This window comes from Proteus sp. G2618 (assembly GCF_009915995.1).
GTDB lineage: Bacteria > Pseudomonadota > Gammaproteobacteria > Enterobacterales > Enterobacteriaceae > Proteus > Proteus terrae.
The window spans coordinates 1-422,614 of the sequence record NZ_JAABNI010000014.1; the positions used below are offsets into that span (position 1 = coordinate 1).

443 protein-coding genes, 2 tRNA genes, 7 pseudogenes and 1 other annotated feature are annotated in these 422,614 nt (G+C 37.2%); of the genes and pseudogenes, 269 read left to right on the plus strand and 183 right to left on the minus strand.

All coding sequences use genetic code 11. The annotated features are described in order from the left end of the window. Nucleotides 1-141: 141 nt before the first annotated feature. From GWJ01_RS05240 to GWJ01_RS05255, 4 genes are all read left to right on the plus strand, one after another. Nucleotides 142-564 (plus strand): hypothetical protein, encoded by a 423-nt coding sequence (locus GWJ01_RS05240; protein ID WP_227003198.1) that lies wholly within the window; start codon nt 142-144, stop codon nt 562-564. A 403-nt stretch (nt 565-967) separates the two neighbouring features. Continuing rightward, nucleotides 968-1,330: a hypothetical protein gene (locus tag GWJ01_RS05245; protein WP_109402756.1), complete on the plus strand. Its 363-nt coding sequence runs from the start codon at nt 968-970 to the stop codon at nt 1,328-1,330. A 116-nt stretch (nt 1,331-1,446) separates the two neighbouring features. Beyond that, nucleotides 1,447-2,055, plus strand: a complete 609-nt coding sequence (locus GWJ01_RS05250) for a hypothetical protein (RefSeq protein WP_109402757.1) — start codon at nt 1,447-1,449, stop codon at nt 2,053-2,055. Nucleotides 2,056-2,152: 97 nt separating this feature from the next. Continuing rightward, on the plus strand, nt 2,153-2,497 hold the full coding sequence (locus tag GWJ01_RS05255) for an immunity 8 family protein (protein WP_109402758.1): 345 nt from the start codon (nt 2,153-2,155) through the stop codon (nt 2,495-2,497). 456 nt (nt 2,498-2,953) lie between these two features. Here the strand turns inward: GWJ01_RS05255 and GWJ01_RS05260 are convergent, their stop codons facing one another. Further along, complete coding sequence (locus tag GWJ01_RS05260) at nt 2,954-4,603, minus strand: alpha-keto acid decarboxylase family protein (RefSeq protein ID WP_109402759.1); 1,650 nt, start codon at nt 4,601-4,603, stop codon at nt 2,954-2,956. A gap of 148 nt (nt 4,604-4,751) precedes the next feature. Between GWJ01_RS05260 and GWJ01_RS05265 the strand changes: the two genes are divergently transcribed. Together GWJ01_RS05265 and dld are read left to right on the plus strand one after the other, a co-directional pair. Next, the gene (locus GWJ01_RS05265) at nt 4,752-5,639 is read left to right on the plus strand and encodes a LysR family transcriptional regulator (RefSeq protein ID WP_161710785.1); all 888 of its coding nucleotides are present in this window, start codon (nt 4,752-4,754) and stop codon (nt 5,637-5,639) included. Nucleotides 5,640-5,870: 231 nt separating this feature from the next. Continuing rightward, nucleotides 5,871-7,631: a D-lactate dehydrogenase gene (dld, locus tag GWJ01_RS05270; protein ID WP_161710786.1), complete on the plus strand. Its 1,761-nt coding sequence runs from the start codon at nt 5,871-5,873 to the stop codon at nt 7,629-7,631. 67 nt (nt 7,632-7,698) lie between these two features. Here the strand turns inward: dld and sbcB are convergent, their stop codons facing one another. After that, nucleotides 7,699-9,129, minus strand: coding sequence for an exodeoxyribonuclease I (sbcB, locus tag GWJ01_RS05275; protein ID WP_161710787.1), 1,431 nt, complete (start codon nt 9,127-9,129; stop codon nt 7,699-7,701). Nucleotides 9,130-9,306: 177 nt separating this feature from the next. On the opposite strand from sbcB, the gene GWJ01_RS05280 reads away from it, so the two are divergent. Further along, a complete protein-coding gene (locus GWJ01_RS05280; protein ID WP_161710788.1) occupies nt 9,307-10,482 on the plus strand; it encodes a tyrosine-type recombinase/integrase in 1,176 nt (391 codons plus the stop codon). On the opposite strand, the gene GWJ01_RS05285 is transcribed toward GWJ01_RS05280, so the two are convergent. The 23 genes and pseudogenes from GWJ01_RS05285 to GWJ01_RS05385 all read right to left on the minus strand — a co-directional run bounded on the left by GWJ01_RS05285 (nt 10,463) and on the right by GWJ01_RS05385 (nt 21,206). After that, nucleotides 10,463-10,651, minus strand: coding sequence for a helix-turn-helix transcriptional regulator (locus GWJ01_RS05285; protein ID WP_161710789.1), 189 nt, complete (start codon nt 10,649-10,651; stop codon nt 10,463-10,465). The two genes, GWJ01_RS05280 and GWJ01_RS05285, sit on opposite strands and share 20 nt — an antisense overlap. 460 nt (nt 10,652-11,111) lie before the next feature. After that, the gene (locus GWJ01_RS05290; protein WP_161710790.1) at nt 11,112-11,294 is read right to left on the minus strand and encodes a hypothetical protein; all 183 of its coding nucleotides are present in this window, start codon (nt 11,292-11,294) and stop codon (nt 11,112-11,114) included. Further along, nucleotides 11,272-11,598: a phage protein NinX family protein gene (locus tag GWJ01_RS05295; protein ID WP_161710791.1), complete on the minus strand. Its 327-nt coding sequence runs from the start codon at nt 11,596-11,598 to the stop codon at nt 11,272-11,274. The genes GWJ01_RS05290 and GWJ01_RS05295 overlap by 23 nt, the downstream gene beginning before the upstream one ends. A gap of 3 nt (nt 11,599-11,601) precedes the next feature. After that, entirely contained in the window at nt 11,602-11,778 is a 177-nt protein-coding gene (locus GWJ01_RS05300; protein WP_004916560.1) for a hypothetical protein, read from the minus strand. Between the two features lie 157 nt (nt 11,779-11,935). Beyond that, the gene (locus GWJ01_RS05305; RefSeq protein ID WP_161710792.1) at nt 11,936-12,217 is read right to left on the minus strand and encodes a hypothetical protein; all 282 of its coding nucleotides are present in this window, start codon (nt 12,215-12,217) and stop codon (nt 11,936-11,938) included. Further along, nucleotides 12,210-12,440 (minus strand): hypothetical protein, encoded by a 231-nt coding sequence (locus GWJ01_RS05310; protein ID WP_161710793.1) that lies wholly within the window; start codon nt 12,438-12,440, stop codon nt 12,210-12,212. The genes GWJ01_RS05305 and GWJ01_RS05310 overlap by 8 nt, the downstream gene beginning before the upstream one ends. After that, entirely contained in the window at nt 12,440-12,742 is a 303-nt protein-coding gene (locus GWJ01_RS05315) for a ClpX C4-type zinc finger protein (RefSeq protein WP_161710794.1), read from the minus strand. The genes GWJ01_RS05310 and GWJ01_RS05315 overlap by 1 nt, the downstream gene beginning before the upstream one ends. A gap of 2 nt (nt 12,743-12,744) precedes the next feature. Further along, on the minus strand, nt 12,745-12,942 hold the full coding sequence (locus tag GWJ01_RS05320) for a hypothetical protein (protein ID WP_161710795.1): 198 nt from the start codon (nt 12,940-12,942) through the stop codon (nt 12,745-12,747). A 39-nt stretch (nt 12,943-12,981) separates the two neighbouring features. Then, nucleotides 12,982-13,827 (minus strand): phosphoadenosine phosphosulfate reductase domain-containing protein, encoded by an 846-nt coding sequence (locus GWJ01_RS05325; RefSeq protein WP_161710796.1) that lies wholly within the window; start codon nt 13,825-13,827, stop codon nt 12,982-12,984. Between the two features lie 32 nt (nt 13,828-13,859). Then, entirely contained in the window at nt 13,860-14,315 is a 456-nt protein-coding gene (gene ssb / locus GWJ01_RS05330; RefSeq protein ID WP_161710797.1) for a single-stranded DNA-binding protein, read from the minus strand. After that, complete coding sequence (locus GWJ01_RS05335; RefSeq protein WP_161710798.1) at nt 14,315-14,932, minus strand: ERF family protein; 618 nt, start codon at nt 14,930-14,932, stop codon at nt 14,315-14,317. Before GWJ01_RS05335 ends, ssb begins: the two co-directional genes overlap by 1 nt. Next, on the minus strand, nt 14,925-15,602 hold the full coding sequence (exoX, locus tag GWJ01_RS05340; protein WP_161710799.1) for an exodeoxyribonuclease X: 678 nt from the start codon (nt 15,600-15,602) through the stop codon (nt 14,925-14,927). The genes GWJ01_RS05335 and exoX overlap by 8 nt, the downstream gene beginning before the upstream one ends. Before the next feature lies 1 nt (nt 15,603). After that, nucleotides 15,604-15,924, minus strand: a complete 321-nt coding sequence (locus tag GWJ01_RS05345; protein ID WP_161710800.1) for a hypothetical protein — start codon at nt 15,922-15,924, stop codon at nt 15,604-15,606. Beyond that, nucleotides 15,921-16,073, minus strand: a complete 153-nt coding sequence (locus GWJ01_RS18680; protein ID WP_167395491.1) for a hypothetical protein — start codon at nt 16,071-16,073, stop codon at nt 15,921-15,923. The genes GWJ01_RS05345 and GWJ01_RS18680 overlap by 4 nt, the downstream gene beginning before the upstream one ends. Then, nucleotides 16,070-16,484: pseudogene (locus GWJ01_RS05350) on the minus strand (SAM-dependent methyltransferase). The gene GWJ01_RS18680 and the pseudogene GWJ01_RS05350 overlap by 4 nt, the downstream one beginning before the upstream one ends. A 10-nt stretch (nt 16,485-16,494) precedes the next feature. Next, complete coding sequence (locus GWJ01_RS18685; RefSeq protein ID WP_201288462.1) at nt 16,495-16,671, minus strand: hypothetical protein; 177 nt, start codon at nt 16,669-16,671, stop codon at nt 16,495-16,497. Further along, nucleotides 16,613-16,795: a host cell division inhibitory peptide Kil gene (kil, locus tag GWJ01_RS19005; protein WP_161710801.1), complete on the minus strand. Its 183-nt coding sequence runs from the start codon at nt 16,793-16,795 to the stop codon at nt 16,613-16,615. Before kil ends, GWJ01_RS18685 begins: the two co-directional genes overlap by 59 nt. 81 nt (nt 16,796-16,876) lie before the next feature. Beyond that, a complete protein-coding gene (locus tag GWJ01_RS05360; protein WP_157957587.1) occupies nt 16,877-17,041 on the minus strand; it encodes a hypothetical protein in 165 nt (54 codons plus the stop codon). Between the two features lie 34 nt (nt 17,042-17,075). Further along, a complete protein-coding gene (locus GWJ01_RS05365) occupies nt 17,076-17,666 on the minus strand; it encodes a DUF5420 family protein (RefSeq protein WP_161710802.1) in 591 nt (196 codons plus the stop codon). A gap of 33 nt (nt 17,667-17,699) precedes the next feature. Further along, on the minus strand, nt 17,700-18,296 hold the full coding sequence (locus GWJ01_RS05370; RefSeq protein ID WP_161710803.1) for a hypothetical protein: 597 nt from the start codon (nt 18,294-18,296) through the stop codon (nt 17,700-17,702). A gap of 226 nt (nt 18,297-18,522) precedes the next feature. Beyond that, complete coding sequence (locus GWJ01_RS05375; protein WP_161710804.1) at nt 18,523-19,878, minus strand: hypothetical protein; 1,356 nt, start codon at nt 19,876-19,878, stop codon at nt 18,523-18,525. Nucleotides 19,879-19,911: 33 nt separating this feature from the next. Beyond that, nucleotides 19,912-20,166, minus strand: coding sequence for a hypothetical protein (locus GWJ01_RS05380; RefSeq protein WP_161710805.1), 255 nt, complete (start codon nt 20,164-20,166; stop codon nt 19,912-19,914). 341 nt (nt 20,167-20,507) lie between these two features. After that, complete coding sequence (locus tag GWJ01_RS05385; protein ID WP_161710806.1) at nt 20,508-21,206, minus strand: LexA family transcriptional regulator; 699 nt, start codon at nt 21,204-21,206, stop codon at nt 20,508-20,510. Nucleotides 21,207-21,313: 107 nt separating this feature from the next. On the opposite strand from GWJ01_RS05385, the gene GWJ01_RS05390 reads away from it, so the two are divergent. The 33 genes from GWJ01_RS05390 (at nt 21,314) to GWJ01_RS05545 (ending at nt 45,264) form a co-directional block, all read left to right on the plus strand. Next, nucleotides 21,314-21,541 carry a transcriptional regulator gene (locus tag GWJ01_RS05390; RefSeq protein WP_161710807.1) on the plus strand — a complete coding sequence of 76 codons (228 nt, stop codon included), beginning with the start codon at nt 21,314-21,316 and terminating at the stop codon, nt 21,539-21,541. 182 nt (nt 21,542-21,723) lie between these two features. After that, nucleotides 21,724-22,071, plus strand: a complete 348-nt coding sequence (locus GWJ01_RS05395) for a hypothetical protein (protein WP_161710808.1) — start codon at nt 21,724-21,726, stop codon at nt 22,069-22,071. A gap of 191 nt (nt 22,072-22,262) precedes the next feature. After that, nucleotides 22,263-23,195 (plus strand): replication protein, encoded by a 933-nt coding sequence (locus GWJ01_RS05400; RefSeq protein WP_161710916.1) that lies wholly within the window; start codon nt 22,263-22,265, stop codon nt 23,193-23,195. Next, a complete protein-coding gene (locus GWJ01_RS05405) occupies nt 23,192-23,866 on the plus strand; it encodes a replication protein P (protein WP_161710809.1) in 675 nt (224 codons plus the stop codon). The genes GWJ01_RS05400 and GWJ01_RS05405 overlap by 4 nt, the downstream gene beginning before the upstream one ends. A 188-nt stretch (nt 23,867-24,054) precedes the next feature. Beyond that, nucleotides 24,055-24,258, plus strand: coding sequence for a hypothetical protein (locus GWJ01_RS05410; RefSeq protein WP_161710810.1), 204 nt, complete (start codon nt 24,055-24,057; stop codon nt 24,256-24,258). Nucleotides 24,259-24,359: 101 nt separating this feature from the next. Then, nucleotides 24,360-24,533: a hypothetical protein gene (locus GWJ01_RS05415; protein ID WP_161710811.1), complete on the plus strand. Its 174-nt coding sequence runs from the start codon at nt 24,360-24,362 to the stop codon at nt 24,531-24,533. Nucleotides 24,534-24,535: 2 nt separating this feature from the next. Then, the gene (locus tag GWJ01_RS19010; RefSeq protein ID WP_161710812.1) at nt 24,536-24,739 is read left to right on the plus strand and encodes a Lar family restriction alleviation protein; all 204 of its coding nucleotides are present in this window, start codon (nt 24,536-24,538) and stop codon (nt 24,737-24,739) included. Further along, nucleotides 24,696-25,139 (plus strand): recombination protein NinB, encoded by a 444-nt coding sequence (locus tag GWJ01_RS05425; RefSeq protein WP_161710813.1) that lies wholly within the window; start codon nt 24,696-24,698, stop codon nt 25,137-25,139. The genes GWJ01_RS19010 and GWJ01_RS05425 overlap by 44 nt, the downstream gene beginning before the upstream one ends. Next, on the plus strand, nt 25,136-25,258 hold the full coding sequence (locus GWJ01_RS18920) for a hypothetical protein (RefSeq protein WP_260440255.1): 123 nt from the start codon (nt 25,136-25,138) through the stop codon (nt 25,256-25,258). The genes GWJ01_RS05425 and GWJ01_RS18920 overlap by 4 nt, the downstream gene beginning before the upstream one ends. A gap of 2 nt (nt 25,259-25,260) precedes the next feature. Beyond that, nucleotides 25,261-25,710, plus strand: coding sequence for a hypothetical protein (locus GWJ01_RS05430; RefSeq protein WP_161710814.1), 450 nt, complete (start codon nt 25,261-25,263; stop codon nt 25,708-25,710). Beyond that, nucleotides 25,688-25,831 carry a protein NinF gene (locus tag GWJ01_RS05435; RefSeq protein ID WP_161710815.1) on the plus strand — a complete coding sequence of 48 codons (144 nt, stop codon included), beginning with the start codon at nt 25,688-25,690 and terminating at the stop codon, nt 25,829-25,831. Before GWJ01_RS05430 ends, GWJ01_RS05435 begins: the two co-directional genes overlap by 23 nt. Beyond that, nucleotides 25,803-26,396, plus strand: coding sequence for a recombination protein NinG (locus tag GWJ01_RS05440; protein ID WP_161710816.1), 594 nt, complete (start codon nt 25,803-25,805; stop codon nt 26,394-26,396). The genes GWJ01_RS05435 and GWJ01_RS05440 overlap by 29 nt, the downstream gene beginning before the upstream one ends. A 152-nt stretch (nt 26,397-26,548) precedes the next feature. After that, complete coding sequence (locus GWJ01_RS05445; protein ID WP_161710817.1) at nt 26,549-26,740, plus strand: hypothetical protein; 192 nt, start codon at nt 26,549-26,551, stop codon at nt 26,738-26,740. Continuing rightward, nucleotides 26,737-27,492 carry an antitermination protein gene (locus GWJ01_RS05450; protein WP_161710818.1) on the plus strand — a complete coding sequence of 252 codons (756 nt, stop codon included), beginning with the start codon at nt 26,737-26,739 and terminating at the stop codon, nt 27,490-27,492. Before GWJ01_RS05445 ends, GWJ01_RS05450 begins: the two co-directional genes overlap by 4 nt. Nucleotides 27,493-28,229: 737 nt before the next feature. Beyond that, a complete protein-coding gene (locus GWJ01_RS05455) occupies nt 28,230-28,565 on the plus strand; it encodes a phage holin, lambda family (protein WP_115370795.1) in 336 nt (111 codons plus the stop codon). Next, the gene (locus GWJ01_RS05460; RefSeq protein ID WP_036976899.1) at nt 28,562-28,894 is read left to right on the plus strand and encodes a M15 family metallopeptidase; all 333 of its coding nucleotides are present in this window, start codon (nt 28,562-28,564) and stop codon (nt 28,892-28,894) included. The genes GWJ01_RS05455 and GWJ01_RS05460 overlap by 4 nt, the downstream gene beginning before the upstream one ends. 1 nt (nt 28,895) lies before the next feature. Beyond that, nucleotides 28,896-29,345, plus strand: coding sequence for a lysis protein (locus GWJ01_RS05465; RefSeq protein WP_202611112.1), 450 nt, complete (start codon nt 28,896-28,898; stop codon nt 29,343-29,345). A 131-nt stretch (nt 29,346-29,476) separates the two neighbouring features. After that, nucleotides 29,477-30,331, plus strand: a complete 855-nt coding sequence (locus GWJ01_RS05470) for a DUF6236 family protein (RefSeq protein WP_161710819.1) — start codon at nt 29,477-29,479, stop codon at nt 30,329-30,331. 10 nt (nt 30,332-30,341) lie between these two features. Beyond that, entirely contained in the window at nt 30,342-30,488 is a 147-nt protein-coding gene (locus GWJ01_RS05475) for a hypothetical protein (protein WP_161710820.1), read from the plus strand. Nucleotides 30,489-30,841: 353 nt separating this feature from the next. Next, nucleotides 30,842-31,069 carry a DUF2560 family protein gene (locus GWJ01_RS05480; RefSeq protein WP_115065247.1) on the plus strand — a complete coding sequence of 76 codons (228 nt, stop codon included), beginning with the start codon at nt 30,842-30,844 and terminating at the stop codon, nt 31,067-31,069. 57 nt (nt 31,070-31,126) lie between these two features. Then, nucleotides 31,127-31,543, plus strand: coding sequence for a DNA-packaging protein (locus GWJ01_RS05485; RefSeq protein ID WP_087802181.1), 417 nt, complete (start codon nt 31,127-31,129; stop codon nt 31,541-31,543). Further along, nucleotides 31,536-33,014 carry a PBSX family phage terminase large subunit gene (locus tag GWJ01_RS05490; protein WP_161710821.1) on the plus strand — a complete coding sequence of 493 codons (1,479 nt, stop codon included), beginning with the start codon at nt 31,536-31,538 and terminating at the stop codon, nt 33,012-33,014. Before GWJ01_RS05485 ends, GWJ01_RS05490 begins: the two co-directional genes overlap by 8 nt. A gap of 19 nt (nt 33,015-33,033) precedes the next feature. After that, entirely contained in the window at nt 33,034-35,214 is a 2,181-nt protein-coding gene (locus GWJ01_RS05495; RefSeq protein ID WP_442956555.1) for a portal protein, read from the plus strand. A gap of 89 nt (nt 35,215-35,303) precedes the next feature. Continuing rightward, entirely contained in the window at nt 35,304-36,182 is an 879-nt protein-coding gene (locus GWJ01_RS05500; RefSeq protein ID WP_161710823.1) for a scaffolding protein, read from the plus strand. A gap of 20 nt (nt 36,183-36,202) precedes the next feature. Further along, nucleotides 36,203-37,456: a P22 phage major capsid protein family protein gene (locus GWJ01_RS05505; protein WP_161710824.1), complete on the plus strand. Its 1,254-nt coding sequence runs from the start codon at nt 36,203-36,205 to the stop codon at nt 37,454-37,456. A 54-nt stretch (nt 37,457-37,510) separates the two neighbouring features. Further along, a complete protein-coding gene (locus GWJ01_RS18690) occupies nt 37,511-37,696 on the plus strand; it encodes a hypothetical protein (RefSeq protein ID WP_202611149.1) in 186 nt (61 codons plus the stop codon). Continuing rightward, entirely contained in the window at nt 37,677-38,138 is a 462-nt protein-coding gene (locus GWJ01_RS05510) for a packaged DNA stabilization gp4 family protein (RefSeq protein WP_161710193.1), read from the plus strand. The genes GWJ01_RS18690 and GWJ01_RS05510 overlap by 20 nt, the downstream gene beginning before the upstream one ends. 3 nt (nt 38,139-38,141) lie before the next feature. Continuing rightward, nucleotides 38,142-39,923 (plus strand): packaged DNA stabilization protein, encoded by a 1,782-nt coding sequence (locus tag GWJ01_RS18965; protein ID WP_337247765.1) that lies wholly within the window; start codon nt 38,142-38,144, stop codon nt 39,921-39,923. A gap of 119 nt (nt 39,924-40,042) precedes the next feature. Continuing rightward, nucleotides 40,043-40,621 (plus strand): phage tail protein, encoded by a 579-nt coding sequence (locus tag GWJ01_RS05525; protein ID WP_237585699.1) that lies wholly within the window; start codon nt 40,043-40,045, stop codon nt 40,619-40,621. After that, entirely contained in the window at nt 40,621-41,082 is a 462-nt protein-coding gene (locus GWJ01_RS05530) for a DUF2824 family protein (protein WP_124743765.1), read from the plus strand. Before GWJ01_RS05525 ends, GWJ01_RS05530 begins: the two co-directional genes overlap by 1 nt. Continuing rightward, the gene (locus tag GWJ01_RS05535) at nt 41,076-41,756 is read left to right on the plus strand and encodes a DNA transfer protein (protein WP_161710826.1); all 681 of its coding nucleotides are present in this window, start codon (nt 41,076-41,078) and stop codon (nt 41,754-41,756) included. The genes GWJ01_RS05530 and GWJ01_RS05535 overlap by 7 nt, the downstream gene beginning before the upstream one ends. Further along, a complete protein-coding gene (locus GWJ01_RS05540) occupies nt 41,756-43,213 on the plus strand; it encodes a phage DNA ejection protein (RefSeq protein WP_161710827.1) in 1,458 nt (485 codons plus the stop codon). Before GWJ01_RS05535 ends, GWJ01_RS05540 begins: the two co-directional genes overlap by 1 nt. Continuing rightward, nucleotides 43,213-45,264 (plus strand): hypothetical protein, encoded by a 2,052-nt coding sequence (locus GWJ01_RS05545; RefSeq protein WP_161710828.1) that lies wholly within the window; start codon nt 43,213-43,215, stop codon nt 45,262-45,264. The genes GWJ01_RS05540 and GWJ01_RS05545 overlap by 1 nt, the downstream gene beginning before the upstream one ends. Here GWJ01_RS05545 and GWJ01_RS05550 read toward each other — a convergent pair. Further along, nucleotides 45,261-45,866 (minus strand): hypothetical protein, encoded by a 606-nt coding sequence (locus tag GWJ01_RS05550; protein ID WP_161710829.1) that lies wholly within the window; start codon nt 45,864-45,866, stop codon nt 45,261-45,263. The genes GWJ01_RS05545 and GWJ01_RS05550 overlap by 4 nt on opposite strands. A 288-nt stretch (nt 45,867-46,154) precedes the next feature. Further along, on the minus strand, nt 46,155-46,406 hold the full coding sequence (locus GWJ01_RS05555) for an Arc family DNA-binding protein (protein WP_102086752.1): 252 nt from the start codon (nt 46,404-46,406) through the stop codon (nt 46,155-46,157). A 109-nt stretch (nt 46,407-46,515) separates the two neighbouring features. Here GWJ01_RS05555 and GWJ01_RS18790 point away from each other — a divergent pair, with 109 nt between their 5' ends. Next, nucleotides 46,516-48,390, plus strand: coding sequence for a phage head-binding domain-containing protein (locus GWJ01_RS18790; RefSeq protein WP_237585700.1), 1,875 nt, complete (start codon nt 46,516-46,518; stop codon nt 48,388-48,390). Here GWJ01_RS18790 and GWJ01_RS05565 read toward each other — a convergent pair whose 3' ends face one another. Then, the gene (locus GWJ01_RS05565; RefSeq protein ID WP_161710830.1) at nt 48,391-48,621 is read right to left on the minus strand and encodes a DNA polymerase III subunit theta; all 231 of its coding nucleotides are present in this window, start codon (nt 48,619-48,621) and stop codon (nt 48,391-48,393) included. A 504-nt stretch (nt 48,622-49,125) separates the two neighbouring features. After that, on the minus strand, nt 49,126-49,536 hold the full coding sequence (locus GWJ01_RS05570) for a VOC family protein (protein ID WP_109395321.1): 411 nt from the start codon (nt 49,534-49,536) through the stop codon (nt 49,126-49,128). Between the two features lie 254 nt (nt 49,537-49,790). On the opposite strand from GWJ01_RS05570, the gene GWJ01_RS05575 reads away from it, so the two are divergent. After that, complete coding sequence (locus GWJ01_RS05575) at nt 49,791-51,053, plus strand: MFS transporter (RefSeq protein ID WP_161710831.1); 1,263 nt, start codon at nt 49,791-49,793, stop codon at nt 51,051-51,053. Between the two features lie 256 nt (nt 51,054-51,309). Then, nucleotides 51,310-51,648, plus strand: a complete 339-nt coding sequence (gene tmaR, locus GWJ01_RS05580) for a PTS system regulator TmaR (protein ID WP_036937771.1) — start codon at nt 51,310-51,312, stop codon at nt 51,646-51,648. Between the two features lie 177 nt (nt 51,649-51,825). Here tmaR and rne read toward each other — a convergent pair whose 3' ends face one another. Further along, a complete protein-coding gene (gene rne, locus GWJ01_RS05585; RefSeq protein WP_161710832.1) occupies nt 51,826-55,260 on the minus strand; it encodes a ribonuclease E in 3,435 nt (1,144 codons plus the stop codon). A gap of 531 nt (nt 55,261-55,791) precedes the next feature. On the opposite strand from rne, the gene rluC reads away from it, so the two are divergent. Continuing rightward, entirely contained in the window at nt 55,792-56,745 is a 954-nt protein-coding gene (gene rluC, locus GWJ01_RS05590; RefSeq protein WP_098943379.1) for a 23S rRNA pseudouridine(955/2504/2580) synthase RluC, read from the plus strand. A gap of 104 nt (nt 56,746-56,849) precedes the next feature. On the opposite strand, the gene GWJ01_RS05595 is transcribed toward rluC, so the two are convergent. Together GWJ01_RS05595 and GWJ01_RS05600 are read right to left on the minus strand one after the other, a co-directional pair. Then, the gene (locus GWJ01_RS05595; protein ID WP_109395324.1) at nt 56,850-57,251 is read right to left on the minus strand and encodes a hypothetical protein; all 402 of its coding nucleotides are present in this window, start codon (nt 57,249-57,251) and stop codon (nt 56,850-56,852) included. A 45-nt stretch (nt 57,252-57,296) separates the two neighbouring features. Beyond that, the gene (locus GWJ01_RS05600) at nt 57,297-57,896 is read right to left on the minus strand and encodes a Maf family protein (RefSeq protein WP_161710833.1); all 600 of its coding nucleotides are present in this window, start codon (nt 57,894-57,896) and stop codon (nt 57,297-57,299) included. Between the two features lie 141 nt (nt 57,897-58,037). Between GWJ01_RS05600 and yceD the strand changes: the two genes are divergently transcribed. The 21 genes from yceD (at nt 58,038) to umoD (ending at nt 75,690) form a co-directional block, all read left to right on the plus strand. Continuing rightward, nucleotides 58,038-58,571, plus strand: coding sequence for a 23S rRNA accumulation protein YceD (gene yceD, locus GWJ01_RS05605; protein WP_036937758.1), 534 nt, complete (start codon nt 58,038-58,040; stop codon nt 58,569-58,571). 5 nt (nt 58,572-58,576) lie between these two features. Continuing rightward, complete coding sequence (gene rpmF, locus GWJ01_RS05610; RefSeq protein ID WP_006537252.1) at nt 58,577-58,747, plus strand: 50S ribosomal protein L32; 171 nt, start codon at nt 58,577-58,579, stop codon at nt 58,745-58,747. 24 nt (nt 58,748-58,771) lie between these two features. Further along, nucleotides 58,772-59,809 (plus strand): phosphate acyltransferase PlsX, encoded by a 1,038-nt coding sequence (gene plsX / locus GWJ01_RS05615; RefSeq protein ID WP_109395326.1) that lies wholly within the window; start codon nt 58,772-58,774, stop codon nt 59,807-59,809. 4 nt (nt 59,810-59,813) lie between these two features. Next, on the plus strand, nt 59,814-60,767 hold the full coding sequence (locus GWJ01_RS05620; protein WP_098943375.1) for a beta-ketoacyl-ACP synthase III: 954 nt from the start codon (nt 59,814-59,816) through the stop codon (nt 60,765-60,767). A 19-nt stretch (nt 60,768-60,786) separates the two neighbouring features. After that, nucleotides 60,787-61,719, plus strand: coding sequence for an ACP S-malonyltransferase (gene fabD, locus GWJ01_RS05625; protein ID WP_109402762.1), 933 nt, complete (start codon nt 60,787-60,789; stop codon nt 61,717-61,719). 8 nt (nt 61,720-61,727) lie between these two features. Then, nucleotides 61,728-62,462, plus strand: a complete 735-nt coding sequence (fabG, locus tag GWJ01_RS05630) for a 3-oxoacyl-ACP reductase FabG (protein WP_088493190.1) — start codon at nt 61,728-61,730, stop codon at nt 62,460-62,462. 157 nt (nt 62,463-62,619) lie between these two features. Further along, on the plus strand, nt 62,620-62,856 hold the full coding sequence (acpP, locus tag GWJ01_RS05635) for an acyl carrier protein (protein WP_004247087.1): 237 nt from the start codon (nt 62,620-62,622) through the stop codon (nt 62,854-62,856). A gap of 74 nt (nt 62,857-62,930) precedes the next feature. Next, complete coding sequence (gene fabF / locus GWJ01_RS05640) at nt 62,931-64,172, plus strand: beta-ketoacyl-ACP synthase II (RefSeq protein ID WP_088493189.1); 1,242 nt, start codon at nt 62,931-62,933, stop codon at nt 64,170-64,172. Nucleotides 64,173-64,306: 134 nt separating this feature from the next. Next, nucleotides 64,307-65,134, plus strand: a complete 828-nt coding sequence (gene pabC, locus GWJ01_RS05645; RefSeq protein WP_109395329.1) for an aminodeoxychorismate lyase — start codon at nt 64,307-64,309, stop codon at nt 65,132-65,134. A 17-nt stretch (nt 65,135-65,151) separates the two neighbouring features. Further along, entirely contained in the window at nt 65,152-66,174 is a 1,023-nt protein-coding gene (gene mltG / locus GWJ01_RS05650) for an endolytic transglycosylase MltG (protein ID WP_109395330.1), read from the plus strand. Between the two features lie 2 nt (nt 66,175-66,176). Then, on the plus strand, nt 66,177-66,824 hold the full coding sequence (gene tmk, locus GWJ01_RS05655) for a dTMP kinase (protein WP_109395331.1): 648 nt from the start codon (nt 66,177-66,179) through the stop codon (nt 66,822-66,824). Continuing rightward, nucleotides 66,821-67,804 carry a DNA polymerase III subunit delta' gene (gene holB, locus GWJ01_RS05660; RefSeq protein ID WP_161710834.1) on the plus strand — a complete coding sequence of 328 codons (984 nt, stop codon included), beginning with the start codon at nt 66,821-66,823 and terminating at the stop codon, nt 67,802-67,804. Before tmk ends, holB begins: the two co-directional genes overlap by 4 nt. A 75-nt stretch (nt 67,805-67,879) precedes the next feature. Continuing rightward, the gene (locus GWJ01_RS05665) at nt 67,880-68,665 is read left to right on the plus strand and encodes a metal-dependent hydrolase (RefSeq protein ID WP_109395333.1); all 786 of its coding nucleotides are present in this window, start codon (nt 67,880-67,882) and stop codon (nt 68,663-68,665) included. Nucleotides 68,666-68,707: 42 nt separating this feature from the next. Beyond that, nucleotides 68,708-69,058, plus strand: coding sequence for a purine nucleoside phosphoramidase (gene hinT, locus GWJ01_RS05670; protein WP_098943364.1), 351 nt, complete (start codon nt 68,708-68,710; stop codon nt 69,056-69,058). A 39-nt stretch (nt 69,059-69,097) separates the two neighbouring features. Further along, nucleotides 69,098-69,499: a YcfL family protein gene (locus GWJ01_RS05675; protein WP_109395334.1), complete on the plus strand. Its 402-nt coding sequence runs from the start codon at nt 69,098-69,100 to the stop codon at nt 69,497-69,499. Nucleotides 69,500-69,516: 17 nt separating this feature from the next. Continuing rightward, nucleotides 69,517-70,098 (plus strand): penicillin-binding protein activator LpoB, encoded by a 582-nt coding sequence (locus tag GWJ01_RS05680; protein ID WP_109395335.1) that lies wholly within the window; start codon nt 69,517-69,519, stop codon nt 70,096-70,098. Then, complete coding sequence (locus tag GWJ01_RS05685; RefSeq protein ID WP_109395336.1) at nt 70,076-70,975, plus strand: phosphotransferase; 900 nt, start codon at nt 70,076-70,078, stop codon at nt 70,973-70,975. Before GWJ01_RS05680 ends, GWJ01_RS05685 begins: the two co-directional genes overlap by 23 nt. A 38-nt stretch (nt 70,976-71,013) precedes the next feature. After that, nucleotides 71,014-72,033: a beta-N-acetylhexosaminidase gene (gene nagZ, locus GWJ01_RS05690; protein WP_109402765.1), complete on the plus strand. Its 1,020-nt coding sequence runs from the start codon at nt 71,014-71,016 to the stop codon at nt 72,031-72,033. Continuing rightward, nucleotides 72,030-72,569: an alpha/beta hydrolase YcfP gene (gene ycfP / locus GWJ01_RS05695; protein ID WP_109395338.1), complete on the plus strand. Its 540-nt coding sequence runs from the start codon at nt 72,030-72,032 to the stop codon at nt 72,567-72,569. Before nagZ ends, ycfP begins: the two co-directional genes overlap by 4 nt. A gap of 456 nt (nt 72,570-73,025) precedes the next feature. Beyond that, the gene (locus GWJ01_RS05700; RefSeq protein ID WP_161710835.1) at nt 73,026-74,333 is read left to right on the plus strand and encodes an NAD(P)/FAD-dependent oxidoreductase; all 1,308 of its coding nucleotides are present in this window, start codon (nt 73,026-73,028) and stop codon (nt 74,331-74,333) included. Nucleotides 74,334-75,189: 856 nt separating this feature from the next. Further along, a complete protein-coding gene (gene umoD / locus GWJ01_RS05705) occupies nt 75,190-75,690 on the plus strand; it encodes a flagellar biogenesis regulator UmoD (RefSeq protein WP_098943352.1) in 501 nt (166 codons plus the stop codon). A 60-nt stretch (nt 75,691-75,750) separates the two neighbouring features. Here the strand turns inward: umoD and mfd are convergent, their stop codons facing one another. After that, nucleotides 75,751-79,209: a transcription-repair coupling factor gene (gene mfd, locus GWJ01_RS05710; RefSeq protein ID WP_109395339.1), complete on the minus strand. Its 3,459-nt coding sequence runs from the start codon at nt 79,207-79,209 to the stop codon at nt 75,751-75,753. Nucleotides 79,210-79,403: 194 nt separating this feature from the next. On the opposite strand from mfd, the gene lolC reads away from it, so the two are divergent. The 6 genes from lolC (at nt 79,404) to GWJ01_RS05740 (ending at nt 85,520) form a co-directional block, all read left to right on the plus strand. Continuing rightward, nucleotides 79,404-80,606: a lipoprotein-releasing ABC transporter permease subunit LolC gene (lolC, locus tag GWJ01_RS05715; protein ID WP_109395340.1), complete on the plus strand. Its 1,203-nt coding sequence runs from the start codon at nt 79,404-79,406 to the stop codon at nt 80,604-80,606. 40 nt (nt 80,607-80,646) lie between these two features. Beyond that, nucleotides 80,647-81,357 (plus strand): lipoprotein-releasing ABC transporter ATP-binding protein LolD, encoded by a 711-nt coding sequence (gene lolD, locus GWJ01_RS05720; protein WP_202611132.1) that lies wholly within the window; start codon nt 80,647-80,649, stop codon nt 81,355-81,357. Further along, nucleotides 81,357-82,604, plus strand: a complete 1,248-nt coding sequence (gene lolE / locus GWJ01_RS05725; RefSeq protein WP_109402767.1) for a lipoprotein-releasing ABC transporter permease subunit LolE — start codon at nt 81,357-81,359, stop codon at nt 82,602-82,604. The genes lolD and lolE overlap by 1 nt, the downstream gene beginning before the upstream one ends. Before the next feature lie 85 nt (nt 82,605-82,689). Next, nucleotides 82,690-83,547 carry a Sir2 family NAD+-dependent deacetylase gene (cobB, locus tag GWJ01_RS05730; RefSeq protein ID WP_088493175.1) on the plus strand — a complete coding sequence of 286 codons (858 nt, stop codon included), beginning with the start codon at nt 82,690-82,692 and terminating at the stop codon, nt 83,545-83,547. 52 nt (nt 83,548-83,599) lie between these two features. Beyond that, the gene (gene pepT, locus GWJ01_RS05735) at nt 83,600-84,844 is read left to right on the plus strand and encodes a peptidase T (protein WP_109402768.1); all 1,245 of its coding nucleotides are present in this window, start codon (nt 83,600-83,602) and stop codon (nt 84,842-84,844) included. A gap of 367 nt (nt 84,845-85,211) precedes the next feature. Continuing rightward, nucleotides 85,212-85,520, plus strand: a complete 309-nt coding sequence (locus tag GWJ01_RS05740) for a hypothetical protein (RefSeq protein WP_109395343.1) — start codon at nt 85,212-85,214, stop codon at nt 85,518-85,520. A gap of 82 nt (nt 85,521-85,602) precedes the next feature. Here GWJ01_RS05740 and GWJ01_RS05745 read toward each other — a convergent pair whose 3' ends face one another. The 8 genes from GWJ01_RS05745 to rluE all read right to left on the minus strand — a co-directional run bounded on the left by GWJ01_RS05745 (nt 85,603) and on the right by rluE (nt 93,580). Beyond that, nucleotides 85,603-86,724, minus strand: a complete 1,122-nt coding sequence (locus GWJ01_RS05745) for a ribosomal protein uL16 3-hydroxylase (protein WP_161710836.1) — start codon at nt 86,722-86,724, stop codon at nt 85,603-85,605. Between the two features lie 183 nt (nt 86,725-86,907). Then, entirely contained in the window at nt 86,908-88,371 is a 1,464-nt protein-coding gene (gene phoQ, locus GWJ01_RS05750; protein WP_109402769.1) for a two-component system sensor histidine kinase PhoQ, read from the minus strand. Nucleotide 88,372: 1 nt separating this feature from the next. Next, the gene (gene phoP, locus GWJ01_RS05755; protein WP_109395346.1) at nt 88,373-89,047 is read right to left on the minus strand and encodes a two-component system response regulator PhoP; all 675 of its coding nucleotides are present in this window, start codon (nt 89,045-89,047) and stop codon (nt 88,373-88,375) included. Nucleotides 89,048-89,261: 214 nt separating this feature from the next. Continuing rightward, nucleotides 89,262-90,632 carry an adenylosuccinate lyase gene (gene purB / locus GWJ01_RS05760; protein ID WP_109395347.1) on the minus strand — a complete coding sequence of 457 codons (1,371 nt, stop codon included), beginning with the start codon at nt 90,630-90,632 and terminating at the stop codon, nt 89,262-89,264. A gap of 31 nt (nt 90,633-90,663) precedes the next feature. Next, nucleotides 90,664-91,293, minus strand: a complete 630-nt coding sequence (gene hflD, locus GWJ01_RS05765) for a high frequency lysogenization protein HflD (protein ID WP_098943331.1) — start codon at nt 91,291-91,293, stop codon at nt 90,664-90,666. A 2-nt stretch (nt 91,294-91,295) separates the two neighbouring features. Further along, entirely contained in the window at nt 91,296-92,399 is a 1,104-nt protein-coding gene (gene mnmA / locus GWJ01_RS05770) for a tRNA 2-thiouridine(34) synthase MnmA (RefSeq protein WP_109395348.1), read from the minus strand. Between the two features lie 109 nt (nt 92,400-92,508). Next, nucleotides 92,509-92,958 (minus strand): NUDIX hydrolase, encoded by a 450-nt coding sequence (locus GWJ01_RS05775; RefSeq protein WP_161710837.1) that lies wholly within the window; start codon nt 92,956-92,958, stop codon nt 92,509-92,511. Next, the gene (gene rluE, locus GWJ01_RS05780; protein WP_109395350.1) at nt 92,951-93,580 is read right to left on the minus strand and encodes a 23S rRNA pseudouridine(2457) synthase RluE; all 630 of its coding nucleotides are present in this window, start codon (nt 93,578-93,580) and stop codon (nt 92,951-92,953) included. The genes GWJ01_RS05775 and rluE overlap by 8 nt, the downstream gene beginning before the upstream one ends. 138 nt (nt 93,581-93,718) lie before the next feature. Between rluE and icd the strand changes: the two genes are divergently transcribed. Beyond that, on the plus strand, nt 93,719-94,972 hold the full coding sequence (gene icd, locus GWJ01_RS05785; RefSeq protein ID WP_006537208.1) for an NADP-dependent isocitrate dehydrogenase: 1,254 nt from the start codon (nt 93,719-93,721) through the stop codon (nt 94,970-94,972). 109 nt (nt 94,973-95,081) lie between these two features. On the opposite strand, the gene GWJ01_RS05790 is transcribed toward icd, so the two are convergent. The 4 genes from GWJ01_RS05790 to GWJ01_RS05805 form a co-directional block, all read right to left on the minus strand. Then, nucleotides 95,082-96,215 carry a site-specific integrase gene (locus tag GWJ01_RS05790; RefSeq protein WP_161710838.1) on the minus strand — a complete coding sequence of 378 codons (1,134 nt, stop codon included), beginning with the start codon at nt 96,213-96,215 and terminating at the stop codon, nt 95,082-95,084. After that, the gene (locus tag GWJ01_RS05795; RefSeq protein WP_017628380.1) at nt 96,190-96,441 is read right to left on the minus strand and encodes an excisionase; all 252 of its coding nucleotides are present in this window, start codon (nt 96,439-96,441) and stop codon (nt 96,190-96,192) included. The genes GWJ01_RS05790 and GWJ01_RS05795 overlap by 26 nt, the downstream gene beginning before the upstream one ends. A gap of 85 nt (nt 96,442-96,526) precedes the next feature. Further along, nucleotides 96,527-97,051: a hypothetical protein gene (locus tag GWJ01_RS05800; protein ID WP_017628379.1), complete on the minus strand. Its 525-nt coding sequence runs from the start codon at nt 97,049-97,051 to the stop codon at nt 96,527-96,529. A 389-nt stretch (nt 97,052-97,440) separates the two neighbouring features. After that, a complete protein-coding gene (locus GWJ01_RS05805) occupies nt 97,441-98,079 on the minus strand; it encodes a LexA family protein (RefSeq protein WP_373274641.1) in 639 nt (212 codons plus the stop codon). A 112-nt stretch (nt 98,080-98,191) separates the two neighbouring features. On the opposite strand from GWJ01_RS05805, the gene GWJ01_RS05810 reads away from it, so the two are divergent. The 16 genes from GWJ01_RS05810 to GWJ01_RS05885 all read left to right on the plus strand — a co-directional run bounded on the left by GWJ01_RS05810 (nt 98,192) and on the right by GWJ01_RS05885 (nt 109,633). After that, nucleotides 98,192-98,386 carry a Cro/CI family transcriptional regulator gene (locus GWJ01_RS05810; RefSeq protein WP_049217157.1) on the plus strand — a complete coding sequence of 65 codons (195 nt, stop codon included), beginning with the start codon at nt 98,192-98,194 and terminating at the stop codon, nt 98,384-98,386. A gap of 37 nt (nt 98,387-98,423) precedes the next feature. Continuing rightward, nucleotides 98,424-98,900 carry a YmfL family putative regulatory protein gene (locus GWJ01_RS05815; RefSeq protein ID WP_036908083.1) on the plus strand — a complete coding sequence of 159 codons (477 nt, stop codon included), beginning with the start codon at nt 98,424-98,426 and terminating at the stop codon, nt 98,898-98,900. A 261-nt stretch (nt 98,901-99,161) separates the two neighbouring features. Continuing rightward, entirely contained in the window at nt 99,162-99,341 is a 180-nt protein-coding gene (locus tag GWJ01_RS05820) for a DUF4222 domain-containing protein (RefSeq protein ID WP_017628377.1), read from the plus strand. A gap of 8 nt (nt 99,342-99,349) precedes the next feature. After that, nucleotides 99,350-100,414, plus strand: coding sequence for a helix-turn-helix domain-containing protein (locus tag GWJ01_RS18795; RefSeq protein ID WP_237585701.1), 1,065 nt, complete (start codon nt 99,350-99,352; stop codon nt 100,412-100,414). 21 nt (nt 100,415-100,435) lie between these two features. After that, on the plus strand, nt 100,436-101,242 hold the full coding sequence (locus GWJ01_RS05835) for a KilA-N domain-containing protein (RefSeq protein WP_123822056.1): 807 nt from the start codon (nt 100,436-100,438) through the stop codon (nt 101,240-101,242). Continuing rightward, nucleotides 101,239-102,264, plus strand: coding sequence for a DUF968 domain-containing protein (locus GWJ01_RS05840; RefSeq protein ID WP_161710839.1), 1,026 nt, complete (start codon nt 101,239-101,241; stop codon nt 102,262-102,264). Before GWJ01_RS05835 ends, GWJ01_RS05840 begins: the two co-directional genes overlap by 4 nt. Before the next feature lie 27 nt (nt 102,265-102,291). After that, nucleotides 102,292-102,690: an antiterminator Q family protein gene (locus tag GWJ01_RS05845; RefSeq protein ID WP_161710840.1), complete on the plus strand. Its 399-nt coding sequence runs from the start codon at nt 102,292-102,294 to the stop codon at nt 102,688-102,690. 341 nt (nt 102,691-103,031) lie between these two features. Next, a complete protein-coding gene (gene cspE, locus GWJ01_RS05850) occupies nt 103,032-103,244 on the plus strand; it encodes a transcription antiterminator/RNA stability regulator CspE (RefSeq protein ID WP_004244726.1) in 213 nt (70 codons plus the stop codon). 7 nt (nt 103,245-103,251) lie between these two features. Continuing rightward, the gene (gene ymcF, locus GWJ01_RS18800) at nt 103,252-103,392 is read left to right on the plus strand and encodes a cold shock small protein YmcF (RefSeq protein ID WP_419894679.1); all 141 of its coding nucleotides are present in this window, start codon (nt 103,252-103,254) and stop codon (nt 103,390-103,392) included. Between the two features lie 183 nt (nt 103,393-103,575). Continuing rightward, the gene (locus tag GWJ01_RS05855; protein WP_161710841.1) at nt 103,576-104,034 is read left to right on the plus strand and encodes an Hsp20 family protein; all 459 of its coding nucleotides are present in this window, start codon (nt 103,576-103,578) and stop codon (nt 104,032-104,034) included. A 612-nt stretch (nt 104,035-104,646) separates the two neighbouring features. Further along, nucleotides 104,647-106,200, plus strand: a complete 1,554-nt coding sequence (locus GWJ01_RS05860) for an SIR2 family protein (RefSeq protein ID WP_104836387.1) — start codon at nt 104,647-104,649, stop codon at nt 106,198-106,200. Between the two features lie 68 nt (nt 106,201-106,268). Then, nucleotides 106,269-107,321 (plus strand): hypothetical protein, encoded by a 1,053-nt coding sequence (locus tag GWJ01_RS05865; RefSeq protein ID WP_199771106.1) that lies wholly within the window; start codon nt 106,269-106,271, stop codon nt 107,319-107,321. A 480-nt stretch (nt 107,322-107,801) separates the two neighbouring features. Beyond that, entirely contained in the window at nt 107,802-108,224 is a 423-nt protein-coding gene (locus GWJ01_RS05870; RefSeq protein WP_104836388.1) for a hypothetical protein, read from the plus strand. Between the two features lie 65 nt (nt 108,225-108,289). Further along, the gene (locus GWJ01_RS05875; RefSeq protein ID WP_046334538.1) at nt 108,290-108,559 is read left to right on the plus strand and encodes a bacteriophage protein; all 270 of its coding nucleotides are present in this window, start codon (nt 108,290-108,292) and stop codon (nt 108,557-108,559) included. Then, nucleotides 108,559-109,029 carry a lysozyme gene (locus GWJ01_RS05880; RefSeq protein WP_104836389.1) on the plus strand — a complete coding sequence of 157 codons (471 nt, stop codon included), beginning with the start codon at nt 108,559-108,561 and terminating at the stop codon, nt 109,027-109,029. Before GWJ01_RS05875 ends, GWJ01_RS05880 begins: the two co-directional genes overlap by 1 nt. 142 nt (nt 109,030-109,171) lie before the next feature. Further along, a complete protein-coding gene (locus GWJ01_RS05885) occupies nt 109,172-109,633 on the plus strand; it encodes a lysis protein (protein ID WP_104836390.1) in 462 nt (153 codons plus the stop codon). A 272-nt stretch (nt 109,634-109,905) separates the two neighbouring features. On the opposite strand, the gene GWJ01_RS19015 is transcribed toward GWJ01_RS05885, so the two are convergent. After that, on the minus strand, nt 109,906-110,109 hold the full coding sequence (locus GWJ01_RS19015; RefSeq protein WP_036937625.1) for a KTSC domain-containing protein: 204 nt from the start codon (nt 110,107-110,109) through the stop codon (nt 109,906-109,908). Between the two features lie 826 nt (nt 110,110-110,935). Between GWJ01_RS19015 and GWJ01_RS05895 the strand changes: the two genes are divergently transcribed. The 15 genes from GWJ01_RS05895 (at nt 110,936) to GWJ01_RS05965 (ending at nt 120,576) form a co-directional block, all read left to right on the plus strand. Then, on the plus strand, nt 110,936-111,448 hold the full coding sequence (locus tag GWJ01_RS05895; RefSeq protein WP_036937622.1) for a KilA-N domain-containing protein: 513 nt from the start codon (nt 110,936-110,938) through the stop codon (nt 111,446-111,448). 81 nt (nt 111,449-111,529) lie between these two features. Then, nucleotides 111,530-111,937, plus strand: a complete 408-nt coding sequence (locus GWJ01_RS05900) for a hypothetical protein (RefSeq protein ID WP_036976739.1) — start codon at nt 111,530-111,532, stop codon at nt 111,935-111,937. After that, nucleotides 111,934-112,272, plus strand: a complete 339-nt coding sequence (locus GWJ01_RS05905; RefSeq protein ID WP_036937620.1) for an HNH endonuclease — start codon at nt 111,934-111,936, stop codon at nt 112,270-112,272. The genes GWJ01_RS05900 and GWJ01_RS05905 overlap by 4 nt, the downstream gene beginning before the upstream one ends. 117 nt (nt 112,273-112,389) lie before the next feature. Continuing rightward, nucleotides 112,390-112,857, plus strand: a complete 468-nt coding sequence (locus GWJ01_RS05910; RefSeq protein ID WP_161710842.1) for a phage terminase small subunit P27 family — start codon at nt 112,390-112,392, stop codon at nt 112,855-112,857. Further along, nucleotides 112,811-114,544, plus strand: a complete 1,734-nt coding sequence (locus GWJ01_RS05915) for a terminase large subunit (protein WP_161710843.1) — start codon at nt 112,811-112,813, stop codon at nt 114,542-114,544. Before GWJ01_RS05910 ends, GWJ01_RS05915 begins: the two co-directional genes overlap by 47 nt. Beyond that, nucleotides 114,544-115,812, plus strand: a complete 1,269-nt coding sequence (locus GWJ01_RS05920) for a phage portal protein (protein WP_004242475.1) — start codon at nt 114,544-114,546, stop codon at nt 115,810-115,812. The genes GWJ01_RS05915 and GWJ01_RS05920 overlap by 1 nt, the downstream gene beginning before the upstream one ends. 17 nt (nt 115,813-115,829) lie before the next feature. Further along, nucleotides 115,830-116,498: an HK97 family phage prohead protease gene (locus GWJ01_RS05925; protein WP_020946083.1), complete on the plus strand. Its 669-nt coding sequence runs from the start codon at nt 115,830-115,832 to the stop codon at nt 116,496-116,498. 3 nt (nt 116,499-116,501) lie between these two features. Then, nucleotides 116,502-117,668: a phage major capsid protein gene (locus tag GWJ01_RS05930; protein ID WP_161710844.1), complete on the plus strand. Its 1,167-nt coding sequence runs from the start codon at nt 116,502-116,504 to the stop codon at nt 117,666-117,668. Nucleotides 117,669-117,706: 38 nt separating this feature from the next. Beyond that, on the plus strand, nt 117,707-118,006 hold the full coding sequence (locus GWJ01_RS05935; RefSeq protein WP_036937611.1) for a head-tail connector protein: 300 nt from the start codon (nt 117,707-117,709) through the stop codon (nt 118,004-118,006). Next, on the plus strand, nt 118,006-118,335 hold the full coding sequence (locus GWJ01_RS05940; RefSeq protein ID WP_161710845.1) for a phage head closure protein: 330 nt from the start codon (nt 118,006-118,008) through the stop codon (nt 118,333-118,335). Before GWJ01_RS05935 ends, GWJ01_RS05940 begins: the two co-directional genes overlap by 1 nt. Then, a complete protein-coding gene (locus tag GWJ01_RS05945; RefSeq protein ID WP_161710846.1) occupies nt 118,325-118,798 on the plus strand; it encodes an HK97-gp10 family putative phage morphogenesis protein in 474 nt (157 codons plus the stop codon). The genes GWJ01_RS05940 and GWJ01_RS05945 overlap by 11 nt, the downstream gene beginning before the upstream one ends. A 5-nt stretch (nt 118,799-118,803) precedes the next feature. Then, complete coding sequence (gp17, locus tag GWJ01_RS05950; RefSeq protein WP_161710847.1) at nt 118,804-119,145, plus strand: tail completion protein gp17; 342 nt, start codon at nt 118,804-118,806, stop codon at nt 119,143-119,145. Between the two features lie 9 nt (nt 119,146-119,154). Then, nucleotides 119,155-119,820, plus strand: coding sequence for a hypothetical protein (locus GWJ01_RS05955; RefSeq protein ID WP_143475174.1), 666 nt, complete (start codon nt 119,155-119,157; stop codon nt 119,818-119,820). Between the two features lie 64 nt (nt 119,821-119,884). Then, on the plus strand, nt 119,885-120,301 hold the full coding sequence (locus tag GWJ01_RS05960) for a hypothetical protein (protein ID WP_036894767.1): 417 nt from the start codon (nt 119,885-119,887) through the stop codon (nt 120,299-120,301). Nucleotides 120,302-120,345: 44 nt separating this feature from the next. Beyond that, nucleotides 120,346-120,576 (plus strand): phage tail assembly protein T, encoded by a 231-nt coding sequence (locus GWJ01_RS05965; RefSeq protein WP_231133514.1) that lies wholly within the window; start codon nt 120,346-120,348, stop codon nt 120,574-120,576. A 24-nt stretch (nt 120,577-120,600) separates the two neighbouring features. Here GWJ01_RS05965 and GWJ01_RS05970 read toward each other — a convergent pair whose 3' ends face one another. After that, nucleotides 120,601-120,792: a YqaE/Pmp3 family membrane protein gene (locus GWJ01_RS05970; RefSeq protein WP_004242485.1), complete on the minus strand. Its 192-nt coding sequence runs from the start codon at nt 120,790-120,792 to the stop codon at nt 120,601-120,603. Between the two features lie 126 nt (nt 120,793-120,918). On the opposite strand from GWJ01_RS05970, the gene GWJ01_RS05975 reads away from it, so the two are divergent. The 10 genes from GWJ01_RS05975 (at nt 120,919) to GWJ01_RS06020 (ending at nt 132,274) form a co-directional block, all read left to right on the plus strand. Beyond that, nucleotides 120,919-124,194: a phage tail tape measure protein gene (locus tag GWJ01_RS05975; protein WP_161710848.1), complete on the plus strand. Its 3,276-nt coding sequence runs from the start codon at nt 120,919-120,921 to the stop codon at nt 124,192-124,194. Next, nucleotides 124,195-124,791 carry a hypothetical protein gene (locus tag GWJ01_RS05980; protein WP_161710849.1) on the plus strand — a complete coding sequence of 199 codons (597 nt, stop codon included), beginning with the start codon at nt 124,195-124,197 and terminating at the stop codon, nt 124,789-124,791. Next, the gene (locus tag GWJ01_RS05985) at nt 124,791-125,372 is read left to right on the plus strand and encodes a hypothetical protein (protein WP_161710850.1); all 582 of its coding nucleotides are present in this window, start codon (nt 124,791-124,793) and stop codon (nt 125,370-125,372) included. The genes GWJ01_RS05980 and GWJ01_RS05985 overlap by 1 nt, the downstream gene beginning before the upstream one ends. 32 nt (nt 125,373-125,404) lie before the next feature. Continuing rightward, nucleotides 125,405-125,716: a hypothetical protein gene (locus GWJ01_RS05990; protein ID WP_041701214.1), complete on the plus strand. Its 312-nt coding sequence runs from the start codon at nt 125,405-125,407 to the stop codon at nt 125,714-125,716. Between the two features lie 97 nt (nt 125,717-125,813). Beyond that, the gene (locus GWJ01_RS05995) at nt 125,814-126,212 is read left to right on the plus strand and encodes a DUF6950 family protein (RefSeq protein ID WP_161710851.1); all 399 of its coding nucleotides are present in this window, start codon (nt 125,814-125,816) and stop codon (nt 126,210-126,212) included. Then, nucleotides 126,212-129,970, plus strand: coding sequence for a phage tail protein (locus tag GWJ01_RS06000; RefSeq protein ID WP_161710852.1), 3,759 nt, complete (start codon nt 126,212-126,214; stop codon nt 129,968-129,970). The genes GWJ01_RS05995 and GWJ01_RS06000 overlap by 1 nt, the downstream gene beginning before the upstream one ends. Nucleotides 129,971-129,973: 3 nt before the next feature. Beyond that, on the plus strand, nt 129,974-130,225 hold the full coding sequence (locus GWJ01_RS06005) for a hypothetical protein (RefSeq protein WP_004242498.1): 252 nt from the start codon (nt 129,974-129,976) through the stop codon (nt 130,223-130,225). After that, nucleotides 130,210-130,473, plus strand: coding sequence for a hypothetical protein (locus GWJ01_RS06010; RefSeq protein WP_004242500.1), 264 nt, complete (start codon nt 130,210-130,212; stop codon nt 130,471-130,473). The genes GWJ01_RS06005 and GWJ01_RS06010 overlap by 16 nt, the downstream gene beginning before the upstream one ends. Beyond that, on the plus strand, nt 130,470-131,111 hold the full coding sequence (locus tag GWJ01_RS06015; RefSeq protein ID WP_161710853.1) for a hypothetical protein: 642 nt from the start codon (nt 130,470-130,472) through the stop codon (nt 131,109-131,111). Before GWJ01_RS06010 ends, GWJ01_RS06015 begins: the two co-directional genes overlap by 4 nt. A gap of 263 nt (nt 131,112-131,374) precedes the next feature. Further along, nucleotides 131,375-132,274: an SMEK domain-containing protein gene (locus GWJ01_RS06020; protein WP_161710921.1), complete on the plus strand. Its 900-nt coding sequence runs from the start codon at nt 131,375-131,377 to the stop codon at nt 132,272-132,274. 339 nt (nt 132,275-132,613) lie between these two features. Here GWJ01_RS06020 and GWJ01_RS06025 read toward each other — a convergent pair whose 3' ends face one another. After that, nucleotides 132,614-133,279, minus strand: coding sequence for a class I SAM-dependent methyltransferase (locus tag GWJ01_RS06025; protein WP_161710854.1), 666 nt, complete (start codon nt 133,277-133,279; stop codon nt 132,614-132,616). Further along, nucleotides 133,280-133,975 carry a hypothetical protein gene (locus tag GWJ01_RS06030; protein WP_161710855.1) on the minus strand — a complete coding sequence of 232 codons (696 nt, stop codon included), beginning with the start codon at nt 133,973-133,975 and terminating at the stop codon, nt 133,280-133,282. A gap of 545 nt (nt 133,976-134,520) precedes the next feature. Between GWJ01_RS06030 and GWJ01_RS06035 the strand changes: the two genes are divergently transcribed. The 4 genes and pseudogenes from GWJ01_RS06035 to GWJ01_RS06045 all read left to right on the plus strand — a co-directional run bounded on the left by GWJ01_RS06035 (nt 134,521) and on the right by GWJ01_RS06045 (nt 135,911). Further along, nucleotides 134,521-134,697, plus strand: coding sequence for an isocitrate/isopropylmalate family dehydrogenase (locus GWJ01_RS06035; RefSeq protein ID WP_258867261.1), 177 nt, complete (start codon nt 134,521-134,523; stop codon nt 134,695-134,697). Nucleotides 134,698-135,004: 307 nt separating this feature from the next. Beyond that, nucleotides 135,005-135,121: pseudogene (locus GWJ01_RS06040) on the plus strand (cold shock domain-containing protein); the annotation flags it as partial. Nucleotides 135,122-135,128: 7 nt separating this feature from the next. Further along, complete coding sequence (gene ymcF, locus GWJ01_RS18805) at nt 135,129-135,269, plus strand: cold shock small protein YmcF (RefSeq protein ID WP_420892426.1); 141 nt, start codon at nt 135,129-135,131, stop codon at nt 135,267-135,269. 183 nt (nt 135,270-135,452) lie between these two features. After that, on the plus strand, nt 135,453-135,911 hold the full coding sequence (locus GWJ01_RS06045; RefSeq protein ID WP_161710856.1) for an Hsp20 family protein: 459 nt from the start codon (nt 135,453-135,455) through the stop codon (nt 135,909-135,911). A 130-nt stretch (nt 135,912-136,041) separates the two neighbouring features. Here the strand turns inward: GWJ01_RS06045 and GWJ01_RS06050 are convergent, their stop codons facing one another. Both GWJ01_RS06050 and GWJ01_RS06055 read right to left on the minus strand, forming a co-directional pair. Beyond that, nucleotides 136,042-136,683 (minus strand): IbrB-like domain-containing protein, encoded by a 642-nt coding sequence (locus GWJ01_RS06050; protein ID WP_109394198.1) that lies wholly within the window; start codon nt 136,681-136,683, stop codon nt 136,042-136,044. Between the two features lie 12 nt (nt 136,684-136,695). Then, on the minus strand, nt 136,696-137,922 hold the full coding sequence (locus GWJ01_RS06055) for a phosphoadenosine phosphosulfate reductase (RefSeq protein ID WP_109402777.1): 1,227 nt from the start codon (nt 137,920-137,922) through the stop codon (nt 136,696-136,698). Nucleotides 137,923-138,226: 304 nt separating this feature from the next. On the opposite strand from GWJ01_RS06055, the gene GWJ01_RS06060 reads away from it, so the two are divergent. The 7 genes from GWJ01_RS06060 (at nt 138,227) to GWJ01_RS06085 (ending at nt 141,366) form a co-directional block, all read left to right on the plus strand. Continuing rightward, nucleotides 138,227-138,886, plus strand: a complete 660-nt coding sequence (locus GWJ01_RS06060; RefSeq protein WP_109402778.1) for a class I SAM-dependent methyltransferase — start codon at nt 138,227-138,229, stop codon at nt 138,884-138,886. A 62-nt stretch (nt 138,887-138,948) separates the two neighbouring features. After that, entirely contained in the window at nt 138,949-139,344 is a 396-nt protein-coding gene (locus tag GWJ01_RS06065; RefSeq protein WP_157957619.1) for a subtilase family AB5 toxin binding subunit, read from the plus strand. A gap of 124 nt (nt 139,345-139,468) precedes the next feature. Next, nucleotides 139,469-139,804 carry a c-type lysozyme inhibitor gene (locus GWJ01_RS06070; RefSeq protein WP_109394202.1) on the plus strand — a complete coding sequence of 112 codons (336 nt, stop codon included), beginning with the start codon at nt 139,469-139,471 and terminating at the stop codon, nt 139,802-139,804. Between the two features lie 30 nt (nt 139,805-139,834). Next, on the plus strand, nt 139,835-139,963 hold the full coding sequence (locus tag GWJ01_RS18925; RefSeq protein ID WP_261247061.1) for a hypothetical protein: 129 nt from the start codon (nt 139,835-139,837) through the stop codon (nt 139,961-139,963). 259 nt (nt 139,964-140,222) lie between these two features. Then, nucleotides 140,223-140,534 (plus strand): hypothetical protein, encoded by a 312-nt coding sequence (locus GWJ01_RS06075; protein ID WP_109402779.1) that lies wholly within the window; start codon nt 140,223-140,225, stop codon nt 140,532-140,534. Beyond that, nucleotides 140,531-140,791 (plus strand): hypothetical protein, encoded by a 261-nt coding sequence (locus tag GWJ01_RS06080; protein WP_109394204.1) that lies wholly within the window; start codon nt 140,531-140,533, stop codon nt 140,789-140,791. Before GWJ01_RS06075 ends, GWJ01_RS06080 begins: the two co-directional genes overlap by 4 nt. 134 nt (nt 140,792-140,925) lie before the next feature. After that, complete coding sequence (locus tag GWJ01_RS06085) at nt 140,926-141,366, plus strand: colicin-like bacteriocin tRNase domain-containing protein (protein WP_109402780.1); 441 nt, start codon at nt 140,926-140,928, stop codon at nt 141,364-141,366. A 132-nt stretch (nt 141,367-141,498) separates the two neighbouring features. On the opposite strand, the pseudogene GWJ01_RS06090 reads toward GWJ01_RS06085, so the two are convergent. Continuing rightward, nucleotides 141,499-141,816: pseudogene (locus GWJ01_RS06090) on the minus strand (nucleotidyltransferase domain-containing protein); the annotation flags it as partial. Between the two features lie 225 nt (nt 141,817-142,041). Here GWJ01_RS06090 and GWJ01_RS06095 point away from each other — a divergent pair. Further along, nucleotides 142,042-142,815: an aminoglycoside adenylyltransferase family protein gene (locus GWJ01_RS06095; RefSeq protein WP_157957620.1), complete on the plus strand. Its 774-nt coding sequence runs from the start codon at nt 142,042-142,044 to the stop codon at nt 142,813-142,815. A gap of 580 nt (nt 142,816-143,395) precedes the next feature. On the opposite strand, the gene GWJ01_RS06105 is transcribed toward GWJ01_RS06095, so the two are convergent. After that, nucleotides 143,396-143,587 (minus strand): YqaE/Pmp3 family membrane protein, encoded by a 192-nt coding sequence (locus GWJ01_RS06105; protein ID WP_004242485.1) that lies wholly within the window; start codon nt 143,585-143,587, stop codon nt 143,396-143,398. A gap of 1,008 nt (nt 143,588-144,595) precedes the next feature. On the opposite strand from GWJ01_RS06105, the gene GWJ01_RS18695 reads away from it, so the two are divergent. The 4 genes from GWJ01_RS18695 (at nt 144,596) to GWJ01_RS06120 (ending at nt 146,452) form a co-directional block, all read left to right on the plus strand. Next, nucleotides 144,596-144,751 (plus strand): hypothetical protein, encoded by a 156-nt coding sequence (locus GWJ01_RS18695; RefSeq protein WP_167392449.1) that lies wholly within the window; start codon nt 144,596-144,598, stop codon nt 144,749-144,751. Nucleotides 144,752-144,874: 123 nt separating this feature from the next. Next, nucleotides 144,875-145,216 (plus strand): hypothetical protein, encoded by a 342-nt coding sequence (locus tag GWJ01_RS06110; protein ID WP_109402782.1) that lies wholly within the window; start codon nt 144,875-144,877, stop codon nt 145,214-145,216. Between the two features lie 422 nt (nt 145,217-145,638). Then, a complete protein-coding gene (locus GWJ01_RS06115; protein ID WP_161710857.1) occupies nt 145,639-145,989 on the plus strand; it encodes an immunity protein Imm33 domain-containing protein in 351 nt (116 codons plus the stop codon). Between the two features lie 241 nt (nt 145,990-146,230). Further along, on the plus strand, nt 146,231-146,452 hold the full coding sequence (locus tag GWJ01_RS06120) for a DUF465 domain-containing protein (protein ID WP_075672624.1): 222 nt from the start codon (nt 146,231-146,233) through the stop codon (nt 146,450-146,452). A 211-nt stretch (nt 146,453-146,663) separates the two neighbouring features. Here the strand turns inward: GWJ01_RS06120 and GWJ01_RS06125 are convergent, their stop codons facing one another. The 3 genes and pseudogenes from GWJ01_RS06125 to GWJ01_RS19020 form a co-directional block, all read right to left on the minus strand. Continuing rightward, entirely contained in the window at nt 146,664-146,930 is a 267-nt protein-coding gene (locus GWJ01_RS06125) for a putative Se/S carrier-like protein (RefSeq protein WP_109402784.1), read from the minus strand. Continuing rightward, nucleotides 146,905-147,990, minus strand: a complete 1,086-nt coding sequence (yedE, locus tag GWJ01_RS06130) for a YedE family putative selenium transporter (protein ID WP_109394213.1) — start codon at nt 147,988-147,990, stop codon at nt 146,905-146,907. Before yedE ends, GWJ01_RS06125 begins: the two co-directional genes overlap by 26 nt. A 260-nt stretch (nt 147,991-148,250) precedes the next feature. Further along, a pseudogene (locus GWJ01_RS19020) lies at nt 148,251-148,661 on the minus strand (DUF7832 domain-containing protein). A 339-nt stretch (nt 148,662-149,000) separates the two neighbouring features. Between GWJ01_RS19020 and GWJ01_RS06140 the strand changes: the two are divergent. The 3 genes from GWJ01_RS06140 (at nt 149,001) to GWJ01_RS06150 (ending at nt 150,307) form a co-directional block, all read left to right on the plus strand. Then, nucleotides 149,001-149,282 carry a DUF5339 family protein gene (locus tag GWJ01_RS06140; RefSeq protein WP_109402785.1) on the plus strand — a complete coding sequence of 94 codons (282 nt, stop codon included), beginning with the start codon at nt 149,001-149,003 and terminating at the stop codon, nt 149,280-149,282. A 346-nt stretch (nt 149,283-149,628) separates the two neighbouring features. Beyond that, nucleotides 149,629-150,018, plus strand: a complete 390-nt coding sequence (locus tag GWJ01_RS06145) for a hypothetical protein (protein WP_157957621.1) — start codon at nt 149,629-149,631, stop codon at nt 150,016-150,018. 43 nt (nt 150,019-150,061) lie between these two features. Continuing rightward, entirely contained in the window at nt 150,062-150,307 is a 246-nt protein-coding gene (locus GWJ01_RS06150) for a hypothetical protein (protein WP_109394215.1), read from the plus strand. 52 nt (nt 150,308-150,359) lie between these two features. On the opposite strand, the gene GWJ01_RS06155 is transcribed toward GWJ01_RS06150, so the two are convergent. Both GWJ01_RS06155 and GWJ01_RS06160 read right to left on the minus strand, forming a co-directional pair. Beyond that, complete coding sequence (locus GWJ01_RS06155; protein WP_161710858.1) at nt 150,360-150,899, minus strand: AAA family ATPase; 540 nt, start codon at nt 150,897-150,899, stop codon at nt 150,360-150,362. A gap of 202 nt (nt 150,900-151,101) precedes the next feature. Beyond that, a complete protein-coding gene (locus GWJ01_RS06160) occupies nt 151,102-151,521 on the minus strand; it encodes a hypothetical protein (RefSeq protein WP_161710859.1) in 420 nt (139 codons plus the stop codon). A gap of 402 nt (nt 151,522-151,923) precedes the next feature. On the opposite strand from GWJ01_RS06160, the gene GWJ01_RS06165 reads away from it, so the two are divergent. From GWJ01_RS06165 to GWJ01_RS06180, 4 genes are all read left to right on the plus strand, one after another. Further along, on the plus strand, nt 151,924-152,121 hold the full coding sequence (locus tag GWJ01_RS06165; protein ID WP_036913277.1) for a ParD-like family protein: 198 nt from the start codon (nt 151,924-151,926) through the stop codon (nt 152,119-152,121). 12 nt (nt 152,122-152,133) lie between these two features. Further along, complete coding sequence (gene map / locus GWJ01_RS06170) at nt 152,134-152,910, plus strand: type I methionyl aminopeptidase (protein WP_161710860.1); 777 nt, start codon at nt 152,134-152,136, stop codon at nt 152,908-152,910. A gap of 272 nt (nt 152,911-153,182) precedes the next feature. After that, on the plus strand, nt 153,183-153,527 hold the full coding sequence (locus GWJ01_RS06175; protein ID WP_161710861.1) for an antiterminator Q family protein: 345 nt from the start codon (nt 153,183-153,185) through the stop codon (nt 153,525-153,527). 230 nt (nt 153,528-153,757) lie between these two features. Continuing rightward, on the plus strand, nt 153,758-154,621 hold the full coding sequence (locus GWJ01_RS06180; RefSeq protein WP_109402789.1) for a lipase family alpha/beta hydrolase: 864 nt from the start codon (nt 153,758-153,760) through the stop codon (nt 154,619-154,621). A 77-nt stretch (nt 154,622-154,698) separates the two neighbouring features. Here the strand turns inward: GWJ01_RS06180 and GWJ01_RS06185 are convergent, their stop codons facing one another. Further along, nucleotides 154,699-155,136, minus strand: a complete 438-nt coding sequence (locus tag GWJ01_RS06185) for a hypothetical protein (protein WP_109394220.1) — start codon at nt 155,134-155,136, stop codon at nt 154,699-154,701. A gap of 271 nt (nt 155,137-155,407) precedes the next feature. Between GWJ01_RS06185 and GWJ01_RS06190 the strand changes: the two genes are divergently transcribed. Beyond that, nucleotides 155,408-156,145 carry a phosphatase gene (locus tag GWJ01_RS06190; protein WP_099659652.1) on the plus strand — a complete coding sequence of 246 codons (738 nt, stop codon included), beginning with the start codon at nt 155,408-155,410 and terminating at the stop codon, nt 156,143-156,145. A 74-nt stretch (nt 156,146-156,219) separates the two neighbouring features. Here the strand turns inward: GWJ01_RS06190 and GWJ01_RS06195 are convergent, their stop codons facing one another. From GWJ01_RS06195 to GWJ01_RS06215, 5 genes are all read right to left on the minus strand, one after another. Next, nucleotides 156,220-157,818, minus strand: a complete 1,599-nt coding sequence (locus GWJ01_RS06195) for a methyl-accepting chemotaxis protein (protein WP_167392450.1) — start codon at nt 157,816-157,818, stop codon at nt 156,220-156,222. A 672-nt stretch (nt 157,819-158,490) separates the two neighbouring features. Continuing rightward, nucleotides 158,491-159,090 carry an NADH:ubiquinone reductase (Na(+)-transporting) subunit E gene (gene nqrE / locus GWJ01_RS06200; RefSeq protein ID WP_109394221.1) on the minus strand — a complete coding sequence of 200 codons (600 nt, stop codon included), beginning with the start codon at nt 159,088-159,090 and terminating at the stop codon, nt 158,491-158,493. Nucleotides 159,091-159,426: 336 nt separating this feature from the next. Beyond that, the gene (gene cyaB / locus GWJ01_RS06205; RefSeq protein WP_109394222.1) at nt 159,427-159,978 is read right to left on the minus strand and encodes a class IV adenylate cyclase; all 552 of its coding nucleotides are present in this window, start codon (nt 159,976-159,978) and stop codon (nt 159,427-159,429) included. A gap of 241 nt (nt 159,979-160,219) precedes the next feature. Further along, the gene (locus GWJ01_RS06210; protein WP_109394223.1) at nt 160,220-160,600 is read right to left on the minus strand and encodes a DUF2628 domain-containing protein; all 381 of its coding nucleotides are present in this window, start codon (nt 160,598-160,600) and stop codon (nt 160,220-160,222) included. 311 nt (nt 160,601-160,911) lie between these two features. Continuing rightward, nucleotides 160,912-161,346, minus strand: a complete 435-nt coding sequence (locus GWJ01_RS06215; RefSeq protein WP_072062602.1) for a universal stress protein — start codon at nt 161,344-161,346, stop codon at nt 160,912-160,914. Nucleotides 161,347-162,049: 703 nt separating this feature from the next. Here GWJ01_RS06215 and ftnA point away from each other — a divergent pair. From ftnA to GWJ01_RS06235, 4 genes are all read left to right on the plus strand, one after another. Beyond that, nucleotides 162,050-162,553, plus strand: coding sequence for a non-heme ferritin (gene ftnA / locus GWJ01_RS06220; protein ID WP_075673382.1), 504 nt, complete (start codon nt 162,050-162,052; stop codon nt 162,551-162,553). Between the two features lie 434 nt (nt 162,554-162,987). Next, nucleotides 162,988-163,380, plus strand: a complete 393-nt coding sequence (gene copC / locus GWJ01_RS06225) for a copper homeostasis periplasmic binding protein CopC (protein ID WP_023582413.1) — start codon at nt 162,988-162,990, stop codon at nt 163,378-163,380. Then, nucleotides 163,380-164,276, plus strand: coding sequence for a copper homeostasis membrane protein CopD (copD, locus tag GWJ01_RS06230; RefSeq protein ID WP_109402502.1), 897 nt, complete (start codon nt 163,380-163,382; stop codon nt 164,274-164,276). Before copC ends, copD begins: the two co-directional genes overlap by 1 nt. Nucleotides 164,277-164,323: 47 nt before the next feature. Further along, nucleotides 164,324-164,668 (plus strand): YebY family protein, encoded by a 345-nt coding sequence (locus tag GWJ01_RS06235; protein WP_109394225.1) that lies wholly within the window; start codon nt 164,324-164,326, stop codon nt 164,666-164,668. A gap of 303 nt (nt 164,669-164,971) precedes the next feature. On the opposite strand, the gene GWJ01_RS06240 is transcribed toward GWJ01_RS06235, so the two are convergent. From GWJ01_RS06240 to yebS, 3 genes are all read right to left on the minus strand, one after another. Next, nucleotides 164,972-165,214: a DUF1480 family protein gene (locus GWJ01_RS06240; RefSeq protein WP_075673379.1), complete on the minus strand. Its 243-nt coding sequence runs from the start codon at nt 165,212-165,214 to the stop codon at nt 164,972-164,974. 211 nt (nt 165,215-165,425) lie between these two features. Continuing rightward, nucleotides 165,426-167,744: a PqiB family protein gene (locus GWJ01_RS06245; RefSeq protein ID WP_109402501.1), complete on the minus strand. Its 2,319-nt coding sequence runs from the start codon at nt 167,742-167,744 to the stop codon at nt 165,426-165,428. After that, entirely contained in the window at nt 167,686-168,987 is a 1,302-nt protein-coding gene (gene yebS, locus GWJ01_RS06250; RefSeq protein ID WP_375804067.1) for a membrane integrity lipid transport subunit YebS, read from the minus strand. The genes GWJ01_RS06245 and yebS overlap by 59 nt, the downstream gene beginning before the upstream one ends. 233 nt (nt 168,988-169,220) lie before the next feature. Here yebS and GWJ01_RS06255 point away from each other — a divergent pair, with 233 nt between their 5' ends. The 5 genes from GWJ01_RS06255 to htpX all read left to right on the plus strand — a co-directional run bounded on the left by GWJ01_RS06255 (nt 169,221) and on the right by htpX (nt 176,153). Further along, nucleotides 169,221-169,718 (plus strand): GAF domain-containing protein, encoded by a 498-nt coding sequence (locus GWJ01_RS06255; RefSeq protein WP_109394228.1) that lies wholly within the window; start codon nt 169,221-169,223, stop codon nt 169,716-169,718. Between the two features lie 95 nt (nt 169,719-169,813). After that, on the plus strand, nt 169,814-170,509 hold the full coding sequence (proQ, locus tag GWJ01_RS06260) for an RNA chaperone ProQ (RefSeq protein WP_109394229.1): 696 nt from the start codon (nt 169,814-169,816) through the stop codon (nt 170,507-170,509). Nucleotides 170,510-170,528: 19 nt separating this feature from the next. Continuing rightward, nucleotides 170,529-172,589 carry a carboxy terminal-processing peptidase gene (gene prc / locus GWJ01_RS06265; protein ID WP_109394230.1) on the plus strand — a complete coding sequence of 687 codons (2,061 nt, stop codon included), beginning with the start codon at nt 170,529-170,531 and terminating at the stop codon, nt 172,587-172,589. A gap of 915 nt (nt 172,590-173,504) precedes the next feature. Continuing rightward, the gene (locus GWJ01_RS06270; RefSeq protein ID WP_109394231.1) at nt 173,505-174,857 is read left to right on the plus strand and encodes an OprD family outer membrane porin; all 1,353 of its coding nucleotides are present in this window, start codon (nt 173,505-173,507) and stop codon (nt 174,855-174,857) included. 417 nt (nt 174,858-175,274) lie between these two features. After that, nucleotides 175,275-176,153 carry a protease HtpX gene (gene htpX, locus GWJ01_RS06275; protein ID WP_161710862.1) on the plus strand — a complete coding sequence of 293 codons (879 nt, stop codon included), beginning with the start codon at nt 175,275-175,277 and terminating at the stop codon, nt 176,151-176,153. 85 nt (nt 176,154-176,238) lie between these two features. On the opposite strand, the gene GWJ01_RS06280 is transcribed toward htpX, so the two are convergent. The 4 genes from GWJ01_RS06280 to hxpB all read right to left on the minus strand — a co-directional run bounded on the left by GWJ01_RS06280 (nt 176,239) and on the right by hxpB (nt 180,412). Further along, entirely contained in the window at nt 176,239-177,102 is an 864-nt protein-coding gene (locus GWJ01_RS06280) for a hypothetical protein (protein ID WP_227003175.1), read from the minus strand. 129 nt (nt 177,103-177,231) lie between these two features. Then, nucleotides 177,232-178,623: an L-cystine transporter gene (locus tag GWJ01_RS06285; RefSeq protein WP_109402498.1), complete on the minus strand. Its 1,392-nt coding sequence runs from the start codon at nt 178,621-178,623 to the stop codon at nt 177,232-177,234. A gap of 243 nt (nt 178,624-178,866) precedes the next feature. Beyond that, the gene (locus tag GWJ01_RS06290) at nt 178,867-179,433 is read right to left on the minus strand and encodes a metal-dependent hydrolase (protein ID WP_109402497.1); all 567 of its coding nucleotides are present in this window, start codon (nt 179,431-179,433) and stop codon (nt 178,867-178,869) included. Between the two features lie 310 nt (nt 179,434-179,743). Then, a complete protein-coding gene (gene hxpB, locus GWJ01_RS06295) occupies nt 179,744-180,412 on the minus strand; it encodes a hexitol phosphatase HxpB (protein WP_109402496.1) in 669 nt (222 codons plus the stop codon). Nucleotides 180,413-180,612: 200 nt separating this feature from the next. Here hxpB and GWJ01_RS06300 point away from each other — a divergent pair, with 200 nt between their 5' ends. Next, nucleotides 180,613-181,152, plus strand: a complete 540-nt coding sequence (locus GWJ01_RS06300) for a YniB family protein (protein WP_109372526.1) — start codon at nt 180,613-180,615, stop codon at nt 181,150-181,152. A 139-nt stretch (nt 181,153-181,291) separates the two neighbouring features. On the opposite strand, the gene GWJ01_RS06305 is transcribed toward GWJ01_RS06300, so the two are convergent. From GWJ01_RS06305 to GWJ01_RS06325, 5 genes are all read right to left on the minus strand, one after another. Further along, nucleotides 181,292-182,164 carry a fructosamine kinase family protein gene (locus GWJ01_RS06305; RefSeq protein ID WP_109402494.1) on the minus strand — a complete coding sequence of 291 codons (873 nt, stop codon included), beginning with the start codon at nt 182,162-182,164 and terminating at the stop codon, nt 181,292-181,294. Nucleotides 182,165-182,318: 154 nt separating this feature from the next. Next, entirely contained in the window at nt 182,319-183,176 is an 858-nt protein-coding gene (locus GWJ01_RS06310) for a metal ABC transporter permease (RefSeq protein WP_109402493.1), read from the minus strand. Then, entirely contained in the window at nt 183,173-184,084 is a 912-nt protein-coding gene (locus GWJ01_RS06315) for a metal ABC transporter permease (protein WP_098943142.1), read from the minus strand. The genes GWJ01_RS06310 and GWJ01_RS06315 overlap by 4 nt, the downstream gene beginning before the upstream one ends. 2 nt (nt 184,085-184,086) lie before the next feature. Beyond that, nucleotides 184,087-184,974, minus strand: a complete 888-nt coding sequence (locus GWJ01_RS06320; protein WP_161710863.1) for a manganese/iron ABC transporter ATP-binding protein — start codon at nt 184,972-184,974, stop codon at nt 184,087-184,089. Next, the gene (locus tag GWJ01_RS06325; RefSeq protein ID WP_223672508.1) at nt 184,971-185,828 is read right to left on the minus strand and encodes a metal ABC transporter substrate-binding protein; all 858 of its coding nucleotides are present in this window, start codon (nt 185,826-185,828) and stop codon (nt 184,971-184,973) included. Before GWJ01_RS06325 ends, GWJ01_RS06320 begins: the two co-directional genes overlap by 4 nt. A 518-nt stretch (nt 185,829-186,346) precedes the next feature. Here GWJ01_RS06325 and GWJ01_RS06330 point away from each other — a divergent pair. Beyond that, entirely contained in the window at nt 186,347-187,018 is a 672-nt protein-coding gene (locus GWJ01_RS06330) for a transglycosylase SLT domain-containing protein (protein ID WP_109394236.1), read from the plus strand. Here GWJ01_RS06330 and GWJ01_RS06335 read toward each other — a convergent pair. Then, nucleotides 187,015-187,728, minus strand: coding sequence for a MarC family NAAT transporter (locus GWJ01_RS06335; protein ID WP_109402492.1), 714 nt, complete (start codon nt 187,726-187,728; stop codon nt 187,015-187,017). The two genes, GWJ01_RS06330 and GWJ01_RS06335, sit on opposite strands and share 4 nt — an antisense overlap. Before the next feature lie 99 nt (nt 187,729-187,827). Then, a complete protein-coding gene (locus GWJ01_RS06340; protein ID WP_109402491.1) occupies nt 187,828-188,421 on the minus strand; it encodes a GNAT family N-acetyltransferase in 594 nt (197 codons plus the stop codon). Between the two features lie 266 nt (nt 188,422-188,687). Here GWJ01_RS06340 and GWJ01_RS06345 point away from each other — a divergent pair, with 266 nt between their 5' ends. Together GWJ01_RS06345 and GWJ01_RS06350 are read left to right on the plus strand one after the other, a co-directional pair. Then, nucleotides 188,688-189,026, plus strand: coding sequence for a tRNA-binding protein (locus tag GWJ01_RS06345; RefSeq protein ID WP_109394239.1), 339 nt, complete (start codon nt 188,688-188,690; stop codon nt 189,024-189,026). 99 nt (nt 189,027-189,125) lie between these two features. Beyond that, complete coding sequence (locus GWJ01_RS06350) at nt 189,126-189,815, plus strand: AraC family transcriptional regulator (protein WP_109402490.1); 690 nt, start codon at nt 189,126-189,128, stop codon at nt 189,813-189,815. 4 nt (nt 189,816-189,819) lie between these two features. Here GWJ01_RS06350 and GWJ01_RS06355 read toward each other — a convergent pair whose 3' ends face one another. Both GWJ01_RS06355 and GWJ01_RS06360 read right to left on the minus strand, forming a co-directional pair. After that, nucleotides 189,820-190,260: a PACE efflux transporter gene (locus GWJ01_RS06355; protein ID WP_109394241.1), complete on the minus strand. Its 441-nt coding sequence runs from the start codon at nt 190,258-190,260 to the stop codon at nt 189,820-189,822. A gap of 761 nt (nt 190,261-191,021) precedes the next feature. Continuing rightward, entirely contained in the window at nt 191,022-191,282 is a 261-nt protein-coding gene (locus GWJ01_RS06360) for a hypothetical protein (RefSeq protein ID WP_231135663.1), read from the minus strand. Nucleotides 191,283-191,687: 405 nt separating this feature from the next. Here GWJ01_RS06360 and thrS point away from each other — a divergent pair, with 405 nt between their 5' ends. From thrS to GWJ01_RS06455, 19 genes are all read left to right on the plus strand, one after another. Then, entirely contained in the window at nt 191,688-193,616 is a 1,929-nt protein-coding gene (thrS, locus tag GWJ01_RS06365) for a threonine--tRNA ligase (protein ID WP_075673357.1), read from the plus strand. Between the two features lie 3 nt (nt 193,617-193,619). After that, complete coding sequence (infC, locus tag GWJ01_RS06370; RefSeq protein ID WP_109394246.1) at nt 193,620-194,159, plus strand: translation initiation factor IF-3; 540 nt, start codon at nt 193,620-193,622, stop codon at nt 194,157-194,159. A 94-nt stretch (nt 194,160-194,253) separates the two neighbouring features. Then, nucleotides 194,254-194,451: a 50S ribosomal protein L35 gene (rpmI, locus tag GWJ01_RS06375; RefSeq protein WP_004263702.1), complete on the plus strand. Its 198-nt coding sequence runs from the start codon at nt 194,254-194,256 to the stop codon at nt 194,449-194,451. A 42-nt stretch (nt 194,452-194,493) separates the two neighbouring features. Continuing rightward, complete coding sequence (gene rplT / locus GWJ01_RS06380) at nt 194,494-194,850, plus strand: 50S ribosomal protein L20 (protein ID WP_006537111.1); 357 nt, start codon at nt 194,494-194,496, stop codon at nt 194,848-194,850. Between the two features lie 106 nt (nt 194,851-194,956). Beyond that, nucleotides 194,957-195,080, plus strand: a sequence feature (Phe leader region). Continuing rightward, entirely contained in the window at nt 194,958-195,005 is a 48-nt protein-coding gene (gene pheM / locus GWJ01_RS19025) for a pheST operon leader peptide PheM (protein WP_120655563.1), read from the plus strand. Its footprint overlaps the feature before it by 48 nt. Before the next feature lie 100 nt (nt 195,081-195,180). After that, nucleotides 195,181-196,164 carry a phenylalanine--tRNA ligase subunit alpha gene (gene pheS, locus GWJ01_RS06390; RefSeq protein WP_023582383.1) on the plus strand — a complete coding sequence of 328 codons (984 nt, stop codon included), beginning with the start codon at nt 195,181-195,183 and terminating at the stop codon, nt 196,162-196,164. A 14-nt stretch (nt 196,165-196,178) separates the two neighbouring features. Continuing rightward, nucleotides 196,179-198,566, plus strand: a complete 2,388-nt coding sequence (pheT, locus tag GWJ01_RS06395) for a phenylalanine--tRNA ligase subunit beta (RefSeq protein ID WP_161710864.1) — start codon at nt 196,179-196,181, stop codon at nt 198,564-198,566. A 4-nt stretch (nt 198,567-198,570) separates the two neighbouring features. Further along, a complete protein-coding gene (gene ihfA / locus GWJ01_RS06400) occupies nt 198,571-198,867 on the plus strand; it encodes an integration host factor subunit alpha (protein ID WP_023582381.1) in 297 nt (98 codons plus the stop codon). Nucleotides 198,868-199,243: 376 nt separating this feature from the next. Then, nucleotides 199,244-200,254: a vitamin B12 ABC transporter permease BtuC gene (gene btuC / locus GWJ01_RS06405; RefSeq protein WP_109394248.1), complete on the plus strand. Its 1,011-nt coding sequence runs from the start codon at nt 199,244-199,246 to the stop codon at nt 200,252-200,254. A 1-nt stretch (nt 200,255) separates the two neighbouring features. Then, on the plus strand, nt 200,256-201,005 hold the full coding sequence (locus GWJ01_RS06410; protein WP_109394249.1) for a vitamin B12 ABC transporter ATP-binding protein BtuD: 750 nt from the start codon (nt 200,256-200,258) through the stop codon (nt 201,003-201,005). Nucleotides 201,006-201,138: 133 nt separating this feature from the next. Continuing rightward, nucleotides 201,139-202,284, plus strand: a complete 1,146-nt coding sequence (arnB, locus tag GWJ01_RS06415) for a UDP-4-amino-4-deoxy-L-arabinose aminotransferase (RefSeq protein ID WP_109394250.1) — start codon at nt 201,139-201,141, stop codon at nt 202,282-202,284. Continuing rightward, nucleotides 202,285-203,265: an undecaprenyl-phosphate 4-deoxy-4-formamido-L-arabinose transferase gene (arnC, locus tag GWJ01_RS06420; RefSeq protein ID WP_109394251.1), complete on the plus strand. Its 981-nt coding sequence runs from the start codon at nt 202,285-202,287 to the stop codon at nt 203,263-203,265. Continuing rightward, entirely contained in the window at nt 203,265-205,247 is a 1,983-nt protein-coding gene (gene arnA, locus GWJ01_RS06425; protein ID WP_161710865.1) for a bifunctional UDP-4-amino-4-deoxy-L-arabinose formyltransferase/UDP-glucuronic acid oxidase ArnA, read from the plus strand. Before arnC ends, arnA begins: the two co-directional genes overlap by 1 nt. Before the next feature lie 9 nt (nt 205,248-205,256). Beyond that, the gene (gene arnD, locus GWJ01_RS06430) at nt 205,257-206,150 is read left to right on the plus strand and encodes a 4-deoxy-4-formamido-L-arabinose-phosphoundecaprenol deformylase (protein ID WP_109394253.1); all 894 of its coding nucleotides are present in this window, start codon (nt 205,257-205,259) and stop codon (nt 206,148-206,150) included. Nucleotides 206,151-206,157: 7 nt separating this feature from the next. Continuing rightward, complete coding sequence (gene arnT, locus GWJ01_RS06435; protein ID WP_109402485.1) at nt 206,158-207,822, plus strand: lipid IV(A) 4-amino-4-deoxy-L-arabinosyltransferase; 1,665 nt, start codon at nt 206,158-206,160, stop codon at nt 207,820-207,822. Continuing rightward, nucleotides 207,822-208,163, plus strand: a complete 342-nt coding sequence (gene arnE / locus GWJ01_RS06440; RefSeq protein WP_109394255.1) for a 4-amino-4-deoxy-L-arabinose-phosphoundecaprenol flippase subunit ArnE — start codon at nt 207,822-207,824, stop codon at nt 208,161-208,163. The genes arnT and arnE overlap by 1 nt, the downstream gene beginning before the upstream one ends. Continuing rightward, complete coding sequence (gene arnF, locus GWJ01_RS06445; RefSeq protein WP_109394256.1) at nt 208,160-208,558, plus strand: 4-amino-4-deoxy-L-arabinose-phosphoundecaprenol flippase subunit ArnF; 399 nt, start codon at nt 208,160-208,162, stop codon at nt 208,556-208,558. Before arnE ends, arnF begins: the two co-directional genes overlap by 4 nt. A gap of 149 nt (nt 208,559-208,707) precedes the next feature. After that, nucleotides 208,708-209,199 (plus strand): C40 family peptidase, encoded by a 492-nt coding sequence (locus tag GWJ01_RS06450; RefSeq protein WP_109394350.1) that lies wholly within the window; start codon nt 208,708-208,710, stop codon nt 209,197-209,199. Between the two features lie 77 nt (nt 209,200-209,276). Then, nucleotides 209,277-210,296, plus strand: a complete 1,020-nt coding sequence (locus GWJ01_RS06455; protein ID WP_109394257.1) for a lipoate--protein ligase A — start codon at nt 209,277-209,279, stop codon at nt 210,294-210,296. An 88-nt stretch (nt 210,297-210,384) separates the two neighbouring features. Here the strand turns inward: GWJ01_RS06455 and GWJ01_RS06460 are convergent, their stop codons facing one another. The 10 genes from GWJ01_RS06460 to ppsR form a co-directional block, all read right to left on the minus strand. Continuing rightward, entirely contained in the window at nt 210,385-210,753 is a 369-nt protein-coding gene (locus GWJ01_RS06460) for a helix-turn-helix domain-containing protein (RefSeq protein ID WP_069369334.1), read from the minus strand. A gap of 525 nt (nt 210,754-211,278) precedes the next feature. Beyond that, the gene (locus tag GWJ01_RS06465) at nt 211,279-212,073 is read right to left on the minus strand and encodes a heme ABC transporter ATP-binding protein (protein WP_161710866.1); all 795 of its coding nucleotides are present in this window, start codon (nt 212,071-212,073) and stop codon (nt 211,279-211,281) included. Beyond that, the gene (locus GWJ01_RS06470) at nt 212,070-213,074 is read right to left on the minus strand and encodes a FecCD family ABC transporter permease (RefSeq protein WP_109394259.1); all 1,005 of its coding nucleotides are present in this window, start codon (nt 213,072-213,074) and stop codon (nt 212,070-212,072) included. Before GWJ01_RS06470 ends, GWJ01_RS06465 begins: the two co-directional genes overlap by 4 nt. Beyond that, entirely contained in the window at nt 213,074-213,889 is an 816-nt protein-coding gene (locus GWJ01_RS06475; RefSeq protein ID WP_075673209.1) for a heme/hemin ABC transporter substrate-binding protein, read from the minus strand. The genes GWJ01_RS06470 and GWJ01_RS06475 overlap by 1 nt, the downstream gene beginning before the upstream one ends. A gap of 15 nt (nt 213,890-213,904) precedes the next feature. Next, a complete protein-coding gene (locus tag GWJ01_RS06480) occupies nt 213,905-214,954 on the minus strand; it encodes a ChuX/HutX family heme-like substrate-binding protein (protein ID WP_196714480.1) in 1,050 nt (349 codons plus the stop codon). A 35-nt stretch (nt 214,955-214,989) separates the two neighbouring features. Continuing rightward, nucleotides 214,990-217,017 (minus strand): TonB-dependent hemoglobin/transferrin/lactoferrin family receptor, encoded by a 2,028-nt coding sequence (locus GWJ01_RS06485; RefSeq protein WP_109402480.1) that lies wholly within the window; start codon nt 217,015-217,017, stop codon nt 214,990-214,992. A gap of 68 nt (nt 217,018-217,085) precedes the next feature. Further along, nucleotides 217,086-219,272, minus strand: a complete 2,187-nt coding sequence (locus tag GWJ01_RS06490) for a TonB-dependent receptor domain-containing protein (RefSeq protein ID WP_161710868.1) — start codon at nt 219,270-219,272, stop codon at nt 217,086-217,088. 80 nt (nt 219,273-219,352) lie between these two features. Beyond that, nucleotides 219,353-219,535: a hemin uptake protein HemP gene (gene hemP / locus GWJ01_RS06495; RefSeq protein WP_088495769.1), complete on the minus strand. Its 183-nt coding sequence runs from the start codon at nt 219,533-219,535 to the stop codon at nt 219,353-219,355. 257 nt (nt 219,536-219,792) lie between these two features. Then, nucleotides 219,793-220,842 (minus strand): 3-deoxy-7-phosphoheptulonate synthase, encoded by a 1,050-nt coding sequence (locus GWJ01_RS06500; protein WP_161710869.1) that lies wholly within the window; start codon nt 220,840-220,842, stop codon nt 219,793-219,795. A gap of 121 nt (nt 220,843-220,963) precedes the next feature. Further along, the gene (gene ppsR / locus GWJ01_RS06505; RefSeq protein WP_109402477.1) at nt 220,964-221,830 is read right to left on the minus strand and encodes a posphoenolpyruvate synthetase regulatory kinase/phosphorylase PpsR; all 867 of its coding nucleotides are present in this window, start codon (nt 221,828-221,830) and stop codon (nt 220,964-220,966) included. A 218-nt stretch (nt 221,831-222,048) separates the two neighbouring features. Between ppsR and ppsA the strand changes: the two genes are divergently transcribed. Further along, nucleotides 222,049-224,421, plus strand: a complete 2,373-nt coding sequence (gene ppsA / locus GWJ01_RS06510) for a phosphoenolpyruvate synthase (protein ID WP_109394266.1) — start codon at nt 222,049-222,051, stop codon at nt 224,419-224,421. 455 nt (nt 224,422-224,876) lie between these two features. On the opposite strand, the gene ydiK is transcribed toward ppsA, so the two are convergent. Then, nucleotides 224,877-225,989: an AI-2E family transporter YdiK gene (ydiK, locus tag GWJ01_RS06515; protein WP_023582359.1), complete on the minus strand. Its 1,113-nt coding sequence runs from the start codon at nt 225,987-225,989 to the stop codon at nt 224,877-224,879. 216 nt (nt 225,990-226,205) lie between these two features. Here ydiK and ydiJ point away from each other — a divergent pair, with 216 nt between their 5' ends. The 11 genes from ydiJ to GWJ01_RS06570 all read left to right on the plus strand — a co-directional run bounded on the left by ydiJ (nt 226,206) and on the right by GWJ01_RS06570 (nt 238,232). Further along, complete coding sequence (ydiJ, locus tag GWJ01_RS06520) at nt 226,206-229,262, plus strand: D-2-hydroxyglutarate dehydrogenase YdiJ (protein ID WP_161710870.1); 3,057 nt, start codon at nt 226,206-226,208, stop codon at nt 229,260-229,262. Further along, nucleotides 229,259-229,672, plus strand: a complete 414-nt coding sequence (menI, locus tag GWJ01_RS06525) for a 1,4-dihydroxy-2-naphthoyl-CoA hydrolase (protein WP_109394268.1) — start codon at nt 229,259-229,261, stop codon at nt 229,670-229,672. Before ydiJ ends, menI begins: the two co-directional genes overlap by 4 nt. 172 nt (nt 229,673-229,844) lie before the next feature. Continuing rightward, nucleotides 229,845-230,465: a hypothetical protein gene (locus GWJ01_RS06530; protein ID WP_109402474.1), complete on the plus strand. Its 621-nt coding sequence runs from the start codon at nt 229,845-229,847 to the stop codon at nt 230,463-230,465. Between the two features lie 416 nt (nt 230,466-230,881). Continuing rightward, the gene (gene sufA, locus GWJ01_RS06535; protein WP_036913225.1) at nt 230,882-231,250 is read left to right on the plus strand and encodes a Fe-S cluster assembly scaffold SufA; all 369 of its coding nucleotides are present in this window, start codon (nt 230,882-230,884) and stop codon (nt 231,248-231,250) included. A gap of 17 nt (nt 231,251-231,267) precedes the next feature. Beyond that, the gene (sufB, locus tag GWJ01_RS06540) at nt 231,268-232,770 is read left to right on the plus strand and encodes a Fe-S cluster assembly protein SufB (RefSeq protein ID WP_075673222.1); all 1,503 of its coding nucleotides are present in this window, start codon (nt 231,268-231,270) and stop codon (nt 232,768-232,770) included. Nucleotides 232,771-232,814: 44 nt separating this feature from the next. After that, nucleotides 232,815-233,561, plus strand: coding sequence for a Fe-S cluster assembly ATPase SufC (gene sufC / locus GWJ01_RS06545; protein ID WP_109394271.1), 747 nt, complete (start codon nt 232,815-232,817; stop codon nt 233,559-233,561). Next, nucleotides 233,536-234,843 (plus strand): Fe-S cluster assembly protein SufD, encoded by a 1,308-nt coding sequence (gene sufD / locus GWJ01_RS06550; RefSeq protein ID WP_161710871.1) that lies wholly within the window; start codon nt 233,536-233,538, stop codon nt 234,841-234,843. Before sufC ends, sufD begins: the two co-directional genes overlap by 26 nt. Before the next feature lie 11 nt (nt 234,844-234,854). Beyond that, on the plus strand, nt 234,855-236,093 hold the full coding sequence (sufS, locus tag GWJ01_RS06555) for a cysteine desulfurase SufS (protein WP_167394843.1): 1,239 nt from the start codon (nt 234,855-234,857) through the stop codon (nt 236,091-236,093). A 21-nt stretch (nt 236,094-236,114) separates the two neighbouring features. Next, nucleotides 236,115-236,543: a cysteine desulfuration protein SufE gene (gene sufE, locus GWJ01_RS06560; RefSeq protein WP_109394274.1), complete on the plus strand. Its 429-nt coding sequence runs from the start codon at nt 236,115-236,117 to the stop codon at nt 236,541-236,543. Between the two features lie 116 nt (nt 236,544-236,659). After that, on the plus strand, nt 236,660-237,577 hold the full coding sequence (locus GWJ01_RS06565) for a L,D-transpeptidase family protein (protein WP_109394275.1): 918 nt from the start codon (nt 236,660-236,662) through the stop codon (nt 237,575-237,577). Nucleotides 237,578-237,731: 154 nt separating this feature from the next. Next, complete coding sequence (locus tag GWJ01_RS06570; protein WP_109402472.1) at nt 237,732-238,232, plus strand: hypothetical protein; 501 nt, start codon at nt 237,732-237,734, stop codon at nt 238,230-238,232. Between the two features lie 114 nt (nt 238,233-238,346). On the opposite strand, the gene GWJ01_RS06575 is transcribed toward GWJ01_RS06570, so the two are convergent. Both GWJ01_RS06575 and GWJ01_RS06580 read right to left on the minus strand, forming a co-directional pair. Then, on the minus strand, nt 238,347-238,586 hold the full coding sequence (locus tag GWJ01_RS06575; protein ID WP_036937280.1) for a major outer membrane lipoprotein: 240 nt from the start codon (nt 238,584-238,586) through the stop codon (nt 238,347-238,349). Nucleotides 238,587-238,851: 265 nt separating this feature from the next. Further along, nucleotides 238,852-239,910 (minus strand): linear amide C-N hydrolase, encoded by a 1,059-nt coding sequence (locus GWJ01_RS06580; protein WP_036937277.1) that lies wholly within the window; start codon nt 239,908-239,910, stop codon nt 238,852-238,854. Nucleotides 239,911-240,364: 454 nt separating this feature from the next. Between GWJ01_RS06580 and GWJ01_RS06585 the strand changes: the two genes are divergently transcribed. Then, nucleotides 240,365-241,756, plus strand: a complete 1,392-nt coding sequence (locus GWJ01_RS06585; protein WP_036937275.1) for a glutamate decarboxylase — start codon at nt 240,365-240,367, stop codon at nt 241,754-241,756. Nucleotides 241,757-241,859: 103 nt separating this feature from the next. Further along, nucleotides 241,860-243,416, plus strand: a complete 1,557-nt coding sequence (gene gadC / locus GWJ01_RS06590) for a glutamate:gamma-aminobutyrate antiporter (RefSeq protein WP_109394279.1) — start codon at nt 241,860-241,862, stop codon at nt 243,414-243,416. Nucleotides 243,417-243,512: 96 nt separating this feature from the next. Here gadC and pykF read toward each other — a convergent pair whose 3' ends face one another. The 4 genes from pykF to GWJ01_RS06610 all read right to left on the minus strand — a co-directional run bounded on the left by pykF (nt 243,513) and on the right by GWJ01_RS06610 (nt 247,097). Further along, nucleotides 243,513-244,925, minus strand: coding sequence for a pyruvate kinase PykF (gene pykF / locus GWJ01_RS06595; RefSeq protein ID WP_109394280.1), 1,413 nt, complete (start codon nt 244,923-244,925; stop codon nt 243,513-243,515). 467 nt (nt 244,926-245,392) lie between these two features. Further along, nucleotides 245,393-245,469: transfer RNA gene (locus GWJ01_RS06600), tRNA-Val, on the minus strand. Between the two features lie 29 nt (nt 245,470-245,498). Further along, nucleotides 245,499-245,575, minus strand: a tRNA-Val gene (locus GWJ01_RS06605). 148 nt (nt 245,576-245,723) lie between these two features. After that, on the minus strand, nt 245,724-247,097 hold the full coding sequence (locus GWJ01_RS06610; RefSeq protein ID WP_109394281.1) for an MATE family efflux transporter: 1,374 nt from the start codon (nt 247,095-247,097) through the stop codon (nt 245,724-245,726). Between the two features lie 313 nt (nt 247,098-247,410). On the opposite strand from GWJ01_RS06610, the gene GWJ01_RS06615 reads away from it, so the two are divergent. Then, a complete protein-coding gene (locus GWJ01_RS06615; RefSeq protein WP_109394282.1) occupies nt 247,411-248,082 on the plus strand; it encodes a riboflavin synthase subunit alpha in 672 nt (223 codons plus the stop codon). Nucleotides 248,083-248,162: 80 nt separating this feature from the next. On the opposite strand, the gene cfa is transcribed toward GWJ01_RS06615, so the two are convergent. Then, nucleotides 248,163-249,317 carry a cyclopropane fatty acyl phospholipid synthase gene (cfa, locus tag GWJ01_RS06620; RefSeq protein WP_109402470.1) on the minus strand — a complete coding sequence of 385 codons (1,155 nt, stop codon included), beginning with the start codon at nt 249,315-249,317 and terminating at the stop codon, nt 248,163-248,165. A 305-nt stretch (nt 249,318-249,622) separates the two neighbouring features. Beyond that, nucleotides 249,623-250,840, minus strand: coding sequence for a purine nucleoside transporter PunC (punC, locus tag GWJ01_RS06625; RefSeq protein WP_109394284.1), 1,218 nt, complete (start codon nt 250,838-250,840; stop codon nt 249,623-249,625). Nucleotides 250,841-250,958: 118 nt separating this feature from the next. On the opposite strand from punC, the gene punR reads away from it, so the two are divergent. Continuing rightward, entirely contained in the window at nt 250,959-251,861 is a 903-nt protein-coding gene (gene punR, locus GWJ01_RS06630; RefSeq protein ID WP_109394285.1) for a DNA-binding transcriptional activator PunR, read from the plus strand. Nucleotides 251,862-251,887: 26 nt separating this feature from the next. Here the strand turns inward: punR and purR are convergent, their stop codons facing one another. Next, nucleotides 251,888-252,913: an HTH-type transcriptional repressor PurR gene (gene purR, locus GWJ01_RS06635; RefSeq protein WP_075673235.1), complete on the minus strand. Its 1,026-nt coding sequence runs from the start codon at nt 252,911-252,913 to the stop codon at nt 251,888-251,890. A gap of 268 nt (nt 252,914-253,181) precedes the next feature. On the opposite strand from purR, the gene cydH reads away from it, so the two are divergent. Beyond that, the gene (gene cydH / locus GWJ01_RS19030; protein ID WP_103004765.1) at nt 253,182-253,265 is read left to right on the plus strand and encodes a cytochrome bd-I oxidase subunit CydH; all 84 of its coding nucleotides are present in this window, start codon (nt 253,182-253,184) and stop codon (nt 253,263-253,265) included. A gap of 137 nt (nt 253,266-253,402) precedes the next feature. Here the strand turns inward: cydH and sodB are convergent, their stop codons facing one another. Continuing rightward, a complete protein-coding gene (gene sodB, locus GWJ01_RS06645) occupies nt 253,403-253,981 on the minus strand; it encodes a superoxide dismutase [Fe] (protein WP_072062546.1) in 579 nt (192 codons plus the stop codon). A 374-nt stretch (nt 253,982-254,355) separates the two neighbouring features. Here sodB and GWJ01_RS06650 point away from each other — a divergent pair, with 374 nt between their 5' ends. Both GWJ01_RS06650 and GWJ01_RS06655 read left to right on the plus strand, forming a co-directional pair. After that, nucleotides 254,356-254,715, plus strand: coding sequence for a hypothetical protein (locus tag GWJ01_RS06650; protein ID WP_161710872.1), 360 nt, complete (start codon nt 254,356-254,358; stop codon nt 254,713-254,715). Nucleotides 254,716-254,890: 175 nt separating this feature from the next. Beyond that, nucleotides 254,891-255,298 (plus strand): hypothetical protein, encoded by a 408-nt coding sequence (locus tag GWJ01_RS06655; RefSeq protein ID WP_157957609.1) that lies wholly within the window; start codon nt 254,891-254,893, stop codon nt 255,296-255,298. 186 nt (nt 255,299-255,484) lie between these two features. Here GWJ01_RS06655 and GWJ01_RS06660 read toward each other — a convergent pair whose 3' ends face one another. Next, nucleotides 255,485-256,300 carry a sulfite exporter TauE/SafE family protein gene (locus tag GWJ01_RS06660; protein ID WP_109402469.1) on the minus strand — a complete coding sequence of 272 codons (816 nt, stop codon included), beginning with the start codon at nt 256,298-256,300 and terminating at the stop codon, nt 255,485-255,487. A gap of 545 nt (nt 256,301-256,845) precedes the next feature. On the opposite strand from GWJ01_RS06660, the gene GWJ01_RS06665 reads away from it, so the two are divergent. Together GWJ01_RS06665 and GWJ01_RS06670 are read left to right on the plus strand one after the other, a co-directional pair. Then, nucleotides 256,846-257,310 (plus strand): OB-fold protein, encoded by a 465-nt coding sequence (locus GWJ01_RS06665; RefSeq protein ID WP_109394289.1) that lies wholly within the window; start codon nt 256,846-256,848, stop codon nt 257,308-257,310. A gap of 355 nt (nt 257,311-257,665) precedes the next feature. Further along, nucleotides 257,666-258,007 (plus strand): Grx4 family monothiol glutaredoxin, encoded by a 342-nt coding sequence (locus GWJ01_RS06670; protein ID WP_006537039.1) that lies wholly within the window; start codon nt 257,666-257,668, stop codon nt 258,005-258,007. Nucleotides 258,008-258,129: 122 nt separating this feature from the next. Here GWJ01_RS06670 and rnt read toward each other — a convergent pair whose 3' ends face one another. Then, the gene (gene rnt / locus GWJ01_RS06675; RefSeq protein ID WP_075673239.1) at nt 258,130-258,768 is read right to left on the minus strand and encodes a ribonuclease T; all 639 of its coding nucleotides are present in this window, start codon (nt 258,766-258,768) and stop codon (nt 258,130-258,132) included. Nucleotides 258,769-258,864: 96 nt separating this feature from the next. Further along, nucleotides 258,865-259,272 (minus strand): lactoylglutathione lyase, encoded by a 408-nt coding sequence (gene gloA, locus GWJ01_RS06680; protein ID WP_109402467.1) that lies wholly within the window; start codon nt 259,270-259,272, stop codon nt 258,865-258,867. Nucleotides 259,273-259,457: 185 nt separating this feature from the next. Here gloA and GWJ01_RS06685 point away from each other — a divergent pair, with 185 nt between their 5' ends. Together GWJ01_RS06685 and slyA are read left to right on the plus strand one after the other, a co-directional pair. Continuing rightward, nucleotides 259,458-259,697 (plus strand): DUF1289 domain-containing protein, encoded by a 240-nt coding sequence (locus GWJ01_RS06685; RefSeq protein WP_109402466.1) that lies wholly within the window; start codon nt 259,458-259,460, stop codon nt 259,695-259,697. A gap of 452 nt (nt 259,698-260,149) precedes the next feature. Continuing rightward, nucleotides 260,150-260,578, plus strand: coding sequence for a transcriptional regulator SlyA (slyA, locus tag GWJ01_RS06690; RefSeq protein WP_075674400.1), 429 nt, complete (start codon nt 260,150-260,152; stop codon nt 260,576-260,578). A gap of 311 nt (nt 260,579-260,889) precedes the next feature. On the opposite strand, the gene GWJ01_RS06695 is transcribed toward slyA, so the two are convergent. Beyond that, complete coding sequence (locus GWJ01_RS06695; protein ID WP_075672187.1) at nt 260,890-261,357, minus strand: glycine zipper 2TM domain-containing protein; 468 nt, start codon at nt 261,355-261,357, stop codon at nt 260,890-260,892. Between the two features lie 221 nt (nt 261,358-261,578). Between GWJ01_RS06695 and anmK the strand changes: the two genes are divergently transcribed. The 4 genes from anmK to pdxY all read left to right on the plus strand — a co-directional run bounded on the left by anmK (nt 261,579) and on the right by pdxY (nt 265,787). Then, on the plus strand, nt 261,579-262,691 hold the full coding sequence (anmK, locus tag GWJ01_RS06700) for an anhydro-N-acetylmuramic acid kinase (RefSeq protein ID WP_161710873.1): 1,113 nt from the start codon (nt 261,579-261,581) through the stop codon (nt 262,689-262,691). A gap of 43 nt (nt 262,692-262,734) precedes the next feature. Then, on the plus strand, nt 262,735-263,388 hold the full coding sequence (gene pdxH, locus GWJ01_RS06705) for a pyridoxamine 5'-phosphate oxidase (RefSeq protein WP_161710874.1): 654 nt from the start codon (nt 262,735-262,737) through the stop codon (nt 263,386-263,388). Between the two features lie 132 nt (nt 263,389-263,520). Beyond that, nucleotides 263,521-264,795 (plus strand): tyrosine--tRNA ligase, encoded by a 1,275-nt coding sequence (gene tyrS, locus GWJ01_RS06710; protein WP_161710875.1) that lies wholly within the window; start codon nt 263,521-263,523, stop codon nt 264,793-264,795. Nucleotides 264,796-264,917: 122 nt separating this feature from the next. After that, nucleotides 264,918-265,787, plus strand: a complete 870-nt coding sequence (gene pdxY / locus GWJ01_RS06715) for a pyridoxal kinase PdxY (RefSeq protein WP_109394293.1) — start codon at nt 264,918-264,920, stop codon at nt 265,785-265,787. Nucleotides 265,788-265,856: 69 nt separating this feature from the next. Here the strand turns inward: pdxY and gstA are convergent, their stop codons facing one another. The 9 genes from gstA to pspF form a co-directional block, all read right to left on the minus strand. Next, the gene (gstA, locus tag GWJ01_RS06720) at nt 265,857-266,468 is read right to left on the minus strand and encodes a glutathione transferase GstA (protein WP_109402463.1); all 612 of its coding nucleotides are present in this window, start codon (nt 266,466-266,468) and stop codon (nt 265,857-265,859) included. 212 nt (nt 266,469-266,680) lie between these two features. Beyond that, nucleotides 266,681-267,385, minus strand: a complete 705-nt coding sequence (locus GWJ01_RS06725) for a DUF3592 domain-containing protein (protein WP_161710876.1) — start codon at nt 267,383-267,385, stop codon at nt 266,681-266,683. Between the two features lie 244 nt (nt 267,386-267,629). Then, nucleotides 267,630-268,418 carry an enoyl-ACP reductase FabI gene (gene fabI / locus GWJ01_RS06730; RefSeq protein WP_161710877.1) on the minus strand — a complete coding sequence of 263 codons (789 nt, stop codon included), beginning with the start codon at nt 268,416-268,418 and terminating at the stop codon, nt 267,630-267,632. A 207-nt stretch (nt 268,419-268,625) separates the two neighbouring features. Then, on the minus strand, nt 268,626-269,435 hold the full coding sequence (sapF, locus tag GWJ01_RS06735) for a putrescine export ABC transporter ATP-binding protein SapF (protein WP_109394296.1): 810 nt from the start codon (nt 269,433-269,435) through the stop codon (nt 268,626-268,628). Next, nucleotides 269,425-270,426, minus strand: coding sequence for a putrescine export ABC transporter ATP-binding protein SapD (gene sapD, locus GWJ01_RS06740; RefSeq protein WP_109394297.1), 1,002 nt, complete (start codon nt 270,424-270,426; stop codon nt 269,425-269,427). The genes sapF and sapD overlap by 11 nt, the downstream gene beginning before the upstream one ends. Beyond that, nucleotides 270,426-271,319, minus strand: a complete 894-nt coding sequence (gene sapC / locus GWJ01_RS06745) for a putrescine export ABC transporter permease SapC (RefSeq protein WP_023582324.1) — start codon at nt 271,317-271,319, stop codon at nt 270,426-270,428. Before sapC ends, sapD begins: the two co-directional genes overlap by 1 nt. Further along, complete coding sequence (gene sapB / locus GWJ01_RS06750) at nt 271,306-272,271, minus strand: putrescine export ABC transporter permease SapB (RefSeq protein WP_088496042.1); 966 nt, start codon at nt 272,269-272,271, stop codon at nt 271,306-271,308. Before sapB ends, sapC begins: the two co-directional genes overlap by 14 nt. Before the next feature lie 3 nt (nt 272,272-272,274). Then, nucleotides 272,275-273,960: an ABC transporter substrate-binding protein SapA gene (gene sapA, locus GWJ01_RS06755; RefSeq protein ID WP_109394298.1), complete on the minus strand. Its 1,686-nt coding sequence runs from the start codon at nt 273,958-273,960 to the stop codon at nt 272,275-272,277. A 294-nt stretch (nt 273,961-274,254) separates the two neighbouring features. Further along, nucleotides 274,255-275,250 carry a phage shock protein operon transcriptional activator gene (gene pspF / locus GWJ01_RS06760; protein WP_109394300.1) on the minus strand — a complete coding sequence of 332 codons (996 nt, stop codon included), beginning with the start codon at nt 275,248-275,250 and terminating at the stop codon, nt 274,255-274,257. A gap of 215 nt (nt 275,251-275,465) precedes the next feature. On the opposite strand from pspF, the gene pspA reads away from it, so the two are divergent. From pspA to tyrR, 8 genes are all read left to right on the plus strand, one after another. Then, nucleotides 275,466-276,134, plus strand: a complete 669-nt coding sequence (gene pspA, locus GWJ01_RS06765; protein ID WP_072062534.1) for a phage shock protein PspA — start codon at nt 275,466-275,468, stop codon at nt 276,132-276,134. A 36-nt stretch (nt 276,135-276,170) separates the two neighbouring features. Continuing rightward, nucleotides 276,171-276,401 (plus strand): envelope stress response membrane protein PspB, encoded by a 231-nt coding sequence (gene pspB / locus GWJ01_RS06770; protein ID WP_069369279.1) that lies wholly within the window; start codon nt 276,171-276,173, stop codon nt 276,399-276,401. Beyond that, nucleotides 276,401-276,757 carry an envelope stress response membrane protein PspC gene (gene pspC / locus GWJ01_RS06775; protein ID WP_098943052.1) on the plus strand — a complete coding sequence of 119 codons (357 nt, stop codon included), beginning with the start codon at nt 276,401-276,403 and terminating at the stop codon, nt 276,755-276,757. The genes pspB and pspC overlap by 1 nt, the downstream gene beginning before the upstream one ends. Before the next feature lie 118 nt (nt 276,758-276,875). Next, nucleotides 276,876-277,130, plus strand: coding sequence for a peptide permease (locus tag GWJ01_RS06780; protein ID WP_227003174.1), 255 nt, complete (start codon nt 276,876-276,878; stop codon nt 277,128-277,130). Next, complete coding sequence (locus GWJ01_RS06785) at nt 277,111-278,505, plus strand: YcjX family protein (protein WP_109394302.1); 1,395 nt, start codon at nt 277,111-277,113, stop codon at nt 278,503-278,505. The genes GWJ01_RS06780 and GWJ01_RS06785 overlap by 20 nt, the downstream gene beginning before the upstream one ends. Beyond that, the gene (locus tag GWJ01_RS06790) at nt 278,502-279,545 is read left to right on the plus strand and encodes a YcjF family protein (RefSeq protein WP_109394303.1); all 1,044 of its coding nucleotides are present in this window, start codon (nt 278,502-278,504) and stop codon (nt 279,543-279,545) included. The genes GWJ01_RS06785 and GWJ01_RS06790 overlap by 4 nt, the downstream gene beginning before the upstream one ends. A gap of 537 nt (nt 279,546-280,082) precedes the next feature. Then, nucleotides 280,083-280,502, plus strand: coding sequence for a hypothetical protein (locus GWJ01_RS06795; RefSeq protein ID WP_202611117.1), 420 nt, complete (start codon nt 280,083-280,085; stop codon nt 280,500-280,502). 153 nt (nt 280,503-280,655) lie between these two features. Further along, complete coding sequence (gene tyrR, locus GWJ01_RS06800) at nt 280,656-282,221, plus strand: transcriptional regulator TyrR (protein WP_109394304.1); 1,566 nt, start codon at nt 280,656-280,658, stop codon at nt 282,219-282,221. Nucleotides 282,222-282,289: 68 nt separating this feature from the next. On the opposite strand, the gene tpx is transcribed toward tyrR, so the two are convergent. Further along, entirely contained in the window at nt 282,290-282,793 is a 504-nt protein-coding gene (gene tpx, locus GWJ01_RS06805) for a thiol peroxidase (protein WP_109394305.1), read from the minus strand. A gap of 223 nt (nt 282,794-283,016) precedes the next feature. On the opposite strand from tpx, the gene GWJ01_RS06810 reads away from it, so the two are divergent. Beyond that, nucleotides 283,017-284,636, plus strand: a complete 1,620-nt coding sequence (locus GWJ01_RS06810) for a peptide ABC transporter substrate-binding protein (protein WP_109402460.1) — start codon at nt 283,017-283,019, stop codon at nt 284,634-284,636. Nucleotides 284,637-285,230: 594 nt separating this feature from the next. On the opposite strand, the gene GWJ01_RS06815 is transcribed toward GWJ01_RS06810, so the two are convergent. Both GWJ01_RS06815 and GWJ01_RS06820 read right to left on the minus strand, forming a co-directional pair. Then, nucleotides 285,231-285,791: an Ail/Lom family outer membrane beta-barrel protein gene (locus GWJ01_RS06815; protein ID WP_109394307.1), complete on the minus strand. Its 561-nt coding sequence runs from the start codon at nt 285,789-285,791 to the stop codon at nt 285,231-285,233. A 301-nt stretch (nt 285,792-286,092) separates the two neighbouring features. Continuing rightward, on the minus strand, nt 286,093-286,434 hold the full coding sequence (locus tag GWJ01_RS06820; RefSeq protein WP_109394308.1) for a DUF4377 domain-containing protein: 342 nt from the start codon (nt 286,432-286,434) through the stop codon (nt 286,093-286,095). Nucleotides 286,435-286,813: 379 nt separating this feature from the next. On the opposite strand from GWJ01_RS06820, the gene zntB reads away from it, so the two are divergent. After that, nucleotides 286,814-287,797, plus strand: a complete 984-nt coding sequence (zntB, locus tag GWJ01_RS06825) for a zinc transporter ZntB (RefSeq protein WP_109402459.1) — start codon at nt 286,814-286,816, stop codon at nt 287,795-287,797. A 306-nt stretch (nt 287,798-288,103) separates the two neighbouring features. On the opposite strand, the gene ttcA is transcribed toward zntB, so the two are convergent. From ttcA to leuE, 3 genes are all read right to left on the minus strand, one after another. Next, nucleotides 288,104-289,027 carry a tRNA 2-thiocytidine(32) synthetase TtcA gene (ttcA, locus tag GWJ01_RS06830; protein ID WP_075672144.1) on the minus strand — a complete coding sequence of 308 codons (924 nt, stop codon included), beginning with the start codon at nt 289,025-289,027 and terminating at the stop codon, nt 288,104-288,106. Between the two features lie 323 nt (nt 289,028-289,350). After that, on the minus strand, nt 289,351-289,899 hold the full coding sequence (locus tag GWJ01_RS06835; protein ID WP_161710878.1) for a 4Fe-4S dicluster domain-containing protein: 549 nt from the start codon (nt 289,897-289,899) through the stop codon (nt 289,351-289,353). A gap of 270 nt (nt 289,900-290,169) precedes the next feature. Continuing rightward, nucleotides 290,170-290,811 (minus strand): leucine efflux protein LeuE, encoded by a 642-nt coding sequence (gene leuE / locus GWJ01_RS06840; protein ID WP_083629078.1) that lies wholly within the window; start codon nt 290,809-290,811, stop codon nt 290,170-290,172. Between the two features lie 258 nt (nt 290,812-291,069). Here leuE and GWJ01_RS06845 point away from each other — a divergent pair, with 258 nt between their 5' ends. The 5 genes from GWJ01_RS06845 (at nt 291,070) to GWJ01_RS06865 (ending at nt 294,444) form a co-directional block, all read left to right on the plus strand. After that, the gene (locus GWJ01_RS06845) at nt 291,070-291,696 is read left to right on the plus strand and encodes a nucleotidyltransferase domain-containing protein (RefSeq protein ID WP_161710879.1); all 627 of its coding nucleotides are present in this window, start codon (nt 291,070-291,072) and stop codon (nt 291,694-291,696) included. Between the two features lie 468 nt (nt 291,697-292,164). Continuing rightward, complete coding sequence (locus tag GWJ01_RS06850; protein WP_075672134.1) at nt 292,165-292,704, plus strand: Ail/Lom family outer membrane beta-barrel protein; 540 nt, start codon at nt 292,165-292,167, stop codon at nt 292,702-292,704. 202 nt (nt 292,705-292,906) lie between these two features. Next, entirely contained in the window at nt 292,907-293,362 is a 456-nt protein-coding gene (locus GWJ01_RS06855) for a GNAT family N-acetyltransferase (protein ID WP_109402455.1), read from the plus strand. 170 nt (nt 293,363-293,532) lie between these two features. Then, entirely contained in the window at nt 293,533-293,814 is a 282-nt protein-coding gene (locus GWJ01_RS06860; protein ID WP_109394315.1) for a hypothetical protein, read from the plus strand. A gap of 198 nt (nt 293,815-294,012) precedes the next feature. Next, nucleotides 294,013-294,444 carry a carboxymuconolactone decarboxylase family protein gene (locus GWJ01_RS06865; protein WP_161710880.1) on the plus strand — a complete coding sequence of 144 codons (432 nt, stop codon included), beginning with the start codon at nt 294,013-294,015 and terminating at the stop codon, nt 294,442-294,444. A 350-nt stretch (nt 294,445-294,794) separates the two neighbouring features. Here GWJ01_RS06865 and GWJ01_RS06870 read toward each other — a convergent pair whose 3' ends face one another. Next, a complete protein-coding gene (locus GWJ01_RS06870; RefSeq protein WP_369961051.1) occupies nt 294,795-295,124 on the minus strand; it encodes an HI1450 family dsDNA-mimic protein in 330 nt (109 codons plus the stop codon). A gap of 111 nt (nt 295,125-295,235) precedes the next feature. Further along, nucleotides 295,236-296,696 (minus strand): cardiolipin synthase, encoded by a 1,461-nt coding sequence (gene cls, locus GWJ01_RS06875; RefSeq protein ID WP_109394317.1) that lies wholly within the window; start codon nt 296,694-296,696, stop codon nt 295,236-295,238. A gap of 306 nt (nt 296,697-297,002) precedes the next feature. On the opposite strand from cls, the gene GWJ01_RS06880 reads away from it, so the two are divergent. Then, a complete protein-coding gene (locus GWJ01_RS06880; RefSeq protein WP_036913581.1) occupies nt 297,003-297,185 on the plus strand; it encodes a YciY family protein in 183 nt (60 codons plus the stop codon). Nucleotides 297,186-297,297: 112 nt separating this feature from the next. Beyond that, nucleotides 297,298-298,011 (plus strand): TonB system transport protein TonB, encoded by a 714-nt coding sequence (gene tonB / locus GWJ01_RS06885; RefSeq protein ID WP_109394318.1) that lies wholly within the window; start codon nt 297,298-297,300, stop codon nt 298,009-298,011. 143 nt (nt 298,012-298,154) lie between these two features. Here tonB and yciA read toward each other — a convergent pair whose 3' ends face one another. Continuing rightward, on the minus strand, nt 298,155-298,586 hold the full coding sequence (yciA, locus tag GWJ01_RS06890) for an acyl-CoA thioester hydrolase YciA (RefSeq protein ID WP_006536988.1): 432 nt from the start codon (nt 298,584-298,586) through the stop codon (nt 298,155-298,157). 286 nt (nt 298,587-298,872) lie between these two features. Further along, nucleotides 298,873-299,421: pseudogene (locus GWJ01_RS06895) on the minus strand (septation protein A); the annotation flags it as partial. Between the two features lie 309 nt (nt 299,422-299,730). Between GWJ01_RS06895 and GWJ01_RS06900 the strand changes: the two are divergent. Beyond that, nucleotides 299,731-301,551, plus strand: a complete 1,821-nt coding sequence (locus tag GWJ01_RS06900; protein WP_109394320.1) for a SulP family inorganic anion transporter — start codon at nt 299,731-299,733, stop codon at nt 301,549-301,551. A 116-nt stretch (nt 301,552-301,667) separates the two neighbouring features. Here the strand turns inward: GWJ01_RS06900 and GWJ01_RS06905 are convergent, their stop codons facing one another. After that, nucleotides 301,668-302,441, minus strand: a complete 774-nt coding sequence (locus GWJ01_RS06905; protein WP_098943021.1) for a YciC family protein — start codon at nt 302,439-302,441, stop codon at nt 301,668-301,670. Nucleotides 302,442-302,874: 433 nt separating this feature from the next. On the opposite strand from GWJ01_RS06905, the gene ompW reads away from it, so the two are divergent. Beyond that, complete coding sequence (gene ompW, locus GWJ01_RS06910) at nt 302,875-303,510, plus strand: outer membrane protein OmpW (protein WP_006536979.1); 636 nt, start codon at nt 302,875-302,877, stop codon at nt 303,508-303,510. Between the two features lie 677 nt (nt 303,511-304,187). Here ompW and GWJ01_RS06915 read toward each other — a convergent pair. The 6 genes and pseudogenes from GWJ01_RS06915 to GWJ01_RS06945 all read right to left on the minus strand — a co-directional run bounded on the left by GWJ01_RS06915 (nt 304,188) and on the right by GWJ01_RS06945 (nt 311,344). Then, entirely contained in the window at nt 304,188-304,502 is a 315-nt protein-coding gene (locus tag GWJ01_RS06915) for a BON domain-containing protein (RefSeq protein WP_006536978.1), read from the minus strand. Between the two features lie 275 nt (nt 304,503-304,777). Then, complete coding sequence (gene trpA / locus GWJ01_RS06920) at nt 304,778-305,584, minus strand: tryptophan synthase subunit alpha (protein WP_161710882.1); 807 nt, start codon at nt 305,582-305,584, stop codon at nt 304,778-304,780. Then, the gene (gene trpB / locus GWJ01_RS06925) at nt 305,584-306,774 is read right to left on the minus strand and encodes a tryptophan synthase subunit beta (RefSeq protein WP_109394323.1); all 1,191 of its coding nucleotides are present in this window, start codon (nt 306,772-306,774) and stop codon (nt 305,584-305,586) included. Before trpB ends, trpA begins: the two co-directional genes overlap by 1 nt. A 39-nt stretch (nt 306,775-306,813) precedes the next feature. Continuing rightward, on the minus strand, nt 306,814-308,169 hold the full coding sequence (gene trpCF, locus GWJ01_RS06930; protein WP_109402901.1) for a bifunctional indole-3-glycerol-phosphate synthase TrpC/phosphoribosylanthranilate isomerase TrpF: 1,356 nt from the start codon (nt 308,167-308,169) through the stop codon (nt 306,814-306,816). Nucleotides 308,170-308,173: 4 nt separating this feature from the next. Further along, nucleotides 308,174-309,767, minus strand: a pseudogene (gene trpD, locus GWJ01_RS18810) (bifunctional anthranilate synthase glutamate amidotransferase component TrpG/anthranilate phosphoribosyltransferase TrpD). Then, the gene (locus GWJ01_RS06945) at nt 309,767-311,344 is read right to left on the minus strand and encodes an anthranilate synthase component 1 (RefSeq protein ID WP_109394326.1); all 1,578 of its coding nucleotides are present in this window, start codon (nt 311,342-311,344) and stop codon (nt 309,767-309,769) included. The pseudogene trpD and the gene GWJ01_RS06945 overlap by 1 nt, the downstream one beginning before the upstream one ends. Nucleotides 311,345-311,650: 306 nt before the next feature. On the opposite strand from GWJ01_RS06945, the gene rnm reads away from it, so the two are divergent. The 4 genes from rnm (at nt 311,651) to GWJ01_RS06965 (ending at nt 315,651) form a co-directional block, all read left to right on the plus strand. After that, nucleotides 311,651-312,511 carry an RNase RNM gene (gene rnm / locus GWJ01_RS06950; protein WP_109394327.1) on the plus strand — a complete coding sequence of 287 codons (861 nt, stop codon included), beginning with the start codon at nt 311,651-311,653 and terminating at the stop codon, nt 312,509-312,511. A gap of 24 nt (nt 312,512-312,535) precedes the next feature. After that, nucleotides 312,536-313,156, plus strand: a complete 621-nt coding sequence (locus GWJ01_RS06955; protein ID WP_023582284.1) for an L-threonylcarbamoyladenylate synthase — start codon at nt 312,536-312,538, stop codon at nt 313,154-313,156. Nucleotides 313,157-313,579: 423 nt separating this feature from the next. Continuing rightward, nucleotides 313,580-314,503, plus strand: a complete 924-nt coding sequence (gene rluB / locus GWJ01_RS06960) for a 23S rRNA pseudouridine(2605) synthase RluB (protein WP_109394328.1) — start codon at nt 313,580-313,582, stop codon at nt 314,501-314,503. A gap of 200 nt (nt 314,504-314,703) precedes the next feature. Then, entirely contained in the window at nt 314,704-315,651 is a 948-nt protein-coding gene (locus tag GWJ01_RS06965; RefSeq protein WP_109402905.1) for a hypothetical protein, read from the plus strand. Between the two features lie 44 nt (nt 315,652-315,695). Here GWJ01_RS06965 and cobO read toward each other — a convergent pair whose 3' ends face one another. Together cobO and GWJ01_RS06975 are read right to left on the minus strand one after the other, a co-directional pair. After that, on the minus strand, nt 315,696-316,286 hold the full coding sequence (gene cobO, locus GWJ01_RS06970) for a cob(I)yrinic acid a,c-diamide adenosyltransferase (RefSeq protein ID WP_109402906.1): 591 nt from the start codon (nt 316,284-316,286) through the stop codon (nt 315,696-315,698). Nucleotides 316,287-316,311: 25 nt separating this feature from the next. Next, on the minus strand, nt 316,312-317,073 hold the full coding sequence (locus GWJ01_RS06975; protein WP_171455364.1) for a YciK family oxidoreductase: 762 nt from the start codon (nt 317,071-317,073) through the stop codon (nt 316,312-316,314). A 213-nt stretch (nt 317,074-317,286) separates the two neighbouring features. Between GWJ01_RS06975 and sohB the strand changes: the two genes are divergently transcribed. Next, nucleotides 317,287-318,333 carry a protease SohB gene (sohB, locus tag GWJ01_RS06980; protein ID WP_109394332.1) on the plus strand — a complete coding sequence of 349 codons (1,047 nt, stop codon included), beginning with the start codon at nt 317,287-317,289 and terminating at the stop codon, nt 318,331-318,333. 476 nt (nt 318,334-318,809) lie between these two features. On the opposite strand, the gene GWJ01_RS06985 is transcribed toward sohB, so the two are convergent. Continuing rightward, nucleotides 318,810-319,058 (minus strand): YciN family protein, encoded by a 249-nt coding sequence (locus GWJ01_RS06985; RefSeq protein ID WP_088495697.1) that lies wholly within the window; start codon nt 319,056-319,058, stop codon nt 318,810-318,812. Between the two features lie 307 nt (nt 319,059-319,365). Here GWJ01_RS06985 and topA point away from each other — a divergent pair, with 307 nt between their 5' ends. From topA to cysB, 3 genes are all read left to right on the plus strand, one after another. Continuing rightward, nucleotides 319,366-321,963 (plus strand): type I DNA topoisomerase, encoded by a 2,598-nt coding sequence (gene topA, locus GWJ01_RS06990; protein ID WP_161710883.1) that lies wholly within the window; start codon nt 319,366-319,368, stop codon nt 321,961-321,963. A gap of 155 nt (nt 321,964-322,118) precedes the next feature. Beyond that, nucleotides 322,119-322,643, plus strand: a complete 525-nt coding sequence (gene sodC, locus GWJ01_RS06995; RefSeq protein WP_109394334.1) for a superoxide dismutase family protein — start codon at nt 322,119-322,121, stop codon at nt 322,641-322,643. 237 nt (nt 322,644-322,880) lie between these two features. Further along, a complete protein-coding gene (gene cysB / locus GWJ01_RS07000) occupies nt 322,881-323,855 on the plus strand; it encodes an HTH-type transcriptional regulator CysB (protein ID WP_075672088.1) in 975 nt (324 codons plus the stop codon). A gap of 61 nt (nt 323,856-323,916) precedes the next feature. On the opposite strand, the gene GWJ01_RS07005 is transcribed toward cysB, so the two are convergent. Beyond that, nucleotides 323,917-324,747 (minus strand): hypothetical protein, encoded by an 831-nt coding sequence (locus tag GWJ01_RS07005; RefSeq protein ID WP_161710884.1) that lies wholly within the window; start codon nt 324,745-324,747, stop codon nt 323,917-323,919. Nucleotides 324,748-324,966: 219 nt separating this feature from the next. Here GWJ01_RS07005 and acnA point away from each other — a divergent pair, with 219 nt between their 5' ends. Next, nucleotides 324,967-327,639, plus strand: a complete 2,673-nt coding sequence (gene acnA, locus GWJ01_RS07010; RefSeq protein ID WP_161710885.1) for an aconitate hydratase AcnA — start codon at nt 324,967-324,969, stop codon at nt 327,637-327,639. A gap of 129 nt (nt 327,640-327,768) precedes the next feature. On the opposite strand, the gene GWJ01_RS07015 is transcribed toward acnA, so the two are convergent. Next, entirely contained in the window at nt 327,769-328,584 is an 816-nt protein-coding gene (locus GWJ01_RS07015) for a MetQ/NlpA family lipoprotein (RefSeq protein WP_161710886.1), read from the minus strand. Between the two features lie 251 nt (nt 328,585-328,835). After that, the gene (ribA, locus tag GWJ01_RS07020) at nt 328,836-329,435 is read right to left on the minus strand and encodes a GTP cyclohydrolase II (protein ID WP_075672080.1); all 600 of its coding nucleotides are present in this window, start codon (nt 329,433-329,435) and stop codon (nt 328,836-328,838) included. 266 nt (nt 329,436-329,701) lie between these two features. Here ribA and pgpB point away from each other — a divergent pair, with 266 nt between their 5' ends. The 6 genes from pgpB (at nt 329,702) to GWJ01_RS07050 (ending at nt 333,722) form a co-directional block, all read left to right on the plus strand. Then, the gene (gene pgpB, locus GWJ01_RS07025; RefSeq protein ID WP_161710887.1) at nt 329,702-330,421 is read left to right on the plus strand and encodes a phosphatidylglycerophosphatase B; all 720 of its coding nucleotides are present in this window, start codon (nt 329,702-329,704) and stop codon (nt 330,419-330,421) included. Between the two features lie 159 nt (nt 330,422-330,580). Next, complete coding sequence (locus tag GWJ01_RS07030; protein ID WP_109394339.1) at nt 330,581-330,898, plus strand: LapA family protein; 318 nt, start codon at nt 330,581-330,583, stop codon at nt 330,896-330,898. Between the two features lie 12 nt (nt 330,899-330,910). Then, nucleotides 330,911-332,080, plus strand: a complete 1,170-nt coding sequence (lapB, locus tag GWJ01_RS07035) for a lipopolysaccharide assembly protein LapB (protein WP_098942984.1) — start codon at nt 330,911-330,913, stop codon at nt 332,078-332,080. Between the two features lie 45 nt (nt 332,081-332,125). After that, entirely contained in the window at nt 332,126-332,860 is a 735-nt protein-coding gene (gene pyrF / locus GWJ01_RS07040; protein ID WP_109402912.1) for an orotidine-5'-phosphate decarboxylase, read from the plus strand. A gap of 6 nt (nt 332,861-332,866) precedes the next feature. Then, on the plus strand, nt 332,867-333,190 hold the full coding sequence (gene yciH, locus GWJ01_RS07045; protein WP_109402913.1) for a stress response translation initiation inhibitor YciH: 324 nt from the start codon (nt 332,867-332,869) through the stop codon (nt 333,188-333,190). Nucleotides 333,191-333,311: 121 nt separating this feature from the next. After that, nucleotides 333,312-333,722, plus strand: coding sequence for a hypothetical protein (locus GWJ01_RS07050; protein WP_161710888.1), 411 nt, complete (start codon nt 333,312-333,314; stop codon nt 333,720-333,722). Between the two features lie 71 nt (nt 333,723-333,793). Here GWJ01_RS07050 and GWJ01_RS07055 read toward each other — a convergent pair whose 3' ends face one another. From GWJ01_RS07055 to GWJ01_RS07100, 10 genes are all read right to left on the minus strand, one after another. After that, nucleotides 333,794-334,342, minus strand: coding sequence for an RNA 2'-phosphotransferase (locus GWJ01_RS07055; RefSeq protein WP_109394353.1), 549 nt, complete (start codon nt 334,340-334,342; stop codon nt 333,794-333,796). A 180-nt stretch (nt 334,343-334,522) separates the two neighbouring features. Further along, nucleotides 334,523-336,469 (minus strand): exoribonuclease II, encoded by a 1,947-nt coding sequence (locus GWJ01_RS07060; protein WP_109394343.1) that lies wholly within the window; start codon nt 336,467-336,469, stop codon nt 334,523-334,525. A 114-nt stretch (nt 336,470-336,583) separates the two neighbouring features. Beyond that, nucleotides 336,584-337,222: an endonuclease III gene (gene nth, locus GWJ01_RS07065; protein ID WP_161710889.1), complete on the minus strand. Its 639-nt coding sequence runs from the start codon at nt 337,220-337,222 to the stop codon at nt 336,584-336,586. Between the two features lie 12 nt (nt 337,223-337,234). Next, entirely contained in the window at nt 337,235-337,939 is a 705-nt protein-coding gene (locus tag GWJ01_RS07070; protein ID WP_099075325.1) for an electron transport complex subunit E, read from the minus strand. Between the two features lies 1 nt (nt 337,940). After that, nucleotides 337,941-338,567, minus strand: a complete 627-nt coding sequence (rsxG, locus tag GWJ01_RS07075) for an electron transport complex subunit RsxG (RefSeq protein ID WP_109402915.1) — start codon at nt 338,565-338,567, stop codon at nt 337,941-337,943. Between the two features lie 16 nt (nt 338,568-338,583). Continuing rightward, entirely contained in the window at nt 338,584-339,660 is a 1,077-nt protein-coding gene (rsxD, locus tag GWJ01_RS07080) for an electron transport complex subunit RsxD (protein WP_109402916.1), read from the minus strand. A gap of 6 nt (nt 339,661-339,666) precedes the next feature. Beyond that, nucleotides 339,667-341,946 carry an electron transport complex subunit RsxC gene (rsxC, locus tag GWJ01_RS07085; protein WP_161710890.1) on the minus strand — a complete coding sequence of 760 codons (2,280 nt, stop codon included), beginning with the start codon at nt 341,944-341,946 and terminating at the stop codon, nt 339,667-339,669. Then, nucleotides 341,939-342,565: an electron transport complex subunit RsxB gene (gene rsxB / locus GWJ01_RS07090; RefSeq protein WP_006536931.1), complete on the minus strand. Its 627-nt coding sequence runs from the start codon at nt 342,563-342,565 to the stop codon at nt 341,939-341,941. Before rsxB ends, rsxC begins: the two co-directional genes overlap by 8 nt. Next, nucleotides 342,565-343,146, minus strand: coding sequence for an electron transport complex subunit RsxA (gene rsxA, locus GWJ01_RS07095; RefSeq protein WP_006536930.1), 582 nt, complete (start codon nt 343,144-343,146; stop codon nt 342,565-342,567). Before rsxA ends, rsxB begins: the two co-directional genes overlap by 1 nt. 94 nt (nt 343,147-343,240) lie before the next feature. Beyond that, nucleotides 343,241-343,708: a DUF2569 domain-containing protein gene (locus GWJ01_RS07100; RefSeq protein WP_088495674.1), complete on the minus strand. Its 468-nt coding sequence runs from the start codon at nt 343,706-343,708 to the stop codon at nt 343,241-343,243. A 131-nt stretch (nt 343,709-343,839) separates the two neighbouring features. Here GWJ01_RS07100 and GWJ01_RS07105 point away from each other — a divergent pair, with 131 nt between their 5' ends. Together GWJ01_RS07105 and GWJ01_RS07110 are read left to right on the plus strand one after the other, a co-directional pair. Beyond that, complete coding sequence (locus tag GWJ01_RS07105) at nt 343,840-344,883, plus strand: oxidoreductase (RefSeq protein WP_109402935.1); 1,044 nt, start codon at nt 343,840-343,842, stop codon at nt 344,881-344,883. Nucleotides 344,884-344,905: 22 nt separating this feature from the next. Next, nucleotides 344,906-345,895: a bile acid:sodium symporter family protein gene (locus GWJ01_RS07110; protein ID WP_161710891.1), complete on the plus strand. Its 990-nt coding sequence runs from the start codon at nt 344,906-344,908 to the stop codon at nt 345,893-345,895. A 96-nt stretch (nt 345,896-345,991) separates the two neighbouring features. Here the strand turns inward: GWJ01_RS07110 and GWJ01_RS07115 are convergent, their stop codons facing one another. Both GWJ01_RS07115 and add read right to left on the minus strand, forming a co-directional pair. Further along, nucleotides 345,992-346,444 (minus strand): hypothetical protein, encoded by a 453-nt coding sequence (locus GWJ01_RS07115; RefSeq protein WP_193528613.1) that lies wholly within the window; start codon nt 346,442-346,444, stop codon nt 345,992-345,994. A gap of 137 nt (nt 346,445-346,581) precedes the next feature. Further along, a complete protein-coding gene (gene add, locus GWJ01_RS07120) occupies nt 346,582-347,583 on the minus strand; it encodes an adenosine deaminase (RefSeq protein ID WP_109402933.1) in 1,002 nt (333 codons plus the stop codon). Between the two features lie 672 nt (nt 347,584-348,255). On the opposite strand from add, the gene GWJ01_RS07125 reads away from it, so the two are divergent. Then, complete coding sequence (locus GWJ01_RS07125) at nt 348,256-349,224, plus strand: hypothetical protein (protein WP_109402932.1); 969 nt, start codon at nt 348,256-348,258, stop codon at nt 349,222-349,224. Nucleotides 349,225-349,309: 85 nt separating this feature from the next. Here the strand turns inward: GWJ01_RS07125 and GWJ01_RS07130 are convergent, their stop codons facing one another. Continuing rightward, nucleotides 349,310-350,989 carry a YdgA family protein gene (locus GWJ01_RS07130; RefSeq protein ID WP_161710892.1) on the minus strand — a complete coding sequence of 560 codons (1,680 nt, stop codon included), beginning with the start codon at nt 350,987-350,989 and terminating at the stop codon, nt 349,310-349,312. Nucleotides 350,990-351,569: 580 nt separating this feature from the next. Between GWJ01_RS07130 and fumC the strand changes: the two genes are divergently transcribed. Further along, a complete protein-coding gene (gene fumC / locus GWJ01_RS07135) occupies nt 351,570-352,967 on the plus strand; it encodes a class II fumarate hydratase (RefSeq protein ID WP_100158199.1) in 1,398 nt (465 codons plus the stop codon). A gap of 75 nt (nt 352,968-353,042) precedes the next feature. Continuing rightward, nucleotides 353,043-353,402, plus strand: a complete 360-nt coding sequence (locus GWJ01_RS07140) for a hypothetical protein (protein ID WP_109395482.1) — start codon at nt 353,043-353,045, stop codon at nt 353,400-353,402. A gap of 8 nt (nt 353,403-353,410) precedes the next feature. Here the strand turns inward: GWJ01_RS07140 and tus are convergent, their stop codons facing one another. The 3 genes from tus to GWJ01_RS07150 form a co-directional block, all read right to left on the minus strand. Beyond that, nucleotides 353,411-354,340 (minus strand): DNA replication terminus site-binding protein, encoded by a 930-nt coding sequence (gene tus / locus GWJ01_RS07145; RefSeq protein WP_109395483.1) that lies wholly within the window; start codon nt 354,338-354,340, stop codon nt 353,411-353,413. Nucleotides 354,341-354,505: 165 nt separating this feature from the next. Then, nucleotides 354,506-354,688: a hypothetical protein gene (locus GWJ01_RS18700; RefSeq protein WP_202611118.1), complete on the minus strand. Its 183-nt coding sequence runs from the start codon at nt 354,686-354,688 to the stop codon at nt 354,506-354,508. Between the two features lie 103 nt (nt 354,689-354,791). Next, nucleotides 354,792-356,075, minus strand: a complete 1,284-nt coding sequence (locus GWJ01_RS07150) for an MFS transporter (protein WP_109402930.1) — start codon at nt 356,073-356,075, stop codon at nt 354,792-354,794. A gap of 125 nt (nt 356,076-356,200) precedes the next feature. On the opposite strand from GWJ01_RS07150, the gene GWJ01_RS07155 reads away from it, so the two are divergent. The 3 genes from GWJ01_RS07155 (at nt 356,201) to bioD (ending at nt 359,322) form a co-directional block, all read left to right on the plus strand. Continuing rightward, the gene (locus GWJ01_RS07155; protein ID WP_088495664.1) at nt 356,201-357,115 is read left to right on the plus strand and encodes a LysR family transcriptional regulator; all 915 of its coding nucleotides are present in this window, start codon (nt 356,201-356,203) and stop codon (nt 357,113-357,115) included. Between the two features lie 128 nt (nt 357,116-357,243). Further along, on the plus strand, nt 357,244-358,455 hold the full coding sequence (gene mlc, locus GWJ01_RS07160; RefSeq protein WP_098942944.1) for a sugar metabolism global transcriptional regulator Mlc: 1,212 nt from the start codon (nt 357,244-357,246) through the stop codon (nt 358,453-358,455). A gap of 195 nt (nt 358,456-358,650) precedes the next feature. Continuing rightward, nucleotides 358,651-359,322, plus strand: coding sequence for a dethiobiotin synthase (gene bioD, locus GWJ01_RS07165; protein ID WP_075673816.1), 672 nt, complete (start codon nt 358,651-358,653; stop codon nt 359,320-359,322). Between the two features lie 277 nt (nt 359,323-359,599). Here bioD and GWJ01_RS07170 read toward each other — a convergent pair whose 3' ends face one another. The 4 genes from GWJ01_RS07170 to osmB all read right to left on the minus strand — a co-directional run bounded on the left by GWJ01_RS07170 (nt 359,600) and on the right by osmB (nt 361,849). Further along, a complete protein-coding gene (locus tag GWJ01_RS07170; protein WP_109402929.1) occupies nt 359,600-359,836 on the minus strand; it encodes a DUF1161 domain-containing protein in 237 nt (78 codons plus the stop codon). 53 nt (nt 359,837-359,889) lie between these two features. Continuing rightward, nucleotides 359,890-360,246 carry a DUF1283 family protein gene (locus GWJ01_RS07175; protein ID WP_109402928.1) on the minus strand — a complete coding sequence of 119 codons (357 nt, stop codon included), beginning with the start codon at nt 360,244-360,246 and terminating at the stop codon, nt 359,890-359,892. A 100-nt stretch (nt 360,247-360,346) separates the two neighbouring features. Next, nucleotides 360,347-361,096: a bifunctional NADP-dependent 3-hydroxy acid dehydrogenase/3-hydroxypropionate dehydrogenase YdfG gene (gene ydfG, locus GWJ01_RS07180; protein ID WP_088495659.1), complete on the minus strand. Its 750-nt coding sequence runs from the start codon at nt 361,094-361,096 to the stop codon at nt 360,347-360,349. 531 nt (nt 361,097-361,627) lie between these two features. Then, complete coding sequence (gene osmB, locus GWJ01_RS07185; protein WP_006536908.1) at nt 361,628-361,849, minus strand: osmotically-inducible lipoprotein OsmB; 222 nt, start codon at nt 361,847-361,849, stop codon at nt 361,628-361,630. 231 nt (nt 361,850-362,080) lie between these two features. Between osmB and tehA the strand changes: the two genes are divergently transcribed. Further along, nucleotides 362,081-363,067 (plus strand): dicarboxylate transporter/tellurite-resistance protein TehA, encoded by a 987-nt coding sequence (tehA, locus tag GWJ01_RS07190; RefSeq protein ID WP_161710893.1) that lies wholly within the window; start codon nt 362,081-362,083, stop codon nt 363,065-363,067. Between the two features lie 214 nt (nt 363,068-363,281). Next, the gene (locus GWJ01_RS07195) at nt 363,282-363,545 is read left to right on the plus strand and encodes a hypothetical protein (RefSeq protein WP_161710894.1); all 264 of its coding nucleotides are present in this window, start codon (nt 363,282-363,284) and stop codon (nt 363,543-363,545) included. 77 nt (nt 363,546-363,622) lie between these two features. Here the strand turns inward: GWJ01_RS07195 and dhaT are convergent, their stop codons facing one another. Then, complete coding sequence (gene dhaT, locus GWJ01_RS07200) at nt 363,623-364,786, minus strand: 1,3-propanediol dehydrogenase (RefSeq protein ID WP_109395491.1); 1,164 nt, start codon at nt 364,784-364,786, stop codon at nt 363,623-363,625. A 259-nt stretch (nt 364,787-365,045) separates the two neighbouring features. Here dhaT and GWJ01_RS07205 point away from each other — a divergent pair, with 259 nt between their 5' ends. From GWJ01_RS07205 to GWJ01_RS07230, 6 genes are all read left to right on the plus strand, one after another. Then, entirely contained in the window at nt 365,046-365,381 is a 336-nt protein-coding gene (locus GWJ01_RS07205) for a metalloregulator ArsR/SmtB family transcription factor (RefSeq protein WP_098942931.1), read from the plus strand. Nucleotides 365,382-365,427: 46 nt separating this feature from the next. Further along, nucleotides 365,428-365,796, plus strand: coding sequence for an arsenite efflux transporter metallochaperone ArsD (gene arsD, locus GWJ01_RS07210; protein ID WP_161710895.1), 369 nt, complete (start codon nt 365,428-365,430; stop codon nt 365,794-365,796). A 12-nt stretch (nt 365,797-365,808) separates the two neighbouring features. Beyond that, entirely contained in the window at nt 365,809-367,560 is a 1,752-nt protein-coding gene (gene arsA, locus GWJ01_RS07215; RefSeq protein ID WP_161710896.1) for an arsenical pump-driving ATPase, read from the plus strand. A gap of 50 nt (nt 367,561-367,610) precedes the next feature. Further along, complete coding sequence (locus GWJ01_RS07220) at nt 367,611-368,900, plus strand: arsenic transporter (protein WP_109402922.1); 1,290 nt, start codon at nt 367,611-367,613, stop codon at nt 368,898-368,900. A gap of 10 nt (nt 368,901-368,910) precedes the next feature. After that, nucleotides 368,911-369,363 carry an arsenate reductase (glutaredoxin) gene (arsC, locus tag GWJ01_RS07225; RefSeq protein WP_161710897.1) on the plus strand — a complete coding sequence of 151 codons (453 nt, stop codon included), beginning with the start codon at nt 368,911-368,913 and terminating at the stop codon, nt 369,361-369,363. A 202-nt stretch (nt 369,364-369,565) separates the two neighbouring features. After that, nucleotides 369,566-370,771 (plus strand): aspartyl protease family protein, encoded by a 1,206-nt coding sequence (locus GWJ01_RS07230; protein ID WP_161710898.1) that lies wholly within the window; start codon nt 369,566-369,568, stop codon nt 370,769-370,771. 651 nt (nt 370,772-371,422) lie between these two features. Here the strand turns inward: GWJ01_RS07230 and GWJ01_RS07235 are convergent. From GWJ01_RS07235 to GWJ01_RS07270, 8 genes are all read right to left on the minus strand, one after another. Further along, the gene (locus GWJ01_RS07235; RefSeq protein ID WP_109402919.1) at nt 371,423-371,779 is read right to left on the minus strand and encodes a DUF4186 domain-containing protein; all 357 of its coding nucleotides are present in this window, start codon (nt 371,777-371,779) and stop codon (nt 371,423-371,425) included. A 165-nt stretch (nt 371,780-371,944) separates the two neighbouring features. Further along, nucleotides 371,945-372,649 carry an ArsR family transcriptional regulator gene (locus GWJ01_RS07240; RefSeq protein ID WP_109402918.1) on the minus strand — a complete coding sequence of 235 codons (705 nt, stop codon included), beginning with the start codon at nt 372,647-372,649 and terminating at the stop codon, nt 371,945-371,947. Nucleotides 372,650-372,728: 79 nt separating this feature from the next. Next, nucleotides 372,729-373,043: an antibiotic biosynthesis monooxygenase family protein gene (locus GWJ01_RS07245; protein ID WP_109393724.1), complete on the minus strand. Its 315-nt coding sequence runs from the start codon at nt 373,041-373,043 to the stop codon at nt 372,729-372,731. A 233-nt stretch (nt 373,044-373,276) separates the two neighbouring features. Beyond that, nucleotides 373,277-375,922, minus strand: coding sequence for a bpX6 domain-containing protein (locus tag GWJ01_RS07250; RefSeq protein ID WP_161710899.1), 2,646 nt, complete (start codon nt 375,920-375,922; stop codon nt 373,277-373,279). Next, entirely contained in the window at nt 375,915-377,813 is a 1,899-nt protein-coding gene (locus GWJ01_RS07255) for a hypothetical protein (RefSeq protein WP_161710900.1), read from the minus strand. Before GWJ01_RS07255 ends, GWJ01_RS07250 begins: the two co-directional genes overlap by 8 nt. 33 nt (nt 377,814-377,846) lie before the next feature. Then, on the minus strand, nt 377,847-378,275 hold the full coding sequence (locus GWJ01_RS07260; RefSeq protein ID WP_109393727.1) for a bpX5 domain-containing protein: 429 nt from the start codon (nt 378,273-378,275) through the stop codon (nt 377,847-377,849). Then, complete coding sequence (locus tag GWJ01_RS07265; RefSeq protein ID WP_161710901.1) at nt 378,272-379,390, minus strand: AAA family ATPase; 1,119 nt, start codon at nt 379,388-379,390, stop codon at nt 378,272-378,274. Before GWJ01_RS07265 ends, GWJ01_RS07260 begins: the two co-directional genes overlap by 4 nt. Before the next feature lie 310 nt (nt 379,391-379,700). Continuing rightward, nucleotides 379,701-380,489 (minus strand): LEM-3-like GIY-YIG domain-containing protein, encoded by a 789-nt coding sequence (locus tag GWJ01_RS07270; RefSeq protein ID WP_161710902.1) that lies wholly within the window; start codon nt 380,487-380,489, stop codon nt 379,701-379,703. Between the two features lie 457 nt (nt 380,490-380,946). Between GWJ01_RS07270 and GWJ01_RS07275 the strand changes: the two genes are divergently transcribed. Beyond that, entirely contained in the window at nt 380,947-381,237 is a 291-nt protein-coding gene (locus tag GWJ01_RS07275; protein ID WP_109402877.1) for a VF530 family DNA-binding protein, read from the plus strand. 49 nt (nt 381,238-381,286) lie between these two features. On the opposite strand, the gene GWJ01_RS07280 is transcribed toward GWJ01_RS07275, so the two are convergent. Beyond that, nucleotides 381,287-382,453: a XylR family transcriptional regulator gene (locus GWJ01_RS07280; protein WP_109402878.1), complete on the minus strand. Its 1,167-nt coding sequence runs from the start codon at nt 382,451-382,453 to the stop codon at nt 381,287-381,289. Between the two features lie 188 nt (nt 382,454-382,641). On the opposite strand from GWJ01_RS07280, the gene GWJ01_RS07285 reads away from it, so the two are divergent. From GWJ01_RS07285 to GWJ01_RS07305, 5 genes are all read left to right on the plus strand, one after another. Beyond that, the gene (locus tag GWJ01_RS07285) at nt 382,642-383,811 is read left to right on the plus strand and encodes a MalY/PatB family protein (protein ID WP_109402879.1); all 1,170 of its coding nucleotides are present in this window, start codon (nt 382,642-382,644) and stop codon (nt 383,809-383,811) included. 6 nt (nt 383,812-383,817) lie between these two features. Then, the gene (gene nhaC / locus GWJ01_RS07290) at nt 383,818-385,293 is read left to right on the plus strand and encodes a Na+/H+ antiporter NhaC (RefSeq protein WP_109393732.1); all 1,476 of its coding nucleotides are present in this window, start codon (nt 383,818-383,820) and stop codon (nt 385,291-385,293) included. Nucleotides 385,294-385,303: 10 nt separating this feature from the next. After that, complete coding sequence (gene xylA, locus GWJ01_RS07295; RefSeq protein ID WP_109402881.1) at nt 385,304-386,620, plus strand: xylose isomerase; 1,317 nt, start codon at nt 385,304-385,306, stop codon at nt 386,618-386,620. A 72-nt stretch (nt 386,621-386,692) separates the two neighbouring features. Then, nucleotides 386,693-388,147, plus strand: coding sequence for a xylulokinase (xylB, locus tag GWJ01_RS07300; RefSeq protein ID WP_161710903.1), 1,455 nt, complete (start codon nt 386,693-386,695; stop codon nt 388,145-388,147). A gap of 188 nt (nt 388,148-388,335) precedes the next feature. Next, nucleotides 388,336-389,094: a hypothetical protein gene (locus GWJ01_RS07305; protein ID WP_161710904.1), complete on the plus strand. Its 759-nt coding sequence runs from the start codon at nt 388,336-388,338 to the stop codon at nt 389,092-389,094. 44 nt (nt 389,095-389,138) lie between these two features. On the opposite strand, the gene GWJ01_RS07310 is transcribed toward GWJ01_RS07305, so the two are convergent. From GWJ01_RS07310 to yegD, 3 genes are all read right to left on the minus strand, one after another. Continuing rightward, nucleotides 389,139-389,402, minus strand: a complete 264-nt coding sequence (locus tag GWJ01_RS07310; protein ID WP_075672825.1) for a DUF3811 domain-containing protein — start codon at nt 389,400-389,402, stop codon at nt 389,139-389,141. Nucleotides 389,403-389,576: 174 nt separating this feature from the next. Next, the gene (locus GWJ01_RS07315) at nt 389,577-390,602 is read right to left on the minus strand and encodes a threonine aldolase family protein (protein WP_161710905.1); all 1,026 of its coding nucleotides are present in this window, start codon (nt 390,600-390,602) and stop codon (nt 389,577-389,579) included. Between the two features lie 140 nt (nt 390,603-390,742). Further along, a complete protein-coding gene (gene yegD / locus GWJ01_RS07320) occupies nt 390,743-392,095 on the minus strand; it encodes a molecular chaperone (RefSeq protein WP_161710906.1) in 1,353 nt (450 codons plus the stop codon). 236 nt (nt 392,096-392,331) lie between these two features. On the opposite strand from yegD, the gene GWJ01_RS07325 reads away from it, so the two are divergent. Then, nucleotides 392,332-392,808: a hypothetical protein gene (locus tag GWJ01_RS07325; protein WP_109402887.1), complete on the plus strand. Its 477-nt coding sequence runs from the start codon at nt 392,332-392,334 to the stop codon at nt 392,806-392,808. Here GWJ01_RS07325 and GWJ01_RS07330 read toward each other — a convergent pair whose 3' ends face one another. Continuing rightward, nucleotides 392,809-393,123, minus strand: coding sequence for a LysR substrate-binding domain-containing protein (locus GWJ01_RS07330; protein WP_157957622.1), 315 nt, complete (start codon nt 393,121-393,123; stop codon nt 392,809-392,811). A gap of 46 nt (nt 393,124-393,169) precedes the next feature. Between GWJ01_RS07330 and GWJ01_RS07335 the strand changes: the two genes are divergently transcribed. Together GWJ01_RS07335 and GWJ01_RS07340 are read left to right on the plus strand one after the other, a co-directional pair. Continuing rightward, nucleotides 393,170-393,373, plus strand: coding sequence for a DMT family transporter (locus GWJ01_RS07335; protein WP_234566649.1), 204 nt, complete (start codon nt 393,170-393,172; stop codon nt 393,371-393,373). A 3-nt stretch (nt 393,374-393,376) separates the two neighbouring features. After that, a pseudogene (locus tag GWJ01_RS07340) lies at nt 393,377-393,808 on the plus strand (DMT family transporter). Between the two features lie 27 nt (nt 393,809-393,835). On the opposite strand, the gene GWJ01_RS07345 reads toward GWJ01_RS07340, so the two are convergent. Continuing rightward, on the minus strand, nt 393,836-394,249 hold the full coding sequence (locus GWJ01_RS07345; RefSeq protein ID WP_109402889.1) for a DUF6122 family protein: 414 nt from the start codon (nt 394,247-394,249) through the stop codon (nt 393,836-393,838). Between the two features lie 104 nt (nt 394,250-394,353). Here GWJ01_RS07345 and GWJ01_RS07350 point away from each other — a divergent pair, with 104 nt between their 5' ends. Then, nucleotides 394,354-395,442 (plus strand): linear amide C-N hydrolase, encoded by a 1,089-nt coding sequence (locus GWJ01_RS07350; RefSeq protein WP_227003214.1) that lies wholly within the window; start codon nt 394,354-394,356, stop codon nt 395,440-395,442. Nucleotides 395,443-395,523: 81 nt separating this feature from the next. On the opposite strand, the gene GWJ01_RS07355 is transcribed toward GWJ01_RS07350, so the two are convergent. From GWJ01_RS07355 to GWJ01_RS07370, 4 genes are read right to left on the minus strand one after another with little or no spacing between them, the layout of a single operon-like run. Then, nucleotides 395,524-396,993, minus strand: a complete 1,470-nt coding sequence (locus GWJ01_RS07355; RefSeq protein WP_161710907.1) for a TolC family protein — start codon at nt 396,991-396,993, stop codon at nt 395,524-395,526. Continuing rightward, nucleotides 396,993-398,846, minus strand: a complete 1,854-nt coding sequence (locus GWJ01_RS07360; RefSeq protein ID WP_161710908.1) for an FUSC family protein — start codon at nt 398,844-398,846, stop codon at nt 396,993-396,995. Before GWJ01_RS07360 ends, GWJ01_RS07355 begins: the two co-directional genes overlap by 1 nt. After that, nucleotides 398,836-399,876, minus strand: a complete 1,041-nt coding sequence (gene mdtN / locus GWJ01_RS07365) for a multidrug transporter subunit MdtN (protein ID WP_109402892.1) — start codon at nt 399,874-399,876, stop codon at nt 398,836-398,838. Before mdtN ends, GWJ01_RS07360 begins: the two co-directional genes overlap by 11 nt. A 3-nt stretch (nt 399,877-399,879) precedes the next feature. Continuing rightward, entirely contained in the window at nt 399,880-400,116 is a 237-nt protein-coding gene (locus GWJ01_RS07370) for a YtcA family lipoprotein (protein ID WP_237585704.1), read from the minus strand. A gap of 316 nt (nt 400,117-400,432) precedes the next feature. On the opposite strand from GWJ01_RS07370, the gene mnmH reads away from it, so the two are divergent. Then, nucleotides 400,433-401,518: a tRNA 2-selenouridine(34) synthase MnmH gene (gene mnmH / locus GWJ01_RS07375; RefSeq protein WP_109393746.1), complete on the plus strand. Its 1,086-nt coding sequence runs from the start codon at nt 400,433-400,435 to the stop codon at nt 401,516-401,518. A gap of 83 nt (nt 401,519-401,601) precedes the next feature. On the opposite strand, the gene GWJ01_RS07380 is transcribed toward mnmH, so the two are convergent. Next, on the minus strand, nt 401,602-402,354 hold the full coding sequence (locus GWJ01_RS07380) for a DUF4184 family protein (protein ID WP_109402893.1): 753 nt from the start codon (nt 402,352-402,354) through the stop codon (nt 401,602-401,604). 207 nt (nt 402,355-402,561) lie between these two features. Continuing rightward, complete coding sequence (locus GWJ01_RS07385) at nt 402,562-404,127, minus strand: bifunctional metallophosphatase/5'-nucleotidase (protein WP_109402894.1); 1,566 nt, start codon at nt 404,125-404,127, stop codon at nt 402,562-402,564. Nucleotides 404,128-404,296: 169 nt separating this feature from the next. Between GWJ01_RS07385 and GWJ01_RS07390 the strand changes: the two genes are divergently transcribed. From GWJ01_RS07390 to GWJ01_RS07405, 4 genes are all read left to right on the plus strand, one after another. After that, a complete protein-coding gene (locus GWJ01_RS07390) occupies nt 404,297-404,878 on the plus strand; it encodes an IS1/IS1595 family N-terminal zinc-binding domain-containing protein (RefSeq protein WP_161710909.1) in 582 nt (193 codons plus the stop codon). A gap of 10 nt (nt 404,879-404,888) precedes the next feature. Continuing rightward, on the plus strand, nt 404,889-405,641 hold the full coding sequence (locus GWJ01_RS07395; RefSeq protein WP_161710910.1) for a hypothetical protein: 753 nt from the start codon (nt 404,889-404,891) through the stop codon (nt 405,639-405,641). 351 nt (nt 405,642-405,992) lie between these two features. Beyond that, nucleotides 405,993-406,436: a GNAT family N-acetyltransferase gene (locus tag GWJ01_RS07400; protein ID WP_161710911.1), complete on the plus strand. Its 444-nt coding sequence runs from the start codon at nt 405,993-405,995 to the stop codon at nt 406,434-406,436. Next, entirely contained in the window at nt 406,433-407,467 is a 1,035-nt protein-coding gene (locus tag GWJ01_RS07405) for a serine hydrolase domain-containing protein (protein WP_075672839.1), read from the plus strand. Before GWJ01_RS07400 ends, GWJ01_RS07405 begins: the two co-directional genes overlap by 4 nt. 104 nt (nt 407,468-407,571) lie before the next feature. On the opposite strand, the gene GWJ01_RS07410 is transcribed toward GWJ01_RS07405, so the two are convergent. Both GWJ01_RS07410 and GWJ01_RS07415 read right to left on the minus strand, forming a co-directional pair. Continuing rightward, nucleotides 407,572-409,224, minus strand: coding sequence for a DUF4139 domain-containing protein (locus GWJ01_RS07410; protein WP_237585705.1), 1,653 nt, complete (start codon nt 409,222-409,224; stop codon nt 407,572-407,574). A gap of 351 nt (nt 409,225-409,575) precedes the next feature. Next, the gene (locus tag GWJ01_RS07415; protein WP_098942882.1) at nt 409,576-410,976 is read right to left on the minus strand and encodes an amidohydrolase; all 1,401 of its coding nucleotides are present in this window, start codon (nt 410,974-410,976) and stop codon (nt 409,576-409,578) included. 173 nt (nt 410,977-411,149) lie between these two features. Here GWJ01_RS07415 and GWJ01_RS07420 point away from each other — a divergent pair, with 173 nt between their 5' ends. Beyond that, on the plus strand, nt 411,150-412,388 hold the full coding sequence (locus tag GWJ01_RS07420) for a TerD family protein (RefSeq protein ID WP_161710913.1): 1,239 nt from the start codon (nt 411,150-411,152) through the stop codon (nt 412,386-412,388). A gap of 101 nt (nt 412,389-412,489) precedes the next feature. Here the strand turns inward: GWJ01_RS07420 and GWJ01_RS07425 are convergent, their stop codons facing one another. Then, nucleotides 412,490-412,945, minus strand: coding sequence for a YaiI/YqxD family protein (locus GWJ01_RS07425; RefSeq protein WP_109402955.1), 456 nt, complete (start codon nt 412,943-412,945; stop codon nt 412,490-412,492). Nucleotides 412,946-413,028: 83 nt separating this feature from the next. Then, a complete protein-coding gene (locus GWJ01_RS07430; protein WP_161710914.1) occupies nt 413,029-413,904 on the minus strand; it encodes an EamA family transporter in 876 nt (291 codons plus the stop codon). Between the two features lie 99 nt (nt 413,905-414,003). On the opposite strand from GWJ01_RS07430, the gene GWJ01_RS07435 reads away from it, so the two are divergent. The 7 genes from GWJ01_RS07435 to GWJ01_RS07465 all read left to right on the plus strand — a co-directional run bounded on the left by GWJ01_RS07435 (nt 414,004) and on the right by GWJ01_RS07465 (nt 422,173). Next, nucleotides 414,004-414,486: a MarR family winged helix-turn-helix transcriptional regulator gene (locus GWJ01_RS07435; RefSeq protein WP_109402957.1), complete on the plus strand. Its 483-nt coding sequence runs from the start codon at nt 414,004-414,006 to the stop codon at nt 414,484-414,486. A gap of 284 nt (nt 414,487-414,770) precedes the next feature. Further along, complete coding sequence (locus tag GWJ01_RS07440) at nt 414,771-416,909, plus strand: TonB-dependent receptor plug domain-containing protein (protein ID WP_109402958.1); 2,139 nt, start codon at nt 414,771-414,773, stop codon at nt 416,907-416,909. Nucleotides 416,910-416,911: 2 nt separating this feature from the next. After that, nucleotides 416,912-417,790 carry a heme/hemin ABC transporter substrate-binding protein gene (locus GWJ01_RS07445; RefSeq protein ID WP_227003223.1) on the plus strand — a complete coding sequence of 293 codons (879 nt, stop codon included), beginning with the start codon at nt 416,912-416,914 and terminating at the stop codon, nt 417,788-417,790. 13 nt (nt 417,791-417,803) lie between these two features. Beyond that, on the plus strand, nt 417,804-419,150 hold the full coding sequence (gene hutW, locus GWJ01_RS07450) for a heme anaerobic degradation radical SAM methyltransferase ChuW/HutW (RefSeq protein WP_202611120.1): 1,347 nt from the start codon (nt 417,804-417,806) through the stop codon (nt 419,148-419,150). 42 nt (nt 419,151-419,192) lie between these two features. Beyond that, nucleotides 419,193-419,681 carry a heme utilization cystosolic carrier protein HutX gene (hutX, locus tag GWJ01_RS07455; RefSeq protein ID WP_202611125.1) on the plus strand — a complete coding sequence of 163 codons (489 nt, stop codon included), beginning with the start codon at nt 419,193-419,195 and terminating at the stop codon, nt 419,679-419,681. Nucleotides 419,682-419,687: 6 nt separating this feature from the next. After that, nucleotides 419,688-420,314 carry an NAD(P)H-binding protein gene (locus GWJ01_RS07460; protein WP_161710915.1) on the plus strand — a complete coding sequence of 209 codons (627 nt, stop codon included), beginning with the start codon at nt 419,688-419,690 and terminating at the stop codon, nt 420,312-420,314. A 260-nt stretch (nt 420,315-420,574) separates the two neighbouring features. Continuing rightward, nucleotides 420,575-422,173 (plus strand): ABC-F family ATPase, encoded by a 1,599-nt coding sequence (locus tag GWJ01_RS07465; protein ID WP_109393759.1) that lies wholly within the window; start codon nt 420,575-420,577, stop codon nt 422,171-422,173. A gap of 138 nt (nt 422,174-422,311) precedes the next feature. On the opposite strand, the gene tnpA is transcribed toward GWJ01_RS07465, so the two are convergent. Then, on the minus strand, nt 422,312-422,614 hold a 303-nt coding region (gene tnpA, locus GWJ01_RS07470), incomplete at its 5' end, for an IS200/IS605 family transposase (protein ID WP_161710604.1).

Genomic DNA, 422,614 nt, shown 5'->3' on the forward strand with positions numbered 1-422,614 from the left:
CTTTGAACTATTTTAGATATTTTAACGTAAATTAATAATACTATGAATATAAAATTCATCGAATATTTACACTCAGTTTATCCGGAATTATCTATCGATATTAGTTATATAAGAGGATATTCTGATGAAGAAATCTCCAGCATGGAACGCCTTTATGATATTCGAATTACAGGGCAATTCTATGAGTTTTTAAGGTGTATGGGGCGCTGCAGTGGTGGTCTTTTTGGTGATGATCCACTAGTATTTTATCAAGGTCAGGAAACCATAAGAGGTGATATTTTATTTCAAATTGGTGCAAGAGAAGAGCTGGCATCGATCCAATGCCATGATTTGTTAAAACAAAAACCATTTTTTATTTCAGTAGAAAGTTATACACAATATCTCTTTCTACTAACAGATTCAGATAATCCAGACCTTATATTTAATTATAATGAAAATGATGAATGTGTAGAGAACACGAATTGGGATCTGAATAGTTATTTACAGCATGTTATCAATGTTTATACTCGTCATTATCCGGTTGATCCACCTTTTGATCGACACGGCGAACTTATTTTGATTTAAATAAAAAATCTATCTTATGAACTGCTCCCAGTTTAAAGCTGGGAGCACACTTGAATCATGAATTTTTTAAGTCACTTACAGCTTCATTTAGAATTTCTAAAAAGTCATTTAACTTAAATTTCATTGGATTTTTTCTGAAAGTATTTCGCATCAGAACAAAACTCTATTTCTATGTTATTAATTCCTTTGTCCTTATTCAATTGGCAATATATTTGTCTGTTATATGTAATTTCAGCTGTTATTTCTTCATATTTAGAATCACTGAAGAAAGTAATTTCAAAATGGTTATTTATATATTATTCTTTCGGCCTTTTAGGATCTAAGAAACCAAAAGATAGTCATCTGAGTTATAGTGAATATCTCTACCATTTGGTAAGCCAGCGAGAATCAAGTAGGAGATGGGATGGCAATTGATATTACATGTTATACCAAGTTAGATGTTGAGTCATTACAACCTAAATTAGATGTAATTAAATTAAATTACGGTTATTTATTCGAGCAGTCATATCTTATGTATGCTGCTAATGAAGTGTTAGTACATGAACAATTGAATTTTATTGAGGATCGAGTCGAAAAATATAAAAAGGAAACAGATCTACTAATAGCGGAAGAATTTGGGCTTGAAGAACCGAAGTCATATTTTATGATATCAGTGAATGATAAATTCTTCCCTGAATTGAACACTTCTGAAGTAGCAAATATGCTCAGAAATGAGTTAGGAGAGGAAAATATTATTGTGCTTTTGAATGGTGAAAATTCAATCTAAATTTTGTGATAAATCCCAGTCAACTCTTGGAATGCAGCTCAAGATTGCGGATCTTAATGCTCAGAAAGACTCCACTTGCGACAATTGCAGTGTTACTTGGCTAAAGGAAAGGAATAGTGAGTGTTTTAAATGAATATTGGGAACCTAATTTTGGTACTATTTATACTTGGTTTGCAATGGATAAAAATGGAAAAATTGCGGTTATGGTAAATAACTGTTTTGGTGATCTACCAATAAATTTGTTACGTATTAAAAATGTAGAGCCATTACTTGACCATCTCTGTGAGTATATGTGGGAAGAGTCTCAAGTATTTAACCACTATCCAAGAAATAAGAATGGCTATTTTGAACTTGATTTATACTCAGCTTGGCGGCAACGATCTGATTTAGATAGAAATAATATTATCTATAATCTTCAAGCTGATTTGGTAAAATCTGGTCATTATAGTGAGTCTAATCTACCTGCTAATAAAGGTTTTTTTGTTTATCATGGAATTGAAGGCAATACTGCAGGGGAAGATTATCCAGTTGGTTTTACTGGAAAAACAAAAATGGGAGACTATTTTAGGTACTTAGTACCAACGATATACGCTTCAATCTATGACTTTCCTGAAGAATTACGTTATGGAATAGCTGTTTCTGATACAGTAGATTTTACTCTCGACAGAATATTAGATAACGACAAAATTGATGAGTATTTCCCAAGGATATATTGTAAAAATTAATATCTTGATTTTCATAAAATATAAATGAAGATATTTTCTCTAGAATATAATCTGTGTCGATAATAAATACTTAGATATAATACAATGAGGAATTGGTTTGAAAGCAATACTAAAAGAGTTATCTAGCGATTTTTATGATTTAGATAATTATTATCCTGATAATGAGTGTTTTTCTTTGAGTTTATTACTACGTATAGGCACCGAAGAGAGTAATGGTGCTGATAATTTTGATCTGTTGGTTTGTTCTCCTGAATGGATTTTGAAGAATATATGGGGACCTCGGATATTAAGACATATACTTATTACACCGGAATATAATATTAATGAAATAAAAAAAGTTATTAATAGTTATATTGCCAAGTGTGATGGTAACTCATGGTTAGAAATAGCAGGGAAACTTTCTTGTTATTTTGCATGGGAGTATGAAAATTACCATTTTTAATTGTATTAATTACATGGCATCGTTAGTTGATGAGTTTATTTAGTATTAAGAATTTTGAAATTATTAAAATGTTTAGACATAAAATACATAAGTACACTGTGAACATCACTTGAAAATAAATATTTGTTTCGCATCAAAAAATAAAAAATATTTCTAAGCCATTTACCTTCAAGTGTTATGTGGATAAAATAAGCAAGTAAATTTATAATTAAAATTTTTATGGAATATATCTTGAGAAAGTATTACTTAAAATAACTTTAGTAAATAAGTATAAAATTAAAAAATGAAATAAGTAATACAGTATTTTTAGTTATTAAAAAATTCAAAGTGACAGTTAATTTTATTTGGCTGAACAGAATAGATAAATCTCTGGCAAGACTCAAAGAACACTATCAAAAACCTAGCCTAAGTTAAATAAACATTGGCTAGGTTTTATTATTTAAATCATACTATAACTTAAAAAGAATAAAGCGAATCTTTAGACTCTTTTAATTTTTGTGCTAATTCAGAAGCTTCATATCGCTCTGTTACTATTTCGATATAAGAGGCATTTTCTGAGGATCCTGCGACTTCAAGCGCTTTATTTAATTCATCTATTGTTGTGACTTTCTCACAATACCAATCTCTTGCACCAAATGCTTTAGGTAATTGATGATAATTCCATTGAGCAAGATCGTTATAATAAGCTTCGGGATAATCACATAATAATCGTTCAATTAAGTAACCATCGTTATTTAAAACAAGGATGATTGGTTTTAATCCAAAACGAACAAATTGGCTAATCTCTTGTACGGTTAATTGATGCGAGCCTTCACCTGTAATTAAAATAACTCGTTTGTTAGGCGCTGCAAGTGCAGCACCAAATGATGCAGGTGTTGCCCAACCAATAGAACCCCATAATGTTTGATTATGGAATTGTGCACCATCTGGTAATAGGGAAAAACCTAACCCCATTGATGATGTACCTGTTTCAGCAATAATAATATCGTTAGGTTTAAAAAACTTTTCTAAATGAGGATAGAGATACTGAGCAGTAATTTTACTATTATCAGATAATACAGCTTTGCCTAATCCTTTGGCTTTTATCTGATGATAAGTTCTATTCGGTAATCTTTGAGTTAGTGCTGAGAGCACGTCTTCCATATAAATGGATGTATAGATAACAGAATCAATCTCAACATATTCTGGCATGATGCTGATATATTGCTTTGATTTAATATTGGCAGTGAAACTCCCTGTATTAAAGTCAGTCATCATTGCACCAATTCCTAATACGTAATCACTATTTTCTACAAATTCTCTGACTTCAGGTGTCATTAATTTGCCATCATACATACCAACATATTGAGGATGAGATTCACTTAAAATACTTTTATCCATAAACATAGTGGCATAAGGTAAGCCGGTCTTATCAATAAAAGATCGAACACTATCTGATAACCCTAAACGTGCGGATAAAATACCGGGCAATACGCAGGTATTATTGCTGTGTGTAAGTTTTTCAATAATGAGTGATACTACTTTTTCAAGTATTTCTTGATCGCTTATTGGTTTTTTCGGTGTGATGATTGGTGAATATTCTATCACTTGCATAGTGGCATAATCAGAAGGTAAGCCAATATAAACAGGACGACGCTCTTTTAATGCAGTCACAATTAAGCGTTCCATTTCGGGAATACAATTTTCAGGTGTCAATATTGTGTGAGCACAAGCAAGGCGTTGGCCTAATTGATAAAAAATATCAAAATCACCATTACCCAATGTGTGATGAACCAGACGCTTACTTTTTTGTACACCACTTGCTGGCATACCAACTAAATGAAAGATAGGTAAGTTTTCTGCATAAGAGCCAGCGATAGCATTAATCGCACTTAATTCACCAACACCAAATGTTGTCGATAACGCAGCCATACCTTTAATTCGGGCATAACCATCAGCAGCGTAAGCCGCATTTAATTCATTGCAGTTACCAATCCAACGCATATGGTTGCTATTACAAATAGTATCTTCTATGGGGAACGCATAATCACCTGCAACACCAAAAACATCACTTATTCCTAAGTCATATAGGCGGTTTAACATATACTCAACGACAGTCTTACTCATATTATCTCCATAAAATCCGAATAATAGTCTGTAAAAGTAGAAGAATGCTTTTACATTATGCTTAATGTTTTATCGCGGATATTATTTGATATGAAATGGTTTATTATCATTGAGGGTATAACTAAATGTAATAAGGTAAGCTTTGCTAATGGATATTCGTACATTGCGCTATTTTGTTGAGGTTGTTCAATTAAATGGTTTTAGCCGAGCCGCTGATGCGCTATTTATCACTCAACCTGCGGTTAGTCGTAGTATTAAAAAATTAGAAGATGAGTTAGGTGTTACTTTATTAGTGAGAGAAGTTGATGGTGTCAGGCTAACGGATGATGGTGCAATACTATTTGAACATGCAAAACAGATACTTGCGCAATTTAATAATATGAATAAAGCATTACAGGATAAGTCTGGGCCATTAACAGGGGTATTAAATGTTGGATTACCTCCTGTAATAGCCTCGACTTATTTTGCTGATATTATTATGGCATTTAGTTCTCTTCATCCTCAGGTTGAACTAAAAATATTTGAATTAGGCACTAAGCAAATGGCTGATGCCATGAGAGAAGGAAGGGTTGAAACAGCCGCGGTCGTATTGCCTTTTAATGAAGATACTTTTGAATTAATACCTTTTTCAGAAGACCACTTAATGTTAGTAATGTCGCCATCCCATCCTTTGGCTATAAAAAAGGAAGTTCATTTTAAAGAGTTGATTAATGAGCCTTTTATTTTCTTTTCTGAAGATTTTCGTATTAATGATTTAATTTATAGTGCTTGTGGTATTTACAATACTATGCCTATTATTGCGGGGCGTAGCAATCATTTAGATTTAATTATTGCAATGGTAAAAGCGGGTGTGGGAATAACGCTTTTACCTAACAGCATGTGTAATAAAAACCCTATTGATGATTTGGTTGTTGTTCCAGTGGTCGAGCCAATATTGTCATATCAAATAGCACTAGCGAATAATAAAAATAACTATAAAAGCCGCAGTTGCCAAGCATGGGAACAGTTAGCAAGAAAAAAGCTAATAATAGAATAAAACATTAAAATGGAGCTTATTTATATTCTATTTAAGAAATAAATATCAAAATTATCTTTAAATAATAAAATGATTAAAAATAAATAAATGTTATTTTTTAAGAAACGCGGATAGCTGTATAAAAGTAGTTACATAAATGATAAGTTTATATTTTGCACGTAGTCTTACGAGTAATAACAAAAACGGGCAAATAAAAGATTAATCAGACAAGACAGGAATAGGATAGGGAAAATGAATGAGAGTAATAGTTCTGTAAATCAACATTTTATTCGCAAACTTGAAGGTATTGTTGGTAAAAAACAGGTATTAACACAAGCACATAAAACAGAACGTTATCGTAAAGGTTTTCGTTCAGGACAAGGTAAGGCGTTAGCCGTTGTCTTTCCCGCTAATTTATTAGAACAATGGCGAGTTTTTAAAACCTGTGTTGAAGCCGATAAAATTATTATTATGCAAGCGGCGAATACTGGATTAACAGAAGGCTCGACACCTAATGGTGATGATTATGATAGAGACATCGTGATTATTAGTACATTACGTCAAGATAAAATACAGGTTCTCTCAGAGCATAATCAAGTTATCGCTTTTCCTGGCAGTACGTTATGGCATTTAGAGAAGGTGTTAAAGCCATTAGGGCGTGAGCCTCATTCTGTTATTGGATCATCTTGTATTGGTGCATCGGTAATAGGGGGAATTTGTAATAACTCGGGTGGTGCTTTAGTTCGCCGCGGACCTGCATATACCGAATTATCACTTTATGCTCGAGTTAATGAAAAAGGGGAAGCTGAATTAGTTAACCATTTAGGTATTGATTTAGGTGAAACGCCAGAAGAAATATTAACTAATTTAGATAATCGTCATTATCATGAGAAACAGATAAAAACGACAGAAAAATTAGCTTCTGACCATGAATATCATGAGCGTATACGCGATGTTGATGCTAATACACCATCTCGTTTTAATAATGATGAACGCCGTTTATATGAAGCTGCTGGGAGCGCAGGAAAATTATCTGTATTTGCCGTGAGATTAGATACTTTCCCAGCAGATCATCGCACTCAGGTTTTTTATATTGGTACTAATAATCCGGACGAGCTTGAAGATATTCGTCGTCATATTTTAAGTCATTTTAAAAAGCTACCTGTTGCAGGGGAATATATGCACAGAAGCTATTATAAAATGGCTGAAGTGTATGGAAAAGATACGTTTTTGGTGATTGATAAATTAGGCACAGATAAAATGCCAATATTATTTGCCGTAAAAGGGCGAGTAGATGCGGTATTAAATAAAGTGCCTTTCTTACCTAAAAACATGGTAGATAGAACCATGCAATTTATGAGCAAACTATGGCCTGCTCATTTACCAGAGCGTATGACAGATTTTCGTGACAAATATGAACATCATCTTATGTTAAGAATGGCTGATGATGGAATTGAAGAAGCTGCGACTTATTTAAAAGAATACTTTAAATCAGCATCAGGCGATTATTTTGAATGTACTGAAGAAGAGGGAAATAAAGCCTTCTTGCATCGTTTTGCCGCCGCAGGTGCTGCTGTCCGTTATCATGCCGTTCATGTTAATGACGTAGAAGATGTGTTGCCATTAGATATTGCATTGCGTCGTAATGACAAAGATTGGTTTGAAAAACTACCACCCGAAATAGAGAGTAAATTACTTTATAAACTCTATTGTGGGCATTTTATGTGTCACGTTATGCACCAAGATTACATTATTAAAAAAGGTGTTGATGCTAAGGCATTAAAAGCAGAAATGCTGGCGCTATTAGATCAACGTGGAGCAGAATATCCCGCAGAGCATAACGTGGGCCATATGTATTATGCTAAGCCTCAATTAAAAGCATTCTATAAACATAACGATCCAACCAATAGCATGAACCCAGGTATTGGTAAAACCTCAAAATTAAAATATTGGGGAGATGAGTGTGGTTGTGGACGCGCTCATAATGAGGCTAATACAGAGAATAAAGAATAATAGTTTTATACTGAGCTTATTTAAGCAACAAGAAAGGCAGGGTAAAACCTGCCTTTTATTTTATCAATTAACTCGCAATCTCTTGAGCATATAAATAAAGCTCTTGTAGCTGTTTTAATTTTTCCTCGTTATCAGCGTGTTCTTCCGCTAATAACTGAATAGTATTAATATATTCCGTTAGTTTTTCTGGCGTTAACATCTCTTTTCTATGCGCCAACCAACGTTGTTGTTCATCATAATCAAGCGTTGAAGGATAATTTCTTGCACGATAACGGAAAAATAGAGGTTCCATTCTCGCATCTTCAAACGTTAAATCTAAAGCTGGTAAATTCTGTGGTTGTGTTGAGCGAATAATCTCCATCGCACTACGATCATTTTCACTGAAAAAACCATTATAAATCTGTGAATCAACATTATCGGATACAGCAAAAGGCGTTTGTTGTGCAAATATTTCCACAACTTTATTGCGTATATCAGGGTGAGAAAACAAGATCGCTTGATTTTTTAAACAAGTATCAACATCTAAACCAATTCTATCTGCATCTTGTTGTCTTAATGTCTTTTGCGGTGCGACAATTGGGCATTTATTAATATGCAATAATTTAATTGGAACAGGTGGCTCATCAGCTGATAATTCACTACGTGGTGTATATAAACGCTCACGTAATTGGTCTGAGTTGAGGGTTAATAGAGGAGATATATCTGCGGCTAAGTCACAAACAATAACTGCATTACGATTATCAGGATGCCACGCTAATGGGGCAACAAGACTTAAATTAGAACGCGCGGCACCAAACATACCTGAAACATGCACAATCGGTGTCATTGCTGGAATATCAATTAGCGCTTGCACTTTGCGTTTATCACGTAAATTAAAGAAATAATCAAACATTCGTGGTTGAGCTTGTTTTAATTTTTTTGCCATCGCAATGGTGGCATAAACATCAGACATTGCATCATGGGCATTTTCATGAGAAATGCCATTGGCTTTAGTTAATAACTCTAAACGAAAGCTTGGAAAACCGTCCTCATTTTCAGGCCAAATAATACCTTCAGGGCGCAGTGCATAACAGGCACGTAAAACATCAAGTAAATCCCAACGCGAGTTTCCTTTTTGCCAGCTATAAGCATAAGGATCATAAAAATTACGATAAAGGATATTACGAGTGACTTCATCATCAAAACGAAGGTTGTTATAACCCATAATACAGCTATTAGGTTGGCTAAAAGCTTGGTGGATTTGGCGAGTAAACTCTGCTTCAACCATCCCATTTTTTGCCGCAATTTGAGGGGTTATTCCCGTGATCATCACGGCTTCTGGATGAGGTAGATAATCATCATTAGGTTTGCAATAAATAACGAGAGGATCTTCAATAATATTGAAATCCATATCAGTTCTTATACCTGCAAATTGAGCTGGGCGATCTAGGGCAGGATTAGTGCCGAAGGTTTCGTAGTCATGGATATAGAACGTTGGTTGTTTGATTGTGTTAGTCAATGTTATCTACCGTAATAATTTGTGTTTTAATTCATTGATTTATTGCTGTTTATAGCACCTTGACATCAACTATTTCGCTCTTTTGAGTGCTAATGTTCTTTACTGTCCAGTATCGTCCATGTCATATTGAGTACAGAATGAGTACAAAACTACAAAAAAGAGTGAGTACAAAATATTATGGCTCTTAGTGACACGAAGCTTAGATCTATTAATGGTAAACCATATTCAGGTAAACCAGAAGTAGCTGATGAAGATGGTCTCAGCGTTAGGATATCTCCAAAGGGAGTGATTACCTTCCAATGCAGATATAGATTAGATGGAAAGCAGCATAGAATTAGCATTGGTAGATACCCAATAGTTACTCTTAGAGATGCTAGGGTAAGGGCTGATGAAATTAAGGAATGTGTTGCTAGGGGAAACGATCCTAGACATCATGATGGAAAAGAAAGCAGAAACATTGTTACATTGCATGACTGCATCTCTTATTGGAAGCAAACCTACTTCCCGCAACTGAGAGAGAATACAATACTATTGTATGAAGCTGTTGTTGTTAAAAATACCAAAAATATCTTTACTGGCATTGATATAGAGGAGATATCCTCTAAAAATTGGATGGATTTATTTCTGGCTTTCGAAAAAGAAAACCCCAAGAAAGCAAGAACTATATTTGTACAGCTTAAGTCAGCTATAAATTGGTGCATTAGAAGGCAGTTTATTAACTCATGTGAGCTTATGAAAATAAGCCCAAAAGATATAGGTATAAGAACAAATAAAGGCGAGAGAGTTCTGACATATAATGAACTTGCTAAAATATGGATAGCAATAGAAAGAAGCCGAGCATCAACATCTAATAAGCTTTTGCATCAAATGGCTATGCTATGGGGATGTCGATTATCAGAACTAAGAAGATCGAGAAAGTCAGACTTTGACTTGAAGGAGAAGGTATGGACCATTACTCCTGAATATAGCAAAGCAAAAAATACAATAAGAAGACCTATATTTGATGGAATAGAGCCATTATTAAATAAGGCACTAATCACATACAAAGATTATTTATTCCCGGGGCAAGATATTAGCAAACCAATAACAATAGCGGCTGCTAATAGATATATTGGAAGAATAAGAGATGAAATGAACTTAGAATACTGGAGAGCTCATGATTTTAGGCGCTCTCTAGCTACTAGGTTATCAGAGGAGGGTGTTGCCCCGCATGTCATAGAAAAAATGCTAGGGCATGAGCTTGGTGGGATCATGTCTGTGTATAATAAGCACGACTGGATTGATGATCAAAGAAAGGCGTATGAGATTCACTTTACGAAAATAATGGATCACGTTAGGGAGTTGTCTGACTAGCGCCACCGTTTTTAATCCACTTATAAACATCTGTTCTAAGGTATGCTTTAGGTCTCAATCTAATAGGGCGAGGAAATTTTCTTCTTCGCTCGTAATCCCATAAAGTTTGTCTCGATGAGATTCCTAATTTATTCATCACTTCATCACTAGTCATTAATGTTCTATCCATTCTTCTCTTCCTTTTGTAATTTCCGTAGGTAATACGATAAAACCATCTTGTCCTGATAGTTCATGTGATTTAGAGGCTTAAACTTTGGCGTGTATTTATCGAGGATCTGAGTGGTTAGTTTGTCGTTTGGTATTCCGTGGCTTCTGATTTCGATTAAGCATTCCTTTGCTATTTGCCTTCGTGCGTTTTCCATTGCCTGTGCATTCATAGTCTTTGCCTTTTATTTCTCATTATTACTCTGAGAGAATTGGGGCAATTTTCTATTTCAACGTTATAAATTGTATTTTTAATTTTAACTCTGTGATTTATTCGAAATCCTTTCTTGCTTTTATCGTGGATATTTAAAGCTGCATTTATTGCCATCTTTTCTATATCATTAACATCACCATGAATTCTGATTTCCATAATTCACCTACGCTATTTTCCATTCATTTAATATTTGATTTGAGATGTTTAATTATTAAACTCGATAGCCTTTAACAGATATATTTCCATTTTTATTTCTAACTATCCATACTTGCATATCATTAAGAGAATAAGCACACTCTTTATATTGAATATCAATGAAATTAGATAAGCACCAATGTGAGTATGCAATTAATTCAATATCATCTTTATTTTTAACTGTTGTTGTTATTCTCATTCTCCGAATCCTTTATACATAAGAAAATAATCATTGCTGCCTTTAATGGATTGGCAATACAGCACTCTATGTTTCCGTCGTTAGTTGCAAACTGGAATTGTCTATCTTGATATATAAGGCTAATTCCATATTCGTTAATAATCGGCATTGCGTCAGATGGGTTGTTGCAAGGGTCGAAAGGCGTTGCATCCATATCATCAAACAAAACTATTTCAGTGCGTTCATATGCGATTGTGTTTAATTTAAGATTTTCAGCAACCTTTTTATTAATCTCGAAATCAGATAGTTCGGTGTATTTATTCATTGATTAATCCTTAACAGTTATTTTGTAATTACCCGCATGTGATTTCTTCCCGTACGCCGTTTTCCCATCACCAGTAGCCACGGCTAATGCATTAACATCTGGCTTATTACTGATAATTGTTTTTGCTGCTTCAAGAGCAAATAAATACTCATTATCTTTACATTCAATTGTTATTTTCACGAATCACCTCTCCACAAACAAATTCAACATTCCTCACTGACATTAAATATTCAGCACGTTTATTGCATTCCGATTTCGTGTATATATCTTCCGTTATAGGCACAGCAGAACCCTGTATTAGCATGAGCAATACATATCCGATTATTTGCATGGTTGTTTAATCTAATTTATATAGCGGGGTTACTTTAAATGGTGAGCCATGAGATTGAAAATGAATATCTATATTTTCAGATGTAACTGCATCAGTAGTGAATTGCATTTTCTCATCATGAAACACAGGGTACATCCAAGCGACAGGCTGTAGATTGTTAATGCGTTCGATATATTCGCAAATTTTTATTAGCGTATTTAAATTAACATATGATCGTTCATGCCCAACGCTTAATACCTTAGCTTTATTTTTTAAATCAATCGCTAACTCCAAGATTTCATCATTCATTTTTTATTTTCACTCCATTGCTGATTAATGCCTGATTAACTAAATCTTCGTCATAACACCAAGTTTCGCAATTTTCATTTGCAATAAATGGCTCTGGCAAATCAACCTCCAAACTCTCGCGTGATGCTTCCCACACCATCCACATGACAGGGATAATACCTTTCACCCAAGGGTAATCACCTTTACTTATAAACTCTTCAAATTGCCGCCTTGATTTATCCATCACTCCACCTTTCTATATCCAGCTTGATAAAGCAGACTGGCAATGTCTGCACTGTCATTTTTGGCCGCATAACCTTCAATTAATCGAATAATTTCTTTAATTTCCTTTTCTGCTATTTCCTTACGCTTTTCATCTGCAATTTCTTTCGCCAAATCAGAACACTCAAAACAAATATTTGCTGCTTTACCTTGGATTAAATTGTCCTTACTACCGCTTCCACCGCAAAAGTTACAAACATTCCTAGGGTCTGGTTCTGGTAATGTGAAATTCATAATTTGATTATGGTATGTAAAGGTATTCATATTCATTCCTCTTCATTGCATCCCTGCGAGTTACCATTGATCACCGTCTCTGCATCTTCAAGGGTGTCGAATAGACCAGCCTCATACCCACAATTAAGGCATTGAATTATGAAACCATATGTATTTGACGTCTGATCATAAGATTGGATTATTTTTGTTTCATCTCCGCAGTCATGGCATTGATACTGTTTTCCTTTCATATCTATCTCCTGTTTGCATCCTTGCACTTAGTTCGTGGGTTAAATAGGTAAATCCAGTTGGCAATTAAAAGCTTCACAAGATTCACTACAAGAACCTGATTTATATCCGCCAGAACCTTTAACTACACTAGCTATTTCATCTCTTGTATGGCCCTTGAATAAAGCAATTATTCCTTCCAGTGAATTATTACCTCTAAACATAATTTGGCTTGATTGCTGCTCTCGATTAACTTCTCTGACATCCCCATTAATCACATCAATAAATTGCTTCGCTAGAATAGGCTCATCTCTTGCAGCTAAGGCAATTTTATTTACACTTTTCTTGATGCAGAAAACGCAGTTTCCGAGGTGCTCAGGAATGTTTAAATCGAAAGGTTGTTTTGACCACCAGTGATTAATATCATCCTTTTCAAAGTCACTGATATCAGCTAGATAATTAATGCCATCCTTTGGCTTCAATCTGTTTTGTTCATCTGCTCGTATTCCGATCCATGTCGTATATTCATCAAAGTTATCTTTGCAGTATTTGGTGACTGGATTGAATTTCATTTCCCTGGTGCAGAACGCACCAGCTGGATAGGGTAGTCCGTATTTTTTAACTATGGCTTTCCATGGCTCAAGGTCATGCTTGATTTCACTGACGGGTATTACTTCGTAGCTATTTCCTTGTCCAAGTTCTGGATTAACTACGACACGCAAACAGGTTAAGTTAATACCCCAATGTGATACGACATTTTTAATGAACTCGTATGTCTTTGGGTGTTCCGCTCCTGTGTCCATGTAAATGTATCTAACATCCAAATCTTCCTTGATTCGTCTTTGTTTCATCAGATGCACGAGATAAGCCGAGGTTCTGCCGCCAGAAAAACTGACAACATGAATCATGGTTATATCCTTTGGTTAAACGGGTAGGGTGGTTAGAAGGGTATTTCTTGGTCATCCCAATCTTGAGGTGGCTCATTTTGTGGTGCTTGCGGTTGTTGTGCTGGTTGCTGTGGCTTCTGGCTTCCTGCCTGATTACCACCGTTACCGCCTAGCATCTGCATTGTGCCACCGATATTGACCACTACTTCCGTTGTGTATCGGTCTTGTCCGCTCTGGTCTTGCCATTTACGTGTTTGCAGAGAGCCTTCGATGTATACCTGACTTCCTTTTCTCAGATATTCATCTGCAATTTCTGCTAATTTTCCGAAGATGCATACTCGATGCCACTCAGTTTTTTCTTTCATCTCACCGGTTTGTTTGTCACGCCACGATTCCGATGTGGCTAGTGTGAGATTTGCTACTGCGCCACCACTCGGCATATAACGTATTTCAGGGGCTTGCCCCAAATGACCAATGAGAATTACCTTGTTTACGCCTTTACTTGCCATTATGCAGCTTCCTTAAGTTCTTTAATCCGAATGCCTGTTAAACGCTCACATTCCTTTTGTGATTCAGTACCAGCCAATGCATTCCATGCTTTTTTGTACTCATCCATGATTTGTGACTGATTCGTAGCTGTTCCAAGGAAGTTAGTGTAATCAGCTAACACCTGCTCTGCCGTCCGTGGCGCTACGTTATGAATTTCCGCATCTGCATCAATTGCTGTTTCTTCTGTTGGAATACAGAACGCCTGAAATGCCGCGTACTTATATGCAATGGACATGGCTTTGTTTGTGGCTTTATCTCCGCTATCCATAGCTTCGCCATATGTCATGACTGTGTGTTTACTGCCATCCGTGACAGACACAAAGTCAAATTCAGCCTTAACAGTGACATAATTTAATACGCCTCCGCTCTTGCTAGTTCTTTCGCATACAGATCGCTCAGTACAGCGAGTTAAAATAAGTAATCCGTGCCTAACTAATGCAGGGGCTAGGGCGTTATAAACCGCATCAATACCCCTAAACGCATAATTTACGCCACCGCCCCTGGGCTTTTCCTTACTGATGCCTTTTTCAGCCAACTCCTTAGCAACATTACTTATTGCCTTGTATACTTCACTCATCTCTTTTCTCCAGCCAGTATTTAATTGAAAACTCAATATCAGGATCTAAATCAGGCTGATTGAGCAACCAAGTTAAATAACCTGTGTTTTCTTTCTTAATTTCGGCGAATGTCATTCCTTTGTACTTACCGAAGCGTAACTTGTTTAATAATGATGGCTGATTAGTTATTTCTAACATTTCCGTATCTGACCACCCTGAATCATCCTTGATTCGTTTAAACAATGACGCTGTAACAATGCAGTCATATAGCGCTCTGTGTGCGTGTAATCCATCTGGCACATGAACATTCAGCTTTAGCGCGTAACGTAGATATTGATTGCTGTGGCTCTCTAACTCTGGATATAAGCGTCTTGCCAGCTTTAACGTGCAAATAAACGGAACATCCATTTCCGGCATCATTCGCTTATCGAACTCGGCATTATGTGCAACTAGGTAATCGGCTCCCTTGTAATCGTTGATAACGTCATCAATTAGCGGAGAATCAGCAACCATTTCATCAGTGATGTGGTGAATGGCCATTGCGCTTATTGAGATAGGTTTTTGTGGGTTTACAAAGTGCGACTTCTGAGAAGTGTAATCAATTTCATTGTTGTTAATGTCGACACTTGCAATCTCAACTATTCCGCTGTCAAAATCACAAGTCTCTGTATCTACTACTCTGTATGTCATATTAATCTCCCAAATACTGACCAGATCGGCGATCACTTCCGTAATAATCGATTTCAAATTTATTACTCGGTGCAGAACTCCTTTCTGCATCACGTAACGCTTGAATATGTTGAGGGATAGGAGGGTGATTTTTCGATGCGTCCAAGTTCATGTGTAGCAGTTCCATTGCTAGTCGCTTTTCTCTCTCCTTCACGCTCGTATTCGGCAAATGCCCCTCAATCATTGCAATAGCTTGAGCCAGAGCTTCCTCTCTGTTTTTTGCTAATGATGGAGATGTTAATTGAGGGTATTTATCGGTAGGGTAGGAATTAGAAACGTTCATTGAAAATCCCCCTGAAAGTCCTTCATTGGCAATGACAGTCCTTGTCGTCCTAACACTTCCGTTTGATACATAAATTCATTGCGTTCGCGTTCCTGCGATTCTTTACGCTTCCTGCGTAATTCTTCTAACCATTGCTTTGAGTTGCTCATAACTCCTCCCTAATAAACAGCACCCAATGCGTTTTATCGTTCTTACCGACACGCTGTACTATTGTTGGTTTTTGGTCGGTTAGCGCTAAAACTTGCTTGGTAGGTATTTGCGTTTCATTCCACTTGAATGCCAATGTTCCGTTTGGCTTGAGCACTCTAAATGCTTCACTAAATCCTTTTGATAAATCGTCTTTCCATGACTCTTTATTTAATCTCCCATACTTTTTAAACATCCATGCGTTGTGGTCAACTCTAATTAAAATCAGCGATAATGTCTGGTGTGATATTTAGCTTCCTGCCATCACATAAAATGTGTTTCTCTGCGCGGATGTCGCTGTAAATTGCTCGGTTATCTTCCTTATCAAACCAGAACATGCGACTACCACAGCACATATCCAAGATGAGGTGCATGACTATCTCCTTACGTGAACGCATACTCTCCACGCGTATTAACCTGACGTAAAATGCGATTTGTCTTTTCGCATTGCTGTTTAAATTTCCAATCATCAAACAATAATTCGACTTGTTGCTCAGTCATTTCAGACTCGCGAAGTAAGGTGAATATCTGTTGCTTTGCATGTTTTTGCTTTGCGTTCATGCTGTACTCCATATGCTGTTTTTAATGTTTCGTTTGCTTCGCGCCATCCATTCTCATCCGTGAGAAATAAAGCAATTCCAGCTTTGCTTTGGGCTACACGTAATTTGTATTTATCAATATTCATGCTTACCTCTGGATGTGCGAAATCTGCGCTAATCTTGCGATAGCGATTGTTATTTGGTTTCTCTGGTGTTGGTGCGGTGGGTTACTGCTGAGGTATTTCTTTGATATCTAATTCCGTGATGTTTGCCTTAGCTCCAATTACTGCCCATAGATAAATGTGCTCTGCACAATCGCCTTCATCCTCTGCTTCAATATCTTTTTCCCAAGGCTTACCATTCCATTTGCAAGTTACTTTAAACATTGGCATGTCATACTCCCTCCGTTATTAACTAAATACGATGCTATTTGCTGTTTGATAAGTCGTAAAATACGCCGTAGGTTATCTCTTCAAAGCAATCTGGAATGTTTGGTTGTTTATCCATGCCTCTCTCATGATTTGGTATGGCACAAATAAGAAAGCTTTTATCAGTTTGTGGATATCCTACAATCGTTTCCAGCATTCGCATTCCAGCACCGCTACCGTGTTGACTAACAGAGCAGCACTGAATATCAAACTTATTGATGATGTAATCTTTAAAACAGGGTAACTCTTTGAGTTTCTTATTTAGTTCGTCTTTCACTGCGTCCAATGCCGCGTTGAATTCTTTACCTTTCTTCGAGTTAGTTTTGGCGCGAATAACTCTTAATTCACTGGTTCGCTGAATCTCTTTAACTGCAAAATCGAATTCTTTATCTACGGCAAAAGCAAATGCGCGAATTGTCGTACCATTTTCACCCCATGAATTACTAAAGCTAACGCCTTTAGCTCCAACGCTTTCAATGGCTTCGTGGAGTAGCTCCTGCCGCTTAGCGCGGATTTCATCCGTTTCCTTTTTGATTTGCTTGGTGGCTTCTTTGCTAATTTTATAAAATCGGTAATCCCTTGGTTCCATCTCTATCTCCTATCTATTAATCAACTCACCAACCTAGCTCTCTAGGCTTTCGTCATATTCCCAGTTTTCGTTATATCCATATTCACGAGGATTACTGTCTGGATGATTTAATTTAAAAGCGAACTCTGTCCATTTGCGCTTTTCTTCATCGGTCTGCTCATTCCATGATGGCGCGATGCTTTCAACGATGATTTCGCCATTTTTGATTGTGTAATAACCACAATTGCTGCCAGTATCTTCATCGGCATAATTAACTGTGATTTCTTCATTTGGGAATTTCTGAGATAGCAACTTTAATGCAGGGAATGGATGAGACCATGCGGTTTCAAATGAGACTTTATTGTCTGATTCTTTAGAAGAATTATAGGCGCCCCATTTTGTTCCCCATACATTTCTAGCGAAATCCATACTGTGATAAAAACCGTGTTTACGCTTATTCCTCATCATGCAGACAAACTGCTCAAAGCTTTCATCTGTCATGTTTAGAGCGTTAGCGCCTTTCTGGGTAGATGCTTGCCATGCACCAAGTAGTGGGTTATCACTAAGTTTCTCTTTGCACATAAGCTTCGCTGCGTTTTCAGCGTCGCCATAAAATCCGCTTGCGCCATTGATACTTAAATCATCTGGCATTGGGTTAATTACTTTGAAGTCTACAACTCCATCGTCATTAAGAATCGCGTTAATTACTACGGAGCTGGCTTCAATAATGTTTGTTACATGATTTGGCATGTGAAATTCCTTTTGTTTAATCAACTCACCACAGCCCACAGAATGGACTGTAATTAGTTAATTAGCCGAATTTAGGTAATAAAAAACCCCGCACTTGCGAGGCGTTTTTCGTGAAATGTAATATATTTTATTTTCGTCTTTTTGCTGATGCGAAAGCATCCGCCATAGCTGTGGATAATTTTGACGATAAATCACTAATCTGATTTTCTATATCTGGAAGGTTTATCTCTATCTTATCTTCATTAGCCGTATTCTTGTGGATTGCTAATCGGCGTTCTTTCTTTTTATTAACCTTATTTATATAAGAATCATTTACAACAATAGCTTCGGTAGAGAGTGTTATTACACCAGAAAATTCAATCGCTATCTCTATCGAGCTTTGATTTTCATATACTTTAGCTGATATTGAATTAACTCTATTTTTCTTATGCGCCTCATATATAGACAATGATAAGGAATTATCTAAAATTAAGTAGTTGGTGTTAAACCCTCTATTTAGCAATCCTGTTATCAACAATTTCTTTAAATTATCATCTTGATTTGCAATCAATTGCATTTTTTCAATACTTAAAATCCCAACAAACCACTTATCATCAGGATTTCTATTTTTAGAAATAGATTCTATATAATCTTTTGAGATATAAGTTATACCATCAGAGAGTACATTTAGATTAATATACATTCCGTGTGATTCAGACTTACACTTAAATGCAAATGGATTGCACTCTGTTGTTTTTTTAAATATTAAGCTTGCGTTATTTGAAAAGTATTTATCAAATTTATTTTTTAATATTAAAATTTGAGCTGTTAATTTCCCATTTTCAATAATATCAACAAGATAATAAATATTGTCTACTGTATTTTTAATGCCAAATATTTTAATTGGCTCTTCGATTATAATTTTATTATCCTCTTTAGGAGGAGCGATAATTACTTCATTAAATCTAGTAGAAAATAAATTCTTACCATTATGGGTTTGAATCTTACCTCGCTCCACTGAACCAAATATTATTAAGTTCTCTGCATCCTCTATGGATATCCTCATTTTTGAGAACGTCTTTTCATCAAAAGAAAATCGTATTTCTTCTTTTCCGAGAATTCCTTGAATTTTTAAGGCGCCACTTGATGTGATCACTGCCTTTTTTATAATCACGGGTTCCCACCCACGATCTTGAGCTGATAGTAATTTCCTTTTTTTCTCAACAAAAGTACTGTAACACGGATGAATTGGCCAAGGAGGGCCAAGGGAATCAAACAATACTCTAGATCCAAAAGAATTTTCATAATAAAAAACATCTTTACCACACTTTTGGCATGTTGCATTTGGTATAACGAAAGATGATTTATGACTTAGCTTTCTCTCATTTGTTTTATGCTTTGGAGTAGAAACATAAAACATTGTACCACTATTACCAGCAATCTCTTCATCAACGACCATCGGAACCACTCTTCCATTGATCATTCTAAATATTGTTTTACCCATTAAAAACAATCCTCCTTAAATTATCTTAATCGGTTAACACCTTGCAGTTACATCCTTAACTCTACCATTTTTCTTATGAGTAGTTGCATATAAAGACATGCTTGGTAGCACAGAACTACTAATTTTTTTCCCTGAATAAGGCTTTCCAAAACAGGCTCTCCTTGCATCTCTTATTTTAATAAGCTCTCTATCTGTTGCATGCTGATGATATTTTTGTATGTGTTCTAAAGGTGATTTGGGATTAAATCTATTTCCACATACAGGACAATCAAGAAAGTTTTTTTTCATTTTAAATCTCCAACAAATGAAATATATCTCAATGAAATAAATTTCGTTTGTTGTGAATGTGGGTTTTGCCTCTTCGGTACATTGTCTCTATATAAAGCTGAGATACGCCGTCCGCCCGTCGATATAGTGCGCCGTTCACTTCTTTCAATCTTTGGCTTTCGTTATTTGCCTTCGATGAACTAAATATACCCATAGGTAATCGATAAGTAAATACCTATGGGTAAACAAAATAGCGATGAAATGTTTACCTTGATGATATTTCAGGTAATTTTTTTATACTTTATTTTTATTTAGGTACAAAAAAAGCCCTAAAAGGGCTTTTTTATTCATTTATAGGTAAACTATCCGAGAAACTTATATTTTATTGATTGGCTAACTAATACCTTTGCATGGATATAAACACTATTAACGTTATCTTCTTCCAAATACCAAGTTTCATATTTTGGATTATCAGATATGACGGCCAGTCTCTTATATTGCTTTTGAAGCCTCTTTATATACAGCTGATTATCTAAAACGAAGACATAAATTCCATCACCATCAAAAAAGTTAGTGGTGATATCTACGAATATTTGATCTCTAGGCTCAAATGTTTCAGCCATAGAGTCCCCTTTTACAGTTATCATCTTGATAGTATTAGCCGGCCTACCACCAAATAATCGCTTGGCTTCATCGGCTGAATATTCTATAGCTGTTATTGTTTCAATAAAGTCATCTATAACCATAACTCCAGGACCAGCGCTAGCTTGAATGTCTAGCATCTCAACTTTGAAGTTATCATTAGTCTCTGGAAGTGTAAATGTAGAATCATTTATGCCATCCATCCACCCAGCAGGAAGACCTAAAGCTCTCTGAATAGCTATAACCATCTTATCCCCAATCCTCTTATATCCTTTTTTGTTAGGGGAGTAGAGCATTCTAGATACATAAGACTTGTCTTTACCTATGGCGCGAGAAAACTCTTCTTGCGTCTCATATTGAGCAACAAGTTCAGCAAGTCTTTTGCGCCTTTTTTCATATAAATCATTTTCTGAGTTCATAAGTAAATCATCTATTAAAAATACCTTTTGGTAAATTGCCTGTGGGTATTGATATTATGTATACCTACAGGTATATTTAATGTGTTTTATATAAACAAGGACAACAAATGGAAAAGTTAAGGATATTTTTAAACTCACTTTCTGTACCTGAACAGGAAATGTTCGCTATTAGATGCGGAACAACCATAGGATACCTAAGAAAGGCTATCTCTAAAGGCTCAAGACTCGGAACAGAACTTTGTGTCTTGATTGAAAAAAATAGCAATTCAAAAGTGACTAGAAAAGACCTTTACCCAGACGACTGGATAAAAAATTGGCCTGAGCTAGTCGCTTAGATTATTAATCTCCAACTGAACGGCACAGTATATTGTCGGGCTACCGGATAGCACTAGCTAAATGGTTAGAGGAGGCAAAACCCAATTACACACTATCATCAACAATCCGCTCATATGGAATGAGCCATGGATCATTACTGCTGTTCCCAATATGGGAAGTAATCTAAGAAGGAATTTAAACTATGGAACTATCAAAAACTATCAAAGTTGAATGTTCGTCAAATGAATTGATGAGCTTCTATCTAAAACAAATGTATTCAGTCGGAAATAACGGACTGGCAAAAATGCTAGGCGTTCATCCATCAACTTCAAGTCGTGATAAAAATAGAATATTCGATTTAGCTTGCCAGTTGGTGAGTAAGTTCGGATTACCCCCTGACTCTGTAAATATCAGCGATAAGCCAACGAAAGTTGTTCTTGAAGGTGATTACGCAGAAAGGGTTATTCAGGCTCTTGAAGGAAAGGGAAAGATTAAAAGAAAAGCCCCAGCGGTAACTGAGGCTTCTCAACAAATGGACTTAACCATTTAGACTAACAAATACACTGTATCAATAACCAGTAATTACGACAAGAGGAATTTAGGTTTCTCTTGTCTGATACAGCTAATTAATGGAGTAATTATATATGAATTCTGTTTATTTAACAAACAGATATGGAGGTCGTGGTGAATACAGCTAAATTCTACGATCTTGGTGTTGCAAGACAACAAAGGAGCAACAGGGTGGAAAACCAGAAGCTAGGCTTCATCCCGTTGTACAGGAGCATAAAAAATAAGTCGTGGGCTAAAGATGTTTATCTTAGAACACTATGGGAAAACTTATTGTTAGAAGCTCAGAGCGAGCCGTACACAGCCAATTACAAAGGGCATATATGGCATTTAAAGGCTGGTCAGTTGGTTACAACTCCAGCCAATCTAGGGCTAAACCTGTGCGACAGGAACGGCAAGCCAACCAGTAGAGATACGGTTAATCGAATGCTGGCTGTTTTTGTTCGTGAAGGGATGATTTCAATCGAAGGAGAGAAGCATAAAGGCACCGTGATAACTATCACAAATTACAGTGATTATGCTCAAAATTTAGTCAGTGTACCCGCACATAAGTACGCACATAAACCCGCACATGATGAAGCCAGTATTCATGCACCTTTAGACAACATACCCGCACATAACAACGCACATAAACCCGCACATCATGAACAATATATATTTAATAATAAATTATTAAATGATCGTCCGAGAAAAAAATCTTCTGTGCCTCGTAAGGTAAAACCTGATGCTGTTGTGAGTTCAGAGAAAGGGGATAAATGGGGTAATGCTGAAGACCTAAAAGCTGCTCAATGGATTTACGAGAAAGTGTTGATTGTAAGTCCTACGACTAAAGAACCTAACTGGTCAACATGGGCTAACGATGTTCGCCTGATGAGACAATTAGACGGGCATACGCACCAAGATATTTGCAGAATGTTCAAGTGGGCTAATCGTGATTCGTTCTGGTGTAGCAACGTATTATCACCTGCAAAGCTACGTGAGAAATGGGACACACTGATTATCCAAAGTCAGCAACCTAATCGTAAACCCGCAATCAGCAACCCAGTTTCACAGAAGCAGAAGATAGACTTTGATGACACAAAATGGATGGAGGGAGTTGATATATGAAATCACTTGTTACTGCCATTCAGCAACGGGATGGTAGGGCATTGCAGGCAATGAGCAATTCAGCGCCATTACAGCAAGCACAGCCAGTCAGAGAGCATACCGCGCAAGTATTCAATGAGTTATTCAAGCAACTTCGAGCAACATTCCCAGCGTCAATGGCGAACTTCAAAGATCAGGAGGATTTAAACGAGTTTAAACGCCAGTGGACAAAGGCATTTGCTGAAAACAATATTCGAACAATAGATCAAATTAACGCAGGGATGAAAATTGCCAGACAGCAAGAGAATCCATTCCTTCCTGCTCCTGGTCAATTTATTCAATGGTGTAAACAAGGTGAATCTCTAGCGGTTGGATTGCCTAATGAGGATCAGCTTTACGAACTCTATCGAGAATACTGCAAAATGCGTGGCTGGCGTGAAATGAAATGGCCATCAAACGCTTGCTACTGGATGGTTACCAAAATTTACTCTGAGATGCGAAGCAAAAGCCTAACTGATAGTGAGGTTAAAAAGCTTTGTACCAAAGAGTTGCGGAGTATGACATCAAGAATTAAATCAGGTGAAACTATTCCAGCGCCAGTGCTTCAAGTCGAATACAAGATCACACCAACAAGTCGTAATAAATCATTATCAATAATCGCAAGCTTGAAGCAAAAGCATGGCTTCAGATAACACGCAAGAGGATTTTTAGATGAAAGGAACTAATTATAAAGATCTCCTATGGGCTTATGCCGACGAGGCTACCTTCAGGAAAAGAAAATACATAAAGAACTGCAAAGACTATAACCGCAAGTTTTTCAAAAATTACCGAAGCGAGAAAGTGCTTAATCGACTATTTAAAATTGACTGGGAGGCATTTAATGCAGGGAATTAATCCAACAGAGTTTGAAAAATGGTATTCAAAAAAATCAGGTTACTCAATTGATTTTCTAATAGCTTCCAGAAAAAGAACCCCAATAGGAACGTATTACCAGCAAGAATCAATTCAGAGCAGATATGAAGCGTTTATGGCAGGCAGAGTTAGCGCTCTAATGCCACTCCCACCAATGCCAGAGGGTGAATGATGAAGATAAAACGCAAAGTTCACAATAAGCTATTTCCAACTCGTAGATTGTCATTCTATCAGCATTCAAAAGTAGATGAATTGAATTCGCTAGAGTGCTACATGGACAAGTGGTTATTAGTTATTTTGTTCATACCGATTGTTGTCATTGTAACGCTAGTAGCTGGATTTCCTACGGCATTCAAAGAGGCGACGGTTTATTTCAACAATCCATATTCAGTCGATAGTCTGACGCTTGCAGAAATTGAAGCCATTAGGTTGGAACAGGAGAGATAACCGTGAGTGAGTTAAAATCTTGCCACCACTGCAAATCAGAAAAACTGGAGGTCATGCAGGTATTCAGTAATTCATTTGTCCAGTGCAAACACTGTGGAGCAAGAGGCCCTATTGCTGAAGATATGGAATTAGCAGTTGAGTATTGGAGTGCACGAGGTAACTATGGAGAACTTCTGTCTACACGAATCAACGAAAAAGCTATTTGATAACAACGTAATTGAACTACTTAAATCCCACCCAAAACTCAGTGTCACGATCAAGCCATACAAACCAAAAAGAAGCCTCTCTCAAAACTCATTAAGCCATGTTTGGTACAAAGAAATCAGCGACTATCTGATTAATTCAGGTCGTGAGTTCTGTACTGAAGCGTGGGTGAAAGAAAGCTTGAAAGCGACCTATCTTGGATTTGAAGTAACTGAGTACACCGATGTGTTAACGGGCGAAAAAACGCAACGAGAGACGCTTAGGCACACTTCAAAACTAGATAAAGGGGAAATGCATCACTTCTTACAGAGAGTTGAAGCGTGGGCTTCACAGTTCGGTTTAATACTAACTACTCCAGAAGATAGCGAGTACATGAAATTGAAAAGGAAACAAGACGAATGACGCCAGAAGAAAAGTTAAAGCAGTATGACGAGAAATTAGAAGAGGCTCAGAAGTTGGTTCGATTTATCGAAGAAAGTCGCCGTGAGCACATCAACCGTTACAGCTTAAACAGGAAGTGATCATGACTGAAGAACAATACAGGGCTTATGCGCAGGTGATAGTGGTTGGTTGTGAGTTTATCTCATTTAATCACAACACCATTTCATCGGTAACAGGTTTAACACCCGCAAGAGCAGGAACGATTCTAAGAAAGTTACTTGCATTTAAGTGTGTAGAACATGTTGAAACAAAGAGCCGTAAACGCACTCGCCCAATTAATAACTACGCAGTAACAGACGATGCAATTACTCGATTGAGAAGTCAGTTTGAAAAAGAGCGACTGGCTAACCTTCCACTTTTCCCAAAAGCAAAGAAAGTTGAAGCAAAGAAACCTAGAAAAGTGCTGGATGATTTTATGTGTGGGTTGTCATTTGTCGATAAAGCCAACGTCTCAGGTATGGGTAATCCGATGTTGATGAAAATAGACTCGTTACTCAAAGGAGTACGCAATGAACTGCATGTCATGCAATAGACCGCTAACAGATGATGAAATTTATGTGTGTAGCAAGTGTGCTGATGAATACGCTCATTTGGAAGTGATGGATAAAATCAAAGGAGAGGGAGATGCAGAAGCTAAGGCGACGGCGCTGTAAAATATGCCGAGAATGGTTTCACCCTAAATACAGTAACATTTGGTGGTGTTGTCCAGAACATGGAGCAGAACTAGCGATAAAGCGAAGAAACAAGGAGAAAGAAAAAGCATTAGCGAAACGTAAAAAGGAGCAAAGAGAAAAGGAAGTTAAAGCAAAAGACAAACTCAAAGCCCGCAAGTTAGCAGTAAAACCCCTCTCATATTTCACCAAACAAGCACAGACCGCATTCAACGCATTCATCAGAGAAAGAGACAAGGATGAGCCTTGCATCTCTTGTGGTCGTTTTCACGAAGGTCAGTATCACGCAGGACACTATCGAACCACCAGTGCTAACCCAGAACTTAGGTTCGATGAAGATAACTGCCATAAGCAATGCGCACCATGTAATAACCATCTATCGGGAAATATCGAAAACTACACACCTCGACTAATAGAGAAAATTGGTCAGGAGCGTTTCGAACGTCTGATGGGCCCGCATGAGTTGCCGAAATGGAAACGCGAGGATTATGAGCGGATACGTGATCACTACCGAACCAAGTTAAAGGAGCTAAAGAATGACTCCTGATGCATGGTTTGCAGTTATAACTTGGGGGATTTTATTGTTTGTTTGGATTCCTTACAACTACCTCAGGTATAGGCGAAATATACGGATAGCAAAAGCAAAAAGAAGAGCTTACATATTCGCATCTAAGTATAGAACGGTAAAGGAGCTGAAAGATGTTCACTGACTTAATCGCAGCTATTGAAGAAGCAAGATATTTAAAATCCAAATCAGGTGGTCGAGTTAATTTCTGTGTAATGCAAGTTATGAACTATATGGAAGTAGCCAGCGGGCTGATGGATGGTGTCAGAGTCCTATATACAACTGCGAATGATGATTATCACACAGTATTACCGGAGGCGAGATGAATCTAGAAAGCGCTGTCAAATATCACTTCGCTAAAACCACATCAATATCAGATGCGCCTAGCTCAACATCGCCAGATAGATTAACCGGCACTGATGTCATGGGTGCCTTTGGATACTGTCAAAGTAAAGAGTCATTCGGCTTTTCTGCGTTCTCGGGAAAGATGGAGATAAGCCAGAATGACAAAGTGAAAGCGATACAACTTTTAACTCGGCATGCATTGAATCATTGCGACAAGGTTCCAGCCTTACGCAAGCTCGATATGAATGTTAAGCGAAAGGTAATGCAAATACTCGCAAAATTCGCTTATGCAGATTATTGCAGATCAGCATCGAGTGTTACTGAGTGCGTAAAGTGCAATGGTTCAGGTTTTAAGGTAAAGGCGATTAAGGTTAAAAAAGTCTTTGGTAAGGAAGTTCGCATTATTAATGACACTGAGTCATGCGCTTGTGATAAGTGTAACGGTAAAGGTTATGTTTCTTGCGCATGCAATGACTGCAAAGGGCGTGGCATGGCAATAGACAAGGAAACATTAAGGTTAACCGGTGAAGCTGTCAGTATGCCTTGTAAGCGTTGTTCTGGTCGTGGCTACGAGCGAATACCTGCATCGAAGGCTTTTCAATCCGTATCTCATTTAGGGATTACGATTGATCAATGGAAACGTTCGGTTAGTAAATTTTATGAGTCATTGGCGGTTGAGTGTGAAAAAGGAGAAAGTAACGCAGATTACATACTAAAAAAGGTAACAAATTAAAAACGAATACTTCTAACGAATGAATTGACTTTTGCACTTTTTTGTGTAAATATTGCTCTAACGATGGGTTATTGCCATTTCGTTAACGTTAAAAGAATTCAAGACCTCGCTTCGGCGGGGTTTTTTGTTATCTGCAATGGTAAGGTGTCTTTTGGTGAGTAAAATCACCCTTGCACTGCATGGAGAAGGCGCCTTAACCATTGTGGAGAACGCCGAGACTGATCGGCAGTGTATGGGCTGTCGGATGTACCGCACACCATCCAGAGGCGGCCTTTGCGGATTAGGCTAAGCCCCTGAGAGTATCTGGAAACCGACAAAGGATTAAATAGCCTTCCTCCACAATCTCATAATAGTGCCCTCATAGTCACTACGCAGAACGGAGAAATCTGGCTTGCGATACACTTGGGGCTTTCTATTTTAATTCCCCCGAATTCGAGGGAATAGCAACCTGTAAGCAATCCTTACAAGTTCAACTCTCCGGAAATTCCTGATAGTTCACATGTTCGGTTATTCCGAACAACTCATTTTGAAGATCGCTTAGGCGGTCTTTTTTTTCTTTTAGCGATCTCATCATGGTGATGTGCGACAGCCATACAGTCGCTTGCGTCGGTTCAATTCCGGCATCGCTAAACTCATATGCCGACCACAGAATCAATCACAACACTTCACATTCACACAAGAGCTGTGAGTCGGCGTTCTATTAACTTTAATTACGGAACACTCCGCAGGGGGTGAGTATGCGCATGCCTGAAAAAAATACAGAATTCTGGGTGCAAATCTGGGACTGGATAACAATAAATGCGCCACTTATCGCTGGCGTTTTGTTAGCCGGAATGACTGCTTTTACCAGAGAGAAAAGAGAAGGTTCGGGATGGAAGGCATCTTTAGCTGAAGCGGCTATATGTGCCTTTATCAGTATTGGCATCATTACTGCTTTGGAATATGCAAAGTTACCAATCAGCTTGGCTCAGTTTTTTGGTGTGTTTATTGGTTTCCTAGGCACTAAGAAAATCGGTGCAATCGTAGAAGCGGTAATGTCGTTCTTCAAAAACAAATTCGGAGTTAACAAATGACACTCGGTGAGAAACAACGCAAGTTCACTCGCATGATTGCGGACTTAATTATTTTTGCCTACGACAACGGATATGAGCTGACATTCTCGGAAGCATACCGAACGCCAGAGCAGGCACAGTTAAATGCCAAATCAGGAGCCGGTATTAAAAACAGCTTACACACCCAGCGCCTAGCTGTGGATTTCAACCTATTTAAAGACGGTAAATATCTAACAGCATCAAGTGACCATAAATTACTTGGTGAATATTGGGAATCTATCGGCGGTACGTGGGGCGGTCGTTTCAATGACGGCAATCACTACTCGTTAGAACACAATGGCGTTAAGTGATATGAACACGCTAACTAAGGTATTAGCTGGACTACTGGCAATATCTGCATTCTGGCTATGGTGGGTAATAGATGATTACGACAAACTGAGCAAAGATTACAACACAGCAACCAATCAGTTATCTCAGCAAGTCGAAATCAACAAAGACTATCAAGCCCGTATAACTAGACTAAATCAACTCGATATTAAATACACTCAGGAGTTAGCTAGTGCAAAGAATGAAATTGATGGGTTGCGTGATGATATTCGCAATGGCTCTAAGCGGGTGTATGTCAAAGCCGAGTGTCCAGCAGTCACCAAGAATTCCACCGAAAGCGGAAGCAATGAAAACACCGCACGACTTAACAAAGCAGTTGAACAAGATTATCTACGTCTCAGAGAAATGATAGTCGAGAACGAACAGCAAACTTTGTATTTGCAGAATTATATTAAAACGGAGTGTTTACGATGACCCACTCTGAACAGACTAAAGGTGCTTATTTATAGATAGCCAAGAAAGCAATATGGGAAATGGAAGCGGAAAGAAATAAATAATCTATGCTATAACACTTAACGATTATTAAAGATTAATAGGGGTGTTATATGCAAAGAGGGGTTGTTGTTTCTTCCGAGTTAATAACTCGTAATAAAAATGATAGCGGGTTTACTATACAGCGAGCCATTAATCCAGTAGAGATGAATTACTTAGCTCTCTACTGGGATAAAATAGTTATTCCGTCAAATAATATAATTTACACTGGGGTTGCTAATGAAGAGGTTTTTATGGGTAGCGGTGTCTTAGAGCGACCTCGATACTCAGTTAATGGCGCTTTTAATACCGACGATTACCCTGATCTCCAAGTGAGACTTCAGTCAAAGACAGTTGATACCCTTAGAGAAAAGAACCCTAGTTCAGATTGGCGTATACACCAATTTGGAGGTGATTTTTTATCAAGAGATAGCTTTTTTTCTGAGTCAGCCAGAGTAGAGTTGGCAAATTTACTGCCTGTTCCTTCGGTTGATGTGCATATTCATGAAATACTAGAGTTTAAAGAAAGAAGAAAAGCGGAGTTGGAAGCTCTTCATTCGTATAGTGATGATTTATACCTTGAGATATTAAATTCAGGTGATCCTGATTTAACTAAAGCTAAAGTAATATCTAAATTAAAACATGCCATATCAGATATTGATAAGCTTAATAATGAAGGGTGGCGGTCGCCAATAAAATTTAACCTTCATATAAGCAATGAGGTTGATATTACTAAAATAAAATCTCTGTATGCAACTATTGCTGCCGCATCAATGACGAATCACCCAGTTGAATCATTGCTAATTGGCAGCGCAATGACATTCTTAGAGGGATTTGTAAGCCTAAAGGTAGGCATACAGAGTGTAAGGAGGTCAAGTGGCGGAGAGCTGCTTTACTTAACCAGCGCAAGAAAAGAAAAAATAACCTAATGGAGCCGTTATGGGTATTGTCTGGACTGCAAAAGGTGCAAGAAATTCATATTTCTCGATAGTGATTGGCGCCTTTATTCAATATCACTATCCAGATAGTAGTTGGGCTATAATGCCTGTAATAGCAATTCTACTTGGTTTAACCATCAAAAAATAAAATCCACAAGAACAACAAAGAGCCTCGCAATAGCGGGGCTTTTTTATGGAGAAATATCATGGCAGCACAAGGCTTCGATAACCCAACTCAATTCCGTGAAGAGCCGGATAAAAGCATTCCAAAAGAATAAAAAAGCCCAGCACGGGAGGCTGGGCAATACTAACAATATATCAATCAAAGTGTAGCGATAGCTACTTAGTATAGCTTAAGTAAATATATATATCAGCAATTAGATAAGTCGTTTATCCATTAAGGAGAGTGATCATATCTTGCTGACGGGTAAGCCGTAAGTGACCAAAGTAACGTAGTGATACGTGGTGATGGTTGCGATTAACTTCACACAGGAACATCAAATGACAGAAATTACAGCACAGAATCAAATGCGGTTGGAATTACTCAGATTGGTTGGCAATGACACGGCAGCGGCTCAGGCGGCTATCGAGTTTGTTAAAGACGACGCTCTCAAGTTTGAATTATTCAAAGACGCATATAAGCAGTGTCAGACTGAAAGTGAGTTTGTATCGCGAGCACAGAAAGCAGCACGAGAAGCTCAAGAAGCACTCGACCTATTCACGCAATAGTTAATTACACAGCTCATTTACGAGTGAGCTGGATAATTGATTAAAGGAGTAAACATTATGGGACAACAAACTAAGCAGGTTGGTTGCCCTAGCAAGCTTACTGAAGAGCTAATCGCTAAGGCAAAAGAATATCTGTATGGCGGTTACAAAGAGCATGAGGATTCTGTCATTCCTAGCGTTGCAGGATTGGCATGTTATTTAGGTCTTGCTCGCTCAACAATTTATGAGTACGGAAAGCAGGAGAGTGATCTTGGGCGTGAGTTTTCGGACACGTTAGAGGGGGTGATGGCGATTCAGGAGCTAAAGCTGATAAACAGTGGTCTAACTGGCACATTCAACCCTACCATTACGAAGCTAATGCTTGCTAATCATGGGTACTCAGAAAAACAGCAAGTGGATCATCAATCATCCGATGGGTCAATGACTCCTTCAGCGCCTGTCTACAATGTAGTCAAGGTGAAAAAAGATGAGTGAACAGTGTGATATTCCTGAGATTTTCGAAGAGTATTTGCAACCTGCTAGATTTAAAGTTTCTTACGGTGGGCGAGGCTCAGCAAAAACAAGAACATTTATTACCATCCTGCTGAATAACGTTATTTTTTACGGATGGAAATTAATTTGTTTCCGTGAGTACATGAAATCAATCAAAGAATCATGTTATGCGGAAATTGTTGAAGAAATTAACAGACGTAACCTTCATTCATTGGTGACCATTAACAAGACAGAGATATTCGCCAATAGTGGTGGACGTATCTGCTTTGATTTCTTGCGCCTTAATGTGGAAAACATAAAGGGGTATGCAAACTTTGATGCGGCACTAATTGAAGAGGCTGAAAATGTCTCGAAAGACTCATGGGAAACATTAATACCAACCGTTCGTAAAGAGTATTTTAGTAAAGAGTATGGGCGAGTTGTTGAGTCTGAGATATGGGTAGCTTACAACCCTAAGAATAGGCTCAGTGATACTCATCAGCGGTTTGTATTAAATCGTATCTATCCTGACTACGATGAAAATGGAAATCGTTACTGCATCGTTAAGAAAATAAACTACACAGATAATCCATGGTTTCCTGAAACGCTAAGGCGTGACATGGAGATCATGAAAAAAGCTAATTACGAGCTATATCGGCATGTTTATCTAGGTGAGCCTATTGGAGCCTCCGATATGGCAATTATCAAGTATGCATGGCTAGAGGCCGCTACTGACGCACATAAGAAACTCGGATGGAAAGCTAAGGGCGCAATCATTGCGACTCATGACCCGTCTGATGTTGGTGGTGATGCGAAAGGATATGCTATGCGGCATGGTTCGGTTGTTAAGCGAATATCAGAATGCTTGTTGATGGACGTTAACGACGGAGCTGATTGGGCTACGGAGCAAGCTATTCAAGATGGCGCTGATCACTTCCTATGGGATGGTGACGGATTGGGTGCGGCATTACGCAGGCAAGTTACTGACGCATTCACTGGAAAGCAAACAACAGTAACCATGTTCAAAGGTAGTGAGTCTCCTTTCGATGAGGATGCCTTATATCAATCTGGTGCATGGGCTGATGAAGTGGTTAGCGGTGACAATAGTCGAACCATCGGCGATGTATTCAGAAATAAGCGCGCTCAATTCTACTATGCATTGGCTGATAGACTCTATTTAACTTATCGAGCGGTAGAGCATAGCGAATATGCAAACCCTGACGACATGATTAGCTTCGATAAAGAAGCGATTGGCGAACAGATGTTAGAAAAACTATTCGCAGAGCTTACGCAAATTCAACGTAAGTTTAATGGTAACGGCAAGTTAGAGCTAATGACCAAAGTTGATATGAAAGTAAAACTTGGCATTCCATCACCTAACTTGGCGGACTCCCTCATGATGTCTATGTATTGCCCACCAAACGCAATAGTTACCGATTACTCAAATTACAACATACCTTGTGGTGTAGGCTGATATGGCAAATATAAAAAAGATGGACGATTGGCACAGCAAAGTGGTCAAGAATTTTGATAAATCTTGGTCTGCATCTCAAAGCATGAGAGAGCAGGTTGTTGCTGCTCAACGATTTGTACGGGTTGCTGGCGCTCAATGGGAAGGTAGTACAAACGCTGGTTATTCATTCGATGAAGGACGCTTTGAGCATTACCCCCGCTTCGAATTGAACAAGATAGCCAGAGAATGCGACCGAATTATTGGTGAGTACCGACAAAACAGGATTAGCGTTAAATTCAGGCCAAAGGACAGCCAAGCATCAGAGGCGCTAGCTGAAAAGATGAATGGTAAGTTTCGCGCTGACTATCAGGAGACGTCTGGCGCAGAAGCTTGTGATAACGCATTCGATGACGCGGTTGTCGGTGGGTTCGGTTGCTTCCGTATGTGTGCTGATTATGAAGATGAAATGGATCCGAGTAATGAGCAACGTAGAATTAGTTTAGTTCCAGTGTATGACCCAGCAACATGCGTATTCTTCGACCAAGACAGCAAGCAGTACGACAGAAGCGATGCGACATGGGCTCTTGAAATGTTTTCAATGACGCCAGAGGCATTCGAAAAAGAATACCCCGATGCCATTGCTGCCAGTTTATCGCGTGATGATTTCGGCACTCAATACGATTGGTCAACGCCTGAAGCTATATATGTGGCTAGATATTACGAAGTGCGTATTGAGAAAACAACAATTAGCGCTTGGCGAAATACGCTTACTGGTGAGTCTGCTATTTATGATGATGAGCAGATCAAAGAAGTTAAGGATGAGTTGGAGAGTGGCGCATTCGAACTAGTTAATGAACGAGAGGTTAAAAAGCGTCGAGTTTATTGTGGTTTGATGTCTGGCGCAGAATGGCTGGAAGAGCCTAAACGCATTGCTGGTGAACATATTCCGCTCATTCCTGTTTATGGTCGCCGTTCTTTCGTTGATAACCAAGAAAGAATAGAAGGCCATGCAGCTAAAGCGATGGATGCACAGAGGTTAGAAAACCTCATGGTATCAATGATTGCTGATAACGCTACTCAGGCAGGCGGTGATGGCATCCCAGTTGTTGATGTGGATATGATACCAACGCCATTAATGTCTCACTGGGCTGAGAGAAATAAGAAGCGTCCAGCCTACCTGCCAATGACTAGCCTTAAAAATAAAAGTGGAGATGTGGTTTCTCCTGCTCAGGTTAGTAGTTATACGCCACCAACTCAAATGCCTCCTGCTCTTGCTGGATTATTACAGTACACAGGAACGGCTATTCAACAAATCACTGGTGCTTCACAGTTTGAGAATATGCCAAGCAATGTGGCCACTGAAACGGTTGATAGCATTTTCAATCGCATGGACACGCAAAGTTATATCTATATGGATAACATGGCTAAGTCTATGCGATGGGCTGGCGTTGTGTGGCTGTCTATGGCTCGTGAAGTTTACGGTAGTGATACACCAATGCGCATCGTCAATGAAGATGATTCCGACGATGTAGCATTGATGAGTGGTGAAGTTATTGATAGGCAAACAGGCAATTCTGTAGCGCTTAATGATTTATCGCAAGGTAAATATGAAGTAACTGTAGATGTTGGTCAGTCATTCGCTACACGCAGAGACGCGACGGTTAAATCACTAACCAATATCTTAGCAATGGTTCCACCTGGAACACCTAAGCATGACATGTTGACATCAATGATATTAGACAACATGGATGGCGAGGGGATTGATGATCTGAAAGACTACAACCGCAAGCAGTTGTTAATATCTGGTGTTGTTAAACCTAGAACGCCAGAAGAAGAGCAAATGGTTGCACAGGCACAAGCTGAGCAGCAGTCGCAACCTAATTCAGAAGTAATTGCCGCTCAAGGACTTTACTTGCAAGGTCAAGCAGAAGTAATAAGGGAGGAGAATAGACGGTTAGAAATTCAGATTGAAGCAGCAAAAGTAGAAGGTCAAAACCAGCTTAATGCGGCTAAGATTGCCGATATATTCAACTCTATGGACTTAAACAAGCGCAAGGAATTCAGGGAATTCATGTCTATGTTTAGCTCATTACAGCAACAGCAAGGAGATAATGCCCGTGCAAATGCTGAATTGATGCTAAAGACATCAGCGCAAAGTCACTCACAAAACATGGATTTCACTAATTCCATGCAACCACCTAAGCAACAAACCGAGCAGTAATTCAATTTAATCATGCTAATGGCTGTCACTAAGAGGCCTAGCACTCTATTGCCTTCCGATGGGCTTATATCGAGTAGTAAGGGGTAGTTATGTTAGACACGGCAGAAAACACACCAGAAGTGGATGCTGACATTCCTGACGTAGAAGTTGATACGCCAGAAGCTCAGCTGAATGATGATCCGAATGCACAACAAGGCAATGACGCACAGCCAAGTGATGACGATAACGATGATGATTCCGAACAAGCATTTTACTTTGGTGACGATGAACTAACCTCGCCAGTTAGTGAAGAAGAAAGAGACACTGGTTTAGTTAAGCATTTGCGAAACACCATCAAGGAGAAAGATAAAGAACTCCGAGAGGCTCGCAAACAACAAACTCACCAGCCTGTAACTCAGCAACAGTTAACACCTCCACCGAGAATGCCTCAGTTATCTGATGAAGGTATTGATTACGATGACGCTGTTTACTCTCAGAAAGTACAAGAGTGGGCTGAAAGAAACGCTAGATATCAATCTCAGAAAGCAGAGCAGGAACGGCAGCAACAATCATTACAGCAAGCTCACCAACAGAAAATAGCCAGTTACCAAGAGAGGGTTAAGTCTCTAAGGGTTTCAGGTTATCAGCAAGCTGAGCAATCAGTGATTGAAGAAGTCCCTGAGCAAATTCAAGCGATGATTATTCATTTCGCTGAAAAGCCTGAAATGGTTGTTCTGGCACTAGGTCGCAACGCTGAATTACGTCAACAAATGGCTAATGCCACCGACCCCGTGGCGGTTGGTCGTTTAATCGGCTCCATTGAATCAAAGGCTAAAATTATGCCAAAACCAAAAAATAAACCAGCCGCAACACCTGAAGTAAAAGGTGGTACGGGTGCTGTATTAAATAATTTAGATAAGCTGAAAGAAAAAGCACGAGAAACTGGCGATTGGAGCCAGTATTTCGCCGCTAAGAAAGCTAAAAAATAACCTATCGGAGCACATAACATATGTCTAACCAATTAGTAAAAGACCTAGAAATCATGTTCGAAAACTACGTAGAAAGCTTTGAAGCTTCTTGCGTGGTATCTAAAAATGCTAAAAAACATCGACCAAATGATACTGCCATGCAGCGTGCTGGTGATGTTGAGTGGCGTCCTCAGCGTTACCACATGAACGTTGAAGAAGGCTTGGACTTAACAGGTAAAACACCTACTGAACTTGTTCAGCGTTTAGTGCCATCTGTGTTTAAAGAACCTAAAAACATTCTTTATACGCTTGATGCACGAGAAATGCGTGACCCAGAGCATAAGACAGAAGCAGGTCGTGCGGCAGGTCAGCGATTAGCAGCTCAAATCGACTCAGACTTAATTAACATGGTTACTAGCCGAGCCACTAACGTCATCACAATGGCAAATAGTACAACAGGCAGTCAAGGCCGTGACCTATGGAATTGCGCAGCAGGTATGGACGCTACAATGACAGTTATCGGTGTGCCTCAAGGAATTAACCGCCGTAGCTTCTGGAATCCCTTCAACTACAAAGATTTAGCAGGTGAATTAGGTAGCCGTGCATACACTCAAGGTGTAAACCTTACAGCGTATGAAAAGGCTCAAATACCGCCAGTTGCTAGCTTTGATAGCTTCAAAACTGACATCTCAGGCCGTGTGCCTAAAGGAACTACTGAGGCGTTAACTCTTGCAGCTGCTCCTGCGCATAAAGTGACATCTAAAGATGCCAACGATATGCCAGTGGATAACCGTCAAGGTACAATCACATTATCGGCAGCAGGTCTGCAAGTTGGTGATGCGTTCACAATTGCTGGCGTTAACTCTGTACATCAAATTACCAAAGATACAACTGACCAACCTCAAGTGTTCCGTGTGCTGGCTGTTAGTGGTACTACTGCGACGATTTCACCGCAAATTTTACCACCTAATAACGCTGATGTAGCTAGCCGTCCATACGCTAACGTTGATGCAAACGCAGCAAATGGCGCAGCAATCACCATTCTGAATAAGAATGCGGCAGCAACTAACTTGTTCTGGGCTGATGGCTCGGTTGAGTTAATGTATGGAAAATTAGCATTCCCGACAGGACAAGGCCCTCAAGTAATGACTGCTACAACTGAGCAGGGAGCAACCTTGATCATGTCTTATGCGTTCGACCACATCAAAGGTGTGACAACTACACGTTTCACCACTTTGTATGGCTGCTCTGTTCTGGTTCCTGAATACACTGGTTTGGTTATCGCCGGCCAGTAATAAACCCTCGTTGTTATTGGGAGCTTCGGCTCCCCTTTTTATTTGGAGATAGCAATGTCAACGATGCTTTATAAATTAGGGTCGATGATCACCTGTGGAACATTGCAGCTTGATTACATCATTGTTGATGATGAAAAGGTTACAGAATCCCTAAAGCAAGGTTGGTTTAAAACACCACAGGAAACTGTAGAGAAGCCAAAGGCTAAAAAGGCGGTGAAAGATGGCAAAGAAGAAGGGTGAGCTAGTACTTAAAGCGTTACGAAAGGCGGGATTGTATTCTGACGCAACACTCACTGATGCTGTTCCGCAAGATGTTGAGGATGCGCTACATGACCTTGATGACATGATGGCTCAGTGGAAAGTAAAGGGTATCGATTTAGATTATCAATTTGCTGACTCTGACAATGATGAGCACCCAATGCCTAATGATGATTCTGGCATACCATCTTGGGCGGCAGATGCGGTATCGCTAAAGCTAGCGATTAACTTGTGCATGGATCATGTTATTCAACCATCAGATAGTTTACTTACTGCCGCAGACTCTGCGTATCAGTCAGTATGTATCGCTTTAACCAAAGTTCCATCGCTACAGCGTAGAAATGACATGCCAACGGGCGCAGGTAATCGCGGGATTTTTTCTTCAAACCGTTTCTACATCGAGAGCAACAAAGAAGATAGGTGATTTATGCCGATTATCAAATTGCCACTGGCTAGAGGTTTGCGAAAAGACCCGCATGCAGCAGATTACATTGACGGTCTTCCGGTTAATATGTTGGCCACACCGAAAGAAGTATTGAATGCGTCCGGTTATTTGCGTTCGTTCCCTGCATTAGAAAAGCGTCATAGTGTTGATGGTGTATCTCGTGGTGTTCAGTACAACACGAAAAACAACACGGTCTATCGCGTGTGTGGAAATAAACTTTATCGTGGACAGAATGCCATTGCTGACATTCAAGGTAAAGACAGGGTGACTATGGCTCACTCTGGTTACAGTCAAGCAGTAGCGTCAGGCGGTAAATTAAAACTCTATCGCTATGACGGTGAGGTTGAAGAGTTATCTAACTGGCCTGAGGAAAAGGTGATTACCGAAGGCTATAAACGCGAAGTTAAAAAATGGACTCACAAAGACGGTAATGATGATTTTGTACCGCTCACAAAGAATGATCTAGATGGGTTCTTAACGTTAAAAATCACGCCTAAAACTTCTGATGGTAAAACCGGTAATGAGATGCTTATTACTGAGCAAATGGTGGGCGTTAAATTATCTCAGCAGGAAGATGACGAGAAACCTTATCTTACTGACGTTCTGGTAGAGGGCATTAAGCGTGCAGGTGGTAAAATCACAGTTACGTATAAAATGAACCTTGCTAAATCTAGCGAACAAACAGCCAAAGACGTTACTGAATTTTTGATGACACAAGAAGTGTTAGAGGTAGTTGAAAGCTACCCTCAATACGAATTAGGTGATGTTGTTGATGTCGCTCGTAACCGAGGGCGCTATATTTGGCTTCAGAAAGGCGGTGAAAGGTTTGGCGTTACTGATTTAGATGATGAGTCAAAGCCTGATAAATTCCGTCCATTTTACACTGCTGAATCTCAACCTGACGGCATCATTTCTATTGATTCTTGGCGCGATATGGTTCTTTGCTTTGGTTCGTCAACCATCGAATACTTCACCATTACCGGCTCAACAAGTTCGTCACAAGTAATATATGCGCCACAGCCATCTTATATGGTTCAGATGGGCATTGCTGGCCGTGATGCTAAGTGTAAGTTCGGAGAATCATTTGCATTCATCAGTAACCCAGCAAACGGAGCGCCATCTGTCTATATCCTTGGTTCTGGTTCTGCCAGTCAAATATCTACTGCAAGTATTGATAAGATCATTCGTAGTTATACATCAGACGAGTTATCACATGCGGTTCTTGAGACTATTCGTTTTGATGGTCATGAGTTACTCATTGTTCACTTACAGCGCCATACACTTTGCTTTGACGCAGCAGGAAGCCAGCAATACCCGCAGTGGTGCATTTTAAAATCTGGGCTGTATGACGAAACCTATCGTGCAATTGATTTTATGTATGAAGGTAATCAGATCACTATCGCAGATAAAACCGAGGGGGTTATTGGCAATCTTGCTTTCAATAAGTCATCTCAGTATGACAAGCAGGTCGAGCATATTTTATACACGCCTATGGCTAAAGCCGATAACGCAAGGGTGTTCGATTTAGAGCTTGAGGCATCAACAGGCGTTGCTCAGATTGCCGATAAGTTATTTCTCTCTGCAACGACTGATGGCATTAACTTTGGTCGAGAACAAATGATTGAACAAAACTCACCATTCCAATATGACCGCCGTGTTTTATGGCGAAGAGTAGGAAGAGTGAGAAAGAATATAGGGTTTAAGGTTCGCGTTATCACTAAGTCACCAGTAACACTGAGCGATCTATCGATGAGGGTTGAATAATGGCAAATGAAGACATTTCTAAACCCATAGAAATTCAATCCGCTTATATTGTTCCAGACATCCTACCTACTAATTTCAGTGAAACATATCGACGCATAGTGTTAAGTGGTGCTGATGATATGGCAAAGGTGGCTGGTCGTGCAAATGAGGCTGGCGCTGAGGCTTTTGATGCTCAAGTTAGAAATGATGAGCAAGACATTGTTCTTGAAAACCATGAGGAAAGGCTTGGTGATGCCGAACAAACAATTGTTGAGCATGGTATTCAGCTAGCAAATCATGAAGAGCGCATCACAAAAACGGAAGAGGATTTATCTAAGTTAGAGGTAAGAGTCCTTAATGTTGAGCAAGACGTTGATGGGCTAAAAATAAAGATACAAGACCTCGATGGTCAAATATCTGAAATCAAAGTTGATTACGTTTCTCTCAGTGAAACAGAAAAACAGAAGCTCTTGTCTCCTATCGATGTTTCAACATCCTACTCAGTAAACGGAACTAAAGTTGTCGGCACTCGTGTTACTGGTTTCACTTCAGCAACAGGTACAGCACTTAAGAGCTCGTTTAATGCTAACCAATCCTACTCATTCAGCGCTGACTACACGCGGTCAGAAATGCAAACTTTAGCAAGTGGGTTAGTCGAGGCAAGGCAACGTATCAAGGCGCTTGAAGACGCCTTGCGTTCACACGGATTAATAGATTAATGGAAATTAAAATTATTGATAACCCTGTTCGACTATCTGAGTTTTTAAATGATAAGTCGAACACGGGAAATATCGTTGATAGCAATGATCAGTATTTCATTAAACCTGATGCGCTTTACTTGGGTATTTATGAAGGAGTTCTATTGGTTGGTGTTTTCGAGGTGCGTAATTTTTGGCATACAGTTGTTGAATGTCACGCCATATTTGATGCTGGATTTCGTGGTAAGTACGCCTTTGATGCACACAAGCTATTCTGCAAGTGGTTACTTGAAAACAGTCAATTCACTAACTCAGTGACTATGGTTCCTGATACCACAAAATACGGTCGCGTTATTGTGAAAATGCTTGGTGCTACTCGTGTCGGTCATTTAGATGATGCGTATATCAGTAATGGTAAACCAGTAGGCGTCACTATCTATCAACTAAAACGCGAACAGTACGAGGAGTTATTAAAATGCTGATTATTTCAGAGAAATTCCGAAACTCACTACTACCCATGCATGGATATATGAAAGGTGGTGGTGATGGTGGTGCGGGCGCTCAAGCCGATGCGACTCGCGAAGCCACGGCGCTACAGCGTGAAATGTGGCAGACGAACATGCAAAACCTTGCACCGTTTACGCCACTCGCTCAGCAGTATATTGGTCAATTGCAAAACCTATCTTCTTTAGAAGGTCAAGGTCAAGCATTAAACCAATACTATAAATCTCAGGCATTTAACGATTTATCAAACCAAGCTCGTTATCAGCAATTAGCCAGTGCAGAAGCTACCGGTGGATTGGGTTCAACAGCAACAAGCAATCAGCTTGCATCTATTGCCCCTACGCTTGGTCAAGGCTGGTTAGCTGACCAGATGAATAACTACCAGAACTTAGCCAATGTTGGGCTTGGTGCTTTGCAGGGGCAGGCTAGCGCTGGTCAAAACTACGCAAACAATATGGGGCAATTGCTACAACAAAATGCAAATGCTCAAGCAGCTATGGCTAATCGACCGTCACAATTTCAGCAAGGAATTACAGGTGGTTTAGGTGGTGCCATGGCGGGCGCTCAACTTGGTAGTGTTGTTCCTGGTCTTGGTACTGCATGGGGCGCTGGTATTGGTGCTGGTGTTGGTTTATTGGGAGGATTGTTCTAATGGCTACATGGCAACCATCAGTTAACTCAGGCGGGTTTCTTGGTTCGATAGGTCAATTTAATGATAACGCACCAAGAGCCAGTGATGCAAATCCTGTTATTAACTCAATTAATCAAAGTAATGAACTAGCTCGTTCTGGTGCTAATAACATGGGTCTGCAAGCATTAAATGGGCTTGTAGGTCTTGCTGGTATCTATCAAGAAAATAAAGCCAAAGAACGTCTTGGTGAATTCCAAAAAGCATGGGGTGAGGCGTACGCGAATAGTGATCGTGATGGTATGCGACAACTGCTAGCGACTTATCCAGAGTATGCTCAGATGATAGATGGCGGAATGAAGGGAATTAACGGAGATGTAAAGGAAACTCTTGGCAACTTATCGCTTGGTTATAGCTCAGCCGTAAATAGCGGTAATGTAGAAGCGTACGTTAGACAAAATGCTGATAATTTTCGTCGTGTTGGGATTGACCCTCAAGAGGCATTAAAAGCCGCCGAACAAGATCCTCAAGAAGCGGTTAAGTTTGCCAAGCATTTAGGTTATCAGGCGGTTGGGTTTGAGAAATTTTCTGAACTTGAAGATAAACAACTTGGCAGACAGATTGACCAAGGTCGTTTAGATGAGCAAATCAGAAGCAATCAAGCTGGCGAGGCACTAACAAAAGAAGGTCATCAGATACAGGTGCGTGGACAAAATATCTCCGCTCAAAACTCTATGCGTTCAGCTAACTCAACTGGAAGCAAGCCAGCCTCGGTGCAAGAGTATGAATACATGCAATCTCTTTCACCAGAACAACGCAAGCAATTTATGCAGCTAAAAGGCAAAGCTGGGATGGAGATGAAGCCTGCACAATTGAGTAATGGAATGACGGCCATGATAGATCCAACTCCTTATGGAGCAGGTGAAAGTAAATATTACAGGGGGATAGACGCTAACGGAAACATGATAACAGTTCCTGTTAATGCCTTGTCATCCGTCTCCGATCCTTCTGGTAATGCAGGTAAGAATTTAATGAACTCCGATATTGAGATGATTAAAAACGCATCTGACGAAAAATTAAAATCTATCACTGGGTTGACTGGTGGTGTTGGTACTGAGCCTTTAACTGCCGATATTTCAACTAGATTTAGTGGTGGCGAGGAAAGGGAGCTTTACAACGCAGCTAAGCGTATTCAAGGGTATATGCAAAATCAGGGTATCGGAGCTGCGAGATCGATGGGTGCAAGTGGTATTAACACAGTCCAAGAGGCGAAAATGTTCTTCCAGTCTATGCCTCAACTAGATATGTCTAGCACTGAATCTATTAGAAAATCAAATCTAGCCATAGAAAAATATGTTGCTGACTACAACGCAAGAAATAACGCCAACTTAGGCGCACCATCAAGCCAGCAGTCAGCACAACCAACGCAACAAGCGCCCACTAACAATCAAGGTGGGTATTCTAATCTCTGGGGTGGGTAATGGCTAAACCATGGAAAGAGGTGATCTCTTCACCTGAATATCAATCACTATCTAGCGAACAAAAAGTATCAGCGCAAGAGCAATACTTCAACGAGGTAGTTGCTCCAAATGTTGGTAACGACGTAGATAACGCAAGACAACAGTTTTATACCGCCTATCCGCTTCCTCAATCACAGCCAGAACAAGCAACCCAGCCGCCACAGCCAGAAAATAGTTATATCGCTGGCATGAAACAAACTAGCCAGAACCTTTCGCAGGGGTTACAGCAATCGTCTGATGATGCTAAAGGTTTCCGTGAAAACGTAATAGATGCCTTTACTGGTGAAAGCAAGATGACTCCTGAAATTCAAGGGCTCGAAGGGATCATGTCATCACCAGAAATGAACGCATTTAATACTGATGCAATGAAAGCTGCTTGGGTGCAAATGTTTGGTAACGATAACGACTTTGTAAAAGTTATCGGCAATATGGGCGGGCAAGTATCTCAAGACGAGAAAGGAAATTTGCTGGTTGATTTGCCATCCGGTCGCTACGCATTAAATAAGCCCGGCTTGTCATCTGAAGATGTAATGCCATTTATTGCAAATGTGGCTGCATTCACTCCAGCCGCAAGAGCGCCAACAATTGTCGGTGCAACAGCCAGATCAGCAGGAACGGATTTAGCACTGCAATCATCTGTTAACATGGCAGGTGGTGGTGATATTAATCCGTGGCAAACTGCATTGTCTGCTGGTATCGGTGGAGGCGGAAAAGCTATTGAACGCGGACTCAGCGGTCTATCTCGCGCAGCAAGTGGAAATATCGCACCGGAAGCTCAGCAACTATTGAGAAATGCTGAACAAAACGGAATAGATGTACTGACAACCGATGTTTTACCGCCAAGAACGTCAGTGAGAAGACAACTTCAACAGACTGGTGAGCAGAGTCTTGGAGGCACTGGAAATCGCAGGGCCATTCAGGCTGAACAAAGAGAGAACTTTGTTGAAACTCTTCAGCAGAGGATTGATAACGAGTTCGGCATTTACGCACCGCATGTTATGCAAGGAGAAGTTAATGCTGGATTGCGAAGAGCTAAAGATCTGCACGGTGGCGCAATAAATAACATTACTCAACAAATGACAGGTGTTCCGGTTACTCCAACCAGATCTCTTCCTGCAATTGATGAGGCATTACAACGGATAGGTAATGGCTTAGCTCCAAACAATGCTGCCACTCAAATATTAGGCAATCTTAGAAATAGGGTAGCTAATGGCGCTAGTTTTGAAGAGCTTCGCAATCTAAGAACGGAGCTTCGTCAAAGTTTGCAGGGCGATAACTTAGCTATGCCAACAGCTCTTGAGTCTGCATACAACAGAATAAATACTGCCATGACAAATGACATGAATAGATCTGTTGGTCAGAATCTAGGTGCTGGCGCATTAAATCAGCTTCGTCATGCAAATAACGAATACCGAAACATAGCGAGAGGGATAGAGAAAACAGGGCTAAAGAACGCTTTAGAGAAAGGCGACATCACGCCAGAGCTAATCAACAATATTGTTTACAGTAAGCGTCCTAGTGACATTGCTAGAATATTCAACATGGTAAATGAGAACGGCAGAAACCAATTGCGATCTGCTTATTTGACTCGCGCTTATGAGAAAGCTAACGGCTCTCCTCAACGCATGGTGACTCAATTAAACCAGTTAATCAATCAGTCAAATGGTCAGGTGTTTAATACAGTCTTTAACCAACAGCAACGCAGGATGATTGAGGGAATCCGTGATGTTCTCGAAGCGACCAGAAGAGCTAGTACCGCTAACGCAGTTACTCAGACTGGAATGTCTCTACTTACTCCAGCAAGAATAGCATCAGGATTGGTAACAGGCGGGGTAGCGACGGCCATCGAGGGCGGGGTTGGTTTAATTGCTCGAATGTACGAGTCTCCAGCGATAAGAAACATGCTATTGAGACTACACAACACACCACGAGGAAGCACTGCAAGAGATAGAGCGATAACCAATATCATCAATACTCTAACTGCAACAGGTCAAGCTGAAAGCAGAAACTAATATCCATCTAAAAGGGAGGCTGAATCTAGTCTCCTTGCTTTCATTGCCTCTCCAGGATATCTATTAGTGATTACCTTGCATAATAAATAAAAAGGAACTGATATGATAAAATAGGTAGACAAGAAAATCTGAGGAATAAAGCTAATTAAGTCAATAACATTATCTTCTTGGTAGGAGAATTGCCAGTATATAAGTCCTGTAATTACTATTGCAATAGAATCAAACACCAGACCTAAATAATGGAACGCATCAGATAGTCTATTTTGTATATTTTGGCATGAGTAATACTTAAGAGAAAACTCCTCAAATAGATCATAATATTCATCACTTTTAGGATCTACAAGGTATCCTCTTTCTCTCCAAAAGCGAGGAGGGTTTTCAATTGACGACAGCCCAAACTTAAGTGTTGATATTGCAAATGGTATAGCAACTAATGATATTAATTGAAGCAGGTAATATGATGCCGAATACCAGAAGCTACCGAACTCTAGTTTTTCTCTAGCAAAAACGAGCACCCAGAAAAAAATAATTGATGGATATGCTATTATTTTACCAACTTCAATCCATAGTGGATCTTTTTTATCTGTATTTGGTTTATACATGTCGTCATTTCACGATTCAAGTTTAAGAATAGGGTAAGCATCTATTTCATATCAGAAACATTGTTAGATATGCACTCCACAGTGTTAGATAAGTCTGTCAACTGACGCTCTCTATTTTCATTGCTTGATTTCAATTCATCAAGCACATCATTTATAGACAGAAAACAGGTTTTTGTATTGTGTGATATTTCAGACTGCAATTTTACAATCTTTGATAACTTAAATCCTATCCATAACAAAACAAAAATAATTAAAATAAGAAGCAACTCCAAGTCATCACCTCACTGTTTATTTTTTATCATTATATAGTTTAACTAATGTATCGAACACCATCTTTTTAACTTCTTCTGCTTGGTGATCTGCTAGTTTTTCAGCATCGCTTCTATAACCAACAACTGAAGAAGGAGTTGATAAATAAATATCAATTATGTGAACAAGCTCAGAGTTCAAAGACCTACCATTCATCTTTGCTCTTTGTTTTAGCTTCTCTTTTGTTTCAGCAGTAAGTCGTAGATTGAACTGCGTATCTTCTCTTGCCATTTGTCTCACCCTATTTTTTGGTGGACAAACATAATATAACCTACTGTATTTATTCACAATAAGACCACGGTGATACCATTGCCGTGACTACTCACGCTTGGAGAAAGCAATGTCAGATATTATCCCTAATGTCGTCGTGTCAATGCCATCACAATTATTCACTCTCGCAAGGAAATTCCAAGCGGCGAGTAATGGTAAGATTTTTATTGGAAAAATTGATACCGATCCAACATTACCAGAAAATCAAATTCAGGTTTATTTAGAAAATGAAGATGGTTCTCATATCCCTATTTCACAGCCGTTAATTATCAATCAAGCTGGTTTCCCTGTTTACAATGGTCAGATTGCTAAGTTTGTAACAGTTGAGGGGCACAGCATGGCTGTGTATGACGGCTATGGGGCGCAGCAACATTATTATCCTAATGTGTTGAAGTATGATCCTGACCAATTAAGAAATGAACTGGAGTTAGATTATGGTTCATCACTAATTGGCTACAAATATCCAGCTGCAAATTCTGTAAAGCGACAATTAAATAAAAAGCTGGATGATTCTGTTTCTATTCTTGATTTTGGCGTTGTTGGTGACGGAGTGCATGATGACACATTAGCCTTGATGGAGGCGCTAGAATACTGCTACGAAAATAAAGTAGGTATTAATGGTGTTTCTGGGTTAAGGAGTAAAATAACTGACACAATTTACCTGCCATTATTTGAAGATCGAATGAAGTTGATTGATTTGGATTTTGGTGGGTTAATTCTTTTGCCAACTGATGATGTTGGCGATGTGTTTATTTCTGGTAAAAAAGATAATGGTAGGTGGGTGTCATGCATGGATGATCCTGTTATGGCGCAAAATGTTAGCAATCTCTATGTAAGAAATTTAGTTATTAATAATAATAATGTAGATAATGCGATAGGAAGAAGAGCGTTTGGATTTAAAGAGTTACATATTAATTGCAAGACGGACAACCTCGTTGCTAGAAATTTTGGTTTAGGTTTCGATTTTAATAATTGTTTTTATCTTCACTCTAACAATAACGTTCTTTTAAATTCAGAGCCGTTATTATCAAAAAACTCCATTGGACATAAATATAGAAATGGTTGCAATTTAATGAATATAGAAGCTCCGATTGCTTTAAATACAAAGGATGGTTATGTGTTCGAAGCTGGAGTGACCGGTTTAGTTATGAGTAAGGCTTCATTTGAGGGGCAGGGAGTATCAATAGTTTCTAAAGGTGAAATATTTGATATGACGGTAAAGGATAGTTATTTGGAAAATGTAGGTGATGAAAGAGACATCTGCTTTGACTTCCAATCATATTCGCATATAACATTTTCTAATAATTATATGTTACCAAGAAGGGCAAAACATTTATTTAAGCATAAGCCACTACAACCAAGAAACATGATCGAGGTGCAGAGAAATAATCATGTTATAGATATTAAGCCAGAAAACTATTTTATAGACAAAGGTCTTTCATATAGTGTAATAGAGCTTAAAAATACAGGGGCAACGGGAGATTTATCAAACACTTTATATAGAATGTCTAATATTGGTGATGGGATTATTATTGAAAAAAAAATAATACACAATAATGCGGCCGGAAGGATTACTCATGTTAGTAATGCGGTTAATGAGTATGTACCAGGTAATTATAGTGGTAAGTATAACTCTGGATATACTTATGGTGCACTGCATGGATTGTATGACCCAATAAAAGATACTGAAGCTGGTAAATGTTCTTTTAAGACTCAAATTCTATATTCTGATATGCAATTAATATTAATGAATATAAGAATAGCTGACAATACAGCAACAAAAGATTTCGTTGGAATAATATGGGGTAACACATGCAGGAAACCAGACGGAACTATAGATAGCCGAGTAACCGTCACAAAAGTTGATGAAAAAGTCTCTATTTCACTGTCTGGTATAGCAACTGGAAACTTCAATATTGTTGGCGGTGAAATTAGGTTGTTATAATCACTCTGTTTTCAAATACCGCACTGAATTTACATCCGGCAGTTTCTTACTTCTCTCTCGATAAAACGTCAATCGTTCATTAAAGTACGCTCTCAAATGCGCTGGTTGTTGTCGTTCAATTTCTACGGCAACAACTGGCATATTGAGGCGTTCTTTATAGGCGACACCACTTGCGGCCAAATCGATATTAATCTTGTCTTTTTCTTCTTGGGTTAGGTTTGCGAGGTTCATAGTAGATCCGGTTAGTTTTTGGAGAGTATAGCAGGGTGTGGAATTAAAAATGAGGAGGTGGTATAAAAGTATCACCTTTCTTTTTTTCACTTCAAAATTACCTACAATTCTTGCTGTGAGTACAGAATTGAGTACCAAATAAAATGCACTTAAAAATAAATCCAATAATATCAACTAATTAAAATAAGTTCACATAGTCATGGATGTAAAATGTGGGCGTTTTCGCTGAATTAGACAAGGTTTCCTACCGTAAATTTATTGATGATTTTTAAAATCATTACTCAATGAGTTGTATTGGGCTTAATTAAGACCATGGTAAACCATAATGTGGTAAACGTGAAATGTCAGATCAAAGCGTACTTATGTAGTGTTTAATATAGGGTGTCACAGTAAGGATAAGTAGGAGCGTACCGCCACTAATATTGATCTTTTTGATGACAATAACATAAAACTACAACAAGCATATCTATCGTATTATTTTAGCTACTCATTCTTATCATCTTTTTATTTGTCGAAAAATTGCATACCAGAGTAGGGATGTTGACGACAAGCTTCTAAGCGACTTTTTAAATCACCCACATGGACTTCAAGTTTATGATAGTCAGGATCGTAAAAATAGAATGAATCACCTTCGCTTTTATTTTCTTTCCATGCAGTAATGTCATGGGATAAAAGATGCTGTTTAAAGGTTTCAAAATTATTTGCAGATAAACTGAAAGCATAATGGGTGTAATCACTGTCTTCAGTAATATGGCGTTTATCGTGAGATAAACATAGCCATAAGGAACCCAGTTGTAGGTAAGCGCCGTTATCCCATAAAGCAAGAGGTTTAAAACCTAATATTTCAGTATAAAAGGCAAAGCTTTTATTCACATTATTGACGGCGAGGGTTAGGTGGTTTAAATCAGTTAGCATGGCTTTAAGATAGTTATGAAAGATACACCTATTTTAGCAAAGGAAACCAATGAAAATGGATTATATGATACCTATTTGTGCGTTTAACTGTGAATAACAGTAATAAAAGATAAAAGTGGATCTAGAACACATAGTTCAAGTTGTTAACGTTAACTTATGTGCTTTATATCACATTAAAGCGATAAAATTGTTTGTTAACTTAAAAGTTAACGTTAACATTTAGGGGTGGAATGACTTTATAAGGCACTAAAACAATGAATAAAGACTCAAAAAAATACTATGCGATCTTAAGTGCACTGTTATTTTTCTTCTTTTTTACCTGGTCATCATCATTTTCATTAGTTTCTATTTGGTTAAATCAGTATGTAGGGCTAAAAGCGACTGATACTGGATTAATATTTTCTGCAATTTCTCTGATTGCGCTATGTGCTCAACCTTTATATGGCTTTATTCAAGATAAATTAGGACTAAGAAAGAATTTGTTATTAGTGATTGCAGCATTGCTTATTCTTTCTGGGCCTTTTTTTCTAGGTTTCGCATCAATACTACGTTGGAATATATTTGTTGGCTCCATTTTAGGGGGCTTATATGTTGGAATGACATTTAATGCGGGCATTGGCGTATTAGAGTCATACACAGAGCGTGTTAGTCGTATTCGTGGTTTTGAATATGGTAGGGCGAGAATGTGGGGATCGTTAGGTTGGGCATCAGCAACTTTTATTGCCGGACACAATATAAATATTGATCCTAATTACAATTTTGTAATGGCTTCTATTTCTGGCATTGTATTCTTAATTCTTTTAGCACTATTAAAGACCGATAAATCAGACGCATTTAATCAATTAGAGCATGGGAAAACATCAGCGATTACCCTCAAAGATGCGCTGAATTTACTTTCATTGCCGCGCTTTTGGGCGCTTATATTGTTTGTTATTGGTACCTGTGTTTATGGGGTTTATGACCAACAATTTCCCGTCTTTTTCTCATCACAATTTGCAACCTTACAACAGGGAAATGAGATGTACGGATATCTGAATTCATTGCAGGTATTCTTAGAAGCTGGTGGTATGTTTATCGCACCTTTCCTTGTAAATAGAATTGGTGCTAAAAATGGCTTATTACTAGCAAGTAGTGTTATGGCTGCACGTATTATTGGTTCCGGATTAGTTGAAGGGCCTGTTTTGATCTCTTGTATGAAATTATTACATGCGGTTGAATTACCGATTTTATTAATTTCAATTTTTAAATATAACAGCCAACATTTTGATAAACGTTTGTCTTCAACACTTTATTTAGTCGGTTTTCAATGTGTGAGCTCTATTGTCGCAACATTATTATCTCCATTAGCGGGTTATGGCTATGATCATTATGGTTTTGCACCAACTTATATGGTGATGGGATGTATAGTGATAGGAACAACACTTCTCTCTGCTATGTTTTTACGTTCAGATGCGAAAGCATTATTGCCACTTGATGGCTTACAATATGAAGATAAAAATAAAGCACAACCTATTTAATCGCTCATAAGTTTATCCTTTGTAGTGTCGATTTGGGCTACCAGTGAAAATGTGTAGCCATTTTTTTATTATTAATTAAGTGAACATTTACGGGTTAAAGAATGTTGACTATATTTATTAATACATATAATCCTAATTAATTGTTAATTAAGCAAAACCAATTAAATTTGTAAACTTTACTTGTTTATTGACACGATTAAGCGATAATCTTAAACAGAACTATTTATCTTAAATATCAATTGTAAAGGTGTAGGAAATGGATAACGCAAACAAGCCGTCTTTCCAAAACGTACTGGAGTTTGTGCGTATGTATCGTCGTAAGAACAAAATCCGTCGTGAGATCACTGACAATGAGAAAAAGATCCGTGATAACCAAAAACGTGTTCTTTTGTTAGACAACTTAAGTGAATATATTAAACCAGGTATGTCGATTGAAGATGTGCTGGGTATTATTGCTAATATGCGTAGTGACTATGACGATCGTGTTGACGATTACATTATTAAAAATGCCGATCTGTCTAAAGAGCGTCGCGAATTATCTAAGCAGTTAAAAGCGATGGGCGAAATTAAAAATCTGCCTGATCTAAAAGACTGATTGCTTTGCTAAGAAATTAACTGCCTCTGAATTAAATATTCAGAGGTTTTTTTTATCTTATTTTTGGCTTTATAAATGCTCAGTTAATTTGTGAACAGTTACCAAAAAAAGAACCCACTAAAAAGTGGGTTCTCGATTTAGAAGTATTATCAAGATATTCTTAATAACACCTTATTATTAGTTTTTGCTTTCAGCTTTCGTCATTTCTGAAGACGCGTGGCTAGTAGAACAATGTCCGCCTGCACCTGTGCGGCCTTTTTTATCAAAAGCAGGGCGTGCTTCCCACGCTTTGATTTCAATTGCCACAGGCGCTTCATCAGCGGCTGGTGCTTTTGTCATTGGTGAGCTTGCATGTAGTTGGCGTGTAGCTACAACAGGCTCTTGACGAATAACGACTTCAGCTGGTTTGCTCACTGTTACTGCTTCAACTTCCACAACCGGTGTTGCGTTTTCTGCTGGCTGGCCTTCAATGACAGTTTCAACGACAGGGGTAGCAACAATTTCAACAGCAGCAACTTCTTTGTGTTGTTCAACAGTTTCTTCAGTTGCTATTACTGCTTCAACAGGTTGAGGCTCAGGTGTTGATGTTTCACTTTCTACTGGTGCAACCGTATCTTGTGCAACTTCTTCTGGCGCGATATTTGTTTCAATTTGTTGTGAAGTTTCATGCATGTAAGCCTCAGTGGTATTCAATACTGCTGAAATATTCTCTTTACGAGTAACATGCTCTTCTGTATTCACTTCATTGATTGCATCACTGATCACGTTAGTTTCAACAGGCTCAGTTTGTGGCTCTACTGCAACAATTTCAGCAATAGCTTCAGTGGTTGATTCAGTGCTAACAGTGACAGAGTAAGTTGATTCAGAGGTTTCTGTCTGTGCAATATCAGCAACAATGGCTTCTGAAACCACCGGTGCGATAGCTACCATTTGTGGATCTTTATGAGTAATAATGTGGTTTCCAACAGAAACGTCATTGTTGTTTTCAACATCATTCTCAATAAATGGTGCATCACTTACAGGAGTGACTGGATAGCGAATGAAGACTTTACCTGAAGCCAGTTCAGGAGAAGCAACTGCCATTGTCAGAGGCATTGGTGAGACTGTTAAGGTGCGCTCATCACGATAGCGACGACGACGTTGACCACTTACACGTAAATGACGAGGTGAACGGCGAGAACGACGTGGCATAACATTATCTTGTCCGTTATTATCTTCGTTCTTATTGTCATCTTGTGATTTAGTTGCATCAGGTAGTGCTTTTACAACTTGTGCTTCATTTGCTTCAACTTTCACAACAGCGACTGCTTTAGGTGCTGGTTTTTCAGTTGGGGCAACTTTAGTTTGTGTCGTTGCAACTGGTGGTTCAGAAACTGCTTTTTCGGTCGCAACAGGTACAACGGCTAATGTATTATCATCGTCAGTCACACGTACAGATTGTGTTAATTGACGACGATTACGGCGTTGCATAGCAGGGCGACGAGGTTCTTCTTTCTTCTCATCAGCACTATTCTTTGCAACAGTATCATTCTCAGAAAGAGCTGCTTGAGCTTTAGCTGCTTCTTGTTGTTGACGTTTCTCTTCTTGACGACGACGCTGTTCAGCACGTTGTTCACGACGCTGCTGGCGACGAGCTTCGCGTTCTGCAATCTCTTGTTCACTACTAACTTCAGTTGTTGGAGTCGTTTGTGGTTTTTGATTGCGATTCTTGCGATTGTCTTCGCTATTCGAGTTATCACGATTACGATCGTTATCACGGTCACGGCGATTATTATTGTTACGTCGATTATTATTACGACGCTCACGACGATTGTCGTTGTTCTCTTTCTTGTTTTCCTGTGGTTTTTCTTGTGTTACCGCAGGCTCTGGTTCACTAGTAAATAAGTTAGAGAAGAATTTTGCAATAGAAGCAAAGAAACCAGTACCTTGAGCTTCTTCTGTTTTAGCAGGTTTAGCTTGAGGTTGAGGCGCCTTTTTATTTTTTACTGTTTCAGCAACAGGTTCTTCTTGTAATCCAAAGGCTGAAATAGCAGGTTGTTCAGGTGCTTTACGCTCTGTAACAACATCATCTTCAGCTTCATTTAACTGATTTTCATGGAATTGCGCTAAGTTGTAGCTAAGAGAAGTAATTTCTTCGCCTTTACGTACACGAATAACAGAGAAATGAGGGGTTTGCATTTGGTCATTAGGAACAATAACCACTTTGACATTAGATTGACGTAACTCGATGTCGGTAACAGCTTTACGTTTTTCGTTCAGCAAATAAGAGGCGATTTGAACAGGTACAATCGCATGCACTTCATGGGTATTTTCTTTAAGTGCTTCTTCTTCAATAAGACGTAACACAGAAAGTGACAGTGATTCATTATCACGAATAGTACCAGTGCCTAAGCAGCGTGGGCAAACGTGATGGCTAGATTCACCTAATGAAGGGCTTAAACGTTGGCGAGACATCTCTAATAAACCAAAGCGAGAGATGCGTCCAATTTGAATACGAGCACGATCTTGACGAACAGCTTCACGCATTCTGTTTTCAACTTCACGTTGATGGCGCACAGGCGTCATATCAATAAAGTCGATAACAATTAAACCACCCAAGTCTCGTAAACGTAATTGGCGTGCAATTTCGTCAGCTGCTTCTAAGTTAGTATTAAATGCAGTTTCTTCGATATCACCACCACGGGTTGAGCGTGAGGAGTTGATATCAATCGCTGTTAATGCTTCAGTTGTATCAATAACTAAAGCGCCACCAGAAGGAAGGCGAACTTCACGCTGAAACGCAGATTCAATCTGTGATTCAATCTGGTAATGGCTAAATAAAGGAACGGCGCCAGTGTAATGGCGAATTTTACTAGCAAAATCACCACGGCCAATCGCTTCAATATGGCTACGTGCCATTTCAACGACTTTTGCGTTATCAATTAAGATTTCACCAATATCAGGACGTAAATAGTCGCGGAATGCGCGAACGATTACATTACTTTCCTGATGGATTAAGAATGGTGCAGGGCGATTGTCAGCTGCTTTCTTAATAGCATCCCAGTGTCTTAGACGATAGCTTAAGTCTTGTTGCAGTGCTTCAGCTGATTTACCAACACCAGCTGTACGTACAATCAGACCCATGCCATCTGGGATTTCAAGGCTTGATAAAGCTTCTTTAAGTTCAGTACGATCTTCACCTTCAATACGGCGAGAAATACCACCTGCACGAGGATTATTTGGCATTAATACCAAATAGCTTCCTGCAAGGCTAATAAAAGTGGTTAACGCTGCACCTTTATTACCACGCTCTTCTTTATCAACTTGAACAATAACTTCCTGGCCTTCTTTTAAGACATCTTTGATGTTAGGACGACCATGGGAGTGATAATTACTAGGAAAGTATTCGCGGGCTATTTCTTTGATAGGAAGGAAACCGTGGCGTTCCGCACCATAATCAACAAAAGCGGCTTCTAAGCTGGGTTCAATTCGAGTGATTTTACCTTTATAGATATTCGCTTTTTTCTGTTCATGACCGGGGCTTTCGATATCCAGATCGTACAAACGTTGCCCATCGACAAGGGCAACACGCAACTCTTCCTGCTGAGTTGCGTTAATTAACATTCTTTTCATATTGTGACTTACTCGTTATTTTCACGTTTTATAATGTGCCACTAACATACGTAATTACACTATTGATAACCGATGACCTCGTGTCTTTTACAAATGCGTCAACCTCACGGTTGTCGATTGTATAGAGGTGCAATATGTCGGTGAGTCTGATTTTTAGTTCAAAAATTCAGCACTCTTTAATTGAACACAATGTTTCAACTCAATAAGCGATGTATTTATGGCATACTAAATTGTTTGATTTTCGACTATGTCTTACGCCATTGCTGCATTTTGAAAATCAAACAAACAAAATTTTCATAAATATACCTGATAAACATAATCAGGAGAGTCTGCATTATTCCATTGGTGTTAGGGTTATAGCAAGATGACTTTTCTGCTTTGGTGACTTTTTCTGTATAAATATGAGAGATTAGCTAATGTTTCGTCTTTTTCCCATTATTCAGGTTAAAATAGACGACAGAATTGATGTTATTTTGTGCACCATAAAGTTGTTTGTAATTTTTATTTTAAGAGAGCCAAAGAATCGCCACTATGAAATCATTTAATCAAGTTCAGTTCGTCACCATTGATGGCGATGAAGCAGGCCAGCGTATCGATAATTTTTTACTGGCACGCTTGAAAGGTGTACCAAAAAGTATGATTTACCGAATTATCCGAAAAGGAGAAGTTCGAGTTAACAAAGGGCGAATTAAACCTGAATACAAAATTAATGCAGGCGACAGTATTCGTATTCCTCCTGTACGGGTATCAGAAAAAGAAGAGATCGCTGTATCACCAAAACTTGATAAAGTTTCGGCATTGGCAGATTGTATTTTATATGAAGATGACCACTTAATGCTCATCAATAAACCCTCAGGAACCGCAGTGCATGGGGGAAGTGGGTTAAGTTTTGGTGTGATTGAAGGCCTACGCGCATTACGCCCAGAAGCTCGTTTTTTAGAGCTTGTACATCGTCTTGATAGAGATACATCGGGTGTTTTATTAATTGCAAAGAAACGTTCAGCATTGCGTGCGTTGCATGAGCAATTACGCTTAAAACAGATGCAAAAAGATTATTTAGCCTTAGTTCGTGGGCAGTGGCAATCTCATACTAAAGTTGTTCAAGCACCGTTATTGAAAAATATTCTTCAAAGTGGTGAACGAGTGGTTAAAGTGAGTAATGAAGGAAAACCTTCAGAGACTCGTTTTAAGGTTGAAGAACGTTTTGAATTTGCCACACTTGTGAAAGCAAGCCCTGTGACAGGAAGAACACACCAAATTCGTGTGCATACATTACATGCAGGTCATCCTATTGCATTTGATGATCGCTATGGTGATCGTGATTTTGATTCACAATTGGTAGGAACAAAACTTAAGCGCCTATTCTTACATGCAAGTTCTTTGACATTTACTCATCCTTCAACGGGTGAACAAATGCGAATTGAAGCGCCAATGGATAATCAGTTACGTCATTGTTTACAAGTATTACGTAGTCAAAAATCTTAAGCTTGAAGTTTTTGTTTCAACAGAAAATTCGAATACTCAATACGCCCAGTTAGCTGGGCGTATTGTTTTTCTTAATTCACTAAGAACGTGAATAGAAAATAGGATTAACCTTCGACTTTTGTCATGCATTGCTCAACAATTTTATCAATATCCCACTCTTTAGGCAGTGATTTTGAGCCGTTTTTGCGCATTTCCATATCTACACGGATAAATTCTGTTATTCCGTAATTTTTAATAATATTGTCGTAAGTGCATTCACACACTTCGGCAATTTGAGGAATTAGCGCATCATCAGTAATACCCGAACCTAATATGCAACTACTGACAAAGTTCTTTTTAAATAAGGATGTGTTGTCCTCTTTTTTGTCTGAAATCACGCTGTCTTGGATAGTATTTGCGGTGGTAGTTGTTTTCGTTGTTGAAATTTCAGTATCTTTTTCATCAGAACAACCCACTAATGCTGTTACCACCACTAAAGCTGTTAAGACTGATGCTAATTTATTCATAATACGCTTTATCGCTACATAAGATTAAAAATAAGATGATCAGATTTATTTTTGATCATCAGAGAAAAATAATGGGTTTATTCTTTGCGAGAGTAACATTTTATTCAATCGGATAAGTGGTAAACCAATTAAAGAATTTGGATCATCGCCAACAAGTTTATCAAATAGAGTAATGCCTAGCCCTTCAGATTTAAAACTTCCTGCACAATTGAAAGGCATTTCTTTATTTAAGTAACTGATAATTTCTTCATCAGTTAAATGACGAAAGTAAACTTGAAATAACTCACAATGTGTTTGATGTTCTAACGTTAGGCTATTATATACAGTTAATCCGGTGTAGAACGAAATACATTGCCCTGAAGCTTGTTTTAATTGTGCAAAGGCATTATCAAAATTATGGGGTTTCCCCGTGATCTTTTTATTCAGCACACAAACTTGATCAGAACCAATTATAAGGTGATGTGGCAATTTTGCTTGTAAAGCGCTAGCTTTTTCATAGGATAAGCGGCTGACAAGATCTTGAGCGCACTCTGTGGGTTTTGGGGTTTCGTCAATCTCTGGAGATGCCTGTATAAAGGGCATTCCAAGCTTTTTCAGCAACTGAGCTCGAAAGGGTGAAGTAGACGCAAGAACGAGTGGCAACATATTTTTTTTAAAATCCGTAGCAAAATGATGCCTGACATTCTAAACTATGCGCCGCTGATAAAGCGAATTTTGGTGGAAAGGTGTAGATAACCCGCCTTTTTCTTTGACTATATTCCATTACAAAGATAATATGCGCGCCTTATGCAAAAGGTAAAATTACCCCTGACCATTGATGCGCTGCGAGCAGCTCAAAAGAATTTAGACTATGACGGTCATTATTCTCCAGAGCAAGTAAGCCGCTTAGCTGAATCGGTGGTCAGTGTGGACAGTAATATTGATGTGGCTTTATCATTTGATATTGACCATCAACGTCTTGCCGTGATTAAAGGACATTCCGATGTGGATGTAACTTTAGAATGTCAGCGTTGTGGTGGCCATTTTCCGTATCATGTTCACGCAACATATTGTTTTAGCCCTGTTGTCAGTGATGAACGGGCCGAGGCATTACCGGAAGAATATGAACCAGTCGATGTAAACGAATTTGGTGAAATAGATTTGCTGGCGATGATTGAAGATGAAATAATCCTCAACTTGCCGGTAGTTCCGGTACATGATTTTGAACACTGTGAAGTGTCCGACGCGGATATGGTGTTTGGTGAACTCCCTGAAGAATTATCAGAGAAACCAAATCCATTTGCCGTATTAGCCAGTTTAAAGAAAAGTACTAAGGAGTAAGGTCAATGGCCGTACAACAAAACAAACCAACTCGTTCTAAACGTGGTATGCGTCGCTCTCATGACGCGCTGACAGTAACTCAGGTTTCTGTTGACAAAACTTCTGGTGAAACTCACCTGCGTCACCATGTAACTGCTGACGGTTACTACCGTGGCCGCAAGGTTATCAACAAGTAATTAGCTTTATAGCTCGTTGATACCTTGACAAATCTAACCATAGCGTTAGATGCGATGGGCGGGGACTTCGGTCCTCGCATCACAGTGCCTGCTTGTTTGCGGGCGCTGGCATCTAATCCTCATTTAAAAATATTGCTGGTAGGCCAACCAGACTCTATCTCTCCTCTGCTTGCAAATCAAAATGCTGAGCTAATCTCCCGTTTACAAGTTATACCCGCAGAACATATTGTCGCCAATGATGCTAAACCTTCACAGGCTATTAGAGCAAGTAAAGGCACATCAATGCGAGTGGCACTTGATCTCGTGAAAACAGGGGAAGCACAGGCTTGTGTAAGTGCAGGGAATACTGGTGTATTGATGGGATTAGCAAAACTTCGACTTAATGCTATTGATGGAATTGAACGTCCTGCACTGGTTTCGGTATTACCTAACCAGAAAAAAGGTAAGACGGTTGTTCTGGATTTAGGTGCTAACGTTAATTGTGATAGCAAAATGCTGGTACAGTTTGCGGTAATGGGCGCAGTTATGGCCGAAGAAATAGCAGAGATTGATTCACCGAAAGTGGCGCTTTTAAATATTGGTGAAGAAGAGAGTAAAGGATTAGATAATATCCGCGAAGCTGCTACGGTATTAAAATCGACACCGAATATTAATTATATTGGTTATGTTGAAGGTAATGAATTACTGACAGGCAAAACTGATGTTTTGGTGTGTGACGGCTTCGCAGGTAATGTCTCCCTTAAAACGATGGAAGGGGTTATCAGAGTTTTCCTTTCATTGATTAAATCTTCTACTACCGAAAATAAAAAAACGTCGTGGTGGATGAAAATATTGAAGAAGTGGTTACAAAAACGGCTAATTACGCGTTTTGGACATATGAACCCCGACCAGTATAACGGTGCTTCTCTGTTAGGATTACGCGGTATCGTCATTAAAAGCCATGGTGGCGCAAATGAAAGCGCGTTTACAGCAGCAATAGAACAGGCTGTTCATGCCGTTGAGCGAAAAATTCCAGAGCGAATTGCTTCACGGCTGACAACAGTATTACCCAAGAGCGACTGATAGAATGTATACAAAAATCTTAGGTACTGGTAGTTACTTGCCTGTACAAGTGCGAACTAATGCCGATTTAGAAAAAATGGTTGAAACATCTGACGAGTGGATTGTTACCAGAACGGGTATTCATGAACGTCGAATTGCAGCAGAAGAAGAAACTGTTGCTGTGATGGGGGCGGGCGCTGGCGAAAAAGCATTAGAGATGTCAGGTATTGATAAGCAAGATATTGGATTGATTATTGTTGCGACTACATCTGGCTCACACGCATTTCCAAGCGCGGCTTGCCAAATTCAAAATGCATTAGGGATTAATGACTGTATTGCTTTTGATGTTGCGGCTGCATGTTCTGGTTTTGTTTATGCATTAAGTATTGCGGATCAATTTATTAAAGCTGGTTCTGTTAAAAAAGCATTAGTTATTGGTGCTGACAGATTATCTCACGCGTTAGATCCAGAAGATCGTGGCACGATTATCCTATTTGGTGATGCAGCAGGTGCTGTGGTTGTTGGTGCATCAGAAGAAGAAGGCATTATCTCTACCCATTTACATTCTGATGGACGTTTTGGTGATCTATTAGCATTACCTTATCAGAGTAGAGAAAGTGTCGATTTACCTGCTTACGTTACTATGGCAGGAAACGAAGTATTTAAAGTCGCAGTTCGTGAACTTGCCCACATTGTGGATGAGACACTTGAAGCTAACAAAATTGATAAATCTGAACTGGACTGGCTTGTGCCTCATCAGGCAAATTTAAGAATTATTTCAGCGACAGCGAAAAAGCTGGATATGACAATGGATAAAGTAGTGGTGACATTAGATCGCCATGGCAATACGTCAGCAGCATCAGTCCCAACAGCATTAGATGAAGCTGTAAGAGATAATCGCATTCAACGTGGTCAGTTAATTTTACTGGAAGCGTTTGGTGGTGGTTTTACTTGGGGTTCTGCACTTATCCGTTTTTAATATTATCAGGAAAATAAACATGACTGATTTTGCAATGATTTTCCCCGGTCAGGGATCACAAGCTGTTGGAATGCTTGCAGAACTTGCAGAGCAATACCCAATCGTGACTGAAACATTTGCTCAAGCATCTGATGTATTGGGTTATTCTCTTTGGGACTTAGTTCAAAACGGTCCAGAAGAAGAGCTAAACAAAACCTGGAAAACACAGCCAGCATTATTAGCAGCTTCTGTTGCTATCTGGCGTGTATGGCAAGAAAAACAAGGCAAAATGCCACAAATGATGGCAGGTCACAGTCTTGGCGAGTATTCTGCTTTAGTGTGTGCGGGTGTTATTGATTTCGCAGCTGCAATTAAATTAGTAGAATTACGCGGTCAACTGATGCAAGAAGCCGTGCCTGCGGGTACCGGTGCAATGTATGCGATTATCGGTTTAGATAATGACGCTATTGCAAAAGCCTGTGAAGAAGCAGCACAAGGACAAATTGTCTCGCCTGTAAACTTTAACTCACCGGGCCAAGTTGTTATTGCAGGCAACAAAGAAGCCGTAGAACGTGCTGGTGTGTTATGTAAAGAAGCAGGTGCTAAACGTGCTTTACCATTAGCGGTAAGCGTGCCTTCTCACTGTGCTTTAATGAAACCGGCAGCTGATAAGCTTGCGGTTGCATTACAAGAAATTGAATTTAAACAACCTGAAATTCAGGTTGTTAATAACGTTGATGTGGTAGCGCAAACTGATGCGAATGCAATTCGTGATGCGTTAGTTCGCCAGCTTTATAATCCTGTTCGCTGGACTGAAACGGTTGAACTTATTGCCGAAAAAGGTATCACACAACTATTAGAAATCGGGCCAGGAAAAGTATTAACTGGCTTAACAAAACGCATTTCTAAAGAAATGAACGCTGCAGCAGTTAATGATATTGCGTCATTAGATGTTGCATTAGGAAATGACTGAGGGATCTCATGGGATTTGACGGAAAAATAGCGCTAGTTACTGGTGCAAGCCGTGGTATTGGCCGTGCGATTGCAGAAGATTTAGTTGCACGCGGTGCGACAGTAATTGGTACAGCAACGAGTGAAAACGGTGCGCAAGCTATCAGCGAATATCTAGACGGTAAGGGTAAGGGTTTTGTGTTAAATGTCACAGAAAACGACTCTATCGAAAAATTTTTAGCAGATGTGCGTGCTGAATTTGGCGAAATTGATATTTTGGTCAATAATGCAGGTATTACTCGTGATAACCTGTTGATGCGCATGAAAGATGATGAGTGGCAAGATATCATTGACACTAATCTTTCATCAGTCTTCCGTCTGTCTAAAGCAGTTATGCGTGCTATGATGAAAAAACGTCATGGTCGTATAATTACCATTGGTTCTGTTGTTGGAACCATGGGTAACGCTGGACAGGCAAACTACGCGGCAGCAAAAGCGGGTGTGATTGGTTTTAGTAAATCATTAGCACGCGAAGTTGCTTCCCGTGGCATTACGGTGAATGTTGTTGCTCCAGGCTTTATCGAAACTGATATGACTAGAGCATTAACAGATGACCAAAGAGCAGGTATTTTATCTCAAGTCCCTGCTAACCGTTTAGGTGATGCCAAAGAGATTGCCAGTGCTGTAGCTTTCTTAGCTTCTGATGAAGCAAGCTATATCACGGGTGAAACATTGCATGTCAATGGTGGCATGTACATGATCTAATTATGGGGACGTCTTTATATTTGCTTTTTGCGTACAATATAATGCAAAATATAGCGAATAAAGTAGTCCACACAGTCGGGATTGGTTAGATCTTTTCCTGTATTTATAAACTAAGAAAATCATCGCGCAAGCGAGTTTTGATAGGAAATTTAATAGTATGAGCACTATCGACGAACGCGTTAAGAAAATCATTGTTGAACAACTGGGTGTTAAAGAGGAAGAAGTTGTAAATTCAGCTTCATTTGTTGATGACTTAGGCGCTGATTCTCTTGACACAGTTGAGCTGGTAATGGCTCTGGAAGAAGAATTCGATATCGAAATCCCAGACGAAGAAGCAGAAAAAATTACTACAGTTCAAGCTGCTATTGATTACGTTGAAAACGCAGGCAAATAAGCTTGCTAATCTAGGCGGTCACTCGACCGCCTATATTTTTAATCCTAAACTTTTTCCCTCCTTGGAGGATAAGCGTGTCTAAGCGTCGTGTAGTTGTGACCGGACTAGGCATGTTATCTCCTGTCGGTAATAACGCAGAAGCTTCTTGGGAAGCTGTGTGTGCCGGACAGAGTGGTATCGGCCTTATCGAAGATTTTGACACCAGTCATCATGCGACTAAATTCGCTGGATTGGTAAAAGATTTCAATCACGAAGATTATAATCTTTCGCGTAAAGACGCGCGTAAGATGGATCTTTTCATTCAATATGGTATTGCAGCTGGTGTGCAGGCCATTGCGGATTCAGGTCTTGAAGTAACAGAAGCCAATGCAAGTCGTATCGGAGCTGCTATTGGTTCTGGTATTGGTGGCTTAGGCCTTATCGAAGAAAACCATACATCTATGATGAATGGTGGTCCTCGTAAAATTAGCCCATTCTTTGTACCTTCAACCATCATTAACATGGTTGCAGGGCATTTAAGCATTATGTATGGTCTTCGTGGCCCTACAATCTCTATCGCAACAGCGTGTACTTCAGGTGTTCATAATATTGGACATGCTGCACGTATTATCGCTTATGGTGATGCAGATGCAATGCTGGCAGGCGGTGCTGAAAAAGCAACCACACCATTAGGTCTGGGTGGTTTTGGTGCTGTTCGTGCATTATCAACACGTAACGATAATCCTCAAGCGGCTAGCCGTCCATGGGATAAAGAGCGTGATGGTTTTGTATTAGGTGATGGTGCAGGCGTTCTTGTTCTTGAAGAATACGAACATGCTAAAAACCGTGGCGCTAAAATTTATGCTGAAGTAGTTGGTTTTGGTATGAGTAGCGATGCTTATCACATGACTTCACCAGCAGAAAATGGCGAAGGCGGTGCGCTGGCGATGACAAATGCACTGAAAGATGCAGGTATTGCCTCATCAGATGTGGGTTATATCAACGCACACGGCACATCAACAAATGCAGGCGACGTTGCTGAAGCTCAGGCGGTAGAAAACGTATTTGGTAAAGGCACTGATGTATTAGTTAGCTCAACAAAATCTATGACAGGTCACTTATTAGGTGCTGCGGGTGCAATTGAGTCTATCTTTACAATCCTTTCACTGCGTGATCAAATCGTACCTCCAACAATTAACCTAGATAATCAAGACGAAAATTGTCATCTTGATTTTGTTCCACATAAAGCACGTAAAGTTGAGAACATGGAATATGCTCTGTGTAACTCATTCGGCTTTGGTGGTACTAACGGTTCAATTCTCTTTAAACGCGTATAAGCCGTTTTTTGTAGAAAGTTGAAAAAATACCTAAAGGCCCAGGATTATTCTGGGTCTTTTATTTTGTCCTTTTACTGCCAGTTGCTTTATCATGTGCAGATTGATATCAATAACATAGATGTAAGGTGTGTTAGATGTATTGGGTAAATGGACAACAGCAACAAAATGTAGATGCCAGTGATCGAGCAGTACAGTTTGGTGATGGCTGTTTTACAACACTGGCTGTTGAACAGGGGGATCCCGTTTTATTATCTGCACACATAAACCGCTTAAAACAAGGCTGTAACGCTCTCTTTTTACCTCATCCTAATTGGTCTGAACTTGAAAAGCAGATCATCTATGTGGCTTCTCTGGCTCAAACAAAAAGTGTTATAAAAATTATTATTAGTCGTGGTTTTGGTGGGCGAGGATATTCCTCTAATGGATTTATAACACCGACAGTAATAATCTCATTGTCCTCTTATCCTACTCATTATCTCCACCAGCAAAACGAAGGTGTATCGCTTGGTATTAGCCCTGTTACCTTAGGGCAAAACCCTTTGCTGGCTGGGATCAAACATCTCAATCGTTTAGAACAAGTCCTTATCAAATATCATTTAGAAAAAACAGAATTTGATGATGTTTTAGTGTGTGATAATGAAGGATATTTAGTTGAAGCTAATGCAGCGAATCTTTTTTGGCGCAAAGGAAATAGGTTTTTTACACCAAATCTGACTAATTCAGGGGTAAATGGCATTATGCGCCAATCTATTTTTCAATTAGCTCAAAAAAATCATTGGAAAATTGATATTGTGAGAGAAAAACCTGAAACGCTTTATCAGGCTGATGAAATATGGTTAACAAATGCGTTGATGCCAGTGATCCCCGTTTCACAAATCACTTTTTCAGATGATAAGTGCTATAAATACCCTAGTAGGGATTATTATCATGTTGTTTTACAACACACTTTGTCACTTAAATAGAATTTAATGAGTTATAAATGAAGATAAAAAAAATAGTATGGATAGTTTTTTTTGCCTTATTGTTTAGCCTTGGCGCAGTTGCATTGTATATGATGCAACATATTCGGGGTTTAGAAGAAAATATTGTTGTGAAACAAGATGAAATGCTACTGACTGTACCAGCAGGAACAGGGCGTGTTGCTATGGAGCAACTATTAATAAAAAACAATCTGCTTAGCGAAGGGGATTTTTTTCAGGTTTTATTAAAAGTGAAACCTGAATTAAGCCAATTTAAAGCAGGTACTTATCGTTTAACAAAAGGAATGACATTGCATGATGTCTTACTGCTTATCAAAAGCGGTAAAGAAGCCCAGTTCTCAATCCGTTTTATTGAAGGAAGTCGCTTAAAGGATTGGCAATCTATTTTTGAGCAAGCGCCTCAACTTGCAGCTGTGGCACACACAATGGATAGTGATAAGTTACGTGAAGAAATAGGAATAAAACCAGAGATTTCTAATTTAGAAGGTTGGTTTGCACCTGATACATACCATTACACCGCGGGTACGACAGATGTCGCAATTTTAAAACGCGCCTACCAGCAAATGGAAAAAACATTAGAAGAAGAGTGGATTAAACGCGATAGTGATTTACCGTATAAATCGGCTTATGAAATGCTTATCATGGCATCAATTATTGAAAAAGAGACGGGCATTGATGCCGAAAGAACAAAAGTCGCGTCTGTTTTTATTAATCGATTAAAAACTAATATGCGATTACAGACCGACCCAACGGTCATCTATGGTTTAGGTGATAAATATAGAGGCACGATTTATCGTAGTGATTTAAATGGTTATACACCTTATAACACGTATCAAATTGATGGTTTACCACCAACACCAATAGCAATGCCGGGTGTCGCTTCAATTAGAGCTGCTGCACATCCAGCGGATACTCGTTATCTCTATTTTGTTGCAGATGGAACGGGTGGTCATAAATTTTCAACCACACTCAATGAACATAATAAAGCCGTCGCACAATATCGACGCTTACAACAAAGATAATTATGAACAACAGTAAATTTATTGTAATTGAAGGACTTGAAGGCGCTGGAAAAACCAGTGCGATCCAAACGGTTGTTGATACCCTAAAAGATAAAGGTATTACTAACCTAGCATTTACTCGTGAACCGGGTGGCACACCGCTTGCCGAAAAATTACGTGAACTTATCAAACAAGGTATTGAGGGTGAAAAAGTTACGGATAAAGCAGAATTATTGATGCTATACGCAGCGCGTGTTCAACTTATAGAAAACGTGATAAAACCTGCACTTGCGGATGGTAAATGGGTTATTGGTGATAGACATGATCTCTCTTCACAAGCTTATCAAGGCGGCGGGCGCGGCTTAGATAAAGATCTTATGTTGTCACTTCGTAATACTGTCCTTGGTGATTTTCGCCCTGACTTAACCTTATATCTTGATTTAGATCCTGCTATTGGCCTTGCCAGAGCGCGTGCTCGAGGCGAGTTAGATCGGATTGAACAAGAGTCAATGGATTTCTTTTATCGTACTCGCGAACGTTATCAAGCATTGGCTAAAGATGATGATTCTATTATTACGATAGATGCCTCTCAAGCAATTGAAAAAGTACAAGCAGATATTCGTCAAACATTAACAGCGTGGCTAGTTCAGCAGGAAAATAAATTACTATGAATTGGTATCCTTGGCTAAATCAGGCATATCGGCAACTTATTAGCATGTATCAAGAAGGGCGTGGTCATCATGCTTTGCTTTTACATGCGATAGAAGGCATGGGAGGAGAAGCACTCTCTTATGGATTAAGTCGTTGGTTAATGTGCCAGAATAAACAGGGATTAAAAAGTTGTAATGAATGCCATAGCTGTCGATTGATGCTTGCTGAAACACACCCTGATTGGCATGTTTTACAAAGTGAAAAAGGTAAGTCTTCGATAGGTATTGAAGTTGTAAGAAAAGTCACTGAAAAGCTGGAGCATCATGCTCAGCAAAGTGGTTCTAGAGTAGTTTGGATAAAAGACGTTGAAGCGTTAACAGAAGCGGCTGCAAATGCATTACTCAAAACGTTAGAAGAACCGCCTAAAAACACCTATTTTTTACTGAATTGTCAGCAACCAGAGGTTTTATTAGCGACATTGCGTAGCCGTTGTTTTTATTACCATTTAGCAACGCCGGATCTTCAACACGCAACGCACTGGTTACAGCAACAATTACCAAATATACCTTATGCGAATAGTGTGACAGCATTGAATTTATCGCAGAACGCTCCAATTTTGGCGCTTTCATTATTGAAAGATGAGTGGAAAGAAAGAGAGACTTTTTGCCAAGCGTTATACACCAGCATACAACAACGTAATTTATATGCATTTCTGCCACAATTAAATCAAGATAATGCTGAGCATCGCCTGTATTGGTTGTTATCACTGCTGCTTGATGCATTAAAATATCAAACCAATGCACAAACCTATTGTGTGAACCAAGATCAGCAAGCATTGATTATGGCGTTATCACAATGGCCTTCGGATATTTTATTATCCACTATTGATGGATGGAAACAGTGTCGTTATCAGTTAATGACCATTCCTGCATTAAATAGAGAATTATTACTAGTAGAACAACTGCTAGATTGGGAAAATCAGCTAGCCACAAAAAATTAATTAGCTATATATTAATTATGATTTAGCTGTAATAAAAAACACCTATACGTTGTACCAGATAAATGAGAGTAAGTTATGTTTTTAGTTGATTCACACTGCCATCTCGACTGCTTAGATTATGAAAAATTACATGAAAATATTGATGATGTTGTCGAAAAAGCACAGCAGCGTGATGTTCAATATATGTTAGCAGTAGCAACTACATTACCGGGTTTTAAGAGTATGCGTGAGCTAATCGGTAAACGTGACAATATTGCCTTTTCTTGTGGGATCCACCCTTTAAATTTAGACGAAGGTCATGATGTTGAAGAATTAGCTCGTTTAGCAGCCGCACCTGATGTTGTGGCTTTAGGTGAAACAGGGCTAGATTACTATTACCAACAAGAAAATGCGGCACTACAACGTGACATTTTCCGTGAGCATATTCGTATTGGGCGCCAAGTTAATAAACCCGTTATTGTGCATACACGCAGTGCTCGTGAAGATACGTTATCCATTTTAAAAGAAGAAAAAGTTCAAGATTGTGGCGGTGTTCTGCATTGCTTTACAGAAGATAAAGAGACCGCAACAGCATTACTTGATCTTGGAATGTATATCTCCTTTTCCGGCATTGTGACATTTAGAAATGCAGAACAAATTAGAGAGGCCGCTCGTATCGTTCCTCTTGATAGAATTTTAGTCGAAACAGACTCTCCTTATTTGGCACCAGTTCCTCATCGCGGAAAAGAAAATCAACCGGCTTATGTCCGTGATGTTGCAGAGTATATGGCAGTCTTAAAAGGGGTGAGTGTTGAAGAGTTAGCGCAACAAACAACGCGTAACTTTGCTAAGCTCTTTCATATTCAAAACTTACCTGCTTAATAGAATTGATCAGGAATTAAAATAAATAATAAGGTGATGAAAATGGCAGAAGAAACAATTTTCAGTAAAATTATTCGTGGTGAAATCCCAGCTAATATCGTTTTTCAAGATGATACAGTGACCGCATTTCGTGATATTTCACCTCAAGCACCCACTCATATTTTAATTATCCCCAATAAACTTATTCCTACTGTAAATGATGTTACTGTGGAAGATGAACAAGTATTAGGACACCTTTTTGTTGTTGCTGCAAAAATTGCACAACAAGAAGGTATTGCGGAAGACGGTTATCGTTTGGTGATGAACTGTAACAAACATGGTGGACAAGAAGTTTTCCATATTCATATGCATTTGCTTGGCGGAAAACCATTAGGGCCACTATTAAGCCAATAATGGATATAATGCTAACAGCAGGATAACAGGAAGTAATACATGATAAGACAAGGTAAGGCCATTTGTTCATTACTTATCGCTGTATTTATGACGACATTGCTCTCAGGATGTTTATCATCTCATTCAGGTAATAAACTCTATTTCAATCGTCAGCAGGCTATTATTATGGAGCCTTCGGTATTAGTTGTAGGTGTTGTTGCTGGTCAGCCAACCATTGAACACCATGCTAATGGCACAAAAGCGACAGTCATGTTATCAAATACACAATCTTACCCTGTCTCTATTCGCTATCGTTTTTATTGGTATAACGAACAAGGGCTTGAAGTTTCCCCTGCTGGGAATGTAAATGATGTGACTATTCTTGGCGATGGTGATACCGAAATTAGTGGTGATATACCAGATAAGACCATTAGTTATGTCAGAGTTTATCTCTTTACTTAGGATAAGGTAACGCGAGCATGAAAAGAGTTCTATTTGTGGCGATGTCTGTGTTTTTATTAGCAGGTTGTCCATCCATGTTGCCACAACAACCGCCAGTACCTGTTGAACCAGTTACGCCTACTGAGCCAGTAGAGCCACCTAAACCCATAGAGCCACCGATTGAAGTTGTGCCAACGCCACCTAAAATCACGAGTATTAATTGGAATGCAGCTGTCACGCCTTTAATTAGAGAAATGGCGGTTACTGGTGATTTAGAAGTGGGTAAGCTTATCGTTGTTGATAATGTTAAAAATAATTCAGGCGGGAATATTCAAGCGGTAAATGCAACCAATACTATTATTGAATCAGTTAATACTATTAGTGCATTGCAAACTGTGCCTTATACACAAATGATGTCAGCACGAAAAGCACTTGGTTTATCAGGTGAAGATAGTTTAGGTCTTCGTAGTGCAGCGATTGGTTTAGCCCGTTATTTGAAGGCTGATTATATTTTATTCTCAACCGTTGATGGTAAAAAAGATAACCGTGTGATCAGTATGCAGTTAATGTCAGTTTCTTCTGGTGAAATTCTTTGGAATGGACGCCATCAGGTTGAGTGATCCGCATTACTCAAGTTTGCTTAATGCCTTGCAAGCGCTTTTTCCTGCAACGGCATTAAGTAAATGGAAAATTACGACATTAGAAGGATCAGGTGGTGGCGCTTTTCGCGTGCAATGTGCAGATATAGATTGGGTTGCTCGTTATTATGGTGATGAAAAAAAAGCGCTTTATGTACATGGAAGAAAAGAATACGCCATTTTAAAACAGCTTTCAGGATCTGACATATCACCTAAAGTTGCCACCCGTTATAAAGAATGGTTTTTTCTTTATTGGTTACAGGGCGAACATTTAACCCATCAATCGCTTTTTAGTACTTATTTAAAACCGCTGGCTGAAAAAATAGCTATACTTCATCAACACACGCCGCTAGGTTTCCCTCTTAACTTAAATCATGAGCTATTAGTTTATTGGCAGAGTATTGATAGGAAACGCTTGTCTGCTAAATGGCTACACTTACAACAACATTTTTTACGCCAACCGCGATGCAATCTCATAAAATACGCGCCTGCTCACATGGATTTGCATGTTGAGAATATTCTTCTTAGTGATTCAGGTATAAAATTTATTGATTGGGAATATGCCGCCGATATTGATACAGCGGATTCGTTGATGACGTTCTTTGCAACAAATCAACTCAATGAATCGCAGCAAAATATGTTTTTAGATTATTATTGTTCGTATCATTGCCATTATGCTCAACTCAAAGAGACGGATGTTTCTTCTGTAAAGGAGTTGAGAGAGCGTATTCTTTCAAGAGAGCCATTTATTTTTTATATGATGCTAATGTGGTATGAAGTTCGTTGGCAACAAACAAAAGATAGATCATTTTTAATAATGTCTGAACCTTTACGTCGCTATTTTAGTCTGACGAGTTAAAGACGTTATCTTGTCACAATTACAAAGAGAGGAATGTTATGGGTCCAGTAATGCTTGATGTTGAAGGATATGAACTCGATAGTGAAGAGCGTGAAATTTTAAAGCATCCTCTTGTCGGGGGATTAATCCTTTTTACCCGCAACTTCCACGATGCTGAACAATTAAATGAATTAGTTCGCCAAATTCGTGATGCATCTCATGAGCGCCTTGTGATTGCAGTAGACCAAGAAGGAGGACGAGTACAGCGTTTTCGTGATGGTTTTACACGCATACCGGCAGCTCAATCTTATGCGGCATTAAATGAAAGTTATCAAGCGAGCCATTTAGCACAAGAAGCTGGATGGTTAATGGCATCAGAAATGATAGCTATGGATATTGATATCAGTTTTGCGCCTGTACTCGACTTAGGTCATAACTGTATTGCCATTGGTGAGCGTTCTTTCCATGATTCACCGGAAGTTGCCATGACAATGGCAGAGAGTTTTATTAAAGGTATGCGCTCTGCTGGCATGAAATCAACAGGTAAACATTTCCCTGGCCATGGTGCGGTCAGAGCAGATTCTCATAAAGAAACGCCTCGCGATGATCGCTCTTTAAATGATATTCGCCAACGTGATATGTCTATTTTTAAAGATTTTATTCAACGCCAGTTATTAGATGCCATTATGCCTGCTCACGTTATTTACTCTCAGGTTGATGAGCGTCCTGCAAGTGGCTCATCGTACTGGCTGAAATCCATTTTACGTGAACAATTAGGCTTCCAAGGCGTTATCTTCTCTGATGATTTATCGATGGAAGGTGCTGCTATTATGGGAAGTTACGCAGAAAGGGCACAACGTTCATTAGATGCTGGTTGTGATATGCTGTTAGTGTGTAATAACCGAAAAGGGGCGGTGAGTGTGTTAGATAACCTGTCCTCTGTCAAAGCAGAACGCATTTCCACATTGTACCATCACCGAGGTCGTTACACATTGAGTGAGCTACAAAACTCTGATCGTTGGAGAAAAGCGAATCAGTTGCTGACCCAATTACAGGAGCAATGGCAGGAGCGAGCATGATTATATATTTACATGGTTTTGATTCCACAAGTCCTGGAAATCATGAGAAAGTTTTACAGCTACAGTTTATTGATCCTGATGTGCGTTTTTTAAGCTACAGTACGTTGCATCCTCGTCATGACATGCAACACTTACTGAAAGAAACGGATAAAGTGATTAAATCCACGAAAGAGCCCGTATTAATTTGCGGTGTAGGATTAGGTGGATATTGGGCAGAGCGTATTGGTTTCTTATGTAATATTCGTCAGGTAATGATTAACCCTAATCTTTTTCCTTACGAAAACATGACAGACAAAATCGACAGACCGGAAGAATATTTAGATATTGCAACGAAATGTATTAAAGATTTTCGTTCTAAAAACAAAGATAACGCTTTAGTAATTTTATCCCGTAATGATGAGGTTTTAGATAATCAGCGTTCTGCTGATGAATTATCGCCTTATTACTCTGTAATTTGGGATGAAGTACAAACGCATAAATTTAAGAGCCTCTCTGAGCATCTATTTAAAATTAAAGCGTTTAATAGCAAAAGCTAAGACTAAAGTAATGTGTTTAAAATGGATGGCGTTTGTTCCATCCATTTTTTTGTCTAATGTAGCTAAAAATGCTCATACTTTCCTTTCTACCTATCTCTTTTCAACATTTGTTTTGATCCTTTATTTTTATCATTTCAATTATCACGACTGACTTTAACAGTCTCCTTTGTTGTTATTATGTTAATTCATTGTATTTGTTGATAAAAATAAATACCTTTGTATTTTTAATGGTGATTTATTCATCACTCAAAGGCAAAAAACGACTATATTCTTCAAAAAATAGGTATGAATATTCAAATATTTTTGATATAAATCAACTTTGGTATGACCATCTTCCCAATTAACTTGCTTAAGAACAAAAATAACAGCCGAAACGATTTAACTGCCGTTATTTAAGTAGATTTCACTAAGGCTATTTAAATAACAACAGTAAATATCTTTATGGAGTGACGTTAAATGTCATTAAAAAAAATTGTTATTGTCGGTGGTGGTGCGGGTGGTTTAGAACTGGCGACCAAATTAGGCAATAAATTAGGACGCAGCAAAAAAGCAGAAATTACCTTAGTGGATCGCAATAACAGCCATCTATGGAAACCCCTGCTACATGAAGTAGCAACGGGCTCTTTAGATGATGGCGTTGATGCTTTAAGCTATCTAGCACACGGTTATAACCATCATTTCAATTTCCAATTAGGTTCATTAACGGGGCTTGATCGCGAACAGAAAAACATCACACTGGCTGCTATTTATAACGAAGAGCAAGAGCTACTCGTACCTGAACGCACGTTAGACTACGATATTTTAGTGATGGCATTAGGCAGTAAATCAAACGATTTTGCTACCCCAGGTATTAAAGAAAACTGCATTTTCTTGGATAGTCCGCAACAAGCACATCGTTTCCATAACGAAATGTTGAATTTGTTCTTAAAATATTCAGCAGATGCTAATGCACAAGAAGAAAACCGTAAGGTAAATATTGCGATTGTGGGTGGTGGTGCTACGGGTGTTGAGCTTTCGGCTGAATTGCATAATGCAGTACGCCAACTAAATAGCTATGGATTAAAAAAATTAGCGCCTTCAGCATTAAATATTACGTTGGTTGAAGCAGGCGAACGTATTTTACCTGCATTACCAGTGCGTATTTCTAGTGCTGCACATCAAGAATTAACAAAATTAGGCGTGCGAGTGATGACCAAAACTATGGTCACAAGCGCAGATAACGGTGGATTAAACACCAAAGATGGTGAGCATATAGATGCTGACTTAATGGTGTGGGCAGCAGGTATTAAAGCGCCTGATTTTATGAAAGAGATTGCAGGTCTAGAAACCAATCGTATTAATCAGTTAGTTGTTAAACCCACCTTACAAACAACCTTAGATGAGTCTATCTTTGCGATTGGTGACTGTGCATCTTGTCCACGAAAAGAAGGGGGATTTGTTCCTCCAAGAGCACAATCCGCTCATCAAATGGCAAGTCGTTGTTACAGCAATATTTTAGCAATGTTAAAAGATAAACCGCTAAAAGATTATGTGTTTACCGATCATGGTTCGCTCGTTTCACTTTCTAAGTTCAGTACTGTAGGTAGTTTGATGGGGAATTTGATGAAGGGTGACATGATGATCGAAGGGCGCATTGCGCGGATTGTTTATATCTCTTTATATCGAATGCATCAGATTGCTTTGCATGGTTACATCAAAACAGGGCTTATGATGTTAGTAGGATCAATCAACCGAGTAATTAGACCTAAGCTGAAACTTCATTAATTTATCTTTTGCTTTGTAAATAAGACAAAAGTTACCTTTTTAAACCCTCATATTATATGAGGGTTTTTTATCTATTTTTTCTTTTAAATTAAATAATTAAATGAGAATATCTAAACAAGGTAAATAATCTTAGCATAAAGCACTAGATGATTTATCTGTTTATATCGAAAATAACCAATAACTCTAAAGCTCAATAGAACAATGATAAATATAATTTTATTATTAAGGTTAAACTTGTAATATTAAAGATAGCATTTGTTTTTATTTATTACGCTAAGTTATTTAAGAATTTTCTTAAATAAAAAATGATGTTTAATTCATTAATTCATCAAATAAAATGTTATGGTATTTCGTAAATTTGTATTAGAAAGATAATAAGTGAAAATTATTAGAGATAAGCTTAACTTGTTATTTTTACTTGTATTTAAGTGAATAAAATAATTTTACAAATCTTAAAAGTAAATTTTATAATATGAGTTAAATATGAAATATCGCCTATTTTTAGGCAACACTTGTTAACTTGGTGTTATCATAATGCTATATTATAAAATAGTATAATGACTTCTATTTTTTTCAGCTTAATAAATTAAGATCTATCTTAATATAATGTGTAAGTCTTAAGAATGTAGTCAGTATTTATTTAATTAAGTAATTAAAACAGAAATAAGTGGTGTATTTAACATGTCATAAATACGTAGTTTACTTATTATGTTAATCAGCATGGATGTTGAATTAAGCTATCAGATTAGAGAATTCATTTATTGAATACTAAATATATTAGCCAGTTAGAGTGAAACAGTGGCTTTTATTACGTATCTGCGGCAATTAAGGATAAAACAAATGAAAAGGGGTAAAAGTGGGTGTTAATGTCAGAAAGTACACACTAATAGGACTAATCATTGTATTAGCTATTCTTTCATTTATTGCATGGAGGTGGGTATTTCCCCAGCCTCAATACGCTCATGTCGTTTCGGCGACACCTATTAAATCGACCGTTTTTGTGACAGAAGAGTATTGTCATCGAATTGGCTTACCTACACCTTTTACACCAGAAAAATTGTCACGATTTCATCCTGCAGAGCAAGAGTGTCGAGTGTTTTATATGATTGAAGCACTTAATAATAGCAATATTGCTAATTTCCCTTATCCCCAATTTAAAGAGTGCATTCCAATTTATCGTCAAGAGCGCAGAGTTGTGGGTTATGATGTGCTTTATACTATCGATGGAACACCAGGCAAAGTACGGACTACATTTAAACCAGGTGAAGTTATCGCGTTAGATTCTGATGGTAGGCTGATTTTAGAACAAGAACCTTATTGCTCTATGAATGAAAAAGTACCTTGTCGCAAAGAATAAACCTAATGATATAAAAAGAAAGGCGTAATGAAGTTACTTCAGTTACGCCTTTTTGTTGATTTAATAACCATTAGGGGTGGTTATTTTATGCTCATCAAATGCACTTAACATATCATCAATAAACGTAAGTCGTTTTTCACGCTCAGTTAAATCTGTAATAAATTTCAATTTTGATGGGCCATCTAAGCGGAAAATGGCAGGTTGCTCCTGAAGTAAGCTGATTAAATAGCTTGGATCGACTTTGTTTTTCTCACCAAACTCAATAAAACCACCTTTATCATGCGCTTCAATTCGGGTGATACCCAAGCTCATCGCACTTAAGCGAATAGCGGCATTACGCAGTAGATAACGTCCTGCATCAGGCAATTTACCAAATCTATCAATTAACTCTGCTTTTAGATCATTAAGCTCTGTTAAGTCGATAGCACTAGCAATTCGCTTATAGAATGAAAGTCTGACATTTACATCAGGAATGTAATCATCAGGCAACAAGACTGGCATTCTTAATTCAATTTCAGTTTGTTGATTGGTGAGATCTTCAAGTGATGGTTCTCTACCTTCTTTAAGTGCTTCTACAGCGCTTTCTAATAATTCCATATAAAGTGAGAAACCAACGGTATTCATTTGACCGCTTTGTTCTTCACCTAGTAATTCACCTGCACCTCGAATTTCTAAGTCATGAGTTGCTAATGCAAAACCGGCACCCAGATCTTCCAGTGAAGCAATCGCTTCTAAACGTTTATGAGCATCCTTTGTCATTGCTTTCGGATGTGGCGTCAACAAATAAGCATAAGCTTGATGATGAGAACGACCTACACGACCACGTAATTGATGTAATTGCGCTAAACCAAAATGATCTGCCCGTTCAATAATAATGGTATTTGCAGTGGGTATATCGATACCTGTTTCAATAATTGTGGTGCAAAGTAATACATTAAAACGCTGATGATGGAAATCATTCATCACACGCTCAAGTTCACGTTCCCGCATTTGCCCGTGACCAATACCAATACGCGCTTCAGGAACGAGTGCAGCCAGTCTCTCGCGGGCTTTTTCGATATTTTCAACATCGTTATACAAATAATAAACTTGTCCGCCACGCAAGGTTTCACGCAAGATAGCTTCACGAACCACTAAATCATCATATTCACGAACGAATGTTTTCACGGATAAGCGACGTGCTGGCGGTGTTGCAATAATAGAAAGATCACGCATGCCACTCATTGCCATATTCAGCGTACGAGGAATAGGCGTTGCTGTTAGCGTTAAAATATCGACATTTGCGCGCATAGCTTTGATACGCTCTTTGTGACGAACTCCAAAGCGGTGCTCTTCATCAACAATTAACAATCCCAAATCTTTCCATTGAATATTCGGTTGAAGGAGTTTGTGTGTACCAATCACAATATCAATTGTTCCTTCAGCCAGTTTTTCTGTGATTTGTTGCTGCTCTTTTGCACTACGAAAACGCGAGATCATCTCAATATTAACGGGCCAATTAGCAAAACGATCACGGAAATTATCAAAATGTTGCTGAGCTAATAGAGTAGTTGGTACTAAAATGGCAACTTGCTTATTGTTGTTAACTGCAAGAAAAGCGGCACGCATCGCAACTTCTGTTTTACCAAATCCGACATCACCACAGACGAGTCTATCCATTGAAATAGCTTGGCACATATCGCTAAGTACCGCATTGATAGCCATTTCTTGATCAGGTGTTGTTTCAAAAGGAAAACTTTGACGGAAAGATTGATACTGCTCTTTGTCCATTTTAAAGGTAAAGCCTGTTTTTACTTCACGTTGAGCATAAACATCTAATAACTCGGCTGCGACATCACGTACTTTTTCAGCGGCTTTTTGACGAGCTCTTACCCATGCATCGCCACCCAATTTATGTAATGGGGCATTTTCATCTGCACCACCAGAATAACGGCTGATCAAATGCAGTGATGAAACAGGAACATAAAGCTTGTCATTACCTGCGTAGCTTAACATCAAATATTCAGCTTTAACGCCACCCGCTTCTAGGGTTGTCATACCTTGATAACGGCCAACACCATGCTGAAGATGAACAACAGGTTGCCCTATGCTTAATTCAGCAAGGTTGCGAATTAAGGTATCTGTATTGATGGCGCGACGATTGTCATGGCGACGACGATTAATGCGTTCACCTAACATATCGCTTTCACAGATCATGGCTAACTGGCGATGGCTATCAATAAAACCATGCTCTGCGGCACCAATGATAAAGTAAAAACCTTTCTCTTGGGCGTCAGATAATTCAATGATCTGCTTGGGTGCTATTTTTATCCGTGATAAAAGCTCTTGTACTGTTTCGCGTCTACCTTCACTTTCAACAGAGAAAATCACACTGCCTGAAAATTGTTCTTGGAATCGGCGTAAGTTATCTAAAGGCGATTTACTTTGAGCGTTAATCGATAAATCAGGAAGAGGCTGATAGCCTAAATTGGTCTGTCCGGCTTTTTCTGGCAACGTTTCTGTTTTAAGTTGAATACGAGGCCACTGTTTTAATTCTTTATTAAATTTATCAACATTTAGCCAAATATCATCTGGCGGTAACAGTGGTCGCATAGGATCAACACGACGGCTTTCAAAACGTTGATTGATGTCTTGCCAAAATTTTTCGGCAAAATCTTGCAGATCTTGTGTCACTATCAATGTGTTTTTAGGGAAATAAGCAAATAAGTTAGATAAAGGCTGTTCAAAAAATAGGGATTGCCAATATTCAATTCCCGTTGGCAATATGTGTTTACTTACTTGCTGATAAATATGTTCAGGATCACGTCTTACATCAAACCGCTCGCGCCATTGGCTACGGAAAATTTCTATCGCATTTGCATCTGTTGGGAATTCATGGGCAGGCAGCAAATTAATTTGATCAACTTCTGTTAATGTCCGCTGTGTGTCAACATCAAAAGTACGCAGGCTATCTATTTCATCATCGAAAAAATCAATACGATAAGGAAATTCACTTCCCATCGGAAATAAGTCTAATAATGCACCACGCGTTGCGTATTCCCCATGTTCTAATACTTGTTCGACATGGCGATATCCCGCTTCATCTAATGTTTTACGTAAATTATCACGAGAAAGTATCTCTCCTTTTTGCATTACCAACGCATGACTTGCGAGATAATCAGTAGGGCAGACTTTCTGCATTAACGTATTGACTGGTAAGATTAAAATTCCCTTGAGAAGTGATGGAATACGGTATAGCGTAGAAAGGCGGTTTGAGATAATTTCTTGATGAGGTGAAAAACTGTCGTATGGCAGTGTTTCCCAATCCGATAATGTCTCTACTGGATAATCACAAAACTGACGGATTTCATCTTGTAAACGTAATGCATTTTGCATATCACGAGTAACAAGAACGACTAATCCAGAGTGGCGTTTGATGATCTCTGCACATTCTAGAGCACAAGCGGCACCAGTCAGTTGACCTAGCTGACGAGTATCCCCTTGTTTTATAGGAAGTTGATAACGATATTCTGAGGACATAAGCGTGTAATGTGAACTCTTTGTTGTAGTTAACTCCCAACACATCTTTAGCTTAATGGCTAAAGCTTAAACTGGCGGGCAGGTTAAGATAAAAGAAAAAACCACAGTTTGGGAATAGAGTGGTTCCATTCAGTAAGACTACCCTTTATTATCCCTGAACACTTCGCATTAGCAACAGGAACAGCACAGATTTCATGTACAATTCTGTCTCATTTTATATAGGGCTCCGTTATATGCGGGGTCGTGCGGTCGATAAGTTCGGTCGCTTCGTCTCATGGCTATCCGCTTTAGGGATTATGTTAGGTGTAGCGGCACTGATCACAGTGACTTCTGTCATGAATGGCTTTGAACGTTCATTGCAAGAAAGTATTCTTGCTTATATTCCACAAGCAATCGTGACATCACCTAACGGGCAATTACCCCGAGATCCAAATATAGCTGAAAGACTACTGACGCGTGAAGGTATCATAAACGTGACCCCTTTAGTAGAAGGTGATGTTGTTTTGCAAAGTAAAGACAATATCAGCGTTGGTGTCATGCTGGGTATAGAAAAAGAGCAAGATGAACCTTTAACGCGGTATATTCGGTTTGGGGATTTTTCTATGCTGAAAGCAGGCGATTATGGTGTGATTTTAGGAAGTGGTCTTGCTAAACAGTTAAAAGCAAAAGAGGGGGATAGCATCCGCCTTATTGTGCCAAGTGTAAGCCAATTAACGCCAATGGGAAGATTACCTAGCCAACGGTTATTTACTGTTAAAGGTATTTTCCAAAGTAGTGGTGATGCAGATGCTTCACAAATCTTAGTGAATCAGCAAGATGCAGCACGTTTAATGCGTTATCAGCCGGGGAATATTACCGGATGGCGTCTTTTCTTCTCTGATCCTCTTAATATTGAAAAATACAGTGCGCAACCTTTAGATAAAAATCTAAGTTGGAAAGACTGGCGCGAACGTAAAGGTGAATTTTTCCAAGCTGTTAAAATGGAAAAAAATATGATGGGATTATTATTAAGCTTAATTATCGCAGTGGCGGCTTTTAATATTATTACCTCACTTTCTTTGTTAGTGATGGAAAAACAAGGAGAAGTCGCTATTTTGCAAACGATGGGTTTAAAACGCTCTCAGATTATGTCCATCTTTATGCTACAAGGTGCAGGTGCAGGTATTTTAGGGGCGGTAGCTGGTGGGCTTTTAGGTGCATTACTCTCGAGCCAACTAAACGTCATTATGCCAGCTGTAGGACTTATCCCTCAAGGAGTGGAATTACCCGCAACACTTGATTGGGGGCGTGTCTTTATGATTGGTTTCTCCGCTATTATTATTTCCCTTTTATCCACTTTATACCCGTCTTGGCGGGCCGCGGCTATTCAGCCAGCAGAGGCGCTACGTTATGAGTAATTCTTCTTTGAATAAACAGTCAATGGCATCAGAAAAACAAATGCAAATTAACAAAGATGGTTTATTGGATTGCCACGCCCTATGTAAACAATACCAAGATGGTTCTATTTCCACACAAGTGCTGAAATCAGTCTCTTTTAAAATGGATAAGGGCGATTTTCTTGCCATAGTGGGAAGCTCAGGTTCAGGAAAAAGTACCCTATTACATTTATTGGGCGGGCTCGATTCTCCAACATCAGGTGAAGTCTTTTTTAAAGGGCAGTCACTTAATAAATTATCCTCTTCGGAAAAAGCGGATCTGCGTAATAGCCAATTAGGCTTTATTTATCAATTTCATCACCTACTACCTGATTTTACAGCGCTTGAAAATGTTGCTATGCCACTAATGATTGGTGGCACGAGCGCTTCAATGGCGAAAGAAAAAGCGATGTCTTTACTTGAAGCTGTTGGATTAAAAGATCGCGCTCATCATCGCCCTTCAGAGCTTTCTGGTGGTGAGAGACAACGTGTTGCGATTGCAAGAGCATTAGTAAACGATCCTGCATTAGTTCTTGCTGATGAACCAACTGGTAATCTTGATCAGAAAAATGCAGAAGGGATTTTCGAATTGTTGATTAAGTTAAACAAAGAAAAACAAACTGCATTTCTGGTCGTCACGCATGATTTGTCATTGGCTGCTCGTTTTCAGCGCCAACTTGAAATGAAAGATGGTCAACTACAGTCACAAAACGCAATTTCAGGAGTGAAATAATGGCGCAATTGCCACTTGCATTAGTGACCGCATTACGTTTTTCAAGAGGACGAAAACGTGCGGGAATGGTTTCTTTAATTTCAGTTATTTCAACGCTGGGCATTATGCTTGGTGTTGCTGTCTTAATCATTGGCCTAAGTGCCATGAATGGATTTGAACGTGAATTAAAAAATCGCATTTTATCGGTGGTGCCTCACGGGCAAATTTATTCAGTAGATCAGCCATTTATGCAATGGAAATCCGCATTACCTCGTATCGAGAATACTCAAGGTGTTGTCGCTGCTGCTCCTTATGTTTTACTTACTGGATTGTTAGAAAAAGGAACAGAGTTAAAGGCAGTGCAAGTTATGGGTGTTTCACCTGAAAAGCAAAGTGATATCAGCCTGTTACCTCGATATGTCCAAAACAATGCATGGCAAGATTTTAAGGCAGGTAAGCAACAAATTATTATCGGGCAAGGTGTTGCTGATGCACTAAAGATCAAACAGGATGATTGGCTCACCGTATTAATTCCTAATAATGATGATCCAACTAAACTTTTACAGCCTAAACGTATTCGCTTACAAGTCAGTGGCATATTTAAACTTAGTGGTATGCTCGATCATCAATTAGCGTTAATTCCTTTAACGGATGCCCAGCAATATATGGATTATGGGCAAGGCATTACTGGGATTGAAGTGAAAACGGTAGATCCTTTTTTCGCCAATGAAATTATTCATAATGCAGGTTTAAACAGCAAAGAATATGTTTATGCAAAAAGCTGGATAAGTGATTATGGCTATATGTATAGCGATATTCAGATGATCCGTAGCATTATGTATTTATCGATGATCTTAGTGATTGGTGTCGCTTGTTTTAATATTGTCTCAACGCTGATTATGGCGGTAAGAGATAAAAGTAGTGATATCGCTATTTTACGAACATTAGGCGCACGAGATAGCCATATTCGTAATATCTTTTTATGGTACGGCTTATTATCAGGCATGATTGGCTGTATCGCAGGTGTGATATTTGGTGTGTTGGTTGCTTATAATTTAACGCCATTAGTATCTGTTATTGAATCATTAACAGGACATAGTGTGTTGTCTGGCGATGTTTATTTCGTTGATTTTCTACCTTCAGAAGTTCATTTAATTGACGTTTTCTCTGTATTTATTACCACTGTGATCTTAAGCCTGATTGCAAGTTGGTATCCTGCACGTCGAGCCACTAAACTAGATCCTGCAAGAATTTTAAGTGGACAATAAGTTTATTGACATACAAAGAAGAAAAAACGCTTAAACTAGTGAAGGTAAGAAACGCGATATTTAAATTTGAAAACCAAGGATTGTAATGATGAAACTTAAACTTCGTCATCGTCGGCTTAGGAAGTTTCGTAAAATTAAGAATTTACGTAGACAACATTCACGTTGTCGCTATTTTCATCTAACCCATAAAACGGAACATGAAATGAATTTACCCAAAGTTGTCGTATTAACAGGGGCTGGCATTTCGGCTGAATCAGGAATTAAAACATTCCGATCAGAAGATGGATTGTGGGAAGAACATCGCGTTGAAGATGTTGCAACACCTGAAGGTTATCAACGCAATCCCCAATTGGTTCAGCAGTTTTACAATGAACGTCGCCGCCAATTGCAGCAACCCTCTATTCAACCAAATGAAGCGCATTATGCATTAGCGAAACTAGAGCAACGTTTAGGCAAAGAGAATTTTTTACTGGTGACTCAAAATATTGATAATCTGCATGAAAAAGCAGGCAGTAAACATATTTTGCATATGCATGGTGAATTGCTGAAAGTGCGTTGCCCTCAATCTCGCCAAGTATTTGAATGGAAAGGGGACTTAGAAACAACAGATCGTTGCCATTGTTGCCAATTCCCATCACCATTACGCCCTCATATTGTCTGGTTTGGTGAAATGCCAATTGGTATGGAAGAGATTTATCGTGCTTTGGCTGAGGCTGATATTTTTATCTCTATCGGTACATCTGGAAATGTTTATCCAGCAGCAGGTTTTGTCCATGAAGCTCGCTTAACAGGTGCTCATACCGTTGAGCTAAATCTTGAGCCAAGTTTGGTTGAAAGCCAGTTTGAAGAGAAACATTATGGCCCAGCGAGCCAAGTAGTTGATGAATATGTTCATAAATTGTTTGAATTAATTAATGATCCTAAAGCTGATTTGACGCAATAATTATTTTATAGAGTTCCCTATTATTGTTCTTAGAGAGATCTTAGGGGGCAAAATGGATAAATTATTAGAACGTTTTTTTGAATATATTAATTTTGATACACAATCAAAACCATCTTCAAAAATGTCACCAAGCAGTGATGGACAATTAAAACTAGCCAAGGCATTGGCTCAAGAATTAAAAAAACTGGGTTTTTCTGATGTGATGCTCAGTGATAAGGGATGTGTAATGGCAAGTTTACCATCCAATGTATCTTGGCCAGTGCCCGTTATTGGCTTTATTTCGCATCTTGATACATCTCCTGACTTTTCAGGAAAACATGTGAAACCACAAGTTCTTGAAGATTATCGTGGTGGTGATATTGCTTTAGGTATTGGTGATGAAGTGTTGTCACCAGTAATGTTCCCAATCTTACATTCAATGATTGGTAAGACATTAATTACTACTGATGGTAAAACATTACTGGGTGCGGACGATAAAGCGGGTATTGCTGAAATTATTACTGCGATGGTGCGCTTAAAAGAAACGAATCGACCTCATGGGGATATTCGTATTGCTTTCACTCCTGATGAAGAAATTGGGCGTGGCGCGCATTATGTAGATTTAAATGCATTTGGCGCAAGCTGGGCTTATACCGTAGATGGTGGTGGTGTTGGCGAACTGGAATATGAAAATTTCAACGCCGCATCCGTGAGTATCAAAATTGTAGGTAACAATGTTCACCCAGGCAGTGCAAAAGGGGTGATGGTTAACGCGTTAGGATTAGCAACGCGAATTCATCAAGAATTACCTGTCGATGAAACGCCAGAAAATACCGACGGTTATGAAGGTTTTTACCATCTGCAAAGTATCAAAGGCTCGGTAGAAAGAGCAGAAATGCATTATATTATCCGTGATTTTAACCGTAACTTATTTGAGAAACGCAAACAAAATATGATTGCGATTGCAGAGAAAGTCGGTAAAGGCCTACATCCTGATTGCTATATTGAGCTAACGATTGATGATAGTTATTACAATATGCATGATAAAGTTGTTCAATTCCCACACATCATTGAAATAGCCAAACAAGCAATGATTGATTGTGATATTGAGCCAAATATCAAGCCTATTCGTGGTGGTACAGACGGTGCTCAACTTTCTTACCGTGGATTACCTTGCCCTAATATTTTTACAGGTGGTTATAATTTCCATGGTAAGCATGAATTTATCTCTTTAGAAGGAATGGAAGCAGCGGTGAGTGTGATCATGCGTATCGCTGAAATTACAGCTGAAAGAGAAAAGGCTAAAGTGATTAATTAATCACTTATTAAGAGCTTCGAAAATAAAAAAATAGCCGATATTTCGGCTATTTTTTTGGTTACATTTTTTATTTACAGTGTTAGCTAAGGTTATTTATGTTCTTTTTAATCTTCATTTAACGTGTTACCTTCAGTTTTATCTTAAGTGATATTGATAAAACAAAATAGAATAAATTACTAAAAAGAAATCTAAAATAAATTAGATGGAGTCTCTTAAGTTAAAATAAAATCACTTCATAATAATATGAATGTTAATTATGAGTTTTTCAAACTTAGAATATACGCTATTTTACCGCAATAGATTGATAAATTAGAACAAGTTAATGTCATCTATAATTATTGTAAAATGATAATATAAGGATGGTAGAATGGATGCGGCATCAGGGAAATTAGTTAATCCTGTAATTGAAAAACAAATTGATTTAAATAATAAAAAAGAAATGAATATTAATAATGAAAATAAAGTGTTAATAAAAACACATGAAAAACAATCATTTATTATTATCTCTAGCTATTTTTTGATAACTTATTTAATCTCATTTTCTCTTTACGCAACAAATAGTAAGCATACGTTATTGCTTTTTTTCTTACAGAGTACATTTTTTGTTGTTATTCCTTTTTTCTTTCGTAATACAAGAGTACTTTTAAAAGAAACGATAAATTATTTAATTCGTTAAATTATAAAATATTTAATAATAAAAAAAGCCCTGCCATTAATATGACAGGGCTTTATAACTTATTATTGGAAATTAGTAATAATTAATCTTCAAAATACCAATAACCTTGATTAACTAACTGAGTTAATAAACGCACAAATTTTGGATCAGCTAATGCATCGCTCAAGTGTTGTTTATCAATATAATCATATTGGCAAAGCGCATCCACAGCTTCTATATGATCAGTATCCATCAATTGACCATTTACAAAACAGTTATCGCCAACACGTAACGCACGAATACCGTTTAAACGATGAAGTTGCTCACCTTGTTGCAGTAAATCGTGAATTTCTGCATTTTCATATAAAGGCTCTGGAACTGCGAGATCAAGTTCATGACGAGATTGAGAAATAAATTCACCAAACCAATGACGGAATACTTCTGGTTGAGCAAGTAAATCTTCCATCATGTCATGGAGTTTATTTAACTCTTGATGTTGCACTAATGCTGGGTTCTCACGCGGTGTTAGATCTGGATCGCTATAACGATAACTACCTAAATCATTTGCTAGCACATAGTCAGCGAAACCACTGAAAAGTTCACGGGCATTAGGTGCTCTGAATCCGACAGAGTAGTTTAGCGATTCTTCAATCGCATAACCTTCATGTGGGAATCCAGGTGGGATATAAAGAATATCACCCGGTTCTAATTCCTCATCAATAATTGCTTCAAAAGGATCAACTTGAAGCAGATCAGGGTGAGGGCAGTGTTGTTTCATTGGGATTTTTTCACCCACACGCCAGCGACGACGACCTTGTCCCTGAATAATAAAGACATCATATTGATCAAGGTGTGGGCCTACACCACCACCGGGAACAGAATAAGAGATCATTAAATCATCAATGCGCCAATCGGGTAACACGCGAAATGGCTTCATTAATGCCGCACTAGGAAAATGCCAGTGATCGACGGCTTGTACAAGTAAAGACCAGTCTTTATCACCAAGTCCTTCAAAGTGCTCAAAAGGCCCGTGTTTGACTCCCCACTGTCCGTCTTGGCAGCTTACAAGACGGCTATCTACTTCATCTTCCATTGCAAGACCAGCAAGTTCGTCAGGAGATAAAGGATCAACAAAACGAGAGAAGCCGTTTTTAATTAATAAAGGGCGTTTTTGCCAATGGCTTTCGAGGAATGATTGCCAATCTAAATTAAGTTTATAGTCCATTGTGTATATCCTGAATTCGGGAAGCCTGAAGCCATAGTATAATGAATTCTAATTTCCTGCTAAACATTCCTTTGAGCAATGTGAGTAATAGCGGGTAACACAATAATAATTGAACAGATATCATACATAACGCCGTATATTTGGCGGTAATGAAAAAAGAAAGGAGTGTCTTATCAATAATGATTATTCACGCTCAGTGGTAAGTTGCTGCTCAGCAAAGGTTACGGTGATACGAGCGCCACCTAAAGGGCTATCGGTAATAGTAATTTCACCACTGTATTGTTCAATAATATCTACCGCGATAGATAAGCCTAAACCTTGCCCCGGGCGCAGCGTGTCTGCTCTAGTTCCTCGCTGGAAAATAGCCTCTCTTTTTTCGGGGCTGACACCTGGGCCATCATCATCAACAATAATCATTACACTGTTTTCATTATTGCTAACGTTGATTTCAACAAATTCTAAGCAATATTTACAGGCGTTATCCAGAATATTTCCCATCACTTCCATAAAGTCATTTTTCTCACCTAACCACATAATTTCAGGTGAAACATTGAGTGTTAAATCAACCCCTTTTGACTGATAAACTTTACTTAATGCACTACAAAGATTATCGAGTAATCCTGACAACGAATGGAGTTTTCGCGTGGTAATATCGTGATCACCATGAATGGATGCGCGGTGTAGGTAATAACCCATTTGTTGTGAAATTCGTTCAATTTGGTCGAGCATAATAGGTTCAGCTTGCTCTATCGTCATTTGTTTGCCTGATCGCAAAGAGCGTAATGTTGATTGCAACACTGCTAGTGGCGTTTTTAAGCTGTGGGTGAGATCAGATAAACTTGTACGATATTTACTGTAACGACTGCGTTCATTACGCAATAACACATTTAAATTTCGGACTAAGCCTTTTAGTTCGGTTGGCGGGTTTTCATCCAAATCATTGCGAGTCCCTTTTTCTAATGCACTGATTTGTTCAATAACTTGCTTTATGGGTCTTAAACTCCAATGTGCAGCCAACCAAATTAAGGGGATAACTAAAAATAGATTTGCAAGAATGATATATAAGAACCAATCCCAAACTTGACTGACTTTTTGCATACGTTGGGGAATAGGATCGATAACCGCGATTGCCATATAAGGCATATTATCAGCCGCAGGATAATGATTAATCACAACAGAGTGAGTTAAAAACTCATTACTGGAATATTCGTCAAGGCGTTTGAGATAAACACGATATTGCGGTAACTGCTGTAACATTAAACGTGTTGTTTTGACATCAACAGAGATTTCAAATAGGCCTTCTTCATGGCGCCATTTATGTTTAATGCTATCAGGAATAGCTTTCGGTAAGTCGGGCGGCGTCCATAATACACTACCTTTATCATCAAAAATAACCACCAGCGAGGTATTGTTATTATTAAGATTTGTTGGAAATTCAATATTTAGCTTGCTCTTATCCCACTGCGCTAAGCTGTAGTAAAGATTACTTTGACTACGCATCAACATAAAAGTAGTTTTATCCACACTGACAATCGAACCGACAATGGCAACTAACCCATAAGAGAGTGTAAGTGCCAAAATAATGGCACTAGTTGCAAGTAAAAAGCGAGTTCGTAATGAGAGCGGAGAGCGCTGTTTTTTTTGCATATTAAGGTTTCATATCAAAACGGTAGCCTTGCCCACGTACTGTAACCACCACATCATTAGGGTATTTTTCTAAGATTTTTTTACGTAATCGACCCATTAGTACATCAATAGTGTGACTCTCTTTTAATTCAGCATCTGGATATAACTGACGCATTAATGCATCTTTACTAACAACTTTATTTTGATTGCGCATCAATGTTTCTAGAATTGTATATTCAAATGCGGTTAACTTAATTTGTTCTCCTGAAATCATGAACTCTTTACGTGATAAATCCAATTCAAAAGGTTCAATGGCGAGAGTTTGTGATGCAATTCCCATGTTTCTTCGCATTAATGCCTGAATACGTGCAACAATTTCTTCAAAATGAAAAGGTTTTGTCACATAGTCATCAGCACCTGCATTTAATGCTGAGACTTTTTCTTGCCAACTTTCACGTGCCGTTAAGACCATTATTGGTAGGGTAATATTATTCTCTCGCCATCTACGAATAAGGCTAATGCCATCTTCATCTGGCAATCCTAAATCCACAATGGCAACATCAGGTGTACCTTCTGCTATAAAGCTATCTGCTTCTTTGGCATCTTCTGCTGCATCAACCTGATGTCCAGCATCACGAAATTGCACAGATAAGTGATGGCGAAGTAAGATATTATCTTCAATAATTAAGATCCGCATTATTCCACCTTGAGTACAATCAGCAAAAATTCACTGTTGTAAAATAAATACAGGAAATGATAGTCAAACTATCATATAAAAATATGGGCTCATCATAGACAATCTAGCGCTTAAAAAACACTGTATCCAGCAAAGTGTTTAAGTTGTAGATAGTTTTCTCTGTGTTTAGGTTATAAAAAAAGGCAGAAATTATCTGCCTTTTTAGAGAGGAAAATTAGTTTAACTTATCAACAAGTTGAGTTGCAAAACCAATATAGCTTTCAGGTTTCATTGCTTTTAAGCGTACTTTTTCATCTTCCGGTAGTTCTAAACCATCAATGAAAATGGCCATATCTTGTTCTGTAATGCGTTTACCACGAGTAAGCTCTTTTAGTTTTTCGTAAGGTTTTTCAATACCATAACGACGCATTACAGTTTGAATCGGCTCTGCTAACACTTCCCAGTTGCAGTCTAATTCTTCACGAAGATGATTTTCATTCACTTCAAGTTTATTAAGACCTTTCATAGTTGATTGATAAGCAATCAGCGCATAACCAATCCCCACACCTAAATTACGCAGTACCGTTGAGTCCGTTAAATCACGTTGCCAGCGAGAAACAGGTAACTTGCTAGAAAGATGCCCCATAACGGCATTTGCTAACCCTAAGTTTCCTTCAGAGTTTTCAAAATCAATAGGGTTTACTTTGTGAGGCATGGTTGATGAGCCAATTTCCCCCGCAATCGTTTTTTGTTTAAAGTGATTCAGTGCTATGTAACCCCAAATATCACGGTCGAAATCGATTAAGATAGTATTGAAGCGACTAATACAATCAAAAAGCTCTGCAATATAATCGTGTGGTTCAATTTGAGTTGTGTACGGGTTCCATGTAATACCAAGTGAAGTGACAAATTCTTCACTAAATTGATGCCAATTTACTTCAGGATACGCAGCTAAGTGAGCATTGTAGTTACCCACTGCACCGTTGATTTTACCTAAGATCTCAACTTGTGTTAGTTGACGATATTGGCGTTCCATACGGTAGGCAACGTTAGCAAACTCTTTACCAATTGTAGACGGCGTTGCAGGTTGCCCATGAGTACGAGAAAGTAATGGTAAATCACGGTATTCCTGAGCCATTTTACTAATGGTATCAATAATTTCGCGCCATGCAGGCAATAAGATCTCTTGGCGTGCTGTTTCCAACATAATGGCATGAGACAGATTATTAATATCTTCAGAAGTACAAGCAAAGTGAATAAATTCAGAAACCTGATGTAAAGCAGGGATGGTCGCCACTTTTTCTTTTAAGAAATATTCTACGGCTTTTACATCATGGTTAGTGGTACGTTCGATAGTTTTAATACGCGCTGCATCTTCTTCATTGAAGTTAGCAACAATTGCATCAAGGTAATCGTTTGCGTTTTTTTCAAAGGCTGGAACTTCTTTTATGTCGGCGCAAGATGCCAGCTTTTGTAGCCAGCGAACTTCTACCTGTACACGGAATTTCAGAAGACCGAATTCACTAAAAATAGAACGTAACGACGAAGTTTTACTACCGTAACGACCGTCAATCGGTGAAATCGCTGTCAGCGAAGATAATTCCATTGTTGGCAACTCCCAGGTTGAATTTAAAGTATTAACATTGAGCGAGAAAATCATCAGCTTGTCGCAGAATAGTCTTTTGATGCAGTAAAAAATCAAAACGACGACCACCGACTTGACGCCAGAGCACAGCACTACGAATGCCAGTTAATAACAACGCTCTAACTTTAGCTTGAATAATAGGGTTCTTTAAAAGATCAATAGAGCCATGAACCTGAATGCGAGGGCCAACAGGGCTAACTGCATCAACATAAACGCCCGCAAGTGCATTAAATACACCTTCAGACATAGGTTCAAAATAACTTTTTTGGCGCTCTAATTGAGAAATTTTTTGCGATAAGTGTGAGCTGTAATCATCATTTCTATTAATAAGACGCTCTAGATTGATTAACCCTTGCTGATAAGTCATCAATTCAAGCGTTAGCTTTTCTCTTCTTACCGCCTGATGAATAGCTTTCAGTGTTTGAAAACCTAATTTTAAGTGGCTGATTTGATTGCCATAAACATCTAGTGTTGAAGTTGGGTTGAGATTAAAAACACTGTTAACCATTACTTCAACATCGTTCTCGTTCGCATTACCTTGGTAAGCAATTTGCTGAACGAGACGACTTGCTTGGCAGATGCCTGCCAATGCAAGTGTTATATCACGAAAATCTTTAGCCACATCTACTCCTGAATACGTGTTTCAATGATCCCGCCACCTAAACAGACTTCGTCTTGATAAAAGACGGCTGATTGTCCTGGAGTTACAGCTGCTACAGGATAATCAAAGCGGACTTCAATTTTATCTTCACCTAATGGTGTTACTGTACACTCAATATCAGGTTGGCGATATCGTGTTTTAACAGTACAGCGGAAAGCTTCAGTTATAGGTTCTCTTGATACCCAATGTAACTGCTGAGCAATTAGACCAACAGACATTAATCTTGGATGTTCATGACCTTGAGCGACAACAAGAATATTGTTCTCAACATCTTTATCAACTACATACCAAGGATCTTCTCCGCCATCTTTAGTGCCACCAATACCTAAACCTTTACGCTGACCTAATGTGTGATACATCAAACCTTGGTGTTCACCAATAGTTTCACCATCAACAGTCACGATAGCACCGGGCTTTGCAGGCAAATAGCGCGATAGGAAATCGGTAAATTTGCGTTCGCCGATAAAACAAATACCTGTGGAATCTTTTTTCTTTGCTGTTGCTAAATCAAGCTTTTCAGCAATTTTTCTGACTTCAGGTTTTTCCATTTCACCAACAGGGAAAAGGCTTTGTGCAATTTGCTCATGACTTAATGTGTATAAGAAATAGCTTTGGTCTTTGTTATTATCAACACCGCGAAGTAATTGACTTTTACCATTAATATCGCGACGACGGACGTAGTGACCTGTTGCAATGTAATCAGCACCCAAATCTTCAGCAGCATATTCTAAAAATGCTTTAAATTTTATTTCTTTATTGCAAAGAATATCTGGGTTTGGGGTGCGGCCAGCTTTATATTCAGATAAAAAATGTTCAAAAACATTATCCCAATATTCAGCGGCAAAATTGATGGTATAAAGCTCAATACCAAGCTTATCACACACGGCTTGTGCATCGGCAAGGTCGGTAGAGGCTGAGCAATATTCTGTATCGTCGTCTTCTTCCCAGTTCTTCATAAACAGACCAACGACCTGATATCCCTGTTCCTTAAGAAGATAGGCTGAGACGGATGAATCTACGCCACCGGACATTCCTACGATGACTTTTTTTTGGCTGTTATCTGACATGACTGGATCTCACTGCGGAAAAATAAGCGCCATACTTTACCATATCACTGACACAGGTGCATCAAGTCTTACTCTGTTTTTGATGCTTTGTTTTTTCCTTTTCTATTATTTAGTTAAAGGGAGTTCCAAAGCTACTCAAGATAGAGAGGGGATAACGTTCACCTTGTTGATAACATAACAGGCTTTCCCTCACCAGCGGTGAACGTAGTTGCTGGCTATGAATAATTTCATCAGCACTAACCCAGTGACAACAATTAATATCGCTATCTTGAGGTTGCGTTTCAAATTGCTCTTGCGTCTCAATAAGAAAAAGAAAACGTAGAAAAGGGGTTTTATCCGGCGCAATCCATTGATGTAATTTAAGAAAATGTTGAACAGGAAGTCTTAATCCTGTTTCTTCCCATAATTCACGCTGAACAGCCTGAATAAGTGTTTCATTGGCTTCAAGGTGCCCAGCTGGTTGATTCCATGTTGCTTTTCCATTGACCGTTTCTTCAACAACGAGAAACTTATTTTTTGCATGAACGATACACGCGACAGTCACATGAGGTTTAAACAAAATCAATCTCCTTCCATTCTCCGGGTAATAAGTTATCCAATGTAATATTTCCCATACTAAAGCGGATCAAACGTAATGTTGGATAACCAATATGAGCGGTCATTCGTCTCACTTGACGGTTTTTGCCTTCAAATAACGTTATTTTTAACCAAGTTGTCGGGATAGTTTGGCGTTCTCTAATTGGAGGATTTCTCTCCCATAGCCATTCGGGCTGTTCAACTATTTCGACTTGCGCAGGTAATGTTTTGCCATCTTTAAGCTCTAATCCATCTCTAAATTGTTGTAATGAAGCCACACTTGGAGTGCCTTCAACCTGAGCATAGTAGATTTTTCCTGTTTTTTTACCCGGTTGTGTTAATTTTGCTTGTAGCTTCCCATCATTTGTTAAGACTAAAAGTCCTTCACTATCTCTATCTAAACGTCCTGCTGCATAAATATCACGAATAGGAATAAAATCTTTTAGTGTTTTTCTGCCATTTTCATCCGTAAATTGCACAAGAACATCGAAGGGCTTGTTGAAGATAACGACTTTACGCTCACCTCTTGGGCGCACTGGTTTTCTTTGTGCTGATGGAGTGTAGTGTTTTCTCGATTTAGCGCTATTTTTAAGTTGATTTGCCATAGTTAATTTTTGTAAAAAATGGGAGATTGATTATACCTTAAAAGAGAAGCGATTGGCGTTAGCTGAATAATCAAGTAGTATTGACAGGTCTCTTACAAAAAATTAACAAAGCGTGCGCTTACATGAAAGGAGAGGTAAATGGAAAGCAAAGTAGTTGTTCCGGCTAATGGCGCTAAAATTACACTAGATGCTAAAGGTAAGCTTGTTGTTCCAAATAATCCGGTTATCCCTTATATCGAAGGGGATGGTATCGGTATCGATGTCACGCCAGCAATGTTAAAAGTTGTTGATGCAGCAGTTGAGAAAGCTTACGGCAAAGAACGTAAGATTGAGTGGATGGAAGTCTACACCGGCGAGAAATCAACGCAGGTTTATGGTAAAGATGTTTGGCTACCAGAAGAAACCTTAGATCTTATCCGTGAATATCGTGTTTCTATTAAAGGTCCTCTTACTACCCCAGTTGGCGGTGGTATCCGTTCATTAAACGTTGCATTACGTCAACAACTAGACCTCTATATTTGCCTACGTCCAGTACGTTATTACAAAGGCACTCCAAGCCCAGTTAAACAACCTGAACTAACTGATATGGTTATCTTCCGTGAGAACTCAGAAGATATCTATGCAGGTATTGAGTGGAAAGCGGGCTCAGCAGAAGCAGATAAAGTTATTAAATTCCTACAAAATGAAATGGGTGTAACCAAAATTCGCTTCCCACAAGATTGCGGTATTGGTATCAAACCTTGCTCAGAAGAAGGAACTAAGCGCTTAGTTCGTGCTGCGATTGAATACGCTATCGATAACGATCGTGATTCAGTTACATTGGTACACAAAGGTAATATTATGAAATTTACCGAAGGTGCCTTTAAAGACTGGGGTTATGAGTTAGCACGTGAAGAATTCGGTGGTGAATTATTAGATGGCGGTCCTTGGGTTAAAATCAAGAATCCAAAATCAGGTAAAGAGATCATCGTTAAAGATGTTATCGCCGATGCATTCTTACAACAAATTCTGCTACGTCCAGCAGAGTATGATGTAATCGCATGTATGAACCTTAATGGTGACTATATTTCCGATGCATTAGCGGCTCAAGTAGGTGGTATCGGTATTGCTCCGGGCGCAAATATTGGTGATGAGTGTGCTTTATTTGAAGCAACACACGGTACAGCACCAAAATATGCAGGCCAAGATAAAGTTAACCCAGGCTCTATCATTCTTTCCGCAGAAATGATGTTACGCCACATGGGTTGGACTGAAGCCGCTGACTTAATCATTAAAGGTATGGAAGGCGCGATTGCCGCTAAGACTGTAACTTATGATTTTGAACGTCAGTTAGAAGGCGCTAAATTGCTGAAATGTAGCGAGTTTGGTGACGCGATTATCAAACACATGTAATTATTGATTTGATAAATAGTTAACGGGAGCTTATTAGTTCCCGTTTATTTTTTGTACTATAAAATTCTTCCCCAAAATATCCCCAAAACTCTTCCCCAAAACTGTTCAATTAAACAGCAATAATTTGCCATTCTTTTCCTCTATCGTCGTGGTATTTATCGGTCATATTTTGTGTTTTATGCCCCAATAATTTTTGTGTATTAATTCCTTGTTCTCGATAAAGTCGCTCGGATAAAGATCGTTGTTCATGGAAAGTAGGTGCCGTACCTTTTTCCCAAGTTAACCCACATTTATCTCGCGCTTTTTTAAATGTTGTGGTTAACGTATTTGGCGTGACTTGTTCACCGCGTTTCGCTTGTGCGGTGGTATGTCGATAATGCACGAGATATTTACTTACAACAGCATCACGACATTGAGCAACAACCTCCCTTAAGGAGAGATTGATAGCCTCACATTTTAGCGAGAGAGGGATGGCTAACTTACTGCCCGTCTTCTCTTGCTGTATATGTAACATGTCATCCCAAATATCAGAGAATTTCATTTTACAGATATCACCGATCCGCTGACCTGTGGTTAAAGCCAATAACATGCCACATTGCAGGTAAGGAGGGTGATTTTTAGCTTGCTGGTAAATAGTGCGCCATTCTTCCAATGTCATGCGTTCTCTTTTCACTCGGTTCCGTGGTTGTTTAGTTGCTTTCGCGGGATTGTAACCAGGAGGAACATAGCCAGCATGTTGAGCTTCTTTAAATACATCAATAAGCACCATGCGAACGACCTGAGCCATTCTTGAATGTCCTAATACTTTGACGGAATCTATTATTTCAGCGATATCTAAAGCGGTTATCTCTTTTAATATTTTCGTACCACAATACTGACGGAATAAATTAATAGGTTTCATTTTTTGTCGATAAGAATTAATTTTTAATTCACCGATATCTAATCTTTCTTTTTGAATATCTAAATATTTATCTATCCATATATCGACAGATATTTCAGACTTGTTTGTCTTAATTTTTGATAACCGTTCATTAATACTTAATAACTGTCGAGTATGTTGTTCAGCAATAATTGTATTGGCTTGAATGGCAGTTTCTCTCGCTTCTTGCTCGTCGGTGCCTAAGCTATGAAATTTACCGGTGAGGGGATGTTTATATTGCCAATAAATTTTGCCATTACGCTTATCTAGCTTTCGGTATAGATTAGGAATGATTATTTTATGGGTTCGTGGTCGGGCAGCCATCTGTAATTATCCTCTTAAGTCGTTCCGTTGATTTAGTAGGAATTTGGGGGAGAGACAGATAACCCACATAACGAGCTTCTCTATCAACCATCCACTTGCGGCCAACTTTCATTGCAGGTGGTGCAATAAGGTTATTCTTTGCGTATTTTTGTAATACCGTCATGCAAGGAGAGGCATCTCCAAATTCCAACCTTGCCCACGCTTCAAGAGTCACCATTCTTGACATATTTTCTCTCCATACTGCCGTATACTGTTTAAATAGACGTTAATAATGCTGGTGGTATTTATTTAAACTTTTTAGAACTGTTTATTTAGCTCCTTTTACTTAATTCATTAAATCTACGTAAAAATAAAACTTTGGCTTGTAGTGGGGTTAATGGATTAACAATAAAATCACTCGTAGGAATACCTTCAAGCATTAGCCAATTGCTACCCACATCAATTTCTAAATCTCGTTTTTCGGTTGCTAATATCATTAAGTCGGCTAAATGAACGGCGTCCGATATAACGGGTGGCAAGTTATATTTTTGACGAATAACAGCATCAATGCTTTTTTCTATCTCCTTATATTCAGGTAATAGCTTTTTAAGCGGTGATGGCAGATCTTTTACATAGGCTTCACTGGCATCATGAAGTAAGGCTTCTAAAGCATATTCAGGTGCAACTAAATAGCTGACATATACCGAGTGTTGAGCAACAGAATAGAAATTATCAATCTGCCCATTAAAGCGACATTCATTAGCTAAACCCGTCGCAATGTCTTGAATATCTATATCCTCGATCCGTACATCGAGGTAATAGAAGTGCTTATTCGTTGCAGTTGCAATATAAGACATTATTCTCTCCACATAATTTAAGTAATAAAGATCCCTCTCGAATTAATCGAGATTAAATTTCCCTGATGTTGGTTAATGGTAAATAAAGGCTTATTTTTTATGTTTCAATTATTGAACTTGATTATTGCTTACCTCAAGTTGTGGCTGTTTCTACTGTTTCCCAACAGACAGAAACTATTTCTCTTCACATGAAAATTTTTATTAAGGTGTTTTCACACACATAATTGAATTAGATATTAATCATAATGTAACTCATCCTACACCGCACACTTAAAATGTAGGATAACCAACATTGGTGTGTCAAGTGTTTTTGTAGGAAAACTTACATTGGTATGTGATGGTAATAAAAAATCCTCCGAAGAGGATCCTTTTATCAATGAGATAGGAAATTATGGTAAATGAGCTATTTTGGCATCTACAACAACACCCACAATTTTACAATTACCATTGATTGGTATTAAGCGGTATTGAGGGTTTAATGGTTTTAAGTAATGGTTGCCTGCATCTACAATGTATTGCTTAAATGTAACTTCATTTTCAGATTCTAATTTAGCGACAACTAGCTTGCCACTAACAACCTCTACTGCGGGATCTACTAATATAATCATCCCTTCAGGAATACTTAGTCCAGAAGGAGAGGTCATAGAATCTCCTTTTACTTCTAGCCAAAATGATTCTTCGGAACAATGCACAGTTGTCTCATACCATGTATCGATTGATTTTCTATGATATGGCTCTACGGCCTCAGACCAATTCCCAGCGCTTACCCAGCTAATTAAAGGGTATTCACCACTAGATCTATTAAATTTTAAAAACGAAACATTAGAAATAGGATCTTCTTTTCCATCAACAAGCCAAATAGGGCTTGTTTCAAGAGCACTCGCTAATGCTTGAAGATTAGCGCCATTGGGTTGATAGTCACCTTTTTCCCAACCAGTAACAGTTACACGATTGACTCCAGCTTTTTTAGCTAGAGCCTGTTGTGTCATTTTCAGCTCAAGGCGTCTTTGTTTAATTCGTTCGCTCATTTCTTTCATGTAGGAAAGCCTACCACATTCTAAATGTAAGAATCTTGACATTTAAATGTAAGATATCCTACATTATATGCGTGTGAATTATTCACTTACCAAAGGATTACAAATGAAGAAAAAAGATGTAATCACGTTTTTTGGTGGTACGTGTAAAACAGCAAAAGCCCTCGGTATTAAACATCCTTCGGTATGTGGTTGGGGATATATCATTCCTAAAGTAAGGGCGTATGAAATAGAAAAAATCACCAAGGGAAAACTTAAATATAACCCTGAACTTTATAGAAAAAATACCAAAACAGCATAAGGCAATTAACTACCAATAAAAGATAGAGCAGGTAGATATGAGCAAACATTCAATTAAAGAAGTTATTAAAGAAATGTGCAAAGCACTGCCGGGTGGACGTTCTGCTATGGCAGGGGCTTTAGGTATGTCACTCGAGACGTTTAATAACAAGTTATACGAAAAAAATGGCTGTCGTTTCTTTGATATTGATGAACAAGAAGCCATGGAAGACATTTCGGGCACTAAGTTGCTGGTGGAATATCATCTAGATCGTCATGGCATGAGTGCATTACCAAAAATAGAAGCGGAAAAGATAGATCAAGTAGAGCTATTTGATATGCGAATGACATTGGCTGCTATGCAAGGTTCACTCGCCGTTTTAATTCAAGAAAGCCTTGTTGATGGTGTTTTAACGGATGAAGAAATAGGGCGTATTTATCGAAAAGCAGGGAAAGTTTTTGCATATGCAATTGGATTCTTGGATTCGCTGAAAGTGTTATACGGTGAAAAACAGGAAGCGACTAAGAAAGGGTGAAGCCAAAGGTATACGGCCTTTGGCTTCGGTTGCCAATTTCAATGATGTGAAGAGAAATAAGCATGAGTAGATTAGCGCATTTAATACCTAAAAAGCAATTTCGCTGTTTACCCTTAACTAAAGAGGGAACATTTCGCTATGTAGAAAGCATACCGAGTGACAATCGATCACACAACTACCGAAAAAATATCGATTTGGTAGATAAGAGGACACTGAAAAAGTCATGGGCTGATTTCTATTTCTTGAGTGGAGGAAAATGCAATGCGAAATGAAGATCCTAATCGTCTTGATCGCTATTACAGAAACCCTCGAGGACTCCTTGTTCATGTCATTCGTTATGACCGAGAAAAACAGCGCGTTATTTTTATGATTGATGGTTGTGAATACGAACAATGCGAGCCAGTTCAAAGATTTAAAGAGAGATATACCCGAGTTAAGTGAGGCCTCTTATGAGTGTTAAATTATCTAGTTATGTTTGGGATGGTTGCGCCCATGCAGGTTTAAAACTCACATCAGTCGCTATCATGGCAAGATTAGCTGATTTTTCTAATGACGAAGGTATTTGTTGGCCTTCTGTTGTGACGATTGCTCGCCAAATTGGTGCGGGTGAAAGCACGGTGCGCACAGCAATAAAACAGTTGGAAAAAGAAGGGTGGTTAACCAGCGAAAAGCGTAGAAAAGGCAATCGCAACGCAAGCAATATCTATCAGCTGAATGTAGAGAAACTATACCAATCAGCAAAGAAAGCGCTTTTTCAACCAACAAAATCTGACGTGTCAAAACCTGATGCATCAGGAGTTGACCCATCAAAATTTGTTGCATCAAATTCTGTTCCCTCAAAATCGAGCAAAAATAGGGATTTTGACCCGCCAGCTCCTGAGGGCGATCCATCAGTAACTTCAAAATATGATCCATCAATAAATTATTCTTCGTCGCAGAATTCTGACGCATTCAGCGACCAGCTGAAAATGGATTTTTTAGCACGTTATCCAGAGGCGGTTATTTATAGCGCCAACTTTCAAAAATGGGGCTCTGCTGACGATTTGAAGTGCGCTAAATGGCTATTCAGTCGTAAATGCGAAGTGTTTCAAGAGATGGGATTAAAAACGCCTAAAGAGCCAAATTTCACTGATTGGGCTAATGATATTCGCTTAATGACAACGATTGATGGGCATACTCACAAAGAAATTTGCCAGTTCTATAAACGAATTACGCAAGATGATTTTTGGAAAAAGAATGTTCAGTGTCCTCGTACACTCAGGGCTCAATGGGATGATTTAACCTTACGTTTGGCGGGTAAGAAAAAAATCACAATCGACTCCGTAGAGCGTGATGAAACATTCCGGCTCATCTGGGGTACGGGTTGGAAACCTAAAAATAAAATCCAAGAATTAGCCGCTATTCAGGCTAAGAAAAATGGTCTAGGCCGAATGAATGAGGTTGCAGGTTTAGCTGCGTGGCGAGGTATTTGGCAACAAGTCGCGGAACAAGTTGCTCAGGACATTTTGCTATAAACGAGAGTGGAGAAAAATAACATGAATGGACTAATTGTTATTGATGGTGTTCAAATTCGTCGAGATACCGCAGGGCGTTATTGTTTAAATGATCTTCATCGAGTCTCAGGTGGTGAAAAACGGCATCAACCGTCGAATTGGAGTGTTTTGACTCAAACTAAAGAGTTGGTTGATGAAATTTCAACCGCTCCTGAGATCACAGGAGCGGTTCCCATTGTGACTATTGTTGGTGGGCTTAACCAAGGCACTTACGTTTGCAAAGAATTAGTGTATGCCTATGCAATGTGGATAAGCCCATCATTTCATTTAAAAGTGATCCGTACTTTTGATGCATTGATAACACAGCAACACGGCGAAAAGTTAGCCGATAAAGTTCAAGCAGGGGTTATATTGCTTGAATCGATGGCAAAGAGCCTGAATTTCTCAAACTCTTCGAAATTAGGGGCGTATCAAAAATTACAAGCCATGGCAGGCTTACCCGAATTAGCCCCTGTGTATGCGATTGATGCACCAAGCGGATCAATGGATGGTTCAAGTCGTCCAACAGTAGCTTTATCAACACTGATTAGAAAACATCAATTACCTATTTCAGCCCAGCAAGCTTATAAACGATTAGCCGATCTCGGTATTGTTGAGCGCTTATCACGCCCAAGTACGAAAACCGCAAACAAAGTGAAAGAGTTCTGGTCAGTGACTGCTCGAGGTTGTCAGTTTGGGAAGAACATGACCAGCCCTAATAATCCTCGTGAAACCCAACCCCATTTCTTTGAAAGTAAAACGGATGAATTGATCCGTATGGTGATGCTGAATAAACAGGTGAGTGCATGAAATTATTATTAACCCCCTATATTCAGCCCGATCTTGGCGTTGTTTTATTGAAGCCTGAAGCGGAGTTGCTTGAGCAACTTAAACAACATTCTCGCGTGATTATTAGTGATGTACCAAAAAGTTTAGATAAATGGCCTTCTGGTGCATTAACAGGGAATGAACAGCCATTATTGAATAACAAGGACATTATTAGCTTTTTGAATAATGAAAAAGTGATCCAAGCTATAGGCGGGTTGGCATCGATGAATATGTGGATAGGCAGGAATATCCATTGCTGCCAGATTAACAATAAGCATGACAGTTATCATCATCATGAATTAACAACCACATGGCATAAAGACGGTGTGATACGAACCTGTTGGTATCATGATAATCATATTCGTAATTCATCGGCGGGGTGGGTTGCTGAATTAGCGTATAAAAATCGTATTGCTTGGATGATAGACACTATTTGCAGTCGTTTGAGATTAGATGATAGCCATTCGCTGACGATACCTGATTTTTTTGCTTTTGCCGTGATGCATAAACTGGTTGATGAATTACCTGATGCCATATTGCGTCGTATTCTAAATTGGCCTGATAAACCTAAAGAGCGCAGGGTGCATGGCGGTTTTCCTGAAGCTGATATTGTTCCAAATGAAGTGACAGCACTATCAGCAATGAATGCGCGTTTAGATGCTATAAACCCCGTTATTAATGTGACTGTCGATCCTGAACCTCCAGCCTCATTTCTTCTTAAACCTAAAATGCGCCGTTGGGAGAATTCCCAGTGGCTTCAATGGGTAAAAACACAGCCTTGTTGTGTTTGCGGACAACAAGCTGATGATCCACATCATATCATCGGCCATGGTATGGGAGGCATGGGAACGAAAGCACATGACTTATTCACTATTCCATTATGTCGGCAACATCATGATGAGTTGCATCGTGATCCAAAATTGTGGGAAGCCAATTATGGTAACCAAATCGAATTGTTATTTTCTTTTTTAAACCGTTCATTAGGAATGGGGGCGTTGGTTTAACGTGTATACGGCACGGGGAGTATTAGTATGAGAGATATGCAGGAAGTTTTATCACGTTGGGGAGCGTGGTCAGCTAATGAGGGGAATAGTATCGATTACTCATCAATTGCCGCAGGTTTTAAAGGATTAATTCCAAGCTCAAGGCGAAGCCGAGAGCAATGTTCAGATGATGATGGCTTGAAAATAAATAAAGCGGTATTACATTTAAAGGTAAATAATAGTTACTTGTTTCAATTGGTTATTATGTACTATGTGAAGAATTATCCTTTGCGTTCAATGGCTTCAAAACTTGGTATTTCGCATAATGAAGTGGCTAAGCGATTGCAGACAGCGGAAGGATTTATTGAAGGGTGTTTATCGGTTAATAACGTAAAATTAGATATGGATAAAATAATTAGAAAACACCATATTTATAGTCTTGCGTAATTACAAAACACAATATATTGTGTTGATAATGGTTTTGATGTTACACCTCTTATCAATTAAAAACCTCGTGAGTATAACGGGGTTGTGTTTTTTAGGGGCATATTTAAGCTGATTTATCGTTAAAAAAATAAAGTTTGCTATCTGCATTTTTCTATGGCTTAATAGCGTCACTGGTTTGGAAGTACAGACCTATTTATGTTAGTAAGTTTAAAGTTGTTCCCGTTTAGCGTTATCCTCGATACCTCTTCATTGTGAATTCCTTCTAATTAATTCCCATAAGTAAAAATACAAAACAAACCGCATATGCCTTATGGCAAATTAAATAAATTAAAGGAAATTCTATGTCTAATACAATGACTGGTACAGTAAAATGGTTCGATGAAGGTAAAGGTTTTGGTTTTATTACTCCAGCTGATGGCAGCAAAGATGTATTCGTACATTTCTCTGCAATCCAAAGTGATAGCTTCAAAACATTAGCTGAAGGCCAACAAGTTTCATTCACCATGGAAAATGGTATGAAAGGCCCAGCAGCAGGCAACGTGGTGGCTCTCTAAAGGCGCTATTACTATTCGCCTCTATTTTAAATGCCCTTGTTGTCGCGGTTCACAATATAGAACATCACAATTTGATGTCACAGTGAACAATCCACACGGCGCAAAATGTATCTTTTGCAAAAGTGTGATGACAGCTCAAATGAGTTAAGCATTAAATAGTTGAATATACAAAACCTCGCTTCGGCGGGGTTTTTTGCTATCTACAATCTCATATTGGTTAAAGGTAAAAAATTTAGATTTTAGGGCTTGAAAAATACTTGCTCGTTCATATTTATATTTTGGGTAAATAAGATACCGCCCATAATTCACTAAATACTGAAGGAGGAGTTATATGCCTAACATTAAACCTTTTTCATTATTCCCAACATTATCTGATAACTTACTTTCAAACCGTTTTGATCAGATAGATCGCCTGTTTAGTCAGTTAACAGGCAGTAAGCCAATTGCATCACCAATTCAGACCTATAACCTGAAACAGATTGATGATAACCATTATGAACTGACAGTCAGTGTGCCTGGATATCAAGAAAATGACTTAACAGTTTCATTAAAAGGAAGTCGTTTATTGATTGAAGGGAAAAAAGAAGAAAAATCAGAAGAAGACAATGATAAATGGCTCCACCGAGGCATATCTCAAGGGCAATTTACATTGCAGTTTGACCTCGGTAAAAATGTTAAAATAGATAAAGCGGATTTATCAAGTGGGCTTCTGACTATTGCTATTGAGTATGAGTTGCCTGAAGAAGAAAAACGGCAAACAATAGCGATAGAAAATAAAGATAAAAAATAATTGAGTTAGATAACGTGAATAAGATTAAGGCTACGCATGATGTGTGGCCTTAATTGTTTTTGTGGGGGGGTTAAATTTCACTAATTCAAATTTTAGTTCACAAGGTTTGTAAGTCGAACACAATTAGAGTGGACAGTCTGGTTTGAGCGAAGAGCAGAAATTTCTCTCCGTGTCATAGTGCTCATGTGAAAGTCTGCTTTACCGCAAAACTGGAAATGTTTCCAGGATTCATTGGTCTTAATGAAGTGACTCTTTTCTCATAACCTATCTGATGCAATTTGAGGAACAGTGGCAGAATCATTTCAACCTCCAGTGTTAATCATCTGGTGAATAACTAAGAAGTCTCAGTAATAGCTGATGATAAAGCAAGTGAAGATAATCTAATTTACTGATATGTATTGTTTTTATATGGTTTTGTAATGGGATGCTAAGGCTTCTTAGTAAGATCGTAAATTAAAAGTGAATTAAGTGCTTAACTGACTTCTAATATCATTTATTTTCGGTAAACTCATTGGTATAAATTAATTTTTCCTTTCGGATGTTAATGAGAGGCCTACATAATAACTGTTAAACCTCCTTCGAGGGATGTGGTAGTGTAGTAGTGAGAGAAAAATGGATATAGAAAGCAAATTAGTTGATATCTTTCGCAGTCGTTCGGCAGGACCATTTCTTTTTTTGGGATCTGGATTCTCTAGAAGGTATTTGGGGCTAGAGGATTGGAAAGGGCTCCTCAGTAAATTCTGTGTAGCTGGTAAGCCATTCGAGTACTACTTATCATCGGCTAATGGTAGTTACCCAAAGGTTGCCGCATTACTTGCTAAAGATTTCAATGAATATTGGTGGTCTGCTACTGAGTATTCGCAAAGTGTAGAGCGATATAAGTCAAAAATTAAAGATGAAACCTCAGCACTACGAATCGAAATATGCAACTATCTTTCTACTCTAGATCAATCTAAAGCGAAAGAATCAGACTATGCTGACGAAGTAAAACTACTAGCCAATTTGAACGTTGATGGTGTAATTACAACAAACTGGGATATGTTTATTGAACAGCTTTTCCCTGAATACAAAACCTATATAGGGCAAGAAGAGCTACTATTTTCTAATCCGCAAGAAATCGGTGAAATATACAAAATTCATGGTTGCTCAACGAGTTCAAATTCTTTGATTTTGACTGATTCCGATTATGAATCTTTCAATCAGAAAAATACCTATTTGGCTGCTAAGTTAATTACATTATTTGTTGAGCATCCAGTGGTATTTATTGGTTACTCGATTTCAGATGAGAATATAAGTAGTTTGCTTAAGGCAATATCTGGCTGCATTGGTCGAGATAATATAGAGCAGCTCAGAAAGAATCTAATATTTATTCAGAGGCTTGCTGACGGTGAAGACCCGAACGTATCCGATACCTATTTGACGATTGATGGAATTCAAATTCCGCTTGTATTAGTCAAAACAAATGATTTTCTTCCCGTTTATAAAGCGATTCATTCTACAAAACGAAAAATACCAGCGAGAGTTCTTAGGTACTGTAAGGAGCAATTATACGAATTGGTGCAGTCTTCTGAGCCAGAGAAAAAAATATGCGTGGTTGATATTGATGAAATAGAAACAAAAGATGATGTTGAATTTCTAGTTGGTGTCGGGGTTGCTCAGCAAGAGTTTGTAGGGCCATCTCCTATTGGCTACGAGAGTGTTAGCACTAATGATCTTTTTGAAGATTTGCTACACAATGAAAAAGGATACGATTGCGAGCAGGTTTTAAAGCATGTGGCGCCCCGGGCTTGCAAGTCAACACCTAATGTTCCAGTATTTATGTATTTGCATAAGTTTGGCATTATCAATGAACAGGGTTACAGAGATTCAGGATTTAAGTTAGATAAGGTTGTTTTCAGAGATCTGAAAAAATTAAGAATGAATTCATATGCTAAACCGTTTTTTCGTAATTATCGGCATATGGATATGAGACAGATTCTCGAAGCTTGCACACCTGAGAATGCTGCTGCATACATTCCATTTCTTAGTATTGATAAAATTGATGTTGAGTTATTGCACCAATTTTTGATTGATAATGAAGAAAAATTCGAATATGACGTTTCGAGCTATGCAAGTAGTTTTAGAAAATTAGCTACACTTTACGATAGGTTAAGATGGGGATGGTGATGTTTAATAAACCACTGCACTCGGAAACTTTACTCACTACGCTCCCAAAATTCCGATGAGGGGGCGTTATGCAAGCTGAGATGAGCATGTATTCTACCTCGCAATATTCAGGAAAGCCGACACTATACTTAGATCACAACATACTCGATCTCTTCGTTAAAAATGGCGTGGGTAGTTTTGGGCGAGAGCTTATGGACAAGTTCCAGATTGTTTATTCTGATGAAACTCTCAAAGAGATAAGACGATCTTCTGGCTATGAACACGACTTTCTTAATGTTCTAAAAGACCTTGATTCCTATCATTTAAAAATCATTTTTGAGCAGCCTGGCTTCATTGTAACTGACAAAGCGACCATCACTAGCAGGGATGTATTTGAAGCATTCGAAGAACACTGTAGCAATGATAATGAATATGGAAGTATTGAAAATTCAATGCACCAGTGGTTGTTCAAGTTCTCTGGCGGAAGGCCTGGTGATAGCATTTCTGATATTCATGAGGAACAGTTGGTTGCTTTTGCACAGCTTATGGGGGGGATGCTCGAAAACGCTGATGAACTTCCTGTCGAAATGAGGGCGCTGATTAAAGAGTATTCCGAGCTATCCGAGCTAATGATAGAACAATATAAATCTACGCTTCATAAGCTTGAAAATACGATGTCAAAGGACATTCCTGATACGAAGGAGTGGAATGGAATAAAGTCCTACAGAGAGTCAGTGGATATAGGCCCAATGAAATTAAATAACATAGAGCCACCGAATGTAATCGAAAAAATATGGGGTGTTTTCAAATTTAAGCTTCCCAAAAACGACCACATCAACAGCTTAGAAGACTTTTTCCAGATCCGCATAAACCCTATCTTCCCTAACAGACCCTACCATCTACACCAGAAAGTAACCAGTATGTATAACATGCTTAACACTCTTGGCTACTTCCCCGACTCCAAGTTACATAAGGAAAGACGATTTATTGCCGCTATGAGTGATAATTGTCACGCATCAATGGCCTCATTTTGCAATTTGTTATTGTCAAGAGATGAGAACTTTGTAAAAAAGGTACGGGCGGTTTATGAGTATCTTGGAGTACAAACAGAAGTAAGGTTGGTTACGGTAAGCAATGTATAACAAAGCGCTACTACTGGACAAATTTTCCGCAAAGCGCGACGTTCTGCTAAGATCTAAAAGCAGACTTTGATGCCTGTGCATTGAAATGTCTGCAATTGGCACTGTGCGGACTGTATGATTAGATTCAGCCTTAAATCATAGTAATATTAGATCGAATCTGATCATATACATCTAAATTGTAGGTATGAAAGAATTACCCAACACAAAATAAAAAAATGCCGATACGCTAGGAGTCATATCGGCATATAAAATAAACGCAAGAAGTAATGTAAGTCATGTCGTACTAATTCGTATCAGACCTGTCAAATTTGATACATGTGTAATGATAATTATTCTCATTAATATATTCAACCCTAAATTAAATAAGGTTACTTTGTAGCCTTTTCGTTTACGCCGACCACAGAATCAACACCCACTTATACCTTTCACACAAGAGCTGTGAGTAGGCACCTTATCAACTAAAATAAATCGGTAAATGTTATGTCAAAAGAGATAAGCGAATTACAGTTTAGTCTTCACTATGCTTCAGAAACAGACAGTGAAATGAATACCTCTATCATTTTAACGGCGAATATCTATACGGCTGATGGCGAAACTCAACAACTCACACAACTAATTTGCACGACATCTCCCGCAGGTAAAAAGCAATATCGAATCGGTACACAAAAAATTAATGATGCAGGCGATCCATTGCTGGTGGCAATTGAATCTTATTGGCGTAAAAACACACAAGAGAGTTGTGTTTATTTGTTAGAGAAAGCGAAGCAATTTATTCAGGGACACTTACAACAAACGAATACATGGATATCTATGTATGGTCTTGTGATTGTTTCTAATGCGTCACTTGAAGAGTCGTTGCCTGAAGGTTTATTAAAGGCACTTAAAGTATCAATACCCGCCTAATTTTTATCGTTTCATTTTTAACTCTCTCACACTAATCATTAACGGACACTCCTCTGGGGGTGACTATGCGTATGGAAAAATTAACTAATGTTACTTACGGAACCGCAGGCTTAACGGCATTTTTTGCCAGCCTCTCGTTATATGAATGGGGATTTGTTATTGGGATGGCGTTTAGCATGGTTCTTGGTTTAGCTACTTATTTTATGACTCGTCGAGAGCAACGAAAACGCACTCAATTATTTGAAGAGCTTGTTCGTCATGTTGACCCACAAAACCCAACTGAAACCCTAAAAAGACTTGCTGAATTAATGGTGAAAGCACCAAAGGATATTTAATGTCTCTCAAACAGAAAATAGCTGCGCTAACAACTGCGGGAACAACAGCAATCGCATTAGTAGTGATAGCCCATTTTGAAGGTGTGCGTTATGAACCTTATCGTGATGTGGCAGGTGTTTTGACAGTTTGTTATGGGCATACAGGCAAAGACATTATTCAAGGTAAGAGATACACACAACAAGAATGTGATGCGTTATTACAAAACGATTTTATTAAGACACAACAGCAAGTCGATGCATTAATCAACGTACCACTCGATGACTGCACTAAAGCCGCTTTATATTCCTTTGCTTTTAATGTGGGTACAACCGCATTTGCTCACTCAACATTACTTAAGAAACTAAATGCGGGTGATAGAGCGGGAGCCTGTGAAGAAATGAAACGTTGGGTATATGCAGGTGGAAAGGTTTGGCGAGGGCTTGTCAGTCGTCGAGAAGCGGAGTCAGCACTATGTCATGGAAACCTTTAATCATCATTATCAGCTTTATCCTCATATTACTCATTACAGTCGCTGGTGGCATTTATCTCTTGATTGATAACTCATGTACTAAAGACCACATTAGTTTAGAAAAGCGCTGTCAGATAGCTCTCTCACATCATCGGTACTAATCATGAAATACGGGAAACTCTATGCCGTCATTGCGATGGTAGGCATCATTGTGGGTAGTTATTGGGTGATTAACTGGCAAGCTAACAGAATTAATCTATTAGTAGAAACAAACAAAGAACTAACGATTGCTCTCGAAGAACAGAGGTCTATTAATACTGATTATCAAGCACGCATAATGCGATTAAATCAGTTGGATATTCAATATACGCAGGAGCTAGCGAATGCTAAGAATGAAATTAGTCGCTTGCGTGATATTAGTGAGCATCATCCTGAGCGGGTGTACATCAAAGCCGAGTGCCCAAAAAGCAAAACCACTCCCGCCACCAGCTTGGCTTATGCAACCACCGCCCGACCTACTGACACCGCTCTCCGAAATTATTGGTTACTCAGAGAACGAATTGCAGAGTCAGAGCAAATGATTAAAGGGTTGCAGAATTACATTAGAGTGGAGTGTGTGAACTAAAAAAAAGCCCTACGTAGAGTACGAGGGCAAAACTGAAATTTGTCGAAAAAATATCAATCTTAATAAAGATAGCACTTATAAGTGAATATACCTATAGTGCGGCAAAAATATTATTTTAATAAGTGGTTACAATATACTTAACATTAATTTGCTAAATAGTTTTAATAAGTCAGATGGAATGATTCTTATTTGTGTTTTTGTTTTCTTTTAAAAAAGATATTTTTTGTGATAAAAATAAGAATAATAATATTAAATGGTAACTATAAGGTTATTTAATTATAAGGGTATTTATGTTCAATCATGGCATGAAAAAATTTTTTTTTAGAATTTGATGCCATTAAACCTTGGTAAATACTGAATGGTACTTCCTTATATCGATATTGTTCTCCATGTTTACAGTCGATTTCTAGCATTTTAGTTTGATAATCGTAAGCAACAGAAATAATTTTAGATGATGCAATGTAAATTTTGTCCATTAGACTAATCACTATTAATAAAAATAAAATGGGATAAAATAAAAGAGTAAATAAATTTTTACTTTAGTAACTTTTAATATTAGTAAAAATATTCAACTTATTTTTATATAAAGAAGAAATATGAGTTAAATTTATTATTTGTGTGAAGCTTCTCACATTAGAGATGAAAAATAAGTTCCAGCATCACGCATGGACAAAATTAAATAAAGAACTTCTCAAGAGGAATATAGTGATATTAATTCAGTATCGCTTTGTTAAGCAAATAAGCGAATTGAATACTTTCAATTGTTTTTTTAATTAACTATTGAATACAAATAAAATAACCCTGCGAGTTTGAGTTTACCGTGGGGCTAAATTTAAGCGAAAAATAAATACCTATAAATCATACCGCTACTCTTATTTCAATGCCAATAGAAATAGAAAGCGTCGCGTTGTCGCCGTCTCCTATGTTAGCCATGACCTATTTTATTTCTCGATAGAGAGCGCATAGTGAGAGTCAAAAACAACGAATACCACCGTTTTGTTATTTTTCGGTCATTATCAGCAACGTCAGCTGTAGGTAGAAGAAGGGGCGTGACGATGGAGAGACATCAATATATTTAATTCTACAAACGTCATTTATTTAGTGACGTATATGGATAGCCATCAGTTAACCGCTGGTGGCTTTTTTTATACGCATTTCATCGCTCATTCACAGAGCAATTCAAAAACGTCGAATCCAATCACTTTGATATGAGCCTTCGAGAAAGTCAGTTATAGCTGGCGAGCTTCGACGGGCTGATTTTCTATGTGAACGAGGGTTCATTTCAAATGAAGGTAATACGTTATGCAATATCCAAGAGTAAGTATTAATGGTGTGTCTGTCCGTGTTGATAGTGAAGGTAGATATAATTTAAATGATCTTCATGCGGCCGCTGTTGCGGATGGTAAAGCAACGGAATCACAAAGGCCTGGTGCATTTTTGAAAAGTCGTCAAGTAAGGCGATTTGTTCACGCTTTAAGCGATGCAACAAAAAGTGCATCGGTTAAAGTGATTAAAGGTGGACTCAACCAGGGAACTTGGGCTTTAGAGTTAGTCGTTATTAGATATGCAGCTTGGTTAAAGCCAGAATTTGAAATCCTTGTCTACAACACGTTTAAAGAGGCTACGAGGAAGGGATTAGATGTCATGTCTAAGTTGAACAAGCTAGATCATGTCATTAATACCGAAACTAAAAATATAAGTAACTGTGCAAGAACGATGGCTAACTGGGGAGTTGGTGGTAGAAAGCAGTTACTACTAACAGCGAGGGAACGAATTCTTAAAGAAGCTCAAATCTATATTCCTGGTATTGAATAGCGTTCCTTAAAATTGAGGATATTGATTTAATTAATATCTAACGATGAATAGGCCCTAATGGCTTTTTTATTGGAGTTTATTATGTCAAACAAACAGATTAATTATGAGGCAATAGGTCATTGTGTTTACTTGCAAAAAGAAATATCGCAGCTAATTGAAGAGAGAAGCAACCTATATAAAGAATTCATAGCGATTTGTCATTCAGGGCAATTTCCTTATACAGATCCAAGAAACACAAAAATCATCGATTTAAATAGTATTGATAAGCCAGCTAAATTGCTAAAAAAAATACATAAAATAAATCAAACTATCATCACACTAGCAACCACTCATAATCAATGGGCGGATAAGGCTGATTATGAACATTATGTTATTAGTAGCGATAATTCTTTAGGTTTTAGTACGTCTAGTGACGTTATATTCAAAGGAATTATTACCTGCAATAAGCAATCATCAATAGAAGCTGATGTTGTCAGAAACAAAACATGAAAAAACGCAATGTCTATGGTGGTCGCTGGGCAAAGGTACGATTAGCGTTTCTTAATGAACATCCGCTCTGTGTCATGTGCCAAGAGCAAGGGCGCATTACTGCGGCCACAGTAGTTGACCACATTATTCCGCATCGTCTTAAAGAAGCGCTTGAATCAGGTGATAAAGAACGTATCGCAAAAGCCCAAGCTTTATTCTGGGATAAAAATAACTTTCAAAGCTTATGCGAACTGCATCATAACTCGACCAAACAACGTATCGAAAAGAGTGGCAAAGTCATTGGCTGTAATGCGGATGGTATTCCACTCGATCCCAATTCTCATTGGCATCAATAACACAATGAATACAGGGTGGGGGCGGGGTAAAAGTTCAGACACTTTCGCCCTGATTACCTAGCGCCCTCATTTGTGTGCACAACCGCGAAATGAAAAGTTTTTTTCTGGGAGGTTCCGATGGCAGGAAGACGCCCGAAACCGACCCACTTGAAGGTGGTCACCGGTAATCCGGGAAAACGAAAACTCAACGATAAAGAACCCCAACCCAAACGTGAAATTCCAAGCCCACCCGAACATTTAACGGATTGGGGGAAAATGGCGTGGGCAAAATTAACCTTATTACTCGATGGAATGGGCGTTTTAACCGTGGCTGACACGCTGGCATTAGAACGGCTGTGTGATATCTACGCTGATATTCTTCAATTGCGAGACACCATTGCCATTGAAGGTCGGACATACACCACAAAAACGCAATTAGGGGATTTTTTAATTAAAGCGAATCCTGCCGTTGCCATGTTGGCTGATGCAGATCGCCGTTTTAAAAGTTATTTAGTCGAGTTTGGTTTAACCCCCGCCGCTCGTTCGAAGGTGAAGATGGATGGTGGAGAAGAAGAGAAAGATCCGCTCAATCAATATTTCGGTTGATCCCGCAACGCAATACGCGCAAGACGTGCATCAAGGCAAAATCTTAGCGGGGCCTGATATTCGTCATGCATGTGCACGTCATCTCAAAGACTTAAATGAAGCCGAGCAACGAGGATTAGTCTGGGATGTTGAGGCTGTCAAAAGGGTGATCGACTTTTTCGCGAAAGTCTTAAAGCTCAATGGCGGGGAGCATGAAGGGAAACCGTTTATTTTATTGTCTTGGCAATGCTTTGTGATTGGCTCTATTTTTGGCTGGAAAATGACAGACGGCACACGCCGATTTCGCATGGTGTACGTTGAATCAGGTAAAGGTTCAGGAAAATCCCCGATGGCAGGTGGCGTTGGGTTGTATTGTTTAGTCGCCGACAGTGAACCGCGTGCCGAAGTGTATGCGGCAGCCACGAAAAAAGACCAAGCCATGATTTTGTTTCGTGATGCGGTGGCGATGGTTGATCAATCTCCCGCATTAAGTCAGCGGATCACCAAATCAGGCGGAACAGGCAAAGAGTGGAACTTGGCTTATTTGAAAACGAGTTCATTCTTTCGCCCGATTAGCTCAGATGATGGGCAATCAGGGCCTCGTCCCCATTGTGCGCTGATAGATGAAATTCATGAGCATAAAAATAATACCGCCGTTGAGATGATGCGAGCGGGCACAAAAGGTCGGCGACAAGCCTTGATATTTATGATCACCAATAGTGGGCATGATAAAACCAGTGTGTGTTATGACTATCATGAATACGGACGAAAAGTTGCCGAAGGCACTATCGAAGACGACAGCTTCTTTTCCTATATTTGCTCACTGGATGAGGGCGATGATCCCTTTAAGGATGAGTCTTGCTGGGGGAAAGCCAATCCGTCATTGGGCTACACCTTTTCTGATCGCTACTTACGTGAACAAGTGACACAAGCTCGAGGTATGCCCGCAAAAGAAAGCATTGTGCGTCGGCTTAATTTTTGCCAGTGGGTGGATGCCGATAATCCGTGGATTAACAGTGAAACATGGATGCAGTGTGAAAACACGTTCACCTTCGATGATCTTCAAGGTGAAGAGTGTTATGGCGGATTGGACTTATCAGGAACCAAAGATTTAACCGCATTAGCCCTGTATTTTCCTCGCCTCAAACGTCTTTATGTTGAATTTTGGACACCCAAAGACACTTTATTGGATAGAGCGAAAACCGACCGAGTGCCCTACGACTTATGGGTAAGGCAAGGTTTTATGCATACCACTCCAGGGAATGCGGTGAGGTATGAATTTGTGGCAGAACGCATTGCTGAAATGGCGATGCACGTCAGCATGAGAGCCATTGCCTTTGACCCTTATCGCATTAAATACCTTGAACCCAAACTCGATGAAGCGGGTGTGACGGTTCCTTTAACTCCGCATGGACAAGGATATTACAAAGCCAAAGATTCAGGGCTATGGATGCCACACTCTATCGAACTGTTTGAACAGCTAATTGATGACAAGAAGATTGAGATCCACACCAATCCTTGTTTGAGATGGAATGCCGCATCTGCTGTGCTTGAGGCTGACCAAAAAGATAACCGCGTCTTTGCCAAGAAAAAAAGCACTGGTCGAATTGATGGTGTGGTGGCATCAGCAATGGCGATTGGGGCTGCGGAAGGTGAGGTTGATGATGGCAACCTTGATGATTTTTTCTCTAACCCATTGAGTATGTGATGACAGATAAACAATATTCAATCGATTTGCGCACTAATCATGGTTGGTTTGCGCGTCTGGCTTCCTTCTTTGTTGGGGGAAGACTTGTGACACCTGAACAAGGTTCACAATCAGGCGCTATCTCAGCGCAAGGCTCGCTTGGTGATTCTTCTGTAAATGATGAGCGAATACTCCAAATATCCACGGTTTGGCGTTGTGTTAGCTTAATTTCGACGTTAACGGCTTGTTTGCCACTGGATGTGTTCGAAACGGATAAACAGGGAAATAGAACCAAAGTTGATTTAAGTAACCCATTGGCTCGATTACTGCGATATTCGCCCAATCAATATATGACCGCTCAAGAATTCCGAGAGGCAATGACTATGCAGCTTTGCTTTTATGGTAATGCTTTCGCGTTGATTGAGCGAAATAAAGTGGGTGATGTGATTAGCTTGCTTCCTCTGTTGTCTGCCAATATGGATGTACGCATGGAGGGGAAGAATATTATCTATAAATATCAGCGTGATCATGAGTTTGCGAAATTTAAACAACATGAAATTTTTCATTTAAAAGGGTTTGGTTTTAATGGATTAGTCGGATTGTCGCCTATTGCTTATGCGTGTAAGACAGCAAGCACGGCCGTTGCGATGGAAGATCAACAACGTGAGTTTTACGCTAATGGGGCTAAGTCTCCTAAAATTCTGACAACGGGCGATAAGGTATTGAATAAAGAGCAACGTAGCCAACTTGAAGAGAATTTCAAAGAAATTGCGGGTGGTCCCGTTAAAAAACGATTGTGGATCTTAGAAGGGGGATTTCAAGCACAAGATATTGGTGTTAGTCCTCAAGATGCAGAAACAATGTCTTCCCGCAAATTTCAAGTCAGTGAATTAGCCCGTTTCTTTGGTGTTCCCCCGCATTTAGTCGGCGATGTTGAAAAATCAACAAGTTGGGGAACAGGTATTGAGCAACAAAACTTAGGTTTTCTTCAATATACCTTACAACCCTATATCTCCCGATGGGAAAACTGCATTGCGCGTTGGCTTCTAAAACCCCCCGAAGTGGGAAAATACCATGCTGAACATAACCTTGATGGATTATTGCGAGGCGATTCTACTTCACGCGCCGCGTTTATGAAAGCGATGGGAGAATCGGGGCTAAGAACTATTAATGAAATGCGACGGCTTGATAATTATCCTCCTCTTGAAGGTGGAGATGTCGCTTACCGGCAAGCACAATATTTACCGATTAACCAACTCAATAAAGAGCCTCACGAAAGTGGGGCTTAATTATTTATGGGGGTTCAATGCCTGATATTAGAAAAACACTGAATTTTGATGAAGCGGAAATCAAATTTACGGGTGATGGCACACAAGGCGTTTTCGAAGGTTATGCCTCTGTATTTAGTCATCAAGATCTCGATGGTGACATTATTTTACCCGGTGCGTTTAAGCATGTTTTAGATAAGCAAAAACAAAAAGTCGCTATGTTTTATAACCATCGAGTCTGGGAGCTTCCTGTGGGGAAATGGGAGTACATGGAGGAAGATCAAAAAGGATTACGAGTGAGAGGACAACTGACACCCGGTCATAGTGCAGCTCAAGATCTAAAAGCGGCAATGAAGCATGGCACGGTTGACGGGCTTTCTATCGGATTCGGGTGTCTGCGTAATGATTTTGAGCGAACACCTTCAGGCCGTATTTTTAAAAATATCTCCCTGTTACGTGAAATTAGTATTTGTACATTTCCCGCTAATGACCAAGCACAGGTTTCATCACTCAAGAGCATCGATGGGTTATTAACGATCCGAGATATTGAGGATTGGCTGAGAGAGTCAGCCGGTTTATCAAAATCAGAAGCAGTCGGTTTTATTTCCCGCTTCAAATCCGCTATTCGGAGTGAGTCCGATGACACTCAACAATCCCTAGTCGCATCTATTGTTAACCAAATTAATGCATTTAATCTGAAAGGATAGAATATGTCTGACTTAGCTATTATCCAAGAAGCCATCGAAGGATCACAAAAAAAGGTGCAAGAGCTTTTCGATGCACAGAAGAAAGAAATTGAAGCTACTGGCGTAGTTTCAAAGCAATTACAAACAGATTTAGCCTTAGTTCAAGAGGAATTAAAAAAAGCTGGTGAACGTCTGTTTGATTTAGAGCAGAAAGGGGCAACGAGTGCTGATGATCCTAATACGAAAAAAGATTTTTCTGAGCGAGCAGCAGAAGCGCTGACAAAATCATGGAATGGGAGTCAGGCTTCTTATGAAGTGAAAACCTTTAATAAATCATTAGGCAGTGATGCGAGTTCAGCCGGAGTTCTCATTCAGCCGATGCAAGTACCGGGTATTATTATGCCGGGGATGCGTCGTTTAGTTATCCGCGATTTATTAGCACAAGGTCGTATTTCCAGTAACTCACTGGAATATGTACGCGAAAAATTGTTTACCAATAGCGCGGCACCCGTGAAAGAAAAGGCACAAAAACCAGAATCTAATCTGACGTTTGAAAAACAAACGGCAAATGTGATCACTATTGCTCATTGGATCCAAGCGTCTCGCCAAGTGATGGATGATGCTGTGCAGTTACAGTCTTACGTTAATAACCGCTTATTGTATGGTTTAGCGTTAGTGGAAGAGGAGCAATTACTCAATGGTGACGGTACAGCGGATAATTTGACGGGAATTAATCATGTTGCCACTGCATATGATACCACGTTGAATGCTACGGGCGACACGCATGCTGACCTGATTGCTCATGCCATTTATCAGGTAACAGAATCTGAATTTAGTGCCTCTGGTATTATTTTAAATCCTCGTGATTGGCATGCCATTGCGTTAATGAAAGATAAAGAAGGGCGTTATATTTTTGGTGGCCCACAAGCCTTTACTTCAAATGTAATGTGGGGATTACCTGTTGTTCCAACAAAAGCACAAAAACAAGGTGAGTTTACTGTTGGTGCATTTGATTTGGCGTCTCAAGTATGGGATCGAATGAATGCAGTTATCGAAGTGAGTCGAGAAGATCGTGATAACTTTGTGAAAAATATGCTGACCATTTTGTGTGAAGAGCGTTTAGCATTAGCCCATTATCGCCCTCAAGCCTTAATTAAAGGGACATTCCCAACGTCTGGAAGAAGTGCTTAAGTAATAGGTCGGGGTAGGTAACTATCCCGTATTACATCATGAATATCTTAGATGTCATTCCTCTTTCTTTATTAAAACAGCATCTCGAATACAGCGGTGATGATCGTGATGAGCAGATTCTATTTTATGCTCAAAGCGCATTAAATTATTGTTTGAGATGGTGTGATGAACCAGCATGGAAATCACCTGATGATATCCCTTATGAAGTGAAATCGGCCATGCTTTTGGTGCTGGGGGATATGTTTGAACATCGAACCAGCCAAAGTGAAATTCTGTTATATGAAAATAAAGCAGTAGAACGATTGTTACTGCTTTGTCGAAATTGGCGAGGTAGTTAATGGATCCGGGACGATTACGCCACACTATTCATATTCAAAAACCAGAATTAGCGCCTGATGCCATCAGTGGCAATGATGTGATTTGGACGGATCATGCGACAAAAGTACGTGCAGCGATCATGCCTTATCAAGGGCGAGAATATTTTCAAGCTCAGCAAGTACAAAGTGAGGCCACAACGCGAATTCTTATTCGCTATATTGCTGATATTGATACCTCGATGCGTATTGTATGGGGTAAGCGAATATTTAATATTATTTCGATTATTGACCCTGATGAGCGTCATCGTGAGCTTCAATTAATGTGCAAAGAGGGCGTGAATGATGGGTGAGATTAAAATCAGTGGATTGTCTGAACTCGCTCAACGAATGCAAGACATCGCCCGCAAAACCAGAAATCAAAGCGCACGTAAGGCGATGAATGCAGGGGCTTCGGCGTTAAAAGAAGAAATCAAACATCGAGTGCCTATTCTTAAGGAAATGGTACCGCATCGACGCAAAGGCACCATCAAGCGCAATATTCGTTCTAAAACGAAAGTGCAGCGTAATGGCCAAGTCAAAACGCGCATTTGGGTGAAATCATTATCAGGTAAAAAGGTGTCTGCCTTTAAACAAGTAACGGGAAAAAGTGCAACATTGAACCCGAATGATCCGTTTTATTGGTGGTTTGTCGAATTTGGTACCGCCAAGATGCCCGCACAACCGTTTATGCGCCCCAGCTTTGAAGTGAAAAAGGAAGCGACGGCTAAAGTGATAGTTCAAACACTCAAAGAGGATATTGAAAAAGCAAGGTAGAGATCATGATACAACAATTAAAAGAGACCCTTTCACCGCTTGTCGATGGAAGGGTTTTTTTTCAGGTATTACCCGAAGGCAAAGGGCATTATCCCGCCATAGTGATCCAGTTTGCCAGCATCACGCCTAACAGTGCGCTGGAGGATACGGATTTAGATAACTATCGCGTGCAACTTGATGTGTATGCGCTCCAGCCACAGCCCCTTATGGTCTTGCGTAAAAAAATCGAGGCTCAGATTGTTGCGACAATCCCATTTGCACAACGGGTGAATGCGGTCTTTGGGTATGAAGCGGATGTCAAATTGCATCGGCTTGTTCTTGAATTAATGATTTCATCAGATAAATAAGGAATGGATATGGCAAAGTCAAAAAACCATAAAGCGACGCCTTTCCTCGGCACGAAGATCTTTGTGCAAACCGGCTTAGGAGAGGCGATGACCGTGACGGAAGCCACGTTATCACCGGCAACTATTACCATCGCCAATAATAAGCTGAAAGCCGATGACATGATTATGTTATCGGGACTCGGGGAGTTAGATGGACGTTTTCCTGTTGCACAGGTTGATGGCAACAAAGTGACCCTGTGCGACGAAGTGGATTGGAGTGATAAAACGCTACCCACGGATTTTGCAAACGCCAAAGCACAACGCATTCAATGGTCTAATAATTTCTGTGCAGTAAAAAGCTTCAGTAAAGACGGTTCAACGACCGAACAAATTGATGTCACCACCATTTGCAGTGATGGCAAGGAATATGAATCCGGCGATACAGAATACGGCTCAATTAAATTGACCTTTTTCTTACGGTATAGCTCCAGTGAGGTGCAGCGACTCTTGCGTAAATATGAAAACAGCAAAGAAAAATTTGCGGTGAAAATGGTCTTAACACGAGATGAAGGCTCCATGTTTTATTACGGCTCCGTCGAAACGGGCATGAACATTGATGGCAGTGTGGGGCAAATGATGGATTCGGGGATCTCGATTAAATTGTCTGGCCGTGATTATTTGAATGCGAAGAAATAACCCCTAATTCACCTCTTTCATTATTTCTCATCTCCCTTCTCGATAAAAAATCTTAGGAGTGATTATGTCTAACGCTTTATTGCGTGAATTAGTGTTAAACCAAGCACTGAAAGTGACGCCTTTTACCTATTTAGACAACACCTTTTATGTCAAAGAGTTGGATGTTGGCACCATGAATTACATTCAGCGCAAACTTCGTCAAATTAAAATCAAGCTCGCCGAAGCGCAGGACATTTATTTAGACGAAGACGATCCCGAACAATTTAATGAGGCGATAAATCGTGTCTACGATGAATATGATGTCGCCAGAATGTTGGCCTTTAAGTTGTGTGATGAAAAAGGGGAACTGCTTTTTGATGCTGAAAATGAAGAAGACTTAAAAGGTCTTAATCGTTTAGGGCAAGGGTTCTCTAATGCGGTGTTTACAGCAGAAGCGGGGAATAGCGAAAAAAACTTGGAGAACGGCGACAATTCCAACTGATATTGTCGTTGGCACTGGGAAAAACGCTCGCGGAAATCGAGCAAATGCCTGAAAGCCACTTGTGTGAATATGAGGCTTTTTATCGCAAACAACCCTTTGGTTTATGGCGAGAGGATTATCGGATGGCACAAGTGGCGCATCTTCTCGCGATGATAAATCGTGATCCGAAAATGTCTCCGCCTGAATTGATGGATTTTATGCCGATGTGGAAGAAGAAAATCACGGAAGAAGAGGTGTGGGATAATGTCACTGAGAGTGTATTAGCTAATCGATAGCCCCACATCAGTGGGGCTTAATCGTTAACCACCGCGAGACATTTTCTCAATTTTTTTATCCGTATTGTATTGAGAAAGGGCATAAACCGACCAGATAGCCGCAGGGATCCAGCCAATTAAGGTGATTTGTAGGATAAGGCAGAAGATGCCAGCAAATGGGCGACCAATCGTGAAAAATTGTAACCAAGGTAGTAATAACGCCAGAATAAGTCTCATAAAACCCCCTCTATTATTCGAAATTTCAGTTTGTCAATAATTAAATCAATAGCAAATAACAAGGAATATTGCATTTATTCAGGGTGAAAGTTTGCTTTTGTAGTGTTCATACCAAGGATTGAATTTATGGCGGGAGCATTAGGTAAATTAAATATTGATTTGACGCTGAATACGGCAAATTTCACAAATGCGATCAACCGTAGCCAGCGCCAAACAGAACAATTTGGGCAAAGTATTCGCGTCAGTCTTCAAGCTATCACCGTACAACAAGAGCGAATGGTATCGCAAACCGCAAAATCCTCGGCGCTTTTTGCCCGTTTTGCGAGTGTCACCGCAAGTGCATTATCCATTCATCAAGTCATTAATTATGCCGATAGTTGGACGGAATTACAGAACCGCTTAAAACTGGTGACGGAAAGCTCCGTTGAGTTAAATAAAGCCACACAAGCCGTCTATGATATTGCCCAAAAAACCTATCAATCATTGGATGCCACAGCACAGGTTTATCAACGTTTTGCAGATAATGCAGATCGCTTAGGCTTAAGTCAGCAAAAAGTGGCTGAACTCACGGAAACCGTCTCAAAAGCCGTGGCGATTTCGGGGGCGAGTGCAACCGCAGCCCAAGCGGCATTAACCCAATTTGGTCAAGCATTAGCCTCGGGTCAGTTACGTGGCGAAGAGCTAAATTCAGTGATGGAGCAAACCCCTGCGTTAGCGAAAGCCATCGCTGACGGAATGGGTGTTAGTGTGGGCGAATTAAGGAAGAAAGCCCAAGATGGTGAAATGACGATTGAGAAAGTCATTCAAGCCTTAGAGCGTGCTGCCGACAGTGTGGATAAAAAATTCGCCACCAGTGTGACAACGGTTAGCCAAGGTTTCACTAATCTTCAATCGGCGATGACCAAATTTATTGGTGAAGCGAATCAAGGTACAGGTGCGACTCAGCTTTTTACCACAGGGATGACCACTCTTGCCGATAATCTATCGTTAGTCGCTAAAGTGGTTGAAGGGATCGCCGTCACGGCATTGGTAGCAAAACTCTCTCAATGGACGAAAGCCACTTATCTGAAAAATCAGACAACGTTGAATGAAGCCAAAGCCACATTACAGAGTGTGCAGGCAAACAGTGTGGCAGCAACCAGTGCCGTGAGGAAGGCATGGGCGGATAAAGAAGCTGCCACATCGGCGCTCAATAGAGCCAAAATGGAATATCAAGTTGCTAGAGGCACTAACGCGGAAAAAATAGCACTCGATAACCTTATCGCCACAAAGTCACTCGCAAGAACAGCCTCTTTAAACTATACACAAGCATTAACCGCAGAAAACGTTGCTCAACGTGCATTAACGACCGCTCGGCGTCAATCAACGGTGGCGGGGCGAGCGCTCAACAGTGTTATGGGATTAGCGGGTGGCCCTATTGGATTAGTGTTGACGGGTGTTGCAGCATTGGGAATGGGATTGTATGAATACAGCGAAAATGTCAAACAAGCCAAACTCGAATCGATTGAATTTGCCAATTCCCTTGATACATCAACAGAAGCGTTAAACAAAATGAGCAATGCCACATTAGTGGCGAATTTAAGTAAAGTTTCATCGGGCATTAACGCGCAATTGGAGAAAGTCGAGGAGCTTAAACAACAGGTCATTTCCTTACAAGGTCTATCAAAATACAGCGTTGAGAGTGAAAAGGCGTTTGCTGAACAAGGTGTGGGGGATTTATACCTTAAACGAGTGGCTGAAAAGCAAAAAGAGCTTGATGCTGCGATGGGGGTATATGCAGAGCAAGTTAATAACTTAGAGCGTCAGCGAGCCAATATGCAAAATATGTTGGCGACACTCAAAGAAAAAGTAGGTGATCAAGCCCCTGAATATAGACGTTATGCCACTGAGTTACAAAATGTTGATGTCGCTATTAATTCACTTAAGGCGAGCTTAAAGAGCTTAGGCATTGAATATGAATCACTCATTGATATCACGCTTCAGGCGACAAATAGCCAAGTGAATGCCGCCACGGCGATTGCTAAACAGATTGATGAATCGATTGAAAAATCACAACGTTCAGTGGCAAAAGCGCAAGCCACAGGGAGGGCATTAGCGAAATTAAATGCAGAAGATGTATTGGCTTCACGCAAAATTACGCCAGATATGCAAGGCTACGATAAGGCCTTACAAGCTGAAATTGAGGCACAACTGGCACTGCAAGCCAAACGGACGTATAAGCCTAGCCATAAATCAACCATTGATTATGCTAAACAGTACACCAAAATCTTGACGGAATTAGAGGAAAAACAAGCCTCATTGATTGCGGATGGACAAAGCATTCAGTTGTATGGCACTACCTCATCCTTTAATGAATACACATCCGCCTTAGCTGATATCAAACAGAATAAAGATAAGTTTGATGCCATCTTAAAAATCGATCCCAAAGCGATTGAGACAATAAAAGAAAAAGCGAAAGCCATTGATGATCTGGCGCGTGCCAACTCGGTTGCGCAATTTGCTTATGATCGCAGTAAAGAAATTGAGCAGATGCAATTTGAAACCACCTTGATAGGAAAATCGCGCGCAGAGCAAGAAAAGCTCAATGCCCTTCGTCAGATTGATGTGCTGTATCAGCAAGCCAGTGTGGATTTAGGCGAAAAAGAGTTAGCGAATTTACAACGCAATGTCGAACTCACTAAACAGCAGATTGAGGAAGAATTGAGGAAGCAAGAGGCCATGAAAGGTGATCCGATGGCGGGATTAAAACAAGGCTTATTGGATTTCAGTGAATCGGCCATGGATGTGATGGAGAACGTCAGAAATGTCACTACCAATGCGCTTAATAATATGTCTGATGCGTTAGCCGATTTTGCTTTAACGGGGAAAGGAAGCTTTAAAGATTTTGCCAATGCGGTGATCTCCGATATCACTCGAATGGTGATGAAAATGTTGGTTTTCAAAGCCATTGAAGCAGGTGGGCAGGCAATGGGCTTTGATATGGGATGGATGAGCAAAGGGCATGCTTACGGTGGTTATACGGGGCATGGCGGGAAATTTGAGCCTAAAGGGATTGTGCATGGTGGTGAGTTTGTTTTTACCAAAGAAGCGACGGCTAAATTAGGTGTCGGCAATCTCTATCGCTTAATGCATGCGGCGCAAGGTTATGCTTCGGGGGGCTTTGTGGGGGCGGTCGCAGGGCGAATGCCCGTTACACCACAACCGACGTTAGCCCGTGCAGGTGGTGTGCAAATGACCTTCGTCAATCATATTACGGTGACAGGAAATGGTGACGCTGTACTTGCGCAGGCAATGAAGGAAGCCGCACAACAAGGGACAGAAGCAGGCGCACAGAAAGCTCACGCGATGATGTTACAAGACTTTCAAAGTAATGGCGTAGCACGCAGAACATTAGGAGTCTAAATGTCTATTCTTGAATGGCCAAAAGAGGTGATCCCCACACAGGAAAACTGGCAATTATTGAGTAACAGCAAAACCTTTACCTCGCCATTTAATGGAAGTAGCCAGACGGTACGCTTTCCGGGAAGCCGTTGGCGTTGTGAGCTGACATTTAATAATTTAAATGAAGAGAAATCGCGCCAGTTAGAAGCGCTGGTGGCTTCATTGGATGGGATGTCGGGGCGAGTCAAAATAGCCAGTTGGATAAGAAAAGGGCGTTATGGGTACGGTTCGCCTCGTATTGCAATACCGAGCCAATTAGGTCATCGATTAGAAACGAAGGACTGGAAGCGCAATATGCGCGTGCTACAGCAAGGGGATCGCTTAACTGTGGGCAATGAACTCAAAATGGTGGTGGCGGATGTGGTCAGTGATAATCAAGGGCGTGCAAATATTCCTATTTCACCGATGTTAAGAACGTCACCTACCGTCAATGAAATGCTCGAGGTTGAGAGACCTTTTGGAGTTTTTCGTCTCGTTGATAATGAACAGGGTAAATTTCAGCATCGTCGCTTGGGGTATACCAATATCACGTTATCTTTTGAGGAGGTGTTGTACTAATGCAATATCATCCATTTTCTGATGCCATGGTCAACGCGATTAATGAGGGGGCTTATATCGTTTTAGCCGCCAGACTCGATTTGAAATCAGGCGTCACCTGTGCGCATACCGGTGTTGGGCAACTGATTATTGCGGGTGAAACTTATTTGGGCGTGGGCAGTTTAGGCGAAATCAGTCAGCTAAAAGAAAATAAGACAACCAGTCCTCCACAATTACAGCTTAAATTAGCGGGTTTTGATAAATCGCTGGTGGGAATGGTGATGAATGAGCAAAGTCGAGGACGAGAAGTGCGATTGATGATGGTCGCCATCGGCGAAGAGGGGAACCCGCTTCTTGCTGAAGTCTTATTTGTTGGACAAATCACATCTATCAATGTGGTGTCTGGCGAAGAAAATGCCGTATGTGTTAATGTTTCTAATCGATTCGAACGATGGTCAATCGGGTTACCCGATAGATTCACCGATGAGTCGTGGTCATCTCGACGGCAAGGTGATCGTATCTTTCGCTATGTGGCTCAAATGGCTGAACGGGCGATTTATTGGGGCAGTAAGAAAGATGCACCTGCATTTATTTATAAATAGTTATTTTTAAGAAAACGGGGACAACTGAAACGATGAATAAATTAGTTTTAACTTTTTTTGTATTCTCTTATTCCGCCTTTTTTTTACAACCATCTTATGCAGAGGATAATTTTGATTTCGCCAACACAGCTAAATTGGTATGTGAATATGGGGAAAACCAAAAAAGAAAAAGTGTTTGCAAGGATATGGTAAACCAATCGATAGTAGCAGCGGTTGAAATTGGTAGAGCAAGTGCTTTCTGCGAAATAGCAAAAAATAATGGTGAAAAAATTAATAATAACTTAAAAGTAGAGTGTGAAAGAAAAATGAAAATGGTTGAAGAAATCCGTAATCTTGAAAATTAATTTAATGTTTAAATAAACTATATATGGAATAAATTTAAACCATTATAACTTAATTCTCGACCCTCTTTAGAGGGTCTTTTGTTTTCTAAGGGTCTTAATGAAACAACAAAACTGGACACTCCAGTTACCAGAAACGATAAGGGCGGCGATGAGTCGCCCTTTTTCATGGGGTGAATTTGATTGTTGTATTTTTACCTCGGAATGTATTGACGCACAATGTGGTTTCTCTCCGATAAAGCCTTATCTCAATCACTATAAAACTAAAGCTGAAGCCTTCAACCTGATCAAATCTAAATTTGGCTCACTTGATAGAGCAGTTTCACGCTATTTCAAATCCATTGAGATTGAGCGCGTTCAGCGTGGCGACCTCGTACTGTTCAAAGGTGAGGACGGTGACAGTTTAGCGGTGGTCTGGGCGGGGCATTATTGGGGCGTAACGCCACAAGGTGTAAAGCCAGTGCAGATTAACCCAATCAAAGCGTGGAGAGTGGAATAATGGGTGGGAGTGGTGGATTAATTTCAAAAGTCGTGGGTGCTGGCTTAATGATTGCTGGGCTATTTACCGGTGGCGTGACATCGGCGATGGGCATGGCGCTGATGGCGGCAGGCGTTGCGGTTCAAGTCGCGGGTTCGCTTATCTTTAAGCCGAAACTTCCGTCAATGAATTATCGAGATACTGGTGAACGCAAACAGATGTTACGTTCATCGTCTGCCCCTGAAACCGTGATCGTCGGAAAAACAGTGATATCGGGTTTGCTTTTCTTCGCAGAGGAAGAAACTGGCGAACAAGATGAAAATGAAAAAATCACACTGGCATTAGCGTTGGCAGGACACCCCATAGAGAAAATTGGGAAGATCTGGTTGGGTGATGATCTCATTGAGACTTTTGGTGATAAAGCCTCATGGGAATTACATAACGATAGGGAAGATGCCGATCCCTTTATGTTTAAAAATTGCCCGTCATGGAAAGAAGATATGATTGGTCGAGGTCTGGCGTGGTTACGTGTGACACTCACGTTTGACCAAGAAAAATTCCCTTATGGATTACCCAATGTGAAATGTGAAGTCTGGGGAAAACATCTGTTTGATCCTCGCACTGGGCAAACTGCATGGAGTAATAATGGGGCTTTAGTCATTTTGGATTATTACCGCCATTATTTAAAAGTGCCTGATACGGATATTGATTTTGACAGCTTTAAACTGGCAGCCGATTTATGTGATGAAAAAGTGAGTCTGCCAGAAGGCGGATTTGAGTCGCGATATACCCTTAATGGCGCCTATGATTTAAATGAGAGTCCATCCAGTGTCTTGGAAGCAATGCACAAATGTATTAACGCTGAACCGACATTTACAGCAGGAAAACACGGTATTCAAATCGGCGCTTATTATGGGCCGGCAATAAAAACCATTACCGAATCACAATTGATTGGCACTGTCACATGTACCCCTGAAACAGGTTTAAAAGACGCGACCAATGCGGTGTATGGCACATTTATTGATGCCGAACAGTTGTACACAAAAACCGATTTCACGCCTGTGATTGTGGACGAATGGGTGAAAGAGGATGGCTTAGAAATTCGGGAGAACATCGATTATCGTTTTGTCACCAGCCCTTATCAAGCCCAACGATTAGCCCGCCAATATCTTCGCAAAAAGAAAGCAGGAAGACGGGTTCAACTCACGATGAACTTAGACGGCTATGCTTATCGTCCCGGGGAAGTTGTGCTTTTAGAATTACCGGCTTTGGGGATTAGTGGACTGGAATTCCGTATTGCCGAATGGTCTTTTCATGCATTAGACGGTGTGGCTTTAACGTTGGAAGAGGATGGTGCCTATTTATATGAAGATGTGATTGGCAAACCGTTTGAGCGTCCGCCATTTGTGAGTTTACCCACTGGCGGTGTTGCTTCCCCGATTAATCTTACCTTTGTTCCACTTGCTGTCAGTGACATCGTGCAAGGTACGCTTTCTTGGCAGAATGTGGCGTCTGATGTGCGCTATAACACCGTCACTATTCTTCAAGAAGGCAACGTTATTCAATCTATTCAGGTACCGGCCGAGCGTGTCGATATTAACGGATTAGCGCGAGGGACTTATCGTGTTGAAGTCAGAGCAACAAACGTTGCCGGTGCGATGTCGGCACCTGCTATCAGTGACTTTGCCATTCAAGCACCACCGCCTCCAGAGTATATTGATGTTACCTCTGGCTTATTTAATCTGACCATTGCACCGAGACAAGGCGATAGTGCTGTCTTTAGTTATACCTTTGAGTTTTGGTTTAGTGAGGAAAAACTCGCTGATCTTTCTGAAAATGAAGTGATCACCAAAACAAATAAAGTTGGCCAAGGGAATTTCTGGACGCAAGAGAATTTAAAAGCAGGACATACGTATTATTTTTATGTTCGAACAATCAACAGCTATGGCAAATCACCTTTTGTGGAAGCTTCAGGTACTTGCTCTTCTCAAACCGATTTAATTCTTGAGGAATTGACGGGGCAAATTAGTCGAGATCAACTCGCACAAGACTTATTGGGTGAAATTAACAGCAAAGCTAACCAAATCGATATTACTGAATTACATGAGTTAATGAGGATAAATCACGATAAGCTTTTAGAAGAGTCAATGAGGCAAGGCGCGACGATTGAAGAAAGTGAAAAAAAACGGGAGGAGGCAGAAAAATTACTGGCTGAGCGGATGAATAAAGTTTCAACGGCAACAGAAGCACAGGCGGCAGCGATTAAACAAGAGCAACAAGCGCGTATTGAGTCTGATCAAACCGAAGCGCAACAACGCCAATCTTTAGCGACACAACTTCGAGGTGATTATACCGGCAATGATTTATCGAAAGTCACCGCAGGACTTATCTCCACAGAGAAACAAGCGCGAGTCACAGGCGACCAAGCGGAAGCGAAAGCCAGACAGTCACTGGAAACACGGATGAATGGGAATGTTTCCGCGATTAATAAATCACTAGAAACCCTCACCTCGAAACAGCAAGCACAATCGAAAGATATTTCAACGCTCAATTCAAATCTTAAGGGGAAAGCTGATAGCAGTGCGGTAAATGCATTAAATACGCGAGTATCTAATATTGATGGCAAAGTGACATCCACAACCTCTCAGGTACAAACGTTATCCAGTAAATTAGATAAAGTGAAAGCCGATTTAACGGAATATGTGGTGGTGGATTTAGATTTATCTAAACTCAATGAAAATACCTATTATCCGGTTATTTTGCCTTTAGTAACCTCTCGACGTTATGCCTTTAAGGTTTTTAGAACCTTAGGACAATATTCAGATAATAAACCCAGCTATGCGACTCACAGCACCAAAGGTTTTGCCATGATTGTGGAATGGCAAGTCAGTGGTTCTGGATGGGGAACTCAGTCTGAAAACCGCATCATTGATAATTTTGATTGGAAATGGACAAATCAATCTCCTGTGATGGGGCCTGCTCAATTAACGAATAGCTCTGTGGAATATATCTATTTGCGAGGAGGGGCAAAATATCAGTTAACTAAACACAAAAGTGTTAACCATCAAATCATCACCAGTACTTACACCATCAACAAACAATCAGTAGCACCAAAAGGGTTTGTGGCGAATGACGTACCTAAATCCAGCGAACAGAAAGCCAATGCAACGGCGAATGCGGTAAACCAACTTGAAACTAAAGTGACTGAGGTCTCAAGTAAAGTGACCTCTACCGCCCAGCAAGTCACTCGCCTAGAAAGCCAAGTGGGGACAAGTTCAGCCAAAATCGAACAAACTTCGAAAGTGGTCACAGACATAAATGGCAAAATTTCGACATCATGGACAATGAAAGTCCAGCAGGATAGCAAAGGGAATAAAGTCATTACTGGCATTGGCTTAGGGTTTAATGCACAAGGAAATAGTCAATTTCTGGTTAATGCCCAAAACTTTGCAGTGATATCGTCATTAAACGGTAAAGTGGTGACACCGTTTGTGATCCAAAATGGACAAGCTTTTTTCAATGATGCGTTATTTAGCAAGGCAACCATTGATAAATTATCAGTAGGTAAAAAGATAACCTCGACTAATTATTTAGCGGGCAAGAAAGGATTTAATATTGATGCCACAACAGGGAATGTGGAATTAAATGATGCGGTATTTCGTGGACGATTAGATATTAATTCAGGCAGTACGAAAGGGCGGTTAGTGATCACCAATAATACTATTTATGTTTACGATGAAAACAATCAGTTAGCGGCAAAAATAGGTTATTTAGGGTAGCGTATGAAGTTTATTGTTTTAATTACAGCATTATTATTGTCAGGGTGTACCTCTGGATATAAGAAAGTCGATTGCCAAGGTGTTTACCAAATAAAAACTTTTCACTATCAACAACCTGTATTGGTGAAGTTTGATAAAAAACGAGAAACCATTAAAGGGCCTCTTTATCATGCTGTACCTCAATTAGGATTTAAATTCTTGGGAGGATGGGTATCTCCTGATGCGGTAGAGGATTTCTCATGTCGTGGGGAATAGAGATATATGAAAAAGGAAAGCCAATAAAAATCACAGGGCGTTCGTTTATTTTTGACCAAATAGCGGTCACTCAAAATGGCAGTAAAACTTATAATAATATTCCTAAAGGGCGGTCATTGGCCGCCTATATTGTAGCTAGAAATCGAGGATCTTATTTCACTGTTAGAGTCGAGAATAATAAAATCTCGTGGAATTCTCTACGCGGTAGCCAATCGATTAATGGAATTATTATGGTACTAATTAAATGAGTAAATATGGTGCATTATTTTTTAATCAGGGAATTACCGAAGAATTAACACCTTATGAATCAGCCGTATTTTTAAAGAAAATAAAAACAAAGCCAGGACTAATTAAAGTCATCGAAGGTAATAATAACGCAGTGCCACTTATTTTTATTCGAGTTCTTAATTCCTCTAATCCATCATTAGGTGGATTATCTGAAGTGATTTATGAGAATAATGCGTGGTGTGTGAATTTAATCGATACTATTCAAGGTAATTCAGCAGAATATGAGCTCTATGTATTTGTGAAGTCTTCTTATCATATTTCACTTCATCCCCAAAAATGGGGAATTCAAATTTATCATAAAGGTGTTATTACACACGCTTCAAGCCAAAGACCACTTAATTTATTGGAAGGAAATAATTTTGTACTTACAGGAAATAATTGGAATGGTGTGGATGTCGGTTTCCCCTGTGCAGTATTAATCACAACAATAGGGCATATTGGTATGATGGATTCGATGGGAGGAAAAACGATTAGAGTAACTCTTTGTGGACGAGGTAACCGTATTATTCCTCATTCCATGATAGTGTCCGGACAGATGTCAACAACCTCACTAGGAAAGCAGTATTTTTATATTGATGTGAGGGAGTATGGTGGGTGATAAAAGAGCTTAGTTAGTTTAATTGGTGGGAATGAAAGCTCATTAAAGGAAAATATATATTCGCTGGTGGTTGGCTTCGTGCCAAGAGCGGACATATTTAGCAACGGAATGTATTCAGTATAGTTAGTGGATTTTTGCGGGGAATTAGGTTTTGAGAAACCTTGATGAAATTGTAAAGTTTGTTAATATCAAAACAAGAAATTTAACTAATGGTTAAACAAACTCAAATACACCTTCTTTTTAATTGCAAAGGATTATTAGCTATGATTGATCCACTTATTAGAAATTTACAGAGCGATATTGCACTACTTCAGCTTTATATCTTGCAACGCAAACAGGCTGGCTTTCATGACATGGAAAGAATGATTGAGTCATTGACCATTTTTATGTTTCGCGCACTGAAAATGGGTGAACTGGAAAACATGAATCAGATTAAAGTTAACTTTCCCGCCATTGATTTAGCTGACAATCAAAACATGATAGCAGTTCAAGTTACTACGAATGCAAGCCCAGCAAAAATTAAAAAAACCATAACAGCTTTTGAAAAGACAAATGAATTAGGAGTGAGTCTTAAAGATAAATACTCTGTTTTATATATTTTTGGTTTTTGTAAAATCTCAAAATACTCAGTTCCAGGTTATTGTAAAATAATCGATCCCAGCTATTTCGTAAATGAACTTTGCGATAAAGCAGATGAGGACATGATCCATGATATGCTCGATGCCATTCAGCGCCATCAGGATTATACGTCATTACATCCATGGAATGATAAAGATTCACTCGAAATAATACTTAATGTTATTAATCGCAATGCAATTAAACACCGGATGAGTTGTGAAGGCAGCCTATCTGATATGCTTACTGGTTTAAAGGAAATTAATGAGGTAATTACAAAAGGAACAATCCAGCGTAAGCAACGTTCAAAATCGATATCTGACTTCAAAGATCAAAACATGGTTAAATTCCTGAGAGGTGTAATGGATGATCTGTCTGTTATTCAAGCTATAGTGAACAAATCAAAAGTTAACCAGGGTGATATGGTTTATATCAGTTATGAAGATATGATTAGCATTGATAAATTAAAAGCCAAAATAGCAAACAATTCATCAAAGATTGCAAGTCTAAATAATATTGACATGACACTAAATATTGTTAGTTTTTAAGTGGCAACTTAGTAATAACAGGCAATTATTAGCAGATTTCATGGAATATTGAATAATGTTTATTTGGAGTCTCTTTATTGTTTATCTACTTTCGCTCTTCGCTCATAGTAGTCCTGTTGGAGAGGGCAACCATGAACAATAAGCTACTCACATAAGCAAGCATCACTATTAGTAGATTAGGAAGAGCACAAAAAAATTTAGTACTGAACTCTGCCAATGCTTTGACCAAAAATCTGTAGACTTGCAATTGCTTGAGGGGGGCATGTTGACTTGACCCCTGCGAGCTAATAAGTAATAAAAAACAAGTAAATAGCACCCTCTAAGGATTTTTTAAATATACTAAATATGTTTATTTTTACCAACAATCACATATGAACTGCCTGCTCTGCTCCATGACTTTATTATTGCTAAATTGTTATCTAAGCAAATTTTACTGACAATATTCTCATCTAATAAACCATAATAGGAAGCATTGCGAGAGTTTTGGTATATATACCCATGCAAATGTTTAATTCCACTCTCATACTTCTTGAAATAAGAGCTTTTGTATTGATTGACAATCAATGCTTCACCATCACTCTTTAATAATTCTCTAATCGCACTGATGATTTTGTAAATTGTGGGTTTACATGGAATTGCGGAAAGCACGTTTGAGCAAAGTATGAAATCATAATGACTCGTTATTTTATCTATACTTTCAAAAGGAACAACATTGGCATTTTTATAGTTATTAGCTACATACTCTGGAATTGTAGTTTGTACACCTCTGATAATTTGCATTCTTTCTAGTTGTTTTCTGGAATCTAAAAATGTCACTGTTTCAAATTTATTTATTAATTGTTCTGAATATCTAAGCTTTCCACATCCAAAATCAAGAGCTCTGCCATTTTTAATAGAGCTTTTTATATGGTTGCAGAGATAGCTAGATGGCATGGTATGCGGTTTGGCTGCATTTTCTGAACGTATAGTTATTCCATTTATCTTGTAATTCAAAACCAACTCCATTTAAAAAATACGGTTATTATTAAAGAATTCCTTTATTTTCTCATCAGGTATCTGTCTTACTTGACTTTCAGTTCTTGGCTTAACAGATGCTATAAAAATAAGAAAATCGAAGGCGACAAGGAAAATAATCCACAACCAAAGATTATTTAATGAACCAGTAACAGAGAATAGATTAGTTAATTTAGCGAAACTTATTACTAAAGCAGTAATAAATGCAATCACTGTATGTTCAAAGAAAACCCAAAAGTAATAAACTTTGTTCCAGAAAAGCTCAACGTAATGTTTGTCTTTTAACTCTTTAACTTCTGGGTAATATAGTTTACTCATTACCTTGTAAGATTCATCACTAGTTAATTTTCTCGTAACACCCGCGGTTTTAGCTAATGGTTTAATAATTAAGCGATTATCCCATATCCTTCTTATTCCCCAAATTTTTGCCACGTTATTATGCAGGTCTAAAGCTCCACTAATCACGGACCAAAAAATAGAAAATGCAATTGGTAATATACCGAATGTTAATATCCACTTAATAAACTCTTCGTAGTCTTTAATGGGTGGGATGTATTTGGCGTTAATGCCAACTAATGGAATGTAGCCATAAATAACTAATGATAGATAAAATATAAATGTAGTAATAAAAGTTGCCTTATGGAGCATTGGCAACATTTCATTATAACTCTTTGGTGGTTCTAACATTTCACTCTCCAAGCATTCAAAAAGCGCTAATTTTCTATAATCACACAACTCAATTAACGCATTTAAAGCTTAATTACCACTAGTTTATTAATTTAACACTGTAATTTTATCTAAATCTTTATGATTGAGCTAGTTCTCAAAAAACACTACTGCACAAATATTTATTCTGACTGCATCCACACTAGCACCTGTAATGTTTTAAGCAACCAAAATCCAGCATCACTACAGACGCTTCGATGTCTGCTCCTAGCTCAAAGCTGACAATCGGCTTTAAGCGACCACATAATAAATTGCTATTCTGAGTTTTTAAATATTCGTTACATTATTAGTATAGTGAAAAATATTTAAATTAAAGAAAAATTCCTAATTTATTACTAATATGAGTATTTAATAGTAAATTTGATAAGTTATTAATCAATAAAGTAATCTTCCCCAAAATCACTCCAACCCAAAATAAAAATCAACAAGTTACATACAAACCAAGATCACATAAAAAAAGATTATCACCACCAATAATTATAATTTATTTAATAAGTTACCTAATTATTATGGGTATAATGTTACGCCACATGGGCTGGACAGAAGCCGCTGACTTAATCATTAAAGGTATGGAAGGCGCGATTGCCGCTAAGACCGTAACTTATGATTTCGAGCGTCAGTTAGAAGGCGCTAAATTGCTGAAATGTAGCGAGTTTGGTGACGCGATTATCAAACATATGTAATATAATTAGCGTTGCGAATTTATTACGGGAACTTAAGGGTTCCCGTTTTTGTTACAGGATTTTTTATGAGTGCGTGTAACGTGTTGATGCGTATTTTTGTATTAAAAGTAGCCTAATGTAGCAAAACCAAACAAACAATGAATAAAACGTAAGTGTTAAAATCAACACGTTAAAAGAGGCGATAAGGTTTTGTTTATGGCGAAATGGAAAAGAAAGAAAATAATCTGCAAACCGCATGATAAACGTGGCGAAAATTATCATTTGCAGATTATCTGATGAATTAAAATAAGGTCAGAAATAAGGTTAACATGCTATGGTTATCCAAAATGATAACTTCAAAACATTAGCGGAAGGCCAACAAGTTTCATTCACCATGGAAAATGGTATGAAAGGCCCAGCAGCCGGCAACGTGGTGGCTCTCTAAAGGCGCTATTACTATTCGACTCTATTTTAAATGCCCAAGGTGTCGCAGTTCACAATATAGAACATCACAATTTGATGTCACAGTGAAGAATCCACACGGCGCAAAATGTATCTTTTGCAAAAGTGTGATGACAGCACAAATGAGTTAAGCATTAAATAGTTGAATATACAAAACCTCGCTTCGGTGGGGTTTTTTGCTATCTACAATCCCATGTTGGTCAAAGATAAAAAATTTAGATTTTAGGGCTTGAAAAACTTTCGCTCGTTCATATTTATATTTTGGGTAAATAAGATACCACCCATAATTCACTAAATACTGAAGGAGGAGTTATATGCCTAACATTAAACCTTTTTCATTATTCCCAACATTATCTGATAACTTACTTTCAAACCGTTTTGATCAGATAGATCGCCTGTTTAGTCAGTTAACAGGCAGTAAGCCAATTGCATCACCAATTCAGACCTATAACCTGAAACAGATTGATGATAACCATTATGAACTGACAGTCAGTGTGCCTGGATATCAAGAAAATGACTTAACAGTTTCATTAAAAGGAAGTCGTTTATTGATTGAAGGGAAAAAAGAAGAAAAATCAGAAGAAGACAATGATAAATGGATCCACCGAGGCATATCTCAAGGGCAATTTACGTTGCAATTTGACCTCGGTAAAAATGTTAAAATAGAAAAAGCTGATTTATCAAGTGGGCTTCTGACTATTGCTATTGAGTATGAATTACCTGAAGAAGAAAAACGGCAAACAATAGCGATAGAAAATAAAGATAAAAGCTAATTGAGTTAGTTAATATGAATAAGATTAAGGCTACGCATAATGTGTAGCCTTAATTGTTTTTGTAAGAGCTTTAAATTGGATTAATTCAATCTTGAGTTGATTAGTTTTATTGATAGAAAACAATTATTTCTTATTTTACTGTCCAAGCTTCTGAGAAAAGGCGCTTTGAAAATAATTCAGCCAACCCACAGATTTGTTTTAAGCGTAATACTTCATCTTGTGACATACCTAGTTCATCACCAATCCGTTTATCGCTCCATCCTAATCGGGATAGATCTCTAACTATATCTGACATAGCTGAGACTTGATGTTGTCCTCTTGCTCGATTATGACGAATAGTTGTTGCTATTTGGTCTGACATTGTGTTGTTTTTAATATCAAGGATGGTGACTGGTAAATAATTATTAATTCGTTTTTTTAAGACGTTTTCTTTACTTAATAAATAACGATGATAGCCATCAACGATTTGCCATTGCAATTGTTTAGTTTTATTTTGTGGTGCAGATAATACTACAACGGGTTGAGTATAACCGTCTTTTATCAATGAGGTTTTGAGTAATCTCTTTTCTGTAGGAGACATAACATTAGGATTGTAGTCATTTGCTATGACTTGGTTTTGCTTTATCCAAAGAACACAATCTATAGGTTCATTTTTGAATGGACTAATTTGATGAAGAAATAGTTTGATTTTATTAATAGCTTCGATTTTTTGCTCATCATTGAGTTTTAGTAGATAATCTTTTAGCGAAGAAAACACTGTTTCAATAGTCATATTCACCTCTTGTTAAATCAACTGCCAATTTTTACGTTTTTCCTGCATTCGTTTGCAATATCGGTCATAACAGTGTGATTTAGTCGGACTAAATGCTAATGTTCTACACCAAAAATCATTACGTAAAATAGTTTTACAGATCCGTCGCCAAGACGGGATTTGTTTACTGCTAGTATCACCGTCTTGTTCATCTGGTATTCCATTTGGGTAATCTCGCTCAGCATACCAATGAAGGTAAACTGCGATTTTATTTCGGTAATGTTCGGCGGTTTGTTCTGGTAAGCTCGCTAGTAAAAAGTGGGCGTAAGATTTCCATGTATGATGGGCGGGTTTACTAATTTTACGTTGCCCAAAAAAGCCTGATTTATTACGGGGGTGGGTGTATAACATACCAGCATCAGCGCCACTCACTCGTTCACAGGCGAGACTCCACGTCTCAGGTTCTAAAACATGGTATAACCATAGCCCTTTACGTTGTTCAGGGCCAAAAGGCTCACAAATACGCATTTGACTTAAACTAACCCCAGCTTGGTGCATTAGATCATAAATAGAATTATAGGGTAGATTAAAGCGTGAAATGTATGTCCAAATATCTTTTACATGCCAGTCATAAATAGGATAGGCCATATAATAAAAGCCTTCAGGTGATGCCGTTGTCCATGGGATATCATCGGCATAACGTAGTTTTTGGTTGTTGTTGATAGCAATAAAGCGATTTAATGATTCATCGGCTCTGATCCCTAATAAAATAACTGAACTACGATGATTTCCGGTGATCCACTGATTAAATGCAGGTGTGAAGTCTTCAAAAATCATATTTGGATGATAAAAAGGGAAAAAGTCTGGATCAGTGATAGCGTCTGCTGGCGGTTGCCTTACCCATTTTTTTCCTGCTTCCCAAGCTGTCCAAGTCGGTTCATATTGTGAGATCCCGCTTTCCGTCGTGATAGGTAATGCTATCCAGTAAAATCGCTCCGTACAGTCTTCATACAAAAATTTCATTTTTGCAACATGGCTAATGGTAGCGGAGTATTGCACTTCCCAGTCAAGAAACATGACATTGAATTTTCGATGCCGCTTTCTTGCTTCTGCAGCAACAAGATGAAACAGAACAGTAGAATCTTTACCTCCAGAAAAGGAGAGAGAGATTTGCTCAAAAGTATCAAACAACCATTCAATTCGCGTTTGAGTAGCATCTAGCACATTTATTCCAAGAGGAATTTTGTGTTTGCAAGACATAACTATCACCAGAATAAGTTAGTTAATAGTATTATTACTTAATCATATTTAGATTATAAAGGTAAGTGATGGTTGCTGATTATCACTGAGATTTACTTGAAAAAATAGAATAATAAAGCATATGTCATTGTTATTATTGATAGTCTTTAATAATGAAAGATTTTTTTTATAATTAAGAGAAATAAAGAAAGTGATTTAGTGAGTAGATAATATTTTAAAGATATTACCTGTTTTATTATTCGGTATTTTCAACTATTCATATAATAAATAAAAAATAAAATAGTCATTTTATGATAGGTATTGTATGACATTAAGTACACATGATGGAGTTAAAGTATATACACCAGTGTCATTGAAGCTATATGATTGGTGGGTGCTTAATATTTCTAATAGCTATGCATGGCAGTGTGATACGAATAAATATTTAATTCCACATTTTAAAAATCATCTCGGTGATCGCCATATGGATATTGGTGTTGGAACGGGGTTTTATTTAAAAAAATCATTAAATTCTATAAAAGAAATCTCATTGACTGATCTTAATTTGCACAGTCTGGAACATACTAAAAAGTATATACCTGATAACAAATTAATAAATTGCTCCCAGCATGATGTTTTTCAGCCTTTTTCTAATAAATTAAATGCATCTTATGATTCTATCTCATTGTTTTATTTGATACATTGTTTACCAGGAACGATGGGTGATAAGAAAAAAGCGATAGAAAATATAAGTTATTTACTGACAGAAAAAGGGGTTTTATATGGCACAACGATTTTAGGGCAGGGAGTCAAACATAATTTTTTTGGTAAAAAATTAATGTCTATTTACAACAAAAAAGGTATTTTCTGCAATTATTCTGATTCGGTGGACTCTTTGGAAGAAATGCTTTCCTCTTTATTCCATGACATCTCTATACATGTACAAGGCACTGTAGCTTTGTTCACAGCGAAGAATAAAAAATAATAAGAAATATTATTTTGGATTAGAGGCTTTTTATCTTTATTTTCTTAAGGAATGGTATGTTAATGCGTAGTCTATTTTTTGCCTTTTTATTATTAACTCCAACGGCATTTGCCACAGATACATTAAGTCATAATATTGAATATTATTCTAATGTTACGTTAACGGATTTTAATTCGGGAAAAATTGAAGATGGTCGGTATTTTTGTGTTAAAGCCATGAATCATGGCGGTGAATTTATCGCCTGTGCAGTATCTAACAAGTCAGATTGGGCTTCTTCTTATGAGCACTTTTTTCAACAAGCACATTATTACTACACAACAGGTAAAAGCTTTAGGTTATATGTTCAACCTAATGTTTGGACTCACCCAAAATTTACTCGAGTATATTCAAATAAAGCGATAGCAGGATTCGCTAGTTGTCATAATAGTCGTTGCATGGGACCGACAAAAGATAACTAATTGATTAATATTAAATGTTATAAATTGGATAAATCCCATTAGAGTATCAGATAGATTTTTTTAAATTAGTGAAGAGTAAAAGAATACTCTATAAACGCTAACTTAATGATATTTAGGAGACAATATGAGATTTTTATTTAAAAGTGTTTTTCTTGCAGTAGGTATTTTGTCTTCTAGTTTTGTTATGGCAGATAATGCTGATGAGATAACCAAAATTTCTTATGTGTGTGAAAATAATAAAGTGATGGAAGTTATCTATGTAAATACAGCAAAAGATAGCTATGCGATCATTAATCAAATGGATGAAATGATCCCATTGAAAATTATGAAAATGGCTTCTGGTGCAAACTATGAGGCAATGAATAAAAATTACACCTATAAACTTTATACTAAAGGTGACAATGCCGATTTAGTTGAAGGAAAAGATAAACCAGTATTGAGTGGCTGCAAAGCTGGCTAATTATCACCTTTTATTATGGCGTTAGCGTAAATGAGCCCATCAAAACCAGTTGCTATTGCATTAGCTACGGTAATTGTTGGTGGAGATCCAATTGATATCTCTGATGATCGCTTTATTTCTATTCGTGTACAGATGCCTGAGCAATCCATCTATATATAACGTGAGAATGCGTGAGATGGAAGAAGTGTAGAAAACGGAAGAGGAACGCAGACAAAAAGAAAAGGAGGAAAATCAGGATATCAATAGCGCACCAGAAATTGATAACTAATCAAATATATTTAGCTCAAGGATGAGCTAAGTGCTAATGGTAACTATTCCGAATATAGCCGAAATAAGACGATTATTTTGCAATTATTATTGAAGATACTGTAGTTGTATACAGTAGTTGTGTGCGATTAAATATAAAAAAGGACTTTATATGAGTGATAATGAAGATAGGGATATTCGTATTGAGATAACTGACGGTGTTAGTAGCCATGATTATTATGAGTATGATGAAGATGATAACTCAAACCACACAGATAACGACAATGAAGATCGAGACAAAAATGAGCGAATAAAGGAAGTTCAAGACATTTCAGATTTTAATCTAGGGAAATACCCTGAAAAGTTAGTAATGGCATCAGTCGGTCTTCCTGCTTTAGGTTTTCTTACTTATCAAGATGTTCTTAGTTTTACATCAAGTCTATTTGTTTCCGCTAATATTAAGAGTATTTTTCTAAGTCATTGACAGCGTTAAAAGCTAGTGCATTAGAAGCAATTTCTGTTGCTCCAAAACTGACTAGGGTTACAGCCGTTGGAATTGCGATTGGGGGATTGTGGCCAAGTAGCAATATCATGTCTACTCAAGCTGAAATGGCTTTATTGAATAATTATGGCATTTTGGATAGAGATATTTTTGATAGAAATAAAGCACGCAAAGTTACAACAATGCCAGCGGATATTGTTACTAATCAAATTAGTGATATCGGTAAAAAACATCATTAATGTATACGTATTCAGGTTATGTCTGCTTTGGATAAGAGTACTGGAAAGCAATGAACCATTGTATCTACAGGTCAGGCTATTAGTATTCCAATCGTAAAGGCAACAGCAACGAGCACTCCTAGTAGCCCCTATTATTGCGGGGGGCAAAGTCAGTACGCATTAGTGTTTCTGAAAACAAAGCAGATAAAAATAAACAAGTAGTCATCAACTCTAAGCCTAATGCTGGATATTATATCCCTTCATCTAAATTAAAGACCCATCATGCCATTGTTGATTTTGGTGGTAAGCATGAGGCTCTTTATGTCTCTATTATTGATGTCATTGATGTTAATAATGAAAAGCAAGTAGTAGAAATAGAATGGGCTGAATGGTCGACATTGCATCCGTTAGAAGCTGCATTATTAGAGCTTGAAGAAGCGAAGAAAAGATTAGCTAATATTGATAAACATTATCAGGCTCAAGTCGCTGTTATTAATAAACTCAAAGCCACGCCTGAAGGTTTGGCATTAGCAGATCCTGTTAAAAATCCTCTTGTATACAAACAAGATAGCAAACAACTAAAAATAACAAAATAAGAAGTTAAATTCGATGATAAAGAGTTATTAAAAGCAATTTTAATTAATCCAAATAATTATTCAGATATTGTCATTCAAAAGTTAGTTAAAGAAAATACTCCTGGCAAGGTTACAGGTAAAGGCAAAAAAGTAAGTGACAAATTTCAGATCGACATGGAGGAGTTCAGGGCCATACAGGCATATAAGTAGGCGAGGTTCTCCGACATGTTCTCCAGTGAAAGCATGCAGTAGATGCCCCAGTGTTCCAGCAAATACCTTGCGTTGTGCCATTATTTCGTCATAGTAGAGAGGATCTACCACAACGACAAAATCCAAGTCGGAGTATTTATCAAATCCGCCATGGATAATAGAGCCACCAGCAAGAAGGGAGTGGATCCGTGAGTCAGATTGTAATTTTAGCTTGAGTTGCTCTGTAAAACTTCTGTGTAAATAGGGTAACATACTTAGCATATTTTTTCTGTTCACAAAAAACACAAAGCATTACAGAATAACGAGTTCTGTATATTTAGGCTAGGTATTTTGTAAGACATAGTCATCTCTTCGGAGAGTTCCTCTTAAGCTATAAATTCTTCTGTATAACCCTATGCTGTTGATTTTTCCATGTGAGCTATTTAGCGCATTTAATAGTCACAGTGTGTCTTTGCTGTAATAACATATCTGAGGAGCCCGCTATCTGTGGACGCATTATTTCAAATTCAACAAGCACTTAATTCATTAAAAAGAATTTTTAGAGATAATTTGGATGCGATTTATTTGCATGGTTCATCAGTATCAGGTGGACTTAAACCTACCAGTGATATTGATCTTCTTGTAATTGTTAAAGCAGCTTTGAGTAAAGATGAAAAAAAATTACTTATTGAAGATTTGTTAGCTACTTCAGGTCGATATCCTTATGATAAATTAGGGCGTAGACCTTTGGAAATCGCAATATTTGTTGGTGATCAATTACAGAGTTTACAATATCCAGCTAGATGTGAATTTATTTACGGGGAGTGGTTGAGAGACACTTTCAAACAAGGCATAAGTAGTGTTGAGCATGATGACCCAGAATATACATTGATGTTGGCGCAGGCTAAGAAAGATTCAAAACTCCTTTGGGGTGATAGTTTTATATTACCTGAGATTGGCATCCAACAAATAAGAAAAGCATTGTTAGATTCCTTACCTAATTTAATTTCTTCTATTGAAGGTGATGAGCGTAATGTTGTTTTAACTCTCGCAAGAATGTGGTTTACGATGAGTTCAGGGAAATTCGTATCAAAGGATGTTGCGGCTAATTGGTCAATCAATAAAATACCTAATGAATTTATTGAAATAATAACTGTTGCGCGAGATGAGTATCTTTATGGGACTAATGTTGAATGGACTAAATATAATGAATTACTACCATTGATCGTTGATTACTTTTCTGCCCAAATCAAAGGATATATTTTTAATAAAGAATACTAATTATGTTGTATGAAACAATTAATTATTAACCATCTTTTACTGAATCTAGATTTCCCGTCTTGGTATTTTTTGTTAAATAGGATTTATATAAATAGCCATCAGTTAACCGCTGGTGGCTTTTTATTGGGGAAAATTTGTAATGGAATAACCATGAAAAAAAGCTTATACGAACTGCATCATAACTCAACAAAACAACGTATCGAAAAGAGTGGAAAAGTCATTGGCTGTAATACGGATGACATTCATTCGATCCCAATTTTTATTGGCATCAATAATAACACCATGAAATACAGGGTGGGGAGGTATAAAAGCTCAGACAATTTCGCCTAGATTACCTAGCGCCCTCATTTGTGCACACAACCGCGAAATGAAAAATTTATTCTGGGAGGTATCGATGACAGAAAGACGCTCGAAACCGACCCACTTGAAGGTAGTCACCGGTGATCCGAAAATATCTCTACCAGAATTAATGGATTCTATGCCGATATGAAAGAGGAAAATCACGGAAGAAAAGGCGTGAGATAATGTCACTGAGAGTGTATTAGCTAATTGATAGCCCCACATGAATGGGGCTTAATCGTTAACCACCGCGAGACATTTTCTCAATTTTTTTATCTGTATTGTATTGAGAAAGGGCATAAACTGACCAGATAGCCGCAGGGATCCACCCAATTAAGGTGATTTGTAGGATAAGGCAAAAGATGCCAGCAAATGGGCGTCCAATCGTGAAAAATTGTAACCAAGGTAGTAATAACGCCAGAATAAGTCTCATAAAACCCCCCTCTATTATTCGAAATTTCAGTTTATCAATAATTAAATCAATAGCAAATAACAATAAATATTGCATTTATTCAGGGTGAAAGTTTGATTTTGTTGTGTTCATACCAAGGATTGAGTTTATGGCGGGAGCATTAAGTAGGTTAAATATTGATTTGACGCTAAATACGACAAACTCCACAAATGCGATCAGCCATAGCCATAAGGATATTAAGGTTGGAACAGGGCTTTATTTAAAAAGTCACTCTAATTTACCTCAATCCCTGTAGTTTATAATATGCTAAAAAACACTATTAATGAGAAAGTAACATGAAGTTTTTAGCATGATGTTTTTAACATTCCCCATAATTGGTTTAATGTATCTTTTGAATCTATTTTATTTATTGTATTGTTTGCTAGGTATATTTATCTTTTAAAAATAGTAATAATCAGTTATAAACTTTCATATAAATATACTTTTATTGGAGATGCTTTGAAAAAAATATTATTTTTTTAATTGTAATATGTATTCTACTATTTAGTTATGCCGAAAATTGTGATGAGATGTTTGCTGATATTATTAGAACTAACCAAAATTCCATATTACCGAAAACATGTCATGATGTCATAGCTGGGAATGCAAGTTCACAAGCTTTGTTTGGGTTATGGTATGAAACGCAGAAAAATTATCCTAAAGCCGTAAAATGGTACACAAAAGCTGCAGAACAAGGGCAAGTCGAGTCCTATCTTGTTTTAGGGGCATTACATAGTCAGGTTGACACTGGGATATAGGATTTAGATTTAGGCCAAAAATACCTTAAATTATCCTGTGAAGATGGTCAACTAATTGGATGTAATATCCTAATGTTTTTCCTAAAAATAAACAACGAACTATATCGCAAATATCCTATCAATAGCGTATTGCAACCCATCTTTAAATGATGGTTTTGTAAAAGCATGTAAGTCAGACCGTTCTGTCACTGTTTTATGTCAATATTTTCTCTTTTACAAATGGGGAATTATTATGTCTACGATGAAAACAGAAGTTATTGTTATTCGTTTAACGAAAAAAGAACGAGCATTATTGGATTCAATAAAAACAGCACCACTACTTGCAGATTGGATGAAAGAATTAGCACTTTCTAAATTACAAGAGCAAGATATTTCACCTAATAAATAGTTACTAATGCCGACGAGAAGGAATTTAGTCGGCATCATTGTTTTATTATTTATACTATAAAATAGAGTAGCAATAGTAATAATAGATTATAGTTTATACATATTAATTTTTAAGGTAATAAGTATGGATATTAATAAAACTGAAAATAAAGTGGTGGGAAAGGGAATATTAATGGCATTTGGGGTGGGGGCATTGGTTGTTGCAGGACTGCTTATTTACAATGAATTAAGCTCACATTCTAATTCAGGTGGTTGGTCAAATTTATCTAGAGCCATAACAGCTGCTTTTATTATTTTTGGTGCGGGAATTTATTGTTTTATCTGTTTTTTTATTGCATTAAATGAATGGTTAGATAATCGTAAAAAAGAGTACGTTAACATAGTAAGAATTAAAATAGCCTTAATACTGCATGGCTTAGTTTCTATAGTTGTAGGGCTACTTGCTTCACCATTATTATTTAAATGATTTTAGTCTTAAAAAACAGTTAAATAGAGTCAAAAAGACTTGATTCTGTCGTAATGAAAAATGATATCAATAACTATTGTTAATAAAAAAGCCCAATGTGGCGGCATTGGGCTTAGTGACTCGAATAGATGGGTATAAAAAACTATTAGAGATCAGTATAAATGTAGTGAATTTTCATTTTATAAATTAACAATAAATGCTTTTTTTTAGTAAAAAGTGCTTTTGTGCCTTATGTCGTCCAGTTTTAAGGCGAATTGACGTTTTTTTATTCTCTTTAGCAACCTGCTTTTTTACTTTTTGCTATGCGAATAGATGGGGCATGTTCTCCTTTATCAATACTTGGTATATAACGATAAGCTGATTATAATCAAGAGCTAATAAACTCTTTTCTCGAATTTTTCTTGTGAAATTGAAGATCTAACATGAATAAAAACAATAAATTATTTATTACTGAACAACAGAAAATTATGTGCGAAAGATATGGCGTTTTGCCTCAAAAACCAGAAGAAATGGTAGCAATTGCTTTAGATAACCTAAATGGTTATCCCATTTACGGAACACGCATAAAGCAATCAGAAGGTAACACTGTAAGCTGGTTTTTTTATTGCGAGGAATATTGTGCAAAGGACGATTTTTATCAATCATTGCATGCAGAACATTTGGAAGAAGTGCTACCTGAAGTAATAAATTATCTTTATTTACCAGAAGGGTATAATTTCATTATCGATAGAGACGGATATGAAGATGTTTGGTTTGAAGAGATAATTGAATAAGTATTTATCATTATTTTATAATTTTTGGATTAAGTAGATTTACAGTTTTATATGCTCTTTCGAATTGAAATTCATAACTATGCTGAGAATGTATAATATAAAAATATTAAGTTATTTTGAAAATTAAAGATATTAATTGATGTTGGTCTTATTTTTAACATAAAGACAATGACAGGTTAATCAGTTTGGGTAAATATTATAAGAGTATTTAATTCACAATTAATAAGGAAGGTAGCTATTTATGTTTCCAGAATATCGTGATTTAATTTCAAAACTTCGTCAGACTGATCCTCATTTTCGTGCTCTTTTTGAACAACATAACGAACTTGACCATAAAATTGTTAGATTAGAGCATAAAGATAGAAGAGGATATGGTGAAGAGGTTGTTGAGCTAAAAAAACAAAAATTAAAACTGAAAGAGGAAATTCATCAAATCCTCAAAAATCCACCGGAAGAAGAGTGAGTAATAAAAAATAATTACTCTATAAATACATAAAGATGTAGAAACCATCTAACTAAAAATGGATGGTTTTTCGTTTTTAGAAAGACAATCTATTTTTGAATAAAAAGTTATATAAAACAGATGGTTTTATTTATAAAGAAAAGGCTACATTTGTAGCCTTTTAACTGTCTAGGTTCTAAAAATAATAATGATAATTTGATTATGTACTATGTCAAAATTCGTCTTTCCAAAGTACATCAAAATGATGTGAACTTATTTTATAAACAGCTCTAACATTATCATTAATATACTGTTTATAAATTTCATCGTTAGAAAAATAAATGGATACGGCCAATTCACATTCTGATGATATTTTACGTGGAGCATCAATAATTTTTGAGGAAAAATTATCTTGTTGGAGTTGTTGCTGAAGTTTTTTTACAGCGTATTGCTCATGAAAAAGAAATAAGTAGTTATGCGTCATTTTTTCTAATTCCATTATCTTTTGCTTTATTTACAGCATAGGTATAAATAGCAGCAACAATGACAGCAAACAATAAACCAATAACAATAACCAGTTTACCATTATCCGTAACACCCGTAGGACTTGAGGCATAAGAGAAGTTATGAGCAAACGCAGCTCCTACTAACATACCCATGACGCTTACAGCAGCGTCTGAGTTACCTTGACCAGCATTAGCTAGTTGCCGTAATGGACAACCCGTAATGAGTACGCCACATAAGCCTACAAGCAACATAGAGAGAAAATTCCATAATCCATCGCTGTGGGCTATGGGTTGATTTTCAAAACCAAGATTAAACTTACCTAAATAAAGATTACCTAAAAAAATAACAAGTGTTAATGCGATTACACCAAACGCCATATTATAGTTACGCGATAAAAATACATGCTTGGCCATTCCAATAAAGCAGAATCTTGTGCGCTGAATAATAAAACCAATAATAAGTCCTGCGATAATAGACATCCACACTGGTGCATGATTTGCTCCAGGGCCTTTTACACTGGCATTGAATATATCACTGTTCCATAAGAATAAAGCAAATAGGAATATACATATAATAGGTAAAATAAAACCTTCTATAGGGGATTGACGATAATTTCTTGGGAGAGAAAATCCTTTTTTAATAAATAAGCTACCTATGCCAATTCCTATTATTAATCCAACTAATCCTATTACAGCATTTAAATCACCGGCACCGATACGAAGCACCATTCTTAATGGGCACCCTAAAAAAACTAAGCAGCCAGCCATCATTAGAAAACCTAGTGTAAAACGAATAATAGGAGCAGAGCCTGCCCTTGATTGAAATTCTCTGAAGATAAGTGCGGCAACAAAAGAACCAAGAATAAAACCGAATATTTCAGGACGAAGATATTGAACTGTTTCGGTATGATGTAAGCCCATACTTCCTGCGCTATCACGAATGAAGCAAGCTACACAAACACCCATATTAGGTGGATTTCCGTTAATACCAAGAAGTAACGCAATAGCACCAATAACAAATCCAGATAGAATTAAAACCCATTTTATAGACATTAAATGCCTCCGTTGATGGGGGAGCCCCCCTGACTAATAGAACCTATTAAGTACGGAGCAACTATATATAAGAATAAAGTGTGATTCTTGTATATAGATCACGTCAAAATTAATAAATTGAATAAGGTTAGGTTTTAAAATTTAAGAATGTTAATTAAATGCGTAATAAGTTAATTATTATTTAAATAACTTATTGCTAATAATGAAGGATGAAAGTTGGCTTTTAGAAAGCGGTTAATTTAATTATTTATTTCTTTTTTTCATTTTGTATATGCATCTGTAATTACAGGTGCAATTTTGTCATAATTATCCCATGAGTTTTCAACGTAACATGAAGAAGGGAGTCCTTGGGCTAAAACATGCTCGAAATCTTCGAAATAGTTATTATTTTCTGAACCGTAATAATGTTGTGTGAAAGCATATCCTTTATCATTCAAGTCATCACTAATAAATTTTTTTGTCGCAAACTTGGATAAGAAATGCCAGACCATTCATTTTTCTTTTACGTACCATTTCTAACTCATCAATTGCATCTTCTTGTAGGTCTTCTCTTTCTAGCTGTTTTCAATAATCTAAGTCAAATAGAATCCTATATGTATACCTCCACTTTCAGGTGGTAGGTTATCAGGAAAATCACCATATGCGTGCCAGCGGATTCTATCAATTTCCACTTTTCTACCACTATTAGTTAGTGGAGATAATTTGATTATAGTGTGTATTATAAATATACAAACAGTAGTATTGCTATAAAAATAAAATTACTATTAGATAACAATAACATATTAGTTTAAAAATAATAAATCAATATGTTAAATAATACTGAAAATAACAGACTAATTTCAATTATCACATTTTGATTTTATTTTTTATTTTAATCATTATTAGATGAGATTTTATTTTTTTAATTAAGATAATACTTATCCCTATTTTATTCTTCTTTGAGATAATGCTGACTTAAGAAAAATAATGGAAGTTACTTTCTAACTGTAAATGATACTTAAAGGATATTTATGAAAAAACTTATTCTAGCATTGAGTTTATTATCAATTTCTTCTATTGCTGTTTCTGCTGATTTATCTAAAGCATGTGAAGACTATTTTAAAGAAACTGACTCTTATGTTGAGTTGATGGCAAAAAATGATGCAACTAAAGCTCAAGCAGAAGCGATGAAAGCGCAATATGCTCAAGCTAAAGAACAATTTGCAGCATTACCTAAAGATGTTCAAGAAAGTACTTGTAAGCAAGCTTTAGATTCTTTAGAGCAAATGAAAAAAATGTCAGCAGCTCAATAAATTTTATTTATTGTATTAAGCGGACACCTTGTTGGTGTCCTTTTTATTTCCATATGACAATAATTTAATATAGTCAGTTACTATATATTTTCTTTATGCATTGCTTTTGTTTATTCATATTCTTCATGAATGGGTGTGTTTTTATCATTCTAATTATTTTTGTTAAGTATTTTCTTTGCTCTGTATCTTTAACTGAATTATAGCTAAAGTCATTTTATATCATCATTTTATGAGCGAATTTTTCTATTTTTATATAAATAGTAAAATTTATTTTGTTGATGAATCGATTTTATGGAATAATTATTTATTCCTATTTCTTATTGATATTTAATTTATGTATTATTTTTTGTTTTTATTACTTTCTGTATTTATAACTTCTGGTTGTACCACTAATAAGACAACTCAAGCTAAATTAATTGGGATACATACTGATAATCGCATTCCTAATAGTCACGAGGTAAATAATAACTTAGTTTTTATGTTGGGAAAGCAATCTCGTTTTGAAATAGAAGTGCAAGAAGAAAAACAAAGGCTTGGACAAATTTTTAAAGTTGGTTTAAATGAGAAAAAACCATCAATAAACAATCAGTATTTAAGCAATAATAATTCAACATTAAAGCCTATTCAAAAAATAAGCTTTACCATGCCAGTTTCTGAGCCTATTTGGAATGAAGAAAAACAAACAGTTGAATTCAAATGGAAACAAAAGCCACATTATACTTTTGATGCCTATTAATACTTTAATATAAATTTAAAATTTAATTTCATATGGGAAAATTATGCGCATAGCAATTACTTTATTATTATCATTTCTATTACTAGGTTGTGCTACTGATAACGTTACTTTTAGTGCGGGTAATTCAGGGAGCCATAGAATAGGCAGCCCAGTGTGTTCTACATTAGTTTGTGGTAAGAATACTCGAACACCAGGAGAGCAAAAAGCAATTAATGAAGCTGTTCATGAACAACAGCGAGCTATTATGCGAGGAGAAAAACCTGATTTACGGATCATGGCTTCTTATTAAAATTTAATACTATTATCTATGCCAGTAATTACTACTGGCTGATAATAATTCTCTAAATTTTATTAATAATAAAATTAGCTCTATCATTTATTTCTATTTTAGGTATCTCTATTAAATTATAGTTATATTTTCTATAAACAGCTATCATTGCTAAATAGGTTTCTTCTGCTTCTTTCTCGGTTTGTTTTCGTTCTTGATCTTGAGTGTATATCTCGGGCCATGGTGGTGCTATAAACACATTTGTAGTATAACGAAATAAGGTAATTGCCTTATCAAGATGTTTGGGAATAGCTAAACCACATAGGAGTAAATATCCTGCAATATCAGGGATGCCTCTATCATAGAAATAGGGTATTTTATTATTGCTTGCTTCATGCCATGAGCGTAATTCCCAAATTAGCATTGCTTGTGCAAAAGCGTTAGGATCTGTCCATGGTAATGCATTTCCTTCAATAACACTTTGGTCTTGAATAATGGCTCTTCCTGCTTCTAAAGAACAGGGATAGCCTCTATTTTTAAGTTCGTTTATTAGTGTGGTTTTTCCAGAGCCAGGGCCTCCAGTTAGTATAATGCGATGTGATTTTTCAGGCATAATAACTCCTATAAATTTATATAATTAAGAAAGAAAAAGAGAATAAGGATGGTATGTAGGGGGGGTACGGGAGTTGTTAGATATTAAATATACCTAAAAAATAGAACTAGAAAAAGTGCATTAGCATTAAATGTTAATATAAATCTCAAGCGGTTTTATTTTATGGAAAATCAAAAAAATTAATGGGTAAATATTAAGGAATTCAAGGCTCTGGTGCATAGTTACTGTTTGGAAAAGCGTTTGGTAAATAACTACATTTACTGATTATTTCTTGTGTGCCTTCTTTTGATTCAAAAAGAGCAACACTAATTACACCCGTATTTCTTTTATCACCTTGAGCATTGTAGTTTACATATCCTTCCTCAGGTGTACTAAAGAGAAAAGCGGCAACTTGTTGCTGATTTTTTCTAAAACCTTCAATAAATAAAGTATCTCCAGGTCTTAATAAATAACCTCTATTTTGATAAGAGCTCGCAGTTCTACGGATAACATCTAAGCCATCAACAGTAATAACAGCTTCGTATATTATTTTATGACTAGTGTTATGTAAGAAAATAATATAGCGCTCATTCTGTTTTCCATACAATAAATATTGATTATTTTGCGAAAAATATAATGGCATTATATTTCTGTTTTCAGTTAAAACTGATAGTTGTAATGGACTTTCGCTAACTCGCGCAATTTTTGAATAAGAGTTAGATGGAACGCCACTTTGATAAAATATAGATATTATCTGTGAAGGCGTTTCTGATAATCGATATGCTTCAATACTTTCAGTAACAGAAGATAAATAACTGCAATTTAGGATAGTTTGAAGCCAAACATTATGAATTTATGGATGAATAAAATGAAATATATGAAAAGCAAAAAATAGGATTTCTTTATTTTGAGTACTATTTCCCCTTATTTTCTTATTTAGGCATTTTATGCCTACGATAACTATCTAATAGCAATTGAAAGAAGATGAATTTGATTCTATTATAGAACGTATATGTTTTATAATGATCTGTATATAAGGATTGTCGTGGGTATTGTAAAAATTTCTGATGAATTACATGAATACTTGCGAAAAGCAAGCAATGTGATGTCACGCTCTGTTAATGCTCAGGCAGAGTTTTGGATAAAAATTGGCATTCAAGCAGAGTTAAACCCAGATAAAACGTTTCCAATGATTATCAATGAAATGCTGGAAAAAGAAGCCATCAAGCAAGAAGTAGAATAAGAGGAAAGAAGAATGGATAAAATAACGATTAAGACGGCCGATGAAATTGAGTTAATGCGTGAATCAGGACGCTTATTAGCGAAAGTTTTTACAATGCTTGATGATTTTATTATACCAGGTGTTTCTACACTAGAAATTAACGATAAGGTTGATGACTTTATTGTCAATGAACTTCAATCGAGACCAGCAAGTAAAGGTCAATATGGCTATGAATATGTGTTAAATACATCTATAAATGAAGTTGTTTGTCATGGTGTACCAAAATCAGATGAGCGCTTAAAAAGTAAAGATATTATTAATGTTGATATTACACTAGAAAAAAATGGATTTATTGCTGACTCTAGTAAAATGTATATTATGCCTGAGGCGTCTCCTATCGCGCGGAAATTAGCAAAAACAACGTATCAAGCAATGTGGGAAGGTATTAAGGAAGTAAAACCAGGTGCGACATTAGGTGATATTGGTCATGCTATTCAAAGCTTTGCACAAAGTCATGGATATAGTGTAGTGAGAGAGTACTGTGGGCATGGAATAGGAAGAGAAATGCATGAAGCGCCACAAGTACTACATTATGGTATTAAAGGTCAAGGTGTTGAATTAAAAGAAGGTATGACTTTCACGATTGAACCAATGATAAATCAAGGTGGCGCTAAAATAAAAACCAAAAAAGATGGTTGGACTGTTGTGACAAGGGATAAAAAATTATCCGCTCAATCAGAACATACTATTTTAGTAACAGCAACAGGGTATGAAGTACTCACTTTACGTCCGGAAGAAGTATTACCATAATTACAACTCTCTTATATTTATAGCCATTTTAAGAAAAAATATTCTTTGTAATTTCAAAATGATTTAATTTTTAATTAAAGTGGCTAGTTGCATTTCCTTTATTTTTCATTTCTATCAATAAATTAAGTTTATAGCTCATATTTTTATAAATCCGAGTTGTAAATTACACTTTGGCCACTATATTAATATCAATACTTATTAAGTATTAATGGATCATCATTAAATGATTGCAGGATGCGATTGTTACTCTATGGAAAAATAAGGACGTTAATATGGAGAATATTTCAAAAACTTTAGAAGAGTGGGGATCATGGGTAGCCAATGATCAAGATGCTGTTAATGTATTGAATAATAATGGAAAAGAGGTTATTCCAGATCGTATAAAATTGAGAAAAAAATGCACTCATCATAATGCAAATATTATCAATGATTTAATGAAAAGATTGATGGCGCACAACAAAGAAGATTATCAGTTAATTATTAATTATTATGTTTTTGGTAAAACGTTTATACAGCTTGCAAAATATGATCAATGTTCTGATACGTATATTGGTAAAAAGTTAAAAAAAGCGGAAGGAATGATTGAGGGTATGCTAATTTTCTCCAGATTTAATTGAGACTATTAGTAAAAAATCAAAATTTATTAAAATAATGCTTTACGATCGTAAAATAGAGATTAATCTAATAACACTTAGAACAAATAAGGTATCAAAATACGATGTTTACTATAATTTTGTACTTCAAAGATTATATTTTAAATATTGTATTCTAACTATTGTTTTAAGTATTGCTAATAGGATGTTTAGCAAATTAAATAAATTAATTTAAACCCAAGGAGTGGAAAAATATGTCAACTACATATCCAATTGTTTTAGTTCATGGTTTATCTGGTTTTGATGATATCGTCGGCTATCCTTATTTTTATGGTATCGCTGATGCATTAGAAAAGGATGGCCATAAAGTTTTCACTGCATCTCTTTCCGCATTTAACTCGAACGAAGTTCGTGGCGAACAACTTTGGGAGTTTGTGCAAAAAGTTCTCAAAGAAACTAAAGCAAAAAAAGTAAATTTAATCGGTCATAGCCAAGGCCCATTAGCTTGCCGTTATGTTGCTGCAAAGCATGCTAAAAGTATTGCTTCTGTTACCTCTGTTAATGGTGTAAACCATGGTTCAGAGATTGCAGATTTAGTACGACGCATTATGCGTAAGGATAGTGTGCCAGAATATGTTGCTGATGCTGTAATGAAAGCTATTGGTACTATTATTTCTACATTTTCAGGTAATCGAGGTAATCCACAAGATGCCATCGCTGCATTAGAAGCATTAACAACTGAAAATGTAACAGAATTTAATAAAAAGTACCCACAAGGGCTGCCAGCTATTCGTGGTGGTGAAGGCAAAGAAGTCGTAAATGGCGTTCATTACTATTCATTTGGTAGTTATATCCAAGGTTTGATTGCAGGTGAAAGAGGTAATTTACTGGATCCTACTCATGCAGCAATGCGTGTATTAAGTGCATTCTTTACCGAGCGTGAAAATGATGGCTTAGTAGGTCGTACAAGTATGCGATTAGGTAAACTGATTAAGGATGATTATGCTGAAGATCATCTGGATATGGTAAATCAGGTTGCTGGATTAGTCGGGCGTGGTGAAGATATTGTTGCTATTTATACAAACCATGCGAATTTTTTAGCAAGTAAAAAGCTTTAATTACCTTTGCATACTGGTTGTGAAATAATCAAATACGAATGGCTCTAATTAATTTAGAGCCATTTTTATTTTAACTATTATTGATTGATATTTTTATTAACGCTGACAGAAATGGCATAGCCTAATAAATAAAGTGCTTGCTCTAGACTATCTACTTTTGAGGTCTGATTAATTTCAAGTAGACGCTCTATTTGAGCGCTCGTTAAATTCATCTTTCTTGCAAGATCAGATTTTTTTGTCTTTGTTTCTAACATAGCATTATGTAACGCAATTTTTAAACAGCTAATAAGAGGTAAGTAGACAATAAAATCACCAGTTTGTGCTTTGGATGGTGTAGGAATGGGCAGTTTACTCGCAACAAACTCTTCAAGACCTACATGCAAAATATCAGAGGCTTCTAGTTCAATATCATCTTCTGTATAAGCAACAGCGTGTATATTATCAAAATCACGGTAGGTAATTTCGTAAGTTTCACTTTCTTCATCAAAATGAGCGACTGCTGGATAGCTGAACATAAATAACCTTTTATAAAGTTGAAAGCCATATTTAAAATGAAATTACACAATATAATGTGTTTTCAAAATTCTTGTGTATAGTACTAAAGTGAAACTTTATTTATCTATTTGATATTAAATAGTATGTTAAAGATTAAAGCATATTTATCAAAAATTATCTTCATTTCTTGCTAATGTGAGAAAAAGTGAAGTGGATAATATATCGTTTGTTAGTTGTTAGTTGTTAGTTGTTAGTTGTTAGTTGTTAGGTGTTTTTAGGAAGGAGTTGTTTATGTATCCCGTTGATTTACATGCTCATACTATTGCTAGTACACATGCTTACAGTACAGTTAGTGAATATTTTCAACAAGCTAAAAAGCAGGGAATTCAATTGTTTGCAATTACTGACCATGGCCCAGATATGGATGATGCACCTCATGAATGGCATTTTTCTAACTTACCTGTGATCCCTCGTATTATTGATGGTGTTGGTATTCTTTATGGTATAGAAGCGAATATTAAAAATATTAAAGGTGAAACAGATTGCAGTGAGAAAATGAGTAAGAAATTAGATATTGTACTTGCTGGCTTTCATGATCCGGTAATGAGTTCATTAGGCCTTGTTGATAATACAAAAGCGTTAATTGCAACAATAGCAAGTGGCTGTATTCAAATGGTAACGCATCCGGGCAATCCAAAATATCCAATAGATATTGCTGAGGTTGCAAAAGTAGCTGCCACTTACAACGTTGCTTTAGAAATGAATAACTCATCATTTATTCATTCTAGAGTAGGAAGTGAGAAAAACTGTATAGAAATAGCGAAAGCAGTGCGTGATGCAGGAGGATTAATTGCATTGGGTTCTGACTCACATATAGCTTCTTCACTAGGAAATTTTGATCGAGTATTAGAAGTATTAGCCCAAATAGACTTTCCACATGAGCGTATACTGAATGTAACTCCAAGAAGAGTGTTAGATTTTCTAAAATCACATGGTAAAAAAGAGATCCCTGAATTTAGCCATTTTTAATATTAGCCTAAATCAGTAATAAGAAAGCTATCCTAAGATTAAGATAGCTTTTATGCTGTAGGTAGATTTAATACTTACTGATGAAAAACAGTCAATTCTTGTTTTAATCTATCTGATTGTGTTTGCAAAGAATCTAATGAACTGACTAATTCCCGTGTCATTGTTGAGTTAGCTTGTGTTGTTTGATCTAATTGATTTATCGCATCTTCAATTTGGGCAATACCATTACTTTGTTCATTTGTAGAAATAGAAATATCGTGGATCATTTCATTAATATTTTCAGTATGTTTAGAAATATCTATCATATTATCGTTTGCGTCAGCAGCTAACTGAAAACACTGATTTATTTTTTTACTTGAATTAGCGACAAGTATTTTTATCTCTTTTGATGCTAAGTTACAGCTAATGGATAATTCTCTTACTTCTTTAGCAACAACAGCAAAACCTTTTCCGTGTTCACCCACTCTTGCCGCTTCTACGGCAGCATTTAAAGCCAACAAGTTTGTTTGGAAGGCGATATTGTCAATCGTAGAGGTAATATCGTTAATTTGTTCAGAGAACGTGACAACCTCATGCATATTTTCAACAACGTTAGCGAGCATTTCATTACTTTGATGGATCATCGTATCTGCTTTTGTTACTAGCTCACATGATGTTTGTGTATTTTCTGCATGTTGCTTTGATGTCACACTTAATTGCCGTATTCCTGCTGAGGTTTCGAGTACAGCTGCTGATTGTTGTTCAACACGAATGGCAAGATTATTGTTCATAACAGCAATATCACTTAGTTCGGAATTAATAAGACCAGAGCTGTGATTGATGTTATTTACGATCCGTTTTATCTGGTCTCGCATTTTTTGAATATTAGTAGTGAGAATATTTATTTCAAATAGACCTTTTGTCGTGACATCAGTCGCTAATTCTCCATTACTAATATCTTCGATATTTTTCATTATCGCGTTTAAAGGTGAAATAAAGTTTTTTCGCAGTACAATCTGAACTAAGAAAGAAAAAATAACAATTAATATTGAAATGACAATTAAGCTATAAATAATTTTATCGTACAGTAACTCGCCTTCATCTAATGAAGCCGTATAATAATTTTCTAGTTGTTGATGATAGGTAGTATAAGCTTGTTCAAAATTGTCTTGATAGGTTTGTGTTGGTTGATTTAAGTATTCGTATGTTTTACCTTGTTCTAGAAAGGCTAAAAATTCAATTAATGCTGCATTAAGCTCAGTATATTTCTGCTCTAGTTGTTGTATATAAGTTTGATTTTCAACATTATGAGGAAAACTCTTGAAACTTTCCCACCCGTTTTCAACGAGTTGAAGTTTTTCTTTAGCTTGTTGTAATAATGAAGAGATATCCGTATTTGCAGTAGCCATTTTATTAATAATTAATAAGTGGCGGGAACTGGCTCTATTTAGGGTATTACGCGTTTGTAAGAGATTTTCCCAAGTGTTATTCAATAGTGATTGTTCATGGTAGATATTATTTAGTGTGTTTAAGTTTCTCTTGTAATCATTGACTGAAGAGAGGAATAAAACACAAGCTAGACCAAGAAGTAAGATTAAAGAGCCTGTAATAAGCCAAACTAAAGTGGTTGTTTTTAAACTCGACATAGTAAAAGAGACGTTTGGCAAATAACGTTGTTTGAAGTTCTTAAACATGTAATGTTATTTCCTTTTTCATAAAAATATAACTGTGTAGTTTATTGATTTTTAAGTTTTATTTTTACTTCCTGTAACTGGTATATACAAAGAATTAAGAAAAAATATAAATATTTTTTAGATCATTCTTTGATTTAATGCCATATATCCTTTTGATTTTTTCAAATACTAAAAAATAGTATCGGCATTTTATAAATATTCTTTATGCTTATTTATTACTCTAATTAATAAATTTATTAAATGTATTAATTTATCTTGCAACACTTTGATTTTTAATTAATTTATCTTAAATATTAAAAGTTAACGATAAATGGTAAAAATGAGATAAAAGATATTATCTCAATAAATAAGTTTTAACCTGTTGATTTATTATTAATTTTATGTGACTGATTGGTTTTTTTTAAACAATTAGATTTAAATAGTCTAAGTGTTTCTATTTATAAAATAAAAAAGTAATAATGATTAAAACAGCAATAAATTAAATTATTTTTTATTGATTTTAAAGAATAAATAAGAGAGTCTAACGTTAAAATGGGAGAGAGATAAAAAGATCACAGTAGATAAAAAATAAGAAAACAGACGAAATCACTATAAACGGAAGGTATATTACCCTCCCGTTTATAAATAAAGCTTACATTAATGATGTATGAAAATTGGATGAAAAATAAACTTTTAAAGCGAAATCCCTGAGAACGACATAAAACCAAGAGACATTAATCCTACCGTGATAAATGTGATCCCTAGTCCTCTCAATGCTTTGGGAATATCTGAATATTTCATTTTTTCACGTAAACCAGAGAGCGCGATAATCGCAAGTAGCCAACCTATGCCACACCCAGCACCATATATCACTGATTCAGTAAATGTGTAGTCACGTTCAACCATAAAAATGGTGGCACCAAAGATAGCGCAATGAATAGTCAATAAAGGCAAAAAGATCCCTAATGAATGATAAAGCGAAGGGATAAATTTATCTAAAAACATTTCTAAAATTTGAACTAATGCCGCTAAAACGCCAATAAAAGTGATATATCTAAGAAAACTAAGATCAATACCTTCGACTACCGCATCTTTCTTTAGAATGAAATGATAGATTAAGTTATTGATAGGTGTGGCAATAATCAATAATGCAGTAACAGTAAGACCCAGTTTTAATGAGGTTTTTACTTCTTTAGAGACAGCAAGAAAAGTACACATTCCTAAAAAGAAACTTAATGCCATATTCTCAACAAAAGTCGCCTTAATAAAGATATTAAGGTAATTTTCAAGCATAAACCCTCCTATTAATATATTTTTTTACTAATTCTAGTAAAAACAGTACCTTAATATAAGTGGTATTACAAAAATATCTTTAAAGTTAGATCTGAATGACATTTTTTGACTAAGAAGATGCTTTATTTGAGGTAGGGAGAATGACATTCTCAGATAAATATAATAAATATGGCACTCAAATAAATTTTCTATTCGACTCGTCATTTTTTACTTTTTAGTGGATAAGATAAAACAATGCTAGAAATGACAAAGCACCAATATCTATTGATAGAATATCGGTGCTCTGATTAGAGAATTTTGATAATTTCTATGAGGATATTTACTTAGTAAAATTGTTTATGACTTGAGGTTATTTAACATTAGTGTTTTATAGTTATTTTTCTCAAGATCTTTTTCTGTAAAGCCAAATTTTGTGGCTAAGTGCTTTAGTTGGTCAGCATAGAACGAGAGTTTGTTTTGGTCGTCCGTCATGATAGCAAACTCAGCAAATGATCCTAGTTTATCTAGTTTATCGATAGTGATATGAAACTCATCTAGAAAATAGATTTCTCTTGATTTTGTATAATTAAGAATACAATGATAACCAAGCGTCGTGAACATAGAGACTGTTTTTTCTGCATCTTCAATACGAACAGCTTCACATTGTGATAAATCAGGGCCTTTAACGATAAGAAGGTTTATTCCTGCAGGGAGCATTTTTCTTACACATAAACTGATAGTAGGAGCTGAAAATTCAGTATTATCATGCTCCATGTACCAATCTGTTTCTTGATTCTCAGGCGTAAATAATGTGGCTCCTGACTTTTTTAATTCGTTAATAAATTCTTTTGGATTTTGAAGGTGGTATTTTAGTTCGGCTTCAAATTTACCTTGAAAGTGATTAGACATACGTTTTCCCTAATTTAGTGTTAATGCATTATAGCATTAGCAAAGTATCCTTCTGAGGTAAAAACGAACTTTTAGTGTTATTTCATTATTTTCTATTTTAAACAATCATTATAGAGAGTTATATAAAAATATTTAAATAGAGTAATGGATAGAATGACTATGAAATAAGAAGAAGGAGGAATGATGTTATTAATAAAGGAATGAATAAGAGAAAATAAAAGGGGCATTGCCCCTTTTATTTTTACAGAACACCTTCAAACGGGTTCCAGCTTTGATCATTTTTGGTTTCTTTCAAGTAATACGCATAGTTGGCTGTTATAGCCCATAAAACGTTAATTGCTATACCTACAGCATTGATAACACCGTTATTTACAGGTAAGAAGCCAATAATAGTAAAAATAGCAATATTAATAGCAAATAATGTTAATGCTTTACGCCATAAACCTAAAATAAGAAAATAAATAAAACCAAAGAAAAATGCCCAGATATTCATTCCGATAAGAATACGTTTACCAAAGGGAAGTGCTTTATAAGCAGCTTTATATTCTGATGTTTTAGGTGAGCCATATTGATCAAAAAATGAAAAACGCTCTTGCCATTTTTCGGAAATTTCTTTATTCATTTTAATTCCTTTTACTCTGTTGATTAAATTTGGTCTTGATGGAAAAGTATTTTTACATAATTTAACATCGTGAACAATATAAATTTATTAAGAGATTATTAATATATTCATTTATATAAAGGTATTAAAGAGAATGTGATTTTATTTTTTTAATAATTATCTTATTGCTTTAGAATATATTTTTAATTACTACTCTTAAAAATAATGGCAATAAAATAAAATATTATTTTGAATGGATTTTATGGTGAAAAGAATAAGAAATCTGGCTTATGACGAATACCAGATTTCTTATAAAAGTAGGGAGTGGGTGATTAACGCACGACTAGTACAGATGATTCTGCGTAACTGACCACGGAAGATGCGGTAGAACCTAGAAGATAAGTTTTCATCCCAGGATTACGAGAACCAATGACAATCAGCTCTGCTTGAATTTTTTTTGCGGTTTCTAAAATTTTATCGCGTGGATTACCTATAGACACATAAAATTGAGTTGTACTATTGGGAATATCAATATGCGATAAATTTTCTTTTAGTGTGGATAATGCAATTTCAATACGTTGTTTGTCACTAGCTAGTCTATCTTGGCCTGCGAATGCAAATCCGACAAACGACTCATAACTTGGAATAACTGATAAAAAATGAATATTCAATTTGTCAGCGACAGACAATGCTTTTAGATGAGACACAACCTTGTCCAATAAACCAAGCTCTGTAAAATCAACGGGTACTAACACTGTTTTTGTCATAGTGGCTCCTAATTAACCTTTTATTATGATTAGGGCTTTAATATTAATTTTTTGTGCATACAAATATGAGTTACCTACTAATCTTATCAGTCAAAATGAAAAACTGCACAAAAATTGAAATTATTTTTATTTTTTGAGAGTTATGTATTTTTTTATATGAAAAAAAGTGAAAAAAAACTGCGATCTGAACCAATAAATGTGTAGAAATATCAAATAGAAATTATAGAAAAAGGGAAGTATTAAAAAGTAATAGACCGAATATTTTATTTTTTTAATAATAATTATTATAGATATCACTTTGCATATATTTTTTGATATGTGATAAAGCTTATTCTTGAATATCATTTAATGGCTAAAATATAATTTATATTTTATTTTAATACAGAAAATTTGAATCCCAAAGAAAAAACAATAAATATAAAAGCTAAAGGTAAAATTAAAGAGTGAGCGTTATGTTGTTATTTTTCAATGTGTTATGTTTGTTTTATGATGATAATTAAATGCATGTTTACTCTTAATGATAATAAGTACTATTTAACATTAAAATATAGAGAGAGCATATTACAAATGAGATTGGTTTTTATTTTTATTACAGATAATTGATTAAAAAAATAAACAAAAACTATATGTAAATAGCTATATTTTTATTTTTAAGTGTGCATAATATCCATAATGTTAATTTTCATCGCAAAGGACGTAAAATATGTTACATCAAGATATGATCAATAAATTGAATGAACAGCTAAATTTAGAATTTTATTCAGCAAATCTTTATTTGCAAATGAGTGCTTGGTGCGATGACAAAGGATTTGATGGTGCTGCTAAATTTTTAAAAGCTCATTCTCGTGAAGAAATGGAACATATGCACCGTTTATTTGATTACTTAAGTGATACAGGCGCAATGCCTTTACTTGGTGCGATTGAAGCTCCACCAGCTGAGTTCTCATCATTATCTGAATTGTTCGATAAAACTTACGAACATGAAAAACATATTACATCTGAGATTAATAAATTAGCGCATGTTGCAATGACGACTCAGGATTATTCAACATTTAATTTCTTACAATGGTATGTTGCAGAACAGCATGAAGAAGAGAAACTATTCAAATCAATCCTAGATAAATTAGCAATGGTGGGTGACAGTGGTAAGGCTTTATTCTTGTTAGATAAAGATCTGAACACATTATCAACATCTGCACATGTTTAATTATTAATAAAGTTTTAGATAGCTTAAGTTAATAAATGAATTATTGCGCTCTGCTATGAATGAATAGCAGGGCGCTTTTTTATTCTTCTGCATTAGCTCTATTCTTATTCCTATTTTTTATCTCTTCCTCACTTTCGTTTGCGTATTTTTTATCCTAAAATTTTTTTTGATTGTTATTTATACAAGGTGTTTATTTTACTTTTAGTTGTATTCGGTTATGTATTGAACTGTTTAGACTGTCAATATGGGTATTATATTTTTTCGAAGTGTAAAAATGGGTGATATTTGAAACAGAAACTGGTCTAAATAACATATATTTTGAGTGCTAGTTCACAACCTTTTATTTCTAATATCAAGAAGCGAAGATCTTGACGTAAATTTGCTATAAAATATTTCCATAAATAAAAAAATCACCTGTAATTTAAGAGGTTATTATGTCATTAAATACACTTAAGACATCTTGGGGTAAATTATCGGCTATTGCTGTTTTATTCCTTGGTATGTCATACCAACAAGCATTAGCACACGCACACTTAAAATCACAGTTACCTGCTGAAGGTGCTGCTATTGAACAAGCGCAAGCGCCTAAAGTTATTACGCTAGACTTCTCTGAAGGTATTGAATTAGCCTTTAGCAAAATCAAAGTTACTAATAGCGATGGTAAAGAAATTACCGTAGGAAAATTGAGTTTAGACCCTGTTAACAATACTAAATTGTTATTGCCTTTAGAAAGTGATTTAGCTGAAGGTAACTATTTAGTTAATTGGAACGTTGTTTCTGTTGATGGGCACAAGACAAAAGGTTCTTATCAATTTAGTGTAAAATAATGACACCTGAAGACGTTTATATTTTATGCCGTTTTTTCCATTTCGTGGCAGTCATGTTTATGTTCGGACTGAGCTTCTCGGCTGCCATTCTTGCAAAAGATAAGTTCATTCCTCTTATTCAAGTTCGTTTGCGTCCTGCATTAGCCATTAGTACTGTCACTGTCTTTATTACGACTTATCTATGGATGGCTGTACAATCCGGTATTATGGGCGATGGATGGGAGGATGCTTGGTCATTTGAAATATGGAAAGCGGTATTAGGTACTTCATTTGGTCAAGTTTGGCAATGGCAATTAGTTTTGGCAATCATTGCGTTAGCTGTTTTATTTATACACCAACGTTATGTTCGTAACTTTTCTCTATTAATTGTTGCTTCGATTATGTTGATCTTACATGCATCTATAGGTCATGGTGCAATGTTTACAGGTTCAGAAGCGATATTTTATAAGCTTAATCAAAGTATTCATCTTATTAGTGCTGCGTATTGGTTTGGTGGTTTATGGCCATTTGTTGCTTGTTTACAGTTTTTGCGGAATAAAGACGAGCTTGCAGATGGAATGATCAAACCGATTATTGGTACCATGAAGCGGTTTTCACTTTTGGGTCATATTGCCGTTTTATTGGTTACAATTACTGGTATTATCAGTGCCGTAATGTTAATTCCAGGATGGCCGGCAGTACCATTGTCATCTGAATATCAAAGTATGTTATGGCTTAAAATTAGTTTAGTGCTGTTAATGCTTGGTTTAGCCGTAATCAACCGTTATGTTTTAGTTCCTCATATCCGTAAGAAAAATAATTTTCAATGGTTACTAGTGAATAGTTGGTTTGAGCTGTTACTTGGAACAATGGTTATTTTTACTGTCGCCATCTTTGCGATTAACTCACCTGTATAGATTGTTATATAATCGAAAAAACCTAATTTCTTAAATGAGATATCCACATGAAACGTTTTTTATTTGCGGGAATGTTAATGCTGTTTTCTTTTCAAGCATTCTCGGCAGCACCTATTTCAACGGTCAGTAAGCTTCAATTTGGTGACGACTGGCCATTTACACGAGAAGAGGTGATGCTCAATTGTCGTGCTGATGGTGCTTGGTTTGTGATTAATCCAGCAACACTGATGCAATATCCACTTAATGAAATTGCAATGGAACAAATGGAAAGTGGAAAAGTAAAAGCACAGTTAATTGATGTTATTTTACTACCGGATCCGAATACACCTGAAAAGAAAAAATCAGTAGAAGTGATACAAAATGCGATTAAGTCGCTCTGTAAGAATAATTAATCAAGTGATTAATAATATGGTTAAGAGTTTTTTATTTTTATCGCATTGATTTAAATAATAAAAATTAAGAGTGATAATTTTTTGAATAGAAAATAGTGTGCTACTGGGCTGTTTACTGGATCTTTACATGTTGTTAGCTAATATTTAACAGTAGGTTGTGAGATAAAAAAGTCTGAGTTAGTCCTCGATTTTTGTTTATGTAGTAATCAGCAATTAGTTTTTAGCGCACGGCTCACAATGAGCCATTTCCCTAAGCCAGATAAATGATTTATCTGGCTTTTTTTATTTCGCTTTAGCATCTCGTTACGCCACTTTTAAGATCCAGTGGTGGCTATCCTTATCATAAGCATGGCGATAAAGCAGAATATTTTTATCTTTCAATTGGGCTGGAATACTTGTGTTTTCATCCCATCCATCTAATTGCATGCAAAACTCTTTGTCATAATCACATGGAATATGAATATAAGTTAATTGGTTATCAGAAGAGTGTTTCAAAGTAATATCTTCAATTTCATAGCAAGCAATTTTTAACGTTGTTTTTTTCATAATAAAGCTCCAGTTTAAGCGATGTCGTGTTGTGTCCCGTTGTGTTTTATTGGTGGCATTTATTTTAAAGAATGCTTTTTGACCAAACAAAATTAAGCATAGTATAAATGGAATCTATTTCCAAAATATTTTTTAGAAATAAAAAAAACGGATCATTTTTTGTGATCCGCTTTAAATAAATTATCTGAAATAGGGCAGAATTATCTAATTTTTAAGGTTTAGGTATTGCCGTTCCCCATTCATCCCAATCTTTGGGTTCTTTATCATTTAAAATGAAATTCTGTTCCTGTTTTGCTTTCACTTGTAATGGTGTTGAAGGTGGTGTTGCAAAAGTGATCCCTCCACGTATAAATTGCTTGAATGTACCACTACGAATAACACCGCCAGTTAAACCAAACGAGAAGTTATATCCTGATGAAAGCCAAAACTCTGTATTATTTCGAACAAGGTATTGGTATTTTTTACTAATACGGATGTGAATTAATACTCTGTCAGACATGTTTCCGAGTTCAAGACCTGTCACGGCACCAACCTCAAGACCACGATAGTAAATTGGCGTACCAATTTGTACTGAACCAGCCTCTGTGGCATTTAATACAAGATTTAATCCATCGAGATAGCGTGAGTCTGTAATGTTGGATGTTTGCAATTCAAATTGACGATATACGCCACCATTACCGGGCTCTGCTTTAATATAAGGTTGAATAAGTGAATCTAAGTTATCTAATCCTGATGCTGTTAATTCAGGAGTAACTACAGCAAAACGACTGCCAGATCTCGCGAAGGTTTTGACATAATCAGGGTAGAGAACTGCTGATACAATTACCGCTTTTCTATCTGATGAAAGGATTAATGATTCGACTTGGCCAATATCAATTCCTAAATAACGAATAGGCATCCCTTCAGAGAGTTTACTTGCATCGTATGTTTTTAGCGTAATTTGTGCACCGATAGCTCGTGCACTAGTTTCTGATGGATAGAGTTTGTAACGTGAAACGTTATTATTGATATTTTCGAAGTTATCAAAACTAATCGCGCCTTTTAATGCACGATTTAATGGTGTTGCTTCAACAGTTAACCCTGAGCCATTAACGGATACTTTAGCAGCCCCTTCAGTCCAGAAGACACTCTTTTCCGTGAGTAGATGGCGATATTGTTTGGAAATATAAACATCAATATCAAATTCATCCATTAAAGGCCGAACATCAGTAATTTCACCGACTTGGAATTGATGATAAAGAACCACTGAACCTTTTTGGATCCCCGGAAGGCTTGATGCTTTTAAAGTGAGTGTCACGGGTAATTCATTACCATTAACACTGGCTTTTGCAAAGAAGTCGTTACGATAAAGGCGATACTGTTCTTTAGGTGCCCCCTTAGTACCTTGAATAAGGTGAATACCTCCCTCAAGCCATTCTTGAGGTGTTGCACCTTGAACTTCAATACCATTTAGACCCATATTGACGTTGATTCGACTATTGGCGACAAATTTACTATTTTCATAAATATAATGCTTATATTCAGGGGCAATAATTGCATCAAAAATAACCCCGTCATCACTCATATTACGTTGAATGATTTGACCAATAGAAATTCCTCTGAAAAGAATAGGTTGCCCAGCATCGACTCCCCAGCTTTCTTCACTGGTTAGAGAAATAATTAATCCATCTTCACCATATATTGCTTTGCCTGCATCTACAGAGGTAGCTGATTGTAAAACGAATTGCTGATTTTCTTGTGCTGGAGGGCTGTTTTCCGGTGAATCAAAAGCAATTGCGCCATTGATTAAAGCAGAAACGCTTTCCATTTTTACAGATACGCCACTTTTTAAATTGAAATTACCTTGAAAGCCAGAGACGTTCCAGAAATGGCTATCTTGACGTATTAAGTGGGCATATTGTTTATCGATACTAAGTTCAATAAAAATACCCTGATTATCAGGGCGAATTGCATAGCTATACACTTTACCAACAGGAACTTGGCGATAATAAACTTGAGAGTCGACATTGAGTGATCCCAGTTTATCTGCTGTCAAAGTGATTAATTGCTGATTTTTATCGATATTAGCTTGAGGACGAACTTCTTGAGCAATAAATTTAAACTGCTTTTCACCGTCACCCGGCAACATACTGATATAGTTACCACCAACTAAAGCATCTAGCCCAGATACACCAGAAAGGCTGGCTTTAGGTGTAACTAACCAAAACTGTGTGTTTTTGCGTAATGCGGTCGAGAGATCTTTGCGGATATCAGCTGTAACAATAACTCGACGTAAATCATCGCTTAAAGTGACATCTTTAACAAGACCCACATCAACACCTTGATAGCGAATAGGTGTTCTGCCAGAGACAATTCCTGATGCTGATTGAAAATCAATCGTGATTTGTACGCCTTTATCTTGCCAATGTTGGAAAAGCAACCAACTAGCAATAAAAATGGCGATAACAGGGAGTAGCCAAAATGTCGAAATTTTACGCTTGCGGCGTATTTGGGCTTGTGTGTCCTGAACGTCGTTTTCTTCTTGTTGCATAAGTATCCCATAGTAAACGACTATCCAACCATTCAACGGCAAGGATAGTAAGAATAACCGCAGTACCAAAATAAAAAGCCGCTGGCCCCATTGTGAAAGTCATCAGTTGATCTCGATTAATCAATGACATCATCAGTCCAATCACAAAGAGATCAAGCATTGACCATCGTCCTATCCAAGAGACAAAACGGTATAGTTTCATTCGTAGTAGAGGATCAATACGAGAATTAAAATGAATGCTTAATAATAAGCCCAACATAATAATAATTTTGAAAAAAGGTACAAAAATACTGGCAATAAAAACAATAATCGCAATTGGTGTATTGCCTGAATTCACTAAGGAAAGTACACCAGAAAAAATAGTGTCTTCACTGCGTTGGCCATTTAAATAGAAGATAGAGATAGGCAATAAATTTGCAGGTATTAGTAAAATTATTGCTGAAATTAATGCCGCCCATGTTTTTTGTAAACTCATTGGCTGTCTTGGGGTATAACAAGATTTACAACGGGGGCAGCGCGTGGATGGCGTTTTTTTAAAATGATAGTGACAAGCATGGCAAGTTGCAGGGCTTTTTTCTATCTCTTTTTGTGGGTAAAAGCGTTGCCAAAGTTGGTCCATATTAATGTTAATTAGCATTAATAAGCTGAGTATCATTAAAGAAACAAAAGCAATTAAGCCATTGCCAATATAGACAGTTGCATAATCGCCTAATTTTATTGTTGCAACACCAAGTCCAATTAAATAGACATCTAACATTACCCACTCTTTCAATTTCCCTAACATCAATAAGACTGGGCGAAGATTAAGGCGTAAGCGAGATCCTAAATGGAGATATAAAATAGCGATGGGGAGGCTAAGCGGTGCTGCAATAGCACAAAAGGCTACCATCGTTGCCGTAAGAGGAGAACCTTGCTCTGACATCATGCGAATACCGTCAAGTACATTCGCCGTTATCATTGTGCCTAATAGATGGATTTTAATCAGTGGCTGAGTAAATGCTATTGATGCCAAAATAAGCATTGTAATAGAGAGAATAAGTAAACGAGTTAATGACCAATATCGATAAGATGCAAGTTTTGCTTGGCAATTAGGGCAATAAGCATCCTCTCCACGTTTTAATGTGAGAGGGAGTGTCACGAGGTGATCACACTCCTGACAGCGTATTGATTTCTTTTCCTTTGTTGCGATATTGTTCACTATGTCGCTCGTTAATTCGCCTAAGTTGGTTTTCTTAAGAGTTATCGTTTGATTAAGCTAAAAAAAAGCACCTATACTCAATGGTTCACAAGTTATCATTTTTATTATATTTATGCCTTTCATTTTACAATACTAAGTGTCTGATTTTTTTTGTGGGTGTTAAGGGAATATTATCGTTTTTTTACCCAATTCTTGAAAATGGAGTATTCAACCTCAAGATAAAATAGGCTAAATTACGAGTATGTTATCTATTTTAGTTACGCAAATAGGGTTTAATGATGCCAAAATCGCTTTTTTATCAGGAACTCACTGATAATTTGTCAGCCTTGTTGTCTGGTGAAAATGATCTTATCGCATCACTTGCTAATACCAGCGCTCTTCTTTACGAGAGGTTAGATACGATAAATTGGGTTGGGTTTTATCTGAATGATGGTGATTCATTAGTCCTTGGCCCATTTCAAGGAAAAATTGCTTGTGTCAGAATTGGTTTTGGGAAAGGAGTTTGTGGAACTGCATACTCTGAAAATAAAATTTTAAGAGTAAGTGACGTTCACCAATTTAGTGGTCATATTGCTTGTGACAGTGCAAGTCAGTCTGAAATTGTTCTACCTTTAGAAGTAAATGGACAAATTATCGGCGTTCTCGATATTGATAGTCCCATTTTTGATCGTTTTGATAAAAAAGATGAAAATGGGCTTAAAGCGTTGTGTGACGTGCTCTGCGAGCATTTGAAAACTTGTCATACAGCAAAATATTGTGAATTTTGTGTAAGTTAACAGGCGTTTGCCATAGAAATTGTTGGCAACACTATTATAATGTCGCTTGTTCATGCCTGCGCTGGTTGGCAAAACCGTTGTAATCAGGAAATTTCATGGAAAATCAACCTAAGTTGAATAGTAGTAAAGAAATCATCGCTTTTTTAGCTGAACGTTTCCCCAAGTGTTTTATCGCTGAGGGCGAAGCTCGTCCTTTGAAAATTGGCATTTTTCAAGATCTTGTTGAAGATCTAAAAGATGAAACTCAACTGAGTAAAACACAGTTACGTTCGGCATTACGCTTATATACCTCAAGTTGGCGCTACCTTTATGGAGTTAAAGAAGGAGCTAAACGTGTCGATTTGAATGGTAATGACTGCGGCGAACTGGAAGCTGAGCATATTGAACATGCTCGTACACAATTAGCAGAAGCTAAAGCGCGCGTTCAAGCTCAGAGAGCAGAACAACGTGCTAAGAAGCGTGAAGCTGAAGGTGATAAGGAGACCAGCAAACGTCCGGCAGCGAAAAAGCCAAACAATACGCGTCGTCAGCCACCTAAAGAGGGTGAAAAACGACAGCCTCGTCCTCAAAAAGCGACTCAAGCACCTCGTAAAGCACCACCACGCCAAAATACCGAAAAGCTAATTCCAGTGAAAGACACCTCAGTTCTTACTGTTGGTCAATCGCTGAAAGTTAACGTTGGTAGCAGCGTGATGGACGCGACGGTGCTAGAGATAGCGAAAGAGGGTGTACGTGTACAATTGCCTAACGGTTTGGCAATGAATGTACGCACGGAACATTTAAAGTTCTGATACGGAGGCCAACCAGAGCATGAACAAACTTTTAAATGTGGCTTTTGCTATCGGATTAACGTTAACAGGCACTTCTGTTGTGATGGCTGAGAAACCAGCCACTCCAGCAATGGTAACTATTGATCAGTTACCCGAATTAAAGCAAGAGCCACAACATTCTACAGTGAGCGAGCGAGTAACCTCTCGTTTTGAACGTTCTCATTATCGCCAGTTCTCGCTAGATGCGAGCTTTTCTGAAAAGATTTTTAATCGCTATCTTAATTTATTAGATTATAGCCACAATGTGTTGCTAGCATCAGATATTGCCCAATTTGATAAAGAAAAAACCAAAGTAGGTGAATATCTGAAGAAGGGCGAGCTTCAGCCCCTTTATGATCTTTTTAATTTAGCGCAAAAAAGACGTTTTGAACGTTTTCAATATGCTTTAAACCGCCTAGATAAACCCATGGATTTAACTGGCCAAGATAAGTTTGAGTTAGATAGAACAAAAGCGCCATGGCCACAAACGCAAGCTGAGCTAGATAAACTTTGGGATGAAAAAGTAAAATATGATTGGTTAACACTGAAACTATCTGAAAAAACAGATAGCGAAGTTAAAGAGACACTAACTAAGCGTTATAAAGCTGCGTTACGTCGTCAAACACAAAGCCAAAGCGAAGATGTTTTCCAAGTCATTATGTCGGCATTCGCCCGCGAAATTGACCCTCATACAAGTTATCTATCACCAAGAAATACAGAAGCCTTTGACTCTGAAATGAGTCTTTCTTTAGAAGGTATTGGCGCTGTATTACAGATGGATGATGATTATCCAATGATCAACTCTATGGTAACTGGTGGTCCGGCTGCAAAAAGCAAAGAGTTGAAAGTTGGCGATAAAATTATTGCAGTAGGGCAACAAAACAAGCCAATGGTCGATGTTGTTGGCTGGCGACTTGATGATATTGTTGCTTTGATTAAAGGGCCGAAAGGGAGCCAAGTAAAATTAGAGGTTATCTCTGATGAGAAAGGCGCTAAGCCAAGAACAATCACTTTAGTCAGAGAGCAAATCCGTTTAGAAGACAGAGCTGTTAAGCTAACTGAAAAAGTCATTAATGGTGATAAAGTTGCAATTTTGGATATTCCAAGCTTCTATGTTGGTTTAACCAATGATGTGAAAACACAGTTGCAAAAAGTGGCGAAAGATAATGTTTCATCTTTGGTTATTGATTTGCGTGGTAACGGCGGTGGAGCGTTAACAGAAGCGATTTCACTGTCAGGATTATTTATTCCAAGTGGTCCTGTTGTGCAAGTCAGAGATAACAATGGTCGTGTACGACAAGATTTCGATAAAGATGATGTGGTTTATTATAAAGGGCCACTAGTTGTTATCGTAAATCGCTTTAGTGCTTCAGCCTCTGAAATTTTTGCTGCTGCAATGCAAGACTATGGGCGAGCATTAATTGTGGGGGAACAAACGTTCGGTAAAGGAACTGTTCAGCAATATCGCCCATTAACCCGTGTTTACGATCAAATGCTAAGCCCTGATTGGCCTGGTTTAGGTTCAGTGCAATACACCATTCAAAAATTCTATCGAATTAATGGTGGTAGTACTCAACTCAAAGGGGTAACACCTGATTTATTGTTACCAAGCTTTGATAGTGCTGAAATGGGTGAAAGCTTTGAAGATAATGCATTGCCTTGGGATAGTATCTCTCCAGCAAGCTATCAGCTATCTGAGTATTCAGACAAGCTAAAAGCGGCGTTCGCACCATTAACTGAACAACATACTAAACGCATTGCAAATGACCGAGAGTTTTCATACATCTTTGCTGATATTCAGCGTTATAACGATGCTAAAGCAAAAGGTGAAGATAAATTTGTTATCTTAAACTTTGCTGAAAGAGAGAAAGAAAACAAAGAGCTAGAAGCCATTAAATTAAACCGCATAAATGAGCGTTTTAAATTAGAGGGTAAGCCTGCGTTGAAATCACTTGATGATTTGCCTAAGGATTATGAGGGTCCAGATCCTTATTTAGACGAAACTGCTAAAATTGCAGTTGATCTCTCAAAAGTGCTTAAGCCTAAGAAATTATTAAATTAAGTTATCAGTTATAACAACAGATACTTAAAGCAACCCCCCAATAGTTGGATAACCAGTTGTTGGGGGGTTTTTATATTTATATTAATCGAGATATAAAATTATCATTGCTAATCAATGTTTATCAGGCATTCCATCAAAAACATTTTTAAGAGAGCCATAATATATTTTAAGGTGAGAGCATTCATGTTTTTAGTTATTCACTATATTAAGTTACCAGTAATATAAATAATTATTAATAAATGGATATTTAAATCTAACTTTATGTAACTTAATTTTTAATTCGAAATATATCTTGAATAACTTTGTAAGCTATAAGAGAGAATACCAGGTTGATTTTTAGATAAGAAATGAGTTTCTTTTCTTATAAGTGGAATAAGAAGATAAAGCGATTATTTATTGTGATTAAGATCTCATTTGATGGCATGTCCATTGCAATAAATGTAACATGTTGTGACAATGATCTCTTAAATTGACATAAAATTACTATAGTATACAGATTATGAAATATTTGCGTCATTTTGGGATATTGACGCGTTAGCTAAAATCTTACCTAAATGATGAGTTATCTTTATTCTATGAGTTCAAAATGTATTTTTAGAGCAACATGTCATAACTGAAATATATATTTTCAGAGTAAGGTTCTCTACGTAAAGGATAATGACTAAAGGCAAATAATCTACTATTTGCTTATGGAATTTTATTACGAAAAAAATAAGTAAATATAAATATGGTGAGATATCCATATTGGATTTTTTATGCCAAAAAATGACTCTATTGCTTGAAATTAGTGCAACTATAAATTTAATCAAAGGTTGTTTTTTAGCTAAATAAATAAAGAAATGGTGTTTTATTAAACTTGCTGAATATAAGTCAGCATAACTTAATTCAAATATTTATTAACCAGGTTGCATTAAGATGAAAGTAAAAAAATTAGTATTGTTTATGCTGTCTCCTTGTTTTTTCGCGGTGAGCGCTGCGAATGCTGCGAATTGGGAAAACTCAATTAAAGAAAGCGCATTTATTTCAGATTCAGAACTTGAGCTTTCTACTATTAATATGTGGAAATACTTAAAAACTGAAAACCGTTTTGATAAAAACGAGCAACGTTACAGAAAGCAAGTTGCTAATGCTTGGGGGCAAAACTTCCAAGCTGATTTCAGATCAGGTTATTTTGGCGGCATTCTCGGATTTGATGTCTCTTATTATGGTGGTATCAAATTAGGCGCAAGTAAAGACTTCGCCTCTCGTGCAATTTTATTTAATGATGATGGTGAAGCAAAAGGCTATAACAAAATTGGTCAGCGTTTTGCAAAAGTTAAATTTGATTTAGATCCTGTTTTAATTAATGGTAAAGCAGGTTGGTTTACCCTGAAAAATACAGGTATTTTTACTAACTCACAGCGTTTATCATTAAACAGCTATAATGGATATGCTACCAATACAGCAATGGGTGATTGGAGCTTAGATTTACTGTTTCTTGACGGTAAAATAATGCGTCGTGATAGCCCAAATATCGACAGAATGTATTTCAATGATGGTAATGGTAATAAACATAATATCGACCACGTTCTTACTGGTGGTATTAACTACAACTCTAAACCATTAAAAGTATTTTATTTCTATGGCCAGGCGGATGATGTATTCCGTCAACACGGTTTAGAAGCAAAATATAAATTAACCTCAGATGTGACTATTGGTGGTGTTGTTTATTATCACGATTACGGCAGTGATGGTAAACGTACATTAAGTGATCCCAATAAAGGTAAACGTAACTTTGATAACGATGCATGGCACTTTGCTGGAACTATGGAGTGGCGTATTCCTGAGTCTCCATGGACAATTCGTACAGGTGTGACTTATACCGATGCGAGCAAAGCGAATGGGGTTGGCCAATTTGCACGTAATCCAATTGGTAATACCCGCGGGCGCTTTAACTCACCTGCTTACGCAGATATTGACTATGTGCGTGATGGTGAAGTAATGGGGGCATTAGAAGCAGCATATAAAGTTAACGAGGAATTATCTGTTGGTGCGCGTACTAACTATAGTGAGTTCAGCTATTCAGGTGAAAGATTAAAACAAGGACAGTTTGGTTTATTTAGTTATTGGAAACCAACAAAAAATCTTTCTGTTTCCTTAAGCGGTGGTATTGGCTGGCACCACCAGCAAGAAAACGACTATACCACACCAAAACTTTATGATGGTCACTCACAACGAGCTCACTCATTATCAGGCTCTATGACAACTACATATCGTTTCAAAATGTAATTTATAGCGTTAATTGAGCTTATTGTTTATATCAGATGCACGGCTTGCATACTTTGTAAGTCGTGCATAAAAATACAGAGGCAGTTGTTCTACCGTTGTTTGTGTCGCGTGAGTTATGGTTTTTATGATAAACATAAACCATTGGCACTATATTAAACGATACAAACCGTTCCTAAGTTAATCCTTCCGTTCGACAACACAGAAAAATCACATCATCTATTATCAATCTCACTTTATACTTAAATTTTTAATGATGCCTAATATTGGGGGTTCACTGGCTATTTTTTTTATCAAAATGTAAAGTTATATCGTTTTTAATATTAAATAAGTTAAAGGGCTTGATAAAATCTAAAAAAGCCTTATTTATAAGACAGATTTTGCAATGTGATAATTAGATAAAATAGGAACAGTATCAATATGATGAGAATTGCATTATTCCTGTTAACAAACTTAGCCGTTATGTTTGTTTTTGGGATCATCTTATCTTTAACAGGTATACAAGGTCGTAGTGTTCAAGGCTTGATGATCATGGCGGGCTTATTTGGCTTTGGTGGTGCATTTATTTCACTATTAATGTCAAAATGGATGGCATTACGTTCAGTGAGTGGTCAAGTCATCGAAAGCCCAACTTCAGAAGTAGAGCGCTGGTTATTAGATACAGTAAGACGCCAATCTGAACAAGTCGGTATTAAAATGCCACAAGTGGCTATTTATGATGCGCCTGATATTAATGCGTTTGCGACAGGTGCTCGTCGTGATGCATCGCTGGTGGCAGTGAGTACCGGTTTGTTAGCCAGTATGAGCCGTGATGAAGCAGAAGCTGTTATTGCTCACGAAATTAGCCATGTTGCTAATGGTGATATGATAACCATGACCTTGCTACAAGGTGTTGTGAATACTTTCGTTATCTTTATTTCTCGTATCATTGCCCAATTCGTTGCTAACTTTATCTCTAATGATGAAGAGAGCGAAAGTAGCAATGGAAACCCGTGGGTATATATGGGTGTTTCAATGGTTCTGGAAATCGTATTCGGTATTCTTGCCAGTATTATTACAATGTGGTTCTCACGTTATCGTGAATTCCATGCAGATGCAGGCTCTGCAAAGCTTGTTGGTCGTGAGAAAATGATAGCTGCATTGCAACGTTTGAAAACAAGTTACGAGCCACAAGAAGAAAGCAGCATGATGGCTTTCTGTATTAATGGCCGTAATAAGTCATTCAGCGAGCTATTTTTATCTCACCCACCATTAGATAAGCGTATTGAAGCACTACGTAACGGTGAGTATTTGAAATAAAGTTGAAAGTTTAATCGCGAACTCTCAAATGAAAGCGCTCGATATGAAAGTATTGGGCGCTTTCTATTTATAAAGAACAGGATCTTTAATCTAAATATTCGCCAAAGTATATCGCCACTTTTTCTTCATTAATTTTCAGATTACCTTTCCAGCCCGCCCACGGCATTTCCATATCAGAGCGACCTTTGGTGTTATTAAGTTGATTTTCTGCAATGGTAATATCGCCGAAATTAGCCCAATGATCCAAAGATAAAGGAATATAGGTATTAGGAATAACACCAATTAAGGCAAGTGAGTGCAAAATACCTCGTTTGGTATATTTATCACCAGAAATTAATTTGGCTTCATTTAACCGCTTTTCAAATTTACCCGGTGTTTCATCTTCAGGTGCATGGCGTAATAACTGGAGTAATTGTTTGAAGATTTCTTTATCTGTTTGTGTTGGGCTAACAGGCGCGACGGTGAGGAGATGTTTTAAATTCAAGTAAGCGTAAGAGGGATTGCCTGTATAAGAATTACCGTAATAGAGGCAATATTGAAAATAGCTGTCATTAATATGTTTTTGCTGATCACCATCACTACAAACCCAACAGCAGGCATATTGAGGCTTCTCTTCATAATCATGTAATGGTAAATTTTGTAACTTATGAAAAGCACCTAGAACAGAGCGACCTCTAAGATAACTGCCTCCGACACCAGCAACAAAAGCATCTAAGCAACGTTTTTGGGTGAGTGATGGATTGTTCTTTAAGCTATTTAATTTTGAAATAACATCAGTGTGATCAGCAAATCTTTCTATGATATTAGGTTGCCAATTGGCCTCAGATAACAAGGTTCGTTCTTTGTCTGAAAGAATATCAAGCTGATACAGTGAGACTTGGCGTTCAGGATCATATTGACTGTTTTCATATTTATAGAGTTTACGTAAAACTCGCATAATTTTTTGCACGATCTTTACCTTGTTATAGTTTTTTATTGATATTGGTGAATGACATAAATAAAAGATATATAAATTAATATAGATACAAAAAAAAGCCAGTTCAAATGAACTGGCTTTATCAATAGATGCAGATAAAGTTTATTTTACTGTAAGTTCAGTTTCTTCATCTTGGTTGAAGACAGCTTTGTCCGTTTGTCCCATAATCTGGCTGGTTATTGTACCCGCTGTCATTGAGCCACTAACGTTTAATGCTGTACGTCCCATATCGATTAACGGCTCTACAGAGATTAGCAGAGCAACTAATGTTACAGGTAAGCCCATTGCAGGTAAAACGATAAGAGCCGCAAATGTTGCACCGCCCCCTACACCAGCAACACCCGCAGAGCTAACAGTGACAATAGCAACTAAAGTTGCGATCCACATTGGATCTAATGGGTTAATGCCCACAGTAGGTGCAACCATCACTGCTAACATCGCAGGGTAAATACCCGCACAACCATTTTGACCAATCGTTGTACCAAAAGATGATGAAAAACTTGCGATAGATTCTGGCACACCAACACGCTTAATTTGTGTTTCAATATTTAGCGGAATACTTGCAGCACTTGAACGGCTTGTAAATGCAAATGCTAATAAAGGCCCCGCTTTTTTGAAGAATTTAATCGGGTTTAAACCTGTAAAGCTCACCAGTAAACCATGAACAACAAACATTAAGCCAATAGCAACGTAAGAGGCAACAACAAAGCTTCCTAATTGAATGATGTCGTGCATATTTGAGCTTGCAACAACCTTGGTCATCAGAGCCATTACACCGTAAGGTGTTAACATCATAACAATACGAACTAGCTTCATGATCCATGATTGTAAGCAATCAATCGCGACTAAAACTTTCTCACCACGAGGCTGATCTTCTTTGAGTAATTTCAGTGCAGCCATACCTAAGAAAGTAGCAAAGATAACAACGCTAATAATCGATGTTGAGCTTGCACCTGTTAAATCAGCAAATGGATTTTTAGGAATAAATGACAAAATAAGCTGTGGCATCGTTAAGTCAGAAACTTTGCCCATATAATTTTGTTCAAGCGCAATTAGGCGCTGTGCTTCTTGTTCACCTTGCACTAAGCCTTCTGCTGTTAAGCCAAATAAATTAGCAATAACAATACCGATTAAGGCAGAAATAGCAGTAGTGAATAATAGTGTACCAATAGTGAGGCCACTAATTTTTCCTAGTGATGATGCTTGATGCAATCGAGCTACGGCACTAAGAATAGAGGCAAAGACTAATGGCATAATGATCATTTGTAACAGCTGTACATAGCCATTACCCACGATATTAAACCAAAGAATAGATTCTTTAATAATAGGATCGTGTGAGTCATAGAATGCGTGTAGTGCTAGTCCAAAAACAACACCAAAAACTAAACCAACAAGAACTTTCTTTGAAAGGCTCCACTGACGTTGACTTAATTTAGCCAAGATGAGTAATAGCACAACAAAGACGAGTACGTTAATGATTAACGGAAAATTCATCTTAACTCTCCAACGAGATCTTTATTTATATAATTTCGACGATTGTATGCGATATGAGTTCTTAGGTAATAAGAAAGGATATAACAGCACCAATTCGTTATATGGTAACAGGATTGTTAATAACTTTTTATAATTAATTATTATTTTATATAATCGTTTGGTTATAAAGACAAGGAAATTAGGCATAAAAAGATGTAAGAATTTATAAATAGATAGAGAAACGTAGGGTTTTGTCTGGGGGTGTTAAAAATTAGTGCGCTTATCGTGGTACATCTGTAACCAGTTGTTGACTTGCGAAGGCAGGGTAACAGTAAGGTGAGGTGGTAAAAAAAGTGCACCAACAAGGATCAAAACAGAGATAAATCTCTCTCCTTTTTTATTATTCTTTTTACCTAAAATAGGTAATGCAAAACGCATTTTTAAAGGCCATAAGAAAGGAACACCAGCTGGAGTTAACATATCGGCAATGAGATGGCTAAGATAGCCCAATAAAAGAGCATGGAAGATATCAGCAGAAATATCCCAACGTGGTGAAACTTGGGTTTCCCATAAAATAGCCAACCCACAAAATGCAAGCAAGCTATGTGTAAAACCTCGGTGACCACAGAGTTTTGATAGAGGTAGAGAGATAATACGGAATAATCGCCCAAGAACAGAACTAGGGTGATCTAAGTCAGGTAGAAGCGAGCCCAATAAGACAGCAGGGATCATGTGAAACCAATCACCATGAGCAAGAGCTGGCGTTATTTCAAGCTTCTGCGCTAACACTAGTGTTGCTACAGAAAAAAGTAGATGTCCTTCTGCTGTCATTCCATGTCTGTTTGTTTGCTGTTCATTTATACAGTAATAAAGTATAAAAGGTTTTGACGATAACTAACAGTCAAAAAAGACAAAAATTGTCTTAAATATTAAGGAATAACAGGAATGTTTTATTCGATTGGTTTAAAAGTGATCGAATTTAGGATAAAAAACTAAAAAGTCAGATAAAGGTAAGTGGGCATTAAACGAAATGCACAAGTGGAAGCCTTAAAGACAAAAAAGAGTGAGGAGAGTTGTGAACATTGAAAATAGAATAAAAAGGATATCTTACAAGGCAGGATATCCTTTTTATTTATGGAAACTAGCCTAATAAATGCAGTTGCGTTAGTTCATTGAGTGATGCAATTTTTACATCAGCTAAGCCCCATTGTTTATCATTAAATTGTTCTGTTGCTGGTACAACAATAGAGCGCATTCTTGCTCCTTTACAAGCAATCATACCATTGCGAGAATCTTCTAATGAAACACAGTGGATAGGGTCTAGATTAAGAGCTTTAGCTGCGTTTAGATAAACTTCTGGGTGAGGTTTGCTGTGTGGCAATTCATCGGCAGATACGACGGCAGAGAAGTAATGGCGAATATTAAACAACTCAAGTACACGCTCAAGCATAAAGTCAGGAGATGCGGATGCCAGTGCAATTTTTAACCCTGATGATTTGCAAAGCTCTAAAGCATGCTCAACACCCGGTAATAGTGGCTTTGTTTCTTCAACCAATTTGACAACACGAGAAACCATTTTTTGTTTTGCTTCTTGTTTTGAAATGCCTTGCCAAGGTGATGCTCTATACCATAAATCAATGACTTCGTTTATTCTTAACCCAACCATATCGGGCATTGCAGATGAGAGGGATAAATCGACGCCTAATTCAGCAAAGACCTCATGTTCTGCTTGCTGCCAAAATGGTTCAGAGTCGATTAATAAACCATCCATATCAAATATTGCAGCTTCAATAGGGAATTTAAAAGACATGTTACTCTCCATAAATAAGGTCTATGTTGTCGAGTGGCGATTGTAGCAAGAGTTACAAGGAAAATCTTTTTAATCAGTTTCTTATTTATTGTGTAAAATAAATAGAGAGAATAGCTACTATTAATTTATTGTCGTATTAGCCGTTAATTAGACTACGATAAACAGATAAATATTGACGAATTCTACTTAGTGAGGATGTGATGAGTTATCAATATGCAGGATTGTATGCCATTTTAAAGCGTGTACTTGGGTGGCTTATTTTTATTCCTGCCTTTATTTCGACAGCCGTATCATTGACAGGATTGGCTGCAATACAACGCCCAAGTGGTGATGGTGTAAATGCCGTAATTAATGACTTTTTTCGTGTATTAGCGGAAATGGTGCAATTTAATACACCTTTCTTAGGTTTTTTCTGGCGAAATTCACCTATCCCTAATACACAAATGGGATTTAGCCAAGAAAATATTACTTTTTTTGTTATCTTTCTTTTTATGTTTATTGGTTTAGCATTTAGTGCATCAGGATTACGAATTTATCGCCAAGTAAAATATTTGAAGGAAAATATACAAGATCAGCTGATTATAGAACGCGCAATGAAAAGTGGTGTGACGGCTGAGGAATTGCAACAAAATATCAAATTGCCTCGACATACTATATTTACGCAAATTATGGTGCTTTATCTTTCACCTCTAGTTGTCATTGCAATAGGCTATTTCTTGATGAAATTCTTAGGATGGTAATACTGCTTTAAAGTAAAGTGAACGAGGACGGTTCATTTATATTAACTAAAGGGAAAAATAAACCTCGCACAACTGAATCTGGCGAGGTTATATTTTTAGTTTATGTATCTTATCTCATCACTACTTCACTCGTTTCGTATTAAGGTGTTGCTAATAGGTCGTCAATTATTTTTCTAACTTCTAAATAATTTTCTTCTCCCCCAAATAAGTTACAACGGTTAAGGAAGAAATAGAGTTGGTAAATAGGCTGACGTGATAAAAACTTATCTGATAGTGGCCAAACACTTTGATAGCCATCGAAAATATTTGCAGGTACTGCTGTGCAAAGCGGTAACATCGCGATATCACACTCTCGATCCCCCCAATAACAAGCGGGATCAAACACCGTACCTTCTGATTGACCAATTGCAGCACAGTTTTTAGGCCATAAGTTACCGTGAAGCAGGGAGGGTTGAGGGGTATGATCAGCAAGGCGATGATTGATGATTTTAGTGATCTCGTCGATATCCCCAAAAACCATGCCTTTCTCGGAAGCCAGTTGTAGCTGAAAGCCAATACGTTTTTCAGAATAAAAGTGATTCCAGCGTTTTTCCCAGCTATTGAGTTGAGGAGTGGTATCGATTTGGGTATCGAAATCAAAGCCATAACTAGGTTGATCTTCCCACTGATGTAGCCTTGCTAGCTGTTGTCCGAAGCAGTAGGCGCTATGAGGTGTAAATGGTTGAACAGGCAAAAACTCAAGAAGTAGGAAGCTGGCATCTTTACTATTACCGATACCAAGAACCCGAGGAGTTCGAATTGTTTGGCTTTTTGCTAACATTTCGAGTTGTTCTGCCTCATTTTTAAAATTAGGCAGAAATTCACGCAAGTTGGATTTCACAAAAACAGGCGTATCACCATAATAAATTTTCCATGTATGATGAATATCGCCACTAGAAAGGTGAATTTTTTCGTTTATCTTTGCTGAAAATCCTAAGTTTGATTCCAGTAAACGACCTATATTCTGCCACATACTTACACCTCGCAAAGTTGTTTACTTAGTAGACCCAAATAAAATAATAACGAGCGATGTTTATGCTATGACAATAACACTTTAATTAAATCAATAAAGTATAAAGCTAAAAAACGGGATAATTGTCCCGTTTTTGCTAAGATAAAGAATATTATCAGGCGCTAGCGGGTTTTGTTTGTCGCTTTATTTTTGCTAATTTAATCTGATTACAGAGTAGCGCAATAATAAAGAATACAGCTTGCGTTAGCACAATACATGGGCCTGTTGCTCCATCAATATGGAAACTAATAAATGTTCCTATAACGCTAGATGCGACAGAAAATACAATTGCTAACATAATCATGCGTGAAAAACTGCGTGTTAATAAATACGCGGTGATCCCTGGTGAAATAAGCATAGCGACAACCAAAATAATCCCAACAGCTTGCATTGAGGCAACGATGGTTAATGCCAAAATAGACAGTAATCCATAGTGTAATAATGTGACAGGTAAACCAACAATTCTTGCTTGGTTAGGATCGAAGCAATAAAGCATAAAATCTTTTTGCTTAATAAGCATAATAGTGATGGTGATTACACAGATAATACTAATTTGAGTTAATACATCCGGCGTAATGCCTAGAATATTACCAAATAAAATATGCATTAAATGTTGGTCTGTATCGACACTGGCAAAAATGACCAACCCCACTGCAAACATGCCTGAAAATACAATTCCCATCACGGTGTCTTCTTTAATGCGACTGTGATCTTTTAAATAACCCGTGGCAAAAGAACAAAAGAGTCCAGAAAGAAAGGCGCCTACGGTTAATGGGATTGCGGTGACGTAAGCAAGAACGACTCCGGGCAAAACGGCGTGAGAGATTGCATCCCCCATTAAAGACCAGCCTTTTAATACCATATAACATGATAAAATGGCGCAGGCGATACCTATAATAATAGCTGCAATAATAGCGCGTTGCATAAACGGATATTGAAAAGGCTCAATGAAAAACTCCATCAACTCATTCATAGTTTCACCTCTTCTGATTTTGTTGATCCTTTATGTTGATGGGATTGTGTGATCAACTGTTGTGAACTCTGACGAGCACGGCGGCGAGCTGCCAACATACCGTGTTTAGGCGCAAATAAGAAAGCCAACAAAAAGAGTGATGTTTGCATTGTAACAATTACGCCACCTGTTGCACCATTAAAGAAGTAGCTAAGATAAGCGCCTACTGCACTTGTGATTGTACCAATACAGATAGCAATAATTGCAAGTCGTTTAAATTGGTCTGTGAGTAAATAAGCCGTTGCACCGGGCGTCACTACCATAGCAATGACAAGAATGGCGCCAACAGTTTGAAGCGCTGCAACAGTACATGCGCTCAAAAGAGTAAAAAAGATAATTTTTAATTTTAGTGGCGATAAACCGATTGATTTTGCATGAACTTCATCAAAGAAAACTACCAGTAAGTCTTTCCAGATGCAAAATAAGACTAAGAAAGAGACGCCTGTAATAATCACAACTTGCCATACATCTTCATCAGCAATGCCTAAAATATTTCCGAGAATGATGGTCTGAACGTTGACGGCTGTCGGTTTAAGAGAAACCAGCAACAGACCAAAGGCAAAAAAAGTGGAGAAGATAAAACCGATAACGGCATCTTCACGAAGTCGTGTGATATGACGAATAAATGTCATTGATAATGCGGCGAGCAAACCCGTAAAAAAAGCACCGACTGCGTAAGGCAAACCTAATATATAAGCCCCTGCAACACCGGGAACAACTGAGTGGGAAAGGGCATCTCCCATTAACGACCAACCTTTCAAAATAAGATAGGATGAAAGAAAAGCGCAGACGGCACCAACTAAGGCACTTACCCAAATCGCTTTCACCATATAGTTATATTCAAAAGGTTGCAGGAGTAAATCTAGCATGGCTAATCTCCTTGTTTGCGCTGGCTTTGGTGCGCTGGAGTGTGTTCTTCTTGATGACCATAGAAGACGGCAGCACGTTCATCATCGGTAATGACAGTGAGCGAGCGAGGATCGTCATCATCATGAAGATCAGAACCTGATAGGCTAATGTGGCGTAATACACCACCAAATGCGTGTTCTAAGTTTTTCTGCGTAAATGTCGTTTCAGTTGGGCCACTGTCTAATACTGTTCTATTGATCAAAATAACGTGGTCACAAAATTCAGGAACACTTCCCAAGTTATGCGTTGAAACTAAAACTAAGTGACCTTCTTCACGCAAATTACGTAATAGCTCAATAATGGCATTCTCTGTTTTAACATCAACACCAGTAAATGGTTCATCAAGTAATAAAACAGTACCTTCTTGAGCCATTGCTCGTGCTAAGAAAACACGTTTTTTCTGGCCACCTGAAAGTTCACCAATTTGGCGATGTCCCAAACCTGACAAGCCAACGCGTTCTAATGATGCTTCAACAACCTCATGGTCGCGTTTTGAAGGAATACGAAAAAAGCCCATTTTTCCATAACGTCCCATCATCACAACATCAGAAACGAGGACAGGGAAATTCCAGTCAACTTCTTCTGTTTGCGGAACATAGGCGATCATATTTTGTTTTAATGCCTGTTGGATCGGGCTATCGTTTAATGTCACTTTACCTTTAGAGGGCTTTACCAGCCCCATAATGGTTTTAAATAGTGTGGATTTACCACTGCCATTGATACCCACTAGGGCACAAATAGTGCCGCCAGTGATAGAGAAGCTTGCATCAAAAATAGCCGTATGACCATTGTTGTAAGTAACAGTGGCATTATCAACAGCCAAAGTAGGATTAGCTTTTATATTACTCATTGCCCAAATCCTTTCGCAATTGTATCTACTGTAATAGTAATTAAATCAATATAAGTTGGAACTTCGCCACCTTCAGCGGAAAGTGAGTCAACATAAAGAACACCACCATATTTTGCGCCAGTTTCTTTGCTGACTTGTTTAGCGGGTTTATCTGAGATTGTACTTTCGCTAAAGACAACAGGGATCTTGTGTTCTCTAACAGTATCAATCACATATTTAACTTGTTGTGGTGTGCCTTGTTCTTCTGCATTGATTGGCCATAAATAAACTTCTTTAAAGCCATAGTCATTGGTTAAATAGCTGAATGCACCTTCACTCGTTACTAACCAACGCTCTTCTTGTGGAATACGAGATAATCTTTCTCTTAATGGTGCATCAAGTTGTTTAATTTTTTCTGCGTAATTTGCTGCATTTTGATTATAAATAGCTGCATTATCTGGATCATGTTCAACAAGCGCTTTACGAATATTTTCAATATAGATTAATGCATTATTCGGTGACATCCATGCGTGTGGATTAGGATTGTTTTTGTAAGCACCTTCACTGATTGCCATTGGTGTAATACCTTCAGTGACAACAACTGCGGGTACGTTACGTAATTCATTAAAAAAGCGTTCAAACCAACGTTCAAGATTTAAGCCATTCCATAAGATAAGATCTGCTTTTTGAGCTTTTACAATATCTTTAGGAGTGGGTTGATAATCGTGAATTTCAGCACCGGGTTTTGTGATTGATTCAACAATCGCTGCATCTCCAGCCACATTTTGAGCGATATCTTGAATAATAGTAAATGTGGTGACAACTTTTAGTTTATCTTTTGCTTGTGTAGGTGCTGTTAAAAATACGGATGCCATAAGGCATAAAGCCGTAAGTGAAAGTTTGTTTACAGAGCGAAATATATCCATATTATTATTGCCTTATAGTTGCAGAGTTATTTTCTTAATTGATAATGATTATCAATATCATCTCAAGAAAGTCAAGTTATCTCTGTGTAAAAAGCTTCATTTGATAACGACTGGAAATAAGATAACAACATGTATTCCAATAAATGTTAAGTAGATTGTCGATTTTTGTCACAAAAATTAACAATAGTTCGTAACTATTTGTGCGAGAGATTATTTTTATGATTATAGCTATCCCTCAGCGAATTGTTTTTATTACAGATATTCTGATTGAGAGATTTCGTGAAGAAAACAGGAAATAGGATAGATTTGAGATAAAACGCACACACTAGAAGTAGTAATAGATTGATTTATTTCTTGCGCTTTGCCATATTTTAGCATGCATTTTTATGTAAAAATAGAATAATATATCAACAACCCTTTGATATATAAATATATCTTGTACAACACGTTATGCAAAAGGATAAAACGTGAAAGTAAAAATCATCTTTTCTTTGGTAATTTTGCTTCTTGCTGGTTGTGCGGATCATGCTCGTCAACCAATTCAAAAAGAAACATCACGATTTTTAAGCCAAAAAACAGTAGAGAACCGCGTTAATAATGCTTCAATCTCAACGGCACAATGGAAATCAACACCTTTTGATAACCATATACAGCAAGCATCAAGTCGTTACGATGTTGATGAAACATTAATTAAGGCGATTATCCAAGTTGAATCAAACTTTAGACCTGAAGTTATTAGCAAATCAAATGCAGTTGGATTAATGCAAATTAAAGCATCAACTGCGGGAAGAGATGTTTACCAAAATAGAGGTAAGGCAGGGCAACCAACAACAGCCCAATTAAAAGATCCCGCTATTAATATCGATCTAGGTACAGCCTATATTCAATTATTAAGAGAGCGCCATCTTGTTGGTATTGCCGATCCTGAAACGCTTTATTACGCCACTATCCTTGCTTATGTGAATGGCGCCGGCGCTTTATTAAGAACATTTGATAAAGATAGAGGTAATGCTATCGCTAAAATTAATTCAATGAGCGCGGATGATTTTTATCGTTATGTTGAAAAAAATCATCCGGCTTCTCAAGCGCCACGCTATTTAGCAAAAGTGAGAGCGGCTTACCATGCAGGTGATAATTAGTCTGGCAAATTAGCGGCTGCTTGAGCCTGTTTTAACAAAGCAGGCAAATCAGCAATAATTTCAAGAACGCCATTGATCATAAACTGAACGCCCATACAGATTAATAAAAATCCCATTACACGAGAAATAGCGTCAATACCACTGTGGCCTAAAAACTTCATAATGCTGGTGGAGCCACGAAGTGACACCCAAACGATAACGCTAATTAAAAAGAAGCTTGTCACAGGGGCAATATACAATACCCATTGTGCAATATCAGTACGTGATGGGATTGAAGCTGCTGTACTAATTATCATTGCAATCGTTCCGGGGCCTGCTGTACTTGGCATTGCTAAAGGAACAAAGGCAATATTAGGCTCTTTAGGATTACGATGTGGATTATTATCGTCTGAAATAGGATCATCGACATTAGGTGTGTTTGGAAACAACATACTAAAGCCAATAAAGGCAACTATCATTCCGCCTGCAATACGAAGACCGGGGATAGAAATACCAAAAGTTGTCATTATGATCCGTCCCGCATAGAACGCGATGGTCATAATGAGGAAAATATATACACACGCCATTAACGATTGTTGATTACGTTGTTCCTTTGTCATATTGCCTGAAAGGCCAAGCCAAAGAGCGACAGTCGTTAATGGATTAGTTAAAGGTAAAAGCAAAATAAGACCAAGACCGATAGCCTGAAAAAACTGGTAAACAGAGTGCATGGAATATAAAAGCTCCCAATAACAGGTAATTAAGGAGTAATTATGATAACAAATTAAACGAGATAAAAGTTATTTTCCTCGTAATATTCTTAATATGTATTAGTATTTTTTCATAAGCCATTCTAAGTGCACTTTTACCGCTTCCCAGTCGTAATCAGTAATGCTATAAACGCAAGTATCTCTTTTTTGACCACCAGTTGTTAATCTATGATTACGCAAAATACCATCCAGTTTTGCGCCAAGTCGTTCAATCGCTCTACGGCTAGTTTGATTTAATATATGAGTACGAAATTCAACAGCAATACACTGTAAGTCTTCTAAGGCATATTTAAGTAAGAGGTATTTAGCTTCTGTGTTTATTCCTGTTCTTTGTACTTCTTTGGCATACCATGTTGAACCAATTTCTAATCTTGGCGTTTGACTATCAATATTCATAAAGGTTGTTATGCCAACCAGACAGTTATTAGCTTTAGAAACTATGGTAAAAGGCAGCATTAACCCTTTTTGTTGCAATTGAAGTTTATGTTCAATATCGCGTTGTAACTCTGTTACTGAAGGAACAGTGGTATACCAAAGCTCATCGGGTCTATCTTTTTCAATTAGCTCATGGAGTTCTGAATAGTGTTCTATGCTAAGAGGCACTAAACGTACAAGTTTTCCTTCCAGTGTTGTCCACTCTGTTATCTTTTTCATAATAAATATTCTCTGGGGTTGTTAATAACACTGCATTTCTTAAGAATACTTTTTATACATAACAAATTTATGAATTGATATGGTTATTTAAAAGGCTATTAGAAAATAAGCAAAATTCAGAATGATGAAAATAGAGAAAAAAGAGTGACAGTGATTCTTTCTAAACAGAGAATGACTGCCTCACCACAGGTGAGCCAGCATAATGCGTGTTAATCTATAATCCAGTAATAGAGATATAACCGTAAACATAATAGATTGGTAAAAAGATGACAGATTTAATTGAATGGGATGATTTTCTACGTGTAGATATGCGAGTAGGGACTATTATTAGCGCAGAAATAAATAAGAAAGCTAATAAACCGGCTTATGTTATGGAAGTCGATTTGGGCGAATTAGGCATAAAGCGTTCAAGTGCTCAAATTACGGTAAACTACACACCCGAAGAGCTTGTTGGTCGTCGTATTTTATGTGTATGTAATTTCCCAGTTAAACGCATTGCAGGTATAAAATCTGAAGTTTTAATTACAGGGGCACCTGACGAAATGGGGGCAATTGTATTGGCTGAGTTTAACTTACCTTTACCAAATGGCTCTCGTTTGGCTTAAATAAGTATCTTGATAAGACACTCTTAAATAGTGATGTTCTGCTGAGTTTTGATATAGTAATTATTATTCAATAGTAGGATGGATATAAAGGAGTGTCTTTTGTTATTACCTCAATTGCATTTGCGATGTTATACACAAGAGACGGTATCTCATCAGCATGATAATTTATGGCAGATTATTTTTGGGCTTTCGGGTTCGATGGAAGTCAATTTTAATCGAGAAGACTTTCTGATTTCTAATCAAAACTGCTTGATTATCCCTCCAACTATTCATCATGCCTTTTCAGGCAATATCGATAATAAAAATTTTATTCTCGAACTTCCAGCGACCTCGCAATGGCAATTAAGTGAGAAAGGTGGGCAATTTGCACTATCACCGGCAGCAATTGGGTTATTGGAATGGCTACATCAATATCCTCAACCCCCAGATCAATATTCAACGATCACGCGCTTATTACTCGCTCAAATGGAAATACAAAAAGGTTGGCGCGATAGTTTGAATGCTTGGCTAGTGAATAAATTACATACACCATTAACAACACATGATATTGCTTCTGCTTTTAATACATCAGCGAGTACGTTACAGCGAAAAATGAAAGCAGAGGTGGGTGTGTCTGTGATGCAATATGTCACTCAACAGCGACTTAGCAAAGCCGCTGAATTATTAAAATACACATCCGTAAATATTGAAAATATTGCACTAGCAGTAGGATATGATTCACACTCTGCATTTAGTCAGGCATTTCGCCAATACTTTAATAAAAGTCCTACTGAGTATCGACAGGATTAAGCGATTACACCACTTTGTTTTCTGTCGAATAAACACGAGGACATAATTTATCGAAAATGAGTGTGAATAAATAGGTATAGATAAAGAAGAACACTAATATAGTGACTTCCATACTTATCGCTTTGATAAAGCTTACATTATACCACCACATATAAAGTGGAATGGTAAAGAAGAACAGACCTAATTCAAAACTTATTGCATGGGTAAGTCGTACCATGACTGTACGTTTTTTGATCCTTAATTTCGACTCAATTAATTCAAAGAAAGAATTAAAAATATAATTCCAAATCAGAGCAATAACAGAAACAGCTATTGCAACGGGCAGTGAATTATGTGATTGGCTTTGGCTTAATATTGCCAGTAAAACAGTGCTTAATAAAATCGCGAGAATCTCAAAGGTAATAGCATAGACCAATTTACGAGGGCGGGGCTTTAAATAAAACACGTTATACACCTTTATGTTAACAATGAAAGTTCTGGCCCGCCCCAGAGAATGTTATTTTTAAAGCCACGGTTTCCGCTTGATGGGTACTGATGGTAATGAAACTAGTTATAAATTGCAAAGTGATAAGTATATTTTTGATGATTAATGCATCTATGTTTATGATTTAAATAACAAGTATTACCTATAATGGAAAATACGAAGAGGAACACAGAATAACGAAAAATTCACACTATAATATGATTATGCAAATGAGAGGAAAATAGTAAATATATTAAATAAGTGTATTTACATAATATAAAATAAGGATAATTATGAGTGGTGAAATAGCTGTTTTTATAATGACTGTCGTTTTTATTGCAATGGCTATTTTATATTTAGCCCCCGTTTATTATTTTTTTTGTTGTTATATCAGCATTTAAATATATCCAGTCTCCACTAAAGAAATTCATCTTATCCTCATTGGTTTTAATAATAATTAATTTAATTTTCTATTTTAATGCCACTTTAGTTTCAAAGGGAGAGCTTGCTCTTATTAAGTGCAATGATCCTAAATTTATTTTCTTAGGTCTATTATTTTTCTGTCTCCCATTTATATATCTTCATATCGTCAGAAAAAGAAACCCTAAAATAGTAGGCTATTGGATAGCCTTCATATTGTCATTTTTAGCTTATAATTTATATTACTTCCCACAAAAAATGATGGGAGATAAAAAAGAGATAGAGAAAAGAGTATCGAGTCAATTCCTAGAAAAAATAGTAAGTTAATCAATCTTAACACACTCACCTTCAATAAAGTCCTCTGCGTCATTTTCGCATTTCACAATATGGAACTTCCCAGGCAGACCATACCGACTAACGACACAGCGAACATCAGGAGAATTGCTTGAGCCCTGGTGTTTATTTTGCCGTCTCTCATAACTGAATACCTTTTCTAACAAGCCATCTTTAACCATGCGATCCAATGTTCTGCGGATAGATTCAAGAATATTTTTCTTGTTAAGAGATCCCATCCCTTTAAGCATGTAAGCTACGCCTGAAACATCAAAAGGTGTGCGTCAATTTCACAAGTTACCCATTCAGGATTATCAGGTTTGAATAATTCCATTATCTTTTTTCTTTACTTAGTTTAAGTTTGCGAGATTCATAACGGATCCGAATGGTGGTTTTTTGGAGAGTATAACAGGGCGTAGAATTAAGATGTTGATGCAACTAACGATATATAATTTTTTTTCACTATGATACTATCGCGTCCGAGTTAGAGCAGTACACCAACACATTTTGAGGTGCTTTTGCTAAATGTGTACACAATGGTGTACATAACTTGCAGAGTGAAGCAAGTAGATGCTACTAACGTATTAAATTTTAAAGAAAAATGATGTTTGCATGTGATCTTGCGTATGGGTCACCACTGTAAATAAGGATTTTAAATGCCAATTATTACTCTTCCTGACGGAAGCCAACGTCAATTTGAAAATGCAGTTTCTGTCATGGATGTCGCTGCAGATATCGGTCCTGGACTTGCGAAAGCATGCATTGCAGGCCGTGTTAATGGTGAGCTGGTGGATGCTTGTGAATTAATCGAGCAGGATTCAAATCTGGCGATTATCACCGCAAAAGATGATGAAGGTCTTGAGATTATTCGTCACTCTTGTGCCCACTTATTGGGACATGCAATTAAACAATTATGGCCACACACCAAAATGGCGATTGGTCCTGTTATTGAAAATGGATTCTACTACGATGTGGATTTAGACCATTCTCTAACACAGGAAGATTTAGACGCTCTAGAAAAACGCATGCTAGAGTTGGCGAAAACAGATTATGACGTTATTAAAAAACGCGTAAGCTGGGCTGAAGCTCGTGAAACATTTGTTTCTCGTGGTGAAGACTATAAAGTTGCTATTCTTGACGAAAATATTAGCCAAGATTCTCAACCAGGTCTTTATCATCACCAAGAATACGTTGATATGTGCCGTGGACCACACGTTCCAAACATGCGTTTCTGTCATAACTTCAAATTGCAGAAAATCGCAGGTGCATATTGGCGTGGTAACAGCGACAATAAAATGCTACAACGCATTTATGGTACAGCTTGGGCTGATAAGAAACAGTTAAAAGCTTACTTAGATCGCTTAGAAGAAGCAGCTAAACGTGACCACCGTAAAATTGGTAAACAGCTTGATTTATATCATATGCAAGAAGAAGCGCCGGGTATGGCTTTCTGGCATAATGATGGCTGGACTATTTTCCGTGAGTTAGAAACATTTGTACGTTGTAAATTAAAAGAATATGATTACCAAGAAGTAAAAGGTCCATTTATGATGGATCGTGTTCTTTGGGAAAAAACAGGTCACTGGGAAAACTACAAAGAAAATATGTTCACAACATCTTCAGAGAACCGTGAATATTGTATTAAACCAATGAACTGCCCAGGTCACGTACAAATCTTCAAACAAGGTTTACGTTCTTACCGTGATTTGCCATTACGTATGGCTGAATTCGGTAGTTGCCATCGTAATGAACCATCAGGTGCATTACATGGTTTAATGCGTGTTCGTGGCTTTACACAAGACGATGCGCATATTTTCTGTACTGAAGAACAAATTTTAAGTGAAGTAAATGACTGCATCAAATTGATTTATGATGTATATTCTACTTTCGGATTTGAAAAAATCGTTGTTAAGTTGTCTACTCGCCCAGAAAAACGTATCGGTGAAGATGCATTATGGGATGTTGCTGAAGCAGACTTAGCAAAAGCCTTAACTGATAACAATATTGAATTTGAATATCAGCCAGGTGAAGGGGCGTTTTACGGCCCTAAAATTGAATTTACACTTTACGATTGTTTAGATCGTGCATGGCAGTGTGGTACAGTACAATTAGACTTCTCACTACCAGGTCGTTTAGGCGCATCTTATGTTGCCGAAAACAACGAGCGTAAAGTACCTGTTATGTTACACCGAGCAGTGCTAGGATCCTTAGAACGTTTTATTGGTATTCTGACAGAAGAATACGCAGGATTCTTCCCAACTTGGTTAGCACCACAGCAGGTTGTCGTGATGAATATCACGGATGGACAGGCTGATTATGTACAAAAACTCGTCAAAGAATTGCAAGATGCCGGAATTCGTGCAAAAGCAGACTTGAGAAATGAGAAGATTGGCTTTAAAATTCGTGAACATACTTTACGTCGTGTTCCGTACATGCTTGTCTGTGGCGATAAAGAAGTTGAATCAGGCAAAGTGGCGGTTCGTACTCGTCGAGGAAAAGATCTTGGCAGTATCGACGTTAACGAATTTAAAGAAAAGCTTCTGCAAGAAATTAGAAGCAGAAGTCTTCATCAGTTGGAGGAATAAGGTATTAAAGGCGGAAAAAGAATTCAATCAACGCGTCAGAATCGCATCAATGGTGAGATTCGCGCTCATGAAGTTCGTTTAACAGGTTTAGATGGCGAACAGATTGGAGTTGTTAGTCTGAAAGAGGCTCTTGAGAAAGCCGAGGAAGCAGGTGCTGATTTAGTTGAAATTAGTCCTAATGCCGAGCCGCCGGTTTGTCGTATTATGGACTACGGCAAATTCCTCTATGAGAAAAGTAAGACTCTCAAAGAACAGAAAAAGAAACAAAAAGTTATTCAGGTTAAGGAAGTTAAATTCCGTCCTGGTACAGATGAAGGCGACTATCAGGTCAAACTACGCAACCTGATTCGTTTTCTTGAAGATGGCGATAAAGCCAAAGTCACACTGCGTTTCCGTGGTCGTGAAATGGCGCACCAACAAATCGGTATGGAAATGCTTAACCGTATCCGTCAAGATTTGGATGAACTGGCTGCTGTTGAATCTTTCCCTAATAAGATTGAAGGGCGTCAGATGATCATGGTGTTAGCGCCGAAGAAGAAATAGTCGGGCAATTCAAGTAATAGCGTCAGTCTTTAAAGGCTGATTGCTATTCGCCTTATTATTTTATGTTATTAACAATGCGAAGTGGATTATAGAAATGCCAAAGATTAAAACAGTACGCGGCGCAGCTAAGCGCTTTAAAAAAACTGCTGGTGGTGGCTTTAAGCGCAAGCATGCTAACCTCCGTCACATTCTGACTAAAAAATCAACTAAGCGTAAACGTCATTTACGTCCAAAAGGCATGGTCTCTAAAGGAGATTTAGGTCTGGTCGTAGCTTGCTTACCATACGCATAAGTATCACTTTTTTAACAGAATATAGACATTTAGGAGTTTAATATGGCTCGTGCTAAACGTGGTGTTATCGCCCGTGCTCGTCACAAGAAAATTTTAAAGCAAGCTAAAGGTTATTACGGTGCACGTTCACGTGTATATCGTGTAGCTTTCCAGGCTGTAATCAAAGCTGGTCAATATGCGTACCGTGACCGTCGTCAGAAAAAACGTCAGTTCCGTCAGCTGTGGATCGCGCGTATCAACGCAGCAGCTCGTCAGAACGGTATGTCTTATAGCCGTTTCATCAATGGTCTGAAAAAAGCATCTATTGAAATCGACCGTAAGATTCTGGCTGACATCGCTGTATTCGACAAAGTAGCATTCGCTGCTTTAGTTGAAAAAGCGAAAGGTGCTCTGGCTTAATATTTATTAAGCAATGGAAGAGGGAGTTTTCTCCCTCTTTTATTTTGTCTAGATTTGTGGCTTAATGATATAAATTCAATAAGTTAATATTTTAAGAGACATTATCAATGTTAAATATCGCTTTTTTCCGTTTCTTTTTTTACTTTAGCGCCTAATTCAAGGGGGCTTTTGCGCGTAAGAAAAGAAACGAAAAGTAGCGCCTGAGCCTCCAATATGGAGGCTTTTTTGTTTTCAGATCCCAATACTGGGTTAGAAACCAAAAAGGGCAATTTTATTCGTCATCATTGATAACAACTAATAGACCTCATCAGGTCAAAGGAAGAGGAAACGATGCCACATCTCGCTGAACTCGTTGCTCAAGCTAAAGCAGCTATCGAAGAGGCACAGGATGTTGCTGCGCTGGATTCGGTTCGTGTTGAATACTTGGGGAAAAAAGGTCATTTAACGCTTCAGATGTCCACGCTGCGCGACTTACCCGCGGAAGATCGTCCAGCTGCAGGGGCTGTCATTAATCAGGCTAAACAAGAGGTTCAGCAAGCGCTGAATACTCGTAAAGATTATCTTGAATCTGCATTATTAAACGAACGTTTATCTGCTGAGAAAATCGATGTGTCTTTGCCTGGTCGCCGTATTGAAAACGGTGGTCTACACCCAGTAACTCGTACAATTGAACGTATTGAAACTTTCTTTGGCGAATTAGGGTTTTCTGTAGAATCTGGCCCTGAAATTGAAGATGATTATCATAACTTTGATGCGTTGAATATTCCTGCTCATCACCCAGCAAGAGCTGACCACGATACTTTCTGGTTTGATGCAAAACGTTTACTACGTACACAAACATCAGGTGTACAAATTCGCACCATGCAAGATAAACAGCCACCTATTCGCATCATCGCACCAGGTCGCGTATATCGTAATGACTATGATCAGACTCACACACCAATGTTCCACCAAATTGAAGGTTTAATTGTTGATAAAGACATTAGCTTTACCAATTTAAAAGGAACACTACACGATTTTCTGAAAAACTTTTTTGAAGAAGATATGGAAATTCGTTTCCGCCCTTCTTATTTTCCATTCACAGAGCCTTCTGCAGAAGTCGATGTAATGGGTAAGAATGGTAAATGGTTAGAAGTGTTGGGTTGCGGTATGGTTCACCCAAATGTATTACGTAATGTAGGTATTGATCCTGAAGTTTATTCAGGTTTTGCATTCGGTATGGGTATGGAACGTCTGACCATGTTACGTTACGGTGTCACTGACTTGCGTTCATTCTTCGAAAACGATCTTCGTTTCCTCAAACAGTTTAAATAAGGTGGGATTATCTCATGAAATTCAGTGAACTTTGGTTACGTGAGTGGGTAAACCCAGCGATTAGTAGCGAAGCGCTTTCCGAACAACTGACAATGGCAGGCCTTGAAGTTGACGGCGTTGAAGCTGTTGCTGGTGATTTTCACGGTGTGTTTGTAGGTGAAGTTGTTGAATGTGGACAACATCCTAATGCCGATAAATTACGTGTAACGAAAGTTAACGTAGGCGGTGATAGATTACTCGATATCGTTTGTGGTGCACCTAACTGCCGCCAAGGCCTAAAAGTTGCGGTCGCAACAGTTGGTGCTGTATTACCAGGCGATTTCAAAATTAAAGCAGCAAAACTGCGTGGCGAACCATCTGAAGGTATGCTGTGCTCATTTTCTGAATTAGCAATTTCAGAAAATCATGAGGGTATTATTGAATTACCTGCTGATGCGCCTATTGGCATGGATATTCGTGAATATTTAAAATTAAATGATAATGCGATTGAAATTAGCATTACACCAAACCGTGCTGATTGCTTAGGTATTTTAGGTGTTGCTCGTGATATAGCTGTGATCAACAAAATGGAATGCCAAGTACCTGATATGTCGCCTGTTGCGGCAACATCATCAGCAACATTCCCTGTACGTGTTGAAGCACCAGAGGCGTGTCCACGTTATTTAGGTCGTGTTTTCACCAATGTGAATGTGAAAGCAAAAACACCTTTATGGATGCAAGAAAAGTTACGTCGTGGTGGCATTCGTTCTATTGACCCAATTGTTGATATTACCAACTTAATTTTACTTGAAATGGGCCAACCGCTACATGCGTTCGATCTTGATCGCGTTGAAGGTGCTGTAGTTGTTCGTCTGGCTAAAGATGGTGAAAAACTGACTTTACTTGATGGCAATGAAATTACATTAAAAGATGATGTATTAGTTATTGCTGACGAAAAACAAGCATTGGGTATGGCCGGTATTTTCGGTGGTGAATCATCAGGTGTTAATGAAGAAACGAAAAATGTCTTCTTAGAGTGTGCATTCTTCTCTCCATTATCCATCACAGGCCGTGCACGTCGTTATGGCTTGCATACTGATGCCTCTCATCGTTTTGAGCGTGGCGTTGATTCTGAGCTGCAATACAACGCAATTGAGCGTGCAACGAAATTATTGCTAGAAATTTGCGGTGGTGAAGTTGGTGAAGTGATTGATGTAACCAATAAAGCACATTTACCAAATATTGCGCCAGTCAAATTAACACGTAAAAAATTAGACCGTTTATTAGGTCACGTGATTGATGATGCACAAGTTCTGGACTCATTAACTCGCTTAGGTTTCAACGTGTCTGTTGAAAATGACGGCTGGTTAGCAACAGTTCCTTCATGGCGTTTCGATGTTCAAATCGAAGAAGATCTAATTGAAGAAGTTGCTCGTATTTATGGCTACAACAATATTCCAGATGTGCCATTACGCGCTGACTTGGTGATGACAAATCATCGCGAAGCGAACTTATCATTAAAACGCGTTAAAACAATGCTAGTAGACAATGGCTTCCAAGAAGCAATTACTTATAGCTTTGTTGATCCTAAGATCCAATCTTTATTACATCCAAATGAAGAAGCATTAATTCTGCCTAATCCAATTTCAGCGGATATGTCAGCAATGAGACTGTCTCTATTAACCGGATTATTGACTACAACTGTATATAATCAGAATCGTCAACAATCTAGAGTTAGGTTATTTGAAGCAGGTCTGCGTTTTGTTCCTGATAATCAAGCAGAATATGGAATACGTCAGGAACTTATGTTAGCTGGTGTGATCGCGGGCAACCGTTATGAAGAACATTGGAATTTAGATAAGCAAACTGTTGATTTCTTTGATTTGAAAGGTAATATTGAATCAATTCTGGAATTGACAGGCCAACTAGATGAAATTACATTTAAACCAGCTAGTCATTCAGCACTTCATCCGGGACAAAGTGCTGGGATTTATCTGAGAAATGAATATATTGGCTGTATTGGCGTTGTTCATCCAGAGCTTGAACGTAAACTTGACTTAAACGGTCGTACGGTAGTATTCGAAATACGTTGGAATGCAATTGCAAATCGCAGTTTACCACAAGCAAAAGCAATTTCTCGTTACCCTTCGAATCGTAGAGATATCGCTGTAGTTGTTCCGAATGATGTTGCTGCAGAAGATATTTTAGCCGAATGTAAGAAAGTTGGCGGAAATCAAATAGTTGGCATAAACTTATTTGACGTGTATTGTGGTAAGGGAGTAGCAGAGGGCTATAAAAGCCTCGCTATTAGCATAATCTTGCAGGATATCGAGCATACACTGGAAGAAGATGAGATTGCTGCAACAGTGAGTAACTGTGTAGCAGCATTGAAACAGCGATTCCAAGCATCCTTGAGGGACTAGACCTATGGCGCTTACAAAAGCTGAAATGGCAGAAAATCTGTTTGAAAAACTTGGTGTTAGCAAACGCGATGCAAAAGACCTTGTAGAATCCTTTTTTGAGGAAGTGCGTCGTTCTCTTGAAAATGGGGAACAGGTGAAGCTGTCTGGATTCGGAAACTTTGACCTACGTGATAAAAATCAGCGCCCAGGTCGTAATCCGAAAACTGGGGAAGACATTCCTATTACAGCTCGCCGTGTTGTTACTTTCCGCCCAGGACAAAAGTTAAAAAGCCGGGTTGAAAGTGCAACACCAAAAGAATAAGATTTAAAAACATCCAAAACGGCTTTCTTTGAAAGCCGTTTTTTTATCATCTTTATCTGTATCTAATTTTGATGATAGCCATATTGGGGTGTTTATATTTATCGATATAGTCTGAATGGATATTTCTATTTGGATGGCATATTTTATTTTCTAATTATCTTTCCTTTTTATTCTCACTTCTTATTTTGACTCTTTTTTATCTCTTATTTATATCAATACTGTGATAGTTAATCCTAGTTTTTTCTTCATTATTAGTGACAGGCTTGTATGTTCTCAATTTAGTTTTTCATCATTGAATGCGAACATGTTATGTTGCTAAAAAATGACTTTATAAATAAAAACAGTAAGAGCCGTTGTTGCGTGGATAGGGAACGAAATGAATAAAGAAGTTAATCCTCTAATTAAATTTACTAAAAGACAACGCATTGGCGACAGAAAAAAGCTGTTTCTAATGGCATTAGTATTATGTTTCTTATTTATTTTTTCCCTCTCTGTTGGTGAGATTGTGTTATTTCCACATCAATGGTTAACAGATGAAGCCAATTTATTTGTTTGGCAAATTCGTTTACCAAGAATACTTGCCGTCGTAACTGTTGGTGCAAGTTTGGCAATTGCCGGTGCTATTATGCAGGCTCTATTCCAAAATCCACTCGCAGAGCCCGGATTATTAGGAGTAAGTAGTGGTGCGGGAGTGTGTGTTGTATTACTTATTGTTTTACAAATTGGTTTAAGCCCTTGGCTAATAAGTAGTGCGGCAATATTTGGCGCATTAGGGATCACTCTTTTATTAATGTTTTTTACTCGAATAAGAAAACTCTCCAATGCTCAGTTATTATTAATTGGTGTGGCATTGGGTGTTATGGCAAGTGCGATAATGACTTGGTTGGTTTATTTCAGTTCAGCTTTGGATTTAAGGCAATTAATGTATTGGCTGATGGGGAGCTTTAGCGGTATTGATTGGCGCCATCAAGTCTTATTTTGGGCTCTTATGCCTATCCTCTTGATCCTTATTCTACAAGCTGATGTTCTTAATTATTTATCACTAGGTTCATTTAGAGCAAAACAATTAGGCATATCCGTTAGTCAATGGCGAAATTGGTTTATTTTAGCTGTTGGATTATTGATAGGGCTGAGTGTCGCTTTAGCGGGTGCTATAAGCTTTGTAGGGCTTGTTGTACCGCATTTATTAAGATTATGTGGGCTAACTCATTATAAAACATTATTACCCGCGTGTGCGCTTGCTGGTGGTGGATTGTTATTACTTGCTGATTTGCTATCTCGTTTGATTTTAAATGGTGCAGAAGTTCCGATAGGTGTGATTACAGCAACGCTTGGTGCACCTTTATTTATCTGGTTATTGGCAACCAAAGAGATGGGGCGTTTATAATATGGCGTTACTTAAACTTAATAATGTAAGTGTTGATGTTCGGCTTAACGCATTTACAGAGCAAGTAAGTTATGGCGAGCGTATCCACTTAATTGGTGCTAATGGCGCAGGAAAAAGCACGCTTTTAATGGCGATCGCAGGAGAGTTTTCGTTTAGTGGCAAAATTATTCTAAACGAAACTTCAATAAGACATTATAAATATGATGATCTTTCTAGAATGCAGAGCATTGTTATACAACAATTGGAAGCTTTGTCATTTATGCCTGTTTTTCATTACCTCTCGCTATATCATAAATTGTCGAAAATGGATGTTCAGCAATTAAATATGCTGTTAAATGATTTTAGAATTAACAAATTATTATCAAAAAATATTCATCATTTATCGGGAGGGGAATGGCAGAGAGTCAGAATTGTTGGCGCATTTATCCAATTATGGTCAAGTTATGATTTAAAAGGGAAATTAATGTTACTTGATGAACCAACTAATAATTTAGATGTCGTACAGTTGGCAATTTTGGACAAGTGGGTTGATAAGTTTTGCCAACAAGGTGGCGCCGTTATTATGAGTACACATAATTTGAATCATTCCTATCAAAAAGCAGACAGAGTTTGGCTCATAAAAAATGGATATTTGGTTAATTCTGGCGCATCTGCACTCTTATTGGACGAAAGATTATTATCAACTACATTTAATACAAATATCAAGTGCATCAATGATGTTGATCATATTGATTGGCAGGTTTTGCAATAATATGGCTATTGTTAAGCTTGTCCCAAAGTAATTATTAAGATTTTTTTAATGTTTTCTTAATAAGACGGATGTCGGCGAACAATAGTTTGTATATAATTGTTTTTTATTCATTCATTAATTAGGCTACATTTTTATGAGTCACTTCCTTCCTTTCTCTCGCCCTGCGATTGGCGATGAAGAAATCAAAGCCGTTGAGGATGTACTGCGTTCAGGTTGGATTACAACAGGCCCTCAAAATCATCAATTAGAGCAAGATTTTTGTGAAAAATTTGGTAGCAAACACGCTATCGCAATTTGCTCTGCCACTGCGGGTATGCATGTTGTTTTAATGGCGATGGGAATTGGCGCTGGTGATGAAGTTATCACACCATCACAAACTTGGGTTTCAACAATGAACATCATTACGTTACTTGGTGCAGAACCTGTAATGATTGATGTTGACCGCGATACCTTGATGGTGAGTGCAGAAGATGTCAAAAAAGCAATTACACCTAGAACGAAAGCAATTATTCCAGTTCATTATGCTGGTGCACCTTGCGATCTTGATGCCTTACGAAAAGTTGCACAAGATGCAGGAATTCCTCTAATTGAAGATGCTGCGCATGCTATTGGTACTCGCTATAAAAATGAATGGATTGGTGAAAAAGGAACCTCTATTTTCTCTTTCCATGCAATTAAGAACGTTACTTGTGCAGAGGGCGGATTGGTTGTTACTGATAATGACGAATTAGCGAATAGAGTACGTTGCTTAAAATTCCATGGTTTAGGTGTTGACGCCTTTGATAGACAAGTTCAAGGACGTAAACCCCAAGCAGAAGTTGTTGAGCCAGGTTATAAATACAACTTATCTGATATTCATGCAGCCATTGCTGTAGTGCAATTAGGGCGTTTAGATGAAATGAATGCTAAACGTGCTGAGTTAGTTGCACTGTATCGTGAAAAACTCAAAGACTCACCATTAGAGATGTTGAGTATCCCTGAATATTCACATTTACATGCTAATCACTTGTTTATGGTGAGAGTCGATAAAAATGTGTGTGGTATCGATCGCGATGCCTTTATGGAAGAATTGAAGCAAAAAGATATTGGTACAGGGCTTCATTTCCGTGCGGCGCATACACAAAAATATTATCGCGAACGCTATCCTGCCTTATCCCTTCCTCAATCAGAATGGAACTCTGCAACGTTATGCTCGCTGCCGCTGTTTCCTGATATGAGTAATGAAGATGTTATTCGCGTTGTAGATGCGATCAATGAAATTCTTTCGGAGCATATTTAAGTGTCAACATTTGATGAAATCAAGAAAGTATCGGTTGTGATCCCCGTTTATAACGAGGAAGAAAGCCTTCCTCAGCTTTTAGAACGTACAATTAAGAGCTGTAAACAGTTAAAACAAGAGTATGAACTGATCCTTGTTGATGATGGTAGCAGTGACCATTCAGCTAAGATGTTAGAAGAAGCGGCTGCAATTGAAGAAAATCACGTTATTGCAATTATTTTAAACCGTAATTACGGCCAACACTCTGCAATTATGGCAGGTTTCAATCAGGCTGAAGGTGATTTAGTGATCACATTAGATGCTGATTTACAAAATCCACCTGAAGAGATCCCAAGGCTTGTCGCGACAGCTGAAGAAGGGTATGACGTTGTTGGAACTCGTCGCCGTAATCGTCAAGATTCATGGTTTCGTAAAACCGCTTCAAAAATGATCAACTCAATGATCACTAAAGCAACTGGTCGCTCTATGGGAGACTACGGTTGCATGTTACGTGCTTATCGTCGCCACATTGTTGAAGCGATGTTACAGTGTCACGAAAGAAGTACGTTTATTCCTATCCTTGCGAACACATTCGCTCGTCGTACTATTGAAATCGATGTTGCTCACGCAGAGCGTGAATATGGCGATTCAAAATACAGCTTTTTAAAGCTTATTAATTTAATGTACGACCTATTAACTTGTCTTACCACGGCACCATTACGTTTATTAAGCATTGTCGGCAGTGTTATCGCTGTATCTGGCTTTGTTCTAGCTTTATTGTTGATTATTTTACGTATTATTTTCGGTGCGATGTGGGCCGCTGAAGGTGTATTCACACTTTTTGCAATCTTATTTATGTTTATCGGAGCGCAGTTCGTTGCAATGGGCTTATTAGGTGAGTATATAGGCCGGATTTATAATGATGTAAGAGCGCGTCCTCGGTATTTTATCCAAAAAGTGGTTGGCGTTAATAAACCCAACGAAGATCAGGAAAAAGACTAATGAAAGCAATAGTATTTGCCTATCACGATATTGGCTGTGTTGGTTTAAAAGCACTTGAAAAAGCAGGTTATGAGATTCAGGCTGTATTTACCCACACTGACGATCCTAATGAAAATCATTTTTTCTCATCTGTTGCTCGCGTGAGTGCAGAAATGGGATTGACAGTATTTGCACCTGAAAATGTCAATCACCCATTGTGGATTGAACGTATTCGTGAAATGAAGCCTGATGTCATTTTTTCTTTCTATTATCGTCACATGTTAAGTGATGAGATCCTGAATTTGGCACCTAAAGGCGCATTTAATTTACATGGCTCTTTATTACCAAAATATCGTGGTCGTGCACCAATTAACTGGGCGATCGTGAATGGTGAAACAGAAACGGGCGTTACTCTGCATAAAATGACAGCGAAAGCTGATGCAGGTGATATTGTTGCTCAAGAAAAAGTGACCATTGCTGACAATGATACTTCTTTGATTTTACATGAAAAAGTAAGAGAAGCAGCGAATAAATTACTCTCTAGTGCATTACCTCATATTACATCAGGTGATTATTCAACAACTGCACAGGATGAAAGCCAAGCTACTTACTTTGGTCGTCGTTGTGCTGATGATGGTTTAATCGATTGGAATGCAGATGCAAAAACAGTCCACAATTTAGTACGAGCTGTTACTGAACCATACCCAGGTGCATTCACGTTCTTAGGTGAACGTAAAATGATTATCTGGCGTTCACGCACCCTTGCTGATAATCAAGGCAAACGTCCAGGTACTGTTATTTCAACAGAGCCTTTAGTGATTGCATGCGCTAAAGGTGCAATTGAAGTTGTTACTGGTCAAAGTGAAAATGGTCTTTATGTTCAGGGTAGTCGTTTAGCGGCTGAAATGGGTATTGTGACTGATGTTCGCGTTGGACCAAAAGCAACTGCACAAGTTAAACGTCGCAAACGTGTTCTGATTTTAGGTGTGAATGGCTTTATTGGTAACCATCTAACAGAGCGTCTATTAAAAGATGATAATTATGATATCTATGGTATGGATATCGGTTCTTCTGCAATTGAGCGTTTTATTGGAAATCCACGTTTCCACTTTATTGAAGGTGACGTGAGCATTCATACAGAATGGATTGAATACCATATTAAAAAATGTGACGTTATTCTGCCATTAGTTGCTATTGCAACACCAATTGAATATACCCGTAATCCATTACGTGTATTTGAATTAGACTTTGAAGAAAACTTAAAAATTGTACGTTATTGTGTTAAATATAATAAACGTATTATTTTCCCATCCACATCAGAAGTTTATGGTATGTGTGATGATAAAGAATTTGACGAAGATAATTCACGTCTGATTGTTGGTCCAATCAATAAACAACGTTGGATTTATTCTGTATCTAAACAGTTATTAGACCGAGTTATTTGGGCTTATGGTGCCAAAGAAGGTCTGAAATTTACGTTGTTCCGTCCATTTAACTGGATGGGGCCTCGTTTAGATAACTTAAATTCAGCGCGTATCGGTAGCTCTCGTGCAATCACACAATTAATTCTGAACTTAGTTGAAGGTTCACCAATTAAATTGGTTGATGGTGGTGAGCAAAAACGTTGTTTCACTGATATCAATGACGGCATTGAAGCTTTATTCCGTATTATTGAAAACCGTGATAACAAATGTGATGGTCAAATTATCAATATCGGTAACCCAACTAACGAAGCAAGTATTCGCGAATTAGCAGAAATGCTGTTAGATTGCTTCGAAAAACATGAGTTACGTGGCCATTTCCCTCCATTTGCAGGCTTTAAGAAGATTGAAAGTAGCAGTTACTATGGTAAAGGTTACCAAGATGTTGAGCACCGTAAGCCAAGCATTAAAAACGCAGAACGTTTATTGGATTGGAAACCAAGTATCGAAACTCGCCAAACAGTAGAAGAAACATTAGATTTCTTCTTACGTGGTGCAGTTGAAGAATTAGGCACTAAATAGGAATAAATAATGAAGAAAGTTGGTTTGAGGGTTGATGTGGATACTTATCAAGGAACGAAACAAGGTATTCCACAACTGTTGGATGTATTTGCCAGACATAACATTCATGCCAGTTTCTTCTTTAGTGTCGGGCCAGATAATATGGGGCGCCATTTATGGCGCCTTTTAAAGCCCAAATTTTTATGGAAAATGCTGCGATCAAATGCTGCATCACTATATGGTTTAGATATTTTATTAGCTGGGACAGCATGGCCAGGAAAAAAAATTGCTAAAAATTTAGGTTATTTGATGAAAGAAGCCCAAGATGCGGGACATGAAGTTGGCTTGCATTCATGGGATCATCAAGGTTGGCAAGCAAAAGTCGGACGCTGGTCAACAGAAGAATTAATGCAACAAGTTCGTTTAGGTGTTGAAGCACTGGAAAAAGCACTTGAAAACCCTGTAAAATGTTCGGCAGTTGCTGGATGGCGAGCAGATGAACGCGTATTAACAGTTAAAGAAACTTTTCAATTCGATTACAATAGCGATTGTCGAGGAACGCATCCTTTTAGGCCTATTTTAGAAAATGGTTCTATCGGTACGGTGCAAATTCCAGTAACATTACCAACTTATGATGAAGTCGTTGGTATAAAGGTAAAGGATGAAGATTTTAATCAATTTATTATTGATGAAATCAAAAAAGACAGTGGAATACCTGTTTATACTATCCACACTGAAGTTGAAGGAATGTCAAAAGCCGCTCAGTTTGAGCAGTTACTGGCAATGATTGCAAATGAAGGCATCGAATTCTGTCCGTTAAGCGATTTATTACCACAAAATAAAGAAACGCTTCCGATAGGTAAAGTTGTTCGGTCTGACTTTCCAGGTCGAGAAGGCTGGTTAGGGTGCCAACAAGAGGTCTAACGAAACTATGTTGAATAACCGGGCAAGTAAAATCGGGGCCATCCTCTTGGCTCTTTTTTTTGTTCTTACCTACTTATTTCCATTGAACAGCCGGTTATTATGGCAACCAGACGAAACACGTTATGCGGAAATTAGCCGTGAAATGGTGGTGAGCGGGAACTGGATTGTTCCTCATATGCTCGATATTCGTTATTTTGAGAAACCCGTTGCAGGTTATTGGATTAATAATGTTAGCCAATTAATTTTTGGGCATACTAATTTTGCCGTGCGTTTTGGCTCTGTTATTTCTATTCTCTTAAGCACATTACTTGTTTATTTATTGGCAAGAATGATGTGGCGTAATCGCCAAGTTGCTTTTGTTTCTAGTTTAATCTACATGTCCATGTTTCTAGTGTTTAGCGTAGGCACTTACAGTGTATTAGATCCTATGTTAGCGCTTTGGGTTACTGCGAGTATGGTTTGCTGTTTTTGGGCTCTGAAAGCGACGACGGTAAAAACGCGAATATTAGCATGGATAACATTAGGGCTTGCCTGTGGTATGGCCTTTATGACAAAAGGATTTTTAGCGTTAGCTATTCCGGTTATTGTCATGATACCTATCACGCTGTATCAAAAACAATTTACGCAAATGTTACTCTATGGCTTACTTGCGGTGTTGAGTGCCGCATTAATTAGTTTGCCGTGGGCGTTAACTATTGCAAAAGCAGAGCCTGACTATTGGCACTACTTTTTCTGGATTGAACATATTCAGCGTTTTTCAGGTGAAGATGCTCAGCATAGTGCTCCATTTTGGTACTATATTCCAATTGTTTTATTAGGTGTGATCCCTTGGCTTGGTTTACTGCCGGGCTCTTTAATAAGCGCTTGGAAAAAAAGACGTAAACGCCCTGAATTATTTTTCTTATTATGTTGGTTTGTTGTTCCATTCTTATTTTTTAGTATTGCGAAAGGTAAGTTACCAACATATATGTTGCCATTTATGGCGCCACTTGCGATGCTAATGGCAAAATATGGCGTAGATTGCGCACGCAAGTTTAGAATGAAAGCATTGCGTATTAATGGCTATATCAATATTTTTATTGGTGTTGCTGCGGTTATTGCTATCTTAATCATTCAGCTTGTTTCCTCAAAACCTATTTATATGCCTTATGAATGGTCTAAATGGGTCTTAGCTATTGTTGCATTCTCTTTATGGGGGATCATCGGTTATCTTTGCTCCACACTTAATGGTAAGCATTGGTTGTGGGCTGCATCTTGCTCATTAGGTGTGAGCTTATGCATTGGACAAGCGATCCCTAACAGCAGCGTTGATGGAAAACTACCTCAAGAATTTATTCGTCAAAATATTGATACATTAAATACCAGTAAATATATTGTGAGTAATAGCGTGGGGATTGGTGCTGGATTGGCATGGGAATTACAGCGTAGTGATATTTATCTTTATGAAAGAACTGGCGAATTAACTTATGGTATTGAAGAATATCCTGATTCTCAGCATAAGTTAATTAAACCTGATAATTTTGCTCTGTGGTTAGAGCAAGCAAGAAAAGAAGGTAATGTGTCAGTCGTTATTACGTTTAAAGATCCTAAGAAATTAGCACAATTGCCAAGACCTGAAGAGCTGGTGACAAACCATCGAGTTGCTATTTTAACTTATGAGAAGCGTAATTAATGTCATTTGTTTTATTGCTAATCGTGAGCTTTTTGACCTGCATAGGACAGGTGTGTCAAAAACAAGCGGTGGTTAGCTGGCAAAGTGATTCATTAACAAAAGCCAGAAAAACGATTTTCTGGCTTTTTGTTGCCATTACAATGCTTGGCTTGGGTATGCTTTTTTGGTTACGACTATTACAAATTCTCCCACTAAGTATTGCTTATCCTATGTTAAGCATTAATTTTATTGTAGTGACATTAATTGGCCAGTTTGTTTATAAAGAGTCTGTTAATGTGAAACATTGGATTGGCATCGCATCAATTATGGTCGGCATTGTATTAATGAGTATACAAGCATGAAAGGCTATTTATGGGCGATTGGAAGCGCGCTATTAGTGACAGCAGCTCAATTGTTGTTAAAGTTTGGTATGTCTGAACTACCAGAACTACAGCTAGAAAAACAGTGGTTTGATTTCACATGGCTATGGGCGAATATAGCGCCAATTGCTATCGTGTTTGTTGGTCTTATCGGTTATGTCCTTTCTATGGTTTGCTGGCTATTCACTTTACGTACCATTCCTTTAAATAAAGCCTATCCGCTGATCAGTTTGAGTTATGTGTTTGTTTATATTCTTGCAGTGATATTACCGTGGTTTCAAGAAACACCATCATGGACAAAAACAGCGGGCGTAGCATTTATCATGATTGGAGTGTGGCTGATAAGTCAAAAAACGAAAGAGACACAATCACACTAACTTAATGATTATAGAATTTATTTTCTGATCCTTGTTGTTAATTGTGCGATTTATTCTACCAATCATCATTCATTCATCTTCAATAGCTTGTTTTTGCTTAAAAAAGCAGATAGATTTTAAAATCTATGGTAACAATAATGGTGGATGCAATGAGAAAGTCCGTTTTCTATCCTTTCTTACTCTGTATTATTCTGCTGGCTGGGTGTTCATCTGGTCCGTCGAAGCGTATTCCACCAGCACCTCCCTTAAAAACACAACTTTCCGATCCTATCATGGTGATAGTGCAATTGAAGTCACAACTTGAGCAATGGTATGGTACGCCATATAGCTACGGTGGAATGACTCCTTCTGGTATTGATTGCTCAGGTTTTGTGTATAAAACTTACAGTGATCGCTTTGATATAAAACTTCCACGAATGACCATTGATCAAACCAAATATGGTACACAAATCAGCAAAAGTGATTTAATGCCAGGTGATTTGGTTTTCTTCAAAACGGGAGGGGGTGAGAATGGGCTCCATGTTGGTATTTATGATACTGATAATACATTTATTCACGCATCAACTAGCAAAGGGGTAACTCGTTCGTCGCTTGATAACGTCTATTGGAAAAAAACATTCTGGCAAGCTCGCCGATTGTAGTTTCGTGCCATTTAACAGCCTAATATATTGAGAGTTATGGTATCTTATACCTTATTTTCTTCATATAGGTATTCCTTATGTCAGGCAAATTGCGTCTGTTAATTTCCGAGTCTTATGATCCTTGGTTTAACCTTGCTGTTGAAGAGTGTATTTTTAGACAAATGCCCGCTGATCAACGGGTGCTTTTCCTTTGGCGTAACGATAATACGGTAGTTATTGGTCGAGCACAGAATCCATGGAAAGAGTGTAATACCCGTAAAATGGATGAAGATGGTGTGAAGTTAGCTCGTCGCTCAAGTGGTGGTGGTGCCGTTTTCCATGATCTTGGTAATACCTGTTTTACCTTTATGGCGGGAAAGCCTGAGTATAATAAAACGATTTCAACTCAAATTATTCTTGATGGATTATTAAAAGCGGGCATTAATGCTACGGCATCAGGACGTAATGATTTAGTGGTTCCTCAAGATGATGGTGAAAGAAAGGTTTCAGGCTCAGCTTATAAAGAGACAAAAGATCGCGGTTTTCATCATGGCACATTATTAATAAATGCTAACTTATCTAGATTAGCTAATTACCTCAATCCAGATCCGAAAAAGCTTCAAGCTAAAGGGATCACTTCTGTACGCTCCCGAGTGGCTAATTTAGTTGAGCTCAAACCAGATATTACCCACAAAAAACTCTGTGAAACTATCACTGAAAGCTTTTTTGAATACTATGGTGAGAGAGTAGAAGCAGAGATTATATCACCACAAAAATTACCTGATTTACCCGGTTTTGAAGAAACGTTTGCTAAGCAAAGTAGTTGGGAATGGAATTTTGGGCAAGCTCCTGCATTTTCACATCTTTTAGATCACCGTTTTAAATGGGGAGGTGTTGAGCTACATTTTGATATTGAGCGTGGCAATGTTATCAGAAGCCAAATATATACAGACAGTTTAGATCCCGCACCATTAGAAACATTATCTGATATGCTGGTAGGGGAACGTTATACACCTGAGTCTTTAAAAGGGCTTATTGAGCAACTCATTGTGCGTTATCCTAATAATAAAATAGAGCTTAATGAGCTTCAAGAATGGCTTGTTGCAGCGATAGCGTGATTATTATTAATGTTAGAAAATAATAAAAAACAAAAAACCAGCTAAAAGAGCTGGTTTTTTCATGAAGAATAATGTGATGTGAAACTGATTAGTGATTTTCACATGACATAAAGCAATGAGTGTCTGGCATTTTGCCATTTTCTCTAAATTTAGCGGGTGTAGTATTGAAATGCTTTTTAAAGATACGTGTAAATGTTGCTTGGGAGCTAAAGCCATACATTAAAGCGATATCTAAAATAGACATATCTTTTTCTTGTAATGATTTAGCCGCTTCTAATAAGCGACGTTTACGAACATATTCGCCTAATGTACAACCTTTAAAATCTTTAAAAATGCGTTGCAAGTGCCACTTCGAGTAGCCGCTTTTATTTGCAATCGTATCGATTTTTATACCTTCGTTACGTTGTAACTGGGTTTCTAACCATTTCAGAATATCATTAACGACATTTTCAGCCATAAAACCTCCCACAAAAATGGTGGGGACACAGTGCCCAAGTAAATAGAATAGTAACGTATGTTATTTATAATCTATTTTAAGCATGGGGGAAATAACAGGTAGGCAAAAAGTGCTTTTCGTGATTGATAATCATTATCACAACGATAGGTGTGGCTTATATAGCTCAAGTAAGGTTCAGTTTATTGAATCTTTATGATTAAAAATGTTATTTTGTATGACTTTTACTTTGTTGAATTTATTGATTTATTTTTTAGCATAATAGCTCTGTTATACCTTTTATTTTTAGTTTTGTTATGTTTTTTTGTGCGAAATAAAAGCTAATCATTGATTAAGATGTATTTTAGAGTCAGTTTATTTGACTAAATATTGAAAAAATGAAATAAGATTTATTAATCAATTGGTGTGGTATTACCTTTACTTTTTTATTTTCAATTGATCAGTTTATTGAGAATAAATTAACTAAGCCACCCCTTAAAAAATAAAGCTAAGAGGTGACTTAGTAAAAATAACTGTGGCTAACCTTTTTTAAGGACGTAGAAAGACTTGAGGATATAAGTGTTCTGGATGACTATTAACACTCACATCTGCACCATACCATTTTTGAATATTCTCCGTTGTTAGCACACTGTGTGGTGTACCTTCACAAACTAACTTTCCTTGATGCAGCAATAAAATTCTATCAGCATAAAGAGAAGCCAAATTAAGATCATGCAAAACACAACACACCATAAGGTTTTGTGTTTTTGCTAATTGCTTTAATAAACGTAAGCTATGCTGCTGGTGGTAAAGATCAAGTGCAGAGGTCGGCTCATCAAGGAATAAGACAGCTTCTTGTGGCATAGGGTGCCATAATTGCGCTAACACTCTAGCAAGCTGTACACGTTGTTGCTCACCGCCCGATAATTGGCGATAGTCTCTATCCTTAAATTTTAAACAATCCGTTTGTAGCAGCGCAGTCTCAATTGCAATTTTCTTATGTTGTTGTCCATGAGGCGTTCTTCCCATAGCAACCACTTCTTCTACTGAAAATGAAAATGAAAGCTGACTGTTTTGTCGCATAACAGCGCGGTTTTGCGCTAATTGTTGGCTATTCCATTGTGAATAGGTTTTTTGTTTAAAATAACACTGACCTTGCGTTGGTGTTGTATAGCCTGTTAATAAGCGTAATAGCGACGATTTTCCTGCACCATTAGGACCAATAATGGTAACCAATTCCCCTGCATTAAGTGAAAGAGACACATCATCAATAATGGTCTTATTGCCAATTTGATAAGTTAAATTATTTCCATAGAGCAATGGCGTGTTTTGTTTTTCAATCATGACATTCTTCCTGCGGGTTGTCGTAAGATAAGCCAAAGGAAATAAGGGCCACCAATTAATCCAGTAATGAGTCCAACAGGGATTTCAGCTGGAGATACTAGTGTTCGTGATAATGTGTCAGCGGCGAGTAACAGTGTTGCACCACCCAAAATGGTGGCAGGTAATAACCATACATGATTACTACCAATACGCATGCGAATAAGGTGTGGAACCACAAGTCCAATAAATCCAATAACACCACTCAGTGCAACAGCACAACCAATTAGGATGGCGCTAAGAAGTAACAAAATAAACTTGGTTCTTCTTACATTTAGTCCTAAGTAATGTGCCTCTTCATCACCCAGTTGTAATAGGTTTAATTTATGGCTTTGCCAACATGCCAAAATACTGACGGGAATGATCACAAGAGTAGCAATAGATAAGGTTTTCCAGTCAATCTGGCTTAATGAACCCATCATCCAAAGAGAGAATTGACGTAATTGTTGGTCAGTGCTGATGTAACTTAATACACCAATAAAGGACATACAAAGCGCATTGATAGCAATACCGGCAAGCAATAACCGCGCTAAATTACCATCACTCAATTGATGTAATGAGAAGATAATCATTGCTACAATTAAGCCGCCAACAAAGGCGGCAACAATATGGCTATAGAATGCAAAGGCTGGCGAAAAAGAGAACGGTAGAATAATAACGATGGCAACCATTAGTGCTGCACCGCTACTAATACCCAATAAACCGGGATCAGCTAACGAATTTCTAAATAATCCCTGCATTATAGCGCCGGATATTGCTAAAGCACCTCCAACAAGAATGGCTAATAATACGCGAGGTAAACGGATATCTAGCCAAATTTGCCATTCCATGTCATCAAAAGAGCTATTCCATAATGTATGAAACGAAAGGGCTAATGCTCCGCTATTCACAGAAATTAATGTAACGGTAGTGAGCAAAAAGAGTAAGAGTAGAATACTCACCCACGGTGAACGAAAACGAGACATTATTGCTCCAACGCTTGACGAATTTGATGCATGACTTCTGGTGTTGAAAGGGTAAAGCCTAATAACCCCATGTCATCAACAACAACATAATGCTTATTTTTACCCGCAGGTGTGTATTTTATGCCGGGTAATTCCCATAGTTTCTCAATTCCACCAATGCCTTTAATACCTTCTTTGGTTACAAGCAAAATATCAGGTTGGCTTGCAATAACACCTTCTTGAGAAAGTGGGCGATAGCTTGTAAATCCTTGCATGGCATTTTTACCACCAACCAGTGAAATAATGGTATCTGCGGCAGTATCTTGACCCGCAGCCATTGGAATAACACCACCATGACTCATGATATAAATGATTTTCTTATCGATAGGAGTGGTTGAAATTTGTTTGATAGAGAGGGCGAGTTTCTCTTTTAGTTGATTGCCTTCTTGTTCTTTATTTAAAACAGTCGCAATAGTGTCTATTTTTTCATTAATGGCTTCTAATGAATGTGTACCTGTAATGGTTTTTACAGCGACTCCGGCTTCTTTAATGCGGCGTAATGCCAAAGAAGGGCGAGCTAATTCGCTGGTAATGATCAATGTTGGTTTGACAGATAAGATCCCTTCAGGGTTTAGCATTCGCATATAACCTACATCAGGAAGTGTTTTCACTTGTTCAGGAACTAAGCTGGTGCTGTCTCTTGCAATAATTTGCTCGCCTGCACCTAATGCGAAAACAATTTCTGTAATATCACCACCAATAGTAACGATACGTTCATTAGCTGAAGTGATGAACGACATTACGCTACACAGGATCAAAAGAAGCCATTTTTTCATTAAATCATTCTCCGATTAGGCGGTTTTAGTGAGAGTATTCACTTGTTCACGCCATTGTTGTTGCTCGGCAGTGCCTTCAGTACGTTGTCCATAGAGTTGAGCAATTTGTTGCCCCTTGCTATCAAAGATCTCAAGGCTAGTAACAAACCCATCTTGAGTTGGTTTGCGTGTTACCCAACTTTCTGCAATTTCACTTTCAATTAAATGAAGAGTAAAAGCAGGATTGAAAACATTGATCCAAACTTGTTCGCTATTTTCAAATTGATGAGGGACTAGGCGGTCAATTTGACCTGTGAAAATTTGTACACAGCCACGGCTACCGACAAATATCATGATCTCGTTTTGTTCTTCTTTGGCGAGTTCTAACAAGGTTTTCAGGGCGTTGTTTTCGACTTGATAAGCAAGATCATCAGGAACAGCTTTGAATGCTTGTTGACGACTTAAGTTATTTTCTTTTAGTAATTTGAAGAATTGGTGAACATCAGTCATTGAACGCCACTGTTGTTCAAGTTGTTCCGCTAATTCATTACTAACGGGTGTGTTTGAGTAGGGTTCAACAGGTGTGATATCGAGAGCCGGGTTTTCTTCCAATAAGAATGATTGAATAAGTGCATCCCATTCATCCATATTTGTGTTATCTGTCGTATAGACTTTATGTAATGCATCACCATGCATATCAAAGAACTGAATACTATAACGCGTTCCTTTTGATGTCTCTTCGGTAAGTGCAAAAATGCTTGACCAATAAGCGAAGAAAAAGCGTAAATCCATTGCTCGCGGGTTTAAAATTAAGCCAGCATGATCGCTAAAACGGGCATTTGTGTATTCACCAAGATGTTCGTGAACGGCGATATCGTTACGAGTAATGGCTTTGACTTCACCCACTTTACTTAAGGCTTTTAATAATTCTTGTACATCATTGCGTAGACGTTTTGCATCATGCCCTACACGGGCGTGAATGAGTTCAGCTTCACTGACATTTAAGTAAGAAGCGAGATCACGCGCATACGGTGCTTTTTTGTCCGTTTTAGCTTGCAGGTAGCTCTCATAAAGAGATTTATTCACAGAAACTCCTATTGTATCGTTGATTTTATTGTTAATTACCATTGATAACTCACAAGTACTTTTGCATTTCGGCCTTCTTGAGGAATACCTGCAGAAGAATAATAAGTTTTATCAAATGCGTTACTCAGTACAAATGAGGTTGTTAGCCCCTTAAATGAGGCATCACCCTCATAACGAAGGTAAAAATCATTAACGCCATAACCTGCCTGTTGGCGATTGCTTGGACGATTAAAACGGTCATGTTTGGTAAAGTCCGTTTTCTTAGTAAATTGACCAACCCAACCCACAGAAAAATCAGTACTTGGTACAGGAACATCAAAGCGACTGGTTAATGTATCTGGCTCAATTGAGGTAATTGAGGCATTAGTCGCATTATCTTTCCCTTTGGTATGGTTGTAAGCTAAATCCCAATTAAAGAATTTTGATTGGTAGCTCATAGAAACATCCCACCCCCAAATAGTTGCTCTTGGAATATTTGTTGATTGTGTATATCCCTGAAAAATAGCAACATCTGCATCAATATAATCTTTTGCACGAGTATTGAAATGGGCAGCTTTAATTTTCAGATTATCATTATTAGATAATAAGTCGTCGAATTGAAAACCGAATCCGTATTCAGTTGTTGAATTGGTTTCAGGCTTTAAATTAGGATTTGGACGCCAATAGTTTGTTGGTGCGCCGGGGAAAGGTGCATCAAAATGTTTTGCATCGTTATACATCTCACCTAAAGTTGGTGCTCTAAATGCCTGTGAGTAAGAGGTATAAAGCATCGACCAATCAGTGGGTGTAATACTGATTGCTCCTTTTGATGACCATTTATCCGCAGTAATATCATCATAACGATCGTTTTGGCTTTTATATTTGTCAAAACGCGTTCCTAAAATTAAGGAGACAGGTAAATCACGTAAAGTGACTTCATCTTGTACCCAACCTGACATAAAGCGGATATCGGCTTGTGGGAAGCTTTCTGCATTTTGGCTTGGTGATTGTTTTTGTTTATAAACTTCGCCACCATAAGTCAATCCATGTGATGCAAAGCTGTATGTACCTACTTGTGAGCGGTTTTCGAGTTTTACGCCATAGGTTTTTTGTTCTCGACCTTCAAATCCTTTTTGTATCGTTTTGGCATTGATATCAACTTGACTGTAGTAAGCCTGTGTTTTCAAATTAATCCATTGTGAATCTGAAGGATCAAATTGATAGGTTAGCTGAACATCTTTTTGTGTCGTGGTGCGATCAGTTTCTACATTTGTAAGTGTAGGGTTTGAGGGAACTTGAGGGTTTTTGGGTTGATTTGTATTGTTATGATAATAGCGGAATTGTCCACTTAACGTGTTGCTATCATCAATTAACCAACGCCCTTTAGAAAGAAGATTAATAATGGTTTCGTCATTTTGAGCACGATAACCGCCACCATAGCGGGTATCGCCTTTGTCGCGAGCTGATAATGCAATAAGTCCATCAAGGTTATCGTGTCTACCAAAAGCAGTGACACCTAAACCTTGGCTATGTTGAGCGGTATTACCAAGACCAGTAACACGTACGCCCCCTTGTTCGTTTTTTGAAAGCAGATCGCTTGCATCAACAGTATCGTAAGCGATAACACCGCCAAGAGCTCCACTACCATATAAAAGAGCAGAAGGGCCACGAATAACTTCAACTTGTTTTATAAGCAAAGGATCGACAAAAATACTGTCGATATGACCAGTATCTGTTCCTTGGCGCACGCCATCTACAAGTGTCAGTATTCCATTTTTACTGTATCCACGCATACTGATGGTTTCACCATTAGTACGACCTGCCCCTGAAATAGAAATTCCAGGTACATGACGAAGTAATTCAGAAGCACTTCCTGCAGTTTCTGACAACGCATTGTTATTTTTTATAACCGTTGACATCATGGGCAATGTAAAGCTGTCGCGTTCATTACCTGTTGCATAAACAGTAAGTACCTCTGATTTTCTTCCCTCATTAGTTTGTGTTTTCTCTTGTGCAGACACACAAGCAGAAGAGACAGCAACAGCCAGCAAACTAAATTTTATCAATAAAGATGACTGAGACATGCAGATGGATCTCCGTTATTGAATGGGCTGTTAAACAGCCCTTTGTTATATAAATCATTGCTCCTCATCTACCAGCGATAACTGACGGACATTTTGATATTTCTACCTTCTTGTGGCACACCTAATGCCGAGAAATATTCTCGATTAAAGGCATTAGAAAGTACCAATGCAGCTTGAATATCTTTATTGTTTTGAGATTGATAACTGATTGAAAAATCATGAATACCATAGCCGGGATATTGAATAATCAGCTCTTGCATTCGATTTGTTGTTTTACCTTTTACGTGAGGCGCTCTTCCTTTATGTGTGCCTTTATTTTCTGTTGCACTGGCAAATTTTCCTGACCACCCTAATGAGAAGGGGGTTTTAGCAATAGGAAGTTGAATAAAGGTTGTAAGTACTTCAGGGCGAACAGGCGAAATGGTTTCATGCGTAGTTAATTCAAGGGTTCGAGTACGATTATAACCAAGCCCAATAGAAATTAATGGATGTGAATAGCGTAATCCGAGATCAACACCGTCGATAAGTGCCTGAGGAATATTAATGGCTTGCAGATGAAGTTTTTTCGTTAATACACGAGCATCCCAAATGTCATATGTAATATAGTCTATCGCTTTCGTATCAAAATAAGCTACATTCAGAGAAAATTCATCATCAGATGCTAATAAGTGCGAAAAAGTCAGTTTTCCACCATATTCCCAAGTACGGTTTTTTTCAGGGCTAAGATTAGGATTAGGGATCCAAAATCCTTTTGCTGTACGACCAAAAATAGCCGGTATTTCAAAATGAAGAGAGTCGTTAAACATTTCATTTAGCGTTGGTACTCTCATATTGGTTGAATATGAGGTATAGAGTTGTAACCATTGTGTTGGTGTAAAGGTTAGGGCAATATTTTTACTAATATTGTTTTCACTTGTTTGATGAAAATCGGGTTTATGTTGTTTAAAATCCTCTAAAAGCGAATTTAGCTCACTTTGAGGTTTATTTTTATAATAGTGATAACGCAAACCAGTTGTTAATGCTAAAGGTAAATGTGGTGTCGAGAGCTGACTTTCTACCCAACCAGCAACATAAACCATTTTTGCAAGAGGGAAGTTTTTTGCCGCTTGGTTAGAAACCATTTTTTGTTGATAAGCTTCTGTGCCTAAAATGATTTTTTGATTTAATTTATCTGAATAGGAAAATTGAGAGTTATTCTCAATTTTTAGCCCATAAGTTAATTGTGTCCGATCTTCATTTCTACCTATTTTCCCTTGTTGGTTTTTTCTACGTTGATAATCAGAAAGGGAAGTATCGGTTAAAAATATTTGATTAATATTGAATTGTGAGTAATACAAATGACTGGTTAAATTAATCCAACTTTGTATTTCAGGCTCATAATGATAAGTGACAGAATAATTTTTCTGTTTAGATTGTCGTTCTACTTGGTTACTTTCATTCTTACCAAACCCACCCATGCGATGCAAAACTTCTCGCTGAGTACCTTTATTCTCATAGTGTCTTGCTGAAAAAATAAGGGTCTGATTTTCTGTTGGATAGAGATAGGCTTTAGCAAAAAAATTATTAATATGTTCGTGATTTTCGAGTTTGTCACCACTTGCTAAGTGAATAGGACCTCGTTGGCGTTGGCTATATGCGAACAAACCTTCAGCAATATCGTGTCGTCCCGCAATAATCCCTCCATAAGTGAAGTGCCTATCAGCAGATGAAAGCGAGGTAAATAATTTAGTACTGAGTTTCTCATCTATTTTTAATAAGTTACGAGGCTCAAGCGTTTGAAATGAAACAACACCGCCCATTGCCCCATTACCGTGTAATACAGGGGATGAACCATGTTTTATATCAATACGTTTCACTAATGAAGGATCGAGAAAAATACCACCTAAGTTATTGATAGTATTTTCTAAAGGTTGCTCGATACCATCGACTAAGATCTTAACGCCTTTTTGATCATAGCCACGCATAAGGATGTTTGCACCATTTGTAACACCTGTTCCTGATAGGGTTGCACCAGCCACTTTATTTAGCATTTCACCAGTGGTTGATGCAGTTTGTGCTTGAGGTGTCGAACTATCAATAATGGAATGAAAGTCGTGAGTTGTTTTATCAATGGAATGACCAACAACCGTGAGAGAGTCCATCTCTGTATTGTCTGATTGTGCAGAGGCAATGGGGGTGTACAACAAGCAAAGAGCTGTCGCTATACCTGAATATTTGAAATGTTTTTTCAGCATACACATACCATAAATGTCCATAAAAAGTCCTTGTATATGGAGTTATTTAGCTGGCTGCCTAGCTGAGGGAGTAGGTGGCTTGCACGTTATTGTCAAAATGATTATTTAGTCAGGATTAATTTTCCCGCCTTTGTTTGACGCAGTTGATACAACTCTCCGTTATGTTGAATGTAAACCACGCCATCTTTACCCAATAACTCAATGCTATTGATTGATTGAATTATTGAAGAATGAGAATTCTGTTTAGTTAAAGAACTATCCAAATTATTAGCTTTTTTATTCATAATACACTAAGAGTAATAAGCGTTATCATTATGATAATCATTATCGTTAACAAAAGTGTTTAGACAAGCTTTTTTTAACGTAAACTGGTAAATTTAAGTCATATTGTGAATAACTAAACGCTATGCGATGAAAATTAAAACAATGGAATAAAAGGGACTTATATTTTTCTCAAAATATAACGTCAATAAAGGGGGGAATTTAGATGAAAACAGAAGACAAAATAAAAGGGGTAAAGGTTACCCCTTAATAAATAAGTTTATCGAAATCGACTCTCAACGGCTTGTGCTAATAATTCAAGAAGTTGTTCTGTGTCATTCCAACTTAAACAAGGATCAGTGATCGATTGCCCATAATTAAGCGGTTTATTTTGTACGACTTTTTGTGAGCCTTCTTGTAAAAAGCTCTCAGCCATCACACCTACAATCGCTTGTGAGCCATCTTTAATTTGCTGACCAACATTTCTGGCTACTTCTAATTGGCGACGATGAATTTTTTCACAGTTGCCATGACTAAAATCGATAATAAGATGCTCTGGTAAATCTACTTGTTTTAGTGCATCAACCGCATCAGCGATATCACTTGCGTGATAATTCGGCTTTTTACCTCCACGCATAATAATATGACCATAAGGATTACCACTGGTTTGGTAAATCGTCATACGGCCATTTTTATCAGGTGATAAGAAAGTATGACTTACACGAGAAGCGCGAATAGCATCAATAGCAATACGGGTATTACCATCGGTGCCATTTTTGAACCCCACAGGGCAAGAGAGTGCAGAAGCCATTTCACGATGAACTTGGCTTTCAGTTGTTCTTGCACCAATGGCGCCCCAACTAATTAAATCTGCAATATATTGGCCTGTAACCATATCGAGAAATTCAGTTGCAGTGGGTAAACCTAACGCATTTATTTCAATTAATAGCTTTCTCGCAAGGCGAATACCTTCGTTGACATTGCAAGAATTATCAAGGTAAGGATCGGAGATTAAGCCTTTCCAGCCAATGACTGTACGTGGTTTTTCAAAGTAGGTTCTCATGACGATTTCTAAGCGCTCATGATAATGCTCTTTTAGCTGATTAAGCTTAGTGGCGTACTCTTTGGCGGCTTTAGGATCATGAATAGAACAAGGCCCTACAATTACTAATAGTCGTTTGTCTTCGCCGGTAAGGATCGCTTCAATTCGTTTACGTGCTGATGTGATATTTTGGGTTATCTCATCAGAAATGGGGAACTCTTTTGCTAAGGTTTCTGGTGTTACCAGACTGTCTAGCACCTTAGTCCGTAGTTCGTCAGTCTTTAACATAATTCATCTCAATAAATATACAGGGTAAGTCTACCCAGTGATTAAGATCACAATAAACGAAATTCAGCTAATTTCAACAGCGTTCACAGAGAAAAACGAATAAAAAAGTCGCCAGAAAGAGTTAAAACATTCTTCTCGCTAATCCCATAGAATCAATTACCTTGGTTGAAATTTCTTCAACAGAATAATTAGTGGTGTTGAGATAAGGAATATTGTTTTTTCTAAAAAGGGCTTCCACTTCAGCTAATTCGATTCTACATTGGCGAATTGATGCATAACGGCTATTTTCACGACGTTCACTTCGGATAGCAGCAAGACGTTCTGGCGCAATGGTTAAGCCAAATAATTTATGCTGATATTCTTTTAGTTCCGCTGGTAGTTTTAAGAAATCCATATCATCTGCAGTAAATGGATAGTTAGCAGCTTGAATACCAAATTGCATAGCTAAATAGAGGCTGGTGGGCGTTTTTCCACAACGAGAAACACCAATTAATATCACTTGAGCTTGGTCGAGATTCCGTAATGATATACCATCATCATGGGAAAGGGTGTATTCGATTGCAGCAATACGAGCATCATATTTGCTAAGGTTTTTTTCAGTTAATCCGTGGGTTTTGTTTAATTTTGGTGATGCCTGGATCCCCATTTCTTTTTCGAGTGGTATCACGAGAGATTGCACAATATCCTGACAAAAACCTTCACTACTATTTATTATCTGTTTAACTTCAGGGCTGATAATAGAATAAAAAACAAGAGGCTTAGCACCACTCTTTTTATAAATTTCAGAGATTTTCTGTTTTATTTCTTCAGCTCTTTCTACAGTAGAAACAAAAGGTAATGTATAACTTTTCATTTTTAATGGAAATTGAGAAAGTACCGCATGGCCTAATACTTCTGCCGTAATTGCTGTACCATCAGAGATAAAAAAGACTGTCCTATCAATGGGTTCATTATTATCACAATTAATAGAATTCAAGCTTAATATCATAACGCTCACCTTTTTTTAGCTGAATTAGCAAATCAAACAATATTATCTAAAGCATTTTTAGTGATTATAAAGGATAAAAAAATAAAGTTTTCTGGTTGATCGATTCACCTTTCTATATTCAGCATCACATTGTGATACGCTTATTTACGTTGTCGTTTTGACAGCGGGTTTTTCTTTTTTTCTCTCTCTCATAATTGTTTAAAAAAGGATTGTTCTCAATGTCCAGCAATAGCCTCACCCCGTGCAATGTGCTTTGGTATAACCAATTAGGTATGAATGACGTTGATCGTGTTGGTGGGAAAAATGCTTCCCTCGGTGAAATGATCACAAACCTAGCGGAACTGGGTGTTTCTGTTCCTAATGGGTTTGCTACCACAGCGCAAGCGTTTAATGATTTTCTGGAACAGAGCGGTATCAATCAGCGTATTTATGAATTACTTGATAGCGTTGATGTTGATGATGTTAATCAACTGGCTCAAGCAGGTAATCAAATTCGCCAGTGGGTAATTGATACACCTTTTACGCCTCAGTTTGAAAAAGACATTCGCGATGCTTATCTCACATTAAGTGAAGGTGAATCTGAAGCTTCATTTGCCGTTCGTTCATCTGCGACTGCAGAAGATATGCCTGATGCTTCTTTTGCCGGTCAACAAGAGACGTTTTTAAACGTTCAAGGTATTGATGCCATACTCGTTGCAATCAAACACGTATTTGCCTCGTTATTTAACGATCGCGCAATCTCTTATCGTGTTCACCAAGGTTATGATCACCGTGGTGTTGCATTATCTGCTGGCGTTCAACGTATGGTGCGTTCTGATCTCGCTTCTTCAGGTGTGATGTTTACCATCGATACTGAATCTGGCTTTGATCAAGTTGTCTTTATTACATCAGCTTATGGTTTAGGTGAAATGGTTGTACAGGGTGCTGTTAACCCGGATGAGTTTTATGTACACAAGCCAACTTTAGCAAAAGGTCTACCTTCTATTGTTCGTCGTAATCTTGGCTCTAAAAAGATCCAAATGGTTTACGCAGACAGCGTTGAACATGGTAAACAAGTCCGTATCGAAGATACGCCAGAGCCACTGCGCAATCGTTTCTCTTTGACTGATCATGAAGTTCAGGAGCTAGCTAAACAAGCTGTATTGATTGAACGCCACTATGGTCGTCCAATGGATATCGAATGGGCTAAAGATGGACATAATGGTCGTTTATACATTGTTCAGGCTCGCCCAGAAACTGTTCGTTCTAACCAACAAGTGATGGAACGCTATCAATTAAATGAAAGTGGCTCTGTTATTATCGAAGGCCGTGCTATTGGTCATCGTATTGGTACGGGTGCCGTTAAAGTTATCCATAACTTAAGTGAGATGGATAGAATTGAAGCGGGTGATGTGTTGGTTACTGACATGACAGATCCAGATTGGGAACCTATCATGAAGAAAGCCTCTGCGATTGTGACTAATCGTGGTGGTAGAACATGTCACGCTGCAATTATTGCTCGTGAATTGGGTATTCCAGCGGTTGTGGGTTGTGGTGATGCAACAGAATGTATTGCTGAAGGACAAGTTGTAACTGTTTCTTGTGCTGAAGGTGACACAGGGTTTGTTTACGATGGCAAACTGGATTTTTCTATTCAGAGCTCTGAAATCGATAATATGCCTGAATTAGGGCTCAAAATCATGATGAACGTCGGTAATCCTGATCGTGCATTTGATTTTGCAGGCTTACCAAATGATGGTGTCGGTCTTGCGCGTTTAGAATTTATTATTAACCGTATGATTGGTGTGCATCCCCGCGCATTACTAGAGTATGACGACCAAACTGAAGCACTGAAAGCTGAAATCAATGAAATGATGGCAGGCTATGAATCTCCAGTTGAGTATTACATTAGTAAATTAACGGAAGGGATTGCAACATTAGCAGCAGCATTCTGGCCTAAACGCGTTATCGTTCGTTTATCTGACTTTAAATCTAACGAATATGCCAACTTAGTGGGTGGCGATCGTTATGAACCAGATGAAGAGAACCCAATGTTAGGATTCCGTGGTGCGGGCCGTTATGTTTCTGACGATTTCCGTCGCTGTTTCTCGCTTGAATGTGAAGCGGTAAAACGTGTTCGTAATGATATGGGCTTAGAGAATGTTGAGGTCATGATCCCATTTGTTCGTACTGTACGCCAAGCTGAAGAAGTTATTGATGAATTAGCGGCAAATGGTTTGAAACGTGGTGAGAATGGCTTAAAAGTCATTATGATGTGTGAAATTCCATCAAATGCCTTATTAGCAGATAAATTCTTAGAACACTTTGATGGTTTCTCTATCGGCTCTAACGATATGACCCAATTAACATTAGGTCTTGATCGAGATTCAGGTGTGGTCTCTGCACTGTTTGATGAACGCAATGATGCAGTGAAAGCATTATTATCAATGGCAATCCAAGCCGCTAAACGTAATGGAAAATATGTGGGTATTTGTGGTCAAGGACCTTCTGACCATGAAGATTTTGCACAATGGCTAATGGAAGAGGGAATTGATAGTTTATCTTTAAACCCAGATACCGTAATTAAAACTTGGGTAAAATTAGCACAATAGAATTAATATCATTGCTATAAATAAAAAGCTCACAATATAATGTGAGCTTTTTTTATACAATTATTAAATAATAGGCAAAAAAAAAGCCTATCATGGGCTGACAGGCAAAGACTACACACAGCAATATTTTATATTCTTTAATCTCGCCAATTAATCTATTAATATGAAAGGCAAAATTATTAATTTGATGAAACATTTGTTTCGTTGATATTTATATTAAGAGAAATGCGTTAATTATGCTCTAAGAATTATCTCAATAAAAAGAATATAAGCTTATTTGAAAGTGAATATAACTTGCTGGTAACAAACAGGTTTAAAAAAATGTAATTTGTTTCAAATTGTAAGTTTCAATATAAAAATATAATAGTTTATTCCTAAATTGATAATCTTTATTAAACTTTACTCTGTTATTTTTAGAGCATGTAAGTAGCTACACTTACATGCTCCATTATTATTTATTCTTTTTCGATAAAGTTTTTATTCATAAATTCTACTGTTTCAGTTAAATCAGGATTAGGTTTTGGTACTTCATTAATCCATGCATTTAATAAGCTATGTGCAACAGCAAGAACAACAGGGCCAATAAATAATCCAATCATACCTAATGTTAAAATCCCCCCAATAACACCCGTAAGAATTAATACCATAGGCAAATCAGCACCCATTTTGATTAAATAAGGTCGTAATACACCATCCATTGTTGCAACGGCGCCCCCCCAAATCACCATAACAATGCCCCAAGTGGTATCACCTGTCCAAAATAGCCATAAAATGGAAGGGATCAGTACTAATAAAGGGCCTATTTGAGCAAGGCAGCAAATAAACATAATGACCGTTAATACAGTCGCATAAGGTACGCCAGACACAGCGAGACCGATACCACCAACAATCGCTTGAATTAATGCGGTTAAAACCACGCCTAATGCGACAGCACGAATAGACATGGATGCAAGTAAGATTGCAGCATCACCACGCTGACCGGCTAAACGAATGGCAAAATGACGTAACCAAGATACGACATTTTCGCCTTGTAAAAACAGTAAGCCAGAAAATAACAACATCACACCCAAATGTAGGGCAAATCGACCAATATTTAAGGCTTGAGCAAAAAACCAGTTTGCAGCTTGTCCGACATAAGGCTGGATTTTTGAGATTAACGCATTACCACCAGAGACAAGGATAGAGTGCCATGTATCATAAAGCTTGCTCCCTATCATTGGGATATCGTTAAGCCATAATAATTGAGGCGGCTGAATATTCGAAGGTGATTTTGCTAATTCTATTAAAGGCGCACTATTATCAATGACACTACTAATTAATAAGATAATAGGGATAACGAAGATCAGTAATATCAAAATCATCATTATCATGGTTGATAACCAACGGTATTTTACCCGTTTTTCAATAATAAGAAGTAAAGGCCACGTTGCAACAACAATCATTCCAGCCCAAATAAAACCCACAATAAAGGGATTTAGGATCCAAAAACTGGCGATAATAAAAAAAGAAATAAAAAGAACAGTGAATAAAACTTTGGGTATATCTGTATGGATCTGCGGTTTTTCCATGGTTTTAAATCCCTACACGAATAAAAATGCTAGAAGCAGATGAATAAACATTGCAAATATCACGTTGTTTATATCACTACGCAATTTGCCAGAATTGTATGATAAGGTGAACAGGTATCGGTCTGAAAGTGCAAAATGAGACAAAGTACCTCTTAGCATACATTTCAACATCTAAAATTAAGCAATGTGGACTATTAGATTAAAGAGCTATAACAAATGATCCCACGTATATCGCAAGCACCGCAAGTCAGTGAACTCACAACAGAATTTCTTGATACTCTTCGAAAAAACGGTTTCACCGGTGATATCTCCAGCAGTTACGCTGATAGACTCACTATGGCAACAGATAATAGTATTTACCAGTTATTGCCACAGGCTGTTGTTTTTCCTCGCTCAACCGCTGATGTAACTATTATTGCTCGCTTAGTTGATGAACCTCGATATCATTCACTCTCTCTGACTCCTAGAGGGGGCGGTACAGGCACTAATGGGCAAGCGTTAACGGATGGTATTGTGGTTGATTTATCTCGCTATATGAAGCGTATTATCGAGATAAACCCGCAAGAGCGTTGGGTAAAAGTGGAAGCAGGGGTGATAAAAGATGAGTTAAACCTCTTTTTAAAACCTTATGGCTTTTTTTTCGCACCAGAACTATCTACCAGTAATCGCGCTACATTAGGTGGAATGATTAATACTGATGCATCAGGGCAAGGTTCAATGGTTTATGGTAAAACCTCTGATCATGTACTTGGTGTTAGGGCGGTTTTGTTAGGCGGTGAGCTGCTTGAAACACGAGCTATGGATACGGCACTAGCTGAAAACATTGCCCAAGAAAGCTCCGCAATGGGTAAAGTTTACCGTACTGTTTTATCTCGTTGTAAAGAGCAACGAAAGCTCATTCTTGAAAAATTCCCTAAATTAAATCGCTTTTTAACAGGGTATGATTTGCGTCATGTCTTTAGTGATGACATGAAACGATTTGATTTAACGAGAATTTTAACAGGCTCTGAAGGAACGCTAGCTTTTATTACTGAAGCGACACTGAATATTACGCCAATTCCCAAACAGCGCAGTTTAGTCAATGTAAAATACGATTCGTTTGACTCAGCATTACGCAACGCCCCTTTTTTAGTTAAAGCGAATGCACTTTCTGTTGAAACGGTTGATTCAAAAGTATTAAATCTCGCCCGTGAAGATATCGTGTGGCACTCTGTAAAAGAGTTGATCACAGATATACCTGATAAAGATATGCAAGGACTGAATATTGTTGAATTTGCGGGCGATGATGAAAACCTTATCGCATCACAAGTCGCATCATTATGCCAACGCTTAGATTCATTAATGAAAGAGGGCCAGGGCGGTGTTATTGGTTATCAAGTCTGTGAAGATTTGGCGGATATTAACCGTATTTATGCCATGCGTAAAAAAGCGGTTGGTTTATTAGGTAACGCCAAAGGACAAGCAAAGCCAATTCCTTTCGTAGAAGATACCTGTGTGCCACCAGAACACCTTGCTGATTATATTACCGAATTTAGAGCGTTACTTGACAATCATCAGCTCAATTATGGCATGTTTGGACATGTTGATGCAGGGGTATTGCACGTAAGACCGGCTCTTGATATGTGCGATCCACAACAAGAATTATTGATGAAATCTATCTCAGACGACATTGTCACGTTAACAGCCAAATATGGTGGGTTACTCTGGGGTGAACATGGAAAAGGCTTTAGAGCGCAATACAGCCCCGAATTTTTCGGTGAAACGCTTTATCATGAACTGCGTCAAATCAAAACGGTATTCGATCCTCGAAATAGACTGAATCCTGGGAAGATATGCCCTCCATTAGAGGTCGATGAACCCATGAAGCAAGTAGATACCATCAAACGAGGTACCTTTGATCGCACAATCCCTTTATCTGTGCGTCAAGAGTTCAAAGGTGCACTAGATTGTAATGGTAATGGACTTTGCTTTAACTTTGATGCCAAAAGCCCAATGTGCCCTTCAATGAAAATCAGCGGGCAACGCATTCATTCACCTAAAGGACGCGCTGCACTTGTAAGAGAGTGGTTACGCTTATTGACAGAGCAAGGCGTTAGCCCAAAACAACTTGAATCTAGCCTTGAAAATAATAAACCTAGTTTAAGAGGTTTGATTGAGAAAACACGTAATACATGGAAAGCCAAACGTGGCGAATATGACTTTTCTCATGAAGTGAAAGCGGCTATGAACGGTTGCTTGGCTTGTAAAGCCTGTTCAACGCAATGTCCGATTAAAATTGATGTGCCATCGTTTCGTTCTAAGTTTACTGAACTTTATCACCAGCGTTATTTACGCCCGTTAAAAGACTATATTGTCGCGAATGTTGAATTAACAACGCCGATGATGGCGAAAGCTCCCGGATTTTTTAACTTTTTTATGAAGCAACCGTTGGTGCAGTCATTAAGTAAACATACGATAGGAATGGTCGATTTACCTTTGCTGTCATCGCCTACATTAAGACAGCAATTGGCTGGGCACAAAGCGTTAGATATGACGCTAGAAGACTTAGAGCGTTTATCTGAAAAGCAACGAAGTCATTATGTGCTGGTGGTACAAGATCCCTTTACCAGTTATTACGATGCAAAAGTGGTTGCCGATTTTATCAAACTGATTGAAAAAATTGGATTTAAACCTGTTTTACTGCCATTTTCACCTAATGGGAAAGCGCAACATATTAAAGGTTTTTTACAGCAATTTAGCAAAACGGCACAAAAAACCTCAATCATGCTTAATCGTGTCGCAAAATTAGGTATTCCTATGGTAGGGGTTGATCCCGCATTAGTGCTTTGTTATCGCGATGAATATCGTGAAATATTGGGTGATAAGCGTGGGGATTTTAATGTTCAACTTGTTCATGAATGGCTAAGTAAATTGGTATCTGATCCAATAGCAGTTCGCGATGATGCTGAAAAATGGTATCTTTTCGGGCACTGTACAGAAGTGACGGCGCTACCACAAAGTATGAAACAGTGGCAGGCTATTTTCCAACGTTATGGGCAGCAACTCGAATTTGTGAGTACTGGATGTTGTGGAATGGCAGGTACTTATGGACATGAACTAAATAATTATGAAAACTCGTTGGGCATTTATCAACTCTCATGGGGTAATGCATTAAAAACATTACCAACAATGCGTTGTTTAAGCACCGGTTACTCTTGTCGTAGTCAAGTGAAACGTATTGATAATATTGAGCTAAAACACCCACTACAGGCACTTTTGGAGATTATGCCATGATATGGAAACGTGAAACGACAATTGAGTATCTTAATCATATTGGACAAAACAATATGATGAGCCATTTGGGCATTGAGTTAACATGTCTTGGTGATGATTATCTTGAAGGAACAATGCCTGTTGATCATCGTACTAAGCAACCTTTAGGGCTTTTACATGGTGGTGCTTCTGTTGTATTAGCTGAAACATTGGGCTCTGTTGCGGGTTATCTTTGTACTGAAGGCGAACAAAAAATTGTTGGACTAGAAATCAATGCGAATCATATTCGTTCAGCGAGAGAAGGCAAGGTAAGAGGCGTATGTAAACCGATTCATTTAGGACGTTCACACCAAGTCTGGTCAATAGAAATCTTTGATGATGAAGATCGTCAAGTGTGTATTTCTAGATTAACGACATCGGTTATTTCTTAAAGAATAAAAAAGACAAACGCACAAAGTGAAATACTCGCTTTGTGCGTTTTTTGTGTTTATAGATAATGTCAAAAAAATAAAAATAGAGAGAGAAAATAGAATTACTTCTTTATTTAGATTTTATTTTTAATGATAATCATTATCTTCATAATAAAAGATAAGACGATCAATAATGTTTACTATTTCTAAATTCAACACAACAGTATTATTAATTGCAGGTTTATTAATCAGCGGGTGCGATAATAATTCTACCTCTGAAACGAGTAATAATATAAGTAATATTCCGGTACAAACTATTTCTGGTTTTAATATGGCTTATCCCACTTCGTTTTCAATGAGCAGAGAAGATACTGAAAATTATTTTAAATCATTACCTGATAATATTCAGGATGTCACAACGGAAATGATAGTTTATAAATCAGAACCTATTTGTGACTTGACAGAGGTTCGTCTGGTTTATTTTAAAATGATCGATGCAATGAGTTACGATGTGGATGCGGGAGCACAAGGTATTGTAGATAATATTGCTATCATAGATGGCATGAATGAAATATCTACATTGATAAAACCATTAACTATCCCAAATGTGGAAAGTCGACATGTCTTTTTTGAAGGGAAATATGCAAAAGAGAACGTGAGCTATGAAGGTATTTTAGCGGCAGATCTTAAAACGAATCGAGTATGGCAACTGCAATTAATTAGTAATTTCAATAGCCAATCGAACAAACAAAAAAATAGTCAAATTCTTGAATGTACAGACAAATATATTCAAACCATCACTATTAATAAATAACATCGAAGAGCACACAAACCAATAAGAGGTCATCACATAAGTGGTGCTATCTTATCCCTCATCAAAGCATAAAAATGAATGTGAGTAGGCTCAATAAGCTAGTTGTAAAAACACATTTTTATGCTTTTTTCTCTAAATTTCAGTGATAACATATAAAGTGTATTTATTTTGCAACTTATATGCGTATTGTGCGAAATATAAGAAAAATTAAAAGTTTTATTTTTTAGAATGAAAAAATATAAAAGTGTTATATTACATTGCGTTAACATGAGTTGTTAACAAAATAAGTGCAAAAATAGAACAAAAAATACACATTTACAGAATATCCTTTCAAAAGACATGGTTGAAGTGATAAGGGTTATCATTACCATTAGTGTCAGGAAAGATATCAATCTCCTTTCGAAATGAGGTCAGAAATGACAAACAACGTTGAAACTTTTTCTCTTAATGACACAGCTTGGCAAGGCATTGTATTAACGGATAATGCGGCAAAGCATATCTGCCATTTAGTCGAGAAAAACCCTGAAAAACAAGGGCTTTCCTTAAGTATCAAACCCTCTGGTTGTACAGGGTATGGTTATGTTATTGAACTCGCTACTGCCCCAAATGATGATGATCTTGTTTATGAACATAATGGCGCAAAACTCTTTGTTTCATTAAAAGCAATGCCATTTATTGATGGGTTGGTTGTTGATTATGTTCGTGAAGGACTTAATCAAATGTTTAAATTTAATAATCCTAAAGCTCAAAACGTCTGCGGATGTGGTGAGAGCTTTGGGGTATAACATAGTGAAGTCAGATTATGTCTCAGAGCAATGTTGAAATTGGTGATGAAGTTCAGGGATGGCTAAGCGATCACCACTATAAAGAAGGTTTTTATACCGATATCTCAACCGACACCTTAGAAAAAGGATTAAATGAAGCGGTTGTACGTGCAATATCGGCAAAAAGAAACGAACCAGAGTGGATGCTGGAATTTCGTTTAGATGCTTATCGCCATTGGTTAGAAATGGAAGAGCCACATTGGCTAAAAGCAGATTATCCATCGCTTAATTATCAAGATTATAGCTATTACTCAGCACCATCTTGTAGTTCATGTTGTGCTAACGGCAGTTGTGCTGGTGGCACAAATGAAGCTGTTACGAGCGATAAACAAGCTGCGCAGGATTATTTAACCAAAGAAGTTGAAGATGCTTTTAACCAACTCGGAGTGCCTGTAAGAGAAGGGCAAGCCGTTGCTGTTGATGCTATTTTTGACTCGGTTTCTGTTTCAACAACCTATCGTGAAGAGCTTGCTGAACATGGCATTATTTTTTGTTCATTTAGCGAGGCTATTCAAGAATATCCTGATCTAGTGCGCCAATATTTAGGCACTGTTGTCTCAAGCCATGATAACTACTTTGCTGCACTGAATGCTGCGGTCGCATCTGATGGTACTTTTGTCTATATTCCAAAAGGGGTTCGTTGCCCAATGGAGTTATCGACTTATTTCCGTATTAATGCCGCTCAAACAGGCCAATTTGAACGAACTATTCTGGTTGCTGATGAAGGCAGTTATGTCAGTTATATCGAAGGTTGTTCAGCACCTGTTCGAGATAGCTATCAGCTTCATGCTGCTGTGGTTGAAGTCATTATCCATAAAGATGCCGAAGTAAAATACTCTACTGTACAAAACTGGTTCTCTGGTGGTGATAGTGAAGGCGGTATCCTTAACTTTGTGACTAAACGTGCTATCTGTGAAGGCGAAAATGCCAAAATGTCATGGACGCAATCAGAAACAGGTTCTGCAATCACATGGAAATACCCAAGTGTGATTTTAAAAGGGGATAATTCCACCGCTGAATTCTTCTCGGTTGCTTTAACCAATGGCAATCAACAAGCAGATACGGGGACTAAGATGATCCATATCGGCAAAAATACCAAATCAACCATTATCTCTAAAGGTATTTCTGCGGGTAAAAGTCAAAACAGTTACCGTGGGCTCGTAAAAGTACTTCCTGGTGCGCAAAATGCTCGTAACTTCACCCAGTGTGACTCCATGTTAATTGGCACACAGTGTGGTGCGCATACTTTCCCTTATGTTGAAGTAATGAACAATTCAGCACAGCTTGAACACGAAGCAACAACGTCACGTATTGGTGAAGATCAGTTGTTCTATTGTCGTCAGCGTGGATTAAGCGAAGATGATGCAATCTCAATGATTGTAAACGGATTTTGTAAAGATGTGTTCTCAGAATTACCGCTGGAATTTGCTGTAGAAGCACAAAAATTATTAGCAATCAGCTTAGAGCATAGTGTCGGTTAATTATTAACCAGATTCTGAGTATAAAGATACCGAAGGCATATATTATGTTAGATATTAAAAATTTACATGTCAGTGTTGAAGGCAATGAGATCCTTAAAGGATTAGATTTGCAGGTACGTGCAGGTGAAGTTCACGCGATTATGGGACCAAATGGCTCGGGTAAAAGTACGCTATCTGCAACGCTTGCTGGTCGTGATGAATATGAAGTTGATGACGGTTCAATTACCTTTAAAAATAAAGATTTATTGGAATTAGAACCGGAAGATCGCGCAGGTGAAGGCATCTTTATGGCATTTCAATATCCTGTTGAAATACCCGGTGTCAGTAATCAGTTTTTCTTACAATCTTCTGTAAATGCAGTGAGAGAATATCGTGGTCAAGAGCCGTTAGATCGCTTTGACTTTGAAGATTTTATTGAAGATAAAATCAAATTACTGGATATGCCACAAGATTTGCTAACACGCTCTGTTAACGTGGGATTTTCTGGTGGTGAGAAAAAACGTAATGATATTTTGCAAATGGCTGCGTTAGAGCCTGAGCTATGTATTTTAGATGAAACAGACTCAGGTCTTGATATAGACGCATTAAAAATTGTTTCTAATGGTGTTAATAGCTTACGTGATGGTAAACGTGCTTTCATCGTTGTAACACACTACCAACGTATTCTAGATTATATTAAACCTGATTTTGTGCATGTGCTTTATCAGGGAAAAATCATTAAATCAGGTGATTTTTCATTGGCGCAAAAATTGGAGGAACAAGGTTATGGCTGGCTTATTGACCCTCAATGAAAAGCGTGAAAAACAGCGTCAAGTTGAACAGCGTAATCAACAAGCATTAAAAATGTTTTCGGCTTTATATCATCAACGTAAAGGTGACGATAATCTCAACGCTCGTAATCATTGGTTGCAAGTTGAGAAAATAGGTTTCCCTGCTTATCGCCATGAAGATTGGCATTATACGCCTTTAGAAGAAACACTAAGTCAACGCTATCAACAGTTGCCACCTTTTGATGTACAAAGTTTAATAGCTAAACACGCATTATCTTTTGATTGCTACCGTATTGTTATGGTGAATGGTACATTTTCACCAATAGAAAGCAGTAAAGATTTTGGTCCTTATCAAGTCACTTTACTTGATAACCAAAGTGAATTACCTAAAGCGGTAAATAGTGAAATCTTCCTGCATTTAGTTGAAAGTTTAGCGCCACATCCTTTGCTTATTACCCTGAAAAACGGTGTTATTGCGGATAAACCGCTTTATATCCTCAATATTACTCAGGGGGATCAAAGTGCTGAGGTAAATAGTGCAAATTATCGTTTTCATCTTGATGTTGGTGCAAATACCCAGATGCAAGTGGTAGAGCACTATATTAGCAGTGATAGTGAAAACCATCATTTTACAGGAGCAAGGTTAACTGCAACGATCGGCGATAATGCCTCTTTTAACCATATCAAATTAAGTTTTGAGAATGGCGTAAGTCAGCATTTTGCCCATAACGATCTGTCGATAGGCCGTGATGCTCGTGTTAACAGTTACGCTTTCTTATTAGGCGCTAAACTTAGTCGTCATCACACAAGTTCTGCATTAAAAGGTGAAAATACAGAGCTTTCGATGAATAGCGTTGTATTACCTAAAGCTGGAGAGATTGCAGATACTCGCACATGGTTGGTTCATGGTGAGAAAAATTGCCAGAGTCGTCAACTACATAAAAGTATTGCGATGGATGCAGGGAAAGCTGTATTTAACGGTATGATCACGGTGACACCTCAAGCATTAAAAACAGATGGTCAAATGACTAATAACAATCTGTTGCTGGGTGAAAAAGCGCAAATCGATACTAAACCACAGCTTGAGATTTATGCTGATGATGTGAAGTGTAGTCATGGTGCTACTGTGGGACGAATTGATGATGAGCAGCTATTTTATCTGCGTTCACGAGGTATTTCCTTAAGTGATGCCCGTAAAATGATCATTCATGCATTTGCAGCTGAATTAACTGAATCACTAGAAAATAGTGTGATTAAAGCACTGGTATTAGAAAGAGTTAATCAGCGCTTATTAGAGGTATAAAATAAGGCATTATGACGCATTCCATTGAAAAAGCGCGAGATGATTTCCCAATTATTTCACAACAAGTGAAAGGAAAACCTTTGGTTTATCTCGATAGTGCCGCAAGTGCTCAGAAACCGGCTTGCGTCATTGAACATGAAAAACAATTTGCCTTAACACAATATGCCGCGGTTCACCGTGGCATTCACACATTAAGTGCAAATGCGACAACGTTAGTTGAAAATGTCCGTAAAAAAGCCTGTGATTTTTTAGGTGCCAATAGTGAAGAAGAGATAGTCTTTGTTAAAGGCACAACGGAAGGGATCAACCTAATTGCGAACGTTTATAGTCAACGATTTTTGAATGATGGTGATAATATCATCATCACAGAAATGGAACATCACGCAAATATTGTTCCGTGGTATATGTTAGCAAAACAGTATGGCTTTAATGTTCGTGTGTTACCGTTGTTGCAAGACGGCACGCTCGATTTTGCTCAATTGCCTCACTTAATTGATGAGCGAACTAAATTACTCAGCCTCACTCATCAATCAAATGTATTGGGCACAGTGAATCCAGTCGCTCAAATTATTCGTGATGCTCGTCAATATGCAATTGAACAAGGTGGTGAATTACATATATTGCTTGATGGTGCTCAAAGTGCAATGCATCAAACAATTAATGTTTCACAACTTGATTGCGACTTTTTTGTTTGTAGCGGTCATAAACTTTATGGGCCTACAGGTATTGGTTTGTTATACGGCAAGAAAGCGATACTGGATGAATTACCGCCGTGGGAAGGCGGTGGCGCAATGATAAAGCATGTTCATATTAATGGCGATATTACCTACGCAGATGCGCCTTGGCGCTTTGAAGCAGGAACACCTAACATAATGGGAATGATTGGTTTAGGTGCGGCATTAGATTATCTTTCACAAATAGGCATGAATAATATTGCTGAGTATGAAAGTCATATAATGAAGTATGCCCAAGAGCAGTTGCAAAAAGTAAAATCCTTAACGCTTTATGGCAATGATTCTCGACAAGGTGTGATAGCGTTTAATTTAGGCAAACATCACGCTTATGATGTTGGGACATTCCTTGATAATTATGGCGTTGCTATTCGTACAGGGCATCATTGTGCGATGCCAATTATGGATTATTACCAAGTTCCTGCGATGTGTCGTGCATCTCTTGGTTTATATACCAATAAAAATGATATCGATGCGTTGGTTAATGCGCTATTACGTGTTGAGATGTTATTAGGTTAAAAATTAAAAAAGAGGTTATTCATGGCAGTTGCTAATTTGCCAGATGAAGCAAAGCTATTACGCAATTTTTCTCGTTGTCAGGATTGGGAACAACGTTATCTTTATATGATGGAGCTAGGTGAGCGCCTTCCTCCTTTAACAGATGAACAACGTATTTCAGCTAATTTTATTGAAGGTTGTCAAAGTCAAGTTTGGATAGCGGTTTCTCTTAATGAGAATAAACAGCTAGTGCTGGCTGGTGATAGTGATGCGGGCATTGTGAAAGGCCTTGTTGCTTTAGTGATTATCTTATTTCAAGGTAAAACTATCGAACAAGCATTAGAAACGGATATCAAACATTACTTCTCATCATTAGCACTAGAAAGCCACTTAACACCATCTCGCACGCAAGGTTTGCATGCGATGGTTACAACGCTTATTACACGTTTTTCAGAATACGCTGTAGCATAAATGTTACCTGATCCCGCATTAATGTTCTAAACTGACTTATTATATGAAAGCATAACAATGATAATGTTATCATCATAATAGTCAGTTTATTTTATTTCTAACACACGGGATAAACGATGAAAAAATGGTTAACTCTTTTAGGGGTATCGCTATTAGGGATGAGTAGTCACTTATCTTATGCGACAGAATATCTACTACCTGCTGATGGCCAGCGTATTATTGGTGAAAATTTTTCATATATAGTTCCCGATGATAAACGCTCATTAGAGGCTATTGCGTCCGAATACCAAGTGGGATTGCTCAATATGATGGAAGCGAATCCTGGTATTGATCCTCTTTTGCCTGATGCAGGTAAAACCTTAACAATCCCATTGCAGATGATTTTGCCTGATACCATACATAAAGGCATTGTTATCAATCTTGCTGAACTGCGCCTTTATTATTATCCAAAAGAGGGTGGAACTGTTGATGTTTACCCGATTGGAATTGGCCAATTAGGGCGAGAAACACCTGAGATGGTGACATCGATTTCTCAATTAATTAAAGATCCCACTTGGACACCAACGGCGAATATTCGCAAAAATTATGCAGCTAAAGGGATTACGCTACCGGCTGTCGTTCCTGCTGGCCCTGAAAATCCAATGGGGGCATATGCTTTAAGATTGGCACATAGTCGAGGTGAATACCTTATACATGGTACTAATGCTGATTTTGGTATTGGTTTAAGAGTGAGTTCAGGTTGTATCCGTTTACGCCCAAGTGATATTGAGACCTTATTTAACGTGGTACCTAAAGGGAGTCGAGTCCAGGTTATCAATAAACCGATTAAATTTACTGAAACCGCAGACGGCAGACAGTTTATTGAAGTTCATCAGCCACTATCACGTAATGAAGATGACGATCCGCAAACCATGCCTCTTACATTCACAAAGCAATTTAATGCTTGGTATGAGAGTGGCAAGGTTAATAAAGATAAAGCTGATGCAGAACTTATTCGACGCTCGGGTATTCCAGTAGAGGTTACTGCTTACTAGTCAGTGAGGATGATACTATTAAAAACAAAACAGGTGCTTTAGGCGGCTGTTTTGTTTTAGGTTTCAAAAAAATAAAAAAGACTTCTTTATAAAATCAATAGTGCTAAAAATACCTTACCATCAAAATGTTTTCTATTGATAATAAGGGAGTTTAATGAAAGTTTCAGTTAATAATGAACACATAATAAAAGAAAATCGTAATATCACTTCTAGCATGAGAGATAGTTTTAGTGGACTATTTAATAATTTATCTCAGGTGAAAAATAGCTGTAAAACGTTTTTAATTGGAAATGAAAAGCTAAAAAGTGAAAATATTCAATCAATGTGCGATGAGATCCTTCAACGATTCATTCCCAAAGAGGGAACTAGGGAATATGAGTTAATTGAAATAGAGGCTTTGCTGGATATGGCTAGTTCTAGAATATCCTACACAAAATCTTCAAAATCAGTGACAGAGCTGTTTAATATTCTAGAGAATGAACTCAAAAAAATAAGTGGTATGGATTATACTGTGCTGACATTAGCTCAAAAAAAATATGTTAATAAAATTAGAGAAACATTTAATGAATTATTAACTCAAGCCAATAAAAATATCAACATTGGCTCAAACCTAGCAACGAATTATAATTTAATTGCTCATATAAAAAGCCCTTAATACCGATTAATTTACCAATAAGCAATAACCTTATAAAAAAACAAAGCCCTAACATTGTTAGGGCTTTGTGATTAATGCTTACCTAAAGCTGTTTCAGCTTATTGGTGGGTCAAATTACTTTTTATAAGTAGTGACTTGGTTATCTAAACGCTGATTTGCACGAGCTGCTTCGTCGTAAGCTGACTTCGCTTCAGCACGAGCAGATTGTACATCACTACTTAGTTGTTGAACTTGAGAATTCAGGCTACTTACATCAGAAGAGATTTGATCTAACTGTGCATTATTACTAGAAGAACAACCTGCTAGTAAGCCTGAAGCCAGAATTACTGCACCTAGTACAAGTTTCGCTTTCATAGTTACAACCTCTATTATTAATTTGTGTAAAGGAACAAGTAGCATTTATATGAAGCCATTAATAAGTATGGCACAGATATAAGAAAATGCTGGATTTATTTACCATACTCTACTTACTCATTAACTGAACAATAGAAAAAATAACACCTAAAAGGCAAATATTCAGTACAAAAAATGCGTGTTATTTCACAAAAGATTTTTATTCATAAAAGTCTGATAGAAAAACATTTTATCTGTACTGTTTTATTCTTGCTCATGTTTATAGCTATAAATCACCTTCTAAATTTACTTTTATGAAAACGGGCTCTGCTTCATTTTTAAATGCTTCAAGCGTAAATTTTCGGAAGTTGAGATTGTTATACCCTCTAAAAAAGAGTATTCCTCGTTCTAAATCGGTGAGCGTTGTCCACACTGAAAATTCACTGGTATGAAGCGCTTTCAACGTGTCATGGCCTAGTAATGGATCGATTGTGGAATTTTTAGGGCGATCGAAACGGTTCATGATATGAGCTAATTCAACAAGTTGTGTGTCTGGATCAGCAACTTGGTGATAATACGTTGTATAGTAAACCGCACGAATAAATCTATCGACAGAAGTATCAGAGCTTGGTAAGGAAGCTAAAGCAATCCCACTATCTGGTTGTTTGACCTTTATATTTCCCAATGTGTTGGTGGAAATATTAACATTAGAAAGGTGAGTATAATTATTTAAGTTAGTAAGATGCCATGGAAATATTGGACCATTGGTCATGCAATAAGTTGGATTATCATAAATATGCAATGTGCCTTCTGAAATCTCAACAACAATGCACGCTCCCGTTTTATCATAAAAAGCGTAATGGAAAGGGCTGGGCAAATTGCGTAAAAGTAATAGTTTTTGTGACCAAAAAGCCGTTTTCGGAATGGCTTGTCTTAACTCTTCAACGGTTGCATATTGTGCTAAAGCCCATTCACCGATTGCCGCAATAGGTACGGACGTTGCGTAATCTTGCGGAGGAATATCATCTAGCTTTGAATCAGGAAGCATATTCAAGCTAAAAGAGAGCCCTTGTGTATTGACTCCCTCTAGCACATCTTTTGTTCCTTCTAAATTAATTGGTGCTGTAATGGCGATAAAAGGGTATTTGACGGCATATTTTAATCCTGGTGTACCATCAGGGGCATTTTGTTGGAATGTGTGAGCTTTAGGATAATATGCAAATATTGAAGCAGGTTTATCTGCTGAAAACTCCATTGTTCTACCGTGATAAATGCGATTTTTCTTATCTTTAATCGCGAGCGTGGTACAAGCGAATACTCGATTATCAATGTTATTTTCTGGCATAGTTTATTCCTAATAAATTAATCAGTATGTATGATACAAATGAGATCCATGTATAAATACAGTTATAATACAGATTATTGATTACAGCCATTTCCATAAAATATTTTTTTAATATATTGTCATTTTTATATTTAACCAAACATCAATATCTTAGGAAAAATAAGTAAATACAAAATGAATCTTTTTGGCTCAGTAAAGTGAGTTTTTTATTATGTAAATGTTTTTTTTATGATAATGAAGTGTTTCTGTGTTGATTTTTAATGTTGGTAATCCTCATTATGATAACACATTGTACCAAAAAATGATTTAAATTGAAACAAAGTATCACGTTAATTATCAGATCTAAAATTAAATTTGAATTTCATTTCTCACTTTTTATATTGTTGACTATCTTTAATAAATAAGCGTTACACCTATTCATTTCTTATTATATTTATTTTAGTAGGGTATTAATATGAAAAACAAATCATCAAATTATAATGAACTAGATGATATATATGCATCTCTCAACCTTTCTCAATCCTTACCTAAAACAAAAATCCCGCAGAAAGAAAATAATCCACGTAACGTTTTTAATGCTGTCCGTGATGAATTAATGTTAGATGGCAACTCAAGACAAAATTTAGCGACATTTTGCCAAACTTGGGTTGACGATGAAATACGCGATTTAATGGATCTTTCTATTGATAAAAATATGATAGATAAAGATGAATATCCGCAAACAGCTGAAATTGAAAATCGTTGCGTTCATATGTTAGCTGATTTGTGGTCTTCGCCTGATGCATTAAATACGCTAGGTTGTTCTACTATTGGTTCATCAGAAGCTGCAATGTTAGGTGGGCTAGCATTAAAATGGCAATGGCGTAAAAAACGTATTGCACAAGGAAAACCAACAGATAAACCGAATTTGATTTGTGGTCCTGTTCAAATTTGTTGGCATAAATTCGCTCGTTATTTTGATGTGGAATTAAGAGAGATCCCTTTAGAGGGAGATCGTTTAATGATGAGTCCAGAAGAGGTCATTAAACGTGTGGATGAAAATACTATTGGGGTTGTACCAACTTTAGGAGTTACTTTTACCTGTACCTATGAGCCTGTCAAAGCGGTTCATGACGCATTAGATAAACTGCAAAAAGAAACAGGTTTAGATATACCAATTCACGTTGATGGCGCAAGTGGTGGCTTTTTGGCTCCTTTTTGTGCACCCGATATTGAATGGGATTTCCGTTTACCACGAGTAAAATCTATTAATGCTTCAGGGCATAAATTTGGTTTGGCGCCATTAGGTGCAGGTTGGGTTGTTTGGCGTGAAGCAAAAGATCTGCCTGAAGAGCTTATCTTTAATGTGAACTACTTAGGCGGTAACATGCCTACTTTTGCGCTGAATTTCTCACGCCCTGGCGGGCAAATTATTGCTCAATACTATAACTTCTTACGTTTAGGCCGAGAAGGTTATACAAAAATTCATAACGCTTGCTACTCAACAGCACAATATTTAGCAAGGGAAATTGAAAAGTTAGGTCCTTTTGAAATGATATTTAGTGGTGATTGTAAAGAAGGTATCCCAGCATTAGCATGGAAACTAAAAAAAGACGCTAAAGTCACTTATTCTTTATACGATATTGCAGATAAATTACGTAGTCGCGGTTGGCAAGTTCCTGCTTATTCCATGCCTGCTAATCGTGAAGATTTAGTGATCCAACGTATTTTAGTTCGTCATGGTGTCAGCCTAGATCTTGCCTCACTATTAATTGATGATTTCAAACGTACGCTAGAATACTTTGATAAACACCCGGTCAGCAATCCTTTATCAGCAGAAGATGGTAGTGGTTTTAACCATAGTTAATTCTGTTCATTTTGAGGTTGAGGATCGCTATCCATTCTCAACCTCCTTCTAGATAATAATTACAGTGTAATTATTTTTTCTGAATAAATTTCAGGAGGATTGTATGGTTACATCATCAACAAACTCAGCACCCAAACAACTTACATTAGTTGGTTTTTTTGCTATTACTGCTTCGATGGTGATGGCGGTATATGAATATCCAACTTTTGCAACATCTGGTTTTAGTCTTGTTTTCTTCTTACTTTTAGGTGGATTATTATGGTTTATTCCTGTTGCATTATGTGCAGCTGAAATGGCGACAGTAGAAGGCTGGCAAGAAGGGGGCGTATTCGCTTGGGTATCAAATACATTGGGTGAGCGTTGGGGATTTGCAGCTATTTCTTTTGGTTATCTGCAAATTGCTATTGGGTTTATTCCGATGCTTTACTTCGTATTAGGTGCACTTTCTTATATTCTTAATTGGCCTGAATTAAATACCGACCCAATAATTAAAACTGTTGCAGCTTTAATTATTCTTTGGGTATTAGCATTTACCCAATTTGGCGGCACCAAATACACGGCATCTATTGCCAAACTTGGTTTTTTTGCTGGCATTTTATTACCTGCTTTAATTTTAATTGTTTTAGCTGTCAGTTATTTGATGAGCGGAGCGCCATTAGCGATTGAAATAAGCACAAAAACTTTTTTCCCTGATTTTACCCAAATAGGGACATTAGTTGTTTTTGTTGCGTTCATTTTAAGCTATATGGGCGTAGAAGCTTCAGCAACCCATGTTAACGAGATGAAAAACCCAGGACGAGATTATCCAATTGCCATGTTCTTACTAATGATAGTGGCGATTTGTTTAAGTTCTATTGGGGGGTTATCTGTTGCTGCGGTGATACCTAATAATGAAATTAACTTATCAGCAGGTGTCGTACAAACGTTCAGTGTTTTAGTCTCTCACTTCAGTAATACACTTGATTGGGCCGTTAGGATTATTGCTGCTTTATTATTGTTAGGGGTATTAGCAGAGATAGCGTCTTGGATTGTAGGACCTTCTCGAGGTATGTATGTTGCTGCTGAAAAAGGTATTTTACCGAAGTCGTTAGCGAAGGTGAATAAAAATGGGGTACCTGTTGCTTTAGTGATTTCTCAATTATTGATAACAAGTATTGCGATCATTATTCTGACTAATACCGGTGGTGGCGGTAATATGTCGTTCTTAATTGCTTTAGCCTTAACGGTCGTTATTTATCTGTGTAGTTATTTCATGCTTTTCTTAGGTTATATGCAACTTACTTGTAAACAAGCCGATAAAAAGCGAGCGTTTCGTATTCCTGGCGGTAAAAACGTTAAACTTCTTGTTGCAATGGCGGGTTTATTGCTCTCTATTATTGCGTTTGTGGTTTCTTTTTTCCCACCAAGCTCTTTACCGAACTCAAAAAGTGATGAAACTTACGTTACGTTGCTGATAGTCGGCTTTCTTATTATCTTTGCTTTACCATTTATTGTTTATGCGTGTCGTTCTAAACAAGGTAAACCAGCTAACAATATATCTTTAGTTCATATCAAAAGCCACAATGCACCAGCAGGGCATTTTTTTATTCATCCTCGTGCTCGTGCAACACATTATTTATTATTAAAAAATAGGGAAGAGACAGATAAGAATAACGTGTAACCAAAAAATAATAGGTAAAGGGAATTGCCATTAAAATGCATTAAAAAAACACCACTTCAAATAGTGAAGTGGTGTTTTCAGTTGTAAAGCGATTAATTACAGCACGTGAACAGATGAAGTATTTGTTGTACCGCTATCAACCAGGGCACCAGTAACCATAACAACACGCTCACCAGCATGCGCTAAACCACTTGCTAATGCAGCTTCTTTACCAATACGGTAGAAGTCATCAGTAGAGGCGATTTCGTTAACTAATTGAGTGGTTACACCTTTAACTAACAGTAACTGACGAGCTGTTTCTTCGTTGTTTGTTAATGCTAAGATTGGTGCAGTTGGGAAATATTTACGGATAGAACGCGCTGATTTACCACCGAAAGTTGCTACAACAATCAGAGGCGCATCTAAGTTTTCAGCCATTTCAACCGCACCGCGACAAACTGCTTCAGTTACGCGTAATTTTGCAGCTGTTTGTTTGTAATCAAGACGAGATTGCATGATACGGTCTGTACGATCACAGATAGTTGCCATGATAGTCACAGCTTCTACTGGGTATTTACCTTTTGCACTTTCACCTGACAACATAACAGCATCAGTACCATCTAAGATAGCATTCGCAACGTCACCCGCTTCAGCACGAGTAGGGCGTGGGTTTTTGATCATTGAATCTAACATTTGCGTTGCAGTGATAACCACTTTACGTGCAGCGTTACATTTTTCGATCATCATTTTTTGTGCGAAGATAACTTCTTCAACTGGGATCTCAACACCTAGGTCGCCACGAGCAACCATGATACCGTCAGATGCTTCTAAGATCTCATCAAAATTGTTTAAACCTTCTTGGTTTTCAATTTTTGAGATGATCATGATGTTTTCGCCGCCGTGTGCATTTAAGTGAGCACGCATTTCTTCAACGTCAGAACGTTTACGAATGAATGATGCAGCAACGAAATCAACGCCTTGCTCGCAACCAAAGATAAGATCTTGTTTATCTTTTTCAGCTAATGCAGGTAAACCGATAGAAACGCCAGGTAAGTTAACACCTTTATTTTCACCTAAGTCGCCGTTGTTTAAAACTTCACAAACAACTTCTTTATCAGTTACAGCAGTGACTTTCATGCCGATAAGACCATCATCAACTAAAACGGTGTTACCAACAGTTAAGTCTTTAGCAAAACCTTCGTAAGTTACAGCAACGCGGTCTTTATTACCTACAACAGTTTTGTCTGTGGTGAAAGTGAAAGTTTGACCAGCAACTAAAGCGACATCATTACCACCTTCTAATTTGATGGTACGAATTTCTGGGCCTTTAGTATCTAATAAGATAGCGGCTTTTTTGCCTGTTTTAGCGCAAACGTCACGCAGGTTTTTGATGCGGTTGCCATGCTCTTCATAGTCACCGTGAGAGAAGTTTAGACGCATAACGTTCATGCCTGCGTCCAGTAATTGATTCAGTTTTTCTTCAGATTCGGTTTTTGGTCCGATGGTGCAAACAATTTTTGTCTTTTTCATGGCAGTCTATTTAATGGTTGTATTGTAATGGATGAATAAGGATTAATGTCGCTGTTTTCTATTAACAGTATCAACGGTGCAAAACAGGGTGTACAAACTCATCTCTAATGGATAAGTTGCGCAACATGTTAATGGTTCAGCAACATCATAAAAATCTTGTCACTATTTTGTATCAAAGGTTGGCAGACATCTTACATTATAGTCTATCACGATTCATTTGTTCTGTTTTCTAAAGATGCCCGTAAATCAACACGCTGAAACCTTTCAACAAAATTATGTTTCGTATTATAGAGGTTAATTTCTATGAAGAAAATCGAAAAAAGGTAAATTTAAGTGATGTGATCAAAATACGGCGTTGATTGCTTGTTTTTTAAACACTTTGTTGCGCAATAAAATATTGCAAGCTAAATTAATTATTTTGTAGGGTAGGTAAGATGAGTAAAAATAAGAAAATAGAGAAAGAGAAATGGTGCGTCCAAGTGGACTCGAACCACCGACCCCCACCATGTCAAGGTGGTGCTCTAACCAACTGAGCTATGGACGCACTGTATTGAAACGTTGTCGAGAAATAAATGGTGCGTCCAAGTGGACTCGAACCACCGACCCCCACCATGTCAAGGTGGTGCTCTAACCAACTGAGCTATGGACGCATTATCTATTGGATGACAACGGGGACGAATATTAACGAGATGATTCGATTCTGGCAAGAGGAAAAACACAAATTTATATTCAACTGCTCGTATTTAAAGCTATTTGTTGATATTTGTGTCATTCCTTTGCCTAAATAATAGTTTCTGTTTACCGCTCTGAGCGTAATAACACCACTTCATCAGGTTGACGTTGGATCCACCAAATACGGGAACCCATCATAATCGCTGAGGCAGTTAAACCTAAAATAAAGCCAATCCAGAAACCAGCGGGTCCCATAGCTTCAACAAAGTAATTAGTACGCCCTAATATATAACCAGAAGGTAGCCCAATTACCCAGTAGGCAATAAAAGTAATAAAGAAGATAGAGCGGGTATCTTTATAACCTCGTAATACACCTGAGCCAATAACTTGCACAGAATCTGATAACTGATAAAGCGCAGCGAATAACATAAGATGAGAAGCTAATGTCACCACTTCAATATTATCGTTATACATTAACGCGATTTTTTCTCTGAAGATGATAGAGAAAATCGCGGTACAACTTGCCAACATTAGTCCAGCAGCAAGCGCTGTAATGGCTGAAATACGCGCTTGCTCTGTAGAGCGTTGCCCTAAGTTATGGCCGACACGGATGGTTGCAGCTATTCCCAATGAAAGAGGGAACATAAACATCAGTGAGCTAAAGTTAAGTGCTATTTGATGACTGGCAACCGCAGTAACGCCTAGAGGTGAAACTAATAACGCAACAACGGCAAATAGAGTTACCTCAAAGAATAAGGCTAAGCCAACAGGTAATCCTAAAAACGTAATACGCTTTATCGTGTGAAAATCCGGGCTTACTAAACGTTTCTTTGGCATAACGTCACGTTGTGTTGGCGCTCGCCGCACGTAATAACGCATCATTAAGAACATTGCCCAGAAAACGGAGGCTGTTGCAACACCACAACCAATACCTCCTAATTGTGGGGCACCAAATTTACCGTAAATAAAGGCGTAGTTAATAGGGATATTAATTAATAAGCCAACAAAGCCAATTATCATGCCAGGTTTCGTTTTAGATAAACCCTCACATTGGCTTCTCAATACCTGATAGTAAAGGCAACCTGGTGCCCCCCACATAATGGCATGAATAAATCCAATGGCTTTTTCGGCTAATTCGGGTTCTATGTCATGTTGCGCTTCAATAATAAAACGGCTGTTATAAAGAATAGCAATTACCATGATTGATAAGAAAGTGGCGAGCCAAAAACCTTGTTGTGTGCGATTAGCAATATGTTTTCGTTGTCCTGAACCATTTAATTGAGCAACGATTGGAGTTAATGCCATTAATATGCCTTGGCCTAATAAAATCGTTGGTAACCAAATAGACGTACCTACTGCCACCGCCGACATTTCTGTGGCATTTACAGCGCCCGCCATGACAGTATCAACGACACCCATTGCTGTCTGGGAAAATTGCGCGATGATAACGGGGATACCGAGAGCAAGTAAGCTACGCGCTTCTCTTATGTACTTCTGCACGCATACACCTTTATTTATTATAAGAAAACGAAAGGAAAGGAAGAGAACAAACGTCGCATCATTAAAATGACGTAAAGAGATCCTCAAGACCGCTTATTCTAATGATAAAAGTTTAATAAGCAACGAAAGAAGTTTAGCTTTTCAAACACAGGATTTTGATAATTTATTAGGTGTTTTTACGTTATATTTAACGGCAATCATCGATAAGGAATAAATACGATAATTGTTCCTTTGTATTAATACGAGCTATGTTATCCTTAATGGTATAAGCCTAAATTGAGTTTACCAATTTATCGATCCAAGGAGATGTAAGATGTTTACAGGTATTGTTCAGGGAAAAGGGCGGGTTATTGCTATCGAAGATAAAGGCGATTTTCGTACCCATATCATTGAATTACCCAAAGAGTTAGTCGGCAATTTAGAAACAGGTGCTTCTGTTGCAAATAATGGTTGCTGTTTAACGGTCACTAAAATTGAAGATACACATATTAGCTTTGATTTAGTGAAAGAGACATTACGTTTAACTAACCTTGGTGAATTAAAAGTTGGTTCTGAAGTGAATATTGAACGTGCAGCTAAGTATGGTGATGAAATTGGTGGCCATGTTATGTCTGGTCATATTGTAACAACTGCTGAAGTTGCCAAAATTATTACATCAGAAAATAATTTACAAATTTGGTTTCGCATTTTTGATAAAGCATTAATGAAGTACATTTTACACAAAGGTTTTATTGGTATTGATGGAATAAGTCTAACTGTGGGCGATGTGGTTAATAACCGTTTTTGTGTACATTTAATTCCTGAAACGCGAGATAGAACGACATTAGGTCGCAAACGCCTTGGTGATAAAGTCAATATTGAACTTGATCCTCAAACCCAAGCAATTGTTGATACAGTAGAGCGCGTTATGGCGCAACAAGCACAGCAACAAGCTTTATTAGCAGCACAACAAATTGAAAATGAAGAACAAGCTTCACATAATTAATGTTGTTGCTCTTAAAACAGAACTAAAAAAAAGCCAGTTTGATTGATAAACTGGCTTTTCTCTTTTTATAAAAAGAATAATTAGCGAGGGATCTGTAAACCGCCAATATGACCTTTAGGGCTTAGTACGATTTGCCATAGCTGAATATCTCTAGCACGAAAGGCACCAGCACAGGCATTAAGATAATAGCTAAACATACGTTTAAAACGCGGTGTGTAATTAGATTCAATATCTGGCCAACAGGCTAAAAAACGCTGATACCATGCCATTAATGTTTTATCGTAATCAGCACCAAAATTATGCCAATCTTCCATCACAAATTTACAGTCCATTGCATGAGCAATTTTTTGAATAGACGGTAAACATCCATTAGGAAATATATATTTGCTTATCCAACTATCTACATTCACTTTATCGCGGTTAGAGCCAATGGTGTGCAATAAAAACAGACCTTCTTCCTTTAAATTACGACGAACCACATCAAAATAAGTGGCATAATTTTTGGGCCCTACGTGCTCAAACATACCCACTGAAACTATACGATCAAACTTTTCATGTAAATCACGATAATCTTCTAAAATAATATTTACATCAAGTCCTTGGCATCGAGCTTGTGCCAATTTTTGCTGTTCACCAGAAATGGTGACTCCCGTTACAGAAACACCAAAATGTTTGGCTGCATAGCCTGCAAGTCCACCCCAACCACAGCCAATGTCTAATAAGGTCATTCCTGGTTTTAAATCTAATTTTCGGCAAATTAAATCTAATTTATGTTCTTGAGCTTGAGTTAAATTATCTGCGTTTTTCCAGTAACCACAGGAATATTGCATATTAGGATCGAGCATGGCTGTAAATAAATCATTACCAAGATCGTAATGCTCTTTACCTACCATCCATGCACGTTTTTGAGTTTGTAGATTAAAAAGGCGGGCTGTCGCAATTTTAACAATATCACGTAGATTTTGTGGGAGCTTATTTTCAAGACCAGCACGTAAAACTTTATGAAAGAATATATCCAGTCGCTCACAATCCCACCAACCATCCATATAGCTTTCACCGAGACCTAATGAGCCTTGTTGCAATACTCTTTTATAAAAATTTTGATTATGAACCTGAATATCATAAGGTTTTGAACCGTTGACTCGAATATCAGCGTGAGTTAGTAGTTCTGTAGCTATCCTTTCATAAGGATCATTGGAGGTCTTTCGGCCTTCTTCTACACAAGATGTACTCATATACTCTCCGGCGTAAACTAAGCGGGTTTTGAGACATAAGCTAAGAAAGAGTGTGTGCAGATTGACAGTATTAAAATGGTATTGTGTTCAATATGGGTTGAACGAATAGAATTAATAAGACAACTAATCTGACATAATCAGCTAATAATCTATTTAATGCCTCAAAATCCGAAAGAAAAATAGATAAAACGCTATTACAGCGTATGGATAAGTATAGAGACGTAAAATATTTTTCTCTAGAAAAGAAAAAGGCTATTTTTTATAAAATAGCCTTTTTAAGATAATTCTTAAAAGAGTGGGCGTGATTATTCTGCGGTTTGAACTGTGTGTTTGGTAACAGATTTATTACGCTGAATAAAGTAGCCAACTGCCATTGGAATTGCTGTTAACGCCATAATTGCTGTGGTGTTAATCAGAGGTTGTTGGCTAATAAATGCAGATACAATAAAACTTGCTAAGCTACAAAGACCCAGTTGAAGTGCATTTTGTAACGCAGCTGCTTTACCACTAATTTCAGGATAAGCAGATAAAGCATTAGAGACTGCTATTGGATAAGATGCACCATTCATTGCAGCCATAATACAGAACGGAATTAAAATAGTTGTCAATGTTGGTTCCGTAAATTTAGCTACAAGGTATAACGCAGTCATACTGACAGCATAACCAATTAATAACAGCGGTAGCAGTGTTTTACCTGTCATTTTTGACAGTAAAATACGACAACCATAACCACCGACCATAAAGGCAATAGTTTGTGGAATATAACTTAAACCGATATCCTGTGGAGAGTAGCCCATCTTTTCAAGAATGATTGGGGAGCCTGCTAACCAAGCAAAGAAACCTGCACTACAAGAAGCATAAACTAATACGTTACCAGTGTAGAGAGGGGATTTTAGTAAAGTTATAAATGATGCAGAAGATTGGTTTGCATCTATAACTGATTTTTGTTTAATATTTTTTAGCATTAGTGTCGGTAACATGAGAACTAACGTTACGGCCATTAACAGCATAAAAATCATACGCCAGCCACCGTGATTTAATAACGATGCACCGATTAAAGGTGCAAGTGCTGGTGATAATGCAACCAGTGGCATAATTAAAGCAAAAACGTGCTGAGCGCGAGATTCATCAAAACGGTCGATGACAAGAGCTTGCCAAATAACAGCAGCAGAGCAGACGCCGAAAGCTTGTAGGAAGCGCATAGCAAGTAAGCCAGTTGCACTTTCAACCCATAGCATACCAAGGCAGCCTAAAGAGAAAAGGCTTAAACCAATAAGAAGAATAGGTTTACGACCGACTTTGTCAGAAAGTGGTCCCCAAAGTAACTGAGCAACAGCAAAACCAAATAAAAAGATACTTAAGCTATTACTAATAGCACCTTCGCTGATAGAGAGCTCACGTTGCATCATACCAAATGCAGGTAAGTACATATCAATAGCTAAGTAACCTAGCATACTCAAACCGGCTAGGTACACCATAAAGCTCATAGGTGTTTTTGATTGTGTGGATGTTTTAGAATTCATTTTATTTTCTATGCTATGTGATGTAGAACATTTTATGTATTGTAACTAAGACCTATTTTACTTGTGAAACGGGAATATTTGGTTAATGCTGTGAAAAATTTTCAAAGGAATAAACTCTATGTGGTCAGAATACTCTTTAGAAGTTGTTGATGCAGTCGCAAGAACAGGAAGTTTTAGCTCGGCTGCTCAAGAATTGCACAGAGTGCCATCCGCCGTTAGTTACACTGTTCGGCAATTAGAGGAATGGCTTGCCGTTCCTTTGTTTGAGCGCCGTCATCGTGATGTAGAATTAACCGACGCAGGTAAAATTTTCATCAAAGAAGCACGATCTGTTATCAAAAAAATGAATGACACTCGGCATCTTTGTCAACAAGTTTCTAATGGATGGCGCGGTCAATTTAGTATAGCAGTTGATGGCATTGTTAAACCTGAAAGAACACAACAACTTATTCTCGATTTCTACCGCCATTTTCCGGATATAGAACTGTATGTCTACCCTGAAGTGTTTAATGGCGTATGGGACTCCTTAGTTAATGGTCGTGTTGATTTAGCCATTGGTGCAACAAGAGCCTCACCAATCGGTGAGCGTTATAGTTTTAGAGATATGGGATTTATGCCTTGGCGCTGTGTTTGCCATGTTGATCACCCTTTAGCGAAAGCACTGCATCCATTAACGGATGATGAAATGCGACCTTATCCAAGTTTATGTTTAGAGGATACCTCACGCAGTTTACCAAAACGTGACACGTGGGCACTCAATAATCAGCGTAGAATGGTTGTTCCGACATGGGATATGGGGCTTGAGTGCTTGTTAGCGGGATTATGCGTTGGAATGGTGCCTTGGCACCGTGCTGAACCTTTAATTGAACAAGGTAAGTTGGTAACTTTACAACTGGCACAACCATTGCCAGACAGCCCATGCTGCCTGACTTGGGTCGATAAAAGTGAATCACCCGCTTTGACATGGTTGTTAGATTATCTTGGAGATAGCCAAACCTTAAATGAGGAATGGCTTCGCTAGAAATCCGATAGCTAAATAAATATGAATTAGCGACGATAGTCGATAAAAGGACCGTCAGCAACTGACCGGCGCTCAACTAATCGTGGATGAACTTCGATTGTTTGGGCGTCTTCGCGTTTATTGACGATACGATCAAGTAGCATCGATAATGCCATTTGACCTAGACGTTCTTTTGGCTGGTGGACGGTTGTTAGTGCAGGTGTAAAATAACGTGCATTACGAATATTGTCATAGCCAACAATAGAAATATCTAAAGGAACACGCAGGCCAAGTTCATCCGCAGCGCAAATTGCACCCATTGCCATCACATCACCACCACAAAAGACAGCAGTCGGTCGATGTTTTTGGTTTAGCATTTGGTACATGGCTTTATAGCCAGATTCTGGCTCAAAGTCGCCTTGTACAATCCACTCGTCTTTAACTGTGATTTTGGCTTCTTCCATGGCTTTTAAGAAACCTTGTAAGCGGCCACCACCTGTATTGCGTTCTAATGGGCCTGGGATAATACCAATATCACGATGACCTCGCTCAATAAGGTAACGACCCGCAATATAACCACCATGGAAAGCGTTATCAATAATGGTATCTGTAAAGTCACCACGCGCTTTGCCCCAATCCATGACAACCATTGGAATATTACGATAGCCCTCTAAAAGAGTAAGAAGGTGATCGGGATATTCAGAACACATGACTAATAATCCATCAACACGTTTTTGTGCCAGCATCGCTAAATAGGCTTTTTGTTTATCGAGGTTATTATGTGAATTACATAAAATCAGTGTGTAGCCTTTGCTATAACAACTATTTTCAACAGCTTCAATCACTTCAGCAAAGTAAGGAGCTTCACTGGACGTGGCTAACAGGCCAATAGATTTTGTGTGATTGACTTTTAAACTACGCGCAACGGCACTAGGTGAATAATTTAATTCTTTTATAGCGGCCCAAACTGCTGCCCGTGTGTTCTCAGCAACAAAACGTGTTTTGTTGATCACATGAGAAACAGTCGTGGTTGATACGCCTGCGCGTTTTGCCACGTCTTTTATTGTTGCCATGGTGTGGAAAACTCCTGACCTTCATTGGTCTCTTTTATCTAATTTTATGGTTTAACTGCCAGTATAGTCATACATAGGGCAAACACTGGCAATAATTTAGCGATTAGCTGTGAATTTTGTATGATCTAGCTCAAAAGTGAAAGTATTAATCAATGTTATAAATTGTGCACTGGTCGCTATTTTAGCAAATTTTGATATGTGATAATAATTAACCATGACAAGGTTATGGTTAAAAATGTGTATTATAATCATTTTGAGGGAGAAATAGATGGATACGGATCTGAAATTTGGTTTGAGTACAGCAGTAGCAGCGCTTGTTATGATTGTTTTATTTTCGACTATGTTGTTCTAATCACTGCTTTATAGAATATCCGATCAATTTAAATTGTAGATTATCGAATATCTGAATATAACAAAGGGCTCAAGGCCCTTTGTTATTTTGTCACCAAAAATGAATCTCAATCACTCACCTTTGATTATCAAGCTCAATTAAGCAAGATTAGCTTCAACAAATGACCAGTTAACCAGTGCCCAGAACTCTTCTAAATATTTAACGCGCGCATTGCGGTAGTCGATGTAGTAAGCATGTTCCCATACGTCTACTGTTAACAGTGGTTTGTCTGCTCCTGAAACTGGAGTTGCAGCATTAGAGGTGTTAACAATTGCAACTGAACCGTCCGCTTTTTTAACTAACCAAGTCCAACCTGAACCGAAGTTTTTAGCTGCAGCATCATTAAATTGCTTTTTGAACTCTTCAAAAGAGCCAAATGCTTTGTTGATAGCATCAGCAATTTTACCTGTTGGTGCGCCACCTGCATTTGGTGCTAAGCAGTTCCAGTAGAAAGTGTGGTTCCATACTTGAGCAGCATTATTAAAGATACCGCCATCAGTAGATTTGATGATTTCTTCTAAAGATTTGCTTTCTAAATCAGTACCTTTAACCAGATTATTTAAATTGGTTACATAGGTCTGGTGGTGTTTGCCGTAGTGATATTCTAAAGTTTCTTTAGAGATGTGTGGCTCAAGAGCATCTAACGCATAAGGTAATTTTGGTAATTCGAAAGACATTGCGTACTCCTTTAAACTATCTATTTCGGGTTTTGTGCCTGAAATCATTCAATCAAAAGCATTTGAATTGATGGAATGAGGCAAATGAATCACTAAGTTGTTACTATTTTGCTAATTATTTTAACAAAAATCTGCTGAAATAACAGCTAAATATCTTTTATCTATAGTTATAAGCCATATAGATTAATTATATTCATAAGAGTATATCCCTCTTGTCTGCACGTAAAGTAGCAAAAGCGCATTTGTAAGAAGAGATGTAAAAATGAAGGGGAGTATGAATTTTATTCTATTTATGTGATTTAATGAAATTTGTATATTTATTGTAGCAACCGTATTTTATATTGAAATTATACAAATAGAGTGTAGGAGTTAAAATGAGTTATAATATTGCACTATTTGATTTTCCCATTCCGAATGATTTTGAAAAAGCGTGTGAGTGCTTCGAAAAATATGAAGATGAAGATATTCAGGAATTAAGCCCATCAATGTTGTGTTTTTATCAAGAAATTTCTCATCTATATCCGTGCCTTTGCGAATTACCTGATGATGAAATAGATGATAGTGTGTGGTGTGATGGGCCTTTAATTAATAACTTTATGACCAAAATCCCAATTATTGGTTTTGTTTACTCCAAAGTAGATGAGGCTCTCCCTGTAGTTATTAAATTAGCAAATAAAATGGGAGTTTTAGTCCTTGATTGGCAGCAAGGAGCGGTATTTAATGCTAAACAATAAAAATGATATTTGTGATGATATAAGGATTGATTTAAATTTTTCGACAATGGTTTAAGTTTTTTCAATGGAGTGATAAAGCATGCATGGAAGTATTATTTTTAAGTGTTTTTCTATAAAAAGTTTAGTTCAAAGTTTATTTTTGCTTATTTTTTGTAGCGTGCTAAATGGCTGTAGCATGTTCTATGGTATTGCATGCAGTACCAGTATTTTATTTACACCGTCAGAATCACAAGAAAAAATCTATATGCCAGAAGCTGTTATTAATCAAAATTATGATCAACAGATTGAACTTGGTGTATTTTCTGGTTTAGCTCCATATTATATTGTGGAAAGTCCTGAATGGGTTACTGTTACATTAATGGTAAAAAATAAAGATGGGGAGTGGTTTTCTCTTATTACACATGAAGATTGGCAAAAGCATGTCATGCATCAAGAAGAGCGTCCTATCATTTTTGCTCGTTTACAAGGAACAGCACCTAAAAGTGGCAATGTACGGATAAAATTAAAAGCCACGGTAGGGCGTACTATGTGTGGTACAACGGATCCTGTTTTTGCTTTACAAGTCAAAGTGAGAAAAGAATAAAGTTATCCGTGATACTTAAATATATTTATTTTAATTAAGTGAAGATTGCCTAATAAGACTCGTCCATTTTATCTTATCTATAAATACTCTAACTTACTAAAATCTAAAATTATTATAAATGTTAGATTTTAGTATTGCTTGTTTGTATAGAATAATTTAATGGAATACAACTTTCAGATCACGTTCTTATCCTGTAATAAGTGTATACATCATTTTCACTACAACTAAGAATAGGAATAATGCAAATATTTGGCGAACTCTAGGAATTGGTAGGCGATAAGCAACTTTTACACCTACAGGTGCGAAGAGTACGCTGGTAATGCTTATTCCGATAAAGGCAGGTAAATAGATAAAGCCGAAATAATAGTCATCAATATTTGTTTGATTCCAACCATAGATAATACCCATGATTGTGCCTATAGAAGCAATGATGACACCAATCATTGAAGAGGTTGCAATACATTTACGTGTATTAAATCCCCAGTGACTTAAAAGAGGAATGGTGATAGTACCACCAGCAATACCGATAAAACTGGATATAAAACCAATTAAAGAACCACCACTTGTTAACGCTGATTTTGAAACAATAGGATCTTTCACATTTTCAATGCGTTCCGCTTCTTTCTTTTTAGTTAATAAACCATAGATGGTATATACCATGAAAATACAGAACACGATTTGTAATATCGTGTTTGACATTTTTTGTACCAGAAATGTCCCCACAAGCATACCAATGATGGTGCCGAGAGATAATAGAGGGAATTGCTGCCATAAAATGGCTTTATGTTTGTTATGAGAATATGCTGAAGATGCCGTGGAAAATATAATGACAGAGAATGAGGTAGATAAGGCAATTTTCATTACCATATCTGTTGGGATAGCTTGTTGACTGACTACATACATAACCACCGGAACAATGATTGCACCGCCTCCTATGCCAAGTAGCCCAGCAAAAAAGCCAGTGATACATCCCACTAAAAGAAACAGCAAAATCATGTCCATAGTTAATACTCATCAGGATTTATAATAAACCCATTTATATACATTATATCTTTTTAAGAAGGTAGTGTTTTATCTTAATGTATAGATTATGAAATTTAATGTGTTTATTTTGATATGAAAATTGTTATTTCTTCTCTTGTTACCTCTTTAATATTAAAGGATATATAGCTAAATATAATTCCAATAAAGAGATATGTTAAATATTTAATCTTGAGTTTTATAATAAATTATATTTTTAAACTACAAACTAAAATAATAATATTAATTTTATAGGTAAAACCAATCGGAATTTGACTGGCTTATTTTTATTTATTTATGGAAGTCTAGGGTGGCAAGATTTTTCTTATTTAAAATAATTTAACGAAAAGTTATAGTGCTATTTTTTATAATCTATACTGTCAGATCAAAATATTAAGCGATTTAGAAATAGTCATACATTTATACATAATGTTGGCGAGGGCGTTGTTTTATTTAATTAAAATAGATTTTTATCTTATTGGATTTATATTTTATCTATCTTTTTTTGACTTTATAAAGGAATTTGTATGAAGAAGACGGTGTTATTACTATCTATAATCACATTATTATCAGGGTGTAAAATAAACGAGGCTATTCGTTCAGTTAATAGTGCTGTAAATCAAATCGTTCCATCAATGGAATCTCCAGTAACTGAAGCGACTTATGCGGGAATATGTAAGGACTTTAGTGATAATGAGATTGCGGCGAAGAAAAAATGGAGAGGGAAGTGGGTTATTTTAGAAGGAAGAGTGACCACTATTGCAAGTTTAGAAGAAGTAGTCAGATACGACCTCTATAAACCAACACCACCTAAAGTTGTTGCTATTTCATTTAATAATAAAGCCAGTGCTTCATATACTTTAAAACCAAGTGAAGAAGATAATGTTCTTAAAATTAAGAAAGGACAAACTGCAAAAATAAAAGGTGAAATAAGCGATATTACTTATACACTGGGCTGTTTGATCCTTTTAGAGAACGGAACCATACAGTAATAAGTCATTTCAATTGAACCAATCGATTCGAGCATTGACGATTTTCTTAATTGAAATGCTCTCAGCCTCTTAATTGAGGCTTTTTATTTCTCCTAACATTTTGGTCAGTGATTATGTCAGTAGTAAGAGATGAAATAATAAGATAAAACACACTCATAAGCATCTGTAACGTATTGATTTATTTTTTATGTTTTATTGTGTGTTTTCTCACCAATAGTACTGTAATTTAGTACCAACTTATTGTTTTATATAGATAACTAAACTTATATAGAGGTTTCTAATATAAAGTGGTATTCTTCTTTCATGTTTTCCCCTATAAAGCATATCGAATATAAAAGGCTGTAAGGACTTACAAATGACGACTATTGAAAAAATTGAACGCCAGATCAACGAAAACCCAATTATTTTATACATGAAAGGTTCACCAAAATTACCAAGTTGTGGTTTTTCTGCTCAGGCAGTTCAAGCTATCTCTGCTTGTGGTGAGCGTTTTGCGTATGTTGATATCCTGCAAAACCCAGATATTCGTGCAGAATTACCAAAATATGCACACTGGCCAACCTTCCCACAATTATGGGTAGATGGTGAATTAGTCGGTGGATGTGACATTATTTTAGAAATGTATCAGCGCGGTGAATTACAAAAGTTATTAAAAGAGACTGCTGATAAATATCGTGGTGAAGAAGAAGCACAGTAATTAATTTTTATCGTTTCGGTATTGAAACGTATAAAAATAGTGAGATCTTCAGTAAAAAAGCCAGTTCATCTTTGAACTGGCTTTTTTCTGTTATTCATAAATGTACCAGAGACACCATGACTTTAAGGTGTAGGTAATGGCCATCCACCAAGCTTTTTCCAGCGGTTAACTAATTCACAAAAAAGTAATGATGTGCGATTTGTATCGTATAACGCGCCATGCGCTAATTTGCTATCAAAGGGAATACCAGCAGTGATGCAGGCTTTAGCTAAAATTGTCTGCCCTAATACCAATCCGCTTAAAGCTGCTGTATCAAAGGTGGCAAATGGATGAAAAGGATTGCGTTTTAATCCAGCTCGCTCAGCGGCAGCCATTACAAAGCTGTGATCAAAATTTGCATTGTGAGCCACAATAATGGCGCGATTACAATCTGCATCCTTCATTCCTTTACGTACCATTTTAAAAATGGCATGAAAGGCTTCATATTCACTGACTGCACCACGTAAAGGATTGGTCGGATCAATACCTGTAAATTCTAAGGCTGCTGGTTCAAGATTAGCCCCTTCAAAGGGTTCAACATGAAAATGTAAAGTGTTGTCTGGTTTTAGCCAACCTTGTTCATCCATTTTTAATGTAATAGCGGCAATTTCAAGTAAACCGTCTGTTTTCGCATTAAATCCACCTGTTTCAACATCAATGACAACAGGGTAGTAACCCCGAAAACGGTTACAAAGCTTATTGGGATTATTTATATCAGGCATTAAATTGTACTTATCCGACAAAAAATAGAGTATCGGAAATTGATAATCAGTAAGGCCAGAAAGATAAGCATGTTATCTTTCTGGTTTTAATAAAAATTATTTACCTAGAGCGTGACTTGCACTTTTGTTTTCGATGAGCTCGATTTTGTATCCATCAGGATCTTCAACAAAAGCAATAATTGTTGATCCGCCTTTTACTGGGCCTGCATCACGGGTAACATTACCGCCAGCTTGGCGAATGGTTTCGCAGGTTGCAGCAACATCATCAACTCCTAATGCTACATGCCCAAAAGCAGTTCCCATTTCGTAGCTGTTTACACCCCAGTTATAGGTTAATTCGATAACCGCACCGGTGCTTTCATCACCATAACCAACAAAAGCTAACGAGTATTTATATTCCTCATTCTCGCTAGTGCGTAGAAGTTGCATACCTAAAACCTTGGTATAAAAGTCGATAGAACGTTGCAAATCGCCCACTCGGATCATGGTATGAAGTACTCGCATATAAACCTCTTGTGTTTTTCTAATGATTAAACCCTACAGATAAACTGATGGCGGAGTACTATAACGCGTTAAAGCCCTAAAGTTCAATTTTACTACGCCTTTAACAGTTCAATAAATCATGTTGTGCAGATAATATCTCTATTAACTATACTCTATTGTAACAAACAATAGGGAGGGAAAATCAATTGCAAGAACAATTAGAATTTTTTGATATTCCTAGTCCTTGTATTGGACGTTGCGAAATGAATGCACAAGGATATTGCATGGGGTGTTATCGTAGCCGTCAAGAGCGGTTTAATTGGTCAAAAATGAATCAACATGAGAAAAGAAATATATTACGACTTTGTCAGCAACGTTATTTAAGAACATTAAAAAGAGTGGGTTCTTCAATTGAAAAAGAGAATGAACAACTCAATTTATTTTAAATGTTCCACTTATTTTTTAATATTAAAATAATAATTAACTATCTTTTTAATTCATTGTTTTTATTTATTGTAGTTATGTAGTTTATTATTTTTTCTTTATTAATATAAAGTTATAACTTTAAAGTGTTACTCTGGTTGTTTGTTTATTAACCATTTGATAATAATGCTATTTTTATTGTTTTTTAGTGTTGAGTTTAAAATAATAATAATTATTATGTAAAAAAATATAGATTAGTTTTTATAACAAGGTTATTCTTTATGGACTTTCGTTGCTAGAAAGAAATGATTTAATTACATCTGGAAAATAATTACTTATCTAATAAATAGGATTATAACTATATTAGTTATTAAAGGTAATATTTTAATTAAAAAGAATAGGTAAAAATTGCATTAAAAATGAATATCTAAACTTTGTAATAAGTTGACTGAAAATGCTAATTAAGGAGAGATAAGTGGAATCAACATTAGGAGCTGATTTAGCGCGTTTAGTTCGATTATGGCGTGCTTTAATTGATCATCGTCTCAAACCGTTAAAATTAACCCAAACCCATTGGGTTACTTTGTATAATATCAGCCAATTACCTCCAGAGCAGTCACAAATCCAATTGGCAAAAGCAATAGGAATCGAGCAACCATCTTTAGTGAGAACCTTAGATCAACTGGAAGAAAAAAAACTGATATGTCGGCATACATGTGCAAATGATCGCAGAGCAAAACGTATAAAATTAACAAAAGAATCTGAGCCTTTTATTAATGAGGTTTACACAGTAATAGAAAAAACGAGACGAGAGATATTGGGTGGTATCCAACTAGAAGAAATCGAAAGGTTAATAGGTACAATCAAAAAATTAGAAAAAAATATAAATAGGCTAAATGACTAATAATTTCAAATTTAATATATATTCTATTTAAATGATATTAATTACATGATGGTAACTATACTCTAAATAATTCAGTGCTCAGCTAGATAACAAGTGAATGAGTCACTAGGACATATAAAATATGTAACTGGTGTGAGTAAACGATGTCTACAACACTGAACTTGAAATATGACGAGTATATAACGTAAATCATTATATAGTTTGAATTGTGATAACTAGATTATATATTCGCGCTCTCTTTCGGTTACTTATTATTAAGTCATAAAATAAAACAGGCAACTTTAATGTTGCCTGTTTTTTGTTGCTAATTATTAGCGAGGAGAAACAGTTAAGTTATTTCCGTTACCGATAACGGCAACACGTTGACCTTGGCTGTAAACAGTATTATCTGCTTTTTGAACGATAGCGACAGTTCTACCGCTATCTAAACGAACTTCAATTTGAACACCCTTAGTAGTGTTTAATGCGCCTTGTGCTTGTTGTCCTGCCATACCACCAGCAATTGCACCAGCGGCTGTTGCAAGGTTACGGCCTGTACCACCACCCACAGTGTTACCTAACATACCACCGAGAACGGCACCACCAATCGCACCTAAAATATTCTCATCGCTACCCGCTTGAATATTCACTGCACGCACAGAAACCACTGTACCATAAGTAATATTTTGAGCTTGTTTTGCTTGGCTTGCGGTGTAAGTATCACCGGACAGTGAATTTGTATTCACACAACCAGTAAGTACAGTCATTGTAAAAAGACCAATAAGTAAATGCTTAAACATAGTTACTCCTAAAGAAAACCTGAGGCGAGTTGCTCAGATTATACCAATGTTATCTAGTATCAGTTATAGCTCGTTTTTTGCGTTTGTCGACACTGATTTTAATAATATATAGCTTACTATATAGTAAAGGCCGATAGTAAAAACAGAAGAGATTTCTGAAAAAAGAGAATATAACATTATATGTTAAAAATTTGCATCATCTTGATTATAAGGAAAAGAACATGATAGCAGGGCGGTACATTGGTGTGATGTCTGGCACTAGTTTAGATGGTGTTGATGTTGTATTAGCTGCAATCAATAATAAGTTCGTTGCACAACAAGAAAATCACTTTCTGCCTTACCCACAGAATCTACGCCAACGAATTTTAGCTGTTTGCCAAGGGCAACCTACTACCTTGCATGAAATCGGCCTATTAGATGCCCAATTGGGCGAGCTTTATACGCAAGCAATTATAGAGTTACTTGCAAAAGTAAAACTTAGTGCGAGTGATATTACGGCGATAGGGTGCCATGGACAAACCATTTGGCATGAGCCAGAAAGTGATATGCCATTTACTATGCAAATTGGTGACAACAATCGTGTTGCTGCATTAACAGGAATTACGACGGTTGGTGATTTTCGTCGCAGAGATATTGCTTACGGCGGGCAAGGTGCACCTTTAGTACCTGCTTTTCATCTTGCTGTATTAGGACATTCTGTTGAAAAACGTATTATTTTAAATATCGGTGGTATCGCCAATATTTCATTGTTATTACCTGGTGTTGCAGTTAAGGGCTACGATACAGGTCCTGGAAATATGCTATTAGATAGCTGGAATTGGATCCATAACCAAACATCTTATGATGATAATGGTAAATGGGCTGCTACTGGCACTGTAAACCCAATTTTATTGAAAGATATGCTTTCGGATCCTTACTTTTCGCGTTCAGCACCTAAAAGTACAGGGCGAGAATATTTCAATACACAATGGTTAAATTACCATTTAGCAAGAGTACCTAATGTTTTTCCTGAAGATGTACAGGCAACTTTAGTCGAATTAACTGCAATAAGTATTGTGCAACAGATCCAACTAAACGGTGGATGTGAACGTTTACTCGTTTGTGGTGGTGGGGCGCGTAATGGGCAAATTATGCATCGTTTAGCTTCACTATTACCGGGTACAGAAGTCGCGACAACGGATAAATATGGTTTAAGTGGTGATGACATGGAAGCGTTGGCATTTGCTTGGTTAGCCGCGCGTACTATTGCAAATGAATCAGGGAATTTACCTTCTGTAACAGGGGCATCAAGAGAAACCGTTTTAGGGGCGATTTACCCTACAAATCCTCGTTAAGCGTGATATGCTGAATGCAGTTTCTCAAAAGAGAGAGTGAAAAATGACAGAACTTGATTTTATTGACGTCGCAGATTTACGCCGTGAATATATGAACGGTGGACTACGACGTCATGAATTAACTGAACAGCCGTTAGTTTTGTTTGAAAAGTGGCTAAAGCAGGCTTGCGAAGCGCGTTTGAGTGATCCTACTGCAATGTGTGTCGCAACAGTTGATGAAAGTGGGCAACCTTACCAACGTATCGTGTTATTAAAACACTTCGATGAACATGGCTTAGTTTTTTATACCAATTTGGGTAGTCGTAAGGCGAGTCATTTAGAGCACAATCAACGAGTTAGTTTATTATTTCCTTGGTATCCCTTAGAAAGACAAGTTTGTTTTTTAGGGAAAGCAGAAAAACTTTCTCCTATTGAAGTGATTAAATATTTCCATAGCCGCCCTAAAGATAGCCAAATTGCGGCCTGGGCTTCTCAACAGTCTTCTCGCATTTCCGCAAGAGGTGTGTTGGAAAGTAAGTTCTTGGAATTAAAACAGAAATTCCAAAATGGAGAAGTGCCGTTACCGAGTTTCTGGGGTGGATATCGTGTGACATTTGATTCTGTTGAATTTTGGCAAGGTCGAGAAAATCGTCTGCACGATCGCTTTATCTACCAAAAATCACCACAAGGATGGGACATTGAGCGATTAGCACCTTAATAGTGTGTTAATAAATTTGCCTCAAAAAGTCTTTTTCTACTGGTACTTAATGTAGTGGCGCTTTATGCTATACCACTTATGTTTCACTTATATTTTAAATAGACAAAAAACAATAAACCGATGGAGTCATTGATGTCTAGCAAGAACCTAATCACACAATTGCAGGAGCGTGGGCTAATCGCTCAGGTCACGGATGAGGCAGCTTTAGTAGAGCGTTTGGAGCAAGGTCCTGTCGCTCTCTATTGTGGCTTCGATCCTACCGCTGATAGCCTGCATTTGGGGCATTTGGTTCCTTTGCTGTGTTTAAAACGATTCCAACTAGCCGGGCATAAGCCTGTGGCGTTGGTGGGTGGTGCAACGGGTCTAATTGGTGATCCTAGTTTTAAAGCCACCGAGCGCAAACTGAATACCCAAGATACTGTTCACGAATGGGTAGAAAAAATTCGTAAGCAGGTGTCACCTTTCTTAGATTTCAACAGTGGTGAAAACAGTGCGGAATTAGCAAACAACTATGACTGGTTCGGTCAAATGGATGTGCTGACATTCCTGCGTGATATCGGTAAACACTTCTCTGTGAACCAAATGATCAACAAAGAAGCGGTTAAACAGCGTTTAAACCGTGACGATGTGGGTATCTCTTTTACTGAATTCGCCTATAACCTATTACAAGCTTATGACTTTGCGTCATTAAATACGCATTTGGGTGTTGAATTACAAATCGGTGGCTCTGATCAGTGGGGTAATATCACTTCAGGTATCGATTTAACCCGTCGTTTCAATCAGAAACAAGTATTTGGTATGACCGTACCATTAATTACTAAATCTGATGGAACTAAATTTGGTAAGACAGAAGGCGGTGCGGTTTGGTTAGATCCTAAGAAAACCAGCCCATACAAATTCTACCAGTTCTGGATCAATACAGCGGATGCTGACGTTTATCGCTTCTTGAAATTCTTCACATTTATGAGTATTGAAGAAATTAATGCACTTGAAGAGGAAGATAAAAATAGCGGTCAAGCGCCTCGTGCTCAGCGTGTATTAGCAGAATTGGTTACTGGTTTAGTTCATGGTGAAGAGGGTTTAATCGCCGCTAAACGTATTACTGAAAGCTTATTCTCTGGTGCAATTACAGACTTAACACAAGCTGACCTTGAGCAATTAGCACAAGACGGTATGCCAACTATTGAGTTAGAAAAAGGTAGTGATTTGCAACAAGCGCTGGTTAACGCAGAATTAGTTCCTTCTCGTGGTCAGGCTCGTACAATGATTGGCTCTAACGCAGTTTCAATTAATGGCGAAAAACAGGACAATCCTGAATACGTCTTTGAAGAAAAAGATTTCTTATTTGGTCATTACTCCATTTTACGTCGCGGTAAAAAACATTACTGCCTCGTTATCTGGAAATAATTGACAGTAAAGGGCAGCCGGTGAGTTGCCCTTTTTCTTAATAACAATAAATAAACGTATATACCTCGCCTATGATGATAAAGCTTGGGTGTTGTGTGTATTCACAATAATCGGTTTATGTCATGAAAAATATACTCTCTATTCAGTCACATGTTGTTTTCGGTCACGCAGGTAACAGCGCCTCTGAGTTCCCAATGCGTCGTATGGGGGTGAATGTTTGGCCTCTAAATACAGTGCAATTTTCAAATCACACGCAATATCCAGAAAAATGGACTGGGTGTGTTATGTCAGCAGAGCACATTACTGAGATTGTTGATGGTATTGCCGCAATCGGTAAACTCTCACAATGTGATGCAGTGTTAAGTGGTTATTTAGGATCGGCTGAACAAGGTTTGCGTATTGTTGATATTGTGAAAAAAGTGAAACAAGCGAATCCTAACGCATGGTATTTCTGTGATCCTGTAATGGGACATCCTGAAAAAGGGTGTATTGTCCCTCCTGCTGTTTCAGGTGTACTGTGTGAAGAAGCATTACCTATCAGTGATATTATTGCACCTAACTTATTAGAGCTTGAAACATTAAGTGGTGGCAAAGTCCTTCATAATGTTGATGAGTGCGTAAATGCTGCTCGTGAATTGTGTAAACAAGGCCCTAAAGTTGTATTAGTAAAACACTTATCACGTGCTGGATATCGTCATGATCGCTTTGAAATGCTGTTAGTAACCGCGGAACACAGCTGGCATGTTAGCCGTCCATTAGTCGATTTTGGTGAGCGTCAACCTGTGGGTGTTGGTGATTTAACCAGTGGTTTAATGCTGGTGGATTTACTCAAAGGTGTTGAATTACAAACCGCATTAGAGCACGTTGCCGCAGCAGTTTATGAAGTGATGCTAAAAACAAAAGAGATGAATGAGTATGAACTGCAACTAGTTGCTGCTCAAGATCAAATGGTGCATCCAACACATAGATTCTGTGCAACACAATTAGATTAATAGTGCTATAACAAGCTTAAAAAAATAGCTCAAATTATTTTATATAACTTGAGCTATTTAAATCAAAAGTTACTCTTTAATTAACCCTTCAGTTACTAGTGCACTGTGTACATTAGGGCGTTGTGCAATACGTTTTAGGTAGTTTTGTAGATGTGTTAAATCAGTTAAATCTAAACCAACATGTGGCGCCCATTGGCTTAATGTGAATAAATAGGCATCAATAACCGTAAAATGCTCACCACATGCACATTTTTGTTTGCTCAATACATCATTAATATAAGTGAATTTACTTTTTAATTTAGTTTTAACGACAGGTATATAGCTTTCAGGTGTATCTGGTGAAAATAGCGGGCCATAGCCTTTATGTACTTCACTTGCGAGAAAGTTTAACCACTCAATTTGATGGTAACGTTCTAGTGATTTTGGTGGTGCAATTAAATTTCTATCAGGTTTTAAGTCTGCAAGATATTGAACAATTGCAACACCTTCAGTCAAAATATCACCATTATCTAATTGAAGAACAGGGACTTGGCCTTTTGGATTGATGGTTAGAAAGTCTTTCCCCGACTCTGTCTTCTTAGCCTGTAAATCGATACGCTCTATTGAAAAATCTAAACCTGTTTCACGTAAAACGATATGAGGGGAAAGCGAGCAACTACCTGGCGTGTAGTACAATTTCATGTTGAATAGCTCCCTATCAATAAGGTGGTGAATTAACTTACAGATATCAGAATATCTTCATTAATATAAGATGATAAAAGGTTCTAAGAAATTAGCAAACTCAAATGATGCGAATAAAAAAGGCTTTTGTAAATCTGTGAACAAGGCTGTTAATTGATGAAAATATACGAAATAAATACTCCTTATATTAATAACATATAAGGAGTATTTTATTATGACTCTTCAAACGAAGGTAAGAATGAAATATCAAGGTAATAAATTTTGGGATTCTTTTTATCAACATAGACTGTAACAAGCTCTCTATTAATATAAGGTGTGGGATCAAAGAAGATATAACCACTCTTGTAACGAATCAATCGATTGTTTAATGTATCATGATAATCAGCAATAATTTGATAGGGAGAGCGGTGATTAAAACTGATATTACTATTAATAATAATTTCAGAAATTTTCACATTAATAGGCATTCCATCACGTTTTAATCGTTGATCCCTTGTAGCTCTTCTTCTGATAAAATACAAGGGGATAAGCCCTATTGATGCAAATACCAATCCGAAAATACTTAATATAGTCCCAGCACCATATAAGCCTAAAAAGTTGTTAATAGTCGCTCTTTGTGGATCACTTGGGAGATAAATAACATTAATTTTTTCACCAAGATAAAAGCGGGATTGACTGCCACCTTCTGGTGAACGAAACGTTATTTCTCTATTATCTTCAGTATAGAATTGAATAATAGGGTGATAAAAATAGTTACCATCAGAAGATTTACTCACATTTTGGTCAATAACAACACCAGTTGTTTCTATTCCATTCCTTACTACATTTAATTCAGATTTAATAACAAATAAAGCTACAACAAAAATAATCGCACCAATAAGAGCAAAAATATAAAACAGAAATTTAAATTTCTTCATACATTAAATCCTTTTATTAATAGATTATTATCTTATCGCTAATATACAAAAAGATTATAGGAATAAGCTAAAAAACAAAAGTGAAATCTATCTAATACGTAGCATTATTAAAAATAAAAGGGATAAGGGAGATATTAGATAAAAATTCGATAGTTAATGGAGTTAAGAAGAGTAAAAATAGTAGAACAACATAAAAAAACCAGCCTTAACAATGAGGCTGGTTTTTATTATTCATAGAATAGAATTATTTCAGTTCTAATTCATTCATAGCAGCGATGCTGAAACCACCATCTACGTGAACGATTTCACCTGTAATACCACCAGATAAGTCAGAGCATAAGAATGCTGCTGTATTACCTACATCTTCGGTTGTTACAGTGCGACGCAGAGGAGTGACTGACTCGCAATGGCTTAACATTTTACGGAAATCTTTGATACCAGATGCCGCTAATGTACGGATTGGGCCAGCAGAGATACCGTTAACACGAATACCTTCAGGACCCATAGCATTTGCCATATAACGAACGTTAGCTTCTAAAGAAGCTTTCGCCAGCCCCATAACGTTATAGTTAGGGATTGCACGTTCAGCACCTAAATAAGTCAGAGTTAACAGAGCTGAGTTTGGATTTAGCATTTCACGGCTTGCTTTCGCCATAGCAACGAAGCTGTATGCACTGATGTCGTGAGCAATTTTAAAGCCTTCACGAGTTACTGCATTAACGTAGTCGCCATCTAATTGGTCAGCAGGAGCAAAACCGATAGAGTGAACAAAACCATCATATTTTGGCCAAACTTTTGCAAGTTCTGCATACATAGTATCGATGCTTTCGTCTTTTGACACATCACACTCTAATACGATATTTGAGTCTAATGATGCTGCAAATTCTTCAACGCGTGGTCTCAGTTTTTCATTTTGGTAAGTAAATGCAAGTTCTGCACCTTGGTCACGCATAGCTTTGGCAATACCATAAGCAATTGATAATTTACTAGCAACACCAGTAATAAGAATGCGTTTGCCGGTCATAAAGCCCATAGCTGTATCCTTGTTTTTTCGTAAATCGCGATAATAACATCATTCACAGTTTTATTTATCTGTTAGGTTATCACGCTTATTGTTAATAAACGTGGCTGATTCTACCACGACATTTGTAAATTTGTTTAATTTCCCTAGCACCTCCGAGGAGTTAAGGGAAAAGGGTGAAATAATGTGCAATCAACATTATGCCTATATTGTTTATACTTAAATTAAATCTTGGCGCCAAGCTTCTGCTGTTAAGGCTTCACCAAAGTGACTAGCGACTAATCTTCGTGTGACTTCATGTAATGGCGATGCAAGAACTTCTGCTGTATTGCCACGTTCAACGACTTCACCATTATCCATCACAATAATTTTATCGCTAATATGTTTTGTCATGCCTAAGTTTTGTGTCACATAAATATAGGCAATATTATGAGTCTCTTGCAGTTCTAACATCAAATTTATAATTTGTGAGCGCAAAGACATATCCAGCGAAGCTATAGCTTCATCGGCAATAATAACTTGAGGTTGTAATATTAATGCTCGTGCAAGCGCAATTCGTTGGCGCTGGCCTGATGCAAACATATGAGGATAATAGTTTGCATGTTCAGGTAAAAGGCCCACTTGGCGTAATGTTTGATAAATTCGTTTCTCACGCTCAATTGCACTTAAGTCTGTATTCAGGCGTAAAGGGATTTCTAATGTTTGACCGATACGCTGGCGTGGGTTTAATGAGTTAGTGGGATCTTGAAATATCATTCTAATTCGCTGACTACGATAAGGGTAATCACCAAAAGTTAGTTGATGTCCATTAATAAAGATATCACCACCCGTAGGCTCAGTTACACCTGATAGCATTCTCGCGAGTGTAGATTTTCCTGAACCATTAGCGCCAATAATGGCTAAAGTTTGCTTGGGTTCTAGCGTAAAACTTATAGGCTTTACGGCTTCTAACTGTTGACGCCGAAATAATCCAGTACGATAACGAAATGTCTTTGATAGGTTTTTTACCTCAAGCAGTTTATCGAACATCAGTTGGCTCCACATTTAATGGAAAATGACAAGCCACGGCATGGTTTTTAAATAAACGTAACCGAGGTGCTTCAATACATTGTCGCTGTGCATAAGGGCAACGAGGCCCTAAACGGCAACCCACAGGTAAATGCTCAAGTGAGGGGATTGCACCGGGTAATGTATTTAAACGGCTCTTATGTGCCAATGAGTTGGTAAAGTCAGGAATAGAGCGGATCAACGCTTGAGTATAAGGATGATAAGGTGTTATTAACAACTCGTCAGGGGATGCTGTTTCGACAGTTTGCCCACAATACATAACCGTAATTTTATTCGCCAATTTACTCATCCATTGCAAATCATGGCTAATCAACAAAATGGTCATATTGTTATTTTGATTGAGTCGAGTCAGTAAACGAAAGATTTGGGTCTGTGTTGCGGGTTCCATTGCATTAGTAGGTTCATCCGCAATCAGTAATCGAGGTTGATTTGCAATAGCAATAGCAATCATCACTTTTTGGCATTCACCCTCAGTTAATTCATAAGGGTAGCTGCGCATAATGTCTTTATGATCTTTAATACCCACACGGTGCAATAATTCAATTGCGCGGCGTTTTCGCCAATGAAATCGTTGCCACCAATGTCCTTTAAAAGTCCAGCCAGGAATTGCCTGTATAAGCTGCTGCTCAATTTTTGTGGCAGGATCAAGACAAGATTGTGGCTCTTGGAAAATCATTGATACATTATGGCCAATGACACGACGCCGTGCTCTGGGTGATAATTTAAGTAAGTCGATATCATCAAAACGGAAACGATCGGCTGTCACGTTGATATTATCTTTCGTAACGCCACAAATTGCTTTTGCAATTAAGCTTTTACCTGATCCCGATTCGCCAACAAGGCCTCTCACTTCACCTTCATTTAAGGTAATAGAAACACGATCTACCGCTTTTACTGGGCCATCGGGAGTCATAAATTCAATGGTTAAATTGCGTATATCCAATAAAGGCATTATTCAACTCCCTCATTTATTGCACGCTGTAAACCATCACCTAAAAGGTTCACCAGTAAAACGCTTATCATAATAGTGGCGCCCGGAATTAAAACTGTCCAAGGAGCAACATAAATTAACTCTAAGGAATCGCCTAACATCGCTCCCCATTCGGGTGAAGGAAGTTGAGCACCTAAATTGAGAAAACCTAATGCTGTAATATCAAGAATAGCAATTGAGAATGCGCGTGTTAATTCAGAAACTAATACAGGCGTGATATTAGGTAGTACGGTGTACCATAAAATGGAAATGTTTGATGCACCATCAAGTCGAGAAGCAATCACATACTCTTTGTTTAATTCATCATTAACAGCAGAGTAAATCATTCTGACTAAACGAGGTAACAGCGCCAACCAAATCGCTATCATGGCATGACCAAGACTTGTTCCTACAAAAGCTACAACAATAATAGCAAGTAGCAGGGATGGAATTGATAATAAAGTGTCTAATATATGATTAAGAATGGCGGATTTTAAGCCATGGGTCATGCCTGCAAAACAGCCGATAATTAATCCCATTAGTGTTGCTGCAAAAGTGACAATAAATGCGCCACCAAAGGTCATGCTTGTACCAATTAAAATTCGGCTAAATACATCGCGCCCTAAATCATCTGTACCAAAAAAATAGGAGACATTGCCGTTTTGATACCAAGACGGTGGCGTTAGTTGATGACCAAAAAACTGTTGATCAAGCGCATAAGGCGCAATATAAGGGCCTATAATACTGAGCACTAAGAGAAAAAGAACGCCATAAAATCCTACCATTGAGATAACGTCTTTAGAAAAACATTGCCAAATCACCGCTGCAGGTGTGGGTGTTTTTTTCTCTTTATAAAATTGGCTATCTAAAGGCATATCCCACCTTGTGTTTCATCGGGTTGCTCATTGCGCCCACAATATCGGATAAGACGTTGACGATAATGACCATTGAACCCACCAACATTACACCAGCTGAAATAGCAGAATAATCTTGTTGGCGGATTGCTGTGACTAACCAACGACCAAGCCCTGGCCAGTTAAATACAATTTCTGTCACCATAGTGAGTGTAAGCATGGTAGAGAACTGTAAGCCTAATTTAGGGATGATAGGGGGTAAAGCATTATGAAGAATATGGCGACGAATAATTGTAAAACGTGAGAGACCTCGAGTCGCGGCTGCCTTCACGTAGTTTTCTGACATAATTTCTTCCGTACTGTTTCGCATTAATCGAATAACTTCAGTGGTTGGTGCAATAGCCAGCGTTATTACGGGTAAAATTAGATGTTGTAATACATTAATGATCATTTGTTGGCGATAAGGTGAATCAGATAACCATGCATCCACTAATGCAATGCCAGTAATAGGTTGCAAGTTATAAAGCAAATCAATACGACCTGAAACAGGTAGCCAACCTAATTTTAATGAAAAGAATAGAGTTAACAGCAATGCAAGCCCAAATACAGGGACAGAAAAACCTAAGAGCGCGAAGTTACTGATAATAATATCAGCGGATTTATTACGCCAAACCCCAGCAATAATACCAGCAGGAATACCTACAATAAGGGCAAAAAGAAAGGCTAATGTGCAAAGCTCCATGGTTGCTGGAAGTGCTTCCACTAATTGTGCTTTTATAGGTTCACCATTGATAGAGGAAATACCAAAATCAAAGTGGATCATATTATGGGCATAAAAAAAGTAGGCATCGGTGAGTGATGCACCACTTAACGGGGCATTGGGCGTGTAATAGCTGAGGCTAAAGCTCACTAGCGACAAAAAGAACAGAGTCACAAGTAATAAAAGTAATCGACGTATTGAATAAATAATCATGGATTATTCTATAGCCTCTTTCTTGTGATTTTGTTCGTTTACTTCTGCCTCTCGATAAACACCAGCAAAAGACGCATTACCAAAGGTACTTAATACCAATCCTTTAATATCATAACGATATGCTTGCATACGTAAAGAATTAGCTAAAGGTAATACCGGTAACTCTTGAGCAAGAACATCCTGAGCTTCATGATAATAATCCATTCTTGAAGCAAGTTGCTGACTATAAAGCGCTTTTTTCAAAATATCATCAAAACTAGGTAAACACCAATGACTCAAGTTAGTTTGTGAGCCAATGGCTGCACAGCTAAAGAGAGGACGGAAAAAACTATCGGGATCGTTACTGTCAGTTGACCAACCAGATAGGGTCATATCATGGGTGCGATCCATCATACTCGTTTCTTGATATCGACCTTCAATAGGCCGAATATTCATTTGAATACCAACTTGCGCTAAGTCTGCTTGAATAAGTTCAGCCATTTTTAATGGGCTTGGGTTATAAGATTGCGAAGCGCTAGGTACCCAAAGATTTAATTTCAGCCCATCAAGGCCTAGTTCTTTAAGGATTTGTTTCGATTTCTCAGGATTATACTCTGTAATTTTTGCTCGGTTATCATAAGCCCAAGATGCACGAGGAAGTACTGATGCTGCCGTTTCAGCCGTACCATAATAAATAGACTCCATTAAACGTTCATTATTAATGGCATAAGCAATAGCTTGACGAACTTTAAGATCATTGAGTGGTGGTTTACTGGTGTTAAAGGCTAAATAAGCGATATTCATACCAGAACGCAACGTTAATCTTAGTCGCGGGTCGTCACGTAAGACTTTTAATTGGCTTGCCGCTGGATAGGCTAGAACATCACATTCACCCGTGAGTAATTTAGATATACGGCCTGTACCACCTGCACCCATATCAATAACAATCTGTTGCATCTTTGGTTGGCCTTTCCAGTAATCTTTATTTCTAAACAAACGAACAAATTGTCCCGGCTGATATTCATCTAAAAAGAAAGGACCTGTTCCTACTGGTTTCCAATCAAGCAGCGATTGATCGCCTGATTTTTCTAAATTCTGCGCGTATTCAGCAGAAAGAATAGGGGCGTAATGTGTTGCTAAATGCCATAGAAAAGAAGCGTCAGGCTCTTTTAAACTAAATTCTACCGTATATTGGCCTAGTCTTTTTATCGATTTGATATTATTGGCAAAACTTAAGCTGTCAAAATAGGGATATTTACCGCCATTAACTTGATTGAAAGGATTTTGTGGATTAATCATCCTTTCAAAACTAAAAATAACATCATCAGCGGTAAGTTTTCGTGTTGGTGTAAACCAAGATGTTTGTTGAAAAGAGACATTTTTACGTAAATAAAAGCGGTAGGTCGCGCCGTTATCTAATGCTTCCCATCGAGCTGCGATTTCAGGGATCAAACGATAAGTGTAAGGGTCAACATCTAAAAGACGGTCATAGAGCTGTGCAGCTAGAGGATCAATAATTAATCCACTACTTGATAATTGTGGATTAAAGGTATTTACACTGCCATCAACACAATAAACAAAGCCATTTTGATTAATTGGAGTTGGCTCAAGCGTTATAGATGGCGCTTGTGTTTTGGGTGCTACATCCGCGATACAAGTTGCACTTGTAAAGGTGAGTAGCAAAGTACCAATAAATAAAATAGGGCGCATAAATAATGTCTTTTAGAGAAACGATTTTGCTATTGTAACTTAAAAAACTTTCTATCCCCAAATAGTCAAAAAAAACAAAGTGAGAAAAATTCTCAATAAAATGCTTTACAAACGCTAATGATAAAGATTATCATCCGTATTGTCCTTTGTCGGTAAGAGGTTTTCCGTCAAGGGCACGACATTGCTCACATTGCTTCCAGTATTTTTTTACTAGCCAGCTCGGGTGCTGGCTTTTTTTTTGTCTACTGTTTACTAGATTCTCTAGTGATTTAAAAAACTAAATTTATCAATATATTAAGTTATTATTTGATGCTTTTTAATTAACCCTCTAAATTGATCGTAGCTTAGTGATAATTTTTCAGCCGCCTCTTTCTGGTTATATAAACATTCTTTTAATGCTTCATTTACTAATTTTTTTTCTACATCATTTTGCCATTGGCGTAAATTCAACGGTAATGTAGGTATTGAAAAATTTTCTTTAGATGAGTTTTTTAATATGGGTGTTTTTGGTGTTTGAAGTCCAGCAAAGGGATCAATAATAATATTATTGAGTACATTATCACTGGTTCCATGACGATAAACTGAACGTTCAACAACATTTTTTAGCTCACGAATATTACCTGGCCACGAATAATCCAAAAGTACTTGGCACGCATTATCACTAAAACCAGGAAAGAAGGGTAAACCTAACTCTTGACACATTGAGATAGCAAAATTTTCAGCAAGCAACATAATATCTGCTCGTCGCTCTCTTAATGGCGGGAGCCTAATCACATCAAACGCCAATCTATCGAGTAAATCGGCTCGAAATTTACCTTCCTCTGCCATTGCGGGTAAATCTGCATTTGTCGCGCAAATAAGCCTAACATCAACATGTAGAGATTGACTGCCTCCAACACGCTCTAAATGACCATACTCAATGACGCGCAAGAGCTTTTCTTGTACAAGCATAGGCGCTGTCGCCAGTTCATCAAGAAAAAGAGAACCGCCATCAGCACGCTCAAAACGGCCTTGATGACGATTTTTAGCGCCCGTAAAAGCACCGGCTTCATGACCAAATAGTTCAGAATCAAGTAAATTATCATTGAGTGCAGAGCAGTTGATTGAAATAAAAGGCCCTTGCCACCAAGGAGCAAGATAGTGTAATCGATGAGCGATCAACTCTTTACCTGTACCTCTTTCACCAATAATTAATACAGGTTTTTTTAATTGAGCAAGTGCTGAAGTTTGTTCTAATACATCAATAAATTGATTATCAACGCCGATTATTGTCTCTAAATTCTCATTCATTGGTTAAATTCACCATATTGAGGTATTTTTTGCCAGTTTATCAGGTGTTCGAAAAATAGGCGAATAATATAAATCGCTAATTACTAATAGTTTAAGTGAATTTCAAAAGTTGGCACGCAAATTGTATTAATTAAAGTAAGCAGGGCGTTACGACAGTGCGCCATTATTGAAATAATTCAACGTTACTAATTAGCATAGCTATTAAGGATGACATCATGGGTATATTTTCACGTTTTGCTGACATTATTAATGCCAACATCGCTTCTTTATTAGATAAAGCGGAAGATCCTGAGAAAATGATCCGCTTAATGATCCAAGAAATGGAAGATATGTTAGTTGAAATTCGCACAACTTCTGCACGTACTTTAGCTGAAAAGAAAGGACTAGAACGCCGTATCGAACAAGCTGAAAAACAGATGAAAGACTGGCAGGATAAAGCAGAGTTGGCTCTTATTAAGGAAAAAGAAGATTTAGCTCGTGCGGCATTAATCGAAAAACAACGTGTAGCATCAGTTAATGACACATTGAAACACGAACTCATTATTATTGATGAAACGTTAACTCGTTTAAAAGGTGAAATTAGCGAGTTAGAAAATAAACTGACTGAAACACGCGCAAAACAGCAGTCTTTAGTTGTGCGTCATCAAGCAGCAAACTCATCTCGCCAAGTTCGTCGTCAATTAGACAGTGGCAAAATGGATGCAGCAATGGCGCGTTTTGAGCAATTTGAACGCCGCATTGATCATATGGAAGGTGAAGCTCAAAGTTACGGGTTAGGTAAAGAGAAATCATTAGACCAACAGTTTGCTGAATTAAAAGCTGATGACGAAATTAGCGCGCAATTAGCGGCATTAAAAGCTAAAATCAATATCAACAAAGAGTAACAGCAAGCGTAATAACCATCTTATAAAGGATATGTAATGGGCTATATATTTCTGGGAATACCACTGACCATTTTTATTTTGTTTATTCTCCCTATCTGGCTGTGGTTGCATTACAACAGTCAGAAAGGTGGAGGTAATGTTCAGCTAACCCAACAAGAAATGCAGCGACTGAGCGCGCTGGTGGATAAGGCTCAGCAAATGCAGGAGCGCATTAAGACATTAGAACAAATACTTGATGCAGAACATCCTAACTGGAGGCAATCATAATGACGATGCAGAGCAAACAATTGTATCGCTTGCCACAAGAGGGCGTGATCCGTGGCGTATGCGCAGGCCTAGCCCATTATTTTAATATTCCTGTTTTACTTGTCAGGGTTATTGCGGTGATTGCGCTGTTTGCTGGCTTTTTCGGTTTAACTATTATTGCTTATCTTGTCTTAAGTTTCTTTATGGAGCCCGCTCCTGCTAATTACCAGCAAGGTGAAAATCAGCAAGAGAGCTTAAAAGAAATTTTAAGCGGAGTTGATAATCAATTGATGCAAGGTGAAAAACGTTTACAACAAATGGAACGTTACATTACTTCTTCTACTTATCAGTTAAATAAACGCTTTCGAGATTTGTAATATTTTTGCCATTTAATCACATAAGACGCTCCTAAAATGGAGCGTCTTTCTTTCAAGTCGTTTGTCTTTTCAACGCTTATATTATGAGAGAGTAAAATTTTTGATTGAGGAGCGTATTGTGAATTCTAATCAAGTATTCGTTTCTTTAAAAACAAATAAACTCACCCAATTAGCCAAAAAAGGGTTAACATTTGGGTTAATGTTATTCACTTTATTTGGGCCAGCAGCAATTACAGGCGGTATATTAAAAAGAGTAAGTAGCAAACCGCTACGTTGGCTGGTTCTATTGATAGCTGAACCTGTTATTAAGGCAGGTTTAAATAAGCTATCGCGTCAAGTGTCTTGGGAGAAACATGAAACGCCTACAAAATGAACTTACAGCTTTTATTAATCGCGGTGTTGATAGACATCTTCGTTTGGCCGTAACGGGATTAAGTCGAAGTGGTAAAACAGCATTTATTACCTCGTTAGTTAATCAACTTATTAATGTGCACACTGGGGCGCGTTTACCGCTATTTTCGGCAGCACGAAATAAGCAGCTACTAGGTGTAAAGCGTATTCCTCAACATAATTTAAATATTCCCCGTTTTACTTATGATGAAGGTATGGAGTCGCTTTATCATACGCCTCCAAGTTGGCCTGTTCCTACTAAAGGGGTTAGTGAAATTCGTTTACAGCTTCGTTATCGTTCTAATGAATCTTTAACACGTTTTATAAAAGAGACATCTTCACTTTATTTAGAAATTGTTGATTATCCCGGCGAATGGTTATTAGATTTACCTATGCTCGAACAAGACTATTTTGAATGGTCAGATCAAATAAATAAGGTCAATCGCCAAAGAACATCACCAGAACAAAATTGGCAATTACTTCTTAAAAAGTGTGATCCCTTTGCACCAGCTGATGAAACGTTATTAGCTGATATTGCCTCTGCTTACACTGATTATTTATTAGCATGTAAAAAAGAAGGGCTTCATTTTATTCAACCAGGACGCTTTGTATTACCGGGTGAATTAGCGGGAGCACCTGTTTTGCAATTTTTCCCTTGGGCTGATTTACAAAAATATGATATTGCTAAATTAAAGAACGCAGATAAACGTACTAATATTGGCATGCTTAAACAGCGTTATGAATATTATGGACAGCATGTGGTAAAAGGCTTTTATCGTGATCATTTCCAAGGATTTGATAGACAAATTGTTTTGGTTGATTGCCTACAACCTTTAAATCAGGGAGCGGATGTTTTTAATGATATGCGCCAAGCATTAACACAATTAATGCGCAGTTTTCATTATGGAAAAAGAACCTTACTTAGACGCTTATTTTCACCTTGTATCGATAAACTTTTATTTGCAGCCACAAAAGCTGACCATATCACTGTTGATCAACATGAAAATTTAGTGTCATTGCTCCAACAGCTTATTCAAGATGCTAAACAAAATGCTATTTTTGAAGGGATCAGCATTGATTGCATGGGGCTTGCTTCTATTGCAGCGACTGAAAGTGGGATCGTTGATCATCACGGTGAAAAAATTCCAGCATTAAAAGGTTTCCGCTTAAGCGATAACAAACCGTTGGTGTATTTCCCTGGTGAGGTTCCTAAGCGATTACCTGAAAAAGCATTTTGGGAAAAACAAGGTTTTAGTTTCGAATCTTTTAGACCACAGCAAATATCAAGAGATAGTGCGGTTCCTCATATTCGTATGGATAGTGCAATGGAATTTTTGTTAGGGGATAAATTAAAATGAATGAGCCATTAAAATCGCGAATTGATTTTAAAGAGCCCATACTTCAAGAAGAAGTCATCTTGAAAAAAGGTGTTGGCTTTAATGAAAATGAGCAATTTTTACCTATTGATCCACAATTAGATGAAGAGAATGAAGGGCAATTAGAAGGTGATGTTCAATCAATTTTAAAACCGAAAAAAAGTGTCTGGAAACGGTTATTAACGATTGCGAGTACCATTTTAGGGGTTAGTGTTATTGCTCAAACTGGACAATGGATTTATGACTCATGGACAAATTCTGACTGGATTGCGTTGGGTGCAGCCAGTGCAGGCGGGTTAATTGTTGTTGCTGGAATAGGATCAGTTATAACAGAGTGGCGTCGTATTTATCGTTTACGTCAACGCGCAGATGAAAGAGATAAAGCAAAAGAATTACTTTATAGCCATGCGATGGGGAACGGTCGACCATTTTGCGAAAAGCTCGCTAAACAAGCGGGTATTGGCTCTCAACATCCAGCATTAATTCGTTGGCAAAGTGCATTACATGACACACATAATGATAAAGAGGTATTAGAACTTTATAGCCAACTTGTTCAACCTATTTTAGATAAACAAGCAAGGGCCGAAATTAGCCGTTCTGCCGCTGAATCAACCTTAATGATCGCGGTTAGTCCACTAGCGATGGTTGATATGGCCTTTATTGGTTGGCGTAATATCCGTTTAATTAATCGCATAGCGGAAATTTACGGTATCGAATTAGGCTACTATAGTCGTTTAAAACTCTTTCGCCTTGTTCTGGTTAATATTGCATTTGCGGGTGCGACAGAACTGGTTAGAGAAGTCGGAATGGACTGGCTTTCACAAGATCTTGCAGCTCGATTATCAACAAGGGCTGCTCAAGGTATTGGAGCCGGTTTACTAACGGCACGCTTAGGAATAAAAGCAATGGAACTATGCCGTCCTTTACCGTGGATTGATGATAATAAACCTAAGTTAGGCGATTTTAGAAAAGAGCTAATAGGAAAATTAAAAACTACAATTGGTGGCAAGAAAAAGGAATAAATTATTATTCTTACCTTTTAGCAATTTTAAATAAAAACCGTAGAAACCTTTCTGCGGTTTTTTTGTATAAAAATTAGCAAAAGTATTGTTTATATAAAATAACCATAATGAAGGAAGTCATAAGATATTATTTTAAAATAAGGCGTTAAATAATATAAAGTGTTTTTATTATTTTATTGGTAATGATGTTATTATTTTAATAAGAAACTATTGTGATAAAGAATTTTAAGAAGAATAAGTTCTTATGTAAAAAAAGATGATTTTTAACTAATTGTATTTAAATGTTAATGTGTGTTCCTGTAGTGAAATATTTGTAATTTTAATCATAATATTCCTTTTTCGAAAGAAAATAGTATTGAGTTTAGTATGATAAATAGCGTTAAATATCACCACAAAGACGTACCACAGAGCTATTTTCTCAATATATTTTCAAGTGTCTAATTTGTAAGCGACTTGCTATTTAATAAATAGAGAGGTTTTTTATTTATAAAAAATAGAAAAGTGGCTAATAAATAATCCTTCTAACTAGGTTAAAATATGAAAGAAATACAAATGTCAGTAATAAAAAAACTTTCTAAACAAAGGCGTCAACTCTATTTGAGTTCGGCATTTAATGTCTCAAATATCGATAACCAGCTCAGCATTTTAATCCCTATTCTTAGTGAGACGATTAGCGAGATTAAAAAGAGACAATACCAAAATCAACCTAAGTCATTTCAAATAAAAGAGACATCCCAATTTTTTGAATATCTGAGTGAGTCGGATAAGAGAGAAAAGGCAATAAATGCATTAGATTATCTCCTTTTTTGTTTTGATAATGGATGTAAAACTATCAAAAAGGTAATCCGTCGAGAATTAAGCCCTTTGGTAAAGGATGTCGAATATCTTATCGATTTTGAACTAAAAAAAATAATAAAACCCTCTTCATTTTCGTTATTCGGCTTTTTTAAAGCATAAATAATCTTGGTTAAAAATCAGGAGATTAATTTAGTTGTGTAAAAATAAATGCTAGTAGTGTCAACCTTTGCTGACAAGCCTCTTTATTTCGTTGATATTTATGTATAATATCTAGAATTAGTTCAGGGTCACTCAGTATTAAGAAGGTTTATAATGCGTTTAGAGGTCACTTGTGAAGATCGCATCGGGTTAACCCGTGAATTATTAGATCTGCTAGTATTAAAAAATATTGATTTGCGTGGAATTGAAATATTCCCAATAGGTCTTATTTACCTGAATTTTTCACAGATTGATTTTGATATTTTTCAACCGTTGATGGCGGAAATACGTCGAATAAATGGTGTTATTGATGTGCGTACTGTTGCATTTATGCCATCAGAGCAAGAACATCGTGCAATTTGGACACTATTAGAGTCTGTCCCTGTTCCTGTTTTTTCTATTGATACCAAAGGCAAGGTCAAGTTACTCAATCCTGCAACAAGACTGCTTTTTGGTTTATCTCCAGATGACCATTCTGAGAAAACATTTAATCAATTTATTCCAAATTTTAATATTCATCGTTTTTTAGAACAAAAAGAGCACTTTATCCAAATGGTGCCTATTACTGTGAAAAAACAGAATTTTGAAATGGAAATAGTCCCAATTAAACTTACGGATGATAACCAATATAATCATTGTGTTGGAGCTTTTGTTTTACTGAAATATCATGAAATTATTTATGATCATCCTAAATTAGTGGCTAATGATCAAAGTGGGTTTGACCAAATTATTGCCGTAACACCTAAAATGAAGCAGCTTATTATTCGTGCAAAGAAAATGGCAATAATGAATGATCCATTGTTATTAGTGGGTGAAACAGGTACAGGAAAGGATTTATTGGCAAAAGCCTGCCATTTACTAAGTAACCGTTTAAGGTATCCATTTCTTGGCTTAAATTGTGCGTCAATGCCTGATGATGTTGTTGAAAGTGAGTTATTTGGCTATGCAGCAGGTGCTTATCCTAATGCTATTGAAGGAAAAAAGGGCTTTTTTGAGCAAGCTAATGGTGGCACTGTTTTACTTGATGAAATCGGTGAAATGTCACCGCAAATGCAGATCAAACTTCTACGCTTTTTAAATGACGGAACGTTCCGCAGAGTGGGCGAAGAAGAAGAAGTTAATGTCGATGTGCGTATTATTTGTGCTACTCAGAAAAACTTATGGGAATTAGTACAAAAGGGATTGTTTAGAGAAGATCTCTATTACCGATTGAACGTATTAACACTAACATTACCGCCATTAAGAGAAAGAAAGGACGATATAATTCCGTTGGCAACTCATTTTATTAATCAGTACTGCCAAGAACAAAAGATGGGAGTACCATCTATTTCTACCGATTTCTCAAATTATTTAATGCAATATTCTTGGCCGGGTAATATTCGTCAATTACGGAATATTGTTTACCAAGCAATGGCACAGTTAGTCGGAAATACATTACGTGTTCAAGATATTACGTTACCTGAGCATACGGATGAAACATTATTTGATGAGAACTTATTAGAAGGCTCGTTAGATGAAATGACAAAACGCTTTGAAGCTTCTATTTTAACGCGTTTATACCGTGATTATCCAAGTACACGTAAATTAGCAAAACGCTTAGGCATTTCTCATACTGCTATTGCGAATAAGCTAAGAGAATATAATCTTACGAGTAAAAAGGGTGAGAAGTCTGAAGATTAATTGAGTAGTAAGATTTTGTGCATAATAAAAATAGACGAGCATAATGCCCGTCTATTTTTTTATCAGTATTATTTTAATGCGTTTAATGCATCATCATAATTTGGTTCAGTTGTGATTTCATCAACCAACTGGGTGTAGATAACAGTGTTATTTTCATCTAAAACAATTACTGCACGGCTCGTTAAGCCAGCTAATGGGCCTGATGCAATTGCAACGCCGTAGTTTTCTTTGAATTCAGCACCACGCATTGTAGATAAAGTCACAACGTTGTCTAAGCCTTCTGCACCACAAAAACGTGCTTGAGCAAAAGGTAAATCAGCTGAAATACATAAAACAACGGTGTTATTTAATTCATTTGCAACTTTATTAAATTGGCGAACGCTTGCAGCACAAACACCAGTATCTACACTTGGGAAAATGTTTAGAACTTTACGTTTACCTGCAAAATTCGCTAAAGAAACATCATTAAGATCTTTACCAACAAGAGAGAAATCTGCAGCTTTTTGACCTACTGCTGGGAAATTACCCGTTAGTGCCACTGCATTTCCTTGTAAAGTAACTTGATGTGCCATTGTTGTTCTCCTTTATTAGTTGTCAGACTAACTGTTATTAATACTCATTATTAACGATAATTCTCGTTAATGCTTAACCATTATTAAAATTTGCCACTATTGGCATAGTCATCACTAAAAACATAAAAATTTATAAAATATTTGTAATCAGTGATTGTGCCTTTTTATCAGGCTCTTATAATTGTGCTGTTCATTCTCATACAGATTACAGGACGAAACAGACATGCGCAAAATATTCGTCATCTCATGTGCACTTGTCGTTCAAGGATTGCTCACATCGCAGGTAAATGCGGCAGTAGTCCCCGTAGGAACGATACTCGATAAAAAGCAAGAAGTGGTTCGACATTTGAAAGATGAGCCTGCATCACTTGATCCTATTAATGCAGTAGGATTAACAGAAGCTCAAGTGCAACGTGATTTGTTTGAAGGGTTGACGATAGAAGATGAGTATGGACGACCCATTCCGGGAGTTGCTCAGAGTTGGCGCACAGAAGATAATCGCGTGTGGATCTTCACTTTACGTGATAATGCAAAATGGTCCAATGGTGAAAAAGTAACAGCAACAGATTTTGTCTATAGTTGGCAAAGGTTGGTTGATCCTAAAAATCTTTCACCTTTTGCATGGTATGCCTCACTCGCATCGATTGAAAATGCACAAAAAATTATTGATGGAGAATTAAAACCAACATCATTAGGTGTAGAAGCGATTGATGAAAAAACACTAAAAGTCACGTTAGAACGACCAGTTTCTTATTTTCCAAATTTGACGACTAATTTTTCGTTATATCCTGTACCTCGTCATAGTATTGAAAAATATGGTGCCGAGTGGGTTAAAGTTGGCAATTTAGTCGGAAATGGGGCTTTTGTTTTAAAAGACAGAGTCGTTAATGAGAAGATTGTATTAACGCCAAATCCTTATTATTGGGATCATAAAAATACAGTATTAACTAAAGTCACTTTTGTGCCTATTAATCATGAATCACATGCGACTAAACGTTATTTAGCTGGTGATATTGATATTACAGAGTCGTTCCCGAAAAATTTATACCATAAATTAATGAAAGATATTCCTAATGAGGTTTATATTCCTGACCAGTTAGGAACTTATTATTATGCTTTTAATACTCAATCAGGGCCAACAAAAGATATTCGTGTACGTAAAGCATTAGCGATGGCGATAGATAGAAAAATTATCACTGATAAAGTATTAGGAACAGGGGAGAAATCAGCAAACCGTTTCACACCTGATGTAACGGCGGGCTTTACCCCAGAACCTACAATTTATGATGAATACAATCAAGATGAATTAGACAGTCAGGCTAAGATCTTGTTAGCGGCTGCTGGATATGGCCCTCATAATCCATTAACACTCTCATTGTTATACAATAATTCAGAGAATCATCAGAAAATTGCTATTGCAGTTGCTTCTATGTGGAAGAAAAAATTAGGAGTGAAAGTCGAATTACGTAATCAGGAATGGAAAACATATATTGATAGCCGAAATTCGGGGGATTTTGATGTTATAAGGGCATCATGGATTGGTGACTATAATGAGCCTTCTACTTTTTTAAGCCTATTAGGTTCTAAACACACCGGTAATATTTCTAAATATCAGAATAAGCAATATGATGAAGTGTTAGCATTATCTAGTATGGCTATTGATACAAATGAGCGAAATAGTTTGTATAACCGTGCTGAACAAATAATTGCTGAAGATGCACCAATAGCACCTATTTATCAATATACAAATGGGCGATTAATAAAGCCATGGCTAAAAGGTTATCCAATTAAGAATCCAGAAGATGTTGCATATAGCCATACGCTTTATATTCTAAAGCACTAACATAGAAACTAAATTAAAAGTTTAAATTATGCCTCAAAGTTAATATCTATTTTGGGGTGTTTTTTTATTTTTATATACAAATAGAATGTAAAGAAGTTGTGATTTATACGTTTGCATGTATCAATAATAAGAAAACTAAAGAAGTATGAGAAAATAGTAGAGAGTGTCAATAAAAAAGAACCCCTTTAAAAAAAGGGGCGTAGCAAAATAAAGCAGGGTGATTTATTGTCTGGATATAAATTATATTCTTAAGGCTTTCTTTGCACGCTTTTTATTGTATCTAACTGTTACAGTAATTAATAAAATATTATAACAAAAAAAATCCCTCTGCTATAAAAACAGAAGGAGACTCAAAAGGAATAAACATTGCAAGTGATATGTTAATACATTTTTATGGTATTGTTTTGACCAATTGTGCAATGTGCTTGATGTTAAATATTATGTTTTGTTTTATTTATAGATATAAATACTTAATTGTAATAAAGCCTAATATATTTATTATGGTGTTTGAGTAATTTAAAAGTAGAATTATCCATTCATTTTTCTTTATAATTAAATTAAATTATGGATTGTCAATAATTATTAGAAAGTCGTTTAAAAACGGAATCCTAGAGATAATTGTAAAACACTTAATTCAAGATGTCGCTTATTTGCTGTGGTATCAGAGTAAAGATAGCCCAAGCTAAACGAGATATCCTTAACAGGATTATAATCGATGCCAATTTGACCAATTACACTTGTTGTATTTACAATATGAGAGTCTGTTGTATTTATTTTAGAGTGATGTTTGTCTTCCTGATATTTTAATTTATTAGGACCCATTTGAGCATAAACAGAAATTTCAGGTGTTATTCTATAAGTTGGGCCGATTAATAGGCCTGTGGTTTTGGTTCGGTATTTTATTGTTGACGGTGTGGTAAAGCGTGGATCAATAAAATATTCTTTATGATTTGTATTTAAACGCAGTAGAGAAATTAATATTCCCCAAGTATTTTCTGTTTCATATCGATAACTGATTATCTCTCCTTTTGCGGTGTCACCTTTTATTTTGCCGTAAATATAACCAGCAGAGAGGGTATGTGTTTTATCATTGGCATGTAATGTAGAAGAATAAGATAAAGCAAAGCTAATTAAAGTAAGGGCTAATTTATTCATTGTAGGGTTTCTATGTTGATGTGTAGAACGCTATTTTTAGTAAAATAAATGTTGAATTTCAATATTAATTGATTGAAATTACTCTTAAAAAAAGTTTGTTTGCTTATTTTTAAACTCAATAAAAATAAAATTATTATAAATAGCCAATTATTAATTAATATAAAATTTATTGATAATTTCAAGTGGTAATATAACGATGTGTTATTATTTTAATGGTAGGTAGCAGAAATTGAGTGTGATAGGTGAAAATACTCACAATAAGTTTTAATACCTATTGTGAGCTAGATTTTAGAGTGGTGTTTTATTTCTTATCTACAACTTCAATCAGTGTATATTTCACACTTGGTGCATCTGCTGGAGGGTTAGGAATATCTGTAACATTAACTTTTAATGTGTATTCAGTTCCTGCTTTATATTCAAAACCATCAATATTTTGATAGAACAAAGACCATTCGCCAGAAGGTAACTCTTTCACTTTCATACACTTCATTGGTGCGACACCAACACAATCATACAGTTGTGAATCTACTAGAAGCGTTTTTGTTGTTCCCGTAGTAGGTGTTGTATTTGCACTTTTAGTTGAAGTTGCATCATTGCATCCAGCTAAAAGCAAAAATAAAGGAATAGCGATAAATTTTTTCATATTGATGACCTTATTTTTAGGGTGCAATAAATGTATTAAAGAATATTTAGTATACACCAGACAGATAATTATTATAAATTACAGCAGGTAATTTTTTTCCTGTAAACAAAATAAGTTACCTGCTGTTATTCTAAGTATTAATATCCTAACGTAACTATCAGTATTTAATTTAGTGTAATAATCCTAAAGTGATGAAGATAAATAGAAGTTTTAGATGAATTAAACAAAAATAGGGTTGATATACAGATAACTAGAAAAAAGTATAGAATAACAACTCAAAACATAACGTTATAAAATGAAGGTAGATCAATCATATTTGACAATTGAGCATTGAGTTTAAGTATTACCTTTAAAAAGCAAAAGTTATGGAGGAAGCTAAGTGAAAACAATTAATGACTCTGTTATACAAGATTCAGATGCTATTTACATAGCACAACTTAATGGGCATGGAGGAGTAACAGAAATCACAGCAGAGACTGTTGCAACAAATGAAAAACCATACTGGGTGCACTTAGATTACCGTAAACCACAAAGTGCTCAATGGATACAAGAGACAGAATTACTTCCACCAATTGCTAAAGATATATTGCTTGCAGAGAACGTCAGACCAAAAGCACAACGCATTGGTGAAGGTATCGTTATCAATCTGCAAACAATTAATAATAATCCTAATGATCGACCAGATGAGCTTGTTGCTTTTAGAATTTATATTAACAGTCAAACTATCGTTTCAAGCCGTCACCGCCGAGTTAATTCTGTAGATTCTGTTATTCATACTTTAGAACTAGGTAATGGGCCTGAAAATAGTGGCGATTGGCTAATTACGATGGCTGATGCTGTGACTGATGAAATAGGCGAATTTGTTGAGACTTTGCATGACCAATTAATTGAATTGGAAGATATGATCCTTGATCAACAAATACCCGCGAGAGGTGAACTCGCATTATTAAGAAAGCAGTTAATAGTTTTACGTCGCTATATGGCGCCTCAGAGAGACGTATTCTCAAGACTTTCTATTGAAAAATTACCGTGGATGAGTGATAGCGATAGAGTTACGATGTTAGAAATTTCAGAAAGGCTTTCTCGACGTTTAGAGGATTTGGATAGTAGTATTTCTCGTACCGCGGTGATTGCTGATGAAATAACATCAATGATGGCTGATGCGATGAATAGACGTACTTATACGATGTCGCTAATGGCGATGTTATTTTTACCAACAACATTTCTAACAGGGCTATTTGGTGTCAATTTAGGCGGAATACCCGGAAATGAGTTTCCTTATGGTTTTACCATCTTTTGTTTATCTCTCTTTGTTTTGATTGTGATTGTTACTTGGTGGTTAAAGCGTAGTAGGTGGTTGTAAATTTTCAGCAAATTAATCGTAACTAAATGGATTTAAAAAAGAATTCTCTAACCCTGTTTGAGATATATCAATTTTTTAAAATAGAACATCTGGCATTATAACTCTCGCAGGTGAATACAACGTTGAGCGATGAACGTTGTGCTCCATAATTGTAGTTTTTCTCATATTGAGTTCTTAATACAGAATAATTGACCATTATTACACCGATGTTTATTAACATCGGTTTTTTTTGCTTAAATTTATTGTTGGCTATTATTTAGTCATAAAAATCCTAAGCCCTGAATGTAAGGCTTAGGAGATAGTGCATTATTTCACTTCAACAATATCGAGTTTGTTTTGGCTAAAGTCAGGACGTTCGTCATCTTCTTCTTGGAACATCACTGGAACGGTTGGAATATCGTCTTTATCAAAAGCTAAGTCGCCACCATTAATGACTTCATCACCATGCTTGATGTTAACAAAATCAAATAATTGAGTATCACATAAATGTGAAGGGACAATATTTTGAGTTGCTCTAAACATAGTTTCAATACGACCAGGATAACGTTTATCCCAATCTCTTAGCATCTCTTTAATTACTTGGCGCTGAAGGTTAGGCTGTGAGCCACAAAGATTGCATGGAATAATTGGGAATTGCTTAGCTTGTGCAAAACGCTCAATATCTTTCTCACGAGCGTAAGCTAGAGGACGAATAACGATTTGTTTGCCATCATCACTCATTAATTTAGGTGGCATACCTTTAAGCTTGCCACCATAGAACATATTTAAAAATAATGTTTCTAAAATATCATCACGATGGTGACCTAAAGCAATTTTAGTTGCACCAACTTCTGTTGCTGTGCGATATAAAATACCACGACGTAAACGTGAGCATAAAGAGCAGGTTGTTTTACCTTCAGGAATAATATCTTTAACGATCCCATAGGTATTCTCTTCAACAATTTTATATTCCACACCAAGCTCATTTAAATACTCAGGTAGAATATGCTCAGGGAATCCAGGTTGTTTTTGGTCTAAATTGACTGCAATAAGTGAAAAGTTAATTGGCGCACTTTTTTGCAGATTCATTAAGATAGAAAGTAGCGTGTAGCTATCTTTACCACCAGAAAGGCAGACCATGATTTTATCGCCATCTTCAATCATATTAAAGTCAGCGATAGCTTGCCCAACATCGCGGCGTAAGCGTTTTTGTAGTTTGTTGAAATTATACTGCTCTTTTGGGATGCTCATTTTTTACGGTTCTATATCGTTGCTGATTATTCTGTAACTTGCTAACCAAGGCTTTGTTCTTCGCTGTTTTGATACCTTAACAACATGATAAATCAATAAAATATCTTATAGGCTCAAATGATAAGTTGTGTGAAAAACAAAGTTATTTATGGCAAGAAAATTGATAAGTCGACAATGATACCAGATGGTAGGGTGGTTTCGATATAGATAACTACAGTTAAGCGCTTTCAAGGTGGTAAAAAGTAAGAAGTAATAGCCTTATATAAACTGAATAAGGCTATTAAATTTTTTGTGCCACGTAGCGATTATTATAGGAATAAACCTTAGTAAGACGTCGTTGGTAACTCATGTAAAATAGAGTTTTTTCTGCGTTGAGCAGTTAATTGTGACAATTCATTATCAGAAACAAAGATTAAGGCGTCTTGAGGACAAAACTCAACACAAGCAGGGCCCTGCTCTCTATGATTGCATAAATCACATTTAACGATATCAATTTGAAATTGCTGGCCAAGATCTAAACAAGAGGTAGGCGCTGAATGTGCTTTTTTCTCAAGCTCAATGACTCCAAATGGGCAAGCTAAAAGACAAGCTCTACACCCAATGCAATTTTCAGGGTGCGTTTCGACAAAGTTTTCACCACGCACTAATGCTTTTGTCTGGCAAGTTTGGGCACAAGGTGCATCTTCACACTGATGGCAAACAGAAGCTGTAAACTGATGCATTAATTTAATAATGCGGATCCTTGGATGAAAATTCTTTTTATTGAGAAAATCATTTCCATTTTTTTCTGATGTATGACCGACTGAACAAACAACTTCACATGTTTTACAGCCAATACATTTTTTAGAGTCAATAACAATTTGGCTATTCATCTCAATACCTATTTATAGAGCTATATACTTTATAATATATCGATAGGTAAGTTATTTTAGTAATATTAATCAAATTTATATCGAATAAATTAGGTTAAATAATAACAATAAAATAAAAAACACTTATTTAAACTAAATTCAAATGAGAATAAATACTATTTAATAAGATAATAGGAATGTAATTTTATAAATATACGTAAATGATCGTAGATAAAAAATGGCAATCTTATTTCGATTGCCATTTCTCTAATTAGTATCTGTTATTAAAACTTATGATGTTAATGTCGCTAATTTAGTCGCAAATCCCATAAAGAAAAGCCCAATAACACCATTACCTAGTTTAGCGATATTTTTACGTGAGCCGAAGAAGCGAGCAAGGGCGACACCACCAAATATCAGAAAAGAGAGATAGATAAAGCTAAAGGCTTCAAGCATGGAAGCCAGGATTAAATAAGATAATCCCGTATGTGCATAATTAAAATCGATAAACTGAACAAAAAATGAGATATAAAATAAAATCGCTTTAGGATTAGTCATACTTAATGTAAGTGCTTTTCTAAAAACGTGTTTCTGTACAGTTGTTGTTTGTTCTGAATGTACTTTTTTGGAGAAAAAAGTTGCATGAATAATTTTTATTCCCAAATAGAGAAGGTAAAAAGCACCTAAAAAGCGAACAATAGTAAAGAGTAAAGGAGAGGCTTTTATTACAGATGCAACACCAATAAAGGCGAGAAAAATTAAAATAGCATCACCTAAGAAAACACCAAATGCAGCACGATATCCATCACGAACACCGCCTGATGCGCTTGTTTTTAGCACATAGAGTGTATTGGGGCCAGGAACAAGAATAATAAAAAACATGCCTGCAAGGTATGTCCAAATATTGAGTACACCAAATTGTTCAAGCCACATGTTAACCCCCCAAATCTCACTTTCTCTGCATTACTTAATGAATTGCTATTATATAAAGAGAATCCACATTATTTAAACGCATATTTTCATTCATACAGAAGATAAATGTTTGATGCTTACTGCTTTCTGGCTAAAACGGTACCTCTTTACCACTTCAACAGATTACTGAACTGTTTCACCTTTGTTTCCAAAATTGGTTCACGATTAAAAAAATGATAGGGGTTCAAATAGAAAAATAAAACCTTACAAAGGAAAATTATGGTTTTTTCTCAAGTAAATAAAATAAGCTTACCACCTACAACAGGTTTTCAAACACTATTTCAACCTGTCATTACAGATGTTGCTGAGCACCTTTCCCAATTATTAAAAGAGAATTTACACAGCATTTATGTTTATGGGAGTGTTGCTAATGGATGTGCAATAGCAGAAAAATCAGACTTGGATATTTGTTTGATTTTAAAAAATAAAATAGATAAATTTGAAAATCAGCAATTAGATAAAACAAGAGTAATGCTAGGTACATTATATCCTATTGTTAGCAAAATTGATTTCGATATTGGTGTTTTAAGCAAAGTCTTGGCGCCTAACAATTTATACAGTTGGGGATATTGGTTAAAACATCATTGTCGCTGTATTTTTAGTGATGAGTTAACGGAAATAACCAGGGCAACCCATACTTGGTTATTTCCTGATGGTATCGTTTTGAAATGTACAGAAGAGATAGAAACAGAACATTATGATAATGACGCTCAATGTCCTGAACATTGGATCACTTGGGAAATTGTCGAATCGAATAACAAACCTATCTCTCCTTATAGAAAAGAATTTTTTAATTTATGTCAGCAAAGCTTTTGGTTAAAAATGCAACTTTCTAATAATAAATAAAAAAGAAAGCCACTTTATAAGTGGTTTTTTTATACGTATTAAAATTAATAAAATAACTTATTTCCATACTGTTTTAAATTTTAGATTAAATATTAATTAACATTTTATAGACTAAGATAAGTTAATTTGACTTAGTGAGTTTTTTTTATCCTAATGATTAAGCATAAATAGAACGACAATAGTGGTTTTAAGAAAATTAAAACTGATGAAGATTAAAATTAGTCTTTTTTTCATAATGTTATGATCTTAATATTTACTTAATAATAGTGAAAAATAAGGTAAGTTTGTTGTTGAGAGAAATGGTGTTTTAATTATAACTTTAATCATAAGATTTTCTTTATAAAATATTATTGTTAATGTATTATTCATAAATAAATTTTATTGAGTGTTACACTCAATTTAACAAGAGAGCTAAATTATAATTTAGTTCCATTTGTCTATCCTTTTGTTTTTATATAGAGAATAAAGATGCGTCGTAATTTATTTATTTCAACTTCACTGTTAGCTATTTCTACACTTTCTTTTAATGCACAAGCAGCATTAGATAATACTTTATCTGTGGGTTATGCCCAGACTTCAATTAAAGTTGATGATAAAATGGATGATGATCTTAAAGGAATTAACTTTAAATATAATCATGAATTTGATAATAACTGGGGAGTTATTGGATCACTAACGTATACAAAATTAACTTATAATTATTATGGCCGCTGGGGAAAAATTGGTTCAACTGAAATTGATTATGTTTCATTAACAGCGGGTCCTAGCTACCGTTTTAATGACTATTTTAGTGCGTATGGTTTAATTGGCCTTGGTCATATTAATCAAGAAGATAATTTTTTCTATGATAATGACAATGATAAGTTAAGTAAATCGTCTATGGCTTATGGATTAGGTTTACAAATCAATCCAATTCCAAACGTGGCCATTGATGCATCTTATGAATATTCAAAAATAGATGATGCAAAATTTGGTACTTGGATATTAGGTGTTGGTTACCGTTTCTAGTATTAATCTGATAAATAATATTTTAAAAAGGTCACGTTATGTGGCCTTTTTTGTTTTATATGAATGTAAATACTTATCGCTATATTAGGGATTTTGTTTTATCAAAACTTATTTAATATACACAATATGTGTGTTTTTTCTTTGGGTGGCTTGACTGTTAATAATGGATCTCTAAGATGCAGTATTTTATGGAGAGAGAAGTATGTTAACTATAATAAAAGCAGAGCCTTTGCACTATGATGAAATGATTGCAGTTTGGGAATCATCAGTTAGAGCCACACATACATTTCTATCTGAAGATATCATTTTGTCTCTCAAAAAAGATATTGTAGAACAGTATTTTCCTATGCTTAATACCTATATTGCGATAGACGATAATAATGTTATTCACGGGATCTTAGGTACAGCAGAAAATAAGTTAGAGATGCTTTTTGTCGATGCGAATTCTAGGGGGCATGGCTGTGGTAAATTGCTTACAACTTTCGCAATAAATACACTGCATATTGATGAATTAGATGTAAATGAACAGAATCCTCAAGCAATTGGTTTTTATTTTTATATTGGGTTTGAGCAAATAGGACGTTCTGAATTAGATGGACAAGGCAATCCTTTCCCATTGTTACATTTAAAATTAAATAAAAATAAGTACAAATACTAAATAAAAAATATTAAAGATACAAAATAGGGAGGGGAATAAAAAAACCTCTCTTTTATCTTATATAAATAACAATTATCCACTTAAATTTGATTTATGTCGTAATAATTCCTCTGCTTTAATGAAATAATTTTTTCATAATTAAATAAATTTAACACAACAGTGGCATAGTTATGAACAAAACCTTAATTGTTATTTTATCTTTATTTTTACTACCAGCTTGCTCTGAATCACAAGAAAATAAAGTTATTGAATATTGTATGGATACATTAAATGTCTATAGTAACGTGAGTAAAGATCAATGTTTGTGTTTTTATAATGAAACGAGTGATAAATTTTCCTCAACGGAAATAGATAGAATGGTCAAATCACCCCCCATAAAGAAAGAAAGCACACTCACAAGAGAAGGCACAATGTTTTTAACTATTGCTCATTCATCCAAATGCTTTGAGTAACAGTTATTACGCGTAATAAGTGACAATAATCTAACAAAGAATAAGTAGTAAATTAAGTCACTTATACCGAAGATCATTGCCTCTAAAAGCAAATACCACAAAATTGATAAACCCATCTCTATAAATTGAATATATTACCACTGTTTTTATATACAGTTTTTTTGTAGGTTTACCTTTATTGTAAATTGTGAGGAAATTATGTCAAAGCTTCGCTTATCTTACCCAAAACTCAGCCCTCAAGCTTATGCTGGTTTAATTCAATGTAAAACCGCACTAGAAGGTAGTTCATTGGATATAACGTTGATTGAACTTGTCTATTTAAGAGTGTCTCAAATTAATGGCTGCGCTTTTTGTTTGGAGATGCATAACAACTCATTACGTAATCATGATGTTGATCAAAATAAGTTAGATGCACTAAATGGTTGGCAAGTGAGTGAACGTTTTACTGATAGAGAGCAAGCTGCATTATTATGGGCAGAGGCAGTCAGTAATATTTCAGCGAAAAATACAGATGATAATATTTATCTGCAGGTTAAAGCATATTTTACAGACATAGAAATGAGTGATCTGACATTGGCAATTGGGTTAATGAATGCCTTTAATCGTATTGCTGTGAGTTTGCGTCAGTAATGAGTATTATCTATGCAAATTATATATCATTAAATAATGATAAAAGAGAAAAGCGCCGATAGAGCGCTTTTAATTTTTTAGGTTTAATTTTTACCAAAGATATTGCATAAAGGGTAAATAAGCAAAAATTAAAGCAATAAGTATAAATAAGATACGAAATAACGTTTTTTGTGTTTTTATTGTGGCGTAAAGCATTACTATAATAATAGCTACGCAGACATACCAGTAAAATGCACCAAAGAAAGCTAAGGCAAAAATAGCATCAATAATAAAGTTACTTTTACTTATTTTATTTCTCTCTGAAATAAAAAATCACCCGCTAAAATATAAGCAGGTGAAGATAAAAGTGATTATGATTTCCAAATAATATGGAACATAGGTTGTAATGGATCGCGGCTAATTAGGACACGACCAAAAATATCATCAATATCGGAATCATCGTCTGGAGCAAGACCAATAATTACTTCGCTAAAACGGGCTGATGTGACAGGCAGGCCAACAATAAATTGCCAATCATTACCTAATGGAACCACTTCAGCTGCGCCTCTTTCTTCAAATTGCAGGTTAAACAATAATTGATCTGCAACATCTAAATTATCCGCTGCTTGGGCTAAGAATAGATCATAAGCTTGTTCTAAAGCGTCGTCTTCACTGATTAAAGTTGGTTCATTCATGGTAATGCCTGTCTATTATTCCAATAATTATCGCGTTATTTGTATCGCATTTTTACTAATTTAGCACGGTTATCTGTTACCCGTTTTTTTAGTAGTCTCTTGATTATAACATTTCTGTTATAGCAGAGGACTAAAGAAATAGCAGATACGCTCTAATACACGATTTAAGAATGGTCGTTTTTCCCATTCATCCATAGTTAATTCTGTCGAGCGAGCAATATAATCATATTGAACAATGCTTAAATCACAGCCAAAACCTTCATCATCAATGACAACGGTAATTTCAAAATTTAACCACAAGCTACGCATATCAAGGTTAACTGAACCCACCATACTGAGTTGTCCATCAACCATCACGCTTTTGGTATGTAATAAACCATCTTCAAATTGGAATATTTTCACACCAGATTCGAGCATTTCAGTAAAGAATGAACGGCTTGCCCAACGTACAAGAAATGAGTCATTGCTACGAGGAACGATAATACTTACATTAACACCTCGCATCGCAGCGGTTGATATTGCATGGGCAAGATCATCGCTAGGTACAAAATAAGGTGTTGTCAGTACTAATTCTTTTCTCGCAGAGTAAATGGCTGTAATAAGTGACTGTTGAATTAGCTCATCAGGAAAACCTGGGCCTGAGGCGATGACTTGTGTTGTATGGCCGCTTTCTTGTTCACAAGGCATAATATTATCATCAGGAGGAGGGGGTAAATGGCGCTCACCAGTTTCCATTTCCCAGTCAAAGGCATAAATCATTCCTAATGTGGTCGAAACAGGGCCTTCCATTCTGACCATGATATCAATCCATTGACCTACACCAGAATCTTGCTTGAAATAACGAGGATCAACCATATTCATACTTCCTGTGTAGGAAATATAGTTATCAATCAATACGATTTTTCGATGTTGACGCAAATCCATGCGGCGTAAGAAGAAACGGAATAAATTAACATGTAATGATTCAACAAATTCAATACCCGCAGCTCTCATTACATCTGGGCCGTTAGTACGGAAGAAATTCCAACTACCCGCAGAGTCAACCATGACTCGGCATTTTACACCACGCTTAGCTGCTCTAATTAAGGCGTCGGTTACTTCATCAACTAAACCACCTGATTGCCAAATATAGAAAACCATTTCAATATTGTCACGGGCATTATTAATATCGCGTGTAATTGAATTGAGCGAATCTTCACAGGTGGTTAAAAGTTCAATTTTGTTACCTTTAACACCTTTAATACCTTGGCGTTTAGAGGTTAATTGGAAAAGAGGCGTTGCCACATCGCTCGTACTTGTAGCAAAGATATGCTTACATTTTTTCAAGTCTTCAAGCCATGCAACAACTGAAGGCCACATCTGCTTAGCATGTTCAACACGTCGTTTTCCTAGATGTAATTCACCAAAAGCAAAATACGCAATAACCCCGACTAATGGCAGGATGTAAATGATCAATAGCCATGTCATTGTTGATGTAACAGGTCGTCGGTGCATTAGGACACGAAATGTGACCCCCGCAATTAATAGCCAATAGAAGAAAAAGGTTAGCCAACTTAATACAGTATAAAATGTTGTCATAGTAGAGCTATTTTCCGTTGAAAATGAATTGCATGGATAAGCTAAAGGCAATTTAATAAAAATAGTTCATTATTTTTGTTATTTGCCGAATGTTGTTATTAAATCAGGATTATTATCTCTGTCAAATCTCTTTCTTAAGAGATAAGCATTAAATAAGCAATAAGATACAACTCTTTATTCATTTTATCTTTGTGAGAAATGCTCAAATAATGGATGAAATTTAAGCAAACCATAAATCCCCCCTTGGATCACAAAATGAACGTCTTATAATAGTCCACTTATTCGAAAAAAATAGGTGCTGATAGTATGAGACACAGTAGGACTGAAGTAGCTCGTTGGCGAATGATGAGACAAGCTATACGTAAACGACGTCGATGGTTAGAAGGGCAATCTCGTCGTAATTTCCGAATTTATAAACTGCGTAAACTTGATACTTCTAGAAAACATAGAGCACTTTTATTTGTACAACACATAGAATGGAACTCATAATTTCACTTTTTAGTGGCTAATATCAATCATTTTGCTAAACGTTATTGAATATGATTGCTATTTGCATTTAAACTAGGGGCATATTTTTTCTTTAGGTGAAATAAGATCAGTTATGCGTTGGAAGCTTTGGGTACTCATATCACTTTGTCTACATGCCTCACTTGTTGCGGCTGCGATGTTATATGTTGTAGAAGATAAGCCAGTTACACCTGAGCCTATCTCTATACAGATGTTGGCATTTGCAGCAGATGAGCCTGCTGGCGAACCAGAACCTGTGGTTGAAGAAGTTACTCCTCCAGAACCTGAGCCGGTTGTTGAGCCTGAACCCGAGCCAGAACCTATTCCTGACGTAAAACCTATTATCGAAAAACCAATAGAGAAAAAACCAGAACCAAAACCGAAGCCTAAGCCAAAACCAGTAGACAAACCGAAACCGCCTGTTGAGCGACCACAACCTTTAGTTGTTAATAAAGGTAATGATCTCAAAAATCTTAATCCGACGGCAAAGCCAAGTGATAAAGGCGATGAAAAACCGGTTGCAGTGGCAAGTAGTGGGGAAGGTAAAGTACCTAATGCAGTACGCCAAGGTTTACCTGAATATCCATCACGAGCACGAGCAGTAGGTATGGAAGGTACAATCAAAGTTCGTTTTGATGTTGATGCCGATGGAAGAGTCGATAATGTAGAAATTATTTCAGCTGATCCTAAAAACGTGTTTGAGCGAGAAGTAAAAAGAGCAATGCGACAGTGGCGTTATGAAAAAATTCCTTATAAAGGAAAAGTGGTTCTGATTGAATTCAAAATGACAGGGATCTCAGCAAGCTAATTTTTATAAAACTAGCGCTTAAACAGATCGATATCACTATTTGATACCAGATAAATAAAAGGCACTTTAATAAGTGCCTTTTTTAGTTTCAACTTTTAATGCTTTCACGCTATTCGTCGTAATCGAATTGTCTTAATGTCGTTTTATTCCATTGTACTTGTTAGAGTGAAATGTGCTTTACCTTCAGGTAAGCGACGAGCTGAATTGTTCTCATCAACGGCAACGTAGGTAAATACAGCCTCTGTTGCACGATAGCGTTGGCCGACAGGTTCTGTGGCGACTTTCTTAACCCAGACTTCAATATTAACAGTAATTGAAGAGTTACCTGTTTTTAAGCAACGTGCATAGCAACAAACGACATCGCCAACAGCGACAGGTTTAAGAAAGGTAATGCCTGTTACGCTTACAGTAACGACACGACCTAACGCAATTTCTTTCGCTAAAATTGCACCACCGATGTCCATTTGGGACATTAACCAGCCACCGAAAATATCACCATTGGCATTAGTATCAGCAGGCATGGCTAGAGTACGTAAAACGAGCTCACCATTAGGCAAAGATTGTTGTTCAGTCATGGGTATAAAGTATCTGTAAATAATGTTAAAACCAAAGAGATGTCTACTCGTCATACTTTAAGCTGTAGCGTTGTTGGCCACACTCACTCACACTAGTCACAGCTCCTAGCGTCTCATTCGCTTGCCGCCTAGCTGCACTTGAGTTATTTAGAGCACACATCTCCCAATAAAATAAAAATGATTATTCAGATTTTGAATGAGCATCGTGTGATGTCGATTTAGATACTTGTTTTGTCATATCATCTGATAATTCGTGTTCACTATTTTCTGTGGTTTCATTTTCAGTTTGTTCTTCTGGTAAACGGTTATTCCAGATATAAACCACACTGGCGATAGTAAAGACAAAGGTCAAAATAGTTAAGCCAAAGACTTTAAAATTAACCCAAGTCTCTTCTGCCAAAGAAAATGCCACATAAATATTACCAAGAGCACAAGCAAAAAAGAAAATTACCCATGCAATATTGAGTTTCTTCCAATTTGCAGGTGGAATTGCAAGCTCTTTGCCTAACATTCTTTCCATTAGCGTTTTGGGCGTAAATAACTGCATACCAATTAAAACGATGGCAAAAATGGCATAAATAGCCGTCACTTTCCATTTAATAAAATCGGCAGAATGAAAGAAGATGGTTAATGAGCCAAAAATAGTAACCACAATGGCGGTAATGAGTGGTGCTTTCTCAACTTTATGGAAAATAAGCCATGTCAAGCCGACTGAGACCCACGTCGCGATAATTAATGCACCTGAAGCATAGAAAATATCTTGCCATTTATAGAAGATAAAAAACACTAATAGTGGAGCAAAATCAAGTAATTGCTTAAGCCAGCCATTTTTCATAACAGATAGGAACCTATGGTAATTAAATTCATAAACTTGGCTATTCTAATGCAAAGCGACAGAAAATGGGTAAACAATTGCATATCTTTAACGACAGAGTGTTAATTTATACAAAAAACGCTATTTTTATCTGTAATAACTCAATGAAAAATCAACGTAATTGCATTTATGTAAAATTAAAACACAAGCTTGAGTTATGAAAGAGGATTTAAATATTACACTAGTATATGATTCATTAACTCATCATTATCACGCGCCACTTTTTGATGAATGCATAAATAAAAAAGTATTTCTGATAAGAGGAAATCAATGAACGGAAAAAGAATAATAAAATGGATGCCAGGACTAGGCTTATTATTTAGCTATAAGCGTGAATATTTTGGCTATGACTTAAAAGCAGGGCTTTCTGTTGCTGCTGTCGCGCTACCAGTTGCCATTGCTTACACCGAATTATTAGGCATTAATGCTATTGTTGGATTATATGCCTGTATTTTCCCTATGATTATTTATGCATTATTTGGTACTTCTCGTCAATTAATTACAGGGCCTGATGCTGCAACGTGCGCCGTTATTGCTGCGGTCGTTATTCCATTATCTGCTGGTGATGAAAATACACGATGGCAACTAGCAATTATCATGACAGCAATGACGGGTTTTTGGTGTATTTTAGCCAGCCACTTTCGATTGGGGGCTTTTACTGATTTTCTATCTCGTCCGATCCTTCAAGGGCTATTAAATGGTGTTGCGATCACTATTATGGTGGGACAAATTAGTAAAGTATTTGGTTTTGACACTTCCCCAGATCATTTAATCGAAAAACTAATTGAAGTCCCATTTCGATTAATGGATGCACATTTACCCACGGTATTGATGTCTGGGATAACACTCGCCTTATTATTGGGTATTCGCTATTTTCGTAGCCGATGGCCGGCACCATTAATTGCTATGGTTGTGATGACTTACCTTAGCTGGCAATTTGATTTAGCCAGCTATGGTATTGCTATTGTGAATAAAGAAGCGGGAAATGTTGATCTCTTTCTACCCGTTGTATCAATGAGTGGATTTCATCCTGGTGTATTACGAGAGTTATTGGTTCCATCCATAAACTTGGCTGTCATTAGCTTTGTGAGTTTTATGATGACAGCCCGCAGTTTTGCTAGCAAAAATGGTTATGATGTTGATGCGGATCAAGAATTAAAAGCATTAGGTATTGCGAATATTGCGGCAGCGCTTTCTCAAGGATTTGCTGTAAGTGCAGCAAGTAGCCGTACCGCAGTCAATGATTCTGTTGGTGGCAAAACACAATTAGTTTCTATTATCGCAGCACTGGTAATTTTGCTAGTGCTATTATTTATGACTGATTTTCTCGCTTATATTCCATTATCTTCGCTAGGAATTGTGTTGATCGTCTCTTCATGGTCATTGTTGAGTATTCGTCATATTTGGTCTTATCGCAAACGTAATAAACAAGCATTCACATTGGCATCATTTACATTATTAGCTGTGTTATTGGCAGGACTAATTAACGGTATCGGCTTTGCGGTTTTATTAGGTTTGTTGCAGTTTTTACGTATTGTTTTTCGTCCGAGCGATCAATTGTTGGGTGTTGATGAACAGGGTATGGTTCACTCAATGAATAAGGATAATGGTATTGAACCTATCGATGGCTTGATGATGTATCGTTTTAATTCACCACTGACTTATTTTAATGTGGGGTATTTTAAAAAACGGGTACTTCAACTTGTTGATAGCGCGCCTCAACGACCAGCATGGTTAGCCGTAGATGCGGCTGTAAGCTTTACCTATGACGATGTCAGCGTGTTTGCTGCTATTGATGAACTAATACGGGAATTGCGAATAAAAGGCGTGAAATTGGTTTTAGCAGGGCGCAGAACCGAACTAAATCGCTGGATTGAGCGTAACAGAATTTCGCTAAATGAAGATGACTTAATTATCGCTCCCGATCTCTATTTTGTGATCCGGCTTTATCAAAGCCGACAGCAGATCAAAGAAAAACAGAAAGAAGCAAGAAAAGAGGCATTAAAGCAAGAAGCTGAAAGCCAAGAAACAGAGAATAACGAAGATGCGATATTAGAAGTGCCGATAGAAAGTCATACATCAACACCTTAAGTATTTTGGCTAAGTTTTACGAGTAGTAGTAAAAAGTAAAATCCCGTGATAAGACGTTCACTTATACACGGGATTTTTTATCGGTAAATTTTATGGATAGCTATGTTTTGAATAGACTAGCGCGTCTGTTGCGTTATGTATTTGTTCTCAACCAACATAAACAAACGAAATAGGTAAATAATCATCCACGCTGAAGCCATATTTTTCAGAAAATAGAATAAGAAGTTATGGATAAGATCAGGTAGTTGAATTGTAAGATTACTCACAAAACCAATACCAAACTGCAATAAGATCCAAATACCTAAAGCAGGAATAAGTGAGCCAGACTCACTAAACCCAATCTTCCAACCTAAACGTATTGCACTTCCCATATTTTGTTGGCGCACTAAGACAACGGGCGCTAATGCAAAACCGATTAGCAAAATGATGCCAGGAATAATCATCACCATAAAACCTGCGCTAATCAAAATAGAGCACAGAACAATCAGTAAAAACATTTTTGGTAAGCGAGGTAAACATGCGTTAAATGTTTGACCAAGGGTGACGTTGTGGCCTGCAGAGATTGCCATAGCGAACATCAATAAGGTTAGTACCAAGATGCTCTGCTGTAGTGTTTCAAATGCATACAGTGATAAAACTTTTTTGGCAATACCCACGACACTGTTTGACATTGCTTCTAATTCAGCAGGAGAAGTAGAAGAAAGCTGTGTATTTTTAAAATTAGCCACAAATTCAATCATCAATTGGTATTCTTGAGGATTAGGGCCAATTAAGACATGAACTATCGCTAACACAACAGCAAGGATAGCGGAAAGGGTAACAATACTACGTCGTTCATTCTTATAAAAATTCAGACTGTCTCGGTAGATTGTGCGTGCCGTGGTAGGCATGAAACTGCTCCTATAAAAATAGACTGTGTCAATGCGCGCTATTGTACCTTCAACAACAGCAAAAAGGGATATTTTCTCTTACTTCTCTTATTTGGTTTTTTTCTTGGTGTTAATAATCAGAATATGCTCAGCATTTAAAATAAAACAAACATAATATTAACATAAGAATAACTTTATTTTTAAATTCATCTTTTTAGGATATTTTTTATTCAAAAAGTATTACTAAGAATAAATTTAATTATAAGAAAAAATTGTATTAATAGGTAATTTGATGTGGATCAATTATAAATAATCGCATTGATAAATAATAAAAAGAGAAATAACACTTTCTGCAAAAATAATTCCAAAGTTGTGATCGGTATTAGATCATAATTATCAATAAATGGTTATATTTTTAGCGGAGATTTTACTTATTACAGGAATGGGTTAAATAATGAAAAAACTTTCTGCGCTTATTTTAGCGGCTGCAACTCTTGCGCCTTCTATTTCTTTCGCTCACCAAGCGGGTGATTTTTTATTCCGTGCTGGTACTGCAACTGTTCGTCCAAATGCAGGCTCTGATAATGTATTAGGTATTGGACACTTTGAAGCTAATAATAATACCCAATTAGGTTTAACCTTTGGGTATATGATCACTGATAATATTGGTGTTGAGTTATTAGCAGCTACTCCTTTTGAGCACAAAGTATCATTAACAAACTTTGGTGAGATTGCGACTGTTAAACATTTGCCACCAACATTAATGGCACAATATTACTTCGGTAATGGTGAAGATAAACTACGTCCTTATTTAGGTGCAGGTCTTAACTTTACTACATTCTTTGATGAGAAATTTAATTCAGCGGGTAAAGGCGCTGGTTTATCTGACTTAGATCTCAAGGATTCATGGGGCTTTGCAGCACAAGCAGGTTTAGATTATAACCTTGATAAAAACTGGATGCTGAATGCGTCTGTTTGGTGGATGAATATCGAAACTGATGTTAAATTTAAAGCTGGTGAAGACAGACAATCAATCAGCACACGCCTAGACCCATTTGTATTTATGTTTGGTGTAGGTTACCGTTTCTAATTATTCTTTCTTTAAAAGAATATCTCTTAATAAAAAGCGAAGATTATCTTCGCTTTTTTTTGCTTTTTAAATTCGAATAAAGCCTTTCATTTTTAGATTATATAAAGTCTCTAGTTTATTGTTGAATACACTATTTATGGGTAATTAAAAATAAAGATAAATAAAAAAAGATGCATTTTAAATAAAACATTTAATATTAGAATTGCAATAAAGATGCATTTAATATATATCTTTTATTTTGCGCCTTCTATATAAGATAAAAAAGCGTATTTTTATTTATTAAAAAATAACGAGCTTTTAATAAATAAAGGAGAGCATTAAATAGGTGTATTTAAAATACATCTTTAATTTGATTTTAGTAAAAGTGCTTTATCTATCAAGAGATAGAAAGAAGTAAAAGAAGAATAAAAGAGGTTTAAGATAGGGCATGTTTATAAAAAAATGAAGATCAAATTTCAATCAGTAAATGATTAATTATTCTTTTGAGTTGCTCTTTTTGTGAACGGTTATTGAGGCTAGGTAAAAATAACCTTTTTTTAATCCATTGGCGTTTTTTATAAAAATTGATCTGCTTTATGATAAAAGCAAATGCTGAAAGTGAAATACTTGGCAAAAAAAGACCACCGAAAAGATGGTCTAAAAAGTAAGGCTAAAGGAAGACTAGAATAAAGAGAGGATCAGCGAATAACCATTGAGTTGATAACGCCTTTTACACCTGTAACTTTGCGTGTTGTTTCAATGGCACGATTAGCATCCGCTTGAGAAGAGACAAAACCACTGAGTTGAACTTTACCTTTAAATGTCTCGACGCTAATTTGTGTTGAGTTAAGATTTTTTTCACCTATTAGTGCAGTCTTAACTTTGGTGGTGATCACGGAGTCATCAAAATAACCCCCTGTACCTTCTGATGTTGCAGTAGGTGAACATGCAGATAAGGTAAACGCCATAAGTAACGCCGCCATAACAGCGGATATTTTTGCCCATAGTTTCATCATAAAACTCCTTTTAATCACATTATTGATTGAGAATTTCTGAAGAGAAAATATAAAGCGCTTTATGAAGTATGTGCAAAAAACAGAGTTTTGCCAAATTTTTATCAATACATTTCAAGTCTCTTGAAATAAGAGAAGAGGGAATATTGCGCCATTTTATGCGGGTTAAGCGGAAAAATAGGTAATAAAAAGCGTGAGTTAATCAGTGTGGATTTCAGAGTAATCCGCTTAGAAAAATAGCCGGCTATTCTTCTAAGGCGGATCAAATAGGAAGGTTAGGCAATAGTTGCCGCTTTCATTTCTTTAACAAACTGAGTGAGTGCTTTAAGCATGACATTTGGTTGATGTAGGTTTTTCTCAATAATTTGCACAACCGCTGAGCCTGAAATTGCGCCAGCTGCACCATTGGCAATCGCTTCTTTAACTTGTTTAGGCTCTGAAATTCCAAATCCTTGTAATGCTGGAGGGGCATTATAGGTTTTTAGTTTGTCAGTAATATGTGTCAGCGATTGTTCTGCACGTTTATCTGTACCTGTTACACCGGCTCTTGATAGTAAATAGGTATAACCTTTACCTGATGCCGCTAATTCTTGTAAAAGTTCATCATCAGCATTAGGTGGGCAAATAAAAATAGGGCTGATATTGGCGCGTTGTGCTGCTTCACGGAACTCTTTTGATTCACGCAGAGGTACATCACCAATTAAGACGGAATCCACACCTGCTTGCTCGCATTTACCATAAAAATTATCAATGCCATTACTAAAAACGAGGTTGGCATAAACTAATAGGCCAATAGGAATATTAGGATGTTTTTTACGTACACTTGCTAAAAGTGCAAAGCAGTCAGTAGGGGTTACACCTACATTTAGTGCTCGTAAATTAGCGCCTTGAATTGTAGGGCCATCAGCTAGTGGGTCGGAAAAGGGAATACCAATCTCTAATGCATCTGCACCACCTTCAATTAACGCATCAATTATTTGTAATGACAACTCAGGAGAAGGATCACCTAATGTGATAAAAGGAACGAATGCGCCTTGCTGTTTTTGTGCTAGTGTTTCAAAGCATACTTGATAACGGCTCATTAGATTTCTCCTCTTGCTGCTAAAATATCGTTTACAGTAAAAATATCTTTATCGCCACGACCGGATAAGTTCACGATTAATAACTGTTCTTTGTCAGGATTTTGTGCAATTAATTTCAGTGCATAAGCCAATGCATGAGAAGATTCTAGAGCTGGAATGATCCCTTCACGGCGAGAAAGTGTTTTGAATGCTTCAATGGCTTCATCATCGGTAACAGAAACATAATCAGCACGACCAATGCTATTTAAATGTGCGTGCTGAGGCCCGACAGATGGGAAATCAAGACCTGCTGAAATTGAATATGACTCTTCAATTTGTCCTTCATCTGTCTGCATAATTGGGGATTTCATACCAAAATAGATCCCTAATTTACCATGTTTCAGTGGTGCGCCATGTTCACCAGTTTCAATACCTTTACCTGCAGGTTCAACACCAATCAATTGCACTGCAGTTTCAGGAATAAAGGAAGCAAATAAACCGATAGCATTAGAGCCACCGCCAATACAAGCGATAACCGCATCTGGTAGACGACCTTCACGCTCTAGAATTTGTGCTTTGGCTTCATCACCAATCATACGTTGAAACTCACGGACAATTGTTGGATAAGGATGAGGGCCTGCGGCCGTTCCTAATAAGTAGTGCGCGCGATCGTAACAACCAGACCAGTCACGTAATGCCTCATTACAGGCATCTTTTAAGGTAGATGAACCACTGTGAACAGGAATAACCTCAGCACCCATTAAGCGCATACGAAATACGTTAGGTGATTGACGTTCGACGTCTTTCGCACCCATATAGATACGGCACTTCATATTAAGCAGTGCGCAGGCTAAAGCGGTTGCAACACCATGTTGACCAGCTCCCGTTTCTGCAATAATTTCAGTTTTACCCATACGTTTTGCTAGCAAGGCTTGACCTAATACTTGGTTAGTTTTATGAGCACCACCGTGTAGTAAATCTTCACGTTTTAGATATAAACGAGTTCGAGTGCCTTCTGTTAAATTACGGCAAAGCGTTAATGCCGTTGGTCTGCCCGCATAATTTTTTAATAAATCTTGGAATTCTTGCTGAAATGACGGATCGTTTTGCGCATCAATAAAAGCTTGTTCGAGTTGATCCAATGCTGGAATTAAGATTTCAGGTATATATTGGCCACCGAATTCGCCAAAGTAGGGGTTAAGTTTTCTCATTGTGATGTCATCCTGTTTAAAATTTTATCTTTGTGAAATTTAGTTTAGCTGTAATTGTGCAAATACTTGATTCAGACGTTGTTTATCTTTTATGCCAGGAGCTGATTCTACTCCAGAGTTAAAATCAAGCCCGATACAGCCTGTTTTAACCGCATCTAAACAATTTTCACTGTTAAGACCACCTGCAAGTAATGCTTTTTCACGTAATGTATTAGGAATTTTTTGCCAATTAAATGTTGTTCCTGTACCACCCGTTCCGTTATCAAGTACATATTTATTAACGAGAGCAGCGGGGTGAATATCAGTATGGTTTGCCATATTTATCGCTTGCCAAATTTCACAATTAGGTTGGATTTTCTGATGAAGTTGCTCAATAAATTGCGCATCTTCTTGTCCATGTAATTGAATGGCAGATAAATTAAGTTTTTCGGCATAGTCACAAATAAGCTCAATAGGTTGATTTTGAAACACACCCACAAACGCTAAGGGAGCTTGTGTTATTAACTTTTGTGCTTGTGACAATGTCACCTTACGCGGGGATTTCTCTGCGAAAATCAGCCCTGCATAATAAGCACCAGCTTGATAAACCGCTTTTACATCTTGTGTACGAGTTAACCCGCACACTTTATGCTTTCCCAAAACTAGTGCTCTCACCGCTTGGTCGATATTGTCTTGTGACATTAAAGCACTGCCTACCAGAAAACCATTAGCATATTGGCTTAACTCTTGAACCTGCTGGTGGGTATGAATACCTGACTCACTGATCACGATTGCATCTTGGGGCAATCCTTGGCTTAACTGCTGGGTACGAGCTAAATCGATAGAGAGATCACGCAAATCACGATTATTAATACCAATAACTTTGGCATTAAGATTGATGGCACGTTGGCGCTCTTCTTCTGTGCTTACTTCGGTTAATACACCCATATTTAATTGATGAGCAACGGCTGATAGCGCACGATATTGCTCATCATCTAAGACAGAAAGCATTAATAAAATGGCATCTGCTTGATAAAAACGCGCTAAATAGATTTGGTATTCATCAATAATAAAGTCTTTGCACAAAACGGGCTGATGAACAGTTTGACTGACTTGGCGTAAATAATCGAAGCTCCCTTGAAAATATTTTTCATCAGTTAATACAGAAATTGCAGCAGCATAAGGCTGATAAATTTTTGCAATCGTCGCGGGATCAAAATCAGCACGGATTAAGCCTTTTGATGGTGATGCTTTTTTACACTCTAAGATAAAAACAGTATTAGGCTGAGTTAATGCCTGATAAAACGAACGTGTTGATGGCTCTATTTGGTGCACAAATTCTGATAGCGGTTGGTTTGCTTTACGTACAATCAGATATTCAGCTTTATCTTTTACAATGGCGTTTAATACAGTCATGCTCTTATCCTCTTGCTGCTAATGCAGTTACACGATCTATTGCTTTACCGCTATAAATGGCGTGCATAGCAACTTCAGTATTCATTTTTAAATCCTCTTGCCCATGTAAACGCATTAATAAAGCGACATTAGCTGCGACAGATTCGGTATGTGCTCTTTTTCCTTCACCTTGTAGTAAATCTGCTAATAATTGACGGTTTACTTCAGGTGTACCACCTTCTAGATCAGTAATGGCACAAGGGCGAAGACCAAAATCACTTGGTGTGAGTTCATAACGTGTAATTTCACCATTATGTAATTCAGCGACTTGAGTAGGCGCATGTAATGAAACTTCATCCATTCCGCCACTGTGAACAACGGCAGCACGCTCATAACCTAAAACTTTTAATGTATCTGCAATAGGCATCAATAACTCTGGGCTATATACACCAATTAATGCTAATGGTGGGCGAGCAGGGTTAATTAGAGGGCCTAATACATTAAATAATGTGCGTGTTTTCAGTTGTTGGCGAACAGGGGCTGCAAAACGAAAACCACTGTGATATTGAGGTGCAAATAAAAAGCATAAACCCACTTCATCCAATAATTGGCGTGCATCATCAGCACTTCTGTCTAAAGGGATACCAAATGCCGCTAATAAATCAGAAGAGCCGGAGCGACTAGATACGCTACGATTACCGTGTTTCGCCACTTTGATACCTACTTCAGCTGCAACAAATGCGCTTGCTGTTGAAATATTAATACTATTGGCACCATCTCCCCCAGTGCCGACAATATCGCAAAAAGTGTAGTCAGGGCGAGGAAATGGTTGTGCATTTTCAAGTAATGCACGCGCTGCGCCAGCGATTTCTTGAGGATGTTCACCGCGCATTTTCATGCTGATCAAAACGGCCGCTAATTGTGATTCCGTTAACTCACCGCGAATAATGGCGCTAAACAGTGTTTGGCTTTCTTCTAATGTTAACTGTTGTGCGCTAAATAATTTATTGAAGATAGTTTCCATTTTATGCGTCTCCTTTAGGAGTTAATGCCCATGCGATTGTTTGTTCTAAAAGTTGTGCGCCTTTTGTGGTTAAAATTGATTCTGGGTGAAACTGAAAACCACACGTTTTATGTTGACGGTGACGCACCGCCATAACAGTGTTATCGCACCAAGCATTAATAATGAGTTGTTCTGGAACTTGTTCTCCTGAAAGCGAATGATAACGAGCAACGGGTAACGGGTTAGGTAAATTCACAAACATTTCGCTGTTATCGTGCTCAGCTAATGTCGCTTTGCCGTGTAAAATCTCTCCACATGAAGAAACTTTGCCACCGTAAGCCTCAATAATGGCTTGATGACCTAAGCAAATACCAATCACAGGTAATGTACCTAATACACGTTTTAACAGTTCAGGCATACAACCTGCTTGTGAAGGTGCTCCTGGTCCCGGAGATAACAGTAAAATTGGGTTATCGAGCTCACGTAGTTTTTGTTCAATAAAATCGGCAGTGACGCTATTGCGATAAATCACAACGTTATTGCCAAGGCTACGTAATTGATCTACAAGGTTATAAGTAAATGAGTCGATGTTATCGAGCAGTAAGATAGTTGCCATTAGCAAGCCTCCTGCAGTTGTGTATCTGTATGAGCTTGTAAAATAGCGTTGACTACCGCTTGTGATTTATTACGTGTTTCTTCAGCTTCCATTTGAGGATCTGAATCAAGCACAATTCCAGCACCGACTTGAATAGTTGCAATATTATTTTCAACATAAGCAGAGCGAATAACTATGCAAGTATCAAAATCACCTGCGCCGGTAAAATAGCCGATGGCACCACCGTAGCTACCACGTTTTGTTTTTTCATAACGGGCAATTAATTGCATTGCACTGACTTTGGGTGCGCCTGATAACGTTCCCATATTCATACAGGCTTGATAAGCATGGAAAATATCTAAGTCATCACGTAGTTTTCCTACGACTCTTGAAACTAAGTGCATTACAAAAGCATAACGGTCAACTTTTGTTAATTCCGCGACATAACGGCTGCCTGCTTGGCAAATACGTGCCAAATCATTACGCGCTAAATCGACTAACATTAAATGTTCAGAAAGCTCTTTCGTATCAGTGCGCATTTCAAGTTCAATTCGACTGTCTAAATCTGCATTAATCGAACCATCTGCATTACGTCCTCTTGGGCGAGTTCCTGCAATTGGGTAGATTTCAATTTGTCGATCGCTTGTTTGATATTTCAATGCACTTTCTGGTGATGCACCAAATACTGTGAATAAGGCATCTTGCATATAGAACAAATAAGGGCTTGGATTTTTCTCTTTCAACACTTGATAAGCGGCAAGTGGTGAAGGGCATGCAACTTGAAAGCGACGTGATGGAACAACTTGGAAAATATCACCACGACGAATATAGGTTTTCATTGCTTCAACGATATCGCCATAACCTTTATCATCCATATTGCCTTGTATTGTTGATTCTGCTGCTGTTAAAGCACGGCGAATAGGGTGTTTTAATGGTTGTTTGGTCAGCGAGATTAACTCGGTTTGTCGCGAAGTGAGGCGTTGACACTCCGCTTTATCGTCAGTAAAAGCAATGGAGATTAACTGACTATCTTTATTCTGATGGTCGATAACAATTAATTGTTCTGCTAAGTAAAAGCAGTAGTCAGGGCATGAAAAAACAGTGTCTAATTCAGGAATAGGTTCAAATCCACTGACTAAATCGTAAGCAAATAAACCACCAACAAAAATAGCATTAGCATCTTTAGTGTCTTTATTAGCAAGAAAGAAGCGTAAAGCATCAAATACGCTGGCTGATTTTAATTTGCTTTCTTCATCAATATCTTGTGCAGGTGATGAAAAGGTAAAAATACACTGTTTATCGCTCTCTTGTGTTAAGAAAGCTTTTTCTTTTAGTGCGATTTTTAATGCAGGCAATAAAGCTTGTCCATTAACGCTTAATGCATCAATAGTGACTTGATTTTTTACTGCACTGATACGCAGTGCGCTATCAACAATTAACAAACTTTTTAAGTTTGCTTTCGTGTCAACTTGTGCAGATTCTAACAATAGTGTGTGATGTTTGTTTTCACATAATGTATTGAAAAGTAAAGCGGGTTCACTGTGGTAAGGCAGTGGCGTTGCCTTGGTTTTAAATGAGAATGCAAGTGATGTATTCATTATTATCGCTCTTTGTTATTTTTTACTAACTGTTTTTAATGCATAAAAAAACCCGCGTAGGCGGGTTTTAGATATCACTGACGTAAAGCCGGAGATCAAACCGCCCATAAAAGAGTATTGCGCCACCAAAGAGCGATAAGACGTTGATTGATATTCATAACATCTCCTTACAGCTAACGACAGATAATAAGTTAATAGACTAGCTCGTGTTGTGTACTAGTAAACTGGATTGCGTTAGGTTCGTCAAGTACTTTATGGCATACTCTTTAAAAATTATTACCTTGCTAAGATGAAAAGGGAGAAGCGATGACAGAAGTGCTATCTGATTTAAGAGTGATTTATGATTTGCACAGCCACACTACCGCGTCAGATGGCGAGCTTTCACCAGAAGAATTGGTTGATAGAGCGATAGAACGTCAAATTAATGTCTTAGCGATAACTGATCACGATACAACGGCGGCGATTACTCCTGCTAATGATTATATTGCAGAAAAAAATCTGCCTCTTACCCTGATATCAGGTGTCGAAATATCGACTTTGTGGGAGAATATAGAAATCCATATTGTTGGATTGAATATTGATATCAACCATAACGCAATCAAGGCACTTCTTTCGTCACAAAGCCAATGTCGCGAAACTCGAGCGATAATGATTGGTGAGAGATTAGAAAAAGCAGGTATTGCAAATGCATTTGAAGGGGCAAAAGCCTTAGCGCATGGTGGACAAGTGACAAGAGGACATTTTGCCCGTTTTCTCGTGAATGAAGGGCATGTTGCCTCAGTTAATAAAGTATTTAAACGGTATTTAGCAAAAGGTAAAACCGGTTATGTACCACCACAGTGGTGTTCGATCGGTGACGCTGTCACGGCAATTCATGAAGCTGGTGGTGTTGCAGTATTAGCGCATCCGGGACGATATGGTCTATCCTCTAAATGGTTAAAACGATTAACGCTTTATTTTAAACAAATCGGTGGTGATGCAATCGAAGTGGCACAATGCCAACAACCACCACAAGAACGGGAACAACACGCAGCATTAGCGCAACTTTATGGGTTAAAAGCTTCGTTAGGTTCTGATTTTCATCGCCCTTGCTCGTGGATAGAATTGGGGCGTAATTTATGGTTACCCAGTGGCGTCGAACCTGTTTGGTCGCTATGGCAAGAGTAACATTAGAAATTCGTTGAGGGATGTATGAGCCAACTTTTTTATATTCACCCTGATAATCCGCAGGCTCGTTTAATTGAACAAAGTGCTGATATTTTACGCAAAGGCGGTGTGGTGATTTATCCAACAGATTCTGGCTATGCTATTGGCTGTTGTTTAGAAAATAAAGATGCAATGACGCGAATTTGTCGTATTCGCCAATTAGATAAAAACCACAATTTCACACTGATGTGCCGTGATTTGTCTGAAATCGCTAACTACGCTTATGTTGATAATGTGGTGTTTCGCTTAATAAAAAACAATACCCCAGGTAATTACACCTTTATCCTAAAAGCAACTAAAGATGTACCAAAGCGTTTGATGAATGATAAACGTAAAACCATAGGCTTACGTGTTCCTTCTAACCCAATTGCATTGGCATTGTTAGAAAATATTGGTGAGCCATTAATGTCAACGAGCCTGATTTTACCGGGCAATGATTTTGCAGAATCTGATCCGGAAGAAATCGAAGATTTATTAAGTAAACAAGTTGATTTGGTGATCCACGGTGGTTATTTAGGACAAAAACCGACAACGGTCATTGATTTAACGGAAGATACCCCTGTTATCGTACGTGAAGGTACGGGTGATATTACGCCATTTCAGTAAGCAATTTGGTTGATTATACTAAATTGGGAGTAAATGATTCGATAGTGAAGAAATTTATCACGAGATAAAGAGATAAAAGGTGAAGGGATCTATCGCTTGTGTTAAATTTATACATCGCGATAAAAATCACGGTGACTGTTTTTGATATCGGTTATACCAACGCGCATTTTAAGCGCTAAGCACAGTAACTTGATAAGCAGACAAACGGTTAAGCTGTCATTATAGTTTTGCCAACATCGTTTTATCGGCACTATTTATTATCGCAATGTTGATGTGAAAAATCATCAACATTGTTCACTATTGAATCAATAAACCTGTGTTTATTTCTTATTTTAATAAACATGGGTTATTTTTATTTAATTGATTTTTAAAAATTAATTCTATTTTTATGACGCCTGTGAAGGCGACACATGAGGTTGTTTCATGAGCGATAAATCGCAACGCACTGAAAAATTACAAAAAATCCTTGCTCGTTCTGGTCATGGCTCTCGCCGTGAAATTGAAGGTTATCTTCAAGAAGGACGTATCAGCATTGATGGTACAAAAGCGAAATTAGGTGATCGTATTGATGTCACCACTACAGCAAAAATCCGCTTAGATGGCCGTATTCTAAATATTCGTGAAGCACAAAAAGATGTTTGTCGTGTGCTTGCTTATTACAAGCCTGAAGGTGAACTATGTACTCGCAGTGATCCACAAGGTCGCCCAACTGTTTTCCAGCGCCTTCCTCGCCTTAACAGTGCTCGCTGGATTGCTGTGGGTCGTCTTGATGTAAATACCAGTGGATTACTGTTATTTACAACAGATGGTGAATTAGCTAATCGTTTAATGCACCCTAGCCGTGAAGTTGAGCGTGAATACGCAGTACGTGTTTTTGGTGAAATTGATGATGCCAAAATTCGCCAGTTAACGCGCGGTGTACAATTAGAAGATGGCCCCGCTTCATTCCGCTCTGTTTCTTATCGTGGCGGTGAAGGGATTAATCAATGGTATAACGTTTCTCTTACTGAAGGACGCAACCGCGAAGTTCGTCGTATGTGGGAAGCGGTTGGTGTACAAGTTAGCCGACTTATTCGTGTTCGTTATGGTGATATTGATTTACCAAAAGGCTTACCACGTGGTGGTTGGGTTGAACTTGGATTAGATCAAATTAACTATTTACGTCAGCTAGTTGAATTAAATGACGAAACAGTAACAAAAGTTGCAGTAGAAAAAGATCAGCGTCGCATCAAAGCGAATCAGATCCGTCGTGCTGTTAAGCGTCATACTAAGATTTCAGCACGCACTTCAACATCACCTGCTAAAAGAGCGTCAAGTCGTCGCCAGTCAACAGGAAATAAAAAGTAATTAGCGAATAATTATTTATTATTTTAAATTAAAATATCATTTTTTATAAAGAAGCACTCATTGAATAGGGTGCTTCTTTTTTTTGATAGCTTTCTTTTTTCCATAAATGAAACTATGATGCACAGATTAATTAGATGAGAAGTCATTTTTATTAAAATAATATTTTATTTGTATATTTTACGATAAGGTATACGCGATATATGCATCGTTCTTTTTATTTAACAACAATGTTATGTGCGACTACTCTTACTATGGGTTGTGAGCCAACGACTAATTCAAACTCACAGTCTGGCGTGTTCTATATTAGTAACAATAAAACAACACCGTTAGTCTTTCAAATAGATAATAATTCTTTTTGGCTTAATACCGGTGAAGTGAAAGAAATAAAATTAGAGAATGGAAAACATGTATTAGTTGATGCTGATGGAACAAAGAAAACCTTTATGATTTATCCCGGTAATCATGGTGGAATAATAAATCCATCTAGGGAAATCTACTATAGTTTCACTTCTACTTTTTCTCCTAAAGAAGGTGATGGGTATTTATACTTAACAATGCGTTCTGTTTGGATTGACGGTCAGCTTGTGCATGGTGCTATTAATAGCTCTGATGCTATGTTTATTGATAATAATGTTTTCCGCTGTGAAGTTCCATTAAATGAACCTCTCCCAACTTATTTACCTGATTGGAGTAATAAGGGAGTGGTAAATGTATTAACTAAGTGTTTTTCCCAATCTGAATTTCAAGATTTTATATCAAGAAAGCCATATGGTATTCATGTTTATTCAGGACATAATTTATTAGAAGCTCATAAAGAAAAAGATAAATACAATTGGATAAATGATGAAAATACGCGAACAGATGATTTTATTCCGACATTGAGTCATATTGAGTTTAATAATGGCGAAATGCTGAAAGAAGCTAAAAGTATTTATAAAGTAACCAATTCCTATTTAGCTTCACGTGATCCGACTGAAAAGCAAAATTACTATAATGAATATCATTTTCATATAATGGCAATGGCTATGGTTTATAATCAGCAAATACAGAATGATATATTTGATGATAGAGAAGCTTACTTTAAACTGATAAATGAAACAGGGCGTATATTTGGTGCTGGTATATTAAGTGAGCCAGCTTTAATATAAATAATTATTCATTTTTATATAATTGAAAAGGTGGTAAGGGATTATTACCAATCTATGCCTTTTTGTGCTTTTATCCCACTATCAAAAGCATGTTTAATAGGACGCATTTCTGTCACAGTATCTGCTAACTCGATTAATTTTCTATGGCAACCTCTTCCAGTGATAATGATATTTTGATGAGAAGGGCGAGAACTAATCGCTGAAATAACCTCATCTAATGGCAAATAGTTAAAACTAATCATATAGGTAATTTCATCAAGAATAACGAGGTCGTATTCTGGATTATTAAGCAGTTTGAGTGCATATTGCCAAGTATTTAAACAAGCGACTGTATCTGCACTTTTATCTTGCGTTTCCCAAGTAAATCCAGTTTCCATTACATAGAAAGGTACGCCGAATTGTTCCAGTAGGTTACGTTCACCGTTTTCCCAGGTTCCTTTAATAAATTGCACAACACCAACCTTTTTTTGATGACCAACTGCGCGGGTTGCTGTACCCATAGCTGCGGTTGTTTTTCCTTTACCATTACCGGTGAAAATCATCACAATACCTTGTTCTCGTTGAGCTTGCTCAATTCGGGTATCTACTTTTTCTTTTAAACGTTGTTGGCGTTTTTGGTGTTGTGCATTATTCATTAAACTACCTCGAGCTTAAATTATGTTATTCAGCAGGGCCAGCTTTACGACCAGGTTGTGCATCTAAAGATTGTCCTTTCACATCAATACTGTCATCACTCATCAAATAGAGATATAACGGCATCAAATCTTTAGGTGTTTTTAGCTTTTGTGAATTTTCATCAGGGAATGCACTCGCTCTCATTGCTGTACGAGTACCACCAGGATTGATGCAGTTAATACGCAAAGTACTTTCGTTATATTCTTCATTAAGTACCTGCATAAAGCCTTCTGTTGCGAATTTTGATACAGAGTAAGCTCCCCAACCATAACGACCTTGGCGACCCACACTGGATGTCGTGAGGATAAGACTCGCATGAGGCGCTTTAAGCATCAATGGCAATAGGGCTTTTGTTAGCATAAATGTCGCATTAACGTTGACTTGCATAACGTCATGCCAAAGGTTGCTTGGTTGATTAATGATAGGCTCAACAACACCTAATAAACCAGCATTTTGTAATACACCATCAAGATGAGGGAAGCGTTTAACGAGAGTATCCGCAAATTGCTGAAAATCATTCTCTGTCGCTGTAAGTAGATCAAGTGGATATAACATAGGTTGTTGGCCACCTGATGTGATTATCTCTTCTTGAACATCCTCAAGTTTTGATAGAGTACGGCCTAATAAGATAAGTGTTGCGCCGTATTGAGCATAAGTTAGTGCAGCTTCTTTTCCTATGCCATCACCAGCACCTGTTACTAGAATAATTTTATCTTTTAGCACGCTATGATCGGGTTGATATTGCAACATATTGATATCCTGTCTAGTAAAAAGTAAATAAAGTGTAACGTCTTATTTGTCTAGCGACCAGTTTAGTCTGGCTTTTTGTTTACAATTTATGGCTATTTTCTTTATGGTATTAAGCATAATCATGCCTTTGTTGCTGGCGCTAAAGCAGAATTTCGTTAAACTAGGTGTATTGATTTGAGTCAGTGTTATTAACCTTAAAAAGAGGTCTTTGTGGAATATATTTTGCAATATGGACTGTTTTTAGCAGAAATTGTCACCGTTGTTGTGGCGATTATCGCTATCGTGTTGTTTTTCGTCGTGATTGGAAATAAAAAGCAAAATCGTAAAGGGACATTAAGAGTCACAGATCTTGCTGAAGCTTATGAAGAAAAACAGCGCGTTATGCAACAAGCGAAAATGGACGATGCTGAATTAAAAGTCTGGTATAAAGCATTTAAGAAACAGCAGAAAAAAGAGAATAAACAGAGTAAAAACAATGCGAAAGAAGGTAAAAAAGGCGTTGTAAAACCTTGTTTATATGTGCTTGATTTTAACGGTAGTATGGATGCACACGAAGTGGGTGCATTACGTGAAGAAATCAGCGCCATTCTTTCTGTTGCACAATCGGGTGATGAAGTATTACTGCGTTTAGAAAGTCCGGGTGGCATGGTTCATGGTTATGGATTAGCAGCAGCTCAGTTAACGCGTTTAAAAGAAAAGGGCATTAAACTGACTGCGGTTGTCGATAAAGTGGCTGCCAGCGGAGGATATATGATGGCATGTGTAGCAGATAAAATTATTGCTGCACCATTTGCGATTATTGGCTCGATTGGTGTTGTGGCTCAAATTCCTAATATTCACCGTTTACTCAAGAAAAATGATATTGATGTTGAGTTACATACTGCCGGCGAATATAAACGCACATTAACCTTATTAGGCGAAAATACCGAAGAAGGACGTGAGAAATTTAAGCAAGATTTAAATGAAACACATCTGTTATTTAAATCATTTGTGCATAAATATCGCCCTCAACTTGATATCGATAGTGTTGCAACCGGTGAGTATTGGTACGGCTCAGAAGCACTAAACAGAGGCTTAATTGATGAAGTTGGTGTGAGTGATGATTGGTTGATCGATCATATTAATGATTTTGAAGTTCTCTCTGTCCAATATGTTACCAAGAAGAAAATGGTCGAACGTGTTACAGGCGGTGCAATGGAAAGCGTTGATAAACTGATGATGCGTTGGGTACAAAGAAGTAAGAAACCGCTACTATAAGCCAATAAATACGCCATAAATGATATCAGCGATACGGGTGATTGCTGATATCATCTTTTCTTGCCATCACTATTCCCAAATCTTTCAATAAATATTCTAAAGGTTTGTATTTCGATAAGACAAAAAAAGCCAGTGAAAATTTCACTGGCAATCAAAGAAATAATTGATATTGCTTATAACAACAACAGGGTAAATATTTCCTCTTTCTAAGAGGCTTCAATATAGCCGTAAATAGAAAATAAAAATAATTGATATTACTGATTGTATTGATAGGTAAGTGTAATCACGAGTTGCGATGTGATAGAAAATCCGTATTACGTTTAAATTGAATTTTTATTCTTTATTTTTGTTTAATTATGCCAGTTATTGGTGTCTGTATAAATGCAATAACTGGCAAAAAAAGTCTCTTTTTTGTTATCAATAAAGAGTAAATCAAATTACTTTGGCGATTAAATAAAAATAATCACAAGGATGATTTATTCTAAATGGTATTTATCAGATAACACATGAGCTAAATGCTTAAACATATTGAATGCTGCAGTGCTTTTTGCAGTAGGTAAACCTTGTTCATCTAAAAAAAATTCACCTTTAAATACGAGGACATTACCTTTTTGTTCAACTGAATCAGCACGCATACCGTGTATATAATCTTCATGTTCACATATGATTTTATTCGCTTTTTCAAGTAGCATCTCTGTTGTAATCGGTGTAGTTTGTGTTGACATAATATGTGCTCCTTAGAAAAATAATTTGTTGCGCCTCACTTTTTATCAGGTAGAGTGTGGCATTTTTAAAAGCTTAGCTACTCTATATGTAGCAAACAATGATTTGCCTGTACCCGATCAAAGCGGTGAGGTGATTAAAATACCTCAAAAAAAGCCACGAGTTTTGAGCTCGAGCAAAAGCTTTGAATAAAAACAGGTTGATATATTGCAAAACTAACGCAATATAAAAAAGAGATTTTAAACATTTTTTTAGTTGAGGGTATTAAACGATACCGTCATAACAAAGTTTAATTAGGTAAAGGTAATTATGGGTAAAGCTCTTGTTATCGTGGAGTCCCCGGCTAAAGCCAAAACGATCAATAAATATCTTGGCAATGACTACGTAGTTAAATCTAGCGTGGGTCACATTCGTGATTTGCCAAAGAGTGGTTCTGGCAGCCAGAAGAGCGAAAACTCATCCGCCACGAAAGGCGCGAAAAAAGTTAAAAAGGATGAGAAATCAGCCTTAGTCAGCCGTATGGGAGTTGATCCCTATAATGGATGGAATGCGAATTATCAAATTCTACCCGGCAAAGAAAAAGTCGTGGCTGAACTAAAAGCATTAGCTGAGAAAGCTGATCATGTCTATCTTGCAACGGACCTTGACCGCGAAGGAGAAGCTATCGCGTGGCATTTACGCGAAGTTATCGGCGGTGATGATGAACGGTTTAGTCGAGTGGTTTTTAACGAAATCACTAAAAATGCCATTACACAAGCTTTCCAAACTCCGGGTGAGTTAAATATAGATCGCGTTAACGCGCAACAAGCACGTCGCTTTATGGATCGTGTTGTGGGCTATATGGTTTCACCTTTACTTTGGAAAAAAGTGGCTCGTGGATTATCTGCAGGTCGAGTGCAATCAGTTGCCGTGCGTCTTTTAGTTGAACGTGAGCGTGAAATTAAAGCCTTTGTTCCTGAAGAATATTGGCAATTACACGCGTCACTGTTAACGCCTGACGAACAGCCATTGCGTATGGAAGTCACGCATTATAATGATAAAGCCTTCAACCCTGTTTCATCTGATGAAACACAGGTTGCGGTTAAAGCATTACAGAATGCGACCTTCACGGTAAAAGATCGTGAAGATAGACCTACATCCAGCAAGCCAAGCGCACCACTTATCACATCAACCTTACAGCAAGCGGCAAGTACGCGTTTAAGCTTTGGTGTGAAAAAGACGATGATGCTAGCTCAGCGCCTTTATGAAGCAGGTTATATAACCTATATGCGTACTGACTCAACTAACTTAAGTCAGGATGCAATTCAAATGGCACGTGATTATATCAATGAGAATTTTGGCGCTAAGTATTTGCCGAAAGAGCCAAACGTTTATTCGAGCAAAGAAAATTCTCAAGAAGCGCACGAAGCTATTCGTCCTTCTGATATCAACGTTATCGCTGAATCTTTAAAAGATATGGATAATGATGCTAAACGTCTATATCAGCTGATTTGGAATCAATTTGTTGCTTGTCAAATGACACCAGCAAAATACGATTCGACCACATTAACAGTCGAATCAGGTGATTATAAACTACGTGCTAAAGGTCGGACTTTACGTTTTGCAGGTTGGACTAAAGTCATGCCAGCTATGCGTAATAAAGATGAAGATAAAACCTTACCAGCCGTTGATGTAGGGGCAAAACTGGCTTTAGCTGAATTAGAACCTACTCAGCACTTTACTAAGCCCCCAGCTCGTTTTAGCGAAGCAACGTTAGTTAAAGAATTAGAAAAACGCGGTATCGGCCGTCCTTCAACGTATGCATCTATCATCTCCACTATTCAAGATCGTGGTTATGTGAAAGTTGAAAACCGTCGTTTTTATGCAGAAAAAATGGGTGAAATTGTAACAGATCGCTTAGAAGAGAATTTTAGCGATTTAATGAATTACGATTTTACTGCGCAAATGGAAGATCATCTCGACCATGTTGCTAATAATGAAGAAAACTGGAAAGCGGTATTAGATGCGTTCTTCACTGATTTTAGTCAACAATTAGAAGTTGCTGAAAAAGATCCTGAAGAAGGCGGAATGCGACCAAATCCAATGGTTATTACGTCAATTGAATGTCCAACGTGTTCTCGTCATATGGGAATTAGAACGGCAACAACAGGCGTATTCTTAGGATGTTCAGGCTATGCTTTACCGCCTAAAGAGCGTTGCAAACAAACCATCAATCTTATTCCTGAAGATGAATTATTAAATATTCTTGAAGGGGAAGATGCAGAAACCAACGCATTACGAGCTCGTCGTCGTTGCCCGAAATGTGGTACTGCAATGGACAGTTACCTGATTGATACTCATCGTAAATTACATGTTTGTGGTAATAATCCTGCATGTGATGGTTATGAAGTTGAAGAGGGTGAATTCCGTTTAAAAGGTTATGAAGGTCCAGTTATTGAGTGCGATAAATGTGGTTCTGAAATGCACCTGAAAATGGGGCGTTTTGGTAAATACATGGGTTGTACTAATGATGATTGTAAAAATACCCGTAAGATCTTAAAAAGCGGTGAAATTGCACCACCGAAGGAAGATCCAGTTCCACTTCCTGAATTGTTATGTGAAAAATCAGATGCTTACTTTGTCTTACGAGACGGTGCCGCTGGTGTCTTCTTGGCTGCAAACACGTTCCCTAAATCAAGAGAAACGCGTGCACCAAAAGTAGAAGAACTGGTTCGTTTTAAAGACCGTTTAGCAGAGAAAATGCGTTATTTAGCAGAAGCTCCGGTGGCTGATCCTGAAGGAAACCCAACGATTGTGCGTTTTAGTCGTAAAACAAAACAGCAATATGTTTCTTCAGAGAAAGATGGCAAGGCAACAGGTTGGTCTGCGTTTTATGTCGATGGTAAATGGGTTGAAAAAAACAAATAACATTGGCATTGCGTGATAAATAAAAAAGCGACTAATGAGAGTTAGTCGCTTTTTTGTATTTAGAAGGTATGCTAATTAAATACACTGAAACAGTATTAATGGTTGATTTCTATTTGTCTAATATTTTACTTTGCTAATAATAAGACGGAGATACTATGAAACTGATGCCTTTGTTACTATCTGGCTTACTCTTCACCTCTGTAGCAAGCGCTGCAACGTTAGATGTCACGTTAAATGAAGCCTTACCAACGGGTGCTGGCAACGATATTGGTGTTGTCACTATCACTGAAACTGATTATGGGCTGTTATTTACGCCAAAACTCACTGGATTAACACCGGGTATTCATGGTTTTCATATTCATGCTAATGGTTCTTGTGAACCAGATATGAAAGATGGCAAACCTGTGCCTGCTTTAAAAGCTGGCGGCCATTTAGATCCTGAAAAAGTTGGTGTTCACTTGGGGCCTTATAATAAAAATGGGCATCTAGGTGATTTACCGGGATTAGTCGTGAATGACAAAGGTGTTGCGGATTACGCAGTGTTAGCGCCAAAACTCACCAAACTTGAGCAAGTGAAAGACAAAGCTATCATGGTGCATGTTGGGGGCGACAACTATTCTGATGATCCCGAGGCTCTTGGCGGTGGTGGTGCAAGAATGGCATGTGGCGTGATTAAATAATTTAATGCAATTATTATGAAAGAAAAGCTGACTGTGAACGTCAGCTTTTTTTATGTTTGTTTATAGCTTATAACTATTAGATATAACAAAATCTAAATAACGCTATTAATTACGTTAGACCGAAATGAAATAAGTGATATAGTGGTTATATATTACATCTTTATTATTCTTTTTAGTTATATGAATATAAATAGAATAACGGAATAATAAGTCTTTTGTTGAAGGGATAGCCTCTCCATGAAATTACAACAGTTGCGTTATATCGTTGAAGTGGTGAATAACGATTTAAATGTTTCAACCACGGCAGAGCGTTTGTATACATCTCAACCGGGAATAAGTAAACAAATTCGCATGTTAGAAGATGAGTTAGGTATACAAATATTTTCTCGTAGTGGTAAGCATCTAACGCATGTGACACCTGCGGGTGAAGAAATTGTAAGGCTATCTAGAGAAATCTTATCAAAAACAGAAGCTATTCGGTCTGCTGCAGGTGAGCACACTTATCCAGATAGAGGCTCATTATCGATTGCAACAACGCATACACAAGCTCGTTATGTATTACCTCCAGTAATAAAAGGTTTTATTGAGCGCTATCCTGATGTTTCATTGCATATGAACCAAGGGTCGCCAACACAAATTGCTGAAGATGTATGCAGAGGTAAAAGTGATTTTGCGATCGCGACAGAATCACTGCATCTTTATAACGATTTAGTGATGTTACCTTGTTATCGCTGGAACCGTATTGTGGTGGTTTCAAAAGATCACCCACTGGCACAAAAACGAGAAGTGACGTTAAAAGAGCTTGCGGGCTACGATATTGTCACCTATACCCAAGGTTTTACTGGTCGTTCTGATCTTGATGATGCTTTCGGTAAAGTCGGGTTAAAACCTAAAATTGTTTTCACTGCAACCGATGCGGATGTTATTAAAACTTATGTAAGATTACATTTAGGTATTGGTGTGATTGCCAGTATGGCATTTGATCCTGTACTCGATAGCGATTTAGTCGCAATTGATATGCGTGATAAGTTTAGTTATAGCACTACTAAAATTGCATTCCGTCGTAGTGGTTTCTTACGCGGCTATATGTATGATTTTATGTGGCGTTTTGCCCCTCATCTTACGCGTAATTTGATTGAACAAGCGGTTGCATTGCGAACTAACGAAGAGATTGAAGAGTTATTTAAAGATATCGAATTACCCTTAGTGTAATACTGAAAGGCGGGTGTTCCCCGCCTTCAAGCGTGTTTATAAACCTAATTTCTGCTATTACTCATTTCAAATAAAAATCCCCACTAAAAAAAGCATCGGATTTTGCAATACTTAGCTGACGATATTTATTTAAAAAATCATAAAATTGCTGATTAATCAGTGGATCATCAAGTGCGCTAGCATCAAATACAGAAGTAATGGTCGTGTACTCTAAAGAGAGGGTAAATTTACGACCTATACAACTGGCGAGTAGCATTTTCGCTGATTGATAAGAAAAACGTAGACTCAAAATTTTCAGCTTTGGAACAAAAATAAGATGATTATTATGATTGAGTATCTCAGTGATCCCCGCAATAGTTATCGTTTGATAGCTGTCTAATGATTTTCGTAAGCCGACTTCTATTTTTTGTCCTTGGGTACGTAAAAAATCAATAAACTCTCCAAGTGCAGGTGATGTGGCATTAATTGCAGCGCCTAGTAATAACTGAATAAATGCTTGAGCAACGGAAAAATCAAAGGTTTGCTTATTAAGCTTTTTTGTTTCGATTTTATTGTGCCCTAGAAGGGGTAAATGATTGAGGGTATCTAACCAATGTTCAGGGCGATAATAGGCTTCATTATCTTCTTTTTTTAATGCAGCAAGATGGTTTGCCATAATAGAAATAAGTCCAATTTGAATATTTTTAAGTTGTGACATTCTTTCTATTTCGGAAGGCTCAAAAGGTTTTGGTGATGCGATGATAAACTGCACTAAACCTTCTGTATCTTTTATGTTTTGAGAATGTAATGCATTCATCGATAAGGTTTGCGGAAAAGGCGGTGTAACAGGCTCCGCAAAATAGCGATCGGCATTCATAATATTTTTTAGTAAATCAGATTGTTTGTTATTCATAAATATTATCCTTACACAGTTATACCTCCGCCATTAAAGTCTAATTAAGTGAAAATCTAGAGACTAAAATTTATTAACATCATGACAGTCATAACATTGCGTTAACAAATCGTGTGATCTTTAAGCGAAATTCAATGTTATATGATATGTTTAATAAATAACCTTACCTATTTTGATAGTTTAAACATGCTGTCAGTATAAAAATAAGAAGGAGGAGCTATGTCGTTACGTTTGAAAAAAGAGAGCCATTCCACGCTCTTAGTCGGATCTCAAGAATATGAGTACTACCGTCTTTCAGAAGTTGCCCGCCAATTAGGCGATATTACCCGTCTTCCTAAATCTCTGAAGGTGTTACTAGAAAACTTAGTGCGTTATCTCGACAATGAAACTGTTGTTGAAGAGGACATTAAGGCGTTAGTTGAGTGGCAAAAAACAGCGCATGCATCACGTGAAATTGCTTATCGACCTGCAAGGGTGCTTATGCAAGATTTTACCGGTGTACCTGCGGTCGTTGATTTAGCCGCTATGCGTGAAGCAGTGAAATCTTTGGGTGGGCAAGTGGATAAAGTCAATCCATTATCACCTGTTGATTTAGTTATCGATCACTCAGTTATGGTTGATGAATATGCCAGTAAAAATGCGTTTGCTGAAAACGTGGAAATTGAAATGGAGCGTAACTATGAACGTTACCTTTTTTTACGTTGGGGACAGCAATCCTTTGAACGCTTTCGTGTCGTGCCACCAGGTACAGGAATTTGCCATCAGGTAAACCTTGAGTACTTAGGTAAAGCTATTTGGTCTGAAGTACAAAATGGACGTCATGTGGCTTATCCAGATACCTTAGTTGGCACGGATTCTCACACCACAATGATCAACGGTCTTGGTGTTTTAGGTTGGGGTGTAGGAGGCATTGAAGCGGAAGCCGCAATGTTAGGTCAACCTATCTCCATGCTCATTCCTGATGTTGTTGGCTTTAAATTGACAGGAAAATTACGTGAAGGGATCACCGCAACTGATCTAGTTTTAACCGTTACACAAATGTTACGCGCTCATGGTGTGGTGGGTAAATTTGTAGAATTCTACGGAGATGGCCTAGCGTCATTACCTTTAGCTGATCGTGCAACAATAGCGAATATGTCGCCAGAGTATGGTGCGACCTGTGGATTCTTCCCAATAGATGATATCACTCTTGATTATTTGCGTTTAACAGGTCGTGAAGAACAAGAGATTGCACTAGTTGAAGCTTATAGCAAAGAGCAGGGTTTATGGCGACATACAGGCGATGAACCTATCTTTACGTCAACATTATCGCTAGATATGGGAACCGTTGAAGCAAGCCTTGCTGGGCCTAAACGTCCTCAAGATAGAGTTAATCTACCGAGTGTACCAAAAGCATTTAAAGCGGCAGTAGAGCTTGAAACTAATAAGCAACTACTGTCACACTTTCCTCAAGTAAAAATTGATGATCATCCTGCGTTTGAATTAACTGATGGTGCTGTCGTTATTGCGGCGATCACATCATGTACTAATACATCAAACCCTAATGTTTTAATGGCCGCCGGATTACTGGCTAAAAATGCGGTAGAAAAAGGATTGCAGCGTAAACCTTGGGTTAAGTCTTCTTTGGCTCCAGGTTCTAAAGTGGTCACGGATTATCTTAATCTTGCAGGATTAACCCCTTATCTTGATGAGTTAGGATTTAACCTTGTGGGATATGGTTGCACAACATGTATTGGTAATTCAGGGCCTTTATTAGCACCGATTGAAAGTGCAATTAAGGATAATGATTTAACTATTGCGGCTGTATTATCTGGTAACCGTAACTTTGAAGGTCGAATTCATCCCTTAGTGAAAACCAACTGGTTAGCATCACCGCCTTTAGTGGTTGCTTATGCTTTATCAGGAAATATGAACATAGATCTTACTAAAGAGCCATTAGGTAAAGATAAACAGGGCAATCCCGTTTATTTAAAAGATATTTGGCCTGATAGTAAAGCGATTGCTGATGCTGTTGAGAAAGTTAAAACAGAAATGTTCCATAAAGAGTACTCCGCTGTGTTTGAAGGTGATGAGACATGGAAATCACTAAAAACACAAGATACACCTGTCTATGATTGGCAACCCGATTCTACCTATATTCGACATCCTCCTTTCTTTGAAGGAATGTCAAAAATACCAGCGCCAATTAAAGATATTCATCAAGCCAGTATTTTGGCTATTTTAGGTGATTCGGTGACAACTGATCATATCTCGCCTGCGGGTAATATTAAGGCGGATAGTCCAGCGGGACGTTATTTACGTGAACATGGTGTCGAGCCGAAAGATTTTAACTCTTATGGCTCAAGACGCGGTAATCATGAAGTCATGATGCGAGGTACATTTGCTAATATTCGCATTCGTAACGAAATGGTACCGGGAGTAGAAGGTGGTTTTACCAAACATATTCCAACGGGTGAAACACTGGCTATTTATGATGCCTCAATGCGTTATCAACAAGAAAATACGCCATTGGCGATTATTGCAGGTAGTGAATATGGTTCAGGCTCTAGCCGAGACTGGGCAGCGAAGGGGACGCGTTTATTAGGTGTGCGAGTCGTTATTGCAGGCTCTTTTGAACGTATTCATCGTTCTAACTTAATCGGTATGGGAGTTCTACCTTTAGAGTTTCCTAAAGGGGTAACTCGCCAAACATTGGGCTTAAAAGGTGATGAGAAAATTGAGATCACAGGGCTTAATGAATTAACACCGAGCCAAGATATAGCAGTTAATATTACTTTCGCAGATAATCACACTGAAACCATTATGGCGCGTTGCCGTATTGATACTCAAACTGAATTAGCCTATTTCCAACATGGTGGCATATTGCATTATGTTATTCGTAATATGCTTTAATTAGGTTTAGTTGTAATAAATATAACGCCTCATTATAAAAATAATGGGGCGTTATATTCCTCGTATAGATATCGTTTTAGATGATGCTTGGTATTTTGAAAGAAGATCTGATGCTAAATAGAGCTTCTATCACCAACCCTGAACCGCACCGCCGTTAAAAATGGTTTCGGCAGCGATGGCAACTTCGGGTGATTGGTAAGCCTTAATAAAATCCCGCACATTATCAGCGTCTTTATTATCTTCTCTTGTCACAATAATATTGGTGTAAGGCGAGTTTTTATCTTCAATAAAAATACTGTCTTTGGTTGGAGATAAATTAATTTGTTGGATGTAAGTTGTACTGATAATAGCGACAGTCACCTTAGGATCGTTTAAAACTCGTGGTAATTGTGCGCCTTCTAACTCCATAATTTTAAGCTTAAGCGGATTATCAATAATGTCGATAGCCGTAGGCAATAAACCACTGTTTGGTTTTAATGTAATCAGCTTTTCTTTATCTAATAACAGTAGTGCTCGACCTAAATTCGTGGGATCGTTAGGAACGGCAATGGTATCGCCTGATTTTAACTCCGAAGGATGCTTAATTTTTGTTGAATAGCCAGCCATAGGAAAAACAAAGGTATTACCAACAGCGACTAAATTGTAACCACGAGATTGATTATCTTGGGCAAGAAAAGGGCGATGTTGAAAAACATTGGCATCAAGCTCTTTATTTGCTGTGGGATCGTTAGGTAATAAAGAGCCACTGAAACTCACCAATTCAACCTCTAAGCCATATTTTTCTTTTGCGATTTTTTTTGCAATTTCAGCCACATCTTGTTCAGCACCATTAATTACACCAACTTTGATTGAATAGCTGGTTTTATCACTATTATCACAGCCAGTTAATAACGTTCCTGCTAATAATAATGCGCCGAAAATCCTACCAGAAAAATGTAATGGCATAATGCATTCCTATCAAAATTTATTTATTAATAAATAACTTAGAATAAGATAGATAGTCAATAAAATCGTATATGACAAATTTTCACATGATATAATTTAATGATGAAAAAACAGTAAAAAAGAACAAGATATAAGTAGAGAAAAATAGATAAAGAATGAATTTACAAGGTAATAGAATAAGAGGAGTAAATAAAAAATCCGAGTAACTCAGACTCGGATTTGAAAATAATTAATACTGTACTGTTGCTTGATTATTGCGCTTTCTTAAATAGAAGATGACCCATTTTATCGGCTTTAGTATCAAGATAATGCGCATTACTTGGATTACGTCCGACGATTAATGGCACTCGCTCGATAACATTAATGCCTGCGGCTTTCATGATTTCAATTTTCTTCGGATTATTAGTTAATAACCGAACTTCGTGAACACCTAATAGGTTATACATGTCAGCACAAAGGGTAAAATCGCGTTCGTCAGCTTTAAAACCTAACTCGAGGTTCGCTTCAACGGTATCTAATCCTTTATCTTGCAATGCATAAGCGCGTATTTTATTTAATAATCCAATATTTCGGCCTTCTTGGCGATGATAAAGTAATACGCCACGACCTGCTTTACTGATTTGTGAAAGCGCAGCTTCAAGCTGGAAACCACAATCACAACGTAGGCTAAATAAAGCATCACCCGTTAAGCACTCTGAATGAATACGAGATAATACGGGCTCAGAGCCTGAAATATCGCCGTAAACAAGGGCGACATGATCCTTTCCTGTTGCGATTTCTTCAAAACCAACCATTAAAAACTCACCAAAAGGAGTAGGTAGTTTTGCTTCTGCGATACGTCTTAATTTCATTATTTTTGACTCATAATTTCAGGTGAAACTCTCGTTCAAGATTATACACTTTATAACGAGAACAAAGAGAAATAAAACACTGAAATGCTTCCATGTCTGATAGGCAAGGAAATGGGGTAACACACACTTATAAATTCACACCATTACAAATTATCAGATTTTGCGCCTTCTTGCATAATGATTTATTGCTAAACTTGCATCGTTTATACTGATAATCTTTAGCTGTGAACGGAAGATAATATTTGTATTTAACAAGGGGCAATATATTGAATAAGCAAATAACAAAGTTAATTCTATTAGGCAGTATGTTGCTCTTAATCATACCGAGTGTTGTATTGGTATTGGGTTGGGAATGGCAACCTACCGACCATCCTTTAGGTGGTATAAGTACATTATGGATAGCAGATAGTGCAGCAAGGCCTTGGGGGGCTGTGACTATTATTACTTTCTTAACGTTGCTCTTTATGGTTTTAAAATTAAAGCGTAACCATTTTATTCAATTAGCCGTGATAATTATTGTTACATTGGCTATTGGACAATTAATTAAGGTTGCGGTTAAAAACACAGTAAAAGAGCCTCGTCCTTATGTTGTTTGGGTTAGTGAAAATTTGCACATTAGCTCTGAGGTTTTTTATCAAGTTTCAAGACCAGAGCGAGAACAATTACTTCAAAATGGGTTAGCCAACTCACCAGTGATCCCTGAATGGCAACTTAAACATTGGAAAGCTGAAACGGGTTATGCTTTTCCATCGGGTCATAGCTTATTTTCTGCCACACTCGCATTATTTGTTTTTGCTCTTTTTATGTTGCGTCGTCATTATTTTTTGGCGTCACTCGGGTTATTATGGGGAATTGATGTCACGGTAGGGCGTATTGTATTAGGAATGCACTGGGCATCTGATGTGATTGTCGGTATTCTTATCAGTACAGTGCTGGTTTGGTGTGCATTTAAGGTGATTGAGCGACGTTTATTGCTCAAACCCTGACGATAGCCCTTATTTTTTTAGATACAGAATGTCTTTTTCGATATTATGTGAAAAAATATACGAAAATCAGATGATTCTAAGAAATCACTTTCTTTGTGCGCAGTGAAAATGCTACCTTTATCTGTCTACTAAAGAAAAGAGAATAAAAAAGGAAATAATGTGAAAAAAGTCCTACTTTTTATTTTGGTTATTCTTGTTCTTGCCATTGTGGTGATTGCCATGACTTTAGGCACAAATAACGATCAGGTAGTCACATTTAATTACCTTATTGCTCAAGATGAATATCGTATTTCTACCTTGTTAGCGATCCTGTTTGGTGTGGGCTTTGTACTTGGCTGGATTGTAAGTGGTATTTTTTATCTACGTGCACGCTTATCATTAGGCCGAGCAAAACGTAAAATTAAACGTCTTGAAAGTGCTCAAACAAAACAAGAAAACCAAGAAAGTCGCCCAACGGTTGCTTCTGCTACGAAATAAGGACGATAGCTGATGCTAGAATTGCTGTTTCTGTTATTACCTGTCGCTGCGGCTTACGGCTGGTATATGGGGCGTCGTGGCGCTCAACAGGACAAACAGCAGAACGCCGATCGCCTGTCACGTGAGTATGTGGCGGGTGTTAACTTCTTACTTTCTGATCAACAAGATAAAGCGGTTGATCTTTTCCTCGAAATGCTTAAAGAAGATAGCTCCGCTTTTGAGGCCCATCTTACTTTAGGTAATCTTTTCCGCTCTCGTGGTGAAGTTGAACGAGCTATTCGTATCCACCAATCGTTAATGGAGAGTGCTGCACTTTCTTTTGATCAACGCCTACTTGCTGTTCAACAATTAGGTCGCGACTATGTGGCGGCAGGTGTTTACGATCGTGCTGAAAATATGTTTCAGCAACTTATTGATGAACAAGAATTTCGCCAAAGTGCGCTACAGTCTTTGCTTGCTATTTACCAGTTAACCAGTGATTGGGGGAAAGCGATAGAAACGGCTGAAAAATTGGTGAAGTTAGGTCAGCATGAATTAAAAGAACAAATTTCACATTTTTATTGTGAATTAGCACTTCAAGAAATGAGCAGTGATAATCTTGATAGTGCACTGAATTTGTTGCAAAAAGCAGGGCAAATGGATCCACTTTGTGCCCGTGTTTCAATTATGTATGGTCGTATCTATATTGCTCGTGATGATAAACAAAAAGCCATTGATGTTTTAATGAAAGTCATTGAGCAAGATAAAGAGATGGTCAGTGAAACCTTACCTATGCTTTTTGAATGTTTCCAATCTCAAGGCGATACTTCTCGTTGGGAAACTTATTTACGTCAATGTGTGGATAGTAATTGTGGTGCGATTGCTGAACTTTATCTTGCTGACATTATTGAAGCTAAAGAAGGTATTGAAGCGGCTCAGTTATACATTAATCGCCAATTAGAACGTCATCCAACCATGCGTCTGTTCTATCGTTTAATGCGTTACCACTTAGCTGAAGCGGAAGAAGGACGTGCCAAAGAGAGCCTTATCTTATTGCGTTATATGGTTGGTGAACAAATTCGCACAAAACCAGATTATCGTTGCCATAAATGTGGTTTTACCTCTCATGCATTATATTGGCATTGTCCATCCTGTCGTTCATGGGATACCGTTAAACCTATTCGCGGTTTAGATGGTCAGTGACGATGTCACTTTTTTAATAGTCTCTTTATAAATAAAGGCCCTAAAATGTCATTTCATTGTGATAAAAAATCGCCCGAGCTTACCTGCGCGCCCGTTATTGTGGCACTAGACTATGAAGACCAAAAAAGTGCATTAGATTTTGCACAACGTATCGATCCCTCATCTTGTCGTTTAAAAATTGGTAAAGAGATGTTTACCCGTTTTGGGCCTCAATTTGTGACTCAGTTACAAAAAGAAGGGTTTGATATTTTCTTAGATTTGAAATTCCATGATATTCCCAATACCGTTGCAAGAGCTGTCGTCGCCGCTGCTGATTTAGGTGTATGGATGGTCAATGTACATGCAAGTGGTGGAAGTCGTATGATGCGTGCTGCCAAAGAAAGCCTTACCGCCTTTGGTAAAGATGCACCTCTTTTAACGGCAGTGACAGTGCTTACCAGTATGGACCAATCTGATTTAATTGAATTGGGAATAACATTGACGCCCGCAGAACAAGCTGAACGTTTAGCGTTACTGACAAAATCTTGTGGTCTTGATGGCGTTGTCTGCTCTGCGCATGAAGCAACGCGTTTTAAACAAGTTTGTGGTGATGATTTCTTATTAGTCACTCCGGGTATTCGCCCAGTAGGAAGTGATGTTGGCGATCAGCGTCGCGTAATGACACCAGAGCAAGCTATTGCAGCCGGTGTTGATTATATGGTGATTGGTCGTCCTATCACGCGTAGTGATAACCCTCTTGAAACACTGCAACAAATTAATCGTTCTATACAAGGTATGTAATTTAACATGGATAATAACTCTCGTTTGGTTTATTCCACAGATGCGGGTCGCATTAAAGAAGAAGAGCAAAAGCCGATCCGTCCTACCGGTGATGGTATTGTGCGTATTCAGCGTCAAACTAGTGGACGTAAAGGCAAAGGTGTTTGCGTTGTTTCAGGTATCGATCTGGATGATGCAGAGTTAGCGAAACTGGCGGCCGAACTGAAGAAAAAATGTGGTTGTGGTGGCAGTGTAAAAGACGGCTTAATTGAGATCCAAGGCGATAAACGTGATTTAATTAAATCGCTATTAGAAGCCAAAGGAATGAAAGTTAAGCTCGCTGGTGGCTGATTTATTTAGCTATATAGCAACAAAATTAATCATAGTGCGCTGATTTTCCATTGAGATTAGCGCATTTTTTATTTTCATACTCTTTATTGTCACATAAGAGATGTCTTTTTAAAGGTATTTTATGAAAGCGTATTTGATGATTGTTGCACTGTTATATTCTTCTGCGCTTTTTGCAGAAAACAAGACTGAAAACATGGTTGTTCATGATAAATATTGCTCTTCGCTAGAGCAAACAATGGATGAGGTTTTTGAAAGTGGGGCGCTAACCTATTGTGTTTATGCTGGTTTTTCAATTGCAGATGCTTATAAAAAATATGTCAGTGAGCATGATGAGGATTATCTTGTAAAAACCATTAAGGTGAACAATAACATCCAAAAAGAATATACGAAAGATGATGTTGTTGTTGATTATAAATGGGAAAGCCCAAAGAAATTGATGATAGAACAACAGTTTTCAGGTGGCTTTACGGAGTTTTTGCTAGAAGAAGATAAGAAAGGCACTAAAATTACAATTACGGGACATCCGGATTAATAATCAGTCAAACAGAGAAGTCTATAAGCAAGATTATAGGTGACAATGTCACCTATTTTTTGTATTTCATTTTATTCTTTCTCATCTATTTTTAGATATTTCACCGGTACTGAAAGCGTTAACCAGACCCCATTATCAGCCTGATAAAACTCAAAACCTTCACTAAACATTTTTTCACTGTCCACAGTTAAAACAATAGCTTTTCCATGACGATCACCGACATTCACCGCTGTTTTATAATCTTGTGAAAGGTGAACATATTGACGACCATTAGGAATTAAACCTTGCTTAAAAATACTATCGATAAAGCGAGTTGCTGTACCGTGAAAAAGTATTTTAGGGGGAGTAATAGCTTGGTAATCAATTGTGGTTTTAAGCGAGTGGCCTTGAACTGCGCGAATAAAAAGCCCGTCTTCTGAGATAGCAAAACGCTTTTTATCATTGGTTTCTACAACGTCTTTAATTAATTCAAGGGTTAGCGCTGTTCCATTTTTCTGTGCTAAAGGGATTAATTTTGATATTTCTCCCCATCCTTGGTCATCTAATGTTAAACCGATACTTTCAGGGGCGTGACGTAAGATATAACTTAAAAAACGACTAATTTGTACTTTGTCTTTCATTGATTTAATCCATTTATTAACTATTAAATTTATAATGCAAGAGAAAATCCCCATGCAACATAAAAATATTTCCTTTCTTTTTAATGCTCTTTTTATCACTAATTTAAAAATGAGAGACATAAAAAAAGCTGATAGCTCAAAACGAGCTATCAGCCTTATTGTATATCGATTTAAGTCCTATTAGATAGGACGAGCTACGATATTACGAGTTTCTAGTTTTACATCTTCGATACGAACAGGAATGACATCATTGAGTTTATACGCGGTTTCGCCTTTCACAATGACAGTACCTGTCTCTTGGCTACATTGGATTTCATCACGTACAGCATGTAAGAATGGTGCAGGAATAAAGGCTACAGCACCATTTTCAACTAGGCGAACACGAACACCACCACGAGTAATATCGATAATTTCTGCATTAAATGGTGTTTCAGTGCCAGCAAAAGGTTTTAAGAAACGTGCATATAACCAATCACCCACATCACGTTCAGCCATTCGGTTAGCACGGCGACGCTCTGCAATACGAATGCCATCTTCTTCTTGCGGTTTTTCAGCGCTTTCTTTGCTGATAATCGCTTTGAGTAAACGGTGATTTAAAATATCACTGTATTTACGAATTGGTGATGTCCATGTCGCATAGGCTTCTAACCCCAAGCCAAAGTGAGGGCCTGGCTCTGCTTTGATTTCAGCAAAGTTCTGGAAGCGACGAATACGGCTATCAAGGAATTGATTTGGCTGATTATCAAGTTCACGACGCAATTGGCAGAAACCTTCAAGCGTTAACAAACTTTCAGATGTCGTTTCAATACCGTTATCTTTTAAGGTTTGTACGACTTGATCGATATAAAGTGGATCAAAGCCTGTATGAACGTTGTAAACGCCAAAGCCTAAGTTTTTCGCCAGCACTTTTGCAGCACAGATATTGGCGGTGATCATCGCTTCTTCAACAATGCGGTTTGCGATACGGCGTTTTTCTGCCACGATATCTAAAACATTGCCGCCTTCGTCAAGAATAAAACGGTAATCAGGACGTTCTTTAAAGACCAGAGCATGTTTTTCACGCCATTCATGACGTTTTTCACACATCTCTTTTAATAATATTACTTGCTCATGAACCATTTCATTTTCAGGTTGCCATTGTGAGTTTTCACTTTCTAACCAATCTGAAATGTTGTCATAAACCAGCTTAGCTTTTGATTCTACCCATGCAGAGTAAAAGTGAATATCTTCAAGCAGAGCGCCATCTTCAGTGATGCTGACTTGGCAAACTAATGCAGGGCGTTTTTCATTGGGACGTAATGAACAAATGTTATCTGACAATTCGCGAGGTAGCATCGGGATATTAAAGCCCGGTAGATAATTAGTCAGCGCACGTTGTGCTGCAATCTTATCTAATTCACTATTTGGCAGGATATAAGCTGTTGGATCGGCGATTGCGATAAATAGCGTTAATTGACCGTTCTCTTCTTTACGAATAAAGAGCGCGTCATCCATATCTTCTGTTGATGCACTATCAATAGTGACAAAGGATAGAGAAGTCAGGTCTTCACGAGGCAAAGTATCATGTAATGTCAGCGCTTCGTTACCCATTTCAGGCGCATCACGTTCAAGTTGATGACGCATTAAGGTTACCCACCAAGGTGCAAAGTGATCATCTTTATCCGTGATATAGTCGGTTATTTCTGCCTGAAAACCTTTATCACCTTTATTAAGAGGATGACGACGCATTACAGCAACGGCCCAATCTTGATCAACAAAGCTATGCGTTAAACCTTGGGCAGGACGGCAAGGAATAGTATCTTTTAAAAGAGGGTGGTCTGGAATTATCCACAGACGGTTATCACCTTCTTTTTTCTGAATACGGCCGACAAAACGCGTTAAGAAAGGTTCGACTAATTCTTCGGGTTCAACCGACTCTTTATCGCCGTTTGTATGAACGGCTGCAATAACTCGGTCGCCGTGCATCACTTTTTTCATTTGCGGAGGGGGAATAAAATAGCTTTTCTGACCATCAACTTCAAGGAAGCCAAAGCCTTTATCTGTTCCCTTTACAAGGCCTTCCACGCGCGGTGTCTGGGCATGGAGTTGCTGTTTTAGCTGTGCAAGCAGCGGATTGTCTTGAAACATATTTTTCCGGAAAGTCGGCAGTTTTAATAATAAAAAGTGGGCAATAGTTTTATTCGATTGTGTGTAGTGACGCAAGCAATATTGCATCAGAAAAACAGACAAATCGGCAAAAAATTATTCAGGATCTGTTTTTTCTTTAAATTCACAAAGATCTTCAATAATACAAGAGCCACACCGTGGTTTTCGTGCAATACAGGTATAACGACCATGAAGAATAAGCCAATGGTGGCAATCAACTTTAAATTCGGCTGGAACAACCTTTAACAGTTTTTGTTCGACTTCATTGACATTTTTACCCGGGGCGAAACCTGTGCGATTACTCACTCTAAAGATATGCGTATCGACAGCGATTGTTGGCCAACCAAATGCTGTGTTTAAAACGACATTTGCTGTTTTACGACCGACGCCGGGTAAGGCTTCTAGGGCTTCTCTGTTTTCAGGAACTTCGCTGTTATATTTATCGACTAAGATTTGGCACGTCTTAATCACATTTTCAGCTTTAGTATTATATAGACCAATGGTTTTAATGTATTTCTTAAGACCATCGACGCCTAAAGTTAGTATCGCCTGCGGTGTATTGGCAACAGGGTAAAGCTTAGCTGTTGCCTTATTAACACTCACATCGGTGGCTTGTGCAGAGAGTAATACGGAGATCAATAGTTCAAACGGAGAGTCAAATTTTAGCTCTGTCGTTGGTTGCGGATTGTCATCACGCAACCGAGTTAGAATTTCAATACGTTTTGCTTGATTCATTATGCTCACAAATTAATTTTTAACGATATGACTACCACAGCCTTGTTCTTTTTCGTAAGTTTTAGTTGTCGAAGCGCTGCGCTTTTTCTGTCTTTCATCAATTAGGTATTTTGCTGCTAACATAAAGCCTAAGCCGATAAAAGCACCTGGTGGCAAAATAGCAAGTAAGAAGGGTGAGTCTAAATGCACTATCTCAACTCTTAATACTTGAGCCCATTCACCTAATAGTAAATCAGCCCCGTCAAATAATGTACCGTTACCTAATACTTCACGTATGGCACCTAAAACAAAGAGTGCCGCAGTTGCACCTAATCCCATCGCTAGACCATCAATAGCAGAAGGAAAAACTTCATTCTTAGCCGCAAAAGCTTCAGCACGACCAATAACAATACAGTTAGTGACGATCAATGGAATGAAGATCCCTAAAGATTGATATAAGCCATAGGCGTATGCGTTGATCAGTAATTGCACAGCACTGACGACTGACGCAATTATCATAACATAAATTGGGATACGAATTTCAGAAGGAACCCAACGACGTAAGCTAGAAACGGCCACATTTGTGCAAAATAGGACTAATGTTGTCGCAAGACCTAAGCCTAAGGCGTTTGTTGCTGTTGAGGAAACCGCCAGTAAAGGGCACAACCCAAGTAATTGCACTAAAGCTGAGTTATTTTTCCATAACCCTTGAGAAAAGAGCTCTTTAATTGAGTTCATATTAATTTGCCTCACAGACAGAGAGTGTATCCAGTTTCTCTGGTAAAGATTGTATTAACCACGCAGTACGCTTTGATGAGTTGACGACAGCACGAGGGGTGATCGTCGCACCCGTAAATTGATCAAAATCGCCACCATCTTTTTTTACTGCCCAGTGCGGATCGTTTTCACTGGAAATGAATCTATTACTCAGTGTTGTGATCCAATCCGAAATGCGTGTTTCAATTTTATCACCTAGCCCCGGTGTTTCATTATGAGCAGTAACACGCACACCAAGGACATTCCCTTTAAAGTCAGCACCTACAAGAAGCTCAATGGCGCCTGAATATCCATCGGGTGCAGTAGATTCTAACGCGGCAGCAACAGGTTTACCGTCTAAACGGGCAACATACAGTTTATGGGGCTTGGTATTACCTAATTCTGGTGCTGTAAGAAGATAACAATCTTCAGAAAGCGAATTGTTATACATCGCTTTGGGGATCACTTGATCCAATAATTTTTGTTTCTCTAAGGCAACTTGCTCTGCAATGGTATCTGCAGTGAGGTGATAGACCACGGCAGTTAAGCCTGTAGTACAAGCAGCAAAGATAGCTAATGTGAGTCCATGGCGTTTTAAGATTTCGATCATCATTTTCTCCTTAGCATTAATGTCCGTAAACACGAGGGCGTGTATAGCTATCAATAAGAGGTACAGCGATATTGGCAAGTAATACAGAGAAAGCAACGGCATCTGGATACCCGCCATAAACACGGATAACCCAAACTAATAAACCAATTATTCCTGCATAGATTAAACGACCTTTAGGTGTTGTTGAGGCGCTAACCGGATCAGTGGCAATAAAAAATGCCCCTAGCATGGTCGCTCCAGAGAAAATTTGTAATAGTGGTTGTGAGTAACGTGTAGGATCAATGCCCCAGCTAATAACCGAGCATAGTGCTAATACAGAAATCATCGCAACAGGGATATGCCAGCTAATAATACGTTTATAAAGCAAAATTAATCCACCAGCTAAATAAGCTACATTCACCCATTGCCAGCCAATACCCGCAAATTCACCTTGTAAAATAGGTGTCGCTAACACTTCATCAATTGAGTGAGTTAATAAGCCCGTTTTAAAACTATCAAGAGGCGTTGCTTGTGTAATACCATCAACAGAGCGTCTTAAATCTTCAAGTGTTAAGCCAGATGATGTATGTCCCGTAAAGAAGATACTTAAACTATCCATTACATTGTAAGAGACAGTTTGTAATTCAACTGGTGGCATCCATGATGTCATTTGTACTGGGAATGAGATAAGTAAAACCACATAACCCACCATTGCTGGATTAAATGGATTTTGTCCTAAGCCACCATAAATATGTTTTGCGATAACAATGGCAACAAAAGTACCTAAGACAATGATCCACCACGGTGCTAGAGGTGGAATACTAATGGCGAGTAATACGCCTGTTAGTAGCGCTGAGTTGTCTTTCAGATACAATAAAGGGTCTTCTTTTTTGAGTTTTACGCAGAGTGTTTCAGTCACAAGCGCTACGATAATCGCTAACACAATTTGATAAATGGTTCCTAGGCCAAAAAAATAGATCTGGCTTAAGATCCCTGGTAGTGTTGCTAATGTTACCCATAGCATAACTTGGCTGGTGGACTGTTGATTATGCGTAAAAGGTGAACTCGCAATTTTTAATTTACTATTGTTATTTTGTATTGGTCTGAATTTCATCTGTGATTAATCCAAGGTAACTTCTTCTTTAGCTCGACGTTGTTCGGCTTCTTTTTTCGCTTTTACTCTGGCAATAGCGGCAGCGACAGCAGCTTTGCGTGGGTCGGATTCTTCCGCTTCAACATTTTGCGTAGGCGTTTCATCAATTGTTGTTTTTGCCTGAGCTTCTTTCTTTGCTTTTACTCTGGCAATAGCGGCAGCGACAGCAGCTTTGCGTGGGTCGGATTCTTCTGTTTCAGCATTTTGAACAGGAGCTTCTACAGTTGAAGATGTCTCAGAAGCTTGCTGTGCTTTTTTAGCTTTAGCTCTGGCAATAGCGGCAGCAACGGCGGCTTTGCGTGGGTCGACTTCTTCTGTTTCAGCATTTTGAACAGGAGCTTCTACAGTTGAAGATGTCTCAGAAGCTTGCTGTGCTTTTTTAGCTTTAGCTCTGGCAATAGCGGCAGCAACGGCGGCTTTGCGTGGGTCGACTTCTTCTGTTTCAGCATTTTGAACAGGAGCTTCTACAGTTGAAGATGTTTCAGAAGCTTGTTGTGCTTTTTTAGCTTTAACACGCGCTAATGCAGCAGCAACGGCGGCTTTACGTGGATCAGCATCTTCGCTTTCACTCGCTATATTCTCACTCGAGGCTTCTAGTGCTTTTTGCTGTGCTAATTTAGCAGCTTGTTTTGCTCTTACTTCCTCTTTACGTTTTTTACGTGCAGCAATAGCGGCTGTATTATCTGGCTCTTCACCCGCTTTAACAGAAATAATTTTGCCAATACTTTGTTTTGCTTTTACGCGAGAAAGTGCAGATTGAACTTCACCGTGCTCTTCATCATCAAGTTTAACTACGGCACGTTGATGTCTGGCTTCACGTTCCAGTTTTTCGCGTTCCATACGTATTTTTTTCGCTTCAAAACGTGCTTTTGCCTCAGCCGCGCGTTTTGCTTCTGCATCAATTTCACGTATTTCTGCTTTTTCTTGGCGATAGTATTGAACTAACGGGATATTACTAGGGCAAACAAACGCACAAGCACCGCATTCAATACAATCAAATAAATTATGTTGTTGCGCTTTCTCATGCTCTTTACCTTTACTAAACCAGTAAAGTTGTTGAGGTAATAAACCACTAGGACAAGCATCAACACAATGACCACAACGGATACAGGCTTCTTCAAGGTTATCTGTATCCATCTCTTCGACTGAAGGAATCAGTAGGCAGTTGGTTATCTTAACAACAGGGGCATTTAAGTCTGGTAAGGTAAATCCCATTAATGGCCCTCCCATAATTACCATCTGCTCAGAGCCTGCAACAAAACCAGCTTGTTTTAGTAATGAATAAATAGGTGTGCCTAAACGAGCCCAAAAGTTACCCGGTGTTTTAGCGCCATTACCTGTGACTGTGACAACACGTTCAATTAATGGCTCATCATCAATAATGGCACGTTTGATGGCAACAACCGTACCTACGTTTTGCATCAAGACGCCAATATCAGACGAACGTCCTCCTGATGGGACTTCTTTACCGGTTAAGATCTTAGTCAGTTGTTTAGCACCACCTGATGGGTATTTAGTTGGGATGACACGAATGAAAATACGCTTCTCATCAGGTACAGCACTTAAAGCGTGTTTTAATGACTCAATGGCTTCAGGCTTATTATCTTCAATACCAATTAACACTTCATCAGGAGAGAGAAGGTGAATTAAGATCTGACATCCAGCAATCACTTCATCAGCATGTTCTTGCATTAAGCGATCGTCTGCTGTGATATATGGTTCACACTCAGCTGCATTGATGATGAGTGTTTTAACGAGGTCACCACCACCTTTTAATTTTGATGCAGTTGGGAATCCCGCACCGCCTAATCCTGCAATACCAGCTTCATGGATACGGTTAAGTAATGTATCTCTACTTTCTAATTGATAATCGATGATAGGGGATTTTTTTCGCCATTCATCTTTACCATCAGATTGAATTCTTACTGCAATTTCAGGTAATCCAGAAGGATGAGTACTTGGAAAAGGTTCTATTGTTGTAACTGTACCAGAGATAGATGCATGAACAGGTAATGTTCTACCAATCCCTTTTGTTAACGGTTGGCCTTTTAAGACATGCTCACCTACGCTGACACAAAGTTGCCCCGGTACACCTAAGTGCTGATGAATAGGAATAATCACTTCATCTGGTAATTGTGCGATACGCATTGGTGTACGACTGGACTGTAATTTCATTTCAGGAGGATGAATGCCGCCTTTAAAATCCCAGATTTTATCTTTTTTAAATAGTGAAAAGAGATTAAACATGAGCGTTATCCTCCGTCTTTAATGACGGTTCATCTTCAGGTGTTTCTTCTGGCTCTGCTGGAATGTTTTTTACAGGGATTGTATTTAAATCCCATTTCCAATTTGAGGTTGTGACTTTGACAGGAACCAAAGTTATACAATCAGTAGGGCAAGGAGGCACACATAAGTCACATCCAGTACATAAGTCTTCAATAACGGTGTGCATAGCACGTGTGGCACCCACAATGGCATCAACGGGGCACGCTTGAATACACTTAGTACATCCTATGCAATTATCTTCATCAATTAAGGCGACTTTTCTAATTGGATTTAATGCTTCTTCGTCACCATCAAGTGGTTGAGGATCAACACCCATCAATTCAGCTATTTTTAACATCACTTGTTCGCCACCCGGTGCACAACGGTTAATCATCTCACCATTATTTGCGACTGCATCTGCATAAGGACGACACCCAGGATGACCACATTGTCCGCATTGGCTTTGCGGTAATATTGCGTCAATTTTTTCGACAATAGGATCTTCTTCCACTTTAAAGCGGCGTGCGGAATATCCCAAAATTAGCCCAAAGATAAGACCTAGCGCACCAAGTACGCCAATTGCTATCCATAAAGAATTCATTACAGTTTCACCAAACCACTAAAACCCATAAAGGCGAGAGACATTAAACCCGCGGTAATTAAACCAATTGAAGCACCTTTAAATGGTGCGGGTACATTGGCGACGGCTAAGCGTTCTCTAATTGCAGCAAATAATACCATTACAAGAGAAAAACCGACGGCTGCACCAAAACCATAAACGGCAGATTGCATAAATGTGTGAGCTTGATTGATATTTAATAATGCCACACCTAATACAGCGCAGTTTGTAGTGATTAAAGGCAAGAAGATCCCTAATAAACGATAGAGTGTCGGGCTTGTTTTTCTTACGACCATTTCAGTGAATTGTACAACTACTGCAATAACTAAAATAAAGCTCAGTGTGCGTAAATAAAGTAAGTCCAAAGGAACTAAAATAAAATTATCCATCAGCCAAGAACTAATCGAGGCGAGAGTCATAACAAAGGTTGTCGCAAATCCCATACCAATAGCGGTTTCTAATTTTTTTGATACACCCATAAATGGGCATAAACCAAGGAATTTGACGAGTACAAAGTTATTCACCAATACGGTGCCGACGAATAGAAGCAAGTAATCAGTCATTGTTATGCCAAAATTGTTAAACAGAGAAACAAAAAGCCTCCTGAAATAAAGAGGCTAAACAAGCGTATATAATATCAAGGGTAAAGGGGTGAAGTTATCGAACTTGTGTGAAAGTTTCACGAACACGTTTAGAGTACTTGATATAAGGCACAAAGCAGACAGTCGAGAAAACAGACCATAGAAGGGATTGTAATGCTGTTTGGTCGTCAACAGGTGCAAAACCAAAACTCTTGATTGCTAATAGTAAGTTGATAAGCAACCAAAAAATAAATAGACGCGGAAAGTTTTTAGCACGATAAAAAAATTGTCTTAGTAGATAAAGCGTAAAACTAAACATCACCCATGTTGTTAACGCGGAGAGATACCAACTTGAGATCAAATGAAAAGGAAGCTGGTGTAGGATCGAAAAGTCTGAAAAATATTTAATAATATACAAAACAGACATCAACCCAGAACCAATCACTGACAAGATCATATAAGCCAATGGCGCAAGCAGCCACCCTGTAATAGGCGCTTTTCCTGAAAGGTTATTCTGCGTGTTTGCTTTGAGATCAAATTTCATTAATTAATTATTCCTACTCGTATGTATAGAACTAAACAGGATATTATCACAAACTTTGTTATTATTTATTTAGCTACAAAAGTGAAAGTGATTTTTGTTAATAAAAAAGCATATAAAAATAGGATAGGGTTATGGCAATTAAACTCAATGTTGGGATTATCGGATATGGTTATGCAAGTAAAACCTTTCATGCTCCGCTAATAACAACAACCGAAGGTTTAAATCTTAGTGCAATTTCAAGCTCTGATGAAAATAAAGTTAAACAAGATTTTCCTCACATTACCGTTTATGCAGACCCTCAAGCACTTATTAATGATCCCTCAATAGACTTAATCATTATTCCAACGCCGAATAATACTCACTATTCACTGGCTTCACAGGCTCTAGAAAAAGGTAAACATGTTATTGTTGATAAACCGTTTACACTGACACTGGAAGAAGCTGAAAAATTAACTCAGCAAGCAACAGATGCCGGTAAACTCCTTTCTGTTTTTCATAATCGTCGTTGGGATTCCGGTTTCTTAACCGTTAAAAAACTTTTAGCGGATAAAACACTCGGCGATATCAATGCATATGAAGCGCATTTTGATCGTTTCCGTCCAACAGTGCGTCAACGTTGGCGAGAAGATGCAGGAATTGGCGGTGGACTTTGGTACGATCTCGCGCCTCATGTTCTTGACCAAGCGATTTGCCTATTTGGTGAACCTAAAGCAATTACTGCAGATATTGCTCAATTACGTCCTAATGCAAAAAATGCCGATTACTTTCATGCATTACTAGAATATGACAATCTTAGAGTCGTTCTTCATGCATCTATGTTAGTTGCGTCTCCAACACCTATTTTTGCTATTCATGGGACAAAAGGCAGTTATGTTAAATATGGTCTAGATACCCAAGAAGATGCCTTAAAAGCCGGTTATCTCCCTAATCAAACTTATAATTGGGGAATGGATAGTTTAGATGGTGAGTTAACAACATTGTCAGAGTCTGGTGAGTTAGAGACAACCAAACTCACTACACTTTCTGGTGATTATCCCGCTTACTATCAACAAATTTATCGTGCAATTACATTGGGTGAAGAAAATCCTGTTACGCCAATACAAGCAACAGCCATTATGCGTTTGATTGAAGCTGGCGAAATTTCTAATCGTTTAAAACAAACTATTACGCTATAAGCAAAAGGGAGCGTTAAATCTAATGTCTTGGTGGCAAAAACTAAAACTTGATCCTTTTCTCATGATTATGATTTGTGTGGTGACGCTAGCAACCCTACTACCCGCACAAGGCGATATTAAAGTCCTGTTCCAATATCTTACGACCGGAGCGATAGCACTGCTGTTCTTCTTGCATGGTGCCAAACTTTCTAGAGAGGCGATATTGGCAGGGCTTGGGCATTGGCGTTTACATCTTACGGTATTTGCTAGTACCTTTATTCTTTTTCCTATTTTGGGGCTAGGATTACAAGTTATTGTGCCTGAATGGATGTCACCAACAGTCTATATGGGTTTTTTATATCTTTGTGCGTTACCTGCAACGGTTCAATCTGCCATTGCCTTTACTTCTGTGGCTGGGGGAAATGTAGCTGCTGCTATTTGTAGTGCATCTGCATCCAGTATTCTTGGTGTTTTTCTTTCGCCGGTATTAGTCGGTTTTTTAATGCAAACACAAGGCTCTGCGGATGATTTCGACACGGCAGGGGCTATTCAATCAATCTTACTGCAACTGATGGTACCTTTTATTATTGGTCATTTATCACGACCTTTAATTGGCCGTTGGGTTGATAAACATAAAAAATTAGTTAATAGAACGGATCGCTCTTCTATTTTGCTGGTGGTTTATGTTGCGTTTAGTGAGGCTGTTGTTGAAGGGATTTGGCATAAAATTGATGGTTGGTCGCTACTAACGATTGCAGTAGTGAGCTGTATTTTGTTAGCGATTGTCATTTTCGTGAACGTATACAGTGCTAGACTGCTTGGTTTTAATAAAGAAGATGAAATCACTATTGTTTTTTGTGGTTCTAAAAAGAGCTTAGCAAATGGTGTACCTATGGCGAATGTGTTATTTCCTGCAGCGACTGTTGGGGTAATGTTATTACCACTAATGATATTCCATCAGATCCAATTAATGGTTTGTGCTGTGTTAGCACAGCGCTACGCTAATCAATCTAAAGAAGCTGAAAAGAAATAACGTATTTAAGCTGGTGGGTAATCAATAATATTAATTAAATATTGATAATTACATAAATAAGAAAAAGCATCGACTTAGTTTTTATCGGTGCTTTTTTTATTTGTTATAAGGGGCATCATTCTTGTTATGGTCACTATTTTCTTTTTTATCTGTTAATGAAGGTTGTTGAGATTTAAAGGGAAGAGGTAAGCCGAATACAAGATAAATTAAGAAAACAAAACCCATATTTAAATAATCAGATTTATTATTTTTCACATCAACTTTTAATTCACAATCGATGGGTTCTAACTGGTCGTTAATATTATATTTTCCTTGGTAAAGTTCATTAAGAATTGCTTGCGCTTGCTCAAATTCTTTATAGTTAACCAGTAGTTTTACGCCACCAGTAGCTTGAGCATACACTTGGTTATTCCAAACAATATTTTCATCTAAAAGAATAGCATCAATACCTTCTGACTGAAGAAAGCCTGCTTCAATAGAGGCATCAAGTGGTGATAGATACTGTGCTAATAATCTATATTGACCTCTTGTCGGATGAATATTCCACATAGATTTTCCTTAATAATAAGTAACCCCTTGAAAATTAATTTTAGTCTAAGAATTATTAAGAATTCCATCTATTTTCAATAAATATAAAAAAACCATCTGATTAACAGATGGTTTTAATCAAAAAGCTATATAAAATATTAACGTGAGCTGACTTTCTTAATTAATGCGTCACGCTCTGCTTGGCTAATAAATGCCATTTTTAAGCCATTAATCTGAGTCTGGCGGATTTGCTCAGGCGTTAATCCAGCAGCCGGTGCAGCAACGGTATATTCGTGTTTTAGCTCAATACCTTCAACCGCAGGATCATCGGTATTAAGAGAGGCGATAATGCCATGCTCTAAAAATATTTTTAAAGGATGCTCTGCTAACGAATTGATAGTACTGGTTTGAATGTTCGATGTTAAGCAAGACTCAATCCCAATTTGATGTTCTGCGAGATAGTCCATTAAACGTGGATCTTCAATAGCTTTAACACCATGACCAATACGACTTGCCCCTAATTCTTTAATCGCATGCCAAATGCTTTCTGCACCCGCAGCTTCACCTGCGTGAACAGTAATATTCCAGCCAGTGTCACGGGCACGATTAAAATGAGGTTGGAATAAATGACCAGGGAAACCTAATTCATCACCCGCTAAATCAAGTGCAGTAATTTTATCTTGATGTTTTAGCAAGCCATTGAGTTCTTGTTGGCAGGCGTTTTCACCAAAGGTACGGCTTAAAATACCGATTAAACGAATGTCTACATCGTGAGATTGCAATGCACTCTGTACGCCATCAACAATAGCTTCCACTACACCTTCGACAGGAAGTTGATGTTTCATTGCCATATAGTAAGGAGAAAAACGCAGTTCAGCGTAATCAATACCCGCATTCACCACATCTACCACGTTTTCATAAGCAACACGGCGACATGCATCTAAGTCGGCTAAAACCGCCACACCCCAATCCAATTTTTGTAAAAAGCTAACAAGACTTGGCTCATTCTTTGTGATTTGCACATGAGGGCGCAATGCTTCTAATTCATAAGCTGGTAGCGCAATATTATGCTGTTTTGCTAACTCTAGAATTGTTTGAGGACGGATATTACCATCTAAATGGCGATGTAAATCGGTTAAAGGCAACTGTGTGTCAATCACGTGTTATTTTCCTTTTAATAGAAATAATGAAAATCTATCGTTTATAGTGATTTTCTTATAATCGGTAAGTTATAAAATAGTTGCGGGTTATTATGACTTATTTTTATTTTATTCACTAACAAATAAACATAAATTGGTTATTTCTGAAGCTAAAAATGACTATTTTTCTCAATTTCAAGTTAAAAAGTAAAAAATGAAAAATAGGGCTGCCTATTTATTAGCTACAATATTCAATGTAATTGACGCGTATTATCAAACTAACTGATACATTGGTTTTTTATCTAAAAATAGGGCTGTCATTACAATTGAAATATTCTATCAATTGTTTTGATAGGTTGCTCAGGGATAAACGAACAGAAAAAATAGCCAAGATATTAATTTTTCATTTGGTTATTCAATAAATTACCTATTTTGTGTGTTTTTTTAATTTTATTAGCTAAAGTATTTAAGATGTTTTTCATAAAAGCATAATATTAAAATTTAGTTATATTTAAATTTATTCAGTTTTATATAAAATAAAAAATAAAACATCTGTATTATTAAATAAGTAATAAAGGAAAAGAAATTAAAGCCATAATGCTTCTTCGTTAAATATAACTATTTAATTGAATGGAGTCATTACATTATGACTTTTTAATGCTAATTTATTATTTAAATTTAAGGCTAATAATTATGAATGATAATTCTGATTTAAATATTGAAAAAAGAAATAATAAAATTAAAAATTTGTTGGCTTCAACCTTACTTCCTCCTTCATCAGAAAATAATCTTACTTATGGTTCTCAAGTCGTTACTGGCGATGGTGCGATTGCATTGGATTTGGTTGTTGTTATTGATACAAGTGGTTCAATGTCTGATGAATCTTCGGATTTGAGTAAAGAAGTTGATGCAGCAATACAAGAAGCGTCAGAAAAATGCCCATCAAAACTTCGGGTCACATTTTTAGGTATAGAAGGCACATGGGATGACACTAAATTTGATCAATCAGCCAGTGATTATTTAAAAGCATTGGGTGTTCCTGAAAATCGTTTACAGGCAAGAAAGCCGTTTAAAGAGGCTGACGGTCGTGATCATGCGGGTAATAAAGAGGATTTATGTCGTGCTGTGATTGATTTAAGTAAGCACTTTGATTGGCGTGATGGTGCGCGTCGTGCCATTTTTGTGTTGGGCGATGAAGGTATGGAAGGTGGCGGAGGTGTTCTTACTAATGCTGCTGTGATAAAAAATAATGAAGCGATAGCTGTTGCTCAGCACGAGAAAGTTAAAGTGTACACCTACCAAGGTACACCTGACGATAGAATGACTAATTTAGATCGTTTCCCAAGTATTGCTGATAGAGACAGTATTACAAAAGAGTATGTACGCTTAGCGAAGCAAACAGGAGGGCGTTCTTATATCTACACAACAGGTATCGCTAAGTTTTCATTAGTATTGCAAGAGATCCTCTGTGATAGCTTAACTCCGCCTAATATTCCTAAACCCCAGGAGAAAGAGACCAATTGCAAGCATGTCTGTGAGCAATTAACCTCTATTATCTCAACAGTAAATACGCTTGCTGGAATAATTAACAAAACCATTGATTCATGTTGTAAAGATGAATGGAAAAATCATCATACTCCCGCTAAAGATTGTGATTGTTAATTAAGCGGTAATATAAAAAACACCCCAGTGCTATTTACAATGGGGTGTTCTATTTAAGGTTCTAATAGAAATTTAATTATTGAGCTTATTCTGGTTGTTGCTCAGGAATTAAGATTTCTTGTTCTTCGATGATAGCAGGATCTTCAGTCATTTCTTCTTGATAACCATCTTCTGAATAATCAGAGTCATCGTAATCGTAAGATGATGCGCCCATACCGAATAACATTGCAGCTAAACCTAACATTTGAGGAGCTTGAGTGACATCCATAAACTCATCAAAAGTGTAGGTTTTACCATTCATGGTAAATTTATCAGCAGCATAGTTCAGTTTCATGCTTAATGCATTACCGTCTTGTGCAAGTAACATCAGTGGTAATGCATCTTTCTCATCTTGAGAGATTTGATTGATATTTTGTTGTAATTCAGTTTTTAACTGCTCAACGTCAGCAGCTGTTGCTACTTCGATTTCTTTTTTCTCAGCATCGGTTAATGCGGTTTCTTGGTAACGAGCCGCGTCAAGATATTGAGTGGTGTTACGGAATTCAGCTAACATTGGAAGAGATAAATCAATATTGAAATCAATGTTTTTAAACAGATAGTTAAATAACTCTGCTGGTGATTTCTCTTGGTTTTCTAAAACTTTAACGTTAAAAGCATTTAAATCTAAGTTAAAGGTTAACTTACTTGCGCCGCTTTTATTAGTTAAAGAAGCTTCATCGATACGGAAAACTAAGCCTTTCTCCAGAACATCACGAACGGCTTGTTCAACCATTTCTGAATTATCAAAATGGTTTTTATTCCATGGTAACAATGAGTTGTTATAAACTTTAGTTAATAACAACATCGCATCAGGATCAGCTTTATCAATAGAATAGCCGAATTTACCTGCACCAAATTCGAGCCCCGCAACATTCAGTGACTTAAAGTAATAAGTTTGAGAGATATTAAAGAGCTTATCTTTGATATCACTTTTTGTTGTAAGAGAAACATCTTTCAGTGAGAAATCAGATGCTTTGTCTTTGCTGGTATGCGCAATTTCAGAAAAACTTAATAACTGTTCATTAAATAGGTATTGATCGTTATTAACTTTTGTTCCAGCAATAGCACCTGAAATATTCTTGATTGTGAAGGTTTCTTCACCATCTTTAGTCACAACAACTTGATCACCTTTAATTTTGGTTGAAAAGTTTGTTGCATTTTTATCTGATGAGAACTCAACAGTTAATGGTGTTGTTTTAACTGTGCCACCATTTTCAGCAAAATCGATAGGATTTAATGTTGCATCACCAGATACAGAGCCATCGAAAGCTAAAGAGGTGTGAACGTTAAAAAGAGATTTTTCTTTAGTTAGCTTGAATAAATCTTTTGTTGTGTTGTTATTAACCAACGTATTATTCATTGCTGCTAATTTTGGTGCCAAATTAAATTTAGCCAGATCAGAAAGAGGGAATGGACCGTGGTCAATATCAGTAGAGAAGACAACTTCTTCTACTTTTTTCTCTTGGTCTGCATCACTAGCATCTTGTGAAATCACGACAGCAAAGTCTGCATTAGAGGTGAAAACCCCTTTCTTATAGTCACGAATTTCAAGTTTAACATCAGCACCAAACTGTGCATTTTTAGCAAGTTGTGCCAATTGGACATTAGCTAGTTTCGTTTCTTCCTGTAAGCGACTTTCAATTTTACTGCCCATGTACCACGACGCACCAGTCCAAACAACACCTAGTGCGACGATAACACCAACAGCGACAAGCGATTTCTTCATAATTCTAGTTCATCCTCTGTGTACATCTGGCGATGTACGTTATAAAGGCTGTTTTGTAACCCTTAAACAACCCGATAAATTGGTGATAAATTTTACTAAATTTAAATATAGATAATCCACATATATACATCGCCATCTATATTAACCGTAAATATAGATTTAGTGGAATAAAATCGCAATCAGAACTTACTTAGTTAATCGCTAACGTAATGAGTTTAAAGCAAAATGAATATGATTTATAAGATAATTTAAATAAGGACTAAAAACTCTTTTTTCTTACTCATTTTTAGATTTAGACAATATTTAATTGTGATGTGATTCTATTTATGATGAATAATAAAGGCTCATAATAAGTGTGGATATAATATGAAAGCTTAAATAATAACATTGGCAATAAAATAAGATTGCTAATCGTACTTTCTCCAAAAAATCAACAGATTTCATTCTGTTATAAATTTCATAAGCTCGCTTTAGCTCTCATATTTATTATTCTGTTTATGGCATGATACTGGAATCCGAGTTATTTACTAGAAAGTGATTCGGAATTAATCAATTATTCTGTGTACTTAAGGAGATTGAAATGGCAGCCACTCGCATTGAAAAAGACTCAATGGGACAAATCGAAGTACCAGCTGACCAGTTATGGGGAGCTCAAACGCAGCGTTCTCTTGAACACTTCCGTATTTCAGTTGAAAAAATGCCTGTTGCACTTATCCATGCGCTTGCTATCACAAAGAAAGCAGCCGCTGGTGTTAACATGGATTTAGGCTTATTACCAAAAGAGCGCGCTGATGCAATTATCGCAGCTGCAGATGAAGTGCTTGCAGGTAAACACCCAACTGAATTCCCATTAGCAATCTGGCAGACCGGTTCTGGCACTCAATCAAACATGAATATGAATGAAGTGTTGGCTAACCGTGGTAGTGAGATACTTGGTGGTATCCGTGGCATGGAACGTAAAATCCATCCGAACGATGATGTTAACAAAAGTCAGAGTTCAAATGATGTGTTCCCAACTGCCATGCATGTCGCTGCTGTTATTGCATTACGTCAGGATTTACTGCCAGAATTAAAATCACTGCTGAAAGTATTCAAAGAGAAAGCAGAAGCTTTCCATGATATCGTTAAAATTGGTCGTACTCACCTGCAAGATGCGACACCACTGACATTAGGTCAAGAAATCTCCGGTTGGGCTGCTATGCTTGAGCACAGCATCAAACATATCGATGATTCTGTTCCCCATGTTTGTGAATTAGCGCTAGGTGGTACAGCTGTGGGTACGGGGTTAAATACCCATCCAGAATATGCTGTTCGTGTTGCTAAGCGTATTGCTGAATTATCAGGCCAGCCTTTTGTAACGGCTCCTAATAAATTTGAAGCATTAGCAACTTGTGATGCATTAGTTCATTCACATGGTGCATTAAAAGGTTTAGCTTCTTCATTAATGAAGATTGCTAATGATGTGCGTTGGTTAGCTTCTGGTCCTCGTTGTGGTATTGGTGAGATCGCTATTCCAGAAAACGAACCAGGTAGTTCAATCATGCCAGGTAAAGTTAACCCAACACAATGTGAAGCATTAACGATGTTATGTGCTCAAGTGATGGGTAATGATGTTGCTATTAATATTGGTGGTGCATCAGGTAACTTTGAACTGAACGTTTATCGTCCAATGATCATCGACAACTTCTTACAATCAGTCCGTTTACTGGCTGATGGTATGCGCAGTTTCAATGAGCATTGTGCAATTGGTATTGAACCAAACCGTGAGCGTATCAATAAACTACTGCATGAATCATTAATGCTAGTGACTGCGTTAAATACTCATATCGGTTACGATAAAGCCGCTGAAATCGCGAAAAAAGCGCATAAAGAAGGCTTAACGCTAAAAGAATCCGCACTGAAACTGAACTACCTTACATCGGAAGAGTTCGATAGCTGGGTACGTCCAGAAGATATGGTTGGTAGTATGAAAAAATAAGTGTTAAATACACTTAGTTAGCCGATATTAAATCCCGCCATAATGGCGGGATTTTTAGATCTTATAGGAAAAATAATGACTGAAGAAATTACGTTTACGGCGACGGAAGTTAATTGCTATGTCGAAGATGATGTCACCATTATTGGAATAGGGGATGATGCAGTTTCTCCTGATCATTTCATTATTCTTTCAAGATTTGACGAAGAAGGTGAAGATATCGATAATTCGATTGGTTTAATGACTCATTTATCTGATATTGAAGCCATTAATACACTTGAAAAAATTACGCTTGATCGAAAAAATATTACCCTTGCACTAAAAAACAATGTGGTGATAACGATCCATTTAGATATTGAAGACAATCACTTTGTTCAGCTTAATGATTATCTTCTCCAAATCCTTCAAGGTAGTTCAATTAAACTTATTGAAAAATAAGATATTATCTATTCTTCAATGTACAAATGCATTCTTGGAATAATTAATTGTAGCTTTTTAGCTTTAGGGCGATGGCGAATTTGAATATTATCGGCATCATAATCAGGAAGCTCGCCAATAACAGGTTTAAAGTCGCTCTCTTTATCAATATAGAAAGCTAATAAAGGCAAGGGACACGCATATTGCACTTGTTTTTGAAGTTCTGAATACCAAACTCGAGCAATAGGTTGCACTTTGACAGGACGCTTTATTTTTAGTTTTGCATTTTCAGGTAATTGTGAAAGGGTAGTGATCTCTTTATCAATACGCTCAGCCCATTGTTCACTAGTATAAGGTGGCACTGCGCGATTGGCTTCACGACTTTTTTCTAATTGAGCCAAAACATCGTTACGCGTTAAATTCTTAATAATATTCTTATTCGCCCAACCAAAACGCACAGTATCTGGATCAGACAAAAGGGTGAGGGTACGATAAGCATTCAGCGTAATTAAACCTTTTAGCTGATTATGGACAAAATCAAAACGCTCTTCCTTCGATATGCCAGACTCTTTAGTGACAATATCTGAAAGCTGTTTTTTTAATAAATTAATTTTCTCAACATGTTCTTTTACAGACTTAAAAGTTTGATTATTCGTACTAAAACAGAGCACACCGGGTAAACGGATAGCGCGTTTACTACTGATGTGTGGGGCATTGTCATAAATAAAGAGATTCGCTATTAGCTTTAAAGTGAGTTCTCTAGCTTCTTCATTATAACTGGGTGACACTGTAACGCGAACGACCTCATCATGTTCTTCTTCTTTGCTCACTTCAGGCAATTCAAATACGGCTGATGGCAATAAGGTTAGATTTTTCAACACATCAGTTAGTGTTTTAATCTCAGTTTCTAATTGCTGAAAACAGAGATTGAATTGCTCAATTAAATCATATCGACTCATCTTAATATCCTTATTTAGTTACAACATACAAATGGCCTTTGTTTAAAACAATACATTAGCTTCAGTGAAAAGTACATCGCTTAACAGAGGAAAATGCCAAAAATACGGTATACTGTATAAATAAACAGTATACCGTAAAAAGGGCATATTTGGATGATGTTTTTCCTAAAAAGAGGATTGTTTGATGGTTTTTAAATCAACTTCGGTCTGTTTTTCATTCAGTTGTACTAATGAATCATGAATAACATCACAATCTGGTTTTGTTGGTGGGCAGTGTTCTGTAAACGCACTCGTAAGAGAGGTAAAAAAGAGAAACAGCAGAGTAATAGATAATTTTATGATAGGCATAATTGTTGTTCCTTCTTAAAGAATAAGTCTATACCTTAAGAAAGGAGTGCAAAATCGACAACATTAAACCGTGTTAATCCGCTTTTGCACTTTATCAATAACCTTACTGGGCAACTTTGTTTAAGTGTAATGCGATTAATAAGGCAGTTAACATTAAAAGGGCAATAAATAATCCTACACCAAGCCAACCGAAACTCACCCAGAATAATCCACCCACTGTACCTGCAAGGCTAGAGCCCGCATAATAAGTAAAGAGATAAAGTGAGGAGGCTTGGGCGCGTCCTCGTTTTGCACGGCGGCCAACCCAGCTACTTGCAACAGCATGTGCAGCAAAGAAACCTGTCGTTAAGATAAGCATCCCAATAAAAATAACGGGAAGTGATTCAATCAAGGTAATCAATATACCGATTAACATCATTGCAATCCCAGCAATAAAGACTTTACCTAATCCATATTTAGTCGTTAATAAGCCCGCTTTGGATGCGCTATAAGTACCACTTAAATAAACGATAGAAATCAGCCCCACAGTAGTTTGACTTAATGAATAAGGTGCATCTAATAAACGATAGCCAATATAGTTAAATAAAGTGACAAAACCGCCCATCAATAAACCACCTTCAATAAATAACAAAGGCAATCCTTTATCTCTAAAATGCAATTTAGTGGTAATAAGAAGATTACGAGGTTTTAATGCTGTCGGTCTAAAGTGCTGTGAAGCCGGTAATATCTTCCAGAAAGTAATCGCAGCAAAAAGGGCAAAAATACCGAGAATAACAACAGATAGACGCCAAGAATAATAATCGCTTAATACCCCTGTAATAACGCGTCCACTCATTCCCCCAATAGAGTTACCACTAATATATAAACCCATTGATAATGCGAGATAAGCAGGATGAATTTCTTCACTTAAATACGTCATTGCCACTGCGGCTACACCACTTAATGAAAGTCCAACTAAAGCCCGTGTAATTAAAATACCTGTCCAACTATTCATAGTTGCACTTAATAATGTAAAGAACGCAGCGCAAAACAATGCAATGACCATGACATTTTTACGCCCAAAAGCGTCTGACAGTGGGCCTGTAATCAATAATCCACACGCCATTAAAGCGGTTGAAAGGGAGAGTGCTAGACTACTGGTCGCAGGACTGACGGAAAATTCGTTAGATAATACCGGCAATATGGGTTGCACAAAATAGAGTAAGGCGAATGTCGCTAAACCGACCATAAAAAATGACACTGTCACTTTTATATACAGCGCATCATCACGCTGAATATAGTGCTTAGGGTTAGATTGGCGATGAGCAGGCTTTTCTATACTTGATGTATTGTCTGAAATATCAGTGCCTAAGCTCATACTTTTACTGTCTATTTCGTGAGTATCCATATTGATTAAACTTCCATTACTTAAATTTGATTTATGTCAATGTTAGAAATATTTGATTTTTTTGTCTAATATATTAATCATTAGAAATAAGACTTTTAAAGTATCAATGATGATATGAGAGAAATATGAATATTGAACTTAGGCATTTACGTTACTTTATTGCCGTAGCAGAAGAGCTTCATTTTGGTAAAGCAGCAGAAAGATTAAATATTTCTCAGCCTCCTTTAAGCCAACAAATACAAGCGCTTGAAGGTGAAATAGGCGCTAGGTTATTAGAACGAACTAACCGTTCTGTTTCGTTAACACCCGCAGGACAAATGTTTTTAAAAGAGTCGTATCAAATTATGGCACAGGTCAACGCAGCCGCAACACGCGCCGCTAGAATGGAAAAAGGTGAGTTAGGTGAAATTTCAATTGGTTTTACCTCAACGACACCTTTTATGCATTTAGTCACCTTGAGTTTGCGACAATTTAGAGAGAACTATCCTGAAGTCGGTATTCATATGCATCAAATGAATACAAAACAACAGATATCGCCGTTACTGACAGGACGTATTGATCTGGGGATCATGCGAAATACGACGTTACCCGAAAATTTGCACCACCAGCTATTGTTTCGTGAGCCTTTTATTTTAGCGGTTTATGAAGGGCATCCTTTACTTGCTTACAAAGAAACGGGCGTCAATATTCAAGATATTGGGCAATATCCTTTTGTTTTCTTTGAAAGGGATGTTGGTACGGCTCTTTATGATGAGATTATTCAATTGCTTAGTTTGTCAGGAATTACGCCAACTATTGCACAAGAAGCGGGTGAAGCCATGACGATTTTAGGATTGGTTGCCGCAGGGCTTGGTATTTCGATCGTAACAAAATCATTTACGCGAATGAAAGTCGATGGCGTGCATTATCTACACTTTGCAAATTCTCAGGCGTTTTCTGAGGTTTGGTTAGTTTCTCATAATAAGCGAGCCATTCCAGCGGCAGCGAATCGATTAACGCAATTACTATTAAAAAATATCTTAGATCACCAAAAATCTTGATTTATCTGTGTTTTTGATCACGCTTTTTATGTAAGTATTGTACAATTATCATAAATTGACGACATAATCGGTAATGAATTATTTGGAGCCTCGAATTAATTATGGCTCCTTAATTAAGGATGCATTTAATGGGGAACCAACCTAGCCACATCGATCACGTAAAACAATTTAATCTTGGCACAGTCTTTCGCTTGATTGATGAACATGGCCCCATTTCTCGTATTTCACTGTCAAAAAAGGCAGAGCTTGCACCAGCAAGTATTACTAAGATCACACGAGAATTAGTTGAAGCACACCTTATTCATGAAACAGAGTTCCCAGATGTGGGATTTCGTGGCAGGCCTGCAGTTGGATTAAAACTAGAAAGCCAAGGTTGGCAATTTCTCTGTATCCGTGTCAACAAAGGTAGCTTGCTTTTTAGTTTAAGAGAATTAGATAGCAAGTTGGTTACTGAGGATACATTCGATTTTCCCAAAGAATATAGCGATGATTTTCTTAATCACTTTTTAGTTGCAATTGATAAATTCTTCGAACGTTATCAATCTCGTGTTGAAAGATTGACGGCAATTAGCATTACAATGAATGCCATTGTTGATCCTATTAGTGGCGTTATTTATAGCTCACCTTATTATAATATTAAAGACATTCCACTTGCCGATAAAATTCATGAAAAAACAGGTGTTTCTGTATTTTTACAACATAGCGTAACTGCATGGACAATGGCCGAATCGTTATATGGTGCGGCAAAAAACAATTCAGACGTTCTGCAAATCGTTATCGATGATATTGTTGGTGCTGGAGTGATAAGCAATGGAAAAACATTACACTCTAACAGCCATAGCGCCGTTGAAATTGGACATACTAAAGTTATCGACTCTCAAAATAGCTGTTATTGCGGGGCAAAAGGGTGTTTAGAAACAGAAATTGCTATTCCTCAATTAATTAAGAAAGCTCAATTATTAGCTCAAGAAGATCCGACTTCGTTGCTGAACAAATATCCTATTACTGTAGAAACATTGTGTGATGCAATATTAGTTGGTGATAAACCAGCACTTGAAATTGTTAATTTAGTTGCTCAACGATTAGGTTTTATTTTGGCGGTCATGATTAATGTCTTTAATCCGCAAAAGATATTAATTGGCTCGCCGCTTTGTCGAGCCAAATCCATTCTTTTTCCTTTGATCTTAAACCAAGTTCAACATCACGTTATGCCACGTTATGCGCAGTCTTTAATTATTGAAGAAACGGAGTTAAGAAACAAAGGAACATTGCCTGCGGCTTCGCTTGTAAAAGAAGCTCTCTACAATGGCTCTTTGTTAATTGAGTTGATGCAAGGCTAGGTTAAGTGAAAAAATCGTAACAAAAGTATTTTTCAGGCGTAAATCTGTCAATTGATCATTAACGAATTCTCTATTTTTGACCAATTAACTAAAAAATTGAGCTATCTCAAGCCACCATAAACAGTGTTACCCTAAACTCTAATCTCTGTCATTTTTTATGAACCTGATTTATCTGTCATAACGGAAGTAAATTATATGTTAACACGCTTTTTTGTTACGGGGACAGATACCAACGTGGGTAAAACTGTTGTAACCCGAGCACTTCTTCAGTCATTAAATCGTGGCGGGTCAACGGCAGTGGGTTATAAGCCTATTGCAACAGAATTACATGAAACGGCTGATGGTGAGCGTAATCGTGACGCTATGATTATTCATAATTCATCGCCAGTTGAAGTTCGCTACGACGAAATTAATCCTATTTTGCTTGATAATTGTTATGTTAGCGAAAATGAAATTGATTTTAATAAGATTTCAAATGAGCTCGACAGTTTAAGTAAAAAAGCAGAGTGTGTTGTTATCGAGGGTAATGGCGGTTGGCGTTATCTGCTCGATGATAATACCTTTTATTCTGATTGGGTGGTAAAAGAACAAATTCCAGTTGTTTTGGTTGTCGGTATTCAACCAGGCTGTGTTAATCACTCAATATTAACAGCACAATCTATTATCAACGATGGTGTAAAATTAGTAGGTTGGGTTGCGAACAGAATAAATCCAGGATTACCTTATTACGCGAAAATTGTGGAAAGGCTGTCTCAGCATATTCCTGCACCTCTGATTGGTGAAATCCCGTATTTGTTACGTCCTGAAGAACGTGATCTCTCTTGTTACCTCGATTTAAGTCAGTTGGAAATCGCTGTACCCGCTTAAGAGAGAATACAAATAAGTAACGAAGTGGATTGCTATCTGTTTTTAAACGATACCAAACTTGTTACTTTTAAACGCCTGATGAGTAAACTCATTGGGTGTTTTTGTTTTTTCTGATTTCGCCTCAAGTATAACTAATGATAAAAATAACACACAAAATTGAAGCTAAATAAGATAAAATACAGATAAATCAGATGAATAGTCATTGATAAACAGTAGCAAAGAAAAAGGGCGCTCATATTGCGCCCTTTTTTAATCACAAGATTTTATCAACTATAGATTAATGACGAGTATAGATGATTTTCTTACTATCATTTTCGCAAGTTCCGACAACTTTACCATCTGCTTGTGCAACTTGGTCGTTTTCAACAACAGTTAAAGTAAAGTTAGTGGCTGGTACACCATTATTAATGATTTTTTGTTGAATAGACTCAACGACTTCATCACATCCCGCATTCGCGGCTAAAGGTGCAAGCGCAACCAGAGTGGCCATTACTGCAAATACATATTTTTTCATATCATTCTCTCCTTGTTTTACGGAGTAAAACATCATTGTTTTACACAACTTTCTTACGGGTTAACAGGGCGGCCAGTATTACTGTCTAAACATCGACGCGTTTCAGGCTCCCAATATGCATAGACATTCGCACTTTTTAGACAAGCATCTCGCTCATCAATGGCTTTATCTATTTTATTAAATTCGATTTTTTCTCGCTGATTAACTTGGGTACGAAGCTCCCGCTTTTGATCCCAGTCTTCTTTCATTTGTCGAGCTTGCTCTTTATCTAAGACATTGTCATAGCCATCGCCATTAATGGTTACATTAGTTGAAGCGGCAACAGAAGAAAAAGAAGACACTGATAAACCAAGAAATAAGGAGAACACAATGGTTCTGATGACTTGTTTCTTAGTTAGTGTGTTTATCATGGTTGCTATCCTCTAAAGTTATGTAGCTATTGCTCTCAATGACTATTATATCTTAATAATTATAGCTGATACCTTAATAAAAAATGTGTTTTCAGTGCGTTTAGTTTTGACGATGAACACTTAATCCTGCAAATGACTGACTTACAGGCATCATTTCTAAAGTATTAATATTTACATGAGCAGGTAATGTCGCTGTCCAATATACCGCTTCTGCGACATCTTCAGGCGTTAATGCATTTGCATTGGCATAAGTTTGCTCAACTTTATCACTATCACCTTTAAAACGAACTAATGAAAACTCTGTACCACCAACAAGACCAGGTTCGATATCGGTGACACGAACTTTTTTACCTTGGAGATCAGCACGCAATCCTAAACTAAATTGCTTAACAAACGCTTTAGTGGCGCCATAAACATTACCGCCCATATAAGGCCAAGAGGCGGCTGTTGAGCTGATATTAATAACATGACCTTTATTTCTTTCAACCATAAAAGGAAGAATAGCGCGAGTGACATGAACCAAACCTTTATTATTTGTCTCGATCATCGTATCCCAGTCATCAAGGTTAGCTTTATCGGCGGTATTTAAACCTAGGGCTAAGCCTGCATTATTGACTAATACGTCAATTTCACGCCACTTCTCTGGTAATTGAGTGTAAATCTCGCTGACTGCTTTTTTATCTGTAACATCTAACTGTAATGGATAAAATTGCTCGCCTAGCTCTTTATGCAAGTTATTAAGTTTATCCAAACGACGAGCAGTACCAATAACTTTGTGTCCGTGGCTGATAAAATGGCGAGCAATGGCTTCACCAAAGCCGGCGGAAGCACCCGTGATAAAAATAATCATGTAATTACCCTCGATAGTTATAATAGTTGAAAGTAAAAGGCTATCACTAGAAAGAGTCAAGTTTAAAAATCGGCTTTGTGATAAATCAGGCTAAAAACCAGATCCTTTTCTTATATGAAAGATTTTTATCTTTAATAATAACCTGTATTTTTGTTTTTAACTGAAAGAACAAGAGGTGGTTATTTAGTCGATTTTTTTATTAAAAACAAGGAAGATAAAGCTAAAGCCTAGTATCACGGTAAAACAAATAAACTAAGTAAGAACATAGTGATAATAATAATGATGCTACCAATTACAGCAATCGCCAGTGTGGGTGATAAAAGAAAACAGAAGTAACACAAAATAAAGGTCACTAGGATGTGAATTAAATCGCTAAACGACTTATATAAAACTTCGATGGTTTTTTTTAATTGAGAGAGAAACGATTTGTTCATGTCACACCAAAATAAATGCAGATTATCTTATTGCGACTCGGTGCTAGACTGAGTCGAAAAAATATAAACTCAGTCTAGCAGAATATGAAAAGAACGGTTATTTTTTACCAACTTGATGGCCAATAACGCCACCTAAGACACCGCCGCCAATGGTGCCTAATGCGCTACCATCAGTTAAAATAGCGCCACCGATAGCACCTGCGCCGGCACCAATTGCTGTATTACGGTCGCGTTTTGTCATGCTAGAACAGCCCGCAAGTGAAAAAAGCAGAACAGAAGCGACACACAGTGTTCCAATCTTTTTTAACGTGATATTCATTTTTATAAACTCCGATGTAAAGGACAATATAAAAATAAACCTATCGTATTTATACTGGGATCGGAATATTCGGGAACAATGGGGAGAAAACTCTTAAAAAATGAGTTAATGCTCATAACATATATTTTAAATGCATTTAATCAAAGTAAATTTTATTATCTATATTATTATTTGATGCTCAGAAGAAAAGCATCAATGTATTATGTCATTTATATGAGTTAATGTAACAATATGATATTGATAAATAAATTAAAAAAACTCTCTTCACAATTTGCATCGGGTTATTTTGGTGTTGTATTAGGGATGATTGGTACGGGAATGGCGTGGCGATATGCAGCAAAGGAGCACAACTATCCATCTTATATTGGTGAAATATTTATTGGTGTAGGTTGCTTGGTTTGGTTAACACTTACACTATTTTTGCTGAGTAAATGGCTATTTCATCGACAAGCAATTATTGAGGATATTAAACATCCAGTTGCCAGTGGATTTATTAGTTTATTTCCCGCAACGACAGTCTTAGTCTCGATAGGGATAAGCCCATATTTACCATTATTTTCTCTGATACTGTTTAGCATCGGAGCAATTGCTCAGTTAGGGTATTCCAGTTGGTTGATTGGTTATCAATGGAAGGGCGAATATCCTAAAATGGCGACAACACCCGTCTTATATTTACCCACAGTCGCGAATAATTTTATTTGCACTATGGCATGTGGTGCATTGGGTTTTAATGATCTAGGGGTTTTATTTTTCGGTGCCGGTGTATTTTCTTGGTTAAGTTTAGAACCCGCGATTTTAAAAAGAATACGCAGTGAAGGATTAATGGATGAAAAATCACGACTATCATTTGGTATTCAATTAGCACCTGCTTTAGTTGCTTGTAGCGCTTACTTGGCTATCAATGACAATCATATCGACTTCTTCGCTAAAATGTTATTAGGCTATGGTCTTTTACAGCTTCTGTTTATGGTGAGATTAATTCCTTGGTTTGTTAAACAGCCGTTTTCATTACCTTTTTGGAGTTTCTCTTTCGGTGTATCTGCATTGGCAAAGGCTTCATTAAATATAAGTATGACATCCAATAGTCATTTTATGCAGTTACTCTCAACAGCACTATTTATCTTCGCTAATTTAATTATTTTATTACTGATTTGGCATTCACTATTATGGGTTTTTAAAGGACTAAAACAATTATGTTGTCCATCTAAAGCACTTTAATGAACATAAAAACAAAGAGAGCCTAAACAAAATTATTTAGACTCTTTTTATTTTCAAGTTGCTTAGATAATGTTGTTTTTTCTGCTCCAGAGGGACCCATAATACAAATCTTCATTTCTTTTTCAAGAAGTTACTTTAAGATAAGAATAATATAAAGGGAAATAGAGCTAATAACGATGAAAAGAAAGTTAATTAAAAAAATAAACGCTGGCTGATGGAAAAATATCACCGTTCACAACAACTATTTGCACCATTATCGGTTATTTTAAAAGAGAATAAATTAGAGTCACAAGTAAATCGATATTACCGCTTATGGCGAAGAGGTTTAATTAAAGAAGATTGGAGTCAAGCCATTTTTGATACCGGTGTTGCAATAGTGACTCAACGGCGATTTGATGGACGAGTTATTTATCACGATAGAGTTTATAACAAAGAATTAGTACCATTAGAATATAAAAAAAAATGGAAAGAATTTTAAACGGATAGGATTTGTGATGTATAAATTGTTAAAAAACCCGTTAACACAATATTATTAACGGGTCATATACTGAAACCTTAAAATGCTTGACGGAAAATCTCAATGATCTCTTTTTCATTACCTTTACGAGGATTAGAGAATGCATTACCGTCTTTAAGTGCCATTTCTGCCATATATGGGAAATCAGACTCTTTCACACCTAATTCACCTAAATGTTGCGGAATACCAATATCCGCAGATAGACGAGCGATAGCCACAATAGCGCGTTCCGCCGCATCCATCACTGATAACCCTGTGATGTTTTCACCCATAAACTCAGCAATATCTGCAAATTTTTCTGGGTTAGCAATCAGGTTATAACGCAGTACATGTGGTAATAGCACCGCATTAGCTACGCCATGTGGCATATCATATAAACCACCTAATTGGTGAGCCATTGCATGAACGTAACCAAGATTAGCGTTATTAAATGCCATTCCTGCTAAAAGTGAAGCATAAGCCATATTTTCACGAGCTTTTAGATTTGTCCCTAAGGCTACAGCTTGACGCAAGTTACGAGAAATTAAACGAATTGCTTGGATCGCTGAAGCATCAGTGACGGGGTTTGCATCTTTAGAAATATAAGCTTCAACTGCGTGAGTTAACGCATCCATACCCGTTGCGGCAGTCAGTCCTGCTGGTTTACCCAGCATTAACAGTGGGTCGTTAATAGAAACAGAAGGGAGGTTACGCCAGCTTACAATAACAAATTTAACTTTAGTTTTGGTATTGGTCAGAACACAGTGGCGAGTGACTTCACTTGCTGTACCGGCAGTTGTGTTTACTGCAATAATCGGTGGAAGTGGATTTGTTAGTGTTTCAATACCTGCATAATTATAAAGATCGCCCTCATGAGTAGCTGCGATACCAATGCCTTTACCACAGTCATGTGGGCTACCGCCACCCACAGTAATTATCATGTCGCATTGTTCTTTGCGGAACATTGCGAGACCTTCAAGCACATTAGTGTCTTTGGGGTTAGGTTCAGTGCCATCAAATACGACAACATCAATACCCGCTTCTTTTAGATAACCGATAGTTTTATCTACGGCGCCATCTTTTATTGCTCGTAGACCTTTATCCGTTACCAGCAGGGCTTTTTTACCACCCAATAATTTGCAACGTTCGCCAACAACAGAGATAGCACCTGGACCAAAAAAGTTAACATTCGGTACCAAGTAATCAAACATACGATAGCTCATGATAAACCTTCCAATATCAGATTATTATTCAGATAAATTAAAGTATTAGTGCATTTTCCCTCCATAGGTTATTAAGTCAAGGACGTAACGAATCAATAAGGTGAATCGGTTCGTTTAACTTTGGTTCGTTTGATATAAGTCAACAGGATGTGCTTTCTTTAAGAGGGGGAGTTAAGTAAAAATAACGAACAAAACACATATGGTTTGACGGATATATATTTTAGGTGTACGTTGAAGCTTATCAAAGAAAGGAGCAAATATGGAACCGTTGCAATTGTTTAAGGTATTAAGTGATCAAACAAGGCTAGATATTGTGTTGCTACTAAAAGCATCTGGTGAGTTGTGTGTTTGTGACATCTATACTGCCCTAAATTTATCCCAACCCAAAACGTCTCGTCACCTAGCTATGTTACGGGAAAGTGGACTATTACTTGATTCTAAGCATGGGAAATGGGTTCACTATCGTTTGTCTCCAACATTATTACCTTGGGTGAAAAATATTATTGAAGTCACCTATGAGACAGAGAAAAATAAAATAGCAGGTTTGCTTCAATCTATAGAAAAGAAAGAAACGGCTATCTGTTGTTCTGAATAAATTTTTTAATTAAACATATATGAAAAAACAGATATGAGGTGTCGATATGAAAAAGTTAGAAGTCTTTGATCCTGCATTATGTTGTAGCACTGGTGTGTGTGGTACCGATATCGATCAAGCATTAGTTGATTTTGCAACCGATGTTGATTGGTTAAAAAAGCAAGGAGCGAATATTCGACGTTTTAATTTAGGGCAAGAGCCTATGGAGTTTGTTAATAATTCAAAAGCAAAAACCTTTCTTGAAACCGCAGGTGCAGGATCATTACCTCTTATTTTACTTAATGGTGAAGTTGTCTTAACCGGGCGCTACCCAAAACGTAATGAATTAGCTAGATGGTTTGGTATTAATTATACAAATGACAATAAACCCACTATCAAAACCCATTGTTGTGGAAACAATGACGGTTGTTGCTAAAGGAGAAAGACTGTGAAATTTTTAGAAAATACACCAAATTATCTTTTTTTTACTGGAAAAGGTGGTGTAGGTAAGACATCTATTTCGTGTGCAACAGCCATTAAATTAGCAGAGGAAGAAAAAAAAGTCTTATTAGTCAGTACAGATCCTGCTTCAAATATTGGGCAAGTATTTTCACAAAATATTGGTAATAGCATTAAACAAATTACGCTAGTACCCAATCTTTCAGCTATAGAAATAGACCCGCAAGCTGCTGCAGAAGAGTATCGAAATAAAATTATTACCCCAATTAAAGATAGTTTACCTGAAGCGGTTATTCAAAGTATTGCAGAGCAATTATCAGGCGCTTGTACCACAGAAATAGCTGCATTTGATGAATTTACAGGGCTGCTAACAAATAAAGAGATTACGGATAAATTCGATCACATCATCTTTGATACTGCACCAACTGGCCACACAATTAGGTTATTACAATTGCCTGGAGCTTGGAATGATTTTATTAGTGATAACCCTGATGGCGCGTCTTGCCTTGGTCCTATGTCTGGGCTGGAAAAACAACGTGAGCAATATAGTATGGCTGTCGATGCACTTAGTAACAAACAGCTCACGCGTTTAATACTCGTTGCTCGACCTCAATCAGCCGCTCTTCGAGAAGTTGCTCGTACCTATAATGAACTTTCCAATCTTGGTATAACAAATCAACAATTAATCATTAATGGTATTTTTCCTAAATCAGCTATTTCTAACGATGATAAATTGTCTAAAGCCCTTTATTTAAGAGAACAAACCGCAATACAAAAGATGCCTGAGGTTCTTCGTACATTACCAACCGATATGCTTATGCTTCGTGTACGTAATATGGTGGGTATTGAAGCATTAAATCAGCTTTTATCTAATAAAGAGCAAGTGTTATCGACAACTGAACAGTTAGAGAGTGATTTAACATTGCCCACATTGTCATCATTAGTAAACGAAATTGCTGTACAAAAACAGGGTTTGGTTATGCTGATGGGCAAGGGAGGGGTAGGAAAAACAACAATAGCGGCAGCTATTGCGGTTAAGCTAGCAGAATCAGGCGCCGACGTTCATTTAACCACGTCAGATCCGGCGGCTCATCTAGAAAATACATTAAATGGGGATTTGCCAAATTTACAAATCAGCCGCATAGATCCCGTTGTAGAAACAGAGCGTTACCGCAATTATGTATTAGAAACAAAAGGTAAAGATCTTGATGCACAAGGGCGTGCACTGTTAGAGGAAGATTTACGATCACCATGTACTGAAGAAATTGCAGTATTCCAAGCTTTTTCTCGAATAATCCGAGAGGCGGGAAAACGATTTGTCATTATGGACACCGCACCTACAGGTCATACATTACTTTTATTGGATGCCACAGGGGCTTATCACAAAGAAATTGCTAAAAAAATGGGTGAAAAAGGGCATTTCCTCACACCAATGATGCAATTACAAGATCCAAAACGTACAAAAGTCATTATCACTACACTCGCTGAAACAACCCCTGTTCTTGAGGCTGAAAACTTACAGAATGATTTAATAAGAGCTGATATTCATCCATGGGCTTGGATCATTAATAACAGTTTATCTGCGACAAAAACAACGTCACCACTGTTACTTTCTCGAGCTGAACAGGAAATACCTCAGATTAAAAAAGTCATCACTTCATTGGCAAAACGAGTAGCGATTGTTCCATTACAAGAACATGAGCCTATCGGTGTTGATGCGTTGAGTAAACTGGCTGATTAATTTTATTTTCTGGTAGAAGGCTCTCAATGAGCCTTCTAAAAGAGGTTTTTATGTTTATTGCAGTATTAATATTTGTTCTAACAATTACTTTTGTTATTTGGCAGCCTAAAGGATTAGGGATTGGTTGGAGTGCAACAATCGGGGCATTAATAGCACTATTACTAGGTGTCATTAATCTCCAAGATATTCCTGTGGTTTGGAATATTGTCTGGAATGCAACCGCGACATTTGTTGCTGTTATTATCATTAGCCTTATTCTTGATGAAAGCGGCTTCTTTGAATGGGCTGCGCTTCATATTGCAAAATGGGGCGGTGGAAAAGGTCGTTTTTTATTTAGCTATATTATCTTGCTAGGGGCATCCGTTGCGGCACTTTTTGCCAATGACGGTGCTGCACTTATTTTAACACCTATTGTGATCGCAATGTTGTTAGCGCTTGGGTTTAGTAAAGGTACAACACTAGCTTTTGTTATGGCAGCAGGATTTATTGCAGATACAGCAAGCTTACCTTTAATTGTTTCAAACTTAGTCAATATCATCTCTGCTGATTTCTTTAATATCGGTTTTACAGAATATGCTTCAGTGATGATCCCCGTTGATATTGCCGCTATTATCGCGACATTAATTATGTTGCATTGGTTTTTCCGCAAAGATATTCCTCAGCAATATGACATCTCTAAATTAGCGGTACCTGCGACAGTAATTAAAGATGTAAAAACATTTAAAGCAGGTTGGTTGGTATTACTTCTTTTATTATTTGGCTTTTTTATATTGGAACCTTTGGGAATTCCAATTAGTGCCATTGCTACGGTTGGTGCCGTAATTCTGTGGTTTATCGCAGCACAAGGAAAGACGATAAATACTCGAAAAGTTTTACGAGGAGCGCCTTGGCAAATCGTGATTTTTTCCCTTGGCATGTACCTTGTTGTTTATGGATTACGTAATGCGGGTTTGACTCAATATCTGTCAGAAATTCTCGATTTTCTATCAAGCAAAGGTGTATGGGTTGCAACTTTAGGAACGGGATATATCACCGCATTTCTATCATCAATTATGAACAATATGCCAACAGTTCTTGTTGGTGCCTTATCCATTGAAGGCAGTAATGCTACGGGGTTAATTAAAGAGGCAATGATTTATGCCAATGTAATTGGTGCTGATTTGGGCCCCAAAATTACGCCAATAGGAAGTTTAGCGACATTATTGTGGCTACATGTTTTGTCGCAAAAAAATATGACCATTACATGGGGATATTATTTTAAAACGGGCATTGTTATGACCATCCCAGTGCTAACAGTAACATTGGTTGCATTAGCGCTTAGACTGATATTAATGAATTAGTGGTGACAATATGAATCACATTGTAATTTATCACAATCCCAATTGTGGTACTTCACGAAATACGCTTGAAATGATACGCAACAGTGGTGTAGAGCCTGAAATTATCCTTTATCTTGATACGCCACCCTCTAAGCATGTTTTAGAGAAACTCATCACTGATATGGGAATTTCGGTTAGGGCATTATTACGAAAGAATGTTGAACCCTATGATAAATTAGAACTTGATAATATTAATGCGACTGATGAGCAACTTATTGATTATATGCTGCAATATCCAATATTAATCAATAGACCTATTGTTGTGACACCATTGGGAACGCGATTATGTCGACCTTCTGAAGTTGTTTTAGATATTTTACCGAAAAAGCAAAAAGTGGCTTTTTTTTTAATAAATACAGAATTAGCGAAAAGTAATCTAAAAAAGATAATATTGGAGAGAATTAGAAAAATTAACGATGAATAGGTATTATGTTTAAAAATCCAATCTAATATATTAGATAAAAATTGAGGTCTTAGTTTTTCTATGTATTTATACATAGAGTATATTAGAATAATGGCAATAATTAAGTTTAATTAATTTTTATTTTTTTTATAGTGAATATACTGTTTTTCTTATATGTTATAAATTTATATTTAGTCAAATTAGATAATGGTGGTATATAGAAATGAAAAACATAATTTTTAATATTTTTATAAGAAAAAATTTTAATATAATGGCCCTTTTCTTTATTTTTACTATAACGGGCTGCTCTAATAACGCAAAAAATGACGATCCTATTTTGACTCATTCATTTAAAGAGCAATATGTTAATTATATTTTGGTCCCTGTTGTTATAAAAGGTGAAACATATACATTTTTGTTAGATACGGGCTCATCTTCATCTATCATTGATAAGCGTTTAGCAGATAAATTTACTCATAAATTGAAGGGGATGCCAGATCCTTATAAAGAGTATTTTAGTAATGTAAAAACTGTTAGTGATATCAAATTATTAAGTGATATTGATTTTGTTCACTCAATTCCTTTCCATATAGGTAATAAGTATTTTAATGGCGGTGATTTTTGGGTTTCAAATGATTTGAAATCATTATCTGAAGTTGTAGGGGAAGATATATCAGGTGTTTTAGGCGTTGATATATTTAGAAGAGTAAACTGGTATGTCGATAATAAAAATAAAACATTAGTCTTATATGATAATCCTCCAAGTGTAGATAATTATGAACATTGTATTCCATATGGTGATTATACTCTTTCTTCACCTTCTTTCTATGTGTACTTTTCTGATGAAACGTATGTTTCAATGGTACTAGATACTGGTTCTAGAGTTAATTACATGAGTGGTGAATTCATTGAATATTTAAATAGCTTTATGGAATTGACCCCGATAGATCAATTTGATAATCAAATGTCTATCGATTTTTCTGGTTTAAATGAGAAAAAAGAAAAGCAATATCTTATAAAAGAATTTAGATTAAGAGATAGTTTGATTGTAAATCAGATTTTTTCTGAAAATATGAACAACTCTTTTGCTATTGGAATGTCAACCTTAGACTCTTTTGAACAATATTTAATATCTCCAGATAGAATGTTACTCTGTTATAACTTAGCTAAACCACCAAAACCTCTCTTACAAAAATTTAGAAATATAAATCTAAGAACTTTTAATAATAATATAGAGCTATTTTATAACAAAGAGAGTGTATTGTCAGAGTTTAACTTAAAAAATGGAGATATAATAATTAGTGTTAATGGAGTCAAATATCCTAAGAATGCAGTGCTTGAAGTTAAAAATAAGATAAATACCTTACCAAAAGGCCAAGTGACGTTAAGTATTCTTAGACAAAACCAATTGATTGAAGTTAAATTTTAGCCAACCACATGTTGTGTTAATATAAGGTCTTAAGCCTTGTTTAGATGCAAGGCTTAGGTTAGAAAATCTAAAACCGATAAGATCTAGAACAAAGTATGTTACAAAATCGTTCTGAACCATTCCGGTAGAATAGGGATGAAGCTTGCCGGAATGGTGAAGGGGCGTCTTTACACATAGAGTGCATTGTGCGAATCAATATGTTTATTGATTATACGTTCTGATTGTTTTCATTAGACATATTGGATAAAAATTAGCACTTTGTAAACTACCTAGATTGGTGTTTTTACTTCTGGTAATGGAATTACTGAAATCGACTTTACGGAAGTCGTGATATCCAAAAAGATTTTATTAAAACCCTTAGTGAAGTGGTATCTGAAGAAAAGACAGAAAACCTATATTCAAGATCTAGAAAAAGCATTGGCGAATAAGCTTTAAGTTAAGAATGAATCAGCATAATTACCAGACCAAAACAGAGATTTCAGTGCCTATCCGTATTTAGATACTAAGGTTCGCATAATGTATATTATGTTAAATTGAATGTAATAATCAATAAACAACTATCATGAGATGGATCTTTTCAAGGATTTAGCTTTAAAGCCCTCTTGCCCAGATACATGTTAAGAAACGTATTATCTAACTCTATTGATTAATTTAAGAATTCATTTGATTAACTAGCCAACGATGAATTATTTGAACAATATATGTTTGTTCTTCTTCCGTTAATTGACGATGTTTTTCTATACCATACCAGGTTTTTAAACATCCGCGACAACAAGTCGCAGTGGCATGCTGAGCAATAAACACAGGATGCCCTCGCATTGGGGTTTGTTTACCATCATTTTTGGGTTCTTCAGCAGCTAAGCGTTTTTGAATAAAATCTAAAGCGTGTTGATCGATGGTATCAGGGCCTTTATCAATACAGTATTGTCGCTCTTTTGGCCCTAATTTAAACTTTTGTCGAAAAGTTGATTTGGATAATCTGTTAAATAAAAGGTCTATATTATTCATTAAATTTGCCACCTAAAACAATGATCGTACGCTTATAGTAGATAGCTTACAATCACATATATTTTAGTTTATTACCCAAACATTGATGGTAGATAAAATTACTAAATGTGGTTATCTCCTATCACCATGAAGAGAATAAAATGCTTCATTGGATAAAAATACACTTTATCTCTTTTCTATATTAAAGTGTTGAGCCAACGCTTTATAACCTTTCTCGCTGATAGTCACTTCTCTATATCCTTGATGTCGTGTTAACCATGCTTGTGCTTCTGTGTAATTAAGAAAAATAGCACCAATTTGTCCGCCTAAATGAAAACGACGCTCACTCCAATCTAAACATGGGCAGCAAATATTGCGAGAATGCTTTGCTTGAAATTCAATTCCCATATTTTTGAATCGCTCAAGACCTAGCGTTGTGATAGCGTAGCCATCTTCTGTTATCCATTTTTGCTGACAAAGTGAATCGTAAATATCGACAGCAACTTCACCTGCTAAATGATTATAGCAAGTTCGCGCTTTCCTTAAGTTTTTTGGGGTTGTAATTTTAGCTTGTGAAATATGCTCGGTAGAAAAACTCATTAAATTTTCAATAACTTTGGCAATATCATCGTTAGCTAATCGAAAATAACGGTATTTACCTTGAGATATTACAGAAATAAGCCCACTACTGAGTAATTTGGATAAATGGCTGCTTGCTGTAGAAGCAGAGATATCAGCTACGATACCTAGTTCTGTTGCTGTCCACGCCCTTCCGTCCATTAATGCGCACAATATTTTGACTCTGGAAATATCAGCAATCGCTGCACCAACAGCAGCGATTGCTGACTCTACGGTGTGTTGATATTCTGATTTTATTTCTGATTTAGCCATTTTAAATTTAAGCCCTTTGATAGCATGCGCTATTAATGGTGTAATAACGTGATTGTAGTAAGCTCTTAAGTCTATTTAATTACAGACTTTCTGCATCAAATGAATATTCTCGCATCAAAGAAACCATGCTAATTTTGTAAAAATTGAAAATAGACTCTCGACCTTCTTGTTGCGCACTTTTATGTAAAATATTTTTCTTCCATTGCAAAACAGCCTCTTCATTTTTCCACCAAGAAAGTGATAATAAATTTCCTTCGGTTGATAAACTTTGAAAACGCTCTATTGAAATAAATCCCTCTATATCCTTTAGTAACGGCTTTAAATCAGTCGCTAAAGATAAATAACGATCTTGCTTTCCCGGTTTAATGTTTACTTCAAATATTACGGCAATCATTAGTGTTCTCCTTTATTGGGTGATAGTGAGTGTATTGATAAAAAAGGTAAAACACTTCGATAATCATTGAAATGAGCGCAATTATCTATTTTAAAAATAATAGCGTATAGCCTGCTTATTCTTGATTTAGTTAAGATTTGTATTTTCGCTTCATTGGGCTTCATCCCTCTTATATTGAACAGGTTTTACTAAAGAAGAATAAAAAATCATATTCTTCTTTTTTAAGTTGGTCTTTATTTTAAAAGCAAACTTAGTGTATTTATTCGCCCATTATTCCAATCAAAATGCACTAAACGCCCTGTTTTATCGAAAAAATACCATTGATTAAATTCACTTCGATATTGTGGTGCTAAGTTTGTTGGCCATTTAAGCTCAAAGGTACAGTGGTTTTGATTGTTATATAAACGAAACATCGTTAATTCATCTTTTTGCCAATAAATTAACGTGGCTGTTCTTTTTATTAAATGAAATGAATGTTGTTCTTCAATAGATTGAGTATTAGGCAGTTGTAATCGTTGCGTATAGTGTGAATTTGCTGAGGTTAATACGCATTTATCATTTTTTACGCCATAGTATGAGTTAGAGATAAGATCATATTTTAATCCCTCATTTAAATGATGAGGCAAGCTTTCTCGTTGAGTTAACCGACGTTCAGGTACAATATACGACCAGCGCTCTTTGGGGGCACTATTAATTAACCAATGTTCATCGTCATTGTGGCGAAGGATCTCGATAACATCGCCATTCAAGGTATCTACATTCCAAACAATTTTAAAGTCACTTTTAGTATCAACAACTTGTACCGTATTATTAACGGCAATAGTCCAAAAAACACCATCAAAAATACGAGTGAAAACAGTACATTTCAGAGTGCCAAGCCCTTGAACAGCCTGGGTGGTGATTGCTAATGAATTAATTTGGAAATAATCGCCTCTTGGAGCTAATAATAACGCGCTTTGGTGATTTTCTGCGATAACAATATGATATGTTGGCGTTAAATTATGCCAAAGCTTTTTCCCTGTTTTATCGGTTAATAACACCCCAGACTCACCTAACGCGATAAGATATTGGTGATCATTTAAGGCAATCACATCATAAATAGCGTAAAGCCCTTGTTCTGGAATAGTCGCTGAAATAAAGTGATTTTGTGCATCTAAGGAATAACGTTTAGCCTCTGGGATCTCACTATAAGGCATATCTATTTTTAATAGTTTATTGGTACTCTTATGAATAAATTGGCTAATTTCTTTTCTTTCTAGCACAGAATTTGCACCATATTGATCAACAATAATTGGTCGAATAAGTTGGTTAATGAGTTGTTCTGTTAATTTAGTCTGCTTAGGTAGTGCTAATAGCTCTCTGACTAAAATGGCACGTTGAATAGTTGCAAGTGGATCGTTACATATCTTTTTAATATCATCTTGATATAAATGAACAGTATCAGGTAATAAAAATATTGATTTCACAAGACTGCGTAGGCTTAATTCTCCACCAGCTTGATAGGCAATTTCTAACCAAAGCTTGGCTTTATTACGACTTATTTCATTGTTTAATTGCCAGATAATATCGATAGCTTGTAAATAATCTTCGCAGTCAACCAGATATTGAGCCCACTCTTCACGCATTTTATCTGCAATATCAGGATGTTTTTCTTGTAACTGTAATACGACGTGGGAAAAAGCATTATGCAGGCGAGCATAAATAACAGCAGAATCAATATCGCCCGCTAAACAGTATAAACGAATAATACGATCAGGCCGCATTCCCCACATACGTGCCAGTTCCGCTGCATGTTGATAGCGTTGAAAGCTTTCTAAATAACTCAGTGCTTCTTCTTTTTCTTGTAATAATTCAGCGAGAACAAACAGCGCTTCTTCATTACAGCCAGCTTTATCTAGCCTTATAAATTGTTGACGATAAAGTTGTTTTAAATAATTTTGCAGTTCATCTCCAAAATAAAGACTTTTATGTCCTTGTTGATTGGCTGAAATTTCCAGTTTATTTCGCCCTTTTAATCTCCCTAAATAAGGTGAAGGCGTTGTTTCTTGGTTTTCTTGATATTTGCTAAGCGGAATACCATGACACAATGCTTGATCGACATTACCGTCTTCAAACATTTTTATCATTTTATTAATATAATCCGCTTGTTGCTTACTCATCATAGAGGCTAATCCGCTTTTTACTGAAAGCTTATTTAGCCAACGTTGCCACGGTGATAATTGAGATATCGTTTTAGATGAAGAATGCATTGCTTCACGATTTTGAGGCGTCAAAAATTTATTAATAATTTTCTGAGTCAGTGATAATGACGTTTTGGCTTGAGTTGTCTGAGATGGCGATGTAGCATTTTCAAATACCGTCTTTATAAATTGTTTTTGTTGATTTGCTGCCGGTGGAATATTATTACCAATAATCGTTCTAATATTTTTCTCTTCAGACAATGCTTGAGGTTTTATTTCATACAGGCTGGCGTAGTTATCCGTTTCCTCAAAATTAATCTCTTTAATATCTAGGTAATCAGCAAGTGATAGAGGTTCAGCTTGTGAAAATAGAAGCGTTGTTACAACACCACTACGAACGAAAGCAAGATCTGCATAAGGTAGTTTTTTTATCTCGTCATTATCTAGAGGTGCTGTGCTATAAAGGCGACCGTAACGAATTAAAGGCCATCCTTCAATGGATGAGCAATCCATTGTTTTATTTTCAGTGAAACAGAGAACATCCCCTTGTTCAAATCGATAAATACGACAATTAGCTTGCCAATGTTTTATTAAATAAGTCAGCCGTTGCGTCTCGTTAAACCAGTCATTTGGTAGCCATAAACCTTCGATTTGACGATATCCCAATAACATAGGATGACGAATATAATCGTTATGCATTTTGGGTGTCACCTTCTTGTCCAATGGTATAAAGATTTAGGCGCAATTGTTTTTGGTATACGTCATAAACAACGACTTGAGCATGATCCGTTAATGCAGCAAACAGGCCTTGAGATGGGCTAAATGAGTAACGTGTAAACGGATTATCTGTACGATATAAGATTTCTATCTCGCCTTTTGAATAACTGGCAATATTTCGTTTGTTAGGGCTTATCATCAAAATATTTAAGGTGGTTAAATCTTTTTCTATAGAGTCATCGAGTGTTGGATAAAAAAGCCCTATTCCTTGCCATCCTTGAGGTAAGTCTATTTGATAGCCATAAACCTCATCAATTTCCATATTATAAACATGCCAACTTTGTCGATTAGCGCCTAATGAAATAGCACAAGAGATTGATTTAGAACCATTGGTATATTTATGGTGATAGGCAAATAATGCAACTCTTTGATAGGAAATAAATTGAGTAAAATAGAGACGATGTTGGTATTTCTTTTGAGAAAAGTTTGCACCAGTGACCATTTGGACTAATTCACTACTGCTATTGAGATAAATATACACAAGTAGGTTGTCTGCTATTTTCTCTATACCAAGGACTTTCTCTTCAACAAGTTTAAAGCTGTTTTTTTCTTCAGCATAAATATTGGATGAGAAAGCGACTAGCCGTCTTGATCTATCATGAACAAATAAACTGGAATATTCCTTATTTGATAAATAAGCACTGGCAAGTGTATTACCTCGCCCAATACCTGCTGAAAACATCTCATCGGAAGGCCGAGGTATATAAGAGAGTTTAGGTAATTGCCAAAAATAGAGGCCATTATTGTTTGAAAGCAATGCACCTATCTTTTTTCCGTGACACTGTAACGCTAAGATAGCATGATCATCAGGATACATTTGATATACAAACGGTTTTTTAATCGAACTATTTTGATTTAATCTATTGAGCTGTGGAATTTTAATAACTACTAACCCAGGTTTACCTAATAAAGTGACACCTACTGCGCTACCATGAAATGAGATAACAGGTGAAAACATCAGTGATATTTTGTATTCGTGCTGATGTGTATTTTGCGCTGAAGGCGGTCTTAATTGTCCTTTTAATAATCGCGAACTTAATGCTCTAGGTGGCGTTGGCAATATAATATGGCGTTGAAAATGGGGGGTGCGAATTTTGACATCAATCGTTTTATTGAAACAGTCATCTGCCGTTAATTCGATATGATGGCTTGATGCAATTTGTTTCAATATAGGTTGTTGATGAGCTCCTGTAATTAACCAAATCTCACCGTTTTGTATATCAAGATCTTCTGCAATAACGTTTTGCCAATGTGTGATATTTTCTTGTAAAACGGGAGAATAAGTCCGGCGTGTCAATAATTCACGTAGATCATTTATGGTGTTTAGTGGCATTAATGGAATGATTGATTGCAACGTTCCCCACATTAATGTGCAACCCGCCTTTTCTGCCCGTTGTGCCAATATAATAAGCATTGCAATATGCACTAAGCGGCATTCACCCAGTTGCGAAATACCAGCATCAAAAAGCACGGTGATCTGATTTAAAGATTGTTGAGATTTATAGTTTGGTGCCAAAAAGAGATGTTCTGCATTAATGGCACGTCTCATAAATTCATCTGGTACTTCATCAGCTATTAACCATTCACTAAGTAGCAGGTTTTGATAATCCCCTTTACGCTGTATTTGCCCTATACCATCTTGTTCAGGTAAGCCACCGAGTTGCTTTCCCTGTACAGGGCCTAATACACGACTCAGGCGTTGTAATAGGTCAGAAAATGCAGGAATTAATTCGGGATCTAACCAGCTAAGCCAAGTTTGCCAAGGTTGTAGCGCTTCGGGCAACGATGTGGGTTGTGTTGTGGGTAATGACATGATGATAAACCGATCCTTGTATCACATTATATTTCACTCAAAACACAATTGGGTGAGTGCATCCCGTAACTTTGGTGTTAACGTCCACTGATTATCTAAAGGGATCACCGTTTGAGATGATGGTAAAAGTAACAGTGGTTGGCGTTTAAAATGCTGCACTAAGGTTTGCTCCACCAGCCCATTAGGCAATGAAAGCTGCTGATGTATAGGGAGCCATAATTTTGCTGTTTCAGTAAATGGTGCAATTAGCGTTATATTTTCAGCCCAAGGTAAATCAGTCTGTTTTCCTAGCACAATAAGCCGATGTTGACTGGTGATCACTTTTAACCGTTGTTGCTGAACATCAGTCAAATGAATAATACGTTCAATAAGCTGTTTAGCCGTTATACCTGTTGCAAACACTCCTAGTGGTTTAGGAGGTGCTGTATTAGGTTGCCAAGTCAGTGGAAATGTTAGACTCATAATAAGTGACTAAACTGTATCGCTAATTGTGTACGTAATTTGGCAAGCTCTTCACTTAACATCTCTGTTGAGAAATTGGCATCTATTTCTCGTAACGTCAGCTCAATATCCGCTTTAGATACAGGCTCTGCATTTAGAACATTAGTTGCTCTTTCAATTAAACGGTTCATACGAGATTGAGGTTGTAATGTCGCCTCTTCTACTGAACTAAATAATCGAGAATTCATTGAAAATGAGAGTTCTTGTCGTAAGATTTCACGTCCTTGTAGCTGAGCATCTTCAGTAGGTAGTACATACAGTAAAGGCCAGAGATCTTGTTGTGTCGCAATCTCTCTATTATTGAGTACGGTTGCGGCAGCAATAAGACGCTGAACACGAACAATACGTCTATCTGAAAGTGTGATGCCTGCATGCCTTAATGAACGTACAGCATTAGCAAGCAACGGTCTAACTTGTGTTAAATCGACATTTTTAACCGCAAGGTGTAATTCGTCTAATTGAGCAATATCGAGCTGAGCTGAAAGTTGAGTCATGCTTGAAGCCCATCCGCCTTCAAGCATGGCTTCTAATTGGTGATCGGGTACAGAATCAATAAAAAGATGAATAAGAAAGCGATCTGAGAATGCAGCGAGGTTCGGATCATCAGGCAAACTATTAGCAGCACCAATACATACTTTTAATGGACTAATAATATCGGTATGACCACGTTTAAATCGGCGCTCATTTAAAATACCTAATAAGGTATTTAAAATTGCAGTCGACCCCAGAAAAACCTCATCAAGAAAAACAATATCCGCTTCAGGTAACATCCCTGTGATATCGGTTTCAACTTTACCTTCTTTTAGTTTTTTGAGATCTACGGCACCAAATAACTCTGAAGGTTCAGTAAAACGCCCTACAAGGTATTCAAAATAACGTCCGCCCAATGTTTGAGAAACTCTGCGGACAACCGCACTTTTCGCTGTACCTGGAGGGCCGATAACAAGCAAATGTTCATGAGCAACTGCGGCTAAAATAACTAGTTCAGCAAGTTGCTCGCGTCCAACCATACCTTGTGTTGAGCATTGTATAGCTTTACGAATATTATCGATAATTCCATTTATATTTGATGTCATATGGTTACGCACAAATTAAGAGTTTAACGGCGAGATACTTGTATTATGTAAGTTTTTATTTTCTGACTCAACTCCTCAATCAACGAAAAGCATTTATTTCATTAACGTGATTTTCTTCTTTCGGTTGCAATATCAAATGCCAAGCTTCTTAAATTAGGTGAATGATTGATTAATGCGCGATGTGTTGATGCTTGGCTAATAAAGGCAAGCTCTCTCCCCAAGGATGCTGATAGCGATCACGTATAATAGGGCTAGCCAAAATAGAAATATAAATTGCTATTTATATTTCTATTTTATTCTTTATCTGAAATTAGTTGTTTTTTCCAACTCTGACAAATGGACTACTATAACTACGGTTATAATTGATTACTTTTCCAACATAGCGATCGCGAATATCTTGAGGTGCTTTTCGACCTATAAATTCCCAACGTTCACTAGGTAATTTTATTGTGCGAGTAAAGTATTCTTGTGTTCCAGCTTTTACCCATCCGTGAATTTCGTATACTTCCTTAACAATATTATTATATGTAGCATAAGCATACTTTACAGATTCATCATTTCTTGGTGGATTATGCCACACACCTCTGGTTGCCTCGAATAATTGAAGATCAGTCATACCAAATTTATAAAGTTTATTTAAAATAAAAACTAACCCACTGTGTTCAGGTGAAACATCAACATATTCACGAGAATAAATGGATTGTATTTCTTCTATTGTTAACCTGCCTTGTCTTTTGTAGATTTCATTATTGCTACTGCTTTTTCCATTAATTTTATTAGTCAAAAGGTCAATACCAATTAAATCTAAGCAAGTCCGTTCGACCATATATGCACTATCTGAGTTATTAATCCCATGACACAAGATATCAATACCAAGCATATTGTTTTTTTGTAATTCAATGATTTTTTGTGTTTTTTCATCTAATTTATCGCCACTTTCCTTCATTTTTTCGGCTTCAGCAATGTGGGTAAGACAACGAGAATTTTTCCCTTTTCCAATATAAAATGGTATACGACGGGTCCCATTTACTTCACAAAGGGCATACACATAGTAATCAATTTCATTCAATGTTTTTTTGTACTTATTAAATTCTTTCATTTTTATTTCCAGCGCTATAAAAATTTATTTATATAATATATTTCTATTTTTAATGGATGGATTATGTAGTATAAATAACGGCTATTGCTTTAATCATTTAATTTAATAAATATGAGGTAATAATAATTATATTTTTATATGTTTGAAATAATCGTTCATTTTTCAATGGGCGGGAGTTTTCCTTCTATAGTAAATAATCCATTATGCGATGAAACAATGAATTTATTACAACTATTTATGATTTTTTATGATTTTTAATTAATAAGAGAAACCCCCGTTTCTGACTATCTGTTTGCTTATAGTTTTCCAAAACAAACAAATGGGAAATTTTTTATATTACGAGCCATGCTGGGTAACAACGCATTATCTCTATTTTATTCAGTCCATTTTATTGCCACTCTCACAGCTTTCTTGTACTCTGCATCGCTTCTTCTATTTCATTGTAGGTAAAATAGTAATGACCGGACACGTTTCTAAAGATCCTTTGCATGGCGTTACTCTCGAAATGCAAATAAATGCGCTGGTGGCTAAATATGGCTGGGCTAAATTAGGTCAACTCATCAAAATTAACTGCTTTAGAAGTGATCCTAGCGTGAAATCAAGTTTAAAATTTTTGCGCAGAACCCCTTGGGCACGTGCTGAAGTAGAAGCACTTTATCTTGATTCCCTCGAAGCTGATATTGATGATGTGATTGAAGTTGTTGATCACCCTGATTGTGATCCTTGGGCGAATAGCCGTAGAAAGTAAAATTCAATTAATTATAAATATGATGTGACATATAGACATATATTGGTATTCACTCATCCCTAAACTCTTTCGGCGTCATACCAAATTCTTTTTTAAAGATAGAGTAAAAATATTGCAATGAAGGATAGCCACACATCACTGATATTTCTTGGATTGCGAGTGTTGTGGTGGCTAATAAATTTTGAGCGCGTTTGAGTTTCTCTTCATAAATAACGGTATGAATTGTCTTGCCGATCTCCTTTTTAAACCGTTGCTCTAAATTAGAACGCGACATATTAACCGCATCTAAAACTTGCTCTGTTTTTATCCCTTTGCAGGCATTGTAATAAATATAATGCATGGCTTGCACAACGGTAGGATCGTTAAATGAGTGAAAATCGGTTGAGCGACGTTCGACTATTTTAACAGGTGGAACTAACACTCTTTGTTGTTTATTGGTTGGTTGCCCTTCCAGCGTTTGATGTAATATTTTGGCTGCTAAATACCCCATTTGTCGTGAACCTTGCACAACAGAAGATAATGCAATGCGAGATAAATAACGTGTCATATCTTCATCATCAATACCGATAATGCTTATTTCTTCAGGAACATTAATATTTAAATTGTCGCAAACTTGCAGTAAGTGTCGTGCTCTTGCATCAGTGACCGCAATAATTCCAGTTTGTGGTGGTAAAGTTTGTATCCAATCGGATAAACGATTTTGCGCGTGTTGCCAATTCTCTTGTGTAATATCCATGCCGTTATAAATGATACCCGGATATTTTTCGCTGGTGACTAATTGTCGAAATGCATGCTCTCGTTCATTCGACCAATGAGGATGATCTTTTGCTGGTAAACCATAAAATGCAAAGTGTTTAAGCCCTTTTTGTTTTAAATGTAAAAAGGCTTGTTGAACTAATTCATAATTATCAGTGGCGATATAAGGAACGGGAGGATAATTTTCTTCTTGATGATAAGAGCCTCCGACACCAATAACCGTTAATGGTGATTGGCTTAAATGCTTAGCAATAATCGGATCATCAAAATCAGCAATAATACCATCACAAACCCAATGGTTTATATTATCAAGCCGAGTGCGAAAATCTTCTTCAATAAATACATCCCAATGGCACTGTGATGCCTGAAGATACTCTCCAACACCCTCAACCACTTGTCGGTCATAGACTTTATTAGCGTTGAATAACAGCACAATACGAAAGTATTTATCTTTTTTCATTTTACTCTACCTAATTATCCAGCTAGGCATTAAACCACAGCTTTAATTTTGCTAGAACTTGCTTTCATCGCTATGTGATTACTATCACACAAGCCAAATTTCGTAATAGCAAAGTAAAAAATAGGAATAACCAATGTTAATCACAACGAGTATTTTGTTTTTAAACACGGTTGCCGAGGAGATTTTTCATGTATCAGAATAACTTTAATAAATTAATTTCTAGGCAAAATACCTATAGCGCAAAATGGTGCAATAGTAACGCCAATGTTATTCCGTTATCTGTTGCAGATATGGATATTCCTGCGCCTGATTTTATTATTAATGCATTGACTCAATTTAATCTCAAAGGAATTTATGGCTATACCGACCTTAGCCATGACTGGAATAACGTTGCTGTAAATTGGTTTAAAACGCAATATCAGTGGGTTGTTGAGCCTGAATCTATTGTTTTTTGCCCTCGCATTATTCAAGCGGTCTCGCTTTATATTCAAAACTTCACACGCGTTGGCGATAAAGTCACAACCTTATCACCTGCTTATCATCCTATTAGTAATGCGGTTTGTGTCAACCAACGTGAACTATTAGAAAGTCCGTTGATGTATCGTGACGGTTATTATGAAATTGATTTTGATGACTTAGAAAGTAAGTTTAAACAGTCTGTCTGCTTTATTTTACTATCTCCACATAACCCAACAGGAACGGTATGGCAAAAAAGTGATCTATTAAAAATAGCTGAACTCGCACAGAAATATCAGGTTTTTATTATTTCTGATGATGTACATGCTGATTTTGTTTTTGATGGTGCAATTTATCACCCTATTTCATCAGTAAATAGTTATGTAAAACAACACTCTTTTATTTGCACTTCTCCCGCCAAAACATTCAATTTAGCCGGACTCGAAGTCGCTAATATCGTTATTGCCAATCCGGAATATCGTGAAAAATTCAAGCAATGTTTAATTGCTGCGGGTATTCATAATCCAGGTTATTTCTCAGTTCCTGCTTTTTTACAAGCTTACACCTTACAGGGCCAACAATGGGTTGGTGAATTAAAAACGTACCTTACTGATAACCGACATTGGGTAAAAGAACAATGTGAACGTTACTTTCCTGATTGGGTTATCACTCAAAGTCATGGCACCTACATGCTATGGATTAACTACCAAAAAATGAAGTTATCTGAAGAACAACTAAAACATTGGTTTGTTTCATTAGCTGAAGTGGAAATGAGTTGGGGGCGTGGTTTTGGTGCGGTTGGGGATGGTTTTTTCCGCATTAATATCGCGACACCTCGTTCAATATTAGAAACCGTTTTCACTCGGCTTATTCGTACCTTACCTCACGCCAGTTTGGAATAAATTACAATGAAAACGCAAACGATAAACAGTCCGAGAACACCTACATTACTCGAATCACTTTTTCCTATATTCACCATGGTGGTGCTATTAGGAGGAGGCTACGCCGCTTTTGATTTACCACCAGAGCCTTTAATGGTGCTGTCTACAGTTGTAGCTGCACTATTGGTCAAACGATTAGGGTATCGCTATGACGAGATCTTAACGGCAATCTCACAAAAAATTGCTAAAACCATGCCAGCCTTGCTGATTTTAATCAGCGTGGGCTTGTTAATAGGCACATGGATGATTGGTGGTACCATTCCATTGATGATCTATTACGGCTTAAAAATGATCAGCCCAGAAATGCTTTATGTTACGGCATTATTGGTGACATCATTAGTGTCGGTCTGTACAGGAACCTCATGGGGCTCAGCAGGAACCATCGGTGTTGCCTTTATGGGGGTTGCTGTCGGTATGGATGCAAACCTTGCTGCAACAGCCGGTGCCGTAGTTGCGGGTGCCTATTTCGGTGACAAACTTTCACCACTATCAGGTGATACTAATCTTGCTGCAATGGCTGCAAGGATCGACCTCTATCAACATATCTGGCACTTACTTTACACCACATTGCCTTCGCTGATTTTAACCGCGATTGTGATGACTGTTTATGGCATGAACGGTGATTTAGCAGGACAAGGTGTGCCAGAAAAAGTGACATTAATTACCAATGGTCTTGAGAATGTTTATAACTTTAATCTAATCCTTCTCATTCCTGTATTAGTGATTTTATATGGTTCGGTAACGAAAAAACCGACTATTCCAGTGATGTTAGCCTCTGCCGCCATTGCGATGTTTAATGCTTATCTTATTCAGGGTTTTGGATTACATGACATCGTAAAAAGTGCGGTTGATGGCTTCAATGTCTCAATGATCCAAGGGAAAGAAGTTCCTGAATTATTAGGTAACTTATTAAATCGTGGAGGCATGAACTCAATGATGAGCACCCTGCTTATCTGCTTCTGCGCCCTCTCTTTTGCCGGCACTTTATCGTTAAGTGGCGCATTAGAAGTAATAGTCCATGCATTATTAAAAATGGTTCACTCAACCGGTTCAATGATCTTAGCCACAATTGCTTGTGGATTAACCATGATTGGCGTGACCTGTAATGGACAAATCTCAATCCTTATTCCTATCGAAATGTTGCGCGGTGCCTATATCGAACGAGGCTTACATCCTAAAAACCTAGCTCGTACTGTAGAAGACTCCGCCACTATCTTTGAACCCATTTTACCGTGGACAGCCGCAGGCGCTTATATGGCAGGTACGTTAGGCGTTGCAACCTTAAGTTACTTACCTTGGGCTGTATTGTGTTGGAGTGGCATCTTCTTCGCCACACTGTGGGGTTTCACGGGCTTTGGCATTGCCAAATTAACACCAGAAGAGCAGGAAGAGATGACTGCTGAGCTTGAATCACATTCAGAATTACAACTTGATACTAAATAAGGACGGTTCCATGTCTTACTTTGATAAAATTGAACAAATTCAATATGAAGGCACAACAAGCGATAACTCACTAGCGTTTCGTTACTATAATCCAGATGAGATTATTTTAGGTAAACGCATGGAAGATCACCTAAGATTTGCCGCTTGCTACTGGCATAACTTTTGCTGGAATGGTTCTGATATGTTCGGTATCGGTACTTTTGATAGACCGTGGCAAACACCAGGCGAAGCATTAGAGCAAGCAAAACGCAAAGCAGATGTTGCCTTTGAGTTCTTTCATAAGCTCAATGTTCCTTTCTACTGTTTTCATGATGTCGATGTTATTTCTGAAGGCAATAACATCAATGAATATATCTCTAATATGGCGGCGATCACCGATGTATTAGCGAAAAAACAAGAAGAAACTAACGTTAAGCTATTATGGGGAACCGCAAACTGCTTCACCAATCCTCGTTATGGTGCGGGAGCAGCAACTAACCCTGATCCTGATGTTTTTGCATGGGCTGCGACACAAGTTTGTGAAGCGATGAAAGCGACAAAAACGCTGGGTGGTGAAAACTATGTATTATGGGGTGGACGCGAAGGCTATGAAACGCTGTTAAATACAGACTTACGCCAAGAAAGAGAGCAAATTGGTCGCTTTATGCAAATGGTTGTTGAGCATAAACATAAAATTGGTTTCCAAGGCACATTACTGATTGAACCAAAACCACAAGAGCCGACAAAACATCAATACGATTACGATACTGCGACTGTTTATGGATTCTTAAAACAGTTTGGTCTTGAAAAAGAAGTCAAAGTAAACATTGAAGCCAACCACGCAACGTTAGCAGGACATAGCTTCCATCATGAAATTGCGACTGCCATTGCGTTAGGTATTTTAGGCTCTGTTGATGCTAACCGTGGTGATCCACAATTAGGCTGGGATACAGACCAATTCCCAAATAGCGTAGAAGAAAATGCACTAGTAATGTATGAAATTCTTAAATCAGGTGGATTTACAACAGGCGGTTTAAACTTTGATGCCAAAGTTCGTCGTCAAAGTAATGATAAATATGACCTTTTATACGGACATATTTCAGGAATGGATACAATGGCAATGGCATTACGCATTGCAGCAAGAATGATCCAAGATGGTGGTCTTGATAAATTTACAGCGCAGCGTTATTCAGGCTGGAGTGCAGAGTTTGGTCAAAATATCTTACAAGGTAAATTAAGCCTTGAAGAAGTGGCAAAATATGCACAAAGCAACACCTTAGCGCCACAATTACAAAGTGGACGCCAAGAAATGCTAGAAAGTTTAGTGAATCGCTATATTTTTGGCTAATGGCATAAATGTAATAACACAGCGGATTTTCCGCTGTGTTTATTAATTAGATACAGGTCATGGGATAACTTTATGTATTTAGGGCTAGATTTAGGCACTTCAAGTGTTAAAGCGATCATTATGAATGAGCAAGGTGACGTTATCGCCAGTCATTCCGTTTCTTTAGCAATATCACGCCCTCACCCTCAATGGTCAGAACAAGATCCCCTACAATGGTGGCAAGCAACAGAAGAAGTCATTCTTCAGCTTGGACGCAGTTATCCAATGGATCAAATCGAGGCGATTGGGTTAAGCGGACAAATGCATGGTGCCGTTTTACTTGATGCTCAACAAGCGGTGTTGCGTCCTGCCATCTTATGGAATGATGGCCGTAGTTTTAAACAATGTCAGGCACTTGAGACGCAATATCCCCAGTTTAAAAAAATTACGGGTAACTTAGTTATGCCCGGCTTTACTGCGCCAAAACTACAATGGGTTGCTGAAAATGAGCCTGAAATTTTTCAACGCATTGCGCATGTTTTATTACCTAAAGATTTTTTACGTTGGAAGATGAGCGGTAATTTCGCCAGCGATATGTCGGATTCAGCAGGTACGCTTTGGCTAGATATGCAAAAGCGAGATTGGAGTGATGAGCTTTTAAATGCCACAGGATTAACGCGTCGTCAAATGCCTACGCTGTTTGAAGGCAATCAAATAACTGGCTATCTATTGGCTGATGTCGCTAAAAAATGGCACATGAAACAAGTACCTATTATTGCTGGTGGTGGCGATAATGCAGCGGGTGCAATTGGTGTCGGTGTTTATCAACCCGGTCAAGCGATGCTCTCTCTAGGTACTTCGGGTGTTTATTTTGTTGTTAGCGAAAAATTTCTCCAAAATAGTGACAGCGCAGTACACAGTTTTTGTCATGCATTACCTAATACTTGGCACTTAATGTCTGTGATGCTAAGTGCTGCATCGTGCCTTGATTGGATGTGTCAATTGACAGGAATTGAGAGTGTGGGTGCGATGTTTGAAGAGGTTGAACACGCTACTTTTGCTGATAACCCCCTCCTGTTTTTACCTTATCTTTCAGGCGAACGAACACCTTATAACAATCCTAATGCGAAAGGTGTCTTTTGGGGATTAACCCATGAACATCAACGTGCTGATTTATGCCAAGCTGTACTCGAAGGTGTGAGTTTTGCGTTACGACAAGGGATTGAAGTTGCTGAAAATGCAGGTCAATTAGCGGATAACATTACGTTAATTGGTGGTGGTGCAAGAAGTGAGTATTGGCGACAACTGCTTGCAGATATTACAGGAAAAACCCTTGATTATCGCCAAGGTGGTGATGTTGGCCCTGCTCTTGGTGCCGCAAGACTGGCACAATTAGCAGTAAACCCTGCTTATTCCTCACACGTTATTCTTTCTCAACCTAAGCTTGAAAAACGCCATATACCAGATTTAGAAAAACATAAAACATACGAAAAAAAATATCATGCCTTTAGAAAGTTATATTCATTGATTGATACGATGGAAATATAACTATATTGCGTCAATATCAGGGTAATACTTAAAACCACTCAATAAAGAGTGGTTTTATTTTTTCTTTTCTTATTTGGAATATTACTACGCAAGCAAAAGTATAACGTTTATCTGCTCACTCACCGTTGTAAGATAAGATGCACTATGAGATCTCTATATTGGTAAAACATAATAGATAAGAAGGCAAAATGAAAAAAATAGGTTTAGTTATCATCGGAGTATCATTGCTAACGGGTTGTATGACTAAATCGTTATGGAACAATAACCCTGTTTCAGGTTTTACTTATCATTATGAAGAAGAATATAAAGATGTCATTACTGAAGTCGTGAAATTGGAATTAAACGAAGATAAAGAACCATTAGTTATACGAGATGGTAGTGCTATTTCGCTTAGAGGAATGTCACTGGCGAGTAAAACCCGAATTTATAATATCTCTTATGGTGATTACCCATTAAAAACTATCTATAAATATATGCCTAAAATGAATTTTAGCGCCAGAATAGCATCTCAAGGAGCCGTTCCTTTTGAAATTCAAAATAGACACGTTAATAAAGGTGATAATGTTTTAGCTTCTGATATTCAAGGTGTCTTCCTATTTTCAATCAATCCTGAAGTAAAACTACTAAAAAGTGAAATAAAAGAGCTCGAACAGGCTCACTTTAAACAAGAGTGTAAAGCACAAGATGGTAGCTTGCAGTGGTGCATTGATTTTTGGATCAATGCCAATGTTTTTGAACGTAACCAAGCGAGATATACGATTACAGTAGAAAAAGTGTTACCTAAACCTATTAATATTGCTCTCTATGATTTAAAAGGCACACCAAAAACGAATGTCGGAAATTTAGTCGGTAATACAATAGGTACACCAGTATTTATTATTGGTGATGTATTACTGGCACCATTAGGCGCTTTATTGGGTGTAGTTGTTCAGAGTGCAGGAAATTAATTGCTTAGCCCTGATAAATAAATATATCAGGGCGAATTAAAAAATTAACGATAGCCACTACGATGGTTTTTAGCTGACCAACTATAGGTTTCATCACTAGGGGCTAATTTTTGTTTTTTCTTGAGGGCTTGTGCTTTTTTGGTGGCTTTTTCAACTTCGAGGGAGATTTCGGTAATAATGGAGTCTTTGACTTTATTCATTTCGGCATTGGTTAATTCGCGCCCTAATTTCTTTCTCTCTTGACCTATCCTAGTTTTTACTCGCATTTTTTGGGCATCGGTCATCTCTTGGAGTGTCAATTTCTTCATTCTTTTACCTTACCTATATTGAGAGAGGAGTAATCAATATAGCATTATTAATGCGCCTCTCCAGCATTATATTTAGATTTAGGGTAATTAAATTCTGATTATATCGAAAATGCATTACACGCTTTACAAAGGTGTGCGAGTAATGCATAAAAAGCGATTAGTTTAATTTTCTATTTAAACTAATTGAAGAAATGCTGTTTTAAATCCATCGATATCTTGTTGTGTTGTTGCCCAAGAAGTACAAAGACGTAAGCAACTCAAGTTAGGATCTTCAAGTAATACACGATGAAAAACAAATTGTTGTGTTAATTTTTCCGCAATTGTGTTTGGTAAAATAACAAAAACTTGGTTGGATTCAGGCGGAGCTAAAAATTCAAAGCCTTGTTCAGTAAAGAATTCGGTTAATTGTGATGCCATTTCATTAAGGTGTTTGCCTAATTTAAAATAGAGATCATCTTTAAATAAAGCTTCAAACTGCGCGCCTAATAACCAACCTTTCGCTTGTAATCCACCCTTTTGTTTTAAGCTAAAACGGAAATCAGATTTTAGTGCAGGATGACAAATCACGAGCGTTTCAGCTGACATTGCACCGATTTTAGTACCACCAATATAAAACGCATCCGTTAAACTGGCGATATCTTCAATAGTCAGATCACTTTGTGCGGACATTAATCCTGCTGCTAAACGAGCACCATCAAGGTACAACCATAAATTATGTTCGTTACAGTAGTTACGTAGCGCTTGCAACTCCGTTTTGCGGTAAACCGTACCAATTTCTGTGGCATTCGTTATATAAACAAGTTTGGGTTGAACCCAGTGTTCATCATTATGCTCAGCAAGAATAGGTTTTAATAACTCTGGTGTTAATTTGCCATCAGCGGAAAATGTTGTGATAACTTTATGCCCTGTTGCTTCAATAGCCCCTGTTTCATGTGTAGCAATATGCCCAGTACTGATAGAAATAACGGCTTGGTGTGGACGTAAAAAATGAGAGATAGCGGTTAAATTAGTAATGGTACCACCATTAAAAAAGTGAATATCTGCATCAGGTTGTTGAATACGCTGTTTTATTGATTGAGCAGCTTGATGACAAAGCTTATCCATACCATATCCATCATAGCGTTGCCCCACTGTATCAGTGATTGCCTTCATGACCGCAGGATGTGCAATTTCATTATAATCATTTTGGAAGCGGTACATGTGTTCTCCTGTCGAATGTTGTGTTTTTATCGTGTTTTATAAAGCAAAACGCTCTACATCTAATCAATACAAAGATTGAATGTAAAGCGCTTTAATATATTGAAAACATCAGTTATTTAAAACCGATTATTTAATACTCATTATTTAAAGCAGACCTCGCCCCAACGCGCCAAACCTGCGGTAACCGATCCAAAGTCATTACCTTTAACAATCGGAATATTAGGCAATTGCTGTTCAATGGCTTGACATAAAATAGGTGAACGCGCAGAGCCTCCCGTCATAAAGATAGCATTGGGTTTTATTCCCCCTTGCAAAACGGCATCATTAACTAATTCAATCATTTTGCTTTTTGGTGATTCAATAGATTCAACCATCTGATCGCGTTCGATAGTTAATTCTAAGGTTTCACTTAACAGTGCGATATTAGCAATATATTCAGGAGAGTCTGATAAAGCGATTTTAGCTTCTTCAGCACGTCTAACAATGCTATAGCCCAACGTTTCATTATAAACTTCAATAAGACGCGTTATTTTCTCTGGCTCTTTTGCGTCACGTCTTAGCTGATTTAATACAGCAAGGTTTTGACGAGAGTAAAAATCTTTTTGTGCTTCGACATTATTAATCGCAATAGGATCCCAGAACTGTTTCAGAGGTAATTTAATACCAGAAGACGTTAATCCTGTCATACCAAATAGTGGCATAAGTTGTTTAAAAGCAAGGTAAATATCAAGATCGTTACCACCAACACGTTGTCCACTATGGGCAAGTAATGTATTTGAACGGTCGGTTTTGCCTTTAAAGCTTGGCCCCATTTGAATTAATGAGCAGTCAGTAGTACCACCACCAATATCAACGACTAATACAGTTTGGTCTTTAGTTAACGTTGACTCATATTCAAGCCCCGCAGCAACAGGTTCAAATTCAAACATAATATTCTTAAAGCCGGCCCTTTTAGCTGCACGGATAAGAATACTTTCAGCTTGTTTATTTGAAGCCTCGCCACCTAACCCATTAAAGTTAATTGGTTTGCCAATAACGGTATCAGTGATCGCTTCTTGTGTGCTTTTTTCTGCTTGGTGCTTAATATTTGCCATCATGGCACAAACTAAATCTTCAAAGAAGCTAATTTGTATATCATGTAGGCCTGAAGCTCCTAAAAAGGATTTAGGTGATTTAACGTAATAGACATCGCGAGGGTCACGTAGGTATAAACTTAGTGCAGATTGTCCGAAAAGAATATCTTCAGGAACTAATTCAATATCTTCTTCTCGATTAAACGCAATCGACTTTCTTAGTAATTGTTCGCCAACTTCACTGGAAGGTTTAATATTTAAGTGGCGAAATAAGTGCTCAGAAACAGATTCACGGGTTGGCGCACAAAGGGTTGATGGAATATACACATCATTACCTTCTAAAGGCAAAAGAGTGGGTTTCCCCTCTTTCATAATTGCAACAGAACAGTTTGATGTTCCGTAGTCAAAGCCAATAAACATTCAGCCTCCCCAATAGACTTCATTAAAAAAAGACTGAGCACTCTACATCAAGCTTTTTGCAATTACCACCAGATTATAAGGTTTAAAAGAGAGAAAAATCCCTTAAAGCGACAATAAAAATGATTGGATTAGTTGCTATTTTTTAGCACATTTATTCCCTATTAAACTCAATGTACAAAAGAAAAGTAGGTAAGATAAGTAAGCAAATTTATTAGATATTTTTTATGGATAAATAAATGAACACAATTCACTTATGCGTAGTAGGAATTTCAGGTTATGAAGGACCTGATTTTATTTTAGGTGCTTTTGATAATGAGGACATTGCTGAAAAAGCAAAAACGACATTTATTAGAGATAATCAAAGCGAGGATAATCAAGTCAAAATACTCGCTGAAAAAGACCGATGGATAGAAGTTGAAGAGGTGAAATTAGACAGTTTTAGCTGTGATATTCCTCTTTCAGATTTTTATTACATAGTTTCACGTTTTAGTGAAGGATTTGGTCAGATCTATCGTGATATTGAAGCGATTTTTGATAAATATGAAAATGCGCTTGTTAAATTAGAACAACTTGAAAAAGAGTATGATGAATCTGATGGCTCATTCCCTGAATATTTTGCGATTGAGAAGCTGCAAGCAAATCAAATTAATGATAGAACCGTAACGCAGTGGTTAGCAGATGATTTTTTCGGTGATGATAACCGTTTATTGTGATTATTCTTTTTCGATATTGTGTTGATAGTCGCTATTAACACCAAATTGCTCTTTTAAGAAATCAACAAATAGCGTTATCTTGCGCGGAAGATTTTTTTTGTCAGGATAAACCGCATAAATAAAGTGCTCAGGTAAATCGAAGCGCGTCAATATAGGGATAAGCTTTTTATCTGTATTTGATAAGGCTGTTTGAGTAATGAAATGAGGGAGTAAAGCAATACCTATTCCCTGTAAAACGGCTTGTAATAATGCTTCACTATTATTGGCACGATAACTACCTTTAGGAATGTGACTATATAAGAAAAACAATAACAAAATAAAAATACTATTGTATTTGGGAGGGATCCCTGGGGCATTTACGGTGTTATTAGCTGCAATTACAGTAAATAGCCCATTATCGCTCTCCGGTAGTATTATTTTAATGATAACAGGGCAAATTCTTTTTAGCGTTATTGTTGATGCAATGGGATGGTTTGGGGTAGAAAAAAGGAAAATCATCCTACGTGATTTATTTATGTGCTTTTTACTTATTTCTGGTAGTGCATTATTAATTGTAGGTAGATAACTAATGAGTGTTTTTATTTTAATTGCATTATTTAATGGTGTTTGTATTGTAACAAGTCGTACTCTGAATGGTAAGTTAGCACAAAATAGCAATGCTTTTTATAGCTCTTTAATCAATCACTTAGTCGGTTTTATATTTTTAACTATCTTTGTTCTATAGGTGAAAGATTACCACGCTATTGAAGTATCTACGATCCCTTTAATTGCCTTTGCTGGTGGTATTATTGGTGCATTCTTCGTTGTCATTAATAGCTATGTTCTACCGTTATTGGGGGTTATGTTAACGTCTGTTTTAGCCATTTGCGGACAAATGATCTCAAGTCTAGTTATTGATATATTCAGTGGTATTGAAAGTAATAACCTACTATTGCAAATAATAGGTGTTTTGCTGATTATTGGTGGTGTGTTAATAAAATTTACTAAGCAATCTAAATAAAAAATAAAGGGATAATTAAAATCCCTACTATTTGGGTGCAATAAATTTATTATTGAAAGTAGACATAAAGTAATTTTTATCACAACTCATCGTTATTGTTAGATTGGGTTTTAATCCACCTAAATAGCAGTCAACTGAGTCGGTAAATAAATGAAATAAACACCCTACTGCAATGGCTTTTACTTTCCATGAGGGTAAAAACCATATCCCTAAATAAATCAAGGCAGCCCAAAAAGTATGTAATGGATGAAAGCCTACGCTACAGCGGTTGGGATCAAATATAGGTGTTGCTAACAAATGGTCAATATCGATGGCCATTGTTCCTATCATAAGAAGTGAGGCTATCTTCCAATTCTTACGCCAGAAAAGATAGCCGAATAAAATGGGTGCCAGAAAATGCAAGCTATAGTGTAAAAATGTTCTAACAATTTCAAGTATCACAAGATCTCCAATGTTCTAAAAATATTTGTTATTTAATTACCAAATAGTTGTCGTATTCTTTATTTGAACTAACTTTAAAGGAGTTTTTTTTAATTAAGGAATTCATAATGAAACGCAATAAAATATTGGTTGGTTTATTATCCTCATTACTCGCTGTTTCAGTAGCGAGTGAAGCCTGTTCTAGTTTGGCTATACTTGATAAAAATAATAACGTTTACCAAGGTAGAACACTTGAACTGACGGCAGATTTACCTTCATGGGTTACTTTTTATCCTAAAAATACACAATTCACAAAAAAAGCTCCTAATGGTGAAAATAGCCTAAGTTATAGCAATAAATATGACATATTAGCCGTTACAACAGATATCTTTTTTGATGGTGATGATCATAACCTATTACAAGGTTTAAATAGTGCGGGTTTGTCATTTAGCGCCAATATGATAACAGAAGCTGAATTATCACCGCTTGATAAAAAGGATTATGATAAAGCCATTCCCGTTACTTCTATAGGTGAATGGGCTTTAGCTAATTTTTCAACAGTTGAAGAAGTACAAAAAGCGGTTGAGTCAGGTTATTTTTGGGCTCCCGTGTTAAAAAACTTTGGCAATCTAAAATCGCCTTTTCACTATGCTTTTTATGATAAAAAAGGTGGCAGTATTGTCGTTGAAGCTACAAACGGTAAATTACACGTTTATCAAAATCCAACCCGTGTAATGACAAATGGTCCAGACTTTCCTTGGCATTTAACTAACCTCAATAATTATAGCCAATTAACTAATATTGATAAATCTTCAGGTAAATTGGCTAATATCAATGTCGTACAGCCTGATAGTGGCATTGCAACATCTCAATTACCTTCATCAGATACGTCTGTCGGCCGATTTATCCGCGCGGTTTATTTTTCAACCTACGCACCAACAGCCGAATCAACACCCGAAGCGATGAATACCCTAGCGCACATTATGAATCGCTTTGATAGAACAAAAAATATCACGGCTGATATCATGGGCGAAAGTCAAAGCACTAGTAATCAACTGCAAACGGAATACACTGTTTGGACAACGTTATCTGATTTGACGAATGGTACAATGAAAATAAGAGGCTATAACGATATCAACTATACCGAATATTCTCTTTCACAGTTTAAAGATATGAATAAACCTGCTTTTGAACAGATTAACTTGAATAAATAATCTTTCATCGTTGCGTTAGAGGCTGGCGATTTATTATTAACGCCACCTCTACTAAAATAACAATATACAAAAGAAATATTTCTAATGTGGTGCTGAATTAGGCAACACCCTACCTATTTCACCTAATGCAAATGCTAAATCAACGGCTGCAATCTGTGATCCTGTATAGGCATCAATCTGAGACATTTGTGCATTTAATAATGCAACCTCTGCGGTATTAATTTCGGTTACTGTTCCCAATCCGTTGCGATAAAATTCTACACTGGCGGTATATGTTAATTGTGTTGTCTCTACTAAATTTTTAGACGCTTTATTTGCTTCAAGTGCTGATTTGAGAGCATTTTCGCTAATTGAAATCTCTTTTATTGCAAGATCTTGGCTTTTGCGTAAATTTTCTTGAGCTAGCCTAATTTCTGACTGTGCATTTGCCATTCTAGATTGACGTATTCCGCCTTCATATAATGGAATACTGACTCCAATCAAGATATTAGAAGATGACGTTCTTTGGCTAATATCAGGAAGTCCCTGAACATCAAAGCTACCTGTTCCTCCTGCAAGTGCACCAGCAAGATATACTTTAGGGAAATAATCAGATTCGACAGAATTAGCAGCCTTAATTGCGGCTTGTTGTAATTCATATTGCGCTAAAACATCAGGACGTTGTGCAAGTGCTTTTTTTATCACATCATGAGTTAACGGCGAAATATCATCAGGAAGAAAATTATCATCGGCATAATTAATGGTTATTTTTTCAAAAGGTGAAACGCCAATAGCAGACAATAAGATTTGATATTGATCTTTTTCATGACCTTTAGCTAACACGTTTTGTAATTCAATTTGTGCAACTTGTTGTTTTGCTAATGCCACGTCCAATACGGTCGCTAATCCCTTCACTCGTTTTTGCTCAACGGCATATAAAATATCTTTACTTCTTTGAAGGGCTTTTTGAGTAATATTCACCTTCTTTTGTGCTGCACCATAGCTAAAATAGGCAACCGAAACATCATGAATAATTTTTTGATGCATCAGATTAAAATTAAGATTTATTGCTAATGAAGTATGTTTCGCAGCATCAACTAATGCCCCTCGTTTACCAAAATCAAAAATAAGCCATCTAAATGTGAGTGCTGGAATAAAAGCGCTACTAGATGTTTTTATATCATCAACAATAGGATTTTTAGGTAAATCAATTTTCCCATGTTGATACCCTGCGAGTGCTGTTGCTGTGATAATTGGCAAATATGTGCTTTCTACCATACCAATATCAGTGGCTGATTTTTTTGCTAATTCCCATGCAATACGTGTGTCTGGGTTATTTTGTTGCCCTAAATCTATCAGGTCAGCTAAAGCATAGCGAGATTTAACCGTTTGTTCTTGAGGGAGCGATAAGTATTGCTTAGCCGATGAGGAAAGATATTGAGTATTATCATAAGCGATAGGCTCTTGAGAATACTGCTTAAATGAACTGTTTGTGTCAACACAACCAACAAGTAATAGGCTTAACAGAGATGACAGAATGTTTTTCTTATTATTAATGACTAAATTTATCATTATAGTTTTTCTCTTATTAAATGTTTAAATACAAGTTCTCTTTCATCTGCCGGTAATATTTTCATTTCTTCATTAAGGATGTTTTTTTTAAATTCATATTTTGAATTTTCATCGATACTTGAATAAGCAAGATTATTTTCAAAAATAAATTTATGAGCGTAATTATGATAACTAATATAAGAAATTTTATTTAATGACTCCTTAAAAAAAAGCATTAGATTTTTATTTTTTTCTCTATCTTTTTTTTCAAAAATGAGTAAGTTTATATTGTCTTTTGATTGTGTAATAGCTTCATTTACGGATGAAACTAAAATTAACATATCGTTTTTATTTGTCGAATATCTTAGGTCTATATAATTATCTAAAATAGAAGTGATTTGTTTGTATATCGTATTAACAATACTTGAAGGCCATACTTTTGTGAAAATAATGTACATCACAATATTACCTAACAAAATGCCTAAAATGCGATCAGAGACTACGTCCATATCAAAACTAGGTTTAAATCCATGTAATGTTGTTAATAAAAATGCTAAACCGACTTGTACACCGGCATAAGAGATACGTTCATTGCCAACAGCAACCCAAGCTGCAGGTAATAAGCAGAAAAAGATCAGCACCATTAATTCAAAAACATCAGATAAGTTAGGGATAATATAAAGCAATGAAATCATGCCAATTAGTGCCCCAATTAGGCATCCGGTGATCCGCAATGTTAATTTATGAACTGTTTCACCGACAGATGTTAATGCCACAACATAACAAGTGATCATTGCAGTATGAATGCCCTGCCATTTAAAATAATCATAAAAGATATAACATAGAATAGCGGCTATAGTGGTTTTTAAAGCGAAGTACTTATGGTTAGGGTTTGTAAATGCATCACTAACAAAAAAAGGTGTTTTTTTCTGTACCGGTTTAATTTCTCTTTTATTAGATAAAATCTTATTAAAAGTATTTAATAAGTGAAGTTTACTTATTGTATATTGAGCTTGTTGTTTATCTTTTATTTTATCTATTTGATGGTGTGTAAAACAATCGGCAATTTCTAAACATCTTTTAGAAAGAAGAAAACGTATAGAAGTTGGTGTGTTTTTATCAAAAGTTAATGACATAATTAATATTTGATAAGAGTTATCAATAATATTTTCTAACCATTTAATGTCTTCTCTTCCCCGTAAATAAAACATTTTAATAAACATTAAATAACGTTTACATTCTGTTTGTGTACTCAGTAATTCACTAATTTCTAGTTGGCTTTCTTTTCTTCCTAAAAAGAAATCACTTGCAATAGAAAAGCGTGTGGCGATCCTGTTTAACAGTAATTTTCTTGGGCTAATGCCAACAAAGAAATTAAATAAAATAACCAATAACATTGGAGATACTGCCATCAGTAATGCATAAAGTAATGCTCTTGTTGCAACATCTCCTACAGGGATGTCATCAATTAAAGTCATTAAAAAGGCGATAACTAAAGCGACTAAATTACCAATGTCACCAAGGCTACTGGCCGATGCTAAATACATAAAAACAGCTGAAAACAAAGCCATAAAGAAGAATCGTAAAATAATGTTTTGTATCGTGAGGTTAAAAAGAACAAAGATAATACACACGACAATAGAACATAAAATAATTACGCCAACAGATAATAATATATTTTGTACAGCATCAGCTTTGATTAAATAGATAATTAAATAGCAACTTATTGCAGATTCGGGAATTTCATAAATCATCGCAATAGCAGCCATTAAGGCACAAAGTAATGCAATGCGCCAAGTAGTTGCTAAACGAAAATCAAAGGGTAACAAGTCTTTTTTGACTTGTTTCACTATTAGAGAGGGTTTAACAATCATCGTCGTTAGCTATTATATTGACAGTTGCTGTAGCGCCAACCCGCATAAGATCTTCTGGTGGATTGGTGATAGTGACTTTAACAGGAAACCGTTGTTGAACTCTAACCCAATTTAATGATTTAGGTACATAAGGTAAGTCTCTTGGAATATTAATAAGATCAGTCGACATGATCCCTCGGCTAATACCTTCTACTTTGCCTTTAATTGGGTGCTTATTATCAATCATTGAATAAATAACGACGCAGTTACCTATTTTTATATTATTTAAATCGGTCTCTTTAAAATAAGCTGAAGCATACCAAGTATCAGTATCAATTAAGGTAAATACAGACTGTCCAGAAATAATAAATTCACCTGGTGATAGCACTAATCCAGCAACGTAACCATTGCTTGGCGCTTTTACTTCAGTATTACTTAATTCCCATTCAGCCATTTCCAATGAGGTTTTTAACGATTTCACTAATGCTACTTCTGAATCTGTATTATTAATTAGGGCTTCTGAGGCGACATTTTGTTTTTGTGCCTGTTTTAATGTGACTTCTGCATCATGTTTTAATGTTCTAGCATCATCAACTTGTTGTGCGGTCACAAATCCTTTTGCTAATAATGGCTCTAATCTATTGAGTGATTGAGTCGCTAATAACAAATTGACTTGAGCACGTTTTATTTGTGCTTCTGCAACTTCTGAATTTGATGTTTCTGCAATAATAATACGTTGTTTGTTACTTAATGTTGCTTCAGCAATCATGAGCTGTTCTTTTGCTTGCTGAACTCTTAATGCGTACATAGTGGGATCGATAGTAAACAGTAAATCCCCTTTATTAACTTTGCTATTTTCTTTGACGTAAATAGCACTAATTCGGCCCGGCACAGTTGATGATATGTTAATTTTGTTAGCATCAATTATTGCATCTTCACTGAGTGGATTTAACGCTGACAATTGAATGTTTTTCCACAATAAGATGAGTGTAATCACAAAAACGATCACAGTGATTATAAGCGCCAGCTTTTTTTTGATTTTTTTATCCATAATTTAATAAGAAAAATAAAATAAAGAGATGGTTAAAGAAATTGATAACAATATTGCAAAATAAAAGATTAAAGGAAGTGGCAATTTATCATCAATACCCCAATAGATAAGTAACACACGTATGACAAAAGCCCCTAATAAGCCGATAAATGTACATAACATCCAATATGGGAAATAGGCGCCTAACATACTAATAAAAGGAGAATGGCCTCGAGAACAACCTGATAACAGCAACATCATTATGCTCAAGCTAGTAATACGATAATATTTTTTTATTATGTCCAAGGTAATACACTCGTCATTTTACGATGAATTTTATGGTTCGTTTTCAACACGATAGTGTTTTTATTTATAGTATTTAATCAATGAATTAATCTAAAACATCCCATCAAACAGATGTTAGATGTTTTTTATCTATCAATCCACACCCTTATCTTAAATTTTTTTATTGAAAGAAGGACTCCATTTTTAAATATGACTGTAATTATGGGCGTTACATGATTTTAAGAGTATAGTAGCTAATCTTTCAGCCCGACTAGATATTACAATTTTTATTATGGAATCAGCGTTTTCTGCTCAAAATATTCGACATATTCTTGCTAATAACACACCTATTATTGATGTGCGTGCACCTATTGAATTTAATCAAGGCTCAATCCCTAATGCGATTAATTTGCCTTTAATGAATGATGAAGAACGCGCTGCTGTGGGAACTTGTTATAAACAACAAGGCTCACAAAAAGCGGTTGATTTAGGACATCAATTGGTAAGTGGTGAAACTCGTGATAACCGTATCGCAGCTTGGCGTGATGCTTGTGAGCAATTTCCAAATGGTTATATTTGCTGTGCTCGTGGAGGAATGCGTTCTCATATCGTTCAGCAATGGCTTAAAGAAAGTGGTATAGATTATCCATTAATTGAAGGTGGATATAAGGCGTTAAGACAGACTGTTATTGAAATGACCAATGAATTAGTTCAACGCCCTATTATCTTAATTGGTGGATGTACCGGTAATGGAAAAACGACTTTAGTGCGTTCATTACCAGAAGGTATTGATCTCGAAGGTATTGCACATCATCGAGGTTCATCTTTTGGTCGTATAGTAGAAGAGCAATTTCCTCAGGCTACATTTGAAAACCATCTTGGTGTTGAAATGTTGAAAAAATCACCGAAATATACACGATGGGTGCTTGAGGATGAAGGCCGTGCTATTGGGGCCAATGGATTACCTGAATGTTTGCGAGCAAAAATGATTGGTGCTTCAATAGTTGTTGTGGATGATCCCTTAGAGCGACGCATAGAACGTTTGAAAGCAGAGTATTTTGATCGTATGACGCACGATTATCTAGAAGCGTATGGCGAAGAAAAAGGTTGGCAAGCTTACAGTGATTATTTACATCATGGTTTATTTGCTATCCGCCGTCGATTGGGCTCTCAAAGAGCAATGGAATTAACGCAGTTGCTAGATGATGCCCTAGAAATTCAGAAAAAAGAGTCTAATACAGAAGCACATTTTTCTTGGTTAACCCCTTTACTAAAAGAATATTACGATCCGATGTATCGTTATCAATTAAGCAAAAAGGAAGATAAGATTATTTACCAAGGAAGCTATGAAGAAGTCATGCAGTGGTTTAAAAACTAATAAATAGCTAAGATTTTCTGTATTAAATACAGAGTATACCAAAGAAGAGCCTCGTAAATTTATGTTACGGGGCTTTTTTTAGTTTACTTGGTCAAACTTTTAGTTCGGTATAACCAAGCTCCTAAGATTATCATTAAACCAAAGAAAAAAGGCACTGCCAAAGAGAGCTCAAGGAAAATAAACCGATTAATGTTAATTCCCTGCCCTTTATTTGAGAATTGTAAAGCTAAAGGCAAAGCACATAATCCAGACAGAAAACCGATCCCAATTAAGCGATATAACTTAATACGATTTTCTTTTTGTGTTGGAGCATCTTGTTTGCGCTGGTATTGAATGTATTTCCAACACAAATAAAGCAACCCTAATACAGAGCCTAAATGTTGTAATAATTTATAGATAGCAATCTCTTGGCTATCGGTCATTCCTTGTAATAACTGTGCTTGTAGTACAGAAAATAATCTGACAGCAGTTCCTGTTTCGTGGGTAAAAGAATCCCATACAATATGAGTTATTGCACCAATATATAGAGATAAAACAAATAAGCTTAATGCTCTAATATTGGGTTTTATTGGCTCATATAAAGGGATCGGCGATACGCACTTTAATGGATTTCGTAGTAAATAATTTAGAATAAAAACCAGTAAACAAAAAGGAAATGCAGTATAAAACCAGCCCAATAAATTATGTGCCGTTGTCGCTGATTGATATAAACCAAAAGAATAGAGTAAATCAGGTGATGTGCTTCCCACAATTAATGCAGGTAAACTAAGGCTTTTTCCTATTCGGGACTGCTTTATGGGGAAAACAATAGAAGGATGTGAAAAAGTCCACGGCATAGGAATATCTCTATAATATGAAGATGAATAACAAAAAATGAATATAAGTATGAGTATGAGTATGAGTATGAGTATATCAGTAGATTAGCTAAGCTTTATCTGATATCACAACGACTATTAAGATTAAATTAGCTCATTGTTATTAATACAAAAACGCCACTAATGGTGAGAACATTAATGGCATTAAATGATGGGATTATTAATTATTTACACACTATTTTTTGCAGAGATATCAATAATACGTTCTTCTTTAGGCATATTGATAGTGACTTTTTGCTTAATATATTCAATTACTGCCGTAGCAGCACTGGTATTAGGAATATCTTTAGCATTTCTACCTTGTGTGAAGGCAGTAAAACCATCTCCGCCTCTCGCTAAGAATGAATTAGCAATAATAGGGTAATAAGTACTATCTTCAACACGTTTTCCATTGATAGAAACTGAAACAACACGTTCGTTTACAGGTTTAGTACTGTCATATTTCATTTCAAAACCACTAGATGCTTGTAATACACCATTAGTTAAATTTGCAGAATGGTTCATTAAATCTCGTAAGTCTTTACCGCTCAATTCCATGTAAGTTAAATCATCAGGGAATGGGAACATACTAATAATATCCCCGATCGTAATATCTCCTTTATGGATCTCGTTACGAATACCACCGCTATTAACAAAAGCAACTTGTGCCCGATTATCTGTAACTAAAAAAGCATCAGTAATTAAATTACCAATTTCAGAAGACTCACCGTAAGAACGCGTTAGTTCATTCTGAGTATTGCCAATTTTTTGTTGTGCAATTTCATCTAATTTTTTAGTCCATGTTTCTATTTTTTTCTGTGTATCTGGGTCAGGTTTGTGTTCATCAGCAAAGATATTAACTAACTCGCCTTTATAGTGATCAATTTTTTTAGTTTTGTCGTTTATATCTAACACCAATTTTCCAACGTTAATACCATAAGCGTCCGTAGAAACAATCAGCGTGTCGTTAACTTTAATAGGCTCTGGTGTACCCACATGAGCATGCCCAGTAATTAAAATATCTAACCCTTTTACTTGCTGTGCCAATTCGATATCTTTTTGCAGCATACGAGCGACATCTGCTGAGCCGAAGCTAGATTGTCTTGCTGGAACACCTTCATGAACAAGTAATATGGTAATATCAACTTTCCCTTTCAGTTCATTAAGATATTTATTAAGGTATTCAACTTCATCTCTTGCTTCAACCCCCTCTCGTTTATCTTTATTAACCGTGTCATAGAAAGCAAACTTACCATGCAATCCAATTACACCAAATTTCACGCCTTCTTTTTCTATTATAATATACGGTTTATCCCAGACAGCTTTGCCGTTATCTTCATAGAAAACATTACCTAAAAGTACAGGAAATGTTGCTTTTTTAAGTTGAGCCACCATGTTTTCTACGCCATGGTCGAATTCATGATTCCCCACGGAAGCCGCATCAAAAGACATTTCGTTCATGATATCAATAATGGCTTCACCTTGGGTTAAAGTACTTAAATAAGGACCTGTGAAATAATCGCCAGCATCAAGAAATAAAACACCTGGATTATTTTTTTTAGCGTCTTTAACAATGGTTGCAATATTTGCAAACCCACCGACTAATCTATCCTTACTAACATAAGGTGCTTTAAAAGGAACGGCATTCGCGTGTAAATCGTTAGTATGATAAATAGTAATTTCTTGAGCGAATACGGAAGAGCTTCCTAATAAAGCGCCAATTAACAGAGGTAATATAAGAACGGGCTTACTCATAATAATATCCTGTAAGTATAAAAATACTGAAATAACCTGGTTGATGTTCGGTATTTAGTTAATAACACCTGACTTGTTAAAAGTATGATAACTATCACAGTGCGTTAGCATTATGCGTAGTTGAATTATGTTATTATCATTTTGTGTTGGTTTTTTGTGATAAGAACTGATGAAAACAGTAAAAGAAATTAACGTTAATGTATGTAAAACAGAAAGTTGTGAGCATTTTTCTGAAGTTGTAGAAAATGCCTATGTGATCCCATCTTTTAAATTAGGTTTTCCTGCCGTTTATTGCAATTGTTGTGGCGGTAGTAGCGTATTAATTAATAATGAAGATATAAAGGCATTATTAAATCCTTATGTTGAATTTTTTAATTTAAATGTTAATGAGCAATGCCCAAATTGTGATTCATCAGAAAAAATACTTTATGGCAAGACGGGAAAAGGAACAGTACGCCATCAATGTAAACAGTGTAATACGGTTTTTTCTCTTAAAAACAACATAGATTTAAAATCTTTTAATAATAAAATAATAGAACTTCTTATTTTACAATCGCAAACACCCAGTTATATTATTAAGAATTTAAACATTACCCCTGCTCTGTTTTATAGAAAATTATCTGTTATTGAAAAGATAATGGAAATAAAAGCAAGGCAATATGAAAAGCTATTAGATAAAAATAAGGTTTATGACTTACAAACAAACGTATTTACGTTGAGGTGTCGTAACAACACAAGGCTTTTCAAATGAACTTTTTGGAATGGTAACTTGTTGCTCTAAAACGGGTTATGTTTTTCTTCAAAGTGTTAATTGGAGTGAGATATTAGTAAGCTCTGATAGCCAATATCATAACAACACTAAAAAAGAGACATTAGATAATACTCAAGGTGTATTACTCGATAATATTATTATGCGATATGAACAAATAAACAGTAGGAAAAGTTTTGGTCAAATTCAATATACAGAAAAGATTTGCTCTGAGCATATTATCGAGCCTGTTGTTTTATCTCATTACCACTTTCTTAAATTAAAGTTTATTCTACCAATAAGTATTAAACATCATTTTATTTATCATGATAGTTTTATCCGTGGTGGATGTATGGTTGCCTACGGTAAAGAAATAAAACAAAAAACGTCTAACCTTTATTATGTGGTTTCAAAGAGATCACGCCTAACATCAGATTTTAATTATAAAGGAAGTTATACGCTGGGTTGGTGGAATAACAAGTGGTATGAGTTTATATCTCAAGATAACCAAGAGTTATTCTATCTATGTAACTTAGGGGTAAATAAAATGGATGACGTTAGTTCTTATACTAAAATATCCCCTTCTCTTGATTACAGCCATCTATTTATTCAATCATTTAAAGAAAAATTCCCTGATGTATTTTTAAAAACATTATCGCCTAGTACAGTAAAGTTACTATTATCTATTTATAGTTTTTACTATAATTATTGTCTTAGCAATGAAAGTGGGACACCAGCACAAAGAATAGAACTAATAAAAGAATAGATAACATAATTAAAATAAAAACACCTTATTAAAAGGTGTTTTTATTTTAATTATGTTATCTATTCTTAATAGCAAAGTGGCACATATAGCCATGATAAAATTGAAAATTATACTAAAAATAAATACAATCAATTAGCGTTTTATCAGGAAAAATATAATCGGATTTTAGTGTATCTTCCTAAGAAGGCGTGAGCATTCTTGACAATGGAATAAATATATTTTTTCTTATTATAAATAATGTGTCTTATTGTGCTATCTAAATCTTCTCTTAATCTTTCTTTAATTTTATCGCAGATAATAAGCGATGAGTTTTTATTAAAATGCGATTTTGTGATTTAAAAAGAGAATATGATGGATATCAGTTTAAAACGTATCACTTCAGATAATTACGAAGAAATTAGTCTACTTGAAGTAGAAGAATATCAAGAAGACTATATTGCTTCTAATATGTGGTCTTTAGTTGAGGCGGCTTATAACGAAAACTATGTCGTCAGAGGTATTTATTTATTAGATAAACCAGTTGGTTTTTTTATGTGGGTAAAAGAAAACCCGCATAAAATTGCTATTTGGCGTTTTATGATAGATAAAATACACCAAAATAAAGGGTTAGGCAGAAATGCCCTTCAGATTGCTTTAAATGAAATTAAAAAAGATAAAAAAATCAAGGAAATTGAGATCTGTTATAACCCATTAAATCCCGTGGCTAAGACATTCTATGACTCTTTTGGTTTTGAAGAGATAGGTATGGATAAAGATGGGGATGATATGTTAGCACTAATAAGAGTAACACAATGAAAAATATCAAAAATAATAGCAAGCGAGATCAGATAGAACAGTTATTAAGACCTATTTCAGAGAATACACCAGGTATTATTATACAGGCTCGCTTTGATGATGGTGTTATATATCAAGCTCAAAAAGGTCTTGCGAATATATCTAAAAATCAATTAATTGACGAAAATAGTGTCTTTAATTTGGCTTCTGTTTCAAAGCAATTTACCGCTTTTTCTATATTACTTCTGGCTAAAGATGGAAAGTTGTCACTTGACGATTCAATTCTTATTTACTTGCCGGAGTTAGGTGATTATGCCAAAGCGATCACAATTAACGATTTAGTTTCCCATACCAGTGGGTTAATTGATTATATGGAATTAGCGTTTGAGCGAGGTGTTTCTTACACAACACAACTTACGCCAGAAGAAAGTTTTTCTGATATCGTAAAACAAACAAAGACTTACTATCCTATTGGTAGTAAATTTGAATATAACAATACTGGGTATTTTTTGTTATCTCAGATCATTGAGCGTGTAAGCCAACAACCATTTTCAGTTTTTGCTCAAGAGCGTATTTTTGCGCCATTACAAATGAACGATACGTTTATTGTTGAAGAATATCCTACAGTAAATCCTATTGTGTCTGGATATACAGAAAATGAGCAAGGCAACTATGAGTTATCAGAAAGCCCTTGGACACATACTGGGGATGGTGCAGTACATTCAAGTGCGAACGATTTAATGAAATGGGGTGAAAACTTTAGTACTGCAAAAGTGGGTGGTGCCGAGCTTATTGCAAAAATGACACTGCCTTTTCCTAATTCTACGCGTGAAGGTAAGCCTGTAATTGATTATGAAGCTTATGGATTTGGCCTTTTTATTAGTCATGCTCTGGGTGAAATAAGTTTTGAACATTCAGGAGGATGGATGGGAACTTCAACCTATTTTATGCGCTTTCCGCAATCAAAACTTACTATCGCAGTTCTATCTAATCGTGAAAACTATAATATTGATTTACTTGCAACTGAAGCAGCAAAAATTTTGCTTAATTAGTCGGCAAAAATAGAAAATATAATAAAAAATATAAGATTGCTCTTTGTAAAATAGAAAAAGGTGCAATTGCACCCTCTTCTATTTTTTAATTTAAATAAGAGAAATTATAACCCCATAATTTGTCTATTCTTAGGATAAGAAAGGGTATAATTTAATGGTAATGATTTTTCCTCTTTGGCACCTAATGTAATATCCCATTTAATTTCGCCAGTATCTTTATCAAGTACACCGTCTTTATAAACTGCATCTGCTACATTGATATTGTTTTCCTGACTAAGTGGCAATTGATCGTAAATAGTGACTTTTACAGGAGAGTTATAAGTATTTCTTACTTTAATAGTATAACTCTCTTTTTGTTCAATGGTTGTACCAATAAAGATAGGCTCTTTTCTTATTTTTTCATTGTTAATACGGCTAATTTGAATATTTTTATCTATTCCAAATGGAATACTAAGTAACTCTGTTAATTCATTAGTATTAATATAACTATTACCAATAAAGCTATTCATATAGTAAATATTCGCACGGCCATTAAGTAAATTTAAGTTTTCCCAATCTTTGACTTCAGCTTGTAAATAAACTTCTTCAACTAATTTAGGCGTCGTTAAATAGCGATAATTCGCAACAACTTCTTTTTGATTAATCACTAATGTATTAGGTTCCGTGCTATTTTTTAAGGTGTAAGGTAGTGCGATAGCATGGCTTAAATTGATGCCATTATTATTGGTTGTTACATATCGTGTTACTCCTTTATTTAATTGTTTTTCATGGCTTTCTTCTCTTATCATCGCAGGAGATGGTGCGGCTGGAGAAGCCATCTCCATACTCATATTTTTACTTCTAAATTTAGCATTATCATTGTAAAGAGCGAGATACCATGGCGATAAAGTTGGTGCAGTAATATTTAAAGATGGATTTGTGGATGTTAAAATCAGTTTTACTTTATCCCAATTTAAGCCTGTATTTTGAATAACATCCGCTTTGTAGGTGAGTAATATTGGCTTATCCATTCCTTGGCTTCGAATATCATAAGCAGGTGACCATCCTGCATCTGGTGTTATATAAGAAATACGCATTTTACTGATTAGATTTTTTGATGTGCCTAAAGATAAAACAATTTGTGTTTTCTCTTGCGCAATAATTGGCATATCAATTTCTAATTGTCGGCTTAGCTCTTCTAATTGTTTTGTTAATTCAGTGATTTCTTCACGCGCCATTTTTTGCTGATTTAGAATAGATGTCATTTTTTGGCTAATAAAATCAAATTTTTGTGATGAGTGTTCTAATGACTGAGTTTCACCATAACCAAAAAATGATTGGTCTTTTAATAAAGTAATTTGTTCATTACCCACATTAATATTGATGTTTAATTCTTCAATTCGCTTATTAATGTCTTTCTGTTTTTCCATCAATACTGCAATGTCTGAAGGGTAACTAGGAGCAATAGGAATTTTTTTAACGTTAATGGTGTTAATAATCACATCTTCATTATCAATGCTAATTGATAAGCTTCTAGGATCAATATTGTTTGCAACATTAGATAAAACAACTTCACTCTGCCCCGCAGGTAAGTTGAGAGTGACGTTATTTTCAAGTTCAGCACCCCGTAAAAAAATCGTTGCTTGATTGAGTTTTATATCATAATTAATCGGTTTAGTCGGATCTACGGAATTGATTTCATTAGCAAAAGCACTAGTTGCACTAATAATAGATAATGTAATAAGCGATAGCGTTAATTTATTGGATTTAATCATCATTTTCATTCTATCCATAGTTGATGAGCAGTATTAGTGGGAACTGCAAAATAGTTGCACAAGTATATTTAGATAGTATTGCATCTCGAATAAATTAGATAACAGAATAAACTTAAAGATCTAATAGTTGTGAAGGAGAAAAAATAGATAAAACAGTGTGTTAGTGTTTTAAATTAAATGAGTATTTAAATAATAAGGATTATCTTAATGATGGTGCAATATTTAGCTTTTATTATCTTTATATAGTCTTGTTTAGATAAAAATAAGCAGAAAAGATCAATGAACTTTAGCAATAACAATAAAAAAGGCAGTTTAAAAACAAACTGCCTAGAATAAAGATATCTTTATCGATTCTTATTTAACAACTTCACCGCTGTCGATAACGGTTTTACGTACTTTATCTGAGAAATCTTGTGCTTCTTTAATAATGGCTTTTTCATCAACGGTTAATAGTTGGCGATCTTCCATTAAGATCTTTCCATCAACAATGGTGTGGCGAACATTACTGCCATTTGCGCCATACACTAATGCTGCATAAGGACTATACATTGGCACCATATTAGGCGATTTAGTATCAACAACGATAATATCAGCAAGTTTGCCTGATTCTAAAGATCCTAGTTTATCTTCCATATGTAATACTTTCGCCGAACCCATTGTTGCCAGTTCTACTACAGTTAATGGTGGCATAGCAGCACGATCTTTATTCTCTAATTTATGGATTTTACCCACAAGATTTAGCTCATTCATGGTCGTTAGCGTGTTACTCGACATTGGACCATCAGTCCCTAAGCCCACACGAACACCCTTTTCTAACATCGCGACGACAGGTGCTACACCTTTTGCTGATTTAGTATTTGCACTGATATTATGAGCGACACCAACATCATATTTTTTCAGTAAATCAATATCTTTATCATCGACCATAATTGCGTGAGCTGCGATAACTTTATTATTTAGCGCTCCGATATCTGCCATATATTGAACTGGACTTTTACCGCCAGTACGTTTAGCAATTTCTTCTTGTTCACGGTCAGTTTCAGCTAAATGAATCATAACAGGAACATCAAGTTCTATTGATAATTTAGCAATTTTCTGAAGGTTTTCTGTGGTATTTGTGTAAGGAGCATGTGGTGCAAATGCTGGGATAATACGAGGGTGATCTTTATATTCTTTAATAAAGTTTACAGCGTATTGGATGCCCTCTTCTGGTGTTTTCGCATCTGCAACAGGGAAATTAATAACAGATTCTCCTAATACTGCGCGATTACCCATTTTATCAACAGTTTTAGCTACTTCATCTTCGAAGTAATACATATCAACGTAAGTTGTTACGCCACCTTTTACCATTTCGATATTTGCAAGTTCAGCACCCACTCTGACCATTTCGCGAGAAACCATTTTGCTTTCGAGTGGGAAAATATAACGGTGAAGTCTGTCTGGTACATCATCAGCTAATGAACGAAATACAGTCATCGAACCATGTGTATGGGTGTTAATTAAACCTGGCATCACAATATCACCATCAACATCTAACACTTTATTGGCTTGATATTCTTTAGAAAGCTCAGGGCCACCAACGGCAATAATTTTATTTTCTTTTACGACAACAGTACCTTGTTCAATGATTTTATTTTGCTGATCCATAGTTAGAACAGTACCGTCAACTATCATCAAATCAGCCTGTTTTGCCGCGTAACTAGAAAAGGAGACCGCCATAACAGCCAAAGCAAGCATAGATTTAGAAAATGACATCATTACCTCTCGTCTTGATGGGAAAATTTCTCTAAGATTATAAATAAATTCATTGGCTTTTGATATCTAATGAAAGTGAAAGAGATCACCGAATAAATAATTAATTAAAGTTATTATCACTTCTTTTATCTCAATAACTTGCAGTTGGTCTTATCAATTAAGGAGCAGTTTTAATGAGTAAAACGTTGCAACCTGGTGAAAACACATCACTTAGCGAAAATAAAGGACAAGTTAAAGTCTCTCATGCAGTAGGCGATAACCTTGATATTAATCTGACTGCATTTTTAGTAACAGGCTCAGGAAAAGTCGTAAATGACGACGATATGGTTTTCTTTAATGCTCCTCATCACGCTTCTGGTGCGGCTTCATTTATCTCACCGATAACTCAAGGCTCCACAGTTATTCATAGTATTGATTTTGACTTTTCCCGTTTACCTGCAAATATTACTAAAGTAGCTATTACGTTAACGCAAGACGGCTGTGCTGGCGGTTTTGCCGTTGTTAATCAATTAAAAGCACAAGTGCTGATAAATAATGAAATTATTGAGTTAGCACCAAGCCAATTTTCACAAGAAACAGGCATCATCGTTTTAGAACTTTATGTTCGAAATGGTCAGAATAAAGTCCGTTCGGTTTGGCAAGGTTTTGCTTCTGGACTTGCGGGTTTATGTAACCTTTATGGTGTTGAAGTTGAAGAGCCTGCTCCGGTTGTTACACCACCATCGCCTCCTGTAAATGTACAAAAAAACGTAGTGAAGCTGACTAAACCCGATAGTAGTCATCGTGTTTCATTGATAAAAGGTAATGATGCACCTAAACGTATTTTAGTCAGTGCAACATGGATAGATAATGGTGATGGAAAAGATAATGATGATTTAGATCTTCGTGTGGGAATTTTACGTCCGAATGGTCAAATGTCGATTATTCAAGCGCCAGATAAAAGCGGTGCTTTTAATTCTGATCCTTTTGTTTTCCATACCGGTGATGTGATTAGTGTGAGTCAAGAACAACCCGGTTGTGAAACCGTTGAGATTAATCCTGCTATTTCCCAATTAATGGGTGGTAAAGTTGCGTTAGTTTGTAGTGTCTACTCTGCGATTAGTAACGGCTGCGTCTCTGTTGCCTCATTAAAACCAACAATGCGTATGGAATATGGCAATCAAGTGGTTGAATGTTCTTGTGAGTATAAGAAAGGCTTTTTCAATAATATGATTTATACCTATGTGATTGGTATTATTGAAATTGATCAAGATAGTATTACATTAAAACCATCAGGTGTAACATCAAGAGCAGGTAGTGAAGCAACACCTTGGTTAACACGCAATGGTAATGAGCTTAAATTAACAATGGATGGCCCTCATGTTTTTAAAGGGAAGAAACCCAGTATTTTAGGCACCAAGCGTTATGTCTGATCTCATTATAAAAAAGAAATAATCTAAAGTTTATCTTAAAGAAAAACGGGCAATAATACCTATGCCCGTTTATTTATTAAAAGCATTTATTGCTGTCTAAATTAAGTACGTTTCTTTTGTTGCAAAAACCACTTATCTAATTCATTTGCAAAAAGTTGACGGTCACGTTGACTTAAACTTGCGGGACCTCCAGTTTGAATCCCGCTTGCTCTCATCGTATCCATAAAATCACGTATATTTAGACGTTCCCGAATAGTTGCTTCAGTATAACGCTCGCCCCTTGGATTTAGAGCAACTGCGCCTTTTTCTATGACTTCGGCTGCTAATGGAATGTCAGCGGTAATAACCAAGTCATCTTTATTAGTACGGCGAACAATTTCGTTATCAGCAACGTCAAACCCAGCAGAAACTTGTAATGTACGTAAGAAAGGCGATGCGGGTACGATTAATCGTTGATTAGCAACAAAAGTAATAATCACTTTTTCTCTATCTGCTGCACGATATAACACTTCTTTGATTACTTTTGGACATGCATCAGCATCAACCCATATAGGCATAACAACACTCTCTTGATTATTTGGTATTAAACAGTCGGTATTAAATGGTCTGTATTTATGGCGTCTAAAATAACACATTAATCCTAACTAAGTGATTGAAGCTTTGCTCTTTCTCGTTTTTCTGACTGTTGATTAGCCCAGATGCTGAGTAATATTACGATCATGCCTAGAATTTGTAAGTTCGTTAATTGTTGCCCTAACAATGCCCAACCTAAAATAACCGCACTTAGTGGGCTTAAAAAGCCTAATGAAGCCACAGAGCTTGGCCCTAATAATGCAAGTCCTCTAAACCAGAAAATATAGGTTAATGCTCCACCGATTAAGGTTAAATAAGCCAAACCTAAAAGGTTAATTCCTGTTAATGAAGGTAATGCGGGTTCAAATAATAATGCAAAAGGTAATAATACAGCGCCACCAGCAGTTAATTGCCAAGCTGTAAAAGTTAAAGGTGTAACTGGCGGTTGCCAACGACGACTTAATACAGTACCTGTGGCCATAGAAAATGCGCCGCCTAATCCTGCAATTATTCCGATAGGATCAAGTGCTGCATTCGGTGTTAATATCAATATTGCTACACCAAAAATACCGCCTAATGCGGCTGAAATAGATAACCACGACAGACGTGTTTGTAATAACCAACGAGATAAAAATAAGACAATTAAAGGCTGAACTGCCCCCACAGTTGCAGCGACACCACCGGGTAAACGGTAGGCTGAAATAAATAATAGCCACCAGAACAACGAGAAATTTAAAATCCCCAAAATAATGACACGTAACCACCATATACCTTGAGGTAGTTGTCTCATGATAATTAATAATAAAATTCCTGCGGGTAATGCACGTAATGCAGCTAGTGTCATGGGAACATTAGCGGGCAACATTTCCGTTGTTACAATATAGGTGCTCCCCCATACAATGGGAGCTAATGCCGTTAATAGTAATGTTGTGTATCTATTCATAAAATCACTCGTTTAATTGTTACCACACCAATTTATCTTGAGGTCAAGATAAATTGGTAATACCTTGACGTCAAGATAAATAATTGACAATATGAATACATGGACAGAATAGATAAAATTACTAAACAATGGCAGCGAGAGCGCCCTGATCTTGATATTAGTCCGATGGGATTAATTGGTCGATTGGGGAATATAACTTTGCACCTTTCGCGCGAAATGGAGAAAGTTTTCTCTCAATTTGGCTTAAATACGTCAAGTTTTGATGTTCTTGCTACACTACGACGCGCAGGAGATCCTTATACCCTTTCTCCTGGTGAGATGTTATCAACACTGATGGTTACATCAGGCACGATGACAAATCGTATTGACCAATTAGAAAAAGCAGGTTGGGTTATTCGTAAAGTTAATCCGGAAGATGGGCGTGGTTTTTTAGTTTCGCTAACACCGGAAGGTCTGGGTTTAATCAACCAAGTAATAGAAGCGCACGTCGAAAATCAAAAACGTTTAGTCTCTGGTTTATCACAACAAGAACAACAAACATTAAACCAATTGCTTAAAGTTTTTCTTAAAACATTAGAATAGTTTTTATCCGCTTTTATTTTCTCCCATTTAACCTAACTCTCTCGATAATGAAGGTAAGAATATAAACCGAGTGTTTTTACTTACCTTCTTTTCTCTACTTGCTTAAAAACCCTTCTATCTGTGTCATTTCTGTTTATTTAAGCACCTAATATGCATGAGATCACACCTTTACGTTGATTTAAATCAAAGATGTATTCTATTTACCTTTTTGTGGTTGATGAATAGATAAACTTAAATTATAAAGCGAATGATAATTATTATTGATCTCATTAAGGTTCGCGATTATGTATATTCGATTTAAGCCTTGCTTCGTATTATCAGCTTTAACACTTTCACTCTTTCAATACACTTTTGCTAATAATATTTCGCCTGAAGAAGAAACTCTCGTTGTTACTACAACACGTAACGCATCTTCTTTATGGAATAGCCCTGCTACTATTCAAGTTATTGATAAAGAATCATTAACTCAATCAACCTCTTCTTCTATTGCAGACCAATTACGTGATATCCCAGGTGTTGAAGTCACGGATAATAGTCTCGCTGGTCGTAAACAAATCCGCATTCGTGGAGAAGCATCATCACGCGTGCTTTTGTTGGTTGATGGGCAAGAAGTGACCTATCAGCGAGGTGGTCAAAACTTTGGTGCTGGTATTTTAATTGATGAATCTGCACTAGAGCGCATTGAAGTGGTTAAAGGCCCCTATTCTGTACTTTATGGCTCACAGGCTATTGGCGGTGTAGTGAATTTAATCACTCAAAAAGGTGGCGATAAGCCTTTTGGCGGAAATGTGAAAGTTGTTTATGACTCAGCCACAATGGGATGGCGAGAGTCTGCGTTAATTTCAGGTACTATCGGTGATTTTGAATATCGCCTTAATGGAAGTTATGCCGATCATGGCGATAGATATACGCCTGATGGGCGTTTACTTAATACGCATTTTAGAAATAACGGTCAAGGTGCATGGTTAGGTTATAAAGTGGATAAACATAAGTTTGGCCTTTCACTCGATCGTTATAATTTATCGACACAATCTTATTACGCGGATGAAGGAAAGTATCAAGAGTTTAGCGTTAAAGTGCCTAAACTTGAGCGTGAAAAAGTAGGTTTATTTTATGACTATGATGTGGATGCTGATTATTTCAAAAAACTTCATATTGATGCTTACACACAGCGTATAGAGAGAGAATTTGAGAACCGCGTGGGTGTTGTTACGCCAACAGATAGCCCAAAGATTGGGAATCTGACGGTTAAAAACAGAACCCAATCGGAAGATACACAGAATACTTATGGTATGACTGTGCAGGCAAACTTTACGTTACCTGCAAATAATGAGTTAATTTTAGGAGCTCAATATCAACAAGATAAAGTAAAACAAACCTCTGTTGGTCAAACATCTTCAAATAGCACAACAGGTTTTCCACCAGCTGTAAATTATGAAAAACAATCCCTATTACATAACCGCAGTAAACAAACCAATGTTTCTGTTTTTGCCCAAAATAACTGGAAAATAACAGAGGATTGGTCATGGACAATGGGCGCCAGACAATATTGGTTGAAATCAGAATTACAAGATGGTGATGAAATTGTTCATCATAATAAAACAGGAACAAGTTATAAGACATTGGGCTCTGATCCTGTAAGAGATAACGCATTTATTGTGTCATCTAATTTACGTTATTCTGGATTCAAAGATACAGAATTACGTCTCGCGTTTGCACAAGGTTATGTTTTCCCAACGCTTGTTCAGCAATTTATGAACACGACGGCTGGCGGTGCGGTGACTTACGGTAATCGAGATCTTGACGCTGAACACTCTAATAATGTGGAATTTGGTGCGCGTTATAAAGGGAATAATTGGTATATCGATAGCGCGATTTATTATTCTGAAGCTAAAGATTACATCACATCTCTTGCCTGTGCAGGCGAATCTATTTGCGAAGGAAATAGAAAAACAGGACGAGCAGATTATTTCTATTATGACAATATCGACCGCGCTAAAACCTATGGTATGGAAGTGATGGCTCAATACCAAGGTTGGTCAATTACGCCTTATATTTCTGCCAATGTGATGCGTCGCCAATTTATTGGTTCAACATTGAAAACATGGGATACCGGCGAACCTACATTAACGACTCGCTTTGGCGTTAAACATTTATTATTGCTCAATAATATGAATTTAATGTCAGATTTGTATTTAAGAGCAGCAACAAAAGCGAAAGATCATAGCAACCCCGAAAACAAACAGCATTATGCCGGTTGGACAACGGTTAATCTTTCACTGAGTACGGAATTTGGCAATAACGATCAATACCGTATCAACTTTGATTTAAATAATATTTTAAATAAGCGTTATCAAACGGCTCATGAATCTATCCCTGCTACGGGTATTAATGCTGCGGTTGGTCTGACATGGGCATTTTAATTATGAAAAAAATAATGATCGCATTTAGCTTGTTATTGTTACCTTTTAACTTAATGGCAAAAGATAACAATAATAGTGAACGTTGGGTTATTGCCGGTGGCTCTATCACAGAATTAGTTTATGCCATAGGTGCTGGAAATAAGGTTGTTGGCGTTGATGAAACGACGTCTTACCCTGAACAAACGCAAGCATTGCCTCATATCGGATACTGGAAACAGCTAAGCACAGAAGGAATTTTGTCTTTACGCCCTTCTACTTTTGTAACTTGGGATGATGCAGAACCTAAAATGGTATTACGCCAACTGGCACAGCATAACGTAAAGGTAATTTCCTTACCAAGAACACCCGCCACATTTGAATTGATGCTTAAAAATATTCGTACACTAGCGATTTCATTAGATAAACAAAAGGAAGCAGAAGCATTAATTGATTCTCTTCAATCTCGTTTAGCCGTAATCAACGCTAAAAATAATCAAATTAAGCAAAAAGTAAAAGTGATGTTTTTTCTTTCACCTGGAGGTGGAATTCCTCAAGTTGCAGGAAAAACCAGTGTCGCGGATGCCATTCTTCATTTAGCTGGTGGAGAGAATATTGCCATGCACGAGAACTATCGTATTTATAGTGCAGAGGCGATTATTGCTGCCAATCCAGAATTAATTGTTATTACAACACAAAGTCAGAAAACCCAAACCGGTGGATTAAGGGCTTCTGAAGGGCTTGCTTCTGTACCTGGTGTTTCAATGACTCAAGCATGGAAAAACCAACGTATTATTGAAATTGATCAATCCCTTATTTTGGGAATGGGGCCTCGTATTGTAGATGCAGTGGAGTTATTGCATCAACAGTTTTATCCCGCTGATCCTGTTCATGATAATAAGTAGGAATGATTTAATAATGAAAGAGTTAGTCGCAACACATAGCATACAATCTTCGACTGAAATCGATCTTACTCCCCATTTTGCACTTGAGGGTGATAGCCCTTTTCGCGATAGACATGCCACAATGCCATGGAGAGGCTCTGTACCTATTGCAAAAGAAGAGCACCAATCAACATGGCAAGCTTTATTAGAAAGTAAAACACCTGCATGTAAACGTTTGTTGTATATCCACATTCCTTTTTGTGCAACTCATTGTACATTTTGCGGTTTTTATCAAAATAACTACCATGAAGAAGCCTGCACGCGCTATACCGACGCATTATTGCGTGAGATATCGGCTGAATCAGATAGCTTACTTTATCAGTCAGCACCAATTCATGCCGTTTATTTTGGTGGCGGAACCCCTTCTGCCTTATCAGCAAAAGATCTCTATCGTGTGATCACACATTTGCGCCAATCACTTCCTTTAGCACCAGATTGTGAAATTACGATTGAAGGCCGCGTTTTAAATTTTGATGATAATCGAATTGATGCTTGTTTAGATGCAGGTGCAAACCGTTTTTCCATTGGTATTCAAACCTTTAATAGCAAAATTCGTAAACGAATGGCAAGAACATCAACGGGTGAAGAAGCCGTTAAGTTTATGAAAGGGCTTTGTTTACGTGATAGAGCCGCTGTGGTGTGCGATCTGTTATTCGGATTGCCGGGACAAAATGCGGAAAATTGGCAAGAAGATCTCACTATTGCCCATGATATTGGTTTAGATGGTGTCGATCTGTACGCATTAAATTTGCTACCCAATACACCATTAGGTAAAGCGGTTGAAAATCAGCGAGTCACTGTGCCAACGCCGATAGAACGACGTGCATTATATCTTCAAGGCTGTGATTTTATGGAGAATGTGGGTTGGCATCAGATAAGTAATAGCCATTGGGCTAGAACAACTCGTGAGCGCAATCTCTATAATTTATTAATTAAACAAGGCGCGGATTGCCTTGCCTTTGGCTCTGGTGCTGGTGGTTCGGTTAATGGGTATTCATGGATGATTGAGCGTTCATTGGATAGCTATTATCAAAAAATTACAGATAACCAAAAGCCTTTAATGATGATGAGTCGTACAACTGACAGTGGTTTTCGTTGGCGTCATGAATTACAAGCTGGTATTGAGTGCGGGCGTGTTGATTTAGCCAAGTTAAGTCCGCAAGCGACTCTGCTCTCCCCTTTATTAAATCAATGGTATCAAGCAGGTCTTGTCGAAGATGATTTTCTTTGTATGAAACTCACCAATGAAGGTCGGTTTTGGGCAAGTAACTTGCTGACATCCTTACAGCAATTAATTTTGCAATTAAATACGCCTCGTTAATTTTATTACCCCGAATATTAATCAGAAGACGGAAACAACATCATGAATACTGAATTACAACAATTTTTAATGACTGAGCCTGATGGAACATTGGAAACTATTGCAACACAATTTAATACCACAGTGTTGGAGGTCGTGAGACATTTACCATCACGCTCATTAATGAGTGGCGAACAATTCGATACTGTATGGGATAGTGTGATGAAATGGGGTAATGTCACCACAATTGTGCATACTCAAGATGTTATTTTAGAATTTAGCGGTGAATTACCAAGTGGTTTTCATCGACATGGCTATTTTAACTTACGTGGCAAAAAAGGAATGACAGGCCATATTAAAGCTGAAAATTGCCAATATATTGCAATGATCGAGCGTAAATTTATGGGTATGGATACCGCCTCTATTTTATTTTTCAATCAAGAAGGCGTTGCAATGTTTAAGATTTTCCTTGGCAGAGATGAACATCGTCAATTATTGCCAGAACAATTATCAGCCTTCCGTCAATTAGCACAACAATTAAATAAGGAATAATTGCGCGTGAAAACATGGGTTATTTTTGGCGCTGGCGGTAAAGGTGTTGGCGCACATATTGCGGATATTGGTGTTACACAACAACGCTCTGTTGTGGCTTTAGTTCGTTCCGAAGAAGCGACTAATCGTTTAGAAGAAAAAGGGATAAAAACCGTTATCGGTGATGCGATTGATGCTAAAGCTGTTGAAGCTGTTTTAACATTAGCAGGAAAAGAAGCAGATATTATTTCCACAATGGGCGGTGAAAATGATTATCTGGCTCATCGAACTGTCATTGATACTGCGGAGAAAATGGGATTTAAACGTATGCTAATGGTTTCATCTTTAGGATGTGGTGATAGTTGGGGTGCCTTATCTGACAGAGCAAAAGCAGCGTTTGGCCAAGCCGTAAGAGAAAAATCATTGGCTGAAGTGTGGTTGCAAACCAGTCGTTTTGATTATGCAATAGTAAGACCGGGTGGATTACTGAATGGTGAAGAAACGGGTAAGGCTCAGCTTTATCAATATGAAGAGACTCATGGTTTAGTGAATCGCCGAGATGTTGCGCGTTTAGTGACTCAGATTCTTGAGGCTGATCTTCTAGATGACCAAGTTTATGCTGTAGTTGAACCGGGTTTAGTACCTTCCAAATAGTTACTAAGTGGTTACTAAGTCGTTGCGTGCGCGGTGAATATATTAAGTTTTAAGTTAAGCTCACCATTAAGAGATAGCGTATTTGCGTTATCTCTTTTTCTTACTTTTATTATGGACAATAACTCACAATATGATGATTTTTTCTCTTACAGCCAAAATTCCTTAACAGACATTCGTCACTTTACTGTCTTAATAGGGGTAACTTATGGCATAATGCCGCCCCATTACCTTTTGTCATTCACTAATAATGAGTATTCGTCTTGTTAATCAGCAATAATATCACTATGCAGTTTGGCTCAAAGCCACTGTTTGAAAACATTTCTGTTAAATTCGGTGGCGGAAATCGCTATGGTTTAATCGGTGCCAATGGTAGCGGTAAATCAACCTTTATGAAAATTTTAGGTGGCGATTTAGTGCCAAGTAGCGGCAACGTATTCCTCGATCCTAATGAACGTCTTGGTAAACTAAAACAAGACCAGTTCGCTTATGAAGAGTTTACTGTGCTTGATACTGTGATTATGGGTCACACTGAACTTTGGGAAGTGAAGCAAGAGCGTGAACGCATCTATAGCTTACCTGAAATGAGCGAAGAAGATGGTTTACGTGTTGCCGATCTTGAAGTGAAATTTGGTGAAATGGACGGTTACACTGTTGAGTCTCGTGCTGGCGAATTATTGCTAAACGTAGGTATTCCATTAGAACAACATAATGGCCCTATGAGTGAAGTGGCTCCGGGTTGGAAATTACGTGTGTTACTTGCACAAGCCCTGTTCGCTGATCCAGATATTTTGTTACTGGATGAGCCGACGAACAACTTGGATATTGATACCATTCGTTGGCTTGAGCAAACGCTAAATGAACGTAACAGCACCATGATTATTATTTCCCATGACCGTCATTTCCTAAATATGGTATGTACGCACATGGCTGACTTAGACTATGGTGCGCTTGCTGTTCATCCGGGTAACTATGATGAATATATGTTTGCTGCAACTCAAGCACGTGAACGTTTATTAGCCGATAATGCGAAGAAAAAAGCACAGATTAGTGAATTACAATCTTTCGTAAGTCGCTTTAGTGCTAATGCATCTAAATCACGCCAAGCAACCTCTCGTGCTAAGCAAATTGAGAAAATTCAATTAGCTGAAGTTAAAGCCTCTAGCCGCCAAAACCCATTCATTCGTTTTGAACAAGAGAAAAAATTATTCCGTAATGCGCTTGAAGTGGAAAATATCTCTAAAGGCTATGATGATAATGCCCCACTGTTTAAAGACGTCAATATGATGCTTGAAGTGGGCGAAAAAGTTGCCATTCTAGGTAATAACGGTGTGGGTAAATCGACGATGATTAAAACATTAGTCGGTGAATTAACACCAGATACAGGCCGTTTAAAATGGTCTGAAAACTCAAATATTGGTTATTATGCACAAGATCACGCAACTGATTTTGAAGTAGATATGACCGTATTTGATTGGATGAGCTTATGGATGAAACCAGAAGATGACGAGCAATCTGTACGTAGCGTGTTAGGTCGTTTACTGTTCTCTCAAGATGACTTGAAAAAATCAGTTCAAGTTTTATCAGGTGGTGAAAAAGGCAGAATGTTATTTGGTAAGATAATGATGCAAAAACCAAACATTCTGATTATGGATGAACCAACTAACCACTTAGATATGGAATCTATCGAATCATTGAATATGGCATTAGAACTTTATCAAGGCACTTTGATTTTTGTTTCTCATGACCGTGAATTCGTAAGTTCATTAGCAAATCGTATTATTGAAATTACACCTGAAAAAGTGACTAATTTCCAAGGAACTTACGATGAGTTCCTTGCGAAGAAAGGTGTCACACTTTAATTTCATAACCAAATTAAAGTAATCATAACCACCCGTAAAACGGGTGGTTTGCTCTTGCCCTATAAGGGCTTGTTACCGACTGCGCCTAAATGACGCTGCTTTCTCTTCGTTCAAGCTCAGTGTCTTTGCTACTTTGGCTTACCCCTTGAAGGGGTTTTCATATTCTTTATTGCTCAATTTATCCGAGATTAAATTCGACTTTTCTTGCTCTCTGATATACTTTTGAATTGTGGCTTCATTGAGTCCAACTGTTGTGACATAGAACCCTTCCGCCCAAAACTTTCTGTTGCCAAATTTATATTTGAGATTGGCATGTCTATCAAAGATCATCAACGAACTTTTATCTTTCAAATATCCCATGAAGCTTGATACGCATATCTTCGGTGGAATACTCACTAACATATGAACATGATCTGGCATAAGGTGCCCTTCGATTATTTC

Bases quoted from the DNA above. Each gene is read 5' to 3' on its own strand.
- GWJ01_RS05240 (WP_227003198.1), top strand. From the start codon at position 142: ATGGAACGCCTTTATGATATTCGAATTACAGGGCAATTCTATGAGTTT.
- GWJ01_RS05245 (WP_109402756.1), top strand. From the start codon at position 968: ATGGCAATTGATATTACATGTTATACCAAGTTAGATGTTGAGTCATTA.
- GWJ01_RS05260 (WP_109402759.1), bottom strand. From the start codon at position 4,603: ATGAGTAAGACTGTCGTTGAGTATATGTTAAACCGCCTATATGACTTA.
- GWJ01_RS05265 (WP_161710785.1), top strand. From the start codon at position 4,752: ATGGATATTCGTACATTGCGCTATTTTGTTGAGGTTGTTCAATTAAAT.
- dld (WP_161710786.1), top strand. From the start codon at position 5,871: ATGAATGAGAGTAATAGTTCTGTAAATCAACATTTTATTCGCAAACTT.
- GWJ01_RS05280 (WP_161710788.1), top strand. From the start codon at position 9,307: ATGGCTCTTAGTGACACGAAGCTTAGATCTATTAATGGTAAACCATAT.
- GWJ01_RS05285 (WP_161710789.1), bottom strand. From the start codon at position 10,651: ATGGATAGAACATTAATGACTAGTGATGAAGTGATGAATAAATTAGGA.
- GWJ01_RS05290 (WP_161710790.1), bottom strand. From the start codon at position 11,294: ATGAGAATAACAACAACAGTTAAAAATAAAGATGATATTGAATTAATT.
- GWJ01_RS05295 (WP_161710791.1), bottom strand. From the start codon at position 11,598: ATGAATAAATACACCGAACTATCTGATTTCGAGATTAATAAAAAGGTT.
- GWJ01_RS05305 (WP_161710792.1), bottom strand. From the start codon at position 12,217: ATGAATGATGAAATCTTGGAGTTAGCGATTGATTTAAAAAATAAAGCT.
- GWJ01_RS05310 (WP_161710793.1), bottom strand. From the start codon at position 12,440: ATGGATAAATCAAGGCGGCAATTTGAAGAGTTTATAAGTAAAGGTGAT.
- GWJ01_RS05315 (WP_161710794.1), bottom strand. From the start codon at position 12,742: ATGAATACCTTTACATACCATAATCAAATTATGAATTTCACATTACCA.
- GWJ01_RS05320 (WP_161710795.1), bottom strand. From the start codon at position 12,942: ATGAAAGGAAAACAGTATCAATGCCATGACTGCGGAGATGAAACAAAA.
- GWJ01_RS05325 (WP_161710796.1), bottom strand. From the start codon at position 13,827: ATGATTCATGTTGTCAGTTTTTCTGGCGGCAGAACCTCGGCTTATCTC.
- ssb (WP_161710797.1), bottom strand. From the start codon at position 14,315: ATGGCAAGTAAAGGCGTAAACAAGGTAATTCTCATTGGTCATTTGGGG.
- GWJ01_RS05335 (WP_161710798.1), bottom strand. From the start codon at position 14,932: ATGAGTGAAGTATACAAGGCAATAAGTAATGTTGCTAAGGAGTTGGCT.
- exoX (WP_161710799.1), bottom strand. From the start codon at position 15,602: ATGACATACAGAGTAGTAGATACAGAGACTTGTGATTTTGACAGCGGA.
- GWJ01_RS05345 (WP_161710800.1), bottom strand. From the start codon at position 15,924: ATGAACGTTTCTAATTCCTACCCTACCGATAAATACCCTCAATTAACA.
- GWJ01_RS18680 (WP_167395491.1), bottom strand. From the start codon at position 16,073: ATGAGCAACTCAAAGCAATGGTTAGAAGAATTACGCAGGAAGCGTAAA.
- GWJ01_RS18685 (WP_201288462.1), bottom strand. From the start codon at position 16,671: ATGAACGCAAAGCAAAAACATGCAAAGCAACAGATATTCACCTTACTT.
- kil (WP_161710801.1), bottom strand. From the start codon at position 16,795: ATGAATATTGATAAATACAAATTACGTGTAGCCCAAAGCAAAGCTGGA.
- GWJ01_RS05360 (WP_157957587.1), bottom strand. From the start codon at position 17,041: ATGCCAATGTTTAAAGTAACTTGCAAATGGAATGGTAAGCCTTGGGAA.
- GWJ01_RS05365 (WP_161710802.1), bottom strand. From the start codon at position 17,666: ATGGAACCAAGGGATTACCGATTTTATAAAATTAGCAAAGAAGCCACC.
- GWJ01_RS05370 (WP_161710803.1), bottom strand. From the start codon at position 18,296: ATGCCAGATGATTTAAGTATCAATGGCGCAAGCGGATTTTATGGCGAC.
- GWJ01_RS05375 (WP_161710804.1), bottom strand. From the start codon at position 19,878: ATGGGTAAAACAATATTTAGAATGATCAATGGAAGAGTGGTTCCGATG.
- GWJ01_RS05380 (WP_161710805.1), bottom strand. From the start codon at position 20,166: ATGAAAAAAAACTTTCTTGATTGTCCTGTATGTGGAAATAGATTTAAT.
- GWJ01_RS05385 (WP_161710806.1), bottom strand. From the start codon at position 21,206: ATGAACTCAGAAAATGATTTATATGAAAAAAGGCGCAAAAGACTTGCT.
- GWJ01_RS05390 (WP_161710807.1), top strand. From the start codon at position 21,314: ATGGAAAAGTTAAGGATATTTTTAAACTCACTTTCTGTACCTGAACAG.
- GWJ01_RS05395 (WP_161710808.1), top strand. From the start codon at position 21,724: ATGGAACTATCAAAAACTATCAAAGTTGAATGTTCGTCAAATGAATTG.
- GWJ01_RS05405 (WP_161710809.1), top strand. From the start codon at position 23,192: ATGAAATCACTTGTTACTGCCATTCAGCAACGGGATGGTAGGGCATTG.
- GWJ01_RS05410 (WP_161710810.1), top strand. From the start codon at position 24,055: ATGCAGGGAATTAATCCAACAGAGTTTGAAAAATGGTATTCAAAAAAA.
- GWJ01_RS05415 (WP_161710811.1), top strand. From the start codon at position 24,360: ATGGACAAGTGGTTATTAGTTATTTTGTTCATACCGATTGTTGTCATT.
- GWJ01_RS05425 (WP_161710813.1), top strand. From the start codon at position 24,696: ATGGAGAACTTCTGTCTACACGAATCAACGAAAAAGCTATTTGATAAC.
- GWJ01_RS18920 (WP_260440255.1), top strand. From the start codon at position 25,136: ATGACGCCAGAAGAAAAGTTAAAGCAGTATGACGAGAAATTAGAAGAG.
- GWJ01_RS05430 (WP_161710814.1), top strand. From the start codon at position 25,261: ATGACTGAAGAACAATACAGGGCTTATGCGCAGGTGATAGTGGTTGGT.
- GWJ01_RS05435 (WP_161710815.1), top strand. From the start codon at position 25,688: ATGAACTGCATGTCATGCAATAGACCGCTAACAGATGATGAAATTTAT.
- GWJ01_RS05440 (WP_161710816.1), top strand. From the start codon at position 25,803: ATGCAGAAGCTAAGGCGACGGCGCTGTAAAATATGCCGAGAATGGTTT.
- GWJ01_RS05445 (WP_161710817.1), top strand. From the start codon at position 26,549: ATGTTCACTGACTTAATCGCAGCTATTGAAGAAGCAAGATATTTAAAA.
- GWJ01_RS05450 (WP_161710818.1), top strand. From the start codon at position 26,737: ATGAATCTAGAAAGCGCTGTCAAATATCACTTCGCTAAAACCACATCA.
- GWJ01_RS05455 (WP_115370795.1), top strand. From the start codon at position 28,230: ATGCGCATGCCTGAAAAAAATACAGAATTCTGGGTGCAAATCTGGGAC.
- GWJ01_RS05460 (WP_036976899.1), top strand. From the start codon at position 28,562: ATGACACTCGGTGAGAAACAACGCAAGTTCACTCGCATGATTGCGGAC.
- GWJ01_RS05465 (WP_202611112.1), top strand. From the start codon at position 28,896: ATGAACACGCTAACTAAGGTATTAGCTGGACTACTGGCAATATCTGCA.
- GWJ01_RS05470 (WP_161710819.1), top strand. From the start codon at position 29,477: ATGCAAAGAGGGGTTGTTGTTTCTTCCGAGTTAATAACTCGTAATAAA.
- GWJ01_RS05475 (WP_161710820.1), top strand. From the start codon at position 30,342: ATGGGTATTGTCTGGACTGCAAAAGGTGCAAGAAATTCATATTTCTCG.
- GWJ01_RS05480 (WP_115065247.1), top strand. From the start codon at position 30,842: ATGACAGAAATTACAGCACAGAATCAAATGCGGTTGGAATTACTCAGA.
- GWJ01_RS05485 (WP_087802181.1), top strand. From the start codon at position 31,127: ATGGGACAACAAACTAAGCAGGTTGGTTGCCCTAGCAAGCTTACTGAA.
- GWJ01_RS05490 (WP_161710821.1), top strand. From the start codon at position 31,536: ATGAGTGAACAGTGTGATATTCCTGAGATTTTCGAAGAGTATTTGCAA.
- GWJ01_RS05495 (WP_442956555.1), top strand. From the start codon at position 33,034: ATGGACGATTGGCACAGCAAAGTGGTCAAGAATTTTGATAAATCTTGG.
- GWJ01_RS05500 (WP_161710823.1), top strand. From the start codon at position 35,304: ATGTTAGACACGGCAGAAAACACACCAGAAGTGGATGCTGACATTCCT.
- GWJ01_RS05505 (WP_161710824.1), top strand. From the start codon at position 36,203: ATGTCTAACCAATTAGTAAAAGACCTAGAAATCATGTTCGAAAACTAC.
- GWJ01_RS18690 (WP_202611149.1), top strand. From the start codon at position 37,511: ATGTCAACGATGCTTTATAAATTAGGGTCGATGATCACCTGTGGAACA.
- GWJ01_RS05510 (WP_161710193.1), top strand. From the start codon at position 37,677: ATGGCAAAGAAGAAGGGTGAGCTAGTACTTAAAGCGTTACGAAAGGCG.
- GWJ01_RS18965 (WP_337247765.1), top strand. From the start codon at position 38,142: ATGCCGATTATCAAATTGCCACTGGCTAGAGGTTTGCGAAAAGACCCG.
- GWJ01_RS05525 (WP_237585699.1), top strand. From the start codon at position 40,043: ATGGCAAAGGTGGCTGGTCGTGCAAATGAGGCTGGCGCTGAGGCTTTT.
- GWJ01_RS05530 (WP_124743765.1), top strand. From the start codon at position 40,621: ATGGAAATTAAAATTATTGATAACCCTGTTCGACTATCTGAGTTTTTA.
- GWJ01_RS05535 (WP_161710826.1), top strand. From the start codon at position 41,076: ATGCTGATTATTTCAGAGAAATTCCGAAACTCACTACTACCCATGCAT.
- GWJ01_RS05540 (WP_161710827.1), top strand. From the start codon at position 41,756: ATGGCTACATGGCAACCATCAGTTAACTCAGGCGGGTTTCTTGGTTCG.
- GWJ01_RS05545 (WP_161710828.1), top strand. From the start codon at position 43,213: ATGGCTAAACCATGGAAAGAGGTGATCTCTTCACCTGAATATCAATCA.
- GWJ01_RS05550 (WP_161710829.1), bottom strand. From the start codon at position 45,866: ATGTATAAACCAAATACAGATAAAAAAGATCCACTATGGATTGAAGTT.
- GWJ01_RS05555 (WP_102086752.1), bottom strand. From the start codon at position 46,406: ATGGCAAGAGAAGATACGCAGTTCAATCTACGACTTACTGCTGAAACA.
- GWJ01_RS18790 (WP_237585700.1), top strand. From the start codon at position 46,516: ATGTCAGATATTATCCCTAATGTCGTCGTGTCAATGCCATCACAATTA.
- GWJ01_RS05565 (WP_161710830.1), bottom strand. From the start codon at position 48,621: ATGAACCTCGCAAACCTAACCCAAGAAGAAAAAGACAAGATTAATATC.
- GWJ01_RS05570 (WP_109395321.1), bottom strand. From the start codon at position 49,536: ATGCTAACTGATTTAAACCACCTAACCCTCGCCGTCAATAATGTGAAT.
- GWJ01_RS05575 (WP_161710831.1), top strand. From the start codon at position 49,791: ATGAATAAAGACTCAAAAAAATACTATGCGATCTTAAGTGCACTGTTA.
- tmaR (WP_036937771.1), top strand. From the start codon at position 51,310: ATGGATAACGCAAACAAGCCGTCTTTCCAAAACGTACTGGAGTTTGTG.
- rne (WP_161710832.1), bottom strand. From the start codon at position 55,260: ATGAAAAGAATGTTAATTAACGCAACTCAGCAGGAAGAGTTGCGTGTT.
- rluC (WP_098943379.1), top strand. From the start codon at position 55,792: ATGAAATCATTTAATCAAGTTCAGTTCGTCACCATTGATGGCGATGAA.
- GWJ01_RS05595 (WP_109395324.1), bottom strand. From the start codon at position 57,251: ATGAATAAATTAGCATCAGTCTTAACAGCTTTAGTGGTGGTAACAGCA.
- GWJ01_RS05600 (WP_161710833.1), bottom strand. From the start codon at position 57,896: ATGTTGCCACTCGTTCTTGCGTCTACTTCACCCTTTCGAGCTCAGTTG.
- yceD (WP_036937758.1), top strand. From the start codon at position 58,038: ATGCAAAAGGTAAAATTACCCCTGACCATTGATGCGCTGCGAGCAGCT.
- rpmF (WP_006537252.1), top strand. From the start codon at position 58,577: ATGGCCGTACAACAAAACAAACCAACTCGTTCTAAACGTGGTATGCGT.
- GWJ01_RS05620 (WP_098943375.1), top strand. From the start codon at position 59,814: ATGTATACAAAAATCTTAGGTACTGGTAGTTACTTGCCTGTACAAGTG.
- fabD (WP_109402762.1), top strand. From the start codon at position 60,787: ATGACTGATTTTGCAATGATTTTCCCCGGTCAGGGATCACAAGCTGTT.
- fabG (WP_088493190.1), top strand. From the start codon at position 61,728: ATGGGATTTGACGGAAAAATAGCGCTAGTTACTGGTGCAAGCCGTGGT.
- acpP (WP_004247087.1), top strand. From the start codon at position 62,620: ATGAGCACTATCGACGAACGCGTTAAGAAAATCATTGTTGAACAACTG.
- pabC (WP_109395329.1), top strand. From the start codon at position 64,307: ATGTATTGGGTAAATGGACAACAGCAACAAAATGTAGATGCCAGTGAT.
- mltG (WP_109395330.1), top strand. From the start codon at position 65,152: ATGAAGATAAAAAAAATAGTATGGATAGTTTTTTTTGCCTTATTGTTT.
- tmk (WP_109395331.1), top strand. From the start codon at position 66,177: ATGAACAACAGTAAATTTATTGTAATTGAAGGACTTGAAGGCGCTGGA.
- holB (WP_161710834.1), top strand. From the start codon at position 66,821: ATGAATTGGTATCCTTGGCTAAATCAGGCATATCGGCAACTTATTAGC.
- GWJ01_RS05665 (WP_109395333.1), top strand. From the start codon at position 67,880: ATGTTTTTAGTTGATTCACACTGCCATCTCGACTGCTTAGATTATGAA.
- hinT (WP_098943364.1), top strand. From the start codon at position 68,708: ATGGCAGAAGAAACAATTTTCAGTAAAATTATTCGTGGTGAAATCCCA.
- GWJ01_RS05675 (WP_109395334.1), top strand. From the start codon at position 69,098: ATGATAAGACAAGGTAAGGCCATTTGTTCATTACTTATCGCTGTATTT.
- GWJ01_RS05680 (WP_109395335.1), top strand. From the start codon at position 69,517: ATGAAAAGAGTTCTATTTGTGGCGATGTCTGTGTTTTTATTAGCAGGT.
- GWJ01_RS05685 (WP_109395336.1), top strand. From the start codon at position 70,076: ATGGACGCCATCAGGTTGAGTGATCCGCATTACTCAAGTTTGCTTAAT.
- nagZ (WP_109402765.1), top strand. From the start codon at position 71,014: ATGGGTCCAGTAATGCTTGATGTTGAAGGATATGAACTCGATAGTGAA.
- ycfP (WP_109395338.1), top strand. From the start codon at position 72,030: ATGATTATATATTTACATGGTTTTGATTCCACAAGTCCTGGAAATCAT.
- GWJ01_RS05700 (WP_161710835.1), top strand. From the start codon at position 73,026: ATGTCATTAAAAAAAATTGTTATTGTCGGTGGTGGTGCGGGTGGTTTA.
- mfd (WP_109395339.1), bottom strand. From the start codon at position 79,209: ATGTCCTCAGAATATCGTTATCAACTTCCTATAAAACAAGGGGATACT.
- lolC (WP_109395340.1), top strand. From the start codon at position 79,404: ATGTACAATTCTGTCTCATTTTATATAGGGCTCCGTTATATGCGGGGT.
- lolD (WP_202611132.1), top strand. From the start codon at position 80,647: ATGCAAATTAACAAAGATGGTTTATTGGATTGCCACGCCCTATGTAAA.
- lolE (WP_109402767.1), top strand. From the start codon at position 81,357: ATGGCGCAATTGCCACTTGCATTAGTGACCGCATTACGTTTTTCAAGA.
- cobB (WP_088493175.1), top strand. From the start codon at position 82,690: ATGATGAAACTTAAACTTCGTCATCGTCGGCTTAGGAAGTTTCGTAAA.
- pepT (WP_109402768.1), top strand. From the start codon at position 83,600: ATGGATAAATTATTAGAACGTTTTTTTGAATATATTAATTTTGATACA.
- GWJ01_RS05740 (WP_109395343.1), top strand. From the start codon at position 85,212: ATGGATGCGGCATCAGGGAAATTAGTTAATCCTGTAATTGAAAAACAA.
- GWJ01_RS05745 (WP_161710836.1), bottom strand. From the start codon at position 86,724: ATGGACTATAAACTTAATTTAGATTGGCAATCATTCCTCGAAAGCCAT.
- phoQ (WP_109402769.1), bottom strand. From the start codon at position 88,371: ATGCAAAAAAAACAGCGCTCTCCGCTCTCATTACGAACTCGCTTTTTA.
- phoP (WP_109395346.1), bottom strand. From the start codon at position 89,047: ATGCGGATCTTAATTATTGAAGATAATATCTTACTTCGCCATCACTTA.
- purB (WP_109395347.1), bottom strand. From the start codon at position 90,632: ATGGAATTATCTTCGCTGACAGCGATTTCACCGATTGACGGTCGTTAC.
- mnmA (WP_109395348.1), bottom strand. From the start codon at position 92,399: ATGTCAGATAACAGCCAAAAAAAAGTCATCGTAGGAATGTCCGGTGGC.
- rluE (WP_109395350.1), bottom strand. From the start codon at position 93,580: ATGGCAAATCAACTTAAAAATAGCGCTAAATCGAGAAAACACTACACT.
- icd (WP_006537208.1), top strand. From the start codon at position 93,719: ATGGAAAGCAAAGTAGTTGTTCCGGCTAATGGCGCTAAAATTACACTA.
- GWJ01_RS05790 (WP_161710838.1), bottom strand. From the start codon at position 96,215: ATGGCTGCCCGACCACGAACCCATAAAATAATCATTCCTAATCTATAC.
- GWJ01_RS05795 (WP_017628380.1), bottom strand. From the start codon at position 96,441: ATGTCAAGAATGGTGACTCTTGAAGCGTGGGCAAGGTTGGAATTTGGA.
- GWJ01_RS05800 (WP_017628379.1), bottom strand. From the start codon at position 97,051: ATGTCTTATATTGCAACTGCAACGAATAAGCACTTCTATTACCTCGAT.
- GWJ01_RS05805 (WP_373274641.1), bottom strand. From the start codon at position 98,079: ATGAGCGAACGAATTAAACAAAGACGCCTTGAGCTGAAAATGACACAA.
- GWJ01_RS05810 (WP_049217157.1), top strand. From the start codon at position 98,192: ATGAAGAAAAAAGATGTAATCACGTTTTTTGGTGGTACGTGTAAAACA.
- GWJ01_RS05815 (WP_036908083.1), top strand. From the start codon at position 98,424: ATGAGCAAACATTCAATTAAAGAAGTTATTAAAGAAATGTGCAAAGCA.
- GWJ01_RS05820 (WP_017628377.1), top strand. From the start codon at position 99,162: ATGCGAAATGAAGATCCTAATCGTCTTGATCGCTATTACAGAAACCCT.
- GWJ01_RS18795 (WP_237585701.1), top strand. From the start codon at position 99,350: ATGAGTGTTAAATTATCTAGTTATGTTTGGGATGGTTGCGCCCATGCA.
- GWJ01_RS05835 (WP_123822056.1), top strand. From the start codon at position 100,436: ATGAATGGACTAATTGTTATTGATGGTGTTCAAATTCGTCGAGATACC.
- GWJ01_RS05840 (WP_161710839.1), top strand. From the start codon at position 101,239: ATGAAATTATTATTAACCCCCTATATTCAGCCCGATCTTGGCGTTGTT.
- GWJ01_RS05845 (WP_161710840.1), top strand. From the start codon at position 102,292: ATGAGAGATATGCAGGAAGTTTTATCACGTTGGGGAGCGTGGTCAGCT.
- cspE (WP_004244726.1), top strand. From the start codon at position 103,032: ATGTCTAATACAATGACTGGTACAGTAAAATGGTTCGATGAAGGTAAA.
- GWJ01_RS05855 (WP_161710841.1), top strand. From the start codon at position 103,576: ATGCCTAACATTAAACCTTTTTCATTATTCCCAACATTATCTGATAAC.
- GWJ01_RS05860 (WP_104836387.1), top strand. From the start codon at position 104,647: ATGGATATAGAAAGCAAATTAGTTGATATCTTTCGCAGTCGTTCGGCA.
- GWJ01_RS05865 (WP_199771106.1), top strand. From the start codon at position 106,269: ATGCAAGCTGAGATGAGCATGTATTCTACCTCGCAATATTCAGGAAAG.
- GWJ01_RS05870 (WP_104836388.1), top strand. From the start codon at position 107,802: ATGTCAAAAGAGATAAGCGAATTACAGTTTAGTCTTCACTATGCTTCA.
- GWJ01_RS05875 (WP_046334538.1), top strand. From the start codon at position 108,290: ATGCGTATGGAAAAATTAACTAATGTTACTTACGGAACCGCAGGCTTA.
- GWJ01_RS05880 (WP_104836389.1), top strand. From the start codon at position 108,559: ATGTCTCTCAAACAGAAAATAGCTGCGCTAACAACTGCGGGAACAACA.
- GWJ01_RS05885 (WP_104836390.1), top strand. From the start codon at position 109,172: ATGAAATACGGGAAACTCTATGCCGTCATTGCGATGGTAGGCATCATT.
- GWJ01_RS19015 (WP_036937625.1), bottom strand. From the start codon at position 110,109: ATGGACAAAATTTACATTGCATCATCTAAAATTATTTCTGTTGCTTAC.
- GWJ01_RS05895 (WP_036937622.1), top strand. From the start codon at position 110,936: ATGCAATATCCAAGAGTAAGTATTAATGGTGTGTCTGTCCGTGTTGAT.
- GWJ01_RS05900 (WP_036976739.1), top strand. From the start codon at position 111,530: ATGTCAAACAAACAGATTAATTATGAGGCAATAGGTCATTGTGTTTAC.
- GWJ01_RS05905 (WP_036937620.1), top strand. From the start codon at position 111,934: ATGAAAAAACGCAATGTCTATGGTGGTCGCTGGGCAAAGGTACGATTA.
- GWJ01_RS05910 (WP_161710842.1), top strand. From the start codon at position 112,390: ATGGCAGGAAGACGCCCGAAACCGACCCACTTGAAGGTGGTCACCGGT.
- GWJ01_RS05915 (WP_161710843.1), top strand. From the start codon at position 112,811: ATGGTGGAGAAGAAGAGAAAGATCCGCTCAATCAATATTTCGGTTGAT.
- GWJ01_RS05920 (WP_004242475.1), top strand. From the start codon at position 114,544: ATGACAGATAAACAATATTCAATCGATTTGCGCACTAATCATGGTTGG.
- GWJ01_RS05925 (WP_020946083.1), top strand. From the start codon at position 115,830: ATGCCTGATATTAGAAAAACACTGAATTTTGATGAAGCGGAAATCAAA.
- GWJ01_RS05930 (WP_161710844.1), top strand. From the start codon at position 116,502: ATGTCTGACTTAGCTATTATCCAAGAAGCCATCGAAGGATCACAAAAA.
- GWJ01_RS05935 (WP_036937611.1), top strand. From the start codon at position 117,707: ATGAATATCTTAGATGTCATTCCTCTTTCTTTATTAAAACAGCATCTC.
- GWJ01_RS05940 (WP_161710845.1), top strand. From the start codon at position 118,006: ATGGATCCGGGACGATTACGCCACACTATTCATATTCAAAAACCAGAA.
- GWJ01_RS05945 (WP_161710846.1), top strand. From the start codon at position 118,325: ATGATGGGTGAGATTAAAATCAGTGGATTGTCTGAACTCGCTCAACGA.
- gp17 (WP_161710847.1), top strand. From the start codon at position 118,804: ATGATACAACAATTAAAAGAGACCCTTTCACCGCTTGTCGATGGAAGG.
- GWJ01_RS05955 (WP_143475174.1), top strand. From the start codon at position 119,155: ATGGCAAAGTCAAAAAACCATAAAGCGACGCCTTTCCTCGGCACGAAG.
- GWJ01_RS05960 (WP_036894767.1), top strand. From the start codon at position 119,885: ATGTCTAACGCTTTATTGCGTGAATTAGTGTTAAACCAAGCACTGAAA.
- GWJ01_RS05965 (WP_231133514.1), top strand. From the start codon at position 120,346: ATGCCTGAAAGCCACTTGTGTGAATATGAGGCTTTTTATCGCAAACAA.
- GWJ01_RS05970 (WP_004242485.1), bottom strand. From the start codon at position 120,792: ATGAGACTTATTCTGGCGTTATTACTACCTTGGTTACAATTTTTCACG.
- GWJ01_RS05975 (WP_161710848.1), top strand. From the start codon at position 120,919: ATGGCGGGAGCATTAGGTAAATTAAATATTGATTTGACGCTGAATACG.
- GWJ01_RS05980 (WP_161710849.1), top strand. From the start codon at position 124,195: ATGTCTATTCTTGAATGGCCAAAAGAGGTGATCCCCACACAGGAAAAC.
- GWJ01_RS05985 (WP_161710850.1), top strand. From the start codon at position 124,791: ATGCAATATCATCCATTTTCTGATGCCATGGTCAACGCGATTAATGAG.
- GWJ01_RS05990 (WP_041701214.1), top strand. From the start codon at position 125,405: ATGAATAAATTAGTTTTAACTTTTTTTGTATTCTCTTATTCCGCCTTT.
- GWJ01_RS05995 (WP_161710851.1), top strand. From the start codon at position 125,814: ATGAAACAACAAAACTGGACACTCCAGTTACCAGAAACGATAAGGGCG.
- GWJ01_RS06000 (WP_161710852.1), top strand. From the start codon at position 126,212: ATGGGTGGGAGTGGTGGATTAATTTCAAAAGTCGTGGGTGCTGGCTTA.
- GWJ01_RS06005 (WP_004242498.1), top strand. From the start codon at position 129,974: ATGAAGTTTATTGTTTTAATTACAGCATTATTATTGTCAGGGTGTACC.
- GWJ01_RS06010 (WP_004242500.1), top strand. From the start codon at position 130,210: ATGTCGTGGGGAATAGAGATATATGAAAAAGGAAAGCCAATAAAAATC.
- GWJ01_RS06015 (WP_161710853.1), top strand. From the start codon at position 130,470: ATGAGTAAATATGGTGCATTATTTTTTAATCAGGGAATTACCGAAGAA.
- GWJ01_RS06020 (WP_161710921.1), top strand. From the start codon at position 131,375: ATGATTGATCCACTTATTAGAAATTTACAGAGCGATATTGCACTACTT.
- GWJ01_RS06025 (WP_161710854.1), bottom strand. From the start codon at position 133,279: ATGGAGTTGGTTTTGAATTACAAGATAAATGGAATAACTATACGTTCA.
- GWJ01_RS06030 (WP_161710855.1), bottom strand. From the start codon at position 133,975: ATGTTAGAACCACCAAAGAGTTATAATGAAATGTTGCCAATGCTCCAT.
- GWJ01_RS06045 (WP_161710856.1), top strand. From the start codon at position 135,453: ATGCCTAACATTAAACCTTTTTCATTATTCCCAACATTATCTGATAAC.
- GWJ01_RS06050 (WP_109394198.1), bottom strand. From the start codon at position 136,683: ATGACTATTGAAACAGTGTTTTCTTCGCTAAAAGATTATCTACTAAAA.
- GWJ01_RS06055 (WP_109402777.1), bottom strand. From the start codon at position 137,922: ATGTCTTGCAAACACAAAATTCCTCTTGGAATAAATGTGCTAGATGCT.
- GWJ01_RS06060 (WP_109402778.1), top strand. From the start codon at position 138,227: ATGACATTAAGTACACATGATGGAGTTAAAGTATATACACCAGTGTCA.
- GWJ01_RS06065 (WP_157957619.1), top strand. From the start codon at position 138,949: ATGCGTAGTCTATTTTTTGCCTTTTTATTATTAACTCCAACGGCATTT.
- GWJ01_RS06070 (WP_109394202.1), top strand. From the start codon at position 139,469: ATGAGATTTTTATTTAAAAGTGTTTTTCTTGCAGTAGGTATTTTGTCT.
- GWJ01_RS18925 (WP_261247061.1), top strand. From the start codon at position 139,835: ATGAGCCCATCAAAACCAGTTGCTATTGCATTAGCTACGGTAATTGTT.
- GWJ01_RS06075 (WP_109402779.1), top strand. From the start codon at position 140,223: ATGAGTGATAATGAAGATAGGGATATTCGTATTGAGATAACTGACGGT.
- GWJ01_RS06105 (WP_004242485.1), bottom strand. From the start codon at position 143,587: ATGAGACTTATTCTGGCGTTATTACTACCTTGGTTACAATTTTTCACG.
- GWJ01_RS18695 (WP_167392449.1), top strand. From the start codon at position 144,596: ATGTCTACGATGAAAACAGAAGTTATTGTTATTCGTTTAACGAAAAAA.
- GWJ01_RS06110 (WP_109402782.1), top strand. From the start codon at position 144,875: ATGGATATTAATAAAACTGAAAATAAAGTGGTGGGAAAGGGAATATTA.
- GWJ01_RS06115 (WP_161710857.1), top strand. From the start codon at position 145,639: ATGAATAAAAACAATAAATTATTTATTACTGAACAACAGAAAATTATG.
- GWJ01_RS06120 (WP_075672624.1), top strand. From the start codon at position 146,231: ATGTTTCCAGAATATCGTGATTTAATTTCAAAACTTCGTCAGACTGAT.
- GWJ01_RS06125 (WP_109402784.1), bottom strand. From the start codon at position 146,930: ATGGAATTAGAAAAAATGACGCATAACTACTTATTTCTTTTTCATGAG.
- yedE (WP_109394213.1), bottom strand. From the start codon at position 147,990: ATGTCTATAAAATGGGTTTTAATTCTATCTGGATTTGTTATTGGTGCT.
- GWJ01_RS06140 (WP_109402785.1), top strand. From the start codon at position 149,001: ATGAAAAAACTTATTCTAGCATTGAGTTTATTATCAATTTCTTCTATT.
- GWJ01_RS06150 (WP_109394215.1), top strand. From the start codon at position 150,062: ATGCGCATAGCAATTACTTTATTATTATCATTTCTATTACTAGGTTGT.
- GWJ01_RS06155 (WP_161710858.1), bottom strand. From the start codon at position 150,899: ATGCCTGAAAAATCACATCGCATTATACTAACTGGAGGCCCTGGCTCT.
- GWJ01_RS06160 (WP_161710859.1), bottom strand. From the start codon at position 151,521: ATGCCATTATATTTTTCGCAAAATAATCAATATTTATTGTATGGAAAA.
- map (WP_161710860.1), top strand. From the start codon at position 152,134: ATGGATAAAATAACGATTAAGACGGCCGATGAAATTGAGTTAATGCGT.
- GWJ01_RS06175 (WP_161710861.1), top strand. From the start codon at position 153,183: ATGGAGAATATTTCAAAAACTTTAGAAGAGTGGGGATCATGGGTAGCC.
- GWJ01_RS06180 (WP_109402789.1), top strand. From the start codon at position 153,758: ATGTCAACTACATATCCAATTGTTTTAGTTCATGGTTTATCTGGTTTT.
- GWJ01_RS06185 (WP_109394220.1), bottom strand. From the start codon at position 155,136: ATGTTCAGCTATCCAGCAGTCGCTCATTTTGATGAAGAAAGTGAAACT.
- GWJ01_RS06190 (WP_099659652.1), top strand. From the start codon at position 155,408: ATGTATCCCGTTGATTTACATGCTCATACTATTGCTAGTACACATGCT.
- GWJ01_RS06195 (WP_167392450.1), bottom strand. From the start codon at position 157,818: ATGTTTAAGAACTTCAAACAACGTTATTTGCCAAACGTCTCTTTTACT.
- nqrE (WP_109394221.1), bottom strand. From the start codon at position 159,090: ATGCTTGAAAATTACCTTAATATCTTTATTAAGGCGACTTTTGTTGAG.
- cyaB (WP_109394222.1), bottom strand. From the start codon at position 159,978: ATGTCTAATCACTTTCAAGGTAAATTTGAAGCCGAACTAAAATACCAC.
- GWJ01_RS06210 (WP_109394223.1), bottom strand. From the start codon at position 160,600: ATGAATAAAGAAATTTCCGAAAAATGGCAAGAGCGTTTTTCATTTTTT.
- GWJ01_RS06215 (WP_072062602.1), bottom strand. From the start codon at position 161,346: ATGACAAAAACAGTGTTAGTACCCGTTGATTTTACAGAGCTTGGTTTA.
- ftnA (WP_075673382.1), top strand. From the start codon at position 162,050: ATGTTACATCAAGATATGATCAATAAATTGAATGAACAGCTAAATTTA.
- copC (WP_023582413.1), top strand. From the start codon at position 162,988: ATGTCATTAAATACACTTAAGACATCTTGGGGTAAATTATCGGCTATT.
- copD (WP_109402502.1), top strand. From the start codon at position 163,380: ATGACACCTGAAGACGTTTATATTTTATGCCGTTTTTTCCATTTCGTG.
- GWJ01_RS06235 (WP_109394225.1), top strand. From the start codon at position 164,324: ATGAAACGTTTTTTATTTGCGGGAATGTTAATGCTGTTTTCTTTTCAA.
- GWJ01_RS06240 (WP_075673379.1), bottom strand. From the start codon at position 165,214: ATGAAAAAAACAACGTTAAAAATTGCTTGCTATGAAATTGAAGATATT.
- GWJ01_RS06245 (WP_109402501.1), bottom strand. From the start codon at position 167,744: ATGCAACAAGAAGAAAACGACGTTCAGGACACACAAGCCCAAATACGC.
- GWJ01_RS06255 (WP_109394228.1), top strand. From the start codon at position 169,221: ATGCCAAAATCGCTTTTTTATCAGGAACTCACTGATAATTTGTCAGCC.
- proQ (WP_109394229.1), top strand. From the start codon at position 169,814: ATGGAAAATCAACCTAAGTTGAATAGTAGTAAAGAAATCATCGCTTTT.
- prc (WP_109394230.1), top strand. From the start codon at position 170,529: ATGAACAAACTTTTAAATGTGGCTTTTGCTATCGGATTAACGTTAACA.
- GWJ01_RS06270 (WP_109394231.1), top strand. From the start codon at position 173,505: ATGAAAGTAAAAAAATTAGTATTGTTTATGCTGTCTCCTTGTTTTTTC.
- htpX (WP_161710862.1), top strand. From the start codon at position 175,275: ATGATGAGAATTGCATTATTCCTGTTAACAAACTTAGCCGTTATGTTT.
- GWJ01_RS06285 (WP_109402498.1), bottom strand. From the start codon at position 178,623: ATGAATTTTCCGTTAATCATTAACGTACTCGTCTTTGTTGTGCTATTA.
- GWJ01_RS06290 (WP_109402497.1), bottom strand. From the start codon at position 179,433: ATGACAGCAGAAGGACATCTACTTTTTTCTGTAGCAACACTAGTGTTA.
- hxpB (WP_109402496.1), bottom strand. From the start codon at position 180,412: ATGTCTTTTAAATTCCCTATTGAAGCTGCAATATTTGATATGGATGGT.
- GWJ01_RS06300 (WP_109372526.1), top strand. From the start codon at position 180,613: ATGAGTTATCAATATGCAGGATTGTATGCCATTTTAAAGCGTGTACTT.
- GWJ01_RS06305 (WP_109402494.1), bottom strand. From the start codon at position 182,164: ATGTGGCAGAATATAGGTCGTTTACTGGAATCAAACTTAGGATTTTCA.
- GWJ01_RS06310 (WP_109402493.1), bottom strand. From the start codon at position 183,176: ATGAATGAGTTGATGGAGTTTTTCATTGAGCCTTTTCAATATCCGTTT.
- GWJ01_RS06315 (WP_098943142.1), bottom strand. From the start codon at position 184,084: ATGCTAGATTTACTCCTGCAACCTTTTGAATATAACTATATGGTGAAA.
- GWJ01_RS06320 (WP_161710863.1), bottom strand. From the start codon at position 184,974: ATGAGTAATATAAAAGCTAATCCTACTTTGGCTGTTGATAATGCCACT.
- GWJ01_RS06325 (WP_223672508.1), bottom strand. From the start codon at position 185,828: ATGGCATCCGTATTTTTAACAGCACCTACACAAGCAAAAGATAAACTA.
- GWJ01_RS06335 (WP_109402492.1), bottom strand. From the start codon at position 187,728: ATGCACTCTGTTTACCAGTTTTTTCAGGCTATCGGTCTTGGTCTTATT.
- GWJ01_RS06340 (WP_109402491.1), bottom strand. From the start codon at position 188,421: ATGAAAAAGATAACAGAGTGGACAACACTGGAAGGAAAACTTGTACGT.
- GWJ01_RS06345 (WP_109394239.1), top strand. From the start codon at position 188,688: ATGACAGATTTAATTGAATGGGATGATTTTCTACGTGTAGATATGCGA.
- GWJ01_RS06360 (WP_231135663.1), bottom strand. From the start codon at position 191,282: ATGCTTAAAGGGATGGGATCTCTTAACAAGAAAAATATTCTTGAATCT.
- thrS (WP_075673357.1), top strand. From the start codon at position 191,688: ATGCCAATTATTACTCTTCCTGACGGAAGCCAACGTCAATTTGAAAAT.
- rpmI (WP_004263702.1), top strand. From the start codon at position 194,254: ATGCCAAAGATTAAAACAGTACGCGGCGCAGCTAAGCGCTTTAAAAAA.
- rplT (WP_006537111.1), top strand. From the start codon at position 194,494: ATGGCTCGTGCTAAACGTGGTGTTATCGCCCGTGCTCGTCACAAGAAA.
- pheS (WP_023582383.1), top strand. From the start codon at position 195,181: ATGCCACATCTCGCTGAACTCGTTGCTCAAGCTAAAGCAGCTATCGAA.
- pheT (WP_161710864.1), top strand. From the start codon at position 196,179: ATGAAATTCAGTGAACTTTGGTTACGTGAGTGGGTAAACCCAGCGATT.
- ihfA (WP_023582381.1), top strand. From the start codon at position 198,571: ATGGCGCTTACAAAAGCTGAAATGGCAGAAAATCTGTTTGAAAAACTT.
- btuC (WP_109394248.1), top strand. From the start codon at position 199,244: ATGAATAAAGAAGTTAATCCTCTAATTAAATTTACTAAAAGACAACGC.
- GWJ01_RS06410 (WP_109394249.1), top strand. From the start codon at position 200,256: ATGGCGTTACTTAAACTTAATAATGTAAGTGTTGATGTTCGGCTTAAC.
- arnB (WP_109394250.1), top strand. From the start codon at position 201,139: ATGAGTCACTTCCTTCCTTTCTCTCGCCCTGCGATTGGCGATGAAGAA.
- arnA (WP_161710865.1), top strand. From the start codon at position 203,265: ATGAAAGCAATAGTATTTGCCTATCACGATATTGGCTGTGTTGGTTTA.
- arnD (WP_109394253.1), top strand. From the start codon at position 205,257: ATGAAGAAAGTTGGTTTGAGGGTTGATGTGGATACTTATCAAGGAACG.
- arnT (WP_109402485.1), top strand. From the start codon at position 206,158: ATGTTGAATAACCGGGCAAGTAAAATCGGGGCCATCCTCTTGGCTCTT.
- arnE (WP_109394255.1), top strand. From the start codon at position 207,822: ATGTCATTTGTTTTATTGCTAATCGTGAGCTTTTTGACCTGCATAGGA.
- arnF (WP_109394256.1), top strand. From the start codon at position 208,160: ATGAAAGGCTATTTATGGGCGATTGGAAGCGCGCTATTAGTGACAGCA.
- GWJ01_RS06450 (WP_109394350.1), top strand. From the start codon at position 208,708: ATGAGAAAGTCCGTTTTCTATCCTTTCTTACTCTGTATTATTCTGCTG.
- GWJ01_RS06455 (WP_109394257.1), top strand. From the start codon at position 209,277: ATGTCAGGCAAATTGCGTCTGTTAATTTCCGAGTCTTATGATCCTTGG.
- GWJ01_RS06460 (WP_069369334.1), bottom strand. From the start codon at position 210,753: ATGGCTGAAAATGTCGTTAATGATATTCTGAAATGGTTAGAAACCCAG.
- GWJ01_RS06465 (WP_161710866.1), bottom strand. From the start codon at position 212,073: ATGATTGAAAAACAAAACACGCCATTGCTCTATGGAAATAATTTAACT.
- GWJ01_RS06470 (WP_109394259.1), bottom strand. From the start codon at position 213,074: ATGTCTCGTTTTCGTTCACCGTGGGTGAGTATTCTACTCTTACTCTTT.
- GWJ01_RS06475 (WP_075673209.1), bottom strand. From the start codon at position 213,889: ATGAAAAAATGGCTTCTTTTGATCCTGTGTAGCGTAATGTCGTTCATC.
- GWJ01_RS06485 (WP_109402480.1), bottom strand. From the start codon at position 217,017: ATGTCTCAGTCATCTTTATTGATAAAATTTAGTTTGCTGGCTGTTGCT.
- GWJ01_RS06490 (WP_161710868.1), bottom strand. From the start codon at position 219,272: ATGGACATTTATGGTATGTGTATGCTGAAAAAACATTTCAAATATTCA.
- hemP (WP_088495769.1), bottom strand. From the start codon at position 219,535: ATGAATAAAAAAGCTAATAATTTGGATAGTTCTTTAACTAAACAGAAT.
- GWJ01_RS06500 (WP_161710869.1), bottom strand. From the start codon at position 220,842: ATGTTAAAGACTGACGAACTACGGACTAAGGTGCTAGACAGTCTGGTA.
- ppsR (WP_109402477.1), bottom strand. From the start codon at position 221,830: ATGATATTAAGCTTGAATTCTATTAATTGTGATAATAATGAACCCATT.
- ppsA (WP_109394266.1), top strand. From the start codon at position 222,049: ATGTCCAGCAATAGCCTCACCCCGTGCAATGTGCTTTGGTATAACCAA.
- ydiK (WP_023582359.1), bottom strand. From the start codon at position 225,989: ATGGAAAAACCGCAGATCCATACAGATATACCCAAAGTTTTATTCACT.
- ydiJ (WP_161710870.1), top strand. From the start codon at position 226,206: ATGATCCCACGTATATCGCAAGCACCGCAAGTCAGTGAACTCACAACA.
- menI (WP_109394268.1), top strand. From the start codon at position 229,259: ATGATATGGAAACGTGAAACGACAATTGAGTATCTTAATCATATTGGA.
- GWJ01_RS06530 (WP_109402474.1), top strand. From the start codon at position 229,845: ATGTTTACTATTTCTAAATTCAACACAACAGTATTATTAATTGCAGGT.
- sufA (WP_036913225.1), top strand. From the start codon at position 230,882: ATGACAAACAACGTTGAAACTTTTTCTCTTAATGACACAGCTTGGCAA.
- sufB (WP_075673222.1), top strand. From the start codon at position 231,268: ATGTCTCAGAGCAATGTTGAAATTGGTGATGAAGTTCAGGGATGGCTA.
- sufC (WP_109394271.1), top strand. From the start codon at position 232,815: ATGTTAGATATTAAAAATTTACATGTCAGTGTTGAAGGCAATGAGATC.
- sufD (WP_161710871.1), top strand. From the start codon at position 233,536: ATGGCTGGCTTATTGACCCTCAATGAAAAGCGTGAAAAACAGCGTCAA.
- sufS (WP_167394843.1), top strand. From the start codon at position 234,855: ATGACGCATTCCATTGAAAAAGCGCGAGATGATTTCCCAATTATTTCA.
- sufE (WP_109394274.1), top strand. From the start codon at position 236,115: ATGGCAGTTGCTAATTTGCCAGATGAAGCAAAGCTATTACGCAATTTT.
- GWJ01_RS06565 (WP_109394275.1), top strand. From the start codon at position 236,660: ATGAAAAAATGGTTAACTCTTTTAGGGGTATCGCTATTAGGGATGAGT.
- GWJ01_RS06570 (WP_109402472.1), top strand. From the start codon at position 237,732: ATGAAAGTTTCAGTTAATAATGAACACATAATAAAAGAAAATCGTAAT.
- GWJ01_RS06575 (WP_036937280.1), bottom strand. From the start codon at position 238,586: ATGAAAGCGAAACTTGTACTAGGTGCAGTAATTCTGGCTTCAGGCTTA.
- GWJ01_RS06580 (WP_036937277.1), bottom strand. From the start codon at position 239,910: ATGCCAGAAAATAACATTGATAATCGAGTATTCGCTTGTACCACGCTC.
- GWJ01_RS06585 (WP_036937275.1), top strand. From the start codon at position 240,365: ATGAAAAACAAATCATCAAATTATAATGAACTAGATGATATATATGCA.
- gadC (WP_109394279.1), top strand. From the start codon at position 241,860: ATGGTTACATCATCAACAAACTCAGCACCCAAACAACTTACATTAGTT.
- pykF (WP_109394280.1), bottom strand. From the start codon at position 244,925: ATGAAAAAGACAAAAATTGTTTGCACCATCGGACCAAAAACCGAATCT.
- GWJ01_RS06615 (WP_109394282.1), top strand. From the start codon at position 247,411: ATGTTTACAGGTATTGTTCAGGGAAAAGGGCGGGTTATTGCTATCGAA.
- cfa (WP_109402470.1), bottom strand. From the start codon at position 249,317: ATGAGTACATCTTGTGTAGAAGAAGGCCGAAAGACCTCCAATGATCCT.
- punC (WP_109394284.1), bottom strand. From the start codon at position 250,840: ATGAATTCTAAAACATCCACACAATCAAAAACACCTATGAGCTTTATG.
- punR (WP_109394285.1), top strand. From the start codon at position 250,959: ATGTGGTCAGAATACTCTTTAGAAGTTGTTGATGCAGTCGCAAGAACA.
- purR (WP_075673235.1), bottom strand. From the start codon at position 252,913: ATGGCAACAATAAAAGACGTGGCAAAACGCGCAGGCGTATCAACCACG.
- cydH (WP_103004765.1), top strand. From the start codon at position 253,182: ATGGATACGGATCTGAAATTTGGTTTGAGTACAGCAGTAGCAGCGCTT.
- sodB (WP_072062546.1), bottom strand. From the start codon at position 253,981: ATGTCTTTCGAATTACCAAAATTACCTTATGCGTTAGATGCTCTTGAG.
- GWJ01_RS06650 (WP_161710872.1), top strand. From the start codon at position 254,356: ATGAGTTATAATATTGCACTATTTGATTTTCCCATTCCGAATGATTTT.
- GWJ01_RS06655 (WP_157957609.1), top strand. From the start codon at position 254,891: ATGTTCTATGGTATTGCATGCAGTACCAGTATTTTATTTACACCGTCA.
- GWJ01_RS06660 (WP_109402469.1), bottom strand. From the start codon at position 256,300: ATGGACATGATTTTGCTGTTTCTTTTAGTGGGATGTATCACTGGCTTT.
- GWJ01_RS06665 (WP_109394289.1), top strand. From the start codon at position 256,846: ATGAAGAAGACGGTGTTATTACTATCTATAATCACATTATTATCAGGG.
- GWJ01_RS06670 (WP_006537039.1), top strand. From the start codon at position 257,666: ATGACGACTATTGAAAAAATTGAACGCCAGATCAACGAAAACCCAATT.
- rnt (WP_075673239.1), bottom strand. From the start codon at position 258,768: ATGCCTGATATAAATAATCCCAATAAGCTTTGTAACCGTTTTCGGGGT.
- gloA (WP_109402467.1), bottom strand. From the start codon at position 259,272: ATGCGAGTACTTCATACCATGATCCGAGTGGGCGATTTGCAACGTTCT.
- GWJ01_RS06695 (WP_075672187.1), bottom strand. From the start codon at position 261,357: ATGTTTAAGCATTTACTTATTGGTCTTTTTACAATGACTGTACTTACT.
- anmK (WP_161710873.1), top strand. From the start codon at position 261,579: ATGATAGCAGGGCGGTACATTGGTGTGATGTCTGGCACTAGTTTAGAT.
- pdxH (WP_161710874.1), top strand. From the start codon at position 262,735: ATGACAGAACTTGATTTTATTGACGTCGCAGATTTACGCCGTGAATAT.
- tyrS (WP_161710875.1), top strand. From the start codon at position 263,521: ATGTCTAGCAAGAACCTAATCACACAATTGCAGGAGCGTGGGCTAATC.
- pdxY (WP_109394293.1), top strand. From the start codon at position 264,918: ATGAAAAATATACTCTCTATTCAGTCACATGTTGTTTTCGGTCACGCA.
- gstA (WP_109402463.1), bottom strand. From the start codon at position 266,468: ATGAAATTGTACTACACGCCAGGTAGTTGCTCGCTTTCCCCTCATATC.
- GWJ01_RS06725 (WP_161710876.1), bottom strand. From the start codon at position 267,385: ATGAAGAAATTTAAATTTCTGTTTTATATTTTTGCTCTTATTGGTGCG.
- fabI (WP_161710877.1), bottom strand. From the start codon at position 268,418: ATGGGCTTTATGACCGGCAAACGCATTCTTATTACTGGTGTTGCTAGT.
- sapF (WP_109394296.1), bottom strand. From the start codon at position 269,435: ATGTTCGATAAACTGCTTGAGGTAAAAAACCTATCAAAGACATTTCGT.
- sapD (WP_109394297.1), bottom strand. From the start codon at position 270,426: ATGCCTTTATTGGATATACGCAATTTAACCATTGAATTTATGACTCCC.
- sapC (WP_023582324.1), bottom strand. From the start codon at position 271,319: ATGCCTTTAGATAGCCAATTTTATAAAGAGAAAAAAACACCCACACCT.
- sapB (WP_088496042.1), bottom strand. From the start codon at position 272,271: ATGATTATTTATTCAATACGTCGATTACTTTTATTACTTGTGACTCTG.
- sapA (WP_109394298.1), bottom strand. From the start codon at position 273,960: ATGCGCCCTATTTTATTTATTGGTACTTTGCTACTCACCTTTACAAGT.
- pspF (WP_109394300.1), bottom strand. From the start codon at position 275,250: ATGAATGAGAATTTAGAGACAATAATCGGCGTTGATAATCAATTTATT.
- pspA (WP_072062534.1), top strand. From the start codon at position 275,466: ATGGGTATATTTTCACGTTTTGCTGACATTATTAATGCCAACATCGCT.
- pspB (WP_069369279.1), top strand. From the start codon at position 276,171: ATGGGCTATATATTTCTGGGAATACCACTGACCATTTTTATTTTGTTT.
- pspC (WP_098943052.1), top strand. From the start codon at position 276,401: ATGACGATGCAGAGCAAACAATTGTATCGCTTGCCACAAGAGGGCGTG.
- GWJ01_RS06785 (WP_109394302.1), top strand. From the start codon at position 277,111: ATGAAACGCCTACAAAATGAACTTACAGCTTTTATTAATCGCGGTGTT.
- GWJ01_RS06790 (WP_109394303.1), top strand. From the start codon at position 278,502: ATGAATGAGCCATTAAAATCGCGAATTGATTTTAAAGAGCCCATACTT.
- GWJ01_RS06795 (WP_202611117.1), top strand. From the start codon at position 280,083: ATGAAAGAAATACAAATGTCAGTAATAAAAAAACTTTCTAAACAAAGG.
- tyrR (WP_109394304.1), top strand. From the start codon at position 280,656: ATGCGTTTAGAGGTCACTTGTGAAGATCGCATCGGGTTAACCCGTGAA.
- tpx (WP_109394305.1), bottom strand. From the start codon at position 282,793: ATGGCACATCAAGTTACTTTACAAGGAAATGCAGTGGCACTAACGGGT.
- GWJ01_RS06810 (WP_109402460.1), top strand. From the start codon at position 283,017: ATGCGCAAAATATTCGTCATCTCATGTGCACTTGTCGTTCAAGGATTG.
- GWJ01_RS06815 (WP_109394307.1), bottom strand. From the start codon at position 285,791: ATGAATAAATTAGCCCTTACTTTAATTAGCTTTGCTTTATCTTATTCT.
- GWJ01_RS06820 (WP_109394308.1), bottom strand. From the start codon at position 286,434: ATGAAAAAATTTATCGCTATTCCTTTATTTTTGCTTTTAGCTGGATGC.
- ttcA (WP_075672144.1), bottom strand. From the start codon at position 289,027: ATGAGCATCCCAAAAGAGCAGTATAATTTCAACAAACTACAAAAACGC.
- GWJ01_RS06835 (WP_161710878.1), bottom strand. From the start codon at position 289,899: ATGAATAGCCAAATTGTTATTGACTCTAAAAAATGTATTGGCTGTAAA.
- leuE (WP_083629078.1), bottom strand. From the start codon at position 290,811: ATGTGGCTTGAACAATTTGGTGTACTCAATATTTGGACATACCTTGCA.
- GWJ01_RS06845 (WP_161710879.1), top strand. From the start codon at position 291,070: ATGGTTTTTTCTCAAGTAAATAAAATAAGCTTACCACCTACAACAGGT.
- GWJ01_RS06850 (WP_075672134.1), top strand. From the start codon at position 292,165: ATGCGTCGTAATTTATTTATTTCAACTTCACTGTTAGCTATTTCTACA.
- GWJ01_RS06855 (WP_109402455.1), top strand. From the start codon at position 292,907: ATGTTAACTATAATAAAAGCAGAGCCTTTGCACTATGATGAAATGATT.
- GWJ01_RS06860 (WP_109394315.1), top strand. From the start codon at position 293,533: ATGAACAAAACCTTAATTGTTATTTTATCTTTATTTTTACTACCAGCT.
- GWJ01_RS06865 (WP_161710880.1), top strand. From the start codon at position 294,013: ATGTCAAAGCTTCGCTTATCTTACCCAAAACTCAGCCCTCAAGCTTAT.
- cls (WP_109394317.1), bottom strand. From the start codon at position 296,696: ATGACAACATTTTATACTGTATTAAGTTGGCTAACCTTTTTCTTCTAT.
- GWJ01_RS06880 (WP_036913581.1), top strand. From the start codon at position 297,003: ATGAGACACAGTAGGACTGAAGTAGCTCGTTGGCGAATGATGAGACAA.
- tonB (WP_109394318.1), top strand. From the start codon at position 297,298: ATGCGTTGGAAGCTTTGGGTACTCATATCACTTTGTCTACATGCCTCA.
- yciA (WP_006536988.1), bottom strand. From the start codon at position 298,586: ATGACTGAACAACAATCTTTGCCTAATGGTGAGCTCGTTTTACGTACT.
- GWJ01_RS06900 (WP_109394320.1), top strand. From the start codon at position 299,731: ATGAACGGAAAAAGAATAATAAAATGGATGCCAGGACTAGGCTTATTA.
- GWJ01_RS06905 (WP_098943021.1), bottom strand. From the start codon at position 302,441: ATGCCTACCACGGCACGCACAATCTACCGAGACAGTCTGAATTTTTAT.
- ompW (WP_006536979.1), top strand. From the start codon at position 302,875: ATGAAAAAACTTTCTGCGCTTATTTTAGCGGCTGCAACTCTTGCGCCT.
- GWJ01_RS06915 (WP_006536978.1), bottom strand. From the start codon at position 304,502: ATGAAACTATGGGCAAAAATATCCGCTGTTATGGCGGCGTTACTTATG.
- trpA (WP_161710882.1), bottom strand. From the start codon at position 305,584: ATGAGCCGTTATCAAGTATGCTTTGAAACACTAGCACAAAAACAGCAA.
- trpB (WP_109394323.1), bottom strand. From the start codon at position 306,774: ATGAGAAAACTTAACCCCTACTTTGGCGAATTCGGTGGCCAATATATA.
- trpCF (WP_109402901.1), bottom strand. From the start codon at position 308,169: ATGACTGTATTAAACGCCATTGTAAAAGATAAAGCTGAATATCTGATT.
- GWJ01_RS06945 (WP_109394326.1), bottom strand. From the start codon at position 311,344: ATGAATACATCACTTGCATTCTCATTTAAAACCAAGGCAACGCCACTG.
- rnm (WP_109394327.1), top strand. From the start codon at position 311,651: ATGACAGAAGTGCTATCTGATTTAAGAGTGATTTATGATTTGCACAGC.
- GWJ01_RS06955 (WP_023582284.1), top strand. From the start codon at position 312,536: ATGAGCCAACTTTTTTATATTCACCCTGATAATCCGCAGGCTCGTTTA.
- rluB (WP_109394328.1), top strand. From the start codon at position 313,580: ATGAGCGATAAATCGCAACGCACTGAAAAATTACAAAAAATCCTTGCT.
- GWJ01_RS06965 (WP_109402905.1), top strand. From the start codon at position 314,704: ATGCATCGTTCTTTTTATTTAACAACAATGTTATGTGCGACTACTCTT.
- cobO (WP_109402906.1), bottom strand. From the start codon at position 316,286: ATGAATAATGCACAACACCAAAAACGCCAACAACGTTTAAAAGAAAAA.
- GWJ01_RS06985 (WP_088495697.1), bottom strand. From the start codon at position 319,058: ATGTCAACACAAACTACACCGATTACAACAGAGATGCTACTTGAAAAA.
- topA (WP_161710883.1), top strand. From the start codon at position 319,366: ATGGGTAAAGCTCTTGTTATCGTGGAGTCCCCGGCTAAAGCCAAAACG.
- sodC (WP_109394334.1), top strand. From the start codon at position 322,119: ATGAAACTGATGCCTTTGTTACTATCTGGCTTACTCTTCACCTCTGTA.
- cysB (WP_075672088.1), top strand. From the start codon at position 322,881: ATGAAATTACAACAGTTGCGTTATATCGTTGAAGTGGTGAATAACGAT.
- GWJ01_RS07005 (WP_161710884.1), bottom strand. From the start codon at position 324,747: ATGAATAACAAACAATCTGATTTACTAAAAAATATTATGAATGCCGAT.
- acnA (WP_161710885.1), top strand. From the start codon at position 324,967: ATGTCGTTACGTTTGAAAAAAGAGAGCCATTCCACGCTCTTAGTCGGA.
- GWJ01_RS07015 (WP_161710886.1), bottom strand. From the start codon at position 328,584: ATGCCATTACATTTTTCTGGTAGGATTTTCGGCGCATTATTATTAGCA.
- ribA (WP_075672080.1), bottom strand. From the start codon at position 329,435: ATGAAATTAAGACGTATCGCAGAAGCAAAACTACCTACTCCTTTTGGT.
- lapB (WP_098942984.1), top strand. From the start codon at position 330,911: ATGCTAGAATTGCTGTTTCTGTTATTACCTGTCGCTGCGGCTTACGGC.
- pyrF (WP_109402912.1), top strand. From the start codon at position 332,126: ATGTCATTTCATTGTGATAAAAAATCGCCCGAGCTTACCTGCGCGCCC.
- yciH (WP_109402913.1), top strand. From the start codon at position 332,867: ATGGATAATAACTCTCGTTTGGTTTATTCCACAGATGCGGGTCGCATT.
- GWJ01_RS07050 (WP_161710888.1), top strand. From the start codon at position 333,312: ATGAAAGCGTATTTGATGATTGTTGCACTGTTATATTCTTCTGCGCTT.
- GWJ01_RS07055 (WP_109394353.1), bottom strand. From the start codon at position 334,342: ATGAAAGACAAAGTACAAATTAGTCGTTTTTTAAGTTATATCTTACGT.
- GWJ01_RS07060 (WP_109394343.1), bottom strand. From the start codon at position 336,469: ATGTTTCAAGACAATCCGCTGCTTGCACAGCTAAAACAGCAACTCCAT.
- nth (WP_161710889.1), bottom strand. From the start codon at position 337,222: ATGAATCAAGCAAAACGTATTGAAATTCTAACTCGGTTGCGTGATGAC.
- GWJ01_RS07070 (WP_099075325.1), bottom strand. From the start codon at position 337,939: ATGAACTCAATTAAAGAGCTCTTTTCTCAAGGGTTATGGAAAAATAAC.
- rsxG (WP_109402915.1), bottom strand. From the start codon at position 338,567: ATGATCGAAATCTTAAAACGCCATGGACTCACATTAGCTATCTTTGCT.
- rsxD (WP_109402916.1), bottom strand. From the start codon at position 339,660: ATGAAATTCAGACCAATACAAAATAACAATAGTAAATTAAAAATTGCG.
- rsxC (WP_161710890.1), bottom strand. From the start codon at position 341,946: ATGTTTAATCTCTTTTCACTATTTAAAAAAGATAAAATCTGGGATTTT.
- rsxB (WP_006536931.1), bottom strand. From the start codon at position 342,565: ATGAATTCTTTATGGATAGCAATTGGCGTACTTGGTGCGCTAGGTCTT.
- rsxA (WP_006536930.1), bottom strand. From the start codon at position 343,146: ATGACTGATTACTTGCTTCTATTCGTCGGCACCGTATTGGTGAATAAC.
- GWJ01_RS07100 (WP_088495674.1), bottom strand. From the start codon at position 343,708: ATGAAATTTGATCTCAAAGCAAACACGCAGAATAACCTTTCAGGAAAA.
- GWJ01_RS07105 (WP_109402935.1), top strand. From the start codon at position 343,840: ATGGCAATTAAACTCAATGTTGGGATTATCGGATATGGTTATGCAAGT.
- GWJ01_RS07110 (WP_161710891.1), top strand. From the start codon at position 344,906: ATGTCTTGGTGGCAAAAACTAAAACTTGATCCTTTTCTCATGATTATG.
- GWJ01_RS07115 (WP_193528613.1), bottom strand. From the start codon at position 346,444: ATGTGGAATATTCATCCGACAAGAGGTCAATATAGATTATTAGCACAG.
- GWJ01_RS07125 (WP_109402932.1), top strand. From the start codon at position 348,256: ATGAATGATAATTCTGATTTAAATATTGAAAAAAGAAATAATAAAATT.
- GWJ01_RS07130 (WP_161710892.1), bottom strand. From the start codon at position 350,989: ATGAAGAAATCGCTTGTCGCTGTTGGTGTTATCGTCGCACTAGGTGTT.
- fumC (WP_100158199.1), top strand. From the start codon at position 351,570: ATGGCAGCCACTCGCATTGAAAAAGACTCAATGGGACAAATCGAAGTA.
- GWJ01_RS07140 (WP_109395482.1), top strand. From the start codon at position 353,043: ATGACTGAAGAAATTACGTTTACGGCGACGGAAGTTAATTGCTATGTC.
- tus (WP_109395483.1), bottom strand. From the start codon at position 354,340: ATGAGTCGATATGATTTAATTGAGCAATTCAATCTCTGTTTTCAGCAA.
- GWJ01_RS18700 (WP_202611118.1), bottom strand. From the start codon at position 354,688: ATGCCTATCATAAAATTATCTATTACTCTGCTGTTTCTCTTTTTTACC.
- GWJ01_RS07150 (WP_109402930.1), bottom strand. From the start codon at position 356,075: ATGGATACTCACGAAATAGACAGTAAAAGTATGAGCTTAGGCACTGAT.
- GWJ01_RS07155 (WP_088495664.1), top strand. From the start codon at position 356,201: ATGAATATTGAACTTAGGCATTTACGTTACTTTATTGCCGTAGCAGAA.
- mlc (WP_098942944.1), top strand. From the start codon at position 357,244: ATGGGGAACCAACCTAGCCACATCGATCACGTAAAACAATTTAATCTT.
- bioD (WP_075673816.1), top strand. From the start codon at position 358,651: ATGTTAACACGCTTTTTTGTTACGGGGACAGATACCAACGTGGGTAAA.
- GWJ01_RS07170 (WP_109402929.1), bottom strand. From the start codon at position 359,836: ATGAAAAAATATGTATTTGCAGTAATGGCCACTCTGGTTGCGCTTGCA.
- GWJ01_RS07175 (WP_109402928.1), bottom strand. From the start codon at position 360,246: ATGATAAACACACTAACTAAGAAACAAGTCATCAGAACCATTGTGTTC.
- ydfG (WP_088495659.1), bottom strand. From the start codon at position 361,096: ATGATTATTTTTATCACGGGTGCTTCCGCCGGCTTTGGTGAAGCCATT.
- osmB (WP_006536908.1), bottom strand. From the start codon at position 361,849: ATGAATATCACGTTAAAAAAGATTGGAACACTGTGTGTCGCTTCTGTT.
- tehA (WP_161710893.1), top strand. From the start codon at position 362,081: ATGATATTGATAAATAAATTAAAAAAACTCTCTTCACAATTTGCATCG.
- GWJ01_RS07195 (WP_161710894.1), top strand. From the start codon at position 363,282: ATGGAAAAATATCACCGTTCACAACAACTATTTGCACCATTATCGGTT.
- dhaT (WP_109395491.1), bottom strand. From the start codon at position 364,786: ATGAGCTATCGTATGTTTGATTACTTGGTACCGAATGTTAACTTTTTT.
- GWJ01_RS07205 (WP_098942931.1), top strand. From the start codon at position 365,046: ATGGAACCGTTGCAATTGTTTAAGGTATTAAGTGATCAAACAAGGCTA.
- arsD (WP_161710895.1), top strand. From the start codon at position 365,428: ATGAAAAAGTTAGAAGTCTTTGATCCTGCATTATGTTGTAGCACTGGT.
- GWJ01_RS07220 (WP_109402922.1), top strand. From the start codon at position 367,611: ATGTTTATTGCAGTATTAATATTTGTTCTAACAATTACTTTTGTTATT.
- arsC (WP_161710897.1), top strand. From the start codon at position 368,911: ATGAATCACATTGTAATTTATCACAATCCCAATTGTGGTACTTCACGA.
- GWJ01_RS07230 (WP_161710898.1), top strand. From the start codon at position 369,566: ATGAAAAACATAATTTTTAATATTTTTATAAGAAAAAATTTTAATATA.
- GWJ01_RS07235 (WP_109402919.1), bottom strand. From the start codon at position 371,779: ATGAATAATATAGACCTTTTATTTAACAGATTATCCAAATCAACTTTT.
- GWJ01_RS07240 (WP_109402918.1), bottom strand. From the start codon at position 372,649: ATGGCTAAATCAGAAATAAAATCAGAATATCAACACACCGTAGAGTCA.
- GWJ01_RS07245 (WP_109393724.1), bottom strand. From the start codon at position 373,043: ATGATTGCCGTAATATTTGAAGTAAACATTAAACCGGGAAAGCAAGAT.
- GWJ01_RS07250 (WP_161710899.1), bottom strand. From the start codon at position 375,922: ATGCATAACGATTATATTCGTCATCCTATGTTATTGGGATATCGTCAA.
- GWJ01_RS07255 (WP_161710900.1), bottom strand. From the start codon at position 377,813: ATGTCATTACCCACAACACAACCCACATCGTTGCCCGAAGCGCTACAA.
- GWJ01_RS07260 (WP_109393727.1), bottom strand. From the start codon at position 378,275: ATGAGTCTAACATTTCCACTGACTTGGCAACCTAATACAGCACCTCCT.
- GWJ01_RS07265 (WP_161710901.1), bottom strand. From the start codon at position 379,390: ATGACATCAAATATAAATGGAATTATCGATAATATTCGTAAAGCTATA.
- GWJ01_RS07270 (WP_161710902.1), bottom strand. From the start codon at position 380,489: ATGAAAGAATTTAATAAGTACAAAAAAACATTGAATGAAATTGATTAC.
- GWJ01_RS07275 (WP_109402877.1), top strand. From the start codon at position 380,947: ATGACCGGACACGTTTCTAAAGATCCTTTGCATGGCGTTACTCTCGAA.
- GWJ01_RS07280 (WP_109402878.1), bottom strand. From the start codon at position 382,453: ATGAAAAAAGATAAATACTTTCGTATTGTGCTGTTATTCAACGCTAAT.
- GWJ01_RS07285 (WP_109402879.1), top strand. From the start codon at position 382,642: ATGTATCAGAATAACTTTAATAAATTAATTTCTAGGCAAAATACCTAT.
- nhaC (WP_109393732.1), top strand. From the start codon at position 383,818: ATGAAAACGCAAACGATAAACAGTCCGAGAACACCTACATTACTCGAA.
- xylA (WP_109402881.1), top strand. From the start codon at position 385,304: ATGTCTTACTTTGATAAAATTGAACAAATTCAATATGAAGGCACAACA.
- xylB (WP_161710903.1), top strand. From the start codon at position 386,693: ATGTATTTAGGGCTAGATTTAGGCACTTCAAGTGTTAAAGCGATCATT.
- GWJ01_RS07305 (WP_161710904.1), top strand. From the start codon at position 388,336: ATGAAAAAAATAGGTTTAGTTATCATCGGAGTATCATTGCTAACGGGT.
- GWJ01_RS07310 (WP_075672825.1), bottom strand. From the start codon at position 389,402: ATGAAGAAATTGACACTCCAAGAGATGACCGATGCCCAAAAAATGCGA.
- GWJ01_RS07315 (WP_161710905.1), bottom strand. From the start codon at position 390,602: ATGTACCGCTTCCAAAATGATTATAATGAAATTGCACATCCTGCGGTC.
- yegD (WP_161710906.1), bottom strand. From the start codon at position 392,095: ATGTTTATTGGCTTTGACTACGGAACATCAAACTGTTCTGTTGCAATT.
- GWJ01_RS07325 (WP_109402887.1), top strand. From the start codon at position 392,332: ATGAACACAATTCACTTATGCGTAGTAGGAATTTCAGGTTATGAAGGA.
- GWJ01_RS07355 (WP_161710907.1), bottom strand. From the start codon at position 396,993: ATGATAAATTTAGTCATTAATAATAAGAAAAACATTCTGTCATCTCTG.
- GWJ01_RS07360 (WP_161710908.1), bottom strand. From the start codon at position 398,846: ATGATTGTTAAACCCTCTCTAATAGTGAAACAAGTCAAAAAAGACTTG.
- mdtN (WP_109402892.1), bottom strand. From the start codon at position 399,876: ATGGATAAAAAAATCAAAAAAAAGCTGGCGCTTATAATCACTGTGATC.
- GWJ01_RS07370 (WP_237585704.1), bottom strand. From the start codon at position 400,116: ATGATGTTGCTGTTATCAGGTTGTTCTCGAGGCCATTCTCCTTTTATT.
- mnmH (WP_109393746.1), top strand. From the start codon at position 400,433: ATGGAATCAGCGTTTTCTGCTCAAAATATTCGACATATTCTTGCTAAT.
- GWJ01_RS07380 (WP_109402893.1), bottom strand. From the start codon at position 402,354: ATGCCGTGGACTTTTTCACATCCTTCTATTGTTTTCCCCATAAAGCAG.
- GWJ01_RS07385 (WP_109402894.1), bottom strand. From the start codon at position 404,127: ATGAGTAAGCCCGTTCTTATATTACCTCTGTTAATTGGCGCTTTATTA.
- GWJ01_RS07390 (WP_161710909.1), top strand. From the start codon at position 404,297: ATGAAAACAGTAAAAGAAATTAACGTTAATGTATGTAAAACAGAAAGT.
- GWJ01_RS07395 (WP_161710910.1), top strand. From the start codon at position 404,889: ATGGTAACTTGTTGCTCTAAAACGGGTTATGTTTTTCTTCAAAGTGTT.
- GWJ01_RS07400 (WP_161710911.1), top strand. From the start codon at position 405,993: ATGGATATCAGTTTAAAACGTATCACTTCAGATAATTACGAAGAAATT.
- GWJ01_RS07405 (WP_075672839.1), top strand. From the start codon at position 406,433: ATGAAAAATATCAAAAATAATAGCAAGCGAGATCAGATAGAACAGTTA.
- GWJ01_RS07410 (WP_237585705.1), bottom strand. From the start codon at position 409,224: ATGATGATTAAATCCAATAAATTAACGCTATCGCTTATTACATTATCT.
- GWJ01_RS07415 (WP_098942882.1), bottom strand. From the start codon at position 410,976: ATGTCATTTTCTAAATCTATGCTTGCTTTGGCTGTTATGGCGGTCTCC.
- GWJ01_RS07420 (WP_161710913.1), top strand. From the start codon at position 411,150: ATGAGTAAAACGTTGCAACCTGGTGAAAACACATCACTTAGCGAAAAT.
- GWJ01_RS07425 (WP_109402955.1), bottom strand. From the start codon at position 412,945: ATGCCTATATGGGTTGATGCTGATGCATGTCCAAAAGTAATCAAAGAA.
- GWJ01_RS07430 (WP_161710914.1), bottom strand. From the start codon at position 413,904: ATGAATAGATACACAACATTACTATTAACGGCATTAGCTCCCATTGTA.
- GWJ01_RS07435 (WP_109402957.1), top strand. From the start codon at position 414,004: ATGGACAGAATAGATAAAATTACTAAACAATGGCAGCGAGAGCGCCCT.
- GWJ01_RS07440 (WP_109402958.1), top strand. From the start codon at position 414,771: ATGTATATTCGATTTAAGCCTTGCTTCGTATTATCAGCTTTAACACTT.
- GWJ01_RS07445 (WP_227003223.1), top strand. From the start codon at position 416,912: ATGAAAAAAATAATGATCGCATTTAGCTTGTTATTGTTACCTTTTAAC.
- hutW (WP_202611120.1), top strand. From the start codon at position 417,804: ATGAAAGAGTTAGTCGCAACACATAGCATACAATCTTCGACTGAAATC.
- hutX (WP_202611125.1), top strand. From the start codon at position 419,193: ATGAATACTGAATTACAACAATTTTTAATGACTGAGCCTGATGGAACA.